The following is a 461373-nucleotide window of genomic DNA, read 5'->3' on the forward strand; positions in this document are numbered from 1 at the left end:
CGCCACGCGGCTGGCCGAAGACGGCGCCACCGCGTCGGAGATCATGTCCTTGCTGGGTCACGCGAGCTTGGCGACGAGCCAGAACTACATCGAAGCCACCGGCCGGGAGCAGCGAGCGGCCGCCGCGAGCAACCGGACCTATCGGGCGCTCAACGGATTGGCTCGGGACGATGCTCCGCAAGAGGGCACTGCGCGGGAGGCCGATGTGATTGCATGAGCGTGTGACTGACGAACCCTCGCGCGTCGTGCGCGCCAGCCGTGAGATCGAGGCCCCCGCCGAGCGGATTTTCGAGCTGATCGCCGACCCGTCGCAGCAACCCGGCTGGGACGGCAACGACAACCTGGCCGAGTCCAAGCCGGGCCAGCGCGTCCACGCCGTCGGCGACGTGTTCGCCACGACGCTCACGAACGGCTGGGTGCGGGAGAACCACATCGTGGAGTTCGAGGAGGCGCGCCGGGTGGCGTGGCGTCCGGCGGAACAGGGTCAGCAGCCTCCGGGGCATTTGTGGCGCTGGGAGCTGAACCCGCTCAGCGCGACGCGCACGGAGGTGACGCACACCTACGACTGGTCGGATCTCGACCCGAACGACACGATGCGGAACACCCGTGCCCGCTCCATGACGACGGAGAACCTGGCGGCGTCGCTGGAGAACCTGGCGAAGGCGGCGGAGCGTCCGCAGTCGTAGGCGGATTCGCGCGGCGTCCGAGTGCTGGCTCGCTCCGCAGGCGAGCTTGACGTCCGTGGCTCGTCGGCAGTGAGTCGGGCAGACGCCGGCGCGGCTCACTGCCGAGAGAGCAATGGCCGGGAGGCCAATGTCAGCCTCTCCCCTACGTCCGGCACCGCCGAGCAGGAGATTCGGCGAGCACCGAGAGTTCTCGCATCGCGGTGAGGGTGCGGTGCGCTATCGGTGTGCACGCAAGGCCGCCGCAACCCAAGCGAAAGCGGGCACGCTCCGCGCTTCCGGCGGGCGATTGTTGATCAGGCTCACCAGCTCCCAATAGCGTTCGACGCGCGGTTCGGCGACCAGGTCGAGCCATTCGAGCAGCGCCCGCGACTCGTTGTCGCCGAGATCGGCGGGCACGATGCGGTCGAGGATCGCCCGTCCGGGCGCTGACTCCGCCGCGATTCCCTTCTTGACCGCCGGGCCAGCGTGCTGGAGAACCAGCGGCCGGACGGTGAGGCCGAACTCGATGCGGTTGTCGGCTTCTCCGCGGAGCCCATCTCCCGCAGGGTGTGCTGGAAGTCGTCGTCGGAGACGAGTTCCGCCAGTTCTATCCAGGCGTCCGCCTGAGCGGAAGTCGGATCGGCGGGCAATTGCGGGGGCACCTCTCGCATGAACTCGGCGATGACCAGCGCGTCCGGATCGTCGACGCCGGCGAAGGCGTTGCCGACGAAGCCGTCGATGAACTGTTGCCGTTCGCGGGCCGGCAATCGGGCGAGTTCGTGCGTCAGGGCGAGTCCTTCGGTTTCGGTGTCCCGGCTCAGGGCGTTGCGCGGGACCGCACGGTTCAGCCGCAAGATCTGGATCTGGGCTTCGAGTGCCTCGACGTGGCTCGCGGCGGCTTGGGCCAGCGTGGTGTGGCGCTCGAGTACCTCTCGCACCGAGTCCAGGCCTAGTCCGAGTTCGCGAAGCGTCTTGATCAGGTGCAGGCGGCCGACCGCGTCGGCGCGGTAGAGCCGGTAGCCGCCCGCGGACCGTTCCGCGGGCGGCAGTACTCCGCTGTCGGACCAGTACCGGATCGTCCGCGCGGACAAACCGGTGCGGCGGGCAAGCTCCCCGATCGGGTAGCGGTCGGTCGTCTCGTCCATGGACTCAATCTGCACCTTCCACCCGCTGGAAGGTCAACCCGAATTCAGGCCGCGGCCGCGCTCCGGGGAAAGTCCTTGCGCTTGATCTTCGCCCGCCGCCCGTCGGGATGGTGGAACACGATCCCCTCCGCGAGATGGCCAGGCGAGAACTTGCTGTCCAAAGTGGTCAGGAACTCGCGCAGTCCTTGATAGCTGCGCGGGACGTCCAGCACTGTGGGTGCTTGGAAGTCGAACGGCACGCACAGGTGGTCGTCCAGGGCAAGCGGGTTTCCCTGGATCCGGGGCCCGAGTGCTTCGCACGGGTGCTCGCCGTCCGGCCATTCCGAGACGTCGGTGTTCCCCGCGGCGGCGAGGATCCACTTGTCGTCGGCGGAGGATTCGTCGGTGTCGACGTACCAGCCGTCGACGATCCCTTGCTGTTTCTGGGCTTTGCTCGGGTTTCGGCGCTTTTCGACGCGGACCAGGCGGCCGGAGCGGACGGTCAGGCGGACGTTGGTTCCGTCGAGTTTCTCGGTCCCCACTCCGGCTCCGTCGAAGACCCACGCGCATTCGGCGCGGGGCTGGTCGACCACCTGGAAGCGCTCGTCGCGTTCGAAGAGCGTGGGGATCTTCTCCATGACTTGTTTCCCTCTGCTGACGTGCCCCAGTAGTTCTTCATGGCTGATGACGCCCTCGGCCAGTCCGCTCGCCAGTGACCGGACGAGGTCCGCCACTGACACGTCCGCTTCGACCGCGACGTGTTTGAGTGCCTTCTTCTCCTCCGGGGAGATCCAGGCGACGAGCCGCGACCAGCCTTCCGGGGGCGTCCAGCGGGCCGGGGCCGCGGGGTTTTTGCGGGGCCTGCCTCGCCCTCGGGGTTCGTCCATGGCGCGAACGCTAGAGCACGGGCGAGACTTGTGTCAATTGGCATAACTGAAAATGAGCAGCAGGTCAGGAGGCACTTTTTCGACAAGAAAGCTCAGCGGAGCTGTTCGAGATCCTTCGCCGCCGAGGCGATCTCCTCCGCGAGCTGCCGCAGCTCGCTCGCTGACGCGCCGTCCTGCGCGGCGGTCACGATGTCCTCCGCGGCGCAGCGGAGCTGGAAGAGCCGGTCCTGCAGGGCGGCGATCTCGGTGTCGGACAGCACGACCGCGTCCTCGGGCAGGCCGCTGCGCTGCAGGGCGGTCCGGCGTTCGTAGGCGCGCTGGCGGCAGGACTGCCCGCAGTAGCGCCTGCGGCGTCCGACGTTGCCTGCTTCGGGCAGGCGGCGTCCGCACCAGCCGCAGTGTTTCGGGGCGTTCGTGCGGCGCGGCACGACGCGTTCGTCGCCGGTCAGGGCGTGTTCGGCCAGTTCCCTCACCCGCCGGACTCTAGCTGTCCATCACGTTCTCACGACGGGGCCACACCGATGGCGCAGACTGGAACCATGCGTCCACCGTTTCCGTACCTCGCCGACTCGCTCCCCCGCGCCTTCGCCCACCGCGGCTGGCACATCGGCGACCTGGAGGGGCTGGAGAATTCGCTGCCGGCGTTCCAGCGCGCGGTCGCCGAGGGGTACCGCTACCTCGAGACCGACGTGCACGCCACGTCCGACGGCGTCGTGGTCGTCCATCACGACGCGACGCTCGATCGCACGACCGACGGGCGCGGGGCGATCGCGACCCAGACCTGGGCGCAGCTCAAGGACGTCAAGATCGACGGCCGGGCGCCGTTGTCGCGGCTGGAGGATCTGCTCGAGGAGCTGCCGGACGCGTTTTTCAACATCGACGTGAAGGCCGACAGCGCGGTGGTCCCGTTCGTGCGGACGTTGCAGCGGACGGGCGCGGTGGAGCGGGTCGCCGCGGCGTCCTTTTCGGACTCGCGGCTCGCGAGGCTGCGCAAGCTGGCCGGGCCGAAGCTGCTGACCGCGATGGGGCCGCGGTCGGCGTTCCTGTTGTGGGCGAACGGCTGGGCTCCGCTGCTGCAGATCAGCCGGTTCTCGGCGGGCTGGCTCGCGCAGGTCCCGGTGCGGCAGGGGCCGTTGAAGGTGGTCGACGAGGCGTTCGTGAAGTCGGCGGTGCGGCGCGGGTTCGAGGTGCACACGTGGACGATCGACGAGGCGGACGAGATGCGGACGCTGTTGGACCTCGGCGTGCACGGGATCGTGACCGACCGGCCCGATCTGCTGCGCGAGGTGTTGCGGGAGCGGGGTTCGTGGAAGTAGCGGACAGGATCTGACCGCTGCTCCAGACAGGATCGACGACGTGCCGAAGACCTCCGCGCGGCTGCTGTCGCTGCTCTCGTTGCTTCAGGCCCGGCGGGACTGGCCGGGTGCGCTGCTGGCCGAGCGGCTGGAGGTCAGCCCGCGCACGGTGCGCCGCGACGTCGACCGGTTGCGGGAGCTCGGGTATCCGATCGTCACGACGAAGGGGCCGGACGGCGGTTACCGGCTGGACGCGGGTGCGCAGCTTCCGCCGTTGCTGTTCGACGACGACCAGGCTGTCGCGCTGGCGATCGCGTTGCAGGCGGCGACCGGGGCCGGGATCGAGGAGGCGGCCAGGCGGGCGTTGCAGACCGTGCGGCAGGTGATGCCCGCGCGGTTGCGGCATCGGGTGGACGCGTTGAGCTTCACCGCCGTCGAACGTCCGGCGCCGAGCGCGGATCCGCAAACGCTCATGGCGTTGAGCGCCGCCGTGCGTGCCCGGGAGGTGCTGCGGTTCGATTACGCCCCAACGGATACGCCGCCCCGCCGGGTCGAGCCGCATCATCTCGTCACGTGGGGCCGGCGGTGGTATCTGGTCGCGTGGGATCTCGATCGCGCGGACTGGCGGATCTTCCGCGCGGACCGGATCACGCCGCGTACGCCCACCGGACCTAAGTTCGCCGAGCGCGGGCTGGCCGACGTCGCCGCGTTCGTGGCCGCGCGGTTCCGCGGGACGGAGCTGTCCGGCGAGTGGCCGTGCCGCGGCGAGGCGATCCTGCGTCTGCCGGCGACGGAAGCGGCGAGCTACCTGGCCGACGGCGTCATCGAGGCGCTCGGGCCGGACCGGTGCCGGGTGAGTCTCGGGGCTTGGTCGTGGCGCGGGCTGGCCGCCTCGTTCGGCCGGGTCGACGCCGCCATCGAGGTCGTCGGCCCGGCCGAATTGAAGGAAGCGTTCCGGCAGCTCGCCGCGCGTTACGCCGAGGCGGGGCGGGTCAGCGCGGAGCCTTGCCTTCCCACGCGGCCTTCCACGTCTTCGGGCCCAGCCGGCCAGAATCGTTGATGCCGTTGGCGCGCTGCAGGTCGAGGACCGCGGTGCGGGTCTTGTCGTAGTAGCAGCCGGTGCCGCTGAAGCCGTAGCCGAAGGCGTTCATCCGCAGCTGGAACGTGCGCAGCGCGGGCGCGCAATCGCCGTAGGCGTAGACGAGGCCGGGCCACGCGGGGGTCGCGCCGGGCGGTCCCGGCGGCGGGGCGGGCTGCGGCTTGGGCGCGGGCGGGGTCGGCAGTCCGCCGCCGCCGATGTAGGCGGCTTCTTCCCAGGCGGGGACGCGCTTGCTGCGGGCGTCGCCGTCGTTGGACAGGCCGAGCATGCCGCCGCATTCCCAGGGCTGCCAGCCGCGCATCCGGTACAGGTACAGCGCGCGGTAGTCCTGCTCGCGGGGGCTGGCCTGGTCGGGGCGGCCCTGGCCGCCGACGCTGCGCCAGGTGGGGAGGTCGAACTGGTAGGCGCCGTAGTAGCCGTTGCCGGTGTTGATCGAGTAGCGGCCGCTCGACTCGCACATGCGGAGCTTGGCCCAGGTGCCCGACGCGGGGTCCGCGGAGGCGGCGCCGGTGACGACGAGTTCCATGCCGAGGACGGCGACGACGAGCAGCAAGGCTCTGGCGGCGGCCCGTCTGGCAGTGCGAACGCGGTTGGTCATGCCACGCACACTAAGCACGTGACCCATCGACCACAAGAGTCACACCACGCACAGCAGTCTCACATGACACGCCCGGAAATCCCGGGAGCGACACGCCCGGCCCGGCGTGTCGCGCGGTGCGCCGCACGGCGCGGCGGAAACCGGAAGCGACGAACCGGACACGGTTTGCCCCCTTCGGCGGTACCCGTTGCCCTCGCGGCAGTAATGTCCGGCGCGACCTGGAGATTCGCCCTGATTCGAGGAGTCGTGGATGACGCTGGCCGAGACCCGGGACAGCAAGCGGGAGCGGTGGGGCTGGTACTTCTACGACTGGGCCAACTCGCCGTTCTATTCGTCGGTCACGACAGTGTTCGGGGCGCTGTACATGAGCACCGTCGCGGCCGCGGACGCGAAGCAGAACATCACCCTTAACGGGGACAGGGCTTGTCTCAACGCGTCCGGTGCGGACGACAAGCTCAACCACTGCGACGTGTCGCTGTTCGGCCTCCACTTCCCCGCCGGCTCGCTGTGGGGCTATCTGCTGTCGGTGGCGACGATCGTGCAGGTCCTGGTGCTGCCGATCGCGGGCGCGGTGGCCGACCGCAGCCGCAACAAGCGCAAGATCCTCGGCGGGTTCGCCGTGCTCGGCGCGGCGGCGTCGGCGCTGATGTTCTTCATGGCCGGTTCGGACTGGCAGCTGGGCGCGGCGCTGTTCATCCTCGCGAACATCGGGTACGGCGGTTCGCTGGTCGTCTACTACTCGTTCCTGGTGGACATCGCGACGCCGGACGAGCGCGACGACGTGTCGGCCAAGGGCTGGGCGTTCGGCTATCTCGGCGGCGGACTCGCGCTCGCGCTGCAGCTCGCCTTCTACCTCAGCCGCGAGTCCCTCGGCATCGACACCGGTCTCGCCGTGCGCATCTGCTTCCTGACCTCGGGCATCTGGTGGGCCGTATTCACCGTCCCGACCCTGCGCCGGCTGCCCCGCATCCACGTGCCGACGGCGACTGCGCGTGGCGTCTCGGTGCTGCGGGCCGGTTTCCGCGAACTTCGCCAGACGCTCGGCGAAGCGAAGGCGTATCCGCTCACGCTCGCCTTCCTCGGCAGCTACCTGCTCTTCGCGGACGGGATCAACACCGTCGTCACGGTCTCGGCGCAGTACGGGAAGGACGAGCTGCGGTTCTCCGACGAGGTGTTGATCATCACGGTGCTGGTGATCCAGTTCCTCGCCTACGCGGGCGGCGTCCTGCACGGCCTGCTCGCGCGACGCCTCGGCGCGAAGCGGACGATCCTGGTCAGCCTCGTGCTGTGGGTCGTGGTCCTCGGCGGGGCGTACTTCGTGCAGCCGAGGCAGCCGTTGCAGTTCTTCGCCGTGGCGATCGGGATCGGGCTCGTGCTGGGCGGGACGAACGCGCTGGCCAGGTCGTTGTTCAGCCAGATGATCCCGGCCGGGAAGGACGCGCAGTACTACTCGCTTTACGTCGTCGGCGAGAAGGGCACGTCGTGGCTCGGGCCGCTGGTGTTCGCCGGGGTCGGGCAGGCGACCGGGTCGTTCCGGCTGGCGATCATCGCGCTCGTGGTGTTCTTCGTGCTCGGGTTCGTGTTCGTCGCGCTGGTGCCGGTGCGGCGCGCCATCGCGGCCGCCGGCAACCGTCCGCCGGAGGTGCTGTGAGGCCCAGATAGGGTCGGTCGTCGTGACCGCTGCAGACGACGTTGTGCTCGACGACCCCACCGACGCGCTTTCCGCGGCCCCGCCCGCCGGGGCCCGGCGCAACGGTCCGGCCCGGGGACGGCTGAAGTTCTGCTACGGCCCGATGGACTGCGGGAAGTCGACGCTCGCGCTGCAGATCGACCACAACCACGCGCGCCAGGGCCGCCGCGGTCTCGTGCTGGTCCGCCACGACCGGTCCGGCGCGCCGCAGATCACCAGCCGGATCGGCATCGCGCGGCGGGCGACGGAGGTCGCGACCGGCACCGACCTGCGGGATCTGGTGCGCGAGCAGTGGGCGCGCGGGCAGCACGTGGACTACGTGATCGTGGACGAGGCGCAGTTCCTCTCCCCCGCCCAGGTCGACCAGCTCGCCGAACTCGCCGACGAGGCGGGCATCGACGTCTACTGCTTCGGCATCGCGACCGACTTCCGCAGCAGGCTGTTCCCCGGGGCGGGGCGGCTGTTCGAGATCGCCGACGAGCTCCAGCCGGTCCAGGTCGAGGTGCTCTGCTGGTGCGGGCTGCCCGGCCGGTTCAACGCGCGGGTCCGCGACGACGTGATTCTCCGTGACGGAGACACCGTTGTGGTGGCAGATACCGAACACTCCGTAGTTGAACCTTCAGCTTCAGCACGGTCTGATGCCGAAACGGTCACGGTCCGTTATCAGGTACTGTGCCGTCGCCACTTCCGCTCAGGGGATCTGGGACCCGCTGCCGCCCAGCACGGTCAGTTACGGTTGTCCTAGAGCTAACCTAACTAGCCCGACTGGGGGATATCCGCACTAAGAAGGCGGTATCCGCGTCACGTCAGAGGGCGAAACGACTCCCTCTGGAGGAAGCTGAAGACCACGGGTGACGCAGCTCATCGTGAGCAGCGACATGGTGTGCCGGGAATCCCTCGGATGCCTCGTTCGTTGCATAGGGTGAGCATCACCCTGGCTCCACCCGGAGCTGACTGAAAGGAATCCCACTATGGCCGACCGTGTTCTCCGTGGAAGCCGGCTGGGAGCGGTCAGCTACGAGACCGACCGCAATCACGACCTCGCTCCGCGCCGTACCGTGCGCTACTCCTGCCCCAAGAACCACGAGTTCGAGGTGCCGTTCTCCGACGACGCCGAGATCCCGACGGTGTGGGAGTGCCGCCTGCACGGCAGCGAATCCGAGATCGTCGACGGCGGGCAGCCCGAGCAAAAAAAGGTCAAGCCCCCCAGGACCCACTGGGACATGCTGCTGGAGCGCCGCTCCATCCCCGAGCTCGAGGACCTGCTGAACGAACGTCTCGCCGAGCTCAAGGGACGCCGGACCAGCCGGTCCGCTTGAGCCTCGGCCAGTAGCTGGCTCCCACCACCGAACAGGAACGGCCCCCGCGACCTCCCCCCGCGGGGGCCGTTCCGCGTCCTGCGGTGGCTCGTGAGTGTTGGCGCCGGTTCTAACCGGCGCCAACACTCACGAGCCACCTACTTGCCGCACCCGATTCGACTAGCCCTCGCGGGCGTCGGCCGCGCTTCCGCGGTGAACCGCCGGGCAGCGGCCCACACTGCGAACGCACAGCCGGCAAATGCAGCGCCCAGGACGCTGGAGCCGGTCCAGCCCGCCGCCGCGAAGGCGGTGGTCGTCGCGGCCGCGCCCAGCGCGGAGCCGAGCGAGTAGAAGATCATGTAGCCGCCGATGACGCTGCTGGTGCGGTCCGGATGCACTGCGGTGAGCAGGTGCTGATTGCTGACATGCGCCGCCTGCACGGCGAAATCGAGCACCAGCACGCCCAGCCCCAGCAGCCACAGCGACGGCTGCCCGACCGCGAGCCACGACACCGCCAGCAGGACCAGCGCTCCGCCGGTGACGAGTCCCGCGTGTCCCCTGTCCGCCCAATGTCCCGCGCGGGCCGCCCCGAGCGCACCTGCCAAGCCGACCAGCCCGAAGAGACCGATCTGTGCGGTGCTCAAATTCCACGGGGCGGCGGCGAGCGGCAGCGACAGACCGCTCCACAACGCGCCGAACGACGCGAACAGGAAGAACGCGATGAGTCCCCGCGAGAGGAACAGCGGCTCCCGGAACAGCCCGCCGAGCGAGCTCAGCACCTGCCGGTACGTCGTGCCGTCGCGGCGCGGATCCGGCGGCATCGTCTTCAGCGCGAGACCGGCGAGCGCCGCCAGCAGCACCGCGAGCGCAACGTAGACGCTGCGCCACCCCCACAGTCCGGCCAGCGCGCCGGCTGCGACGCGGGCGCCCAGGATGCCGATGACCACCCCGGAGGTCACGGCGCCGAGGGTGCGTCCGCGTTCCTCCGAAGTGGACAGTGCGGCGGCGTAGGCGACCGTCGTCTGCACGACCACCGCGAACAGGCCCGCGAGCGCCAATCCGGTCAGCAGCAGCCAGGTTTGGCTTGCGGCTGCGGCGATTCCGGCCCCGACGGCGGTCAGCAGCAGGTGTGCGGCGATGAGCTTGCGGCGGTCGGCGAGGTCGCCCAGCGGGACGAGCGCGGCGAGACCGGCGAGGTAGCCGAGTTGCCCGGCGGCGACGATCCAGCCCAGGCTCGCGTCCGGCACGCCCAGGTCCGCGCCGATCTCGGCCAGGACCGGCTGAGCGGCGTAAATGCTCGCGACGGCGACCGCACACACCGCGGCGAACACCGTCCGGCGGCCCGTGGCGAGGCCCATGAGTCCCCCAATCAGTAGCGAATTGCAACTAATCGCACCGTACGGCAGAATGGTTTCAAAGAGCAACTCATCGAGGAGGCACGCGATCGTGGGCGACACCCCGGCCTGGACCGACCCGACGTGCCCGGTGGCGCGCACCCTCGACCTCGTCGGCGACCGGTGGAGCCTGCTGATCGTCCGCGACGCGATGGACGGCGCGCGGGCGTTCACCGACTTCCAGCAGCGCACCGGCATCGCCCGCAACATCCTCACCGACCGGCTGCGCCGCCTCGTCGAACGCGGCGTCCTCGACCGGCGGACCGCGGAATCGGGCAAACGGCAGGTCTACTCGCTCACGCCGGCCGGACGCGACCTGTTCACCGTCGTCGTCGCCCTCCGGCAGTGGGGCGAGCGGCACGCCTTCTCCCCCGGCGAAGACCACTCCGTGCTCGTCGACGAGTCCGGGCAGCCGATCCCGCCGCTCACGCCGGTCGCGGCGAACGGCGCGGCAGCCGACGTCGAGACGACCTCGGTGCGCAAGATCTGAAACCCGCCGGGCTCTTGCCCTGGCGACGAGACGGGCTTATTGTCAACGTACTGCTTGATAAAGAGATCGGTTGATAAAGATGACCGTTGACAACGTCGACGACCGGCTGGACCGGGCGTTCACCGCGCTGGGCGACCCGATCCGGCGCGCGCTCGTCGCCCGGCTGTCGCGCGGGGAAGCCACGGTGAACGAACTCGCCGAGCCGTTCCCGGTGACGAAGCAAGCCGTGTCCCGGCACGTCCAGGTGCTGGAGGCGGCCGGGCTCATCACGCGCAGCCGCGACGGCCAGCGCCGCCCGTGCCACCTCAACGCCGCCGCTCTCGAAGAGCTGACCAGCTGGATCGACACCTACCGGCTGACCCGCGAACGCGAGTTCCGCCGCCTCGACAGCCTTCTCGAAGAGACCAAGGAGCAGGACCGATGAACCCGACCACCATCACCGCCCAGCCCGGCAGCCCGTTCATCGAGATCGTCCGCGATTTCGACACGACGCCCGCGCGGCTCTTCCGCGCCTACACCGACCCTGACCTGATCTCCCGCTGGCTCGGCCCGCGCGACGTCGAAATGCGGCTCCTCGAGTTCGACGCGCACTCCGGCGGGGCGTACCGCTACGTCCACGTCGACACCGACGGCGGCGAGCATCTCTTCCGCGGCGTCTTCCATGCCGTGGACAGCGCCGAGCGGATAGTCCAGACCTTCGAGTACGAGGGCGCGCCCGGCCAGGTCAGCCTGGAAACCCTGACCTTCGAGGAGGTCGACGGCCGGACCCGGCTGCGGACCCGGTCGGTGTTCCCGAGCGTCGAGGCCCGTGACGCGATGGTCGCGAGCGGGATGGAACGCGGGATCCGCGATTCGATGGACCGGCTCGACGAACTCGCGCGCGACGCGGAGCAGCCGGGAGCGAGCCGCGTGGTCGTGGACATCTCGATGTCGCTGGACGGCTACGTCACCGGGCCGGAAGCCGGTCCCGGACGCGGGCTCGGCATCGGCGGCGAACCGCTGCACGGCTGGGTGTCCGACCCGACGCCGCGCGACGCGGAGATCCTGCACCGCTCGTTCACCGAAACCGGAGCGGTGGTCATGGGCCGCGCCATGTTCGACGTCGTGGACAGCCCGGACGGCTGGGCCGACGAGGACGGCTACGGCGAGGGCGAGGACCGGATCCCCGCACCGCCGGTGTTCGTCGTCACCCATGCCCGCCCGGAGAAGATCCGGCTGGGCGAACGGTTCCGGTTCGCCACCGGCGGCCTCGGGGACGCGGTCGCCCAGGCTCGCGCGGCAGCCGGCGGCAAGGACGTCATGGTGATCGGCGGCGGGTCGATCGCGTGGCAGGTCCTGCACGCCGGACTGGCGGACGTGCTCCGGATCCACCTCGCGCCGATCGTCCTCGGCGGCGGAACCCCGTTGTTCCCCGGGGGAAATCCCGGACCGGTGCGGCTTGAAGCGCTCGGTGCGGTGTCGACGCCGGGCGCCGAACACCTCACCTACCGCGTGCTGAAGTAGCGATCAGCCTCGGCCCAGCAGCTTCTTCAGCTGGGCCAGGCGGCGCTGCACGCCCCACTCCGCGACCCGGAAGAACGCCTCGGACATGATGCCGCCGCTCATCTTCGACACGCCGATCTCCCGGTCGGTGAAGGTGATCGGCACCTCGACGATGTCGAACCCGGCGTCCGCGGTGCGGCGCGTGAGGTCGATCTGGAAGCAGTAGCCGTGCGAGGCGACCTCGTTCAGCGCCAGCTTCTCCAGCACCGGACGGCGGTACGCGCGGAACCCGGCGGTCATGTCCGCGACCTTGATCCCGAGCGCGATCCGCGAGTACAGGTTCGCCCCGCGCGAGAGCAGCGTCCGGCGCAGCGGCCAGTTCACCGTGCTGCCGCCGGGCACGTACCGCGACCCGATCGACAGGTCCGCGTCGCCGACCGCGTCCAGCAGCCGAGGCAGGTCCTCCGGCGCGTGCGAACCGTCGGCGTCCATCTCCACGAACGTCGCGTAGCCGCGCTCCATCCCCCAATGGAACCCGGCGATGTAGGCCTTGCCGAGGCCTTCCTTCGCGGTGCGGTGCAGCACGTGCACCCGCTTGTCGGCGGCCGCGCGCTCGTCGGCCAGCTCGCCGGTGCCGTCCGGGCTGCCGTCGTCGACGACGAGCACGTCGACGTCCGGGAGTGCCTTGTGGAGCCGGTCCAGCACCGGGCCGAGGTTGTCCCGCTCGTTGTAGGTCGGGATCACCACCAGCACCGGTTCGATCGTTTCGGCCCCCCGCGGCGCCTGCGCCATCCGTGTCCTCCGCATCCGGCGGATCAGCCCGCCGCTTCCCCTGCTGTGGTCCCCGTTGTCACTGTCTTGCCGGTACTGCGCCGGGTGCGAAAACGGAGCACGAACCCGCCGGCGACACCCGCGATCGCCAACGCCAGCAGTCCGTACTCCGTCCACGCACCGATTCGATCCGACAGCGTAGTCTGCGTGCGCAGCGGCACGCGCCCGACCAGGGCATCCGCCGTGAAAAGCCCGGTGGAGCTGGTGATCGTCCCGTCCGGGGCGACCAACGCGCTCACCCCGGAGACCGCCGACACCACCACCGCGCGCCCGTGCTCGACCGCGCGCAGCCGCGCCATCGCCAGCTGCTGGTAGCTCATCTCCCCCGGCCCGTACCACGCGTTGTTGGTCGGCACGACGAGCAGTTCGCCGCCCGCATTGGCCGCGTCGCGAGCGGGAGCGTCGAACGCCGATTCGTAGCAGATGAACACGCCGATCTTCGTCCCCGCGACCGACAGCGCCGCGTTGGAGCCGTCGCCGGGACGCATGTCGCGGGTGTCGTCGATGAACGGCGTCACCAGCCGCGCGACGGCGCGCGCGGGCACGTATTCGCCGAACGGCACCAGATCCTGCTTGACGTAACGCTGGCCCGGGCCGGTGTTCGGATCCCAGACGACCGCGGAGTTCTCCGCCGCCCCGTCCGGGGTGCGCACGAGCGCGCCGATGATCGCCGGGGCCCCGAAAGCCGACACCATCTGGTCGACGCCCGGGTCGTCGCCGTCGAGCGGGGTCGAGGTTTCCGGCCACAGCAGCAGATCCGGCTTCGGCGCCTGTCCTGATTGGACCTTCTGCAGCAGCCGGGCGCTTTCGGCGAGGGCGTTCGAGCGCAGCACGCCGCGTTGTCCCTGCAAAGCGAGGCCGATGTCCGGAGCGTTGCCCTGCACGGAGCCGACGGTGAGCGAACCGTTCTGCGCCTCGGCGCCGATCGTCGGCCACATCGCGAGCCCGGCCGCGGCGGGAAGCACGGTGAGCACGGCAGGCCAGACCAGCGCGCGGTCCCAGGCTTTGCGCGTGCGCCAGAGCCGGGCGACGACCGCGGCTAGGCCGAAACCGGTGAGCACGACGGCGAAACCGACCAGCGGCGCGCCGCCGACCGACGCGAGCGACAGGAACGCGCCCTCGGGCTGGCTGAACGCGACCCGGCCCCACGGGAACCCGCCGAACGGGAACCACGTGCGCGGCGTCTCCAGCGCGATGAACACCAGCGCGCCCCAGAGCGGCGCCAGCGGCAGCCGCGCCACGACCCGGATCAGCCATCCGGCGAGTCCGAAGTAGAGCGACAGCGCGAACGACAGCGCCAGCCACGGCAAGGGCCCGAAGTCGCGGCCGAGGAAGTCCTGCAGCCACACCAGCAGCGGCACGAAGAACGCCATGCCGAACACGAAGCCGTACCCGAACGCGCCGCGGAACGACCGCCCGCGAAGGAGCAGCGCGAACGCGGCGAACGCGATCGGGGCCAGCCACCACAGCGGGCGCGGCGCGAAGCTGAGGTAGTAGCCGTAGCCCGTCGCCGCCGTCGCCAGGACGCGCGCGAGCCACGGCTTCCACGCCCGCTTTCGCTTGGTCTTGTGCGAAACGCCCGAATCGGCGTCCGCCACGCTCACTGCCACACCCGGAACTCTAAGCGGCCGGTGTGAACTCGTCGTAGATGACCGTGCCGCCGCGGACCGTGCGCAGGCAGCGCGGCAGCGGCGTGCCCGGCTCCAGCCTCGGCAGCGGCGGCACGCCCGAACGCGGGTCGGTGGACCAGCGCTGCACGCGGCTGTCCGCTGTGGCGACGACGAGGTCGGCCGCGTCCCAGATCGCGTAGTGCGCGGGCGCGCCGGGGACGAGACTGCCGGTCACGCCGTCGTTGACGCCCGCCGCGCGGTGTCCGGCGCGCGTGTGCGCGGTGAACGCGGCACGGGCGGAAAGCCGCGCTTCGGGTGTGTGGTGGTGCACGGCCGCGCGGACCGCCGCCCACGGGTCGACCGCGCACACCGGGGCGTCGCTGCCGAAGGCGAGCACGACCCCCTCGGCGGCGAGCTGCGCGAAGGGGTTCAGCGCTGCCGCCCGGTCGCCGAGCCGTTCGGAGTACATGCCGGAGCCGCCGCCCCAGGCTTCGTCGAACAGCGGCTGCACGGATGCGACGACGCCCCATCCGGCGAGGGCGCGCGCCTGGTCCTGAGTGACCATCTCCAGGTGCTCCAGCCGGTGGTGCCGCGCGGCGAGGGGACGCTGTCCGACCTGCTTCTCGGTCAGCCGGAAGCCCTCGATCACCTCGCCGACGGCGGCGTCGCCGATGACGTGGAAGCCCGCCTGCAGCCCCGCTTCGGTGCAGGCGACGAGATGGTCGGCGATGACGGCGGCGTCGGCGTAGAGGGAGCCGGAGGTGCTGGGCTCGTCGGAGTACGGCGCGGTGAGCGCGGCGGTGCGGGAGCCGAGGGCCCCGTCCACGAAAAGGTCTCCGGCGACGCCGTGTGCGCCGAGGCGGCGGGCGGTGTCGAGGGCGTTCAGCTGGCCCCAGTAGCCGACGACCTCGGGCAGTGTCGGGTCGGCGAGCGCGAGGAGGTCGGCGAAGTCTTCCTCGCCGGAGATGTCCGGGCCCGCGCATTCGTGCACCGACACGATCCCGCGCGCGGCGGCCGTGGCGAGGAAGGCGCGCTGGGCTGCCTGGCGCTGCGTCCGGGTGACCGCGTCCCGGGCCGCGCCGCGGACGAGGTGGTGGGCGGCGCGGGTGAGCGGGCCGTCCGCGGACCATCCGGCGGCCGACTCGACGCCGGGCGCGATTTTGACGAGCGCGCTCGACACCAGGGCGGAGTGGACGTCTACGCGGCTCAGGTAGACGGGAGTGTCCCCGGCGGCGGCGTCCAGCTCGGCGCGGCTCGGCAGCCGCTGCTCGGTCCAGGACGACTCGTCCCAGCCGTGCGCGAGCAGGACCTGCCCGGGAACGACAGCGCCGCGCACCGCGGCGAGCAGTTCGGCGGAGCTGCGGACGGCGGTCAGATCGAGTCCGGTCAGGTGCAGGCCGGTCGAGGTGGCGTGCACGTGCGCGTCCACGAACGCCGGTGCGACGAACGCCCCGCCCAGGTCGACGACCTCGGCGTCCGGATGCAGCGCGCGGGCCGGAGCGTCCTGGCCGACCCACACCACGGTGCCGCCGGAAACCGCCATCGCGGTCGCGTCGGGCGAGGACGGGGTGTAGACGCGGCCGCCGAGCAGGAGCGTGGTGCTGTCGTTCACTCCCCGAGTCTCCCGCCTGGTCCTCCGAGCAGGGCAGACCGGGTCATCGTGCAGAAAGATTTACGGTCGACTAACGTTATGGCAGGATATTTTCACGCGTTCCCGACGACTAGGAGTACAGATGACTGCGATCCAGGAACCTGTGCCGACTGCCGCCGCCTTCGACCAGCCATACGAGTACGTCCGCGCCGAGTTGGCCGAACCCGACTGGCGCCGCTTCCCCGGCTGGCACGACGTGACCGAAGCAGAGTGGCGGGACGCCCAGTGGCAGCGCGTGCACTGCGTGCGCAACGTCAAACAGCTGCGCGCCCTCATGGGCGACCTGCTGGAGGACCGGTTCTACGAGGACCTGGTCGCCGACCAGCGCGAGATGGCCACGATGTCGATGCTGCTGCCGCCGCAGATGATCAACACGATGGCCCCGCACGCGGGCACCGACCCGGCGAAGGTGACCGAGGCGTTCTACGCCGACCCGATCCGCCGCTACATGCTTCCCGTGCGCAGCGACCGGCACCCGGTGTGGCCCAGCCACCCGCACGCCGAACGCGACTCGCTGCACGAGGCCGAGATGTGGGTGGTCGAGGGGCTCACCCACCGCTACCCGACGAAGGTGCTGGCCGAGATGATCTCGACCTGCCCGCAGTACTGCGGGCACTGCACCCGGATGGACCTCGTCGGCAACTCGACCGAACAGGTCGAGAAGCACAAGCTCGCGCTCAAGCCGGTGGACCGCCAGGACGCCATGATCGACTACCTGAAGCGCACCCCCGGAGTCCGCGACGTGGTCGTCTCCGGCGGCGACGTGGCGAACGTGCCGTGGCCGCAGCTGGAGTCCTTCCTGATGCGCCTGATGGACATCGAGACCGTCCGCGACATCCGCCTCGCCACGAAGGCCCTCGCGGCGCTCCCGCAGCACTGGCTCCAGCCGAAGGTGACCGAAGGCTTGCAGCGGGTCGCTCTGACGGCGCAGGCACGCGGGGTGAACCTGGCCATTCACACGCACGTGAACCACGCGCAGTCGGTGACGCCGCTGGTGGCGGAGGCCGCGCGGACGGCATTGCAGGTCGGAGTGCGGGATGTGCGGAATCAGGGCGTGCTGATGCGCGGGGTCAACGCCACTCCGGCGGCGCTTTTGGATCTCTGCTTCGCATTGCAGGGCGAGGCCAATATCCTGCCCTACTATTTCTATATGTGCGACATGATTCCCAATGCTGAGCACTGGCGGGTTTCTGTGCATGAAGCGCAGGAATTGCAGCATTCGATCATGGGATATCTGCCCGGATACGCGACGCCGCGGATCGTGTGCGACGTTCCTTACGTCGGGAAGCGGTGGGTGCACCAGCTCGCCGAGTACGACCGTGATCTGGGGATTTCCTACTGGACCAAGAACTACCGGACCGGGATCGAGCACGAGGACCCGGAGGCGTTGCAGCGGAAGTACCCGTACTACGACCCGATCCAGACGCTGCCCGAGGCCGGGCAGAAGTGGTGGGCTGACCGGAAAGCCAACTAACGCCGAGCGCTGATCCCGAACACTTGCCCCGTACTGGGCGACAGACCGGCAAGCCGCGGCTAAAGCTCACGGGATCCGCGCCCTGCCGCGGGCGAACCGCGCACGGGAAAAACGCCTCAGAGTGGTGCCTGGCCAGCGGATATAGCGCCGGCCAGGCACCGCCAAAGCGCCGCGCCGTCCCCAGCGGTGAAACAGCCCGATCTGCCCGGCCGCGCGAACGCACCCAGGACGCCCGCGATTCCGATCGGCACATGACCGCGAAACTCCACAGTGGACACTCGCGCAATACCCGGCAGACCGGTCCGAGCGTCCATATTTTGCCGTCCGACTATTTTGAGTCCCGCTCGCAACCGAGTGTTTCCGAAGTACTTGCATGGATGCCATTAAGTGAATTCACTCAACTATTCTCTTCACTGCATCGGCAATTTTTGGGGCACCCGCGACAGCGGTCGCTTTGAAAGAAGGCCAGACTGCTCTGAGTAGTTTCGCTACGGTGCGAAGTTCGCTGGGGCGGAACAAGTTCTGACCCCCCGGTCCGGCCGAACTGCGGGCACTTGGCGAGCGCAGGCGTCAGCTGTAACGATCGACGACTTGGGCGACGCTTTCACTGAGCACTTCGGCCCAGGACGCGTACCGACAGGACAAGGCGAACCCATCGACGACGCCCTCGGCGCGTTCCTCGCCCACTGCGCAGCAGGCATTCGAGGCAGGCGGAGCGTGCGGCGCCAGGAACCCGAACCTGGCACCGCACGCCAGGCGAACTGACACCCCCAGGCTTGGTCCGCATAGGTGCGCAATCCGCGCCGGCAGTGCCCGGCCGCAGGTGCCGCGCGCTTGCCGGAGCCCTTATAACTCTGATACTAGTTATAGGCGCTCCGGCTGTGCTGCCCCGCCGGAGCCGGAAGGAGCGGAAGATGGATGCGTTGGCGGACAAGATCTTCGTCGTCACCGGTGCCGGGCGCGGGATCGGCAGGGCGATCGCCGAACGCGCGGCGGCGGCCGGCGCGACCGTGATCGCGGCGGACCTGGACCAGGACGCCGCCGAGGCGACCGCCGACGCGTTGGGCGGCGCCGCGGTCGGGGCGCGGGCCGACGTGGGTTCGCGCGCATCGGTGGACACGCTGATCGCTTCGGTCCTCGACCGGTTCGGCCGGATCGACGTGCTGGTGAACAATGCCGGGTGGGACAAGGCCGGTCCGTTCGTGGAGTCCGATCCGGACGACTGGGACCGGATCGTCCGGGTCAATCTCTACGGCGTCCTGCACACTTCGCGCGCCGTGCTGCCCGTCATGGCCGAGCAGGGCGCGGGTTCGGTCGTGAACATCGCGTCCGACGCCGGCCGGGTCGGATCGTCCGGCGAAGCGGTTTACTCCGCCGCCAAGGGCGGGATCATCGCGTTCACCAAGACCACCGCGCGGGAACTCGCGCGCAGCGGGGTCCGGGTCAACTGTGTCTGCCCGGGGCCGACCGACACTCCCCTGCTCGCCTCCTTCGCGGGCGAAAAACTCCGCAGCGCCCTCGTGCGCGCCATCCCGCTGGGCCGGGTCGGCGTCCCCGCGGACGTGGCGAACGCGGTGGTGTTCCTGGCCGGTGACGAGGCCGGCTTCATCACCGGCCAGACGCTCAGCGTCAGCGGCGGCCTGACGATGGCCTGACCGCCCCGCGAACTCACCGGAATATCCGAGAAAGGTCCAGCCATGGGCAACGAAGCACCACTGGCCACCGCCGAGGCGGAACCTCGGCGGGTCACCGCGACCCTCACGTCGGCGTTCGCCGAGGTGTACCGGCGCCACGCCGGCTCCACCGCGATCATCGGCCTCGACGGCCGGCGGTGCACCTACGCGGAACTCGGCTCCCGGGCCCGCCGGCTCGCCGGCGGCCTCGGATCGCTCGGCGCTGCCCCCGGCGACCGGGCGATCGTCCTGATGAAGAACCGCCCGGAAAGCATCGTGATCGACCATGCCCTCGCGGCGGGCGGATTCGTGCGAGTGGCGCTCAGCTACCGGCTGCACAGCCGCGAAGTGGCCGCCATCGCCCGGGATTGCACTCCGGTCGTCGCGTTCGTCGACGACGAACGCGAAGCCGGGCTCGCCGAAGCCTTCGCCGAGGCGGGGCTGGACATCCCGGTGGTAGCGGTGGACGAGCCGCGCACCTCCTCGGCGCTGCGGTTCGCCGCCTTGCTGGACCACCCCGAGGCGGAATCCCCAGCGGTCACGACCGAGCAGCTCGCGTGGATGCCCTACACCTCGGGCACCACCGGCGAACCGAAGGGCGTGATGCTCAGCCATCGCAGCGTGCTGGCCTGCGCCCGCAACCTGATGGTCGAACTCGACGCGATCGAACAGGACGACGTCGTCCTGCACGTCGCGCCGCTGACCCACCTGTCGGGCTATCTCTCGGTCCCCTACACGCTGCGCGGCGCGACCCATGTCTGCGTGCCGAAATTCGACGCCGCGCAGACGCTGCGCGCGGTGTCCGAACTCGGGGTGACTGTGCTGCCGATGGTCCCCACGATGCTCAACATGCTCCTGCCCGAACTCGACGCGGCGCAGTGGGACACCAGCACCCTGCACACCGTCATCTACGGCGGCTCCGCGATCGCACCGAGCCGCCTGGCCCGGCTGGTCGGCCACCTCGGCGACGTCTTCCTCCAGGCCTACGGGCTCACCGAGATCCCGTTCCCGCTCGCCTCCCTGTCCAAGCACAGCCACCGGTTCGACCCCGCCGGACCGCCGCCGGAGCGGCTGGCCTCGGCCGGGCGGATCAACCCGTTCGTCGAAATCCGGCTCCGCACCCCGGACGGGCGCGACGCGGCCGAGGGAGAAGAAGGCGAGATCCAGGCGCGCGGCGACACCACGATGCTGGGCTACTGGAACCGGCCCGCAGCCACCGCGGACGTCCTCCTGCCCGACGGGTGGGCCGCGAGCGGGGACGTCGGCCGCATGCGGGACGGCTTCCTGCACATCGTGGACCGCAAGAAGGACATGATCGTCTCCGGCGGGTTCAACGTGTTCCCGGCCGAGATCGAGAACGCCATCGCGGTGCTGGACGGGGTCGACGAGGTCGCCGTCGTAGGCGTGCCGGACGAGCGCTGGGGCGAATCGGTGAAGGCCGTGGTCGTCGTCCGCGACGGGCACCGCGTCAGCACCGAGGACATCGACCGGGTCTGCCGGGAGCGGATCGCCGCGTACAAGCGGCCGCGTTCGGTCGATTTCGTCGACGCACTCCCGAAAACCGGCTCCGGCAAGATCCAGCGGCACCGCATCCGCTCCGGGTACTGGGCCGGGGAGGAACGCCGTGTCGGCAGCTGACGCATCCGCCCGCGCCGCGGCGCCGGACCGAGAGAGACTGATGGACAAGCAGACCCGACCCCGCACCCCGGCCGACCGCGAACTGCGAGCCGCGATCCGGGCCGCCAACCTGCCGACCCTGCAGCTGGTTCTGGCGCAGCTCACCGGAAACGACGGCTGGCTGGAAGGCCGGTTCCGTCCCACCCGGACGGTCGCGCTCGACGACAACGACACCGCCGGGCTGCCGGAAGAAATCCGGGAGGAGATCTTCGCGGCGGCGTTCGACGTCCTGCGCCCCGTGCTCGCCGGACGCGCCGAAGCGCCCGCTCCGCCCTCGGACGACCGCCTGGTCGGCTTGCTGAGCCAGTCGCTCGGCGAGCAGGTCCCCGCCGAATACGGGCCGTCGATGGCCGAGGAAGGCAATTTCCGGCCGCGCGGAGGCCTTTCCTGGCGCGCCGGGCGTCCGGCGGCGGCCGACCGGCTGCACGTGCTGGTCATCGGCGCGGGAGCGGCCGGGATCGCGACCGTCGTGCAGTTGCGCAGGCTCGGCATCCCGTTCACCGTCGTGGAAAAGAACCAAGCGGTGGGCGGCGTCTGGCACGAAAACACCTATCCCGGGGCCGGCGTCGACACTCCCGCGCACCTCTATTGCTACTCCTTCGCGCCGAAGCCCGAGTGGAGCCGCTACTACGCCAAGCAACCCGAGGTGCAGGCCTACCTCGCCGAGGTCGCCGAACAGTTCGACGTGGTCCGGTCGGTCCGCTTCGCGACACAGGTCCGCGCGGCGCGCTGGGACGACGCGCGCAGCCGGTGGCTGGTCGACCTCGAAGGACCGGGCGGGGAACGCTCCGAACTCGTCGCCACCGCCGTGATCAGCTGCGTCGGCAGCCTGAACCAGCCGGTGATCCCCGACCTTCCCGGTCGCGAAGACTTCGCCGGCCCCGCGTTCCATTCGGCCCGCTGGGACCACTCCGTCGACCTCGCGGGCAAACGCGTCGCAGTGGTCGGCACCGGCGCCACCGCGATGCAGATCGTCCCCGCGATCGCGGACCGGGCCAAGGAAACCGTCGTCTTCCAACGGACCCCGCAGTGGGTCGTGCCGAACGGCAACTACCTGCGCCCGGTGTCCGAGGAGGTGCGGCTGCTGATGGAGCACGTCCCGTACTACGCGGCGTTCTACCGGCTGCGCCTGGTCTGGCAGTTCCAGGACAAGCTGCTCGCCACCCTCAAACGGGACCCGGAGTGGCCGCACCCGGAGCGCGCGGTCAACGCCGCCAACGACCGGCACCGCGCGTTCATCGCCCGCGCCATGGAAGAGCAGCTCGGCGACGACGCGGCCCAGTTGCGCGACGTCGTGGTGCCGGACTATCCGCCCTACAGCAAGCGGATCCTCATGGACAACGAATGGATCGCCACGGTCCGCCGCGACGACGTCGTGCTGGTCCCCCAGCGAGTGACCGGCCTCGACGAGAAGCACCTGCGCACCGCGGACGGGGCGCTGCACGAAGCCGACGTCGTCGTGTTCGCGACCGGGTTCCAGTCCCGCAAGATGCTCGCGACCCTCGAGCTCACCGGACGCGACGGCACCACGCTGCGCGACGCGTGGGGCGACGACGACGCCGACGCCTACCTCGGCATCACCGTCCCGAATTTTCCCAACCTGTTCATCGTCGGCGGACCGCAGACCACACCCGCACACGGCGGCAGCGCGATCTTCGTGGCCGAGTGCGCCGCGCACTACGCCGTGCAGATGATCATGCGCATGGCCGAAGAGGGGCTCGAAGCGGCCGAAGTCCGCCCTGACGCGGCCGCCGCATACTCCGCCCGGGTCGACGCGGAACACGAACAGCTCGTCTGGACACACCCCGGAACGACCAACTGGTACCGCAATGCCCGCGGCCGTGTGGTGAACGCGTTGCCGTGGCGCGGCGTCGACTACTGGGCGATGACCCGGCATCCGGACCTCGGCGACTACTTCACCCGGTGACGGCCGGAAAGGACAAGGAATGGACGACCGGATCCAGCAGCTGCTCGACCGCGAGGAAATCCGCGGGCTGATGGCCCGCTACGCCCGTGCCGTCGACCGGATGGACACAGCCGCGCTGCGCGAGGTCTACCACCCGGACGCCTACGACGACCACGGCGACTACCAAGGCGACGTCGACGGCCTGATCGGATACGTGACCGACCGGGTCGGCGACATCCCCCAGGTCATGCACTTCCTCGGCCAGTGCCACATCGAATTCGCTTCCCCCGACATCGCTCTGGCCGAGACCTACTTCATGACCGCGCACACGCTCGGGCCGCAAGCCCAAGCGGCATACGGCGTTCAAAACGGAACCGGCACGGTCCAGATCTCCATGTTCGGCCGGTACGTCGACCGCGCCGAACGACGCGACGGGCACTGGCGAATCGCGCACCGCGACACCGTCTTCGAAGCCACCCGGCTGTTCACCGGGACCGTCCCGCCGATCAAACCGGACTGGGCACAGCATCGCCGCGACCAGCAAGACCCGGTGTACCGGCGCAGGCACGAGGCAGGCCTGTGACCGCGGCCCCGTTGAAATGCCCTGAATCGAGGGCCGGTTTTTCCCGGACCGCAGGTTAATATATTATATTCCTGATGCATCGAGAGAACGGAGTGCGCGTGCCCGCGCCGAACGTCCGGCACGAGCCGGTGTCCTTCCCCAACAACGGCGTCCGCCTCGTCGGGGACCGCCGCGTCCCCGACGGCGCCGCACGCGGAACGGTGGTCTTCCTGCACGGCGGCGGCCAGACCCGGCATTCCTGGGGCAAGGCCGCCGAACGCGTCGCCCGCAGCGGCTGGACGACCCTCTCCCTCGACGCCCGCGGGCACGGGGACAGCGCATGGGCCCCCGACGGCCGCTACACCCTCGACGCCTTCGTCGCCGACCTCTGCACAGTGCTGGACGAACTGCCCGAAGCCCCCGTGCTCGTCGGAGCCTCGCTCGGCGGCATCACCGCCCTGTCCGCCGCCGGGGAACGCCCCGGATGCGCCGCCGGACTCGTCCTGGTCGACGTCGCACCCCGGATCTCGACCGCCGGCCGAGCCCGCATCATCGACTTCATGGCCGGCGCCCCCGACGGATTCGCCTCGCTCGACCAGGTCGCCGACGCCATCCACGCCTACAACCCGCACCGCCGCCGCCCGCGCAACCTCGACGGGCTGCGCAAGAACGTCCGGCAACGGGAAAACGGCCGCTGGTACTGGCACTGGGACCCGAAATTCCTCGACTTCGGCGACGAACCCAGCCGCAACACCGAAGCCGACCGGCTCGCCGCCGCCGCCCGTGCCCTGCGGATCCCCACCATGCTCGTGCGCGGCAGCGAATCCGACGTCGTCACCGCGGAAAGCGTCGAAGACCTCCGCAAGCTCGTCCCGTCCGCCCGGTTCGAGGAAGTCCACGCCGGGCACATGGTCGCCGGCGACGACAACGACGTCTTCACCACCCACCTGATCGACTTCCTCGCCGCCGCCTGAGCCGGTGGCGCGGGAAAGCCCGTGCTGCCCCGGCCGCGCATCTCACGATCGTGCTCGTCGCCGCACTCGCGTCGACGGCGCCGATCCGGACCGATACCGCCCGCAGGCGATCACGGCTCGCGGTCTCCCGAGAGGACCTCGTCCACGTCCGGCCACAGGATCCGGCTTTCCAGGCTCGCGGGCTGGTCCTTCTGCAGTCCGTCCACCACCGACTTGATCATCACGTGCGTGATCGCCCGGGCCGACGCGCCGTCGCCCGCGCGGATCGCGTCCACGACGGTCGTGATCCGGTCGGTCAGCTCGTCGCGGCTGCCTTTGGGAAACCGCCACGGCACCGTCGTGGTCATCACCGCCAGCGCGGGCACGATGGCGGCCAGCACGTCGTTGTGCGAGGCCTCCGCCACCCGCAGGTGGTAACGGCCGCTGTGCGCCGCGAACTCCGGGCCCCGCTTGCGGCGCGCCGAACGCAGCGCCGCGACGGAATCGTCCAGCAGTTCCAGATCGGCGTCTTTGCGGTGGGCAGCGGCCAGCGCTGCCACCTCGGGTTCGATCGCCAGCCGCGATTCGAACACCGTGCGCAGCGTCGCCCCGCGGAACTGCACCACCATGCCCAGCGCGCTGCCGACCACCGACGGACCGGGAGTCACCAGCCGCGGCCCGCCGCGCGGGCCCGCCTTGACCACGACCGCACCCAGGAAAGTGAGCAGCCGCAACGATTCCCGCAACGTGCCGCGCGAGACGCCGTACCGCTCGATCAGCGTCGCCTCGTCCGCGAGCGCGTCGCCCGGTTCGAGCCCTCGCGCCAGGAAGTCCCGCACGATCCGCCGCGCGGTGCTCGCGGGCAGCGAGCCCCGGCGGATCGTCGGCTCCGTCGCCGTCATGGCTTCCCTCCCCGCTCGCGCCGTGACAACTAGTGTACCGGTTATCGGCCCTGAGCCGGGGCCCCGGGCCGGACGGCGAGTCCGCGGGCGGCCAGGAACCGGGCGATCCGGCTCAAGCCTTCGGCGTGTCCGGCGCGGGTGGGCAGCTGGAGGAATCCGTGCGGGGCCCCGGCGATCACCGCGAGCTCGTGCGGCACTTCGGCGGCGGCGAGCCGCTCGGCGAGCGAGCGGGATTCGCCGAGCAGCGGGTCCTGGTCGCCGACGAGGACCAGGCTGGGCGGGAACCCGGCGCAGTGCCGTTCGGGGTGCAGCCGCGGGTCGTCGAGCAGCTGCCGCGCGTCGTCGGGCTCCAGGTAAAGCTGGGTGTCCGGGTCGCGTCCGCCGACCAGATGCGCCACCACCGGCAGCGACCGCTGGACGTCGTAGATGCCGTAGCAGAGCAAAGCGGCCTCGACCGGGCCGGCGGTTCCGGTCGCCAGTGCCGCCGCCGCGAGGTTCGCGCCCGCCGAGTCCCCGCCGAGCAGCAGCCGGTCCGGGTCTCCCCCGAACCTCGCCGCCGCCTGGCGAGCCCAGGCGACCGCGTGCAGCGTGTCCTCGACCGCGGCCGGGAAGCGGTGCCGGGGCGCGCGCCGGTAGCCGACGACCACGGTCAGCAGGCCGAGCGTCGCGAGGTCCGCGGCCAAGCGCCGGTGGGTGGCCGGCGCGCCCAGCACCCACGCGCCGCCGTGCAGGTACACCAGCACCGGGAACGGCGGTTCGCCCAAGGGCCGGTAGATGTCGGCAGTGACCTGCCAGCCATTCGCCTCGCGAAGGGGAACCTTCAGCTCGATCCCGCCCACGTCGGGCATGGCCTGGTTGGTGTAGGCGTCGAACGAAGCGAGGAGTTCCTTCGCGTTGCCCGCGGCGGGAGGCACGAGAGTCCGCTGGAACTCCAGAAGTTCGGGCGGGAGCGGGATTTCCGGCATCAGGCGGCGACCCGGATCGTCTGGCCGGTGACATGCCTGCTGTCGGGCGAGGCGAGGAACAGGATCACGTCGGCGACCTCGTCCGGTTCGCCGTCGCGGCCCAGCGGCTGCACGTCGCGGTACGCCTGGACGTAGTCCGCCGCGACGGCTTTCGTGAGGCTGTCGTTCCAGATGAGACCCGGCATCACCGCGTTCGCCCGGATGCCGCTGGACGCGCCCTCCTTGGCCAGCGCCCGGGTGAGGCCGAGCACCCCGGCTTTCGCCGCTGCGTAAGCGACTTCGCCGAACGGCGCCGGGGATTCCGCCGCGAGCGAAGACACGTTCACGATCGCCGGGGAAGCCGACTGCCGCAGCAACGGCCAGGCCGCGCGGGCGTGCAGGAAGTGTGCCGTCAACGACGTGGACAGCACCCGGTTCCAGTTGTCCAGGCTGGTGTCCGGAAACGGTGCGAGCTGGTTGAGCCCGACGCTGTTGACCAGCACGTCGAGCTGCCCGAAGGTATCCGTGACGTCGGCGAACAATGTCTGTACGCCTGCTTCGTCCGCCGCGTCCAGCGCTCGGGCGAGCACGTTCTCCTCGCCCGCCGCCGCGCTCAACTCGTCGCGGAGCCGGTCCAGCCGCTTGGCGCTCAGGTCGGTGACGACCACGCGCGCGCCCTCGGCGAGCAGCCGCCGCGCGACCACCCCGCCGATCCCGGCTCCGGCCGCCGCGTTGACCATCGCCACTTTTCCGTCGAACCGCTTGCTCATCGTCGTCCTTCCGCCGGACCGTCGATCCGGTAATCCGCCAGGTCGGCTTCCTTGGTCATCCGCCACCAGTCGAGCACCCGCCACGGATTGCTCACCACGACCCGGCCGCGCGAGTTGCGGTAGTAGGTCGTGATGCCCGGGTGCGTCCAGATCATCCGCTCGTGCGCCGCGGCGACCTCGGCGTTGTACTTCTCGCTGACCTCCGGGCGGCAGTCGGCGGCCGTCACGCCCGCGCGGCCCATCCGGTCCAGCAGGCTGAGCACGTACCGCATCTGGCATTCGAGGTAGAAGATCAGGCTGCCGCCGTGCCCGGCCTGGGTGTTCGGACCGTACAGGCAGAACAGGTTCGGGAACCCCGGAATCGCGGTGCCGAGGTAGGCCTGCGCGTCATCGTCGTCCCACACCTCGCGCAGCGTCCGCCCGTCCCGTCCGGTCGCCTCGAACGACGCCAGGAACCGCACCACGTCGAAACCGGTCGCGAAGATCAGCACGTCGAACTCGGTCTCGCGGCCCGATTTCAGCCGCGCGCCGGTCGGCAGGATCCGCTCGATCGGGTCGGTGACCAGTTCGACGTCGTCGCGGCGCAGCGTGCGGTACCAGCCGTTGTCGAGCAGGATGCGCTTGCCGAACGGCGGGTAGTCCGGGGTGGCCTTCTCGATCAGATCCGGCCGTCCGGCCAGTTCGCCTTCCAGGTACCGGGTGAAGAACCGGCGGTGCCCGTCGTTGATCGCGTTGATCGACCGCTCCGGATGCGGCCACTCCGGATCCCGTTGCAGGGACTCGTAGAGCGTGTCGTTGAGCACCCAGGCGAGCCGCTGCCGGTACCAGAACCGGTAAAGCGGGACTTCGCGCAGCAGGAACCGGACCGGTTCGGGGATGTCCTGCTGGAACTTCGCGAACGGCGCCACCCAGTGCGCCGACCGCTGGAACAGCGTCAGCGACGCGGCCGTGCCGGCGATCGCGGGCACCACCTGCATGGCGCTCGCTCCGTTGCCGATCACGCCGACTCGTTTTCCCGCGAGGTCGAGCCCTTCCGGCCACTGCGCGGTGTGGCACGACTCCCCGGCGAAATCGGCCAGCCCGGGCAGGTCCGGGAGCTTCGGCGTGCCGAACGCGCCGACCCCGCTGATCAAGATGTTGGCGCGGAGCGTTTCCCGTCCTTGCGGTCCTTCGACCTCGACAGTCCACATTCGCGCCGGCTCGTCCCAGGCGGCGGAAAGGACCACTGTGGACAGTCGGATGCGCTCGCGCAGCCGCCATTGGTCGGCGACGTCTTCGAGATAGTCGTGCAGTTGGTCGCGGGAGGCGTAGTAGCGCGGCCAGTCCGCCACGACGGTCGAGTACGAGTAGAGGTGGCTCGGCACGTCCACGCCGCATCCCGGATAGCGGTTGTGCCACCAGGTGCCGCCCACGCGGTCGTCCTTCTCCACCACGGTGCACTCCACCCCCGCGGCGCCGAGCCGGTGCGCGGCCAGCAGGCCGGAGATCCCGGCGCCCACGACGATCGCGCTGAAGCCCGCGGGCGCTGCCGTCTCGTGCACCGGATCCTCGCCGCGCGTGGCGATTCCCAGGTCGTCGGCGATCATCGGGCCGTACTCGGCCGGAACGGACTCGCCCATCGCGACCGAAAGCATCCGGGTCAGCAGATCCTCGCCCGGATCCGGCAGAGCCACGGGTTTCCCGTGGCGCCAGGCGACGATCGCGTCGGCGGCGGCTCGGCGGATCTCGTCCTGCACCTGCTCGGGCAGGCCGCCGGTGTCGTTCTCGTCCAGCCCGCGCCCGCGGGTCGGCCGGTACGGCGCTTCCAGCCACCGCCGGTCGCCGGTGAGCTGCACCAGGACCATCAGCAGCGTGGGCACGTTCGCGTCCCGGACCGCGGCACGCACTGTCGTCGCGAACGCGTCGTGCATCGCGGAGGTTCCTTTCCCGTCGCCCGTCATCCGTTGACCAGCCGGTCTCGGCCCGCCCAGTACCGCGCCTTCAGCTCTCGGCGCATGATCTTCCCGGTGCCGGTCTTGGGCAGTTCGTCGACGAATTCCACCGTGCGCGGCCGTTTGTAGGCGGCGATCGTGTCGAGGCAGACCTGCTCGACCTCCGCCGCGGTCACCGCCGCTCCCGGGCGCGGGACCACCACCGCGCGCACCGTCTCGCCCCACCGGTCGTCCGGAACGCCGACAACCGCGACCTCCGCGACGCCGGGCAGCGTGTAGATCGCGTTCTCCACCTCGGTCGGGTACACGTTGAACCCGCCGCTGACGATCATGTCCTTCTTGCGGTCCACGATCCGCAGGAACCCGCCGGCCATCCGGCCCACGTCGCCGGTCGCGATCCAGCCGCCGTCGAGGATCGTCTCCGCGGTCTCCTCCGGCAAGTTCCAGTACCCGGCCATCCCCGCGTCCCCGCGCAGCTGGATCTCGCCCGGCTCGCCGTCCGCGACCGGCTGCCCGGAAGCGTCCACGAGCCGCATCTCGATGAACGGGCTCACCCGGCCCGCCGAGCCCAGCCGGGGCGGCAGCTCGCCGCCAGGGTCGAAAAGGTGATCCTGCTTCGGCAGCCACGAGGACCACGGCATCTCGGTGAGCCCGTAGGACTGCACGAACACCGGGCCCAGCACAGCGATCGCACGGGCGAGCCGGTCCGGCGCGATCGGCGAGCCGCCGTAGAGCACCGTGTGCACGCTCGACACGTCGTGCTTGCCGGATTCCAGCACCGGCAGCATCAGGTTGATCATCGTCGGCACCAGCGGCAGCACGGTCACCCGGTGCTGCTCCACCAGCCCGGCGAGTTCCTCGGCGTCGAACCGGCCGAGCGCGAGCTGGCTCGCGCCGCGCATGAAGTACGCCAGCATCGCGTATCCGCTGAGATGGGTCAGCGGCGCGGTGTGCGCCAGCACGTCGGAACTCGCCGCGCCGGGCAGCTCCACCAGCACGTTCCGGATGATCGACAGCAGGCTCTCGTGCGTGTGCACCACGCCTTTCGGCTTCCCGCTGGTGCCCGAGGTGTAGGGCATCCACGCGAGGTCGCCCGGCCAGATCTCCGCCGGTTCCGCCTCCCGCTCCGGGAACAGTTCCTTGAACGGCACCGCGTCCCCGGCGGGTTCGTCGAGCGCTACGAGCGTTCCGCCCACCACTGCGCCGATCTCGGCCAAGCGCTCCCCGTCGACGATCACCGCACGGGCGCCGCAGTCCGTCACGATCTCGGCCACTTCGCGCGGATGCAGCCGGTAGCTCAGCGCGACGCGGACGAAACCGCCGATCGCCAGCGCGTGGTCGAGGACGAAGCATTCGGGCCGGTTCTTCGTCAGCACCACGACCCGGTCGCCTTTGGTCAGCCCGAGCGAGCGCAGCCCGCCGACCAGCCGCCGCGCCAGCGAACCCAGCTCGCGGTAGGACACGGTGCGCCCGTCGCGTTCCAGGATCGCGGGCAGGTCTGCGAATTCCCGGTGCCCGCGCAGCAGCACGGACGCCACCGTCGGTCCGCCGGAGGCTTCCTTCGGTTCGTTCACGTCGATACCTCCTCGGAGAACTCTTATACTAATAAGCATCCACCCGAGGCGGCTGTCAAGACCGCTAACTATGATACTAATAGCGGGGACGAAGGGAGCCTTCATGGGCACAGCGGACAGCGAAGTCGCACTCGTCACCGGCGCCGGAGGCGCGATCGGATCGGAAATCTGCCGCGCGCTGCGCGCCGCCGGGATCCGCGTCGCGCTCGCCGACGTCGACGAAGCCGCGCTCGAACGGACCGCCGCGGACTTGGGCCCCGGCGACGACCTCGCGTCGTTCGCGGCCGACCTCGCCGACGACCGGCAGACCGCCGGACTGCCGGACCGGGTGCGCGAGCACTTCGGCGGCCTGGACATCCTGGTCAACAACGCCGGGGTCCGCGAGGTGGTGCCGCTGCTCGACCTCACTCCCGGGCAGTGGCGGCGCACGCTCGACATCGACCTCGTAGCCCCGTTCGTGCTGTCGCGCGCGGCGATCCCGGGCATGATCGCGCAGGGTGGCGGGAAGATCGTCAACGTCGCCTCGATGGCCGGGCTTTCCGCGTTCCGCGACCGCGCCGCCTACAGCAGCGCCAAAGCCGGCTTGATCATGCTGACCAAGGTCACCGCCGTCGAATGCGGGGACCAGGGCATCCGGTGCAACGCCGTCGCCCCCGGCGTCGTCGAAACCCCGATGACCAGTTCGTTCTTCGGCTCCGCCGACCTGACCGCGTCGATCCGCGCGAACACCCCGATGCGGCGCTGGTGCGGCCCGGCGGAGATCGCCGAACCGGTCGTGTTCCTGTGCGGCCCGCAAGCCCGGTTCGTCAACGGCGCCGTGATCCCGGTCGACGGCGGCTGGACCGCGGGCTACTACGGCGCCGAACTCTCGCCTCGCCCGAAGGAGTCCTGACGTGCTGACCCACGAAGAACTGTCGGCGAAACAGGAAATCGCCGACCTGCTGCTCGGCTACTGCCGCGGCATCGACCGGTGCGACGCCGAACTGGTCAAGCAGGCGTTCTGGCCGGACGCCTACGACAACCACGGCGCGGACGCGGGCCCGGCACGGGAATTCGCGGACCGGATCGTCGCGGCGAAACTCGCGACCACCGAGTGGACCACCCACGCGGTGACCAACCACCTGGTCGAGGTCGACGGCGACCGGGCGTTCTCCGAGGCGATCGTGCTGACCTTCCAGAAGCAGTGCGGCCAGGACGAGATCAACGTTTTCTGCGGCCGCTACGTCGACCGCGTCGAACGACGCGACGGAACCTGGCGCATCGCCTACCGGCAGATGATCCACGACTGGAGCGGTTCCACCGTGCTCGCGCCCTGGGCACTGGGCGGCGTCGCCAGCGGAGCCTTCGTCCAGGGCGCCCGCCGCGACGCCGACTTCGTCACCGGCCCCGGCCGCGCAGACCTCATGGAGGCGAAATGAAAGCCCGCGCCGCGGTCCAGGTCGCCGACCGGCGATTCGAGATCGAAGAATTCGAGGTGCCCCGGATCGGCCCGGACGAAGCGCTCCTTCGGGTGGACGCCTGCGGCATGTGCGGCAGCGACGTCGAACAGTACGACGGCGGATTCGCCGCGCTCGGCGTGACCTACCCGGTCATCCCCGGCCACGAACCGATCGGCACGATCGCCGAGATCGGGCCCGCGGCCGCGCGCCGCTGGGGTGTGCGCACCGGAGACCGGGTCGCCGTCGAACCGGTGCTCGGCTGCGGTTCGTGCCGGGCCTGCCTCACCGGCGCCTACCGCCGCTGCAAGGGATCCGGCAACGGCGCGGCGATCAACGCTTACGGCTACCTGCCGACCGCGCTGACGCCCAGCCTGTGGGGCGGCTACGCCGAATACCTCTACCTGCACCCGCGCACCGTGCTGCACAAACTCTCCGGCAACCTGCCGCTCGAACTGGCCGCGCTCTACCAGCCGGTGGCCGCCGGGATCCGCTGGTTCGCCCACGACTCCGGCCTGCGCAGCGGAGACACCGTGGTGATCCTCGGCTGCGGGCAACGCGGGCTGGCCGGGGTCGTCGCCGCGCGCGACGCCGGCGCCGGCCGGATCATCGTGACCGGCCTGGCCCGCGACGCGCACAAACTGGAGCTGGCCAAGCTTTTCGGCGCGGACGTCACAGTGGTCGCCGATGAGGAGGACACCGTCGCCGCGGTCTTCGAGCACACCGGCGGCGAAGGAGCTGACGTGGTCGTGGACGTCACCGCGGTGTCGACTCAGCCCATCGTGGACGCGATCGCCGTCGCCAAGCCCGGCGCGACCGTCGTACTGGCCGGGGTCAAAGGCTCCGGCGCGACCGTACCGGGCTTCCTTCCGGACGCGGTCATCACCAAGGAGCTCACGGTGAAAGGCCTGTGGTCGCAAGACATCCGCGCGTTCGAGCCCGCGCTCCGGCTGATCGAAGCGGGCAAGTACCCGCTCGAACAAATGCACACCCACACCTTCGGCCTCGGCTCCGTCGCACAGGCCGTGGAGACGCTCGCCGGACGCATACCGGGCGAGAACGCGGTGCACGTGATGATCGCCCCGCACGCAAGCTAAGGACGGTTGCGGATCAAATAGGACATCACACCGGTCTGCGCGACGACGCCGTCCTGAGTAACCAGGTCGTACCGAACCCGGACGGCCCCGGCGTCGCCGCGGCCGGTCTGCCGCGTGCCGATCACCCGCGCCCTCGTGTGCACGGTGTCGCCGAATCGAAGCGGTGCCTGGAATTCCCAGTTCTCGATGCCCAGCAACGCCAGCGCGGAACCCTCGAACGCGCCGGTGCGCGAGCTGAGGCCGAGGCACCACGACAATCCGAGCGCGCCGTGCGCGACCCGCTCGCCGAACCGACCTTCCGCCGCGGCGACCGCGTCGGTGTGCATCGGGTTGTAGTCCCCGGTCGTCGCGGCGAACGACACCACGTCCGCTTCAGTCACCGTGCGACCGGGCGAGACCAGTTCGTCGTCCTCCCCCATCGCCGCGAAATCCTCGAACCACAGCGGCACCGTGAACCACCTCCGGGAGGTACCGTACTTCGCTCAAGCGATCGGCGTCGGTCAGCGATCCGCGCCCGAGCGGTCGCTGCTGGCGGCCCAGGAGGACAGCAGCAGCAGTCCGTCGTGAGACGGGCTGCCCGGTTCGGCGGTCCACACCACCAGCTGCTGGTCCGGATCCGCGGCACAGGTCAGCGCGTCCCAGTCGAGAGTCAGCTCGCCGGCGACCGGATGCTTGAGCACCTTGCTGCCGCGGTCGCGGGCGGTGACCCGGTGATCGCCCCACCAGCGGCGGAAATCCTCGTCCCGCAAGGAAAGCTCGCCCACCAGCGCGGCCATCCGCTGGTCGTGCGGGTCGCGGCCGGCTTCCATCCGCAGCATCGCCACCGCGGTGCGGGCCATCGGCTCCCAGTCCCGGTGCAACGACTTGAAGACCGGGTCGGAGAACAGCAGCCACAGGTAGTTGCGCTTCTTCTCCGGCAACCGCTCGAAATCGGCGAGCAGCACAGTGGCCATCCGGTTCCAGGCGAGCACGTCCATGCCCCGGCCCAGGACGAACGCCGGGCTGGTGGTCAGCTCGTCGAGCATCCGCCGCAGCGCCGGCAGCACCTTCTGCGCGGAACGGCGCCGCGGGCGGGCCGCGTCCTTGCCGGCGAGTTCGAACAGGTAGCCGCGTTCCTCTTCGGTGAGACGCAGCACCCGGGCGAGTGTGTCCAGCACCGGCGCGGACGCCTGCCGGCGGCCCTGCTCGATGCGGGTGTAGTAATCGGGACTGATCGAGGCCAGCAGCGCGACCTCCTCGCGGCGCAGGCCCTTGACCCGCCGCTGCGCACCGGTCTCGGGCAGCCCGACCGCGCTCGGGCTCACCTCGGCCCGGCGGGCCTTGAGGAACTGCCCCAGTTCGCTGTTGCCGTCGCTGCTCATGCCACCAGTGTCGCAGCGGGCAGGCCACTTCGCCTCGGCCAAAACCGTCCCTGGGACAACTGGGTCCCAGGCTGGAATCGGCCCATTGTCGGGCCCCGCGCCGCGCGGCATCGTCGAAGACAGCGGAAATCGCTTGGCAACAAGGGAAAGAAGACGATAGCTGATGAAGACGAACGTGCGCTTCCCCAGTGCGGGCCTCAGCCTGGCCGGGCTGCTGTTCACCCCCGACGACCACACCGGCGCGCCGCTTCCCGCGGTCGTCGTGTCCCACCCGGGCGGCGGCGTGAAGGAGCAGACCGCCAGCATCTACGCCGAGCGCCTGGCCCGCGAGGGCTACGCGACGCTGGTGTTCGACGCCGCTTACCAGGGCGAGAGCGAAGGCGAACCCCGCGGGCTGGAAAACCCGTTCCAGCGCGGCGAAGACGTCCGGGCCGCGGTCACCTGCCTCACCACCCGCGACGACATCGACCCCGCTCGCATCGGTGCGCTGGGCATCTGCGCGTCCGGCGGCTACGTGCCGTTCGCCGCGCAGACCGACCACCGGATCAAGGCGGTCGCCACGGTCAGCGCCGTGGACATCCGCAGCCTGCTGGCGGAAGGCCTCGGCCGCACCCAGGGCCCGGAGGTCCTGCAGGCGATGCTGGACCAGGCCGGCGCGCTGCGCACCGCCGAGGCTCGCGGCGAAGCCCCGGTGACGCAGAACTGGGCCCCGGAAAGCCCGGAGGGCCTGGAGGAAGCACCGACGCTGTACCGCGAGGCACAGGACTACTACCGCACACCTCGCGGCGGGCACTGCAACTCCACGAACGAGTGGCCGTTGCGCAGCATCGACCAGATCGCGCAGTTCGACCCGTACGCGATGATCAAGCTGATCGCTCCGCGGCCGCTGCTGATGATCATCGGCTCGGACGCCGACACCGGCTACTTCAGCCGCGAAGCGGTCGAAAAGGCCGACGAGCCCAAGGAACTCTACGTCGTCGACGGCGCGACCCACATCAGCCTCTACGACAAGGACGAGCACGTCACGCCGGCGGTCGCGAAGCTGACCGGCTTCTTCGGCGAAAACCTCTGACCGCCGCGGTTTCGCGGGTGCCCGCGCGGGCACCCGCGAAACCGGTCACTGGTCGTGCAGGATCACGCCTCTGATGATCTCGCCGTTGACCATGTCGGCGTAGCCCTGGTTGATCTCTTCGAGCCGGTAATGGCGGGTGGCGAGCTCGTCGAGCTTGAGCTTTCCGGCGTCGTAGAGCCGGAGCAGCTTCACGATGTCGTAATGCGGGTTCAGGGTGCCGAACATCGAGCCCTTGATCGTCTTCTCCCATTTGGTCAGCACCGCGCCGGACACGTGCACCGTCAGCTCGTCCGGACGGCCCAGGCCGGTGACTACGACGACACCGCCCTTGCCGACCACGTCGAAAGCGTCCTGCACGACCTTCTCGTGCACGACCCCGACGGTCACCAGCGCCTGGTCGGCACCCTGGCCCCAGGTCAGCTCGCGTACCTTCTCCGCAGCTTCCTCCGGGGACGCGAACGCGTGCGTGGCGCCGAACTTCAGCGCGGTTTCCCGCTTGAACTCCACCGGATCCACGACGACCAGGTACTTCGCGCCCGCGTACGCCGCCCCTTGCACCGCGTTGATGCCGATGCCCCCGATGCCGTAGACCACGACGGTGTCGCCGACCCGGACGCTTCCCGCCGAGGTGGCGGTGCCCCAGCCGGTCGGCACCCCGCAGCCCACGAGCACCGCCGACTCGAGCGGCAACCAGTCGTCGATCTTGACCACTGACCGCTCGGACATCGTGGCCCGCTGGGAGAACGTGCCCAGCATCGCGATGCTGCCGTAGTCACGGCCGTCTTCCCCGTGGTAGCGGAACCGGCCGTCGGGGAACGCGCCGTCCATCGACAGCGCGCCCCAGTCGCACAGGCTGGCCCGGCCGGTCGCGCAGTAACGGCACACGCCGCAGCTCGGCTGGAAGCTGCACACCACGTGGTCCCCCGGTTTGACCCGGGTGACCGCGGGCCCGACCGACTCGACGATCCCGGCGCCCTCGTGCCCGACGACGATCGGCTTGCGCCCGCCCAGCACCGGCTGCTTGCCTTCGCCGACGCCGTCGATCATGTGGAAATCCGAATGGCACAGCCCCGAAGCCACGAACTTCACGTGCACCTCGCCCACGCCGGGCTCGTCCACCTCAAGGGTGCGCAGTTCGAACTCGGTGCTGTTCTCGTCCACTACCGCCGCGAGTGTCTTCATGCCGGTTTGCGCTCGGCGGCGATGTAGATGTAAGCCATCGTGGCCGGTTTCCCGCTGCGGTTGCGCCACGCGTGCCGGGTGCCGCGCTGCACGACGCAGGTGCCCGGCGTGATCCTCCGCTCGGCGCCGTCGTCCAGTTCGAGGACGAGTTCGCCGTCCAGCAGGATGCCGTAATCGACGCTGTCGGTGACGTGCATGCCCGGGTCGTCGCCCTCGAACACACCCCCGATGCCGCCGGGCTGCTGACGTTCCGCCTCGGCCAATGCCGCGGCGTCCCCGGTCGTGGCCTCCGGCGGGAACGTGCAGATCATGAAACGGGTGCCGCCCGGGCCGGGGAAGAACGGTTCGTAGGTGCTCTTCGCGTTGCCGCCGGCGCTGACCTCCGGGACGCCCTCGCCGGTGCCCCACAGCTTGAGGAAGTCGATCCCCAACACCGTTTCGGCGGGAATGGGCCCCTCGTCCGCGAAGACGGACTTGTCGTCCGCGGTGCGATCGGTGACGATCCGCTCGAACTTGAACTCCATTGTTCTCCTTCTCCTGGGTTGTCCTTCAGTGCCGGGCGGCGCGGGTCTTCTCGGTCGCGGCGAGATCGAGCACCAGGCCTTCCGGATCGGCGTGCGGGTCGCCGGTGATCACGACGCCGAAGTCGCGTTCGGCGGCGGCCAGCGTTACGTACTCGTCGCGGACGTCCCGGAGCACGTGCTGAGGATCGCGGTCGAGGGGATCGCCCCAGCCGCCGCCTCCGTTGGTCACGTACCGCCAGGTGGCCCCGGCCTCGGTGGCCCAACCCGGGTCCCGGCCGTAGTAGAAGTACTCGCCGTCCGGGCGCGGCGCCTGCGTCTTCGGGTCCAGCGTGCCCGCGACGGCGACCGCGTCCGCGTAGGACGAATCCCCCGCCGGCAGCAGGGTTTCCGGCCCAGTGGTCGCCGCCCCGTCCCGGCCGAAGATCCACACCCCGCCGAGCGCGCCGTCGCTGCCGCCGCGAACCCCGACCCCGCTGGCGTTGCGGAACCTCAACGGGATGGTCTGGTGCTGACCCGGCTGGGTGTACATGACGTCCTTCGCGACCGACGCGCCGCCGCGGAACGAACCGGGACCGGCGGTGTCCGGCAGGAATTCGCGCCGCATGATGCGCAGCGGGAAGTCCGCTTCCAAGGATTCCGTCGAGGGCGACATGAGGTTGAAGATGTAGCTGCAGGAGAACCCGTCGCCGTCGCCCGCGCTGGAACCGCCCCGCGGACCGTGTTCGCCGCCCGCCATCGCCGAGCACATCCACGGCGTGCCGTCCGGGCCGACTCCGTAGGCGTTGTGCACGTACGCCGAGCCGAAGTCGCCGCCGAGCGCTGCCTCCCCCAGCACCGAGCCCAAAGCCCGGCACAGCACCGTGTTGATGAGCGCGGACACCTCGTAGTAGCAGAAGACCGCGCCGTCCGGCGGCAAGGCGCTGACCATCGACCCGGCCGGGATCACGAGATCGACGTCGCGGAAGGTGCCCGAGGTGAACTCGCTTTCCGGCGACAGCAGCATTTTCAGCCCGACGCCTACCGCGGTCTTCGCGTCGAGCGCGCCGGCGTTGATGCAGGTGCGCGCTTGCCGAGAGGAGCCGCTGAAGTCGGCTTCCAGCTTCGCGCCCCGCTTGCGCAAGGTGAGCGCGACAACGTATTCCTCGCTGTCGTCGACGCCGTCGGCGTCCAGCGAGCCGGTCGCCGAGTAGTCCCCGTCCGGCATCGCGGCGAACGCCAGCCGCATGCTTTCCGCCGACGCGTCGCAGGCGTAGCGCAAGCTGCCCAGGTACGCCTCGCTGCCGTAGCGCTCGATGATCTCCTGGATCAGGCCTTCGCCGAGCGCGCAGCAGCTCTGCATGGTGTGGAAGTCCGGCAGCATCAGCTCGGCCATCCGGACGTTGTCGAAGATCAGCGAGAACGTCTCCTTGACTGGCTCGCCCGCGTGGTAAAGCAGTCGCGGGCTGATCGAGATGCCGTCCTCATAGATGTTGTGCTTCGCCGCGGAAAACCCGCCGGGCGCGATGCCGCCGACGTCGAGCTGGTGCGCCCGCAGCGCGATGAAGCTCGCGATCCGCTCCTCGTGGAACACCGGGCGGATGAAGCAGACGTCGTTGTAGTGGTTGCCCATCCGGTAGACGTCGTTGCAGATCAGCAGATCGCCCGGGACCAGGTTCTCCGGGCCGAACTCCTCGACCGCGACGCGCACGCCCGCCGACATCGTGCCGAGGAAGATGGACAGTCCGTTCGTGACCGCGCTCATCGCGTAGTCCTGCTCCGGCGGCGCGCACACGCAGGCGGCGAAGTCGTAGCAGAGCGCGATGATCGGCGAGAACGCCCGGTGCAGCAGGCCGGTAGTGACGTGCTGCGCCGAGTACCGGAGCCGGTTGGCGAGCACCGACGCGGTGAACCGGTCGCAGTCGTAGCGCTCGAGGAACTGCTCGTCGGTGAGGTCGCGAAGCAGCGTTTCGGTGGTGGTGTCAGGCATTGCCTTCGCTCCTCTGCTGGCCGGTCGCCCGGGTGATGACGATTTCGCCGATCCGGCCGACGGTGGCGATCAGGCCGGGCGGCACGAAAGTGGTCGACATCGGCTCGCGGATCACCGCCGGGCCTTCGATGACGTCGTCGCGCATGAGCTGATCGCGCTCGTATTCGCCGGCCTTCAGGTCGGTTTCCTCGAGGTGCCGGATGGTGATGGCGCCGACCGGCTGAGGCGATTCGCCCGCGGGCCGCCGCGGCGGTTCCGGGTAGTCGACCTTCGGCGTGGGCACCACGGCGGTGAGCCGGTAGGTGACGCCCTGCACCGGCATCCCTTCGAAGCGGTTGCCCGAGCGCTGTTCGTATCCGTCGTGGAAGTTGGCGATCATCGTCTCGACCGCTTCCGGGGTGATCTTCCCGTTCGGCACCTCGACGAACGGCGTCTCCCAGGCCTGGCCCATCAGCTGCCCATCGAAGGAGCGGGTGAACGTGACGCGTTCGGCGTCTTTGCCCAGCGACCGCGTCATCGCCTCTTCCATGCCCGCGTAGACCGCGTCGATCTCCTCCGCCGCGTCCGGGGTCAGCACCGCGTACGCGGTCCGGCTGTCGGCGTACACCTGGTCGGCGCTGACCAGGCCCAGCGCGGAGAACAGGCCGGGATGCGGCGGGACGAGCACGCTCTTGACGTGCATCTGCTCCAGCAGGCCCGGCAGCATCATCGGACCGGCCGCGCCGTAGGCGACCAGCGCGTGGTCGCGCGGGTCGACACCGTTTTTCACCAGGACGTCGACGATGCCCTCGGCCACGTTGTTGAGCGCCATCCGGTAGGCGAACCGGACCCGTTCGGACAGCGTCGCCTGGGTGTCGAGGTTCTCGAACGCGGCCCGAGCCAGCCCGGGGTCGAGCCGCGAGCGCCCGGCGGCGAACCGGTCGGGGTCGAGGATCCCCATCATCAGGAAGGTGTCGGTGGTGGTCGGCGCTGCGCCGCCGCGGCCGTAGCAGGCCGGGCCGGGGTCCGCGCCCGCGCTTTCCGGGCCGACCTTGACCTCGCCGGTCGGGGTGATGCTGACGATGCTGCCGCCGCCCGCGCCGACGCTGACGATTTCGTTCGACAGGGTGTTGACGATCAGGTCGTGTTCCAGCTCGAACGTCGTGTTGACGAACGGTTTCCCGCCGGTGACCACGCTGATGTCGCTGGAGGTGCCGCCGATGTCGGTGCAGATCAGGTTCGGCTCGCCGATCAGCTCGCCAAGGTGCGCGCACGCCACGGTTCCGGCCGCGGGCCCGGAGAACACGATGCGCGACGGCCGCTCCATCGCGACCTCGACCGGGGCCAGCATGGCCGCGCAGTCGGCGAAGTTGAGGTCGCCTTCGAACCCGAGCCCGGTGAGCCCGGCGGCCAGTTCGCGGGTGTACGGGCCGTAAATCCGCTTCATCAGCACGTCGATCACTGTGGTCGAAGCGCGCGGGTACTCCCGAGCCAGCGGGGAGACCTCGCTGGAGATCGAGCACGCGACGTCGCCGATCTCCTCGGCGACCAGTTCGCGCAGCCGCCGCTCGTGGCTTCCGTCCACATAGGAGTTGAGCAGGCAGATCGCGACGCCTTCGACGCCGCACCGGGCGAGGATCCGCAGTTCCTCCCGGGCCTGCTGCTCGTCGAGCGGGATCACCGCCGTCCCGTCCGCGCCGAAGCGTTCGCGAATTCCGCGGCGCAGGTAGCGCGGCACGATCGGCGCGGTCACGTCGCCGAAGCTGCGGTGCCAGCGCGGATCGGTGTTGGCCTCCGGCGGCCGCATCGCGCGGGCCATGTCGAGAATGTCGCGGTGGCCCTCAGTGGTCAGGAACGCGATCTTCGGCAGCCGCCGCGTGATGACCGCGTTGAGGCCGTGCGTGCTCGCGTGGTTGAACGCCGCCGCGGCGGCGACGTCCACTTCGGACGCGCCCTCCAGCACGGCCTTGTAGCTTTCGGTGACGTTGGTGGCGACCTTGACGGTTTCGATCCGGCCGCCGGAGATCGAGACGATGTCGGTGAACGTGCCGCCCACGTCGACGCCGATCATGTTCTTGCGCTCAGCCATGTCCGCGCTCCTCAGATCCGGTCGGCCAGCAGTTCGATCGGGCCGAGCTTCGGCCCCGGGACGCGCCGCACGTCGGTCAGGCAGGCCGCGCATTTGACCACGTCGAACCAGCCGGCCTCGGACAGCACCGGGTACGCCTCCAACCGCTGCGCGCCGCACGCCGCGCAGGTCCCTTCGACGGCCTCCCGGACGACCGACAGCGTCGGTTCGGTCGGGCGGGGATTGGTGATCGCCATTGATCGCTCCTTTTTCGCCTCGATGAAAGGGTTTCGTGCTAAGCGGAATCGGCAGGGCTCAGCGCGCGGACGAAAACGTCCGCGCCGAGCCGGTCCCGCGCGATCGGCACGAGCTTGAACTTCTGCACTTTTCCGGTGGGGGTCTGCGGCACCTCGTCGGCGCCGAGCACGAACACGTGCCGGGGGACCTTGAACCGGGCCAGGTTCTCCCGGCAGTCCTCGACCAGTGCCGCCGGATCGGGGACGGCTCCCGGTTCCGGGACGACGAACGCGCAGCCCGCCTCGCCCCAGCGGTCGTCCGGCACCCCGACGACGAACGCCTGGCTGACCCCGGGCTGCCCGGAGAGGAAGTCCTCGACCTCCTTGGGCATCACGAGTTCGCCGCCGCTCTTGAACAGATCCTTCGACCGCCCGGTGATCACCAGCGACCCGTCGGGCAGCGCGCGGCCGAGGTCGCCGGAGTACAGCCAGCCGTCCCGCAACGCGGCCGCCGTCTCCTCCGGCCGGTTCCAGTAGCCGAGCATGGTCGTCGGACCGCGCGCGACGAGTTCGCCCGGTTCTCCGGGCGGAACCGGTTCGCCGGTCGCCGGGTCGAGGATCCGGTACTCCGCGATGGGGCCGCCGGCCTCGCTGGCCGCCCCGCTGGGTTTCGGGCGGCCGACCGTGGACGCGGTCACCTCCAGCGGATCGTCCGGCTGGGTCATCACGGTCGCCCCGCCGACCTCGGTCATCCCGTAGGCCGTGGTCAGTTCTCGGACGCCGAGGTCGCTGCGGATGCGCTCCCACAGCCAGGTCGGCGCGACCGCGGCCGCCGACAGCATCCGGTCCAAAGAGGACAGATCGGTGTCGCGGCGCGCGGGGTGCTCGACCAGCGCGACGCTCATCGTCGGCACCGCGAGCACGTCGTTCACCCGGTGCTGCTCGATCGCCCGCAGGTACTCACCGGCATCGAACCTCGGCTGCGGCAGGACGGCGCCGCCGACGAAGGTCGCCGCCTGCACGCCTTGTTCGTAGGCGAACATGTGGTAGCAGGGCAGCGCGAACACCGACCGGTTGCCGTCCGGCAGCGCACGGCAGTAGGCCGAGCCGTACACCTGGCGCAGCAGCGCGTCGTGGCTCAGCTGCACGCCCTTGGGCTCGCCGGTGGTGCCGGAGGTGTACATGATGTCCGACATCTCCAGCGGGCCGCGCAGCCCGCCGCGCGCCGCCCCGGGGCTGGCGGCGCCGATCCGCTCCAGTTCGGGAACGTCGAGCACGCCTTCCCGGCCTTCGCCCTTGCCCTCCGGATCCAGGGTGAGCACGCGCTCCAGGTCGCCGAACCCGATCGAACCGGCCCGCTCCCATCCGGGAGCCAGCTCGTCCAGCATCGCGAGGTAGTCCTGGTTCCGGAAGGACGTCATCGTGATCAGCACGCGGCTGCACGACTGCCGCAGCACGAAGCCCAGTTCCTGAGTGCGGTAAAGGTAGTTCAGCGGCACCGCCACCGCACCGGCCCGCGCGATGGCCAGCTTCAGCGGCTCGTACTCCGGATAGTTCGCCATCAGCAGGCCCACGTGGTCGCCCGCGCGGACGCCGAGCGCGGCCAGCCCGTCGGCGAACCGGTGCGCCTGCCGCAGCACGTCCTCGTAGGTGAACACCCGGTCGCCGGTGATCACGTACGGGCGCGCGGCGAACCGGGCCGCCACGTGCTCGAAGTGCTCGTCGAGCGTGCGCGGCCGCCACGGCGCGAACTCGCGCTCCAAGTCGGCTCGCCGCTGCGCGATCGACGGCCCGTCCGCAGTCACCGCGGGCTCCCCGCCACCTCGACGGTGCGGTGCACCTTCGACTTCTGGCCGGTGCTGCCGCGGTTGACCCCGACCAGGCCGTTGAGCGCCGGGTTGTTGTTGACCAGATTCCCCAGCTGCGGGCCCGCCGCGATCATCCCGCCGTCGACGGTGACCACCTCGCCGGTGATGAACTTCGCGTCGTCGCTGGCGAGGAACGACACCACGCCGGCGACGAAGTCGGGCTCGCCCGCGTACGGCAGCGGCTGCACGGTGCCCAGCACGGGTTTCAGGTCCTCGGCGGTGAGCCCGATCAAGGGCGTCGTGATGATGCCGGGTGCGACCGCGTTGACCCGGATCCGGTCCGCGGCGTACTCGAACGCGGCGATCTTGGTCAGATGCTGCACGCCCGCCTTGGCCACCGAGTACGCCTGCACCCCGGCTCCCGCCGCGAAGGCGCCAACCGAGCCGAAGTTCACGATCGCCCCGCCGGTCCCCTGCGCCCGCATCACCCGCCCGGCGTGCTTGACGCCGAGGAACACGCTGCGCAGCACCACGTCGAAGGTGTAGTCCCAGTCGTCGACTTCGAGTTCGGTCAGCGGGCCGAACGCTCCGCCGACGCCCGCCGCGTTCACCAGCACGTCGAGGCGGCCGAAGCTCTCGACGGTCTGCGCGATCGCGGCCTCGAACTGCGCTTCGTCGCTGACATCGGTGTGCGCGAACCGCACCCGGCCGCCCGCGTCGAACTCGGCGAGCGCGCGTTCGGCGACTTGCTCGTTGAGATCGGCGATGACGACGTCGAAGCCGCGGTCGAGGAACCGCGCGACCGACGCGCGGCCCATCCCGCTCGCCCCGCCGGTCACCAGCGCCACTTCGTTGCCCATGTCCTGTCCCTTTCGCCTCAACCGACCAGAATCTGCTTTACATCGGTGAATTCGCGGAGGCCCTCGGGCCCGCACTCCCGGCCCCAGCCGGACCGCTTCACCCCGCCGAACGGCGCCGCCATGGTCGGCCCGAAGGTGTTGAGCGCCACCGATCCCGCCCGGATCCGGCGCGCCACGCCCAGCGCACGGTCCCGGTCCGCGGAGAAAACGCTCGCCGCCAGGCCGTACTGGGTGCCGTTCGCGATCCGCAGCGCGTCGTCGAGGTCGTCGTACGGCAGCACGGCGGTGACCGGGCCGAACACCTCGTTCTGGGCCACGTCGTGGTCCTCCGCCACACCGGTCAGCAGCGTCGGCTCGTAGAACCACCCGGCAGCGAAGCCCTCCGGCCGACGGCCGCCGGTCACCACGTTCGCGCCCTGTTCGCGGGCCCGCTCCACGACGCGGCAGGTCCGGTCGAACGCCGCCCGCGTCGCCACAGGGCCGTGGTCGGTGTCCTTCGACCGCGGATCGCCGATCCGCAGCGCGCGATACGCACCGGCGAGAGCCTCGACGATCTCGTCGTGCCGCGAAGCCGGGACCAACACCCGCGACAGCGCCGCGCACACCTGGCCCGACCCGCTCATCGCACCGGCCACCAGCGGCCGCAACGCCTGGTCCAGGTCCACGTCGTCGAGCAGCACCGCGGGCGACTTCCCGCCCAGCTCGAAAACGGTGCGCGGCAGCAGATCCGCGCTCTGGCGCAGGATGGCCGACGCGGTCGCCGGGCCGCCGGTGAACGAGATCATCTCGAACCGCGGATCGGACGCCAGCCGCTGCGACACCTCGACGCCCGCGGCCAGCACGCTCAGCACACCCGGCGGAAACCCGGCAGCGACAGCGCATTCGGCGACGAGCCGCATCATCAGCGCCGACTCCGGCGCCGCCTTCACGACCACCGGCGCGCCGGCCAGCAGCGCCGGGACCACCTTGCTGCCCACCGTCGTGAGCGGGCCGTTGTACGGCATCACCGCCAGCACCGGGCCGACCGGTTCCCGCTCGATCCGCACTTCGCCGACCGGGGTGGAGCGGGTCTCCGGTGCCAGCGCCTCCCCGGCCGCCCCTAGTGCGGTGCGCCACGCGGCTTTCGCCGCGAACCGGTGCAGGGTCCGGCTCCAGCGGACCGGGATGCCGGCCTCGACCGCCCACACGAGACCGATCTCATCGGATCGTTCCTCGAGCAAGTCGCAGAACCGTTGGCACACCTCGATTCGCCGGGTGACCGGGAGCCGCGGCCACGGGCCGTCGAACGCCTCCGCTGCCGACGCGACCGCCGCGTCGGCGTCGTCCGCTACGGGCGCGACGACCTCGGCCACCACTTGCTCGGTCGTCGGCGATACGACGGTCGTGACTTCGCTCCCGGAAGACGGCCGCCATTCGCCGCCGATCAGCACCGCATCCGGCCGCGGGACCTTCAGGTCTCTGTCGATCACGAGTTCCTCGCGGCTGTCCACTACACTCATCGGCTCGCGCTCTCCTCTCTGGCAGTGGTTCGCTGTCCGGTCAGTCCTGCTGCACGACGGTCCCCGCGGCGAGGAGGCCGGCCACTTCCTCGTGGCTGAACCCCCAGTCCTGCAACGCTTTCTCGGTATGCTCGCCGGGTACCGCCGCCGGCCCGGCCACCGCGCCCGGCGTGCGGCCGAAACGCGGCGCGGGCGCGGGCTGCAGCACCCCGTCCACCGGCACGAACGCGTCCCGGGCGACGCTGTGCTCGTGGTGCGGCGCCTCGTCGAGGGTCAGCACCGGGGCGAAACAGGTCTCCTTCGACCGGAAGACCTCGACCCAGTCCTCCCGCGTCCGCGTGCGGAAAACGGCGGCGAACCGGCGGTGCAGCTCCGGCCAGCCGAGCTCGTCCTGCTGTGCGGGCAAGTCCTCGTCCGCGAGCCCGAGCGTTTCGAGCAGGACCTCGTAGAACTTCGGCTCGTTGGCCGCGATCGCGACCCACCGGCCGTCGGCGGTCTCGTAGGCGCCGTAGTACGGCGCGCCGCCGTCGAGGCGGTTCGATTCCCGCTCGTCCCGCCACCGCCCGGTCTGACGAAGCCCGTGGAACAGCGAACCGAGCAGCAACGAGCCGTCGAGCATGGCGGAGTCGAGCACCTGGCCCTGCCCGGACCGCGCCGCTTCGAACAGTCCGGACACGATCCCGAACGCGAGCAGCATCCCGCCGCCGCCGTAGTCGCCGACGAGGTTGAGCGGCGGGACCGGCCGTCCGCCGGCCGGCCCGATCGCGTGCAGCAGCCCGCTGAGCGCGAGGTAATTCAGGTCGTGCCCGGGCGCCTGCGCCAGCGGCCCGTCCTGGCCCCAGCCGGTCATCCGGCCGTAGACCAGCCGCGGATTGCGGGCCAGGCATTCGTCCGGGCCGATCCCGAGCCGCTCGGCGACGCCGGGGCGGCTGCCTTCGATCAGCGCGTCGGCCTGTTCGACCAGGCGCAGCACCACCTCCGCGCCACCGGGACGTTTCAGGTCGACGCCCGCCGAGCGGCGGCCCCGCAGCGTGGCGAACTCGTAGGACCGCTCGCCGGGAACGTGGTCGCGCACGTGGTCGGCCCGGTCCACCCGGAGCACGTCCGCGCCCATGTCCGACAGCAGCATCGCGCACCACGGGCCTGGGCCGATCGAGCCGATCTCGACGACCTTCACCCCTGCCAGCGGGCCGGCCATCAGCTGAACTCGACCGTCTTCTCGATGCCGCGCAGGGCTTCGACGGTCTCTTCGACCAGCCGGTCGAGGATTTCCGCGGCGCCCGGCAGATCGGTGATCATGCCCGCCCCCGCGCCCGAAGGCATGCTCATGTGCGTTTTGAGGTGCGCCTTCATCGCGGCGTACTTGAACGGCATGGTCAGCACCCGCTGCACCGGATACGGCGAAAGCTCGTCCTCGTGCCCTTCCCACACCTCGGTGAACCGGTTGCGCAGCATCCGCACGTGCAGGCCGTCGAACAGCAGCGAACGCAGCGTCGAGTCGTAATCGGCCTCGACGACCGCCTGCTTGAACACGTCCTCCGAACCGGACTCCTCGCTGGCGAGGAACCGCGTCCCGACCCACGCGCCCTGCGCGCCCATGGCCAGGCACGCCGCGATCTGCGCACCCTTGACCAGCCCGCCCGCCGCGATCACCGGCACCGTCGAGAACTCCAGCACCTCGGCCAGCAGCGTGATCAGCCCGACGTCGCCGGTGTGCCCGCCGCCCTCGGTGCCCTGCACGACCACCAGGTCGGTGCCGTTGCGGATCGCGCTGCGCGCGTGCTTCGCCTGCCCGACGATGCTGATCACCTTCGCGCCCGCGGCGTGGCAGGCTTCCACCACCCAGGTCGGGGTGCCCAGCGCGCAGGCGATGACCTCGACGCCGTGGCCGAGGGAGATCTCCAGCTTCTTCTTGTTGTCCGCCAAGCTGATCGCCTGGTCAGTGGTCGGCACGACCTCGACGCCGCGCTCGGCCAGTTCGGACTTCAGCTGCTTCAGCGGCCCCGGCAGCTCCGGCACCGCCACGTCGGAAAGCCCCTTCGGCGCGTTCGCCGGGAAGCCCAGGTCGACGCACAGCGGCCGGTCGCTGAGCTTCCGGAACACCCGGATCTCCTCGTCGACCTGTTCCGGGGTGATGTCGATGCCGCCGATCGAACCGAGCCCGCCCGCGTTCGACACCGCCGCGGCGAGGCGGCCGTAGGCGACGTTGCCCATGCCCGCCTGCAGGATCGGCACGTCGATCTCCAGCAACTCGCAAACCGGGGTTCGCAGGGTGGGCGACATGGGTTCCTCCTCCGTGCCGTCCCGGCGGCCGGTGCTGCCGCGGGGTCCGGGGATACTCGAAAGTATTTAATATATTTCGCATGGCGACTCGGCGGCGTGCTCGCCCGCCGGCGACTGGAGATTTTCTAGCACTCTTTCGAAAAACTGGCAAGCCCTGGTCTCGCTTGCCCCGTTCTTCGAGCAGCCGGTAGATTTTCCCCGACGGAGAGGTGGTCAGGTGACGAAGGCGGATGGCGGAGACCGGGAGCGCAAGTCGGACCGGACCCGGCGACGGATCCTCGATGCCGCGGCGGACCTGTCGAGCCGCAAGGGTTTTGACGGAACCCGGTTGTCGGAGATCGCGACCCTGGCGCAGCTGCGGGTGCCCGCGGTCTACTACTACTTCGACTCGCGGGAGGCGATCCTCGAGGAAGTCGTCAACATCGGCGACCGGATGGCCGGGGACAACGTCCGCGCCCGGCTGGCCGCGCTGCCCCCGGACGCGACCGCGATGGACCGGATCTGCGCCGCCTACGCCGCCCACCTCGAGATGGTCCTCAAGGAATCCGCTTACACCGCCGCCGCGATGCGCACCCTCGGCCAGCTGCCCCCCGACATCCGGAGCCGCCAGCTGGAACACCAGCGCGCCACGGGCCAGCTGTGGCGCGATCTGATCCAGGCCGGCGTCGACAGCGGCGAGATCGATCCCGGTCTCGACCCGCGCGCGGCCCGGATGTTCCTGCTCGGCGCGGTCAACTGGGCCACCGAATGGTGGAACCCCGCCCGCGGCAGCCTCGACGACATCCTCGCGACCGCACAGCGCCTCATCCGCAACGCGCTGTCCGGGCCAAGCGCCGCGGCGACGGCGCCCGCGGCCGGAGCACGGGCCGCGGCGCTGTCGCCGGTTTTCTCCCCGCCGAAGCTCTGACCGGGGCGGCTAGTCCGGGTTCCCGGCGAACACCGGACTGGTCGAGACGAACGGGCTGAACTCCATCCGGCGCGTCTTCCATTCGCCGTCGCGGCGCACGAACTCCAGCTCGTACCCGCCCGACAGCAACTGGGCGACGCCGTCGTCGGTCAGCCGGAAGTAGAACACGTCGGTTCTCGCCGCCGCGGTGTCGCCGTCCACTTCGATCACCGCGTTGGTGATGTGGTGGTGACAGCGAGGCACCTGCTCCCACACCTTCCGCACCAGCGCGCGGACACCGTCGATGCCGTGGCCCTCGCCGCGCGGCAGCACGTAGTCCGCGTCCTCGGCCCAGATGCTCAGGAACGTTTCTTCGTCCTGTTTGTCGATCCCGTGGCAGTACTTGGCCAGCACCGCCTTGATCTCTTCGACGTCGATCGCCCACTGGACTCGTTCTTCGCGGGTGCGTGCTTCGCCGGTCAAGGGAATTCCTTCCGTCGCTAGCCGAGGTTGAGATAGACCGCCTTCGGGTACAGGAAGCTCTCAACGTGCTCGCGCGCGCCTTTCCACCCATACCCGCTCGCCTTCGTGCCGCCGAAGCCCACGGCCGGGTCGAGCACCCCGTAGCAGTTCACCCAGATCGTCCCGGCGTCGATTCCCCGGGAGGCCAGGTGCGCGGTGGACAGGCTCTCTGTCCAGATCCCGCCGGCCAGGCCGAACGGGGTGTCGTTCGCCAGCCGCAGCGCCTCGTCGGCGTCGGCGAACGGGATCACCGACGCCACCGGGCCGAAGATCTCCTCCCGGGCGATGGTCATGTCGTTCGACGCACCGGCGAACACTGTCGGCTCCACGAAAAACCCCGCGGCCAACGCGCCGCCCAGCCGGTTGCCGCCAGCTTCCAGCCGTGCGCCCTCGCCCCCGCCGAGGCCGATGTAGCGCAGGACGCGGTCCAGTTGCCGCTGCGAGATCAGCGGGCCCAGCTGGGTTTCCGGGTCGAGGCCGTCGCCGACCCGGATCGTCTTCGTGAACGCGGTCAGCCGCTCCACGAATTCGCCGTAGATCGCTTCCTGCACCAGGATCCGGGTCCCGGCGACGCAGACCTGGCCGCTGTTGGTGTACACGCCCATCGCGGCACCCGGCACCGCCTTGTCCAGATCGGCGTCGGCGAACACGATGTCCGGCGACTTCCCGCCGAGTTCCAGCTGCAGCCGCTTGAAATTCCCCGCGGACGCCCGCACGACCGACCGCGCCGTCCCGGTCGACCCGGTGAACGCGATCCGGTCGACGCCGTTGTGCTCGGCAAGAGCCTGACCCGCCTCCGCACCGTAGCCGGTGACGACGTTGATCACCCCGTCCGGCACGCCCGCCTCGGTCATCAGCTCGGTGATCCGCAGCACCGACAGCGACGCGTCCTCGGCCGGTTTCAGCACCGCTGTGCACCCGGTGGCCAAGGCCGGTCCGAAGATCCACCACAGCCCGATCAGCGGACCGTTCCACGGGATGATCCCGCCGACCACGCCGACCGGTTCGAGGTGCTTGAGCGTCAGGAACTGCCCGGGCAGCGAGTTGGGGACCGTCTCGGTGCGCGCGGCGTCGCAATGGGACGCGAAGAACTGCAGCACCTGCGACGTCCACTCCCGCAGCCCGTTGGTGCGCGCGAGCGGCGCGCCCATGTCCACCGTCTCGATCAGCGCCAGCTCGTCGAAATGGTCCAGCACGAGGTCGTGGATTTTCAGGAGCAGCTTCCGCCGCTCGTGCGGCGTCCACCGGCGCCACTCCCCCTCGAACGCCCGGCGCGCCGCCGCCACCGCGCGGTCGACGTCTTCGGCGTCCCCTTGCGCGATCGAGCAGAGCGCGTTCCCGGTCGCCGGGTTGAGCACCTCGATCCGGCGACCGGACGCCGCCTCGACCCATGCGCCGCCGATGAGGTTCTTCTTTGGCCCCGCCACGAATCGCGGGACAGCGGGCGAGGCGTCTGCGGACATTCGTCGTCCCTTTCGTCGAAGACAGACCGCGACGTTAAGCGGCGCCGGCGGAGGAGGTCAATTTCCCTTTCCCGAAGCGGTGTTTCGGGAAATCCGAAGTGTGGGTCTCCTCAGCCGTCCACGAGCCGGGCGCGTCCTTCCCAGTACCTCGCCCGCAGTTCCCGGCGCAGCAGCTTGCCGGAGGAGTTCTTCGGCAGTCCGTCCGCGAACTCGACCCGGCGGGGTTTCTTGTACCCGGCGATCGAATCCCGGCAGGCGGCGAGAACCTGGTCCTCGGTGAGGGCGCTGCCCGGTTCCCGGACGACGACGGCGAGAACGCTCTCGCCCCACCGCGGATCCGGGACCCCGACCACGGCGGTCTCGGCGACCCCGGGCAGCGCGCCGATCACCTTCTCCACCTCGCTCGGGAAGACGTTGAACCCGCCGGAGACGATGAGGTCGCGCTTGCGGTCCACGATGTAGAGGTAGCCGTCGCTCATCCGGCCGATGTCGCCGGTGCTCGCCCAGGAATCCGGGCGCAGGAACGCCGCGGTCTCCTCCGGCTGGCGCCAGTAGCCGGACATCATCATGTCGCCGCGGATCCAGATCTCGCCGCTCTCGCCCGGCGGCACGTCGTTGCCGTCCGCGTCGACGATTCGCACCTCGATGTACGGGGTGACCCGGCCCGCCGAGGCGAGCCGTTCCGGAGCGGGTCCGGCCGGATCGAATTTGTGGTCCTCTTGCGACAGGCTGGACACCGGCATGGGCAATTCGGTGAGCCCGTAGCTCTGGACGAACACGTCGCCGAACGCGGCCACCGCGCGGGCCAGCTTCGCGGGGGCGATGGCCGAGCCGCCGTAGATGATCGTGCGCATCGAACTCACCGCGTGGTCACCGTGGTCGCCGCGTTCGAGTTCCTCGGTCAGCATGGCGAGGATCGTGGGCACGATCGGCATGGCGGTCACCCGGTACCGCGCGATCGCCTCCACTGCCCGGCGCGCGTCGAACTCCGCGGCGAAGACCTGCCGGGCGCCGCGGACGGTGTAGACGAGTCCGTACCAACCGGCCAGATGGCTCAGCGGCGCGACCTGCAGCATGGTGTCCCGCTCGGTGATCGGCGGCAGTTCGACCATCATGTTGCGGATCGTCGCGAGGATGCTCCGGTGGGTGTGCATGACTCCCTTGGGGCGGCCGGTCGTTCCCGAGGTGTACGGCATCCAGACCAGATCTTCGCGTTCCGCGGGAGCAGGTGGCACCGGGTCGTGCGCGGCCAGCTCGGCGACCGACCCGGTGCTGACGACTTTCGCCTCGGCACCGACCGCGTGCAGCGCTTCGGCCAACTCGTCGACTCGATCCGCGTCGGCGAAGACGACGCGCGCCGCGCAGTCCTCGGCGATCTCGGCGATTTCCCGCGCGTGCAAGCGGAAACTCACCGCCACCCGGACGAAACCGCCCCAGAACAGGGCGTGATCAGCGATGACGTACTCCGCACAGTTGCGCGCGGCGATCAGGACCCGGTCACCGCGGCCGAGACCCAGTGCGGCGAGACCGCCGGCGAGGCCGGAGGCCAAGTCGCGCAGGCGGCCGAAGGACGTTTCCGTCCCGTCGGCGTGCACCAGCGCGGTCTGTCCGGAATGGACGTCGTAAGTCCGTTGCAGCAGCGAGGAGACAGTCGGGCCAGGGAGTTCGAAGCTCACGTTCACCCTCCAACACGGGAACCGGCAAGGGGACCAGCACAGCCGAACGCGTACGGAATATTTCATATGCACGTCGCCGGATGTCAAGGGTCAGGACATCCGGCGACGCACCTCGCTGCGCTCCCCGGTCGTCCCGCGGTTCACCCCGACCAGCCCACGCGCACGCGGATCGAGGCCGAACGCCGCCGGAAAATCCGGGCCGGGGCCCGCCGCGGTGAGCCCGCCGTCGACGACGATCGTCTGTCCGGTCACGAATTCCGCCGCGGGGCCGCCCAGATAGCCGACTGCGCGCGCGACGTCCTCGGGCCGGCCCCAGCGCGGCCACGGCTGGCCGGGCGGGCTGGCGGCGGCCAGCGCTTCGCCCCGGGCCGATTCGAGCAGCGGGGTGCGGACCAGTCCGGGACAGACCGCATTGACCCGGATCTGGCGCGGAGCCAGCTCGACCGCCGCGGACATCGTCAGGTTCAGCACCGCCGCCTTGGCCGCGCAGTACGCGGTCGAGGCCAGCGTCGCCCCGCTGTACGCGGCGGCCGAACCGATGTTGACAATGCTCGCCCCGGCGGTCATCACGCGCGCCGCGTGCTTGATCCCGAGAAAGGTCCCGCGCGTCAGGACCGCGAAGGTGAAATCCCAGTCCTCGACCTCGATTTCGGTGATCGGACCGAAAGCGCCGCCCAGCCCGGCGTTGTTCACCAGCACGTCCAACCGCCCGAAACGGTCGATCGCCGCGGCCACCGCGGCGGCGACGTCCGGCTCGCGGCTGACGTCCGTGCGCACGGCCAGGGCGGAGCCGCCTGCCAGTTCGACGGTTTCCTCGGCGGCAGGCGCGTTCAGGTCGGCGACCACCACCCGGTATCCCTCGGCCGCCAGGTGCAGGACGGTCGCGCGACCGATCCCGCTTCCGCCGCCGGTGACGAGCGCGACCGGTCCCGGCTGCGGCGTCACAGGTTGTAGCCGCGTTTGCGCAGCAGCGGCAGGACGTGGTCGCGGATCTGCTGAACGCCCTTGTGCGGGTCGAAAAAGCACAACGCGACCTGCTCCACTCCGGACTCGTACAGGTCGATCAGCTGGTCGGCCACCGTCTCGTAGGACCCGAACAGCTGGTAGGCGCCCATCCCCATGCCGAGGCTTTCGTAGTGCTCCTTCCCGATGCCCAGGTACGGGTCCTGGTTCGCCCCGCTCCGCGCACGCCCCTCGCCGAACTGGTCCTCGGTGACCTCCTGCCGTTCGCTGTTCATGATGTGCCCGCTGCGCGTCAGCCAGACCTCCAGCGCGTCCCGGTCGATCTGGCTTCGCATCCACTCGGTCGTCTCGGCGGCCTTCGCATCGGTCTCGTCCATCACGACGTAACACATCGCGCAGATCCGTACCTTGCGCCCGTGTTCGGCGGCCATCGCGTGAATCTTCGCCGCACGCCTGGCATAGCCGTCCAGATCCTTGTCGTCGGCGGTGATGAACAGCGCGTCGCATTGCCTCGTCGCGAAGTCGAGGCCGATGTCGGACCCGGCCGCGCAGATCAGCAGCGGCCGCGGGCGGCTCGCCGGGAGCGGATCGACCTGCGCGCCGTAGAACTGGAAGTACTCGCCCTCGAAGTCGACGGGTTCTTCCGAGGACCACAGGTGCTTCAGCGCGGTCACCAACTCGTCCGCGATCGCGTAGCGGACCTGCTGCGACGGCGGGCCGACCAAGCCGAACTGCGCGTAGTCGACGGCGTTCTGCCCGGCCACGATGTTCACGCCGAGCCTGCCGCCGGAAAGGTGGTCCATCGACGCGGTCATCTTCGCCAGCAGCAGCGGCGGGATCTGGTAGCCCACGTGGATCGTCGTGTAGATGCCGATCCGTTCGGTGATCGCCGCCGAACCGGTCGCCGCGGTCGCGAAGTCGAGCTGGGAGTTGTTCCAGCGGGTCGCCCCGTCGTAGCCGCTCCACATCCCGTACTGCAGCTGGCTGTCGAACCCGGCTTCCTCGGTCGCGCGCAGTAGTTTCGCCGCGGACGGCCATTTCCAGAACTCCTGGTGCCGCTCCGGATCGCTGAGCACGGCCTTGCTCGCCGACAGCCCGCTGGAGACGTTCCACGCGAACAGCGACAGGTGCATGTGCTTGTCCCGGTGCAGTTCCGGCTGGCCGCCCGGGTCGAACGGGCCGCGCAACAGTTCGGCACGGGTCCCGGGACGGGCACCGGGCGGGCGGTTCGGCATGACGCCTCCTCAGTTAAGACTGACCGGTTGGTATCTAGAACCTAAAACTCGCCGCGGCACCGGTCAATGGACCGATGAGGCGCGCAGGCAGCGGCCGCGCGCGAGATCGGCGGCCTTCTCGCCGATCATGACGCTGGCCGCGTTGGTGTTGGCGGACACGACCGTCGGCATCACCGAGGCGTCCGCTACGCGAAGCCCTTCGATGCCGCGGACGCGCAGGTCCGGGTCGACGACCGCATCGTCGTCGGCCCCGATCCGGGCGGTGCCGGACAGATGGAAGTAGCTGCTGATCGACTCCCGCACGGCCTGTTCCAGCTCCGCGCGGCGCAGCCGCAGCATCGCGGTCGTGTCCGACCGGCCTTCCCACTCGTCGAACGCCCCGGTGCGCACGATCTCGTCGACCAGCTCCACTCCCCTGACGAGTTCGTCCAGGTCTCCGCGTTCCCGGACGTAGGCCGGGTCGATCAGCGGCGCGGCCAGCGGATCGGCGGACGCGAGCCGTACCGAACCCCGGCCGGCCGGGCGCATGTGCCCGATCGCGAAGGTGAAGCTGTCCGGGGCGGGCTGCTGCCAGCTCAGGTGGTAGTCGAAGTTCATCACGCACAGGTTCAGGTCCGGTCCGTGGTCGGCCGCGTCCGTGCGGGCGAGCAGGGTCGCCCCGTCCATTCCGGTGGACGTGCGCGGGCGCCGCGCGTGGTAGCGGATCCCCGCGAGCAGGATGTGGTCCTGGAGGTTCCGGCCCACTCCGGGCAGATCATGCACCGCGTCGACGCCGGACGCCGGGAGCTCGTCCGCCGGGCCGATCCCGGAAAGCAGCAGCAGGTGCGGCGAGCCGACCGCACCGGCGCACAGGATCACCTCGCCCGCCGACACCTGCTCGCGGACGCCGTCGTGCAGATACTCGACGCCGTGGCAGCGCCTGTCCCGGAGAATCAGCCGCAGTGCGGTCGAGTGGGTGCGTACGGTCAAGTTCTCGCGAGCCATCGCGGGCCGCAGATACGCGGTGGCGGTGCTTTCGCGAGATCCGTCCAGGACAAGGGATTCCGGATGGCCGACGCCGGACATCTCCGCGGCGTTGAAGTCGCCGGTCCGCTGATGCCCCAAGCTCACCGCGCCCTCGACGAACGCCTCGCCGATCGGATGCGGCTCTCCGGACGCTCGCGGCCGCAACGGACCGCCCGTTCCGCGGTAGCGGGAGTCACCGCCGGGAACGTGTTCGGACCGCTGGAAATACGGCAGCACGCCCGCGTAGTCCCAGCCCTTCGCGCCGAGGCTCGCCCAATGGTCGAAGTCGAGCCGGTGCCCGCGCAGATGGGTCATGCAGTTGATCGAGCCGGACCCGCCGAGCACCCGGCCGCGCGGTGCGGGATGCGCCCGGCCGGTCCCGGCCTGCACAACCGTTTCGAAGCCCCAGTTCGCGTCGGTGGCCTGCAGTTCCTCCCACCGGGCCGGATCCGAGACGTCCGCCCGCCGCTCGTCGCCGCCCGCTTCCAGCAGCAGCACGGAAACACCGGGGTCCTCGCTCAGCCGCGCGGCGACCACACAGCCGGCCGACCCGCCGCCGACCACGACGAAGTCGAACTTGTCCATCGAACTCCCCTCTCACGTCGACGACAGGAAACGCTCCACCGCGGTCGCGGTCTCGTCGAACGCCGTCCAGAAGACGGCGTGCTGACCAGGCACCGCGACGATGTCGGCCAGGTACGGCTCGTAGGCCGCGCGCTGCTCCGGAGTCACCAGGCCGAACTCGGGTGCGTAGATCAGCTGCGCCGGGCGGGTCAAGGTCTCCGGCGGCGGTGCGGGCGCGGCGAACTCGCTGAAGATCGACACGATCGCGGCCTGGCTGGTGCGCCGCTTGATCCGGCCGTCCGGCAGCCGGTCGAACTGGGTCTCGATCTCGGCCAGCAGTTCCGGATCGGTCTTCCGCTCGCCGGTGTTCTCCCGGCTGCCCAGGAAATCCTCGACCGAATCCCACCCGTCGCCGGTCAGCTCCTGCTCAGCCCGGTGCCGCGCCAGCTGCGGCGAGATCCGGATGACCGGCTCGATCAGCACCGCGCGGCCGATCTTCTCCGGCCGCCGCGCCGCCAGGTCGAGCAGCAGCCTGCCGCCGAAGGAGAAGCCGAGCCAATCCGGCCGCTCCAGGCCCAGCGCGTCGACGGATTCGAGCAGGTCGTCGGCGTAGGTGGCGTGCGTCCACGGTGGATTCCAGCCGGACCGGCCGTGCCCGCGCAGATCGAAGGCGATCACCCGGAATCGCCGCGCCCACCGCTTGGTCGCGACGCGGCGGAACTCCCCCGCGTGCGATCCCACGCCGTGGACGCACACGAGCGGCGGCGCCTCGGGGTCGCCCCATTCGGAACGTTCGAGGATCATGCCCGCTCCGCCAGTACTTCCAGCCGCACCCGGTCCTGGTACGGGAGCGCGGCGACCAGGGTGAGCCGGACCGGATGGGCGTCCGCCGGGAACCACTCCGCCCAGGCGGCCCAGAAATCGCCGCGATAGGCATCCTCGGCCAGATAGCAGGTCGCCTTCACGACGTCGGTCAGCGCGCAGCCGACGCTGTCGAGACCGGCCTGCACGCCCGCCATCGCCGCGCGGATCTCCCCGGCCAGCGACCGGCTGCCGCCATGCGGTTCGGGCACGGGAGAGCCCACGAACGCGAACTCTCCGGTGGAGCGCGCTTCGAATGCCGCGGTGTCAGTCATCGACGGCTGCCCTCACCTTCGGCAGGACCTCTTCGGCCAGCAGCCGCATGGTCCGCTCCACGCAGCGGTCGTCCTCGGTCAGCGACGGTGCGAGGACCCAGTGCGTCGCGTTGTTCGCGCGCGCGGACTGGATCATCTTCTCGGCCACCGTGTCCGGCGAACCGACGAGCAGATGGTCGCGTTCGAAAAGCAGGTCGAACGGCGCGGTCGCGCGAATCGCCGGATCGTCCGGATCTTCGCCCTCGTCGAGCCAGACCTTGATGCCGCGCACCTTCTCGATGTAGGCGAACGAACTGGTCACCTCGGGCTCGGCCAATTCGCGTGCTTCGGCGTCCGTCGGCGCGATCAGGCATCCGCGGAGCACCGCCGAACCGTTCTGCAGCGGAGTTCCGCCACCGCGCCCGGCTTCGTCCCGATAGGACGCGTTGAGACCGTCGAGCACGCCGCGGGTCGGGAACCAGGTGATGGTCTTCAGCCCCTGGTGCGCCGCCGAGACGAACCCGCCGGTGGTGTCGGTGACGCTGTAGAGCGGCGGCCCGCCGGCCTGACGGGGCCGCGGGATGACCGCCATGCCGGTCGCCTTGCCGCTCTCGTCGGTGTAGCGGCTCGGGCCGCCCGGCCATTTCGTGTCCGGATGCGGGAATTCGAAGCGCTCGCTGCTCCACTTCAGCGGATCCTGCGCCCAGGCGGCGCGCAGGAGGCCGAGCCGTTCGGCGAAGATCGCCTTGCTGCGGGCGTCGTCCGACCGGTCCGCCTCGGCGTTGAGATTGATGATCTCCGCTTGCAAGATGCCCCGGCTGAGCGCGACGTCCAGCCGTCCGCCGGTCATCTGGTCGAGCATCGCCAGGTCCTCGGCGAGCCGGATCGGATGCCAGGCCGGGAGGATGACCGCCGCGATGCCGATCCGGATCCGGCTGGTGCGGCTCGCCAGGTCGGCAAGCAGCAGCGCGGGGTTCGGCGACTGGTCGACCCCCATGTGGTCGAAATGGTGCTCGCCGATCCAGATCCCGTCGATGCCGAGCTGATCGGCGAGGACGAACCGGCGCCGCGCCTGCTCCAGGACTTCGTGCCAGGGCCGCGCGTCGTCTTTGTTCTCCAGCGCGTGCAGAAGGTCGACTCTCACTGTTCCGCTCCCCGGTAGGCGATCGCGTCGATCTGGACGCGGCAGTCGCCCGCGATGCCCAGCGCGACCGTGCACCGGGCCGGATACGGGCCGGGTGCGAAGACGTCGCGGTAGGCCTGGACGAATTCCATCCGGTCGGTCTCTTCGCGGACGTAACAGGTGGTCTTGACGATGTCGCGGAGGCCGCAGCCCGCCTGCGCGAGCTGGTCTTCCAGCAGTGCGAGCACCAGGCGGGTCTCCTCGCCGACGGTGCCCGCTTCCGGCGCCCGGCGCATCGTCGCCGGATCGATCGCGATTCCGGAGGCGAAGACGAAATCGCCGCTCGCCGAACCGCTGGAGGATCCCGGCTGCTTTCGTTGTTCGAGGTAAGTCGCCATGCACAACTCCCGGCGCGTCGCGGTCTTGGTGGCTTTCTCAAGATACCTACCGTTTGGTATGATGTCGAGAAATCCCGGCTTTTTTCCTTCGTTTCCCCCGCAGAAAGCAGGAGGTTTACCGTGCCCACTTTCCTCACCGAAGATCCGGTCGCCGCCGATCGGTTCGGCCTTTCCGGAGCCGCGGTCGCGGGCGGCCTTGTCTTCGCGGGCGGCATGGCTCTCGAGATGGACACATTCGAGCGAACTCCCGGCACGGCAACAGTTTCTGACGAGACGCGCGTGGTGCTGGACCAGATCCGGGAGGTGGTCGAAGGGGCGGGCGGCGTGATGTCCGGGGTGCTCAAAGCGACCTGTTACGTGAGTTCGGCTGAGCATATTCCGGAAATGCTTTCCGCGTTTGACGGGTATTTTTCGGGCGGGACGCTGCCGGTTCGGTCCGTGGTGACGGCGGGGCTCGCGGGGGCGTGCCGGGTGGAAATCGACGTGATCGCGACGGCGGCGGTTTAGGGCTCGTGAATGGCAATGCCGGGCAGAACCGGCATTGCCGCTCACGAGCGGCGGCGGACGGTTCAGGCCAGCGAGATCTCGTCCCAGCGGAAGCCGTTGAAACCGAGCCCGGACGCGTCCTTGCGAGCCCCGGTGAACTTCTTCCGGTAGGCGTCCGGGATGTTGTGCCGCCCCCACACCAGCCACGGGCCTTCCTCGTGGATCACCCGCGACAGCTCGTGCATCAGCTCCTCGTACTTGCCGCCGGTCGTGTTCATCGCTTGCGCGAACAGCGAATTGACCTTCGGATGGTCGAAATGCTCGCCGTTGAACCCGCCGGTGGGCAGCCAGCAGTAGGACGCGTTGTCGTAGAGGGACTGGGTGTAGTCGTAGCTGTTCTTGAGCTGCGAGCTGAAGTACTCCGGCCCGTAGAACGACGAGAGGTTCTGCACCGGCTCGATGGTCGCCTCGACCCCGATCGCCTTCGCGTACTCGACCATCAGCGTGGCGGTGCTCATCGCGCTCGGCTCCACCTGCCCGACCCGGTAGGTGACACGCATGCCTTCCATCCCGGCGGATTTGAGCAGCCACTTGGCCCGGTCCAGGTCCTGGCGCCGCTGCGGGATCGAGCCGTCCACCGCGGGGTCGATCCGCGCCCACGCGCCGATGTCGTTGCCCGGCTCGCCGAAGCCCGCGTAGAGCGTCTTCACCATCTGCTCGCGGTCGAGCATCAGTTTGAACGCCTGCCGGACCCGGTTGTCGCTGAACTGCGCGCCCGGATCGCACCGCATGCCGGTGAACTCGAACGCCCCGGTCTCGGACACGATCAGCGCGAGTTCGCCCCTGGCGCGGACCTGCGCGCTCAGGTTCGCCGGCACCCGGTCCATCCCGTCGATCTGGCCGCTGATCAGCGCGTTCGTCCGAGCGGTGATCGGATCGCTGAACCCGATCAGCTCGAGCGAATCCAGGTACGGCCCGTCGTGGCGCCAGTAGTTCTCGTTCCGGACGCCGACGAACCGCTGCTCCGGCTGGAAGCTCTGGTACTTGAACGGTCCGGTGCCCACCGGGTTCCTCGGGTCGAACCCGACGGGGACGATGCCGGTCGGGGCTTCGGCGAAGCCGTCGCGCAGCTGCGAGTTCGGCGACTTCAGTTCCAGCCGCACGGTCCGCTTGTCCAGCGCGGTCAGGCCGTTCGGGTCGATCGAGGCCAGCAGCCCGGCGGAGAAGCCCGGGTTCTTCGGGTCGAGATTGCGCCGGATCGTGTGGATGACGTCGTCCGCGCCCAGCGGTTTGCCGTTGTGGAAAGCGACTCCGGCACGCACCCGGATCGTCCAGCTCCGGAAGTTCCCCGGCGCGGGCTCGAACTCCTCGGCCAGCCCCGGCTGGAGCCGCCAGGAATGATCCCGGCCCATCAGCGTGTCGGTGAGCGCCGTGGCGAGCGCGAACGACGAGTCCGAGGCCTGCGGGTCCATCGACACGGTGCCGGCGAAGTCCGACGGGGCGAACCGGAACGTGCCGCCGCGTTTGCGCGGCCCGGCCGGAGCCGCGTCGCCCGCTTCGACCGGCGATTGCCCGGGCGGCCCGCCGGAGCACGCGGCCAGCGCCAGGCCGGCCGCTCCGGCCACGGCCGCGCCGAGCACCCGGCGTCTCGACAGGGCAGGAAACAGGTTCTCGTGCATGTGCCCGCCTTCCGGTGCCGGGACCGCGTTGTCCCGGCTCGGTTAACTTCCAACCAGTCGGTATCTCATGGACAGTGGTGGGTGCGGATCAGCGCGCGCCGTCAGGCGACCGAGATGTCGCCCCACTGATAACCGTTGAAGCGCCCGGACGCGTCCTCGACCGCTCCGGTGAACTTGTTGCTGAAGGCGTGCACGGTGTTCTGCCTGCCCCACGAGATCCACGGCCCGTCGTCCCAGACGATCCTCGACACTTCGTGCATCAGCTCCTGGTACTTCTCCGGGGTCGCCGCCAGCGCCTGTGCGTACAGCGAGTTCACCTTCGGGTTGTCGTATCCGGTGTTGTTGTAGATCCCCTTGCCGGTGAAGACGTACGCGAGGTTGGCGAACATCGTCTCGGTCGAGTCGGAGTCCACTTTGAACTGCGAGGTGTAGTAGTCCTGTCCCCCGTAGTACTGCGCCCGGTTCGCCACGACGTCCAGGTTAACCGTGACCCCGGCCGCCTTCGCGTTCTGGACCAGGACGTTGGCCGACTCCACCTGCCCGGTGGCCAGCTGGCAGGTGCGCAGCGTGACGCTCATCCCGTCCTTGCCCGCGGCCTTCAGCAGGGACCGCGCCTGGTCGAGATCCTGCGCGTGCTGCGGCAGCGAACCGTCCATGGCCGGGTCGAACTCCGCCCACACGCCGGTGTCGTTGCCGACCGCGCCCTGGCCGTTCCAGGCGACCTTGATCATCTGCGGCCGGTCGACCAGCAGCTTGAACGCCTTGCGCACGCGCGGGTCCTCGAACACCGCGCCCTTGTCGCACCGCATCTCGAAGACCTGGTAGGCGCCCGACTGCGAGATGAGCACGCTCAGGTTGGGGTGCGCGGAGATCTGCGGCAGCTGCGCCGGGTGCAGGCCGTCGATGCCGTCGACCTGGCCGCTGATCAGCGCGTTCGTCCGCGCGGTGGTCGTGTCGGCGAACCCGATGAACTCGAGCCCGTCCAGATAGGGCCGTCCCTCGCGCCAGTAGTTGCCGTTGCGGGTGCCGGTCCAGCGCTGCCCGGGGGTGAAGTTCACCTGTTTGAACGGGCCGGTGCCGACCGGGCGGTTCGGGTCGAAGCCGACCGGCATGATCGCCGCTTCGGACGGCGCGAACGCCCTGCGCAGCTGGGAGTTCGGGGTCGTCAGCTTCAGCCGCAGGGTGCGCTTGTCGAGCTTCTTGACCGCGTTCAGGTCGATGGCTTTCAGCAGGTTCGACGCCGAACTCGGGGTCTTCGGGTCGAGGATCCGCTGGAGGCTGAAGAGCACGTCGTCGGCGTCCAGGGTTTTCCCGTTGTGGAACTCGACGCCCTCGCGCAGCCGGATCGTCCACACCGACTGGTCGGTCCCCTCGGGTTCGAGCAGTTCCGCCAGCGACATCTGCACCCGGTTCTGGTGATCCGGCACGACCAGCGAATCGAACATCGCGAAGCGCAGTTCGTAGCCGCTGTTGATCGACAACGGATCGGCCGACGTGGTGCCCGCCGTCGAAAGCGGGGCGAAGCGGAACGTGCCGCCGCGTTTGCGAGGCCCGGTCGGCGCGGCCGCGGTCCGCACCGGCGGGGCGCCGCCGCAGCCGGCGAGCAGCAGTCCGCCCGCGCCGAGCGCCCCCAAGCGCAACGCCTGCCGGCGGCTCATTCCGGCGGGAAACGGTCCAGGCATGGGTTTCACCTCTCGATCGGCGACCCTCGTCGCGGTGCGACGAGCTTTGTACACCCCCCGCGACCGGGCTCGCGGTGCTGCGACGTGCCCGGCGAACCGCTCCCGGCGTCCGGTTCGTACTTCACACCGACCGGTCGGTACTGAGAAGGTAGCCGCGTGGACTTGCCGAGTCAACACCCGGTTTCCGGTGCCAGCACGGGGTTTCCGGGCCAGACGGGGAACGGCTTCGACAGTCATCTCAGCGCCTCCGGACGAAGCCCAGCGACAGCAGGAGCAGCGCCGCCACCGCCGTCCCCGGGACCGCCGCGCCGACCCCGGCGAGAGCGCCGCCGGCCAGCGCGCCGAGCAGGTTCCCGGCAGCCCACGAGATGTTCGTCAGGCCGAAGGCGAGCCCCTGCTGAAGACCGATCCGGCGAGCCCCGGCCGAAACCAGCGCGAACCCCGGAGCGAGGAACAGCGAGAGCGCCGCGACGAGCGCGACGATCCCCAGCGCCGCCGGGAAAACCGGTGCGGGGACCGCCAGCAGCACGGCGAACACCGCCGCGAGCACCAGGCCGGCGCGGATCGGCCGCAGGTGCCCGTACCGGTCCGAGGCGGTGCCGGCCAGCCGGGTGACCAGCACCTCGCCGAACGCCGCGCACAGGAACGTCGCGCTGACCGCCGGTCCGCTCGCGCCGAGGTCGGCCAGCTTGAGCGGTCCGGTGACGGCGATCGTTCCGAACGCGGCTCCGGCCGCGGCGACCAGCCAGCCCGGGACGGCGATGTCCGGTCTGCCGACCGCGGACAGCAGCTCCCGCAACCGTGTCGGGGCGCCCCGACCGGACGCGGGCCGCAGTCCGATCCCGATCGCGAGAATCCCGAAAAGCCCGGCCAGCACGGTGAAGACCAACGACAGCGAGGTCAGTTCGGCGACTCCCCCGACCACCGGGCCGAGCACCCCGCCGAGCGAGGCCGCGGCCAGTCCCCTGCTCAGCATCCTCGCCCGGTGCCCGGCGGGCGCGACCTCCGCCAGCCACGAGAACGAACCCGACCAGGCGAGCGTCCCGGCGATGCCCTGGAGGAACCGGGTGGCATCGAGCAGGGCGAGGTGTCTCCCGTACGCCATCCCGAGGCTCCCGGCCGCCACGAGCGCCAGCGAGAGCAGCACCGTGGTCCGCGCGCCGAGCCGGGCGACCAGCATCCCGGCGGGCACCGACCCGGCGATCGAACCGGCCGCGTACAGCGCGACGAAGACTCCTGCCTCCGCGTGGGACATCCCGAAATCGGCCGCGTAGCGCGGAATCAACGGGGTGACGAGGGTGAGCAGCGTCGTTTCGGCGAAGACCACCGCGCAGATCAGCCAAACCAGCGGCGACGATCCGCGCGCCTCTTCCGGACGGTTCACCGGCGTGCCGGGTCTCATCGGCTTCGGCCGCCGGTCGCGCGCGCCTCGGCGAGGTCGGTGCTGAACTGCACGTGCTGGGCCCCTTCCGCCGGGATGGCCGGTCAGTCGAAATCGAGCGCCGGGGTGTCCTTCAGCAGCGCCTGCGTGTACGCGTGCTGCGGTGCGTCCAGTACCTGGTCGACCGCGCCCTCCTCCACGATCGCGCCGGCGTCGAGGACCGCGACCCGGTCCGCGATCGCGCGGACGACCGCCAGGTTGTGCGTCACGAAAAGCAGCGTCAGGTTCTTCTCCGCGCACAGCCGCTCGATCAGCAGCAGGATCGACGCCTGCACGGAAACGTCCAGCGCGGACGTGATCTCGTCGCAGACCAGCAGGCTCGGATCAGTCGCGAGGGCCCGCGCGATGGTCACCCGCTGCCGTTCGCCGCCGGAAAGCTCGGACGGATGCCTCGCCGCCAGCCGCGGGTTGAGCGCGACGTCGTCGAGCAGGGCGTCCACCCGGCGGTCCAGTTCGGACTGGTCGGCGACCGATCCGAGGGTGATCAGCGGTTCGGCGACGGAGTCCCGGACCGACCGGCGCGGGTTGAGCGCCTCGGCCGCGTTCTGGAAGATGTACTGCACCTCCCGGCGCTCCTCGCGGGACCGGTTCCGGGCGCCGAACCGCAACGGGCTCCCGCCGACGGTCATCGTCCCGGTCGCCTCTTCGTGCAGACCCGCGATGCACCGGCCCAGCGTCGTCTTGCCCGAACCCGACTCGCCGACCAGCGCCGTCACCAGACCGCGCGGCACGTCGAGGTCGATCTCGTTCAGCACGCGGAAGCCGGAGTACGAAGCGGTCAGCTTCCGCACCGACAGGAAGCCTTGGCCAGCTTCGGCAGAGGCGCTTTCGCGCGGGGCGAGAGCCGCGCCCGCGGGCGGCGAACTGCGCACGACCTCGGTCCGGCGGCACATCGCGACGTGGCCGGATTCCAATGCCACCGGCTGGATCTCGCCGGTGCGGCACTCGGGCTCCGCCAGATCGCAGCGGGCCGCGAAGACACAGCCTTCGGGTCGTTCGTCCAGCGGGGCCACCCGGCCGCGTACCGAGCTCAGCACGCGCCGCCGGTTCGGGTCCGGGATGACCTGGATCAGCCCGCGGCTGTAGGGATGCCCGGCGTTGCGCACGATCGCGTCCGCGGGCCCCGTTTCGACGAGACGACCGTAGTACATCACCCCGATCCGGTCGGCCAGCCCGCCGACGACCGCCAGGTCGTGGCTGACGTAGATGCCGGCGGTGCGGTGCCGTTCGCACAGCTCCCGCACCATCCGCAGCACGTGCGCCTGGGTCGTGACGTCGAGGCCGGTGGTCGGCTCGTCCAGCACGACGACCTTCGGATTGCAGATGAAGCCCATCGCGATCACGATCCGCTGCTGCTGCCCGCCGGAGATCTCGTGCGGGTACCGCCGGAGGAATTCCTTCGTGGACGGGAGGCGCACGTCTTCGAGGATGCGCTCGATCCGTTCCCGTTGCTCCGCCTTGGCATCGACGCCGTGCACGGCCAGCGTTTCGGCCAGCTGGGCGCCGAGCCGACGGCAGGGGTTGAGCGAGGAGAACGGGTCCTGCGGCACGTAGGAGATCAGTTCGCCGCGCCGTTTGCGCAGCGCGGCGCCCCGCAGTGACAGGACGTCGACTCCGTCGACTACCACCGAACCGCCGGTGATGCGGGTGCCGGGGCGCGCGTAGCCGAGCAGCGCGGACCCGACTGTCGTCTTCCCGGACCCGGATTCGCCGATGACGCCGAGGATCTGCCCGGGCCGGAGGCTGAACCCGATGTCGCGCACCACGTTCACGTCCCGGCCCGCGAGATCCACTCGCAGATCGGCGACCTCGATCGCCTGTTTCACCGTTTCCGCGACCGCCGTCATGCCGACTGCCCTCGCCCCCGGTTGAGACCCGCGGCCTGCCCGAACGCGTCGGTCAGCAGGTTCGCGCCGACGGTGATCACCGCGATCGCGGCCACCGGCAGCAGCACCGGCAACGGGTTGGACAGGAGCATGGACTGGTTTTCGCTGATCATCATTCCCCAATCGACCGAGGGCGGCTGACGGCCGAAGCCGAGATAGGCGAGCGACGAGATGATGCCGATCGACCAGGTGACCCGGATGCCGAACTGCACGGTGAGCGGCGCGACGATGCTGGGCAGGATCTCCCGGACCAGGATCCGCCGCCGCGGCACGCCGATCATTTCCGCGTACTGGACGAATCCGCGCCCGATCACCGCCAGCGAACCGCTTTCGACGACGCGCGCCACGTACGGGATGTGCGAGATCGCGATGGTCACGACGATGATCCACCAGTTGACGCCGATGATGGACAGGAACAGCAGAGCCAGCAGCAGCGACGGGAACGACAGCACGATGTCGAGGATCCGCATGATGACCTGGCCGAGGACACCGCGGCGGTAGCCCGCGATGAGGCCGAGCACCACTCCGACCCCGACCCCGACCGCAGTCGCGAGCAGCGCCAGCGCGAGGATCACGTTGCCGCCGTTGAGGAATCGGCTCAGCACGTCCCGGCCCAGCCCGTCCGCGCCGAGCACCGTCCCGTCGCCGGGCAGCGCGTACGGCGCGCTGATGAGTTCCGAAGCGGAGTGCGGGCTGAAGAACGGCCCCAGGAACGCCACCGCCGCGACGAGAACCACCAGGGCCAGGCCGATCCGTCCCTCGGTGCGGCGCAACGCACCTCGCACGAGCAGGCCGAAACCGCCGCGTTGCTTCTGCCTGGTGCGCTCGCCGACCGCCGCTTCGGCCGTTTCGACGTCTGTCATCGTGCCCCCTTGCGAAGGGTCGGTGTCATCGCGACAGTTCCGAGGTCCGCGACGCTGTTCAAAATCACGTAAACCGCCGCCAGCAACAGCGCCAGCGCTTGGACGACGGGCAGGTCGCGGCTCTGGATCCCTTGCACGAACGCGAATCCGATGCCCGGGAACTGGAAAACGGTCTCGACCACGACGATGCCGCCGGCCAGATACGCGAGGGTCTGCGCGGAGACCTGGAACACCGGGCCCGCGATGGCCGGCAGCGCGTGCTTGACGATGACCTGCCGTTCGGGCACACCCTTCAGCCGCGCCATCGCCACGTAGTCGCTTTCGAGCGCTTCGAGCATGCAAGCGCGCACCGTGCGGGCGATGTACGGGAGGCTGACGATGACCAGGGTCAGCACCGGCAGCACGAAGGCGCTGAGCTGGGAGAACAGCGGCTGGTCCGGATCGATCAGCGACACCGCGGGCAGCACGTGGAGCACGTTCGTCGCGAACAAGGCGACGAAGAGCAGGCAGAACACGAACTCGGGGATCGCCACGATCACCAGCATCACGACGCTCGCGGTGTGGTCCGCCGCGCGGTCCCGGCGGATCGCGGTCAGGATGCCGAGCGCGGTCGCCAGCGGGAGCGCGATGACCCCGGTGGCGATCAGCAGGACGAGTGTGTTGACCACCCGGCCGCCGATCAGCGCGCCGACGCTCGTGTTCGTCGCCAGCGAGTTGCCGAGGTGCCCGTGCAGGAGATCGGTGAGCCACAGCCAGTACTGCGAGACGAGCGGCTGGTCGAGGTGCATCCGGGCGCGGAGGCTTTCCAGCGCGGCGGGGGTGGCCTGCTTGCCGAGTTGGACGAGCGCGGCGTCGCCGGGAAGCGCCTGGGTGGCGGCGAAGACGACTATCGAGATGATCACGAGGGTGAGCAGCGCGAAAAGCACTCGCGCCGCCAGCATTCGCTTCATCGGCGGGTCCTTCCCATCGTGGGGATGTCCGGCGCAGCTGCGGGGGGGGGGGGGGGGGGGGGGAACCGGCGGCCGGGAATCGCGGAGAGCCACTACATACGTACCAGTTGGTTTGAACGAAGCTACTGGGCGTTTCCGCAGGTGTCAACGCTTCGCGGAGCCCGGCCGCCGACCTGTTACGCGGTCGTGCCGCGGGCTTGCGGCACCGCCGCGACCGCGTCGACGAGGACGCGGGCCGCACCGTCCAAACAGGTCACCTGGGTGATCCGCGGCGGATACGGGCCCGGCGCGAGCCGCTCGTTCAACGCGGCCCAGAACTCGGCCCGGTCGTCGTCGGAAACCAGGTAGCAGTTGAGCTTCACGAGATCGTCGAGCGTGCATCCGGCCTCCGCCAGCGCGGCGGACAGCCGGTCGAGGCAGATTTTGGTCTCCTCGGCCAGTGTCGTCGCCTCGGGCAGCCGGTCGCCCGTCGTCCAGTCCAGGGCGGCTGCTTCGGCGAACACGAGGCCGCCCGCCGCGACGCCCATCGAACGACCCAATGCGTCGACGTCGAAAAAGCCGGGATTCACCGTGGCCCGCGCGCCCGGCGGCTTGACCGCCACGACCTCGATCTCCACCCGGCAGTCCCCGGCCAGCCCGGCGACGATGGTCAGGCACTTCGGGTACGGGCCGGGTGCGAAGATTTCCTTGAACGCTTCCCGGAACGCCGCGCGGTACCGGTCGTCGGAGAGGTAGCAGTTCACCTTCACGATGTCCGCGAGGGTGCCGTCGGCCTGCTCCAGCGTCTTGAGGATCCCGGCGAGGCAGATCCGCAGTTCGTCGGCGATGGTCACCGCTTCGGGCTGGCGGGAGAGCGTGGTCAGGTCCAGCGCCATTCCGCCGAGGAAGACCAGATCGCCGATCACCGCCGCGCCGCCGAGACCGAACTTGCGCCGCAGTTCCGGATCGCTGCCGGGGTAAGTGAGAAAAGCAGTCACGGTCAGTCCTTTCCTTCGGCGGCCGGGCGCACCGCGATCGCGTCCACCTGTACCCGGCAGTCGCTCACCAGGTCCATGCGCACCATCGCGCGCGACGGATACGGTCCTGGCGCCAGCAGATCGCGCCACGCCGCCGCGAAGTCGAGCCGGTGTTCCTCCTCGCTGACGAAGCAGGTGACTTTCGCCAGATCGGCCAGTGTGCAACCGGCTTCGGCGAGCGTCCGTTCGATCCGCTGGAGAATCACGCGCGTCTCGTCTTTGATGGTGTCCGCTTCGGACACTCGCTTCATCGTGGCGACGTCGATGGCCGACGCCGCGGTGAAAACCAGGTTCCCGGCAACGGTTCCCGCGGCTATTCCCGCGGCGTTGGTGCTGAGCAGTTGTCGCATTGCTCGCCTCTCAGTCGGTGGTCAGGCGTTCGGGATGACGCTGCGGAGCCCTTCGGACGACGCGATCGCCCTGGCGAGTTCCACGAGCGCGATTCCCTGGGTGCGGGCCTGGTCGGCGCGCTCCGCGGTGAGGTTCTGGTCCGGGGTGTAGCTGTCGGCGTTGACATACAAGCCGGGCGAAACGACGTGTGCAGCGAAGAAATCGACCAGTACGCCGCGCATTGCCTGCAAGCCCAGGAAGTGGTGATCGCTGCCCGCCGTCGCGACGATCGCGACCGCACGACCGGTGAGTGCTTCTCGCGGCGTGCCGTCGAGGAGGGCTTTGAACGGCGACGCGTACGACGCGCGGTACATCGGTGCGCCGAAGACGAAAGCGTCCGCGTCCGCCATCCGCGCCACGACGTTGGCCAGGTCTCGGTGTTCTGCTGCCTGGACGAGTTCGGTATCGGCGCCTGCCGCGGCCGCGCCGTCCAAGACTGCCCGCAGAGCCGCAGCCGTCCGCCCGCCGATGCTCGGCGAGCAGCTGATCGCCATCGCCTTCACCCGGCTCACCACCGCGACAGGACGAGCTTGTGGTCGGTGTAGAAGTCCAGCGGGCCGTCGCCGCAGATGTGCAGGTCGCCGTAGAACGACGAACCGGTGCCGCCCATGGTGAAGTTCATCGGCGGGGCCGGGAACGTGTTGATCCCGACGTTGCCCGCGGTCGACCGCTGCTCGAACTCCCGCGCGGTGGAGCCCGACCGGGTGTAAACGGTCGCGGCGTTGCCGAATTCGGTGTCGTTCGCCAGCTCCACCGCGTCGTCGAACGAGGCCGCCCGGTGGATGTTCACGATCGGGCCGAAAGTCTCGTCGCGGTCGACAGCCGAACCCGGTTCGACGTCCACCAGGACGGTCGGGCCGAGGAAGTACCCGTCCGGGGCGCCGCTGACCGGCTGTACGCCCCGGCCGTCCAACACCGCCTTCGCTCCCCCGCTGACCGCCGCGTCCACCGTTGCTTCGAGGCGCTGCTTGCTCTGCGCGCTGACCACCGGCCCCATCGTCGTGCGCGGATCGAGACCGCTGCCGACAACGAGTTCCGACGCCCGCGCGACAACCATTTCCACCAGGGAGTCGTAGACGCTCTCGGCGGCGATGACGCGAGTGTCGGCGAGACAGCGCTGCCCGGCCATCCCGAAGACCGACGAGACGATGCCGGCTGCCGCGCGTTCCAGGTCGGCGTCCTCGGCGACCACGATCGGATTCTTGGCACCGCCGTTCGCCTGGACGCGTTTGCCCTGGGCCGCGGCGGCCGCGTAGATCGACCGCGCCGTCGGCGTCGAGGTGATGCACGAAACGGCGGCGACCTCGGGGCTGGCGATGAGCCGCTTGACCGCGTCGGCGCGCCCGTGCACCAGGTTCAGCACGCCCGGCGGCAATTCGGCTTCTTCGAGGATCTTGATCAGGTGAGTGGAGGCGTACGGGTCCTGTTCGGACACTTTGAGCACGAGCGTGTTGCCGGTTACGAGCGCCCAGGCCGCGAACTGCCCGGGGTTCATCACCGGGAAGTTGGACGGGGTGACCGCGGCGCAAACGCCGAGCGGGATCCGTACGCGGCGGGCATCGAGACCGGCCGCGACGTTGCCGCTGGCCGACTGGTAGATCATCGGAGCCGCCGCGGCGCAGTCGATCGCGTCGACGAGCCGGGTGACCTCGCCGCGCGCTTCGGCCAAGGTCTTGCCCTGGTCGAGCGAGACGGTCTCGGCGAGCGCCTCGGCGTCGCGCTGCACCAGCGCCCTGAACCGGGAGACATAAGCGACCCGGCGGCTCAGCGACAGCGCCGACCACGGGCCGAACGCGTCCGCCGCGGCCTGGACCGCGTCGTCCACATCGGACTCGCTGGCCGCGGCGACCTCGCCGAGCCGCGCGCCGGTCGCCGGATCGAAGACGTCGATCGCCTCGCCGCCTCCGGTGCGCCACTGTCCGCCCACGAACTGCTGCGGCTGCGGAAGTTGTGGTGTTGCAGAACCCATCGTGACCTCGTTCTCGTTGCTGTGGCCGGTAAAGGTTGCTAGTCAGATCTCGCGGCGGTCTCCGGTGCCGAGCCCGTCGACGACCAGGCTGCCGAACGCCTCGCCGACTTCCCGCGGCGTCACTGCTCCGCGCGGGTCGAGCCAGTGGTAGGCCCAGGCCCCGATGCCGATCACCGCGAACGCCAGCAGTTTCGGCGGCACCGGCGCGGCGAAATCGCCGTTCGCGACGCCCTTTTCGAGCACCTCGGTGACCAGCCGTTCGAACTCCGTCCGCTTGCGCCGGATCTCCGCGAACGTCCGGCCGGACAGGAACCGGTACTCCTGCATGAAGATCGCGATCTCCGCGCGGTAGACGCTGACCGGCTCGATCAGGACCTCGACCATGACGCGGCGCAGCAGCTCGTCCGGCGGTCCGCCGCTGTCGACCACAGCGCGCAGCAGGCCGAGCTGATGGTCCATGAAGTGGTCGTGGATCTCGTGGAGGACGTCCTCTTTGGTGTCGAAGTGGTGGTAGAAAGCGCCTTTCGTCAGCCCGGCCCCGGCCACGATCTCCTGGACGGACGTCGCGTGGTATCCGTGTTCCTCGAACAGCCGCACCGCACTGTCGAGCAGGAGCTGGCGCGTGCCGTCCGGATCGCGGACCGGAGGCGTTTTCTTGCGGGCTCGGGCGGGCATCGGGCGTCTCCGTTCAGTGCGCCGCGGACTCGAGGTATTCGCCGGTGAAGAACTTCCGGCGGGCATAGGCGAGTGCGTGCGAACCGTCGTCGGCGGAGCCCTCGACGACCCCGCCGACGAAAATGATGTGGTCGCCCGCCGGAACGGCCTGCTCGACCCGGCACACCACGTGCGCGGCCGCCGCGTCGAGCAGGATCGGCCCGCCGCCGGCCGCCGGGAGCGCCCACCGCTGGTTTTCGAACTTGCGCTCGGACTTGGTCGCGAACTGCATCGCCACCGGCTCGCACCCGGCGCCGAGGTAGTTGATGGTGAAGGCGTTGGATTCCGTGATCGCGGCCAGGGTGTTCGAGCCGCGGTCGATGCACGCCAGCGCCAGCGAGGGTTCCAGCGAGACGGAGCAGACCGCCGAAACGGTCAGGCCGTAGGGCCGGCCGTCCGCGCCCATCGCGGTGACCACGGCCGCTGGCCCTGGCGCGGCCGCCATAATCGTTTTGAACGTCGTCAGGTCGATCATTTCGCTCCTCGCCGATCCGGGGGGCCCGTTCAGCCCACGTGCGCGATGACGGTCTTGAGTTCGGTGTAGACGTCTTCCATCGGGTACCGGCCCTGGGTGCGGCCGAGGCCGCTGAGCTTCCCCGCGCGACCGCCGTACGGCAGATGCGCCTCGGCGCTGGAGGTGCTCGTGTTGACGTTCACCGTCCCGGCCGGGGCCTTCTCGGCGAAGCGCAAACCCCGCGCCAAATCCCTGGTGTACACCGCCGCCGACAGCCCGTACGGCGAGGCCTGCATGATCTGCAGCGCCTCGGTTTCCGAGCTGATCCGCTGCAGCGGGGCGACCGGCCCGAACGTCTCCTCGACCGCCACTGCCATCGACTCGGTCACGTCCGCGAGGACCGTGGGCTGCCAGTACAAATCGGTCGGGAATCCCGTCGCCCGCTCGCCGCCGAGCAGCACCTTCGCGCCGTCGGCGACCGCGGAACGCACGTGCTGGTCGATCTTCCCGGCCAGGACGGCGTTGTTCACCGGGCCCATCGTCGTGTCCTCGGCGAACGGATCGCCCAGCTTGACGTCCCGGCGCACGGCCGCGGTGAAGGCCTCGGCGAATTCGTCGTAGATCGCCTCATGGACCAGGAACCGCCCGGCCGCGATGCAGTTCTGCCCGGCGCAGTAGTAGGTCGAGGACACCGAACCGGGGAGTGCGAGGGCCAGGTCGGCGTCGTCGAGCAGGACGGTCGGGCCGTTGCCGCCGAGTTCGATCAGCTGCGCCTTGCCCGCCGCGCGCCGCGCGACCCGGAGCCCGGTCGGCACGGAGCCGGTGAATGCCACCACCTGCACGTCCGGATGCCCGCTCAGCGCGTCGCCGACAACCGCGCCCTGCCCGGTCACCAGGTTGAACACGCCCTCGGGCAGACCGGCGTCGATCAGGCACCGGGCGAACTCGTAGCAGGTCAGCGTGGTGGTCGGCGCGGGCAACGTCACGACGGTGTTGCCGGATGCGAGCGCCGGGGCGACCTGGCCTGCCATGGTGCCGAGCGGGAAGTTCCACGGCCCGATCGCGGCCACGACCCCCCTCGGCACGCGAGAGATGAGCACTCGCTTCGCGGTGTCGGCGAGCGGCGGGAGAATTCCGTCCAGCCGTTTCGCGCATTCGATGGCGCTCTGGAAGTACTCGATCGTCTCGTCCACTTCGCCGAGCGCTTCGACGCGGTAAGGCTTGCCCTGTTCGGAAGCGAGCAACCGGGCGAGGTCCTCGCGCCGCTCGGAGATCACCTCGATCGCCCGCTCCAGGAACCGGACCCGTTCGAAGACCGACGTCGCCGCCCACGCCTCGAACGCGTCCCCGGCGGCCGCGACCGCGGTCTCGACGTCGGCCGGGGCACCGAGCGCGAAGCTGCCGAGCACCTCGCCGGTGGCCGGGCTGATCGCGTCCTGGCGTTCGGTCCCCGCCGACTCGACCGGCTTGCCGCCGACGATCGGTCCGACGTGGACGGAAGTCGCGGTCATTCCGCTCCCTCCGGACCGACGGCGGTCGCGTCGAGGTGGACTCGGTGTTCGCCGGGGATGCCGACTACCTGGGTGATGCGCACCAGCCGGACGTCCAGCGAGGCGAACCGCGCGTCCCAGGTCTGCCAGAACTCGCCCCGGTAGCCGTCGTCGGCGAGGTAGCAGTTCACCTTCACGAGATCGCCGAGGCCGCACCCCAGCTGTCCCAAGGTCTTTTCCAACTGGTCGAGGCACTTGCCAGTTTCGTCGGCGACTGTCCCGGCACTTGTCGCGGAAGCGGTCGCGAAGACGAGTCCGCCCGCGCGCACTGCCCTCGAACTGTCGCTGTCAGGGAAAGCAGTCATGATGCGTCCTTGAGTTCGGTGGCGGCCTTGCGCACGGCGGGAAGGACTTCGTCGGCCAGCAGCCGCAGCGTGGTCTCGAGCTGCTCGTCGGAAACCCGGCCGAGGGCGAGCGACCAGTGCTCGATGCCGTAGTCGCGGTGCATCCGGATCATCCGTTCGGCCACCGTGTCCGGCGAGCCCACGAGCAAGTAGTCACGGTCCATCATCAGGTCGAACGGCTTCATCGACTCGAACGCCGGGTCGCTGGGATCCTCGTCCTCCTCCAGCCACTCCCCCAGTCCGCGCACGCGTTTGATCAGTTCGAACCGGACCGCGACCTGCTCCTCCATCATTTCGCGGGCCTCGGCGTCGGTGGCCGCCACGCAGGTGTCGCGCACCAGCACGCAGGGACCGGGCATGTAGGAGGGCGGGCCGCCGTGCTGTGCGGCCACTTCGGCGTAGGCAGCGCCGAGTTTCTGCGCGCGCCGCGGGGTCGAATGCGACGTGATGATTCCCAGCCCTTGCCGAGCCGCGGACCGGAAGCCTTCGAGTCCTTGCGACACCGCGTAAAGCGGCGGCGTCGGCGACTGCACCGGCTGCGGGAGCACCGCCAGCCCGGCCAGGTATCCGGCACTGTCGTGATAGGACTCGTACGCCTTCGCCGGCCATTTCATTTTCGGCCGCGGGATCTGGTAGCGCTCCGACTGCCAGCTGAACGGATCCTGCGTCCACGCCGCGCGGACCATGGCGAGGTGCTCGTCGAAGATGGCCCGCGACTGCGCCTCGTTCGCCCGGTCGGCGTCCGGGTTCAGGTTCACGATCTCCCCGGCGAGAATCCCGCGCGAGAACGCGACGTCGACCCGGCCGCCGCTGAAGTGGTCCAGCATCGCGAGGTCCTCGGCGAGCCGGATCGGATGCCACAGCGGCAGCGACACCGCTGCCATCCCGAGCCGGATCTGCTGCGTCCGGGCCGCCAGGTCCGCGCACAGCAGCACCGGATTGGGCAGCTGGTCGGTGCCCTCGGCGTCGAAATGGTGCTCGCCGAGCCACATTCCGTCGAAGCCCAGTTCGTCCGCGAGCACCACCCGGCGGCGGACCTCGTCCAGCAAATCCGACCACGCCCGCCCCCGCCCCTGATTCGCGAGCACGTAGAACACGTCAAACCGCATACCGACCATCCCTCACTGCCACGGTGTTGGGTTCATTCCCCGCGCTCACGGCAGCAATCCGATGCCGGGCGCGCCCTCGTCTTCTTCGTCGGCCGCCGCGGCGGTGTCCCGCGGCGGCCCCATGTCGTAGGTGACCCCCAGATCGCCGCCGACGTCGTACTCCTTGAGCGCGGGCAGCACTTCTTTCGAAAGGAGCGAGAAGTTCGCGTCGGCGATGTCCTCCGGCATCCCGCCGTAGGCCGGGACCATCAGCACTCCGCCCGCGTTCAGCCGGTCGACGTACTCGAGCACCTGCGCGGTGACCTGGTCCGGCGTTCCCCACACCTGCAGATCGGCGAGGAAACTGCTGAAACCGTCGATGCCGTGCTTGGCGATGTTGCGGCTCAGCCCCGCGTAGTATTCGTAGCCCTCGATGTCGGCGAAACCCACGTTGTCGAACTCGTAGTGCTTCACTGTGGAAAGCGCGTAATTCTGCAGATAATGCTCGCGAATGTGCTGCGCCTTCTCTTCGGTGGGCGCCGTTCCGACGAACAACGCGATAATGGGTTTCGGCGGTTCCGTCTTGTTGATCTCGACGAACCGGCGGCGGTAGTTCTCCAGTTCCCGCTCGACGGTGTGCCATGGTTTCTGCGCGATCACCATGATGCCGATGCCGAGCCGGGCGACCAGGTCGATCGACTCCGGCGAGATGGCCGAGGCGAACGTCCGGCCGCGGAAGCTCGCGTACGGTTCCGGCCGGATCTCGACGCGCGGCTGCCGGTACAGCTCCCCGTCGTACTCCATCACCCCGGTTTCGAGTCCGGTGGTGACCGCCTCGGTGTACTCGGTGAACAGCCGCCGGGAATGCCCCATCTCGACGCGGAAGCCCTCGAACTCGACCCGGCCGAGCCCGCGCCCGATGCCGAGCAGCGACCGGCCGCCGGAGAGGTGGTCGAGCAGCGTGAAGCTTTCCGCGACGCGGACCGGGTCGTTCCACGGCAGGACCGACACCATCGTGCCCAGCCGCAGCCGCGACGTCTGCCCGGCCAGCCACGAAAGGAACTGCGGCACGTTCGGCGTCATGTCGTAGTCGGTGAAGTGGTGTTCCGGAGTCCACACCGAGTCGAAGCCCGCCGCCTCCGCCTCCAGGGCGTAGCGCGTCTCGTGCCGGTAGACCTCGGCATCGGCCCGGCTTCGCCCGAGATTCTGGAAAATCAGTGAAAGACCCGTGTGCATGGAGACCGCCCTGTCTGGCTGACGAAGCTAGTTCCGACTAGTCGGTATGACGTTAGAGAGGCGGCACGCTCGAAGTCAAGGCCGCTCCGCAAGCCTTGCATACCGTCCGGTCGGTTGCATAGGGTGCTTGGCACGGACCGGCCCGCGCGGTTTTCCCGGGCCGTTCGCCCGACGAGGTGGCAAGGAGCCCGATCGTGACGCAAGTTATCCCTCCCCCAGCCCGCGGTTTCGCGTTCGCCTCCGCGAGCGGCCCGCACGCGGGTACGGCCGCGGACGAAACCCGCGCCTGTCTTGAGCACATCGCCACGACGCTGGCCTCGGCCGGACACACGCTGGCGGACGTCGTCAAGGCGAACCTCTGGATCGCCGACGAAGCCCTCCACGACGACGTCGCAGCGGCGTTTCGCGCGGCGCTGGGACCCGATTGCCGTGCGGTACTGACAATTCTGGTCGCCGGAGTCCCCGGCGGAGGCCGCGTGGCGATCGATGTCGTTGCCGCACAACCGGAAGCGGCTTCGTCCGCGCCGTTCACCTACGCGTCCAGCCTCGCGATCGACGTCGCCACCATGCGCCGGGTGCCGGAGGCCGCGACCATCTCCGGCGAGACAGCGGTGGTCTTCCAGCGCATCGGGAAGCAACTCGACGCCGCCGGACTCTCCTTGACCGACATCGTCAAGACGACGACGTACATCCGCGACGAGTCCTGCTTGGAGGAATTCGAGCGAGCCTACGGGGAAGCCTTCTCGGCCCAGCCGCTGCCCGCTCGCTGCACGGTCCTGCTGGGGCTGGCGGGCGACTGCCGGATCCAGGTCGAGGTCACCGCCGCCGCGGCGTGACCGCCCGGCGCTAGCGACGAGGAAGGGTTCTGCATGCTGCTGGAAACCTACGAATGGGGAGATCCCGCCGGGCCGCCGGTGGTCCTGGTGCACGGCGTGGGCTCGCACGCCGGGAGCTGGCGCAAGGTGGTCGACGAGCGCTGGGGCAAGCGGTTCCGGATCATCGCGTTCGATCTTCGCGGGCACGGCCGCTCCGGCTGGGAACCGCCGTGGACGCACGCCACCTACGTGGACGACCTGCTCGAATCGGTCGACGCGCTCGGGCTCGACCGGCCGGACTGGGTCGGCCGGTCCTTCGGCGGCAGGCTGATGCTCGACCTCGCGGCCCGCAGCCCCGAGCGCATCCGGCGGCTCGCGCTGCTGGAACCGGTGGTGCGGATCCCCGCCGAACTGGCCCGGCACCGCGCCGAACAGGAACTGACCGGCGGGGAATGGGATTCGTTCGAACAGTTCGTCGCCAGCCGCGAAAACCTCGGCCCGGACGTCGACATCGAGCAGTTCAAGGCAGAACTGGCCGACGAGTTCGACACCCTTCCGGACGGGCGGCTCAGGCGGCGCACCAGCCAGGCGGCCGTCGTGTCCATCTTCAGCGAGTTCGCCGCGCCGGCGCCGCCGCCGGAAACGCTCCGTGTCCCGGCGATGCTCCTGTACGCGCCGGCGTTCGGGCTGGTGACCCCGGAGCAACTGGAGGCGTATCGGCCTTATCTGGAGCAGGTCGTCGAAGTGCCCGGGCTGCACCAGATCCTGACCACGGCGTTCGACGAGACCGCGGACGCGGTGGAGAAGTTCCTGCTCGCGCCCTGATTCCGCAAGACGCCGAAGGGGCCCGCCGTCGCGACGGCGGGCCCCTTCCGTGCGCAGGCGGTCAGTCGTTGCGCAGCCCCCGCTCGCGCAACCGCGGCATCAGGTGTTCCCGCATCTGCTGCACGCCGCGGTGCGGATCGAAGAAGCACAGCGCGACCTGCCCCACCCCCGCTTCGTGCAGGCCCGCCAGCTTGTCCGCGACCGTGTCGTACGAACCGAAGAGCTGGTAGCCGTGCATGCCGAGGCCGAACTGCGTGTAGCGGTCCTCCCCCAAGCCCAGATACCGGTCTTCGAGATCGGCCTCGGGACCGAGCCCGGTGCGGATGATGTGGTTGCGCAGCGCCTCGCGGTCGATCTCGTCGGCCATCCAGCGGACCTTCTTCTCCGCCTCGGCGTCCGTCTCCTCCATCACCACGTAGCACATCGCGCAGATCCGGATCTTGCGCCGGTATTGCGCGGCCGCGGCGTGGATCTTCTCCGCCTTGGCGCGGTACTCCTCAAGACTGCCGCCGGTCACGTTGCTCGCGATGAACATCAGATCGCAGTGCCGGGCCGCGTAGTCGAAGCCGATGTCCGACTGCGCCGCGCTCATCAGCAGCGGCCGCGGCGACGACTTCGGGCGCGGGCTGACCTGGGCTCCGTACGCCTGGAAGTACTTGCCTTCGAAGTCGATCGGATGGTCCGAGGTCCACAGGTACTTCAGCAGCGTGGTGAACTCGTCGGCGACCTCGTACTTCTGCTCGCGGGACGGCTTGTCGGAGATGCCGAACTGCGCGTAGTCGTTGGCGTTCGTGGACGCGATGATGTTGACCCCGAGCCGTCCGCCCGCCAGGTGGTCGGTCGCCGAGGTGATCTTCGCGAGCCAGAGCGGATGGACGCCGTAGCCGACGTGGAAGGTCGTCAGCAGGCCGAGCCGTTCGGTGATGGCCGCGGCGGCCGCGGGGGCGGTCGCGAAGTCCAGCGCCGAGTCGTTCCATCCGATCTCGCCGCCGAACCCGCTCCACATCCCGTACTGCAGCTGGCTGTCGAAGCCCGCGGCCTCGGCGGCTTTCAGCAGTTTCGAGGCCGACGGCCATTCCCAGAAGTCGCGCAGCCGCGGCGGATCGCTCAGCACCGCTTTGGTGGCCGACAGGCCCGACCGCACGTTCCAGGCGAACAGGGACAGGTGCAGCGGATGGTCCCCGGAGAGATCGGGCTGCCCGCCGGGATCGAACGGTCCCCGCAGCACCTCCGCCTTCTCGGTATCGGACTTCAGCTGCCGGATCGACTCGGGCATGGTGGCCTCCTGCTGGGAGTTTCCGATGGGTTCCGCCTCACGTGACGTGCAGGCGGCGGCCGGGTGCGACGTCGAGCCGGTGGTGGCGAAGCGGCGTGCGGCCTTGCACGTGCTCGACGAAGTAGTCCCACAGCCGCTTCTGGTAGTACGGCTCGGTCGTGTAGTGGTGGTCTCGGCCGGGCAGCGGGAGCACGTCGAAGTCCTTGCCCGCGTCGATCAGCGCCCCGACGAAGCGCAGGACGCCGGACGGCTCGACCTGTTCGTCGAGATCGCCGTAGACGATCGCCAGCCGCCCGGAAAGCCTTGCCGCGTAGGTGCTCGGCGCCGTCTTGGCGTGATACGGCGAGATCTCGCCCGGGGTGCGTTTGACGGAACGACCGCCGCCGTAGTCCGGCTTCCCGAAATGCGGCTCGTGCACGTACGCCGACGACGCGCCCGGATCGAGAGCGGGCGAGCTGGCGAAACCGACCGCGTAGAAGTCCGGTTCGAGCAGCATCGCCATCACCGTGCCGTAGCCGCCGGAGGAATGTCCGCTGACGCCGACGCGCGAGAGATCCATCCACGGCCGGGTGCGGGCGAGGTCCTCGATCGCGGCGCGATGGTGCTTGATGCCGAACCGGTCGGCCTCGCCCCAGGTCAGGTCGCGGAACTCGCGCGAGCGGATCGGCGTGCCGGGACCGTCGAGCAGGACGACGGCGAAACCCATCTCGGCCAGCGAGTGCAGGCCGAACATGAACATGCCGTTGAGTCCTTCGAGGAAGCTGCGCGGCTGCGCCAGCACCTGGTGCCCGCCGTAAATCCGTTCCAGGACCGGCCAGCGGTCCCGTTCGGCGAACCGGCGCGGCTTGACCAGCACGCCCCACACGTCGGTCTCGCCGTCGGCGGCCTTGGCGCGGAACACTTCGGGCGGCGTCCAGCCGATCTCGTCCAGCCCGCTGGTGTCGGCGCGGGCGAGTTCGCAGACGTCCTTGCCGTCGGCGTCGCGGAGCATGATCACCGGCGGCAGGTCGACGCGGGAGATGTTGTCCACGAAGTACTTTCCGGACGGTGCGAGGCAGGAGCGCAGATCCGTCCCGCTGTCTCGGATGACGGTGCCGAACGGGACGGCCGGGAACGCGTGGTCGGCGTCCTCCGGGGTCAGGCACGTCAATCCGGCGTTGGGTTCCGTGCCGTCCAGGTCGACGCGGTACAGCGCGCGCAGATACGGGTTGCGGCCGGGTTCGACCCCGCCAGCGGTGAAGAACACCTGGCGGCCGACGACCCGGACGACGTCCTGGACCACCCAGTCGCCGTCGGTCACATGCCGCGCCGCGCCCGTCGCCAGGTCGAGCAGCCACAGGTGCGGCCAGCCGGAGGCGAAGGTGAACCAGAGCAGTTCGTGCCGCTCGGGCAGGTACCGGACGTTGTCGTCGTGGAACCACACGTTGTTGAACCGGAACATGTGGTCGTACTCGAGGTAGACCACGCGCGCCGCGCCGGTCGTGGCGTCGATCTCGACGGCCGCGGCCTGGTCCTGGGCAGTGGTGGACGCCAGTGCGACGATCGTGCCGTGCGCGGTCCACCACGCGTGCCAGGGAAGGATCCGCAGCTCGCCGGGGAGCGAACCGACGCGCACCCGGGAACCGTCCGCCACATCGAGCAGGTACCACTCCCACCGGGAATCCTCGGCGTCGCCGCTCATTTTCCCGCGCACGTAACGCACCTTGGGCAGGACATCGCCGTCATGCGGGATGTTCTCGACGAACGGGTACGCCGTCACCGCGCGTTCGTCGACGCGCGGCACGAGCGCGCGGGTCCCGTCGGCGTTCCAGAAGCAGCCGATCGTGCCGGGCGGGCGGCCGGTGCGATCGCGGTCGATCCGGTCGTCGGAGGCGTCCGGGGCCTCGGCCCAGCCGTAGTGCTCCTCGCCGTCGGCGGTCAGCTGCCGTTCACTGCCCGACCGGACGCGGATCCACAGATCGTGGTCCCGCACGAACAGCTCGTCGCCGGACGGGCCGAGGAAACCGTTCGGATCCGGGCTGGGCAGTGCGGCGCTGCCACGCGCGTCGATCCGCAGGCGGGCGCCCGCGACCGACACGATGACGGAATCGCCGTCGTACTCGACCGTCTCGACGGGCAGCCTGGCCGGGTCCGCGCCGAGCGCCCGCGCGACCAGCTCGTGGTCGAACGCCGGACCGCGCTCGCCCGTCGCCGCGTCGACCAGCAGGAACTCGTGGCCGTCGCGGTGCTCGTGCCGGAACCAGAACCGGTCCTCCCCCGGCAGCCAGGTCGGGACGATCAACAGGTTCGCGGCCCGCTTCAGCAATTCGCCCGGCCACAGCTGAGCGGCGCGTTCGTAGTCTTCCGGTGCGGCCTGAGTCATCGTGTCCCTTTCCTACGCGCCGACGAACCGCGGCTGCCGCTTCTCGCGGAACGCGGCCATCGCCTCCGCGGAGTCCTCAGTGGACTGCACGACCGCCTGCTCGGCCGCGACCATCGCCAAGGAAGTCCGGAAGTCAACGTGCTCGCCGACCCGGACCAGCCGTTTGATCGCCCGGATCGCCACCGGCGGCCCGTCCGCCAGCCGCCGGCACAGCCGCGTCGCCTCCTCGGCAAGCGCCTCCGGACTGTGCACGGACAGCACCAGGCCCAGTTGCAGCGCCTCGTCCGCCTCGACGAACCGCCCGGTCCACAGCAGCTCCAAAGCCCGTGCCTGGCCGACGATCCGGGGCAGCAGGTGCGCCCCGCCGTCCCCGGGAATCAACCCGACGCGCACGTACGCTTCGGAGAACCGCGCCCGGCCGGAAGCCAGCCGGATGTCGCAAGCGAGCGCCATGTCCATGCCCGCTCCCACCGCGACCCCGTCGACGGCCGCGATCAGCGGCTTGTCGAGTTCCAGCGCTGCGGCGGCGACGCGGTGCACGCGCTGGGTGAGCACTTCCTGCCGAGCCAGGGTCGAGCCGATCTCGGCGAAATCGTCCAGATCTACGCCAGCGCAGAACGCGCCTCCCGCGCCGGTGACCAGGACGACGCGCACGGCGGGATCGGCACGAGCGGACCGGAGCGCTTCGGCCCAATCGTCGAGCATCGCGAGGGTGAAGGCGTTCTTGCGGTGTGGCCGGTTCAGCAGGATCGTCGCGATCCCGTCGTCGACTGTGTACTCGAGGTCAGCCATGAACCTGGTCCTTTCGCCGGTCACGAACACACGAGCGGCCACAGCTCGCGCCGCCCGGCACCCGTCGCGAGGTCGGTGAGCAGTTCGTCCCAATGCCGGACGGACCCGAATTCCGAGCGCCAAGCCAGCGCCGGGGTGGTGAACTCGTGCAGCTGATGCTCGCGGGTCGTCCCGATCGCGCCGTGCACCTGATGCGCGTTCCGCACCACAGTGGACACCGCGTGTCCGGCGCACGAACGCGCCGCGGCGATGCGGAATTCCAGCTGCGGGTCGGCCCAGCCGGTGCGCACGGCCTCCGTCAGCGCAGCGTCGGTCGCGGCCCGCGCCAGTCCGGCTTCCGCCGCGGCATCGACGACAAGGTGCTGCACCGCTTGAAACTTCGTCAGCGGACGACCGAACTGAGTGCGCTCGCTCGCGTGCTGCACGGTCAGCTCGACAATCCGGTCGAGCACCGCGCACACCTGCACCGCCCGCGCGAGCGCACCACGGAGCAGGAGGCGGTCGATCAGTTCGTCCGGAGCGGATACCCCGGGGAAGATCCCCAGGTCAGCCGTGACCCGGTCGCGCGGCTCACCGGCGAGGTTCTCGCCCGGTTCGACGGTCAGGTTGGCCACGGCGGCATCGGTGACGCGCCATTTCCCGCCGCGCCGCCACACCAGCACCGCGCGGTCGCAGCGCGAGAGCCACGGGACACCGGTCGCCGTCGCGTCGTCGTCGAGCAGGCAGACCGTGCGCCGCGCTCCGTCCGGCTCGATGCCGACCTCGTCCAGAAGCCAGCACGCGAGCAGATCGTGTTCGGCCAGCGGCGCCCGCACCCCGTGCGCGGCCGCGGCCCGCAGCAGTTCGGCAGCCTCCGGCCAGCCCGCTCCGCTGCCGCCGCGCGATGCGCTGCCGGTCAACCGGACGAGACCCAGGTCCTCCAGCGTGCGCCACAGCTGCGGATCGCCCGGTACCGGCTCGGCGTGCTCGGCGCGGTAGTCCGCGAACACTGTCGCCATCAGCTCCGTCACGGACCGGTCCACCGCCGCCATCAGCGCATCCCCAATCCGCGCGCGATCACGCCGCGCAATACCTCGTTCGTCCCGCCGCGCAAGGTGAATCCGGGACGTTGGACCACCGCCTCCTCGACCAGTCGGCGGAACTCCGGCGGCGAATCCGGCTCGGCGAGCAGATCGGCGAAGTCGGCGATGTCGCCCTCGGTCGTGGTGCCGAGCACTTTCACCACCGCTGCCGCGGTGTCGGCGGGCTCGCCCCGCTCCAGTGCGCCCGCGACGGCCAGCGACATCTGGTGCAGCCCGGCCAGCCGGGCGACGTACCGGCCGAGGTCCGCCCGCCGCGCGACCGCGCCGCGCCCCATCTGCTCGGCGGTCCCGGCCAGCAGCGGGAACGTCGACAGGAACCGCTCCGGCCCGCTGCGCTCGTAGGCCAGTTCCGAGGTCACCTGCTGCCAGCCGTCGCCGATCGTGCCGAACACCAGCTCGTCCGGCACGAACACCGCGTCGAGGTGCACCTCGTTGAAGTGGTGCTCGCCGTTCATGGAGAGAATCGGCCGGATCTCGACGCCGGGCGAGCGCAGGTCCACGATGAACTGGCTGAGCCCGGCGTGCCGGTGCTCCGGGTCCCGGGGACTGCTGCGGGCGAGGCAGATGAACGCGTCCGCACGGTGCGCGCCGGACGTCCACACCTTCGTCCCGGTGATCCGCCAGCCGCCGTCGGCACGCTCGGCCTTCGTTCGCACGCTCGCCAGATCCGAGCCGGAATCCGGCTCGCTCATGCCGATCCCGAAAAAGCACTCGCCGCGGGCGATCGCGGGCAGATAGCGGCGTTTCTGTTCTTCCGTACCGTACTTCAGCAGGGACGGGACGATCTGCCGGTCCGCGATCCAGTGCGCCGCGACCGGCGCACCCGCGGCGAGCAGTTCCTCGGTCACCACGAACCGCTCCAGATGGCTGCGCCCGTGTCCGCCGTACTCGGGCGGGACGGTCATCCCGAGCCAGCCCTTCGCCGCCAGCGCCCGGGTGAACTCCTCGTCCCAGCCGGTCAGCCACGAATCGACCCGCGACGGCCGATCCGGTCGCGCGGCGAGGAATGCCCTCACTTCGGCGCGCAGGTCCTGCCAGGAGTCGCCGTCTCCGGACGGTGGGGGCACCAGCCTGGGCGGGGTCATGAGCACCGTCCTGTTCGAGGCCGTGGATTGTACAATCCGACTAGTTGGTATTTAAGGTAGCCACGAAGCTGCTTCCCGTCAACCACAAGGGAAACTGCCCGCAGCGACCAGGCGTTCAGGTCCGCTTCTTGCCCTTCGGCAACGACCCCTGACGCAAGCCGTCGACCACGATTTCGCCGAAGGCCTCGCCGATCTGCCGGGGCGTCATCGCGCCGCGCGGGTCGAGCCAGGTGTGCGCCCACGCCGCCACGCCGATGACCGCGAACGCCAGCACCCGGGGGGTGGCGACCGGCTTGAACGCGCCCGCCTCGATCCCCTGCTCGATCACCTGCGTGACGAGCTGTTCGAATTCGTCGCGCTTGCGCCCGATCGAGGCGAAGGTCTTGCTGGACAGGAACCGGTGCTCCTGCATGAAAATGGAGATCTCGGACCGATAGATGCTGATCGGCTCGATCAGCACGTCGGTCATGATCCGGCGCAGCACCTCGTCCGGCTCGCCGCCCTCGTCCAGCACCGAATGCAGCCGCTTGAGCTGGAAGTCGATGAACTGGTCGTGGATTTCGTGCAGGACGTCTTCTTTGGTCTCGTAATGGTAGTAGAACGCGCCCTTGGTGAGCCGTGCTTCGTCGACGATCTTCTGCACCGAGGTGGCGTGGAAACCGTCCCGTTCGAACAGCTTCAGCGAGGCGTCGACGAGCGCTTTCCGGGTGGCCTCCGGATCGCGGGGCGCCCTGGCCCGGCTCTGTGCGGCCGCGCGCTTTCCGGTGCGCGCCTGAGCGGCAGCCATCCCGTGCTCCTCATCTGGCCAACCCGGGCGGGTTGTGGATACCGACCGTTCAGACTGTAGCAGACGGTAACCGCCGACCAGGGAATCCCGGGAGCTCGCGCGCCGGGCGTTTCGTTCAGCCGAACGCCGCCTGCGCCTCGTCCCGGGCCGGCTCATCGGCGTAGCTGACCCCGATGTCGCCGCCGACGTCGTGCGCCTTCAGCACGGGCAGCACCTCCCGGGCGAGCAGGTCGAAGTTGGCGTCCGCGATCTCGGCAGGCATCCCGCCGTACGCCGGGACGAGAAGAACCGCGCCCGCGTCGAGGAATTCGACGTAGCCGAGCAGCTTTTCCACCACCTGCTCCGGCGTGCCCCAGACCTGCAGATCGGCGAGGAACCCGCTGAACTTGTCGATGCCGTGCCGGGCGATGTTGCGGCTGAGACCGGCGTAGTACTCGTAGCCCTCGATCTCCGCGAAGCCCACATTGTCGAATTCGTAGTGCTCGACCGTGGAAAGTGCGTACCGCTGCAAATACACCTCGCGCAGTTCCTGGGCTTCCCGCTCGGTCGCCGCCGCCCCGGCGAACACGCAGATCACCGGTTTCGGCGCCTCGCGGCCGTTGATCTCGTAGAACCGCTTGCGGTAGGCGGCCAGTTCCGTCCGCACGGTCTCCCACGGTTTCTGCGCGATGACCATCAGGCCGATCCCCAGCCGCGCCATCAGGTCGATCGATTCCGGCGACACCGCCGAGGCGAACGTGCGGCCGCGGAACGACCCGCGCGGTTCAGGCCGGATCTCCACCCGCGGCTGCGTGTAGACCTCCCCCGCGTACTCCAGGACGCCGGTCTCCAGCGCACTCGTGATCGCCTCGGTGTACTCGGTGAACAGCCTCCGCGACTTGCCCATTTCGACCTGGAAGCCGTCGAACTCCGCCCGGCCGAGGCCGCGCCCGATGCCCAGCAGCGAACGGCCGCCGGAAAGATGGTCCAGCATGGTGAAACTCTCCGCGACGCGGATCGGGTCGTGCCACGGCAGCACCGACACCATCGTGCCGAGCCGCAGCCTGCTGGTCTGCCCGGCGACCCAGGACAGGAACTGCGGCACGTTCGGCGTCAGCTGGTAGTCGGTGAAGTGGTGTTCCGGCGTCCACACCGAGTCGAAGCCCAGTTCTTCGGCCCTCGCCGCGTAGCGCAGCTCGTGCGCGTAGACGTCGCCGTCGGCGCGCCGGCGCCCCAGATTCTGGAAGACCAGCGTCAGTCCCGTATGCATCTCGGCTCCCGCAGATTCCGACTAGTTGGTATGTAGAGCATAAGGCTCGTCGCGAACGGGCGTCAATGACAGGCTGGCTTCGCCTGAGATCTTCCGCATCACGTTGGCAATCAATGCTTTCTTTGGCAGTGCGCACCCTTGTTCGGGCAGGCGGCGAGCCAGCTCACTTCCCCTTCTTCGAACCAATCGGTATGTTGCCTGGACGAGGCCGCTGCCGGAAGAGAGGCGAAAACCGTTGCCGCAAGCCGTGATCGTCGACGCTGTCCGCTCGCCGATGGGCCGGGGGAAGACCTCCGGCGCTCTCGCCGCACTGCATCCGGCCGACCTGCTCGGCCAGGTCCTCTCGGCCTTGGCCGAGCGCAATCGGCTCGACCCCCGCGAGATCGACGACGTGCTCGTCGGCTGCGTGACCCTGTCCGGGGAGCAAGCCGGAACGCCCGGCAGGCAGGCCGTGCTGGCCGCGGGCTGGCCGATCGACGTGCCCGCGGTGTCGATCGAACGCAAATGCGGTTCCGGGCAGCAGGCGGTGGAATTCGCCGCGGCCGGGGTCGCCGCGGGGCTCTACGAGGTCGCGGTCGCCGCGGGTGTCGAATCGATGAGCCGGGTGCCGATCGGCTCGAACCGCCAGGGCGCGGACCCGCACGGCCCGGCGGTGCGCGAACGGTTCCCGGATCTGGTGCCGCAAGGCGTCGCCGCGGAACTGGTCGCGGCGAAGTGGGGGATCTCGCGCACCGAGCAGGACGAGTATGCGGTCCAGTCGCACGCCCGCGCGGCGGAGGCCGCCCGCAGTGGAGCGTTCGACCGCGAACTCGTCCCCATCACGGTGCCGGGTTCCGTGGTCGACCGCGACGAATCGATCCGCGCGGGCACGACGGCCGAACGGCTAGCGGGTCTCTCCCCCGCGTTCCGCACCGACGAACTGGCCGAGCGCTTTCCGCACGTCGAATGGTCAGTCACCGCCGGAAACTCCTCGCAGATCACCGACGGCGCGGCCGCGCTGCTGCTGATGAGCGAGGAGAAAGCCGCCGCGCTCGGGCTGCGGCCGCGAGCCCGCATCGCGGCGTCGGCGGTGTGCGGCTCGGATCCGGAGCTGATGCTCACCGGCCCGATCCCCGCGACGCACCGGGTGCTCGACCGGGCCCGGCTCGCCCTGGAGGCTATCGATGTCTTCGAGGTCAATGAGGCGTTCGCCGCGGTCCCGCTGGCCTGGCAGCGCGAATTCCCGGTGCCCGCGGAAAAACTCAACCCGCGCGGCGGCGCGATCGCGCTCGGGCACCCGCTCGGCGCGTCCGGCGCCCGGCTCATGACCACGATGCTGGCCCACCTCGAAGCCACCGGCGGCCGGTACGGCCTGCAGACGATGTGCGAGGCGGGCGGCATGGCGAACGCGACCGTCCTCGAACGGCTCGGCTGAAGGGAACCTCGACATGGAACTCACTGCGGCATCAGCACTCGTCACCGGAGGCGCTTCGGGGCTGGGCCGGGCCACCGCCCGGCACCTGGCCGAACGCGGCGCGGAAGTCGTCATCCTCGACCGGCCCGCGTCGAGCGGTGCCGAAGCGGCCGCCGAGATCGGGCCGAACGTGCGGTTCGCTCCCGCCGACGTGCGCGATCCCGAAGCGGTCGGCGCCGCGCTCGATCTCGCCGAGGAACGCGCGCCGCTGCGAGCAGTCGTGCACTGCGCGGGCAGAGGCGCGACGGTGCGGGTCGTCGAGAAGGACGGCAGCCCCGGGTCGCTCGCGGACTACGAGGAAATCGTGCAGGTGAACCTGATCGGGACATTCAACGTGCTCCGTCTCGCCGCCGCCCGGATGGCGCGAAACGAACCGGTCGAGGGCGAACGCGGCGTGTGCGTGCTGACCGCGTCCGTCGCCGCGTGGGAAGGGCAGATCGGCCAGATTCCCTACGCCTCGGCGAAAGCCGGCGTGGTCGGCATGACGCTCGTCGCCGCGCGGGACCTCGCCCGGAAGCTGGTGCGGGTCTGCTCGATCGCGCCGGGCATCTTCGACACGCCGATCTTCGACCGGCACGGCCCGGAGGTCCGCGACAAGCTCGCCGCGACCGTGCCGCATCCGGCCCGGCTCGGCCGCCCGGAGGAATTCGCCCGGCTCGCGCTGGCGATCGTCGACAACCCGATGCTGAACGGCGAGACGATCAGGCTCGACGGCGCGCTCCGGATGGCCCCGCGATGACCGGCGTGCGCACCGAAACCGCCGGTGGCGTCCTCGTCGTCACCATCGACCGCCCGCACGCGCGCAACGCGATCGACCTGCCCGCTGCCGAAGCGATCGCCGCGGCGATGACCGAATTGGACAGTCGCGCCGACCTGAGCGCCGCGGTCCTCACCGGAGCGGCCGGCACGTTCAGCGCCGGCATGGACCTCAAGGCGTTCCTGGCCGGAGAGCGCCCGATCGTGCCGGGTCGCGGCTTCGCCGGGATTGTCGAGGCACCGCCGGAAAAACCGATCATCGCCGCCGTCGAGGGCTACGCGCTCGCGGGCGGGTTCGAGATCGCGTTGGCCTGCGATCTTCTCGTCGCCTCACGCACCGCGGTCTTCGGTCTGCCGGAGGTGAAGCGCGGCCTCGTCGCCGCGGGCGGCGGGCTCCTGCGACTGCCGCACCGCGTCCCGCGCGCGCTGGCACTCGAATGGGCTCTCACCGGCGCGCACATCCCGGCCGAGCGCGCCGCGGAAGCCGGTTTGGTCAACCGGCTCGCCGAACCCGGGCAGGCCGTCGCCACCGCGCTGGAACTCGCGCGGACGATCGCCGCCAACGCCCCGCTGGCCGTCCGCGCGACGAAACAGATCATGACCCGAGCACAGGACTGGCCGATCGCGGAAGCGTTCCCGCGCTCCCGCGAAATCTCCGTGCCAGTAAGGGAATCCCGCGACGCACAGGAAGGATCCCGGGCGTTCGCCGAGAAACGCCAACCCGTGTGGGAAGGCCGCTGAACTACCGGCCGGACCGCACGTCCAGCGTCGCGAGCAGCCGCGGGAGGACCCGCGCGAACGGGGCGAACAGGTCCATCCGGCGCGCTTCGTCCACTGGCGCCCACACATGCTCGTCGTGTTCGTCGGACAGGGTCGCCGAATAGTCCGGCTGGTCAGCGCACTCGGCGAGAATGGTGGTGTAGCTCCATTCGCCAGGAACCACGTCGTCCACGTAACGGTCGAGCGGGTGCCACGCCGGCAGGCTGCCCATCTCCTCGGCGAATTCCCGGGCCGCCGCCTCGATCGCCGTCTCCCCCGCCAGCAGCGCCCCGCCCGGGATCGACCACTGCCCGCGTCCGCCGTGCACCCATCCGGCCCGCCGCACCAGCAGGACCCGGCGCGGCGGACGGGTCGCGGCCAGGATTCCCGCCGCGCCGTACCGTCCCCAGCGGCGCCGTCCGTCGGCGGCGACGAACCATTCGTCCGGCACGTCCGCTCCCCTACGCGACGTTGCCCGCAGCAGCCGCGGTCTCCACCGGGATCCGGCCGAGCACTGCCAGCCCGAAGTCCGCGAGCCCGGTCAAGTCGGCCGGATCGTCGGTGAGCACCCGCACCGACCGCACTCCGAGATCGGCCAGCATGTGCGCACAGGCGGCGTAATCCCGGACCGCTGGTCTCGCGTCCGTTGTGTCCGCTTCGGAATCCTGCAGTTCGTACCTGCGCAGCTTGTCAAGCAGGCTGGTCTCCCGCTGTCCGCGGAGGTACAACACCACGCCCCGGCCGGCCCGCGCGACGGTTCGCAGCGCCGTCTGCAGCTGCGTCGCGCAATCGCAGCGCGCCGAGGAGAAGACGTCCCCGGTGAGGCATTCCGAATGCACCCGGACCGGCACGTCCTCGCCGCCGAGATCGCCGAACACCAGTGCGAGATGCTCCCGGCCGTCCCGCCGCGACAGGTAGCCGACCGCCCGGAAGGTGCCGAAGGCCGTCGGCAGCCGGGTGTCCGCGGCGCGTTCGACCTGGGGCTCGGTGCGGCGCACGTAGGAGACCAGATCGGCGATCGAGATCATCGCGAGCCCGTGCTCGTCGGCGAACCGGCGGCATCCCGGTGCGCGCATCATCGTGCCGTCGTCGTTGACCAGCTCGCACAACGCTCCGGCAGGGCGCAGTCCGGCGAGCCGGGCCAGCTCCACCGCGGCCTCAGTGTGCCCGGCGCGCCGCAGCACTCCGCCGGGTGCCGCCCGCAGCGGGACCACGTGTCCCGGCCGGCTCAAGTCCTCCGGGACGGTGGCGGGATCGGCGAGCAGCCGGATCGTGCGTGCCCGGTCCCGCGCGGAAATTCCGGTCGTCACGCCGGTTTTGGCGTCGACCGTGACCGCGTATGCGGTGCCGCGCGGGTCCTGGTTGACCGGAGTCATCGGCGGCAGCGCGAGCCGGTCCAATTCGGAGCCAGGCAGCGCGGCACACACGAAGCCCGAGGTGTAGCGGACGGTGAAGTGCAGCAGTTCCGGCGTGGCCGCTTCGGCCGCGAAAACCAGGTCGCCCTCGTTCTCCCGCCCCTCGTCGTCCAGCACCACCACTGGCCGCCCCGCGCGGATCGCCGCGATCGCCGCGGGCACCGGATCGAAACCGACCCCGCGCCCGGAAGGGAATGCGTCGGCCATGCCCGTGCCTCCGTTCGCTCTGGGACGGTCCCACAGGCACCCGCCCTTGCCAATACCGACCGGTTAGTATGAACATAACACGGCGGTCGCCGCGGCCGCCATTCCCGGAAGGAGCACCAGCAGATGGGCAAATGGTTCGAGGACCTCCCCGCCGGCTCCGCGTTCGAGACCCCGGCGCGCACCGTCACCGAGGCCGACCTGGTCGCGTTCTCCGGCCTGTCCTGGGACGTGCACGCCTTGCACACGGACGCCGAACACGCGCGCGCGACGCCGTTCGGCTCCCGGATCGCACACGGCGCACTGGTGCTGTCGATGGCAGTCGGCCTGCGCGCGCGAACTGGCTATTTCGACGACACCCTGCTGGCGTTCCTGGAAATCCGCTCGTGGCGATTCCTCGGACCGGTGCGCATCGGCGACACCATCCGCGTCCGCAACGAGGTCACCGAAGCCCGCCGCACCTCCGACCCGGCCCGGGGCGTCGTGGTGCAGCGCGTGGAAGTGGTGAACCAGGAGGGCACCGCGGTGCAGTCCGGAGAGATGGTGTCGCTGATGCGCTGCCGCCCGGAGTGACCGAGGCGGCGAACCGTGTGGCGGCCTCGTGAGTGGCGATCCCGGTTAGAACCGGGATCGCCACTCACGAGCAGCGCGTCAGCCGTTCCGCTCGACCGTTTCCCGCAGCCGGTCCAGCCGTTCCGCGGACTCCGAACCGGGTTCGGCCGACCAGATCACCAGCTGCTGCTCGACGTTCCCGGCCTGCTGGAAGCTGTCCCAGTCCAGCGACATCTCCCCCACCTCTGGATGCGCCACCGTCTTCGTGCCGAAATTCTGGTGCGCCACCCGCCGTTCGGCCCACCAGCGGCCGAAATCCGGGCTCGTCAGGGACAGATCGCCGACCAGCCGCGACAACGCCGGATCGGTCGGGGTGCCCGCCGCGTTCATCCGCAGCACCGCGACGCACGTGCGCGCGACCTGCTCCCACTCCGGGTACCGCGCCCGCATCTCCGGGTTCGTGAAGACCAGGCGGATGTAGTTGCGGTCCCGCTCGGGGATCTGGGCGAAATCGAGCAGCAGCGCCGCGGCGAGGTCGTTCCAGGCCAGGATGTCCAGATACCGGCTGAACACCAGCGCCGGCACCCGGTCCAGCTGCCCCAGCAGCCGCTCCAGCTGCGGGCGGATCGCCCGGCGGCGCCTCGCCGGTTCGCGCGGTGCCGATGCACCGTCGGTGCGGGTCAGCAGAGTGCGGACGTAGTCGCGCTGCTCGTCGTCCAGTCGCAGGGTGCGTTCCAGCGCGGCCAGCACTGGTTCGGACGGGGCGAGGCGGCCCTGCTCGATCCGCGTGTAGTAGTCCGTGCTGATCGAAACCAGCTGCGCCACTTCTTCGCGGCGCAGCCCGGGGACACGACGGCGTTCGGCGGCCGGGGCGTCGAGGCCGACCTGGTGCGGCTGCAGTTCGGCGCGGCGGTGCTGGAAGAACTGTCCCAGCTCGCGCAGTTCCGTCGTCGCCTCGACCATGCTCGCCATCCTACGGCCCTCGCTGTCGCGTATCCGGGGAAGACTTTCCCGGGTCGGCTCTTCGTGGACGCCTGATTGCCGCACGGTCGAGCGGATCGTGCTCGGCCGTGCAGCAATCGCGGGTCGATCAGAGCTTCTCGGCGAAGAAGGGGACGATCGTCTTCAACGCCTCGCCCGCTCCGTTCGGCCGGTCGTACAGGTCGTAGTGCGACGCGCTGTCGATCTCGAGGAGCTGCTTGTCGGTGGACGCGGCCTTCTCGTAGATCTCGTGGCCGTCGCGGTACGCGCCGAACGCGCCCTGCTTGTCCTTGTCGCCGATCACGATCAGCAGCGGCTGGTCGAGCAGTTCCTCGGCCAGGTAGAACGCGTCCCAGCCCAGCACCGCCGAGCCGTGCGCGGCCTCGAACAGGACACAGCCGTTGTCCGCCTGGCCGCGATCGGTGCGGTAGTACTCGAAGGCCTCGATGATGTCGATGTCGCCGGTCTGCTTCGCGCCTTCGGCCGTCTCGGGCAGGAAACCGTTGACCGCGCTCTGCTCGCCGCGCGCCTCCGCGGTGCGCTGCTGGCCGATCGCGGCGAGCGCCTGGAGAACGCCGCCGTTCTGGCCCGCCGTCTCCCGCTGGAGCCGCCCGAAGTTGGCACCAGTCACGGACACCACGACCTTGAAACGCTTCTCGGTCTTCGCTGCCGCGAGGGTGTACCCGCCGCCTCCGCAGATGCCGAGCACGCCGATCCGGTCGGCATCGACGTACGGGAGGGTCACCAGGTAGTCGACGACGCGGCTGAAGTCCTGGACGCGCTGCGCGGGGTCCTCGAGGAACCGCGGCTCGCCGCCGCTCGCGCCCTGGAAGCTGGCGTCGAACGCGATGACCACGTTTCCGGCCTCGGCCAGCGCCGGGGCGTACACGTTGCCCGAGGTCTGCTCCTTGCAGCTGCCGATCGGGTGCGCCACGACGATCGCGGGGTAGGTCTTGGACTCGTCGAAGTCCGGCGGGAAGTGCAGATCCGCCGCGATGTCCCAGTACATGTCGCGGTTGCGGAACTTGACGTGCTCGACGGTGCCGGTGGCCATACTGCCTCCTCTGTCTTGCTCGGGGCGTTTCCCCGGCCTGTCTTCCACTCTCGGCCTCCGCGGGCACCGGTACCAGTTCGGGTTCTTTCCTAGGAAGGATTTATCCCTGGATACCCCGCGACGCCGAGACGCTGACGGGAGCGCGCGTTCGCGGGCGGCCGGGCAGACTTTTCCGCACCGCCGCGAAAGTCGCGAAAAACTCCCGAGGTAACGCTTCCCGCCCGAATCCCGCCCGCCGGCGACCCGCCGGTTGACACCCGCGCCTCCGGCACGGACAGTGTGACTCTGCATTTTATATTTTACTTCTGACTGACACTCGGCCCCCTCAAGGAAGAGCTATGGACCAGCCTCAGCAGACCGTCGGCGTCCAGCCGCCCGGCACCACCGCGCCGTCGAAGAAGGACATGCGGCGCATCGCGATCGCCAGCGCCACCGGAACCGTGATCGAGTACTACGACTTCCTGATCTACGGAACCGCCTCCGCGCTGGTGTTCCCGCACGTGTTCTTCCCCGCCCTCGGACCGGCCGCGGGCACCGTAGCCGCATTCGCGACCCAAGGTGTCGCCTTTCTCGGGCGGCCGCTCGGCGCGATCCTGTTCGGGCACTTCGGCGACCGGGTCGGCCGCAAGAAGACCCTGATCACCACGCTGTTCCTGATGGGACTCTCGACCGTCCTGATCGGACTCATGCCGACCGCCGCCCAGATCGGCGTGGCCGCTCCCCTGCTGGTGCTGCTGCTGCGCATCCTGCAAGGCCTCGCCGTCGGCGGCGAATGGGCGGGCGCGACCCTGCTCGCGGCGGAAAGCGCACCCAAGGGCAAGCGCGGGTTCTACTCGATGTTCGGCTCGCTCGGCGGCGCGATCGCGGTCGTGCTGGCCAACCTGACGTTCCTGATCGCCGGCCTCACCATGAGCAACGAGGACTTCATCAGCTACGGCTGGCGCATTCCGTTCGTGGCCAGCGTGGTGCTGATCGGCGTCGGCCTCGTCGTGCGGTTGAAGATCGAGGAGTCCCCGGTGTTCCGCCGCGAGGCCGTGCGGTCCGGGACCGCGTCCGCGCCGCTCGCCGAAGCGTTCCGCAAGCAGCCGCGCCAGATGCTGTTCGGCTCCGGAGTGCTGGTCATGGTGTTCGCCTTCTTCTATCTCAGCGGCAGCTTCCTCGCTTCCTACGGGACCGCCCACCTGCATCTGGCCAAGACCACCGTGCTTTCGATCGGCGTGCTGGCCGGCGTCGTTTGGTGCGTTTCGATGATCGCCGGCGCGGTGCTGTCCGACCGGTTCGGCCGGCGCCGGGTCATCCTCGTCTCCACCTTCGTCTCGGTGGCCTGGGCGCTCGCCCTGTTCCCGGTGCTGGACATCGGCACCGCCTTCTCCTACGGCGCGGGAGTCTGCCTGACGCTGGTCTTCGCCGGGCTCGTCTTCGGGCCGGTCAGCGCGTTCATGCCGGAGCTGTTCATCACCCGCTACCGCTACACCGCGGCCGGCTTCTGCTACAACGTCGCCGGCATCCTGGGCGGCGCCGTCCCGCCGCTGGTGGCCGCCCCGATCATCGGAGCGGCCGGATCGCTCGCGCTGGGCGGGTTCCTCGCGGTGCTGGCGTTGATCAGCGGGGTGTGCACCCTCGGGCTCAAGGAGACCCGCCACTACGAAATGGACCGGGGCGAACTCGTCGCCGGGTGAATCGCCGGGCCGCTGGCCGGGAGTCTGCCGCAGGGCAGGCTCCCGGCCAGTTTGCTATGCACTTGCTCGCACAACGCGAAAACGGGCGGGCTCCCGGCAATCCGCCGGGAGCCCGCCCGTTCTTCGCTGGCCTCAGTAGGAGCGCGGCAGCCCCAAGACCTGCTGCGAGACGTAGTTCCGCACCATCTCCTGCGAGAACGGCGCGTTGCGCAGCAACCGAACCTCCCGCCACAACCGCTCGACGTGGTACTCCTTCGCGTACGCGTACCCGCCGAGTGTCGAGAACGCCCGGTCGCACGCCTCGAAACCGCCCTCAGCGCCCAGATACTTCGCCGCCGCGGCTTCCGGACCGCATGGTTTGCCCTCGTCGAACAACCGCGCCGCCCGCATGACCATGCCCTCCGCGGCTTCCAGCCGGATCCACGAGTCCGCCAGCGGATGCGCCACGGCCTGGTTCTGGCCGATCGGCCGGTCGAAGACCACCCGGTTCTTGGCGTACTCGGTGGCGATGTCCAGCGCGGCCCGGCCGAGGCCGATGCCTTCCATGCCGACCACGATGCGTTCCGGGTTCAGCCCGTCCAGCAGGTAGTAGAACCCCTTGTCCACCTCGCCGACCAGCCGGTCCTCGGGCACGAACAGGTCGTCGATGAACAGTTCGTTCGTGTCGATCGCCGCGCGGCCCAGCTTCTCGATCTCCCGCACCGTGATCGCGTCGCGGTCCAGGTCCGCCAGGAACAGCGACATGCCGTACAGCGGCTTGTCGTCCCGCCGCGGCGAGGTTCGGGCGAGCAGCAGGATCTTCTGCGCGTTCTGCGCGTTGGTGATGAAGACCTTCTTGCCGTTGATCTTCCAGCCGCCGTCGACCTTGGTCGCCTTGGTCTTGATCCGCGACGTGTCCACCCCGGCGTCCGGTTCGGTCACCCCGAACGCCATCAGCAGTTCCCCCGCCGCCAGCTTCGGCAGGTATTCGCGCTTCATCTCCTCCGAGCCGTACTTCACGATCGGCGCGGGCGGGAACACGTAGAAGTGGATCGCCGAACCGCCTGCCATCCCGGCGCCCGACGCGGAGATCTCGCCCATCATCACCGCGGCCTCTTCCAGGCCGAGGCCGATGCCGCCGTATTCCTCCGGGATCATCGCGCCCAGCCAGCCGCCCGCGGCGAACGCCTTCACGAACTCCCACGGGTATTCGTGGTTGCGGTCCTTGTCCAGCCAGTAGTCGTGGTCGAACTTGCGGGCCAGCTCCCGCGTCGCCTTCCGGACGATCTCGACATTGCTTTCCGGATCGGTCATTGCGCGTTCTCCTCCGCGAGTACCGGGATGTCTTCCAGCGGCGTGGCCGGGTCCAGCGAGGACAGGTCGCCGACCGGGGCCCCGACGAACCGCGCCCGGATGGCGCGCCGCATGATCTTGCCGTTCTTGGTTTTCGGCAGCGTCGGCACGACGTACACCTGCGGGGCGAACGACTTTCCCGCGTTCTCCAGCGCGACCTCGTGCAGGTCGGCGGGTTCCGCGCCGCCGGCGCGCAGCACCGCGAACGCCACTGCTCGCTGGCCGCGCAATTCGTCCGGCGCGCCGATCACGGCGACCTCGGCGATTCGCTTGTCCCGCAGCAGGGCCGCCTCGATCTCCGCCGGGCCGACCCGGCGGCCGGCCAGTTTGAGCGTGTCGTCGGAGCGGCCGTGGATCCGCCACTGCCCGGCACTGTCCACACTGCACAGATCGCCGTGCACCCAGACGCCGGGGAACCGGGCCCAATACGTGTCGAGGTAGCGCTCGCGGTCGTGCCAGAACGCGTGCGTCATCCCCGGGAAGGTGTTGCGCACGGCCAATTCGCCGATCGCGCCGACGAGCGGCCGGCCTTCGTCGTCGAGTACCGCCGCGTCCACTCCGGGCAGCGGGCCGGTGAACGCGGCCGCCTCAGCGGGCAGGAACGGGTAGCCGATCAGCAGCCCGCCGCCGACCTCGGTGCCGCCGCTGTAGTTCACGATCGGCACCCGGCGCTTTCCCACCTGGTCGAACAGCCACCACCAGGTCGGCTCGTCCCACGCTTCCCCGGTGGAGACGAACGAGCGCAGGGTGGCCAGCTCGTGGCCCGGCTTCTCTTGTGCCGCCCGCAGCGCGCGTGCCGCGGTGGGCGCGATTCCCTGCACGGTGACGCCGTTGCGCTCGGCCACCTCCCACATCCGGTCCGGCGTGGGATGCGTCGGGAGCCCCTCGATCATCACGATGGTGGCGCCGAGCTGCAGCGGACCGGTCATCAGCATCGGCCCGACCAGCCAGCCGAGATCGGTGATCCAGCAGACGACGTCGTCGGCGTGCACGTCGAAGCCGTAGGCGAAATCGACGGCGGTCTTCACCGCGAACCCGCCGTGGGAATGCACGATCCCCTTCGGCCGGCCAGTCGTGCCCGACGTGTAGACGACGGTGAGCGGGTCGTTCGCCTCGGTCGCGGCCGTCTCGACCGGCGCGGGCGACGGGTCCAATTCGTCGTAGTACCGGTCACGGCCGTCCGTCATCGGCACGTCCGTGCTGAGATGGCGGACCACCACGACCGTGCGCACCGACGGCGCGTCCGCCAGTGCCGCGTCCGCAGTCGCCTTCAGCGGGATTTCCTTGCCACGCCGCGTCGTCCCGTCCGCGGTGACCAGCGCGACCGCTTCGGAATCCTGCAGCCGGGTGGCGAGGGCGTCCGCCGCGTAGCCGCTGAACGTCGGCACCGCGATGGCACCGAGCATGGCGATCGCGAGGAACGCCACGACGGCCTCGGGCACCACTGGCATATAGAGCACGACCCGATCGCCCCGGGAAACGCCGAGCGCGGCCAGGTTCGCCGCGAACCGGCGCACCTGCTCGTCCAGTTCGCCGAAGGTCAGCGTGCGCCGCTGCCCCGAATCTCCCTCGTAGACCACCGCGGTCTTGCCCGCGAGCTCGCCGCGGGCGTGCCGGTGCGCGCACAGCTCGGCGACGTTGACCCGGCCCCCGCGGAACCAGCGAGGGAACGGCTTCCCCTCGGACTCGTCGAGCACCCGCTCGAACGGCTCCGCGAAGGCGATGTCCAAGTCTTCGACTACCGCGCGCCAGAACCACTCCGGGTCAGCGATCGCCCGCCGGTTCGCCTCGGCCACGCCCTCCGCGTCCGCGGGCAGGCCCCACCTCCGCAGCGCGGCGAGATAGCGGCTGCGGTCCCGCACCTGCCCGGGCGGGAGCCAGGCGAAGCCCGTCTCGTCCTGAGCCATGTCCGGCCCCTTTCCGTTCAGCTTCGCGCGGCGGACGCCTCGGCGGCGGACCGCTTCAGCATCAGGCCCGCGCGCAGGGCGTCGCACACGATCTCGTCGCGCTGGTTGATGCCGAGGTGGCGGAACATCACGATGCCGGAATCGCCGCGGCTCTTGGACTCGCGCTTGCTGACGATTTCGGTGCGCACGTGGATCGTGTCGCCGTGGAACACCGGCTTGGGGAAGGTGATCTTCTCGAAGCCCAGGTTCCCCAGCGTGGTCCCCTGGGTCGTCTCCGGCACCGTCACCCCGGAGACCAGGCCGAGAATGAACAGGCTGTTCACCAGCCGCTGGCCGTAAATGGTGTCCTTGCTGTACTCCGCGTCGAGGTGCAGCGGAGCCAGGTTCAGCGTCATGACGCTGAACAGCGTGTTGTCCGCCTCGGTGACGGTGCGGCGGGTCGGGTGGTCGATGACCATCCCCGGTTCGAATTCCTCGAAGTACAGGCCTGCCATCCGGTGTCCTCTCCCCGCCGCGCGCTCGGCGCGGCTCCTGATCGATCGTCTCGGCTGCTGCGGTCCGGGCAGGCCCGCGCCTCCGCGGCCGCCTCGCACGCAACAAATATAAAATATACTCTCGACCGGTCACCGTCTAGCCGGGTTGTGCATATCATATATTCTTGACGCTCGGCTGGGACAATCCGAGGAGGCACCGATGCCCGATCGCTCACCGCCCGCCGCGCCGCCCGGGCCGGTCCGTTTCCGCACCGCCGACCTCGAGACCGCGCGGGAGCAGGTGACGCGCACGTTCGCGAGCCATGACGTGCGCGTCTCCGACCGCGCCGGCATGCGATTCCGGCTCGACCTCGCGCCCTCGGCGCACCTCACGATCGGGCGGATGGGCTACGGCGCGGACACCACGATCGTCGGTCCGCCGATGCGGCTGTGCTACCACGTGAACCTCCCCGCCACCGGCACCAGCACGGTGGAGCAGCACGGCGCGCGCCGCACGTTCGCGGCGGGCGAGGCGGGAGTGACCTTCGTGCCGCAGTCCCCGGTGCTGGTGCAGTGGAGCGCGGATTCGTGGCAGTACCACGTCAAGCTGCCGAAAGACCTGCTCGAGGCGCACGCGGCGAAACTGACCGGGCACGCGGTCCGCGAGGAGATCGACTTCGACCTCACGTTCTCGCTGCGGTCGAGCACCGCGCAGGCGTTCCTCGCGACAGTGAGCTTCCTTTACGCCGAACTGAGCCGCGACGGCGGACTCGCCACCGTTCCCGCCGCGTGCCACGAGTTCGAGTCCGCGCTGATGACCCAGCTGCTCATGACCGTGCCCAGCAGCCTCAGCGCGCGGCTGCACAGCCGCCCCGCCCACACCCGGGGATCGCGCATCCGGGAAATCGTCGACTATCTCGACCGGAATCCCGAGAAGACCCTCACCACCGCGGACCTGGCCGCCATGGCCGCCATCAGCCCCCGCGCGCTGCAGGCGGGCTTCCAGGAGGCGGTCGGCAAGTCCCCGATGGCCTACCTTCGCGCGGTCCGGCTGGACCGGGTGCACCGGGAGTTGCTGTCCGGCGCGGCGGATTCGGTCACCGCCGTCGCGGCGCGCTGGGGGTTCTATCACCCCGGCCGGTTCGCGCAGCAGTATCGCGAGCGGTTCGGGATGCTGCCGTCGGAGACCGCCCGCCCGCGCGGCTGACGGGCGGTCTCCGGGGTCAGGCCGACTGTTCCCGCGGCTGCGTCCACGCGGTCAGCAAGCGGTCCAAATCCAGCACCGCGGCGTCCGGCGCGGACGGCTCGCGCGCCGGAGTACGGCTGAACCGCGGGGCAGGCCGCGGGTGCAGCACGCCGCCGACCCGGCCGAACACCGCCCGCTCGGCGTTGTGCGGATGCCCGGCCGCCTCGTCGAACGTGAGCACCGGCGTCACGCACGCATCGGTCCCCGCGTAGATCCGGGCCCATTCGTCCCGGTCCTTCGCCGCGAAAGCGGCCGCGATGAGCGAGTGCAGCCGGGGCCACGCCGCGCGGTCGTCCTGGTCCGGCCACCCGGTCAGGTCGACGCCGAGCCGGGAGACGAACTCGCGGTAGAAATCGGGCTCCAGCGCGCCGACCGCGACATACCGGCCGTCGGCGCAGCGATAGGTGTCGTAGAACGGCGCACCCGAGTCGAGATAGTTCGTGCCGGGTTCGTCGGAGTAGCGACCGGCCGCGCGCAGGCCCTGAAGTTTGGCGGTCAGCAAGGCGACGCCGTCGATCATCGCCGCGTCGAGCACCTGGCCGCGGCCCGACGACCGTGCTTCGAACAGTGCGCTCACGATGCCGAAGGCAGCCACGAGCGCTCCGCCCGCGTAGTCGCCGAGCAGGTTGACCGGCGGCCGCGGCGCCTCCCCTTTCCGGGCCATCGCGTGCAGCGCGCCGGTCTGGGCGACATAGTTGATGTCGTGGCCTGCCTGCTGCGCGAGCGGGCCGGACTGGCCGTATCCGGTCAGCCGCGCGTACACCAGTGCGGGGTTCCCGGCCAGCAGGACCTCCGGCCCCAGCCCGAGGCGCTCCGCGACGCCGGGCCGGTACCCCTCGATGAACACGTCGGCCGCTTCGGTGAGCCGCCGCACCGCCCGCACGCCCGCCGGCGATTTGAGGTCGGCCTGGACCGTGCTGACCCCCCGGTTGGCGAGATCGTGCTCGGCGGCCATGCCCTCGGTCTGCCCGAGCGCGCGGCCCCGCTTGTTCGCCGGCCGCGCCACCCGGATGACCTCCGCGCCCAGGTCGGCCAGCAGCATGCTGGCGAACGGCGTCGGCCCCATCCCGGCGAGCGCCACCGCACGCACCCCGGCCAGCGGTCCGGGCGGGGTCGTCTCGGTCGTCATCGGCACTCCTCGGGGATCCATCTCATGATTGCATATTATGTATTATTTATCGGCTGCGGCAAGAGTGAACCAGGTCGCGGGACGGACCCGGCGGGACGCCGGGTCCGCGCATCCAGCACTGTTCACAGCATTACATATAAAATGTTATATTTGCTAGGTGACCATGGCCTTCTTCACCGCAGAACCGGGCTCCGGCGGCGAACTGCTGCATCCGCTGCCCGAAGCACGCGCCAGCTGGGGCGGCGGCAATCAGCTGCGCGGGATGGCGACCAGCGGCGCGCTCGCCCGGGCCGCCGAGCACGCCGTCGGCCCGGGCCTGTTCCGTCCTGCCCGGTGGACGGTCGACCTGTTGCGCCCGGCCGGATTCGTCCCGTCCGTCGCGCGCGCGGAATTCGTCCGCCGCGGACGTCGGCTTTGCCTCGTCGAAGCGACGCTCTGGCAGGGAGAGGTCCTCGTCGGCAAGGCGTCCGGATTGTTCCTCGCCGCCGGCTCCCCCAGCACCGGCACCGTCTGGGCCCAGCCGGAGCGCCCGCGAACGCCGCCGCCGGACCTGCGTCCCGCGACGGAGGAGCCGCGTGTGTTCTACAGCGAGGGCGTCGGCTGGACCGGCTCGCCCGAGCAGCACCAGAACTCCGCGCGCAAGACGCTGTGGGTGTTCCCGCAAGAGATCGTGCGCGGAGAACGGCCCACGCCGTTCCAGCACGCGGCCACCGCCGCCGACCTGGTGAACCTCGTGACCAACTGGGGCGATACCGGACTGGAATTCATCAACGCGGACCTTACGCTCACCCTCGGCCGGGTGCCCGCGGACGACCTCGAACTGGGCCTCACCGCCGGCCATCGCGTCGAACACGACGGCGTGTCGGTCGCCACCGCGACGGTATTCGACCGCAGCGGACCGCTCGGCACGGTCAGCGGGACCGCGCTGCTCGCCGCCGCGCCGGTCGATCCCCGGCAGGTCGGTGCGCCGTCGAGCCTGCCGGCCGTGCCATAATCACCCGCCGTTCATATATCATGTTCTTTACTGAACTACAGGTCCTCGAAGCTGCTTCGAGGCATTGGGGAGGTGGCCCGTGGCCGACGAGCTGACCCGGCTGCGCGGCGGCGACCGCCGCCAGCAGCTGCCGGAGGAAGTCGCGACCTACGTCCGGGAACTGATCATGTCCGGGGATGTCAAACCGGGCGAGTTCCTCCGCACCGAGCCGATCGCCGAGGCGGTCGGGGTGAGCAACACGCCGGTGCGCGAAGGCCTGCTCTCCTTGCGCAGCGAGGGCTTCGTGGAACTCGTGCCGCGCCGCGGGTTCGTCGTGGCGCCGGTGTCGCGCCAGGACGTGCGCGACCTGTTCTGGGCGCAGGCCCAGTTCTCCGCCGAGCTGGCCGCGCGGGCGGCGAAGAAGATCACGCCCGAGCAGCTCGACCGCCTCGAAGCGATCAACGAGAACTTCGCGAAGGCCGCCGGCACCGGCGACCAGGACGCCATCACCCGGCTCGGCCACGAGTTCCACCGCCAGCTCAACCTGGCCGCCGACTCCCACCGGCTGACGCTGCTGCTCAGCTCCGTGGTCAAGCACCTGCCGAACCGCTTCTACGCCTCGATCGAAGGCCACGTGAAGCACACCCTCGACGACCACGCGGAGCTGCTGCAGGCGTTGCGCGGGCGGCACGTCCGCAAGGCGCGCACGATCGCCGAACGGCACATCCTCGACGGCGCCGACAACGTCGTGCGGATCCTCGAGGAACGCGGCCTCTGGGCCGACGAGGCGGAATAAGTCCACACAGGACGGCGCCGGGTTCCGCACGACGGGCTTGCGCCCACGAGCGAGATGTCCGTGAGGAGAGCCCTGAGGGAATCCGATTCCCTCAGGGCTCTCCTCACGCACCACAAGAACCAGCCGGCGCGGCTGCTCGATCAGGCGTTGGCCGCGATCGCCTCCGCCTGCGCGACGATCCCCTCCGCCGTCTTCACGTGCGCGATGTCGATGTGCTGGCCCTCGAAGTCCACCGCGGCGCTGCCCGCCGCCTCCGCCTTGCCGAACGCCTCGATCAGCCGCCGGGCGTGGTCGACCGCCTCCGGCGTCGGCGTGAACACCTCGTTGGCGATCGCCACGTGCGACGGGTGGATGCACACCATGCCGCGGTAGCCCAGCTGCTTGTTGTCCAGGCAGAACTGACGGGCGCCGTCCAGGTCGCGGATGTCCTGCCAGACCCCGGCCACCGGATGGTGCAGCCCGGCCGCGCGGGCGGCGAGCACGATCCGGCTGCGCAGGTACAGCGTCTCCAGCCCGGCCGGGGTGAACTCGAAGCCCACTTCGCGGCCGACGTCGGCGCTCGGGCCGGTCGCGCCGAGCAGGCTGGACACTCGCGGGGTCGCGGCCGCGATCTCCTCGCAGTGCGCCATCGACGCCGCGGTCTCATAGCTCACGATCAGCCCGACGCTCCCGGCGGGCAGACCCTCGCGCGCCTCCAGGTGCGAAACGACCGCGTCGATCCGCACCAGTTCCTCGGCGTCGAACACCTTCGGCAGGAACAGCCCGGCCAGCCCCGGCCGGACGACCGCTTCCAGATCCGCGCCCTGCAGACCGCTGACCGACGCGTTCGGCCGCACCCAGAGGTCGGCGCGCACGCCCTGGGCGTGCAGCCGGTCGATCGTCTCGGCGACGACCGGGCGCGCCTCGTCCTTGTTCGCCGCCGGCACGGAGTCCTCGAGGTCGAGGATCAGCGCGTCGGCGCCGGACGCGAGACCCTTGTCGGCCCACGACGCCTTGTGGCCGGGCACGAAGAGCATGGAACGGTACGGCTTCATCGAAGTTCTCCAGTGATCGGTCAGGATTCGTACAGGACGCCGGTCGCGAACAGCTTTTCGACGTCTTCGGTCGCCAGCACCTCGCTGGCGACCGCACGGGAGTCGGCGCCCACCTTCGGCGCGACAGGAGAGCGGTCCGGGCGCGCACCGTCGAACGTCCACGGCGGGCGGAGCAGCGCGAGGCCGTCCGGCTGGTGGTCGGCGATCTCCAGGTGCCGCATCTGCGGATGGCCGAGGTAGCCGGTCATGGACAGCACCGGAGCGAACGGCACGTCGTGCTCGGTCAGCACGCGCTCCCAGTGCTCCTTGGGCTTGCGCGCGAACTCCGCCTCGACGATCGGCACCAGCTCGAAGTAGTTCGCCTCGCGCGGCCGGTATTCGGCGAAACGCGGATCCTCCAGCAGATCCGTGCGCTCCAGCGCGCGGCACAGCGATTGCCAGAATTTCTGCGACGACGACAAGTGCACCGCGAGATACTCGCCGGTCGAGGTCGGCACGCAGAAGTTCTGCGCCTGCGGATGCCTGCTGGTGCGGCTGGGATCGTGGCCGAGCTCGAAGGCCTGGGTGATGCCGTCGGCGGTGAGGACGCTGACCGCTTCCATGATCGAGGTCTCCACCCGCTGCGGCTGGCCGGTCTTGAGCCGTCCGACGAGCGCGGCCAGCACGCCCGCCGCCGTCGTCAGCCCGGTGACCAGGTCCGCGCTCAGCCCGCCCGCCAGCTGCGGTCGCCCTTCGTCGCCGAACAGCGAGTACAGCCCGCCGAACGCGTGCCCGATCGTGTCGTAGGCGGGCCGGTCGGCCAGCGGCCCGGTGGAGCCGAATCCGGTGACCGAGCCGTAGACCAGGTCCGGCCGCAGCGCCCGGCATTCCTCCGGGCCGAGGCCCATCGCGGCCAGTTTGCCCGGGCGGAGGTTCTCCAGCACCACGTCGAAACGGGGCACCAGCGCCTTGACCAGATCGACCCCCTCGGCCGTCTTGAGGTCGACCGACAGGCTGCGCTTGCCCGCGTTGTACTGGCGGAAGTACGGGCTCTCCTCGTTCATCCGCCGCCGGAAGTCCTCGCCGAAGACCGGCTTCTCCACCTTCACGACCTCCGCGCCGAGGCCGCACAGCATCGAGGTCCCGAACGGGAGCGAGATGTAGCCCCCGATCTCCAGGATCCGGATGCCGTCGAGTGGCTTGTGCTGCATGTCGCCCGCCTTCGCTCCAGGGGGTGGCTTAGATAATATTTTATATTATCTGGCGGACGTCTCGTCAACCCGGCGAGCGGAGCCCATCGAAGCCTGGTCTAGATATTTTATATTACGTATGCTTGATTGAGGCTTCCCCGGACAACCTAGGAGCGTGCCCTGATGCCCGCGCAACTCCCGCTGTGGCAAGGCCACTACGACAAGCTCTTCCTCGGCGGCAGGTGGGCCACGCCCGCGTCCGGCCAGGTCTTGGAGGTGATCTCGCCTTCGACCGAGGAGGTGGTGGCCCGGGTCGCACAGGGCGCCGAGGCGGACATCGACACCGCCGTCGCCGCCGCGCGGGACGCGTTCGACCGCGGTCCCTGGCCCCGGATGCCGCTCGAAGAACGGATCGCGGTCCTGCGCAAGCTCAGCGCCGCGCTCGCCGAGCACGAAACCGACATCGCGCACCTGGTGAGCGCCGAGATGGGCTGCCCGATCACGCTCTCGACCAAGATGCAGGCGATCGGCCCCCGGCTGCTGCTCGACGCGTTCCTCGGCCTCGCGCCGGACTACCCGTGGCAGGACACCCGGCGGTCGGCGACCGGGCACGCCCTCGTCACGCGCGAGCCGGTCGGCGTGGTCGCCGCGATCGTGCCGTGGAACGCGCCGCTGCTGATCACGATGATCAAGCTGGCCCCCGCGCTGCTGGCCGGCTGCACGATGGTGCTCAAACCGTCCCCGGAAACCCCGCTCGACGCGTATCTGCTGGGCCACCTGCTGGAAAAGAGCGGGCTGCCCGACGGGGTGGTCAACATCGTTCCGGCGGGGCGGGAAGTCAGCGAGTACCTGGTCCGGCACCGCGGCGTGGACAAGGTGTCGTTCACCGGTTCCACCGCGGCCGGACGCCGGATCGGCGCGCTGTGCGGGGAAGACCTGCGGCGCTGCACGCTCGAACTCGGCGGCAAGTCCGCGGCGGTACTGCTCGACGACGCCGACCTGGACGCCGCGATCGCCGCGGTGCGCGCCGTGTCGCTGCGCAACACCGGCCAGGTGTGCAGCAACAAGACGCGGATCGTCGTCGCTCGCTCGCGCCGGGACGAACTGCACGACCGGCTGATCGACTTGATCGGGTCGATGCCGGTCGGCGATCCGTTCGACCCGGCGACCGAGATCGGCCCGCTCGCCAGCGCGGCCCAGCGCACCCGCGTCGAGGGCTATCTGGCCGACGGCAAAGCCTCCGGCGCGTCGCTGCTCGTCGGCGGCGGCCGGCCGGACGGGCTGGAGCGCGGCTGGTACGTCTCCCCCACCGTTTTCGCCGACGTCGACCCGGACGCGAAGATCGCCCAGGAGGAGATCTTCGGCCCGGTGCTCACCGTGCACACCTTCGACACCGAGGACGAGGCGATCGCCATCGCCAACAACTCCGACTACGGCCTCAACGGGTCGGTGTTCTCCGCCGATCCCGAACACGCGCTGGCCGTGGCCCGGCACATCCGCACCGGCACGGTCGAGGTCAACGGCAACCCGGTCGGTTTCACCGCGCCGATCGGCGGCTTCAAGAACAGCGGCATCGGCCGCGAGGCGGGCCCCGAGGGCTTCGACGCCTACGTCGAGCTCAAGTCCTACGGCCTGCCCCTCTCCTGAAAGGCAATTTCTGTGAGCACCTTCTCCCCCGTCGAAGAAGCCGCCGCCCGGCTCGTGACCGACCTGACCTTCGACGCGATCCCGGCCGAAGCCCTCGCCGGGGCCCGCCGGCTGCTGCAGGACCAGCTCGCCTTGCAGGTGGGCAGTGCGGCATTGCCGTGGAGCCAAGCCGTGCTCGACGTGACCCGCGCGTCCCACGCCCCCGGCACGGCGCACGTCGTCGCGAGCGGCGACGCGATGAGCGCGGCCGACGCGGCGTTCGTCAACGCGACCTTCGGCCACGGCTTCGAATACGACGACGCGCACCGCACCAGCTCCGCGCACCCGGGCAGCTGCGTGGTCTCCGCGGCGCTGGCCGTCGGCGAAGAACTCGGCGCGGACATGCGCGACGTGCTGACCGCCGTCGTCGCGGGATACGAGGTCTACACCCGGATCGGCACGCTGGCAAACCCGGACCTCCTCGTGCGCGGGTTCCATCCGCACGGGCTGCTCTCGACCTTCGGCGCCGCCGCGGTGGTCGCCAAACTGCGCGGATTCGACCTGGAGACCACCGGGCACGCGCTCTCGATCGCGCTCAGCCACGCCTCGGGGACCACCGAGTACACCTCCGGCGGTGGCTCGATCAAGCGCGTGCACTCCGGCATCGGGACCCGGGGCGGCATCCGCGCCGCGGAACTCGCCGGTGCGGGCATCACCGGCCCGACCACCTTCCTGACCGGCGGCAAGGGCTTCTTCCGGGCGTTCGCGGGGCGGGAAGTCGGCGACGAAGCAGCCGGTGCGTTCGGGCTCGGCCAGACCTTCGAGATCTCCCGCATCTGGCTCAAGCCCTACTGCTGCTGCGGGATCAACCACGCCTACGTCGACGGCGCGCGGCAGCTGACCGGGAAGCCGGATCAGGTCGAATCGGTGCTGCTGGGCATCCAGACCGGCGGCGACGTGGTGATCGGCAACCAGAACCGCAACGCGTACGCGCCGAAGATCATCGAACACCTCCAGTACAGCCTGCCGTTCCAGTTCGCGCTGTCGATGCTGGGCCGCGGCAACGGGTTCTCGACGCACCAGGCTTATCTGGCCGGGCAGCTGGACCTCGGCGAGGACAGCGACGTCGCCGCGCTGGCCAGGAAGGTGAAGATCGAGGTGCGGCCGGACCTCGACGAGCAGTACCCCGGACGCTGGGTCGCGGACCTGACGGTGACCTATCAGGACGGCCGGACCGAGCACCTGTTCGTGGACAACCCGATCGGCACCGCGGAAAACCCGATGTCGCAGGCGGATCTGGACGCGAAGTTCCACGACGTGCTGTCCTCCGCGCTCACCGAGGACCGGCGCGCCGAGCTGCTGCGCGCGATCAAGGACGGCGATCTCGACCAGCCGGCCGCCGAGTTCGCGAAGCTGCTGCGGGTCTGAACCGACGAAAAAGCGCCGACGGGTCCGGAAGAACCCGTCGGCGCTTTTTCGCTGCCGCGAATCAGAATTCGATGACTGCCTTGCCGCCGGTCTGCTTGTCGAACGCCGTGTAGGCCTCGACCGCGTCGTCCAGCCGCCAGCGGTCGGTGAAGACCCGGTCCGCCTCGACCCCGTGCCGGGCGATGAACCGGGCGCAATCCGCCTGGCCGACCGGCGAGAACGTGTACGAGCCGACCACCGTCAGCTGCTTGCGGATCAGGTCCGGGCTGACGTCGAGCGTCACCGTCGAACCCTCGCCGACAAACGCCACCGAGCCCCACTTCGCCGCCGACTTCACGGCCGCGGCCCGGGCGGGCGGAGCGCCGGAGCAGTCGAGCGCCTTGGTCACGCCCTTGCCGCCGGTCAGTTCCCGGATCGCTTCGACCGGATCGACCGACGTCGAGTCGATCGCGTGCGCCGCACCGAAGTCCTTCGCCCGCGCCACGCGTTCCGCGGCGATGTCCACCGCGATCACCTCGGCGCCCATCGCCGCGGCGAGCTGCACCGCGGCCTGGCCGACCGGACCTTGGCCGAAGACTGCCAGCGTGTCGCGCGCGTTGACCTCGAGCCGGGTCAGCGCGCCGTAGGCGGTGCCGGTGCCGCACGAAATCGCGGCCCCGGCGGCGAAACTCAGCTCGTCCGGCAACGGCACGAGCGTCCGCGCGGGCACCTTGAGGTAATCCGCGTGGCCGCCGTGCGCGGTCGCGCCGTAGATGACGTTGCCGCGTTCGCACATCTGCGGCCAGCCGGTCCGGCACAGGTCGCAGAACCCGCAGCCGTCGTAGTGGTGGACCATCATCCGGTCCCCCACCCGCACCGCCCGGGGGTCGACCGCCGTGCCGATCGCGGCCACGACGCCGCACGGCTCGTGCCCGCCGATGAACCCGGCGTCGTCGCCGGTCATCCCGAACGCGGCCAGCGCCTGTCCGGCCGGCGCCCGGTAGAAGTGCAGGTCGCTGCCGCACATGCCGGACGCCTTCATCTCCAGCACCACCTCGTCCGGCCCCGGTTCGGGGTCGGCGAACTCCTGGATTTCGAGCACCCGGTCGCCCTTGAAAATGACTCCGCGCATGAGTTTCTCCGTCCTTTTCAGTGCACTGCGGCGAACATCAGGCTTTCCTCGTCGGCTTCCTCCGGCGAGAACTCCGCGGCGATGCTGCCCGCGCGCGCCACCAGGACGCGGTCGGACAGGGCCTGGATCTCCGGCAGGTACGACGAGATCACCACGACCGCGACGCCGTCGTCGGCCAGTGCCCGGATCATCGCGTGGATCTCCGGAATCGTGCCGAGGTCCACGCCCCGGGTGGGCTCGTCGATGATCGCCACGAGAGGTTTCCGGGTCAGGCCCTTGGCCAGCACGATCTTCTGCTGGTTCCCGCCGCTCAGCTCCTCGACGGTCGCCTTGGTCGGCTGCAGCGTCCGGACGTGGAACTGTTCGACGAACCGTTTCGCGACCGACTTGCGCGAACCGGGCCGGAAGAAGAACGGCAGCCGGCGCGCGCTGCAGAGGTGCCCGAGGTAGATGTTGTCGGCGATGGTGAGGTGGCTGAAGAAGCCGGAGGCCTTGCGGTCCTCGGTGATGTACACGATCCCGGCCTTGCGGGCTTGCCGGGGCGTGCGGAACCGCACCGGCTCCCCGTTGAGCCGCACCCGGCCGCCGCGCAGCCGCCGCCGTTTCATGATCCCGCTGACGATCATCGCGGTCTCGCTGCGCCCCGCGCCGACCAGCCCGTAGATTCCGACGATTTCCCCGGCGTAGGCGGAAAACGCCATGTTGCGCACCACCGGCAGCAACGTCACGTCCTCGACCTGAAGCGTCGGCGTCGGCTCGGGCGCGCGGTTCGGCTCCACCCGGCCCATCTCGACAGTGCGGCCGACCATCATCTTGACCACGCGGTCGCGGCTGAACTCCGGCCTCGCCAGCGTCCCTTGGACCACGCCGTCGCGCAGCACGGTGATCCGGTCCGCCTGCTCGAACGCCTCGTCCAGCATGTGCGTGATGAAAATGACGCCGATGCCGCGCTTTTTCAGCTGCTGCATCGACAGGAACAGCTGCAGCCGTTCCTCCGGGGTCACCGACGACGTCGGCTCGTCGAGGATCACCAGCTTCGCGTTGCGGTGCACCGCGCGGGCGATCTCCACCATCTGCTTCTGCCCGACGCCGAGCGCGCCCGCGGCGACGTCCGGGCGGATGTGGAAGTTGTGCGATTCCAGCAGTTCGCGCGCGACGACGTTCAGGTGCCCGAGATTGTTGAACACCTTCTCGTCGCCCATGAACAGGTTCTGCGCGACGGTCATCGACTCGACCAGCGAGCCTTCCTGGTACACCATCGCCACGCCGGCCTCGACCGATTCGCGCGGCGTGGTGAACGCCCGCGCGACCCCGTCGACCTCCAGCGTGCCCGAATCGTGCGCGACCGCGCCGGAGACGATCTTGACCATGGTGGACTTCCCGGCGCCGTTCTCGCCGAGGAGTGCGTGGATTTCGCCCGGCCGCACGTCGAAGTCGACGCCGTCGAGCGCGTACGTTCCGCTGTAGCGCTTGCTGATGTTCGTCAGCCGCAGCACCGGGTCTTCTGTGCTCATGCGTCCTCCAGGCGCAGCAGGTTCCGGCCGCCGCGCGCGGCCGCGACCACATGTCCGTTGTGGACAGTCAGGCCCGTGACCCCGTGCCGGGGGCTGTCGACCCTCGCGTGCGCGCTCTCGGCGACGCGGCCGGTCGGGTCCATCCGGAACACCAGCCCGCAGGACCGGGCCGGAGCCCAGCTCTTGACGACGCCGAGCACGCGCAGCTGGCCCATTTGCATCGTGTCGGTGAACGGGTCGCCCGCGCGCAGGCGCGGGACGAACCATTCGTCCGGGCTGATCTTCTCGGTCATCTCGGCCAGCAGCGCGGGTTCGTCGAGCAGCAGCTCGGTGACCCGGTTGCGGATGTAGGGCGCGGCGAACCACCAGCCGTCGTCGCCCACGTGCACCCGTCCCGGATAGACGGGCAGGTTCGAGCCCAGCGCCCGGCCTCGTTTGCCCGGCGCCGACCGCGCTTCGACGCGGTGGTCCAGGCTCAGCGACAGCAGCATTTCATCGTCGGAGACTCCGACGCCCGACGGCCACGCGAGCCTCTCCGCGACCACTTCGGCCTGCGCCCTATGCACCCGCACGAGCAGTCCGGACCGGTCGCCGGCGACGAGTGCTCGCGGCCACTCGGCGACCTTCGTCGAACCGACCGTCGCCAGCAGCGCGGAGCCGTCCGTCGCGAGAGCAGTCACGCACGTGGTGACCGCCGCGTCGGTGCACACGTCCTCCGTTTCGCCGGACTGCGCCACCGAAACCAGACCACGTCCTGCCACCGCCGCGATGATCACGTCGTCCCGCACGGTCAGCGCCGTTACCGGGCTGCCGAACGAGACCAGGCGCGTCACCTCGTCGGCGCGCACCGAGAAGACGTCGTTGCCGCTGCTGAACGCCAGTCCCCCGGCGGTCACGACCACGTCGTCCGGCTCGTACTCGCCCGCGGGCAGCAGCTCCGCCGCGCCGTCGAGCCGAAGGTTCGGCCGCAGTCCGGTGTCCATCGGGGGCACCGTCCGGGCGCGGCCCCAGTTCGGATTGATCCATTCCTTGACGGTGTCGAGTACCGGGCTCATCGCAGCGCCTCCGCGGCCTCGCGGACCCCGGCGGTACCCGGCACGGCGGCCGGGTCGAGGTCGCCGACCTCGCTCGGGTCGAGTTCGAGCTTGCCGATCCGGTTGTTGCTGACGCCGCACAGGTACAGGTGCCCGTCGCGTTCCTTCACCGCGGTCACCATCGGGTAGTTCTCCATCGTCTCGTCCCACAGCACGGCGAGGATCTCGCCGCGGTCGCTGAACTTGATCGCGCAGGAGGTGTTGAGCTGCGGCACCACCCAGTTGTCGACCGCCGCCTCGCGGGTCATCCGCCGCCGCACCGCCGGGTAGCGGCCGAGCAGGTCGGACATCTGCGTCCGCATGGCGCACAACGGCATCCAGTAGTTGCCGTCGGAGGACCGGTTGATGTTGTCCGGATAGCCGGGCAGGTTCTCCAGCACCGGTTCCAGCTGCCCGTTCTTGGGCCCGGCGATCCAGAGCCGGTCGACGCGGCACAGCCCGGTGCTGGCGATCAGGATCGACTCGCCGTCGTGCGCGGTGCAGATGCCGTTCGGGAAGACGTAGTTCGACACCACGACCTCGGTCTTGCCCTCGGGCGTCACCCGGATCACCCGGCCGTTCGGCCGGAATTCCACCAGCTCAAGCAGGAAGTCCGCGGTGTTCGTGCGGGTGGAGAAGTCCGAGGCGTAGATCGAGCCGTCCGGCGCGATGTCCAGGTCGTCGATCGCCCGCAGGCCCGAATCGTCGATCAGCGACAGCGGGCTGCGCTTGACCTTGTTCGCGACCAGTTCGGGTTCGCCGTCGGCGCCGATGCGGTAGATGCCCATGCCGCCGACCGCGACGACCAGGCGGCCTTCGGCGTCCCACGCGTGTCCGCACGGGAATCCGCCGGTGCGCGAGAAAATCTCGCCCTCGGTGTCGTCCAGGCCGCGGAAGCGCCACACCCAGCCGCGCTGGTCGCCGCAGTACACGTTGCCTTCGCCGTCCACCGCGCAGTCCTCCGCGCCGCGGATCTTGCCGAGCCCGACCGGCGGCGCGTCGGTGAGCCGACGATTGAGCGACCAGACGGTGCCCGGTCGCGTGACGTCGACCAGCGGACCGAGGCTGAGCCGGGCCGGGTCGATCTTCAGCTTCTCCACCGCGCGCTGCCGGTACTTGCCCCATTTGAGGTCCAGCACGGTGAACACGAGCAGCACGGCGGCGAGGATGACGGTGTAGTACGAGCCTTGCGCGCCGTCCGAGACGGTCGCCTGCTCGATGATCGTCACCACCGCCACGCCGACCGCCGCGCGCAGCACCGAACCGCGGCCGCCCTTGATGCTGACGCCGCCGAGCACCACCGCGGTCAGTGCGATGATCTCCCAGCTGTTGCCGACGTTCGGGTCGGTCCGGGCCAGCCTCGCCGACGTCAGGACCGCGGCTGTTCCGGAAAGCGCGCCGGACAGCACGTAGGCCCAGAACGTCACGGCGGTGACCGGAATGCCGTTGCGCCGCGCCGAGCGGCGGTCCGAACCGGTCGCGGTGACCCACCAGCCCCAGCGGGACCGGGTGAGCGCCAGGTGCACGACGATCAGCACCACCGCGAAGAGGAACCACGCGGTCGGGATGCCCAGAATCCGGCCGTCGTTGAAGAAATCCCAGACGAGCGACGGCTTCGTGACGCCGATCTGCGTGCTGTTCGCGTTCTGCAGCACCGAAGCCGCGCCGCCGAAGGCGATCAGCGTGACCAGAGTGGTGATGAACGGGCGCATCCGAAGGATCGCGATGAGATATCCGTTCACCGCCCCGAGCACCGCGCCCGCGACGATCGCGGCGGGCACCACCAGGGCCGTCGGCCACAGCCACACCCGGTCCGCGACCATCGCGCCGAGCCCGCAGAAGCCGACGATCGACCCCACCGACAGGTCGATGCCGCCGCCCACCAGCACCACGGTCAGCCCGATCGCGAGCAGCCCGTACTCGGACACCTCGTCGAGCACCAGCGGCGCGTTGGCAGGCCCGACGTTGGTCGTGGCGATCACGTAGACGCACAGCGCGAGCGCGAGCACCAGCGGCACCGCGCCTTCCATCCACCGCTTCTCGAACAGATCCGAGACGGTGCGGTAGCGGGCGATTCTTTCCGTGGGACGGCCTCCGGTCATGCCGAAGGCGTCCAGCCCGCGCCGCAGCGGACGGAAACCGCTGCGGCGCATCGGAGACGACGTTGTCATCAGGCCTCGTCCTCGCTCACTTGCTCTGGTAGCAGGCGATGGTGGTCTGGTCGATGTTCGACTTGTCCACGACCGTGCTCGACACGTAAGCGACCGAATGCGAGGCGCCCGGCTTGACCCCGTTGGTGAGCAGGTTCTGCACCGCGACCGCACCGGCTGCCCCGATGCCTTGGACGTCGTAGGCGGCCGAGGCGGTCACCACGCCCTGCTTGAGCGCGTTGCACCAGTCCTTGTCCGCGTCGAGCGTGTAGACGCCGACCGAACCCGGAGCGATCTGGCCGCGCCCTTCGGCGGCCTTGACGGTCTGCCCGACGGTGACCGAGTTCAGGTCGAAGGTGACCATGAAGCCGCACACCTTGCCCTGCTGCTGTTGCAGCACCGACTCAGCGGCGGCCTGCGCCTGCGCGTTCTGGAACTGCGAGTGCGCGACGAGGGTCTTGTAGCCCTCTTTCTCCACGACGTCCTTGATGCCCTGGTCCCACAGGATCGAGGCCGGGTCGTTGCCGGGGCCGTCGATGATGGAGATGGTCTTGGGAGCGTTGCGGGAGTTGCAGTCCGAGACCGCGCGCTTGGCGATCGACTGGGCCGCGCCGTAGACGTCGACGCCGACGAACGCGTCCCCGAGCCGGGTGGAGGGCATGTTCAGCATGACGGTGTAGATCCCGGCCTTCTGCGCGCGGTCCACCGCGTTGTCGAGCAGCCCGAGGTCCTGGTTCTGCAGCACGAGCACGTCGGCGGCCTTGCGCGCGATGAGGTCGTTGATCGTGTTGATCATCCGGTCGCTGCTGAAGTTCGAGTCGTAGACCTTGAAGTCCGCACCCAGGTTGTCGAAGGTGCGCTGCATCGTGGTGCCCCAGTTCTCGGTGAGCTTGTAGCCCTTGTAGAGAATCGGGACGAAGGCGATCTTCTTGCCCTTCAACGCGTCGTGCGACTTCTGCCGCATCGGCATCAGCTGCTCGTTGCCGCTGAACACCGCGTTCGTCGCGGCCGCGGCCGAGTCCGAGGACCCGCCGCCGACCGAGCACGCGGACAGCCCCGCGGCGCCCAGCGCCGCCGTCGCGGCGAGCACGGACAGCTTCCTGGTGATCTTCATGTGCTTCCTACTTCCGTTCCCCGGCGTCGTTGCCGGTCACAGTTCCCCGGATTTCTCGGTTTCCTCGTTGCGCGGATGCAGCCACGCGTCGAACGCGATCGCGGCGGCCAGCACCGCGCCGCGGATGAGGTCCTGCACGGCGGTGCTCAGCCCGTGCAGCACCAGCAGGTTGTTGAGCACGCCCACGAACAGCGCGCCGGCGAGGACGCCCAGAATCGTGCCGCGCCCGCCGGACAGCGAGACGCCGCCGATCACCACCACCGTCAGCGCGGTGAACAGGATCGGGTCGAACGACGTCACGGTCGTCTGCACGCTGCCCTGGATCGACACCGTCACGAACCCGGCCACCGCGGCGAGCAGCGCGGACAGCACGTAGGTGAGGATCTGCAGCGGCCGCACCGGCGCGCCGGTCGAGCGGGCGGTCTCGAAGTTGTCGCCCATCGCGCGGACCAGCCGCCCGGGCGAGGTGTAGGCGATGAACAGCCAGGCGAGCAGGAACGCGCCGCCGGCGATGAGCACCGGCCTCGGCACGCCGAACACCCCGCCCCCGCTCAGGTGCGACAGGAACGACCCGGCGGGCACCCCGTAGACGTTCTGGCTGAGGAACAGGATGTCGATCCCGCCGATCGCCAGCATGCCGGTCGCCAGCGTCACGAACAGCGCGGGCACCTCGAAGACGGCGACGAGGATGCCGTTGACCAGCCCGATCGCCAGCGCGAGACCGGCCATCAGCGCGATCGCCTGCCATTCCGGCATGCCCTCGCTGATGAACGCGAGCGTCGCCTGCGCACAGCCGAGCCCGATGCCGGCCACCGACAGGTCCAGCCCCTTGCCGAGGATGACGATCGCCTCGCCGATCGCGAGGATGCCGAACGCGGCGGACAGGTTGAGGATGCTGCCGAAATTGCCTGCGGTGAGGAAATTCGTCGTGGTCGCTCCCGCCACGAGGGCGAGCAGCACGGTGATGACGAGTACCAGGTAGGTCTGGTCGAAGCCGCCGAGGCGTGCCCGGAGCGGCACGCGTGGCTTCGTTGCCACTGTTGCGGTAGTCATGGGATTCCCGGTTCGATGGGTGGGACAGCGCGGCCAGTGTGTCGGCCGTCACCCGGGCGCCACATCTGCCGCCGGTCGTATTCCGCTACCCCGTACGGCCGATGCGAGGAGTGGCCCGGCAGGCACCGCCGGTATATAATGTGCAAAATTTCCCTTGCGAACGTTCCCGAGGGGCTGCCCATGAGCACGACCGGTTTCCCGCGGCTCGACAGTGTCCGGCTGAGCGCGGAGCTGGCCGATCAGGTCCGCGAGCTGGGGCTCGACGCCTGCGCCGTGCTCGACCGGCTGCTGCCGGTCGGCCGCTGCGCCGAGGTGCTGCCCGCGAAACGCCTGCTCGGGCAGGTCTGGGACGCCACGATGGCGCAGCTCGGCGCGACCCCGGGGCCGGATCGCCTTCCCCGGCTGACCGCGCTCCTGACCAGGGTCCGCGAACTGGAGTCCCGGGTGGACGATGCCAGGGTCGCCGACGGGGTCTCGACGATGCGCCGGGTCCGCCGTGCGCTGACCCGCCTGCACGACTCCTCGACCGCCGAAGAACTCCTCACCCGCGCCGCCGAGGAGGCCTGCACGATCGGGTTCGACCGGGTGCTTGTCTCCACTGTGGACGATGCGACCTGGGTACTGCGGAAGATGGTGATCGAGCAGGATCCCCGGCTGGCCGAGGAAATGCTCGCCGCCGGCCGCGAAGCCCCGCCGCGGCTGGACGGCTCGCTGGTCGAATCCGACGTCGTGCGGCAGGCGCGCGCGGGCCTGGTGTACGACGTGCAGGAGAACCCGCGCGTGAACCGCCAGCTCGTCTCGCTGTCGGGCTGCACGTCCTACGCCATCGCGCCGTTGCAGGCGTACGGGAAAGTCGTCGGGCTGCTGCACGCGGACAGCTATTACTCGCCCCGCCGCGAGGTCGACGCCAGCGACCGGGCTGTGCTGAACCTCTACGCGGAGGGAGTGAGCGAGACGCTGGCCCGGGTATCCGTCCTCGAAGGACTGGCCTCGCTCCAGGAAGGGATGACCCGCCTCGCCGCCGACGTGCGCATCGCTCCCCCGCGCGAGCCGGCCCTGACGCGGCATCCGCTGCTGTCGGTCCGCGAGGTCGAGGTGATCGAGCTGATGGCGCGCGGAGACGCGAACCGGGCGATCGCCCGCAAGCTTTCGATCTCCGAGGGCACGGTGAAGACCCACATCACGCACATCCTGCGCAAGCTCGACGCGGCGAACCGCGCGGAGGCGGTGGCGTACTGGCTGCGGAACTGAGCCACGGCGACTCGCTAATATATTTTATACTAAAGGCATGACCTCCGACGAAGCCCTCGAAGACCTCCTTGCCACCCGGTGGAGCTGTCGCGCCTACCACGACCGGCAGGTGCCGAAGCCGGTCATCGAACGGCTGCTGAAGCTCGCGCAGCGGACCCCGTCCTGGTGCAACACCCAGCCCTGGGAGGTGATCGTCACCAGCGGAGCGGGCACCGAGCGTTTCCGCGAAGCGATGACCGACTGGGCGCGCGACCACCCGGCGGAGTTCGATTTCGCCCCGCCCGCCGAATACCGCGGCGTGTACCGCGACCGTCGCCGGGCGAGCGGCTGGCAGCTGTACGAGGCCGTCGGCATCGAACGCGGCGACCGGGAAGCCTCGGCGCGACAGGCCTTCGAGAACTTCCGCTTCTTCGGTGCGCCGCACGTCGCGATCGTCACGACGGACGCCGTGCACGACCTGTACGGCGCCGTCGACAGCGGACTGTACGTGGGAACTTTCCTTTTGGCGGCGCGAAGCCTGGGGCTGGGCGCGATCCCTCAGGCCGCCCTCGCCGGGCACGCGACGTTGATCCGCAAGCACTTCGACATCCCGGAAGACCGGAAAATCCTGCTGGGCATCTCGTTCGGCTACGCCGACGAGGACCATCCGACGAACAGTTACCGCACCGCCCGGGCCGGCCTGGACGAAGTGGTGACCTGGGCCGACGAATGAGTCAGCCGACCGCGCCAAAGCCAAGCGTCCCAGTGAGTTTTCTCAGGAGCGCCTTGCGGGCGCCTGGCGAGGCGCGGATGAAGCCGCACCCGGCCGATGCCCGCCGGTGAGCACCGTAGGTAAGCGGAACCCTGACGGAATCAGAGACAATGAGGGTTTCCTCACGTACGTCGGCGGAGCCGGGCGTTGCGAGTTGCCGCAGCGAGGCCGCACACCACAGCTACCCGGAAGGGCTGCGCTTTTGTCGCTTCTCACGTGAGATCGCCGGTTTCTCAACCAAGTTCGTTGCTGTCCTTGCCGTTGAAGAAGCGGGTGATGACCGGGACGACAGCCTCCGGGTCGGCGACGTGTCCCTGGTTCGGAATGACCGCCCGCTCGGCCCCTGGGATGGCGGCTGCGGCCGTGTCGAAGAATCCGTTGCCCAGCCCGGTCATCGTGTCGTCGGCAGTGCCGCCGGTGGCCATCAGCACCGGCTGCCTGATGGCGGCCAGCCGCTCGGTCGGCGGGGTGCCGTCGCCGAGACATACCGCGTCGTAGGCCCAGGGTGTGCCCGAGGGCGATCGAACCGACCCACATCGGCGAGTTGTGCGCCCGCGCGATGGCATCCTCAGGCGCGCCGGCCAACCGCATGAACAACCCGCATGGCGTCGTCCCGGCGGTCGTCGGCCAGCAGCGACTGCACCTTCTCGGTGTACTCGAGGTGCCGCTGCTTGGCACCCTCGGACACGTCGTAGGGCACCTCGTAGACGGCCTTGGCGATCGGCAGACCCGCGGCGGCGGCCTCCAGGGCAAGCGCCGCACCGGAGGAGACGCCGTAGAGGTACGCCGTGCCGCCGGCTTCGTCGATCAAGGCCGCGAGATCCTCGAATTCGCGTTGCAGCGCGTAGGGCATGGTGTCTGCGCTGCCGCCGCGGCCCCGACGGTCGTAGTTGTACACGGTGAAATGCTTGGCGGGGCGTTCTCCGACCGGTCGACGATGCCGCCGCCCACCAGGATCACCGCCGGACCTTCCCCTGACCGGTCATCCGCGATCGACGTGCCGTCTTTCGACGTTACCCGATGCATCCCATCCTCCTCAATGGCATGGCGGACCCGCAACGGGCCTGTTCGCCCTGGTCAGGACCGCCAGCGCATGGCACCGTCCGGTGCCGCGCTGACCGCTTCAGAACTTTGCGACCAGCTCCGGCGTCGTCCACGCCCGGTACAGCCGCTGCCGCCCGTCACCACGCACCTGCACCACCCCCGCCTCCCGCAGAACCCGCCACCGCGTTGAACGCGTCCGTTGTCGTTGCCGCTCGCGCCACACCGCAACCATATGCCCATATGGGAATGCGTCAAGACTGGCCGAACTCACGACCGATGGCCGGCCCGGCACACCGCATGGCCTGCCCCGCATGCGGGTGGGGCGGCATCGACGAGAGCCGGTCACGCGGCAGACGGGCATTCCGGAAGATCAACGGCTCGCGGTCGATGGTCCGCCTGGTTCTCCACGGACTCGCCACGTCCCGAGCGCTACAGCCACCCGCTCGTCTCGGCGACCCTGACCGCCTCCGCGCGCGTGCGGGCCTGCGTCTTCCCTATCGCGGACGACAGGTGGTTGCGCACCGTTCCCGCCGAGAGGCCCAGCGCCAGCGCCATGTCCGCGACCGTTCCGCCTTCGGCCGCGGCGCGCAGGACGTCCGCCTCGCGGTCGGTGAGCGGGCTCGCGCCGCTGGCCAGCGATTCGGCGGCGAGCGCCGGGTCCACGAACCGCAGTCCCGCGTGGACCCGCCGGATCGCGTTGATCAGCTGTTCCGGGCGCGAATCCTTCACCACGAACCCGGCCGCGCCCGCGGACATCGCGCGCGACAGGTAGCCAGGGCGGCTGAAGGTGGTGCAGATCAGCACGCGGCAGTCCGGCAGCGCGTGCCGCAGTTCGGCGGTCACGGCGAGGCCGTCCCGGCCGGGCATCTGGACGTCGACGAGCGCGATGTCCGGGGCGGTCCGTTGCGCGGCGGGCAGGACCTCGGGGCCGGAACCCACCTCCGCGACCACCTCGAGGTCGGACTCCATGCGCAGCAACGAAGCCAGCGCGCCGCGAACGAGCGCCTGGTCGTCGGCCAGCAGGACCCGGATCACGCGGCACCTCCTGTCGCCGGGCCGCGCGCCAGCACCCGGAAGCCGCCGTGCGGGCCGCGCCCGTGTTCGAGCGAGCCGGACACCGCTGACATCCGCTCGGCGAGGCCGGTGAGACCGTGTCCGGGCACGACCTCCGCCGGAACGGTGCCGTCGTCGGCCACCTCCAGCCAGTCGCGGCCGACGCGGACGACGCAGCGCTGCGCGTCGGAATGGCGGAGCACGTTGGTCACGGCTTCTCTTACTACGTAACCGAAAACGCCTTGCAGTTCGGGAGCCACGGCATCGGCCGCGGCGGGCAGTTCGGCGTGGACTCCGGCGGCGCGCAACGCCATCCGGGCACCGGCGACTTCGGTCGCGAACGACACCGTGCGGTAGTCGGACACGGTCGCGCGGACGTCGGAGAGGGCTTCCCGGCAGAGGTCGTCCAGGTCGCGGATCTCGGCGAGCGCCGCGTCGGTGTTGTCCGAAGTCTCGAGGATCCGCCGGGTCAGGCCGAGTTTCAGGGTCATCGTGGAGAGGCTGTGGCCGAGGACGTCGTGCAGGTCGCGGGCGACGCGCTGCCGTTCCTGGTCCACCGCCATCCGCCGGATCTGCTCGCGGGCGAGCCGGAGGTGGCCGATGGTGAACGTCAGCGCGTAGACGATGCCGAGAATCGCGGTGACGGCCACCAGGGTGAGGACCTGGCCCCAGGCGACGACGCCGTCCCTGACGATCATCCACGCGATCTGGGCGACGGCCGCGCCGGCGCCGAGGAGCAGGGAAATCCGCAGCGGCAACAGCATGAGGCCGGTCGCGATGGCGTAGGTGAGTCCGGTCAGGTAGGCCGGGGAGCCGAGGATCAGCGCGGGCGTGGCGCCGAGCGCGAACATCGCCGCGACCATCGCGATCCGCTGCCGCCGCAGTGCGAGCGGGCCGAACCACAGGACCAGCAGGTACGCGACGGCGTAGCAGCCGAGGAAGCCGAAGACGAGCCCGGTGCGCACCGGGCCGTACCGTCCGTCCGCGATGGCGATGACCCAGGTGGCCAGGAAGCCCATCATCAGGCCGTTCACGACCACCGACCGGACGCGGCCGCGGTGCACGCCGGACCCACCGCCGCGCGGGTCCGTCCAGAAGCTCCAGTCCGGCCACTGGCGGGCCGAGAACCGGTCCGGATCGGGTTCGCGCATGTCGATCATGGTACGGCCGGCTCACCGGTGATCACCCATGACAAACGGCACGGGCGGTTCGGGCGCGGCGATGCTGGAGTGGCTCCATGCTGCGCATCGAGAAATCGGGCTTGACCAGGTACGAGATCACCAGCGACGGCCGCCTGCTCACCGTGGTCGAAGGCCGCTCCGGAGGGCAGTTCCGGCTGGACGGCACCAGCTACCGGATTCGTCGCCGATTCCGCACCTACCAGCTGCTGACGGCGGACGGGTCGGTGCTCGCGAGCACTCACCGGCCGGGCACGCGCACCTGGAGCGTCGAGAGCGGCGGCTCGGAACTGCGCTTCCGGCGGACCGGCCGTCGTGACCACGCGCAGGTCGACGAGGCCGGGAACACCGTCGGCACTGTCGCCGCGGGCACCGCTGACTTGTCCGGCGTCAAACCCGCGTTGCAGGTCTTCGTGCTCACCGCGCTGGCGATGCGCTCGCGCCGCCGACGCGTCGTGGTCGTCGCGGGCAGTTGAGCGGCGACTACGCTGGACGGGTTCGCCCGCCTTCGCTGGAGAGACCTTGCCCGACCGCCGTACCCTGACCGCTGACTGCTCGAGCTGTTTCGCCCTCTGCTGCGTGGCGCTCACGTTCACCAAATCAGCTGATTTCGCCATCGACAAGCGGGCGGGCGACCCGTGCCCGAACCTGCGGTCCGACTTCCGCTGCGGCATCCACGACCGGTTGCGCCCCAAGGGTTTCGCGGGCTGCACCGGGTACGACTGCTTCGGCGCCGGACAGCAGCTGTCGCAAGTGACCTTCGGCGGCCGGAGCTGGCGCGAGGCCCCGGAGACCCGCGAGCGGATGTTCGCCGCGCTCCCGGTGATGCGGCATTTGCACGAACTGCTCTGGTACCTCACCGAGGCGCGCTCGCTGGCCGCGACCCGCGAAATCCACGCGGACCTGGACACCGAGATCGCCGAACTCGAACAGATCACCGCCGGAGACGCGGACGCAGTGCTCGCCATCGACGTCGACGCCCGTCGGGCCCAGGTGAATCCGCTGCTGGTGCGCACCAGCGAACTGGTGCGCACCGGAGCCGGGCGCAAGAAGGACCGCCGCGGCGCCGACCTGATCGGCGCGAAACTCGCCGGCGCGGACCTCCGCAGCACGAACCTGCGCGGCGCTTACCTCATCGCGGCCAGCCTCCGGGGCGCGGACCTGCGCCGCGCCGACCTGATCGGTGCGGACCTGCGCGACGCCGACATCCGCGGGGCGGACCTCACCGACAGCATTTTCCTTACCCAGTCCCAAGTGAACGCCGCCCGCGGCGACGCTTCGACCAAGCTCCCGTCGCGGCTGACTCGCCCCTCGCACTGGCTGGTCAGCGCGGCCGGGTAGACCCGACGACGACCCCGCCGAGCCGGGCGATCCAGCTGCCGCACACACAACGCACGTAGTCGGCCCGGCTGCCCGCCGACGCGGAAACGACAGCGGAGGCGGGCAGTTCGGCCAGCGGCCAGCCACAACGGGGGCAACGGTTCTCTTCCATGCCCGCCATCGTGCGGTAATGGTTCAGTGCAGTTCAACCCTTACGGATTTCCCGCACAGCGGAGCGTTGGAGACCCGCCCGGGAGTCGAACCCGGAAGCCCGCGGCTGTGCAAGCCGTGCCACGACCGTCGTGCAGCGGGCCGGAGTCGCGCGCCGTGGTGCCGATCCACGTTGGCGGGGCTTATGAGGCTCCGCTGGTTGCCGAACCGCGCGCGGGTTCCGTCCGAAGAGGACGGAGATCAGGTGGCGATGAGTGCGGCGACGTCCCCGGCGGGGACGGCCCGTCCTGTCGTGCGCTGATAGCGCCGCACAAGGTCGCGACGGCGGGCTCGTTGGCCAAGCCGTCGTTCGGCTCGGAGGACCGGATTGCGCCGCGGGATCGGGAAGGCCGCAGCGCTCGCTGATCCACGCCTGCGGCATCGAAGACACAAGATGCGCCGGGATCGAGCGCGACCAGCCCGCAACGACATGTTGCGTCCGGCGTTCCCGTTTCCGGCGGGCGAGCGCGAGCCGCAAGGAGGCTTCGCAGGCAGCCTGTGCGTCCAGCCCGAGCGGCGGTTTCTGCCGGGCACCGCGTCGCCGCGCTTCCGAGCAGCAGCAACCAGTCAGGGAGAATTGCGCCATGGCTGATGACGTCACGTTCGAGTTCCGCTCGGCCTGGTGCAGTCTGACGCTGGGCTCCGGTCCTCAACGGCAAACCTTGCACGCAACGGGACTCAACGACGCCTTCGGAGACCTCGCGCAGGCCGTCGCGAACCTCGCCCGCCCGAGACCGGTGGTGAAGTTGCAGTCCGTGCTGTGGGGCGATGAACCAGGCGGAGCCTTCCTGGACTTCGCCTCACCAGTAGCGGACCACCTCGCACTGGTGGCGCACGCGGTGGCGATCCGCACCTGGATCACCGCGCCGGAGTGGACACCCGAACGAGGCGAAGTGCTGCTGCGACAGGTCGCACCGCGCCACGAACTCGCCAGCGCCTTCCTGCGCGGCTTCAACGCCGTCAGCGCGGCAACGAAACCGGGAGGCATCATCCCGGGCTGGCCACACCCATTCCCAGACACAGCTGTCACCGAACTCCGCCGCGCACTCAGCTGACCTGCTCCAGAAACCGCACTCTCGATGCGAGCGAAAGCCTTCCGCCTTCGGATGTTCCGTCTGGGCTTCTGCACCTGCAGCACACCGGCCGCGTTGGAGCACCGCTTCGTCGTGGTCGCCGGTGCCTCGCGAGCGAGTGCAACCCGTCGAAGCTGGACGCGTTCACACCGGTGATCGCCGTATTCCTGCGCACAGACTTCGCTGCGCCGCGAAAACAGGTGCGCACGACGTGACGTCCACTGACCGTGCCGGCACCCCGCAGCCGCCATGATCTTTACCCCCCGGCAGGAGCGCTTGGTCACTACCGGCGCGATGGCCGTACTTCTCACCAGCGAGCTGGAGCGAGAAAGCGGGTGCCCAGGAATTCCCCGACAATACTTGATCTCGCTACCGCGGCTCACGCCGCGGAGGCTGAAGCCAGGGCCCGACTGGCTGGGATCCCGCGAGCCCTGCCAGCGGTGCCGGGACCAGCTATCCCAGCTCCGTTCTGGCAGCTAGCCTCGTGCTGACCTCAGGAGGTGGGCCGTCCATGACCGGCGAGAACGCAGTCAAGCTCGCGGTGCTGATCGACGCGGACAACGCACGCCCCTCGATCACCGAGGGACTGCTGGCCGAAGTCGCCAAATACGGCACCGCACACGTCAAACGCGCCTACGGAGATTGGACCGGTCCCAATCTCAAAGGCTGGAAAGACCACCTGCTCGCCCAGTCGATTCAACCCGTCCAGCAATTCGCCTACACCACCGGCAAAAACGCCACCGACGCCGCCATGGTCATCGATGCCATGGACCTGCTCTATTCCGAGCGCTTCGACGGCTTCTGCCTCGTCTCCAGCGACAGCGACTTCACCCGCCTCGCCGCGCGCCTGCGCGAATCAGGCCTCACCGTCTACGGATTCGGCGAGCGCAAAACACCCCAGCCCTTCGTCGCCGCGTGCGACAAGTTCGTCTACACCGAAAACCTCGCCGATGCCCACGGCCCCACCCCGCCGGCGGAAGCCGTAGCCACGACGACAACGGCTGTTCCCGCCGCGCAACTGAAAGCAGACACCGCGCTGGTCCGCCAGTTGCGCAACGCCGTTGAAGCGGCCTCCGACGACGACGGCTGGGCAGCGCTGAGCGCCGTGGGCAACATCATCACCAAACAACGGCCCGACTTCGACTCCCGTAACTACGGCTACGCCAAACTCAGCCACCTCATCACCGCGACCACGTTGTTCAACCTGGAGCGACGCAGCCCCGGCGACGGCAAACCGGCAGTCGTCTACGCCCGCGACAAGCGATACCGGCCGGACAAGCACGCGACATCCTCCTCCGACAAAGCCTGACATCAGCGCCGGCGGTGAACACCAGAGCGCATTTCGCGGGCAGAGACGACCTCGAAGTCGGCGAGTCCGGCAGCGGCGAGCCCGTCGAGCGACAGTGCGCTGGCGATGCATCCGACATAGGATTCGCGTTTCGGTGCGACATTCGGCCGAAAAGGTCGTGGTCAAGTCGCCGGCTCAGCGCGTTCGGGCGAGTTGGATGCGATCGGCGAAGATTCGGGCGTTCTTCTGGACCGCCAGTCACGTGCCCGGCTTGTGCCATGCGACGGACCTCGATTGGTTAGCCCACACGAGTGGCCCTTGCCTCGCCCGGTTCCGGCTGGTGTAGCAGAACGGGACCCTCGCGCGACTTCGCGATGGAGAGGGCGGGGATTCGCGACCGAGCTACCACCGTGGATATGGAGCGCGACATGGGCTGGTCTGGCTGGCATCCGATAGCGGAGAACAAGATCATTTATGTCTCCGTGCATGAGCTTCCGAACAAACAGCATCTTTTCGCACGCGACGTCGGTGGTGCGTATTACCACTGGGGTGACTGGAATTCGCCAGCCATGGACCCTTCCAGCTGGACACCGTTCGGCATTTCCTTTGTCGCGGCAGACTGGGCGGCGCCGGCGATTGCCGCGGCTTCCTGGGACCAGGGGCGGCTGGACGTTATCTCGATCGAGGACCATGGCCACGGCCAATTCCCGACCCATCGGTTCCGGTTCAATTTCCCGTTCGGCGAGTGGACTGAATGGCAGAACATCGGCGGGCAGCCGACGACGATCGCGATGCCGGCCGTTACTGCGGAGCGTCCTGGCCAGCTAAACCTTTTCACCGTCCAGTATGGCCCGGTGCCGAAGAAGGTCATTCATCGTTGGTATGTGAACGACCGGTGGAGCGGCGGTGACGTGCTGGACAGTTCCAATGTCGACAGCATCAGCGCCTGCAGCTGGGGGCCGGGCAGGCAAGACGTGTTCGCTATCGGGCCGGTGCAGAACAACGTCGTGCACATGAGGTACGAAAACGGCTGGTCAGGCTGGGAAAGCCTCGGCGGATGGTCAGATTTGCCGCCTGCGGTCGCAACGTGGCCAGGTCGCATCGACGTTTTCATCACGGGCGGCGATCGGCACATTTACCACAAGGTGTTCGCCGACGGCAGGTGGTCCCCGGATTGGGAACCGCTTGGCGGCGTGGTCCATGAGCGGTATCAGCACCTGGCCGCTTCCGCGGGCAATGGCGGACCGCTTCGCGTTTACCATACCGGCACAGATCTCAAGATTTACGAGAACTGGCTGATGTGATCACTGTCGGCTTGCCGTGAACCAGGCAGGTGTTTGCCGCTCGATCGAGCCCGGCCCCGGGGAGCTTCGTGCTCGGCGGGACGAAACACCAGGCTCAGGTACTGAGCGGGGCGGCTCGCGCGCCGCGATGGAGCTTTCGTCCATTCGTCCGCCGGCTATGCCATTCTGCGTGCGAGCGGTCCGCGCTGGCCGAAGGAAATTCGGCTGAACGCGGGTGTCTGGGCTCCGTCGAACGGCAGGGCGTGTCAGTGCGAGGGGAAACGGATCTGCGCTCCACGTTCGTCGAAGCGCATCATGCCGCCGAGCCACGGCCCCTCAAGTGCCGAGGCGTCGAGCGTGACGCCGGTCATGACTTCCAGCAGCAGCGTGGTCAACGCCCCGGGCGGCAAGTCCCGCGCGACACCGGTGCGGTCGTCCTCGTCCCCGACGCCGAACCCGAGTTCGCGCATCCGGACAGCGAACCGGTCCGGATGCGTGCCCGAGCGACGGTAGGCGCGCAGCGGCTCAACCACGGAGACCACCTGCCCGTCCTCGGCGGCACAGACTTCCTGCACATTCGGCAGGTACAGGGCCGTTCCGGCGAAACCGCCTCGTGCCGACAAGCCGGCCAGCAGGTCGCGCCGCCAGCCCAGGAAACCGCTCGGCCCATCGCACTCGACCGCGAACGTCCAGCCCCGCTCCGGCCACTCCCGCGCGAGCACCAACTCCCGGTCCGTCACCCCGAACGGAACATCCTCGAACGCAGCCGGCCCGATGCTGCCCGGCGCCGCTCCCAAGATGGTCAGGGCCTCGTCGGGCTCCCGGCCGCGGATCAGGGTCACGCACCATCCTTCGCCTAGCACGGCAACCAGGTCCATCGGCACCGCCACTCCCCTTCCCCTGCCGATCTCCCGGGACCGCTGTCTCAGCCGGATTGCGCGATCAAGGCGACGATCATTCTCTCCGGTGTATGCGCCGTGGGTGTCCGCTCCCGACGGCATGTGCGGACTCGGGTCGAAAGTTGCGGCTGCTCCGCGCCTGATCAGCGTTCCGGGACAGTCCTGTCAGCGAGCATTCGCCAGCACTTCGTCGCTCGACCGGTTCGCGCTCGCATGGCATGTGTCGCTGGTTCGACGTGCACGAGGAGAGGTCATAACTCCGTCTCCCGGGCGCGGACTTCGTGCCCGTACCTGTCGGTCTGTTTGTGGACGGTCGGCGGTGTTTCCGGTGCCGGCCATGCGGAGATCTGGTAGTGCTCGCGGGGAGTGTCGGCGTGGGAGTGAGGGGCGATGTCGCGGCCGCGGGCGTGCACGCGCAGCCGGTACGTGCCGGGGCCTACATAGGCGAGTTCGCCGAGCTCCCGCGGCGGACCGTCCATCATGTTGTGGACGAGCAGGAATCCCTCTGCGCTGTCCAGCGACACCTCGGATACTTCGTCCCAGCTGTCGAGTTCGATCGAGCCAGGTTCGGCGTCGAGCAACTGCACGGTCACGGTGACCTCGCCCGTCGCGGTGCCGGTGAGGACGGAAGCTCCGCTGGAATCCGCCCCGACGAGACCGTTGGCGTACGCAGGGCGCAGTTCGGGGACGTCCGCACCGTAGTCCGTTACTGAGAAGTGTCCGTAATCCACGTACAGGTCAGCGGTCGCTGTCCGCGCCGGTTTGGTCACGCGTTCCTCCGAGTCTCGGTTGGCGGATCGTCATCCGGAACGGGGTTCCTCGATCACCCGGTTCCGGTCGCAGGACGGATGCGGGGCATCGCCGCCCCGCCAATTCTGCGTCCGGTCAATCATTTTGACATCGTTGGGGCGGTGCGCCGCGCCCTGACGTGTCGATGACTCGACTCGCCTTCAGTCCGACGTCGGAGGGGCGAGGCAAGCCAGGCAACGGCCTGAAAGCCTTCTACCACTCAGGCAGGATCCTTCACAAGCTGCGGAACCCGTTCCACGTCAACATCGTCGGCTGGGTAAAGGATCGGACGGCAACGCTGTTGCGCCGCTTCGCCGGCGAGTTCGAAATGGACCAGGCTTCGCTGCCATCGAAGCCGGCCCGGCGGACCGCGACATCAGGCCGCTTATCGAGGGCGGATGGCTGCGCGCCACCGAGCAGGGCTGACCACGGCGGATATCACGGACCGCGGCCGGTCGGACGTCCTGGCTGGCACCGCCGTCAGACCGCGCAACGACTGTCACAAGGCATGCGAAATCTTCACGGCTCCCCCGCAACCGGCTTCCCCGGCAATTCCTCCTACGGTTTCATGCAACCGGAACGCGCACGACGAACGGATTCGAAGCACGCGCAGCCAGCCGTGAATCCCATCCGCCGACCGTGCACCGACCATGGTTGCGTCGGTCGCAGCCGCTGTGGGAATGTCGGCACCGGCAGGCTTGACCGGAAGAAGCAAGCGCATGCAGGGGGTTTCGTTCGCCTCACCGCAGCGAATACGCGGTGCCGGTGCTGCTCTCGGAACGCGGATCGGCTCGCGCCGGGCGGCGCTTCACGTCGGCGCTCGTGCGCTCGAATTCTTCGAGCAGCGGGGAGAAGGCACGTGACCAGAAGGACCTTCCGGCGAAGCGCCAGCTTGACGGTCGCTCCCCCGCCGCATTGGCGACGTCGATGGTGCACGGCACCGCGCTCGCGCAGCCGACCTAGTTTATAAACGAGGAAAGATGCCTCAGCCATTGCGTCATCTGGAATACGAAGTCACGATGTGGGAGGGCCACTTCATTATCGAGGACCGGTCTGCTTGGGCCGACTACATCATGCCGCCATTCGATTCTGGCGGATGGCTGCTGACCACCGAGAACCAAGTGACGATTACGGGTACGTCTCAGGGGCTTGTCCCCTGCGACGTACGCCTGGAGTCCTGGGGCAGCGAACCACCTGCCGGCGCAGGACTCTGGAACACGACGAGCGAGTCCCTCGCCTACTTCGCATCCGGAAACCTTGTTGCGTGGACAGCCTGCGGCGAAAGCGCTGCCGGAGAATTCAGCCTCTCCGGCGAGGGTGTCTATCGGGTCCGCGCGTCGGCTGGCGACCAGCGGTTTCTCATCCAGTTCTGGCCAGGCACCGGCACTGACACCCGGGACGATGTGCCTGCTCCCGGCAGGAGGATCGACCCCGTGCTGCTGAGCCTCAACATCCCCGACGAGGTCAAGACTGTCCTGATCGAGCGATCCACGGACGCCGAAGGCAACCCTCGTGAACTCACCGAGCAGGACATCCGCGAGGCGTACGCCGCCAAGTACAGCCCCCGCCGAGAGAACGGGGACGCGACACGGCCGCCCGGTGGCACTCGCGACGACCAGTAGACGACCGGATGTCCCAGCCCGCACGTCGCTCCGGCCCGCAGGACGCGCCTTCGAGCAGCCGCCAGCCGCAGGGGAGCAGTCCTGTCGGGAACGATTCGAATGTGCTGCTCGGCAATAACTTCTCGTCGAACTCGGGCCGGATCCGGCGGCGGTCGCCGAGGACGCTGCCATCGGGCTGCACGCAGGGGACGAGGTCGGTCGCGAGCAACGGACCTGGGGCGAGATCGATGCGTATCCCCACGGCGATTTCGCGGACCACAGCGTCTTCGAGGTACTCGCCAGGCCGAGGCCGCCGCTGGGGTTTCCCAGCGTCGTTCGCCACAGGTGGTGTGCACTGGCCACACGGTCCTGGTCATCACGGATGATCACCCCGGCTCTGGCGATCGTGTGTGTGGTGCTCCTGCGCCGACAGTTGTCGTGTCCGGGGCGTCCGGTGACGCTATTCACGGGTTCGCCGCGAAAGCGATCAGCCCGTCCTCCGCCATTCGTCGATCAAGGTCACACGGACCTCTGCACGAACACCGTCCGGAAATTCCTATCGGCGGTCTCCTGGCAGGCCGCTACGCGCCAGGCCCGCGCTCCCGGGCTCGCCGAAAGGCCGCAATGGACAACGCAGTGTCCGGAGGAACCTGCCCGAACAGCTTGAAACCGCGAGTCACCAGCACTGGCGACCTGCGGGCGGAAGTGGGCCGCCAGGGATTCGAACCCTGAACCCGCCGGGTAAAAGCCGGCTGCTCTGCGCGATTGAGCTAACGGCCCGCGGGGAAGCGGGGGGGTGCTGCCCGTCGAGGGTTCGAACCTCGGTTTCCGCGTCCAGAGCGCGGCGTCCTGCCAGTTGGACGAACGGGCATCGGCTCCCGGTCCAGGATTCGAACCTGGGCCCGCGGATCCAAAGTCCGCGATGCTGCCGGCTACACCAACCGGGAACGAGGGCTGACGAGGTCGGATGCCCGCGGGTCGAACGCGGTGTCTCCTGGTCCCGAACCAGGCGGGGTCGCCGGTGCCCCTCGCATCCGGGTGCGGCCGGAGCCGCGGGAAGGCGCCGGCGCCCCCTCCGCGCCGGGCCCGTACCCCTGCCAGGATTCGAACCTGGGACCTCCGCATTCGTAGTGCGGCGCTCTGTCCAGCTGAGCTACGGGGGCGTGCGGCCAACGCCATGGCGGCGCCGCGAGCGGCCGGAGGGCATCGAACCCTCTGCTTCGGCTTGGAAGACCGACGTGTCCGCCGAGTTCACCACGGCCGCGGGACGCGCCCTGGGCTGGGCGCAGTGGTGAAGGAGGGAGTCGAACCCTCATTGCCCGCAAGGGCACCCGGGTTACAGCCGGGTGGGGCCGCCACCGCCCCGTCTTCACCGTGCGGGTCCGGCGGCGCGTGACTGCCGGACCCGGCGCTCGTCCTGGCCGCGGGTGAGGCGACGGGGACGAGTCTCGGAAATGTCTTGCTCCGCTGTGCAGTTGTCAAAGAACCGCCGCCGATAAACGGGCAGCAGGGAAATGCCTTCGCGAAAAGGCGACGGGAATTGATTGCGTTCAGCGGCTCCACAAAAGAAGCCGCCCGGATCGGTTTCCCGACGGGCGGCTCCCGGTGCGCAGCGGCTGCTGCGTCAGGTCAGGGAGCGGATACCGCCCGGGCGACCGCCTTTTCGGCCGGTTTGGCGCTGCTGAAGCGGCGAACACCGGACAGCACGGAGTGCGGCCGGATAGTGGCCTCGCATCTCCCGCATCCGCATGTTCGTCATGACCGCTCCTTCATCCGCTGTGGTGGAATCATCTTCACCTACGGCGAAACGCTGCGTCAATCTTATTTTCCGGACGGGCATTTCCGGAGCAAGAAGACGTGTGCTGTAATGGTCGAGTGCACTTCAATCCTTACGGCGGCGCGGGCGCGCAAGTAGCCGCCGACCTGGCGACCTTGGCCCAGCGCGACGACGTCACGGCCGCCGAGGTGCGGGCCGCGGGGCAGGCGCGCGACATGGTGCTGCCGCGGATCACCGCGGACGAGGCGGGGCGGATTCTCGCGTGGGGGCGGCGGCTGCAACAGGTGTTCGTCGCCGAGACCACGGCCGAGCGGATCGACCTCCTCAACGAGCTGCTCGCCGTCGCCGCGTGCCGGCCGAATATCGCCAGTCACGACGGGAAAACGCCGCATCTGCACTACTCCGGCGAGGGCGCGGGCGTGGTCGAGCGGTTCTACGCCTACACGGCGGGCGGGCTCGCGCATCTGGTGTGCGAGGAGCCGCACCGTCTCGGCGTGTGTGCGCGAGAGGGGTGCGGCGTCGCGTTCGTGGACACGTCGCGCAACGGACGCCGTCGGTTCTGTTCCACTCGCTGCGGCACGCGGGTCAACGTCGCCGACCATCGCGCGCGGCAGCTCGCGGGTTAGACGGTCTCCTCGAACGACCGCAGTTCCGGGTATTTCGGGGCGATGGTGTCGCCGGAGGATTCGCCGCGCAGGCGTCGGCCGATCCACGGCAGCGCGTGTTCCCGGCCCCAGCGGAGGTTCGCCGCGCGCTGTTCCCGGGTGGACAGCCGGGGGCGCGGTCCCAGTGCGGCGTGCGCGAGACCGTGCTGCACGCCCAGCGCGTCGAGGACTGCGATGGCGATTTCGGTGTGGCCGGCGGCATTCAGGTGCAGCCGGTCCGGGGACCACATGCGACGGTCGCGCAGCTGACGCATCGACCACATGTCCACCAGCAGTGTCTCGTGCCGCGCCGCGATGCCGCGCACGTGCTCGTTGTAGATCGCGACCCGGCCGCGGATCTGCCGGAACAGCGCGTCCTCGACGCCGTCGACGCCGGTGAACAGCAGCACCTGCGCACCGGCCGCGCGGAACCGGGCCACGGCGCGTTCGTAGGAGTCGGCGAGGCTGTCGATGTCTACCCGCGGCCGCATCAAGTCGTTGCCGCCCGCGTAAACCGTGACGAGGTCCGGCTTCATCGCCAGCGCCGGTTCGACCTGTTCGTTCAGCACCTGCGGCAGAAGCTTCCCGCGCACCGCCAGATTGGCGTAGCGGAACCCCGGCTCCCCGGCGGCCAGCACCTCGGCGACCCGGTCGGCCCATCCGCGCACCCCGTTGCGCGCGGACGGGTCGTCGTCCCCGACGCCTTCGGTGAACGAATCGCCAATACAGACTAAGCGGTTGGTCATCAGCTCAGTTTAGGCCCGGCTCCCCCGCCCTCCTCACGGCGCCCGCGGCCGGCGGCTCAGGTGCGGAGGCCGTCGAACAGGATGGCGATCGTGCGGTCCCGCAGCTCGCGATCGGACCCGACGTGCTCGGCCGCTTTCGCGGTGCCGATGATCACCGGGATCAGCTCGGTGGTGGTGACGTCGCGTCGCACCGCACCGCTGTCCTGGGCGCGGCGCAGGAGCACGCCGAGGGATTCGCGCAGCCGCTCCCCGATCACCGAACCGGTGCTGGGGACGCACACTCCGGCCGAGGTGAGCGCTTCGAAGTAGGCGTTTTTGGCGCTGGACATCTCGATCCAGCTGGTGAGGAAGGTGAAGAACGCGGCTCCGGCGTCCTCGGCGTTCTGCGCGACGACCGCGTCCGCCTCGTCGACGAACCGGTGCAGCCGCGCGTAGAGCACGGCTTCCAGCAGCGCTTCTTTTGTGGGGAAGTGCCGGAACACCGTGCCGATGCCGACGCCGGCCTCGCGCGCGACCTCCTCGGTCGGCGCGCCGGTGCCCTTGGCCGCGAAGACCGTCTCGGCGGCTTCGAGCACCTTCGCGCGGTTTCGCCGCGCGTCGGCGCGCAGCGGTTTGTCCTCCGTCACGGCTGTGATGGTAGTCGCGCGTCCTGGCCGCGCGGCGCCCGATCCTGCTCCGTCCGGTGGGCCGGGCAGTCGGAAACAACCCGTCCGGAGCAGGCGTCAGGAATCGTCAAACCTCTGCCTGTCGTTCACACTGTAGTGTGACGACCGTCACGAGAGGTGCACGACCATGACTCTAGGCGACAACGAGGTCACCCAGTCAGTCCACGCTTCGACCGGCGACCGCCGGGTGCAGGTACGCCGGGCGGCGCTGGCGGGTTCGATCGGAACCACCATCGAGTGGTACGACTTCTTTCTCTACAACACCGCCGCGGCGTTGGTCTTTCCCCATCTGTTCTTCCCGGCGTCCTCGTCCTACGCCGGGGTCATGCAGTCGTTCGCGACCTACGCGGTCGGTTTCGCGGCGCGCCCGGTCGGCGCGGCGATCTTCGGCCATTGGGGCGACCGGCTCGGCCGCAAGGCGACGCTCATCGTGACCCTCCTGCTGATGGGCCTGTCCTCGGCGATCGTCGGCCTGCTTCCCGGTGCGGCGACCATCGGAGTCGCCGCGCCGCTGATCCTCGTCCTGCTGCGCCTGGTGCAAGGCATCGCGATCGGCGGCGAGTGGAGCGGTTCGGTGCTGCTGGCGATGGAATGGGGCGACCAGCGGCGGCGCGGGCTGCTGGCGAGTTTCGCGCAAGTCGGCGTCCCGGTCGGGCTCGTGCTGGGCACCGGCGGAATGACCCTGCTGTCGGCGACCCTTTCCCCGGACGCGTTTTCCTCGTGGGGCTGGCGGATCCCGTTCCTGCTGAGCCTGGTCCTGGTGGCGATCGGCCTGGTCATCCGGCTGCGCATCCTGGAAACGCCCATGTTCGCCGCCGCGGTCGCGGCCAAGCGCACCTCAAAAGCCCCGGTGAAGGACGTGGTCCGGCATCACTGGCGGGAAATCCTGCTGTCGGCCGGCTTGCGCTTCAGCGAGCAGATGCCGTTCTACCTGTTCACCAGCTATGTGCTGGTCTATGTCGTGCAGCGACCGGAATTCAGCAAAACGTTCGTGCTCAACGCGGTCCTGGTCGGCGCGGCCGCCGAATTGGTGCTGATCCCGCTGTTCTCCCAGTTCTCCGACCGGATCGGCCGCAAACAGGTGTACCTGACCGGCGCGGTGCTGACCGGGATCATCGCGTTCCCCTACTTCACCGTCCTGACCCACAGCGGGCACGCGATGATCTTCCTCGCCATCATCGTGTCCCTGGTGGCGCACTCGATGCAGTACGGCCCGCAGGCGGCGTTGATCGGCGAGAGTTTTCCGACGCATTTGCGTTACGGCGGCGCGGGATTGGGTTATCAGCTGGCGTCGGTGTTCGCGGGCGGTCCCGCGCCGTTGCTGGCGACCTGGTTGCTGCACGCCACCGGCACGCCGTACTCGATCTCGATTTACATCGTCGCGTCGGTCGTGGTGACCGTGGCGTGCGTGATCGCGCTGCCTGACCGTTCGAAGGCCGACATCGACGACGTCGGCGTGTACGCCCGCTGACCGTTACCGCGTAGTCCGGGCCTCACCGGGCATTCCGGACTACGCGGTAACGGAGATGGGTGACGCCGCGGCCTTCGAGCCGCCGCACGGGCTCGAGTTCGACGCGGCCGATGCCGGCCGGTTCGAACAGCCGCCGTCCCGCGCCCAGCAGCACCGGAATGAGGTGCAGTTCGATCTCGTCGAGCTGGTCCGCTGACAGCAGCGCCTGTGCCGCGCCCGCGCCGTGGACCAGCACAGCCCGCTCTCCTGCTTTGTCCCGGGCCTCGTCGGCGCACGCGTTGACGTCGGTGTAGAACTTCGCGCGGCCCGGCGGCACGTCGCCCGGGTCGACGTGGTGGGTGAGCACATGGATCGGGACGCCGTCGTGATGGTCGCCGTGCCACCGTTTGGCCAGCTCGAAGGTGCGGCGTCCGGAGATCACCGCGCCCGTCGCCGAGGCCTCGGCATACACCTGCCCGTTGACCCCCTCCGCCGCCCGGTCGTCGAGCCAGTCGAACAGCCGGAATCCGCCGCGGCCGAGTTCCTGGCCGGGCCGGTCGTCCGGCCCGGCGATGTACCCGTCGACCGACACGGACATGTACAGCCGCACTGGCGTCCTGCTCACTTCTCGATCTCCTTGTGCGAGAAGTCGACGGCGGTCATGCCGTCGGCGTGCCCGGCGGGCCACTGGACGAGTTCGATCCGGCGACCGTCCGGGTCGGCGAGGAACGTCGTCTTCATGCCCTGGTCGTGGTCCTGAACCGGAGCGACCGGCTCGGTCCGGTGGGCGGCGAGCACGGCGAGCGTGTCGGCCATCGACTCGACCTGCACGACGAGGTGGCTCACGTCGCCGCCCCGTTCGACCGGGTTGCCGTCGTGCACGAGTTCGACGGAGACGAATTCGTCGCCGGGGAGCTTGAGCATGGTCAGCTGCCCGATCGGCGTCTCGGGCACCGTGCCGACGGTCTCGTAACCGATCGCCGTGTAGAACGTCAGCGACCGATCGAGATCGGTCACCCGCAGTCCGAGGTGCAATGTCCGCATTTCAGTGCCTCCGTCGCGTGCGCCTGGCTTCCTGCGAGCCGCGCTCACCAGTGCGTCGAACGCGCGGCGCCGGATTCGACAACCGGGTGCGGAATTCTTGCCGGCCGAACGTCTTCGCCAGGCGACGGGCACGAAAAAAGGGGCTGCCACTCCGAAATCGGAGTGGCAGCCCCTTCGCGTCACGCGATCAGCGCTGCGGCGGAGGCCCGCCCTGCGGTCCGCCGAACGGTCCTTGCTGCGGGAACGGCCCGCTTCCCGGCCCGGGGCCCTGCGGTCCGCCGAACTGCTGCGGCGGCGGTCCCTGGTAGGGCCCGCCCGGCGGGGGCCCGGCCGGCGGCTGCGGCTGCGGCAACGACTGCTGCTGCTGAGCGGGCGGCGGCGCGCTGGGCTGCGGACGCTCCGGCGGTGCGGGCGGCTCTTCCTCCCGCACCGGCTCGGAAGCCTCCGGCTTCGCCGTGGCCCCGCCGATCGCCCGCCGGGACTCGCCGGAGGAAGCTCCCAGCGGCCCCTCGACTTCCTTGCGTGCCACGGCCTCCGCGGCGGCGACCGCTTCGGCGACCTTCGGGTCGCTGCTGGTGTCGAACCAGCTGGCGACCTCGTCGTCTTCGAGATCCGGCTTGGCCGGGCTGTCGTCCTGCGGCGGCTCGTAGCGGAACACGCCGTCGTCGCCGGGAGCCCCCAGCGCGCGGGCGAACCCTTCGAGGGCCTTGCCGTAGTCGCTGGGAATCATCCAGACCTTGTTGGCGTCGCCCTGCGCCATCTGCGGCAGCGTCTGCAGGTACTGGTAGGCGAGGACCTCCGGCGTCGGACGGCCTGCCTTGATCGCCGCGAACACCTTCTCGATCGCCTTCGCCTGGCCCTGTGCCTGGAGGTAGCGGGCGGCTCGTTCACCCTGCGCGCGCAGGATCCGCGACTGCCGTTCCGCCTCGGCGGCGAGGATCGCGGCCTGCTTCTGGCCTTCCGCGGCGAGGATCTGGCTCTGTTTCTGGCCTTCCGCCGTCTTGATCGACGATTCCCGCTGGCCTTCGGCGGTGAGGATCATCGCGCGCTTTTCCCGGTCGGCGCGCATCTGCTTCTCCATCGAGTCCTGGATGGAGGGCGGCGGCTCGATCGCCTTCAGCTCGACGCGGGCGACGCGGATGCCCCAGCGGCCGGTGGCCTCGTCGAGCACGCCGCGCAACTGGCTGTTGATCGCGTCGCGGGAGGTCAGCGTCTCCTCCAGGCTCATGCCGCCGACCACGTTGCGGAGCGTGGTGGTGGTGAGCTGCTCGACGCCGATGATGTAGTTCGAGATCTCGTAGACCGCGGCGCGCGAGTCGGTGACCTGGAAGTACACGACGGTGTCGATGTTCACCGTCAGGTTGTCCTCGGTGATCACCGGCTGCGGCGGGAACGAGACGACCTGCTCGCGCAGGTCGATCCGCGCGCGCACCTTGTCCAGGAACGGGACGAGGAAGGTCAGGCCGGGCGAAGCGACCGTGCGGAACCGGCCGAGCCGCTCGATCACCGCCGACTGGGCCTGTGGCACCACCATGATCGCCTTGACCACTGTGATGATGACGAACAGAGCCAGCAGTGCGACCACGACGATCGCTATTGTCGACAAGAGCGTTTCCCCTTACCTAGTACCGGTTTTCCTCGGACGGCGCCTCACGAGACGATGTCCACCACGGCCGTGGCGCCGGAGATCTCGACGACCGTGACGCTGGTGCCCGGGGCGATCGGCGGCTGGGATTCGTGCACGGCGCGCGCCGACCACACCTCGCCGCCGATTTTCACCTGGCCGGCATCGTAGTCCACAGTGGACACCACGACGGCCCGGGCTCCGACCAGCGCGTCGATGCCGGTGGGGACGCCCGATCCGGACAGGAAGCGGCGTTTGAGCGCCGGGCGGACGAGCGCGAGCAGCCCGACCGAGCTGACCGCGAACACGGCGACGTCGATGTAGATGTTGCCGGTGAGCGCTTCCGAACCGGCCCCGAGCAACGCGCCGACGCCGAGCATGATCAGCACGAAGTCCCCGGAGATCACCTCCGCGATCATCAGGACGATGCCGATGATCAGCCAGATCAGAGCCGCTGCCATGCCCTCATGCTCTCAGATCGCCTCGTTTCGCACCGGGCAAACTACTCGACGTGACCGACGCGTGACCTTGCATTTTTCCGGCATACCGGACACTACGGAGTGTCGTCACCCGGTTCGGTCACGAAGTCGATGAGCCGTTCGACCGCCCCGATCAGCGGCGTTTCGAGATCGCGGAAGCTGCGCACCCCGGCGAGCACGCGCTGCCATCCCTCGTACGGTTCGCCCCAGCCGAGCGCGTCGCAGATGCCGGTCTTCCACTCGACGCCGCGCGGGATCTCCGGCCAGGCGCGGATGCCGACCGACGCGGGTTTCACCGCCTGCCAGACGTCGATGTACGGGTGCCCGGTGACCAGCACCTGCTCGTCGCGGATCTGCCCGACCAGCCGGGATTCCTTGCTGCCCGCCACGAGGTGGTCGACGAGGACGGCTAGCCTGCGGCCGGGTCCGGTGCCGAATTCGGCGATCCGGTCGGCGAGGACGTCGACGCCGTCGAGCGGTTCCACCACGACGCCCTCGACGCGCAGGTCGTGTCCCCAGACGCGTTCGACCAGTTCGGCGTCGTGCTTGCCCTCGACCCAGATCCGGGAGTCGCGCGCGACCCTCGCTTGCAGCCCCTGCACGCGGACCGAACCGGACGCCGAGACCTGCCGCACGGGGGCGGCGGTCTTCTTCACCGGCACGAGCGTGACCGGTTTGCCTTCGAGCAGGAAGCCGGCGGGCGCGAGCGGGAAGACCCGGTGGCGGCCCTTGGCGTCCTCGAGGACGACGAGCTCGCCCTCGATCTTCACCACCGCGCCGCAGTAGCCGCTGGCCGGGTCTTCGACCACGAGACCTGGTTCGGCGGGGACCTCGGGGATCTTCCGCTTGCGGGGCCCGGACAGCACGTCGTGATAGCGCACGGTCGGGCACGTTATCGGCGCGGCGAGGGCGCGTCCCGCCGCCACGCCGGAAGGAGCCGGTCCGCCGGCTTGACGTGGAGCGCGCTCCAGCTCCTAGCGTCGGCGGCGTCGGTCAGTCTTCGAGGCACCGCCCGGTCGGCCGGGCAGGAGGAGTATCCGCGCATGATCACCCGAACCACGCTCGGCTCGCCCGGTCTCGCTGTCAGCGCGATGGGGCTGGGGTGCATGGGGATGAGCGAGAGCTACGGCTCCGCCGACTGGGACGGCGGTCTGGCCACCATCGGCCGGGCCCTGGAGCTGGGCGTCACGTTCCTGGACACCGCCGACGCCTACGGTTCCGGGCACAACGAGGTGCTGGTGGGCCGGGCCGTCCACGGGCGCCGGGATCAGGTGCAGCTGGCGACGAAGTTCGGCATCGACCGCAGTGCCGGCGACCGGGCGCGGCGCATCCGCGGTGCCCGGGACTTCGTGCTTCGGTCCTGCGACGCCTCGCTGCTGCGGCTGGGCGTCGACACGATCGACCTGTACTACGCCCACCGACCGCCTCAGGACGTGGAGATCGAGGAGACCGTCGGCGCGATGGCCGAACTCGTCCAGGCCGGCAAGGTCCGGCATCTGGGCCTGTCCGAGGTGGACGGCGAGCTGCTGCGCCGTGCGCACGCGGTGCATCCGATCGCCGCGGTGCAGAGCGAGTACTCGCTGTGGACCCGCGACGTCGAGGCGGTCGCTCCGGCGATGGCGGAGCTGGGGGTCGGGCTGGTGCCGTACTCGCCGCTGGGGCGGGGGTTCCTGACCGGCGCGCTGGACCGTTCCGCGCTGGGCGAGAAAGACTTCCGGCGCACCAATCCCCGCTTCGCCGGAGAGGCGGGCGACGCCAACGAGAAGATCGCGCGCACCGTGCGCGAGGTGGCCGACCGGCTGGGCGCCACCCCGGCCCAGGTGGCGCTGGCTTGGGTGTACGCGCAGGCCGAGCGGCTCGGGGTGGCGGTGGCCGCGATTCCGGGCACCCGCAGCCCGGCCCGGCTGGAGCAGAACGCGGCCGCGCTGGAGCTCGCCCTGGACGCCGAGGCGCTGGCCGCGCTGGAGCCGCTGAGCGATCAGGTGCGGGGCGAGCGCTACACCCCCGCGCACACCGCTGAGGTCGCTCGGGGCTAGCGGGCTCGACCTGAGGCGAGGCTGCGGGCGAGGTACGTGAGGGGAACCCTGGGGAATCTGAGTGCGTGAGGGTTCCCCTCACGCACGTTCGCCTTGCCCGTGGTGCGGGTTCCTGGCATTGGTCCCGGGCCGGGTCAGCCAGCCATCCGCAGCACCGCGTCGGTGAAGGGTGTCGGTCCGCCGCGGCGGAGCGGGCCCATCGCGACCAGCGGGGCGAGCGCGACGCACCACGCGCGGACCCGGTCGCCGTCGAGGTGCGGGAGTTTGGCGATCCCGTCCTCGACCGCGGCGCCGTCGGCCATCGGCAGCACCGCCCAGTCGACGGCGTCGAAGGCCGGGTCGCCGACGCACGGGCGCGGGTCGATCGCGACCGCGCCGCGCGCGGGTCCGGCGTCCAGCACGTTGCCGGGATGCAGGTCGCCGTGCACGAGCGCGATCGGGCCGCTGGCGGCGAGTTTCTCGGAGCGGGCGAGTCCGGTGCGCAGTGCTTCCAGCGGCAGGTGCGCTTCGGCCGGGGATCCGGCGAGGCGTTGCTCGGCGAGGCCGAACATGAACCGGACGCGTTCGAGCTGGGTCGGGAACGGCCCGGCGACCGGGACCCCGTGGACGTCGGCGAGCAGTTCGCCGATCTGGTCCCACGGGACATCGGCGCCTCGTTCGGTGAACGTGTCTCCGGGTTCGAGTCCTTCGAGCAGCACCGCGCCGTGGTCGAGGTCGGCGTCGAGGATCTGCACGACCCTCGACAGCCCGGCCCACGAGCCGAGTGCGGTGGCTTCCGCGGTCGCGATCGCGCGGTCCGGGCAGAGTTTGAGCACCTTCAGCGTGCCCTCGCCGTCGCGGCAGAGCAGGGTGCGGCCGGTGTTGCCGGGCCGGGCTTCGGACACGGTGAGGCCCCATTGGCGGCAGAGCCGTTCGACCAGTGCGGGCAGCGCGTCGCACCACGCTTCGGCGGCGGGGCCGAAGCGGTTGACGAGGCGGGCGCGGGCGGCGGCGTCCAGCACAGCGTTGTCCATCGGGCCCGCCATCAGAACAACGGCCAGGGGATCGCGCGCCAGTCGTCGCCGGGCTCGGGGAACACCGCCTCGGCGAGCAGGTAGTCGGTGCGCTGCGAAAGCGCCCGGATCTCGAAGGCGGTCAGGTGTTCGCCGAGTTCCGCGCCGAGGCGGCCGTCGAGGTCGGCGCGGAGTTTCCGCAGTTTCTCGACGGCGTCTTCGGGCAGGTTCTCGCCGATCCAGCCCCATAGCACGGTGCGCAGCTTGGGGTCGGTGTGCAGGCAGATGCCGTGGTCCACGCCGTAGACGCGGCCGTCGGTGCCGGCCAGCAGGTGCCCGCCCTTGCGGTCGGTGTTGTTGACGACGATGTCGAGGACCGCGAGTTCGCGCAGGTCCGGGTGGTCGGCGTGGACGAGCACCGCCGGTTCGCCGAGCCGGTCGTGCGCGTGCAGCACGGTGCGCCAGCCCTCGGGGACCTCGTCGGGCGCGCAGACGTCGACCACTTCGCTGTCCTCGTCGGTCTCGACCCACAGCTGCACCATGCCGGGCCCGAACGGGCCGTCGCGCAGCACGGTCGGCGGGATCGCGCCGAGGCCGCAGGCGTCGGAGATCATCGCGGTCGCGACCTCGCGGCCGGCGAGGGTGCCGTCCGGGAAGTCCCACAGCGGCCGCTCCCCCGACACCGGCTTGTACACGACGCGGCCGGTGACGCCGTCGAGTTCGATCGCGCAGAAGAGCGTCACGTTGGAGGCGTCGACGAGCCTGCCCTCGACGTCGATGCGGCCGCGGGAGACGAAATCGCGGGCGGCGGGGTCGGCTGGCCCTGGCGCGGTGGTCGCCACGGCCGCCCTCAGTCCTCGGTCACGTCGACGTCGCGCCGGTACCCGTTCTGCCGCGGGCAGATGTGCCCGGCCGGGTCGAGCGGTTCGCCGCACAGCGGGCACGGTTTGCGGCCTGCGTTCACGACGCGGTCGGCGCGCTCGGCGAAGGCGCGGGCGGCGACCGGGGTGAGGAACACGCGGACCGCGTCCGGGCCTTCCTCGGTGTCGTCGAGCACGACGGTCTCGTCGATTTCGCCCTCGGTGATCGCGAGCAGTTCCACGACGACCGCGCCGGAGTCGGCGTCCCAGCCGAGCCCCATCGTGCCGACCCGGAACTCCTCCTCGACGGGCACCGTGAGCGGGTCCACGTCGACCTCGTCGTCGGGGGCGTGGCTGGGCACGTCGGCCCCGAACCGGCTGGCGACTTCCTCGAGGAGCGAGCCGAGCCGCTCCGCGAGGACGACGACCTGCTGTTTTTCGATCGTGACGCTGATCGTCCGCACGTCCTCCGTCGCCTGGAGGTAGAAGGTGCGGTCGCCGGGCTCGCCGACCGTGCCGGCCACGAACCGGTCGGGCTTGCGGAAGACGTGGATTACGCGTGACATAGCGTCTTCGACCCTAGGCCACGGACGCATGATCGGCATCCGCCGCCCCGGGTTGAGGGGAGTTCGCGCGCGATTCCTGCGCGGTGCGTGCGGATCCGGACACGCAGCGGATCCTCGTTACGCTTTCCGGGTGCCTCGCATCTCTCCTCATGGAACCTGGACCTCTCCCGTGACAGCGGCCGACGCCGCGGCTGCCGGCGGCGGCGCGCAATGGCTCGCCGCGGTCGACGGCGCGCTCTGGTGGGCGGAAGCGCGGCCTTCCGAAGGCGGCCGCGTCGCCCTCGTGCGCGCTCTTCCCGGCGGCGGTGTCGAGGACGTGCTGCCCGCGCCGTGGAACGTCCGGAACCGGGTCCACGAGTACGGCGGACGGCCGTGGCTCGCGGTCGGCGGTGTCGTGGTGTTCACGCACTGGGCCGATCAGCGCGTGTACGCGTTCAAGGACGGCGAAGCCGTCGCGCTCACCCCGGAACCGGCCACGCCGCAGGGGGTCCGGTACGGCGACCTCCGGCCCGGCCGGGAGGGCGAGGTGTGGGCGGTCCGCGAGCGCAGCACCGGGCCGCGGCGCACGGACATCTCCCGCGAACTGGTCGCGATCCCGCTGAACGGCTCCGCCGAACGGGTGCTCGTGGAGGGGCACCGGTTCTTCACCGCGCCGCAGCTGTCGCCGGACGGCGCGCACGCCGCGTGGATCGCGTGGGACCACCCCGCGATGCCGTGGGACGGGACGGAGCTTTTCGTCGCGCCGGTGGCGGCCGACGGGTCGTTCGGGGACGCGCGCGTGCTGGCGGGCGGGCCGAAGGTCGCGGTGTGCCAGGTGGCGTGGGAGTCCGCGGACCAGTTGCTCGTGCTCGCCGACCCGGACGGCTGGTGGAACCTGCACCGGGTCGGGCTCGACGGCGCGGTCGCGAACCTGGCGCCGGCGGAACGCGAACTGGGCGGGCCGATGTGGAAGCTCGGCACCAGCTGGTTCGCCCCGCTGGGCGGCGGGAAGCACGCGGTGCTCGATTCCGGCAAGCTGGCGATTCTCGACGAGAGCGACGGATCGGTCGCGCGCGTCGACACCGAGCTGACCGTGTGGTCGTCGAGCGGGCTGGCCGTGACGCCGGACGGGATCGCCGGGATCGCGGGCGGGCCCCGGCACGAGAGCGCGGTCGTGGTGCTGGACCCGGACACTGGGAAGTGGCGCGCGTTGACGCCGCAGCCGGCCTCGCTGCCGCCCGCGGAGTACCTGCCGGTGCCGCACGAGCGCGTGTTCACCGGGCCCGACGGCGCGGAGATCCCGGCGTACGTGTTCCCTCCGACGAACCCGGACTTCGCCGCGCCGGAGGGCGAACTGCCGCCGTACGTGGTCCACGTGCACGGCGGGCCGACCGGGCACAGCGACGACTCGCTCGACCTGGACTTCGCGTACTTCACCAGCCGCGGCATCGGCGTCGTCGCGGTGAACTACGGCGGGTCCACCGGCTACGGGCGGGCGTTCCGGGAGCGGCTGCGGGAGCAGTGGGGCGTGGTGGACGTGCGCGACTGCGCTGCGGTCGCCGAAGCGCTTGTCGCGGAAGGGATCGCCGACCGGGCCCGGCTGGGCATCCGGGGCGGCAGCGCGGGCGGGTTCACCTCGGCCGCGTCGATCACGATGACCCGCACCTACGCGGCGGCGACGGTGAAGTTCCCCATCCTCGATTTCGCGGGCTGGACCGGCGAGGGCGGCGAGACGCACGACTTCGAGTCGCAGTACCTGGTCAGCATGGTCGGCCCGTATCCGGAGGCGGCTGAGCGGTACCGGGAGCGCTCGCCGATGACGCACGTGGGTTCGCTGGCCGGGCCGGTGCTGTTCCTCCAGGGCCTGGAAGACGAGATCTGCCCGCCGGAGCAGGCGGACCGGTTCGTCTCCGAAATCGACGGCAGCGGGATCCCGCACGCGTATCTGCGGTTCGAGGGCGAGCAGCACGGGTTCCGGAAGGCGGAGACGATCGTCGCCGCGCTGGAGGCCGAACTTTCCTTCTACGGCCAGGTGTTCGGCTTCGAGACGCCAGACGTGCCGCGGCTGGAGCTCTCCCGATGAGGCCCGCCAGACTTTCCGCCGGGGACACGGTCGCGCTCGTCGCGCCGTCCGGGCCGGTTCCGCAGGACCTGCTCGACGCCGCGTTGCCGGTGCTGGGCGACTGGGGCGTGAAGGTGCGGGTCGGCACGGGAGTGCGGGCCGCGGGGCAGTCCTACCTGTCGGCGCCGGACAAGGCGCGGGCGGCGGAGTTCACCGAGGCGTGGCTGGACCCGGAGGTCCGGTGCGTGCTGGCGGCGCGCGGCGGCTACGGGACGCAGCGGATGATCGATCTGGTGGACTGGGCGGCGTTGCGGGCCGCCGGTCCGAAGGTGCTGGCCGGGTCGAGCGATGTCACTGCCCTGCACCGGGCCGTGCACACGCATCTGGACCTCGCGACGCTGCTTTCGCCGATGCCCGCGAGCGTGCTGTTCGACGAACCCGCGGCGGAACACCTGCGGCGGACGTTGTTCGAACCGGACCACGCCCGGGTGCTGCGGGCGCGGGAGCCGGACGTGGTGGCGCCCGGCCGCGCGCTGGGCGTGCTGGTGGGCGGGAACCTGTCGCTGCTCGCCTCGGGCGTCGGCACGGCTGAACAAGGTTCGGCGCGCGGCGGGATCGTGCTGCTGGAGGACGTGACCGAGAGCCCGTACCGGATCGACCGGATGGTGACCCAATTGCTGCGCTCCGGCTGGTTCGAGGGCGTGCGCGGGGTGGTGCTGGGTTCGTGGGCCGCGTGCGGCGACCCGGCCGAAGTCCGCGAACTGCTGGCGGAACGGTTGTCGCCGCTCGGGGTCCCGGTGCTGAGCGGGTTCGGCTTCGGGCACGTGGCCGGGTCGCCGACGCTGCCGCTCGGGGTTTCCGCCTCGCTCGACACCGAACTGGGCACGCTGACCCTCGACTCCCCCGCGCTGGACTGAGCCCGCATGCGACTGTCCACTGTGGAAACCCGGGCCCGGTTCGCGGCGGCGCGGGTGGCTCGGCTGGCCACAGTGGACGGTCGCGGGGTCCCGCATCTGGTGCCGGTGACGTTCGCGGTGCGCGGCGACACGGTCGTGTTCGCGGTCGACCACAAGCCGAAGACCACGACTTCGTTGCGGCGGCTGGCGAATATCGCGGAGAACCCGGCGGTGTCGTTCCTGGTCGACGAGTACGACGAGGACTGGTCGCGGTTGTGGTGGGCCCGCGCGGACGGGGTGGCACGGGTGATCGCCGACGCTTCGCGGGATTCGTATGTCGAGTGGCTCGCAGTGAAGTACCCGCAGTACGCGGAGCGGCCTCCGGAGCACTCGGTGGTCGTCACCGAGGTGCGGGCCTGGCGGGGCTGGGCGGGTTCGTAACACTGGACCGGAGTCCGGCGATCTTTCTCCCGTAATGGGGAGGATCATGCGTATTGCGCTCGCGGTGACCGGTCTTGTCCTGCTGCTCGCGGGGTGCGCGGCGGAAACTCCGGCAGCGGCTCCGGCGCCGAGCGCGGACCCGCCGTCCAGTTCGGCAGTCAGTTCTGTGCCGGTGTCCGCTTCGGCTTCGGCTGCTCCGGTCGCGAAAGACCTCACGAAGTATCTGCCGAGCGATGAGCAATTGTCCGCGGCCCGGGTCCGCATCCAGCGGCGCCGGACGCCCGTCTCCCCCGGCGCTTCGCTGCGTGTCGTGCGGGCGTGCGGCGCGGACCAGCCGTGGGATTCCGCCGCGCAGAACGGGGCGCAGGCGGTGTCCGTGACCGATCAGATGCAGATCGGCGAACTGCTCGCCGAGTACCGGGGGTTCTCCGGCGAACAGGTCGTTTCCGGTCTCCGTACCGCGCTGGACTGCGGGAACGCGGTGGTCGAAGGACGGCGGCTGGCGGTGAAGTCGCGGTTTTCGTTCCCCGGGGTCGACGACCCGCACCTCGGTTTCTGCGGTCAGTTCAACGCGCGAGTGGCCGGGTGCGTCCTCGTGTTCGCACACGGCAACCGCGTGCTCGCGCTCACCGCCGCAGGCTGGCTCGCGACCGCCGAGGACCAGCAAGCCGAACTGAAGCGGCTGGCCCCGACCTTCACCGCCGCGTTCGACCAGGATTGACGAGCCGTGCGGAAGAGAACCACGCTGCTGGGGCTTGTCCTGCTTGCCGGGGGCTGCGCGAGCGCCCCTTCCCCCGCGTCGTCCCCCGCGGACGACCTCACCAGATACCTGCCTGACGAGAACCAGTTGAGGGCCGCGGGCGCCAAGCAGAAACAGGCGCCGTCTTCCTTCGCCCTCAAGTGGATCACGCCCCTGCACGTCGTGGCGCCGTGCAAGGGCGAGATGCCGTGGGAATCCGCTCTGCGGAACAACACGCAGGCTTCTGCCAGCGCCGGAGAACTGGACGTCTGGCAACTGGCAGCCGTCTACCAGGGCTATTCCGGCGAGCAGATGGTCGCCGTCCTCGACAAGGCGCTGGGCTGCGGCGAGAACGCCTCCTCGACCACCCGGTTCTCCGTACCCGGTCTCGCCGACCGGCAGCTCGGGTTCTGCCGCCGGTTCCGGGAGCCCAGGTTGTCCAGCTGCGTCGTGGTGCTCGCCCGCGGCGACCGGCTGCTCGCGGTCCGGATCGGCAGCACCAGCGCGGAAGCGCCGCCGCTGCGGGCGAAGCTGAGGCAGCTGGCCCCGACCTTCGCCGCGGCGTTCGACAAGGACTGACAGTGGCGAAGCGGCGTTACGTGGCCCGCGGCGTGCCCGACGGGTACCGGATCTGGGACAACCGTGCGCGCCGCTGGTGGGGCGATCATTACCAGCGCTGCCCGGACGACCTGGTCGCCGCGCTCAACGGCGGCGCGGACTACGCGACCCTCACCGCGCTGATCAACCGCTACCGCGCGGCGAAGCGCTGAACTCAGCGGGTCGGCGCCAGATCGCCGAAGTACCCGGTCCGCCACAGGATCCGGGTCCGAACTTCGGCGATGCGCCAGCCGTCCCCGGTCTGGCTCAGGCCGGCGGTGACCACGCCGCCCGCGGTGAACGCGCGGTCTTCCATCCGCACGGTGACCGGACGGTCTTTCCACAGGTGGATCGCGACGAGGTTCGCCCGCACCTCGGCGGCGGCGCCGTCGAGGTCGACGTCGTGGCCGGTGAGCAGGTGCTGGCTCGCCTCGAAGCGGGCGAAGCTGCGGGCGTGGCTGTCGGCGATGTCGGCCGGTCCGGAGATCTCCGCGCCGTTGGGGCGCACGATCTTCCCGTCCGGCGCGAAGACGCGGCGGAATCGCGCGGCGTCGAACTGCTGCTCGTCGACGGCGCGGTAGTAGCTGTTGAAGGTGCGGATGATCCGGGACGTGGCGAGCAAGGCGTCGAGTTCGTGGTCCTGCACCGGCTTCTCCCCTCGGGGTTCCGCTGCCATCGTCCCGCGCCGGGCGGCCGTGGCATCATGCTGTGACGGCGGTCGCACTCCCGGTGCGGGCCGGGCGGGGGGCGTTTTGGGGTGTGCGATCGCGGCCGTGATCGTCGTGGTGCTGATCGCCGCGGCTGCCGACAGCGATGTCGACCACGCGGTGACCGGCGGGTTCAACGTCGTCGTCTGGATCGCGTTGATCGGCGGCGGGCTCTGGCTGGCGTCGAAGGCGTACGAGAAGAACAAGACGACGGTCGCGGCGAACGCCAAGTCCGCCAAGGACAAAACCCTTGGCGAGCGGTCCTCGCGGGCGGCCGAATGGCAGCGGGCGACCCGGGAGGCGAAGCTGCCGGCGGCCCGGCATCCGGGGCCGTTGAAGCTGTCGCTGGACGGCACGGTGCGCGAAGCCGTGTCCGGGGCCGACCGCGCCCGGCGGACGATCCGCGAGGTGATCGCGGCGATCCCGGTCCGCGTCTCCGAGGAAGCCCGCGCCCACGCGAAGGTGCTGAGCCCGCCGGCCGAGCGGCTGTGCGAACCGGGGCGGTACTTCCAGGAAGAGGAGGACTGGGGCCGCTTCAACGTCTGGTGGGGTCCCGAGCGCACCGGCACCCGCCTGACCCGCGAGGCCGCCAGCCAGGTCAAGGACATGCTCGCGTGGGCCGCCGCCCGCCGGAATCTGGTGTCGGACGTCCATCCCGGAGCCGAGCGGCTGCTGGCCGCGCTCACCGGCGAGCTGGCCCAGCGCTTCCGGGACAGCGTGCACACCCGCTACGGGCGGGCCGACGACGGCGCGGGGATCGCGGTCCTCCCGCCCGGCGAATGGGAAACCCTGCTCGGCGACCTGCACGCCGCGCTCGTCGCGGTCGCGGACGGGCTGGCCGCGCTCCCCCGGCCCAAGCTGCTTCCGCTCATGCACCGGCCCAAGGAGGCCCGGTTCAAGGAGCACGTGTCGGGCGAGGCGATGGAGCAGGACCTCCGGGAGTTCCTCGCGAACGCCGCCAAGCTGCGGGAGAGGGCGCTCACCGGGTCGTGGCCCGCGAAGTTCCGCGCCGGCTGGCGGTTGGACGGCGGGGTGCTGGACGGGTTCGTGACCGAGGAGATCCGCCGCCGGCTGGCCAAGGGCGCCGAAGGGTTCCAGCGGGTCGCGCGGTGGAACACCGACCAGCTCAGCGCCGGGAGCTTCGCCCGCGTTTATCTGGCTTACGTCACCATCGCTCTCGACTACCTGACGGAGGTGCTCGGCAACATGGCCGACTACAAACGGGATTCCGCGCCGCAGTCCGGCCACCGCATCGAAATCGGCGGCGACGTGACGCACAGCAACTTCGTCCTCAACAGCACGGTCCGGGACATCACGACCGTGCTCGCCCCGGTCGCCGGCCGGGACGACCGGCTCGCCGAGGCGATCGAGGCGCTGTCGGCCGCGGTGCGCGAGGATCCGGAGCTGCCGGACGACGAGCGCGAGGAACTTCTCTACCACGTCAAGGACATCGCCGAGGCCGCCGCGGAACCCGGCGAGAAGCAGAAGCGCGGCCGGGCGAAGCTGGCGCTGAGCGCGGTGACCGAGGCCGCCAAGACCGGCGCGCAGCTCGCGCAGACCGTCACCGCCTGGCACGACGTGCTGAGCAAGATGTTCTGACGCCGCGGGGTATCCCGGTCTGGGGCAGGCGGCGGATCCGGCGGTTCGCCAGGATGGTCTGGTGAGCAACGGAAGCAACGAACTCGGCGGTTTCCTGCGCAGCCGTCGCGAGCGGTTGACGCCGGAGGCCGCGGGCATCGCGCCCGGCGGGACCCGGCGCGCGGTTCCCGGGCTGCGCCGGGAGGAACTGGCCGAGCTGGCCGGGGTCAGCGTCAGCTACTACACGCGGCTCGAACAAGGGGCCAGCAGCAGTACCTCGGACGCGGTGATCGACGCGCTGGCCGCGGCGTTGCGGATGGACCCGGCCGAGCACGAGCATCTGCGGGCGCTGGCGGCGCCTCGGCGGGCGGTTCGGCCGGGGCACCGGCGGACGAAGCTCAGGCCCGCGGTGCGGGATTTGCTCGCGGCGATGCCCGCGATGCCCGCCGTGGTGGTCGATCACCGGGCCGATGTCCTGGCGTGGAACCGGCTCGGGCACGCGCTGCTGGCCGGGCATGTCGCGTTCGAGGCGCCGGACGAGCGGATCCGCCCGAACATCGCGCGGATGCTGTTCCTCGACCCGCATCATCGCGCGCTGTACCGGGATTGGGCGGACAAGGCGTCGGTCACCGTCGCGGCGTTGCATCAGGCGGTCGCGCGGCATCGGGACGATCCGGTGCTGGAACAGCTTGTCGGGCGGCTGGCCGTGGAGAGCCCGGAGTTCGCGCGCAGGTGGGCGAAGCGGCCGGTCCGGACCTGTTCGTATTACGTGCGCGAACTCGACCATCCAGTGGTCGGACGTCTGACGCTCGCGAACGAGACGGTCACGCTGCCGGACGACGATCAGCAGCTCGGCCTGTTCTACGCCCTGCCGGACACTCCGGACGCCGACGCGCTCGCGTTGCTGGCCCGAGGTTTTGCGGAACCCGTGGCGAAGGAGAGGGTGCAGTGAGAATTCTTGTGGTCGGCGGCGCCGGGACGATCGGGAAACGACTGGTGCCGGAGCTGCGGTCGCGCGGGCACGAGGTCGTCGTGGCCGCGCGGGCGTCGGGCGAGGTGCGGGTCGATCTGGCCGAGCCGGAGACGATCGCGGCGATGTACCGCGAGGTCGGAGCCGTGGACGCGGTCGTGAGCATCGCCGCGCACGGTGCGCTGGACGAGTTCGCGAAGCTGACGTCGGCGGAGCTGCACGAGAACATGCGCGCGAAGTTCTACGGGCAGGTCGAGCTGGTCCTGCAGGGGCAGCACCACGCGGCGGACGGCGCGTCGTTCACCCTGACGTCCGGGATTTTCGCCGACGAGGCGTGGCCGCACGTCACCGGCGGCGGGGTGATCAGCGGGGCGCTGCACAGTTTCGTGCTCTCGGCGGCGATCGAGCTGCCGCGCGGGATGCGGGTCAACGCGGTCAGCCCGACGATGGTCGGCGATTCGGCGGACGAGTTCGGCGGGCAGTTCCCGGGGATGCGGCCGATTCCGATGGACGAATTGGTGCGGCACTACCTGGACTGTGTCGAAACGGACGGCACGGGGACGGTCGTCCGCGCCTACGCTTGACCCCGTTCGGCAAGACTCTTACCTTTGACCTGCCAGACATCGGATGTACGACGCCGCCGGCCGATGTGCCCCTTTCGTTCCTGTTCGGAAAGGCCACTCCCGTGATGCCGGATTCCCCTGGTTTCCCGCGCCGTACGGCGCTGCGCACGATCGCCGGATCAGCTCTCGCCGTCCCGTTCTTGACCGGTCCGCTGGCGCGTCGCGCGACCGCCGCGAGCCCGTTGTGGCATCCCGATCCGGTGAAGGACGGGCTGAAGGCGTTCGAGGGCGTCGAAGCGGATCGCGGCGGTCTGCACCCAGGCCGCAAGTACGTGGTGGTGGAGGGGAATCACTACCGGTTCAACATCTGGCGCGACGACCGCGACACCACGGGCGGCGGTGATCGGCAGCGGACCGAGACGAAGGGCATGGTGCAGAACGGTTCCGCGCTGAAGATGCACAACGGCGAGACGTGGAAGCTGTCCTACGAGATGTTCGTTCCGGCGAGCCTGCACGGGACGAGCCGGTTCACGCACATCTTCCAGACGAAGACCCCGGCGACGAACGACGGGCCGTGGGTGACGCTCGATCTGGTCCGGGACGGCGGCGTGGAGATGATTTCCGCTCGTGCCTACGCGAATCCGGGTTCCCCGTCGATCGCGGCGGCGAAGCTGGCTCCGTTGCGGGAGAAGTGGATCACCGTCGAGTGGACGCTCACTCCGGGCGATGCGGGCGCGGCGGCGTGCGTGATCCGCAGCGGCGCCGGTGCGGGTGCGCCGATCGCCGCGCAGGGTGCCAAGACCGGGGTGAAGCTGCCGGATCAGGGCGACTACGTGCGGCCGAAGTGGGGGATCTATCGGTCGGTGGAGAGCGATCCGGCGGACATTCTCGACACGTACCTGCTGTTCCGGAACTACCGCGCGGACCGCAGGTAGGGGCTCGTGAGTGTTGGCGCCGGTGAGAACCGGCGCCAACACTCACGACTGCTTCGGGAGGAACTCCTCGTCCTTCGGCTTCTTCCGCCACGCGGCGACGAGCCCGAGCGGGTCGGGGCGCAGCAGGGACGCGGCGGCGTAGAGGCTGACCACGACGACGATCGCGATGAACCACCAGTCGTAGAGCGCCTGCTCCCCCGTCGGGTAGTACACGAGGGTCACGAACACCGAGATCGCCACGATCGCCGACAGGTTCCGCCGTTCCCACGGGAACGCGGAGATCAGCACGAAGCCCCAGGTGAGATACCAGGGCAGAGTCGGCGGCATGAGGATCGCGACGGCCAGCAGGGTGATCGCGGCGCGGTAGACGGCTTCCTTGCCGCCGCCGCGGGCGAGCCACCACTGGCGGACGCCGAACACGACGAGGCCGACCATCGCGATGGCGCGGGCGACGGTGACGAACGGCGAGGGCTGGACGTTGGCGATGAGGTGGACGAGGTTGTAGACCGCCTCGCCGATGCCGCTGGGGAAGTTCAGCCAGTTCGTGATGAGCTGCGGGGCCTTGAGGCCGGACCACCAGCCGAGGTTGAGCGAGCCGAGCGAGACCCAGGTGCCGACGACGAACACCGGCAGGAACAGCCCGACCGACGCGGCCCCGGCCTTGAAGAAGTTCTTCGTCTTCGACGGGCCCTTCATGTCCGCGGCCCACATCCACACCATGAACGGGAGCGCGACGGCGGCGGTCGGCTTGATCAGCATGCCGATGGTGACGAGCACGACCGCGACGACGTGCTTGCGTTCGAGGGCGGCGAGCATGCCGATGGTGAGGAAGCCGAGCATCATCAGGTCGTTGTGCGGGCCGCCGAAGAGGTGGATGACCATCATCGGGCTGGCGACCGCGACCCACAGCGCGACCGGGAGCTTCCCGCCGAGGTGCTTGACGAGCCGCGGCAGCGCCCACAGCGTCATGCCGAGCCCGACGAGCAGGACGAGCCGCGTCAAAATGACGCCGGCGATCATGTGGTCCTGGGTGATCGAGACGATGCCCTTGGAGATCAGCAGGAACAGCGGCCCGTACGGAGCGGGCGTGGTCTGCCACAGCGGGTGCACGTTCTGCACGACGTTCGGCAGCACGGGCAGTTCGGCGGGGCCGTTGGCGTACGGGTCGAGCCCGTAGAGCAGTTGCGCGCCCTGGCCGAGGTAGGAGAAGACGTCGCGGGTGAACAGCGGCGGCGACACGATCAGCGGCGCCATCCAGCACAGCGCGGCGATGAGGATCGGCTTGCTGCCGATGCGCCCGGCGAGCGCGTAGCGGCCGAGCCGGACCCACGCCCACACGACGAGGCCGAAGCCGCTGTAGAGCAGCGCGTTGGCGAGCGCCCGGCCGTGGCCGTAGCGGACCCACGAGAGCGGGCCGTGGCCGAGGACGGGGTCGCGGATGAGGATGCCGCCCGCGCCGAGCGCGGCGAGCATGAGGAGGGCGCTCCCGACCGTGCCCATGGCGATGGTCCGGTAGGGGAAGCGCGAAGGCGTCAGGAACTGCCGGTCGAGACTGCCGGCGTTCGGCTGCGCGTCGTCGATAGTAGTGGCCATTTCGATCCAGAAGATTACCGGGTGCAGTCGGCTGGCCCCGCGCGGGCTCCGGGCGCGGCCGGTTCGGCGCGCGCCCGGAGCGGGCCGCGGTCAGCGGTCGGCCGCGGTCCGCTGCGCGGTGCCGCCGGGGAGCGCCGCGAGCAGCGACTTCGTGTACTCGTGCCGCGGGTCGAGCAGGACTTGTTCGACGGTACCGGTTTCCACGAGCTCGCCGCGGAACATCACCGCGACCCGGTCGGCGATGTTCCAGGCCAGGCCGAGGTCGTGGGTGATGACGAGCGCGGAGAGGCCGAGCCGGCGGCGCAGCCGGAGCAGCAGCGCGAGGATTTCGCCGCGCACGGACGCGTCCAGCGAGGCCACCGGCTCGTCGGCGAGCAGCAGCGAGGGTTCGAGCGCGAGGGCCCCGGCGATGACGACGCGCTGGCGCTGGCCGCCGGACAGCTCGTGCGGGAGCCGGCCGAGGTATTTCTCCGGAGGGCGCAGTTCGGCGGATTCGAGGGCGCTGAGCACGATGTCGCGTTCGTTCGGCAGCCCGTGGATGCGCGGGCCTTCCGCGACCGCCTCGTACACCGTGTGGGCCGGGTTCAGCGCGCTCGTCGGGTCCTGGAGCACGAGCTGGACTTCCCGCCGGTACGCGCGCAGCCCGGCCCCGCCCGACGGCACCGGCTTGCCCGCGTAGCGGACCGTGCCGGAGTCAGGTTTCTGCAGGCCGAGCAGGGTGCGGGCGAGGGTGGTCTTGCCGGAGCCGGACTGGCCGACCAGCGCGACGATCTCGTCCCGGCGGACCTCGAGGTGCACCCCGTCGACCGCGTGGATCCGCTTGCCCTTGCGGTCACGGAACGTGACGTGCAGGTTCTCGGCGGCGAGCAGCGGCGCGTCTTCCTCGGAGCCGGCGCGCTCTTCCGGTTCCGGCGGCAGCGGCGTGGCGGTGGCCGGGGCGTAGCGCGAGACCGGGTCGCCGACCGTCGGGAACGCCGCGGCGAGCGCTTTGCTGTGTTCGTGCCGCGGCGAGGACATCAGCTCGGCGCTGGGGCGTTCCTCGACGAGTTCGCCGTCGTACATCACCGCGATGCGTTCGCAGGTGGCGGCGAGCACGGACAGGTCGTGGCTGATCATGACCAGCCCGATGCCGCGTTCGGCGACGAGTTTCGACAGCACGGACAGCACCTGGGCCTGCACGATGACGTCGAGCGCCGTCGTCGGTTCGTCGGCGATCACCAGCCGCGGTTCGCAGGCCAGCGCCATCGCGATCATCACGCGCTGTTTCTGGCCGCCGGACAGTTCGTGCGGGTACGCGCCCGCCCGCGAGCGCGGCAGGTCGACCTGTTCGAGCAGTTCGGTGACGCGTGCCCGCACCTGCGCCTCGGACGGGGTCTTGCCCTCGGGCGCGTGCAGCCGGATCGGTTCGGCGATCTGCTCGCCGACGCGGCGGACCGGGTTGAGCGCGTGCATCGCGCCCTGGAACACGACCGACGCCTCGGCCCAGCGGACCGCGCGCAGCCGGCCCCAGCGCATCTCGTTGACGTCCTCGCCTTCGAGCAGGACCTCGCCGGTGATCTTCGCGCTGCGCGGCAGGAGCCGGAGCACGCTCATCGCGACGGTGGACTTGCCGGAGCCGGACTCCCCCGCGACGCCGAGCGTGCCGCCCGCGTCGAGCCGGAGGTCCACGCCGCGGACGGCCGGGACGTCGCCGCCGCCGGTGCGGTAGGTGACGCCGAGGTTTTTCAGTTCGAGCAGCGCGGTCACGAGTGCCGTCCTTTGAGCCGCGGGTTGAGCACGGTTTCGAGGCCGCGGCCGACGAGGGTGAACATCAGGACGACGGCCACGATCGCGATGCCCGGCGGGAGCAGGTTCCACCAGGCGCCGCGGGTGACCGCGCCGTTGTTGAGGGCGGTTTCGAGCATGCCGCCCCAGGAGATCGCGGTGGGGTCGCCGACGCCGAGGAACGACAGGGTGGCGTCGGCGATGACCGCGTTGCCGACCACGAGGGTGGTGTTGGCGAGCACGAGCGGGGCGACGCCGGGCAGCACGTGTTTCGTGATGACGTGCAGGTGGCCGCCGCCGAGCGCGCGGGCGCGTTCGATGTAGGGGCGGCTTTCGATGGTGAGCGTCTGCGCGCGGACCAGCCGGGCGGTGCTCGGCCAGGCGGTGACGCCGATGGCGAGCACGATCGTCCAGATCCCGCGCGGCAGCACGGCCGACAGTGCGATCGCGAGCACCAGCGAGGGCAGCACGAGGAAGAAGTCGGTGAACCGCAACAGGATCGCCGACACCCAGCCGCCGAAGTGCGCGGCGGTGATCCCGATGAGGGTGCCGATGAACACGCTGAGCACGGTGGCGCAGAACCCGACGAGCAGCGAGATCCTGGTGCCCCACAACGTCATCAGCAGCACGGAGCGGCCGTCGATGTCGGTGCCGAGCCAGAACTGGCTGTCGGGCGGGCTGAGCGGTGTGCCGGTGACGCGGGTGACGTCGAGCCCGCTCGGGTCGCTGATCAGCGGCAGCGCCAGGGCGAGCAGCACGGTGAGCGCGAGCAGGAAGAGCCCGGCGAGCGCGGCTTTCTGCGTGGCGAATTCGTGCCAGGTGCGGGCGATTCCGGCGCGGCGGCGGCGCCAGGCGATCGCGCGGGCGCTTTCGTTCGCGGTTCCGGTGGCGGCGGTCATGCGGTACGCACCCTCGGGTCGAGCACGCGGTAGAGCAGCTCCGCGAACAGGTTCATCAGGACGACGGCGCCGGCGAGGACGATGAAAACCCCTTGCAACACCGGAAGATCCGGGCCGTGCAGCGCGTCGTAGGTGAGCTGGCCGAGTCCGGGCCAGCTGAACACCGCCTCGACGGTGACCGCGCCGGCGACCACCATGCCGAACTGCATGAAGATCAGCGTCACGGTGGGCAGCAGCGCGTTCGGGACGGCGTGCCGCCGCCGGACGAGGTCGTCGCGCAGGCCTTTGGCGCGGGCGGTGGTGAGGTAGTCGGCGTTCATCTCCCCCAGCAGCGATGAGCGCATGACCAGCATGTACTGCGCGTAGAACACCGCGAGCAGCGTCAGGCACGGCAGGAACAGGTGGTGCAGCACGTCGAGGCTCTGCGCGAGGAATCCGGGCGCGGCGTCGGGCGAGTGCATGCCGCGGCTGGGGAACAGCCCGTTGGTGGCCACGAGCAGCAGCAGGCCGAGCCAGAACTGCGGGACCGACCAGAAGGTCAGCGCGATGCCGGTCTGCGCGCGGTCGAAGAAGCTGTCGCGCTTCCACGCCGCGCGAACGCCCAGCCACAGCCCGAGCGCGACGGCCAGGACGGTCGCGCTGCCGACGAGCAGCACGGTCGGCCACAGCCGTTCGCCGATCATGTCCAGCACCGGGCGGCGTTCGATGTAGGACTCGCCGAAGTCGCCTTGGAACAGGCCGACGAAGTAGTTCCCGAACTGCGCCAGGACGGGCTTGTCGATGCCCAGCCGTTCCCGCAGTTCGGCGATCTGGCCGGGGTCGGTGGGCCGTTCGCGGGCCATGAACGCGACCGGGTCGCCGGGCAGCAGCCGGAACAGGAAGAACCCGAGGACGATCACCAGGAACACGCTGGCCGCGGCTTCGGCGATCTTCGTGAGGACGAACCGGAGGGTCCCGGTCCCGCCCCGGTGCTCGTCGGGGTCGGCGAGCACCGAGGCCTGGTCCGGGGCTAAAGCTTGGCTCACCCGCGGTTCCCCTTCCGCTGGACGGTCCGGGTTCCCCGCACGGACTCGCGCGCCGGGAAGGACTCCTTGCGGGACTTGGATTCCCGCAAGGACTCCTTCCCGGGCCGCCGGGGCGGAGCAGGCGACTGGCGGAACATCGGATTCACTCCCGGTCGTCGGCGGATTTGCCGCGGCGGGACAGCGCGATGCCGCCGCCCACGAGCACGACGAGCGCCACCGCGCCGACGACGATCCACACCGTCGTGCCGGAACCGCTGTCCGAGGACGCGGCCGACGCGTCGGCCGGGACCGCGCCGTACACGCCCCAGTAGGCGGTCTGCTCGAGGATCGAGCCCTCGGGCTGCGGCTGCTTGCCGAACGAGGAGAACTTGTCGGAGCGGTAGGCCTCGAGCGCGTCGTCGTAGTCGTAGACGACGTTCACGGCCTGGCTGTAGAGCCGCGCCTGGGCCTGCTTGACGTAGCCGGCGCGGACGGCCGGCTCGGTTTCGGCGAGCTGCTTGGCGTAGAGGGCGTCGTACTGCGGGTCGCAGAAGAACGTGTCGGTGGTGGCGCCCTTGCCCTCGGCGTTCGGCCGCGCGGCGCAGGTGTGCAGGGCCAGCGAGTAGTCCGGGTCCGGGTTGTTCGCGTAGCCGGAGATCGCGAGGTCGTAGTTGCCCGCGTTGGTGCGGTCGTTCAGCTCGTCGTCGGAGACGAGTTCCTGTTTCACCGAGATGCCGATGTCGTGCAGCCAGCCGGTGATGTACTGGGCGAGCCGCTGGTCGCCCGCGCGGTTCGCGTGTCCGGTGAGCCGCAGTTCGAGGCGGGCGCCGCCGGGCGCGGTGCGGATGCCGTCCTGGCCCTTCGGGTAGCCGGCCGCGTCGAGCGCGGCGTTGGCGGCGGCGAGGTCGAACTTGCGCGCCTCCCCCGGCGCCGGATCCCAGTGGTAGGCCGAGTAGATCGGCGGGATCACGCCGCCGCCGGGCTGGGCGTAGCCGCCCGCGACCTTGTCCACGATCGTCTTCACGTCGATCGACTGGGCGATCGCCTGGCGCAGCCGGATGTCCTTGAGCACCGGGTTGCCGTTGCCGATCGGCTTGTTCTCGGAGTTCTGGACGCCGAAGTTGATGTTGAGCGCGTTGTAGCGGCGGCCGGGGGCCTTGTTCAGCTCGATGTTCGGCTGGCCCTTGAGCGCGTCGAACTGGGTCGGGGTGAGCCGGTTGATCACGTCGACCTCGCCCTGCTTGAGGGCGTTCACCGCGGCCTCGACGTCCTTGAACACCAGCAGCTGCAGCTCGTCGACCTTGGGCGCGCCGCGCCAGTAGTTCTTGTTGGCCTTGAACTTGACGTATTCGTTCTGCTTGTACTCGGTGATCTGGTACGGCCCGTCGTCGACGCCGACGACCGGGATCGTGTCGGTCTTGGGATCGCTCAGGTCCTTGATCTGCGACCACACGTGCTCGGGCACGATCGGGACGTCGAGCAGGGTCATCGACGACTGGACGGTCTTGGTCTTGATCACCAGCGTCGTGTCGTCCGGAGCCTTCACCGATTCGAAGCTCGCGACGTAGTTGCCGTTCGCGGTGCGCGCGGTGGAGTCGGTGAGCATCCGGTTGAAGGTGAACGCGGCGTCCTTCGCGGTGACCGGCTGCCCGTCGGACCACTTCGCGCCCTTGCGGATCTTGAAGGTCCAGGTCAGCTTGTCCGGCGAGGTCGTCCACGATTCGGCGAGCGCCGGGGCGGGCTCGGCCTTGTCCTGCGACGGGATCGTCAGGAACTCGTAGATGAACCGGCCGACCTGGGTCGACGCGGCGAGCCCGGCGGTGAACGGGTTCAAGTGGTCGATACCAGTGGTCAACGCGACCCGCAGCACCTTCGGCTGCCCCTGCTGTTGTGCCGCTTGTGCCGTCGCAGTGCCCGCCAGCGGCAGAATCGCCAGCGTTCCTGCCATCACGACACCGAAAACGCGGCGCAACCCGTGCCGCCTGTGCTTATTTCGCACTTGAGAACCACCCCATCGTCAATCCCCGACCCCAGAGACGAAAAGTAACCACATACGGCGGGAAGCGCGCAATATGTGACGGCGCCGCTGCGTGTCCGATCGTTATGGTCGCGGCGCGGATCACTAGAGTGCCCGGCATGCGGATCCTGATCTCGGCCGACATGGAAGGCGCCACGGGGGTCACCTGGACCGACGACGTCGTGCCCGGGAGCCCGCAGTGGCAGCGGTTCCGGGGCATGTTCACCGGCGACGTCAACGCGGTGCTGGCCGGCCTGTACGCGGCGGGCGCGACCGACGTGCTCGTCAACGAGGCGCACTCGTCGCAGCGCAACCTGCTGCTGGAAGACCTCGACGAACGCGCGCGGATGCTGACCGGGCGGCACAAGCCGCTGTCGATGATGCAGGGCATCGATTCCGGTGTGGACGGTGTGGTGTTCCTCGGCTACCACGCCGGGGCCGGGTTCGACGGCGTCCTGTCGCACACCTACCTGGAGAACCAGATCACCGGCGTGTGGCTGGACGACGTGCCCGCGAGCGAGGGCAGGCTGAACGCCGCGATGGCCGGCGAGTACGGCGTGCCGGTGCTGCTGGTCAGCGGCGACGACCAGACCTGCGAGGACGCGCGCGAGTACGCGCCGGACGCGGAACTGGTGCAGGTCAAGGAATGCGTGAGCCGGTACGCGGCGATCTGCCTGCCGCCGGCGCGCACCGCGCACCTGCTGGAAACCGGCGCGCGCGAGGCGATGGGGCTGGCCGGGCGGACCGAGCGGACGCCGGGACGGCACCGGATCGAGGTCGAGTTCGACGCGAGCCATCTGGCGCAGGCGACCGCGGTCATCCCGACCGTGGAGCAGACCGGGACGCGGCGCGTCGCGTTCGAGGCGCCGAGCATGACCGAGGCGATGAAGGCGTTCAAGGTGGTCACGGCCATCGCGGCAGGGGCGGTGCAGGGCATTTATGGCTGAGATCGACGTTGTTTCGCTGTGCGCGGACCTGATCCGGTTCGACACCACCAACTACGGCGGCGGAGAGGCGGCGGGCGAACGGCTCGCCGCCGAGTACGTCGCCGAATTCCTTGACCGGCACGGGGTTCCGTCGCGGATTCTGGAGCCCGAGCTCCAGCGGTCGAACGTCGTCGCACGGATCCCGGGCGCCGATCCGGCATTGCCCGCGCTGCTCGTGCAGGGGCATCTGGACGTGGTGCCCGCGCGGGCCGCCGATTGGTCTGTACCGCCGTTTTCCGGCGAGGTCCGCGACGGGTTCCTGTGGGGCCGCGGCGCGGTCGACATGAAGGATTTCTGCGCGATGGTGCTGGCCGCCGTCGCTTCCGGGCTGCGGCCGCGGCGGGATCTCGTGCTGGCGTTCGTCGCCGACGAGGAGGACCGCGGCGACTACGGCGCGCACTGGCTGGTCAAGGAGCACGCGGACCTGTTCGAGGGCTGCGCGGCGGCGATCAGCGAGTCCGGCGGGTACAGCTATCACGTGCCCGCCGCGGACGGCCGGAAAGTGCGGCTCTACCCGGTCGGGACGGCCGAGCGCGGCACCGCGCACTTGCGGCTCACCGCGAGCGGGCGGGCCGGGCACGGGTCGCGGCCGAACGCGGAGAACGCGGTCGTGCGGCTGGTCGGGGCGTTGCAGCGGATCGCGGACCACCGCTGGCCGGTGCAGCTGACGCCGACCGTGCGGGCGTTCCTGGAACGGACCGGTGCCGCGTTGGGGGTGCCGGTGGACCTGTCGTCGGGCGACGCGGTCGACGACACCGTGGCGCGGCTGGGAGCGGCCGGGTCGCTGGTCGTGCCGACGGTGCGCAACAGCACCACGCCGACGATGCTCGAAGCCGGGTACAAGGTGAACGTGATCCCGTCGACGGCGACCGCGCAGGTCGACGTCCGGGTGCTGCCGGGGACCGAGGACGAGCTGTTCGCGGTGGTGGATTCGTTGCTGGGCGAGGGTGTCGCGCGGGAATTCGTGGCGCATCAGCCGCCGGTGCAGGCTCCGGTCGATTCGCCGTGGTTCGACGCGATGGCCGAGGCGCTGCGGGCGGAGGACCCGGAAGCGGTCGTGGTGCCGTACTGCATGGGCGGCGGGACGGACGCGAAAGCGTTCACCCAGCTGGGGATGGCGTGCTACGGCTTCGCTCCCCTGGCGCTGCCGGAAGGCTTCCCGTACCGGGCGATGGCGCACGGTGTGGACGAGCGCGTGCCGGTGGACGGGCTGCGGTTCGGGACGCGGGTGCTGACGCGGTTCCTGGAGTCCTGCTGAGGTTCACGCAGTGACGCGCTGGACGGTCGCCAGCCAGGCCGGAAGACCGTCCGGCGCGAATCTCGCGACGATCCGGCTGTCGCGCAGGGTTTCGATGCGCCAGCCGGTTTCGCGCCGGAAAGGCGCTTCGAGCTCGGCGCGGGCGACCGGATGCGGTCCGGCGGCCGCGCCGGTTTCGCGGAAGCACAGGATGTGCAGCCTCGCGCCCGGTTCGGTGACGGACGCGAGGCTGGCGACGTAGGTCTGGCGCTCGCCGGCGTCGAAGGTGTGGAACAGGCCGCAGTCGAGGACGGTGTCGAACGTCCGGTCCAGCGCGGACAGCCGGAACGCGTCGCCGATCGCGAACTCGGCCGCGATTCCCCGGTCGCGGGCCTTCTGTTTCGCTTGCGCGACCGCGGTTTCCGCGACGTCGATGCCCACAATGGACAGTCCGGCGGCGGCGAGGTGCAGCGTGTTCTCGCCGGTGCCGCATCCGGCGTCGAGGACCGTGCCGCGGAACGCGCCCTCGGCGGCGAGTTCGACGATCGCCGGTTGCGGGCGGCCGAGGTCCCACGGCGCGGGACCGTCCTGATAGGACTCGTCCCACGGACGGCCCGCGTGGCGTTCGTGGCTGGTCGCGGGACGGTCCTCGGGCATCAGCGGCTGAACTCCGCCCACCAGCGGCTGTCGTCGCGGACGCGGTCCAGCGAGGTCACGGTGACGCCGTCGCGGGCGAAGGATTCGACCTCGGCCTTGCTGAGCGGCCACGGCGGCCCTTCCCAGGTGTCGAGGTCGATGCTTTCCTCGGCGACCGCGCCGACGACGAGGGTCCCGCCCGGGGCGACGAAACCGGACACCGAGGCGATGGCCGGGTCGTGGACGTCCTTGGGCATCGACTGGACGGTCATGATCTCCACGACCAGGTCGAAGGCGTAGTGGAATTCCGCGGGCGGGGTGAGCAGGTCCGCGGTGCGGTAGGAGACGACGGTGTCCGGGAAGCGGTTGAGCACGGCTTTGATCGCGCTGGGCGAGACGTCGAAGGCGGACGTCTCGTATCCGGCTGCGGCGAGGAGTTCGGCGTCGTCGGCCATCCCGCAGCCGACGACGAGCGCGCGGCGCCCGTTGCCGGGCCGCCCGGCGACCCAGGCGGCGAGTTCCGGCGAGGGCTCGCCGCGGTACCACGGCAGGACGGCCTCGCCGGCTTCCGCCGCGGCGTAGAGGGGCTCGAACCACCCGGTGGGGTTGCCGTTGGCGAGGGCGAGTCCGGCCCGGCGGCGGGCTTCCTCGTCGGGATCGATGGCGTCGTCTGGCATGGACTCTGTTATACCCGCCGGGCCTCGGCTCCGGTGCGCTCGACCGGGCTAGCGGCGGCTTCGCGGACCGGCTGGGTCGCGTGGGTCCCGGTGAAGTACATGAGGGAACCCGCCGCCCCGCGCGCTCCCGAGAAAACCCCAATGCCGTGGCGGGGCGGTCCGAGGGCAGCGGCACCCGGTTGCCGTAGCCGGGCCGCCGCGGGTTGTCCGTTTCCGGTCAGGTTTGCGGGGCGGCCTTGACATCGATGTCACCCGCGCGTTGAGCTTCCGGGGCCCCGGGACGTCCGAAGTCCCGGGCCCCCGATCCCCTGACGAACTGGGAGCAACGATGCCCCGAAGCGCCAGACCGTTGCACGCCGTGCTCGCCGCGGCGGTGGCGGCGGCGGGCCTGGTCGTCCTGCCCGCCGCGGCCGGTGCCGCGCCGGGCGAGGCCGCCCCGCCGGACTTCGTTTCGTCGTTCGAGCCGAACGACCCGCAACCGATCCAGGACGCTGTCGACACCGACGCCGCCGGGAAGCCGCGGGCTTCGGGCGTGGACGGCGCGAACGGGACCGCGATCCCCGGCGACATCCGGGGCAAGGTCACCGACATCAGCGCGACCAGCGAGAACACCGGCGGCGGCGAGGTCGCCGCGAACCTGATCGACGGCAGCACGGGCACGAAGTGGCTGTCGTGGGATCCGGCCGCGTCGGTGACGTTCACGCTGTCGGAGCCGGTGAAGATCACGCACTACGCGGTGTCCTCGGCCAACGACGCGCCCGGCCGCGACCCGCAGGACTGGACGCTGCGCGGTTCGGACGACGGCAAGACGTGGACCGATCTGGACAAGCAGTCGGGCCAGTCGTTCGACAAGCGGTTCCAGCAGAACGACTACAAGCTGGCCGCGCCGAGCGCGCCGTACCGGTATTACCAGATGGACGTCACGCGCAATCACGGCGACGACATCATGCAGTTCTCGGAGCTGCTGCTGGCCAACGACGATCCGGCCCCGCCGCCGCTGCCGAACATGCGCAGCGTCGTGGATTCCGGCCCGAATTCGGGCTATACCAACAAGAACCGGGTCGGGTTCACCGGCAAGAAGGCGTTCCGGTACTCCGGGAGCCAGCCCAAGGCCGGGCACGGCTACTCCTACAACAAGGTCTACGACGTCGACCTCCCGGTGACCGCGACGACCGAACTGTCGTACAAGGTGCAACCGCAGTTCGCCGAGGGCGATCTGAAATACCCGAGCACGAATGTCGCGGTCGACCTCGACTTCACCGACGGCACGCATCTGCGCGATCTCGGCGCGACCGACCAGTACGGGTTCCCGCTGACGCCGGAGGGGCAGGGCGCGAGCAAGGTCCTGTACGCGAACCAGTGGAACCTGGTGCGGTCGGCGATCGGGCGGGTCGCGGCGGGCAAGACGATCGACCGGATCGCGGTCGGCTACGACAACCCGAACGGCCCGGCGCAGTTCGCGGGCTGGCTGGACGATCTGAAGATCTCCGCGACGCCGACGCCGCCGGCCAGCACCCGGCCCAGCGACAATGTGCTCACCACTCGCGGCACCATGGCGAACGGCACGTTCTCGCGCGGCAACAACTTCCCGGCGACCGCGGTGCCGCACGGCTTCAACTTCTGGACGCCGGTGACCGACGCGGGTTCGGCGAGCTGGCTGTACAACTACCATTCGCAGAACAACGCGGACAATCTTCCCGCATTGCAGGCGTTCAGCGTGAGCCACGAGCCGAGCCCGTGGATGGGCGACCGGCAGAGCTTCCAGGTGATGCCCTCGGCCGCGACCGGGGTGCCGGACGCCAGCCGCGACAAGCGGGCGCTGCCGTTCACGCACGACAACGAGGTGGCGCGGGCGCATTACTACGGCGTCACGTTCCAGAACGGGATCAAGACCGAGATCGCGCCGGCCGATCACGCGGCCATGATGCGCTTCTCCTTCCCGGGCAACGATTCCAGCCTGATCTTCGACAACGTCAACAACTCCGGCGGGCTCACGCTCGACCCGGCGCACGGCACGCTCAGCGGGTACTCCGACGCGAAGAGCGGGCTGTCCGCGGGCGCCGGGCGGATGTTCGTCTACGCGACGTTCGACAAGCCCGTCACGACCGGCGGCAAGCTGACCGGGCAGAACCGGGACAACGTGACCGGTTATCTGCGGTTCGCCGCGGGCGCGGACAAGACGGTGACGATGCGGATCGCGACGTCGCTGATCAGCGTGGACCAGGCGAAGAAGAACCTGGAGCAGGAGATCGCCCCGAACGCCGGGTTCGACGCGGTGCGGGACGCGGCGCAGCAGGCGTGGGACAAGCAGCTCGGCGTGATCGAGGTCGAGGGCGCGTCGAAGGACCAGCTGGAGACGCTGTACTCCAACCTGTACCGGCTGTTCCTGTACCCGAACGAGGGCTTCGAGAACGTCGGCACGAAGGAGGCGCCGAAGTACCGGTACGCCAGCCCGGTGTCGCCGAAGACCGGCACGGACACCGCGACGCAGACCGGGTCGAAGGTCGTCGACGGCCAGACGTATGCGAACAACGGCTTCTGGGACACCTACCGCACGACCTGGCCGGCGTATTCGCTGCTCACGCCGGACATGGCGGGCAAGATGGTGGACGGTTTCGTGCAGCAGTACCGCGACGGCGGCTGGATCGCGCGCTGGTCCTCCCCCGGTTACGCCGACCTGATGACCGGCACCAGCTCCGACGTCGCGTTCGCCGACGCGTACCAGAAGGGCGTGACCAACTTCGACGTCAAGTCGGCCTACGACGCGGCGCTGAAGAACGCGACGGTGACGCCGCCGAACTCGGCGGTCGGCCGCAAGGGTCTGGACCAGTCGATTTTCCTCGGGTACACCCCGAATTCGACCGGCGAGGGCTTCTCGTGGGCGATCGAGGGCTATGTCAACGACTTCGGCATCGCGAACCTGTCGAAGAAGATGTACGACCAGGCCAAGGCGGACGATCCGCGCAAGGCGGAGTACCTGGAGAACTACCAGTACTTCACCAGCCGGGCGCAGCAGTACGTGAACCTGTTCGACCCGGGCACCGGGTTCTTCCAGGGCAAGGACGCGAGCGGCAAGTTCACCAAGGCCAAGGCCGATTACGACCCGCGGCAGTGGGGCGGGGACTACACCGAGACCGACGGCTGGAACATGGCCTTCACCGTGCCGCAGGACGGGCAGGGACTGGCGAATCTCTACGGCGGCAAGGACAAGCTGGGCGCCAAGCTCGACCAGTTCTTCGCCGACCAGGAGACCGCGAACTACCCGGGCAGCTACGGCGGCGTGATCCACGAGATGCGGGAGGCGCGGGACGTGCGGATGGGTCAGTACGGCCACTCCAACCAGCCCTCGCACCACATCCTCTACATGTACGACTACGCGGGCCAGCCGGCGAAAACGCAGGCGAAGGTGCGCGAAGCGGTGTCGCGGCTCTACACCGGCAGCGAACTGGGCCAGGGCTACGCGGGCGACGAGGACAACGGCGAGATGTCCGCGTGGTACGTGTTCAGCGCGCTGGGCTTCTACCCGCTGCAGATGGGCAGCCCGGACTACGCGATCGGGTCGCCGCTGTTCACCAAGGCGACCGTGCACCTGCCCGGCGGGGACCTGGTGATCAACGCGCCGAAGAACTCGGCGAAGAACGTCTACGTCCAGGGCCTGAAGGTCAACGGGAAGAACTGGACGTCGACGTCGCTGCCGCACGACGTGCTCGCCCACGGCGCCACGCTCGACTTCGACATGGGCCCGAACCCGTCGACGTGGGGCACCGGCGCGGGCGACGCGCCGAAGTCGATCACCACCGGCGACGCGGTGCCGACGCCGCTGCACGACGAGACCGGGCCGGGGCTGGGCACGCTGTCCACTTCGGACGGTTCGGACGCGTCGGCGCTGCTGGACAACACCTCGCGCACGCAGGCGAAGGTGACCGGGGCGGTGCAGTACCAGCTGAAGTCGACGGACGAGGCGGTCACGCACTACACGCTCACCTCCGGCACCGGCGCGGGCGACGCGAAGAGCTGGACGCTGAAGGGGTCGTACGACGGGAAGACCTGGACGGTCGCCGATCAGCAGACCGACCAGTCCTTCCCGTGGCGGCAGCAGACCCGGGCGTTCGCGGTGAAGAACCCGGCGCATTACGCCTACTACCGGCTGGAGGTCACCGCGACCGCCGGCGGTCCGGCGACGCTGGCGGAGTTCGAATTGCTGGGCCGTCCGGACGCTTCGTGCGGCAAGACGCTGACCGGCGTGCAGAACGGCCCGCTGACCGTGTCGAGCGGGGTGGTGTGCCTGAACGGCGCGACGGTGTCGGGTCCGGTGAACGTGGCGCGCGGCGCTTCGCTGATCGTGCGCGGCGGCCAGATCACCGGTCCGGTCGCGGCGGCCGGGGCGGCGCAGGTGGTGCTGAACCGGACGAAGGTGGCCGGTCCGGTGTCGATCACCGGTTCGACCGGTCCGGTGTCGATCGAGCTGACCGACATCTCGGGCCCGGTGAACCTGACGGGGAACCAGGGGCCGGTCATCGCGAGCAGCACGGTGGGCGGGCCGCTGGCCTGCACGGGCAACTCGCCCGCCCCGACCGATCACGACCTCGCCAACACCGTCCGCGGTCCGTCCGCGGGGCAGTGCGCGAAGCTCTGATCGGCTGAATTCCAGCAGATAGCCGCAGGCCAGGGGCTCGGATCCGTTCCGGGTGCCTGGCCTGCGGTGTATCGGCTACTTGTCCGGGCAGTCGGCTTCGGTCCAGGTCGCGGTCAAGTCGCGGCTTAAGACGGTGAGGGATCCGGCGAGGAAGCCGATCTCGTGGCTGCAGCCGTGTTCGCGGGGCAGGATCTCGTCCAGCGTGACCGGGCCGAAGCCGGTCCAGCCGGCCGGGTCGGCCGCGAGCCTGCTGAGGCCGATGTAGCGGATGCTCAGGTCTTCTTCGTGTTTCCAGCAGTTGTGGCGGAAGCCGAGTCGCAGCCAGTCCTCGCCGTCCGTCGTGCCTCGCTCCAGCGTGTCGAGCACGAGGTCTTTGACGCATCGCTTGCCGGAGAAGTTGTAGTGGTCCGGGTCGGCGGCGAATGCGCGGGCGCCGGGCGGAAGCTCGGCCGAGAGCGCGGGCAGCAGGCCGAGATACGCGCGAGGATCGAGATAGTTGCCCGTCCCGGTCGCTTCCACTCTGACGTGTTCCATCGCCGACCAGCTTATTCGGTGGCCTGCCCGCCGAGCGTCGTGGGAGCGTCGGCCCATGAAGATCAACTACGCGTGGCGAGCCGACCTCACCGACGCGCAACTCGTCACCCTCACCGAAGCGCACGGCGGGAACGCGGAACCCGGTTGGTGGGACCGGGCGAAGCAGCACAGTCTCGGCTGGGTCAGCGCCCACGACGGCACCACGCTGGTCGGCTTCGCGAATCTGGCCTGGGACGGCGCCGGCCACGCCTTCCTCCTCGATCCGAAGGTGCACGCGGACTGGCAGCACCGCGGCATCGGCGCCGAGCTCGTCCGCAGGGCCCGGGACGCGGCGAGGGAAGCGGGCTGCGAGTGGCTGCACGTGGACTTCGAACCGCACCTGCGCCCGTTCTACTTCGGCGCTTGCGGTTTCACCTCCACCGACGCGGGGTTGATCCGGCTCACCGCGAGCTGATCCGGCACGGCCGGTGCGGGAGCGATTACCGTGGGGGCGTGACCACGGCTGCGTTCTTCTCCTCGTTCGAAGCGGGCGATCCGCAGCCGGTCGCGGGGGCGCGGGTGGACAGCGGGCCGCGCCGGTCGCCGACCGCGAAGACCGGTGTCGGGTTCACCGGGCGGAAAGCCTTGCGGTACCAGGCCGGTCCGCCCGTGACGCTGTTCGAGGTGGACATTCCGGTCACCGACCACAGTGCACTGTCGTATGTGGTCTTCCCGGCCTCCGACGGTCCGGTCCCGAGCTGCCGCAGCACGCAGGTCGCGCTCGACGTCGAGTTCGACGACGGCAGCCGCGCCGGGTTCTCCCCGGCCGCGAAGACGCTGTACGTCGACCAGTGGAATCCGGTGCGTCGTCCGCTGAAGGCGTTCGCGGGACGGCGGGTGCGGCGGATCCTGCTGACGACCGCGTTCGACGGAGACGGGACGGGCTGGCTCGACGATGTCCGGATCGCCGAGCATCCGCCGGAGCACCGGGACCCGGTGGACTGGGTCCGCACGACTCGCGGCACGCATTCCAGCGGCGAATTCTCGCGCGGCAACACCTTCCCGGCCACCGCGGTCCCGCACGGCTTCAACTTCTGGACCCCGGTCACCGACGCACGGGCGCTGAACTGGTTCTACTCCTACCACCGGCACAACGACACGCGGAACGAGCCGCGGCTGCAGGCGTTCGGGCTCAGTCATCAGCCGAGTCCGTGGATGGGCGACCGGCACACCTTCCACCTCATGCCCGGCGCCGGCCCGGTCGAGCCGGACCGGGTGCGGCGGTCGCTGGCGTTCGGCCACGACGACGAGACCGACCGGCCGCACCATTACCGCGTCCGGTTCCGCGGCGGCATCACCGCCGAGGTCGCGCCGGCCGAGCACGCGGCGATGTTCCGCTTCGCTTTTCCCGAAAGCAGAGGCTGGGTGCTGTTCGACAACGCCCGCAACCGCGGCGGTCTCCGGATCGACGCGCAACGCGGGGTCGTCACCGGGCACACGTGGGTGCGGAGCGGGCTGTCGGCCGGCGCGCGGCGGATGTTCGTCTACGCCGAAGCCGACCAGCGCCCGGAGAAAGGCGGGCGGATCCGGCGGCCGTTCTGGCGGACGGTGACCGGCAGCCTGGAGTTCGCCGCGCCCGAGGTCACGCTGCGAATCGCGACGTCGCTGATCAGCCTCGCGCAGGCGAAACGCAACCTGGCGCTGGAAATCCCGGCGGGCACCACGTTCGACCAGGTCCGGGACCAGGCGCGGCGACGCTGGCAGGACGTACTCGGCCGGGTCGAGCTGGAAGGCGCGTCCGAGGACGAGCTGACCACCTTCTATTCGTGCCTCTACCGGCTGTTCCTGTACCCGAACGTCGCGCACGAGAACACGCCGCGCGGGATCCGGCACGCGAGTCCGGTCGTGCGGAGCTTCCGGCCGAGCACGCGGCGGCACACCGGCGCGAAGGTCGTGGACGGCGAACTGTACGTCAACAACGGCTTCTGGGACACCTACCGCACCGCCTGGCCCGCGTATGCGCTGCTCGCGCCGCGCCAGTGCGGCCGGATGATCGACGGTTTCGTGCAGCAGTACCGCGAAGGCGGCTGGATCGCCCGCTGGTCCTCCCCCGGCTACGCCGACCTGATGACCGGCACCAGCTCCGACGTCGCGTTCGCCGACGCATACCTGAAGGGCGTCACGAACTTCGACGTCGAGGCGGCCTACGACGCCGCGCTCAAGAACGCCACCGTCGCCCCGCCGCGCAAAGGCGTCGGCCGCAAGGGGCTCGACCGGTCCGCGTTCCTCGGCTGCACGCCGGCCTCGACCCGCGGCGGCCTGTCCTGGGCGCTGGAAGGCTGTCTCAACGACTTCGGCCTCGCCAACCTGTCCGACGCGCTCGCCCGGGAAAGCGGCGGCGCGCGGGCCCGCCGGTTCGCCGACAACGCCGTCTACTTCCGTCAGCGCGCCCAGCACTACGCCAACCACTTCGACAAGCGGATCGGCTTCTTCCAGGGCCGCACCCTCGACGGCGGCTGGCGGCGCCCGGCTGAAGGATTCGATCCCACCGGGTGGGGTCCGGATTACGTCGAGACCAACGCCTGGAACACCGCGTTCTCCGCGCCGCACGACGGTCCCGGCCTCGCCGCGCTCCACGGCGGCCCGAAAGGTCTCGAGGCGAAGCTCGACGAGTTCTTCCGGACCCCGGAAACCGGCCAGGGCGGCCGGATCCACGAGATGACCGAGGCCCGGGACGTGCGCATGGGCCAATACGGGCACTCCAACCAGCCCTCGCACCACATCCCGTTCGTCTACGCCTTCGCCGGGGCCCAGGCGAAACTGCAGCGGACCGTCCGCGAGGTGCTGCGCAGGCTGTACCTCGGCAGCGAACTCGGCCAGGGGTATCCCGGGGACGAGGACAACGGGGAAATGTCGGCCTGGTATGTCTTCACCGCCCTCGGTCTCTACCCGTTGACCGTCGGCAGCCCGCGGTACGCGGTGTGCGCGCCGCTGTTCCGCTCCGCCACCGTGCACCTCGAGAACGGAAAGGACCTGGTGATCCGAGCACCCCGCGCCGCGACCGCCGACAGCGGACCCGACACGCCCTACGTGCACGCCCTGACTGTCGACGGCGAACCGCATCATTCGGCCACCCTCGCGCACGCGGTCCTCGCGCGCGGCGCGGTGCTGGAGTTCGACGTCCGCGCCGAACCCGGCGGCTGGGGCACGGAACCGGTCACCCCGGTCGCCCCCGCACCGCTCAGCGACCTCTCCGTCCACAGCGTCCACGCCGTTCTGGCGGACAACACCAGCCGCACCCAGGCGGTCTTCCGCACGCCCAGGCCGACCATCACCTTCACCGCGGAAGGCGAGCCGCGCGAGGTCGTCCTCTACACGCTCACCTCCGGCGCCAGCGCGGGCGATCCGAAGGACTGGGTGCTCGAAGGCTCCGACGACGGCAGACAGTGGCGGACCCTGGACGAACGCTCCGGCGAGGTGTTCGGCTGGCGGCGGCAAACCCGGCCGTTCGCGCTCGCCGATCCCGCCGCGTGCCGGCACTACCGGCTGCGGGTCCGCGCCTCGACCCGGCGGCGCGTCGCCCTCGCCCAGTGGGAGCTGCTCGCCCGATGATCACCGACGTGCGCAACGCCTTCCTCGACCGGCTCGCGGCCGCCGACCCCGGCCTCGTCCGGCTGCGGCTCGCCGCGTCCGCGGTGCTCGGCATCGTCATCGCGGTCCTCGCGATGCAGCCGCTGCATTTCCCGCTCACCACCACGCTCGTCGCGGCCATCGCGGCGATGATGAGCGCGTTCACCGTCAACGACGCCACCAGCGGCGGCCAGGCCGTCACGCTGCTGCTCGCGCTGCTGGTCGGGGCCGCCTCGATCACGGCCGCCTGTTTCGGCTCCGCCTACGCGCCGCTCGACAGCGTCGTGTTCGTGCTGCTGATCTTCGTCGCGGTGTACGTGCAGCGGTTCGGCGCGCGCGGCATCGCGCTCGGGTCGATGGCGTTCTTCCTGTTCTTCTTCCCGATGTTCCTGCAAGCGCACCTCGCGCAGGTGCCACACCTGCTGCTCGCGCTCGCGATCGGCGTCGCGGCGAACGCGGTCGTGCGGTTCCTTCTGTTGCGCCGCAACGCCGAAAGCGAGCTGATCCGCTACCGGCAGGCGTTCCGGGCGCGGCTCGGCGCGGCGGTGCGGGCGACCGAGGCGTACATCTCGTCCGGTGGTTCGGACCGCAGCGACCGGCAGATCCGCACGTCGGTGGAGCGGCTGCACGAGGTGGTCCTGCTGATCGAGGACCACGCCCCGGACGTGGTCGACGACCGCCGCGCCGACCAGCTGCGCCGCCGGGTGATCGAGGTCGAACTGGCCGTGCAGTGGCTGGTGATCACCGTGCGCCGGACCTGCTCGCACCCGCTGCCCGAAGGCGTCGCGGACGATCTCGTGGCCCGGCTGTCCCGGTTCCGGTCGCTGATGGAACGCGACCCGCGCGACCTGCCGCTGATCAGCGAGACCGGCGAGTACAGCCGGATGCTCGTGGAAGGCAGCCGGATCGACGAACGCGCGCACCCCGGCGACGGCGTGCGCCGTGCGATCGCCGAACTGGCCGTCGCGGACGACCGGGCGCAGCGCATCGCGAGCCTCCAGTCCACAGTGGACTTCCCGGCCGACGAGGACGAAGAAGCCGAACCGACCAAGGCGTTCGCCTACGACAACCAGACCCGCGGCGCGATCCAGGCCGTGCTCGGCGGCGGGCTCGCGGTGCTGGCCGGACAGCTCATCTCGCCGCAACGCTGGTACTGGGCGGTGCTGACGGTGTTCGTCGTCTTCATCGGCACGTCCAGCGCGGGCGCGCGGTTCGTGAAGGGCATGCGCCGCACCGGCGGGACCCTGCTGGGCATCGTCGGCGGCGTCGCACTGGCGCTGCTGGTCAGCGGCAACACCCCGGCGATCCTCGCGCTGCTGCTGGTCTGCGTCTTCGGCATGGTCTACACCGCGCGGGTCTCGCAGTTCCTCATGGCGTTCTTCGTGACCAGCATGCTGGGCTTGCTCTACAGCCTGCTCGGCACGTTCAGCATCGAAGTGCTGTGGATCCGGGTCGCCGAAACCGCGGTCGGCGCCGCGTGCGGACTACTCGCCGCCGTGGTGGTGCTGCCGGTCCGCACGCGCGCGGTGATGCTGGACGACATCGCGATCGCGCTCGACGAACTGCACGAGTTCGTCGAATCGGCCGCGACCCTGCTGTCCGGCCGCGAGAACGTGAACATCATCGAGATGTCCCGCGACCTCGACCGCGCGGTCGAGCAGGTGCGGCTGACCATCGAACCGCTCACCCACCCGATCAACCTGCGCAGCGCCCGCCGCGACTACGGCTGGCACGTGCTGACCACGTTGGAGGGCATCGCCTTCCGGGCCCGGCACGTGGCCGCCCGCGCGCAGCCCGGCCAGCTCGCCGGTCCGGTCTCGGAGCGGCTGGACCAGTTCGCCGGCCGGATCATCGCGAACGTCGACCTCGTGCACGAGGCGGTCAGCAACCCGAACGGCAGCCGGCCGCGCAAACTCGTCCGCGACGACGGGACCCCGGTCGCCGACCGGATCGACGAGGCCGAGACCCGCGCCGTGCTGTCCAGCCTGAGCCACCTCGACGAGGGACTCATCGCACTCGGCCGCGTGCTCGGCATCGGCGCCCAGGACCCGCCGCGGCACAGCTGACCTACTGTGCCGAGGCGGCGTCCAGAATCCGCAGTTCCTCGTCGCTCAGCTCCACGTCGTGCATCGCGACCAGCGCGGGAACCTGCTCGACCGTGCGCGCGGACGCGATCGGCGCGACCACAGTCGGCTGCTGCGCGAGCCACGCCAACGCGACCGTCGGCATCTCCGCGCCGCGCGCCTTCGCGACCTCCTCCAGCGCCGCGAGCACCTTCATCCCGTGCTCGCTGTCCGCGTAACCGCCCGCGAGCCCGGGCAGATTGCGGATGTTGTCCACCTGCTGGCCCGGCCGGTACTTGCCGGTCAGGAACCCCGACGCCAGACCGAAATACGGCACGCAGGCCAGCCCGTGCTGTTCGACGATCCCCCGCCGCTCGCTCTCGTACTCCCGCGAAACGAGGTTGTACTTCGGCTGCAGCGCGACGTACTTCGCCAGGCCCTCGCGATCGGCGAACTCCAGCGACGCGGCCAGCCGCTCCGGGCTGATGTTCGACGTCCCGATCGCGCGGACCTTGCCTTCCTTCACCAGTTCGTCGAGCGCGGCGACGACGTCGCCGACCGGGACGGACTCGTCGTCGAAATGCGTGTAGTACAGGTCGATCCGCTCGATCCCCAGCCGCCGCAACGATTCCTCGGCCGCGGCCTTGATGTTCGCCGGCGCGAGCCCCTTGAACCGCGGGTTGTCCCCGACCTTCGTCGCGACGACCACGTCGTCCCGGTTCCCGCGCGAAGCGAGCCATTTCCCGATGATGCGCTCGGACTGCCCGGCCTCGTTGCCCGGGAAGTGGTACATGTACGAATCGGCGGTGTCGACGAAGTTCCCGCCCGCCTCGGCATACGCGTCCAGCACCGCGAACGACGCCCGTTCGTCGGCGGTCCAGCCGAACACGTTCCCGCCAAGGCACAGCGGGGAGACGGCGACGTCGGACGAGCCCAGTGTGCGAAGTGCGACCATGATCGCATTCAAGCACTCCCCGCCCGGGTCGTGCCCGCGACGGCGAGAAATTCTGCCCGCACGTACCTAGCCCGGCCGCACGCCTGGCAGGATCACCCTTCTCGCACAGCTTTCTGGGGAGGCAGCTGATGAGAAGACCAGCGGTCGGCGACCCGCTCTGGCTCGGGCAGTACCGAGTCCTCGCGGAACTGCACCGGGACGAGACGACCCGGGTCTTGCTCGGCAGCGGACCGGACGACCGCCTCGTCGCGCTCACCCTCTCGGAATCTGCCGGATTCCGCGCCGAGACCGCCGCATTGAGCACGGTGCTCGACGCCGATCCGGACGCGTCCACGCCGTGGCATGCCTCGGAATTCCATCCCGGCCCCTTGCTGCAGGACGTGCCCGGCCCGCTGCCCGAACCGGCCGTCCTCCGGCTGGCCGCCGGAATCGCGGCCGATTTGACCCGGCTCCACAGCGCCGGACTGGCGCACGGACACCTCGACGCGTCCCACATCCGGCTCACCAGCAGCGGGGCCAGGCTCATCCCCCGCGCGGCTGGCGAAAACCCGGCCGACGACCTGCTCGCGCTCGGCGCCCTGCTCGCCGCGCTTCCCGAGGCACTTCGCCTGCGTCTCGCGGAGAACGCCACCGCCGCCGAACTCCTCGAAGCGATCGGCCCGGCCACCGCCCCGTGGCCGCCCGCGGTCGAAAAGCTCATCGCGGACCGCGCGGCCGAAAAGCTCATCGCGGACCGCGCGGCCGAACTCGCCCCCTTCCTCGACGGCCAGCCGACACCGCAGGACCAACCCGACCCGGTGATCCACCAGGTCACCGACACGCCAGCCACCCCGCGGCGCCCGCTCTCGCGTCGGCGGATCCTGATCGGCGCACTCACCGTGGTCGTCGCCGGACTCGCCGCCTGGATCGCGTGGCCGAACCCCGTACCCGACACGCTTCCGCCCGCACCGCAGCCGCCGCTCGTCGAAGCCGGATTCCTCGTGTCCCGCGCGCATCCGCAGTTCCTCAAGTTCAGTCCCGACGGACGGCTGCTCGCCACGCTGAACGACGACTTCTCGATCGACGTCCTGGACGTCGCGACCCGCAAACCTGTCGGCAAGCGCATCGGCCCCTTCCCCCGCACCGGCTTGGCCGGAATGGCTTTCCGCCCCGACAGCAGCACGCTGGTCGCCTCCCGGGTCAGCGAAAAGCAGCTCACGACGCAAACCTGGGACGCGCGAACCGGCCGGGAAACCGGCACCCCGCTCGTGTTCGAAGACATCGACCGCGAGGGCGGCTGGCCCGCGCTCAGCGCTGACGGCAGCGTGGAGGCGGTGCCGATGACCTCGCCGCGCAGAGTGGAACTGTGGCGGGTCGCCGACCGCACCCGCATCGCGCGCATCGACACCCCGCCCACCTTCCGCTATTCGGAATTCACCCCGACGGGCGCACGCTCGCCCTGTACCAATGGGACGGCCACTCCGCCCACACCAGCCAACTCGGCCTGTGGGACATGGCTTCGCTCAAACCGGCGGGCGATCCGATCACCCTCGCCGACAACGCCCAGATCGCGTCCATCGACTTCGCCCCCGACGGCCGGACGCTCATCACCACCACCGGCGCGGCACGCCGGCCCGCGCAAGTGCAGCAGTGGGACGCGGTCACACACAAGGAACTCCGGCCCGGCTTCCCGCTGGCCCCCACGCAGACCGACCTCCAAACCGGGACCGTCTGGTTCACCATGGCCCTCGCCGGGCTGGACGACCAGCACCTGCTCGCGGTCTCCGCGGGAACGCTCGCCGTCGTCGATCTCGACGGGAAACAGGAGGGCGCGGGCCTGCCCGGAATCGCCGCGATCACCGTCAGCCCGGACCGGAAGACCGTCGCCACGGCCTCGGGCGCGACCGCGGACAACACCGTCCATCTGTGGCACAAACCCTGACTCCGCACCATCCCGCCTTGGCGGCGAACGTCCGGGAGGGGAGCCCTGGCGGAATCAGCGTCCGTCAGGGCTCCCCTCCCGGACCGCTCCCTGGCAGATGCGGTCGATCGGCGCGAGACAGCGCAGGTCAGCGAGCGAAAGCAGGCGGCGCGCCCATCGGACTGAGGTGCATCCCCGCGATCCGCCAGCCGTCCCCTCCGCGGACGAGGACGTGCGTCGCCCGGAAGGTCCCGTCGACCCGGTTCCCCTGATGGGTCGCCTCCTGGTCGTGCACGCCGATCGCGATCGCCGTGTCGCCGTGCACGCGCACCTCGACGTCGCGCCAGTCAAGCCGCTGCGTCGCCAGCGCGCCCGACTGGTAGCGGCCCAGCCACTGTTCCCGGTCGAGCACGAAACCCAGCGGGCCGACGAGCCGGAATCCGTCGGCGATCATGCCGCCCAACGCGTCCGTGTCGCCTGCGACCTCGGCCGCTGCCCAGCGTTTGCCCAGTTCAGTGATCTCCGCGGGGTCCATGATGCCCTCCAGTGCCGATCGATGAGACACCACAAACGTTAGGCTCCTAACCGTTCGACGTCAAACGGTTAGCATACGATGATCCTGCGGTACCGTCCTCTCCGTGCCCCGACCCGCCACGCCGCCGCTCGGCGTTCTCCTCGCCCGCACCGCCAAGACCGCGGGCCAGGCGTTCGACCGCGCACTCGCCGAGGTCGGCGGATCGCAACCGGTCTGGCAGATCCTCATCGCACTCAAAACCCGCCGGCACGCGAGCCAGCGCGAACTCGCCGACGCCGTCGGCATCCAGGGCGCGACACTCACCCACCACCTCAACGGCATGGAAACCGCGGGCCTGCTCACCCGCACCCGCGACCCGGAAAACCGGCGCGTGCACCAGGTCGAACTGACCGACTACGGCGAACGCACCTTCCACCGCCTCGCCGACGCCGCGATCGCGCACGACAAACGGATGCGCCACGGCTTCACCGACGACGAGATCACGACCCTGGCCGCATTGCTGAGCAGGCTCGCGGAAAACGTGACACAGCCGGACCCGTGAGCGCCCGAGGAAGCGCTCACGGGTCCGCGTCACACAGTTACCGGGTTCCCGGGCAGGTCTTCCAGGCGAAGTGGTAAACCGTCTGGACACTGCCGTCCGTCGAGTCCATCGTCAGGAAGCTCGTCGTCTTCGCCGGGTCAGAAGTCCCGGCGTACGTGCGCAATTCCGTATTGATGTTCAGGTTGCGCTCCTGGCCGCACGGTTCATAGATAATCGCGTCGACGTCCGTCTGGTCAGAGAACTGCCAGTCATTGTCGTAGAACCCGTCGAGCCGGTGCGTCACGTAGGCGGTCGGGGAGTTTCCCTGGAAATAATAGTTCGCGCGCTCCACGCCGTACGCACCCTTTTCGAGATGCCCGAATCCGCGGTAGTCCGCCGAGGCGATCCCGTACGTGAACCCCTGCGGGACGTGCACGCGAAGGCCGATCTGGCAGTTCTTCCTGAAGTCCGTCGGCTGCGCGCCGACGCCGACCTGCGCGGTGTATTGGCTGTAGGTGACGGTGAACGCGGTGTTGTCCGCCGAAACCGAAACCGCGGCCGTGTCCGGCGGGCAGCCGGTCCCGTTCACGGTCGCCACGTCGATGATAATTTTGTCCGGCGGAGGATTCTGCGGCCAGGAATGCGGAGTAATCGTCGACGAAAGCGCCAAAAGCGCAGCTGCCATTGTGGTAAGCATGGGTTCCTTCCCATTACTTCCGGTGTGGGTGGGGGTTTCGACAGGGTAGCGCAACAACTGTGCCGCTAGTCCCACTGAATGGAGCAACGCCGTTGCTTAGCTGCACACAGCAACGTGTTAACAAGCCGTTGACAAAAGCTATTATGGACAATTGACGAATCAACAAAAATGATTCAAAAATACACGACACAGAACCACCCGCCCCGGCTGGTCCGGACAATCCGGCGAAAAAGACCGCGAAAACCGGGGCAATCAGGACGGTTCGCACGGCGCACCCGCTACCGCGCCGACCCGCGCTTCCCGGGGCGATTCGCCGGACCGCCCCGGCGCCGCCGCCCGAGCCGGCCCTCGACCGTCCCGGGCCCGCCGCCCCCGCCCACGCCCGCAACTCGATCGTGATCTCGAGTTACCCCCTTCGCCCCACGACTTAAGGCGGATCGCCCCGCGGGCGCGAACGTGATCCTGGCTACCGTGACTGGACGCACCCGGACGACGCCCGCCGGTAGGGCTAGCATCCTCGGTACTAGCCAAAGTCGTCTCAAGCTGGAGAAGCGCAATGACCCAAGCCCCTGTCAACGTCACCGTCACCGGTGCGGCCGGCCAGATCGGCTACGCGCTGCTGTTCCGCATCGCGTCCGGTCAGCTGCTCGGCGCCGACACCCCGGTGAAGCTGCGGCTCCTGGAGATCCCCCAGGCGGTCAAGGCGGCTGAGGGCACCGCGATGGAACTGGACGACGGCGCGTTCCCGCTGCTCGCGGGCATCGACATCTTCGACGACCCGAAGCAGGCCTTCTCCGGCGCGAACATCGGCCTCCTGGTCGGCGCCCGCCCGCGCAGCAAGGGCATGGAGCGCGGCGACCTGCTCGAGGCCAACGGCGGCATCTTCAAGCCCCAGGGCGAGGCGATCAACGCGGGCGCGGCCGACGACATCAAGGTCCTCGTGGTCGGCAACCCGGCCAACACCAACGCGCTCATCGCCCAGTCGCACGCCCCCGACGTGCCCGCCGAGCGCTTCACCGCGATGACCCGCCTCGACCACAACCGCGCCCTGGCCCAGCTGGCCAAGAAGCTGGGCGTCGCCGTGACCGACCTGAAGAAGGTCGCGATCTGGGGCAACCACTCGGCCACGCAGTACCCGTCGGTGCAGCACGCCGAGGTCAACGGCAAGAACGTCGCCGAGACCATCAACGACGAGGCGTGGCTCGCCGACACCTTCATCCCGACCGTCGCCAAGCGCGGCGCCGCGATCATCGAGGCGCGCGGCCTCTCCTCCGCCGCCTCCGCCGCGTCGGCCGCCATCGACCACGTCTACACCTGGGTCAACGGCACCCCCGAAGGCGACTGGACCTCGGCCGGCGTCGTCTCCGACGGCTCCTACGGCGTCCCGGAGGGCCTCATCTCCTCCTTCCCGGTCACCGCGAAGGACGGCAAGTACGAGATCGTGCAGGGCCTGGAGATCGACGAGTTCTCCCGCCCGCGCATCGACGCTTCCGTGGCCGAACTGGCCGAGGAGCGCGACGCGGTCCGCAAGCTGGGCCTGATCTGAGGTTCGTTTTCCGCGATGGCCGCCCCGGTTTCGGGGCGGCCATCGTTCGTTTTCGCGTCCCGTGCGGTTGTTTTGGAGGTGCGGGATGATCCGTGTCTCGTGCTGGTGCTCGTTTTGCAGCCGCCAGCCGTATACGTCGTTATACAGTTGAAAGTAGTTCGTGCAGTCGTCGGGCGGTGGCGAAGTCCGGCACCATGTGCGTCCCGTCGCGGAGGTCCGCCGCCAGCTGGGCGTAGACCCGGCCCACATTCGCCGCCTGGATGGGCAATGCGCTGGGGTCGCTCACCGGGATCACCGTCCACTCCGGACTGCCGGGGCGGGACGTCCGAAGCTCGAACGTGCCGATCTGCGGTTGCGCGGCCCACGGATCGGCCTCCGGTGCGGAAGTCAGCGCGAGATTTCCTTCAGTGCCCGCGATCTCGATGCGCGTGCGGGGCATCGCCGCTTCCCCGTCGTGCAGATGGACGGACACCACTGCTCCACCGTCGACTTCGGCGTGCGCGAGGAAGTGATCCGGCGCCGTGACGTCGATCGGCTCCCCCGTCTCGGCGACGTGATGCGAACCGTTCCGGATCGCGGTCCGCGCGGTCAGCTCGCGGATCGGTCCGAGCAGGTACTGCACCAGATCGAGCGCGTGCCCGCCGAGGACTTCGACCAGCCCAGCTCCGGAACGACGGTCGTAGGTGTAGGCCGTCCAGCCGGGGACGTCACGAGCATTTCCCTTGCCGCGCGCGCTGTAGACGGTCGCGGACTGCACCGCGCCGATCTCTGCGAGCATTGCCTGGGCCTGGCGGACGGTCGGCGAGAACCGCGCCTGCAACCCCACGGCCGTGTGCACCCCGGCCCGCTCCCCCGCCACAGCCAGCGCTGCGGCCTCCGCCGCGGTCGTCGCCAGCGGCCACTCGCAGTAGACGTGCTTGCCCGCCTCCAGCGCCACCGTCACCAGCTCGACGTGCGCGGGCACCTTCACCGTCACGACAACCAGATCGACGTCGGGGTGCTCGGCGAGATCTCGGGCGTCGGTAAACGCATGCTGCGCCCCGAATCGGGCGCGCGCCTCTTCCGCGCTGCTGGCACGCGTGGTCGCGACGGCGGCGAGCGAGAAGTCGGGCGACGCGGCTATGGCGGGAATGTGCGCCCGTGCGGCCCAGCCCCGATCCGGGTTCGCGCCGACGATTCCGACGCCGATCGGCTTGGTCAATGCCCCTGCCTCCACTAAGCGGGTCACGATGTTCCGGTTATTCCAAGGTAGCAGAAGCGGAACACTGTGACCCGCTTGGTTTAGACTGCGGGAATGCCGGACTCCGCCGTCGCAGCGCTGCTCGCCCAAGGCCGGCCGCGGGCCGACGCGCAGCGCAACGTCGAACGCCTGGTCGCGGCGACCCGCGAAGCGCTCGACGAACTGGGCCTCGCGGTCACGACCCGCGACATCGCGCAGCGCGCGGGCGTCGGCCTCGGCACGCTGTACCGCCGGGTGCCGTCGCTGGACGCACTCCTCGCCGCGATCCTCACCGACACCATCGACGAGATGACCGACCGCGCCGCGCACGCGCTCGACTCCCCCGACCCATGGCAGGGATTCGCCGAATTCGCCGAGACCTACGCGCAGCTGCGCGCGTCCAGCTGCGGACTGCACGACGCGCTGTCCGGCCGCGGCGAACGAGTCGACCTGGAGCCGCGCATCACCCGGCTGCGGCGGGCGATGCGTCAGCTGGTCCAGCGAGCGCAGAAGGCCGGGACGCTCCGCACGGACCTCGACTGGCGGGACGTCCCGTTCGCGCTCGCCACCGCGATCCCGCCGGACCACACGATCGGCCTCGCCCCGGGCGAGGACCAGTGGCGGCGGAATCTCCGGATCATCCTCGACGGCCTGCGCCCGGCACGATCGCCCGCTCCAGCAGGCCCTGCAGCACCCGCTGCTCCTTCGGAGTGAGCCCGGCCAGCGGCGAATCCCGGGTCAGCAGGTCGAGCAGCCGCTCGCGCAGTGCCGTGCCGTCCTCGGTGAGCAGCAGATGCCGGGCGCGCCGGTCGGTCGGATGCGCGCGCCGCTCGATCAGCCCCTGCTTTTCCAGCTTGTCGACGACGAACGTCGCGTTCGAGGGCTCGCAGCTCATCCGCTCGGCCAGCTCGCGCATCGTCATCGGACCGGTCAGCTCCCGCAGCGCGGTCGCCTGCGCGGCGGTCAGCCCCAGAGCGACCGCGCGCTCGCGGACGTGATCGGCGATCTGCTGCGCCAGCCCGTTCACCAGACCGCACAGTTCCCGTTCGGCGATCGCCCGAGGTTCCGTCATGAGCCCATCCTAGCAACTCCATCAAGTCATAATATTTATAGCTTGAATGTTTCTAGCTTGATGCTTATGGTCGGGGAAGACCGAGGGAAGGGAACGAAGCCGTGCTCGACGACCGACTGCGCCGGCCCGCGCGAATCCAGACCGTCCGCCTGGGCGAGACGAAGGTGTCCTATGTGCCGGACGGGGCGGTGCAAGGGAATCCGCGGCTGTGGCTGCCCGGCAGCACTGCCGGGACCTGGGCCGCGCATCCGGAGTACCTGGACGACGACGGGTATCTCGTCGCGAGCATCGGAGGCCTCCTCGTGGAACGCGACGGGCGGGCGCTGCTGATCGACGCCGGGTTCGGGCCGCAGACGGTGCCCGCTGAACCGGGAGCGCCGAACGGCGTGCTGTACGGCGGCGCGCTGCTCGACAACCTCGCCGCGCTGGGGCACCGGCCGGAAGACATCGAGGCAGTGGCGTTCACGCACTTGCACTCCGACCACATCGGCTGGGCTGCGCACCAAGCATTCCCTCAGGCCGAGTATCTGGTCGCGGGACCGGAATGGGCGCGGCGTGAGCCCTCGATCGAGACAGACGCGCTGGCGCCGCGAGTGCGCACCGTCGAGGACGGACAGGAGGTGTTTCCCGGCGTCCAGGCGCGCTTCGCCGCCGGGCACACGCCGGGACACGCGGAGTACGTCATCAGCGCCGGCGAGCACCGGCTGATCGCGTTCGGCGACGCCGTCCATTCCCCGATCCAGATCGAGAACCCGGACTGGTCCTGCGTGTACGACCACGATCCGGTCGAAGCCGCCAGCCACCGCCGGAAGCTCGTCGCCGAACTGGCCGAACCCGGCACGATCGGCTACGGGAATCACTTCGCCGACGTCCTTTTCGGGCACGTCCGCGACGGCCGCTGGACCGCTATCGTCGGGTGAATGGCCCGGCTGATCCACCTCAACGGCCCGTCCGGCATCGGGAAATCGACCGTCGCGCGCCGCTACGCCGACCTGCACCCGGGAGTGCTCGCTCTCGACGCCGATCAGGTGGTCACGATGATCGGCGGCTGGCGGACCGCGTTCTGGGACACGCTGCCCGCCGCGCGGCGGCTCGCGCTCGCCATGGCGGAAACCCATCTGCGGGCCGGGTACGACGTCGTCATGCCGCAACTGGTGGCTCGCGCCGAGCAGGCGGAACGGTTCGAGGAGGCCGCCCGCGCGGCCGGCGGCGAGTACGTCGAGATCATGCTCGCCGCACCCCGGCCGCAGGCGAAGGCCCGGTTCGCCGCCCGAGGCGACCACGCGGCGACCGACGCGATGGCCGCATTGGGCGGCCCGGTCGTGCTCGACCGGATCCACGACCACGTCGCGGAGTACCTTCCGCTCCGTCCACAGTGCACAGTGCTGGACACCGAGCACCTCGACCCGGACGAAACGTGTGCGAAGGTCGCGGAAATCGTTGCCCGCCGAGCAGCGGCGGAGGCACCGCGTGCACGGAACGGGGACCAAAGGGGAAACCTGCCGCCCAGCCCGGACTGAGCGCGGTATATGTCGAGGAGTGCCAGGACACAGAGCCGACGCGGTCCGGCCGCCGTTTTCCGGGCGGACCGCGAGCCCCGCGCGAACCGGATCCGGTGTCGCCGCGCGCACAGCTGCCGCGGAAATTGCGGCTGATTCCGGCGCATTCCTGATTCTCGACGACCAACGGCAGCCTGGAACGCAGCAAACACCCTTCACCGGCCCGGTTTCCGCTGCGAGTCCCGGCCGGTCGACGGCATTCCCCGACCCGCGCAGGTCCTCCCGGAAGAGGCTCCCCATGCCCGAACCCGTTGCCCGCACGGATTTCCCCACGCCGCCCTGGCTGCTCAGCGCGCGCGACGGCGTCGCCCTGCGCGCCCTCGCCGCGGGCCTCCTCGACAGCACGGCGTCCGACCTCGACCTCGCCTACTCCCTCGCGACCAGGACCCCGAGCGCGCTCCGCGTCCTGGTCCCGGCCGGCGACCGGACCGCCCTTGAAGCGGTCGCGAGCGGCGAGAAGCCCGGCCAGCCCGTGCCGGCACGTCCGCGGCTGACCTTCGCCTCCCGCGGCAGCAAACTCGCTCCCGGCCGAGAAACCGAGTTCTCGCAACGGTTTCCGCTCTTCTCCGACACCTTCGACACGATGTTGGGCGATTATCACGATTGGCTCTTCGCCTTCCAAGCCGCACTGTGCTGTCTGCTGGAATCCTGGGGCCTCCGCCCGGAAGCCGTCGCCCGCGTGACCAGACGCCCCTGGGACGACACCAGCCTCGTCCTCGACCTCACCCCGCCTTCCGTCCGGGACCTGCTGGCCGAACTCGCCCGGCTGCACACCGCGGGCATCCCGGTCGCCTGGAACGAGGTCTTCGCCGGAAGCGGAGCCCAGCGGGTCGACCTGCCCGCCGAAACCCTGCTCTACCGCACGCGCTGGGTCCCCGTCCCACCGCGGTCCGGCCAAGCGGAACTCCTTGAAATTCCACCCGGCGCCGACATCCGCTCCCACGCCCTGGAGACTCTGCGCCATCGCGAGGACCGGCTCGTCGTCACGACCAACGCCACCGGACCCGACCCCGATCTCGCGAGCGCCGCCGTCTGGGGCCTGCTCAACGCGGCGGCCGCCAAGACCACCGTCGTCGACCTCGACCGGCCCACCCCCGCCGCCGAACTCCTCGACCTCGTCGGCGGCAGCACCGAACCCCGGCTCGCGATCCGCGACGGCGTCCCGCACGCCTTCCGGGTCGCGCCCGCCGCCGACTCCCCCACCCGCCCGATCGATCCGTCCGGCACTGTCCTCGTCACCGGCGGCACCGGCCGAATCGGCAGCCTGCTGGCCGCACATCTCGTCGCCGAGCACGGTGTCCGCCACCTCGTGCTGGCGAGCCGCAGCGGCCCCGCCGCCGAACGCCTCCCGACCGATCTCGACGCGGACGTCCGCATCGCCGCCATCGACGCCGCCGACCCGGGCCAGGTCGAAAGCCTCATCGCGTCCTGCACTCCGCCGCTGACCGCCGTCATCCACTGCGCCGCGGTCTTCGACGAACCCTTCGCAGCGGGGCGAACCCCCGAATGCCCCGACCCGGTCCTGCGCGCCAAAACCGACTCGGCCTGGGTCCTCCACCAAGCGACCGAGCACCTGCCGCTGTCCGCGTTCGTCCTCTTCTCGTCCCTTGCCGGAACGTTCGGAGAAGCCGGAGAGAACTACGCCGCCGCCAACCGTTTCCTCGACGCCCTCGCGACCCGCCGGCGCGCGCACGGGCTGCCGGCGGTGTCGATCGCGTGGGGCCGATGGGATCCGGCTGTTTTCGACGCCGCCCTCGGCAGCGAGGAACCGGTCGTGTTCGGCCCCGGGGAGTCACCCGTCGAACAGACTCGGCTGCCCCGGGAAATCGTGCCCGCATTGCTGACGAGTGTCCCGGCCGGAAGATGACATCCGTCATCGGTCCGGCCCGCGGCGAGCTCCAATACTCAGTGCCATGAAGAAAATCCGGCTCGCAGCCGCCGCCCTCGCCGTCGGACTCACCATGCTCGCCCCGGCCGTCGCCGACGCCACGCCGATGCCGCTGACCTTCGGCATCTACCCGGGCGGGTACGCGGGCGGAGGCTCGACCACCGGCAAACCAGACAATCCGGCCGAGATACGGAAAGCGCTGGCCCAGCTGCAATCCGGGCACACACCGTTTCTGCTCCGCGACTACCTCGGCTGCGACAGCGCCTTCCCCGACGACGAAATGCAGTACCTCGCGCCGGGACGCCGTCTCGACGTCGTGCTCGGCTACTCCGGCCAGAGCATGCCGAAATGGCAGACCTGCGTGGAACGGACCGTGCAGCGCTACGGCCCGATCGCCGACACGATCTCGGTCACCCTGGAACAGAACGCGGTGCCCCAGCCGAACGGCGACACCGCGCTCGTCCAAGGCGTCATCGCCGGCAAGAAGGCAGCCGGCCGGGACGGATTCGACCGGTTGCAGATCGGCTTCGACGAGGTCGCCTACGCCCGGCCGTTCACCCAGTTCTGGCAGCACCTCGCCCAGCTCGGCGGAGCGGAGTTCAGCCGCTCGGTCGGCTTCGTCGGCGTCGACCTCTACCCGGATTCCGGACTGCCCGGCGTCCCGCCGGTACCCGACCTGGCCGGGTTCGTCCGCCAGACCCTGCACACCGTCCGCACCCAGGAGATGCCGATCGCGGGCCTCGGCCGCGACGTGCCGATCCGCGTGTCGGAGAACGGCTGGGCGACCCACACCGCCCAGCGCACGCCGGCCGACCAGGCCCGCGCGCTGACGACGGAAATCCTGGCGGTGAACCAGGATCGTGCCGCGGACAACGTGGCCAGCTACGAGCTGTTCGCCCTGCGCGACGACGTCACCGGCTCCCCCAGCTCATTCGACAACTTCGGCATCATGACCGACGACTACACCCCGAAGCCCATGTATTGGCTGTACCAGGGCTTGATCTCCGGCCTCTCCCGCTCCTGAGCGTTTTTGCCTGAAACGGAGCCGGGCGCTGGGCGAATTTTCTCGCCCAGCGCCCGGCCGTATAGGTCGTTATACACCAATCAGCCGACAGCGATGTCGTCCGCGTAGATCGGGCTCTGGCCGTACCAGCCGTGGACGTACACCGTCACCGCGCCGGACGCGCCGGTCGTGAACGGGACGGTCAGCTTGGTCCAGCTGGAGTTCGCGGTCCACGAGCTGGCCGTCGCTCCCCCGCGGACGCCCGCGTAGGCGTATCCGCCTTGGACCCACGCGGTCAGCGTGTACGCGTGGTTCGGCGCGAGCGTCAGGTTCTGCGTCGCTTCCCCGGTGGTCGACGCCGTCGGCGACACCTGGAGTGCGTGGCTGCCGGAGTGCACCGGCGAGGACACGATCGTCCCGCCGGTCCACGGGCTGAGCGCACCGGTTTCGAAGTTGCCGTTGACGACGCTGCCGGTCGGGCTGGTTCCGTTGACCGTCAACGTGTACGTCGCGGTGTGGCTGCCGCCGCCCGCGACCGAGCCGGTGATCGTCAGCGGGTAGACGCCCGGCTGGGTCGCCGCGGTCGTGGTGATCGACAGGTTCGCGCTCTCCCCCGCCTTCACCGCGGCCGGGCTGACCGTCGCGGTCACGCCGCCGGGCGCGCCGCTCACCGAAAGCGAAACCTGTTGCGCCGTACCGGAAGTCACCGCGGTGGCCACCTTGCCGGTCGCCGAACCGCCCGGGTCGACCGAAGCCGAGGCGGGGCTCGCCGTCACCGAGAAGTCGTTGCCGGGCACCGGGGTTCCGCCGGTGAACGGGGCGAACGTGTGGCTGAAGTACCACTTGTCCTGCGGAATGCCGGAGCAGGTGTCCTGTGCGCCGGTGCCGGGGCAGCTGCCGTTGTCGCGCTGGAGCGCCCAGAACGACAGCATGTTGATGCCCTTGGACACGGCCCAGTTGTAGACGGTGACCGCGTCGGCGGTGGTGAACGTTTCAGCCGCGCCGAAGTCGTCGATGCCCGGCATCTCGGTGACGCCGACCATGCCCCACAGCTGTTCCTGCGTCTTGTCCGGATACAGCGACGCCAGCTGCGACACCAGCCCGGCCGCCGCGGTCTGGGTGTCCTGGGCCATGTTGTGCGTGGCGTTGTCGTAGTAGTCGAAGGTCATCAGGTTGACCACATCGACCTTGGCCCCGTTGGAAACCGCGTTCCGCAGCACGTCCAGCGCGCTGGCGAGACCGCTCGTGGTGGTCGGCAGCGTGTAGGAGATCTGCAGCTGGCGCCCGTTGGCCGCGGCCCAGTCCTGGACCTTCTTGATCGCCTTGTTGCGGCGGTCGATGCCCGCGGAGTTGGTCAGCGAGTTGTCCTCGATGTCCATGTCCAGGCGCGGCACGTCGTAGGTGGTGATCAGCGATTCGTACGCGGCCGCGATCTGGTCGACGTTCGTGCAGCTGTCGGCGATCTCGGTGGCGTTGTGGTCGGCGGTGTAGCCGCCGAACGACGGGATCACGTCCCCGCCGCGCGAGCGGATCGTGCGGAAGTCCGCACCGAACGTCGAATCCGACACCGGCATGCTGGCGTCGCCGTTCCAGAGGACGGTGCACGAACCCGAGGAGGCGGTCTGCAGGAACGCCATGGTCAGGTGCTTCACGCCCGCTTCCTGGGCCATCGCGGCCGGGCTCTGGCCGTTCCAGGATTCGAAGTAGGGCGCGAACACGTGGTTCGGCAGCGGCGTCGCGGCGTGCGCGGGCGCCGCGGTGGCGACCAGCACGCCGAGCGGAGCCGCCGCGGCGGCCAGGACGGCGGACAATCGTGACAAGTGACTTCTTCGTCGCATGCGGGCTCCAGTGCCGAAAAAGGGGCCGTGCGGCGGCGGCGCACGGCCGGAACCTTCTCAGAATTGGACTGGACCAGTCACCCGTCAAGGTCTAGACCACTAATGCGGCCGAACGGCCGGGTCGGATCGTCGGGCGCCACCGGGGGCCGGTGGTCCGCTGCCGGACCACCGGCCCCCGGTGGGTCAGCCCACCTGCTCCTTCTTCGCCGGGGCCGGCGCGCCGAGCGAGAGCTTCGTCGACCGGGTGGTCAGCGAAATCGCCGCCGCGGCGAGCGTCGACACCGCCAGGAACCCGAACGCCGCGGCGAACCCGAAGCGGTCCGCCAGCCAGCCCATCACCAGCGGCGCGAGCACCCCGGCGAGCTGGCCGCCGGTGTTGACCAGGCCCATCCCCGCGCCGACCAGATCGCGCGGCAGCACCCGCAGCGGCAGCCCGACGATGCCGATCGAGGCCAGGCCGCTGATGAACATCGCGACGGTCTGCAGCACGGTGAACCCGGTCGCCGAATCCGACAGCAGCATCGCCACCAGCACCCCGGCCGCGGCGACGAGCGCGGGCACCACGAGCCAGCGCGGCCGGTGGTCGAAGTACCGGCTCATCAGCCAGCCGCCGAGCAGCACCGCCGCCGCGCTCACCAGCTGCGGGATCGCCGCCGAGATCCCCGCCGCGACCAGCGAGAGCCCCTTGGTCTCGACCAGGTACGACGGAACCCAGGTGATCATCCCGTAGGCCAGCATGTTGAAGCAGGCGAACATGGCCGCGCAGCGGATCACCAGCCGGTTCCGCAGCACCTGCGAGACCGGCACCTTCACCGGGGCGACGTGCGCCCCGGGTTCGGTCAGCTCGCGCGGCAGCGGCGCAGGCAGCAGCCGCCACAGCGCCAGCCCGACGATCAACCCGGCCACCGCGACGATCCAGAACGTGTGCCGCCAGCCCGCGGCGACCACGAGCGGCGCGACCAGCAGCGGCCCGAGCCCGGCCCCGACCGAGTTGGACGCCAGCAGCAGCCCCGCGCCGCGGCTGCGGCCTTCCTGCGTCGTGCGTTCGGCCAGCGCCTTGAACGCCGCCCCGGGGAACAACGCCTGCGCGAACCCGAACGCCGCGCGCAGCACCAGCAGCACGACGAGGCCGGGCGCGAACCCGGTGGCGGCGGTGAACACCGACCAGGCCGCCAGCGAGATCACCAGCAACGGCCGCGCGCCCACGCGGTCCGCGAGCAGCCCGCCCGGCATCTGCCCGACCAGATAGGCGATCGCGAACGCGGAGACGACCAGCCCCTGCGTGGTCTTGGACAGCCCGAACTCCGCGCCGATCAGCGGCAGCGCGACCGCGATCATGACGCGGTCGATGTAGTCGATGATGAAGACGCCGACCAGCAGCGCCAACGTGGTCCGTTCGGTCCGCCGCACGACCGGGGCGGAACTCGGAATGCTCACCGTCGGATCCTCCTTGATTCGGCGACGCCGCATTGTGCGGTCATGCACCCCCTCCGCGGCTTCGTCGGATCCGCCGAATCCCGGGCCCTGGCGTCAGCCGATCCGACGAAGAGGCGGTTCCGCACCCGCCGCAGGACCCGGGTTTTCCGCGCTCCCCCGCTGGTCAACGCAGGTTTCGGCGGCAACGGCGCAGGCGCGGCCCGAACCGGCCGCCGGGGTCAGGCCAAGGGCAGTTCCGCCATCGATTCCGCCAACTGCCCAGCAGTGTCCCCAGCGGCCCATACGTGCCCGTCCGGGCGCATCAGCACGGCAGCCGCCGGCCAGGGCAGCTCGGTTTCGTACAGCTGGAAGCCCGCGCTCGCGGCCAGGTCCTTCCACCCCGGGCCGGCTTCCCGGGCCAGCAGCACCGGCCGGCCTTCGCGCAACAGGTGCAACTGCTCGCGGCTGGCCGGGAGCCGCTCGCCTGCCCAAGGCCGGGTGCCCGGATAGCGCACGTCCAGCGCGGTCACCGTGTTCGCCAGCGCGGTCGCCACGTCGGGATGGGCGCGCAGCAGGTCCGTCATGAACCGGCGCAGTGCCAGGCCTTCCTCGGTGGTAGCGGTGATCAGCGCGGTCTGCGCCTTGGTGTGCTCGCCCAGCGCCGCGCCGACCGGGTGGCGCTCCGCGTGGTAGGTGTCCAGCAGGACCGGATCCGCCCAGCCCCGCTGGACCGCCGCCAGCTTCCAGCCCAGGTTCATCGCGTCCTGGAGGCCGACGTTCAGCCCGGCTCCGCCCGCCGGGAAGTGCATGTGCGCGGCGTCGCCCGCCAGGAACACCCGGCCTTCGCGGTACTGCCCCGCGAGCCGTGTCGCGTTGCCGAAGCGGGACAGCCACACCGGCGAGTACGGGCCGAAGTCCGTGCCCGCGATCAGTTTCGCCGTCTCCCGGAGGGATTCCAGGGTCGTGGCGAAATCCGCCGCGGCGTATCCGGTGACGCGGTAACGCCCGCCAGGCAGCGGGGCCACGATCAGCGCACCGTGTTGGTTGTGCCAGAAGCCTGGTCGCTCGGGCGGGTCGGTCAGCTCGACGTCGCCGAGGAAGCCGAAGACGGTCGAGTCGGTGCCAGCGAAGCCGATACCCGCCGCGCGGCGCACAGTGCTGCCCGCGCCGTCTGCGCCGACCACGTGGTCGGCGGTGATCTCGTACTCGCCCTCCGGTGCGCTGACCCGCAGCGTCACGCCCTGGTCGTCCTGGCTCAGCCCGGACACCTGGTGGGCGCGCCTGATCACCGCACCGAGAGCCAGCGCGCGTTGTTCGAGCAGTTCTTCGGTGCGTCGCTGCGGATGCGCGAGCATGAACGGGAACGGCGTGGCCAGCTCCCGGAAGTCCAGGCGAGCGGGCAGCATGCCGAAATGCCCGTCGGGCACGGAAAACCCGCCGTCGAGGAAAGCCTGCTCCTGCTCGCGCATCGCCAGCACCTCGATCGTGCGCGGATGGACGGCCAGCGCCTTCGAATGCGGACTGCGTCGCTCAGCCTGTTCCAGGACCAGCGGTCTGCCGCCGCCGAGTGCCAGTTCCGCCGCCGTCCACAGCCCGACCGGGCCGGCGCCGACCACAACGGTGTCTTGTGCGTGCACAGTGCTCACTCTCCGCTGAAGGGAAGGAATGCCCGGACGAATCGGGCCGGACAGGGCCGGCGCGCGGGCGTTACATACTGGTAGTGCGGTTGCACCCGGACGAGAGGAATTCGAGATGGCGGCAGCACGGCAGATCGCCGGTCCGTGCCAGGCGTGGCCAGAGGACGGCGCCTTCGTCCGCGAGGTGCTCGACCGCATCGGCGACAAGTGGACGATGCTGACGATCAGCACCCTCGGCGCCGGTTCCCTGCGCTACTCGGACCTGCAGGCGAGCATCCCGGGGATCTCCCAGCGGATGCTGACCCAGACGCTCAAACATCTCGAGCGCGACGGCCTGATCACCCGGACCGCTTACGCCGAGGTGCCGCCGCGCGTGGAATACGCGCTGACGGACCTGGGCCGGTCGCGGACCGACGCGGTGCTGGCGATGGCCGATTGGGCCGTTGCCCACCACAGCGAGATCGCGGGCAACCGGGCCGCCAGCGAGCGGACCGGGGTCGGCAGGGCGAAGGCCAGCACGACGGCGGACTGAGGCGGTGTTGGCCGCGCTCATGGCGCCCGCTCGTTCGGTACGGGTCCGGCCGGTTCCACGACGTCCGCCAGCGCGTCCGCGTCGAAGGGATTGAGGACTTCCGCGAAGCAGCCGTCCGGCACATCGGAGAAGAACCCGAATCCGCGGTCCTGATCGTCGGCGTACTGCACCACGTGGTCCGCGTCCGGCCGATTCTGCTGGGTTCGTGCCCGTCTGCTCGGCCATTTCCTCACCTCACTGGTAGTGCGTAACACCATCATGGGTGAGTAATGGAGGGCGTACAAAAGGCACTTTCATGTGCGTATGCGGCCTGGAAACGCGAAAAAGCCCTATACGGCAAGGCTGGTCGTTCAAGCCTCGCCGTATAGGGCGTTATACACCTAGCTTACGCGCCGGCGAGTCCCCGGCGCTTCAGCAGCGGCTCGATCTCCGGCGCGCGGCCGCGGAAGGTCGCGAACGCCTCCATCGGGTCGACGCTGCCGCCGAGGCCCAGCAGGGTCGACCGGAAGTGGTCGCCGTTCTCCCGCTTGAGGCCGCCGTTCTCGGTGAACCACTCGACCGTGTCCGCGTCGAGCACCTCGCTCCAGATGTAGGAGTAGTACCCGGCGCTGTAGCCGCCGGAGAAGACGTGGTTGAAGTACGTCGTCCGGTAGCGCGGCGGGACGCTTTCCAGTGCCACGCCCGCCTTTTCCAGCGCCTCGGCCTCGAACCTCTGCACGTCCTCCACCCGGTCGTCCGGGCCGAGGCGGTGCCACGCGAGGTCGAGCAGCGCCGCGGCGAGGTACTCGGTCGTGCGGAAGCCCTCGCCGTACTGCTGCGCGGCCTCCAGCAGCTCGACCTGCCCGGCGGGCAGCGGCTCCCCCGTCTCGTGGTGCTTGGCGTAGTTGGCCAGGATTTCCGGCCACAGCATCCACATCTCGTTGACCTGCGACGGGTACTCGACGAAGTCGCGCGGCACGTTCGTGCCGGTGAACGTCGGGAACTCGACGCCGGACAGCAGCGAGTGCAGCGCGTGCCCGAACTCGTGGAACGCAGTGCGCACCTCGTCGAGCGAGAGCAGCGTCGGCTCCCCCTCGCGCGGCTTGGTCACGTTCAGCACGTTGACCACGACCGTGCGCCGCCCGAGCAGCCGCGACTGGTCCACGAAGTTGTTCATCCACGCGCCGCCGCGCTTGGAGTCGCGGGTGTAGTAGTCCATCAGGAACAGGCCGAGCCCGCTGCCGTCGGCGTCGAAGACCTCGAAGATCCGCACCTGCGGGTGGTACTTCGGCAGGTCGTTCCGCTCGGTGAAAGTCAAGCCGTACAACCGGTTCGCGGCCACGAACACGCCGTCGTGCAGCACCCGGTCCAGTTCGAAGTACGGCCGCAGCGCCGCGGTGTCCAGCCGGAACCGCTCGCGCTCCACCTTCGAGGCGTAGAACGCCCAGTCCCACGGCTGCAGCGTCGCGCCGGGCACGTCCGCTTCCAGCAGCTTCTGCAGTTCCGCGGCCTCGGTGCGCGCGTTCGCGACCGCCACCGGCGCGAGCCGCTCCAGCAGTCCCCCGGCGGCCTCGACGGTCTTGGCCGTCTCGTCCGCGATCACGTACGCCGCGTGGTTCGGATAGCCCAGCAGCGCGGCGCGCTCGGCCCGCAGCCGGGTGATCTCCTCGACGATCGCGTTGTTGTCGTAGGCGTTTCCGCGATTTCCGCGCGACACCGAAGCGGTGAAGACGCGCTCGCGCACCGCACGGTTTTCCAGCGACGCCACGGCCGCCTGCGCGGTGGGCAGCGTCAGGGTCAGCACGTACTTGCCCTCGAGACCGCGCTCGGCCGCCGTCTGCGCCGCCGCCGCGATCGCGCTTTCGCCGAGCCCGGCCAGTTCCGCCGCGTCGTCGAGCACGACAGCGAGATCATTGGTGTCCCGCAGCAGGTTCTGCGAAAAACGGGTCTGCAGCGTCGAAAGCTGCTCGTTCAACGCGCGCAGCTTCGCCTGGTCCGCCTCGGGCAGCCCGGCGCCCGCGCGGCTGAAGTCGGTGTAGCGGCGCTCCAGCAGCCGAAGCTCCTCCGGGTTCAAGCCCAGCTCCGCGCGCTTGCGGTACAGCGCGTCGATGCGGGCGAACAGCCGCGGGTTCAGATGGATCGCGTCTTCGTGCGCGGCCAGCTTCGGGGCCAGCTCGGCCTGGATCTCCTGGACCTCGTCGGTCGCGTTGGAGCCGGAAATGTTGAAGAACGTGCCGGACACCCGGGTCAGCAGCGCGCCTGCCCGATCGAGCGCCGCGATCGTGTTCTCGAAGGTCGGCTCCGCCGGGTCGTCGGCGATCCGCTCCACGTCGGCGGCGTGCTCGGCGAGCCCCGCCTCGAAAGCGGGCCGGTAGTGCTCGTCGGCGATGCGGTCGAACGGCGGCAGCTCGTACGGCAGGTCGCTGGGGACGGCGAACGGGTTGTCCGGGGAAATCATTCGGGTTTGCGCTCCTGGTTCTCCACGTGGTTCCGCCCACCCTACGGGGTCTGGCATCCGACGGAAGGACTGTCGATCGTCAGCGGCCCGTGCTTCCGCCCACGACGGCGTCGCTGGAAGCCTTCTTGCCGCGGCCGCGTTTCTTCGGCGGGGGCGGCACGATCCCGGCCAGGTCGCCGCCGTGTTCGTTCACCCGGAGCACGAACGGCCGCGTTTCGGTGTAGCGCACCACCGACACCGCGGCCGGGTCCACCACGATCCGCTGGAACGCGTCGAGGTGCTGGCCCAGCGCGTCGGCCAGGATCGACTTGATCACGTCGCCGTGGCTGCACACGACCCACACCGCGTGGTCGCCGTGCTCGGCGGTGATCCGGGCGTCGTGCGCGCGGATCGCGGCCACCGCGCGCGCCTGCATCTCGGCGAGCCCCTCCCCGCCCGGGAAGACCGCCGCCGACGGATGCGCCTGCACGACGCGCCACAGCGGTTCCTTGACGAGGTTCTTGAGTTCCCGGCCGGTCCACTCGCCGTAGTCCACTTCGGACAGCCGCGGTTCGACGACCTTCGCCAAGCCCTGCGCGGCGGCCAGCGGCGCGACGGTCTGCTTGCAGCGCAGCATCGGCGACACGACCAGCTCGGCGACCGGCACGCCGGCGAACCGCCCGACGAGGGCGTCGGCCTGTGCCCGGCCGGTGTCGTCCAGCCCGACCTTCGGCGTGCGCCCGGCGAGGACGCCCGAGCCGTTGGCCGTGGACTTCCCGTGCCGGAGCAAGATGACCGTACTCACGACGCCACCCTAACCGGTGATCCGCCGGTTCAGCCGCCCGCGGGTCCCGCGTTCGGGTCGAGCACGCCGCCGAAGACCAGGCCGAACAGCACGACGCCGAGCACGACGCGGTAGATCACGAAGGGCACGAAGCTGCGCTTCTTGATGTAGGCCATCAGCCACGCGATCACCAGGTAGCCGACGCCGAAGGCGACCAGCGTGGCCAGGATCGTCGGCCCCCACTGCGCGTTCTCGCCGTTCTTGCCGATGTCGGTCAGCTTGTACAGCCCCGAACCGAACACCGCGGGCACCGCGAGCAGGAACGAGTACTCCGCGGCTTCCGACCGGGTGTAGCCCATCAGCAGGCCGGCGCTCGTCGTGCCGCCCGAGCGCGAGACGCCCGGGATCAGCGCGAGCGCCTGCGCGAAGCCGTACACCAGGCCGTGCGGCACGTTCAGGTGGTCCAGCGTGCGCTGCTGCTTCGCGGTCCGGTCGGCGAACAGCAGGATCAGGCCGAACACGATCAGCGTCGTCGCGGTGATCCGCAGATCGCGGAACGCCCGGTCGATCTCGTCCTGCAGCAGCAGGCCGAGCACGACGATCGGCAGCGAGCCGACGATGATCAGCCAGCCCAGCCGCGCGTCCGGGTCGCGCCGCCAGTCCGGGCGGTAGAGGGAGAAGAACCAGGCGCGCAGGATCCGGCCGATCTTCGGCCCGAAATAGAGGATCACCGCGAGCTCCGTGCCGATCTGGGTCACCGCGGTGAACGCCGCGCCCGGATCGCCCCAGCCCGCCAATGCGGCGACGATCCGCACGTGCGCGCTCGAGGAGATCGGCAGGAACTCCGTGAGCCCCTGCACCAGCCCCAGGACCAGGGCCTCGAACCATCCCATCAGGCCGCTCCCGCCGGTTCGCCCGCCCGCTCGGGGCGCAGTCCGATTCGCACGGTCGGGAACCTATCGGGTGGTTCCTGAGGACTCCCTCCGAGGGCGCCGGTGCGACACGAGGTCACCTTCGTCCGGCCGGAGGGGGTGCGCCCACTAGGCTCGGCGGTCGTGGAAAAGCGACAGCTCGGCCGGTCGGGACTGCGGATATCGCGGATGGCCCTCGGCACCATGACGTGGGGCGGCGACACCGATCCGGACGAGGCGGCCAGCCAGCTGGTCGCGTTCGTCGACGCGGGCGGCACGCTCGTGGACACCGCCGACCTCTACGCGGGCGGCGAGGCCGAGCGGATGCTCGGCGAACTCCTGTCGGACCTGGTGCCGCGCGAGGACGTCGTGCTGGCCACCAAGACTGTCGCGCGCCGCACCGACGGCCCGTTCGGCGGCGGCGCTTCGCGCGGCGCGCTGCTGTCCGCGCTCGAAGGGTCGCTGCGCCGGCTTCGCACCGACCACATCGACCTGTGGCAGCTGCACGCGTGGGATTCCTGCGTTCCCGTCGAGGAAACCCTCTCCGCGCTCGATTACGCGGTGACGAGCGGCAAAGTCCGTTACGTGGGCGTGTCCAATTACGCGGGCTGGCAGCTCGCCACCGCCGCCTCGCTCGCCACGGTGCCGCTCGTGTCCGGGCAGTTCGAGTACTCGCTGCTGGAACGCGGCATCGAACGCGAAGCGGTTCCGGCCGCGGCGCACCACGGAATCGGCATCCTGCCGTGGGCCCCGCTCGGCCGCGGTGTCCTCACCGGGAAGTACCGCACCGGAACGCCCGCCGACTCGCGCGGCGCGTCCGAGGAGTACGCCGGATACGTCGAACACCACCGCACCGAACGGGCGGCGCGGATCGTGCAGGCCGTCGTGACCGCCGCCGAGGGGCTCGGCACGTCGCCGCTCGCCGTGGCGCTGGCCTGGGTCCGGGACCGGCCCGGAGTGGCCGCTCCCGTCGTCGGCGCGCGCGACACCGGCCAGCTGACCGGCTCGCTCGCCGCCGAAGACCTCACGCTCCCGCCCGCCATCCGCAGCGCGCTCGACGACGTCAGCGGCGTCGAATTCGGCTACCCGGAACGGGGCACCCGGTGAGCCGCAGGTGTCGGGTCGGTGACACGGGCGTGACGGTTCGGCGATCCTGGAGGATGCTGGGAGGACCTGCTCGCCGGAGCTTTGCTGGAGGTTTCAAGGTGCGTCGGCTCACCGCCGCCTCGCGGATCGCGATCCCGCTGGCCGGTGCGCTCGCGCTGTCCGCCTGCTCGTCCTCGGAGCAGCCGAAGGACAGTCTGCAGGTCGTGGCCAATCCGACGGCCGCCAAACCGGCCGCCTCCCCCGCCCGCGCGGCGCCTCCCGCCGGGCAGGTGCTGCCGATGCCGGTGGTGTCCGCGATCGCCGCCGACCAGCAGAGCCACACGCTCGTCGTCGCCCTCAAACAGCCCGCTGAGCTGCGGATTTACGATCTCGCCGCGCTCGGCGCGCCGAAGAAGACCGTCGCGCTGCCCGGCCCGGCGGAATCGCTCAGCGTGTCCGGGGGCCAGGCGCTCGCCGGGATCCCGGCCAAGGGCGTGCTCGCCCGCGTCGCGCTGCCGAGCGGACAGCTGACCGCCGAGAAGGTCGCCGGGCAGCCCGCCGCCGGGGTCGCCGACGGACCGGACACGCTCGTCGCGGTCCGCGACCGCAAGGCGGTCGAGGTGCTGGCGAACGGTTCGGTCGCGAAGACGATCACCGGTCAGCTCTACAGCGCCGACGACGTGGTCAACACCGGAAACGGCGTCGTGGTCCTCGACCGGCTGCGCACCGCTGTGTTCACCGTGGACGTCCAAGCCGGAACGATGGACGAAGGGCTGCGCGCGGGCGACGGCGCGGCCAACGCGGTCGCCGATTCCTACGGCCGCGTCTTGGTCACCGACGCACGCGCGGGCGCGCTGCTCGCGTTCTCCACCAACCCCCTGATCCTCCGCCAGCGCTACCCGGTGCCGGGCGGCGCGTACGGCCTCGCCTACGACGCGAAGCGCAGCCTGGCGTGGGTCACCCTGACCGCCCGCAACGAGGTCGTCGGCTACGACGTCCGCGGCGGAGAGCCCGTCGAGAAGTACCGATTCCCGACCGTGCGCCAGCCGGACACGGTGGGCGTCGACGACCAGAGCGGCCGCGTGTTCGTCGGCTCGGCCGCAGGAGAAGGGACCCAGGTGATCCAGCCATGACGACAGTCGACGAGGCGGTGGTCGAAGGGGATTGGGAGTATCGCCGCCTGCGCCTCCCCCCGGCGGTGTCCCGGCGCGCGGCGATGATCCAGCTCTCCATCCACGCGGAGTTCGCGGGCTGGGAACTGCGCACGGTCCGGCTTTACGCGGACGGCACGAGGAGAGTGTGGCTGCGCCGGAAGCGCACCGCGGCCGGCCACTCGACGGGGCTCGCCACCTGACCTGGTTGACTGTCCGTTATGCGCAAATTGGTCTATCTCGTCGCGTCCACGCTCGACGGCTTCATCGCCGCCCCGACCCGGGAGGACCCGACCGGCTCGGTCTTCCAGTTCGAGGGCGACCACGCCGAGCCGCTGCTGCGCGAGTATCCGGAGATGGTGCCGACGCACCTGCGGCCGGTGCTCGGCATCGAGGACACCCCGCACCGCCATTTCGACACGGTCGTCGAGGGCCGCGTCTCCTATCAGATGGGTGTCGATCTCGGCGTTCCGGACGCCTACACGCATCTGCGGCACTACGTCTTCTCCCGCACCATGACCGAGGCTCCCGGCCCGGCCGTTCAGGTGGTCGGCACTGACCCGGCCGAGAAGATCCGCGAGCTGAAAAAGGAAGACGGCAAGGACATCTGGCTCGTCGGCGGAGGCGCGCTCGCCGGGGCGCTGCGCGACGAAGTGGACGAGTTGCACCTGAAGCTGTACCCGGTGGTCATCGGCTCCGGCGCGCCCCTGTTCGATGCCGGGTTCTCGGTCGACAGCTACCGGCTGGCCGACAGCCGGACGTTCGAGAGCGGCGTCGCCTTGCTGCGGTACGTCCGCGCCTGAACCAGGATGGCGTGGTGAACGAGGTCGCCGCACTGACCGAGCGGATCTGGCGTACGGACGCCGCCAGCATGCTGGGAGCACTCAGCCGTCGGCTCGGCGACTTCGACCGGGCCGAGGAAGCGCTGTCGGAAGCTGTCGCCGAAGCTCTCAAGCGGTGGCCCGCCGAAGGAGTGCCCGCCAGTCCCACCGGATGGCTCGTCACGACCGGCTGGCGCAAGGCGATCGACCGGCTTCGCCGGGACGCGGCCGGGCACGAGAAAGCCGTTCGGGCGGCCTCGGAACCTCCGCCGGAGCCAGGGGCCGACGACCGGCTCGCGATGATTTTCGCTTGCTGCCACCCGGATCTGCCGGAACCAGCACAGATCGCGCTCACGCTGTACGCCGCGGGCGGGTTGACCACCGCCGAGATCGCCGCCGCGTTCCTGGTGCCGTTGCCGACGATGGCGCAACGGCTTTCGCGGGCCAAGCGGCTGCTGCGGGAACGCGGCATCGGCTTCGCACCGCCGCAGCCGCACGAGTACGCCGACCGGCTGCCAGCCGTGCTCGCCGTGCTCTATTTGGTCTTCAACGAGGGTTATCTCTCCAGCGGAAATTCGGCGCAGCGGCGGGAATTGGCGCGCGAGGGCGTCGAACTGGCCCGGCAGCTCGCCGATTCGCTGCCTCGCGAACCGGAAGTCGCCGGGCTGGCCGCGTTGCTGGAGTTGCAGCAGGCGCGCGTCGCGGCGCGGTTCGACGCGCAGGGCCGGATCGTGGTGCTGGAACAGCAGGATCGGCGATTGTGGGACGGCCCGGCGATTCAGCGGGCGCTGCTGCGGTTGCGCGAAGCGGTGCGGCTTGGCCGGCCCGGGCCTTGTCAAACCCGGGCCGGCATCGCCGCGATCCACGCTGTCGCAAGCAGTTTCGGGGACACCGACTGGGCTGGCATCCGCGCGATGTACGACCGGCTTTACGCACTGGATCCGTCGCCGGTGGTGCTGCTGAACCGAGCGGTGGCCACGCGGTACGCCGTCGGCCCGGCCCCCGCGCTCGACGAGGTAGAAGCGCTCGAGAACGAGCTGCCCGGCTATCACCTGTGGCACGCCGCTCGGGCCGAACTGCTGGCCGCGCTGGACCGGCCGGGCGACGCGCTCGCGTCGGCGGAACGAGCACTGGAGCTGGCCTCGAATCCGGCCGAGCGCGAGCTGATGACGCGCCGGGTGGCCGAGTTCTCGCGGTAGCCTGACCCGCATGGCCGACGCTCCGCCGCCGCAAACCGTGTACCCCAACCTCACCTACGAGGATCCGAAAGCCGCGCTCGAATTCCTCGTCGAGGCCTTCGGATTCGAGTCGCATTTCGTGGTCGACGGAGAGAACGGCGTCGAGCACGCCCAGGTCCGCGCCGAGGCCGCCGGCGGGCGGATCCTCAACCCGGTGCACGATTCCCCGGCCGGGGTCCGCGAGTACTCGTGCGCCGACCCCGAAGGCCAGGTCTGGACCTTCAGCAGCTACGCGGGCGAGTGACCGTCGAACGGCAGTGCGTCCGCCCGCTGACGGTAGCGGCGCTCACCAGCGCCATCCCGGCCCCGCGCCCAGCACGAGCACGCCGCGCAACGGAGCATCCCCGCGAGAGGGCTCGCCTCCCGCGGGGAATGCGTTGCCGGGATGGGCTTTCTCGCCGTCATCCGGGAATCATGGCACTCCGGACAGCCGGTGGCTCACCCTTCTTCGCGGCTCGTCACCGGCCGGACCTCCACCGCGCTCACGCCCGGACCCAGCGGCCAGCTCGCCGCGACCTCGACCGCCTCGTCCATGTCGGCGCACTCCAGCAGGATCACCGAACCGACGACCTCCTTCAGCTCCACGTACGGCCCGTCGGTGACCACCGGTTTCCCGTTCGCCCCGGACCGCACCGTCTTCGCGGTCTCCCGCGGCTGGAGTTCGACGCCGTTCCCGACCTTCCCGGCGGGCTGCCAGCGCTCGAACCACGCGTAGATCCGCTGCATCGCGTCCTCCTCGTCCGCCGGGGACAAGGCGGCCCATTCGCGGTCGTCGCCGCAGATCAGCATCGCGTACTGCACGGTTTCTCCTCCTGGTCGGAAATTACTCTCGACCGGATGACGAACGGGCGGCCCCGGTTTTCGACAACGCTCAGCCGAGCGCGGCCATCCACTCCGTCCACTTGGCTTCCTCCGCCGCCGCGTCGACGTCCGGCGCGACGATGTGATGCGTCGCCACCAGCGGTCCGCGGAAGCCTTGCATGAAGCAGAAAAGCCCCTCGCCGGTGCGGATCCCGACGGTCTGGTCGTTCACCGCGTACACCACGCCGTCGGCCCCGGCGAGCCGGACTTTCGCGCCCGCGGTCACCTGTTCGACGCCCACTGCTTTCGCCAGCGCAGCCCACAAAGCGGGCCAGTCCGTGACGACTCCCGGCCCGAACGCGGTGACCGGTTTCGCCGTCCGGCCCGGGAAGTGCCGCACGAACTCCACCAGGTTGCGGAAGAACAGCGCGCCGCCCGCCTGCATGGCCTCGAACTCGTCCGCCCAGTCGTCGCCGGGCAGGAAGCCGCTCGTTACGCAGCGGATGACCGAACTGCCGCCGTCGCGACCCTCGACGAGGAATTCGTAGGCGATCCGCCGTCCGTCCGGCTCCGGTTCGCCGCCGTAGGCCAGCCGGTTCGGCGGGTCCCACGCGGTGATCGCGTGCGTCGGCTCGTAGGCCGCGAACGCGCCGCGCACCGCACCGCCGGCCCCGCCTTCGACCTCGTTGCGGCCCATGAACCACGAGTCGATGCCGGGCCCGGTCGCGATCGCCGCCCAGACCTCCTCCGGCTCGACCGGGACCTCGGCGACGTCGATCTCCCGGAATTCCTTACCCATCCTGGTCTTCCTCCCCCATCGGCACGCTCGGATGCACCGCCAGCACCACCCGGTGCGCACGGCCGTTCTCGGCTTTCTCGTCGTGGTACTTCCCGACCAGCGTGGTCACCGCCGTCGCCAGTTCCTCCGCGAACGCCGCCCGGTCGGCCGCCGAAGCGAACCGGACCTCGCCGTCGAGCGCGAAGGTGGCGACGCGCTTCTTCGCTTTCGCCGCACCGGTGATGAGGATTCCGACGTCGCGCACCAGCCGTCCGGCGACCGCCAGCAGCCAGCGCGCGGACAGCCGGTCCGGCGACTGCGCCGGGTCGGGCTGCACGGCCGCGAGCGCGGACGGCGAGATCACGTACGACGCCGCGGTCGCCCGCATCATCCGCTCCGTGACGTTGCCCTTGCGCCGTTCCTCGACCAGCTCTACGAGCCCGTGCTTCTCCAGCGCGCGCAGGTGGTAGTTGACCTTCTGCCTCGGCAGGTCGACGCGGGCGGCCAGCATCGTCGCCGAGGCGGGCTGGGCCAGTTCGGCGAGCAGCCGGGCCCGGACCGGATCCAGCGACACCTCGGCCGCGGCCGCGTCCTCGATCACCGCAACGGGAAACATGCGTTCCATCGTCGCGCCTGAACACTCAGATTGTCAAGACAGGTTTTGTTGTCGGTAGACCTCGTGCACCACCGCGGCGATCCGCGGCACCACCTGCGCCGCGGCCTCCAGCGGCACGACGTGCCCGACGCCGGGCAGCACCACGGCGTATCCCTGGGCGAGCCCGCGCACGAACTGCTCGACGTCGGCGGGCGCGACGATCCGGTCCCGCTCCCCCACGATCGCCGTCACCGGCAGGTCTCCAGCCAGCGACAACGCTGCTTCACGCGCGTAGGCGTCGAGCGCCGGCCGGAACTGCGCGACGGTCTGCGGCCAGTTGCCGCGGATCATCTTCACGGTCAGCTCGACGAGGTCCGGGTCGGGATCGTCGCCGAACAGCCACCAGCGCAGCCCGGCGCTCACCGCGCGGCTGGTGTGCTCGCGGAACACGCCGTACAGCTTCGCGCCCAGCACCATTTCGAGGTCCTGCGCGAGCTTGCCGAGCGCGTTGGGCCAGGCCGCGGACGCCTCGGTGGCCAGCCGTCCGGACGACGTCGACAGCAGCACCAGGCCGCCGACGCGCTCGGCGAACAGCACCGGATGCCGCTGGGTCAGCGACATGACGGCGAGCCCGCCCATGTCGTGGCCGACGAGCACGACGCGCCCGCGCGGGACGGCCCGCTCGATCACCTCCGCGAGGTCGTCGGCGAGGCGCCCCATCGTCGCGGCGCCGCGCGCGGCCCGGCCGGATTCGCCGTGCCCGCGGTGGTCGTAGCTGACCACCGCGAGCGGATGCTCGACCGCGTCCGGCAGCACCGGGGCGATGCGGCCCCAGCTGCGCTGGTCGAGGGCGTAGCCGTGCAGCAGCACCACGGTCACGGCCGCCGCCGGGTCGCCCCTGCGCACGAGGTGCAGGGGCGTGCCGTCGGCCAGCCGGAACCCGGACATCAGGACGAGCGGAGGAACCGGTCCAGCACGCGGACGCCGAACTTCAGCGCGTCGACCGGGACGCGCTCGTCCACGCCGTGGAAGAGCCCGGAGAAGTCCAGGTCGGCGGGCAGTTTCAGCGGCGCGAAGCCAAAGTTGCGGATGCCGAGCTGCTGGAAGGACTTCGCGTCGGTGCCGCCGGACAGCATGTAGGGCAGCGTGCGCGCGCCCGGGTCCTCGGCGAGCACGGCGGCGGTCATGGCGTCGACGAGAGCCCCGTCGAACGTCGTCTCGACCGGCGGCAGCTCCATCCACTCCTTCTCGATGTCCGGCCCGAGCAGTTCGTCCAGCTCGCGGTCGAACGCCTCGAGCCGCCCCGGCAGGATCCGGCAGTCGACCGCGGCCTCGGCCACCGAAGGAATCACGTTCGACTTGTAACCGGCGGTGAGCATCGTGGGGTTCGCGGTGTCGCGCAGAGTCGCGCCGATCATCCGCGAGATGTTGCCCAGCTTCGCGACCGCGCCTTCGATGTCATCCTCGGGAAAATCCCAGCCGGTGATCTCGGTGACTCCCGCGAGGAACTCGCGCACGGAATCGGTCAGGACCAACGGGAACTGGTGCTGCCCCAGTTTCGCCACCGCTTCGGACAACTTGGTGACCGCGTTGTCGCGGTGGATCATCGACCCGTGGCCCGCCGTGCCGCGCACGCGCAGCTTCATCCAGCGGATGCCTTTCTCGGCCGTCTCGATCACGTACGCGCGGACGTTGTCCTTCAACGTGATCGAGAACCCACCGACCTCGCTGATCGCCTCGGTGACCCCCTCGAACAGTTCGGGCCGGTTCTCCACCAGCCACTGCGCCCCGTACTTGCCGCCCGCTTCCTCGTCGGCGACGAACAAGAACACCAGGTCGCGCGGCGGGACGATATTGTTGATCTTGTAGTGCCGGGCCAGCGCCAGCGTCATGCCGACCATGTCCTTCATGTCGACCGCGCCGCGCCCCCACACGTACCCGTCCTGGACCGCCCCCGAGAACGGGTGCACCGACCACTCGGCCGGATCGGCGGGCACGACGTCGAGATGCCCGTGAATCAGCAACGCCCCGCGGCCGGGGTCGGCCCCCGGCAGCCGCACGATCACGTTGTGCCGGTCCTTGCCGCCGGACTCGACGTAGGTGATCTCGTACCCGGCGTCAGTCAGCTTCTCCGCGACGTACTCGGCCGCGACCCGCTCGCCCACGAGGGTTTCGGGGTCGCCGGTATTGGTGGTGTCGATGCGGATCAGCTCGCTGGTAAGCGTGACGGCCTCGTCCGCGGCGGCGTCGATCAAGTTCGGTTGGGTCACCGGCCATTCCTATCATCCGCGGCGAGGAGACGCCGCCGTCCCGGCGAGCGGAACCAGCACCGGGCCGTCAGAGCAGCACCAGCGGACAACCCGGACCGCAGCCGACGCACTCAACCGCCGAGGCACCCGCCCCTCCCCCGCACCGACTGATCCGCCAGTCAACCCAAGATCGCAACTCCCTTTCACAAAAAGAAAATCAAATGCCGTTACACCCCCAAGCCTCCAAGAGTTGCGATTTTCGCAACCCGCAACTACGGTCCCACCCCATGGACGAAACAGACCGGCTGAGAGAACGGGTCCGCCAGCTGATCCAGTCCATGCCCGTCCCCCAACGCGAATTCGCCGCCGCCATCGGCCTGGACCAGACCAAGCTCTCCAAGGCCCTCAACGGCGCCCGCCGCTTCTCCCCGCACGAACTGGTCCGCGTGGCCGAATACTCCGGCGTCACCGTGAACTGGCTGCTCAACGGCAGCGACGACGCCAAAACCGTCACCGCCGTCCCCGCCCCCGCCGCGGGAACCGCCAGCGACCCGGACGACCTGGCCCACTCCGAACCACGACGGCGAATCCTCGAAACCGCCTGGCGGCTCATCGCCGAACGCGGCTATCACCGGGTGCGCATCGCCGACATCGCGCAAGCCTGCGGCACCAGCACCGCGGCCATCCACTACCACTTCCCCACCAAAACCGAAGTCCTCGACGAAGCGTTGCGGCGCAACGTGAAGCTCGCTTTCGACCGGCAGGTCGCCGAGCTGCACGCGGTGCCCGGCGCGCACGACCGGCTGCTCAAACTGGTCGAACTGCAGCTGCCGACCGAGGGCCTGCTGCGCGCCGAATGGTCGGTGTGGCTGCAGGTCTGGAACGAGGTCGCGCTCGACCCGCGGCTGCGTTCGCTCTACACCGATTCCTACGACCGCTGGTACCAGACCATTCTCATGACCATCCGCACCGGCCAGGAGCAGGGCGTGTTCCGCCTGGCCGACCCCGAGGCCGCCACCGCCCGGCTCACCGCGCTGATCGACGGCCTCGGCATCCAGGTGCTGACCGGGCGCCCCGGCAGCACGGTGGGCGCGATGCGCGCGCACCTGCACGACTTCATCGACCGCTCGATCGTCCAAGGAGCCTGATGAACCACGAGGTCATCGTCACCTGCGCGCTCACCGGCGCGGGGGACACCACCCGCCGGAGCCCGCACGTCCCGGTCAGCCCGGCGCAGATCGCCGAGAGCGCCGTCGAGGCCGCCCACGCGGGCGCGGCCGTGGTGCACATCCACGTGCGCGAGCCCGAAACCGGAGCCCCGTCGCGCGACGTCGCGCTGTATCGCGAGGCGGTGCGGCTGGTCAAAGAGTCCGGTGTGGACGTCGTCGTCAACCTCACCGCGGGCATGGGCGGCGACCTGGTCATCGACGCCGAGGACCCGCTCAAGCCGGTCGACGGCACCGACCTGGTCAACGCGCACGACCGGCTCCCGCACGTCGAAGAACTGCTGCCGGACATCTGCACGCTCGACTGCGGTTCGCTGAACTTCGGCGAGGGCAACCAGCTCTATGTGTCCACTCCGGACATGCTGCGCACCGGCGCGAAGCGCATCCAGGAGCTGGGCGTGAAGCCCGAACTGGAGATCTTCGACACCGGCAACCTCTGGTTCGCCACGAAAATGGTGGAGGAGGGCCTGATCGACCCGCCGCCGCTGTTTCAGCTCTGCATGGGCATCCCGTACGGCGCGCCGCCGGACCCCGGGCTGCTGCAAGCGATGGTGCACCTGCTGCCGGAAGGCGCGCAGTGGGCGTCGTTCGCCATCGGACGCGACCAGATGCCGTGGGTCGCGCAGTCGGCGCTGCTGGGCGGGCACGTCCGCGTCGGGCTGGAGGACAACCTCTATCTGGCGCGCGGCGTCAAGGCCACCAACGGCCAGCTGGTCGAGCGCGCGGTGGACATCGTGCAGAAGCTCGGCGCGGACATCGCCGCCCCGGACCGGGCCCGGGAAATCCTGGGACTCAAGGAGCGCGTGCATGCCTGAGACCACTGTGGACACTGTCGCCTGCATCGGGGCCGGGGTCATCGGCGGCGGCTGGGTCGCGCACTTCCTGGCCCAGGGCTTCGACGTCCGGGCCTGGGACCCCGCGCCGGACGCAGCCGAGAAGCTCGAACGACTCGTCGACGCGGCCTGGCCCGCCCTCACCGAACTGGGCCTCAAGCCCGGTGCGAGCCGCGACCGGCTCACCGTCGCCGCGACGCTCGCGGAAGCCGTCGACGGTGCGGGCTTCGTGCAGGAAAGCGCGCCGGAAGACCTGGCGCTCAAGCAGAAACTGCTCGCCGACATCGACGCCGTCACCGCACCGGACGTCGTGATCGCCTCCTCCACCTCCGGCTACGGCATGACCGAAATGCAGGTCGCCGCGAAGACGCCGGAACGGCTCGTGGTCGGGCACCCGTTCAACCCGCCGTACCTGATCCCGCTGGTCGAGGTCGCGGGCGGGAAGCTCAGCGCGTTGTGGGCGGTCGAGCAGGCCGCCGCGTTCTACCGGCGCGTCGGCAAGTCCGTGATCACGATGGACCGCGAGGTGCCCGGTTTCATCGCGAACCGGCTCCAGGAAGCGCTGTGGCGCGAAGCCCTGCACATGGTCGCGAACGGCGAGGCGACGGTCGAGCAGATCGACCTCGCGATCACCGACGGCCCGGGCCTGCGCTGGCCGGTCCAGGGCCCGATGCTGACGTTCCATCTGGCGGGCGGCGAAGGCGGCATGGCGCACATGCTGGACCACTTCGGACCGTCGCTGAAGTCGCCGTGGACGCGGCTCGAAGCGCCGGAGCTCACCAAGGAACTGCGCGACGCCGTGGTCGCCGGCTGCGACGACGAGGCGGACGGACGGACGATCGCCGACCTCGTCGCCGAACGCGACCGGGCGGTGATCGCGATCCAGCGCGCGGTCGGGCAGGCCCGCCGTGGCTGAGTACCGCGACCGGGTCCGTCCAGAGTGGATCGACTACAACGGCCATCTCTCCGAGCCGTACTACGTGCTCGTCTTCGGGGACGCGACCACCGCGCTGATGGACATCGTCGGCCTCGGTCCCGGCTACCGGGAGAGAACCGGGGCGTCGCTGTACACAGTGGAGGCTCACGTCCGGTACCTGCGCGAAGTCGGCGCGGACGCCGAACTCGAGGTGACGACCTCCGTGCTGTCAGCCGGCGCGAAAAAGGTGCGGCTGTGCCACGAAATGCGCGTCGGCGGCGAGCTCGTCGCGACCGAAGAGCTGATGTGCCTGCACGTTTCCGGGGGCCGCGCGACGCCGTTCCCCGCCGAGGTGGCCACCGCGCTCGACACGCACCTCGCCCCGGTCCCGGACTACGCGGGACGCGCCATCGCCTGATCCCCTCCCCTCACCGTCTCGTGAGTGGCAATCGCGGTTCTAACCGGGATTGCCACTCACGAGACCCGCTCGAAAGTCACCCATGGAAGCCCGATGTAAACCGACCAACGTTTCCCGCCGCCGATTCCTCACCACCGCGCTCGCCGGCGCCGCGCTCGCCGGCACCGCGCCCCTGCTGGCCGCCTGCGGCTCCACTGTCGCCGCGGCGGTGCCCTCCGGGCCGCCCAAACGAGGCGGCACCCTCCGCGTCGGAGTCACCGGCGGAGGCGCGTCGGACACGCTCGACCCGCACATCCCCGCGACGAACCCGGACATCGCCCGGGTGCTCAACCTCTACGAACCGCTCCTGCTGCGCGATCACGACTACCGGCTGCGGATGCTGGTGGCCGAATCGCTGAAATCCTCGCCGGACGCGCGCACCTGGACCGCCGTGCTCCGGTCGGGCATCCGCTTCCACGACGGCCGCCCGGTGACCCCGGCCGACGTCGTCGCGACCTTCCGCCGGATCACCGACCCGAAGGACCCGAAGAGCGGCGCGGCCGGGCTGACCATGCTCGGCGAGGTCGCCGCCACCGGCGACCGGACCGTCGAATTCCGCCTCACCTCCCCGAATTCCGGCTTCGACGACCTGCTCGGGCAGTACAGCCTCGGCATCGTCCCGGCCGATTTCGACGTCAAGCGCCCGATCGGCACCGGCCCGTTCAAAGCCGACACGTTCACCGCCGGGCTGCAGAGCACCTTCGTGCGCAACGAGCACTACTGGCGGCCGGGCCAGCCGTACCTGGACCGGTTGTCGCTCATCAACTTCGCCGACGACGACGCCCGGATCAACGCCCTCCTCTCGTCCCAGGTGGACGCGATCGACCAGGTCCCGGTCGCGCTCGTGGACGTGCTCCGCAGCGATCCGCGGATCCAGGTGCTGCGGTCGGAAACCGGGACCTGGCTGCCGTTCACCATGCGCGTCGACCGGCCGCCGTTCGACGATGTCCGGGTGCGCCAAGCGCTGCGCCTGGTGGTCGACCGCGAGCAAATGATCAACCAGGTGCTCAGCGGGCAGGGCCGGGTCGGCAACGACCTGTACGCGCCCTTCGACCCGGCGTACAACCGGCAGCTGCCGCAGCGGAAGCAGAACATCGCCGAGGCGAAACGGCTGCTCGCCGAGGCGGGCAAGCCGAATCTCGACATCGAACTGGTCACCGCGCCGATCCAGGCCGGTGCGGTCGAGGCCGCGCAGGTGTTCCAGCAGCAGGCCAAGGCGGCCGGCGTGAACGTGCGGATCCGGAAGATCGACACCACCACGTTCTACGGCGAGAACTACCTGTCCTGGGATTTCGCGCAGGACTTCTGGTACACGCGCAACTACCTGCCGCAGGTCGCGTCCGGCGCGCTGCCGAAAGCGCCGTACAACGAAACCCATTGGAACGACCCGGAATTCACCGATCTTGTCACGCGGGCGAGCGCCACGGTGGACCCGAAGGCGCGCACGGAGCTGCTGCACCGGGCGCAGCAAATCGAATACGAACGCGGCGGGCTGATCGTCTGGGGGTTCGTCGACCAGGTCGACGCCTACCAGTCCTACGTGGCCGGATTCGTGCCGGACCGGACCGGGATCTCGCTGTCGGGCTACCAGTTCCGCCAGGTCTGGCTCGGCACGGCGGAAGGAGGCGCGGCATGACCCGGCTGATCCTCAAACGGCTGCTCGTGAGCCTCGTGGTGCTGTGGCTGGTCACCCTGCTCGTGTTCGTCGCGACGCTGCTGCTGCCGGGCGATCCGGCGCGGGCGATCCTCGGCCAGCAGGCGACTCCGGAGCGGATCGCCGCGCTGCAGCACCAGCTGCACCTCGACGAACCGGTCTGGCAGCGCTATCTCTCGTGGCTGGGCGGCCTGTTCACCGGTGACCTCGGCACGTCGACCTCGACCCAGGGCCCGGTCACGACGCTGCTGGCGGACCGGGTGTCGGCCTCGCTCGTGCTGCTCGTGCTCGCCGCGGTGATCGCCACCCCGCTCGGGCTCGCGTTCGGCACCTGGACCGCGATGCGCCGTGGCCGCGCCAGCGACCAGGTCGTGTCCGGCATCAGCCTGGTGATCGCCGCGCTGCCGGAGTTCGTGATCGGCGTGGCGCTGATCGTTCTCTTCGCGACGACGGTGTTCCGCGTCCTGCCCTCAGTCACCCTCACGCCGCCAGGCGAAGCGGTGTGGGCGCAACCGAGTCAGCTCGTCCTTCCGGTGCTCACCCTCGTGCTCGTCGTGACGCCGTACATCACGCGGATGATGCGCGCGACGATGAGCGAAGTCCTCGACTCCGGGTACGTGGAAATGGCGCGGCTCAAGGGAATGCGCGAGCGGACGGTGCTGCTGCGGCACGCCCTGCCGCACGCGGTCGGACCGGTCGCGCAAGTCGTCGCGATCCAGCTCGCGTGGCTGGCCGGCGGCGTCGTGGTGGTCGAATTCCTGTTCCGCTACCCCGGCATCGGCCAAGCGCTGATCGACGCGGTCGGCAAACGCGACGTCGCGGTCGTCCAGGCGGTGACGCTGCTGATCGCCGCGGTCTACATCGTGGTGAACCTGCTGGCCGACGTGATCGGCATCCTCGCCGATCCCAAGCTCCGGACGGAGGCAGTGCGATGACCGCGGTCGAAGAAGAACAGGTGGTGCCCGCCGTCCCGGAGACACCGCCGCGCGCGGCCGGGCTGATCCGCACCGCTTGGGCGTTCCCGCAGGCCAAGGTCGGCACCGTGCTGGCCGGAGTCGTGATTCTCGTGGCTCTGCTCGGCCCGTGGCTGGGGCCGGTCATCACCGGGCACACCACGACGGACTTCGCCGGAAAGCCGTTCAAACCGGACGGTCTGATGGGCACCGACGGTCTCGGCCGCGACGTCCTCACCCGCTTCCTGGCGGGCGGCACCACGCTGCTGCTGTACGCCGTCCTCGCCACCGCGCTCGGCATCGTGCTCGGCGCGCTGCTCGGCATGATCGCCGGGTACGGCGGCGGCTGGCTGGACAGCCTGCTGATGCGCGGCAACGACGTCCTGCTGTCGTTCCCGCAGCTGGTCATCGCGCTGCTGGCGATCGCGGTGATCGGCCCGAAGGGCTGGCTCCTGGTGCTGGTCATCGGCCTGACGCACGCGCCGCGGACCGCGCGGGTCGCCCGGCAGGCCACGGTTTCGGTGCGCAACCACGACTACATCCGCGCGGCCGAGATGTACGCCGTGCCGCGCAGCCGGATCCTGCTGCGCGAGATCCTGCCGAACATCACCGGCCCGCTGATGGTGGAGCTGGGACTGCGGCTGACGTATTCGATCGGATACATCGCCTCGCTGTCGTTCCTCGGGCTCGGCATCCAGCCGCCCGCCGCGGACTGGGGCCTGATGATCAACGAGAACCGGATCGCGCTCGTCGTGCAGCCGTGGGGCGTGCTGCTCCCGGTGGCCGCGATCGCGGTGCTGGCCGTCGGCACGAACCTCGTCGCCGACTCGCTCGCCTCGGCCGGGCGGACCCGGGAGGTTCGCGCATGACGAAAGCGCTGGAGGTGACCGGGCTGGCCGTGCGCACGACGGCGGGCCGCCCGGTGCTGCATTCGGTGTCCTACGAGATCGCTCCCGGCGAGGTCCTCGCGCTCGTCGGGGAATCCGGCTCCGGCAAGACGACCGCCGGACTGGCCGCGCTCGGCCATTTCCGCCGCGGGCTGGCGTCCGGCGGCGGCAAGGTGGTGCTGCGTCCGCGCGACGGCGAACCGGTCGACGTCCTGACGCTCGACGACGCCGCGCGCCGCCAGCTGCGGGGCAACGCCGTCGCGTACATCCCGCAGGACCCGGCGTTGTCGCTGAACCCGGCGTTGCGGGTCGGCCGGCAGATCGCCGAGGTGCTGGAAACACACGGTTACGCGGGTGCGGCGGACGAGCGCGTGGCCGAGGTGCTCGCCGAGGTCGGATTGCCGTCCGACGAGGCCTACCAGCGGCGATACCCGCATCAGCTGTCCGGCGGGCAGCAGCAGCGGGTCGGGATCGCGATGGCTTTCGCCTGCCGCCCGAGCGTCGTGGTGCTGGACGAGCCGACCACCGGCCTCGATGTGAAGACGCAAGCTCTGGTCCTGGAAACGGTCCGGCAGCTGACGTCCGAGCACGGTGTCGCGGCCCTCTACATCACGCACGACCTCGCCGTCGTGGCGCAGCTCGCGGACCGGGTCGCCGTGATGTACCAGGGAGATCTGGTCGAATGCGGCGAAGCTGATGACGTGTTGCGGCGGCCGAAGCACGCATACACGAAGCGGCTCCTCGCTGCGGTGCCCGACCTCGGTGCGGAGCCGGGCGCTGCGCCCCCGCCGGACGACGCGGTACTGGCCGCCCGCGACATCCGGGTGTCCTACGGAGAGCAGAAGGTGTTGCGCGGCATCGACCTCGCCGTGACGCGCGGCGAAAGCGTGCTGCTGCTCGGCGAGTCCGGTTCCGGCAAAACCACGCTGTCGCAGTGCATCGCTGGGCTCAATCGCGGTTTCACCGGCACCGTCGCGCTCGAAGGAACCCCGCTGGCTCCGGCGGCCCGGCAGCGCAGCACCGACGAACTGCGGCGGATCCAGTACGTCTTCCAGAGCCCGTTCTCGTCGCTGAACCCGCGCAAGACGATCGCGCAGTCGATCGAGGTCCCGTTGGTGCGCTTGACGTCCCTCTCCCGCACCGAGCGCCGGAAGCGCGTCGCCGAGACCCTGGACCGGGTCCGGCTGCGGCAAGACCTCGCGAACCGCCTGCCGGACCAGCTCAGCGGCGGCGAACGGCAACGCGCCGCGATCGCCCGCGCGCTCGTCACCACGCCGGACGTGCTGGTGTGCGACGAGGTCACTTCAGCGTTGGACGTGTCCGTGCAGGCCACCATCGTCGAACTGCTCGGCGAACTGCGCCGGGAACTCGGCATGGCGATGCTGTTCGTGACGCACAACATCGCCCTCGCCCCGGAGGTGGCGGACCGGATCGCGGTCCTGCGCGGCGGCGAGATCGTCGAGGAAGGCGCCGTCGAAGCGGTGCTGAACTCCCCGTCGCACGAGTACACCAGCGAACTTCTCGCTACGACGCCGAGGCTGTGAGGAGCCGGATGACTGTCAACGGTGCGGTAAAGCCCGGTTACGAGAGCGTCCGGGAAGCGTTCGGGGACCTCATCGAGGCGACCGACGGCGGAGCCGCGTTCAGCGTGTTCCGCGACGGCGCCCCGGTGGTGGAGCTGTGGGGCGGCTCGGCGGCGGACGGCGTGCCGTGGACCGAAAACACCCGTGCCGTGTTGTTCAGCGGCACCAAGGGCGTGGTCGCGACCGTCCTGGCGATGCTGACCGCGCAGGGGAAGCTCGACCCGGACGAACGCGTCGCCCGCTACTGGCCGGAGTTCGCCGCGGCGGGCAAGGAGGACGTGCCGGTCTCGCAGGTCCTCTCGCACACCGTCGGCCTGCCCTACGTCGAGCCCGACCTGCCCATGCTGGACAACGCGGCGAACGCCGAGGCCCTCGCCGTCCAGCGTCCATTGTGGACTCCGGGTACGAAGGTCGCGTACCACGCGCTCACCTACGGCTACCTCGCCACCGAACTGGCCCGGCGCGTCACCGGCGCGGACCTGGGCACGCTCATCCGCGGCCAACTCGCCGAGCCGCACAGCCTCGACCTGCGGCTCGGCACCCCGCCGACGGTCCCGGTCGTCACCCTGCGGCGCGCGCCCGGGTACCGGATCAGCACGTTCCTCCAGGACGAGGAACGCCGCCGGATCGTCGAACGGATGTACCGCGGCCTGCTCGACTCCGGCGACTCGATGAACTCGCCGGAGTACCGCGGCGCGACGCTGGCGGCGGGCGGCGCGGTCGGCACCGCAACCGCGATGGCCCGCCTCTACGACCTGCTGCGCTCCGGCGAACTCGTCCCCGACGACGTTCTCGCCCAAGCCACCCGCACCTGGTCCGAAGGCGTCGACGCGATCAACGACCGCCCGCTGCGCTTCGGCCTCGGCTTCGAACTGGCCGATCCGATCGGCACCTACGGCCCCGCCGACGCCGACCCCGCCGCCTTCGGCCACTCCGGCGCCGGCGGCGGCCGCCACGGCGCGTGGCCGACCCGGGGGTTGTCGTTCTCCTTCGTGACGAACGAGCTCCAGGCCGAGGACGTCGACCACCGGGCGTCGTCGCTGCTGCGGGCGCTGCACGAGGCCGCCTGACCTACCGTGGGGAGATGCGGATCGTCTCCCTGCTGCCCGCCGCCACCGACCTCGTCGCCACCCTCGGCAAGGCGAGCGACCTCGTCGGCCGCACCCACGAATGCGACTGGCCGGCCGAGATCGCGTCGGTGCCGGTGGTGACCGCCGCCGACCTCGATTCCGACACGCTGACCAGCCGCGAAATCTCCACCGCCGTCGGCTCGTCCCACCAGGGTTCGTCGCTCTACTCGGTCGACGTCAACCAGCTGGCCGCCCTCGCGCCGGACCTCGTGCTCACGCAAGACCTGTGCGAGGTCTGCGCGGTGTCCTACACCCGCGTCGCCGCGGCAGTGCGGATGCTCGACGCCGGACCGCGCGTCCTCAGCCTGGAACCGCGCACCCTGGACGAGGTCCTCGACTGCCTGACCACCCTCGGCGACGCACTGGGAGTGCCAGACATCGCCGCTGCCCGGACGACCGAACTCCGCTCCCGGCTCTCCGCGGTCCGGCATCAGGTCGCGGGACTGCCGACGCCCCGGGTGGTCGCGCTGGAATGGCTCGACCCGCTCTGGCCGGCCGGGCACTGGGTGCCCGAGCAGATCTCCGCCGCGGGCGGCATCCCGTTGCTCGCGGAACCGGGCGCGCACACGAAACCGATGACCTGGGACGCCGTGGCCGCCGCCCGCCCGGACGTCCTGCTCGTCCTCCCCTGCGGCTTCTCCCCGGACCGGACCGAGAGCGAACTGGACGTCCTCGCCTCGCTGCCCGGCTGGAAAGACCTTCCCGCGGTCCGGAACGACCGGGTGTGGCTCTTCGACGGCCCGTCCTACTTCAACCGCCCCGGCCCCCGGGTGGTCCGCGGCGCAGAAATCCTCGCGACGGTGCTGCACGGCCTTCCCGCCAGCCCACCGGTCAGCGCTGCGGAGGCCCGGCGGATCTGACTGAGGGTCGTGCGTGTTCATGCCGGTTAGAACCGGCATCGCCGCGCACGACCCGAAAAGATCGCCCGGCCGGGAAGCCCACGGCCCCCTTTCGTGTTGTCCTCGAAGCAGGACCGGCACGGAACGGGGGCGTCGCATGGCACTACCCGAGCGGCACGCGGCGGACTACCCAGCGCCCCGCCTGGCCGTCGATCTCCCGATCGCTGCCCTCCTCATCGCCTCCCTCGCCCACTGGATCCGCGGCGCTCCCGCCGACGGCGTGATCTTCTTCGCCTCCGCCATCCTGCTGCTTTTGACCGAACGCCACAGCACCCCCGCCGACCCCCTGCTCCCCGCCGTCCGCCTGCCCGGCACTTCGCTGATCGTCGCCGTCGCCCTCGTAGCCCTGGTCTTCGGCCGCCAAACCGTGCCGATGTTCCTGGCCGTCACCGCGATCGGCATCGGTGCGCTCATCGTGGAGTGGCGGGACCCCTCGCTCCCGCCGCGCCCCGTCCCGCGCCGCGGCTGGCTGTGGGTCGCGCTGGCGATCTCCTGGTGCCTCTGGGAACTCGTCTCCTTCATCTACGAGCAAGCCGCGGGCGGGCTCTCCCTGACGCATCCGACGATGAGCGACCTCGTCGACCCGATGCTCGACAACCGCGTCGTGCAGGCTCTCGCGCTCGGCGTCTGGGTCGCCGCCGGGCTGGCGATGCTGCGCGCCGCCGCCACCGCGAGGAGAACGGCGTGAACAGCAGGCTGATCACCGAAATCGGCTTCGGCGCGATCGTGGCCGCCGCCCTGCTGCTGTGGCTGGGCAGCCACTTGTTCCCGAAGAGAATCCCGCCGTTGACCCGCGCCCTCTCCGCGCTGATGCGCAAGCGGTCCACCCGGATCGCGCTCGTGCTGGCCTGGTGGTGGGTCGGCTGGCACTTCTTCGTCCAGAGCTGACCGGCGGCCCCGAGCTAATCATCGATTATTTCTGATATGGTCGATGATGTGAACGAACGTATCGAGGTTTCCCGGGTCATCCCCGCCCCCGCCAGCGCCGTCTTCGCGGTCCTCACCGACCCGCAGGGCCACGTCGACATCGACGCGTCCGGCATGCTCATGGCCGCCGAAGGCGAACCGGTCGCCCAGGCCGGCGACCGGTTCGTGGTCCACATGGACCGGGAAGCGCTCGGCGACCGGCCGCTCGGCAAGTACGACGTCGAGGTCGTCATCACGAAACTGGTCCCGGACGAGGAAATCGCCTGGACCGTCGAAGGCAGCCTCCGCCCGCACGTCCGCCACGTCTACGGCTACCGGCTGGAGCCCGCCGAGGACGGCACCCGCGTCACGTCCTACTACGACTGGTCCGAACTCAGCGAGGAGTGGAAGGAACGCCTGACCTTCCCGATCGTCCCCGAATCCGCCCTCAAGGCGACCCTCGGCATCCTGGAGCGCACCGTCCGCCGCCGGGCCGCCGGCTAGCGGTACCGCAGCGCCGTCGGCTCGCCCCGCTCCGCCAGATACTGCTCGAAGGTCACCACGCCGTCCGCGTGCTCCGGCGCCAGGTTCGCACCGGCCGCGTAACCCCGGGCGATCCGCCCCGGCGCCGGCACCGGGACGAGCCGTTTGTCCTTCCCGGACGCGGCGAGCAGGGCACGCGCCAGATCAGCCGTCGTCCGCACCTGCGGTCCGCCGAAGTCCGCGACCCGCCCCCGCGGTTCGCCTTGAGCCAGCCCGACGAGCCGAGCCGCGACATCGCGCACGTCAACGGGCTGGAAGCGGAACTTCGGCACCGGCACCACCGGCAGCCGCGCGGCGCCGGCGAGGATCGTCCGCACCAGCGAGTGGAACTGCGTCGCCCGCAGGATCGTGTGCGGCATCCCGGAACCGGCGATCAGCTTCTCGGCGGCCAGTTTCGCCTGGTAGTACCCGAGCGGGAGCTTGTCCGCGCCGACGATCGAGACGTACACCAGATGCGGCGCCTGCCCGCTCCACCGCGCGGCCTCGACGAGCGTGCGGACCGTCTCGACCTCCCGCCGGTAGTCCGTCGCGCAATGCAGCACCGTGCCGACCCCGGCGACCGCGACGTCGATGCCCCGTCCGGTACGCAGGTCGCCGGCCGTCCACTGGACGCCTTCGCTGGACCGCCTCCGCCTGCTCAACGCCCGAACCGGAACCTCCGCGGCCCGCAGCCGCTCCACGACCGCCCGGCCCAGTTGCCCGCTTCCGCCGGTGACGAGGATCTGCTCGGCCACGTGGTCCTCCCGCTGCCGCACCGCCCGGGCTCAGCCGGCTTTCGCCCGCCATCCTGGCATGCCTCGCACCGCGCGGGTCAAAACTTCGAACGCCACCGGACCGTCGGCTCGTCCGCGGCGTCCCGGCGCGGCGTGTCTTTCCGCAGCAGCACCGACAGCCGTCCGTACGCGGTGATCAGCTCCGACGTCGCCTCGTTCCCCCGCCCGGCCCGGGCATGCTCGAATCCCTGCCGCAACGCGGCCAGCGCGGCCGGTTCCGCGGTCGCGAGCAGGCCAGCGGCCTCGGCAACGGTCTCGGCGAGGCCGTCGAGCATGGCCTTCGTCTCCGGCCGTCCGGGCGCGACGGTGAGCACCGGCGACAGCACGCGCAGCTGGTGGTGCAGCCGGTACAGCACGGCAAGCGGATCGTTCTGCCCAGCACCGTCCATCGTGGCATCCTCCGCTCCGTCCCCGGGGAGACGGACGGAAGGTTCCCCCATGACGCCAGGCGCCCGATTGACTTCGTTCAGGAGTCCTCTGCCTCCAACCCGTCCCGGTCGGCCCACTCGAGCAACGGCTCGAGCGAGTACGCCGTGTCGTCGATCCCCGCGTGCAGGTCGCCGAGTTCGGCGAACCGCGCGGGCACGGTCGCGATCGTGCAGTCGTGCGGGTCGACGTCGTCGACCTCGTCCCAGCGGATCGGCGTGGACACCAGCGCCTCGGGCACGCCGCGCACCGAATAGGCGCTGGCGATCGTGTGGTCGCGGGCGTTCTGGTTGTAGTCCACGAAGAGCTTCTTCGGGTCGCGGTCCTTGCGCCACCAGGTGGTGGTGACCTCGTCCGGAGCCCGCCGCTCGACCTCGCGCGCGAACGCCAGCGCGGCCCGGCGGACGTCGGCGAACCCCCAGCGCGGCTCGATCCGCACGTAGATGTGCATCCCGCTGCCGCCGGACGTCTTCGGCCAGCCGCGGATGCCCAGCTCGTCCAGGATCTCCTCGGCGACGTGCGCGACCCGGCGCACCGTGCCGAACCCGCATTCGGGCATCGGGTCGAGGTCGATCCGCCATTCGTCGGGCCGTTCGGTGTCCGCGCGCCGGGAATTCCAGGGATGAAACTCCACTGTGGACATCTGCACCGCCCACGCGACGTGCGCCAGCTCGGTCACGCACAGCTCGTCGGCGTGCCGCTGGTAGCGGGGGAACTGCACCCGCACCGTCTCCAGCCACGGCGGCGCGCCGTTCGGCACCCGCTTCTGGTGCACCTTCTCGCCGGTCACCCCGGACGGGAAACGGTGCAGCATGCACGGCCGTTCCCGCAGCGCGCGCACGATCCCGTCGCCGACCGAAAGGTAGTAGCGGACGAGATCGAGCTTCGTCTCGCCGCGCGCCGGGAAGTACACCCGGTCCGGGTTGGACACCCGGACCGTCCGGTCCCCCACCTCGAGCTCGACGGCCTCGCCCTTAGCCATGGCACCGACCGTATCCGGAAACGCCGGTCGCGTCAGCGGCCGAACGGCACGAGGGTGAAACGCCCGCCCGCCGCGGAACCGGCGGCTCGCCTCCGCGCTCGGTCAATTCGGCATCGCGGCGAGCACGGAGCGGTCCAGCTTGTACACCGTCACCGTGCCCGACTGGAAGGCCACCGACAGGCCGGGCAGGCCGTCCAGGTTCTGCAGTCCCGGCGCCAGCTCGAACGTCGGCGCGGTGTACCAGCTGTTCGGCGAACCCGGTCCGGCGCCCATGGTGGGAGCTTTGCTGTCCACGTAGACGTAGCCGATGTTCAGCGACAACACGGTTTTCCGGATGTTCGGGTCGGTCGGATAGTCGCGGAACGAGCGCAGCAGCTCATACGTCACCGGTTCCAGCGCCGAGCCGAGCGTGACCACGTTGACCACCGGCACCCGGTCCTCGACATAAGCGTAGGTCGAGCCGTCGTTGGCGCTGTTCATCAGCCGCTCGCCGGGCTTGATGTGCTCCTCGACGAATTTCGCCGCTCGTTTGTCGTCGTCGTTGACCCTGGTGAACTCCGGCTTCGCGTAGCGGCTCGCGATCACCTCGGCGTTGCGGTGTTCGTAGGGAACCGCGGCGTAGAAGACGTATCCGGCCAGCACCGCGGCGAGCAATGCGACGGAAATCGGACCGGCGAATCGGCGGGCGCAACCGAACACCGCCGCGTTCTTCGGTTTCCCGGCCAAGCGAATGATTCCGGCCGTCACGAATACGACCGCGATAGCCGCCAGCACCGGAATGAACAGGGAAATGTGCGACTGAATGCGCACATACGATTTGTAGAACGGCGATCCGACCATCGAGCCGATGCCCGACCACGGGTGCACCTTGAAATCGACGACGATCGCCAGCCAGAACAGCCACATCGCGGCGACGCCCCAGGCGCGGCGCAGCACCAGGACGACCAGCACCCCGGCCAGAGCGAGCACGCCCGCGCTGAGCTGGGAGAAGATGCCGTGCGGATCGAAGTACCCGCCATACGTGAGCTTCAGGTTGGTCGACAGCGCGTCGCCGAACCGGCCGGGCGGGATGTCCGGCGACCAGGTCCCGGTGCGGGTGGCCTGGCTCGCCGAACCGAGCAGAGTGGTCGCCGACGCGAGCGCGGCCACCACCCCCGCGGCCAGCAGCACCGGCCATTGCCCGCGCAGGATCTGGCGTCCCCGCTTCGTGCACGCCTCGACGATCCAGAACACCACGACGCTGAGGCCGACGGTCGCGGCCACGCTCGGGTGGACCGAGAACACCCCGGCCACCCCGATGCCCAGCACGACGGCCCGCAGCCAGCGCGAACCCGGACCCCATCCGCGGTGCCCGCCCACGCTGATCAGCGCCGCGATCACGCCCGGAGCCATGCTCATCGCGGCCGCGTTCGGCGCGATCCCGCCGTCGTGCAGGAGCTGCACGCCCGGCCGGTACAGCCCGGCCGCGACCAGCGCGGCCGCCCCGCCGGCGAGGGCGGTCCAGCTCGATCCGGCGCGCAGCCTGCGGAACACCGCGGCCGCGAGCGCCGCCGAGCCGAGCACGAACACCGGCCCGGTGATCAGGGCGTTCATCACGTTGAAGCCGGTGATCGGCCCGCCGGTCAGCTCGCCCGACAGCGCGGCGGGCAACGGCAGCCCGGACGGGTAGAACGACACCGGCTGCCCGGTGAGCACGTCGATCGGCAGGAGGTCCCACGGCGCGGCCCGGCCGGTGTCGCTGATGTAGGCCACCAGCACCATGTGGATGATCGTGTCGTGTTCCTGCGGATAGGTGTCCCAGGAACCGAGGCCGCCGTGCCATTGCTGCAGCGCGAGCGCGATGCCGCCGAGCACCAGGACCGCGGCGCCGATCTTGGCCGCCAGCAGCCAGCGCCCGGTCAGCGCGGGCAGCAGCGAGGTGTCCGGCTGCTCGACCGGCGCCGGTTCGCCGCGGCCGCGGCGGAACCAGGCGATGCCGAAGACGATCGCGGACAGCAGCAAGGTCACCGCGAGCGCGAGCGGAATCCCGAAGGACAGTCCCGGAATGCCGGACGCGAGGCCGGCGAGGCCGTAGACGCCGACGCTGACCGGGGCGGTCAGCGCGGCCAGCCACAGTTTGTCCCGGATGCCCGCGGCGAACTGCACCAGAAGTCCCGGCAAGGCGAGAACGGCCAGCCCCGCCAGCGGGTACAAAAGCAGACTCACGGCGAAGACCACCCAATCTCGTGAAGAACTCGTTGGATTCCACGGGGAACTGCGGCTGTGCTGAAGACTGGGGCCGCCGGTCGCGCGTCGAAGACGGAACTTCCGTTTCGCCTTCGATTTCGACGTGCTGCCTTCCGGCCAATACGGAGAATACGACACCGGCCCCGAGATCCGGGGACCGGCCCGCGGAAGTCGATCGACGGCTCCGGAACCACGATGCGCCCGGCCGCCCGCCGAGCGCTACCCGCCGCCAGGCGCCGCGTCCGGGTCCAGCACCGCGGTCTGTTTCGCCAGGCCGGACGTCGACCGCGTGCCGTGCTCGACGGTCAGCCCCCGCATCGCCACCGGGTAGTCGAACCGGAAGACCGCGACCGGCTCCCGGACTTTGTCGCCGCGAAGGTACGTCGGCACTTCGGTCGCCTTCGCGTCGGCGTACAGCGGCACGTACGGTCCCCCGGCATCCGCGGAGTAGGAAACCCCGACCAGCGACTGCGCGTCCTGCCCCGGCGCGAACCGGTAACGCACCGGCTGCACGATGCCGTCCGACAGCGACGCCGGGGTCCGGCACGGCAGGACGAACGCGTTGGTCCAGTCCAATGTCACCGGCTCGTTCACCGGGATCACGTTCGTCAGCGGCGTCAGCCGCGGAATCCGCGGCGCGGTGACCCCGACCCAGCCCGACCCGCTGGGGTCTTCGTCCCGCGCGACCACCCGGACCCGTTGCGCCCCTGGCGCCTGCCAGCGGGGATCGAAGCGTGCGTCGAGCCATTTCCCGGTGTCGTCCGCTTTGGCCTTCGCCGTCGCCAGCACGGTCCCGTCCGCCTTCGCGAACTCGACCGACACCTGCACTTTCCCGTGCGCGGCGCGGGAAATCACGACCGGCGGCGAATCCGGCGACCCGGTGCCGGCGGGCAGGTCGTACCACCCGCTCACGAACGTGCCGGTCCGGGAGGGCGCGCCGTAGGAACTCCACGCCGGATGCTCCGGGTCGCTGCCGAACGGCGCGCGCGGCGGGGCGTCCGGCGGGAACGCGGTGTTCATCGCGAACCCGTCCGCCGAGGCCGGGGTGGACGGCCGGAGCACACCGGCCGCGATGTCCGGCTCGACGTCCAGCCAGTCCTCGACGCCGCAGGAGTTTCCGGCTTTGCCGGCGCTGGCGGCGAGGCCCAGCGAAGCCAGATTCGACCGGCCGACGGAGTAGGTGCCCCAGCGCACCTTCACCGCCTGCGCCTGCCCGACCACTTCGACCGCCACCGTCGCGGCCGCCACCGCGACGATCACCCAGCTCGTCCTCGGCAGCCAGCGCGGCGCCCGCCCCGCCCCGTCCCGTCGCTTCGCGGTCTGCCAAGCCCCGGCGACCACGCCTGCGAGCGCGACGGCCAGCCCGGCCCAGAGGGCGAGATCCGCCAGCCGCACTCCCTTGACCGTCGGGACAGTGTCGCCCCAGCGGACGTCGTAGTCGGACTGCATCCACCACCAGTTCGGCGCGGACCACGCCAGCCACGTCGTCGCCGCGACCAAACCCAGCGCCGCCGCCCGTTCCCACACCGAGGCCAGCGCTCCCCTTGCGACGGTGTGCACCAGCATCGCGATGACCACCGTGCCGAATCCGGCCAGCGCGCCGAAATGGTGCGTCCATTTCGTCGGCGTGAACGCGAGCACGACCAGGCAGAGAACACTGATGACGACCATGCGGCGAGCAGGCCCGACGGCCAGTCCCGGAGCGCGGCGCCAGATCAGCAGCACGGCGGTCAGCGCCATCGCCAGGAGCATCAGCAGCACCGGCACCCGGCGGTTCAGCGCGCCCTCGACCACCGACGGGTCGAGCAGGGTGGCATACCGGTTGATTTCGGCCTGCCACGGCAGATCCGGTCCGATCTTCTGCCGGACAGCAGTCGACTCCAGGACCGCGGTCAGCGGCTGGTCGTAGAACGCCGTCAGGAGCGCGCTGGCACCGGCGCCGACGACCACCGCGATCGCGCCGGGCACGCGCAGGTCTCCGCGCCTGCGCGCCAGCCGCGCGAGGGGGCGCGCCCCGGCGATGAACGGCAGGAACGCCGCGATCCCGAGCGGGTTCGTCGTCGCGGTGGCGCCGGCGACCGCCAAACCGATCGCGACCGGCGTCACCGCACCGGTCGCCAGGGCGCGCTCGACCAGCGCGAACACCGCCAGCGAGCCGAACACGATCCACGGCTCCGGACGCAGCCCGACGTCGAAGGCCACATACCAGGCCAGGAACAAGGCCGCGGTCGCCCAGCGGGTCCACCGGGCAGGCCGGTTCACCAGCCGCGGCAGCACCACGCGGTCGATCAGGAACCAGGACGCCAGCCCGAGCAGCACCGAAGGCAGCCGCATCCACACCATGGCCGGCGTGACGCGGCCGAGAAGCGCGTACAGTTCGTAGTACCAGCCCCACGGCGCTTCCGGCGCGTTGAACCAGCGGAAGTAATTGCCGGTGAACCCGCTCGTCCCGCGAGCGCGCAGCATCGTCGAGATGTATCCGTCGTCCACAGTGAGCGCACCGACGACGGACCAGACTCCGAGCACGCCGGTCACCACGAGGTCCGCCGGCCGCGGCACCCACGCCCGCCGCGGAAGCAGCCGGACGCGGCGTGCGGCGGCCCGGTCGCGCCGGACCAGCAGCACGATCATGGCGAGCACCGCGAGCACCGACACCACGCCGAGCGCGATCTTCGCCGCGCTTGCCGTGCTGACCCATCGGGTGTCGGGTTCGATCTGCGCGGACACCGTGCCGGGGTGTTCGGTGTACAGCCCGGTGACGGTCGGCCTGCCCGCCGTCTTGCCGGTGCCGACCGTGGTGCCTTCGCCGTCGGCGTGCACCTTCAAGTGGCAGTCGCCGCCGGCCGGTTGGCGAAACAGTTCCGTGCCACCGAGTTTCGCGCTGACGATGCCGTCGGCCGCCCGGACCTCCAGCCCGCCCGCGGCGCGCTCCGCTCCCTGCTTGCCTTCCGGCGGGGTGGTCGCGAGCAGCAGCCCGTCCGGGCCGGCGCAGCGGACGGTCGCGTCGAGTCTGGCCGGGTGGTACGGGTACAACGGCAGCGCGGTGTCCTGCGCGCCGTCCCATCGGTACGTCGTCGTCTCAGTGTTCACCGGCGCGACGGTGAACAGCACCGCGGTCAGCGCGGAGACGAGCCCGAGCCCGATGATGAGCCAACGGTGGCCAGCTTGCCTGCGTGCGGAGGCGTCGGAATCTGGGGTTGGCACGGCGCGGAGTTTAGTGTTCCGGCGTATCTCCGCCGTGAAGCGGCCCAGCGCCGCCGCGTCGTCGCATGTGAGGCCAGCCGCGCTCGCGCACCGGGCGCTTCCGTCCACTGTGGAATGGCCGCCGCGGCCCTTCGTCGCCCGTTCCGGTGACTCTCGCGGGCCTTGCCGCCCGGATACCCTCGAGGACGCCCCGGGTTACCCGAAAGTCTCCGGCCGGACCGTCCACGGTGGACATCCACGCAGCTCCAGCACGCTTTCCGGAAGTCAAACGGGTCCTGCCCGGTTTGCCCGGTTCCTCCACGGTGATCTGGAGCACACCTTAAGTCCAGCCTAGGTGTGCTGCGTCACGCGGTGCGCTACCGCTAGCGTCACGCAACCATGGAATCCACAGTGGTCGCCAAAGAGGGCGACAACTACACGAAAGCACTGGGCAACCGCCAGGTGCAGATGATCGCGATCGGCGGGGCGATCGGGGTCGGGCTCTTCCTCGGCGCGGGCGGGCGGCTCCACGAAGCGGGTCCGTCGCTCGTCCTTTCCTACGCGCTGTGCGGCATCGCGGCCTACTTCGTGATGCGGGCGCTCGGCGAGCTCGTGCTGCACCAGCCCAGCTCCGGCAGTTTCGTGACCTACGCCCGCAAGTTCATCGGACCGTGGGCCGGGTTCGTGTCCGGCTGGATGTACTGGCTGAACTGGGCGATGACCGGGATCGCGGAGATCACCGCGGTCGCGATCTACGTGCACAAGTGGCTGCCGGACGTGCCGCAGTGGATCACCGCGCTGATCGCGCTCGGCGTGCTCATGGCGGTCAACCTGCTGAGCGTGAAGCTGTTCGGGGAACTGGAGTTCTGGTTCTCCGTCGTCAAGGTCCTCGCGATCATCGTCTTCCTGGTGACCGCGCTCGGGCTCGTGTTCACCGGCGCGAACATCGGCGGCACCACGGCCGGCGTGCACAACCTGACCGATCACGGCGGGTTCTTCCCGGCCGGCGTCGGCATCGCGCTGATGACGCTGCAGGCGGTCGTGTTCGCCTACTCCGCGATCGAGGTGGTCGGCATCGCGGCCGGCGAGACCAAGGACGCGCGCAAGGTGCTGCCCAAGGCGATCAACGGCGTCGTGTGGCGGATCGGCGTCTTCTACGTCGGTTCGGTGCTGCTGCTGGCGATGCTGCTGCCGTGGCCGTTCTACAACGGCGGCGAAAGCCCGTTCGTCACCGTGTTCTCGCGCCTGGGCATCGGCGGCATCGGCGACGTGATGAACGCGGTCGTCCTCACCGCCGCGCTCTCCTCGTGCAACTCGGGCCTGTACTCCACCGGCCGCATCCTCCGCGCGCTCGCCGACGAGGGCGAGGCGCCGAAGTTCGTCGGCAAGATGAACTCGCGGCATGTGCCCTACGGCGGAATTCTCTTCACGTCCGTCGCCTACGTGTTCGGCGTGGTGCTGAACTACTTGCTGCCGAAGGAAGCCTTCGACATCGCCACCGCGGTCGCGTCGCTCGGAGTGGTCGCGACCTGGGCGACTCTGGTGTACTCGCAGATGCGCATGCGCCAGGCGGCGTTGCGCGGCGAACTGGAGCGGCCGAGCTACCGCATGCCCGGCGCGCCCTACACCGGCTGGGCCACGCTCGGATTCCTCGTGCTGGTCGTGGTGCTGATGGGATTCTCCGACGGAGCCGAGAAGATCGCGTTCTACTCGATCCCGGCGATCGTCGTGGTGCTCGCCGTCGGCTGGCGGCTCGTGTCCCGCAAACGGCAGGCGCGCACCGGCGCCTGAGCGGAGCCCGCGTTCCCCCATCCCCGCGAACGCGGCACCGGCCCGGCCGTCCTTCCGATACCCACCGGAAGGACGGCCGGGTTCTTTCTTTCACCACAACGGGAAGTCGGCCCCGCGCTCGGCCTCCGGCCGCGGCCCGAAGATCCGCCGCTGCGATTCGCCGATCCGCCGGTCGTTGATGGACGCCTCGCGCCTGCTCATCAGGCCGTTCCCGGCGAACTCCCACAGCTCGTTGCCGTAGCTGCGCCACCATTGCCCCTCCGCGTCGCGGCTCTCGTACTGGAACCGCACGGCGATGCGGTTCTCGCGGAAGCCCCACAGCCCCTTGCGCAGCGCGTAGTCCTGCTCGCGCTCCCACTTCGCGGCAAGGAACTCGACGATCGCGGCGCGGCCGACCACATGGGTGTCGCGGTTGCGCCACACGGAATCCGGCGTGTACGCGAGCGAGACCTTCTCGGGGTCCCGCGTATTCCACGCGTCCTCGGCGGCCTGGACCTTCCGCAGCGCAGCGGCGAGGTCGAACGGCGGGAACGGGGGCCGCGATTCGGTCATGACAGGGGTCCCTTCACTTGACGAGCCGAGGATTGCGCGGGTACGGCGCGTGCGCGACTTGCCGGGCCACCGGACGGCCCTCGACGACGCGGTGCACTTCCAGCCGGACGATCCGGCCGGTATAGCCGTCGTCGCCGGAGCGGCCGGCTTCGCCCCATTCGATCGCGGCGGTGCCGGAGACCTGGAGGACGCGGCCGGTGGCGAAGTCGAAGAAGAGCAGCGCGGCTTCCGGGTTCGCGGCGATGTTGCCGAGACTGTTGAAGAGATTGTTTCCCGGATAATCGGGCCACCGCAAGGCATTCTCCTCGACGCGGACGAATCCGGGCGCGCCGCCGCGATGGGACGCGTCCGCGCCGTGCGCGGGATTGATGGTGCCGAGGAAGAACGTGTCCGCCGCTTGGATCAGCTCGGTGTCGCCCGGACTCAGTTCAGCGCGTTCTCCTGCTGGTGCTGCCGGCTCGACGTCTTGCGTGAGGTCCCGCTGCTGGATGTACTGCGGGCAGTTGCCGTAGGCCTGCTCGACCTCCACGATCAGGTGGTCTTTCGCGGTGGTCGCGAGCGTGCCGTTGATCCGGACCCGGCGGCGGGTCGCGAACTCGACGCTGGTCATGCCGAGCATCTGCCCGGCCGGAAGCCGGTGCAGCGGATCGCCTTCCGGCAGCGTGCGATGGATCGCGAGCGTCGTCTCCGACCTGGTCTCCAAGAACCCGGGCGGGCCGGTGATCGGCGACGTCCACAGCCGTCCGCCGGCGTCGCGTCCGGTCACGACCAGAAACGTCCGCTCGGCCAGAAACCCTGCCGTTCCCGGGGAAATCCCGGCCGGTTCGGCCATCCGGGACAGGCGCGCGGCCTGGCGTTCGACTCCCGCCTCCCGCTGGACGGCGAGTTCGCCGGAGTGAAACGCCGGCCGGATCGCATGGCTCATTGCACCCTCCCTTTCTCACGGGTTGAACCGTGAGATTCCGTGAGAAGTTCTAGCATCCGCTTCTCACGGATGCAACCCGTTCCATCCGTGATACCGTCTCGGCCATGGGCATGCTGCCGGACGAGGTCGTGCCGGTCCGCCTGATGGCGACCGTCTGGGCCGACACGAGCGGGCTCCACGACGATCTCCGCACCCGTGAAGACCTCGACGCGTGGCTCGACGACGTCGGCATCGAGCGCGGTTCGCGCCCGTCGTCGGCCGCCGAACTCGCGCTGGCGCGCCGGCTTCGCGACGCCGTCCGCCGACTCGCCGCCCAAGTCACCGCCGACGAGCGGCAGTCCCCCACCGTCGACCTCGACACCGCGCTCGGCGACCTGAACGACCTGGTGACCCGCCTGCCAGTCCCCCAACTGACCTTCGTGGCCGGGAAACTGCAGGAAGGCTCCTCCCGCGGCACTTCGCCGGTCGTCACCGGATTAGCCCGCGTGGCACGAGAATCGATCGCACTCTTGGGCGGACCGGACGCGGCGAAGCTGCGCGCCTGTTACGCGCCCGGCTGCGTGCTCTACTTCATGAAGACGCATCCGCGCCGCGAATGGTGCTCCGTCGCCTGCGGCAACCGAGCGCGCGCCGCACGGCATTACGAGAAGATCCGCTCGACGCGCTGACCGCTCAGCCCAGCAGCACCACCGCCGTCTGCGCCGCCCGCGCGAAGACGTTCTCGGCGACCCGCATTCCTGCCATCACGGTCGCGCCTTCGTGCAGCAGCATGATCTGCTCGGCCACCTGGCGCGGCTCCGGAACGCCCGCCGATTCGGCCAATTCGACGAGGACGCCGAGAAGCCACCGCTTGCTCTCGGTCATCACCGCGTACGCCGGATGCGCCGGATCGCTGATCTCCGCGTGTGCGTTGATCATGCTGCAGCCCTTGCCGCCGTACTTCTTCGCCCACGCTTCGGACGCGTCGAACACCGCCAGCACCCGGTCCCGCGGCGTCGTTCCGGCCCGCTCCAGCCACTCGCCCAGGAACTCCCGCCAACGTGCGTCCCGGGCGGACAAATACTCCACGACCAGGCGATCCTTCGAGCCGAACCGGTCGTAGAGCGTTTTCTTCGCGACGCCCGCCTTCGCCGCGATGACGTCGACGCCGACCGCGTGGATCCCGCGTTCGTAGAACAGTTCCGACGCGGCGGTCAGCACCGCTTGCGCTTTCGGCGTCCAGTCGATCGTCATGGCCCCAGTGTATACCGATCTGTATAGTCCAGCGCCATGGGTAAACAGATCGGTATAGTCGGGGCGGCCGTCCTGTTCGTGGTGTGCTGGTCGTCCGGGTTCATCGGTGCGAAGCTCGGCGCGGCGGACGCGTCCGTGCCGACCGTGCTGATGTGGCGGTTCCTGCCGCTGGCGCTGCTGTTGGCGCCTTTCCTGCGCCCTGGTTCGATTGGCGAACTGGGCAGGCATGTCTTGATCGGCCTGCTGTCCCAGTCGGGCTATCTGCTCACTGTCTACTGGGCCATCGGCGAAGGCGTCAGCACCGGCACGACCGCGCTCATCGACGGCGTGCAACCGCTCGTCGCCGCCGCGCTCGCCGGTCCGCTTCTCGGCGTCGCGGCGACCGGACGGCAATGGGCCGGGCTCGCGCTCGGGCTGGTCGGCGTGGTCCTGGTCAGCTGGTCGGACGCCGCTTCGCACGCCCCCGCCTGGGCGTACCTGATCCCGTTCGCCGGAATGCTCGGGCTAGTCGCCTCGACCGTGCTCGAACGCCGGGCTCGCGTTCCCGCTCCCCCGTTGCGCGCGCTGGCCGTCCATTGCGCCACCTCCGCGGTCGTGTTCACCGCGCTCGCACTGGCGACCGGGAGCGCGGCGCCGCCCGCGTCCGGGCACTTCTGGTTCGCCCTCGCGTGGCTGATCGTGCTGGCGACCTTCGGCGGGTACGGGTTGTACTGGCTGCTCGTCGGACGGATCGGCATGACGGCGGTGAACAGCCTGATGTTCCTGATCGCGCCGGTCACGTCGGTGTGGGGCACGGTGTGGTTCGGCGAGCCGTTCACCGTGCTGACCGGCGTGGGACTCGGGCTGGCCCTGGTCGCCGCCGTCGTCGCGAACGGCCGGGTCAGCCGCCGTAGCGCTGCCGCACCACCTCCGGGGTCTCCAGGTTCTTCCCCGCGTCCGTGTTCTGCGCGAGCCGGAGGTACTGGCCTTCCGCCCACATCAGCGGCGCCGCGCTCCCGGTCGGACGGCCCAGCCCGAAGCACGCGACATCGGCGCGATCCCACACCTGCTCGGGAATGAAGTACCCGTCGTTCGCCGCGTCCGCCATCGACTTCAGGTAGACCGCCGCCGGACGCCCGTTGGCCAGCTCGTACTCGCCGCGCTCGCCCGACAGGACCGGCCAGAGCCGCCCGAACCGCTGCGGCCCGTTCGCCGGCCAGCCGGTGCAGGCGGTGGTGCTCTCGCCGTAGTTGTCGTGCGGGTAGCGGTGGAAGTAGATGTCGCCGTTCGGGGTCCTCACCTGCATCGACGCGTTGCCGTCGCGGGCCGCCGCCGTCGGGGCCACCGACTCGGCGACTTCGGGGTCCGCCGGTCCGCGGATCCCGAGCCGGACGAGGTCGAGGAATCCGAAGTCGACTACGTCGTGCTCGTAGAAGCACCCTTCGTCGAAACAGATCTGCCCGGTGTCGTTCGGGTCGGTTCCCTTGTCGATCCGCTCGTAATACGTGTGGCCGCCCCAGTAGCCGGCGGTCGTCCGCGTCCAGCTGTCGAGCTGCGCCCGCCACGAGTCCGCGGTGGACTCCCACTGCTGCGCCGCCGCCGTATCGCCGTTCGCCCGCGCGATCGCCCCGGCCGTCACGAGCCCCGCGACCTCGGCCGCGATCGACGACGGCGACCGGCCGTACTGCTCCTCCCACCGCTCCGTCGTCGCGGGCCCGCTCGTGCGGATGTGCTCCGCCGTCACCTTGACCCGCGCGTACGTCGCCGCGTCGGTGAGCCCCGTCGTCCAGGCGAGGATGATCGCGTCGGAATCCTGGTCGAGCTGCTCGCAACAGCCGAGTTGCCGCGGCGTGGCCCCCTGGACCCCGCTCACCGGGCTGTACCGCGGAAACGCCCCCGCCGGGTACGTCGTCCCGTCGCCCTGGGTGGGCGCGGAGATCCACTGCGAGGTCCACAGGAACTGCGCCATCCGCTTCGCCTGCGCCGCGTCGCCCGCCGCGAGCAGTCCGGTCGCCTGCTGGTACAGATCCCGGCCCCACACGCGGTGGTACCCGTCGTTGAGCACGTCGCCGTTCACGACATCGCCCCACGGAGTGGCCAGCCCCGCGACACTCGCGCCGCGATGCGCCTTGTCCTCCGCCGCGTGCAACGCCATCAGCGCGACGTAATACGCCCTCCGCTGCCGCTCGTCACCCGCCACGCTGCCCGGCACCGCCTTCAAGCTGCCGACATACTCCTCCCACCCGCGCCGATACGCCTGCTCCAGATTGCCGAACCCACTGGCCAACGACCCGTCCGCGGCCGCCGCCGCGCCCTGGACGTCACTCCCGTACCCGAGCGCGACCGAAAACGTCGTGTCCTGCCCGACCGGTATTTGTCCACACTGGACTACGTTGCCGTGATCAGTGGAATCGAAGTGATTCGCAAGAGTTCGATGTGCCCGCAAGTCTACCAGGCAATCGCTGGCGGCGCCGGAATATCCGTTGTCATGCGCGACGAATCCGGTCGACGCCCGCAACGCCGACGCCACAGTTGTCGTGGCCCCGAACAACTGCTCCGTCCCGCTGGCCGTCAGCCCGGTCCCGTCCCACGCCGCAATGTCGTTCGCCGCGCCACCCGCCATCGACGGATTCGCCAGCAGATAAACCTGGTACTGACCCCCGTCAAGCGACTGAAACCGCGTACGGGCAAGGAGAGTCGGCCGCCCAGCGTCAGTCACGTACGTCGTGGTGATCCGATAGCGCCCGCTCTTAGCCGTGTTCGTGACCGTGTACTCGAGTGCCTTCTCGTCCGGCATCGAAACGACGTGCTCCGTCGCGTCGCGCTCAAGGTCCACAAAGGACTTCCCGTCGGTGACCACGTACTGCATGTCCTGCATGTTGGCCACGTCCGCGCGCGGATAAAACACCTCCGACGCGACCCCTCCCGCGACGGTGAACCACAACGGGCTGGCAGTCCCGGCCGCCGTTCCGAGGGCGGTTTTGTCCCCGGTTGTCCACGATGACGGACCGCCGCAACAATCCCCCGGCGGCTGCGCCGCGCTTGTCGCCGAACCGGCCTTCGCCCCGACCTCCGCGGGCGCGATCCCCTGCCCTGCCACCGAAATCCCCACGACGGCGACCACCGCCGCCGCCCGACCCCACGTCCCACCGACCATGCCGTTCATGCTGCCCGCCGCCCCACCCCGGAACAACAGCCGAACGGCGGGAACCCGCTCTGTTTCGGATCCCACCCGATGGAGTGACCGAGAACCCCCGGAAACTGTCGTACCCGGATGGTCTCCTGGTTCCCGAAGCGGCGCCCGGTCCCGGGTCCGCACCGAACAGAGGAGCCGTCACCATGGCCGGAGGACCCGTCCGCACCGTCATCGAAACCCTGACCGCATCCGCCTTCGCCCCGTCGAGTTCCGCAGCGTCTCGGAGGGCCGCCTTACGCACTAGCGCTTCCTCCCGCCAGCTCTTGCCAAGACCACGGCAGAGGCTCAAGAGACGCGGCTTTCCACCGCACTCGTTATTCAGCAGTACTGAACGGCTGATTCACCAACAATCGACCCTCAGATCGGTCGCCATGGATTTGGCTGCACACAACAAAGGAGTTTTAGCATGGCCGGAGAAACCGTCATCACCGTGGTCGGAAACCTGACTTCGGACCCGGAGCTGCGCTTCACCCCGTCCGGAGCAGCGGTCGCGAATTTCACCGTCGCGTCAACACCTCGCACTCTCGATCGGCAATCCGGCGAATGGAAGGACGGCGAGGCCTTGTTCCTCAGGTGCAGCATATGGCGGCAAGCAGCGGAAAACGTCGCAGAGAGCCTCACGCGCGGAGCAAGGGTCCTCGTCACCGGACGGTTGGCGCAGCGGTCTTTCGAGACCAAGGAGGGCGAAAAACGCACCGTCGTCGAACTGCAGGTCGACGAGATCGGCCCTTCGCTGCGGTACGCGACCGCCCGAGTCACCAAGGCCAGCCGGAACAGCGCCGAAACGAACGGACCAGGCGGGGACGCCTGGGGCGCCGCGCCGGTGGCCGCCGGCGCCGGCCTGGGTGAGGAGCCGCCGTTCTGACCCTTCTGGTGTCGCTGCCCAGCGAGATACCCGGTCGGCGGCACGGCCGACCGGAATCCCCGCGACCGCCGACGGCTCCGCTTTAACCGGAGACTGGCTGGAATGCCCGAGAGCCGAGTATTCCGGCCAGACCCCGGGTACGCCGCCGTCATTGCCGACGGCACCTCCGTGGCACGCACCCGCGGCGCACCGGGGGCGCTCCGCTACGGACCGGCTGCCGACGCTGCGAGGCCGCCGCACGCCCCGCGCGGCGTCCGCGCCTCGGGGCGGCACCAGGCTGGTGCTCGACCGCCGCCCGGCAGACGAGCACCGGCCACCGCAGCCGCACGCCACCGGCGGCAGTCGAACGCCAGCCACCGCAGTCACGTGCTAGCCACCGCGGCCGCACACCACCCACCGCAGTCGAGCGCCAGCCACCGCGGCCACACGCCACCGGCCGCAGTCGGACGCCAGCCGCGGGCGGCCGCGCACCGACCATCGGTGGGCGCATGCTGACCACCAGCAGCGCAGGCCAGCGACCGGAAATCGGGTGCGACCCCGCAGCAGCCGGGCACCGCCGGCCGGCCACCGGGTTCCTGCAACGAGCGGCCGCACGCCAGTGAAACGCATAGCGCTGCCAATGCCCGGCCGCCACGCACCGGCCGCCAGCGGGCCGAACCCGACGGACCGCCTGCCCAGCGACCCCGACCCACAGTGGTCTGATCCTTTGCCAGAAAGGTCCATACCATTTGCCCAGAAGCCGACTAACGGCCCTGACCGCCCGGAAATCCCGCTGGTAGCTTCCGAACCATGCCCGCATCTCGCCGGACCAAGGCCGGAACCACTGTCCTCGCCGCGATTTCCGTACTGCTGCTGGCCCCGCTTTCCGCCCCAGCCGCCCAGGCTGCCCAAGCCGCGCCCGCCGCGCAGCACCGCGCCGGCGGGCAGGACGAATGCAGCACCCCGTCGATCAACCGGCTGCAGAAATGGCTGGCCAGCGGCGAAGGCACGACCGTCCCGCCCACCGGAAGCCTTCTCGTCCCGGAAGGCGACGGCTACGCGGCGAAAATCGCCTTCCAGAACAACGAGTGGCACGTCGCCGTCGTCTGGCTGGGCAACCAGTTCGACGCACAGGCCGACCTCAGCCACTCCGCCGGATTCTGGCTGACCTACAGCGCCGACGACGACTTTTACGTCCAGTTGCGCCCCGCCTCGCACTGGAGCGGCGGCGACAAATGGCTCACCCGCATCCCCTCGACCGGCGGGCAGCTGGTCCGCACATTCTTCCCGTTCGACGCCTCTTCCTGGACCTGGCTTCCCGAACTGGGCCAGCCGCAGTACACGTTCGCGTCCGCGCTGACCGAAGCCCGCGGGCTGGTCTTCGTCGGCAAAACCCCCAACTCGCTCGACTTCCGCGAACTCCTCATCGACGGTTACCAGCCGCCGTGCCTCTGACCCTCGCGCGCTAGTTCTGCACAGCGGGCCGGACGGTGATGTCGCCGATCTCCACATCGTCCGGCTGCTCGACCGCGAACGCGATCGCCCGCGCCACCGCTGCCGGATCCAGCGCGAACTCCTCGAACCGCCGCCGGATCTGCTCCCGCTCCGCCGGATCGTCGATCGAATCCGCCAGTTCCGTCCGGACGAACCCCGGCGACACCGACGTCGTCCGCAGAACACCGTCCGTGGATTCCTGCCGCAGCGCCTCCAGAATCGTCCGCACCGCGTTCTTCGTCCCCGCGTACACCGCCTGCCCGGGCACGATCTTCAACCCGGACGTCGACACCGTCGTCACCAGATGACCCCGTCCCTGCCGCCGGAACACCGGCAACGCCGCCGCGATCCCGTTCAGCACACCGCGCACGTTGACGTCGATCATCGCCGACCATCCGTCGACGTCCCCGTCCGCCACCGGCCCCAGCTTCGCGATCCCGGCATTGCCGATCAGCACGTCGAGCCGGCCGAACTCCTCGACCGCCCGTCGCACCAGCCGTTCCAGGTCCGCGCGCCGGGTCACGTCGGCAACGCACGCGATCGCGCGACCGCCTCCGCCGCGAATCTCCTTCACCAGCGCGTCGAGCCGATCCTCGCGGCGCGCGCCCAGGACCACCGCCGCGCCCCGTGCGGCGAGCAGCCGGGCGGTCGCCTCGCCGATTCCGCTGCTCGCCCCGGTGATCGCGACGACTTTCCCTGCCAGAACTGGCATTCCCTACCCCTGACCTTCATGCGGACACGTGTCCGGTCAGCTTAACGGACACGTGTCCGTATAAGTCAAGGCATCAACATCGGCTGAAGCGCAGTCAAGGAAGCGTGAGCGTCGGCGAAATCCAGGCCCGCGTCAGGTCATGCTTTCGATCCGAGACGACCCACCGGAGAAAGGCCCGCCAAGGTGAGCGATCTAGCCGCCGCACTGATGCTGATCGGCGTGTTCATCGCGCTGGCCATGAGCTTGCGCGCCGTCCAGCAACGCCTGACCCGCGATCAGCAGCAGTGCTCGCCCCGCCAGGCCTCGAACCCCTCGCGGACCGCGACCGCCGCGATCGCCAATCCCGCGACCGGATCCGCCCAGTACCAGCCGAACAGCGCGTTCGCCAGCAGCCCGACCAGCAACACGCCGGAGAGGTAAGCACAGAGGAGCGTCTGCTTCGAGTCGGCGACCGCACTCGCCGAGCCGAGTTCCCGCCCGGCCCGGCGTTGCGCGCCCGAAAGCACCGGCATCACGACCAAGGACACCGCGGCGAGCACGATCCCGACCGTCGAATGCGAAGCCTCATCGCCGAACAGCGACCGCACCGCATCGACCGCGACATAGGCCGCCAGCAGGAAAAACGACACCGCGATCACCCGCAGCGCAGCCCGCTCCCGCCGCTGCGGATCCGCGCTCCCGAACTGCCACGCCGCCGCCGCCGCGGACAGCACCTCGGCCACCGAGTCCAGCCCGAACGCGATGAGCGCCGACGACGAGGCGATCGTCCCGGCCGACATCGCGACGCTCGCCTCGACCACGTTGTACGCGATCGTCCCGGCGACCAGCCACCGCACTCTCCGCCGCAAGACCGCCCGCCGCGCGGCATCCACCACCGGAGGGCCAGCCACCGACACGGCCTCGCCACCCGACGAATCCGCGCAACAGTCCCGGCAGGGCTCGGTCATCGCGCCGCCTGCGTCTCGCCGGCACACGCGTCCGTCGGAGCGACAGCCAAAACCACCTGCGTCAGCTCCGCCAACGCGTGAGCGAGATGCGGATCAGCGATCGCGTACCGGACTTGCCGCCCCTCGTACGTCGCGATCACCAGCCCGCACCCGCGCAGGCACGCGAGATGGTTCGAGACGTTCGACCTACTCAACTCCAGTTCCGCGGCCAGCTGTGCCGGGTATACGACCCCGTCCAGCAGCGCCACGAGAATCCGGCAGCGCGTCGGGTCCGCCAGTGCCCGGCCGAGCCGGGCGAGCGCCCGTTCGCGAGTCTCAGAGGTCAGCACGGCCGCAATAGTACAGCACATACTGAATCAAATACACTGGTGCGGTGGACAACCTCCTCGGCGACTTCCTCCGTGCCCGGCGAGAGCGGATCTCCCCGGCCGACGTCGGCCTGCCGGACAACGGACGACGCCGTGTGCGAGGACTGCGCCGCGAGGAACTCGCGCTCCTGGCGGGAATCAGCAGCGACTACTACATCCGGCTGGAACAGGGCCGCGACCAGAACCCGTCAGCACAGGTGCTCGACGCGCTGGCCCGGGCACTCCGCCTCGACGAAGCCTCCCGCCAGCACCTGCACCAGCTGGCGGCCCCAGCCCAGCCCGGCCGAGCCGAGCCGCGAGTGCCCGCGAGCATCGCCGAGCTGATCTCCACCTGGGCGACGAACCCCGCCTACGTCCAGGACCGGCTCACAAACGTGCTCGCCGCAAACCCCGTCGCCGCGGCGGTTTCGCCCAACTACGCGGTCGGGCGAAACCTGCTCCGCGCGGTTTTCCTCGACCCGGCCGAACGAGAGCTCCGCCGGGACTGGGACCAGACGGCGGCCGACGGCGTCGCCGGTCTGCGCGCCGCGCTCGGCCCCAGCATCGCCGACCCCGCGGCAGCCGGACTCATCGCCGGCCTCACCGCCGGCAGCGAAGAGTTCCGGGATCTCTGGTCCCGGCACGACGTCAGGACCCGTACCGGCCACCTCGTCCGTTTCCGCCACCCCACAGCCGGAAATCTGGATCTGCACAGCGACAAACTCGACATCCCCGGCCCGGTCAGCTTGCAGCTGGTGGTCTTCCACGCGACGCCAGGAACCCGCGACGCCGAGGCGCTCGCTTCCCTGGCCGGCCTGATTCCCGCGCGCTAGCACCGGGAACCGGGCCGGAGCACCTCGATGCCCCGGCCCGGTTCCCGGTCAGTCAGCCGCTTCGAACTCGCGCACCGCGTCCAGTGCGGCGCCCATCGCGGCGTTGCCCTCGCGTTCGATCATGATCTCGACCAGCACCGGCCGCCGGGTGCGTTCGGCTTCCTTCCGCGCCCATTCCAGCGACGACCGGATCTCGCCCGGGTCTTCGACGCGCGTGCCCGAGCAGCCGTAGGCCTCCATGATCTTCACGTTGTCCGTGCCGTGGTCGTCGTAGTGGATGTCGACCTGGTAGTTCATCTCGTAGGGCAGCTCGGACTGGCGGATCAGCCCCAGGTACTCGTTGTTGAGCATGACGAGCACGAACCCGACGTCGTACTGCGCGGCGACCGCCAGCTCCTCCACCAGGAACTGGAACGAGTAATCGCCGACCACGCCGACGACCTCCGCGTCCGGCCGGGCCTTCTTGACCCCGATCGCGGCCGGGATCTCCCAGCCGAGCGGGCCTGCCTGGCCGCACACCTGGTAGTGCCGCGGCAGATGCGCGCGCTGGAACTGCCCCGACCAGATCTGGTACAGCCCGATCGCCGTCACGAAGTACGTCTCGGGGCCGTAGAACTCGTTGAGCTCCTTGAACACCCGCGGCGCCTTGATCGGCGTGCAGTCGAAGTCCTCCTTGCGCGGCAGCTCCGCCTTGAGGTCGCCGAGCCGCTTGACCCACGCGCGGTCCCGCGCCGGAGCGGTGCGCGCGTCGAGCGCCGCCAGCAGCGCTTCGAGGAACTCCCGCGTGTGCGAAACGACGCCGAGGTCCGGTCCGAACACCTTGCCCAGCTGCGTGGGCTCGATGTCGACGTGGATGAACTTCCGGTCGCCGCGGTACACCGACAGCTCGCCGGTGTGCCGGTCGCCGAACCGCGCGCCCAGCGCCAGGACCAGGTCGGATTCCAGGAACGCCGCATTGGCCCAGCGCTGCGACGTCTGGATGCCCGCCATGCCGGCGAACAGCTCGTGGTCCTCCGGGAAACTGCCCTTGCCCATCAGCGTGACCCCGACCGGGACGCCGAGCCGCTCCGCCAGCCGCCGCAACGGGTCGCTCGCCTCGCCGAGCACGACGCCGCCGCCGGCCAGGATCAGCGGACGTTCGGCGGCGAGCAGCATGTCCAGCGCCCGCTCGACCCGCGCCGGAGCCGGTTTGACCGTGCTGACCGGCAGGGCCGAATCGATCGACGAATCCCACTCGATCATCTGCTTCTGGACGTCGATCGGGAGGTCGATGAGGACCGGACCGGGACGGCCGGACCGCGCGATCCGGAACGCCTCGCGGAAGATCCACGGCAGTTGCGCCGCTTCCTTCACCTGGACCGCCCACTTCGTGACCGGCCGCGCGATCTCGACGATGTCGACCGCTTGGAACGCTTCCTGGTGCAGTTTCGTCGTCGCGGCCTGCCCGGTGATGCACAGGATCGGGACGGAATCCGCGTGCGCGGTGTAGAGACCGGTGATCATGTTGGTGCCCGCCGGACCGGACGTGCCGATGGCGACGCCGACGTTGCCGGTGGTGCGCGCCCAGCCGTCGGCCATGTGCGTCGCGCCTTCTTCGTGGCGGACCACCAGATGGTCGATGCCGCGGCCTTGCATCGCGTCGTAGAGCGGCAGGATCGCCGCGCCTGGGCAGCCGAAGGCGACGTCGATGCCTTCGTCGACCAGCACGTCGACGACTGCCTGCATAGCGGGGACCCGGGCCATGGTCAAACCTCCTCGGACGAGCGGCCGGACAGTTCTTCGACGACCTTCAGCAGCGCGGAGTGGTCCAGCGAGCCGTAGCCCATCGCCCGCCCTGCCGCGACCAGCTGCGCGACCAGGCCGGTCAGCGGGAGCGCCACGTCGGACTGCCGGGCCGCGGCCAGCGCGATGCCCATGTCCTTGTGGTGCAGGTCGATCCGGAAGCCCGGCTCGAACTGCCGCGCGACCATCGACTTCCGTTTCAGTTCCAGGATCCGGCTGCCGGCGAGACCGCCGGCCAGCACGTCGAGCCCGGTGCCCGCGTCCACTCCGGACGCTTCGAGCAGCACGATCGCCTCGGCGACCAGCCCGTAGATCCCGCCGACCACCAGCTGGTTGGCCGCTTTCACGACCTGGCCCGCGCCGTGCGGGCCGACGTGCACCACGGTCTTGCCGAGCGTGTCGAAAACCGGCTTCGCCGCGGCGAAATCGGCCTCGTCGCCACCGACCATAATGGACAGCGTCGCCTGCTCGGCTCCCGCTTGCCCGCCGGAGACCGGAGCGTCCAGCACGCGGATCCCCTTGGCCGCACCGGCTTTCGCGACCTCGATCGACGTCTCCGGCCGGATGGTGCTCATGTCGGCCAGCAGCGTGCCGGGCGCGATCGTGTCCAGCACGCCGCCCGGGGCGAGCACGACCTGCTCGACCTGCGGGTGGTTCGGCAGCATGGTGATCACCACCTCGGCCGCGGACACCGCGTCGGCGACGTCCTTCGCGGCGCGGCCGCCCGCCGCTTCCAGTTTGGCCAGCGCGTCGGCGTTGAGGTCGAACCCGCTCACCTCGTGTCCGGCGGCGGCCAGGTGCGCCGCCATCGGCGTGCCCATCACGCCCAGTCCGATGAACCCGATCCTGCTCATCAGTTTCCCCTTCGCTCGTACGGCAGCCAGGCCAGCGAGTCCACAGTGGAGCCGTCCGGTTTGTACTCGACGCCCACCGGTCCGGCGTAGCCCGCCGCCTGCAGCTTTTCCAGATGTCCTTCGAGATCCAGCTCCCCCGTGCCCGGCTGGTGCCGGCCCGGCGCGTCGGCGATCTGCACGTGCCCGGTGCGCGGGGTGTAGCGGGCGATCACGGTGTCGAGGTCGTCGCCGTTGACCGCCAGGTGGTAGAGGTCCGCGAGCAGCCGGACGTTGTCCAGGCCCAGCTCGTCGAGCACCGCGACCGCGTCGGCCGCGGTCTTCAGCGGGTACGCCGGGGTGCCGGACAGCGGTTCGAGCACCAGCTGCGCGCCGATGCCCTCGGCCGCTTTCGCCGCGGCAGCGAGGTGCGTGCGGGCGAGGTCGTCCTGTTCGGACGGTGCCACCCCGTCGATCCGGTTGCCGTACAGCGCGTTGAAGCTGCGGCAGCCGAGCCGTTCGGCGAGCCCGAGCGCGACCGTCAGGCTCGTCGCGAACTCCGCCTCGCGACCGACCCACGACACGAGCCCGCGCTCGCCCGCGGCCATGTCGCCCGCGTAGAAGTTCAGCCCGGTCAGCTGGACGCCCGCCTGCTCGACCGACCGTGCGAACCGGTCGACGTCGGCCCCGGACGGGTCGGCGCTCTCGAACGGCCACCAGTACTCCACCTTGGTGAAGCCCGCTGCCCGAGCGGCCTGCGCGCGCTCGAGCAGCGGGAGTTCGGTGAACAGGATCGACAGGTTGGCGGTGTAGGGCAGCGAGTGCCGCTCCCCGGCGGGACCGGTCATGAGTACCTCGGCTCCTCACATCTCGATCAGCTAATTTCGCTTTGTGGAAGTTTTCTTCCGTAGTTCGAGAATAGCTGGACGCGGAGGCTTCGGTCAACGGGAAGCACGCAGGTTTCCGCGACGCACTGGGCGCGCCGCGGCGCGGCCCGCGTCGGACACGGTCGAGTGCACACGCCTCTGGCGGCGCTCTCCGGGAGCAGGTTCGACCCAGACCGTCCACAGTGGTCATTCTTTATTCCACAGTGGACAGACTGATGATTTTCTTTTCAGCCGACCGGAATCGCCGTCCGGTTGAGCAATCCGATCGCGGCGTGCACATGCCGCAGCGCAGGAGCCTCGACGCCAGTCAGGTCCGCGAGTTCCACGACCGCCCCGATGATCGCGTCGATCTCCAGCGGTTTGCCCGCTTCCAGGTCCTGCAGCATGGACGTCTTGTGGTGCCCGACGCGCCACGCGCCGTCGATCCGCTTCTCCACCGACACCCGCGGGTCCGCACCCGCCGCCCGCGCGATCGCGAGGGTTTCGGTCATCATCGCCGCGACCAGCGCGCGGGTTTCGTCGTGCTCGCACATCTGCGCCATGGTCGCCCGGGTGAGCGCGGACAGCGGATTGAACGCGACGTTGCCCATCAGCTTGACCCAGATGTCGTCCCGCAGCCTCGGCTCGACCGGGGCCTTGAGCCCGCCCGCGACCATCGCGTCGGCGAGCTTCCGGCAGCGGACGGAGCTGTCCCCGGACGGTTCGCCGAGGGAAAACCGCGTGCCCTCGAGATGCCGGATGACGCCCGGCTCCTCGATGACGGTCGAGCAGTAGACGACGCATCCGATCGCCCGCTCGACGTCCAGCACCCGGCTGGTCGCCCCGCCCGGATCGACCGCTTCGACCCGGCGGCCGGCCAGCGGATGCCCAGTCAGCCCGTGGAAATACCACCACGGAATGCCGTTCTGCGCCGCGACGAGCGCGGTGCTCTCGTGCAGCAGCGGTTTCAGGAGGGCGCCGCAGTCCGGGTACGAATGCGCTTTGAGGCCAAGGAAAACGTAGTCGACCGGCCCGACCTCGCGCGGGTCCGAAGTGACGTGCGGACGCGCCGTGAAGTCCCCGCGAGGACTCCGGACCGCCACCCCGCCCGCCGCCATCGCCGCGAGATGCGCGCCGCGGGCGATGAGGTGGACTTCGGTGCCGCCGCGATGGAGGGCCGCGCCGACGTACGCGCCGATCGCTCCTGCGCCCAGAACCGCCACCCGCATGGTCGCCTCCCGGTCGGGATACCGCCGATGTTAGATTGCATACAGTATCCCGTATCGTGACGACGGGCCAGGTTCTGGTCATCGGAACCGGCGATGACGAACACCGGGTCGATGAGGTCGGCCAGGTGGCCTGCACGGGACTGGAACGGCTTCCCTGACGAGACCGCCCGCACCGCAACGCCTCCCCGGCGGGGCCGCCCACACCGCAACCCCTCCCCGACGAACCCGCCCACACCGCAACCCCTCCCCGACGAGACCGCCCGCAACGCAACGACTCTTCAGCCGGGGCACCAGTGCCGCGGCGAATGGGTTCGCCGCGCTCCCTGTGCTGGAACGACGCCGCTGGCGCGGGCGGCCAGCCGAGCACCGCGGGCGGGGCAGGGAACGATGCCAGTGGCGGCGGCGCGCCGCCGAGCAGCGTCGTGAGTGTCTATGCCGGTTCTAACCGGCATAAACACTCACGAGCGCGAGATGCCGGGCACCTCCGTGTCCGGCAATGCGAAGCCGCCGCCCGGCCAGCCGCCCGCGGACGGTCAGTCGGTCGCATGGCCAGCTCTCCTCGCCGAGCGACCCCGAGCACCGGCGTCAGACTTCGCGCACCGACTCCGCCACGAACCCCGCCAGCACCAGGCGCGCGGTGCATCGGCTGTGCGCGGAGGCTGTCGGCGCAGCCCGCCGGACCACCACCTCGTACCGCCGCCCGCCCGCGTCGACCAGCACACTCCGGGCGTCACCCCGGGATTCCTCCGTCACGGCCAGCACCGCGTCGAGGCCGCGCAGGCCAGTGCGTCCGCGAACCTCCATCTCGGCGAACTGCGACCACGCACTCTCCGCCGAGGTCCGGCCGCGGAGGTTCTCCAACCGGACATTGCCGCCGAGTGCTTCCTTGGCCGCCAGTTCAGCGTCGGGAACCGCGAGGCTGCCGTGGAGAAAGCCGTCGGGCACGGTCAGGAGATTTCCGGCCCACCGGTCCCCGCCGACATGGCTGACCTCCCACACCCGTCCGGGATGGTTCTGCGCGAGGCTCGTGGCCAGCGGACGGCCGAAAACGGCGCAGCACATGTCCTTGCTGCCGTGAGTGCAGACGAGAAAGAGCGGCCCCGACACCGGTTCCCCGTGCCCGCGACGTCCGGCAGCGACCGCCTCAAGATCAAGGTGGGCGAGTTCGGCCAGGTCAGCGAGGTCGAGTCGCTCCGTCCAGCGGTCGCCGGGCTGTCCGCTCGCGACGTAAACCGTGCGCGGCGCACCCGGCGTCCGCGCGTGCCGACCCGGCTTGCGGATCAGCAGCGGACGGAGGCCGGCAGCACGTGCGGCGTCGAGACGCTCGGCGGGGAACACGGCGGACAGCGCGTCTTCGAGCGCGTCCGGCCCCCATGAACCCGGCTGCTCGACCAGCAGCCAGGACGTCATGCGCGCGGCGGTTCCCGCGGGCTCGCCGCCGAGCTCCCGAGTGAGCGCGGCGCATCCGGGCGCGGCATTCCGGCCCGGGAAGCAGATCCCCGGGCCCGAGTGCGGCACGTCGGGCTTAGGCATGCCTAAGTATAGCTGACGGTCCGTCCTGCTCTTTCGAGGCAACCGTCACTCTCGCGCGACATCACTCGATCGGGCAATGCTCGCGAGGACTCCGGACCGACATGCCGGTGGCTCAGCCCACGCCGAAACCGCGGATGACCAGCGCGCGCACCGTCCCGTCAGATAAGGGCGGGATCAGCGCCGGGCAGGCGACCTGCCCCGCAAGCCCGGCGTCGCACCGCCGACTCACCTCGATTGCACCCGCACCACCGCTCGGCGAAGTCCGTGGTCAAGCCCGAGCCACCAGCCCCTGAACCACCAACTCCCGCAACAAAGCCCGCACAGTCGCCGGAGGCACCCCGGGCGCGGCGTCGACGAGAACCTTGAACGGCTGCGGGGCGCACCCGAGCAACGCGGCGAGCACCGGTCGCGCGGCTTCGGCGAACACCAACCGTTTCCCGGCTCCGACCAGGGCAACAGTCCCGTCGTCGTCGACCAGCGCGGCACGCGGGACGAGCAGCCTGACCTCGAAGTCGTCGTCCGGCGGCAGCAGGTCCGCCGTCGCCGCCCACGGCAGGCCGACGCGGGTCTGGGCCGGGGCCTGGGCGTCCCGGTCGGCAAGGAAACGGCCGACGACGTCGCCCGCAGTTGCCTCGGCGAGCCGGCGGCGGAGAGCTTCGGCCCGCTCGGCCCGCGCGTCCGGACCGGCGAACCGCGGCAGATCGGCGCGGAACAACTCGTCGGACCGCAATTGGTCGGCCAGCCACGCGACGAGATCCACACCGGTGGCGGCGTTGAACCCGATCGTCAGGTGCAGCGACTCCTCGCCGACGGCCGACACGTCGTGCCAGTGCCCGCGCGGCAGGTAAAGGACGTCGCCGTCCTCCAGCAGGAAGTCGTCGGACGGCTCGCCTTCCGGGCGTTCCGGAAGCTCGACGTCCCGTTGCAGCGGCGAACGCCGCGTGACCCCGTGCAGGCGCCACCGCTTCCGCCCGGAAAGCTGGATGATGAACGCGTCGTGGTCGTCCCAGTGCACGTCGAAGCCGTGCGTGGTACCCCAGCCCGCGTACAGGTTGACCTGGATGCGCTCGCGCAGGTCGTGTTCGAGCCTGCTCGCCAGTTCGCCGACCTCGCCGACCAGTTCGTTGACCGAATCGAGCACGAGCGTCGCGCCGGAGCGCAGGTGTTCGGCGAACGGGGCCGGCAGCACGCGCGGGACCAGGCCGTTGCGCCGGGTCGACACCATTTCGGTGTACGTGTGCGCGGGGACGACGTCGCCGTCGAGCGCGAGCCGCAGCCGAGGGAACTCCAGGCGGTGCTGGCGCAGCACACGGTCCAGTTCCGGCCACGGGAGCAGCGACGCGAACCGGCCCTTCTCCCCCGGGAACCGCCGCGGTTGCTTGCCCAGGACGTCTGCGAAGAACTGGCCGGCCTCGAGCGGTGCGACGAGGCCGGCCAGTCCGGGAATCTCCGTCATGGAGCGCGGCAACGGCTAGTCGTTGCCGTCGTTGTCGGCCACGGCTCCGTTGGCCTTGCCGCGGTCGACCGCGGCGGTCAGCGGTTCGACGCTCAGCAGCAGGCCGCTGGCGGCCGTGTCGGTGTCGGTTGTCATGCGTTCTTGAGCCATCCGGACCTCGCAACGTCGACGACTGGGCGCGCCTCACGCTACGGGAGATCGCCGGGGCGGACATCGGTCATTTGAGTAGTCTTCGGCGCGCCGTTGATCACCCTCGGCCGAACCGCCCGGTCAGAGATTCTGCCGGTAATCCTCGTCGAGACCCGCTCGGAGCAGGCGCTCGTCCACCCCGTCCCGCACCAGTTTCGCGGCGGCGCCCGCGGTCTCGTTCAGCTTGAGGTGATCGGTCCAGACAGTCGACGGCCGCGGCAGGTCGGCGGGGTCGACGTGCCGGGCGGGGTCCCACAACCCGGAGTCACGCAGGGCACTGTTCTGTGCGAGCCGGACGGTCTCGACGTCCACTTTGAGCACCGCTTTCGGGGTGCGGTTGCGCTCGGCCGTCGACTCGCGCAGCCCGGCGTCCGTGCTGACGGCCGCCTTCCCGGTGATCTCCAATGTCCGAAGGTCGCCGGGGACGACTGCCAAGACAGCCACCTCCGGGCGCTCGACGACATTGTGGAACGTGTCCGTGCGCCGGTTGCCGGGCCGATCGGCGAGAACGGCCGTCGCCGGGCCGATCATCCTGGCCGCTCCGGGCGGATCGCCCTTGGGACTGACGTCCGCGCGCCCGGCGCCGTCCCGCGACGCGATCACCGCGAACGGTGCGGCCGCAAGGAAATCGGCCGCCGCCGGTCCGAGGACGGAGCCCTCCTCGACGGCGTCCCCTGGCGCCGCTGCCGGTCCCCACAGGTTCGAGCGGATCACTGCTTTGCCGCAGTGCAGGAACGCTTCCTCGACGAGAAGACCGTCTTCGGCGAGAGTTCCGTTGATCCGCAAGGTCTCGCGCCATCCCGGGACGAGCACCAGCAGCGCGGCGCCGGTGCCCGGCGCTGCCGATGGCGGGGCGGGGAGCCGCAGCCGCGACGTGCTCTCCGCCTCGGCGAACCCGGGAGTTCCGCCGACCAGTCCGGCCCGCTGACGCCCCTCGGCGTCGACATAACCGAGCACAGCGGCCGGACTGTGCGCGAGCAGCGCCAGGCAATGCGGGTCGAGACGGTCGATCGACTTCATCATGACCGGCAGCGGCCGCTCGCCCACGACGCGTTCCAGTTCCGGCACCGCACGGATGATCCCCATGGAGTTAGGTTAGCCTAACAAGATCGCCGGCGAGCGTCCCCGCGGCGGGACCCGTTCGCGCGCCAGGCGGATGCAGCGCTGGACGGCCCCGGGTTCGGCCCGCCGCCAGGCGCGCACGATGCCAGGCGCGGCCGGATCCGCTTCGCCGCCGATCCCTGCCAGCAAGCCACTCCCGCCCGGCCCGATCCCTGCCAGCAAGCCACTCCCGCCCGGCCCGATCCCTGCCAGCAGCCGCTTCTCGGGCCCTGCCCCGCGCCAGAGACCACCGCCCGGTCGCCCCCTCCGAGGGAAGATCGCACACCTGATCCAGAATTCTGGGATTTTGCATACCAAAACCTGTATCCTGAAAACTGAGTTCCTCGAATCCCGCCGCTGATCCCACCCGAGGTGCACCGTGACCGAGTCCGTTTCCCCCCTGCCCGAACGCGGGCCCACCGGCCGCCGGACGGCCAAGGGGTCGCTCTCCGGCAAGAGCGCCAACCGGGTGGAGCGGCCCGCGCCGCTGCGGCAGGTCGTGTACGACGCGCTCGCCGAGCTGATCATCAACCGCACCCTCGAACCCGGGCAGCATCTCGTCGAGGCTGACCTGGCCGAATACCTCGGGGTCAGCCGGCAGCCGGTGCGCGAGGCGTTGCAGCGGCTGCAGAGCGAGGGCTGGGTCGACCTCCGGCCGGCGCAGGGCGCGTTCGTGCACCTGCCCACCGACGAGGAAGCCGACCAGCTGCTCGGCGTCCGGGCGGTGCTGGAGACCCACTCCGCGCGTCTCGCCGCCGCGTGCGCGACCGACGACGACATCAAGCGCCTCTGGGAACTGCAAGACGTGGGCATGAAAGCCCTCGCCGCGGACGACAGCGAACGGCTGGTCGCGGCGAACGCCGACCTGCACGGGTACATCACCGAACTGACCGGCAACGCCGTCCTGACCGAGCTGATCGGCCTGGTCGACCGCCGGGTCCGTTGGTACTACACGCCGATCGCCCGGCCCCGGGGGCGCGACGCGTGGCAGGAGCACGCCGCGCTGATCGAGGCGATCGCGGCGCACAACGTCGAAAAAGCCGAGAAAATCATGGCGCAGCACACCGAACGCACGCGCCAGGCATTCCACGAACGGCCGGAAGCGTCCGAATAGGTCACCGCACTGGGGTCCCGGTACGCCTCGCCGAACCGCTGCGAGGTCAGCCGGCCGGCCCCGCTGGGGAACGAAGCAACCCGGAAGCGACGGGGCGGATGCCAGCCGTCCCGTCGCTCCCGGGCCCGCTCAGGGAAATTCAGCTTCCGGCCGCCGGAGCGGTGCGGGCGATCTGCTTGCCCGCCTTTTCCGTCGAGCCGCGACCGGACCGTCCCGGCTGCCGCAGGAACAACGTCATCACCGCGGACAGCAAGGCGATGCACCCGGCCAGCACGTACGCGCCGGTGTATCCCCACGCGGCGATCACTCCGGCCGCCAAACCGCCGCCGCCGACGCCGCCGACCAGTTTCGCGCTGTAGACGATGCCGTAGTTGGTCGCGTTGTGGTTCTCGCCGAAATAGTCCGGCACCAGCGCGGCGAACAGCGGGTAGAACGCGCCGCTGCCGAATCCGGTCAGCACCGCGAATACCATGAACCAGAACAGACTGTGCGTCTTGCCCGACCACAGCACGCCGAATTGCGCGAACGCCGCGATCACCAGCACCCAGAACAACGTCGCCTTCCGGCCGATCCGGTCGGAAGCCCAGCCGACGATCCCCCGGCCGACCCCGTTCACAATGGCCAGGATCCCCGCCGAGGAAGCCGCCACGAAAGCGCCGAACTGGCTTTCCTTGGCGAAATCGACCTGGAAGTTGATCCCGAACAGCGAAACCCCGCCGATCACCACGAGGGTCACCCACATCAGCGGCAGCATCCCGGTGCGGATCGCCTCCATCGGCGTGAACTGCCGTACCGCGGGCGGGTTCTTTTCCAGGCTGCGGGCCTTCCCCGCCGCGCTGCCTTTCAGCCAGGCGATCGGGTCGACCTCGGCGGGCCACCAGTTCTTCGGCGGGTCCTTGAACACGAAGCCGCACAGCCCGACCACCACCAGCATGTACAGGCCGATCGCGTCGAGCGTGATCGTCACGTTCTCATGGCCGAGGAAGGCGCTGAACAGGTAAATGAACGGAACCGAACCGTAGGCGAACCCGCCGTTCACGAAACCGGTGCGAGCGCCGCGTTTCTCCGGATACCATTTCCCGACCATGTTGATGCAGGTCGCGTACACGAGCCCGGCGCCGATGCCGCCCAGCACCGAGTACCCGATGAACGCCACCACCAGATTTCCGCTGTGCGCGATGGAGAAGTAGCCGATCCCGGAACACACCGCCCCGGCCAGCATCGCCGTTTTCGCCGACACGATGTTCTTCTCCCGGAGCCGCCCGGCCGGGAAAGCGACCCCCGCCTGGAACACGGCCCAGATGCTGGCCAGCCAGAACGCGTCCGACAAAGACCAGCCGTATTTCTCCTCGAGCGTCCCCTCGACGGCTCCCCAGCCGTATTCGAAAACGCTCACCGCCATCATGGCCACCCACGGCAGCCAGACCATCCAGCTGCGGGACCGGCCCATCAGGTCCCGGGGGCTCTCCCCGATCCGGTATGTCCGCCCGTTGTCGTCGACGATCTCCTGGTATGTCGGTTGGGCTGCGGTCATGAGAATTCTCTTTCGTCACCGTTGACTTCGGTTCCCGTGCCGGGCTGTCTCCGTTCTTCCCCCGAGCCGGGACGCGACCGCGCGTCCCGGCGTCCCTTCCTCGCCGCACTCCGCTGACCAGCGGTTAGGTGTCGGGCAACGTACGCCTCCCTCCGGACTTGATCAAGGCAGCAGACCGGCCGAACGCGCCCAGCGGTACTTCGCGCCGAGCACCGCGACCGGCTTCTCGGTCGTGTACGGATAGGCGACGACGCCGTGCGCGTACAGGTGCTCGCTGGCCTGCTCGACCTCGACGTCTCCGGACAGCGAAGCCACCACCGGCTTGTGGATCCCCTTGCGCCGGAACTCCTCCACGACGTCCGCGACCAGCTCGGCGAACACCATCGGCGGCGTGACGATCGTGTGCCAGTAACCGAGAACCAACGAGTGAATACGATCGTCGGACAGTCCTAACGCGATGGTGTTCCGATAGGTGGACGGCGGTTCCCCGCCGGTGATGTCCACCGGGTTCCCGGCCGCGCCGAACGGGGGGATGTATTCGCGGAACGCGGCGTCGAGGTCGTCCGGGATCCGCATCAGCGTGAGCCCGTTGTCCACACAGGCGTCCGACAGCAGCACCCCGGAACCGCCCGCGCCGGTGATGATCACGACGTTTTCGCCCTTCGGCGTGGGCAGTTTCGGCACGCCTCGCGCGTATTCGAGCAGGTCGTTGAGCCCTGGTGCGCGAATGACGCCGCTTTGCCGCAGGATGTCGTCGTACACGCGGTCGTTGCCGGCCAGCGCGCCGGTGTGGGACCCGGCCGCTTTCGCGCCTTCCGACGTCCGGCCCGCCTTGAGCACCACCACCGGTTTCTTCGCCGACACTCGTTTCGCGGTTTCGGCGAACGCGCGCCCGTCCTTGAGGTCTTCCAGGTGCATGGCGACGAGTTCGGTGTTGTCGTCGTGCTCGAAGAACGTGAGCAGGTCGTCTTCGTCGATGTCGGCTTTGTTCCCTACGCCGACGATCGCCGACACGCCCATCCCGGCCGACCGGCTGAAACCCAGGATCGCCATCCCGATCCCGCCGCTCTGCGAGGACAGCGCGACACCGCCTTTGACGTCGTACGGGGTGCAAAACGTCGCCGACAGATTCTCCGGCGTGTAGTAATAGCCGTAGATGTTCGGGCCGAGAATCCGCACGCCATGCCTGCGCGCTATGGCGAGAACCTCGTTCTGCAGCTCGATGTTCCCGGTCTCGCCGAAGCCGGACGGGATCAGGATCGCCCCGGCGACGCCCTTCTCCCCCGCCTCCTCCAGCGCCGACGGCACGAACTTCGCCGGGATCGCGAAGACGGCCACGTCCACGTCGCCGGGCACGTCCGAGATGCTCGGATACGCCTTGCGATCGAGGATTTCCGCGGCCTTCGGATTGATCGGGTAGATCTCGCCCGCGTAGCCGCCGTTGACGAGATTCTTCATCACCGAATTGCCGATCTTTCCGTCCTCGGCGGACGCGCCGATCACCGCGACCGCGGCCGGTTTCATGACCCGGTTCATCGCGGCGAGGATCTCGTCCTGGCTGAACCGCACCGGTTCCGCGGCGGCCGCCGGATCGACCAGAATCCGCACGTCCACCGCAGTTGCCCCGGTGCCGGTGGCGAGCACCGGGTTGAGATCGACCTCGGCGAGCTGCGGAAAGTCGGTGACCAGCTGCGACAGCCGGTGCACGATGCCGGCCAGCGCCGTCTTGTCCACCGCTTCGCCGCCGCGCACTCCGTTGAGGATTTCCGCCGCGGCGATGCCGTCCACCATGGACAGAGCTTCGCCGGTGCTGGTGGGGGCCAGGCGGAAGGTGACGTCCTTGAGCACCTCGACCAGGACACCGCCGAGTCCGAACGCGACAATCTTGCCGAAGCTCGGATCGGTGACCGCGCCGATGATCACTTCCTGCCCGCTGGTCAGCATCTGCTGCACCTGCACGCCGGTGATCCGCGCCGAAGCGTCGTAAGCCTTGGCATTGGCCAGAATCGTGGCGTAACCGTCGGCGACTTCCTGTTCGCTGCCAAGGCCGACGAGCACGCCGCCGGCCTCAGTCTTGTGCAGGATGTCCGGCGACACGATCTTCAGCACCACTGGCAGGCCGATTTCCCCAGCCCGCGCCACCGCTTCCGCCGCCGAAGCGGCGAGCCGTTCCTGCGGCGTCGGAATCCCGTAGGCCTCGCACACCGCGCGACCTTCCGGTGCGGTCAAGGCGGAACGGCCTTCCTCGGCGACTCGCTTCAAGATTTCCCCGACCGCCGCGCGGCCCGTTTCCGTGCTCATCCTCAGATCACGCCCGCCGTGCGCAGCCGATCGACATCCGCCGCGCTGTAGCCGAGTTCGCCGAGCACCTCGTCGTTGTGTTCGCCGAGCAGCGGGGAACGCTCGACGTCCACCGGCGAATCGGACAGCTTCAACGGACAGCCGACGGTCTTGAACGCTCCGCGCTCCGGATGCGGCACCTCGACCACCGACCCCAGCTCGGCCAGCGTCTCGTCCTCGATCAGCTCCTTGGTGGACAGAATCGGTCCACAGGGGATGTTCCGGGCGTTGAGCAGTTCCATGACCTCCCATTTGGTGCGCTGCTCGGTCCATTCCTCGACCATCGCGAACACTTTGTCCAGTTTGGACAGCCGCGCCTCCGGCGTCGCCCAGTCCGGGTCTTCGGCGAGTTCCGGCCGTCCGATCAGCTCGGTCAGCGGGGCCCAGCCGACCGGCTGGACGATGACGTAGATGTAGTCGTTCGGCCCGCCCGGCGCGCAGCGCACCGCCCAGCCCGGCTGTCCTCCGCCGGACGCGTTGCCCGACCGCGGCACCTCGTCGCCGAACCGTTCGTTGGGGTACTCCCCCAGCGGCCCGTGCGCCAGCCGCTGCTGGTCGCGCAGCTTGACCCGGCACAGGTTGAGCACGGCGTCCTGCATCGCGACCTGCACCCGCTGGCCGCGTCCGGTGCTCGTGCGCTGGTACAACGCCGCCAGAATCGCCGCTACCAGGTGGATGCCGGTGCCCGAATCGCCGATCTGCGCGCCGGTGGCGGTCGGCGGTCCCTGCTCGAAGCCGGTCGTGCTCATCGAGCCGCCCATCGCCTGCGCGATCACCTCGTAGGCCTTGAAATTCGCGTACCGGCCCGGTCCGAAACCCTTGATCGAGGCGTAGATCAGCCGTTCGTTGATCTCGCGGAGCCGCTCCCAGGAGAACCCGAAACGGTCCACCACGCCGGGCCCGAAGTTCTCCACCAGTACGTCCGCAGAGGACACCAGCTTGGTGAAGACTTCCTTGCCCTGTTCGCTTTTCATGTTGAGCGTGATGCTGCGCTTGTTGGCGTTGAGCATCGTGAAGTACAGACTGTCCACTCCGGGCAGATCGCGCAGCTGGCCCCGGGTGATGTCGCCGCGGCCGGGGGTTTCGAGCTTCACGACGTCCGCGCCGAGCCAGGCGAGGATCTGCGTCGACGACGGTCCGGATTGGACGTGGGTCATGTCGAGGACGCGGACGCCCTCCAGTGCCTTTCCCATCTTCGGCTCCTCCCGACTACTTGTACATCGTCTGGTTCATGGTTCCGGGGGCGTAGGCGTCCGGGTCGACCCAGACGTTGATCAGCGACGGCTTGCCGGATTCCCGCGCACGGCGCAATGCCGGGGCGATGTCCGCGGGGTCGCGGACTTCCTCGCCGTAGCCGCCGAGCATCCGCGCGAACTGGTCGTAGGGAACATCCCCGAGGGTGTTCCCGACGCGCTCGCGGGCCAGGCCGTATTTCTGCGCCTGGCCGTAGCGGATCTGGTTCATCGACGAGTTGTTGCCGACGATCCCGACGAACGGCAGATCGAACCGCACGAGCGTCTCGAAATCCCAGCCGGTCAAGGAAAACGCCCCGTCCCCGAAGAGCGCGACGACCTCTTGGTCCGGCCGCGCGTGTTTCGCGGCCAGCACGAACGGAACGCCGACGCCGAGCGTCCCGAGCGGACCGGGATCCATCCAGTGTCCCGGCGCTTTCGGCTGCACGACCTGGCCGGAGAACGTGACGATGTCACCGCCGTCGCCGATGTAGATCGAATCCTCGGTCAGGAACTCGTTGATCTCGTGCACCAGCCGGTACGGATGGATCGGATTCGAGTCGGAATGCTGCTGCGGCAAGCGCTTCTGCTTGGCTTTGTCCTCGACCGCACGCAGTTCCTCCAGCCATGGCTTGCGCCCCACCGCCCCGTTGTCCACCCGGCCGGACGCAGCGTCCGCGACCGCGGCGAGGATCTGCCCCGCGTCGCCGACGATGCCGAGATCGATGTCGCGGTTCTTGCCGACGGTCCGGTAGTCGAGGTCGATCTGCACCACCTTCGCGTCCGGGGAAAGCCTTTTGCCGTAACCCATCCGGAAGTCGAACGGCGTGCCGACGATGACGATCACGTCCGCGTTGTCGAACGCGTAACGGCGGGAGAGCTGGAAGTGGTGCGGATCGCCGGGCGGCAGAGTTCCGCGGCCGGCGCCGTTCATGTACGCCGGGATGTTCAGCGTGCGGACAAGTTCGGTCGCGGGCTCGGTGGCGCGCGTCGTCCAGACCTGGCTGCCGAGGAGTACGGCCGGTTTCTTGGCGTGCACCAGCAGATCGGCGAGCTTTTCGACATCCGCCGGATCACCCGCGTTCCGCGTTGAGGCGCGATACCGGCCAGGCTCCGGGATGCGCGCGTTCTCCGCCGGCACGCGAGCGTCGAGGACGTCTCGGGGAATCTCCAGAAAGGACGGTCCCGGCGCGCCCGCGAAGGCTTCCCGGAACGCCATCGACACCAGGTCAGCGGCCCGCGAGGTGTGCGGGACGGTCGCGGCGAACTTGGTGATCGGGGTCATCATGTCCACGTGCGGGAGGTCCTGCAGGGAGCCCATTTTGTGCTGGCTCAACGCGCCCTGGCCGCCGATCAGCAGCATCGGGCTCTCCGCGCGCAACGCGTTCGCGACGCCCGTGACCGCGTCGGTCGTCCCCGGCCCCGCCGTGACCACCGCACAGCCGGGACGGCCGGTGATCCGCGCGTACCCGTCGGCCGCGTGCGCCGCGACCTGCTCGTGGCGGACGTCGATGACGCTGATGCCCTCGTCGACGCAGCCGTCGTAGATGTCGATGATGTGGCCGCCGCAGAGGGTGAAGATGGTGTCGACGCCTTCGGCTTTCAGGGCTTTCGCGACGAGGTGGCCGCCGGAGATCGTTTCCGCCGCTTCGCCGGTGGCGGTGGCGGCCCGGTGCTGACCCGCGGGCGCGCTGGCCTTGTCCGGGGCGGTTCGCCCGTTCTCGCCGGCTTCGCCTCCGGCGCTTCGGCTCGTCGACCGCTGCTCGTTGGCTTCGCCTCCGGCATTCTCGCCGGTTTGCCGATTCTCACCGGTCTTCCCGCCGGCGCTCCGGCCGGTTGACCGCTGCTCGCCGGCTACGCCGGCAGGGTGCTCACCGGCCGTGTCGCCGGTCTTCCCGCTGGCGTTCTCGCCGGTGTGCCGGCCTGGTTGCCGGCCGGTCGTGGTGGGCGACATGCGCAACTCCTCCTGTCCGCGCCGGACCTCTCTGACCCGCGCGCTCGTCCCGGTCTGCTCGTGCCTCTCCGCGGCCCGCCGGATCTGTCGCCGCAGGTCAGCGGCTCGTCGCCGGAAGACTGTAGATTGCATACCGTATGAGGTAGGCATTAGACTTACTCTTCGAGCCGCCCGCTGTCCAGGGGCATCCGCAGGTTTGTCCGGCCGGCCGGCCGGGCGATCCGCCGCAGGCTTCGGCGGGCGGCTTGCTGGCTGATTCACGGGTCGGCCTGCCGCGCGGGACGCGGCGGGATGGCTCGTCAGCCGAGGTGCTCCACGGGAGGGCGGCAGGCACGTCGGACCACCCGCCGGGTCGTCCGCGGCATGACGGGTCACTCGCCAGACTGCCTGCGGCACGTCGGCTAGGTCCGCCGTGCGGGCGGCAGAGCGGCTTACCGCTCAGGCTGCTTAAGGCCACTTCGCAGTCGTGCTGTCGTCGAGCACGGCGGCGAGGCGGGTCGCTCGGCCGATTGCCGTCCGGCGCGGCGGACGTTCGTCGGCAGCGCGGCACCGAGCGGCCGCCCCGTGCCGCAGGGCACGGGGGCTAGCTAACGAACGGCCAAGCCTGTCGCGCTGGACATGGCGGCCGGAGCTCACGACGAGTCGGGTCGAGCGGTGCGGATCGGGCGCATCGACGGGCTGGCTCCGGAACCACGCGGCCAGCCGCCCTCCGCGACCGGGCAGCCAGCCGCGCCCCAACCGCCAACCACCGGCCCCGAGCCACCAGCCAGCAACCGCAGCTAAGCCGACAAACGCCCGCTACCGGTCCACGACACCCACCAACGAAGAACCCGCTCCCCCGCCCGCAAGGAAGGAATTCCGATGGACCTCTTGGAACACCAAGCGCGCGACCTCTTCGCCGCGCACGGCGTGCCGGTTCCCCGTGGCCGCGTCGCAGCGACGCCTGACGAAGCCCGCGCCGCCGCTGTCGACATCGGGGGGCCGGTTGTCGTGAAGGCGCAAGTCAAGACCGGCGGACGAGGCAAGGCGGGCGGGGTCAAACTCGCGGCCCAGCCGGAAGACGCGGCGAGGGTCGCGGACGAGATCCTCGGGATGGACATCAAAGGGCACCGCGTGCATCGGGTCCTGGTCACCGAGGCCAGCGATATCGCCGAGGAGTACTACGTCTCCTATCTCCTCGACCGCACGGACCGGAGTTTCCTCGCGATGGCGTCGGCGGCGGGCGGGATGGACATCGAGGAGGTCGCCGCGACCCGGCCGGAGGCCTTGGTCAAGGTGCCGATCGATGTCCGCGTCGGGGTCGACCTCGTGAAGGCGCGCAGGATCGCGGCGGCGGCACGGCTTCCGGTCGAAGCGGCGGGGGTCTTGGTCCGGTTGTGGGACGTGTTCACAGCCGAGGACGCAACCCTCGTCGAGGTCAATCCGCTCGCTCGCACGCGCGATGGGGAGATCGTCGCGCTCGACGGGAAGGTCACGCTCGACGGCAACGCCGCGTTTCGGCATCCCGGGCATCGGGCGTTCGCGGAATCGGAGGCCGGGGATCCGCTCGAACAGCAGGCCGCCGAGCAAGGGCTCAATTACGTGAAGCTCGACGGCGACATCGGCGTGATCGGCAACGGTGCCGGGCTCGTGATGTCCACTCTGGACGTAGTGGCTGCCGCGGCGCGGGACGCGGGGGCGGTCGGGCCGGCGAACTTTCTCGACATCGGCGGCGGTGCGTCCGCGGAGATCATGTCGGCCGGGCTCGGCGTGATCCTCGGGGATCCGGCGGTGCGCAGTGTGTTCGTGAACGTCTTCGGCGGGATCACGGCGTGCGACGCGGTGGCGGACGGCATCGTGAAAGCGCTGGCGCTGCTGGGCGATCGCGCGACGAAACCGCTGGTCGTCCGGCTCGACGGGAACAACGTCGCGGAAGGAAGGCGGATCCTCGACGAGGCCGCGCATCCGCTGGTGACAGTCGTCGCGACGATGGACGACGCCGCACGCGAGGCGGCCGGGCTCGCGGCCGGGACGGAGGCCTGAACGATGGCGATTTTCCTCGACAATACCAGCCGGGTCCTCGTTTCCGGCATCACCGGCGCGGAGGGCGCCAAGCACACCCGGCGGATGCTGGCCGCGGGCACGAACGTCGTCGGCGGGGTGAATCCGCGGAAGGCCGGCCAGACAGTTTCCTTTGACGGACCCGAGTTGCCGGTCTTCGGGGGCGTGGCCGAGGCGATGGCGGAGACCGATGCGGACGTAGTGGTCTTGTTCGTGCCGCCGCCGTTCGTCAAGGACGCGGTGCTCGAGGCGGTCGAAGCGGGCATCGGGCTCGCGGTGGTGATCACCGAGGGCGTGCCGGTGCACGATTCCGCCGCGTTCTGGGCGCACGCGCGCGACAGCCGTACCCGGATCATCGGGCCCAACTGTCCCGGGCTCATCTCCCCCGCGCTCTCGAACGCCGGCATCATTCCGGCGGACATCACGGGCCCGGGACGGATCGGGCTGGTGTCGAAGTCCGGCACGCTCACCTATCAGCTCATGCACGAGCTCCGCGACATCGGGTTCTCCAGCTGCATCGGCATCGGCGGAGACCCGGTCATCGGCACCACGCACATCGACGCGGTCGAGGCGTTCGAAAAGGACCCTGACACCGACGTGATCGTGCTGATCGGCGAGATCGGCGGCGACGCGGAGGAGCGCGCGGCGGCGTACGTGCGGGAGAACGTGCGGAAGCCGGTTGTCGGCTACGTCGCGGGGTTCACCGCTCCCGAGGGCAAAACCATGGGGCACGCGGGAGCGATCGTGTCCGGGTCCTCCGGGACGGCAGCCGCCAAGAAGGAGGCGCTCGAAGCGGCCGGGATCCGGGTGGGGCGCACGCCGAGCGAGACCGCGCGACTGGTGCGCGAGGTGCTCGCCGGAACGAGCTGACCTAGCCCGGCAGGCGTAGTACTACGACTGGAGTGGTTCAAAGGCGAACCCGGGAGGATGGATGGACCTGCGGCAGCTGGAAACCGTCGTCGCGGTGGCGGAGGAGGGTGGATTCACCGCTGCCGCGCGTCGGCTGCATACGGTGCAGTCGACAGTGTCCACTGTGGTCCGTGCGCTCGAACGCGATCTCGGCACCGAATTGTTCGAGCGCACTACCCACCGGGTCGCGCTGACGCCTGCGGGCAAAGCGTTTCTTCCGGCGGCGCGAGCGGCGCTGGAGGCGGCCAGCCACGCTCGCGCGACCGTCGACCGGGCACGCTGGCAGGTCACCGGCGAGGTCCGGATCGGGGTCATGCCCGGAGCCTGGCCGGAACCGCACCGGGCGCTGAGCGCGCTGCGCCGGGACCATCCCGGCGTGCGAGTGCTGGTGCGGACCGCGCCGCCGCATCAGCTGCGCGAGGCGGTCGTGACGTCCGCTGTGGACATCATGGTCGCGGTCGCGGGCTGCGCCCCGAGCGGCGGATTGGTCAGCCGCCCGGTCCGGCGGGAGGAGATGGTGCTGGTCACCGCGGCCGGCGACGGAGCGGCGGACCGGCCGGTGTCGGCCGCCGAAGCCGCCGGTGCCGCGGTGGTCGATTTCGCGCCGGGCTGGGCGATCCGGGAGGCCACCGACCGGACGTTCCAGTCGGCTCGGGTGCGCCGGACGGTCGTGCACGAGGTCACCGACGCGCCCGCCGCGGCCGAACTGGTCCGCCACGATCTCGGCGGCTGCGTGCTGCCGGTGTCCGTCGCCGCGCAGTTCCCCGACCTGACCGGCCGCCGGTTCACCCGGGGCGGCCCGACATGGAACATCACGGCGACTCACACCGGCGATCCGCGTCCGGCGGTGGCGGCGGTACTGCGGCACCTGACCTGACCCTGCGGGCGCGCCCCCGGGTCAGCCAGCCGCCCATTCCGCCCGTACGTGCTTCAGATGCGCCTTGACCTGTCCCTCCAGCCGCGCCCAATCCCGCTCCGCGATCGCCGCCAGCATCTCCCGGTGCTCCCCCGCCGAATCCGCCAGCCGACCGTGCTCCGCGAGCTTTTCCAAGCCGTACAACCGCGTCTGGTCGCGCAGCGTGGCGATGGCGCCGGTCAGCCGCCCGTTTCCGGACAGCGCCAGCAAATCCAGATGGAACCGGCGGTCCGCCTCCAGGAAGCGCGCGACATCGCCTGCCTCCGCAGCGGACTCGATCTCGGCGGCCAGCCCGTCCAGCCGGACGAGGTCCTCCGGGCCCGCGGCAGCCCCTGCGGACAACGTCGCCGGGACCTCCAGCAGCAGCCGCATCTCGTAGATCTCGTCCAGATCGCGTTCGGTGACCGCGACGACCCGGTAGCCCCGGTTTCGGACGGGTTCCAGCAGGCCCTGGTTGACCAGCGTCAGCAACGCTTCCCGCACCGGGCTGCTCGACACGCCCAGCCGCGTCGCGAGCGCGGCGGCCGAGTAGATGTCGCCGGGACGCAGTTCGCCGGACACCATCGCCTGCCGCACCACTTCGAGCACTTGTTCGCGCAGGTTAGTGCGCTGCAGCTGCGTCACGGGGCGCACCTCCGCTTTCCCGGGCTTGACTTCGCCCGCTCAAGTCGAGCAGGGTACAGGAGTAGCCGGTAGCCGGTTACTAAGGAGTAACTAATGCCTGAGATCCGGGGTTACTGCACGTTGTGCCGGTCGCGCTGCGGCGCGGTCTATACGGTCGAGAACGGCGCGCTGCGCGGCGTCCGGCCGGATCCGGCACATCCGACGGGCGCCGCGCTGTGCCCGAAGGGCCGCGCCTCGCCTGAACTGGTGCACTCCCCCGAACGGCTGCGCAGGCCGTTGCGCCGCACGACGCCGAAGTCGGACCCGGATCCGCGCTGGCGCGAGATCAGCTGGGACGAAGCCCTGTCCGAGATGGCCGAGCGGCTCGGCGGCATCCGCGAGACCAGCGGCGCCGAGGCCGTCGCGTTCTCCGTCACCTCGCCCAGCGGCACGCCGATGTCCGACGCGATCGACTGGGTCGAGCGGTTCATCCGGCTTTTCGGCAGCCCCAACACCTTGTACGCGACGGAAATCTGCAACTGGCACAAGGACTACGCGCACGCGTTCACGTTCGGTTCGGCACTGCCCGCCCCGGACTACGCGGGTACGGAGTTCGCGGTGCTGTGGGGGCACAATCCGGCCAAGGCGTGGCTCGCGCAGTCCGCCGCGCTGGCCGAGGCCGGCCCGCCGAAACTGGCGGTCGTCGATCCCCGGCGGACCGCGAGCGCGGTGCGGGCTGACCACTGGCTCCGGGTCCGGCCGGGCGCCGACGGCGCGCTCGCGCTCGGCGTCGCGCGGGCTTTGCTCGAACGTCGGGGGCACGACGAGGCGTTCGTGCGGTCGTGGACGAACGCTCCGTTGCTGGTCCGCGCCGACACCGGCCGGTTTCTCCGGGCGGCGGAAATCGACCCCGCCGCGACCGGTTTCGCGGTGTGGGACGAGGTCGCGGGCCAAGCCGAGCCGTACGACACGGACTATTCAGCAAGCGGTCCGGAAAGGTTTGCCCTGCACGGAAAACGCCGGGTGCGCACGTTGGCCGGCCCGGTCGACTGCGTTCCCGCGTTCGAGCACTATGCGCAGGCTTGTGCCGCGTGGCCGCTTGACCGGACCGAAGCGGTGACGACCGTGGAAGCGCCGGCGATCGACGCTTTCGCGGCCGATCTCGCCGAGGCGAAGTCCGTGACTTACGCGGCTTGGTCGGGCGTCGGTCAGCACGCGAACGCGACGCAGACTGAGCGCGCGATCGCCACGCTTTACGCGCTCACCGGCAGCTACGATTCCCCCGGCGGCAACGTCGTGCTTCCGAAACTCGCGGTCGCGCCGGTCACGTCGGCGGACCAGCTCGCGCCTGAGCAGCGAGCGAAAGCACTTGGCCTGCAAGAGTTCCCGCTCGGGCCGCCGGAGCAAGGGTGGGTCACCGCACGCGATTTCTGCCGCGCGGTCCTCGACGAAAAGCCTTATCCGGTCCGGGCGCTGGTATCGTTCGGCGGGAATCTTCTGCTGTCGCAACCGGATCCGCAGCGAACCGCGGAAGCGTTGCGACAATTGGAATTCGCGGTGCATCTCGATCTGTTCGAGAACCCGACCGCGCGATTCGCCGATCTGCTGCTGCCGGTTCAGACGCCGTGGGAGCACGAGGCGGTCAGGGCCGGTTTCGAAATCAGCCAGGCGGCACAGGAACACGTGCAGCTGCGGCCGAGAATGGCCGATCCGGTCGGCGAGTCGCGTTCGGACACTGAGGTCGTGTTCGACCTGGCCGGCCGGCTCGGGATGGGCGCGGAGTTCTTCGACGGCCGCATCGAGGACGGCTGGGATCACCAGCTCGCCCCGCTCGGGCTCACCGCCGCGCAGTTGCGCGAACAGCCCGGCGGCGTCGGTCTGCCGTTGCGGACCGAGTACCGGAAATACGCCGAGCGTGCGGAAAATGGTGCGGTAGCTGGGTTCGCGACGCCGACTCGCCGGGTCGAGCTGTATTCCGAACGGCTCGCCGAGCATGGCCAGCCCGCGGTCCCGGCCGCTGAGCCGGCTGTCCCGGACGCCCGGCATCCGCTGGTGCTGACCTGCGCGAAGAACGGATACTTCTGCCACAGCCAGCATCGCGGGATTTCGTCGCTGCGCAAGCGTTCTCCCGAACCGGCCGTCGACCTGAGCACGGAACTCGCCGCGGCGCGCGGAATCGAGGACGGGCAGTGGGTGCGCATCACGACCGCGTCGGCGGACGTCCGGATGCGGGCGCGGATCGATCCCGCGCTGCATCGCGACGTGGTCGTGGCGGAGTACGGCTGGTGGCAGCCCGCCCCCGACCTCGCGCTGCCCGGTTCGAACCCGCTCGAGGACGGCGGGACCAACTACAACCTGCTCGTCGGCGACGACGCCCATGACCCGGTGAGCGGATCGGTGCCGTTGCGCTCGACGTTCTGCGACGTCCGGCCGGACGAGCCGGAACCGTGGACCGGGCAGCGGGAGTTCGCGGTCGAGCGCGCGGAACTGGAGACCGAGGACATCCGGTCGGTGCGCCTCAAGCCGGTGGAAGGCCTGGCGGTCCCGGAGTTCCGCGCCGGGCAGCACATCACCGTCGCTTGGCCGGACGCTCCGGGGCTGACCCGCAGTTACTCGCTGACCGGGCCGGCTCAAGCCGCCGACGGCGGATACGCGATCGCGGTGCGGCGGGTGCCGGGCGGGCAGTTCTCGCCCGCCGTGCACGACCGGCTTCAGCCCGGGACCCGGTTGCTGGTCACAGCTCCCTCCGGCGGGTTCGCGGTGCCGACCGTCCATTCGCGACCGATCGTGCTGCTGGCCGCCGGGATCGGGATCACGCCGTTCCTGAGCTATCTCGAGTCCCTCGAACCCGGGTCCGCGCCGGAGATCGTGCTGCACCACGGCAGCCGCGACCGCTCCCGGCACGCGTTCCGCGAGCGCATCGCCGAGTTGGCGGCCCGGCTGCCGAGTGTCCGGACAGTGGACCACTACAGCCGCCCCGGTCCGGAGGAGCCCGGCGATTTCACCGGCCGGATCACCGCCGACCGCGTCGAGGCCGACCTGATCCGGCGGCGGGCCCGGTTCTACCTGTGCGGTCCCGAAAGCATGCTGGACGAACTGACCGCCGGACTGACGGAACGGGGCGTGCCGCGCTTCGACATCTTCACCGAGAAGTTCCACGCCGCGCCCGCCCCGGTCCACATCCCGGACGACGCCACGGCCACCGTGCGGTTCGCGCGATCCGGCCGCGAGGCCACCTGGCGGGCCGGCGACGGGGACCTGCTGCGCTTCGCCGAGGCGTCCGGGATCTCGCTGCCCAGCGGATGCCGGCTCGGGCAGTGCGAAAGCTGTGCCGTGCCGGTGCTGGCCGGAACGGTCGCGCACCTGGTCGCGATCGCCGACGATCTGCCCGCTGACCAGTGCCTTTCCTGTCAGGCGATACCCACTGCGGATGTAGTGCTCGATGCGTGAGCCTGGTCACCCCTAACCTCGCAAACCCCATCAGGGGTGCGAAATCCGGCGCCAGGACGGCATCATCGGCGGATGGCACTCGACCAGGCATCGCGCGAAGCGTACGAGGAGATCGTCCGGAAGAACCCGGCCGAGCCGGAGTTCCACCAGGCCGTCTTCGAAGTGCTCGAAGCGATCCGGCCCGCCCTGCAGCGGGATCCGGACCTGCGCGACGCGGCGATGCTGGAGCGGCTGTGCGAGCCGGAGCGCCAGGTGATGTTCCGGGTGGTCTGGACCGACGACGCCGGCGCGGTGCACGTCAACCGCGGCTTCCGGGTCGGGTTCAGCTCGGCGCTCGGGCCGTACAAGGGCGGGCTGCGCTTCCGCGGCGACGTCACGCTCGGCACGGTCAAGTTCCTCGCCTTCGAGCAGATCTTCAAGAACGCGCTCACCGGCCTCGGCATCGGCGCGGGCAAGGGCGGGTCCGACTTCGACCCGGCGGGCCGCAGCGACGCCGAGATCATGCGGTTCTGCCAGGCGTTCATGACCGAACTCGTCCGGCACATCGGCCCGGAGACCGATGTCCCGGCGGGCGACATCGGCGTCGGCGGGCGCGAGATCGGCTACCTGTTCGGCCAGTACAAGCGGCTCACCAACCGCTACGACGCGGGCACGATCACCGGCAAGAACCCGGTGCTGGGCGGCATTCCGGCGCGTCCGGAGGCCACCGGGTACGGGACGGTGTACTTCCTCGAGGCGATGCTCGGCACGCGCGACGACTCGTTCTCCGGCCGCACCGCGGTGGTGTCCGGCTCGGGCAACGTCGCCTACCACGCGATCGCGAAGCTCAAGGAACTCGGCGCGAAACCGGTCGCGTGCTCGGATTCGGGCGGGTATGTCCATGATCCGCGCGGGATCGACCTGGACCTGCTGCACGATTTGAAGGTCGCGCGGCGCGGGCGGCTCGCCGAGTACGTCGACCACGTGCCGTCGGCGAAGTACGTCGCCGACGGCACGCCGTGGGACGTGCCGTGCGATCTGGCGCTGCCGTGCGCGACGCAGAACGAGCTGGACGAGCAGTCCGCGTTGCGGCTGGTGAAGAACAACGTCCGCGCGGTCGCCGAGGGCGCGAACATGCCGTGCACGCCCGGTTCGCTGCAGATCTTCCGCGAGGCCGGGGTCGCGGTCGGCCCCGGCAAGGCCGCGAATGCCGGCGGGGTCGCGGTGTCCGCGCTGGAGATGCAGCAGAACGCGGCGCGCGAGCGGTGGACGTTCGAGCGCACCGACCGCACGCTGCGCGACATCATGACCGACATCCACCGGACGTGCCTCGAAACCGCCGACGAGCACGGCGTGGCCGGGGACTACGTCAGCGGGGCGAACATCGCGGGGTTCCGCAAGGTGGTCGCCGCGATGGACGTGTGCGGCTACATCTGAGCCGGCTTCCGCGGCCGGTCGTTGTCCGGCGGAATGTTGTATGCAGTATTTGGTCGTGAGTCTGCCGGTCTTCCGGTCGGCGGTCTTCCGGTCGGCGGTCTGCGAGTAGACAGCCTGCGGGTCGGCAGTCGGCGATGTGCGGTGTTCCGGTCGACGATCTTCCGTCGACAGTCGGCTGGTCGCCAGTCTGCCGTCGGCGGTCTGCAGTCGGCAATCTGCCGGTCGGCGGTCTGCAGTCGGCGATCTGCCGGTCGGTGATCCGCGGTGTTCCGGCCGACAGTCGGCCGGTCGACATCCGACAGTCTTCGGGTCGGCAGTGTGCCGGTCAGCTGACTACCGCATGGAGTGCACTGTGGACAGGATTCCCTGCGGTCCGGGCACCGGGACGGCGAAACCCCGGTGCCCGGACGCGCCGCTCGGCAGGCGGACCGGGTCGGCGTTTCCCGTGCCCCGGCGGGATTATCGTACGGAAGACAGCGTGATCAGGAGATAGAGCAGGATCAGCAGCCCGGCGACGCCCAGGACCGCGGCGACCGCGCTGCGCACCCAGGTGATCAGGCCGGTCGCGGTGCGCTGCCGGTAGCCGGTGAAGCGGGCGTGGGTCTGGCTGGCTCTGTCGAGCAGCCCTCCGACGAACAGACCCGCGCCCAGGACAAGCAAGATGATGAGCAACGTCGGCATGACCGGGCGCCTCCTTCGGTAGCACGCTGTTCCCAGTTCAAAGAGCGAGAGTCCCGGGCTCGGCGGCCGGCGGCTACAGGAGAAGGTCTCCCGGTCCAGGGACTTGTGGCCTGGCAGCTGTTCCCCTACTGGCGGCGCGTCTGGAAAAGCGTTGGCGGGCAAGCCTGCGGCCTGTCGGTGCTTGACGCGCCACCGGCGGAACGCTTCGGTACGGGGATGACCGCGTATGTGGAGCGTCCGCCGGTGCCGGAGCTGGCAGGAGTCGTGCGCACGGTGTGGCTCCAGCGCACCGGCGACGCGCCGTACGTGCAACGGCATCTGCCGACGGGCGGTGTCGAGATCCACTTCCCGGTCGGCGGGCGGCCGCAGTTGCTCGGGCCGTTGACCGGGCCGCGGATCGAGGTCATTCCGGCGCGTACCACCATCGTCGGCGTGCGGTTCCGGCCCGGTGCCGCGCCGCCCCTGCCCGCGGGGCTCGACGAATTGGCCGACCAGCACGTCGGGCTGGCCGACTTGTGGGGCCGCGTCGTGGATCGGCTCGTGGAAACCGTTGCCCTCGCGGCGACGCCCGAGCTGGGGCTGGTCGCGCTGCAGGCGCACCTCGTGCAGGAGTTTCGCCGGGTCGGCGGGCTGGATCCGCTGGTCGGGGAGGCGGTGCAGGTGCTCATGCCGTGGGACCCGGTCGGGGTGGACGCGGTCGCCGCGCATCTGGCGCTTTCGGCCAGCCAGTTGCGGCGGCGGTGTCTGCAGGCGGTGGGGATGAGCCCGAAGGTGCTGCAGCGGACGTTGCGGTTTCAGGGGTTTCTCGCGCTCGCCCAGTCCGGCGCGATCGCGACCGGGCGGCGGGGTGCGGACGGGATGGCGGGTCTCGCGGTCGACGCCGGTTATGCGGACCAGGCCCACCTGAGCCGGGAATGTCTTCGGCTGACCGGGGTTACGCCGAGGCAACTGCTTGGGGGCGACCTCGATCGGTGCGCTTGCGGGCATGATCATTCGGCTTCGTACGCGCCGTTCCTCGCTACGCGGAGACGGTCGCTGGTCCGGGTTTGAGTGCTTCCCGGGGTGCCTGCTCCGGCTTCTCCGCGCACCGTGCCCTCTCCGCTGAGGCGGCGGGCCTGATCGGTCTCGCGCAACTCGCCGGCAGCACCTCCCGTGCGCGTTTTGTTCAAGAACGACCACCCGGATCTCCGTAGCGTCAGCTCCGTGATCGACCTGACCGCGCTCGACGTCATCTCCCCCGGTTCGCCGGGTTACGAAGCCTGCGCCCGATCGAGCGCCGTCGTCCGGTGTCATTCGGTCCCGGATGTCGTCCAAGTCGTCGCCTGCGCGGCTGCGACCGGCCGACAGGTGATGCCGCGCGGCGGTGGGCATTGCTTCGTGGACCGGTACCCGGCTGACGGGATAGTGGCGGATCTGTCCGGAATGGACCGGATCGTGGGCGACGACAATGGTGTCGCGGTGATCGGAGCCGGTGCCAATCTGGGTGCGGTGTACGCGACGTTGCACGAGTCCGGCCGGACGATCCCGGCTGGTTGCGGCGACACGGTCGGCATCGCGGGGCTGACGCTCGGCGGCGGCATCGGGCTCCTCGGCCGCCGGTACGGGCTCACCTGCGATCGGCTCGTCGGCGCGCAGGTCGTGCTCGCCGACGGAAGCGTCGTGGAGTGCGACGAAAACCGGGAGTCCGAGCTGTTCTGGGCGTTGCGCGGCGCGGGCGGCGGGCAGTTCGGCATCGTGACGGAGTTGCGGTTCGCGACGGTGCCGGAGCCGTCGGTCTGCCGGATCGAGGGGAACTGGACGGAAGGGGACCTCATCCAGGCCTGGCAGGACTTCGCGCCCGACGCACCCGACGAAATGACCGTGAACCTCACTGTCCAAGAGGGACGCGCGACCCTCTTCGGCGCTTCTGCCCTGCCGCCGGCGGAAACCGAGAGTCTGCTCCGCGAGATCACCGCGCGGGCCGGTGTTCTGTATGCAATAGACATCCGACTGGATGTTCCCTACAGCATGGTGAAGCCGACCTTCAGTACGCTTGATCCAGACCAAGGAGCCCGCCGGGTTCGGTCGGAGTTCTTCGCCCGCACGATGTCGGAGCGGACGACCGCCGGGCTTCTCCAGAGGTTGGAGGGCGACCGGCGGCTGGCGTTCACGGCGATGGGCGGGGCGTACAACCGGGTCGCGGAGGGGGACACCGCGTTTGCCCACCGGGGTGAGCGGTTTCTGCTGGAGCAGGTCGCCGTCCCAGGCGATCCGTGGGTGGACGAGGCGTGGAGCACGGCACACGCCGACGGATCCGGCCGGGTTTATCCGAACTTTCCCGATCTCGCGCTCGAGAATCCGGGGCTTGCGTATCACGCGGGCAACCGCGCCCGGCTCGCCGCGCTCAAGAAAGCCCGCGACCCCCACCGCATTTTCGACTTTCCCCAGGCTCTCTGAGCGACTACTAAGGAGCGTCATGACCAAAGTGTTCAGTGCCCTTTCCGTCTCGGTCGACGGCTACATCAGCGGCCGCCGCCCGGCGGGGGCCGACGAGGTCGGTAGCGGGCTCGGCGACGCCGGGGCGCTGTTCGACTGGTACTTCACCGGCGACACGCCCAGCAAGGTCTTCGACGGGTTCAAGCTTTCCGAACCCAGCGCGCGGGTTTTCGACTCGCTCGCGGCGCGCGTCGGGGCGACCGTGGCCGGGCACGCGACGTACGACCACTCAAGCCACTTCGGCGGCAGTGGTCCGCATCCGACGGCTCCGTTGTTCGTGGTCAGCCACCAGCCGGTGCCGGAGCTGAGCGAGGCGCAGACCCAGGCGACCAGCGTCGAAGAGGCCGTCAAAGGCGCGCGGGCGGCGGCGGGCGGCAAGGACGTCGCGCTCATGGGCGGCGTCCTGGTCACCGAGGCGATCAAGGCCGGGCTGGTCGACGAGGTCGTGCTCCATCAGGTGCCGATCCTGCTGGGCGGCGGGCGGAGTTTCTTCGGCGAACTGCCGGAGCACGTCCGGCTGCGGCTGGTCGAGGCCGTCCCGGCGCCCGGCGTCACCCACCTTCACTACGAAATCATCCGCTGAAAGGAACCCCCGATGCTGAACCCCGAAGTCCGCCGCGTCCTCGACGGCGCCCCGATCGCCCATCTCGCCACCGTGCTCCCGGACGGGTCGCCGCATGTCGTCCCGGTGTGGATCGGCACGCGGGGCGACCGGATCGTCTTCCTGACCGGTCCGGAGAGCCGCAAGGCCCGCAACCTCCGCCGCGACCCCCGCGTGGCGATTTCCCTTACCCCGCCGGACAACCCGTTCGAGCCGATCATCATCCGCGGCCGGGTGGCGGAATGGATCGAGGGCGACCCGGCGTGGGAGATCGTCGACGAGGTCGCCAAGAAGTACATCGGACAGGCGTACACCCGCGAGCAGGTGCGCGTCGTCGGCCTGATCGAGCCGGAGAAGCAGTCGGTGGGGATGTAGTCAGAAGGCGACGGACGCGGCCAGTTCCCGTTGCGACTCAAGCAGTTCCAGCCGTCCGGCGAGCGCGTTGCGCACCAATTCGAAGGTGTCCGAGCCCAGGGCGAGGCGCAGCGGCGGATTCGGCTGGAGGGTGGTCTCGTAGAGCAGCGCGGCGATTTTGGCCGGGTCGCCGGGAAGCTCGCTGTCGTCGAGGGATTCGAGGTAGCGACGGGTCCGGCCGACCGCGTTGTCGCGATAGGGGGCCGTTTCGGCGGTGTACCGCAGCGCGGCGGCGAAGCCGGTCCGGGTCGCGCCGAGCTGCGCCAGTGTCAGGTGGATGCCGAAGTCGGCGACCTCCCGGCCGACGCTCTCGGTGTACCCCTCCAATCCCCACTTCCCCGCGTGGTACGCGCTGTGCGTCGGCGAGCCGAGCTGGCCGCCCATGCTGGAGATCTGGACGATCCGGCCGCCGCCCTGCTCGCGCATCGGGCCGAGGAAGGCGCGGGTGATCAGGATCGGGGCGAGCAGCAGCACTTCGATCTGGTCCCGGATCTGCTCGGGCGTCATCTCCTCGGCCGCGCCCACGACGGCATAGCCCGCGTTGTTCACGACGACGTCGACCGGCCGCCGGCGCAGCGTCCGCTCGACCGTGGCGGCGACGTCGGCCGGGCGCGTGAGGTCGAGCTGTTCCACGGTGAGGCGCGGCGAGTCCGGCAGCGCGCCCGGCCGCCGGACTGTGGCGGTGACGTGGTCGCCGCGCCGGAGCGCCTCCTCGACCAGATGACGGCCCAGACCGCCGGAAGCGCCGGTGACGAACCAATGCCGTGCGGACATGGCGGGGTCCTCCAGAGGTAAGGTCGTCCGGAATGCGTTCCGGTTAAGCTATCCGGAATTCATTCCGGATAGCAACCCCGGAGGAACCGATGCCCGACGCCCCGCGCCGCCCCCGGCGAGACGCGCTCGAGAACCGCGCCCGGCTCTTGGAGGTCGCGGCACGGGCCTTCGCCGCGGAGGGGCTAGCCGCGGCTCCGGCGGCGATCGCCAAACAGGCCGGCGTCGGCGTCGGCACGCTCTACCGGCACTTCCCGACCCGCGAGGCCCTGATCGACGCCGCCTACCGGCATCAGCTCGCGGTGGTCTGCGAGCAGGCATCGACCCTCCTCGCGCAGTACCCGGCCGCGGAAGCGCTGCGGGAGTGGCTGACGCATTTCCTCGCCTACGTCGGCGCGAAACACGGGATGTCCGAGGCGCTCAACGCGGTCATCGCATCCGGCGTCGACCCCTACTCGGACAGCCGGAAGCTGCTCGTCGACGCCGTTAGCGGACTCCTTTCCGCGGGCGCGCGGGACGCCACGCTCCGCGACGATGTGCACGCCGAGGACGTCTTGGTGCTGATCGGCGGGATCGCGTATTCCGCGCAGCACTGCGAAAAACCGCAAGCCCAGCGGTTGATCGGCCTGGTGCTCGACTCTCTCGCTGTTCACCGGCCGACGAGCGGGCGCGTGCCAGGCGGCAGCTGAGCCGCCCCGCCGCCCAAGTACTGCACCACCGCCTCCTGCAACGCCCGCACCGCGCGCGGCTGCTCGACATCTCGCCGGTACGCCAGCCGCACCACGCGGCTCAGCCCGGGCGCGGTGAACTGCGTGCGGCGGAACCGATCCCCGACCACGGTGCTCGGCACGACCGCGAGGCCCAGTCCGGCCTGGACCAGCTCCAGCACCGCGTCCATCTCGCCGCCCTCGATCGCGAACAGCGGGTCGAAACCTTCGGCACGGCAAGCGGCCACGGTCGCTTCGCGCAGGTCGTAGCCCTGCCGGAACATCACCAGCGGCCGGTCCCGCAGCGCGGCGATCGGCATCCGGCCGCGCACCGGCGCGGGCGCGTCCTTCGGCGAGATCACCACCAGGTCCTCGACGAACAGCGCGCGGCTCTCCAGCCGGGAATCGTCGTGCACCCTGCTGTCCACGATCATCGCCAGGTCCAGGCCGCCCTCCGACAGCGCGGTCTGCAGGTCCCGGGAACCGCTTTCGTGCAGCACCAGTTCGATCCCGGGGTAGTCCCGCCGGAACGCGGCGAGCATCGCGGGCAGCAGGCCGGTGCACAGGCTCGGGGTCGCGCCCAGCCGCACCCGGCCGCGGCCCAGTTCGTCCAGCTCCCGGATCGCCCGGTAGGCGGTCTCCGTCTCGGCGATGATCCGGCGCGCGATCGGCAGCAGCGTCTCCCCCGCCTCGGTGAGCGTGACGTTCCCGCGGATCCGGTGGAACAGCCCCGCGCCGACATCCCGTTCCAGCGCACGGATCTGCTGCGACAGTGAGGGCTGCGCCACCCGCATCTGCTCCGCGGCTCGGGTGAAATGCCGCGTCTCGGCCACTGCCAGGAAATACGCCAGCTGCTGGAACTGCATGACCGCCATCATAGGTGCTGCCTATCATGTCAAGAGAAATCATGTGTTTGCCCTCTCGTCAGGTCCGGCTTACCGTCGGTTTCGTGGCACTCGCTCCCGCTCCGCCCCGCCGTCGCCCGGCTCTCGTGACGTTCTGGCGTTCGACCATCGGCAAGAAGGTCGTCATGGCCGTCACCGGGCTGATGTTCGTCGCGTTCCTGTTCGTGCACATGGCCGGGAACCTCAAGGTTTTCCTGGGACCGAGGCACTTCGACGACTACGCCGCCTGGCTGCGCACCATCGGCGAACCGGTGCTGCAGAACGCCTGGTACCTCTCGATCCAGCGGGTCGTGCTGCTGATCGCATTGGTGCTGCACGTGGTCGCGGCGGTGCAACTGTCCAAACGGGACCGGCAAGCCCGCCCGGTGAAGTACGCGCACGGCCAGCGGCGCAAGGCCAGTTTCGCGACGCACACCATGCGCTGGGGCGGCGCGACGCTCGCGCTCTACCTCGTGTGGCACATCCTGGACCTCACCGTCGGCGTGGCCAACCAGGACTTCCGCGACGGGCAGCCGTACCACAACATCGTCGCGGACTTCCAGGTCTGGTGGGTCAACCTGATCTACATCGTCGCGCTGCTGATGCTCGGCCTGCACATCAACCACGGCTTCTGGAGCGCGGCGCAGACCCTCGGCATCACCAGCAAAACCCGGGACCGGGCATTGAAAACCGTGGGCTCTGTGCTCGCCGTCGTGATCACCGGCGGCTTCCTGATCGTGCCGATCGCCGTGATGGCGGGATGGGTGGCCTGACATGAGCGACTACACCCTCGGCGAGCCGATCGCCGACACGCGAGCGCCGGACGGTCCGATCGAGGACCGCTGGGACAGCCGCCGCTTCGGCGCGAAGCTGGTCAACCCGGCCAACCGGCGGCGGCACCGGGTCATCGTGGTGGGCACCGGGCTCGCGGGCGCGTCCGCCGGGGCGACGCTCGCCGAACAGGGCTACCACGTGGTCCAGTTCTGCTTCCAGGACTCGCCGCGGCGCGCGCACTCAGTCGCCGCGCAGGGCGGCATCAACGCGGCGAAGAACTACCGCAACGACGGCGATTCGGTCTACCGGCTCTTCTACGACACGGTGAAGGGCGGCGACTTCCGGTCCCGGGAGTCCAATGTGTACCGGCTGGCGCAGGTGTCCGCCCAGATCATCGACCAGGCGGTGGCGCAGGGCGTGCCGTTCGCCCGGGAGTACGGCGGGCTGCTCGACACCCGTTCGTTCGGCGGCGTCCAGGTGCAGCGCACGTTCTACGCGCGCGGCCAGACCGGACAGCAGCTGCTGCTCGGCGCGTACCAGGCGCTGGCGCGGCAGATCGACGCCGGCAGCGTGGAAATGCACCCTCGGACGGAAATGCTGGACCTCGTCGTGTCCGACGGCAAGGCGCGCGGGATCGTCGCGCGCGACCTGGTGACCGGCGAGGTGACCACGCATCTCGCGGACGCCGTCGTGCTCGCGACCGGCGGCTACGGCAACGTCTTCTACCTGTCCACCAACGCGAAAGGCTCCAACGCCACCGCGATCTGGCGGGCGCACAAGCGCGGCGCGTACTTCGCGAACCCGTGCTTCACGCAGATCCACCCGACCTGCATCCCGCGTTCGGGCGAACACCAGTCGAAGCTGACGCTGATGAGCGAATCGCTGCGCAACGACGGCCGGATCTGGGTGCCGAAGCAGCCGCGCGACCCGCGTCCGCCGCGGGAGATCCCGGAGTCCGAACGGGACTACTACCTGGAGCGGATGTACCCGAGCTTCGGCAACCTGGTGCCGCGCGACATCGCGTCGCGGGCCGCGAAGAACGTCTGCGACGCCGGGTTCGGCGTCGGTCCCGGCGGGCTCGGCGTGTACCTCGACTTCGCGGACGCGATCGAGCGGATGGGCCGCCCGGCGGTGGAAGCCAAGTACGGCAACCTGTTCGACATGTACGAGCGGATCACCGCGGAGAACCCGTACGAGGTCCCGATGCGGATCTACCCGGCGATCCATTACACGATGGGCGGGCTGTGGGTCGACTACGACCTGCAGAGCACGGTGCCCGGCCTGTTCGTGATCGGCGAGGCCAACTTCTCCGACCACGGCGCGAACCGGCTCGGCGCGTCCGCGCTGATGCAGGGCCTCGCCGACGGCTACTTCGTGCTCCCGGCCACGCTCAACGACTACATCGCGCGCGGCGGCTTCCCCGCGCTCGACCCGGCCGATCCGGCGGTCGCGCAGGCCGAGACCGCGGTACGCGACCGGCTGGAACGGCTGCTGTCCGTGCGCGGCGCCCGCAGCGTCGACTCGTTCCACCGCGAACTCGGCCACCTGATGTGGGACCACTGCGGGATGTCCCGCTCCGCCGAAGGCCTGCGGAAAGCACTCGACCGCATTCCGGAGCTGCGCGCCGAATTCTGGCGAGACGTCCGGGTCCCGGGCACTGGCGCCGAACTGAACCAGGAACTGGAGAAGGCCGGTCGCGTCGCCGATTTCCTGGAACTAGCCGAATTGCTGTTGCTCGACGCACTGGTGCGCGAGGAATCGTGCGGCGGCCATTTCCGCGAGGAACACCAAACCGAAGACGGCGAGGCCCAGCGCGACGACGAGCGGTTCTCTTGCGTCTCGGCCTGGGAGTACGGCGAAAAGCCGGTACTGCACCGGGAAATCCTGAACTTCGAGCACGTCCACCCCACCCAGCGGAGCTACACGTGAAACTCACCCTGCGGGTCTGGCGCCAGTCCGGCCCGGACGACGACGGCGGGCTGGTCGGCTACCCGGTCGACGACGCCAGCCCGGACATGTCCTTCCTGGAACTGCTCGACGTCCTCAACCAGCACCTCATCGAGGACGGCGCCGAGCCGATCGCGTTCGACCACGACTGCCGCGAGGGCATCTGCGGCTCGTGCGGCGTCGTGATCAACGGCCGGGCGCACGGCCCGGAACGCACCACGACCTGCCAGCTGCACCTGCGCTCGTTCCGCGACGGCGACGTGCTGGACGTGGAACCCTGGCGCGCCAAGGGTTTCCCGGTGATCAAGGACCTGGTGGTCGACCGTTCGGCGTTCGACCGGATCATCGAGGCGGGCGGCTACGTCACCGCCCCGACCGGCAGCGCGCCCGAAGCGCACGCGACGCCGGTGCCCAAGCCGGACGCGGACCTAGCCTTCGACAACGCGACCTGCATCGGCTGCGGCGCGTGCGTCGCGGCCTGCCCGAACGGGTCGGCGATGCTGTTCACCTCCGCGAAGGTGGCGCACCTGAACTCGCTGCCGCAGGGCCAGCCGGAACGTGCCCAGCGCGTGCTGGACATGGTGGAAGCCATGGACGCGGCCGACTTCGGCGGCTGCACGAACACCGGCGAATGCGTCGCGTCGTGCCCCAAGGGGATTCCGCTGACCAGCATCGCGAACCTCAACCGCGAGTTCCTGAAGGCGAGCCGCTCGCGGCGCTAGCCGGGCTCGCGCGGCTGTCTCCCGCCCGGAATCGCTCCGGCGGGAGACAGCCGCGGCGCGGGCCGGTCAGGACTTCCTGCCCCGCTTGGTGTCGTCGTCGATGTCGATCTGCTCCTTGCGGACCTTCCCCTGGACGGTCTGCTCCTCGGTGACCTGCTCGGTTCCCAGGCGCACCCGCTCCACCGGCACGGTTTCCTTCTGCACCACCGGTTTCTCGGCGTGCAGCACGACGTCCTGCTCCGCCTCGCCGATCTCGGCCTTGCCCGCTGCCTTGGCGTCGGTGATCGGCTCGCGCTCGACGCGCACTTCCTCGTGCGTGACCGGCACGGTCACCTGCTCCTCTTCGGTCACCACGTACTTGCGCAGCCGGACGTGGCCGGTTTCGACCTCTTCGGTGCCGACCCGCAGCCGTTCCTCGGAACGCACCACGTCGCCCGTGCCGGACGCGTCGTGCCGTCCGCCCTTGGCCGCGGCGGTGTCCTGGCCGGTCGGCTGGCCGCGGCCCGCGGCGCCGCCCATCGCCGCGTCGCGACCCTTGCCCGCGGCACCGCCTGCCACACCGCCCGCAGCGCCGCCTGCTGCCGCGTCGCGGCCGCGGTTGCCGGTGTTCTCGCCGGTCCCGCGCGGAGCCGGCAAGCCGTAGTACTTGTACAACTCGACGCTTTCCTTTTCGGAAAGGTGGCCCTCCGCGTCGATGCGCGGCGCGTCGGACACCTGGTCCTTCGCGACCTGGACGTGCAGGCCGTCGTTCTCCATGCCCGCACCCGACAGCGGCACGAAGCTCTCCTTCTGGCCGAACAGCCCGGTTTTCACCGTCACCCACTCCGGCCGCCTGGTGTCGTCGGCGAGATATACCGTGCCCACCTTGCCGATTTTGCTGCCGGAATTGTCCATCACGGTGCTGTCGACGAGATCCTGCGGCTGGATTGCGCGTACCATGGATCCACTCCATTCCCCGAATCGGATTGTGCGCTTCGGTTCCTACTGTCCGGCGGGACAAAGTGCTGCGCAAGCGGCGCACCCCTCAAGCGAGCGACCCCGTTTCGTGTCAGTTTGCGGCCCGGAATCAGCGGGTACTTCCGTCGTAAGCGGTCCGCTCGATACCCGGGCGAAATTGCCGAAAATAGTTCATCTGCCGGGTCGGGAAAGGCCGCGAGCGAATTCGGGAGGCAGCGCACGGCCCGGGAGGAAGACCTGCCCGGAAAACCGGATGCGACCCGTCGGGCCGGTCGGCTAGGCTCCCCGCCCATGGGTGCCGCTTTCGCCGCGTACGCGTTGACTCGCCTGCGCAACGCCTGAGCGCCGGACGCACACCGCTCCGTCGCGCTCTCCCGTTGTCCGTCCGGGCCGCCAGTCTTGGCGCCCGGGTCGCTTCCTCATGCGCGGAGTCCCCACCCTATGTCTGCCCAATCCTTCGGCGGACGGCACGAGCTCGGCCAGAACTTCCTGGCCGACCCCGCCGTCATCGCCGCTGTCTGCACTGCCGCCGGCCGCACGACCGGTCCCCTCGTGGAACTGGCCGCGGGCGACGGCGCGCTCACCATCCCGCTCAGCCGCACCGGCCGCCCGCTGACTGCCGTCGAACTCGACCCCCGCCGCGCCCGCCGCCTGGACCGGCGGACCGGCGAGCACGTCAAGGTCGTCCACGGCGATCTGCTCCGGCACCGGCTGCCCGACGTTCCGCACACCGTCGTCGGCAACCTTCCGTTCCACCTCACCACCGCGACGCTGCGCCGGTTGTTCCGGCAGCCGCACTGGGAACTCGCGGTGCTGCTCGTGCAATGGGAAGTCGCCCGCCGCCGGGCCGGAATCGGCGGCGCCTCCCAGATGACCGCCGCGTGGTGGCCGTGGTTCGAGTTCGCCGTCCCCGCCCGGGTGCCGGCGCACGCGTTCCGTCCTCGCCCCGCCGTGGACGGCGGGATCCTCGTGCTCACCCGCCGCCCGGAGCCGCTGGTCGAGGATCGGGCGGAGTACCAGGAGTTCGTCCGCGAAGTCTTCACCGGACGCGGTCGCGGGCTGGGCGGGATCCTGCCCCGCACCGGCCGCCTCAGCGTCCGCGCGGCCCGGACCTGGCTTGCCCGGCAAAGGCTGTCGCCGCGAGCACTCCCCCGCGACCTGACCGCCGGGCAGTGGGCGTCGCTGTGGGAGCTCGCCCGGTGAGCTTGCATCGATCAGCCCGATGCAGCGCAGCGAAAAGCTCTGCTTTCCCGCAAACCGGCCGCTGGCGATAGTGAACGGAAGCGACGAAAGGCGGTTCCGGGAATGAACCACGGCGACTGGGTGCACGAGGCCGCGCGGCTGCGCCCCCGTACCGCGGCCTTTGTGGACGGAGATTGGCTCGAAGCCGAGTCCGGCAAGACTTTCGCCGACGTCAACCCCGCCACCGGGCACCCAGTCGCGCAGGTGGCCGAATGCGGCCGGGACGAGATCGACGCCGCGGTCGCCGCCGCGCGGCGCGCGTTCGAGGACGGCCGCTGGTCCCGGCTCGCCTTGGCTGAGCGCAAGAACCGCCTGTTGAGGCTGGCCGAACTGATCAGTGCGCACGGACCGGAGCTCGCGCTCTGCGACACCCTGGACGTCGGCCGTCCGATCTCGGACACGTTCGGCCAGGACGTGCCCGCGACCGCCGAGTGCTTCGCCTGGTACGCCGAGGCGCTCGACAAACGCTACGACGAGGTCGCGCCCGCCCCTCCGGGCAACTTCGCCGCGATCCGGCGCGTGCCGCTCGGAGTGGTGGGCGCGGTCGTGCCGTGGAACTTCCCGCTCGACATCGCCGGATGGAAGCTCGCTCCGGCCCTGGCCGCGGGCAACAGCGTGGTCCTCAAACCCGCCGAACAGTCGCCGCTGTCCGCGCTGCGGCTGGGAGAACTGGCCGCAGAAGCGGGAATCCCGGACGGGGTGCTCAACGTCGTGCCGGGTTTCGGCGAGACCGCGGGACAGGCGCTGGGACGGCATCCGGACGTCGACGTCCTCGCCTTCACCGGGTCGACGCCGGTGGGCGGGCTGTTCCTGCGCTACGCCGGGGAGTCGAACCTCAAACAGGTCTGGCTCGAATGCGGCGGCAAGAGCCCGGTCGCGGTGTTCGCCGACGCGGACCTCGACGCCGCGGCGGACCTGGTCGCGTTCGGGTTCTGCGCGAACTCCGGCCAGGTCTGTTCGGCGACCACCCGGCTGCTCGTGCAGGCGCCGGTCGCAGACGAATTCCTTGCCCGGCTGCGCGAAAAGGCCGCCGCGTGGGTACCCGGAGATCCGCTGGACCCGGCCACGAAACTGGGTCCGATGATCGACGAGAACGCCGCGGCGCGGGTGCTGGCGGCCGTCGAAGCCAGCAGCGGAACCGTCGTCACCGGCGGCACCCGCCGGGGTGCGTTCCTGGATCCGGCCGTCGTGACCGACGTGGCCGCCGACGACCCGCTGGTCACCGACGAGTTGTTCGGGCCAGTGCTCGCCGCCCTCCCGTTCGAGACCGAAGCCGAAGCGATCCGGCTCGCCAACGACACGCCGTACGGCCTCGCCGCGTCCGTCTGGACCCGCGACCTCGCCCGCGCGCACCGCGTCTCCGACGGAATCCACGCCGGGACGGTCTCGGTGAACACAGTGGACGCGCTCAGCACCGCGACCCCGTTCGGCGGCTTCAAGCAGTCCGGCTTCGGCCGCGATCTTTCCCCGCACTCGTTCGACAAGTACACCGGTCTCAAGACGGTCTGGACGGCCTACGCCTGACCGAGGTCGCGCCCGGTTTCCGCGGCCAGGTACCCGAGCAGCAGCTCGCGCGTCCTGGCCGCGGACAGGCTGGTGTTGCGGCCGGCGAGATGCAGGCCGTAGGCGTCTTCCAGGGCCACCGCGTTCGCCGCGATGTCCGCGGCGGGCGACCGCAGCCGGAACGCTCCGGTGTCCTGACCGTGCGCGAGCGCGGCCGAGTACAGCGACACCTCGCGATCCCAGAGCGCCGTCATCAACACCGCGTGCGCCGGGTTGCGCGCAGCGTGGACGTGCATTTCGTACAGCACCCGGCTCAGCGGATCGCCCTCCCTGTCCGGAAGCCCCGCGCCGGCCAGCCGCACGAGCCGCCGGACCGGATCGTCCTCGGCCTCCGCGGCCCGCGCTCGCGCCCAGTAGAACCGGTCGACCGCGTCGCGGTGCAGTTCGAACAGCAGGTCGTCGAGGTCCGGGTAGTAGTAGCTGACCGAGCCTGCCGACAGCCCGGCCTCCTCGGCGACGTCGCGCACGCGGAGACCGGCCAGCCCCCGCGTCCGGATCGCGCGGGCGGCAGCCGCCACCAGCTCGTCGCGCCGCTTCGCCTGGTCCTTGGGTCGTGCCACGTCCAGGATTATTGATGACGTGCATCGAAAAACCCAGTACCGGTTCCGCAGAACCGCACCATCAAGGGTCTTGCCTCCCGCATCGGCAGCGCGCATTCTTTGCGCTAGACCGCAAAGAACGAGGAGACGCGCATGGCCCACCCCCTCTCGCGCCTGACCGAGGACGAGGTCGCCCGCAACCGCGAACTGCTGGCCGGCGCCGGGATCGCGACCGAGAGCACCCGGTTCGCGCTCGTCTCGCTGCTGGAACCGGCGAAGGCGGCCGTGCTGGCCTGGCAGCCGGGCGGCCCGGTGGACCGCCGCGTCCGTTCGCTGCTGCTCGACCGGCGGACCGGCGCGGTGCGCGAGGTGGTCGTGTCGCTGACCAGCGGCGAGGTCGTGGCCGACCGGGCGGTGGACGTGGTGTCCGAGGGGCAGCCGCCGATCCTGCACGAGGAGTTCGACCTGGTCGAGGAGATCCTCTGGAAGGACGAGGCGTGGAACGCGGCCATGCGCCGCCGCGGCATCGACGAGCCCCGGTCGGTCCGGATCTCCGCCCTGAGCGCCGGATGCTTCGACATTCCCGGCGAAACCGGTCTGCGGCTCGTGCGCTGCCTGGCGTTTCTCCAGCTCAACAAGGACGACAACCTCTGGGCGCACCCGATCGACGGCGTCGTGGCCTACGTCGACCTGATCGCGGGCCGCGTGCACGACCTCGTCGACGACGGTCCGGCCGACATCCCGCGCACCGCCTACGACTACCACCTCGACGGGCCGGCCCGCGACACGCAGAAGCCCATCGTGATCACCCAGCCCGAGGGGCCGAGCTTCACCGTGGACGACGATGTCGTCACCTGGGAGAAGTGGCAGTTCCGGATCGGCTTCAACGCAGTCGAAGGCCTTACCCTGCACCAAATCGGCTTCCAGGACGGAGAACGGCTGCGTCCTGTCGTGTACCGCGCTTCCGTCGCCGAGATGGTTGTGCCCTATGGCGACCCGAGCCCGGTCCGGTTCTGGCAGAACTACTTCGACGCCGGTGAGTACTCGCTGGGCAAGGAAGTCAACTCGCTCACGCTCGGCTGCGATTGCCTGGGCGAGATCCGCTACTTCGACGCCGTCCTGCACGATGACGACGGCCGGCCGCACACCATCGCGAACGCGATCTGCATGCACGAGGAAGACGCGGGCGTGCTGTGGAAGCACACTGACCACTACAACGGGAGTGTCTCGACCCGTCGGCAGCGGCGGCTGGTCGTTTCGTTCTTCGTGACAGTCGGCAATTACGACTACGGCTTCTACTGGCATCTCTACCTCGACGGCACGATCGAACTCGAATGCAAGGCCACCGGCATCGTCTTCACCTCGGCCTTCCCCGCCGACGAGGACTACCCGTGGGCCGCTGAAATCGCCCCTGGCATCGGCGCGCCGTTCCACCAGCACCTGTTCTCCGCGCGGCTGGACATGATGGTCGACGGCCTCTCCAACGCGGTCGACGAGATCGACGCGCAGCGAGTCCCGATCGGCCCCGGCAATCCATACGGCAACGCCTTCACCCGCAAGATCACCAGGCTGGCCAAGGAATCCGAGGCTGCCCGGCTCGCCGACGGGACCCTCGGCCGCACCTGGCGGATCAGCAATCCCGAGTCCCGCAACGCCCTCGGCGAACCCGTCGGCTACACGCTGCATCCAGAAGGCCAGCCGCCATTGCTGGCCGACGGCGCGTCGTCCATCGCCCGCCGCGCCGCCTTCACCCGCAAGCACCTCTGGGTCACCGCGTACGCCGAGGACGAGCGCTTCCCGGCGGGCGAGTACGTCAACCAGAACGACGGCAAGACCGGCATCGACACCTGGATCCGGGCCGATCGCGACCTCGACGGCGCCGACCTCGTCGTCTGGCACACCTTCGGCCTCACGCATTACCCGCGCACCGAGGACTGGCCGATCATGCCCGTCGACCGCACCGGGTTCACGCTCAAGCCCAGCGGATTCTTCGACGCCAACCCCGCGCTGGACACGCCCGCGCCGAAACCGCAGCATCCCGGCTGCTGTCACTGAGGCAGGATGTCGGCATGAGCGAGCCCTCCTTCACCCTCGTGCAGTTGCGCTATTTCGAGGCGGCGGCGCGGCACCTGAGCATGACAGCCGCGTCGAAGGAGCTGATGGTCTCGCAGTCGGCCGTTTCGACGGCGATCGCGCAGCTGGAGAAGGAAATGGGCGTGCAGTTCCTGCTGCGCCACCACGCCCGCGGGCTGAGCCTGACCACCGCCGGCGAGGAGTTCTACAAGCGGGTGCTGGATTTCCTGGCGCACGGCGCGGAGCTGGTCGAAACGGCGCGGCAGTCCGGCACCGACCTCGTCGGGACGCTCACCGTCGGCTGCTTCACCACACTCGCGCCGTTCCGGCTGCCGAGTCTGCTGGCCGAATTCGAAACCCGGCATCCGCGCGTCCACGTGTCCCTCCGCGAAGGCGAGCACAAGGCGCTCAAGGGTGCTTTGCGGGCGGGTGAAACCGAGCTGGCGATGCTGTACGGCTACGACCTCGACGACGACATCGACCGCGAGGTGGTCGGCACCGCCGCTCCGTACGCGCTCGTCTCCGAGGACCACCGGCTCGCCCGGCGCAAGAGCCGCAAGGTTTCGCTGCACGAGCTGGCGGAGGAGCCGATGGTGCTGCTCGACCTGCCGCACAGCCGGGAGTACCTGCAGTCGATCCTGAGCGACGCCGGGGTGGCGCCGCGGGTCCGGCACCGGACGAGCGGGTACGAGACGGTGCGGGCGCTGGTCGCTTCCGGGCACGGGTTCGCGCTGCTCAACCAGCGGCCGCCGGACGACACGACTTACGCGGGCGCTCGGGTGGTGCCGCTGACGCTCACGGACGAGGTTCCGTCGCTGGAGATCGTGCTCGCGACGATGCGCGGGGTCCGGCTCACCCGGCGGGCGCAGGAGTTTCGGGAGCTGTGCCGCGCGCAGTACTCCTCGTGAACGAAGGTCCGCGTCAGAACAGCCGTTCCAGCGCCCGGCGCGCGCGGGCCGAAGCCTGGCGGTCGTCGTGCAATTGCAGGAAATGGTTGAGCGCCAGCATGATCCCGACGAACTCGTAGAGCAGCTGGTCGATGTCGGTGTCCGCGGGCAATTCCTCCAGGCTCACCGCACGCCAGATGTTGACGCGCAGCTCCCGCTCCCAGAACGCGCTCATCCGGACGACGGCGTCGCGCACCGGCCCCTCCCGGCCGTCGAACTCGGCCGCCGCCGCGGTGAAGAAGCACCCTCCGGGCAGCAGTTCGCGTTCCAGGTAGGAGATCCACGCCTCCCCCGCCGCCCGGAGGTAGGGCAGGCCGCGCGGCACGCCGCGGGCGCGTTCGGGCACCTCGCGGACGAACATTTCGGCGGCGGTGTCGACGACGGCCAGTTGCAGGCTCTCCTTGGAGCCGAAATGGCCGAGCACGCCCGCCTTGCTCATCCCCAGCTCGCCGGCGAGCCGCCCGATGGTCAGCCCCTCCAGGCCCTCGGCGGACGCGATCGCCAGGCCGAGGTCGAGGATGCGCCGCCGGGTGAGGCCGGTCTCGGCGACGGACTTCCGGGGACTCATGGGAACCACTATAGATTACGAACGATCGGTCGCTATATTGGGCCAAACCCGTGAGGAGAGACAGATGCCCGGTTCCCGCATCACCGCGCTCGGCCACCACCTGCCCGCCCGCGTGCTGACCAATGCCGACCTGGAAGGCATGGTCGACACGAGCGACGAGTGGATCCGCCGCCGCACCGGCATCGCGACCCGCCGCATCGCGGACGGCTCGGTCGCCGACCTCGCCGTCGAAGCAGCCGCCAAGGCGCTGGCCGGAGCCGGTCTCGAACCGGGCGAAATCGGCTTGGTCACGGTCGCCACCTGCAGCGCGATCGACCGCTGCCCGTCGATCGCCGCCCAGGTCGCGGGCCGGCTCGGCATCCCGGACGCGGTCTGTTTCGACCTCAACAACGGCTGCGCCGGCTTCTGCACCGCGCTCGCCACCGCCGACCACGCCGTCCAGGCGGGAGCCGCCCGGCACGCACTGGTCGTCGGTGCGGAGAAAATGTCGGACGTCACCGACTGGACCGACCGCAGCACTTGCGTCCTGCTCGGCGACGGAGCGGGCGCCGCCGTCCTCAGCGCGGCCGAGACGGCGGCAGTGGGCCCGGTCGTCTGGGGCTCCGACCCGGCGCGCCGGAATCTCGTCCGGCTCGTGGACGCATGGCAGCCCGCGTTCGCTCAGGACGGCCAGTCGGTGTTCCGCTGGGCGACCCAGGAACTCCCGGCGGTCGCGGCGCAAGCCTGCCGTCGCGCGGGCATCGCCACCACGGACCTCGCCGGGGTCGTCACCCACCAGGCGAACCTGCGGATCGTCGAGGCGCTGACCGACCGGCTCGACCTGCGCGAGGACGTGGTGATCGGCCGGGACGTGGTCGATTCGGGCAACACCTCGGCGGCGTCCGTCCCGCTCGCACTGTCCAAAATGGTCTCCCGCGGCGAGCTGCCGCCGGGCGAACCGGTGCTGCTCTTCGCCTTCGGCGGCGGGCTCTCCTGGGCGGGCCAGGTCGTGACCTGCCCGTGAAAGACCTGGTCTGCCTGCACGCCGCCGCGAGGATCCGCTGCGCCCGGCGCTGGCCGGACTCGGGTTCCGGCCGCACACGCCGGTGCTGCCGGGCCATCGCGGCGGCGTGCGGCGCCGGTCCGATCCGCTGACGTCGTTCCGGGACGAGGTCCTGCGTTCGCCTTCCTCAGCCGCGAGCAGCTCGACCAATCCCGCTACGCCTTGCCCGAACAGGCGTTACCGGACGCGAAAACGGTGCCGGTGGAGGTCGGGCACCGGATTCATTCCCGGGCGCCGGAACGCCGGCCGTCCGAAGTCTCGGACTGGCTCTGGTACCCGCGCTGAATCGCGATGTGGTCGGCCACGAACTTCGCGTCGTGCCACACACCCCAGATGAAACTCGACCCGCGCCGCGCCAGCCACGGGAGGCCGATGAAGTACACACCCGGCTCCACCGACACTCCGCGACGGTGCCGCGGCCGTCCGTTCTCGTCGAAAGCGTCGACCTGCAGCCAGCTGTAGTCGACAGCGAACCCCGTCGCCCAGACGATCGAAGTCACTCCGGCCGCGCCCAAATCCAGTTCCAGCACCGGATCGGCGACGCACGCCGGGTCCGGGCCCAGCTCGCGCGCGGACGGTTCCGCGGGCAGGTCGAGTCCGTTGCGAGCCACGTAGGCGTCGGCTTCGTCAAGCAGGGCAAGGTAATTCTCGTCGCCGGCCGCGATGTTCTTCGCCAGGTCCGTCGCGAAGCTGAGCTTGCCGTCCGCGTACGCGCCGGTCATGCCGACGAGCGTGATGCCCAGCCCGGCCAGCGCGCGAAAGTCCACAGTGTGCCCGCCGCGCGCGCCGCTCACCGCGATGGTCACGTGTTCGGCCCCGGCGGGCGGCGTTTCGGCGTCCCACTTGCCCAGAACGCCGAGCCACCAGCAAAAGTCGCGGTCGCGGTAGCTGCGCGGCGGGCGGTCGTGCGGGCCGACGGACAGGTACACCTCGCGCCCGGCCCGGCGGAGTTCCTCGGCGATCTGCACGCCCGACGAACCCGCGCCGACCACCAGCACCGCGCCTGCGGGGAGCTGCTCCGGATTCCGGTAGCCGCTGGAGTGCAGTTGCACCGGACCGGCGTCGGCGGGCACGATCGGCGGGATCACCGGACGCTGGAACGGGCCGGTCGCGGCGATGACGAACCGGGCGTCGAGGGTGCCGTCCGAGGTTTCGACGCGGAATCCGGGCCTGCCCTCGCGCCGCCGCACCGACGTCACCTCGACCCCGGTGCGGATCGGTGCGGCGATTTTTTCCGCGTACGCCTCGAAATAATCCGCGACCTGGTCCTTCGACGCGAATTCGCCGGGGGCGACGTCGGGGAATTCCAGGCCGGGGAACCGGTCGTGCCACGCGGGGCCGTTCGCGACGAGCGAGTCCCACCGCTGCGAGCGCCAGCGTTCGGCGATCCGGTCCCGTTCCAGGACGACGTGCGGCACGCCGCACTCGCTCAGGTGCTCGCTCATCGCCAGGCCGGCCTGTCCCCCGCCCACGACGAGGGCCTCCACCTGTTCGCTCGACATCCCAGACCTCCGCTCCGGCTCCGGCGCGGTTCAGCGCCGTCTCCCCGGATCCTCACGGCCCGCACTGCCCGTGTCCAACAGATGTTTCCGGCACTCAAGATCTGATTTCCCGATGCAGCGTGCATCAGCAGAACAGATGCATTGGTCCGGAAACATCTACTGGACAGAACCTCGGCGGCGCGGTCAGGCTGAGGCGTCCGACGACCGCCGCACGGAAGGCCACGCAGTGACTGTCCACCGTCGCATCCGCCCGTTCAACACGCGGGACACCTACCCGGAGCAGAACCTCGACAACGACCTGTGCCAGGCCGTCGTCGCCAACGGCACGGTCTACGTGCGCGGCCAGATCGGGCAGGACCTCGACACGAGCGAATCGGTCGGGATCGGCGACGTCGCCGCGCAGGCCGAGCGGGCGATGGCGAACATCAGCATGCTGCTCGAAGAAGCGGGCAGCCGGATGGAACACCTGGTCAAGCTCACGATCTACCTGGTCGACCCGCGCTACCGCGAGGCCGTCTACCGCACCGTCGGGCGCTGGACCAAGGGCGTGCACCCGATCTCGACCGGCGTGGTCGTGTCCGCGCTCGCCCGGCCGGAATGGCTGTGCGAGATCGACGCCATCGCGGTGATCCCCGAGGAGGAGAAGTGACCTTTTCGATCGTCGCCCGCGACACGTCCGGCGGCGCTGTCCGGTTCGGCATCGCGGCCAGTTCGTCCAGTCCGGCAGTCGTCGCCCGCGTCGCGCACTTGCGCCCGGGCCTCGGTGCGGCGGCCTCGCAGAACATCACCGACCCGCGGCTCGGCGGGCGCCTGCTGGACCGGCTCGCCGAGCATGGGGATGCGGAGAAGGCGCTCGCTGAAATCACGTCGGCGGCAGAGCACATCGAGTACCGGCAGCTGACCGTGCTCGGCCCCACCGGACCCGGTTTTGCTTACAGCGGCGCGAAAACTCTCGGCACGCACGCGTCGGCGACGGCGGACGGCGTGGTCGCGGCCGGCAACATGCTGGCAGGCGACCACATTCCGCGGTCCATGGCGGACGCTTTCGCCGACGCGACCGGCGAGCTGGAACAGCGCCTCGTCGCGGCGATGCGGGCCGGACTCGCGGCGGGAGGCGAGGAAGGCCCGGTGCGGTCGGCTGGGCTCGTCGTGGTGTCCGCCGCGGACTGGCCGGTCACGGATCTCCGCGTGGACTGGGCGGACGAGCCGATCGAGCAGCTCGCCGAACTCCTCGACGTCTGGCTCCCCCAGCGCGACGACTACGTCACCCGCGGCCTGAACCCCGCCGCCGCGCCGTCCTACGGCGTACCGGGAGACGAGTGATGGCCGCGAGCAAAGCGGCAGCCCGCGCCGCGGTCGAACGGCAGGCCGACGAGCTGATCCAGCTGTCCGAGCGGCTGCACGCCGACCCGGAAACCGCGTGGGAAGAGCATCGCGCGGCCGCAGCGGTGCCGGAACTGCTCGACCGGGCCGGGTTCGCGGTCACGCCGGAATACCTCGGTTTGGACACCGCGTTCCACGCGAGCTTCGGCTCCGGGCCCAAGCGGATCGCGCTGTGCGCCGAGTACGACGCGCTGCCCGGCCTCGGCCACGCCTGCGGGCACAACCTCATCGCGGCCAGCTCCGTCGGCGCCGCACTGGGGCTCGCCGAGGTCGCCGACGATCTCGGGATCACGGTCGAGGTCTACGGCACTCCGGCCGAGGAGGGCGGCGGCGGGAAGATCGAACTGCTGGAGCGTGGCGCTTTCATCGGCGTGGACCTTGCGATGATGGTGCACCCGGCGCCGGTCGACGTCGCCGAGGCGCGGCCGTTCGCCGTCAGCCACTCGAAGATCTCCTACGCCGGCAAGTCCGCGCACGCCGCCGCTTATCCCGAAGCCGGGGTCAACGCCGCCGACGCGTTCACCGTCGCTCAGGTCGCGATCGGCCTGCTGCGGCAGCAACTTCCGGCCTCGGCGCGCGTGCACGGGATCGTGACGCACGCCGGGGACGCGCCCAACGCGATCCCCGAGCACGCGTCCGGCCGGTGGTATGTGCGGGCCGAGACGCTGGCGGAACTGTCCGAATTGGAGCCGCGCGTCCTGCGGGCATTCGAGGCCGGGGCGCTGGCCACTGGCTGCGAGCTGAGCGTCGAGCCGGAAAGCAAGCCCTACGCCGAATTCCGCGCCGATGAACCGGCTTTGGCCGCCTATCGCGCCAACGCCCTCGAACTCGGCCGTGAGTTCGCGCCGGACGGCACGGCGTCCCGGATGAATCGCGCGTCCACCGACATGGGGAATGTGTCGCAGGTCGTGCCCGCGATCCATCCCTACATCGGCATCGGGTCGCTGCCCGCGATCAACCACCAGCGCGAGTTCGCCGCGCACTGCGTCGGCGGCACCGCGGAACAAGCGCTGCTCGACGGCGCGATCGCGCTGGCCTGGACCGGCGTGGACCGTACTTTGTGAACCTCCTGCCCCGGGAAGGACACCGATGTCCAGCACCCGCTCCGAGCACGACATGCTCGGCGAGATCACTGTGCCCGCCAACGTCTATTACGGCGCGCACACCGCCCGTGCGCTGGTCAACTTCCCCATCACCGGCGAAACCCTCGCCGACCGGCCGCACCTCGTCGCCGCGCTGGCCACCGTCAAGGAGGCCGCCGCGCGCGCCAACGCGGAAGTCGGCGCCCTCTCCCCGGAGCGCGCCGCGGCGATCGGGCAGGCGTGTGCGGAGATCCGGGACGGCCAGCTGCACGACCAGTTCGTCGTCGACCTGGTCCAGGGCGGCGCCGGGACGTCGACGAACATGAACGCCAACGAGGTCATCGCCAACCGCGCCCTGGAACTGCTCGGGCACGCCCGCGGCGAGTACGCCGCACTGCATCCGCTCGACCACGTCAACCTCGGCCAGAGCACCAACGACGGCTACCCCACCGCGGTCAAACTCGCCCTCGACCGGCATCTCGCCGAACTGCTGGCCGCGCTCGCCGGGCTGCGGAAAGCGTTCGCGGACAAGGCGATCGAGTTCGCCGACGTCCTCAAGATGGGCCGCACCCAGCTGCAGGACGCCGTCCCGATGACCCTCGGCCAGGAGTTCGGCGCGTTCGCCGCGACGCTCGGCGAGGACGAGCAGCGGCTCGCCGAAGCCCGGTTGCTGCTGCACGAGCTGAACCTCGGCGGCACGGCGATCGGCACCGGTCTCAACGCGCGTCCGGGGTACCGGGAAAGAGCCGTCGAGCACCTGCGGGAGCTGACCGGCATCGCGACGCTCGTCTCCGCGCCCGACCTGATCGAGGCGACCCAGGACGTCGGCGTGTTCGTCCAGCTGTCCGGCGTGCTGAAACGCGTGGCGGTCAAAGTGTCCAAGATCTGCAACGATCTCCGGCTGCTCTCGTCCGGACCGCAGGCCGGGTTCGGCGAAATCGAGCTGCCCGCCCGGCAGGCCGGGTCGTCGATCATGCCGGGCAAGGTCAACCCGGTCATCCCGGAGGCGGTCAACCAGATCGCCTTCGAGATCATCGGCCACGACGTCACCGTCACGCTCGCCGCCGAGGGCGGGCAGCTGCAGCTCAACGCCTTCGAACCGATCATCGCGCGAGCGTTGACGGCCGGGCTCGACCACCTCACCGCCGGTGCGCGAGTGCTTGCTGAACAGTGCGTACGCGGCATCACCGCGCGCCGGGAGCACCTCGCCGCTCGCGTCGCTACCTCGACTGGACTGGTCACGGCGTTGAGCCCCGCGCTCGGCTACGAAACCGCGTGCACGCTCGCCATGGAAGCGCACCAAACCGGCCGCCCCGCCTTGGAGTTGGTCCGGGAGCGAGGGCTGCTGACCGACGACCAGGTGGGCGCGCTGATCACCCCGCAGGCCCTCACCGGCGGGCCGTCCCGCACGTGAACGCTGTGTTGCGCCGTCGTCAGACGCTCGTGTCGGCACAGCTCAGCGCTTCTGCATAACGCGAACAGATGCATTGCTTTGCTTATTACTTCTTGTTAGATGCCGTGGGCCGCTCTTAGCGTCCTCCCGAAGAACCGGTCCAAGGAGGCCACTCATGACCGCACCCGACGCCTCTCCGGCGCCCGATCTCGCCGAACAGAGCGCCGATCCCGCGACGCTGCGCCGCAGTGTCGCCGCCGGTGCCGTCGGCGTTTTCGTGCACTGGTTCGACTGGGCCGCCTACGCCTACCTCGCCAGCACCATCGCGTCGGTCTTCTTCCCGGCGGGCAACTCGACGGCGGGCCTGCTCGCGGTGTTCGGCGTCTTCGCGGTGTCGTTCGGGATCCGGCCGGTCGGCGCGCTGATCTTCGGGCCGCTGGGCGACAAGATCGGCCGCAAGCGGACGCTGTCGGTGGTCATCTTCGTGATGTCCGGGGCGACGCTCGTGATCGGCCTGCTGCCGGGCTACTCGACGATCGGCATCGCGGCCCCGGTCCTGCTGGTGCTGCTGCGCCTGCTGCAGGGTCTCGCGGCGGGCGGCGAATTCGGCAGCGCGGCGAGCTTCCTCGCCGAGTACGCGCCGCGCCGGCGGCGCGGGTTCGGCGTCAGCTGGCTGGAAGTCGGTTCGCTGCTGGGCTTCCTCGCCGGTTCGTTCGTGTTCCTGCTGCTGTCGATCGGCCTGACGAACGCGCAGCTGGCCTCGTGGGGCTGGCGCGTCCCGTTCCTGATCGCCGCGCCGCTGGGCATCATCGGGTTCGTCATCCGCGGCAAGATCGAGGACACGCCCGAGTACCGCGCCCTCGAAGCGACCGACAACGTGCCGCGCAGCCCGGTCCGGGAACTGTTCCGCCACAACAAGAAGCAACTGCTCCAAGCGGCCGGGCTGATGACCATGATGCACGTGCCGTTCTACGCGGTGCTCACCTACCTGGTCACCTACGAGACCGACTACCTCGGCCACTCGTCCGGCAGCGCGGCGGCACTGTCCACAGTGATCTCGCTCGTCGGACTGGTCCTGGTGCCCTTCTTCGGCCGCCTTTCCGACCGCGTCGGACGACGGCCGGTCCTGATCGGCGCGGGCGCGGCGCTGTTCGTCTTCGCCGTCCCCGCGTACCTGCTGATGCGCACCGGTCTCGTCGGCACCTGGATCGGCGGGCTCGCGCTCGGCGCCATCCTGGCGGCGATCCTCGGCACCTACGCGGTGTGGTCCGCGGAGATCTTCCCGACCCGCACCCGGCAAAGCGGACTGTCCATCGCGTACAACATCACCGCCGCGCTGTTCGCCGGCACCGTGCCGTACCTGATGACCGTCCTGATTTCCGCGACCGGCAGCACGCTCGTGCCCGGCCCGTACCTGATGGCCGCGGCGGCCGTCGGCCTCGTCGCCGCGTTCTCGATGCGCGAGACCGCCGGAACCCCGTTGCTGCACAAGGAAGACCTGGGCAACACCGAAGCCTGACTCCCCCTCGATTCACCAAAGGCGGTGAAGCGTGCCCGAACCCACCTTCGTCAACAGCGAATCCGGAAACCTGCGCCGGAACCTGCGCCGGATCGACTCGATCTTCCTCGCGATCGCGGCCATCATCTCGGTGGACACCATCGGCCAGATCGCGACCTCGGGGGCGGAGGCGGTCACCTGGACCGCCGTGCTCCTCGTGTTGTTCCTGTTCCCGTACGGCCTGGTGATGGCCGAACTCGGCAGTGCGTTCCCGGCCGAGGGCGGCCCGTTCGTCTGGCTGCGGCTCGCGTTCGGAAAGCTGCCCGCCGCGCTCGGCACGCTGCTGTACTGGATCACCAACCCGGTGTGGCTCGGCGGTTCGATCACCTTCCTCGCGGCCGCGACCTGGCAGCAGTACCTCGTCCCGGCCTCGCCGGGCGGGTTCGCCGACTACGCGTTCAAGCTGGTTTTCATCTGGCTGGCGATCCTCGGCGCGGTGGTGAGCCTGCGGTACGGCAAGTGGTTCATCGCCGCCGGGGCGCTGCTGAAGGTCGGCTTGGTGGTGCTTTTCGCCGTCACCGCAGCGATCTACGCCGCGCGCAACGGGGTGCACGGCTCGCTGGCCTTCTCGCCGAGCATCGGCGGATTCCTCGCCGTGGTCCCGGTTTTGATGTTCGCCCTCGTCGGGTTCGAGGCTCCCAACGGTGCGGCCGAGGAGATGCACAACCCTCGCCGCGACGTCCCCGTCACAGTCGGGGTTTCCGGTCTGGTGTCGGCGTTGTGTTACCTGGTGCCGGTTTTCGGAATCGTGCTGGTGATGCCGTCGGACAAGATCAACGGGCTCGGCGGCTTCCTCGACGCGGTGCGCCAGGTGTTCTCCGTCTACGGCGGCGCTTCGGACGCGATGCTGACGCTCGCCGCCGTCGTGTTCGTTTTCGTTCTGCTGAACCAGGGTTGCTCGTGGATGATCGCGTCGGACCGCATCCAGGCGATGGCCGCCGTCGACGGCGCGTTTCCGCGCTGGTTCGGGGCATTTCATCCGAAGCTGAACACTCCGTTGCGGGTCAACCTGCTCTCCGGCGTGGTCGCGACCGCGTTCACGGTGGTGGCGACGATCGTGCAGAGCAGTTCGGCTTCGGCGGTGTTCGCGGTGGTGCTCAACATCGCGGTGAGCACGTTGCTGCTGTCGTATCTGCTGATCTTCCCGACGATTCTGGTGCTGCGGCGGAAGTACCCGTCGATCGAGCGCCCGTTCCGCGTGCCGGGCGGACGGGCCGGGCTGTGGGCCAGCTCGGTGCTGATCTACGCGTGGATCCTGCTCGGCGCGTGGCAGACGGTGGCGCCCGGGGTGCTGGACCGGGCGCTGGGGGCGCCGTACGACTTCGAAGCGACCTGGGGCGTGTCGCGGCTGACCTTCGAACTGTTCACGGCCGGAACGCTGGCCGTGCTGATCGGGTTCGGGCTCGTCGGGTACCTCATCGCCCGTCGGCAACCCGCGCCGGCCGCGGAGGTCCCGCAACCGGCAGCGACCTAGTCAGACCTTCCGCCCCACCACACCCGCCACGCATCGGGCGGCGTCGCTCAGCGGCTTCAGCCTCGGTCCGTCCTGCCACCATTCGTCCGCGACCGACAAGCCGGGGCCGTCCGTCCGGCTCGGCGGGAGCAGTTCCAGACCGGGCAGCATCGCCTCGATCTCCGCGCGCGTCCGGAACCGCCCGGCGCCCAGCGGGCCGGACACGAGGATCTCCTCGATCCGCTTGGCGACCGCGGTCAGCTCCGGCACCTCGGGGTCGTAGAAATGCGCCATGGCGACGTACGAACCGGGGGCGAGGGCGTCGATGTACTCGCGCATCACCTCGACCGCGCCGTCGCCCTCGTAGTGGTGCATCGTGCCGATGTGCAGGAGCGCGACCGGCTCCGAGAAGTCGATGTACTCGCGCACCGTTTCGTGCTGCAGCACCGCCCGCGGCTCGAAGATGTCGGCCTCGACCATGTGCGTGAAGTCGTTGTCCTCCAGCAGCGCCCGGCCGTGCGCGAGCACCACCGGGTCGTTGTCGACGTACACCACGTGCGCGTCGCGGTGGTAGCGCTGCACGATCTGGTGGGTGTTCTCGGCGGTCGGCAGGCCCGAGCCGCAGTCGAGGAACTGGCGGATGTCGGTCTGGCTCGCCAGCATGCGCAGCGCGCGGTTGTGGAAACCGCGGTTGCCGCGAGCGATGTGCACCGCCTCGGGGACCGCCGTGCTGATCTTCTCCATCACCGCGCGGTCCACCTCGTAGTGGTGGCTCCCGCCGAGGAACCCGTCGTAGATCCGCGCGATGCTCGGGCGGTTCGGGTCCACCCCCACCGGCACCTGGCTGGGCGACAACGGAGACGACGAGCCGGTCATGGACACCTCGCGGAGCAGTCGGTCGGCAGTGACCTACTGAGAGTAGTACCGCCGCCGTTCAGCCGTGCCAGCGGCGCGGCCGGTCGCCGCCGCCCCATTGCTCCATGTACGAGCTGACCGCCGAGCGGAACGCGTCCTCCATCGAATCCCCGGACTGGTCCTGGCTGTCCTGCCGCGGGTCCTGCGTCGGCTGGACGCGCGGCGGCGGCGCGGTCGTCGCGGGACGGCTGCTGGCCCGGATCACCGTGTCGCGCACCTGGCCGCTCGCCGGGGCAGGGGACGCGCTGAGCGTGCTCACCGCGGGCGGCGCGGACGATGTGGTGCGGACCGGCGCGGGCGGCGGCTGCACCGGCTGCGGGTCCGACCCGCCGGACGCCGACGGCCACAACGCCCACGAGCCCAGCCCCGCGCACACCACCACGGCGGCACCGGCGAAGACGCCGTATCGCGCTGGCCGCCGCTGGCTCGGCGGCGCGGTCTCGGCGGCAGGCGCGGGCGGATCGGCGACGGGCGCCGGGCCGCGTTTGGCGAGCTGTTCGGCCGGGGAGCCGGTCGAGACGTCGAGGACCCCGCCGAACGCCGAGGTCGGTTCGTCGGGGCTGCCGGCCCGGCGGCGCACCAGCGGCGGGGGTTCGCTGCCGTCGATCCGGGGCATCGGCGCCGTCTCCGACAGCCGCACGAGATTCGCGACCGACTCGAGGTCGCTGCCGGACTCCGGGTTCCCCATCCAGACCTCCACCCCGCCGGGGCCGCGCGTCCGCGGCGCTGCCGGCGCCGCAGATCCTAGGGACCCCCGGTCCGCGCTGTAAACCCGTCCCGGGCGTGATCCAGTACGCTCGACGGGTTTCCGGCCCGGGGAGGAGGCCCGCGATGCGGCCGTTCACGGTCGAACCCGACGCGAGCGGCATGCTCGACGCCGGCGAAGGACAGCAGATCTACTGGGACGCCAGCGGCTCCGGCAAGCCGGTGCTGTGCGTGCACGGCGGCCCCGGCGGAGGCGGCGCCGGCTTCGGCCGCAGCGGATTCGACCCGGAGAAGTTCCGCGTCGTGGTGTTCGACCAGCGCGGCTGCGGACGGAGCACGCCGAGCGTCGCGGACCCGGCGGTGAGCCTGGAGCACCAGACCACCGAGCGGCTGATCGCCGACATGGAGAAGCTGCGCGTCCATCTCGGCTTCGAGAACTGGCTGCTCTACGGCGGTTCCTGGGGCGCGACGCTCGCGCTGGCCTACGCGCAGCGGCATCCGGAACGGGTCAGCGGCATCGTGCTGGTGGCCGCCTTCACCTCTTCGCCGGACGAGATCGACTGGCTCTACCGCGGCGTCCGGCGGCTGCTGCCCGCGCAATGGGAAGCGTTCCGCGCGGGCGCGCCCGACCCGGACGGAGACCTCCTCGCCGGGTACTCGCAGCTGCTCGCCAGCCCGGACCGCGCGGTGCAGCTCCGCGCCGCGCGGGATTGGTGCGCCTGGGAAGACGCGGTGATCTCGCACGAATGGGTCGGCGGCCGGACCGGGCAGTTCAGCGCGGGCACGGACGACGAGCTGATCACGCTCGCCCGCCTGTGCGCGCACTACTACGGCCACCACGCTTGGCTGGAGGACGACCAGTTGCTGCGCGACATCCACTTGCTGCACGGCATTCCGGCGGTGCTGATCCACGGCCGGGCCGACCTGAGCGCGCCGCTGCGCAAGGCGTGGCAGCTCGCCCAGGCCTGGCCGGACGCCGAGCTGGTCGTGATCGACGACGCCGGGCACACCGGGAGCCCGTCGATGGGGACGGCGGTGCTGGAGGCGATCGCCCGGTTCGAGGATCGCTGACGATCGGCGCGGGAACTCCTGCCGCACGCCTCCGCGCCAGAGGCATGCAGCGGCGTCATGGGCGGCACCGGGGGCGGGATGCGCGGAACCAGCGTCCACGCTGCGGGAATCGCTAGCGCAGGACGCGGTAGCGAAGGCTCGTTCCCCGCTGCGCCAGCAATTCCAGGCGCACCGGCGGTCCCGGCCGTTCGAACAGCCGCACTCCGCCGCCGAGCAGCACCGGCATCAGCATTACCTCGACCTCGTCCAGCAGGCCGGCGTCGACGCAAGCCAGCCCGACCGAAGCGCCCAGGACGTTGACCGTCTTCTCCCCCGCCGCCGCCCTGGCCGCGGCGACGCCTTCCTCCAGCGAGGAACAGAACGTCACCCCGGGCACCGCTGGCGCGACGCCCCGGGTCAGCACCACTTGCGGCCCGTCCCACAAGCCGCCGAAAGCCTTGCCTTCGTTCTCGGTGCCGCGATACGGGTCGTCGCCGGAGAAGGTCCGGCGGCCGACCAGCAGCGCGCCCACCTCCGCGGCCAAGCCGTCCGCGGAGGCATCTCCGGTGTACGGCGCGAGCCATCCCATGTCCCCGCCGGGCCCGGCGATGAACCCGTCCAGCGACATCGCGGCGGAGTACAGCAGCTTTCCCATGCCAGTCCCTTCCGTTTTCCGTACCGACTCCCGGAAGGGCGCAAACTCATCGGTCAGCCCGACAGCGCGCGCCAAGCCTCCCGGCGTTCCCGCTGCCGCTGCGGGTCCGCCACCGGAGCCGCGGCGACCAGCCGTCGCGTGTAGTCCTCCCGCGGCGAGCCCAGCACCGCCGCCACCGGCCCCTCCTCCACCACCCGGCCGTGGTGCAGCACAACGACCCGGTCCGCGACCCGCTCCACCACCGCCAGGTCGTGGCTGATGAACAGGCACGCGAAGGCCAGTTCCCGCTGCAAGTCCGCCAGCAGGTCCAGCACCGAGGCCTGCACCGAGACGTCCAGCGCGCTCGTCGGCTCGTCCGCGATCAGCAGCCGCGGCCGCAGCGCCAGCGCCCGTGCGATGCCCACCCGCTGCCGCTGGCCGCCGGAAAGCTCGTGCGGGTAGCGGTTGCTCCAGCCGGGATCCAGGCGCACGGCGGAAAGCAGTTCCGCGACCCGCTCCCGGTGCTCGCCGCGTTCGCCGTGCACCACCAGGGGCTCGGCGATGCTCGCGCCGATCGTGGCGCGCGGGTTGAGGGCGGAGGCCGGGTTCTGGAACACGATCCCGATCTGCCGCCGGATCTCCCGCTTCTGCCGGGACGACGCCCGCGCGACGTCCGCGCCGTCGATCCGCACGGTGCCCGCCGAGGGCGCGACCAAGCCGGTCAGCACGGACGAGATCGTGCTCTTGCCGGAACCGGACTCGCCCACGAGACCGAGCACCTCGTCGGTCCCGATCGTCAGCGACACGCCGTCGACCGCACGCACCGGCGGGGCGCCGCCGCCGACCCGGTAGGTCACCGCCAGGTCCGTCACCGACACCAGCGGAGCCGACGCCGGCCGCACCGCATTGTCGGGCCCGGAACCCAGTGACAGCACCGAATCCAGCAGTTCCCGGGTGTAGCCGGCTCGCGGCGAGGCGAACAGCCCGGCCGCGGTGTTCTGCTCGACGACCTGGCCCTCGCGCAGCACCACGACCCGGTCCGCGACGTCCGCGACCACGCCCATGTCGTGGGTCACCAGCAGGATCGCCGTGCCGAGCCGGTCGCGCAGCGACCGCAGCAGCTGCAGGATCCCGGCTTGCACGGTGACGTCCAGCGCGGTCGTCGGCTCGTCCGCGACCAGCAGCTTCGGGTCGTGGATCAACGCGATCGCGATAACCACCCGCTGCAACTGCCCGCCGGACAGCTCGTGCGGGTAAGCCCGCAGCACGCGCCGCGCGTCCAGCTCCACGAGCTCCAGCAGTTCCCGGGCCCGCTCCCGCGCCGCGGCCCGCGACGCCTTCCGGTGCGCCCGGACCGCGTCCACGAGCTGCGTGCCGATCCGGAACACCGGGTTCAGCGCGCTCATCGGCTCCTGGAACACCATGCCGATCTCGCCGCCGCGCACCGCACGCAGCGCCGGACCGTCCACTGTGTACAGATCGCGGCCGTCGAGCACCGCGGAGCCGGTCACCGTCGCGGTGTCCGGCAGCAGGCCGAGCAGCGACAACGCGGTGACCGACTTGCCGGAACCGGATTCCCCGACGAGGGCGACGACCTCGCCGGGGTTCACCTCGAAGCTCACCTCGCGAACCGCGGCGGAGTCGCCGAACCGGATCGAGACGTCGCGCAGGGACAGCAGCTGCTCGGACACGGGATTACTTCGCCAGGCCCATCTGGAGGTAGTTCGGGTACGCCGGGAACGCGCCGATCGCGAAATTGCCGACCTTCGCGCCGTGCAGGAACGAGTTGCGCGTGTAGATCAGCGGGACCACCGGGGAGTCCTGCATGATCCGCTTGTCCGCCTTCGCCCACAGCTTCCCGGCCGCGGCCGGGTCGACCGTGCCTTGCGCCTCGGTGATCAGGGCGTCCACCTCGGGCACCGAGTAGCGCGACTCGTTGTACCCGCCGTTGCCGATCTCCGACGTGCCGAAGAGCGGCTCGATGTTCGCGTTGGCGCTCGGGAAGTCCGGCTGCCACGAACCGAGGGTCAGGTCGTAGTTGCCGTCGTTGCCGGTGACCAGCGTGGTCCACGCTTCGTCGTCGAGCGGGCGCAGCTTCGTGCGGATGCCCGCGCGCTGCAGCGCGGCCTGGATCGCCTGTGCCTTGTCCGCGTCGTTGTTCGCCGTCGACACCGGGAAGTCCAAGTTGTCGATGCCGTTCGGGAAACCGGCTTCGGCCAGCAACTGCTTCGCCTTCGCGACGTCCCCGTTCGGCGGGGCCGGGTAGAGGTCGTACACCTCGCGCCCGGCGATGCCCTCGGTGATCAGCGTGGTGGCGATCGGGCCGGCCAGGTCCGCGCTGCCCGCGGCGGCGACCTGGTAGGCGGTCTTGTCCACGGCGTACTGGAACGCCTGGCGCACCTTGGGATTCGCCAGCGGGCCGCGCTTCGTGTTCAGCGCGAGGTAAGCCAGCGCGCCGGACTTCGACGTGACGAGCTGGTTCTTCGCCGCCGGGTTCGTGCGGATCTGCGCCAGCTGTGCCGGGTTCACGAACGACGAGCCGAACGCGAACGCGTCGTTGCCCTGGCTCGCCAGCAGCCGCTTCGCGACGACGCCGGTGTCCTGGCCCATCTGGATCACGACCGCGTCCGGCAGGCCGGTGCGCGCGAGGTCGGTCTTCGCGTCCCAGTTCGGGTTGCGGACGAACTTGACCTGCACGCCCTTCTGGTACGACTCGACCTGGTACGGGCCGGACGCGACCGGCTTCGTGTCGTAGGTCGCGTCGGTGCCCTTGCCCTTCGGCACCGGGGCGAACGCGGGCATGCTCGCGATCCACGGCCAGTCGCCGTACGGGCGGGCCAGGTGGAACACGATCGTCTTCGGGTCCGGCGTCTCGATCGACGCCAGCTCGCCGCCCTTGAACGGGCCCTTGTAGTCCGGGCCGCCGGCGAGCAGGTTCTTGTGGTAGCCCAGCCCGCCGGAAAACGCCGAATCGAACGACCGCTCGATGCCGTACTTGATCTCGGCGCTGGTGATCGGCGTGCCGTCGGCCATCTTCAGGCCGTCCTTGAGCGTGTAGGTCCAGGTCTTGCCGTCCGCGCTCGCCCGGCCGGTGTCGGTGGCGAGGTCCGGGACCACCGTGGCCGGGCCGTCCGCGGCGGTCTTCCACGCGGTGAGCCTGCGGTGGATCAGGCTGATCGTGGTGATCGCCAGGTTCTGGCTCTTCGCCGGGTCGAGGTGCTGCGACGTGGTGTCGCTGAGGATGTAGAGCGTGCCGCCGGACGACACCGCGACCGCTCCCCCGCCGCCGGACTGCTCGTTCGCGTTGCACGCGGCGAGGAACGCCCCTGCCCCGGTGACCGTGGCGGTGATGCCGAGCGCCTTCAGGAAGTCCCTGCGATCCATGGTTTTTCCGTTCCCTTTCTCACGAACCGAGCCGAGCGCGGGGGTCGAGGACCCCGTAGAGCACGTCCACCGCGAAGTTCGCGAGGACGACGAAGAAGGCGGCGAACAGGCTGACGCCCATCAGCACCGGCAGGTCCACCTGGTGCACGGCGTCGACGAGCAGCCCGCCGAGCCCGGGCAGCGCGAACACCCGCTCGGTGATCACCGCGCCGCCGAGCAGCGCGCCGAGGTCGACCGCGAACACCGTCACCACCGGCAGCAACACGTTGCGCAGCGCGTATTTCCCGATGACCGTCCGCTCCGGCAGGCCGACCGCCCGCGCGGTGCGGATGAAGTCCTCGCCCATGATTTCGAGCATCTGCCCGCGCGACAGCCGGGCGTACACCGCGGCGTTGATGAACGCCAGCACCAGCCACGGCAGCACGAGGTGCCACGCCCAGTCGACCGGGCTTTGCGCGAACGCCACGTAGCCGCTCACCGGCACCACGTCGAGCGTGAAGCCGAACAGCAGGATTCCCAGCAGCCCGACCAGATACGCCGGCGCGGACACCCCGGCCAGCGTCACCGTCATCGCGGCCCGGTCGGCGAACTTCCCGCGGCGCAGCGCGGAGAACACGCCGGTCGCGACGCCGGCGATCAGCCAGATCACCGCCGCGCCGACAGCCAGCGAGACCGTGATCGGCAACCGGTCCCCGATCAGCGCCAGCACCGGTTCGCTCTGCTGGAACGAGTAGCCGAAGCAGGGCGCGGAGCAGACGATCGCCGTCACGCCGGCGCCGAACGTGCGGCCGGTGAAGATGCCGCCGAGGAAGTCGAAGTACTGCTGGATCCACGGCTTGTCGAAGCCCATGAACTCCCGCGCCAGCGCCAGGTTCTCCGGCGTGCACGGCTTGCCGCAGGACATGTACGCCGGATCGGTGGGCAGCAGGTAGAACACCGCGAAGGTGGCGAAGCTGACCACGAGCAGCACGCCGAGCATGCCCAGCAGGCGGATGCCCACGAAACGCAAGGTGCGGTTCACCGGCGCACCGCCGTCTTCGGGTCGAGCGCGTCGCGCAGTCCGTCGCCGAGCATGTTGAACGCGAGCGTCGCGATGAACAGCGCGGCGCCGGGGAAAATGAGGAACATCGGATCGGTCTGCACCCAGTTGATCGCGTCGCTGATGGAACGGCCCCAGCTCGGTGTGGGCGGCGGGATGCCGACGCCGAGGAACGACAGCGCGGCTTCCAGCCCGATGTTGGCCGGGATGCTCACCGTCGCCAGCACGATGATCGGCGCCCACAGGTTCGGCAGCAGTTCGCGGCGGAACACGTGCCCGCCGCCCGCGCCGAGCGCACGGGCCGCCTTGACGAAGTCGCGGTTGCGCAGGCTCAGCGTCTGCGCGCGGACCACCCGGGCCACACGCGGCCAGCTGAACAGGCCGATCACCGCGATCAGCAGCAGCGGCCGCGGGATCGACTGCGGGGCGACCGCGCCGAGCGCGATCATGAAGATCAGCTGCGGGAACCCGAGCAGCACGTCGGTCACCCGGCTCACCACGGTGTCCCACCAGCCGCCGGCATACCCGGCGCTAGCCCCGAGCAGCACGCCCAGCAGCACCGACACCGCGGTCGCGGCGAGCCCGATCAGGAACGACGTGCGCGCGCCGTACGCGACGACCGCGAAGAGGTCCCGTCCGGTCAGCGGCTCGACGCCGAACCAGTGGCTTCCGCTGATGCCGCCGAGGAATCCCGCGCCGGTGCCGTCGGCCGGATCGAGCAGTTCGGTGTGGTACGTGTACGGATCCTGGCCCTCGATGAGGGCGAGCAGCGGAGCCGCGAGAGCGGTGACGATCACCAGCACGATGACGACCGCGCTGGCTTGCGCCCAGCGGTCGTGCCGCAGCGCGCGCCACAGGTTCCGGGAGGCCGGAGCGGCCGCCGGGACACCGGCGCCGCCCGGCGACAGGATGTCGGACAACGGTTCCCTATGCAGATCAGCGTTACTTGACGACGTGACAGTAAAGAACCCGAAGGAAATTCACCACGACGGCGGTGCCCGTCCCGGATCGTGAGACGCCGACGGCATCGCGCCTCCCCGGGGATTCATGCTGTTCGCGCAGGTCACCGGCGGTCGCGCGGCTCGGGTCAGTGTGCCGTGCGGACAGCTGTCCGGCCAACCTTGTTGTCACCCGTTCGGACGTAGTCCCGGGACGGTCGGCTGACCCGGATTGTGCCGCTGCCCGCCCCGCACTGGACTGGGCGCACGGAGCCAGTCTCATGTGGACGGAAGGACCTGCCGATGTTTCGCTGCTCGCGCCGCACGCTGACCGGAGTGCTCACCGCCGCGGCCGCCTTGCTGGTCAGCCCTCCCGCCTCGGCAGCGGGCACGGCGGTGAACGGCGGCGACGCGATGTACACCGTGTCGCCGGGACCCGGACGCGAGCCGTACTACTGTTCCGCGGGGTTCGCGATCCTCGTCAAGGAGGTCCGGTACATCCTCACCGCGGGGCACTGCACTGAGCACGGGCTCGATTGGAAAGACATCGGCCGCAACGTCGACAGCCACTTCCCGGTGACCGATTACGGCCGCGTCGAGGACCCGTCGGGTTCCGGCCACAGCCAGGTCGATCTCTACGACGGCAGCACCCAGCGGATCGTGCGCGCGGGCACCCCGAGGATGGGACAGCTGGTGTGCCGGAGCGGCATGACGACGAAGAAGACGTGCGGAAAGGTCCTTGGCCTCAACCAGACCGTGAACTTCGGCGACGGCAAGCAGGTCGTCGGGACCATCGCCACCGACATCCCGGTCGGGGCCGGGGACAGCGGCGGCCCGTTGTTCTACGCCGGGGTCGGGTACGGCGTGCTGTCCGGCGGGAACAACCAGGTCAGCTTCTTCCAGCCGCTGCCGCCGGTGCTCGCCGCCTACGGGGCCACGCTGGCCTGAGCGTCCCCGAGCCGCCCCCTTGGCGGCCCGGCCCGGCCCGGCGACGGGGGCCGGGCCGCCAAGGGTTCCCTCACCGCGGACCGTCCGGCCGCCCGGGCCGGGTGGTCAGCCGGCCGAACGCTCCCCCGGGACGCCCGCGCGGACCTGCCGATACAGCCGCGGCACCGTCAGCGCGGGAAGGGCAGGCAGCCGGCGCGGGCCCGCCGGACCGGTCGCCGCGAGATCGCACAGCACGTGGTACAGGTGGCTCAACGCGCGCAGTGCCGGATCGTTCGCCCGGTCGCCGGGAGCGGCTGGGGTGTAAGCGAACAACGCGAGGTCCGCACGGGCCAGCGGGCCCTCGGCGCCCGTCCGGCCGGTGCCCGGCGGCGCCAGGGAGAGTTCCTCGACCGCTTCGGCCAGCGCCGCGCACGCCGCGGCCGGGCCGTCCGGGTGCCGGGCGCACGAACCCGGTGGCATCCGCATCGCGACGGCGAGCGCGCGGCCGTGCGTCGTCAGCGCGGCGTAGAGCGACAACCGGTGCCGCAGCCGCGGCGAGGTGGTGCCGCCCAGCACCGGGCGGGTGAGCGGCCGCGCGACCAGCGCGAGCTGGTACAGCCGGTGGTCCAGGGCCCGGGCGAGCGCGTCGAAGTCCGGCGGCGGGTCGGAGTGCTGGCGTTCCAGCCGTGCGGCTGACGCCTTCAGCAGTTCTCGCAGTGCGGCGAGCAGGTTGTCGCGCGCGGTTCGCACCGTGTCGCGGGTGGACAGTGGGGTGACGAGCACCGCCACCAGCAGGCCGACCGCCGCGCCGATCGCGGTCTCTTCCAGCCGAAGGAAAAGCAGCCCGGGCGAGAACTCGTGCAGCACGCTGTAGAGCTGGCCGACCATGATCGTGACGAAGAAGATCATGTACGCATACGAAAGCCGGATCAGGTAGAAGCCGAGGAACATGCTCCCGCAGATCACCGCGAGCACCGCGGCGGTGCTGCCCGCGGTCAGTTCGGCCAGGCCGATCGACGCGGCCAGCCCGACCAGCGTGCCGAGCACCCGGTTGAAGCCCTTGAGGAAGGTTTCGGTGCGCGTGGCCGTGCCGGTGAACATGATGAACGCGGCCAGCACCGCCCAGTAGTAGCGAGCGTCCGACAGCTGTTTCCCGGCCAGGATCGCCAGCGTGCCCGCGATCGCGCCCTGCACTGCCTGCCGGGAGACGAAGTCCATGCGGGACAACGGGTTCCAGCGCGCGTGCCGGGCCGGGACATCTCCCGCGGCGGCGGCCGAACCCGGCAACGCGCCGAAGACGAGCCCCACCGCCGGTTCGAAATCGTCGACCGGTTCGGAGCCGACGGCTCCCGGCTTCCGCGCGCGCTCCAGCACCGGCGCGATTTCCAGCGCGGCCGCCGCGAAGTGCCGCGCCGGCCACCAGCCGCCCGCCGTTCCCCCAGCCCGTTCGGCCAGCGCCGCCAGCCGATACGCGACCTCGGCCGCACCCCGGTCGTCGTGCCGCGCCAGCCGATCCGCCACCTCAGCGGCGGGCACAGCGAGCCCGGACCCGCTGTCGACGAGTGCACCCGCGGCGGTGGCCAACTGGTCCAGCAGGTGATGCGCGTCGACCATCGCCCGGCGGAGCGCCGCCGCGGAAAACCCGGCCGGGACCGCCCCGGGTTCCGCCGACCACGCTTCGATCATCAACGCCGCTTCGGCGATCCTCGCCTGCTTCGCCTGAACTCGCCGCCGCAGCCGGGTTTCCTGGCGCGGGTCCCGGTTGGCCAGCAGGTCGGCGCAGGCGCGGGCGAGCGACCGGCCGCGCGCGTCGAATGAGCGGACCACCTGGCCGAGGGTGCGTTTCGGGTTGCTGCGCAGCAAGGTCAGCGAAAGCAGCAGCACCCACGCGGACGCGACCGTGACGGCCAGCAAGAGCGCGGGCAGCGCCTCCATCGTCGCGTGCAGGAAGGACGCGAAGAAGTAGCCCATCCAGGCCATGAAGCCGTAGAAGAAGAACACCGGCCCGAAACGGCGGACGAACACCGCGAGGAACATCACCGCGACGAAGACGACGAGCATCAGATCCGGATGCGAGCCGACCGCCGCGCCCGGAGCCATCCCGGCGGCGAACGCGACCGGGAAGAACACCGCGGTCTTGACCTTCGCCCACGAGCCCGCGTCGCCCAGGGCCATCGACCCCATCATCGCCACCACCGCGCCGAGCAGCATCCCGACCAGCGCGCCCTTCGCGTCCGCGCCGGTGAGGAGGGCCAGCAGGTACTCCACGCCGAGCGCGGTGGCCATCGAGACAGTCGCCGCGAGCGCTGAGCGCAGCCTGCTCAGCCCCGGATCCGACGAGACGACGCGGTCCCGGATCTCCGTGCCCCTGGACAGCATCCACCCGCCTTCCGACCCGGTCGCGTCAATCATCGGTATGATACCGGTAATTCCGCTACGCTTCTTCGGCTCATCGGAGGACCCGGGCATGGAGCAGACCAGCGAGGCGCTCGACGTGCTGGAACGCGCCACCGCGGTGCTGGTGCGCAACTTCGAGCTGCTGCGCCGCCGCACGGACGTCTACGCCGAACTGGACCAGGCGGAATACCTGATCCTGCGCACCCTGGACGACCTGGGCCCGTCCGGCATCGGCACGCTCGCCGGCGCGCTGGGCCTGGACCCCTCCACCGCCGGACGGCAGGTGTCGGCCCTGCTCGGCAAGGACCTCGTCGCCCGCAGCCAGGCCAGCGAAGACCGCCGCCGCTGCGTGATCACCCCGACCGAACGAGGTCGCGAGCTCATGCACCTGACCCGCGCACGGCGCCGGTCGTCGGTCGGCGACCTGCTGGACGACTGGACACCGGACGAGGTCCGCGCTTTCGCCGGATTGCTCGACCGCTACAACGCCGCGGTCGCGCGGCGGTACCTGCGCACCTGACGCGCTCGCGACGTCCCGTTGTCCGACGCCGGGGCTACGCGGCAGCGTCCGAGTCGAGCTCGATCCAGAACCGGTCCTCGCCGCGCCTGCGGCCGTCCGGCACCCCGCCGTTCGACAAGATCGCCCGGCGCGAACGCTCGTTGTCCGCCTCGCAGGTCAGCAGCACGCGCTCGAGCCGGCGGCACTCCGTGAGCCCGGCCGTCAGCATCCGCGTGGCATGGCCCTGCCCGCGCCACGGCGACACCACGTGGTACCCGATGCGGCCGCCCGCTTCGGCGAGTTCGGCCGTGAGCTCGTGCCGGACGACCAAGGCGCCCAGGCAGTACTCGCCGGAGACGTACCAGAAGAGAGTGGAAGGCACTCCCCAGCGCGGCTGCACCTCGCGCCGCGCGGCGACGAACCCGGCGAAGCCGACGCTCGCCGCGTCGAGCCAGTCGGTGGGGCGGCCTTCGCACCGGCAGTCCGCCTGTTCGCCGACAAGGTACGACGTGCGCACCTCGACCGTGGGCAGGACAAGACGAGGCGGCCCGACGAGACGGGTCATCGGCCCAGCCTTCCTGCCCAGAGCCGGGCGCACAGCTCGTTTTCGCGGCCGGACCTCAGCCCTGCGCCAGTCCGGCGTGCCCCTCCCGCAGCGCCCGCTTGACGATCTTCCCGCTCGGGTTCTTCGGCAGCGCGTCCACGAACACCACGTACTTCGGGCACTTGTACCCGGCCAAATGCTCGCGGGCATGCGCCAGCACTTCGTCCTCGGTGAGCGTGACGCCCTCGCGCGGGACGACCGCCGCGGCGACCGCCTCGATCCAGTGCGGATGCGCGACTCCGAACACCGCCACCTCGGCGATCCCGTCCAGCAGGTACAGGGCTTCCTCGACCTCGCGGCTCGCGACGTTCTCGCCGCCGGTCTTGATCATGTCCTTTTTCCGGTCCACCACCGAGAGATAGCCCTCTTCGTCCAGCACTCCGAGGTCGCCCGAATGGAACCAGCCGCCTTCGAAGGCCGCGGCGGTTTTCTCCTCGTCCTCGTAGTAGCCGAGCGTCGCGTGCGGACTGCGGTGCACGATCTCCCCGACCTCGCCGGGCGGCAGCTCGCGGCCGTCCTCGTCCACGATCCGGGTTTCGACGTTGATCGACGCCCGGCCCGCCGAACCCGCTTTGGCGAGTTGCTCGTGCGGGCGCAGGATCGTGGCGAGCGGGGCCATTTCGGTCTGGCCGTAGAAGTTCCACAACTGCACGTCCGGCAGGCGGCGCGCGAGTTCGCGCAGCACTTCGGCGGGCATCGGCGACGCGCCGTAGTAGCCCTTCCGCAGGCTCGACAGGTCCGTCGTGTCGAAGGCCGGGTGGCGCAGCAGCGAGATCCACACCGTCGGCGGCGCGAACAGTTTCGTCGCGCGTTCCCGTTCCACCGCGGCCAGCAGCGCCGCCGGGTCCGGGCCGGGCAGGATCACGCTCGTCGCGCCGAGGTAGACGTCGACCGACAGGAAACAGTCCAGCTGCGCGCAGTGGTAGAGCGGCAGCGAATGCACCTCGATGTCGTCGCCGGTCATGCTGCCGTCGATCGCGCACGAGACGTATTGCGCGATCAGCGACCGGCTCGACAGCAGCACGCCCTTCGGCCGCGATTCGGTGCCGGAGGTGTACATCAGCCGCAGCGGGTCGTCGTCTTCCACCAGAACCGCGGGGGTTGTTTCGTCGCCGGGCTGGTCGATCCAGTCCGCGACGCTCTCCCATTCGCCGCCGCTGCCGCCGATCCGGGCGCGCAGGACGTCGGGGCGGCCGGAGCGCTTCACCGCCTCCGCCGCGGTGTCGAGCAACGCGTCCTCGGCGATCAGCCCGGACACCCCGGCGTGGCCGAGGATGAACGCGACCTCCTCCGCGCCGAGCATGAAGTTCACCGGCACCAGCACCACGCCCAGCTTGGCCGTGGCGAAGACCAGCACCGCGTACTCCCAGCAGTTGCGGCTGAGCAGGGCGAGCCGGTCGCCCTTCGCGAGGCCGCGTTCGGCGAGCCGGTGCGCACAGCGGTTGACCGCCGCGTCGAACTCGCGGTAGGTCGCGCGCCGGTCGCCGGAGACGATCGCGAGCTTGTCCGGCAGGCGCAACGCGGTGCGGCGCAGGAGATCCCCGACGGAATGCTGGCGGGCGTGCTGGATCGCTTCCGCCGTTTCGGCGCTGAACGGGCTCGGCATAGCGGGAGTCTCATCCACCGGCGCGGCGCGCGCAAGCAGGACCCTCCGCCGCTCTCGGTAGGCTTTCCGGCACCGCCTGGGGAGGGACGCGTGGACGAGACCGAAGCACCGACGCTCGACCGGCCGGACATCACCGGCAGGCTGCCCCGGTACCGGCTCGTCCGCCAGCTCGCGCGCACCAGGATGAGCGAGGTCTTCGAGGCGGTCGACACGGCGGACGGGCGCGCAGTCGCGCTCAAGGTCGTCGGCCCGGAGTTCATGGCGGTGCCCGGGTTCCGCACCCGGTTCGAGCGCGAAACCCGGATCGCGCGCGAGCTCGGGCATCCGAACGTCGTCCCGGTGCGGGACGCCGGGTTCACCGAAGACGGCTGCCTCGGCTACCTCGCGATGGAGTACGTGCGGGGCACGAACCTCGCGCGGCTGCTGGCCGAGCGGGGTCCGCTGTCGTTCAAGGAGACTGTCGGGATCGGACGCGAGATCGCCGCCGCCCTCGACGCGGCGCACGAACGGCGGCTCGTGCACCGGGACGTCAAACCCGGCAACATCCTGCTCGACGCCGACGGCCGGGCGTACCTGTGCGACTTCGGCATCGCCCGCCGGCTCGACCTCACGCAGCTCACCGCGACCGGGGCGTTCCTCGGCACGGTCGGCTACGCCGCGCCGGAGCAGCGCCAGGGCAAACCGGCCGGATCCGCGGCCGATGTGTATTCGCTCGCCTGCGTGCTCTGCGAATGCCTGGCCGGTGCTCCCCCGGGCCACCACGCCGAACCCGGCCACCCCGGCGTCCGGGCGCTCCGCCGGTCGCTCAGCACGGATCCGGAAGCCCGGCATCCGACCTGCACCGCGCTGATCGAGGAGCTGATCGCCGCCCAGCGCCGGAACACCCGGCGCCGGCGGACGCTGCGCGCGGGAGTCCCGGCGGTCGCGGCCGCCGGGCTGCTCGTCGCCTCGCTGACCACCGGACGCCTGTCCGGCGTCGACGACGCCACTCTCGCCCGGATACCCGCCGCCTTGCGGGCCGACTGCGCGACCGCGGACACGCCAGTCCGCGGCGCGACCGCGACCGTCACCTGTCACGACCCGTCCGGTCGCGCCGCGACGACCGCGCTGTACGCCGACCCGAAGCAAGCGGCCGACGCCTACTCCGCCTTGCCGCGTCTCGGCGCATCAACCGAGCGAGGAGACTGCGCCGTCGCCTCGTGGGCCGAACACCGTTACCCGGCGACCGGTCCCGCTCTGGGCCGGGTGTTCTGCGGTGTCGGCACCGGACGGTCCATTGTGGTCTGGACGGACGACGCCGCCCGCTCCGTCACCACCGCCACCGCACCGGCGAGCGACGACGCGGCTTTGCGCGCCGCGTGGGTCAGCTGGACCGGAGCGCCCGCGTTCCCCACCCCGGACGAGAAAGGCCTCGCCGAGATCGCCGCCGGAAACAAGTGCCGCCGCGCGACGCCGGCCGATCTCGGCGACTACCCCGGCGCCATCGCCGGAATCACCTGCACACCACGCGGCACCGGCGCGCGCGACGTGTCCTACTACCGTTTCGCCGACACCCAGACCCTGCGCACCAGCTTCGACGGTCTCGTCACCGCCGCGAAGGCGCCGAGCGGGACACCTTGCCCGGGCGCGTCGCCGGGCACCACCCGGTTCGACTGGCTGAGCGTCGACCTCGGGCAGGTGCTCTGCCGTCCCGGCAAGGAAGGCACCGTCGCGATCGACTGGAGCCTCGATTCCTTCCACGTCGTCGGCCACGTCACCGGCCCCGGTCCCGTGTTCGTCGGAAACTGGTGGACCGAATGGCACCTCGCGCCGCTCAGCCGGATCGTCGCGCAGGTCAACCGCGAGGCCTCCCCCGCGTTTCCGACCCCAGCGGAAAACAAGCTGCTGCAACGGATCCCGCCCGCTTCGCGGATCAACTGCGTGCGCCCGTCCGCGGACCAGCGCTGGCAAGACCTCGGCGCGGTGCAGGCCGATGCCGCTGTCGCGTGCGGACAGACGAGCGGCGCCGGACTGGCCGTCTACTACCAGCTGCCCGACACCGCCACGATGAACCAGGTCTTCAACAGCACGCAGACCACCGAAAAGGCGTGCACCGACCAGCCGCCCGATTTCGCCGCCGACCGCCCCTACTCGCGCGGCGGCCGCACCGGGCGGCTCGCCTGCGCGACCCTCGAGCCCAGCGGCGAGCGCTATCTCAAGTGGACGGACGACCAGTCGGGGATCCTCGCGGTCGCGCACCGCGGCGCCTCCCCGTTCGCGATGGTCGACTGGTGGAACCACGACTCCGGCCCGTCCTGAGCGCTCAGCCCGCGACGGAACCGCCGATCGAGGCCGACCCGGTGACGTTGCCGCGCCCGCCGCTCGCGGTGTGCGCGGATTCCTTGCCGTCCACGACGGAATACATCTCCACCTGGCCGCTCGCGCCGGAATAGGTGATCTCCAGCGTCCACTGGTGCGGTTTCCCGTCCGCGGGCACGGTGAGCGACTGGCGCCACGGCATCTTGACCTGCCCGGTTTCCTTGGTGGCGCCGTCCAAGGTGTAGGTGACCTGTTTCAGGGAGCCGGAACCGGTCGCGTTCAGCACGAGCGTGTGCGGCTGCCGATCAGGCACCTGTTCCTTGGCCGGCGCGGCGGAGGACGACGGCGCCGGGTTCGGCGCGGGAGCCGGGGCGGGACTGCCCGAGCACGCGGACAGTACAGCGAGCAGCGCGACCGGCGCGAACGCCGTCCGGGCGGCAGTGCGAAATTCCATGCGCGCACCGTACTGAGCGACAGCCGGGACCGGTCCCAGCTCGGGAAATCCGCTCAGCCGTCCTTCGCCCACACCCGCACGGCCACCGCGACCGCGATCCCGGCGACGCCGAGCACGATCCCCGCGACCAGCAGGCCGGACGCGATCAACCCGAGCGCGGCCACCGCGAACAGCCCGGCTTCCAGGAAGAACCGGGTCGGCTCCGGACTGCGCCGCTTGGCCTTCGGCGCGATCACGAGCCACCAGATCGCTCCTGCCAGCGCGGGCCACAGCACCGCGGACAGGATGTCGAGGAACACGTTCCCGCCGAGCCGCGCCCCGGCGACCGCGAGACCGGCGAGCAGCGCCAGTTCGGTCAGGAAGCGGATGACGAGCACCGCGCCGGGGAAACCGCGCAATTCGGGTCGAGTGGTGGTCACGCCGGAAGCCTAACGGCCGGGCCCGCGCTCCGTGCGCGCAGTCGCGGACCCGGCCGGAATCAGCGCCGGGCGACCATTCGGGACAGCGTCATCAGGATCGCCCCGAACACCAGCAGCGCCGCACCGAACACGGCGAGCCGGGGCGTGCTCACGCCGGTCTTCGCCAGTGCCTGCTGCTTGGGCTGGCCGGCTTCCGGCGCGGAGGTCTGCGCCGGCTGGCTGGTCGTGGCCTGCTGCGGGGCCGAAGCCTTCGGCGTCACCTTCGCGACCTCGTGGACGCGGGCGGTGAGCGAGTCGGCGTGCTTGGCGTCCGACAGCGACCCCGGCGGGTTCGCCTGCTTGCCGCCCGCCCAGACGAGACCGCTGATGTCCTTCTTCGCCGCCGTCGACGAGGTGGACGCGGGCGGTTTCGTCGCCGAGGACGTCGGGCTGCCCGACGTCGTCGGGCTCGTCTTCGTCGTGGTGCTCGGCGAAGGCGACGCGGTGGCCGAACTGGTCGGCGTCTTGGTCGCCGAGGAGGTCGGCGGCGCGCTCGTGGTCGGCTTGGCCGACGTCGGCGGTTTCGTCGAGGTGGTCGGCTTCGGCGGGGCCGGCGCCTCGCTCTTCGGGGCTTCGCCGCCGGCCAGCTTGACCAGCTGTGCCATCGAGCCGTTGAACGAGTCCTGGTCGCCGGGCTTGTTGCCGGAGTCGGAGTACTGCCAGATCGTGTAGTAGCGCCAGCCCGAGGGCAGCGGTCCGGCGCTCTGCGCGTAGCGGGCGATGAACAGCGGATGCGTGTCGCCGAACGCCGCCGAGTTCCCGGTGCAGGTCTTCCACCAGTCGGTCGTGGTGTAGAGCATCGGCCAGCGCGACGTCTTCGCGTGCAGCCGTTCGGAGAACGACTTCACCCACGACACCATCGCCGACTGCGAAAGGCCGAAGCAGGTCGAGCCGTACGGGTTGTATTCGATGTCGAGCATCGGCGGCATCGTGCGGCCGTCCGCGGACCAGCCGCCGCCGTGCGCGACGAAGTAGTCCGCCTGCGTCGCGCCGTCGGACACGTCCGGCCGCGCGAAGTGGTACGCGCCGCGGATCATCCCGACGTCGTAAGAGCCGTTGTACTGCTGCGCGAAGTACGGGTTGCGATACCCGGTGCCCTCGGTCGCCTTGACGTACGCGAAACGCGCGCCGGCGTTCCAGGCCGCCTTCCAGTCCACATTGCCCTGGTGCCCGGACACGTCCATGCCCGGCACCTCGGCAGGCGCTGCCGCCGCCTGGGGCGCGTGCAGCAGCCCCAGCGCACCGGCGGCAGCCACCGCTGCCGCCGCGACGACCGCACCCGCCCGAGCCGCTATCCGCCCGGAGCCCGTCATCCTCTACTCCCTCTTCTTTTCCCGCCCTGGGAGCGCTCCGGCCGTCCGCCTCTCTTCCCCAAGAGCGGCACCGGATCACCTGGGCGAGCCCCAGTGTGTGTGACACGCGGGACGCCTGTAAACCACTGGGAGTGATGTGACGCGTGGTACACAAGAGGTTTTCCGAGGTCACCGGCGGTACGCACCGTCCGCGCCGGAATGAAACTCACCCACCCCGGGTCACCGCGGGCGGCAGGACCGCCACCCATCGCAGCGGGTGATCACGCACGCCGGGAGCACCGTCCGGACCGGACAGCGGTTGTCCCGGAGCCGAAGTCCCGTCCGCGCGCAAGGGCCGAAGGTCGTGCGCCCGGAACTGTTCCGGGACACGCCCGCGGCACGCGACACGCCCGGCCCGGCGAGCCGTTCACGAACAACTCCCCCGCGCCGGAAACCCTTGCCCGCACTGCGGAAACCACCTTCTACCAGCACTTTTCGCTTAAGCGCCGGTAATGGCCCGGACACGCAGCGTCAACCAGGCAGACGTCTTCGCAACATCTTGGCAACCGGCTTGACACCGGCTGTGGTCCGGACCACCCTGCTGGACATTGGTCTACACCATTTGTCATTCAGCCCCGGTCGCCGACGACCGGGCACCGAAAGGACGAGACACGTGAAGCGCTGGCTCAAGCTGGCGGCGGGAGCCGCCGCCATCACGCTCGCCACGGCCGGCTGCGCCGGCTCAGGCGGGAGTGAGAACGCCTCGAGCGCTGGGGGCGCGCAGGACGGCAAGCTGACGGTCTGGCTCATGACCGGCTCGGCGCCGGACAGCCTGACCGCCGCCCTGAACAAGGAATTCGAGGCCGCCCACCCCGGCGTCAAGGTCGACTACCAGATCCAGCAGTGGAACGGCATCCAGCAGAAGCTGACCACCGCGCTGGCGAGCGACACCCCGCCGGACGTCATCGAGGTCGGCAACACCCAGACGCCCGCGTTCGCCGCGCAGGGCGTGCTGGCCGACCTCTCCGGCGACGTCAACAACCTCAACGGCGGGCAGTGGCTCGCCGGGCTCAAGGCGTCCGGCCAGTACGACGGCAAAACCGTCGGCGTGCCGTTCTACGCCGCCAACCGCGTCGTCATGTACCGCAAGGACATGTTCGAGCAGGCCGGCATCACCCAGCCGCCTGCCTCCAACGACGAATGGCTCGCGGACATCGCGAAGCTGAAGACGAAGTTCGGCAGCGACCCGCAGTTCCAGCCGCTCTACATGCCGGGCCAGAACTGGTACGCGCTGTCGTCGTTCATCTGGGACAACGGCGGCGACATCGCCAAGGCCGAGGGCAAGTCCTTCAAGTCGTCGCTCAACACGCCGGAAGCCAAGGCGGGCCTCGAGTTCTACAAGAAGCTCGTGGACGCCTCCGGCACCACCGCGCCCAAGGACAACGACGAGGCCACGCCGCAGCAGGCGGGCATCTACGCCGCGGGCAAGGTCGCCATGTTCATCGGCACCCCGAACGAGGTGGCGACCGCCGCCAAGACCGACCCGGGCATCACCGCCAAGACCGGCGCGTTCCCGATCCCGTCGAAGACCGCCGGGCAGACCGCCCCGGTGTTCCTCGGCGGCTCGAACCTGGTCGTCCCGCTCAACAGCAAGCACCAGGACCTCGCCAAGGACTACCTGAAGCTGCTCACCAGCACCAAGTACATGACGCAGCTCGCCGCGGGCGGCTACGTGCCGGGCACCTCCACCGACCTCAGCGCGCTCGACAAGGACCCGCTGGGCTCGGTGATGGCGAAGGCGTCGAAGAACGGCCACGCGATGCCGGCCAGCCCGAAGTGGGGCGAGGTCGAATCCGGCCAGAACCCGCTGAAGGACATGCTGACCGCCTACCTGACCGGGAAGAAGCCCCTGGACCAGGCCGCGGCCGACGCGAACACAGCCCTCGACAAGATCATCGGCGGATGACCGCGACGAAGGACAAGCCGATGCCGGCGGGGGCGACCCCGCCGGCATCGGCGCACGTCGGGGCGGCACGGAAACGAGGAAGCGGCTGGTTCAGCGAACGGCTCATGCCGTACCTGCTGATCCTCCCCGCGCTCGCCGCCGTGCTGGTGCTGCTCGGCTGGCCCACCGTCCAGATGCTCGGCATCAGCCTCCGCCAGCTCGACCTGCGCGAGCTGGTGACCGGCAAGATGGTGTGGATCGGCTTCAAGAACTACGCCGACGTGCTGTCCGACCCCGAGTTCTGGGCAGTCGCGATCCGCACGATCCTCTTCACCGGCGCGCTCGTCGCCGGGACCCTGCTCGTGGCGCTGCTGATCGCGGTGCTGATGCGCCACCTCCACCCGGTGCTGCGGATCTTCGTGCAGGTTTCCCTGGTACTGGCGTGGGCGGTGCCGGTCATCGCCACCACCACGGTGTTCCAGTGGATCTTCGACCAGCAGTACGGCATCCTCAACAAGACGCTGGACCGGCTGGGCTTCCATTCGTTCATCGGGTACTCGTGGTTCTCCACCGGCACGAGCACCCTCGTCGTGATCGGGCTGCTGGTGCTGTGGCAGGCCGTGCCGTTCGTCGCGTTCACGCTCTACGCGGGCCTCATCGGCGTGCCGCGCGAGCAGTACGAGGCGGCGGGCATCGACGGGGCCGGGCCGTGGCAGACGTTCCGCGCGGTCAGCTGGCCCGCGATCCGGCCGATCCTGACGATGGTGACGTTCCTGTCGATGCTGTGGGACTTCAACATGTTCGCCCAGGTGTGGGCCATCCGCCAGGGCGGCCCGGACGGGGCGAGCACGACGCTGGCGATCCTGCAGTACCTCAAGGGCATCGCGGGCAGCCACTTCGGCTCCGCCGCGGCCATCGCCACCATCATGCTGGTGCTGCTCCTGCTGGTCACCGGCCGGTACGTGCAGCTGCTGGTCCGGACCAAGGACGGGGAGATCGCATGAGGAAGTCCCTGCCCGCCCGGGTGCTGGTGTCGGTCGCCGGCGTTCTCGTGGCGCTGCTGTTCCTCTTCCCGACGTACTGGATGTTCACCACGTCGCTGAAGACGCCGGGCGACGTGCTGTCGCCGAAGTACGACCTGATCCCGACCTCGGCGACGCTGTCGAACTTCGCGTCGGCGCTGACCAAGCCCGGGTTCGTCACGTACCTGACCAACAGCCTGATCGTGACGCTCGGCGCGGTGCTGGCCGCGCTCGTGGTGGGCGTGCTCGCGGCGATCCCGCTCGCACGCTTCCGCTTCCGCGGCCGCAAGGGGTTCCTGCTGCTGATCCTGGTGGCGCAGCTGGCCCCGCTGTCGGCGCTGTTCATCCCGATGTACCTGCTGATGCGGGACATCGGGCTGCTGAACACGCTGCCGTCGCTGCTGCTGGTGTACTTCGCGACGTCGCTGCCGTTCACCGTGTGGATGCTCTACGGGTTCGTCAACGGCATCCCGTACGACCTCGAAGAGGCGGCGATGATCGACGGGTGCAGCCGGGTCGGCGCGTTCCGCCGGGTCACCCTGCCGCTGCTCGGGCCGGGCCTGGTGACCACGTCGGTGTTCAGCTTCATCACCGCGTGGAACGAGTTCCTGTTCGCTCTGGTGTTCATGCGGGACCAGTCGAAGCAGACGCTGCCGGTGTGGCTGTCGTCGTTCAAGACGGCGTTCTCGATCGACTGGGGCGGTGTCATGGCCGCTTCGGTGATCTACGCGATCCCCGCGGTGATCTTCTTCCTGATCGTGCAACGGAAACTCGTGTCCGGCATGACCGCGGGCGCGGTGAAGGGATGACGGTGGCTGACCCCCGCGAACTGGCCGAAGCCGTTCTGCTGCCCGGGTTCGCCGGAACCACCGCGCCGGACTGGGTGCGCCGCCGCCTCGCCGAGGGGCTCGGCGGCGTGATCCTGTTCGGCCGCAACGTGGTCGACGACGAACAGGTCGCCGCGCTCACCTCGGCGCTGCGGTCCGAGCGGGACGGCGTGGTCGTCGGGATCGACGAGGAGGGCGGCGACGTCACCCGCCTCGACGTCGGCAAGGGTTCGTTCGTGCCCGGCCCGCTCGCGCTGGGCGCGGCCGGGGATCCGGAGCTGACCGCGTCCGTCGCGGCCGCTCTCGGCGAGCGGCTGGCGGCGTGCGGGGTCACGGTCAACCTCGCGCCGTGCGCGGATCTCACGCTCGCGGCGGAGGATCCGGGCATCGGCGTGCGGGCGTTCGGCTCGGATCCGGCGGCGGCCTCGCCGCACGTGGCGGCGTTCGTGACCGGCATGCAGAAGTACGGCGTCGCCGCTTGTGCGAAGCACTTCCCCGGCCACGGTGCGGCGACCGAGGATTCGCACCTCTCGCTGCCGGTGCTGCCGCGGACCGCCGCGGAGCTTCGGGAGGTGGAGCTCGTCCCGTTCGCCGCGGCGATCGAAGCGGGCGTCCGGACGGTCATGTCCGGGCACCTCGTCGTGCGGGAATGGGGCGAGGAACCGGCGACGTTCAACCGGACCGCGCTCGTCGACGTGCTGCGCGGCGAACTGGGGTTCACCGGCGCGGTCATCACCGACGCGTTGGAGATGGGCGCCATTTCCGGGGCGTACGGACGGCACGACGGGATCGGCGAAGCCTCGGTCCGCGCCCTCCTGGGCGGTGCGGACGCGCTGTGCCTCGGCGGGGCCGCGTTCGACGCGGAGACGCTGGACCGGACCGCCGAGGCGATCGTCGGGGCGGTGACCGAGGGACGGCTTTCCTTGGAGCGGCTGGCCGATGCCGCGGCCCGGACCGCTTCGCTGGGCGCCTCCCCCGCTCCGGCGACGGTGCGGCCGGTGGACTGCTCGCTCGGCCTGTCCGCCGCGCGGGCCGCCTTGCGGATCACCGGCACGCCGCGGTTGACGGGCCCGTCGCTCGTGGTGGACGTGCAGACCGAACCGGGCATCGCCGCCGGGCCGATGCCTTGGGGTCTGGGCGCGCATCTGGCGGAGCTGGTTCCGGGCACCCGGACGCTCTCGGTGTCCCCTGATGACGTCTCGACGGTTTTGGCCGAGGCCGCGTCGGTGGAGAGCGTCGTGGTGGCGACCCGGGAAGCGCACCGGCATCCGGCGGTGCGGGAGTTCCTGGCCGGTCTGTCCACTGTGGACTACATCCGGGTCGAGACCGGAGTGCCCGGACCGGAAGCCGGCGCCGCGCCGCGGATCGACACGTTCAGCGGCTCGTACGTGAGCCTGCGGGCCGCGGCGGAGTACCTGGCTCGTTCCTGACGCCGGCTGCGCGGTGGGCCCCGGGGGACGCCAGGCCTCCCTCGGGGCTCACGCCGACGCGCGGGTCTGCACCGCCGGAAAGCGCACGCTGGCCAGTTCTTCGGAGATTTCCCAGATCCGGCGAGCGTCGTCGACGTCGCGCAGGCGGGCGTACGGTTTCTGCTCGGACGGCGGCCCGGACAGGTGGCCGAGGCCGCCGGGTCCGTAAAGACGACCGCCTCCGGCCTCGGGAGACGTCGCGGCCCAAAGCGCGGGCAGCAACGCGGTTTCCGCCGTCCCGAACAGAATGCCGCGCGCGGAGAGCGCGCGGATGAGCCGCGCCTTCACCGTAGCCCGGCCCCGGCCGACCTCCGGGCGCGCGGCGAGAAGATTCGTCGCCGCCACCCCGGGATGGGAAAGATTGCTCGTGACGCCCCAGCCGCCCGCCCGGCTGCGCCGCTCGAGTTCGAGGCCGAACAGGCCGACCGCGATCTTCGACTGGCTGTAGGCCTGGTTGCCGGTGTACTTCCGTTCCCACTGGAGGTCGGCCCAGTTGATCGCGTGCCGGTCGGCATCGATGCTGATCTGCGAGGTCACCCGGGCCTTGCCGGCGCGCAGCAGCGGGAAAAGCCGGGCCGTAAGGGCGAAATGCCCGAGGTGGTTGGTGCCGAACTGCAGCTCGAAACCGTCCTTGGTGGACTGACGCGCCGGCGGCGTCATCACCCCGGCGTTGTTCACCAGCAGGTGGATCGGCCTGCCCTCCTCGGCGAGCCGGTCCGCCAGTTCGGCGACGGACGCGAGCGAGGACAGGTCCAGTTCGCGCAGGGAGACCTCGGCCCCGGGATGCCCGCCGCGGATCTTCGCGAGCGCGGCCTCGCCCTTGCGCGGGTTGCGGACCGGCAGGACGACCTCCGCGCCCGCTGCCGCGAGCCGGGTCGCCAGGCCGAGGCCGACGCCGTCGCTCGCGCCGGTGACGACGGCGAGCTTGCCCGCCAGTGCGGGGACCTCGATGTCCGGGGCCGGCTGCGCCATCGTTCTTCCCTCCGCGGGCAACGCTTAATCTGACACTTGTCAGATTAAGCCTGTTCCGCTCGCTGTCAAGCCGGGCGCCGGGCAACCGCGGCGGCGAGGAGAATGAACGCCATGGCGGCAGGGAAACCGACACCCGGGACAGCGCGCGGGCCAGGCCGTCCCGCCGCGGGAGCTCGCCCGGTGCCGGACGAGGCCGAGATCCTCCGGCGAGGCATGGAAACCTTCGCCGAACTCGGCTACGAGCGGACCACGGCGCGAGAACTCACGAGACGCCTCGGGGTGAGCCACAACTTCATCAACGACCGTTACGGGTCGAAAGCCAGCTTCTGGCGGGCGGTCGTGGACGCGCTGCTGGCCGGCGACCAGCGGGACCGCCGCGCGCTGCTCGACGCGGATCTGGACGACGCCCGGCGCGTCCGCGCGATGATCGCGCACCTCTACCAGGCCGCCGTGGAAGCACCGCTGCTCGGCAGGCTGCTGGCCGACGAATTCGGGCAGGAGTCCGAACGCCTGGACTACCTCTACCGGAACTATGTGGAGCCGACGCTCGGCCCGCTGGTCCCCGCCGTCGAACGGCTCACCGCCGCCGGCCGCCTCCCCGCGGTGCCGCTGGACGTCCTCTTCTTCACTGTCCTCAGCCCGGTCGCCGCCCTCGTGCAACTGCCCCTGGCCCACCGCCTCGGCCGCCCCGCGCCGGTCACCCGGGAATCCCAGGAACGCACCGCACGCCAGCTAGCCCGCTTGATCGCCGACGGGCTGCTCGGCCCGGAACCCGGGGACGCCGAACCCCGTCCGGCACGCGCGGACCCGGCCGCTCCTCCAGCCTGATTCCCGCGGAATGCCCGATCAGCCGCCGCACTCGCCGACGACCACGCTCTGCGCCACGGGCTGGCCCGCCGCCTTGAGTTCGCGGCATCGGACCTCAATCCCGCAGCGGGGAAACCGGCCCTACAACGCGTCGCGGCCGCGTTCTCCGGTGCGGACGCGGACGACGGTCTCCACCGGCGTGACCCAGATCTTGCCGTCGCCGATCTTGCCGGTGTGCGCGGCGTCCCGCACCGCTTGGACCGCGGCGTCGGCCTGGTCGTCGTCGAGCAGGATCTCCAGCCGGTACTTCGTGAGGAAATCGACCTCGTACTCCGCGCCCCGGTAGATCTCGGTGTGGCCCTTCTGCCTGCCGTATCCGCGGACCTCGGTCACCGTCATCCCGGCGACGCCGAGCTCCTGCAGCGCGAGCCGGACGTCGTCCAGCACGAACGGTTTGACCACGGCGGTCAGCAGCTTCATCGGTTCTCCTCGCGCGCCGGCCGGTGCGATCCCGGCGCGAAGGGCGCGCTCCCCCGGCGGCCGGACTGGACTGCCAGCTCGTACGCGCCTTCGGCGTGCTCGGCCTCGTCGACACCGTCGATCTCGGCCTCGCGGTCGATCCGGAATCCCATGAACTTGTGCATGACCCAGCCGATCAGGAAGGTCATCGCCAGCGAATACCCTAGTACCGCCAGGGTTCCGGCGGACTGGCGCCACAGCTGGCCGAACCCGCCGCCGTAGAACAGGCCGTTCACGCCTTGCGGATCCACGCTCACCGTCGCGAACAAGCCGATCAGCAGCGTCCCCACGAACCCGCCGAGCCCGTGCACCGCGACCACGTCGAGCGAGTCGTCGAACCCGAACCGGTACTTCAGCCCCACCGCGAACGAACACACCACGCCGGCCACGGCTCCGATCGCGATCGCACCGATCGGTTCGACGTACGCGCAGCCCGGGGTGATTCCCACCAGCCCGGCGACCGCGCCGGAGGCGGCGCCGAGGGTGGTCGGCTTCCCGTCGCGGACCTGCTCGACGAGCAGCCAGCCCAGCACCGCGGCCGCCCCCGCGACCGCGGTGTTGAGGAACGACGTGGCCGCCAGGTTCTTCGCGGCCAGCGCGGACCCGGCGTTGAACCCGAACCAGCCGAACCACAGCAGCCCGGCCCCGAACATCACGAACGGCAGGTTGTGCGGCCGGACGGCCTGTTTCGGCCAGCCGTGCCTGCGCCCGAGCACGATCGCCAGCGCCAGCGCGGCCGCCCCGGAATTCACCTCGACGACGGTGCCGCCCGCGAAGTCGAGCACGTGCAGCCGCGCGGCGATCCACCCGTCGGGGGCGAAGACCCAGTGCGCCACCGGCAGGTAGACCACGGTGACCCACACGACGGAGAACACCGTCCAGGTCCAGAACCTGGCCCGTTCGGCGATCGCGCCCGCCAGCAGCGCCACCGTGATGATCGCGAACATCATCTGGAAGGCGACGAACGCGAACAGCGGCACCTGGTTGCCCGCCGGGCCGACCGCCTGTTCGGCGACCCCGCGCAGCCCCGCCAGCCGCAAGGTGCCGAGCAGCCCGCCGAACCAGTCGGAGCCGAACGCGAGCGAGTACCCGTAGGCCACCCAGACGAGGCCGACCGTCGCGAGGCAGACGAACGTCATCGCCATCACGTTCAGCACGCTCCGGGCGCGCACCATCCCGCCGTAGAACAGCGCGAGCCCCGGCGTCATCAGCATCACCAGCGCCGCACTGCCCAGCAGCCACGCCGTGCTTCCGGTGTCCACCACCCGCGGACTCACCTCGTTTCGTCGCCCGGACGGTGAAGCTAACCGGGCGGTGTTACCGGGATGTTTCCGTCGTGCTTCCGCCAGTCGCTCCCAGTCCGGCGAAACGGGCCAACCGGCCGAATCGCACGGCAAGCCGGGCAATCGGCCCCGCCGACCTCAACTCGCGTCCATTGTGGACATCCGCCCGCGCGCGCCCGGCGCGGCCGCTCCCGGCACGCCGGGCAATTCACCCGTTCTCGGTCACCGAGATCGCGGCTCCGGGGCAGACGGTGGCGGCTTCGCGGACGGTCGCGTGCAGTTCCTCGCCGGGGTGTTCGTCGAGCAGGAGCACGATGCCGTCGTCCTCGCGCTGGTCGAACACCTCCGGCGCGAGCAGCACGCAGGTGCCCGCGCCGCAGCACCGTTCCTCGTCCACGGCGACCTTCATCGGCGGTTCTTCCTTTCGTTCGGCGACGCGGTGACCGGCGCCTGCCACAGCCCGATCAAGGCGTCGATCAGGCCGGTGGCGGCTTCGTTCCAGCCGGGCCGCGGGGTGGAAGTGTTCTCGGCGAGCGCGCGTTCGCGTTCGGCGGTGAGGTGGACAAGCAGGGTGCGGGTCATGTCGCTGCGTTCGGCGGCCGCTTCGGCCGGAAGGTCGGGCAGCCGCTGCTGCAGGCCGTCGACGATCCGCGCCAGCGACGGCGACGACAGCGACTCCTCGACCACGATCGGCCGCAACGTCGGATCCGCCATCGCCTGTTCGGTGAAGCGGGCATACCAGGTCGGGCTGCCGAGCGCGGCCAGGTGCTCGGCGAGCGGGCGCACCAGGCAGTCGAGCCAGTCCCGCAACTCCGCGCTCTCGCCGATCTCGGCCAGCCTCCGCTGCCGCAACTCCTCGACCGCGGCGGAGTGCTTGCGCGCGATCGCCCGCACCAGATCGGCCTTCGTCCCGAAGTGGTAGCCGACGGCGGTGTTGTTGCCCTGCCCCGCAGCCTCGCTGACCTGCCGGTTGGACACCGCGAGAATCCCGTGCTCGGCGAAAAGCCGCTCCGCGGCAGTCAGGATCAGCTCCCGGGTCGCGTGCGCTCGCTCCGCCCGCAACGGCTTGTCGACGGCTTCGTTCATGAAACTCACCATCGCACGGGCAGTTCCCGCAGCCCGCCCACGGCCAGCCCCTCGATCCTGCGCAATTCCTCCGCCGGGACCGCGAGTTCCAGCGAGGGCAGCATCCGCAGCAGCACCTCCAGCGCCACTTGCAGTTCGGTGCGGGCCAACGGCTGGCCCAGACAGGCGTGCGCACCGGCACCGAACGCCAGATGCGGGTTCGGGCTGCGGTGCAGGTCCATCTCGGCGGCGGCCTCGAACGCGGTCTCGTCGCGGTTGGCCGCGGCCATGCTGCACATCGCCGTGGTGCCGCTCGGCAGTACCGTCCCGGCGACCTCGAAATCCTCGGTGAGATAACGCAACATGCCCACGCCCGCATTGGCGTCCCAGCGCAACGCCTCCTCCACCGCCGTGCGCACCAGCGACGGATCCGCGACCAGCTGCTCCCAGCGCGTGCGGTCGGCCAGCAGCATCGCGACCATCTTCGCGATCATGTTCGCCGTCGTCTCGTGCCCCGCGATCAGCAACCCGATCCCGGTCGCGGTCAGCAACGCATCCGACCAGCGCTCGCCCTCGGCGTCGGTGTCGGCGATCAGCGCGCTCAGCAGATCCTCGCCCGGCTCCGCGCGCTTCGCCGCGATATGCGCACCCATGTACTCGCCGAACTCGGCTTGCGCGGCGTCGAATTCTTCCTGCGTGTAGCGAGTCATGCTGAGCATCACGTCGGACCAGTGCGCGAACCGGTCGCGATCGGAGTCCGGGACGCCGAGCATGTCGCAGATGACCCACACCGGCAGCGGAAACGCCAGCCCCGCCTTCAGATCCGCCGGCCCGCCCTTCGCGACCATCTCCCCGATCAACTGCTCCGCCATCGCCGCGATCCCCGGCCGCAGCGCGTTCATCCGCTTCGCGGTGAACCACTTCCCGACCATCCGCCGCCAGTTCAGATGCGCCGCGCCGTGCTGCGGCATCACCGTCGCCATCTCGCTGTTGAACACGCCGCCGCTCTCGGTATCGGCGACCCGCGCCGCGTCGTCCGCCGGAGTCGGACGCGTGAACCGCCGATCCGACAACACGCTCTTCACATCCGCATAACGAGTGATCAGCGCCGCCTCGTCCCCACTGGCCAGCCGCACCTTCGCGACCGGACAGCCCTCCCGCAGCTTCGCCCACTCCGCCGGCGGCTCCAGCGCCCCCGGCGCCTCGAAGGGAAACCGCGGCACCTGCTCCGCGTCGCTCTGGCGCATTCACGACCTCCTGCTCGGACCGGCAACCGCCCCGAGCATGGCCGAAGCCGCCGACTAAGTCAATCAGCTGACTTAACTTGAAGGTGCACCGCGACCCCGGAACAAGCAGGACCCACTAGGTCGTTCCGCTCGACCAGGCACGCGCCGCCGCACCGGCCCGCCGGCGGCGCGGGCACCCGCATCGCCGGTCAGCGCCCTCGATTCCCCCGGCACCGCGGCAGGCGTCGGCTCAACCGGCTTGCCCGGCGTGAAGGGCCAGTTCGGCCCAGACGGTCTTCCCGCCCGGCCGGGGCGACTGGCCCCAGCGCTCGGCGATCGCGTCGATCAGAACCAAGCCCCGCCCCCCTCCCGCGTACCCTCCCCGGGAACGGGCGAGGTCCGGAAGCGAGTCGGACACCTCGATCAGGATCCGGTCGCCCCGCAGCGACAAGGTCAGTTCGCTGGGCGGGCGAGCGTGCCGCATGGCGTTGCACACCATCTCGTCCAGCACGAGACGCAGATCGGCGACCGCGTCCGCGCCCGTGTGCGGGCGATGGCGCCGCACGAAGGCCACCGCCCGGCCCCGGACCCGGCGCAATGTCGTGAAGTCCTCTTCCAGCGCCATGCGCAGCCGAGCGCCCGCCTGCCGCACCGGCTTCGCTCCGGCAGGCAGACGACTCCGCTGGAACTCGTCCACACTCACGCTCGGCCTCCCTCCCGGGCCCGCTGCACGCCCGCTCCCAGAGCATTCTCGCTCTCGGCTATTCCCCGTCGCCCTCTGCGTACCCAGCGGGCAGAGAAGGCGAAACGGAAACTCCGGAAATGAGAGGAAAGCCGCCGCCGCAAGGGATTCCCGGCCGCAGGCCGGGGTTTCCGGGGCCGGGTTTGACCTGTGCCCCGCACGGGTATCCGCTGCTCGCGGTCCCCGGATTCGTCTCCGCGAACTGTTTCGCGGAGCCGGACGGAACTGTTTTCCCGATCATGACCGCGTTCGGAAACATTCGCTGAGACGAGACGAGGTCATCGACATGAGCGACACCGCCGGAAACAAGGCCGAGGAAATCAAGGGCAAGGCGAAAGAAGCGCTCGGCAGCGCCACCGGGAACGAACAGTGGCAGGCCGAAGGCAAAGCAGAGCAGGCGAAGGGCGCTCTCAAGCAGGCGGGAGAAAAGGTCAAGGACGCCGTCAAGAACGTGAAGAATTGACGCGCGCTTTCGGCGGCCGGAACCGCGGTTCCGGCCGCCGAAGCGTGACGGGGCTCTCTCTTCGCGGTCCGAAATGCGCGGGACACGGGCGAGCCCGCAGGCCGCTTTCCCCGGACGGGTAGGATTCTGCGGTGCTGCCGGGTGGCCGGGCAGGGAAAGAGGGGCCCGAAGTGACCGACGCCGACATCCGCGTTGACGACGGCTGGGAAGCCGACCGGATCGCGTTCTGCGCGGAACCGGCCGCGGACGGCTGGGCCCGCAGCGGCGTGGCTCTCGAAGGGCCGCTCGCCCGGCAGTTCGGCACGCTCGCGGTTCTCCTGCTCGACGCGGACTCCCTGCACGAAGCGATGGAGCGCGTGGTGTCCGCCGCGCTGCGGATCGTGCCGCAAGCCGATCTCGCCAGCATCACCCTGCGCTCGGCCGACGGCGGGTTCCACACCCCGGTCCGCACGCACGAGGCCGCCGAGGAACTGGACCGGATCCAGTACCAGGTCGGCGAAGGGCCGTGCCTGGAAGCCGCCCGGCGCGAGCGGCCCGGGTACGCGCTGGCCAACAATCTTCCGGAGTCCGACGGCTTCCCCGAATTCGGCGCGCGCGCCGGACGGCTCGGGTTCGGCTCGCTGCTGGCCACGACGCTGCTGCCGGACGCCAAGTCCGATCTGCCGCCCGGCGCGATCAACCTCTACAGCCACGAGGCCGGGGCCTTCGACGGCGACGCCGTCGACAGCGCGCTCGTCCTGGCCTCCCACGCCTCGCTCGCCCTCTCCGGTTCCGCCGCGCACACCGCGGCCGCCCTCAAGGAAGTCCACCTCAAGCGCGCCGTGGACAGCCGCGACCTCATCGGCCAGGCCAAAGGCATCCTGATGAACCGCCGCGGGATCTCCGCCGACGAAGCGTTCGACATCCTGCGCCGCACGTCCCAGGATCTCAACGTCAAGCTGGTCGAACTCGCGCACACCGTGACCGAACGGCACCGCGAACTCGACCTCTGACTCCCGTCGGATTGCCCGCGGAAGGCGTGAATTCCCGGCGAGCGGGTAGCCCGAGACCAGGGTCGGCCTCCGGCGCGCAGGAGACCGGGACCGAGGTTCCGCCGGTCAAGACCCGCGGCCGGCGGAACCGCCCGGAAGAGGGTTGAAGAAGACCGCGAGCGGGTATCCGCCGCGGGTCGTGGCCCTTGGGACGGCAAGGGACACTGGGAGCAGTCGACGACCGTCCCCGAGGCGAGAACGAGGTGAAGGACCGCTCCGCGTGTCCTGAGTGTGGTGGATCTGAAGCGGGCGGACACCGATTCGCGCTGGAGTACAGCACCATGTCCGGTGCTGGTCACGGATGCCGATGGCACCCTTGTCGCGCTCAATGCCGCGGCGGAGCGGTTGCTTCCGGGCATTACGGCCGGTGTGGTGCTCGCTGAGGCGATGCCCGGCTGGCCGGTCGGCGTGCACGACGGCGTCCTCGAGGGCGTCCGCGGCGCAGGCGAACCCTGGGAGCGCGGTTACGAGGTGCACCCGGTTGCGCACGACGACGGAACGACCACGTGGTGGCTGACGGAAAACACTGACGCGCGCCTCGCCGAAACGGCTTTGCGCACCGAACGGCGGCGGGCGCAGTTCCTCGCCGAGGCTTCGACGGCGTTGCTGGGATCCCTGAACCTGCAACGGTGCATGCAGGTCGCCGGGAAGCTGGCGGTGCAGCACCTCGCCGACGCCGCGCTCCTGATCACTCCCGCCGGGCGCCACCGCGTGCCGGCGATGCTGTGCGTACGGGACCGCGAGCCGGAAGAAGTCGAACTGGCGGCCGATCTCTCCGAGGTGCCCGGGCTCGCCGAGGCGCTCCAAGGGTTTCCGCCGGTCCCGTCGCGGTGGATCGACCCCGCGTCCGCGCCGGAGTGGCTGATCCCGGCGGGATTCGGCGACGTGGGCTCGATCGTGGTGACGCCGCTGCCCGGGCACGGCGTGCCCGCGGGCGCGCTGGTTCTCCTGCGGAAAGCCGAACGCGCGGCGTTCAGCGAGGACGAGGAGATCTTCGCCCGGTTGTTCGCGGCCCGCTCCGGGGTGGCGATGTCCGCCGCGCGGATGTTCGCCCAGCAGTCGTCGATGACCGAAACGCTGATGCGCGAACTGCTTCCGCCCGCGGTGCGCGAGGTGGCCGGCGCCGAGTTCGCCGGGCGGTACCGCGCCGCGCTCGACTCGGAACGCGTGGGCGGCGATTTCTACGACGTCTACCCCGCGGCCGACGACAGCCAGGAATCGCTGGTCGTGCTGGGCGACGTGTGCGGCAAGGGCATCGAAGCCGCGGTGCTCACCGGCAAGGTCCGCAACACGCTGCACGCCCTGCTGCCGCTCGCCTCGGACCACCATCGCGTGCTGAGCATGCTCAACGACGCGCTGCTCAGTTCGCACCACACCCGCTTCGTCACCCTCGCGCTCGCATCCGTCTCGCGGCTCGACTCGGGCCTCCGGATGCGGCTGACGTGCGCGGGTCATCTGCCGCCGCTGATCGTCCGGGCCAACGGAGAGGTCGAGGTCGTCGAGACGATCGGCACCGTCGTCGGGGTCCTGCCCGAGATCGCCACGACGACGGTCGAAGTCACGCTGGCGCCCGGCGAGACGTGCCTGCTCTACACCGACGGCATCACCGAAGCGCGCGGCGGTCCGCTGGGCAGCGAGATGTTCGGCGAGGACCGCCTGCACGAGGCGTTGACCCGGTGCGCGGGCATGCCCGCCGAGGCGATCGTCGAACACGTCCACATGCTCGCGGCCGAATGGGCGCGCGAACGCAGCCACGACGACATGGCTCTCGTCGCGGTCACCGCGCCGCGCGGCCAGCGGCTGTCCGCGGTCGGCGGTTCGGGCCGCGGGAGGTACACCGCCGCATGAACACCCCGGACAAACCCCGCGGAGCCGTTCTCGACGGCCAGCCCGCGTCGGTCGAGCACGTCGCCGCCCGGCTCTGGGACGCCGCGGTCGACGGCGACGAGGACACGGCAGGCGAAATCGCATTGCGCGCCCTGCGGTCCGGAATGACCGCGGAAACCGTACTCCTCGACGTCATCGGCGCGGTACAACGGAAAGTCGGCGAGGAATGGGCGGCCAACCGCCTGACCGTCACCCAGGAACACTCGGTCACCGCGATCAACGACCGCGTGGTCGCCGCCGTGAGCCGCGCCGCCGGCCCGGCGCCGAATCCGCCGCTCGCCCGGGTGACCGTCGCCTGCGTGGACGGGGAATGGCACGCGCTGCCCGCCCGGCTGCTCGCCGAAGTGCTGCGCTCGCGCGGATTCCGCGTCGACTACCTCGGAGCGCAGGTGCCGGCGTCGCACCTGATCGCGGACCTGCACCGCACCGGCCCGGACGCTGTCGCGCTGTCCAGTTCGATCCCGACGCGGCTGCCCGCGGCGCACGCCACGATCACCGCGTGCCAAGCGGCCGGAGTCCCGGTCATCGCGGGCGGGGCGGCGTTCGGGACCGACGGCCGCTACGCCCGGCTGTTCGGCGCCGACGCCTGGGCCCCCGACGCCCGCGCCGCAGCCGACCTGCTCGCCGGGAGTCCGCCGGGCCCGCCCCGCAGCGCCCACCAGGCCGTTGACGATCTGCCGCACTTGCTCGACCAGGAATACACGATGATCTCGCGGACGTCGGCGCAGCTGGTGAAAGCCGTGTTCGCCGGACTGCGGGAGCGGATTCCCGCCTTGGACCGGTACACCGAACTCCAGTTGCAGCACACGGTCGAGGACCTCGCGAGCATCGTCGACTACCTCAAAACCTCCGTCTACGTCGACGATCCCGAGCTGTTCACGGGTTTTCTCCGCTGGACCGCGGACATCCTCGCCGCACGCGGGGTCCCGGCCGGGTACCTCACGCCCGCCCTCGACCTGCTCGGCGACGAGCTGCGGGACTTCCCCCGCGCCCGCGCCACCCTCGCCCGCGCGCGAGCCGGAGGCCGCCCATGACGCCGCCGAGCCCGCTCGCCTGCACGTGGACCACGCCGCGTCCTCGGACAGTTCGGCTGACTGTGCGCGGCGAACTCGATTACGACAGTCAGCACCTGCTCGTCCGGACCGCCCGGGAGATGCTGGCGGCGCATCCGGAGTGCCGCAGCGTGCGCCTCGACTGCGGCGAACTGGCCTTCTGCGATTCCTCCGGGCTGGCCGGCCTGCTGATGGTCAGCAGGCTCGTCCGCTCAGCCGGTGCCTCGCTGTACCTGGACAACCGGTCCGCCGAACTCGACCGGCTGCTCCGCCGCACCAACCTCCTCGACCACTTCACCGCGCCGACCGCCGAAACCACGCACCGGCGCCAAGATTCCTGACCGCTGCGGTCACTCCCGCTCCAGCTCCCCGTGCCGGCCGGTCAGAGTGCGCGCCACCTCGACCAGCTTCACGTTCAGGTCCTGGGAGGTCCGCCGCAGCAGGTCGAACGCTTCATCGGCGGTGAGGCCCTCCCGGTTCATCAGGATGCCCTTGGCCTGCCCGATGACGTCGCGGGTGTCGACGGCTCGCCGGAACTCCGCGCGGCGCAGTTCGGCGCTCTTTCGCAGGTGGGTGTTCGCCAGCGCCAGCGACGCGTGCGTCGCCAGCAGCAGGGCGATGCGGCGGTCGGTCTCGGCCAGGCTGTCCGGGCGGCGGGAGTAGACGGTCAGCGAGCCCGCCGCCCGGTCGAGGCCAGGAGCGGCCGGGAGTGCGGTGGAAAACGCGGCGCGGCAGCCGAGTGCGCGCGCCGCGGCGGCGAACCGGGGCCATCGGGTCTCGGCCGCTAGATCCGCGCTCGCGACGTAGCTCGGGCTGTGCGCACGGGCCGCCTCCACGCACGGGCCTTCTCGGTCGCGGTACTGGATCCGGTCCAGCTCGGCGGCGGTCTTCCCGGTCCGGGCGGCGGTGGAAAACCGGCCGTCGGAGCCCAGCACGGTGACGCTGACCCAGTCCGCTCCGGCGACTGCCGCCGCGGTCGCTTCCACGACCTCTCGCAACACGTCCGCGGCTGAGTTCGCGGACAGCAGCATCTTGCTCAGCGACTCGAACCTGCTCGCGGCGTCCGGCTTCGCTCGGTCCGGTTCGCCGGTCACCAGGTTCCGTTCGGCCGCACCGGGTTCGCTTTTCAGCGCGATCGCCGTCCGAACGAAGCTACGGCTGCCAGGGAAACGAACTTGCTCGGCTTTGTCCCCGTGCAGCGTCGACGACGGCGACTCGCCGTACGCGGCCCGGTAGTGGGCGGCGAACACACTGGGCGCGTAGCCCCATCGGGCGGCGATCCGCGCGACGGTGTCCTGCTCCGGCACCGCGGCACGCAGTTCCGCGCGAGCGCGGTCGAGCCGTGCCCGCCGCAGGTAGGCCATCGGGGTCGTGCCGAGGTGCCGGCGGAAGGCCAGCTGCACGGCGCGGGCGGAGACCCGAGCCGCCGCGGCGATCTCCGCGATGTCGATGGGCCGGTGGAGATTCGCTTCGATGAAGGAGATCGCGCGGCGAAGGGTCTGCGAATGCGCGTCGAGGCCGTCTCCGGGATGCTCGGCGGACGCCGTGTGCGGGAACGCGTTCAGCACGGCCACGGCGAGGTAGCGCGCGACCGTCGCCACGGCCAGCGGATTCTCCCCGACGCCGGGCACGCCGAGGACGTCGTCGCGCAGATGCGCCACGGCGGACCGCAGGTGCTGGGCGGCGCCGGCGTCGACCGGCCGGTGGCCGAGCAGCCGTACCGGACTGTCGACGCCCGCCGCCTGGCTCAACAGGGCCGGGTCGAACATGGTGATGCTGTACTTGGCGCGCGCGACCCGCCCGGTGTAGGACCGGTCCGGCGGCGAGAACGACACCAGATCCCCGGGGCCGAACGTCTCCGCTTCCGGCCAGCCGTCCACGCGATGGTCCTCGATCGTGCCCGATTCGACGTCGCACAGGCAGATCGTGCCCAGCGGTTCGACGGCGTAGCTCATCTCGAAGGACAGGTCGAGCTGGTCGGCGCTCAGCCCGTCGACCGCGTGCCTGCTGATGTGCGTGCCCGCGCGGCCGGTGTCGCTGCCGATCCGCATCGGCGCGTACGCGCTGCTCAAGAACGCTTCGGTGCGGCTGAGATCGTCGCTGTCGAAGGCGAGCGACCGCACCGCGCCGCCCGCCGCGAACGGCTGCCGGACAGCTTCGGCCAGCGCCTCCGCCGGCGACGCGGCCCGCCGGACGGCCGCGCCCGGATCGGCGCTGTCCAGCACCTCCGCCGTGCCCTGGTCCGATGCCGCCACCAGCACGCAGTCGCGCTCGCGGGCGAACGAGACCAGCGCCCGGGCCAGCAGCTCGGTCAGCGGCTCGACGCCCCGGAGGTCGACCACTACGCGCGTGCCCGGCGGGACAGCGCGGCCCGCTGCGTGCAGGGCCGCCACGATTTCGGCCGAGTGAGTCGTCGCGAGCCGGTCCGGCAAGGTCAGCACCACGGCATCCCCGAGCTGCCGAGGGGTGATCTTCAGGTCCGTCACGGCAGCCGCACGACCACGCCCGGTCCGGACTCGGCTGCGCGTCTGCGCGCTGGACGGGATGCTCGGCACTCGGCGGTCGCCACACGCACTCCTAGGAGCGGGCCGGACCGGGCGCAGGGCGCGCCTCAGCCAGGGGATTGTGGACGCTGCCTGCTTAACGCACCGAGGAAAAAGCCTACCCGGCACGATCTTCCGCCGGAGCGGGGCACGCCGGAACCCGAACGCGGGAGTTCCCCGCCGAACTGTCTACTGTGGACTACCGCCGCACCGGCCCGGTCAGCCGCGCGGCCCGGCGGCGCGGCGAAGCCGGTTCGCGATCGCGAGACCCAGCCCCTTCTCCTCCGGAAGCGACGCGACGATCAAGTCGCACCCCGCCCGGTCCAGCTCGCGCAGAAAGCCGTAAAGACCGCGCGCGTACTCGGCCGGCGAAGCCGGAACCGCCACCACAGCCCGCGCCTCGGGCACTGCGCCGTCCAAGGAAGGCGGCAGGAAGACGCCCACCTGGTGCCCGAGCTTTCGCGCACGTTCCGCTTCGGCGGCCACCCGGCCTGGCTCGACGAGAACGACCCGGGCCCGCGGCGCGTAATGCGACGGATGCTGGCCGGGAACCCGGATCGGGCTCACCGACGGCACCTCGAGGGAACTCCCGAGCACGGCCTCCAGGTCTTCCCGGGGCACGCCGCCGGGCCGCAGCACGCTGAGGGTGTCGCTGGTGGCGTCGACGATGGTGGACTCGACCCCGACCTGGCAGGGGCCGCCGTCCAGCACGAAATCGACGGCATCGCCCAGCTCCGCGCGGACGTGGCCGGCGGTGGTCGGGCTGACCGAGCCGAACCGGTTGGCCGACGGGGCCGCCGCGCCGCCGCCGAACGCCGACAGCAGCGCCAGCGCCACCGGATGGTCCGGGACGCGCACCCCCACCGTCTCCAGGCCGCCGGTCGTCGCCGACGACACCCGGGGGCCGCGCCGCAGCACCAAGGTGAGCGGACCCGGCCAGAAGTGCTGGGCCAGCAGCCGCGCGGGCCCGGGCAGCTTCTCGACCCAGCCGTCCAAGTGCTCGGCGCCGGCGAGGTGCACGATCAGCGGATGCGTGGACGGACGGCCCTTCGCCTGATAGATGCGGGAAACCGCGGCCGGATCCGAGGCGTCGGCGCCGAGGCCGTAGACCGTCTCGGTCGGGAAGGCCACCAAGCCCCCGGCGCGCAGCACCCCGGCCGCCTTCTCGATGTCGCCAGCTGCCGCGGTCACGCTCGCACTCTCCTGCCAGACGGATAGCTTTTCCTCGCCCGTCAGCCTAAGCCGCGCGTGCGCGGCGGCTTCACCCGGCGGCGAACCGGGCCTCCACCGTCGACCCGGCCGGGTCCGAATGCATCCGCACCAGATCCGCGAGGTGGTTCACCAGCAGCAGTCCCCGGCCGCGGACCTGGTCCGGGGAAGCCGGGACGCGCCCGGCCATCGGATCCGCCAGCCATCCCTCGTCCCGGACCTGGCAGACCAGCTCGCCGTCGGCGAAACCCAGCCGCACCACCGCGGATCCGCTGCCGTGCTCGACGCTGTTGACCGCCAGCTCCGACACCGCCATCACCGCGTCCTCGACCCGGTCCTCGGCGAGGCCGTGCCGCCGCGCTGTCTCGGCGGTGACCACGCGGAGGCCGACGAGGTCGGGTTCGGCGACGACGAAGGACCGGGCGCCGGGCGGCGGCGGCAGCTCGCGGTTGTAGTCGGCGACCACCGCGTCGGGCGCGTAGTCGCCGCTCGAGCGCCACTCGCCCGCGCCGTCGATCAGCCAGGGATGCGTCCGGAGCGCGTCGGCCAGCTCGGTCGCGCCCAGCGCTTCGGCGTCGTAGGGGCACAGAATGGTGGCCCAGCGGCCCTCGAACGCCAGGTTGATCAACGCCTCGTGCTGCGCGCACGCCGGGTACTCCGCGGGCGACCGGCCCGCCCAGACCGGCTCCCCGACGATCCGCACGTGCTGGTCCGGATGCCCGTCGGCGAACGCGCGCAGCACGCCCGGGATGATCCGGCCCGGATTGCGGCCCGCCTCGGTCATGTCGACCAGCAGCACCCGGTCCGCGTCCGCGCCCAGCTCGGCGCGCACCAGGCTCACGTGCTCCGGCGGCGCGGCGACCGCGACCGGCTCGCCCGTAGCCAGCCCGTCCCGGACGAACGAGACGACACCGGCCGTGAACTCGTCGGCGCCTCGGTAGAACAGCGCCGGATGCAGGAACGCCTGATTTGCGTACCTCACAGACACCCCGCAGGAAACAACGACCTCTCCGCGGGCACCACGATCACTACCTCGCCTCTGCCGTCCGCCGGACAGCTCGGTTCCCCTGTCCGGTCAAGGCTAACTCAGCCGTCGGACAGTTCCGCACGCCCGACCGGACCGCACGGTGCGGCGGGCCCGCCAGCCTGCCCGGACTTCCTTCGCCGCTCAGGCGAGGTCGAGCACTGTCTTTCCTCGCCCGTGTCCGGAATCGAGCCGTTCGTGGGCCTCGCGCACCTGGCCGAGCGGCAGGACCTGGTCCACGACGGGACGGGCCTGGCCTCGTTCGAAAACCGGCGTCAGCTCCTCCAGCCGGCGGCGCTCCCGGGTGAGCATGATCCCGTGCAGCTGCTGATTCCGCTGGTACAGGGAGCGCAGTTCGCCGTCAGGCGGAAGCACCGTCGCGATCCGGCCGAACGCCCGGGTCGCATCCGAGCTCTTCGCGACGTTTTCCCCGCCGACGAGGTCGAGCACCGCGTCAGCGCCCTTGCCGCCGGTGTGCTCGAACGCCGCCTCGACCGGATCGGTCTCGTGGTAGTCGATCGGGACGGCGCCGAGGTCACGCAGCAGGTCCTGGTTGTCCGGACCCGCCGTGGCCAGCACCCGGGCGCCGGCGGCGATCGCGAACTGCACGGCGAACGAGCCGACCCCGCCCGCACCGGCGTGCACCAGCACCGTCTCCCCCGGCCGGACCGCCAACCGGCGGACGATCGCCTCCCAGGCCGTCCCGCCTGCGAGCGGGATCGCCGCCGCCTCGACGTGGCTGAGCCCGCGGGGTTTGAGCGCCGCGATGGCCGCCGACACGACGTTCAGCTCGGTATAGCTGCCCAAACGCGACGTCAGCTCCGGGGTGTAGAACACCTCGTCGCCCTCGGCGAAGTCAGTCACACCGGGGCCGGCTGCCGCCACGACGCCCGAGACGTCGCCGCCCAGCACCGCGGGCAGTTCCAGATCCGGGATCGCGACCCCCTGCCGGATCTTCGCTTCGACCGGGTTCGTCCCCGACGCGAACACCCGGACCAGGATCTCGCCCGGTCCCGGCTCGGGACGCTCGACCTCGCGCAGCGTCAGGACGTCCGGGCCGCCGAACTCCGCCATCACCACAGCTTGCACAGACATTCCGCCCTGATACCCGGCGCCGGCGCGGCGAAACGTCGTCCCCGGGCGGCGTTTGCCGATGCGGCGCCTGGGTAGCCGTCTCGCGTACCCGGACGAAAGGACAGGACGTGGGACTGCTCGACGACCGGGGCCGCTGGTCCGGCCGGGTGTTCACCGGCGAGTGGACGCGCACCGGCGCGGCAGCGGCCTCGACCGAACCCGCCACCGGCGACGAACTCGGCCAGGTCGGCACTGCCACCGCTGACGACCTCGCCCGTTCCGCTTCCGCAGCGGCCGAGCACGGACCGGACTGGGCGCACGCCGACTACCGCGAGCGGGCCCGTGTCCTGCGGCGCGCCGCGGCCCTGTTCGAGCAGCACCGCGGCGAGATCGCCGGCTGGCTCACCCGCGAGGCCGGGAAGACCGCCGCCGCCGTCGAGTTCGAACTGGACCTCACCCTCGACGAACTGCACGAAGCCGCGTCGCTGGCGAGCGCGCCGTGGGGCACGCTGCTGCCCACCACGCAGGAAGGCCGCACCAGCATCGCCCGGCGCGTCCCCTTCGGCGTGGTGGCGGTGATCGCGCCGTGGAACTTCCCGCTCGTCCTCGCCATGCGCTCCGTCGCCCCGGCGCTCGCGACCGGCAACGCCGTCCTGCTCAAACCCGCCAGCGACACCGCGATCTGCTGCGGCGTCGTCGTCGCGCGCCTGTTCGAGGAGGCCGGACTGCCCCCGGGCGTGCTGCACATGCTGCCCGGCAAAGGCAGCGAACTCGGCACCGCCGTCGCCGACGACCCGCACATCGCCATGATCTCCTTCACCGGCTCGACCCCGGTCGGGCGCGAACTGGCCGAGGCCGCGGCGGGCGGGTTCAAGAAGTTCGTCTCGGAGCTGGGCGGCAACAACGCGTTCGTCGTGCTCGACGACGTCGACGTCCCGGCCGCCGCGGCCGCTGGCTCGTTCGGCAGCTTCGTCCACCAGGGCCAGGTGTGCATGGCCGTCGGACGCCACCTGGTCTCCGAGAAGATCGCCGACGCCTACGTCGAAGAGCTCGCCCGCCTCGCGGACGGGCTGCGGGTCGGCGACCCCCGTGCGGACGTCGATCTCGGCCCGGTCATCAACTCCGGACAGGCCGACCACATCGAAGACGTCGTCAAGCGATCGGTCGACGCGGGCGCGGAAGTCGTCGCCGGCGGGGATCGCGACGGGCTGTTCTTCCGCCCGACCGTGCTCGCCGGGGTCTCCCCCGACATGCCGGCGTTCGCCGAGGAGATTTTCGGGCCGGTCGCGGTCGTCACCACATTCGCCGACGACGACGAAGCCGTCCGCCTGGCCAACGCGACACCCTACGGCCTGGTCGCCGGAGTCCACAGCGGATCCTCCGCGCACGCGCGCGCGGTCGGCGACCGGCTGCACGCCGGGATGATCCACGTCAACGACCAGACCGTGAACGACGAAACCCTCGCGCCGTTCGGCGGGATCGGCGATTCCGGCGGCAGCAGCCGGTTCGGCTCCTTCGTCAACCTCGACGAATTCACCCGCTGGCAATGGGTGACCGTCCGGGACGAGCAAAGCCGGCCCCAGCTCTGAACCTCGGCGAAAGGAAAAGACGCCATGACGCTGCCCCTGCTCGAAAGCCACCCCGAACACCTGGGCGGACCCGACCCGGCCGCGATCGCGAACTGCGTCGGCGAATGCCTCGCCTGCGCCAGCGCGTGCACGGTGTGCGCCGACGCCTGTCTGTCCGAACGGGATCCGGCCAGCATGGTCCACTGCATCCGCACCGATCTCGACTGCGCGGACCTGTGCACCGCGACGGCGCGCGTGCTGTCCCGCCGGAGCGGGACGAAGACCGTCCTCGACGCACTGCTGCGGGCCTGCGAGCAGGCGTGCCGGGCCTGCGCCGACGAATGCGGACGGCACGCCGCCCAGCACCGCCATTGCGCGCTGTGCGAAGAAGCCTGCCGCAGCTGCTCGGACGCTTGCCAGCAGCTGCGCGACCATCTCGTGGGCGCCGGGGAGTGATCCGCCATGACCGAATTCGAACGCGAGCGGCGAGTCGCCGCCGACGCGGGCACGGTGTTCCGCGCCGCGGCTGATCGGTCCACTTTGGACCGCTGGTTGCCCGGCACGGTGTCGGTGCACCCGGCGGAGCCTCCCGGCGTCGACGTCGACGTAGCCGGTTCGACCGGCGAACCCGGGCTGCTGCGCGAACGCCGCGACCAGCTCCGGCTGGAATGGGGGCGGCGGGGCAGCCCGGACTACAGCGGCTGGCTCCAGGTGGCGTCCGCCGAAGGCGACACCAGCTACGCGACGTTGCACCTGTCCTTCCACGGCGACGATCCGCGCAACCACGGCGGCGAACCGGCCGAAGACGTCGACCGGCAGCTGCGCGAGTCTCTCGACCGGCTGGCCGCGCTGGTCGAGAGTTGAACGGCCGACGGTTGCCCGCGGCCGTGCCGGGTATCTCCGCCCGCATGGAGACGTTGCTCGGGATCTACCTCAACGACCAGCTCGCCATGGGACTCGCCTGGCGCGAGCTGGCCCGCCGGGCCGCCCGCAACAACCGGGGCACCGAATTCGAGACGCCGCTGCGCGAGGCGGCGTCGGCGATCGCGGAGGACGTGGAGACGTTCCGCGGCGTCATGCAGGCGGTGCCGGTGCGGGCCAACCCGGTCAAAGCCGGAATCGCGATCGTGGCCGAACGGCTGGGACGGTTCAAGCCGAACGGCAGGATCACGGCGTACTCGCCGCTGAGCCGGTTCTGGGAACTCGAAGCGCTGGCCATGGGGATCGAGGGCAAGAAGATCCTGTGGACCACGCTGTGGGACTCGGCGAACCTGGGAAAGCGGCTGGCCGACGTGGACTTCGACGCCCTTCTCCTCCGCGCGGACCGGCAGCGCTCGCTGCTGGAACCGGCGCGGGTGCGGGCCGCCGAGGAAGCGTTCACCCGGCGCTCCTGAACGGGCGGCGAAGCGGGCCTGGCACAACGGGATCCCCCGTCGGCCCGGCGCGTGGTTGTCGGAATTCCGCGACGGAGCTACCGTGGCAGCGACACGGTTCAGCCAGGAGCCGCCCGCCCAGCACAAGCGAGGCAGTCCAGCGCCGGCCCGCCTCCACCGGTCCGCAGGAGGCCCCCGATGACCCGCCCCGTTCGTCCTGCCAGGCTGCCCACGCGCGCAGACGTCACCGTCAGCACCACCGATGACGTCACGGTCGTCGCGGCATCCGGCGACCTCGATTCCTCAAGCGCTGAAAGGTTTTTCGAGTACACCGTCGCGGCGATGGCGCACTCCCCCGGCGGAGTGGTCGCCGATCTGGGAGCTGTGACGTTCTGCAGTTGCCGCGGGCTGTCCGCCTTGATGGCAGCCGACCACGCAGCTCACCTCGCGGAGGTGCCCTTCACGGTGCTGGCGCACCAACGCGCCGTGCTGCGTCCCCTCCGGCTGCTCGGCCTCGACCGGACCCTCGACGTCCGGGTCGGCGCCAGCCTCGTTCCTCTGCCCCGCAAGGGAATCTCGTAACGATCGGCGGTTTGCCCCGTCGACAGCCGGGTAACCGGAGAATTCGGCAAGATTCCGCTGAACTCCGAGGAAAGGCGCCCATGGCTGCTGCAGCGCATTACGTCGAGGTCAACGCTCCCGCGCAGGCGTGCTACGACTGGTGGCGTCCGCTGACCCGGCTGCCGGAACTGTTCTCCGACGTCCAGTCGGTCGAAGCCCTCGACCGCGAGGGGACCCGCACCCGGTGGAAGGTCGACGGACCGGCGGGGTCCACAGTGGAATGGCAGGCCCGGATCGTCGAAGACGCGCCGCCGCGCAAGATCGCCTGGACCACCGTGGACGACGCCGATCCGGACGTGCGCAACTCCGGCGTCGTCCGGTTCGAGGACAAGGGCCACGGCCGCACCGGCGTGGAGATCTCGCTCGAATACCAGCCCCCGGCGGGCAAACTCGGCGAGGCGGTCGCGTCGCTGCTGGCCGATCCGCAGAAGAAGGTCGAGCGGGCCGCCGACCAGTTCCAGACCGTCATCGAAGCCCGCTGAGCGCTCTTCGGAAAGGCCGTCCCGCGACCACCGTCCCGCGCCCTTTCACTGTCAGCCCAGGCCCTCGCGCGGTTCTCGCCCGTCTGGCCGATGCGCTCGACCGCCTGCCTGACCATTCCCGAGACCGTCCGCATGCCCCGCGGCCGGTCTCGGGACGAATTCCTCTATCCGCCCGGAGCCGCCGCCCGGCACCATGGACCTCTTCGTCCGGCACCTCCCGATGCGCGACGACGAAAGGGCCAACCGTGACGGTCACTCTGGAGCAACCAGCGACATACGACCTGGTAGGACACGACATTCAGCTCGCCGGCGTGGCCGGCGGCGCGTTCGAAGCCGGTTTCAGCTACCGCATCCACGAAGGCCACGACGAGGTGACCGGCGGTTTCCTGGCCGGCGACGGTTCGGGCGGACACAGCCAGTTCCAGCTCGTCGTCGACGTCAGCCGCGCGGCCTTCAAGCTCGACCGTCTCTTCGTCGAGGTCTTCCACGTTTCCGCGAACGACGGAGCGGAACTCGAAAAAACCGTCGTGCCCGTCGTCTTCGGGCCGAAAATCGTCCCGGGCTACCGCAATTACCTCGAACACACCGTGGCGCAAGGCGAGACGCTCTGGAGCATCGCCAAGAAATACTACGGCTCCGGCAACCTCTACTACCGCCTCGCGGCGGCGAACCCCGGCACGATCACGAATCCGAACGTCATCAGCCCGGGGCAGGTCGTGCGCGTACCGCAAGGCGACTGACGACGCCGGACCGAATAAGAGGGGCGGCCGGTCTCCGCGAGCCCGCCGCCCCGGTGCGTTCTTCACCGACGAGACGAGGAACCCGCAGCAAGCGATCGAGGCGCGAACACGTCTCTCCTCGAAAATGCGAACTTCGAACCCGGCGCGGAATCCTGGTTCCGCTGCGACAAGTCCGAGGCAGTGAACTTCAGCGCGGAAAAGAACGTCTCCCTCGCGAAATCCGGAGACGCTTCTCTCAAGCCCCGGACCGCCGGCAAACGCGGTTCCCTGGCGCAGGACTTCACTCGAAGGCGTCCAGCGCCACGGCCCTCGCCTATCTGCCGGGTCCGCTGCTCCCCCGGCCGACGGCGTCAGCCCGTCTGGTCGTCAAGGCTGCGGGTGAACGCGACCCGGTCCAAGCCCGGCCCGTCGTAATCCGGAAGCACCCCGGACACCTCGAACCCGAGCCGCGCGTGGTACGCGCGCGAAGCGGCGTTCTGCGGACTGGTGATGCACTTCACCTTCCGCACCCCCGATTCCCGCACCTGCCCGAAGAACCATTCGTACAGCGAACGGCCGATCCCCTGCCCGTGCAGTTCCGGGTCGACGCCGACGAAGTGGATGTAGGCGGTGTCCGGGTCGGTCTGCGAGACGAAGCCGATCAGGAACGCCGCCAGCGTCCCGTCCGGACGTTCCACCAAGCGGCTCGTGGTGGTGAAATGCTGGAAGTACAGGCGCGGCACCAGCAGCGCCCGCTCCTTCGCGCCGGCTTCGCCCTTCAGCCCGCCCCACCACGGTCCCAGTGCGGCGAGCACGCGCGCGTGGTCGTTTTCGGTCGGCTGGCGGAAAGTCAGGTCGGCACTCATGCCCCGACCCTCTCGTTTTCGCGCCCGCCGGGCAACCTGGTTTACCGGCGCGGGTCTACGTGGATCTTCGGCGCCCCCGGCGGTCGCTGCCCGCCGAGCACTGCCGCGACGTCGCCCAGCCCGACCGTCGCCGCCACCAGCGGCCGCGGATCCACCTCGCCGGAGGCGTACGCGTCGATCGCCTGCGCCAAGCCCGGCGAACCGCTCAGCACGCCGATCGCGGTGACGTCCTTCAACGCCAGCATGCGGGTGTCCAGCAGGCTCGGCCGTCCGGACAGTCCGATGCAGACGATCCGCCCCGCCGGTTCGACGACCTCGGCCGCGAGCGCGGGGGCGGAGGGATCGCCGGTCGCGTCGACCACCGCGTCGAAAGGCGGCTCCGGAACGTTCGTGCTGGCGGAAAAACCCAAGCCGCGCGCGAATTCCACCGACCACGGCGTCGCGCCCACCAGATGGACCTCGCTGCCCGCGGCCTGGAGGAACAGGGCGGTGAGCAACCCGATCGTCCCCGGGCCGAGCACGAGCACCCGTTCTCCCGCGGCCGCTCGCGCTGCCCGGCAAGCGTTGCCGCCCGGTTCGGCCAACGCGCCCGCGACGGGATCCACCGTGTCGGGCAGTTCGTGCAGCGAGCGCACCGGCACGGCGAGGCGTTCGGCGAGCGCTCCCGCCCGGCCGCCGCGGATCCCGACCTCCTGCCGGTCCGCGCAGACGTGCTGGCGCCCGCCCCGGCACCGCCGGCAGTCGCCGCACCCGAGCATCGTGTCGCCGGTGACGCGGCGGCCGACCCACGCCGGATGCACGCCCCGGCCGACCTCCGACACCGTGCCGCACCATTCGTGGCCGAGCCGCATCGGGTACTCGGCGTGCCCGTCGGCGAGGTACTGCATCTCGCCGGTGAAGAACTCGACGTCGGTGCCGCACACCCCGGCCCGCTCCACGTCGACGACCACCTCGCCGACCCCGGCGGCCGGCTCCGGCACCTCGGCAGGCCCGGCCTCCCCCGGTCCGGTCACCACGAACGCCCGCATGGCCCCGATCGTAGCCGCGCTCAGCCGGTCACGCGCTCGCGCAAGAACGCCGCCGTCGCCGGATCGGCCGGGTAGAACGACTCGATCACCAGCTCGGCGACCGTCACGTCCAGCGGCGTCCCGAAGGTCGCGACCGTGCTGAAGAACGTCAGCTCCAGATCCCCGTGCCGGTAGCGCAGCGGCACGAAAATGTCGCCCGGGCCAGGGATCTCCACCTCGGGGACCTCGTCGTCGCACGGATATCCGCGCAGTTCCTCCAGCAGTTCGGCCAGCCCGGCGTCCGCGGTCTGCTCGACCTGACGGCGCAGCCTGCCCAGCAGATGGGCCCGCCACTCCCCCAGGTTCAGCACCCGCGGCGCCATGCCGTCCGGGTGCAGGGTCGCGCGCAGGACGTTCACCGGGCCGGTCAGCAGCGACGGCGCGATGCCTTCGGTGAGCACGCCGAGGCTGAGGTTGGCGTCGACGAGGTTCCAGCCGCGGTCGACCACCGCGGCCGGGTACGGGTCGTGCCCGGCGAGCAGCCGCCGGACGGCCTCGCGGATCACGGTCATCTCCGGCGCTCCGATGTCGGACTCGCCGTAGGCGGGCGCGTAGCCCGCGGCGAGCAGCAGGCGGTTGCGTTCGCGCAGCGGGATGTCGAGGTGCTCGCCCAGCCGCAGCACCATGTCCCGGCTCGGCTTGGACCGGCCGGTTTCCACGAAGCTCAGGTGGCGCGTCGAAATGTCCGCCGAAATCGCGAGGTCGAGCTGGCTGATGCGGCGGCGGTCGCGCCATTCCCGGAGCAGTTCGCCGATCGGGGCCTTCACCGTGGTCGTCACGCGTCCGACGCTACGGCGTCGCCCGCCGGGAGACCATTACTCCCGAGGTAACGGCGCGTGCACCACCAGCGCCTCGGCGAGCGGTTTGCGGTCGAGGTCGGGCACCTCGCAGTCCGGCGCGGGATAGCCGACCGGGAACAGGATGTACGGCCGTTCGGTGACCGGGCGCTCGAAGACCTCGTTGAGGAAACCCATCGGGTTCGGCGTGTGGGTGAGCGTCGCCAGGCCCATCGTGTGCAGTGCGGTGATGAACATGCCGCACGCGATGCCGACGCTCTCGTTGACGTAGTAGTTCTTCCGCAGCGAACCGTCCGGCAGCGGGGTGCTCTTCTGCGCGAACGCGACCACCAGCCACGGCGCGACTTCGAGGAATTCCTTGTGCTCGTCGGTTTCGAGCCGGGCGAGCGCCGCGTGCCAGTCCGGCGCGTTGCGTTCGCGGTAGAACTTCCGCTCCTCGACCTCGGCCGCCTCGCGCACCGCGCGCTTGACGTCCGGGTCGGCCGTCGCGACGAACGTCCACGGCTGGTGGTGCGCCCCGCTCGGCGCGGTGTTCGCGATCCGGACCGCGGTCTCGATCGCTTCGAGCGGCACCGGGTCCGGCGAGAACCAGCGGACCGACCGGCGCCGGTCGAGCAGCCGGTACAGCTCCTGCCCGCGGGCGAGGCTCTCCTCCGGGGACAGCCGCGGCGGCGTGTAGGGGACGAACGGGTGCTTGTGCCGGGTCATGCCCCGACCCTGCCGCGTCGGCGGTCATCGGTCCAGTTCACATTTCTCGTGAAGGACATAAGCTGAACTGATGTCTCCCTCGTTGCGCCAGCTCGAGTATCTGGTCGCGGTCGCCGACACCGGCGGCCTCACCGCGGCCGCGGACAGCTGCCACGTGTCGCAGTCGGCGGTGTCGCTGGCGATCGCTTCGCTGGAACGGACTTTGGGCGTGCAGCTCATCCTCCGCGGCCCCGGCCGCACGACCGCGCTGACCGACGCCGGCCGCCAGGTCGTCGGCGAGGCCCGCGCGGTGCTCACCTCGGTGGCGGAACTCGGCGCCGCCGCCCGCGACTACGGCCGAGACCTCGCCGGACGCCTGAACTTCGGCTGCTACACCCCTCTCGCGCCGCTGCACGTGCCCGCCGCGCTGGCGACCTTCCGCGCCCAGCACCCGGAAGTCGACGTCTCCTTCGTCGAAGGCACCCTGCCGGACCTGCAGCACCTCCTGCTGGAGGGCCGCTGCGACCTCGCCGTGCTGTACCGGCAGGACCTGATGCCCGGGATCGCGGCGGACACGCTGTACGACCAGCCGCCGAGCGTGCTCCTCCCCTTGGCGCACCCGTTGGCCCGCCGCAAGACGGTTTCGCTGCGCGCCTTGGCCGGCGAACCGTTCGTCCTGCTGGACGTACCGCCGTCGGAACGTTATTTCCGGGACGTCTTCGCCGCTGTCGGCCTGCCGATGCCGGTCGCGCACCGGACGACGAGCTTCGAACTGGCGCGCGCGCTGGTCGCCCGGGGCCTGGGCTACACGCTTTCCGTGCAGCGGCCGCCGTTGGAACTTTCCGTCGAGGGCACGCCGTTCGCCGTACGTCCGCTGCGCGAGCGGGTTCCGACGACGCCGGTCGTGCTGGCCCGCGCGGAGGGCGCGCGGCTGACCCGGCGGGCGGAGACGTTTCGCGCTTTCTGCCGGGAGTTTTTCGGTTCTAGAGCGTGATTCCGCGTGGTTCGCGGCCGAGAAGCTCGGCCAGTACCGGGCTCGTCTCGGCGAAGTGGCCTTGCCGGGAGGCCTCGAACATCGACAGCTTCATCCGCGCCGCCTCTTCCGGCTCGCCCGCGACCCACTCCTCGTCCCCCACCACGACGCGCCGCACCGCACGCCCGCTGACCCGCGACGCGAGTTCGGCCACGTCGTCGAACGTCACCGCCTGCCGAGCGGTCAGCGTCACCGGTCCGTCGAATGCCCTGTCCCCGGCCAGAATCACCGCCGCCGCTTCCGCGGCATCCGCCCGATCGGTCCACGAAACCGGGCCGTCCGCCGGGGCCTCGATCACCCCGTCCTCCCGCCAGTTCCCGAGCAGCCAGCCGATGCTGTGCGCGTAGAACCCGTTGCGCAGCGCGGTCCACGCGACCCCGGACCCGGCGAGGATCCGCTCGGTCGCCGCGTGCTCCGGACCTGGCGGAAAAGGCGTGTCCATCCGGGAATTCTGATGACTGGTGTACAGGATCCGTTGCGCCCCGGCCGCTACCGCCGCCTCGATGCCCGCGCGGTGCAGACCGACCCCGTCCGCGTGCGGATCGTTCGAGGAGACCAGCAGGACTTTTTCCGCCCCTTCAAACGATTTCCGCAGTGCCGCGGGATCCTCGTAGGAGCCCTGCCGCACCCGCACACCCCGGTCCGCGAGGTGCCGCGCCTTGGCGACATCCCGGACGCTGACGCCGATCTCCTCCGCCGGGACGCGCTTGAGCAGATGCTCCACAGTCGCCCCGTTGAGCGCGCCGGTCGCCCCCGTGATCACGATCATGCCCGGATTCCCTTCAGCAATGGCAGCAGGATGTCGTCCACGAGATGCCGCAGGAACGGCTCGTCGCACGGCTCGCCGGCGAAGACGATCCGGTGCACGATCACTCCCGGCGCGACTTCGGCGAACAGCTCAGCCGCGCCAGGCGCCCATGCGGTGCGCGGCAGCCGATCCGCCATCGCCGTCTGGTCCCGGCGCAGGATCCGGCGCATCTCGTCCGCGAGCCGCGGATCGCTGCGCATCCCCGCGAACAGCGCGCCCAGCACCCCGATCTCCTGCTCGGCGATCTCGCGCGCCAGCCACCGCACGACGGCCAGCACGTTTTCCCGCAGTCCGCCGGAGACCGCCTCGGGCGGAACCGAGGTTTGCCGCTGCTCCACCGCCGCCGCGACGAGGGCCGCTTTGTCGCGGTACCGCCGGTAAACCGTCGTCTTGGCAACACCGGCACGGGCCGCGATCGCTTCGATGGACAGCTGGTCGTATCCGGCTTCGCGCAGCAGCGCCAAGGCCGCCTCGTGGATCGCGGCATCCCTGCGGGCATCGCGCGGCCTGCCCACTCCCGGCGCTTCCATCGGCTCCCTTTTCAATACGCTACCGTTTCGTATCGAAACTACGCCCGAGCCGGCACCCCCGTCAACCGGGCCACGGCAGAACGGTCAACTCCGGCCATTGTTCTTGCCAGCGCCGGGCTTTCGCCTCATAGCTGCTCCGCGGCGCGTGCCCGGGATTCGGCCGCACGACGAGGTCGAACAGGTCCGAGAAGCCGTGCGGCGCGTAAACCCGCCACTCCTCTCCGACGAGGCGGATCCCGAGGCACGGCGTCGTGGAGGGGAACGAATCGATGGCCGCCTCGGTGGACGGGTACGGCGCGCACGGCACGCCGAAGCGGTCCTCGTACCAGAGGTGCACCCGCGCCTCGTTGCGAATCTCCACTGTCGCCGGGAGATCCCCGAACCTCCGGACGCCCTCCTCGATGACCGCGTTCTCCGCGTCCCAGCTGAGATCCGAATCGTCGAAGTAGAACAGGTCGTAGTCCTTGATGCCCTCGGCGGGCGGACGTCCGGTCACCACGTTCCACACGGTCTGGCACAGGCAGCCCGCCGTCAGATACCAGCCGGGAAGAGCCGGCTCCGCCGCTCGCGCGAGCACTTCGGACACCAACTCGTTGCGTGTCACGATCTCGCGGAATTTCTCCAGTTGCCGGTCGATCGCCAGGCGGCCGTAGTCCATGCCCCGGTTTAGCACGGCGAACCGATTACCTCCCGCGTAATCGACCAGCCGCGGATCTTCGGACACGCTTGGCCCTGCCGAAAACGGGACGACACAAGGAGGACCCCGACATGACCGCCACCGCACCGACCGCGACCGACCTCGCCCGCCGCTACCTCGACGTCTGGAACGAGACCGACCCGCAGCAGCGCCGCAGGCTCGTCTCGGAGGTGTTCGCCCCGGGCGCGACCTACACCGATCCGCTCGGCGCGGTCACCGGACAGGACGAGATCGACGGATTCATCGGCACCGCGCAGGAACAGTTCGCCGGGCTGGTCTTCAGCCTGCCCGCGGAGCCGGACGCGCACCACGATCTCGCCCGGTTCCAGTGGTACCTGTCGGCTCCGGGCGCCCCCGAGCCGATCGCGATCGGGTTCGACGTCATCGAGATCGCCGACGGCCGGATCGCCAAGGTGCACGGCTTCCTGGACAAGATCCCGGGCTGATCCCCGGAAACGCCGGGGTTGTGGTCTTGACCACAGAGCCGAGGTTCAGACCACCCGGGAGGTCTGAACCTCACCCGGCGAAGCCGCCACGCCGGAAAAGAGGCGTGGCCCTCCCCACTCTGTCCGTACCCCGCGGGGCGCCTGAGAGTTTCACCCGCGTGGATAGCCGGGTTTGCACCGTCGGCGGCATCGGCTGGTGGTCTCCTGCCGAGGCGCTTTCCAGAGGCGTCTCGTCCGCGCGGTCCAGGGTGCCTGAGAGGTTCCGGGGAGGACTTGCTCCTTCGGCGCCGGACCGGGGATGCCGGTTCGGTCTCTCCCGCGCGGGTTCGTCGATCGCGCGCCCAGTCTAGCGCGGACCAAGATCAGCCCGTGCGGCGGGCGTTGCGGCGCTGCGTCAGCTCGTCGGGCACGACGGCCTCGACCAGACCGCCGTCGGCGCGCTCGGCCGGGAACTCGTGGATCGTGCCGCTGATCTCCTGCATCGCCCCGCTGACCGCGATGCCGAACACGCCCTGGCCGCCCTGGAGCAGATCCACGATCTCCTCCGGCGACGTGCATTCGTACACCGTGGTGCCGTCGGAGAACAGCGTGACCTTCGCCAGGTCGCGCACCCCGCGCACGCGCAGGTGGTCCACCGCGACGCGGATGTTCTGCAGCGAGACCCCGGTGTCCAGCAGGCGTTTCACGACCTTGAGGACCAGGATGTCCTTGAACGAGTACAGCCGCTGCGACCCCGAACCGTGCGCCGTCCGGATGCTGGGCGCTACCAGCTTCGTGCGCGCCCAGTAGTCCAGCTGGCGGTAGGTGATCCCGGCGATCTGGCAGGCCGCGGGACCGCGGTAGCCGACCAGCTCGTCGGGCAGCGAGGCGTCGGGGAACAGCTCGCCCTGCTCGCCGTCGGCGACAGGTCCGGCAGGTATCTCCGGACGACCAGCCTCGACCACCGCAAGCCTCCCCTCGCCCGGCCTCGCGGCGGGGCGTTCGACAGGCCGGTCGAGCCCAGGATCGGGATCGGCCGGGGAAAACTGCCACGAGCGCGCCGGGTCGGCGAATCACATCGTGGCGATTTACCGCCTTTGACGGTAAGGCTGCGCCGCGAGCCGGTCAACGCGACGCGCGGCGGACCTCAAGCCCGTGTCGAGGCTTTGGCCCGTTCGCCGTACGGGATTGACACTTTTTACTCAGTCAAGTAACTTGTTACTCATGCAAGTAAACATCGACACGCAAGCCGAACTCGGCCTGAGCGTCACCGAGGCCACCACCCGGGCCCAGATCATCGGCGCGACCATCGCCACGATCGCCGACCACGGGTACGCGCGCACCACCTTCGCGCGCATCAAGGAACGGGCCGGGCTCAGCAGCACGCGGCTGATCTCCTATCACTTCACGAACAAGGCCGGCCTCATGCAGGCGGTGCTGAGCACGGTGTCCGAGACCAAATCGGAATACCTGCGCGAGCGCAGCCAGGGCGTCGACCCGGCGGACCGGCCGGGAAACCTGCGCGCGTACATCGAGACTTCCGTCGCGTTCCTCCGCGACTACCCGCAATGCGAGCGGGTGCTGGTCGAGATGGCCGCGCACGCCGACGACCGCGACGGATGGGCGATGACCGGCGTCATGGTCGGGCAGCTGCGCACCGGCGCACTGCGGCGGCAGCTGGAACAGGGCCGCAAGGAAGGGGCGTTCGGCGACATCTCGCCGGAGATCGTGGCGCTGTCGATCGCGCAGGCCATCGACGGGGTCGCCGCCGCGTACGCCGCCGATCCGTCCGTGGACCTGGACCGCTACGGCCGGGAACTGGCGGACCTGTTCGCCCGCGCCACCGCGCGATGAGCTCGTGCCCGGCGGGAAACCGCCGGGCAGGGGCGATCAGGTGTCGGCGCCGCGGAAGTCTTCCGGGGACACCGAGTCGAGGAACTCGCGGAACTTCTCGACCTCGTCCTCCTGCTCGTCCGGGATGATCAGCCCGGCTTCCTCGAGCACGGCGTCGACCGCGTGGATCGGGACGCCGATCCGCAGCGCCAGCGCGACCGAGTCGCTCGGGCGGGCCGACACCCGGATGTCGCCGTCGAAGACCAGCTCGGCGAAGAACGTGCCTTCTTTGAGGTCGGTGATCACGACCTGCTCGAGCTCGCGCCCGAGCGCGCCGATGACCTCTTTGAGCAGATCGTGGGTGAGCGGCCGGGCGGGCCGCACGCCTTGCTGTTCCAGGGCGATCGCGGTGGCTTCGACCGAGCCGATCCAGATCGGCAGGTACCGCTCGCCCTCGGTCTCCCGCAGCAACAAGATCGGCTGATTGGCGGGCAGTTCGACCCGCACGCCGACGACGCGCATCTCGCTCATCGGGCTTCGCCTCCCTCTCGTGCACACGGGCCGCAGCGCTGGCGACGGCTGACGACCGTTGTCTCCGACGCTACCCGTCATCCGGGCGCTGTGCTCGCTCGCAGCGGACATTCTCGGTTCGTGGTCTCGCGAACCGTCTCTCACGGTACGGCATCCCGGCGCTGAGGTTCAGTCATTGACAAGTGACCGGAACCGCGTCTCGGGCATACGGGTCAGTCGCCGGCGACGCCGCGGATGCCGGCTTTGACGAGCAGCGTGTGCAGCGTGACCGACAGCGCGGCCAGTTCGCGCACGACCTCGTCCGCGCGCGCCTTCGCGTCCGCGTCCCGATGCCGGTACGCCGGGGTCACGATTTGCTCCAGCAGGCCGACCTCGCGGTCGGCCGCGGCGCGGAACGCGCGCAGGTGCCGCGGTTCGAGCCCGAATTCGGTCATCGCCTTGACGGTGCGGGCGATCAGGACCGATTCCGGGCCGAAAAAACCCGCCGCGCCGGGGCGCAGCAGGCCGTACTGGCACAGCTCGGCGAGCATCGCGTCGTCGATGCCCGCCTGCTCCAGCAGGTCTTCCTGGGTGAGCCGGAGCTCCGGCCCGGTCTCGAAGTCCGCCGCCGCGGGCAGTCCCGCCGGATCGCTCCCGTCGCCGAGCGGCACGAGCCGCCGCGGCAGCTGGGGAGCCGACGGGACCGGCGCGGGCGGTTGCGCACCCGCGTCGGCCGCGTCGAGCTGCTCCTTGATGACCTTGAGCGGGAGGTAGTGGTCGCGCTGCGCGGACAGCACGTACCGCAGGCGTTCCACGTCCGCGGGCGAGAACTGCCGGTACCCCGAGGGCGTGCGGCCCGGGCGGACCAGGCCTTCCGCCTCGAGGAAGCGGATCTTCGAAATCGTGACATCGGGGAAGTCCCCGCGCAGCTGCGCGAGCACCGCCCCGATGCTCAACCCGTCCCGCCGGGCCTCCTGACGACCGGGCTGCCCGGCCGCCGTCACTGCGCCCCCTGGCCCCCGTGCCCCGGGCCGGTCAGGAAGACCAGACGGAACTTGCCGATCTGCACCTCGTCGCCGCCGGCGAGGACGGCCTGGTCGACCGGCTCGCGGTTGACGTAGGTGCCGTTCAGGCTGCCGACGTCGATCACGACGAACTCCCCGCCCTCGCGCCGGAATTCCGCGTGGCGGCGGGAAACCGTGACGTCGTCGAGGAAGATGTCGCTGTCGGGGTGCCGTCCCGCGCTGGTGGTGTCGCGGTCGAGCAGGAAGCGGGAGCCCGCGTTGGGCCCGCGCTTCACGACCAGGAGGGCGGAACCCGGCGGCAGGGCGTCGACGCCCTGCACCGGTGCCTCGGCGGCCGGCGCGGACTCCTGCTGGCCTTCCATGTCGGCCAGGAAATCGGCCCGGAAGACAGAGGTCCGCTCCGGAGACTGCTCCGGGGGAACGCCGGGCCCGTCGTTCGTGCTCACCTGAGCTCTCCTCTACGCATGAAGTGTTGTCATCGACCAAGAACGTGCAGCTGTCAACGTACCGTGCCCGACCGGCCCGGAACCCTCGGGCTCCCCTTGAGGCTCACCACGCCCGGCCGAACGGCTCAGCCCTTGATGAGCGCCTGGTACGCCTCGGCGTCGAGCAGCGCTTCGAGACCGGCCGGGTCGTCGAGCCGGATCTCCACGAGCCAGCCCTCGCCGTAGGGGTCGGAGTTGACGAGCTCCGGCGAATCGGCGACCGCGGAGTTGACCGCGACGATCTCGCCGTCGACCGGCGCGAACAGCTCCGAGACGCTTTTCGTGGACTCGACCTCGCCGAACGCGTCGCCCGCCCCGACCTGCTTGCCGACCTCGGGCAGGTCGACGAACACGACGTCGCCGAGCTGGTCCTGCGCGTATTCGGTGATGCCCACCCGCACGAGCGAACCCTCGCGGGTCGCGACCCACTCGTGCTCCTCGGTGTAGCGCAGTTCTTCCGGAGTGGTCAACGCCGCTCCCCTTCCTGGTGCTGGCTTTCGTGCCGACAATCTTCCATCACCGGGTGCGCAGCGCGCGAGCCGCCTGCACGACGTAGAGCGCCCCGGACCAGACATACAGGACGCCGCCCCACACCATGAACGCGTAGGCGATCGGCCGCGCGACCGCGGCGACGTCCGAGCCGCCCTGCGTGAGCAGCAGGAACGGGAAGGCGTACATGAGCACGAAGGTCGCGCCCTTGCCGATGTAGGTGACCTCGGGCGGCGCGAACCCGCCGCGCCGCAGCAGCATCACGCACACCCCGAGCACCAGCTCGCGCAGCACCAGCGGGACGACGACCCACCACGGGATGATGTCGCGGATCAGGAAGGCGACGAGCGTGGCGAGGATGTAGAGCCGGTCCGCGGCGGGGTCGAGCAGCTGCCCGAGCCGCGACATCTGGTCGAGCCAGCGGGCGAGCTTGCCGTCGAGCCAGTCGGTGAGCGCGGAGAAGATCAGCAGGGCGAGCGCCCAGCCGTCCTCCTTCGGGCCGAGCAGCAGCCACAGGAACACCGGGACGCCCGCCAGGCGCAGCAGCGACAGCAGGTTGGGGATGGTGAGCGCCTGCCGCCACAGGGAGGGCTCGGCCTTGGCCTCGTTCTTGGGCTCGTCGGGGACCGTGGTCACGCGGTCAGCCTAGAGCGAGCCGGGTCGCGAGGTTTCTCCCGGCGGGTGAAGTTCGGGGTTCCGCCTCGCCGGGCACCATGCCGAAGTCCGCGAGGGGAACTCTGATTCCCGCGGGGTTGCCCTCACGGACTTTCGCGGGAGCGACGCCAGCGCACCGCGCTGCCGGCGGCATTGGTGCGTCAGACGCGCCCAAAGCGGCATTGGGGCGCTCGGCCCGGCGGCGGATCGGAACGGCGCGGGCGGACCCGGCTCGTCCGGCACTGGGCCGCTTCCGCCGCGGCCGCGCGAGCGGATCCACAGCCCGGGGATGCGACGGCGCGGGCCGGGAACGAATCGGCGCCGGGGACGAATCGGCGCCGGGGACGAATCGGCGCGATGACGGGGAAAACGGCGGATCCGCCGGACGGCGGCCGGAACCCCTCCCCGGTTCCGGCCGCCGTCCGGCGGAAGTCTCAGCGGGCGCGGCGCCTGCTGGCAGCGCGGCGGTGGCTCCAGCCGCGGCGCTGCAGCTGCGCGTTGCTCAGCGTCTCGGGACGGCCGCGGCCGTCGGTGCCCACCCAGCGCGGGCGCACGGCTCCGGCTTCGAGAACGTAGGGGCGGCCGCCGCACCACACCACGCTGCAGGGTTCGGTCGGCGGGCCGGTCGGGGTGTCGGTCTCGGCTGCGGGGACGGTTTCGGTGCTCATGCTCTGGGTGACTCGTGCTCTCTGGCGTCGGGCTTCGGGGACCTGGAACGCGCGGGGCGCCTGTCCTCTACGTCGGCGCGGGACCGCCGGGCGTTAACCGCCTCGGGCCGGATTCCTCCGAACGATGCGTCCGGGCGATGCGGATTTCCCAGTCCGGAAACCGGAAAACAACCGTCCACAGTAGACAGAACCGGATCCGTTCCGGTGTGTCGGTGCCGCTCAGCGGGGGCGCGAGGGGCCAGAATGGGCGCGACCCCGGAGAAAGGATCGCGGTGCTCCCGTCGAAAACCGTGTACGGGCCGCTGTGCGCGGCTGTGGTGGTTTTGCCCGCGCTCACCGCCTGTTCGGGGGATCAAGCGACACCGGCGGCCGCCTCGTCGGCGCCCTCCGCGATCGCCTCGGCGGCGCCCAGCACGCACGCTCCCCCGCCGCTGCCGCAGACGGCGGGCGCGAGCAGTACGCCCTCCGCGCCCAGCAGCAGCGCGGCCGCGCCGAAGCCGTCGAAACAGGCGCCGCCGTCCGCTCCGGGCACGTGCGGCACGGTCACCGCGGCGAGCGGGATGACGTTGTACGTCTACGACGACAAAACCGTCCCGTGCGCGGACGCGATGGCGCTCGTCAAGAAGTTCCACCAGGCGATCAACGGCCGCCAGGCGGCGGGATCGAACAATCCGGTCAACGCGACCGTCGACGGCTGGCTGTGCGTTTCCGGCCCGCCCGCCGCGCAGGGCGGCACCACGTGCAGCAAGGGCGGGCAAACCGTGCTGGCGGCGGTGGTTCCGGCCGAGTAAGACCCCGGCCGGAACCACGGCTCAGGACTTGAGGTCCGGGAAGTCGTCCTCGCGGAACTCGCCCTCGGGCCGTTCGCCGCCCTCGCGGCCGCGCAGTTCGACCCGGCGGATCTTGCCCGAGATGGTCTTCGGCAGCTCCCCGAACTCGAGCCGCCGGATCCGCTTGTACGGCGCGAGGTGCTCCCGCGCGTACGCGAGGATCTCTCGCGCGGTCTCGGCGTTCGGCTCGCGTCCCGAGGCGAGCACGACGTACGCCTTGGGCACGGCCAGCCGGATCGGGTCCGGCGCGGGAACCACGGCCGCCTCGGCGACCGCTTCGTGCTCCAGCAGGACGCTCTCCAGCTCGAACGGCGAGATCCGGTAGTCCGACGCCTTGAAGACGTCGTCGGTGCGGCCGACGTAGGTGATGTAGCCGCGCTCGTCGATCGAGCCGACGTCGCCGGTGTGGTAGTAACCGTTCGCGAACGCGGCCGACGTGCGCTCGTCGTCGTCCGCGTAGCCCGCCATCAGGCCGACCGGCCGGTGCGCCAGGTCGAGGCAGATCTCGCCCTCGGTCGCGCGCTCGCCGGTCACCGGGTCGACCAGCGCGACCGCGAACCCGGGCAGCGGGCGGCCCATCGAACCGGCCACGACGTCCTGGCCGGGCGTGTTCGCGACCTGGACGCTGGTTTCGGTCTGCCCGAAGCCGTCCCGGATGGTGACGCCCCACGCCTTCTCGACCTGCTCGATCACCTCGGGGTTGAGCGGCTCCCCCGCGCCGACGACCTTCTTCGGCGGCGTCCGCAGCGCGGTCAGGTCCGCCTGGATGAGCATCCGCCAGACCGTCGGCGGCGCGCAGAAGCTGGTGACGGCGCACCGGTCCATCTGCGCCATCAGCGCGGCCGCGTCGAACCGCGCGTAGTTGTACAGGAAAACGGTCGCTTCGGCGTTCCACGGCGCGAAGAAGTTGCTCCACGCGTGCTTGGCCCAGCCCGGCGACGAGATGTTGAGGTGGACGTCGCCCGGTTCCAGCCCGATCCAGTACATTGTGGACAGATGGCCGACCGGATAGGACACGTGCGTGTGCTGCACGAGTTTCGGTTTCGCGGTGGTGCCCGAGGTGAAGTACAGCAGCAGCGGGTCCTCGGCGCGGGTGACCCCGTCCGGGGTGAATTCGGCCGACGACGCGTACGCGGTTTCGAAGGCGTGCCAGCCGGAAACCGGTTCGCCGACCGCGATGCGCGTGTAGCCGCCCGCTACGTCGGCGAACTTCTCCGCGTCGACGTCGCGCACGATCACGTGCTTCGCGTTGCCGCGCTCGACGCGGTCCACCAGGTCGGCCGGTCCGAGCAGCGTGGACGCCGGGATCACGACCGCGCCAAGCTTGATCGCCGCGAGGATGGTCTCCCACAGCTCGCCCTGGTTGCCGAGCATGACGATCACCCGGTCGCCGCGCGCGACGCCGAGGCCGCGCAGCCAGTTGGCGACCTGGTTGGACCGGGCCGACATCTCCGGGAACGTCCAGCGGTTCTCGGCGCCGTCCTCTTCCACGATCCACAGCGCGTACCGCTGCGCGTTCGCCGGATCCGCCGCGATCGCGTCGAACCAGTCGGTGGCCCAGTTGAACTCGTCCAGCCGCGGCCACGCGAACTCCCGGTAAGCGGTTTCGTAGTCCTCGCGGTGGGCCTGCAGATAGTCCCGCGCCGCGCGGAATGCCTGGTAGCCGGTGACCTCAGCGCCGTTGCTCACGTCGTACTCCTCGTGCTCGCTTTCCCGTGCCTGTTTTACTCGCCCTTGAATTCCGGCGCTCGTCGCTCCAGGAAGGCCTGCACGGCTTCCTGGAGGTCCTTGCTCGGCAGGAACGCGGAGTTCCACGCGGCGACGTAGCGCAGGCCCTCGGCGACCTGGCGTTCAGTGTTCGTCGACAGCACCTGCTTGGTGCCCTGGACGACCAGCGGCGGGTTCGCGGCGATCTCCGCGGCCAGCTCGCGGGCTTTGGCCAGCACGGTTTCCTGGTCCGGGTACACGTCGTTGACCAGGCCGATCTTCTCCGCCCGCGCGGCGTCGATGTCCTTGCCGGTCAGCGCGAGCTCGCGGACGTGGCCCTCGCCGACGATCGGCGCGAGGCGCTGCAGGCTGCCGATGTCGGCCACGATCGCGACCTTCACCTCGCGGACGCTGAACTTCGCGTCCGCACTGGCCAGGCGGATGTCGGCGGCGGTGATGACGTCCACGCCGCCGCCGATGCACCAGCCGGACACCGCGGCGACGACGGGTTTGCGGCATTCGGCGATCGAGCTGACCGCCTGCTGCAGCCGCTGGACCTCGCGGTGGAACTCGGTGCGCGGCCCGGCCAGCGCGTCGCCGGCCAGCAGCGGGGCCCAGCTGCCCATCATCGCGGGCAGGTCGAGGCCGTAGGAGAAGTGCTTGCCGCTGCCGGTCAGGACCACGGCGCGCACGCGCGGGTCGGCGTCGAGGGCGGCGAACACCTGCGGCAGCTCGCGCCAGAAGTCGGGGCCCATCGCGTTGCCCTTGCCCGGGCCGAGCAGGGTGACCTCGGCGACCGCGCCGTCGAGGTCGACGCGGAGCGAGGCGAGTTCGGGAAGGGCGGCTACTGGTTCGGTCATGCGGCCATCTTTACTCATCCCGGCCACCCCAGCTCATCCGGTTGACACTGTGCCAACGGCGCTGCGGGATGCTTTCCTGGAGACCCGAGGTGGAGAGGGAGGCGCCCGTATGGATCCGGCACCCGTGCCCGTCGCCGACGCCCCGCCGGCGGAACCCGCGGCGGCCCGCAGGGCGAGGCCGATCGAGCTGTCCGGCTCGTTCCGCCACGAGGGCCAGCGCCTGTGCTACACCGAATACGGCAGCGGCGACCGCGTCGTGGTGCTGATGCACGGGATCATGTTCACCCGGCGGATGCACGCGCCGCTGGCCAGGCGGCTCGCCCGCGCCGGGTTCCGCGTGGTGACCCTCGACCTGCTCGGCCACGGCGACTCGGACCGGCCGACGCAGTCGTGGCGCTATTCGATGCCCGCGTTCGGCGAGCAGGCCGTCGCGCTGCTCGACCATCTCGAGATCGAGGACGCGGTGGTGGGCGGCACCTCGCTGGGCGCGAACGTGGCGCTGGAGGTGGCGGTGGCCGCCCCGTCGCGGGTGCGCGGGCTGGTGGTCGAAATGCCGGTGCTGGACAATGCGATCATCGCCGGGCTGCTGACCTTCGCACCCCTGTTGTTCGCCGCGCGCTTCCTGCCCGCGACGGTGCGCGGGGTGGCGTTGGCCGCGCACCTGGTGCCGCACGGCAACCAGTGGGTGGACGTCATCACCGACACGCTGAGCCAGGAACCGGCTCCGATGGCCGCGTTGCTGCACGGCGTGCTGTTCGGCCGCGTCGCGCCGCCCAAGTCGATCCGGGGCACGATCACCACGCCGACGCTGGTGATCGGGCACGAGGGCGACCCGATCCACCCGTTCGGCGACGCGGGCAGCCTGGCCGAGGACCTGCCGAACGCCGAGTTCGTCCAGGCCCGCAGCCCGGTCGAGCTGCGCTTCGACCCCAAGCGGCTCAGCGCGGCGATCCGGGACTTCGCCTTTCGCCGCTACCCGGCCTGAGCCCGGAGCCTCGAGGTTCGTGCGGGGGTCCTGACGGAATCAAAGTCCCTCAGGACCCCCGCATGACCTTCCGCCGGGGCCATGTCAGTCGTCGTCGGGTAAGTGCGGAGGCGCCTGGAGGTCGTGGGCGCGGAACAGGACGGCGTGCTCCACGTCCATGGCCTTGCCGCTCATCGCCGCGAACTGCGGGATGAAGTCGGCGGGCGCGGGGTGGTCCGGGAGCGCGGCCAGGTACGCGGCGTGCGCCTCCAGAGACGCGACGCCGCGTTGCAGCGGTTCTCCCGTGACGTCGACGCCGTGGGTCGCCCCGGAGCCGGGGAGGCCCGGGACGAGGTACCAGCGCGCCGAATGCGGTGCCAGGCCCTCGTCGTCGATCTGCTCCGGGAAGACCCACCGGTTGCCCGCGTCGCGGATCGCGTCGAGGGTCGCGAGTCCGACAGCGCGGTGGTCGGCCTGGTCGAAGCCGTAGGGCGTTTCGACGTCGAATCCGCAGCCGAGCACGACGTCGGGCTTGAACCGGCGGATCTCGCGGGAGATGTCCCGGCGCAGGTCGAGGCCGTAGACGAGCACGCCGTCCGGATGGTCGAGCACGGTGAGGCGCTCGACGCCGACGGCCGCGCAGGCGTTGCGCTGTTCGGCGACACGCAGGCGGGCCGTCTCCTCGGGCGGGTTCGGCATGCCTGCCTCGCCGCGGGTGAGCAGGAGGTAGGCGACCTCGATGCCGCGCGCGGTCCAGCGCGCGACGGCGGCGGACGTGCCGTACTCCATGTCGTCCGGGTGCGCGACGACGCAGAGCACGCGCCGGAATGACTCCTCGGGCAGGGCAGGCAAGGTCATACCGGACATCTTCGCGCGCGGACGGCGCGTTGTCCGGCGTTATCCGGCCTCATTCCGGTCAAGTCCGGCGACCGGGCCGAACACGATCACCGCGGGCGGGCGGACTCCCGCGGCCGCCGCCTCCTCGGCCACCGAGGCGAGCGTCGACCGCAGCACTCGCTGGGTCCGCATGGTCCCGTCCTCGATCACCGCGACCGGCGTGTCGCCGGGGCGGCCGCCTTCGAGCAGGGCGGCGGCGAACTTCGGCAGCCGTTCGACGCCCATCATCAGCACGATCGTCCCGCGCATCCGGGCCAGCAGCGACCAGTCCACCAGCGATCGCTCGTCCCCCGGCGCGACGTGCCCGGACACGACGACCACCTCGTGCGCGACCCCGCGGTGCGTCACCGGCACGTCCGCCACCGCGGGCACCGCGAAGGCCGAGGTGATGCCCGGGACCATCGTCACCGGCACGCCCGCCTCGGCGCACGCCTGGACCTCTTCGAACCCGCGGCCGAACAGGTACGGGTCGCCGCCCTTGAGCCGGACGACGAACTTGCCTTCCTTGGCCTTCTCGACGAGCGTCCGGTTGATCACCTCCTGGCTCGCCGCGCGGCCGTACGGGATCTTCGCCGCGTCGATGACCTCGACCTCCGGCGCGAGTTCGTCCAGCAGGTCTCGCGGGCCGAGCCGGTCGACGACCACGACGTCGGCGCGCGACAGCAGCCGCCGGGCGCGGACGGTGATCAGGTCCGGGTCGCCGGGCCCGCCGCCGACCAGCGCGACGCCGGGCAGCGTGCCTTCCGGATGCGGCTGGCGGCCGTCCTCGATCGTGCCCGCGTGCAGGCCGTCCAGCATCGAATCGCGGACCGCGGCCGAGCGGAGCGGCTCGCCGCCGGACAGGACGCCGAACAGGAGGCCGCCGTGCCGTCCGGTCGCCGGGGTCACCGCCGAACCGGACTCGCCCTCGTCGGCGCGGACGCAGAAGACGCGTTCCCGTTCGGCCTCGGCGCAGATCTCGGCGTTGGTTTCCGGGCTGTTCGTGCAAGCCAGCGCGTACCAGGCGGCCCGCAGGTCGCCCTCGGTGTAGCGGCGCCGGTGCCAGACCAGTTCGCCCGCGTCCGCCATCCCCTGCACCGACGGCGTCGTGTGCGGCGACACCAGTTCGACGCGGGCGCCCGCGCTGATCAGCCGGGGCAGCCGGCGCTGGGCAACAGAACCGCCGCCGAACACCACGACGCGGCGGCCGGTCAGGTTCAGGCCGGAAAGGTAGTGCGGGTCGTCCATGCGCGGAAGTTTATGGGCGGGGCGCCGTCTCGCACGCCGAGCGTGGGTCATGCCACGCCGGGGACGTCGCTTACGCCGCCAGGGTTAACACGACGGCAAAAATACGTCGGCTGTCCGCAGGCAAATCCGGCGCCACGGGAGTAATTCCGCGCGCAGGTCGTACCACCGCTGCCTCGGGAAACGACTGCTTGTCGCACACTGCCGCATCAGATGGGGAGTCATGATGACCAGGAACAGTGCGACCGGACGAAGACGCGCGTGCTCGCTCGCCGCCGCCCTGCTCGTGTTCGCGGGCGCGACGACCGGGACCGCCCGGGCCGATCCGCTCGCGCCGACTGATCTCGCTCCGCTGCCCGGGGACGACCAGAGCCTGGCGCTGGCGGTCAACGAGGCGGGGACGGCGGTCGGCACGTCGTCGGCGGGCCGCGACCCGCGCCTCGACCACCCGGTCCGCTGGGACACCGCCGGGCGCCCGACCGCGCTGCCGACCCCGGGCGCCGCTCAGGGACAGGCACGCGCCATCAACAGCCAGGGCGTCGCCGCCGGGTACGTGCTGACGCCGACCATCGCCATCCCGGCGCGGTGGGACGCCGCGGGCCAGGCGACCTTGATGCCGCTTCCGCCCGGCTACCACAACGCGATGGGCGAGAAGATCAGCGACACCGGCGTGGTCGTCGGGGAATGGCAGACGCCGGACGGCCTGCAGCACCCGTTCCGCTGGGACCCGGACGGCCAGGTCACCGACCTCGGGACGCTGCCGGGCGACACGTGGGCCGTCGCCACCGGCATTTCCGCCGACGGCACCATCGTCTCCGGCCAGGATTCCAACCCCGCGAAGGCGCACTCCGTGCGGTGGGTCAACGGCGGTCCGATCACCGATCTGGCCCCGGCCGCGTGGGCCAGCGCGAACAACGTCATGAACCGGAACGGCACGATCGCCGGGCACCTGACCGACGTCGAGCACGGGAGCTCTGCCCCGGTGACGTGGGACCGCGACGGGGTCCTGCGGCACCTGCAATGGCCGAGCGCGAATCCGGTCTGGCTCAACCAGGTCAGCCCCGCCGGGTATGTGACCGGGAGCGGCTATCTCTATCCGCCGGACCGGGATTCGGTGCTGTGGGATCCGGACGGGAATGTGTATCTGATCGACGGAGACGTCGCCGGGGTCGACTCGAACGGGAACGCGGTGGGGGCTTCGCAGAACCGCGCGACTGTTTGGTACGACAACGGGAACACCGTGCGGTTCGGGATTCTGCCGGGCGGCAGTCACAGCAAGGGCGAGTGGATCACCGACAGCGGGTATGTGGTCGGGAGCGCGGACACCGCTGGCTACAAGATGCACGCGGTGGCTTGGAAACTCGGGTAGCGCCGGATGCGGCCGGGCGAGCCTCGCGCCCGTCCGGCCGTGTGGGCGGGGATCGCTCCGCGTTGCCTGTTTCTGTTGCTGCGGCGGCAATCCTGCGATCTGGCACCGGACTCACTCCACCCGGAAAACCGGACCGCGCGGCACGAACGGCAGCCGGGCGCCGCGCGGAACCAGGAACGCGTGTTCCCGCAACGGCCGCACGTGGTCGCATTGCGCGTCGGTGATGATCAGCACCGGGCCGTCCGCCGGGAAGTCCGGGGCGCGGCGCAGCAGGTCGACCCCGGGCTGCAGCCGGGTGCCGCCGCGGCCGCGGACTTTCACCTGGCCCGCGATGTCTTCCACGGCAAGGTATCCGGCGTCGTAGGCGGCCGCGTCGCAGAACACCACCCGGGCGGCCGGGACGTCGCGGGCGCGGGCGTACGACGCGATCGCGCCGAGTGCCTTGCCCAGCAGTTCCGCGTTCATCGACCCGGACGTGTCCAGCACGACGCCGAAGGTCGCGCGGCGCTCGAGCCGCTCCGGGCGGACCCGGCCCGGGCGCGGGATGTCCGGCGTCGCCGACTGACGGCGCGACGCCCGCGAGTAGCTGCGCACCGGCTGCTCGGCCCGGACGTGCTCGTCGAACCACTGGGCCAGCTGCGCGTCCCACGGCAGCGGCGGGTGGTCCAGCGCGCGGATCTCCTGTTCCAGCCCGAGCGGCAGCAGGCCGCGGCCCTGCGCTTGGTGATAGACCAGGCCCTGGCTGAGCGCGCGGCGATAGAACTCGTCCAGGTCGATGCCGCCGGTCCGGTCGCCGTCGCGCCACGGCAGCGGCTTGGGTTCGGTCCGGCGCGACGAGCGGCGGGCGGCCGCGTCCGGCTCGGACAGCCAATCGCCGAGGACGTCGCCCGCCTCGCGGCCGCCCAGCGTGCGCAGTTTGCGGGCGCGGCGCAGGTCCGTGGTCAGCGTGTCGTACACCGATTCCGCGGACAGTCCGGCTAACTGCGGATCGTGCAGCCCGTCGCCGGGCAGCTCGCCGACGCCGAGGGCGACCAGCCAGCCGTTGATCACGTAGTCGCAGGCGACGTTCCACAGGTACGGGTCGCGGCCGAGCGCGCGGCGGTCGTGCCGGAGCGCGGCGTGCAGCATCTCGTGGGCGAGCACGAACCGCCATTCCTCGGCGGTCAGCGCGGCGTGCGGGTTGACGTAGATCTCGCCGTGCTCGGCGTCGACCGCCGCGACGGAAATGTCCCAGGCGCGGACCACCTCCGGGTCGGCGGTCAGCGTGAACCCGGCGGCCACCGCGCCCAGCAGCGGGAACGACGAGGCGAACCAGCCCAGCGCGCGGTCCCACTCCCCCAGGCTCCGCCGGTGCCGGGTCTGGCCGCGCGCGTCGGCGGCCTGCTCCATCGCCTCGGTGGCCGAGGCGATCAAGCCGTGCGCGAACCGCTCGGTCCACGGCGCCGACTTCCCGCAGTACTGGGCGTGCCAGCGGCTCGGCGGCTCCGCGAGCGCGAGACACGGCCGATCGCCGCCGGTGCCGAGCGACCGGAAGACCTCCGGAACGCCGGTGTCGCGCCAAGCGCGGGCAAGGGAAAGCTCGTCCGTGCCGGGGAATTCGGGCAGGAGCGTGAGCGGGGTCCCGACTCGCACCGCCTCCGCGAACCGGTGCACCGCAACGCAACATGCCGCGCTGTAGCTCGCGTCGACTTCGCGGCCGGCAGCGATCGCGTCCGCCTCGGCGAGCTGCTCCTCGTCCAGATGACCGAGGCCCAGGTGCAGCAGCAGATGCGCGAACACCCACGCCCATTCGGCGGGTTCGGCGTCGCGGGCTCGGTTCGCGGTGACCAGGCCGCTGGCGGCGACCACGGCCCAAGCTTCGGAGCCGGTCAGGCTGGTGCGGTCCAGGCTCGCGCCCTCCGCGAGCCGTTTCAGGACGGTGTTCGCGCGGACCATCGCCCATCCCGCGTCGATCGCCTTGTTCCGGCGTTCGCGGAGGCGAGCGTCGGAGCGGACGCTGCTCATGCCGGCACCTCGAGGACGAGTTCCACGCTGGCCGACAGGGAGGTGCCAGCACGAATAACCATGATTCGCTCGCAAGCTGCGCTCATGCCCGGGCCGCCACCAGCCGCGGCAGGTCGCGTGCGGCTTCGACCAGGAACCACGACGGCAGGCGCGGGTTGCCCGCCTCGTCGTCCGCGATCACGAGCTGCGCCATCTCCAGCGAGATCTCCGCCAGTTCGACCAGCAGGCTCTTCGCGCGGAACGCGAACTGGCGCACCGCCGCCGACGCGTGCCGCTTGTCCGCGGGCAGGTCGCGGGCCAGCCGGACGCGGAAGGTCTCGGCGAGGAAATAGAGCAGGTCGCGCTCGCCCGGCTCGGCGGGCCAGCGCGCGTCGCCCTTGAGGATCGCTTCCAGGTCGTAGGCGTGCCGGGCGACCTTGAGATAGGACCGGAACGCGCCGGCGTGCTGCGGGGTGAGCGTGGCGTAGGCGAGCAGCCCGGCGGTCTCGTCGTCGAGCGGGTCGGCTGCCGAGTGCAGCAGGTCGGACAGCATGTGCCAGGACCTGGGCGTGGAGAACGGTTCCTCGGTCTTCGGCGGCTGGCTCCACAGGTGGTCCGGACGCTGGGCGAGGTACTCGACCACCGCCGGGTGGATGTCGTGGCCCGCCGCCCAGGCGAGCCAGTCGCCCGCCGACGCGCGCAGGTGCAGGTGGACCAGCCGGTTCACCAGCGCCGAGGCCATCGGCCGGGCGAGCGCCTGGTCGGTGGCGCGGTTTCCGGCGCCGATCACTACCGAACCGGGCGGCAGTTCGTAGGAGCCGATCCGGCGGTCGAGGATCAGCGAATAGAACGCCTTCTGCACGTCCGGCGACGCGGCGTTGAGCTCGTCGAGGAACAGGCAGTACGGCTCGTCGCGGGCGATCTGCTCGGGCGGGCAGAACCGGCTGCGGCCCTCGGAAATCTGCGGGACGCCGATCAGGTCCTCGGGCGCGAGCTGCGTGCCGAGCAGCGAGACGCATTCGAGGCCGAGCGCCGCCGCGAATTCCCGGACCAGCGACGACTTCCCGATTCCGGGCGCGCCCCAGAGGAAGACCGGCCGGACGACGGCGGTCGTGAGCAGGATGTCGGGCAGCTGGGCAGGCGTGACCGTGAGCTGGGCGTGCACAACGCGGACCTTTCCGGTGTCGGGACATCCTCGTGCGACGCCCGTTCCGTGCCGTCATGGTCCCGCGCCCGGCCCGCTGCCCGCATCCGGTTTTTCAGCTCCGCGCCGCCGTCGGGTACGGCAGCAGCGCCATCTCCCGCGCGTTCTTGATCGCGGTCGCCACCTGTTTCTGCTGCTGCGGCGTCAATCCGGTGACCCGGCGGGCCCGGATCTTGCCGCGGTCGGAGATGAATTTCCGCAGCAGGTCGACGTCTTTCCAGTCCACCCGGGTGATTCCGGCGGCGTGGAAGGGGTTCGGGCGGCGGCGCGGCGTCCGGTCCGGTTTCGGCATGGCGCTCACCAGCTCGACTTCGAGACGCCGGGCAGTTCCCCGTTGTGCGCCATCTGCCGCGTGCGCACCCGGGACAGCCCGAATTTCCGCAGGTATCCGCGCGGACGCCCGTCGGCGGCGTCGCGGTTGCGGATGCGCGTGCGGCTGGCGTCACGCGGCATGCGTTGCAGCGCAACGGCTGCGTCGGCCTTATCCTGCGGTGAAGCGGACGGCGACGCGATCACCGCCTTGAGCGCGCGCCGCCGTTCGACATACCGCGCGGCTATCACCTTCCGCTGTTCGTTCTTCGCGATTTTCGACTTCTTCGCCATCAGCGCTCTTCCTTGAATTCGACGTGCTTGCGCGCAACCGGGTCGTATTTGCGCAGCACCATCCGGTCCGGATTGTTGCGGCGGTTCTTCTTCGTCACGTACGTGTAGCCGGTTCCCGCGGTCGACCGCAGCTTGATGATCGGCCGGATGTCGGTGCTTCTCGCCATCTAGAGCTTCACTCCCTTCGCCACGAGATCGGCGACGACGGCGTCGATGCCGCGTTTGTCGATCGTCTTCATGCCCTTCGCCGACACCCTGAGCCGCACGGTGCGGCCGAGGCTCGGCACGTAGTAGCGGCGCGTCTGCAGGTTCGGCTCCCAGCGTCGCGACGTGCGGCGATGCGAATGCGAGACCTGCTTGCCGTAGCCCGGCTTGCGGCCGGTGACCTGGCACACGGCTGACACGGACCCTCCCAAGTTGATAGTGACATTCATGTTCAACTACGCTCGGCACCGTACCCCGCCCCGTCGTCTGGAGATCCAGTGCCCCCACGTCCGCGTGTCCCGCTCGTGCTCTGCAGCGGGATCGCCCGCACCGAGGCTCTTGCCGCGCTCCTGCTCCGCGCGAGCCCCGGCACCGCCGTCGTCCACCACGACCTCCGCGACATCGGCTCCGGCGTCGTCCGCCGCCGGATCCTGCTGCGCGGCCGCGACGAGCTGACGCCGCTCGAACTGGCGCACGGCTGCGTCAACTGCACGCTGCGCGAGGACCTGCTGCCGCTGCTGCGCCGGCTGGCCCGGATGCCGCAGGTCGACCGCATCGTCGTGCGGCTGGACGAGGCGATGGAGCCGGAACCGGTGAGCTGGGCGATCCGCAACGTCCTGGTCGGCGACCGCCCGGTGAGCGACGACGTCGAGCTCGAAGCGGTGTTCACCGTGCTGGACTGCGCGACCTGGCTCGCCGACGTCACCGGAGACGACCTGCTCGCCGAGCGCGGTCTCCACGGCAGCCCGGAGGACGAGCGGACGGTCGCCCAGGTCGCACTGTCCCAAGTGGAATCGGCGGACGTGCTCGTGCTCGCCGGAGCCGCGCCGGACGCCTGGTGCGCCGCGAAGTCCTCCGCGGTGCTGGACCGGGTCGCGCCGTCCGTCCCGCGAGTCGAGCTGGCGCGCACCGACGCCGCCGGGCTGTTCGCCGCGATCCCCGCCGACGCCCGCCGCGGCGAGGTCACCGACCTGCACGGCGCGTTGCTGCGCGGCGCGCCGCCGCTGCATCCGGACTGCGGCATCGAACTGCTGCGGTTCACCGCACAGCGCCCGTTCCATCCGGAGCGCCTGCACGAGGCGATCGACCTGCTGCTCGACGGCGTGGTCCGCACCCGCGGCCGCGCCTGGGTCGCGAGCCAGCCGGACGTCGCGTTCTGGATCGAATCGGCGGGCGGCGGACTCGGCATCGGGCACGCCGGGCCGTGGCTCGCCTCGCCGGACGGACCGGACTGGGCCGACGTCTCCCCCGAACGCCGCACGCTCGCCTCGCTGCGCTGGGACCCAGTGCACGGCGACCGCGCGCAGGAACTGGTGATTGTCACCGATCAGGCCGCCCCGGCGGAAATCGAGAGCGCGTTGCGGGCAGCTCTGCTCACCGACGCCGAATTGGCCGAGGGCGAAGCGGCCTGGCGCGGGTACCCCGACCCGTTCGGGGACTGGCACGAAGACCCCTGCGAAGAAACCGAAGAACCCGACCGGCACGCCAACGCCGCCAACCAGAAGGACGAAACCCTGTGAAACCCGGCATCCACCCCGACTACCACCCGGTGGTCTTCAAGGACTCGTCGACCGGCGACGCGTTCCTGACCCGCTCCACCGCCACCTCCGACCGCACCATCGAATGGTCCGACGGCAACACCTACCCGCTCGTGGCGGTGGACATCAGCGCGTGGTCGCATCCGTTCTGGACCGGCACCCAGCGGATCCTCGATTCGGCGGGCCAGGTCGAGAAGTTCCACCGCCGCTACGGGCAGCGCCGGAGCGGGGGCGCGCGCTGATGGCCGTCCCGAAGCGGAAAATGTCCCGCAGCAACACCCGGTCCCGGCGCTCGCAGTGGAAGGCGGCGGTTCCGGACCTGGTGCCGATCGTCGTGGACGGCGAGCGGAAACTGGTGCCGCGCAAGATGATCAAGCACTTCCAGCGGTTCGAGCGGTGAGCGTCCCGGTCACTGTCCTTTCCGGATTCCTCGGTGCGGGGAAGACCACGCTGCTCAACCGGATCCTGGCCAACCGCGAGGGCCTGCGCGTAGCGGTGATCGTGAACGACATGAGCGAGGTCAACATCGACGCCGCGCTCGTGCGGGACAGCGTGTCGCGGACCGAGGAGCGGCTGGTCGAGATGACCAACGGGTGCATTTGCTGCACCCTGCGGGAGGATCTGCTCGACGAGGTCGCCCGGCTGTGCGAGGACGGGCGGTTCGACCATCTGCTCATCGAGTCCAGCGGGATCTCCGAGCCGATGCCGGTGGCCGCGGCGTTCTCCTTCCCCGCCGACGACGGCACTCCGGTGCTGTCGTCGGCCCGGCTGGACACGATGGTCACCGTGGTGGACGCCGCGAACTTCGCCAGGGAACTGGCCCGGGGAGACAGCCTGGCCGAGCGTCAGCTGGACCAGTACGACGGCGACGAGCGGACGGTCAGCGACCTGCTGATGGACCAGGTCGAGTTCGCGGATGTGCTGCTGCTGAACAAGGTTGACCTGGTCGCACCGTCCGAACAGGACCGCCTGCTGGCCTCGCTGCGGCGGCTCAACCCGGCCGCCGACGTCGTGTCCGCCGAGTTCGGCCGGGTGCCGTTGGAACGAGTGTTCGGCACCGGCCGGTACGACGCCGAACGCGCGCGGGAAGCGCCGGGCTGGGTGGCGGAACTGAACGGCGACCACGTGCCGGAGACCGAGGAGTACGGCATTTCCAGCGTCGTGTTCCGTTCCCCGCGCGCGTTCGACCCGGTGCGGTTGTGGGAGTTCGTGACCTCGCGGCTGGACTCCGGCGAGTTCGGCACCGTGCTGCGGTCGAAGGGATTCTTCAGTCTCAGCACCCGGCCGGGCACGCTCGGATTGTGGTCGCAGGCGGGCAGCGTGGCGCGGTTCGAACCGCAGGGCGTTGCCGAAGGGCCGCGGCAGGAACTGGTGTTCATCGGTGTCGGGCTCCAGCACGCCGCGCTGCTTGACGCGCTCGAGGGATGCTTGTCCGAAGCCGCCGCCGCCGACGACCCGTTCCCCGGATGGGAACCCGTCCACGTCCATTAAGGACAGTTCCGGCTCACGGCCGCACCACCGTGAGCCGGAACCGGCCACCCGCCTCGGCCGCGTGCTGCACCGCCTCGCCGACCGCGGACAGCGCGAACTCGTCGACTTCGAACTGTGCCAAGTCCAGCAACCCGCACCGCGCCAGCGCGATGAGCTTCGGCACCGCGTCGCGCGGGTACATCCACCGGCCGCGCACCGTCACGCTGTTCAGCATCAGCCACGGGTACGGCAGCGCGATATCCTCTCCGACCCCGCCCATCAGCACCACACGGCCGAACTCCCGGACCGACATCGCGGCCGCGCGCGCCGCTGCGGCCGAGGCGGACGGCGGCAGCAGGTCCAGTACCAGGTCCACCGGGCCCGCGACCGACAGCATGGCCGCACGGTCCTCGTCTTCGCTGCCGCCCGACACGACCGTCCGGACGCGGCGGCCGAAACGCTGCTCCAGATCGGCCAGCGCGGCCCGGTTCCGGCCCGGCGCGATCACCCGGCCCGCACCCATCGCGAGCGCCACGGCCACTGCCGCGCCGCCGTACGTGCCGGTCGCGCCGCTCACCAGCACTGTCTCGCCAGGCTGCAATCCGCCGTCGAGCAGGCCGCCGTACGGCACCAGGCAGATTCCGAGCGCGGCCCACCGGCCCGCGTCGGCCTCGTCGATCTCGCCCGGCGGGGCCGCGTTCTCCGTCGGGACCATGATCCGCTCGGCGAACCCGCCGTTCCGGAAGTGGCGCTGCAACGCCAATCCCCCGTCGCCGCGCGCGGTGAGGCCTTGCAGGACGACGTCCGGCGTCACCGCGTCGTCGCGGGAGCGGACTGCCGGGTCGCAGCGGACCCAATCACCCGGCCGGAGCTTCGTCGCGTCCGGTCCGGCCGAACGCACCCGGCCGACCGCGCCGGCGCCCAGGATCGCGGGCAGGCCGAGCAGATACCGCCGGGCTCCGCTGACCACCTCGGCGGTGTAGTGCAGCACCGGCGCGGCGACGACGTCCACGACCACTTCGCCAGTGCCCGGCATCGGCTCCGCCACCTCCTCGACCGACAACGGACGCCCGAATTCCTTGAGCACAGCAGCCTTCACCGAATCCTCCTTCGTCCCGCTCTCATCGTCGGCAAGAAAGGGAAAGGCAACCAGGAGTCCGTCGCTACCAGGATGGTTCGTCCGTTTCGCACTAGTTGAACAGGCTAGGTTTATCAGTCTAGGCTGTCGATCGTGGCGGACCGGACGATCGACACCCAGGCACGGCACAGCGGGCGCTACAAATGGGTCGCGCTCTCCAACACGACGCTCGGCGTGCTGATGTCGGCGCTGGACGGATCGATCGTGATCATCTCGCTGCCCGCGATCTTCCGCGGCATCGGACTGGACCCGCTGGCCCCGGCCAACATCGGCTATCTGCTGTGGATGATCCTCGGCTACCTGCTGGTTTCCGCGGTCCTGGTGGTGACGCTCGGGCGGCTCGGCGACATGTTCGGCCGCGTCCGGATGTACAATGTCGGGTTCGTGATCTTCAGCGTCGCCTCGGTGGCGTTGTCGTTCGACCCGTTCCGCGCGGGCGGCGGCGCGCTGTGGCTGATCGGCTGGCGCGTGGTGCAGGCCGTCGGCGGCGCGATGCTCACCGCGAATTCCGCGGCGATCCTCACTGACGCCTTCCCGCGCGAGCAACGCGGAACGGCCTTGGGCGTCAACCAGATCACCGCGCTCGCCGGGCAGTTCCTCGGGCTGGTCGCGGGCGGGCTGCTGGCCGAACTCGACTGGCGCGCGGTGTTCTGGGTGAGCGTGCCGTTCGGCATCCTCGGCACGGTCTGGTCGATCCGCAGCCTGCGCGAGGTCAGCAAGCCGCAACGGTCGCGGATCGACTGGGGCGGCAACGTCACCTTCGCGCTCGGCACCGCGGTCATCCTCGCCTCGATCACCTACGGCATCCAGCCCTACGGCGGCGCGGCGACCGGCTGGGGCAACCCGCGGGTGCTCGGCGGGCTCGGCGCCGGGATCGCGCTGCTGGCGGGGTTCTGCGTGATCGAGACCAGGGTGCCGTCGCCGATGTTCCAGCTGTCGCTGTTCCGCATCCGCGCGTTCACCGCGGGGAACCTCGCCGCGCTGCTCACCGCGATCGCGCGCGGCGGGATGCAGTTCATGCTGATCATCTGGCTGCAGGGGATCTGGCTGCCGCTGCACGGCTACGACTACGAGCAGACCCCGCTCTGGGCCGGGATCTACCTGCTGCCGCTCACCGCCGGGTTCCTGATCGCCGGCCCGGTGTCCGGCTTCCTCTCCGACCGGTTCGGCGCGCGGCTGTTCTCCACCGGCGGGCTGCTGCTGGTCGCCGGATCGTTCCTCGGCCTGCTCGCGCTGCCGGTGGATTTCAGCTATCCCGCGTTCGCGCTGCTGCTCGTGCTCAGCGGGATCGGCCAGGGCATGTTCTCCGCGCCGAACACCTCGGCGATCATGAGCAGCGTGCCGGACAACCAGCGCGGCGTCGCGTCCGGCATGCGCGCGACGTTCCAGAATTCCGGGACTTCACTGTCCATCGGCGTGTTCTTCTCCCTCATGATCGCCGGGCTGGCCGGATCGCTGCCCACGACGCTCACCGGCGGGCTGCGGGCGCACGGCGTCCCGGCGGACGTCGCCGCGAACCTCGCCCAGCTGCCGCCGGTGAGCACCCTCTTCGCCGCGTTCCTGGGCAGCAACCCGGTGCAGCATCTGGTCGGACCCGGCGTGCTCGGCCAGCTCGCCCCCGCCGATTCCGCCGCGTTGACCGGCAAGGAGTTCTTCCCCACCCTGATTTCCGGGCCGTTCCACGACGGACTGGTCACCGTGTTCGTCGCGGCCGCGGCGATGGCGCTGGTCGCCGCGCTGGCGTCGGTGTCGCGGGGGAAGCGGTACTTCCACCAGGACCCGGTCAGTCCATCGTGAGCACGATCTTGCCGTGGATGTTCCCTGCCTGATACGTCCGCATCGCTTCGGCAGCCTCGGCGAGCGGGAACGTCGCCATGATGCGGTGCGTCAGCTCGCCTTTCGCGTACCGGCCCGCCAGCCGTGCGAGGCGAGCCGCCGAGCGGTCGTTCACCGTGAGCCGGATGCCCAGCTCGCCGGCGCGGTCGTGCTCGACCAGGGTCAGAATCCGGGACCGGTCCTCGATCAGGTCCACTGTGTACTCCAGCGCGGTCCCGCCGACCCCGTCGATCGCCGCCGTGACGCCGTGGGGCGCGACCCGTTCGACGAAATCCTCGCTGTAGGCAAGGGGAATCGCCCCGAGTGCCCGCACCTGCTCGTGCCACGCCGGACGCGCGACGCCGAGCGCCTTCGCGCCGCGCAGCCGGGACAGCTGCACCGCCATCGCTCCGACGGAGCCGGCCGCGCCGTGCACCAGCACTGTGTCGCCGGGGCCGACGTTGATCCGCTCGATCGCGATCTCCGCGGTCTGCGCCGCCGCGGTGAACGCGCCGGCGACCTCCCACGGCATCTCCGGCGGCTTGGCCACCACCTGGTCCTGTCCGGCGACGACCAGTTCCTGGTACGCGCCCAGCCTGCCGAAGCCGAGCACCTCGTCGCCCGCTTCGAACCCTTCGACGCCCTCCCCGACCTCGTCGACGATTCCCGCGAACTCGTTGCCCGGCACGGTGAACGCGCCCGGTTCCGGCACCGGGACGAGCCCCGCGAGCACCGCGACGTCGAACGCCTGCACCCCCGCGGCCTTCGTCCGGATCCGGACCTCCCCCGGCCCGGGACGGGGCTCCGGCACCTCCTCCAGCCGCAGCACTTCCGGCCCGCCCAGCTCGCGGAACCCCATCGCCTTGCTCATTCCTTGCCTCCAGCGCTCGTGTCGATCACCGCCAGTGTTCGACATCAAGCGGACTTGACGTCAAGGCTCGGGGTCGACCAGTCCCGCGCGATGGGCTAAGTTGACCGTCGATGACTACCGGGACGGCTTCGCGCCACTCACGGATCGGCTGCCCGGTGCTCTTCTGAGCGCCGCACGGGCCCCGCCTCCTTTCGTCGTGAGCACAGGAAACTCAACGACGACAGGAGAATTCATGCCCGGCAAAACTTTGCAGATCCCCGCCGCCGACGGACTTTCCGACGCCTTCGCGGCGTTCCCCGGCGACGGAAGACAGCATCCCGGCGTGCTGATGTACGCCGACGGTTTCGGCATCCGGCCCGTGGTCCGAGACCTCGCCGGCGAACTGGCGCGGCACGGCTATTACGTCCTCGTGCCCAACTATTTCTACCGGCACGGCCCGGCGCCGGTGCTCGACCTTCCGGAGTTCATCGGCGAAGACGAGCGTCCCGCCGTCTTCGCTCAAGTGCTGCCGATGATCGAAGCGCACACCCCTGAACTGGTGCGGCGCGATGCCGCCGCTTATCTCAAGTTCCTCACCGCCCAGCCCGAAGCGAGCACCGGGCCGGTGGGGGTCACCGGCTATTGCATCGGCGGGCTCCACGCGGTCCGCACCGCCGCGGCGCATCCGGATCAGGTGGCGGCGGTCGCCGGATTCCACGCGCCGGTCGGTGCGGCCGGACCCGAGAGTTTCGCTCAGCTCGCCGCTCAGGCGCACTTCGGGCATGCCGCATCCGACCTGACGCCGGAAACGCTCGGCGAGCTCAACCGGGCGCTGGACGCGGCGGGAGTCAGCTACACGTCCGAGATCTATCCCGGTACGGTCCACGGATTCACCATGGCCGACACGGATTCCTTCGACGCCGCAGGCCTGCGGCGGCATTGGGAACAGCTGCTTCCGCTCCTCAGCCGCACCCTCTGATGCCATCAGGCGGGAACAGTGCGGCTTGGCTGGTCGTGAGGGGAACCCTGAGGGAATCTTATTCCGTCAGGATTCCCCTCACGAACCGCTCGGCGTGTACAGCGCCCCGAGAAACTCCACCAGCAGCCGTTCCCGCAACGGTTCCGGCGCGGCGGCCAGCAGCGCGTTGACGGGTGCCATCCGTTCCGGCAGGCCGTCGCCGCCGGTCAGGCCCGCCGCCGCGAGCAAGCCGCCGAACTGTTCGGACGTCAGTGTTTCCGGGTCCAGTGCGGCCACGAACGCGGCGACGTCCGGATCGACCCGCACCGGGCCTTCCGCCCGCGCCGCCTCGACGGAAGCCGCCAGATCGGCGAGGAATTCCGGCTCGCTGCCGTGGTTCGCGGCGGTGACGGTGAGGTGCAGGTTCAGCGGCGAAGTCCCGTGCGCGAACTGCGGCTGGACGTACCAGCCCCGCATCTTCATCTCGTCGGCGACGGTGAACAGGTCGAAGCCGTCGGAGCCGGTGAACGCGACCAGCGTCGACACCGGATCGCCGAGTACGCGCAGACCCGGAAGCGAAGCCACGCCGGCGCGAATCCGGCCCACGGCTTCCCGCGTGCGCGAGGCCAGCTGCAGGTAGCCGTCCTCGCCGAGATGGTGCACGACAGCCCACGCGGCGGCGAGCGGACCGCCGGAGCGGGTGCTCTGCAGCGTCGGGTTGAGCATCGTGTAGCCGGGCCAGGCCGCGCTCGCGAAGAAATGCGTTCGCCGCAGTTCCGCCGAGGCGTGCAGCAGCACCGAGACGCCCTTGGCGCAGTAGGCGTATTTGTGCAGGTCCACCGAAATGCTGGTGACGCCTGGAACGCGGAAGTCGAACGGCGGCAAGTCCGCGCCCAGCTTCGCGAAGTACGGCAGCACCCAGCCGCCGATGCACGCGTCGACGTGCATGCGCACCCCGCGTGCCGAAGCGGCGGCGGCGATCTCCGTGATCGGGTCGACGACGCCGTGCGCGTACGACGGCGCGCTCGCCATGACGAGCACAGTGGACTCGTCGATCGCCGCGGTCATCGCCGCCGGGTCCGCGCGGAAGGTGTCCGGATCGACCGGCACCACGACCTTCCGCACACCGAACAGATGCGCGGCCTTGTGGAACGCGGCGTGCGCGGTTTCCGGGAGCACGATCGACGGCGCGGCGAGGTCCGGCCGCGCGTCACGGGCGGCGAGAACCGCCAGCAGGCACGATTCGGTGCCGCCGGACGTCACCGTGCCGACGGTCTCCGGTGTCCCGCCGAGCAGTCCGGCCGCGCGGGCGACCAGGTCGTTCTCCATCCGCAGCAGGCTGGGGAACGCGGTGGGGTCGAGTCCGTTGGCGGAGCTGGCCAGCGCGTGCGCGGCGGCGGCGATCTCGTCCACTTCGGACAGTCCGCTGTCGTACACGTAGGCCAGCGTGCGCCCGCCGTGCGTCGGCAGGTCGCCGGAGCGCAGTTCGCGCAGCCGCGCCAGGATGTCGTTCACGCCTGCTTCTCCAGGACCGAACGGCGCAGCAGCGGGATGCCGAGCGCGATCAGCACCGCGGGCAGCACCGACGCCCCGAGCACGATGGCGGTGATCGCCGAGGGCGGCTGCGGGACGGCGGTGGCGCCGGTGCTCGACACGTAGCTCCCGCCCTGCAGCACGAGCCCGAACAGCCCCGGCCCGAGCGCGAGCCCGAGCGTCTCGGACGCGGTCCACACGCCTGCCGTCACGCCCGCCCTGGTCTCGCCGGTCCGTTCCTCCTCGGCGCTGATCAGGTCGGGCAGGATCGCCAGCGGGAACACCGAAATGCCCGCGTAGCCGACGCCGGCGAGCGCGACGAACACCAGGGTCGCGGCGAACGGGAGCCGGTCGGCGAAGTACATCGCCACCAGGCCGAGGAAGAAGGACGCGGTGGCGATCCGGAAGCCGGCGAGCTTGCCCCAGCGCGCGCCCAGCCGCGGCCACAACGGCATGGTGACGAGCGCGGGCCCGACGAAGCCGACGAACAGGTAGGTGCGGTAGCTCGGGTCGCCGAGCACGTGCTGCGCGAAGTACGGGATCGCGGCCAGCACGGTGCCGATGCCGAGCGCCTGGATGAAGTAGACGCCGAGCAGCCACCGGAACGAACGCCACTGCGCGATAGTGCGCGCCAGTTCCTTGAGCCGCACCGTGTTGGGCCGCAGCGAGCCGACCGGCGCGCCCTTCAGGCCGAAGTAGACGCCGAGCGTGGCGGCCAGGATGATCACCGCCATCACCAGGCCCATCACCCGGTAGCCCGCCACTCCGGGCAGCAGGTCGGTGATCGCCGGGGCGCCGCCGCCGGACACCAGCACCGCGACCGCCAGCACGCCGATCCGGACGCTGGTGAGTTTCGTGCGTTCCTCGGCGGAATCGGTCAGCTCGGCGGGAAGCGCGTTGAACGGCACCTGGAAGAACGCGTACGCGGTGGCGCACAGGAAGAACATGACCACGACGTAGGTCGCGTCCCACAGCGGGGTGCCGAAGCCGGGGTGCGCGAACAAGGCGAAGAACAGGATCGCGACGCCGATCCCGCCGCGCAGCAGGAACCGCCGCCTGCTTCCGGTGCGCGCTAGGTCCGCGTCGGACAGCCGCCCGGCGACCGGGTTGAAGACCACGTCCCACGCCTTGGGCACGAACACGATGATCCCGGCCGCCGCGGCCGGCACCGCCATGGTGTCGGTGAGGTACGGGAGCAGGAGCAGCCCCGGCACGGTGCCGAACCCGCCGGTGACGAAGGAGCCGAGCGAGTAGCGGAATCTCGTGCGGCGGGACAGCGACGCCAAAGGTCCTCCTCGAAGGCGGAACGACGAACGCATGCCTAATGGATCTTCGCCGGTTCCGGGTAGTGGTCGGGAGGAATCGTGCCACCGTCGTGATGCACCGGCCGTACCGGGCCGACTACGGCCTCGTGAGCGGCGAAGCCGGTTCTCGCCGGATTCGCCGCTCGCGAGGTGCCCGCGCTTCGCTTTCAGGACAGCGCTTTCGCCGCCTTCGCCAGCGATCCGGCGTCCCCGCGCAGCAGCAGCGTGGTCACCACCGTCTCTTCCCACGCCGCCAGCTCTTCCCGGATCTTCTCCGCGGGCCCGATCAGCGAAGTGTCCTCGACCAGCGATGTCGGGATCGCCTTGACCGCCTCTTCCTTCCGCCCCGCCAGGTACAGCTCCTGGACCTTGTCCGCGACGTCGGCGTAGCCGAGCCGGGCGAACACGTCGTGGTGGAAGTTCACGCTCTTCGCGCCCATCCCGCCGATGTACAGCGCCAGCGCGGGCTTGATGAAGCCGGCGGCCTCCTCGACGTCGTCGTGCACGATCACCGGCACCGACGCGGCGACCTCGAAACCGTCCAGGCCGCTTCGCCGCGCGCCCGGGCGGGCGAACCCCTCCTCCAGCGCGGCCCGGTAGAAGCCGTCGGACTTGGGCGAGAAGAACAACGGCAGCCAGCCGTCGCAGATCTCCGCGGCCAGCGCGACGTTCTTCGGGCCTTCCGCGGCGAGGTAGATCGGCAGGTCGGCGCGCAGCGGATGCACCGTCGGCTTGAGCGGTTTGCCCAGTCCGGTCCCGCCCTTGAGCGGCAACTGGAAGAACTGCCCGTCGATGGTCACCGGCTCCTCGCGGGCCAGCACCTTCCGCACGATCTCGACGTACTCGCGGGTGCGCGCCAGCGGCTTCGGATACGGCTGCCCGTACCAGCCCTCCACCACCTGCGGCCCGGACGCGCCCAGCCCGAGCACGAACCGGCCGCCGGACAGGTGGTCCATGGTCAGCGCGCTCATCGCGGTCGCGGCCGGGGTGCGCGCGGACATCTGCACGATGTTCGTGCCGAGCTTGATCCGGCTGGTCGCCGCGCCGACCCAGGCCAGCGGCGTGAACGCGTCCGACCCGTACGCCTCGGCCGACCACACCGAGTCGAACCCGAGCCGTTCCGCTTCGAGCACGGATTCCTGCGCGCCCGGGATCGGCCCGCTCCCCCAGTACCCGAGGTGAAAGCCCAGCTTCATCAAGCCCTCCTGATCTCGAAGCCCGTGCACGACGCGGGAATCAAGCTCCCGCGGCGGTCACGGCACGTCCGGCGAGTAGTGCTCCGGTTTCCCGCGCTCGGCGAGCGGGGGAAGATTGCGGCGCGGGGTTTCGACCGGCGGCGTCCCCGGGGCCAGTTCGCCGCGGGCGCGCCGCCAGCCCGCCCGTGCCCGCGGATGGTAGCGGCGATCATGCGGAAGCAGCGAAAACCCGGCGTTGATCAGCTTGCCGACGCGCCGGTGCCGGCGGGCGTCGCGCGCGGACCAGCGAAAGCCGAGCAGAGCGCGCACTTCCGGGTCGTACAAGCCGACGGTCAGCCACACGAACTGTTTCGCGATGATCTTCGCGACCGGTTTCCACAACGGATCCGGCAGCCACGGCAGGAACGGCGGTTTCGCGATCCCGCGGAGGTCGAGGACGTCGCGGGCGGCCTTGTTGTCCTCCAGCACCTCAGTGCACATGTGCTTCCAGTACCGCTGGAAGTCCTCCCACGACTGCGGCACCGGCCGCATCGTCATGTCGTACATCCGCCACCAGCGCACGTGCTCGTCGAACAGCGTGCGTTTCTCCTCTTCGCCGATGCCGCCCATGAAATTGTCCGCGATCAGGATGGTGCTGACGAAGAACGTCGAATGCGCCCAGTAATACGTGTCCGGGTCCAGCGCGTGGTAGCGGCGGCCCTTCTTGTCCACGCCCTTGATGCGGTCGTGGTAGCCGCGCACCTCCAGCGCCGTGCGGTGCGCGAGCGGACCGTCGTAGACCACGCCGCCGATCGGGTACAGCGAACGGAACAGCCGCTGCCAGCGTTCCTCGAAGAATTTCGAGTGTTCCTCGACGCCCGCGCCGAGGCCGGGGTGCATGTTCTGCATCGACCCGGCCCACAGCGCGATCAGCAGCCCGCGCCAGTCGCCGAAGTACTTCCAGGTCAGCGAGTCCGGTCCCAGCGGCTCCGGGGTGTCCCTCATCGCGGCTCCTCGGCGGGTCGGCGAAGTGACTACAGCTGTTGTCAGGTTAGGATGTGACAACATCTGTGGTCAACTCGGGACGGGAGCGGGTATGCCGGGCCGCACGTGGGCGGGCACGACGCTGGACGACCGCAAGGCCCAGCGCCGCGCGCAGCTGCTGGCCGCCGGGCTCGACCTCCTCGGGGCGCAGGGCAGCGCGGCGGTGAGCGTCCGCGCGGTGTGCCGGTCGGCGAAGCTGACCGAGCGGTACTTCTACGAAAGCTTCGCCGACCGGGAAAGCCTGGTCGCCGCTGTCTACGAGGACGTCGGAGACCAAGCCCGGCAAGCGCTGGCCGACGCGGTTTCCGGCGAAGCCGATCCGAGCCGCCGCGCCGAACGAGCCGTCACCGCGTTCGTGGAGCTCGTGCTGGACGACCCGCGCAAGGGCCGGGTGCTGCTGCTCGCGCCGCTGACCGATCCCGCGCTGACCAGCCGCGGCCTGCACCTCCTCCCGGCGTTCACCACGCTCGTCGGCGAACAGTTGTCGCGCGGCGACGAAACCGGCCGCCAGCTCGTGGCGATCGGTCTCGTCGGCGCGCTCAGCAACGTGTTCATCGCCTACCTCGACGGCACGCTGAAGGTGAGCCGCGAGCGTCTCGTCGAGCACTGCGTGCAGCTCGTGCTCGGCGCGGACGCTTTCGACTCGGGCGCTCACTGAGCGGCTGCCCGCTCGTCGCGCAGCCGCAGCGCGATGTCGATGATCATGTCCTCTTGGCCGCCGACGTAGCGCTCTTCGCCGACCTTGTAGAGGATTTCGTGCGCCGGGACTCCGTAGCGCTCGGCCGCGCGTTCGGCGTGCAGCAGGAAGCTGGAGTACACGCCGGCGTAGCCCTGGATGATCGACGACCGGTCCATCACCGGCAGCCGGGTCAGGTACTTCTTGACGACGTTCTCCGCCGCTTCCATCAGAACGTCTTTGTCCACACCGGTTTTGATGCCGAGCCGCTCGAACGTGGCCGCCAGGACCTCCGTCGGCGAGTTGCCCGCGCCGGCGCCGAGGGCGGCGAGCGAACCGTCGATCTGCCGGGCGCCCGCGCGGTACGCGAGCACCGAGTTGGCGACGCCGAAGCTCAGGTTCTGGTGCCCGTGGTAGCCGACCTGGGCGTCGTCGCCGAGTTCCGCGACGAGCGCGGCGACGCGGTCGGAGGCGTCGTCCAGGATCAGCGCGCCCGCGGAGTCCACGACGTACACGCACTGGCAACCGGCGTCGGCCATGATCCGGGCTTGCTTCGCCAGGTCCTCCGGCGTCGACATGTGCGACAGCATCAGGAATCCGACGGTTTCCAGACCCAGATCGCGGGCCGCGCCGAAGTGCTGGATGGACACGTCGGCCTCGGTGCAGTGCGTCGCGATCCGCACCGCGCCCGCGCCGAGGTCGGCCGCCGCGCGCAGATCGGTGACCGTGCCGAGGCCGGGCAGCAGGAGCACCGCGATCTTCGCCTGCTTCGCCTCGTCGACCGCGGCGGCGATCAGCTTTCGCTCGTCCACCAAGGAAAAACCGTAGTTGAAGGTCGAGCCGCCGAGGCCGTCGCCGTGGGTCACCTCGATCAGCGAGATGCCCGCGTCGTCGAGCGCGCGGACGGTGTCGCGCACCTGCTTCTCGGTGAACTGGTGCGCCATGGCGTGGCTGCCGTCGCGCAGAGTGGTGTCGACCAGCCGGACGTCGGTGTTGTTCACGCGGCCACCTCCTGAGCGGCGAAGAGGTCGCCGACGCGCGCGGCGGCGGCGGTCATGATGTCGAGGTTGCCCGCGTACTTGGGCAGGTAGTCGCCGTTGCCCGCGACCTCCAGGAAGACGCCCACGCGGGCCTTGCCGCTCCAGTCCGGCCGCGGCGGGTCGAACTGCGGGTCGGCCTTGAGCGTGTAGCCCGGCACGTACTGCTGGACGTCTTTCACCATGCGGTGCACGGATTCGCTGATCGCGTCGAAGTCGGCGTCCGGGTCGACCGCGCAGAACACCGTGTCGCGCATGATCATCGGCGGGTCCATCGGGTTGATGATGATGATCGCGCGGCCTTTGTCCGCGCCGCCGACCTTCTCGATCGCGTGCGCGGTGGTCTCGGTGAACTCGTCGATGTTCGCGCGCGTGCCGGGTCCGGCCGACCGCGACGACACCGACGCGACGATCTCCGCGTACGACACCGGCGTCACCCGCGAAACCGCGTGCACGATCGGGATGGTCGCCTGGCCGCCGCAGGTGATCATGTTGACGTTGCGGTCGGTCAGCTGGTCGGGCGGGTTCACCGCCGGGCACGTCAGCGGGCCGACCGCGGCGGGCGTCAGGTCGATCGCGCGGATGCCCGCCTCGGCGTACCGCGGCGCGTTGGCCTTGTGCGCCTTCGCCGACGTCGATTCGAACACCAGCTGCGGCAGTTCCGCGCGCGACAGGAGCCAGTCGACACCCTCGGCGGACGTCTCGAGCCCCAGCTTCGCGGCGCGGGCGAGCCCGTCCGACGCCGGGTCGACGCCCACCATGTAGCGCACTTCCACGTGCTCGCTGCGCTGGAGTTTTGCCAGCAAGTCCGTACCGATGTTGCCCGGGCCGACGATCGCGGCCGTCACCTTGCGTTCCGCCATGCCTGCACGGTGCTCGCCGGGATGGGGCACACTCAACCCATGCGTACCACTGGACGGAACGGCGACGGGCTCGTGACCGCGCGGGTCGCCGCCGTGCTGGAAGCCTTCCGCCCCGGCGACGACGCGCTCGGCGCGTCCGAGCTGGCGCGCCGGACCGGCCTCGCGAAGACGACGGTGCACCGGCTGGCCGGACACCTGGCCGACACCGGCCTGCTGGAACGCGACGGCGCCTCGGTCCGGCTCGGACTGCGGCTGTTCGAGATCGGCCAGCTGGCGGTGCGCCGCCGCGGCCTGGTCGAGGCGGCGCGCCCGTACCTGGCGGACCTGCGGGAGGCCACGCGGAACACGGTCCATCTCGCGGTGCTGGAAGGCACCGAGGTCGTGTACCTGGACGTGCTGCGCGGGCCGGACGCGCCGGACCTGCCCTCGCGCACCGGCGGGCGGTTCCCCGCGCACGCGACTGGCGTCGGGAAGGCGATTCTGTCCTGCTCCCCCGACGACGTCGTGACGCGTGTGATCGACGCCGGACTGCCCCGGGTCAGCCCGCGGACGATCACCGCGCCCGGATTGCTGCGCCGCCAGCTGGCACGGATCCGCGCGGACGGGATTGCCTTCGAGCGCGAGGAATCCGGCGTCGGCGTGGTGTGCGCGGCGAGCCCGCTGGTGGACGCGAACGGGCTCGCGGTGGCCGCGGTGTCGATCTCCGGATGGGCGACGCGGATGCGGACCGAACGGGTCGCGCCCGCGGTGCGGACGGTGGCGCTGGCGTTGTCGCGGACGGTTTCCGAGACCTGATCAGCCCTTGCTCATCCGCAGGATCAACGCGACCGCGTCCTCCGAATGCCCCTCCGGGGTCAGCACTTCCTGCAACAGCAGACCGCGGATCGCGGCGACGGCGACGGTCGCCATGGTCCGCGCTTCCTTGACGTCGCGCCCTTCGCGTTCCGCGAGCGAGGCCAGCTTTTCGGTCAGGTCGTCCAGCGAGTCGACCAACTCGCGAAAATCCTCCGGCCGGTACGCGGCCAGCCCTGCGACGTGGAAGAACCCGCGGACCCGTGACAGCTGCTCCGGGCGGGTGTAGGTCCGCCAGATCGCCAGGACGAAGTCGTCGAAGGTGCTCTGCTTCGCTGTTTCGAACAGCACCTCGTTGTCACGGGATCGCTGCGCTTTGAGCATCGCCGCCAGGACGCCCGGCAGCGACCCGAAGTGGTAGCGCAGCAAGGCATGACTGGTGTCCGCCCGGGCCGCGACCTCGCGCAGCGACACGTCCGGCGCGGGAAGAGTCCCTTCGAAGGCATCGAGGAGCCGCGTCAGGAGACGCTCGCGGGCATCGCCCTGGGGTTCCGTGCTTGACAAGGCCACCTCCGCAGTTTATCCATTGGAAAAGAGCAGTGCAACGGCGGAAGGACGGCTCGTGGGACGTTTCCAGGTAGTCGGCGCGACGGTCGCCGACGGGACGGGGCGCGATCCCGCCGACATCACCGTCCCGGTCGAAGACGGGCTGATCGCGCGACCCGGCGCTTCCGGCGAGCGCTTCGACGCCGACGGCCTGACGATGACGCCCGGCCTGATCGACGCCCACGTCCACCTGGGCCTGTCGAGCCCGATCGAACCGCAGTTCGCGTTTCGGCTGAGCGCTGCCGAGCTCGCGGCGGACATCTTCGCCACGGCCGGCGCGGCGCTCGACGCCGGTTTCACGACCGTCCGGGACACCGGCGGGATCGACGGCGGCGTCGTCACCACGATCGCCAAGGGCAAGGTCCGGGGGCCGCGCGTGCTGTCGTGCGGACCGGTCCAATGCCAGACCGGCGGCCACGGCTACTACGGAGCCGAGTGGGAGCCCACGGAACTGTGGAGCAGCCATCACATTCCTGGCCTCTGCGCCCTGTCCATGCAGTCGGGCAACGCGAACGAACTGCGCGGCAACGTGCGCGAGGCCTTCCGCCGCGGAGCCTCTTTCTTGAAGCTGTGCGTGACCGGCGGGGTGGTCAGCGGTCACGACCAACTGACCGACACTCAGTTCACCAGGGAAGAAATCGCGGTCGCTGTGCAAGAAGCCGCCGCGCGCGGCACTTACGTGACGGTTCACGCGCACAACAACGAAGGCATCCGTAACGCGGTCGAGGCCGGGGTGCGGTGTGTCGAGCACGGCACCGACATCGACGAGCCGACGGCCGCCCTCATGGCCGCGCGCGACGTCGCTCTCGTGCCCACGTTCGCCGTCGTCGAGCAACTGCTGCGCGATACCGCGGCCACCGGCCTCAACGAGTCGATCCGCGAGCGCGTGCTGGGTGTTCGCGAGCGGATGGCCGAGGCGCTCGCCGTCGCCAAGAATGCCGGGCTGCGGATCGGGCTGGGCTCCGACCTCATCGGTCCGGCCCAGAACCACCGCGGCGAAGAACTCGCCTTGCGCGCTGCCCTGGAGACCCCGATGGACGCTCTCGTGGCGGCGACGAAAACCAACGCCGAAATCCTCGGGCTCTCCGGCGAGGTGGGAGTCATCGCGCCCGGCTCGCAGGCGGATTTCGTGCTCTGGAACGGAAACCCGCTCGAAAATCCGCAGCTGTTCTCCGACCCGGCCAACGCGATCGTCGTCGTCAAGGCCGGCCGCGTAGTGAAGGACCTCCGATGAGCACCCTGTGGCACGGCTGCCTGGCCGGCACCGACTACTTCGAAATGCGTTCCGGCAGCGGATACGACTACGCCGTCTGGGTCACCACGCCGCCGGGCTACGACCCCGGCACGACGCGAGCACCTGCCTTGTACGTGCTCGACGGCAACTGGACCGTCGGCATGACCGCCCCGCTCATCGTCACCCAGGCGGATCCCATGCAGCAGATCCAGCCGTATCTCCAGGTCAGCGTCGGCTACGCGGGCGAGGAAGCCCAGCATTGGACCCGGCTGCGCAACCGGGACCTCGTGCCGCCCGGCGAGCCCATCGGCCCGGAGTTCGTGGATGCCGTGGAGATGAGCGTCCGCACGGGCAGGATGAGCCGCGAAGAGGCCGACGCCTACCTCGCCGAATTGCGCGACACCCGCGCCGACGTGTTCCTGGCCTTTCTCGCCGACGAACTGCACCCGCGCATCGAACGCGACTACGGCACGGCCGAGAGCGGGCACGGCCTCTTCGGGTATTCGTACGGCGGGCTTTTCAGTCTCTACGCCTGGCTCAGCGGCTGCCCGCTCTTCGAAAGCGTCGGAGCCGGCAGCCCCGGCGTGGTCGGGGAAGACAGCCAGATTTTCGCTCAGCTGCGCGAGCTTGGCGACAGACTGCCCGCCGCCAAGCTGCACGTGACTGTCAACGACCGAGAGCTTTTCGGAGACCTGGCCGTCTAGCAGAACCTCGCGAAGAACACGGCCACGCTCCTGCACCGCCTCCCCTCGCGTGCTGTCACCAGCGAGGTCCTGCGCGAAACGCACGTGACCGGGTTGCAGGCCTCGTTCCTCAGCTATCTCAGGACTTGCCGCTCCGAGTAGCGACGTGGACTGCCGGCCGCCGGGATGCCCACGGCAGCGCTTCCTCCAGGAAAGCGGCGACCCGCAGCAGCAACGACTCCGAACACACCGGACCGCCCAGCTGCACCCCGATCGGCAATCCCTGCGAGGACTCTCCCAGCGGAAGGCTGATCGCCGGGGCACCAGTCTGGTTGAACAACGGCGTGAACGAGCAAGCGTCGAAAAGCTGCCTCGTCCACTCGTCCGCAGCCAGATCGGCGTTCGCGTCGAGCCGGCCCAGCGGCAGGGCCGGGGTGTTCGTCGTCGGAGTCAGCAGCAGGTCGTACTCGGTGAAAAACCGGCCAGCCGCCCGGGAAACGACGTTCATCGCACCCAGAGCCGCGGTCAGTTCCGTCCCGCTGACCGAGCGGCCGTACTCGACGCACGCCCACGTGGTGCGTTCGAGATTCTCCGGACTCGCGGCGACCCCGGTCATTTCCTCGATCCCGGCGACCGCACCGGCCAGGAATCCGGACCACAACACGTGATTCGCGTGCAGGAACGCTTCCCAGCCGAAGACCGGCGTCGCGCGTTCGACGTGGTGACCCGCCGCTTCGAGCAGCTCGGCCACGGCTTCGACGGCCCGCGCGACCTCCGGGTCGACGTAGCTGCCCGACCAGGATTCGGTGTGCAGGCCGATGCGCAGCCGTCCGGGGTCGGCGCCGACCTCGTCGAGCCACGGGCGCGCCGGCGGGGCGAGGATGTACGGGTCGCCCGGATAGCTCACTGCGACCTCGTCGAGCAGTGCCGCGGTGTCCCGGACCGTCCGCGACACCGCGAGTTCGACACCCATGCCGTACAGCGGATCGGCGTAGTCCGGGCCGGTCGGCACCCGGCCGCGGCTGGGCTTCAGGCCGACCAGGCCGTTGCAGGCGGCGGGCACGCGGATCGACCCGCCGCCGTCGTTGGCGTGCGCGATCGGGAGCGCCCCGGCCGCGACCAGTGCGGCTGACCCGCCGCTCGATCCGCCGACGCTGTGCCCGGTGTTCCACGGATTGCGCGTCGAACCGTAGGCCAGCGCTTCGGAGTTGCCGTTGAACCCCAGCTCCGGCGTGGTCGTGACGGCCAGCGTCGCGAGGCCCGCCGCGCGGAAGCGTTCCATGAGGTGGGTGTCGGCCGGCGGCACGATGCCCTTGCCGAGCAGCCGCGTGCCCATCCGGGTCGGCACTCCGGCGGCGTGCAGCACGATGTCCTTGATCGCGAACGGGACCCCGGCGAACCGGCCGCCGCGCGAGTAATCGAGCGGGCGCTCGAACGGGCCGTCCGCGACCGCGTTCAGCTCCGGGTTCACCTTGCCGATGGCTTCGGCCGCGAGCGCGGCGACCTCCTCGGCGGCGACCTCGCCGGAGGCGATGACCGCGGCCAGCGCGGTCGCGTCGAGGGCGGCGTATTCGTCGAGGTTCATCCAGTCTCCTTCAGCCGGGGAACCGGAACGCTACGAGCGGGCGCGGGCGGCGGCATCGGCCGAAAAGCCGTTCCGCCTCCGCCGCGGATGTGCGCCCCGTTGACATCCCGGACAGCGGCCGTTCATGCTCCGTCCGGCAGCGGAGGTTCGGAGATGACCGCGGATGTGCAGTGGTGGGCCCGGCTCGCCCGGGAAGTGCGCGCGGCGGGCCGCGGCGAACTGCCCGTCGAAACCCCGCTCCGCGCGGTGCGGGACAAACTCGGTTTCGCCTGCGTCGCGCTGGTGAGCGGCAGCAAGCAGCGCACCGCGACGGTCAACCTCGGCTACCCGGCGGACATGCTCGGCTATCTGACCACCACCTACCGCTGGAAGTGCCCGATCCACCGGCGCGCGGCCCGCTTGGGCCTGCCGCTGCGCTTCGCCGACATCCCGGAGGTCCACGAGACCAGGACGTACCGGGAAGGCATCCAGCCCTACGGTTTCCGCGAGGGCGTGACGCTGCCGCTCGCGCCGGGCACCGGTCCGGAGCGGAGTTTCATGGCGCTGAGTTCGACGCATGACCGGCCGCTGGACGACGGGTCCTTCCTCGCGCTCACGATGCTGTCGCACGACCTCGCCGCGCTGGCCGACCCCGGTGCCGAACCGGGCGATCCGGCGGCCGACGCCGTACTGCACGTTTCGCCGGCCAAGGTCGACGTGCGCTCGGCAGTGGTGGAGCGGCTGCCGCTGAGCGAGCACGAGCTCCGGCTCGCCGCGCGGTGCGCCGCGGCCGAGCGGACCGGCTTCCGCCACCGGGACGCGGACGGCGTCTGGTGGCAGGTGCGGGCGCGGGCGCGCCGTCCGGACGGAGCGCTGCTGCGGCTCTCCCGCCTGCCCGATCCCGGGCCGCTGACCGGGCGGGAACTGGACGTCGTCGGGCTGGTCGCGCGCGGATGGTCGAACGAGCGGATCTCGGCGGCGCTCGGCATCGCGGTCCGCACGGTGCGCAGCCATGTCGAGTCGTCCCTGGTCAAGCTCGACTGTCCGAACCGGACCGCGCTGGCCCGCCACGCGCTCGAGCACGACCTCGACACGCTCAGTGCACTGGAGGCCGCACACCGCTGATTGTGTCACAATCCTTGCGCTCGGGATGGGTGCGTGTTTCACTCCTCCTGCCCAAGAGTTCCTGAAACGCCGGTGCAGCACGCAGTTCACCGGCTCGCGATTGTGTACCGATTTCTCGGCGGCCAGGAGGCAGTGGATGACCACGTTCGAACCCGAGCACCTGCCCCGGCGGGCGATCAAGCGGCGGCTGCCCCGGCCGTCGGAGATCCGGCCGCTGCTCAAGTTCCGGCAGCCCCGGTTCGACGCCCGCGAGCGCCGCCTCGCCACCGCCCACACCATCGACGACCTGCGCACCATCGCCCGCCGCCGCACGCCCCGGCCGGTTTTCGACTACGTCGACGGCGCGGCGGAGCAGGAAATCAGCCTCGGCCGGGCACGGCGGGCCTTCGAAAACGTCGAGTTGCGTCCGCGCGTGCTCCAGGACGTCACCGAGGTGGTCGCGTCGACGTCAGTCCTCGGTGGACAGTCCGCGCTGCCGCTGGTGCTGGCGCCAACTGGTTTCACGCGCATGATGCACCACGAGGGCGAGATCGCCGTCGCCCGCGCGGCCGCCCGCGCCGGGATCCCGTACGTGCTCTCGACGATGGGCACCACCGATCTCGAAGAAGTCCGGGCCTGCGCGCCTTCCGCACGGCAGTGGTTCCAGCTCTACCTCTGGAAGGATCGCGCCGCGAGCGAAGCACTGGTCGAACGTGCGGCTCGAGCCGGGTACGAAGCGCTCGTCCTGACCGTCGACACCCCGATCGGCGGGGCGCGGATGCGCGATGTCCGGAATGGACTGACGATCCCGCCGACGCTGACCGTCCGCACGCTGGCCGGGATCGCGGTCCGGCCGTCCTGGTGGCTGAACCTGCTGACCACCGAACCGTTGCAGTTCGCCGCGCTGAACAACTTCGACGGCACGGTCGAGGAACTGATCGGCACGATGTTCGACCCGTCGCTGACCGTCGAGGACCTGCGGTGGCTGCGCGGATTGTGGCCGGGAAAGCTGATCGTCAAAGGGATCCAGAGCGTCGCGGACGCCAAGGAGATGGCCGCTTCCGGCGTCGACGCCCTCGTGCTCTCGAACCACGGCGGCCGCCAGCTCGACCGCGCGCCGACCCCGCTCGAACTGCTGCCGCGCGTCGTGGACGCCGTCGGGGACGACTGCGAGGTCATCCTCGACACCGGCGTCCGGACCGGTGCCGACCTGGTCGCCGCGCGGGCCATGGGCGCGTCGGCGGCGATGGTCGGCCGGGCTTACCTGTACGGCCTGATGGCGGCCGGCGAGCAAGGCGTCGAGCGCTCGATCGAGATCCTCCGCGCGGAGTACGTGCGGACGTTGCGGCTTCTCGGCGTCACGCGCACCGACGAGATCACCGCGGAACACGCCTCCCTGCGGCTGCCCGCCCGGCTGTGACGGCGGGCTCGGCTAAGATCGGCAGTCGCTGTGGGAAGTTCTGCTGAAACGAGTGGCGAAGTGCGCGAACAGGCGGGCAGTACGCCGGGAAGCATCGCGCAAGCCCTCCGCGACGATCTCCTGGACGGCCTCCTCGAACCCGGGACGCGGCTCACCGAGGAATCGCTGAGCGCCCGCTTCGGAGCCGGACGGCATTCGGTGCGCTCCGGCCTGCAGACGCTGGTGTCCGAGGGCCTCCTCGAACACCAGCGCAACAAGGGGATCGTCGTCCCCGCGGTGACGACCGAACGCATCGACGCGATGTGCTCGTACCGCTCCATCCTGGAACTCGGCGCGCTCCGGCTCGCTCTGCTCCAGAACGCGAACTTCGACGCCGTCGACGAGGCAGTGCGGCGCCTGGAGTCGATGACCGCCGAAACGCCGTGGCGGCACGTGATCGAAGCGCACAGCGCGGTGCACACGGAAATCGTGACGGCCAGCGGAAACCCTCGCGTCCTGGCGGCGCACCGGGCCTGCGCGAACGAACTGAACTGCATGCTCGCGACCATCCGCGCCGAGTCCTCCGCCGAGCACCTGGCGACAACCCACCGGCACCTCGTCGGCCAGCTCCGCGCTGGCGGCGAGTCGGCTTTGAAGGCGCTCGACGACGACCTGGAACTCGGCGGCCGCGCGATGATGCACCTCGCGCTGCGCCGCCGGAGCGAGGCGCCCCACCTGCTCTCGTGAGTGTCTGTGCCGGCGAGAACCGGCATCACCACTCACGATCGCACCACCGACGCCGTCACATCAGTCAGCGCGAGCCCGAGCGCGCGGGAACTCGTGAGTGTTTATCCCGGTTCTAACCGGGATAAACACTCACGACCATCCCTACTGCGCAGCCACCGCACTCTCCCCCGGCACCGCCCGCAACACCGGCGCCTCGTCCAGCAACCCGCGCCGCCCCAGCTCCGGCCGCACTCCCTCGCCGAACCAGTACGCCTCCTCCAAATGCGGATACCCGGACAGCACGAACTCCGACACCCCGGCGTCGTGATACTCCTCGATCAGATCCGCGATCTCCGCGTAACTGCCCACGAGCGCCGTCCCCGCCCCGCCGCGGACCAGCCCGATCCCGGCCCACAGATGCGGATGGATCTCCAGGTCCCGCGCCGCTGTCCCGGCTCGACCCCCGTGCAGCGCGACCATCCGCTGCTGCCCCACCGACTCGCTCGCCGCCAGCTGCGACTGGGCCTTGGCGATCTGCTCCGGGCTCAACGCGTCGAGCAGCTTCTGCGCCTCCGCCCAAGCCTCCGCCGAGGTGTCGCGCGCGATCGTGTGCAGCCGGACGCCGAACCGGACCGTGCGACCGGCCCGCTCGGCCAGTTCCCGCACCTTGCCGATTTTCTCCGCGACCTGCGCGGGCGGTTCGCCCCAGGTCAGGTAGACGTCGGCGTGCCGCGCGGCGACCGGGAGCGCTGCCGCCGAGGAACCGCCGAAGTACAGCGGCGGCACCGGATCCGGCGCGGCGAGCGTCGTGGCTCCTTCCACGCGCAGGTGGTCGCCGGCGAAGTCGAACGGTTTGCCGGACCACACGCCGCGCACGATCGACAGGAACTCGTCGGTCCGGGCATAGCGGGCGTCGTGGTCGTGCCAGTCGCCGAACCGGCGCTGTTCGATCGCGTCGCCGCCGGTCACGATGTTCAGCAGGACCCGGCCGCCGGACAGCCGCTGGAACGTGCCGGCCATCTGCGCGGCGAGCGTCGGCGAGATGACGCCCGGCCGGAACGCGACCAGGAACTTCAGCCTGCTCGTCTCGCGGATCAGCGCGGCGGTCGTCAGCCAGGCGTCCTCGCACCAGGTCCCGGTCGGGGTCAGCACGCCCTCGAAGCCCAGCCGCTCGGCCGCGCGGGCGACCTGCGCGAGGTAGTCCAGGTCCGCGGGCCGCTGCGCGCTCGGGCCCTGGGATTTGTTGGCGTGGAAGCGTTCCACGATCGTCCGGCCGTCCCCCGTGGTCGGCAGGAACCAGTGCAGTTTCACGCTCATCCGTTCCTCCTCGCGGCTTCGATGTCGGGCCCGTAACGGCGGTCGACAAACGCCGCGAAGTCGACCTTCCCGGGCAGCGTGCCCTCGTTCGTGAAGGCGTCGGAGAGCTGTTGTTCGGACGCGACCACGGCGTCGTCCAGCGGAATCGGCCGGTCCCGTCCAGCGGAGACGGCCTTCTTCGCCACTTCCGGCTTCAACCCGGTTTCCGCCGCCCACGCGCGCGCCCATTCGTCGGGGTGCGAGTTGGACCAGAGCTGGGCTTTCACCACGCGCTGCACGAAATCCTTGATCGCCGAGTTCTTGCCGGGGTCGGCCAGCGCGGTCGTGCTGGCGGTCTCGAAGGCGAGCCCGTTGGACGCGCCGCGACCGTCGGCGAGCACCCGGGCGTGCGCCTCGAGCTGGGCTTGTGCGGTGTAGGGGTCCCAGATCGCCCAGGCGTCGATCTGGTGCTGGGTGAACGCCGCGAAGGCCTCGGACGGCTGCAGGAACGAGATCTTGATGTCCTTTGTGGAGAGACCGGCCTTCTTCAGCGTGTTGAGCAGCTGCCCGTGCGCCGAACTCCCCTTCGCGACCCCGACCGTCTTGCCCCGCAGGGACGCGACATCCGTCAACGGCGAATCCGGCGGCACCAGAATGGTTTCCCGCTCCACATTGCTCTTCGCCACGCTCACCACGGAAATCTTCGCCTTCGACGCGGCCGCGAAAATCGGCGGCGTATTGCCGACTCGGCCGACGTCGATCGCCCCCGCAGAAGCCGCCTCCAGCAGCGGAGGCCCGGAAGTGAACGTGGACCATTCGATCCGGTAGGGCGTGCCGTTCAGCTGGTTCGCCGCCGTGAGCAGGGATTTCACCCCGCCTTTCTGATCGCCGACGCGCAGCGTGACCTTCTTCAGCTCCGCGGGCGAAACCGCGGCGGGCACCGGCGCACGACCGTCCGAAGCGGACGACGAGCAGGCGGCGAGCCCGGTCAGCAGAAGCGCTGCGGCCAGGACGTTACGCAGGTGCACCTTCGGTCACTCCCAGATCGGCCAGGACGCGGCTGCGCACCTCGGCATTGTCGGCGGCCTTCCGCGGACGCGGCTGGCCGAGAACGTGTTCGGCGACGATGCGGCCGTCGCCGAGAACGAGGACCCGGTCGGCGAGCACGAGTGCTTCGTCGACGTCGTGGGTCACCAGCAGCACGGCGGGCTCATGCGTGCGCCACAAGTCCTCGACGAGCCGGTGCATCGCGAGCCGGGTCAACGCGTCGAGCGCGCCGAACGGTTCGTCCAGCAGCAGCAGATCCGGCTCGCGGACCAAGGCCCGGGCGAGCGAAACCCGTTGCGCCTCACCGCCGGACAGCGTGAGCGGCCACTTGTCGGCGTGCTCGGCCAGCCGCACCTCGGCGAGCGCTTTCTCCGCGACGGAGCGGTCGTTGTCCTGGCGCAGGCCGAGCACGATGTTGCGCCAGACCTTGCGCCACGGCAGCAACCGGGGCTGCTGGAACGCGACGGAAACCGTCCCGCGGACGCTGGCCGTGCCCTCGATCTCCTGGTCCAGTCCGGCCAGCACCTTCAGCAGCGTCGACTTCCCGGACCCGCTCCGCCCGAGCAACGCGACGAACTCGCCGCGGCCGATCTCCAGGTCAAGTCCATTAAGGACAGTTCGGTCATCGAACTTCTTCGCGAGGTCACGGACCTCGGCTACCGGGCTCGCCATCGCAAGGCCCTCCTTTCGAGCAGCCGGACGAGCGCGTCGGTGACGAGGCCCAGCACGGCGTAGACCACGAGTCCGACCACCACGACGTCGGTGCGCAGGAATTCGCGGGCATTGTTGATGAGGTAACCGATCCCGGCGTCCGCGTTGACCGTCTCGCCGACGATCAGCGCCAGCCACGCGACTCCGAGCGACTGCCGCAGCCCGACCAGTGCCTGCGGCAAGGCACCCGGCAGGACGACGTGCCACAGCCGTTCGGCGCGGGTGAATCCCAGCGCCCGAGCGGCTTCCTCGAGCTGCGGATCGGCGGTCCGGATTCCCGAGTGGACATTCAGATACAGCGGGAACGCCACGCCCAGCGCCACCAGGAAGATCTTGGTCTCTTCGCCGATCCCGAACCACAGGATGAACAACGGGATCAACCCGAGGAACGGCAAGGTCCGCAGCATCTGCACCGGCGGATCGACCAGCGCCTCGCCCCAGCGCGACAACCCGGCGACCGCCCCGAGCAGCAGGCCGGCGAGCGCCCCGAGCGCGAACCCCGCGCCGACGCGGCCCAGCGAAACCGCGAAGGCGCTGCCGAGTTCGCCGCTGCGGGCGACGTCGGCACCGGCTTGCAGCACGGTCCAGGGCGAACTGAGCTTGTCGGGCGGCAGCGCGCCGGCCGAGCTGGCGATCTGCCACGCCGCGACCAGCACGACCGGGCTGATCCAGCGGCGCAGCGACGGCAGCCGCCGCTGCGCGCGCTTCGGCGCGGCCGTTTCGGCGCGCGGCAGCACGCCCGTGGTGGAAATCGACACGGATTTCTCCCGGGTGGGGTTTTCGGTTCAGGGAAAGAAAATCAGCGGCGGGACAGACAGACCGCGCTCGCCTGCTGCCGGAGGTCGACGTGCAGGCGGCACACGAGGAGGACGCCGCGCTTCATGTCCCCGAGCTTCGATCCCCGGACGGGTGAAGTCAATGTCGTGCCGGACGGCTCTCACGCACTGGAATCCGCGCGGCGGTGTACGGGGTTTGTTCGCCGGGCGGGCACCCGGATGCCCGGGATGCGGAACGGGTTTCCCGGTGCGCTGCCGAACATCGGGCGTGCCAGACGGTTGCGCGGCCGCCCCGAGCCGCCGCGGTGACTGACCGATCCCGCCTCCGCATCACCGGTCGGCGTCGAGCACCGGCGGCCCGCGCTCAGCCCGGAATTGTCGGTGCTGTGCGGTACAAGATCACTATGGTCATTTTCCAGGCGCTGCAAGCGCTCTTCGCCCGCAACCCGCTCCGGCCGTCCGAACCCGGCTCAACCGCCGAACATCGTCCGCCATTCCTCGAGAGACCGGGGCCGGAACACGAAATTCGAGCTCTTCACCCGCGACAAAGACGCCGAAGACTCGGGCGAGTACTGGTGTCCCGGATACACCACCGGATCGCCCGGCAGCGTCGCCAGCCATTGCAGGCTGCGGAAAATCGCGTCCGCGTCGCCGCCGGGGAAGTCGGTCCGGCCGCAGCCCTCCAGGAACAGCGTGTCCCCGGAGACCAGCCGGTCGCCGACCAGGAAGCACTGGCTGCCCGGCGTGTGCCCGGGCGTGTGGAGCAGCCGGATGCCGATCGAGCCGACCGTCACGACGTCGTCGTGCTCGTGGGCGCGCAGGTCGGTGCCCGACACCCCGGTCACCCGGCGCACCCACTCGGTTTCCTGCGCGTTGACGTGGATCGGCACCGGACGCAGCGCGAGCAGTTCCACGATCCCCGGCAGCGAGAAGCCCATCATGTCGCCGCCGACGTGGTCGGGGTGGTGATGCGTCGCGAGCACGCCGGTCAGCCGCATCCCGTCGGCTTCCAGCGTCTCGACCAGGTCGCCGACCGCGTACGCCGGGTCGACCAGCACCGCTTCGCCCGATTCGCGGTCCCCGATCAGATAGGCGAAGTTCACCATCTGGGTCGCGACGGGGTCCCCGACGGCGAAATCGCGGCCGGCGAGCAGTTGGCGGAAGTAGAGCTGGTCTGCCATGCCCGCAGCGTAACGTCACTCCCCCACGGAGCCGTCGGCCAGTTCCCGCAGCGCGTCGAGGTGCCCGACGTGCCGAGCGGTCTCCTGCACGACGTGCGCCAGCACCCAGCGGACGGTGAACTCTCCCGACCGGCGCGTCCGGTCGTCGGGCGCGAGCCCGGCCAGCGCCGCTGCCGCCCGTTCCCATTCGGCGCGATAAGCCGCGACGACCGGCGCGACGTCGTCTTCCGGCGTCAGCTCCCAGCTCGGGTCCGGCGAGCCCGGCCACAGCGAAGGCTCATCGGAACCGCCCGCCTCGATCACCAGCCACCACCGCTCGACCGCGGTCAGATGCTTGAGCACGCCCAGCGCACTGGTCCGCGGCGAACTCGGCAGCGGCGCCGCGGCCGCTTGCTCCCGGGTCAGCCCGGTGATCTTCTGCAGCGCGGTCGCCCGGAGGAAGTCCAGGAAGCGCGTCTGCACGGTCATCTCGTCGCCGTCGAGCGGATCCGGCCAGACGCGCTCCACCTCCGCCATGGCCCCGAGCCTACCGCCGCCGGGCAGGAATACTCTCGGCGTCATGGTGTGGGGATTTCTGTGCGCGCTGCTGTCCGCGGTGGCCTACGGCGTCGCTTCGGTGATGCAGGCAGTGGCCGCGAAGGCAGCGCCCGACGAGGGCGGCGCCGGGGTCGACCCGCGCTTGCTGCTCCGGGTGCTGAAGCAGTGGAAGTTCGTCGTCGGGCTTCTCCTCGACGGCGTCGGCTTCATTGCCCAGATCGCCGCCCTGCACGTCCTGCCGCTGTTTCTCGTGCAGGCCACGCAAGCCGCGAGTCTCGCGGTGACGGCCGTCGCGGTGCGGGTGTTCGGCGTCCGGCTCGGGGCACGGGAATGGACCGCGGTGGGCGTAGTGGTCGCCGGGCTCGCACTGCTCGGTTCGTCCGCGGAAAGCGAGGGTTCCAGCGAAGTCGGCCTCGGTTTCCGCCTGACGCTCGCCGGTGCCGCCGTGGTCCTCGGAATCGCGGGCCTCCTCGTCGGGCGCGCGGGCGACCGGGTCCGCACCGCCGGGCTCGGGCTGGTCGCCGGACTGTGCTTCGGACTGGTCGCCGTGGCGGGCCGGGTGATCCCGAGCCTCGCTCCGCTGGACCTGCTGCGCGACCCCGCGCTGTACGTCGTCGCCGTCGCGGGCGCGCTGGCCATGCTGTTCTTCGCCACCGCACTGCAACGCGGCAGCGTCACCACCGCCACCGCGATGATGGTGCTCGGCGAAACGGTCATGCCGTCGCTGATCGGCGTCCTGCTGCTGGGCGACCGGACCCGGCCCGGGTTCGCTGTCGTCGCCCTGATCGGGTTCGTCCTCGCCGTAGCCGCCGCCCTCGCACTCGCCCGCTTCGGCGAACCCGAACCGGCAGTCGCCGCAGCCGGAGAGCAACCGCCGGAAGCAGAACCCGCGGGACGCGACGCCCACCGGTGACTCGTCCCCGCACCTGACTCGTCCCGGCACCGCTCCGACCAAAGGTTAGGCTAGCCTTCTCCAGTGGGCGAAAGGGAGGAACCGGCGACCGGACCGGCCTCGTCCGCACGAACGGAGGCGCCGATGACCACCGGCCGGGACGTCCTGCGCGGAGCCATCGCCGGACAACGGAAATCGGTCGTCGCCGCGGCTGTCCTCGCCGCTGGGCACCAAGGCGGCGAGGCGCTCGTCCCGGCAGTGATCGGCGTCGTGCTGGACCGGGCCGTCGCCGACAGCTCAGCACTGACGCTCCTCGGCTGGCTGGCCGTACTGGCGGTCGTCTTCCTCGTGCTCTCCACCAGCTACCGCTTCGGCGCGCGGGCGGCCGAAAGCGCGTCCGAGCGGGCCGCGCACGAGATCCGGCTCGCGGTCAGCCGTCGCGTCCTGCATCCTCGCGGCGGCGCGGAGAACGGTGCGCTCGCCGGGGAACTGGTGAGCGTCGGGACCTCGGACGCCCGCCGGGTCGGGACGATCAACGCGGTGCTTCCGTTCGGCATCGCCGCGCTCGCCGGGCTGGTCGTGAGCGCGGTCGTGCTCCTGCGGATGTCCGTGCCGCTCGGGCTGCTCGTCCTCCTCGGCACCCCGCCGCTGCTGTTCCTCGCCCACCTCATCGGGAAACCGCTGGAGAAGCGCAGCGAACTGGAGCAGGAACGCGCCGCGCACGCCTCCGGCGTCGCGGCCGACCTCGTCAGCGGACTGCGGGTGCTGAAGGGCATCGGCGCGGAACCGGCCGCGACCGCGCGCTATCGACGCACCAGCCGGGATTCCCTGCAAGCGACCGTCCGCGCGGCTCGCGCGCAGGCAGGGCACAACGGCGCGCTGCTCGCGCTCACCGGGATCTTCATCGCGATCGTCGCGCTCGTCGGCGGCTCGCTGGCCGCGAACGGCGAGATCTCCGTCGGCAACCTCGTCGCCGCGGTCGGGCTCGCGCAGTTCCTGCAGACGCCGTTCACCATCTTCGCCTGGGTCAACGGACAGCTCGCCCAGGGCCGCGCCTCCGCCGGTCGAGTCGCCGCAGTTCTCAGCGCACCGCCAGCGGTCCCTCACGGCACCGGCGAGCTGCCCTCCCCAGCCGCCGGCAGCGTGGAGCTTTCCGCCGTATCGCACGGAAACCTCCGCGAACTCGACCTCACCGTCCCGCCCGGCGAACTGCTCGGCATCGTCACCACCGACCCCGCCACGGCCACCGATCTCCTCGACTGCCTGGGCCGGTTCGCCGATCCCCGCGCGGGCACCGTCCACGTCGACGACGTAGATCTGTCCACTGTGGATCCCGACCGGGTCCGCGACGTCGTCCTCGTCGCCGCGCACGACACAGATCTGTTCGAGGGCACAGTCGAAGAGAACGTCCGCGGCGGAATGCCCGCCGTCCCCGACGGCGTGCTCACCGCCTCAGCCGCCGACGAGGTAGCCGCGACGCTCCCGTCCGGCACCGCAACCACCGTCACCGAACGCGGCCGATCACTGTCCGGCGGACAACGACAACGGGTCGCCCTCGCACGCGCCCTCGCCACCGAAGCGCCGGTCCTCGTGCTGCACGACCCGACCACCGCCGTCGACACCGTCACCGAAGCCCGCATCGCCGCCGGAGTCGCGAAACTCCGCCGCGCCCGCACGACGATCGTGATCACCACCAGCCCCGCACTGCTCACCGTGACCGACCGCGTCGTGCTGCTCGAAGACGGCCAGGTCGCCGCCGAAGGCACCCACGCCGAACTCGTCCGCACCGAAGCCACCTACCGCACGGCGGTCCTCTCGTGACCGAACGCCAACTCCCCACTGCCGCCACCGGAGTCACGAAACTCCACCGCAACCACATGACGATCGTGATCACCGACCGCGTCGTGCTGCTCGAAGACAGCCGAGTCACCGCCGAACTCGCCCGCGCTCAAGGGGCCGTGCTCCCCGTGACCGAACGCGTCGTGCCGATCGAACACGGCCAGGTCGCCGCCGAAGGCACCCACGCCGAACTCGTCCGCACCGAAGCCATCTACCGCACGGCGGTCCTCTCATGACCAACCGCCACCTCCTCCCCGTCGCCACCGGCCCACGCATCCGGGCCGTCCTGCTCGACCTGCTGCGGAAAGCCAAAGGCCGCGCGATCGGGTCCTTCGCCTTCGTCGTCGGAGCCACCGCGATCGGCCTGCTGACCGCTCCCCTGCTCGGCCGCGTCGTCGACCTCGTCGCCACCCGGCAGCCCGCGTCCGCGCTCGGCTACCCCGTCGCGGGGCTGGTCCTCGTCGCCGCGACGTCCGCGATCGCCACCGCGATCGGCGTCTCGATGCTCGCCCGGCTCGGCGAAACCATGCTCGCCGACCTGCGCGAACGGTTCATCGACCGCGCTCTCGGCCTGCCGCTGGAGCAGGTCGAACAGGCCGGTTCCGGCGACCTGACCGCCCGGGTCACCAACGACGTCTCGGTCGTCGCCGACGCGGTCCGGCAAGCGCTGCCCGCGCTCGCCCGTTCAGTGCTGACGATCGTGCTGACCCTGGTCGCGATGGCGGTCCTCGACTGGCGTTTCCTCGCCGCGGCCCTGCTAGCGGTTCCGATCCAGCTGCACACCGTCCGCTGGTATGTCCGCCGCGCGACCCCGTTGTACGCCGCCCAGCGAGCCGCCGTCGGCGCGCAGCAGCAACAGCTTCTCGACACCATCGGCGGCGCCAAGACCGTCCGCGCGTTCCGTCTCGCGGAGGCACACGTCGACCGGGTCCGCGAACGGTCGAGCGGCGCGGTAGAGCTGGCATTGCGCGGGGTTCGCCTCGCCACCCGCTTCTACGGCCGGCTGAATCTCGCCGAGTTCGTCGGCCTTTCCGCAGTACTGGCGGCCGGTTTCCTCTTGGTAGGCGCGAATCTCGCGACGGTCGGGGTCGCGACGGCGGCCGCCTTGTACTTCCACAGCCTCTTCGGGCCGATCAACACCGCACTCGCGCTGGTCGACGACGCGCAGGCAGCGAGCGCGAGCCTGTCCCGGCTCATCGGCGTCGCGGATCTGCCGTCGCCGGCTGAACCGACCCGCGCGGGCCGTCCGGTCGACGCCTCGGTAAAAGCCGTCGGCCTCGGCCACTCCTATGTGGACGGCCACCCAGTGCTGCGCGACGTAGACCTCGAGGTCGCGCCGGGCGAGCGCGTCGCGCTGGTCGGGGCGAGCGGGGCCGGGAAGACGACGCTGGCCAAGCTGATCGCCGGGATCCACCAGGCCAGCAGCGGCACGGTTTCCCTCGGCGGCGTTCCGCTCGACCAGCTCGGCCCGGCCGCCACCCGGCGCGCGGTCGCGTTGATCAGCCAGGAAGTGCACGTCTTCAGCGGACCGCTGGCCGACGACCTCCGCCTCGCCGCTCCCGGGGCCAGCGACGAGGATCTCCGCACCGCGCTGGCCAAAGCCGGTGCGGCCGAGTGGGTCGAGGCATTGCCGGACGGGCTCGCGACGGTCGTCGGCGAAGCCGGGCATCGGCTGACCGTCACCCAGGCTCAGCAACTCGCGCTCGTGCGGTTGGTGCTCGCCGACCCACCGGTCGCGATCCTCGACGAGGCCACCGCTGAGGCCGGCAGCGCGGGAGCGAAAACTCTGGAAGCCGCCGCGGCCGCGGCGCTCGAAGGCCGCACCGGCCTGATCGTGGCCCACCGGTTGACCCAGGCAGCGGCCTCGGACCGCATTGTCGTGCTGGACGCCGGGGCGGTCGTGGAATCCGGGACGCACGACGAACTGGTCGCTGCCGGCGGCCGGTACGCCACGCTCTGGACCGCTTGGTCCGGCCTGCGCAGCCACCGCCGGGAGGGGAACCCTGCTTGAGTTCCCCTCCCGGCCTTCAGGAAGTCCGGCGCAGCGAAAGCGGGCGCAGATCGGTCCAGGTCCGCTCGATGTGGTCCAGGCAGGCTTGCCGCGCGTCCGGCCCGAAGGTGGTCCGCCATCCGTCCGGCACGGCCACGAAGTCCGGCCACAGGCTGTGCTGGCCCTCGTCGTTCACGAGGACCCGGTAAACGCCGTCCGGGTTTTCGAACGGATTCGTCATGGCTCAGTCCCTTCCCTGCCTCAGCGGATCCCGCTGACCGCGTACTCGACCGGATCGGATCCAGCCGCCCGCCGGTCCACAATGGACTTCAGGATCTCGCCCACCCGCACCGCGGTGTTCGACAGCAGCGACGACGTGATCCCGTGCGTGTGCTCGGTGCCGCCCTGCAGGTAGAGCCCGCCGCGCACGGCCGGACCGGTGGTGATCCGGTAGTCGCGTTCGACCTTCAACCGGCCCTGGCCGTCCCGGCGGCATTCGCCGGCCAGGCCGCCGAGCAGCGGCGCCGGGTCGGCGGGGTGGTAGCCGGTCGCGTAGACGACGGCGTCGGCGTCCAGCACCGAACGTTCGCCGGTCGCCAGCGATTCGACCGTCGCGCGCACGTGCGTGCCCTGGTCGGCGACCTCGACCGGCCGCGAAACGTTGAACAGCCGCAACCGTTCCACGCCGAGCACCTTTTCCTGGTAGCGCCGCCGGTACAGCTCGTCGATGAGGTCGAGATCGACCGCGGAATAGTTCGTCGCGCCGTGGTAGCGCATGAGGCGTTCCTTGACCGGTTCGCTTGCCGCGTAGAAGGAATCGACCGCCTCCGGGTCGAAAATCCGGTTGGCGAACGCACTGTCGTCCGCGGGGCTGTAGCCATAGCGCGCGAACACCGCGCACACCTCGGCACGCGGGAATTCGTCGTGCAGCAAAGCGGCGACCTCGGCCGCGCTCTGGCCGGCGCCGATCACCACGAACCGCCGCGCGTCCGTGCCGCGCAACGACTCGACGCGGCGCAGCAGTTCGCTGTTGTGCCAGATCCGCTCTCCGGCGACGACCCCGTCCGGCAGCTTCGCGCGCAATCCCGTGCCCAGCACGAGATTCCGCGCCCGCAGTTCGGTGATTTCGCCGTCCGCCTCGGCGCGCACGTCGAAGAACGCGATCTCGTCGCCGTCGCGGACCGGTTCGACCGAGACGACTTCGCTGCCGTAGGACACCAGGTCGTCGACCTTCGCCGCGGCCCATTCGAAGTAGTCGTGGAACTCGACGCGCAGCGGGAACAGGGTCTTGTGGTTGATGAAATCGACCAGCCGCCCCTTCTCGTGCAGGTAGTTCAGGAAGGTGTACGCGCTCGCCGGGTTCCGCATCGTCACCAGGTCCTTGAGGAACGACACCTGCATGGTCGCGGTGTCGATCAGCATCCCGCGATGCCAGCCGAAGCGGGGCTGGCGCTCCAGGAAGTGCGCCGTGACCGTCTCCCCCGAGCCCGCGTTGTGCTCGGCGAGGGCGATCGCGAGCGCGAGGTTGGACGGCCCGAACCCGACTCCGACCACGTCGTATACCGGCACCTGGCTGTCCTCGGCCCCTGCTCGTGACATGAAAGACCCCTAGCGCGGCACTGCCGCATCACCGTTCCCGACTGACCAATGCTCAAGAAACCCTAACCTAACTTAGGTAAGCCTCAACTAGTACTGTCTGGGTGATGTTCGTCCCGACCACGAAAGGTGCACCGCCGATGCGCGTGGCCATGTTCGGCTACCAGACCTGGGGACACCGCACCCTGAAGGCCCTCCTCGACGCAGGCCAGGACGTGCGACTGGTGGTCACCCACCCGCCGAGCGACCACGCCTACGAACGGATCTGGAGCGATTCGGTCGCCGCACTGGCCGGAGAGCACGAAATCCGCACCCTGCTGCGCACCCGCCCGGACGACGCGGAACTGCTCGACGAGCTGAAGGCCGCGGACCTCGACCTGATCGTCGCGAACAACTGGCGCACCTGGCTGCCGCCGGAGATCTTCACCCTGCCACGCCACGGCACGCTCAACGTGCACGACTCGCTGCTGCCCGCCTACGCCGGCTTCTCCCCCATCATCTGGGCGCTGATCAACGGCGAGCCGGAAGTCGGCGTCACCGCGCACATGATGAACGACGAACTCGACGCGGGCGACATCGTGGCCCAGCGCGCGGTCGCGGTCGGCCCGCGCGACACCGCCACGGATCTGTTCCACCGCACCGTGGATCTCATCGAACCGCTCGTGACCGAAGCACTGGGCCTCATCGAATCCGGCACGGTGGTCCCGATCGCGCAGGACCGGACGAAGGCGAGCTTCTTCCACAAACGCGCCCCGCGCGACAGTCTCATCGACTGGACGTGGTCCGCCGAGGAACTGGACCGCCTGGTGCGCGCCCAATCCGACCCGTACCCCAACGCCTTCGCCTACCACCGCGGCGAGCAGCTGCGCATCGTGCGCGCCTCGGTTTCGGACGGCCGCTACGGAGGAACTCCGGGCCGCATCTTCATCCGCGAAGGCGAGGGCGTGGTGATCGTCGCGGGCCGGGACGCGCGGCGCGGCCAGTCGCCGGGGCTGCGGATCGAACGCGTCCGGACGGCCGACGACCGGGAGCTGTCGGCGGCGGAATACTTCACGACCATGGGCGGGTATCTCACCGACCGTCCCTAGGCAGTTCGCGAGTTCCGGTGCCGGTTCTCTCACCGGCGCCGGAACTCACGAGGCTTGGTCAACGCTCGGAAACCTTGCCCCCGCCGACTTCCAGCCGGCGCGTCACCGAAACCGCGTCCAGCATCCGGCGGTCGTGCGTCACCAGCAGCAGCGTGCCCGGGTAATTGTCCAATGCGGATTCGAGCTGCTCGATCGCGGGCAGGTCCAGGTGGTTGGTCGGCTCGTCCAGCACCAGCAGGTTGACGCCGCGCGCCTGCAGCAGCGCCAGCGCCGCGCGGGTGCGCTCGCCGGGCGAGAGCGTCGCGGCCGGGCGCAGCACGTGCGCGGCCTTGAGCCCGAATTTCGCCAGCAGGGTACGGACTTCCGCGTCGGCGAGCGACGGGACCTCCTGCGCGAACGCGTCCGCCAGCGGGAGGTCGCCGAGGAACAGCCTGCGGGCCTGGTCGACCTCGCCGACCACCACGCCCGGGCCGAGCGCGGCGTCGCCCTCGTCCAGCGGCAGCCGGCCGAGCAGCGCCGCCAGCAAGGTGGACTTTCCCGCGCCGTTCGCGCCGGTGATGGCGACCTTGTCCGCCCAGTCGATCTGCAGGTCCACCGGTCCGAGCGTGAACTCGCCGCGCCGCACGACCGCGCCCCGCAGCGTCGCGACCACCGCGCCCGCGCGCGGCGCGGCCGCGATCTCCATCCGCAGCTCCCACTCCTTGCGGGGCTCCTCGACGACCTCGAGCCGCTCGATCATCCGGTCCGTCTGGCGCGCCTTCGAGGCCTGCTTCTCGGTGGCCTCGCTGCGGAATTTGCGCCCGGCCTTGTCGTTGTCGGTCGCCTTGCGGCGCGCGTTTTTGACGCCCTTCTCCATCCACGCGCGCTGCATGCCCGCCCGGGCCTCCAGCGCCGCACGGGTATTGGCATATTCCTCGTAGTCCTCGCGCGCGTGCCGCCGCGCGACCGCCCGTTCCTCCAAATAGGACTCGTACCCGCCGCCGTACGCCTTCACCTGGCGCTGCGCGAGGTCCAGTTCCACCACGCGGTCGACGGTGCGGGCGAGGAACTCGCGGTCGTGGCTCACCAGCACGGTGCCCGCGCGCAGCCCGGCGACGAACCGCTCCAGCCGGGCGAGCCCGTCGAGGTCGAGGTCGTTCGTGGGCTCGTCGAGCAGGAAGACGTCGTAGCGGCTGAGCAGCAGCGACGCCAGCCCGGCGCGCGCGGCCTGCCCGCCCGACAGCGAGACCATCGGCTGATCGAGGTCGACGGCCAGCCCGAGGTCCGCCGCGACCTCGCCGGCCCGGTCGTCCAGGTCGGCGCCGCCGAGCGCGAGCCAGCGGTCCAGCGCGGCGCCGTATGCGTCGTCGGCGCCGTCCGCACCCGCGGCAAGCGCATCCGTCGCCGCGTCGAGTGCGGTTTGCGCGGCCGCGACTCCGGTGCGCCGCGCGAGGAATGCGCGCACCGACTCCCCCTCGCGCCGCTCCGGTTCCTGGGGCAGATGCCCGACAGTGGCGGTCGGCGGGTTCAGCCGGACCTCCCCGGATTCGGGGCGGGCCAGCCCGGCGAGCGTGCGGAGCAGGGTGGACTTCCCGGCGCCGTTGACGCCGACCAGCCCGATCACCTCGCCAGGGGCGACGACGAGATCGAGACCGGAGAAGAGAACGCGGTCACCGTGGCCCGCGGCCAGGTCCTTCGCGACGAGTGTGGCGCTCATATCGGAGCCGAGTTTACGGGGCGCCCTCGCGCCGCGTGCCGCGTGTCGGCTCAGTCACTCCGAGTGGGTACTCTGGGCGGGTTGCCGGGTCCAACAAGAGCAGTGAGGTCGGTGAAAAGCGATGGCGGAACCCGCCCCGGTCCCGTTCGGACGGGGGAAGCAGCGGGCTCCCCGGCCGACCGTCAGCAGACGGCGCGAGGTGAGCCACGCGAGCGCGCGGTCGCTGCTGATGACCGTGCTGGGCGAGTACGTGCTGCCCCGCGACCGTCCGGTGTGGACGTCGATGCTGGTCGAATCCCTCGGCATGCTCGACATCGAGGAGAAGTCCGCGCGGCAGGCGCTCGCCCGGTCCGCGGGCGAGGGCTGGCTGGTGTCGGAGCGCATCGGCCGCCGCGTCCGGTGGTCGCTGACCCCGCCGGGGCGCCGGCTGCTCACCGAAGGCGCCGAACGCATATACGCCTTCGGCCGCGACGCGCGCGCCTGGGAGAACCGCTGGCTGATGCTGATCGTCTCGGTGCCGGAGGCGAAACGCGACCTGCGGCACCGCCTCCGCACGCGGCTCACCTGGGCCGGCTTCGGTTCGCCGGTAGCGGGCGTCTGGGTGAGCCCCGATCCCAGCCGCGAGCCCGAGGCGCAGAAGATCGTCGCCGAACTGGGCCTCGAAGCGCAGGCGATGTCCTTCACCGCGGAGTACGGCGCGATCGGCGACCAGGAAAGCATGGTCGCGCGGTCGTGGGACCTGTCCGAGCTGACCGACCGGTACGAGGACTTCATCGACCGCTTCACCGGCGTCTCGCCGTCCGGCGCGCAAGCGGTGCTGCGCGCGCAGACCGAACTCGTGCACGAGTGGCGGCGTTTCCCGTTCCTCGACCCGCAACTGCCCGCGGAGCTGCTGCCCGCGAGCTGGAGCGGAGCCAAGGCGGCCGAACTGTTCCACCGCAAACACGTGGAATGGCGGCCGGCCGCACAGGCGTACTGGGACCAACTCACCGCGAACGAGGACCAAGCATGACAAAACTGGAACGCGACGGCGGGCTCGCCGTGCTCACCATCGACGAGCCGCCGCTCAACCTGTACACGAAGCCGCTCCAGGACGCGCTTCTCGACGCGATCGGCTCACTGGAGGAAACCCCCGCCCGAGCCCTCCTGATCCGCGCCGAAGGCCGCGTCGTGAGCGGCGGTGTCGATGTGGCTCTCTTCGACGCGCAGTCCTCCGCCGAAGAAGCCAAGGTTCTCTTCGACGAGTTGCTGACCGTGCCCGACCGCCTCGCCGCACTGCCGTTCCCGACGGTGTTCGCCGCCCACGGCCTGTGCCTGACGTGGGCTTTCGAGGTCGCGATGGCCTGCGATCTGCTGCTGGCTTCCTCCCGCGCGAAGTTCGGCTTGGTCGAAAAGGTCGTCGGACTGACCCCCACAATGGGCGGCACCCAACGCCTCGCCGCCCGGGCCGGGGTCGCCCGCGCGAAGGAGTTCGTCTTCACCGGCTCTCCCTTTGACGCGGCCACACTGGAGCGGTGGAACGTCGTCAACCGAGTGCTGCCGGACGAGGGTTTCGACGCCGCTGCCCGGGAATTCACCCGCCAGCTCGCCGAGGGACCTACCCAGGCGCATGCCGCTACGAAGCGGATCCTGGAGCACTTCGAACACGGCGGGGTCCCGGAGGCGAACGCGCACGTGACGGCCATCGCGGCGGACCTGTACAACACCGAGGACTTGCGGAGTGCGGTGAAGTCGTTCCTTGCCGAGGGTCCCGGGAAGGCTCGGTTCACCGGCCGCTGACGGGGTTTGCTGTCCAGCCCCGGTCCCTCGCGTGGGACCGGGGCTGTTTTGCATGCGGGCGTCGGTTGATCACGGCGGTGCTGTCCCCGCCGCGGCGCTGTTGACCCTGATCTGTTGGTTTGCGCAGGTCAGAAGGTAAAGGAGACCTCGTTGCAGGGGCCGTTGGAGGACCCGCTAGAGTAGTCGCATCGCACTTCACGAGGGGTTCCTCGGGGAGTGAGGAGTCCGGGCTGTGGCGCAGTTTGGTAGCGCACTTGACTGGGGGTCAAGGGGTCGCAGGTTCAAATCCTGTCAGCCCGACCGGACGAGAGAGCCGCTTGACTTGGGTGAAAGCCCAGGTCGGGCGGCTTTTTTGTCTTAAGCATGGACAAGCCTTCAGTCGGATCGTCTAGCACGCTTGGGGACCACATGGGGGCCACGTCCGGACGTGGGATGAGCGGACGCAGGAGGCTCTGTCGGCGGCGGTCATCCAACTGCTTGACCTAGGTGGGATCGACGCCTTCAAGCGCGCAGCTGGTCGCCGAGATCGAGTCGTCCGCCATGGACGCCTGCACCGACCTACACGGCATCGCCGGATTCGACCCGACGCCCTGGTGCGCGAAGGACTCAGGCCGACTGCGACCATGATCGCAACCGTCGAACAGGCCGACGGTCTAATGGCGCGGGACACCCCGGACTGCAGCTCGCCCACCGCTGGCCTGTATCGGTTCACACGAAACTGTTCACACTCACCGCCACGCGCATGCGACCGCCAGGCGACCCGCCAACCTACAGTGCAGGACAGGCGATTTCTCCACACGGGAATACTGGACGGCTGGAAATTTTTTGCCATGCGCCCTCGGGGGTATTCTCAAGCAACTCAAACAAGCCCACGAACCCGCCTATCGAAACGACGCGTCCACATCCAAGCGAACCCACGGTGTCCGGGTTCGGTCCCTCGACGTTGGAGCACTGGTCCGCGATCGCCACCACGCCGGAGCACTGAGTTCCGGAGAAGGATCCGCCGAGGCATACTTGCCGGCCTTGGATTGCATTCGCGACCCCGCCGACGGGCTCTCCGTGAAGAGTGCCGGAGGTGGTGGACCACACGTCTTTCTGATAGTTTCCGGCGTCAAGCAGTTGCGAGTCGGAACCGCCCTCGGTGAAGGCATTCACGAAGACGGTTCCCATTCCGCCGGTGTAGTACAACTTGTTCGCGTCTACGTCGTAGTAACCCTGCTGCCACGAGTGGTTGAGGCTTTGGCAATGGCCAGCCGACGCCATGGCCTGGGCACCCGTGTCCCAGACGCCGGCCACAGTGCATTCCTCGATGAACTGCTGCCCGCCCGGGTCCACCTCCCGCCAAATCCGGTCGCCTCCGATATAGGGCTCGGAATCCAAAAGCGGCGGCCCGGCCGTTGCCGCGACGGCGGCGCTGTCCCCGGAAACGGTCTTCCCGGGTTTCGGTTTCCCTGCCGCGTGAATCGTCTGCGGCTTGCTCGGAACGCGAGTGAGCTTGATGGCCGAGGAGTCGCGTGCCTACTGGACCAGTTCGACCTTGTCGCCGAATGCTTTAGCGGCAGCGTCCCTGGTCTCGACCGTGATCTTCGTGAGGCCGATCTGGACTTTGTCTGCAGCCGAGTCGATGCCCCATGTTGCGAGGGTGTCGCGGGTGACCGTAGCCCACGGCTCGGCCGAGCGGACAGAGGCCATGGCCCGGGCAAGGTCGGACCGGCTGTAGCGCACCGGTTCGATCTTGACCGCGGCAGCAGGCTGCGCAGGCGATGCGGCGTCCTGAAATTTCACGGATCGAACACGGCTGTAGAGCGCGGAGATTTTTGACAACGCCTCACGTGTCACTGTCACGTGAAGAGTGTTGGTGTCGCGCGTGCAGTAAACGCCTGCGTAATCGTCCGGATTGTGGACGATTGAGTCCTGGATCCCTTGGGCAGTATAGGAGACGGTTGCATTATCACTGGCGTTTGCGGTCGAATACGATGCCGTCAACCCGGCGATCGTTAGGACAGCACTGAGGACAGGGATGAATCTTCGCCGTTTCATTATTCCCCTCGTGCAGCAGTTCCCTACTTTTCAGGAGAGCCAGATACGCCGCGTCCGCCGATCGGCGATTCGAGATCAACCATGAACTGTCCGATCAGCGAATGGGCAGCGTGATCCATGGTCGATCCATACAATTTCCCGTAGATGATCACGGATACCGATGCGGCGGTCTCGGCCACGCGGGCGCCGACGACCTTTTCGACTTTCTGTTCTCCCAGGTTCACCAGGAAGACCAGTGTCCGGCCGTCGCTGGAACGTGCTGCCAATCGCCACGTCAGCGGTACGAGGTCCGTAGTTTCCTGAAGGCAATCCAGGCGCGGCGCATCGCGAAGCGCTGCCGCAGGGAGCGAACGAACAGCGCTCGGATCCACAGTCCCCCCCTCGGGCTGTCGACACACGCGACGACTTTGGCCTCCGTTCCTCGAACGCTAACCGAGCACATCAGGGAAAGCATGATCCGTTCGAGTGAAGCCGCTGATGGACAAGATTACTGGGAAGAGCGGCTTTATTTCGCCGCAAGTTCCGGAATCGGTCAAATTCGCCGCTAAGATCTCATGACATCAATACGGGCATACAAGGCAAAAGGGTATTGTGGAATAAGGAGGCTCATGGCCAAGGTGATTGTCGCGTTCCACCGCGACGACACGCAGGTCGGCAAGACCGTCGACGTCGGCGACGCCGAAGCAGCGATCATGGTCAATGAGGGCCGCGCCCGCTACGCGGACCAGCCGGGCGACGAACCGGCCAAGACATCAGTCGCGTCGCGTAAGAGCACGGCCAAGACCGCCGACCGGGTGATCGATGCCGAGGCGCTGGTCGTGTCGTGGCTGGCCGGGCGTCTCGGCGGAATCCGCGTGGTGGCCGAGTTGCCCGCGAAGTTCGAGCAGGCGCTCCCGCTCGTGCAGGTGACGTGCCTGCTCAGTCCGAAGACCGGATGGATCACGTGCACCGGTTGCCGCACGGACCAGAGTTTCTCCACCAGCAGGCTGACGGTGGTCTCGATCGCGACCGGGACCGCGCGGCGGCTGTGACGGTGGCTGGTACTCAGCCCGTGCAGAAGCTGCAGCAGCTCTTCCACTCCCTCGGGCGTCTCCGGTATCCGCGCGCGCCGCACTAACGTGCCGCTCGCATCGACCACCGCGACGTCATTGAGATTCTCGGACCCGTCGATGCCAGCCAATAGCGAGTCACGCGTCCCGTGCTCGGAAAGTGTCGACGGGACCAGGCCGCAGTGCCGCGCCGTAACTACACGGTCCCCTGCCGGACAGCGAGAACCGTCCGCCGTCGGCTTGATCAACCGGCTCGCCCGACGCCCTCGGCCGCGCAACACCCTCCTCGGTCCTGAGTAGACTGTCAGAAATCGTTGTACGTACAACGTTTCCAAGTCCCCGATGTGAAGCGCGCGGCGGCGCATCCAACCGCGACAACAACGCTGAACACCCGAAGCGGAACTGCCGCCCGACTGCTCGGTACGCGGTCAGGACGTGGTGCCGGCCCGAGATCGCAGGCTTTCGGCGAAGACGCGTGCTGCCTCCAGATCGGCGGCGTCGAGTCGGCCTTTCCTGATGCCGTCGATCGGCTTGAAGGAAAGGTAGGTGTCCCATGCGCGACACGAGAAGGAATCGACCACCCCGAACCCTTTCCGCTCGAGAAGCCGCGGGCAGGCTCGGTGGCGTCGGTGACGGGGTTCGGCGGTTATCCCCGCAGGACGTAGGCCTCGTCGGCCGCGTAGATCGCGGCCAGGTTGTCCGCGGTGATGCCGCGACCGGCGAAGCGGGCGATCACTGTCAGGCCCTTCGCGTTGCGGTGCCGGAAGTCGTCGAAGTCCAGGTCTTCACAGTGCGGCGCGCCGGGGTCATGACCCGGATGGCCCGCGTACGACAACTGTCCGCGCTCGGCCAGGGCGAGTTGGAAGTTGGCGTTGACGTTCCAGTACAGGCTCGCGGCCTTTCCGTTGCGCGACAGCGCGGTCAGTCTGTCACGGTCGGCGCCTTGGAAGCCGTTGTCCTCGACGGCCAGCACCACGTCGTCCACCTCAAGCACGGCCAGCAGCGGCACGTACCCGTGCCCTGGGAGACTGAACCGTTGCCACGCGGGCCGCTCGGCGATCGACGTGATCGACACCGGGGCCGCTGGGTCGCCGCCGAGGGTACTGATCACTTCCTCCGGAGTGAGGCCGCGCACAACGGTGATCGTGGCGGCTTCGCCGAGTGAGCTTTTCTCGATCCAGCGGTGCTCGGCGTCGGGTGCGATCACCAGAGGTGGTTCAGGTTCCCCACGCAGCCGATGACCGAGCCGGTCCGTCTTCTTGTGCACTACCTCGGGTGTGGCCGGCGCCTGCCACATGACCAGATGACAGGAGTCTTCGGCATCGTCGCGGCCGGTCACCTGCACGCGGATCCGGTAGTCGCCCGGCCACGGCGGCGTTTCCCAGCAGCGGCGGCCGTATCCGGATTCGATCCCGGACAAGACGGCACCGCCCTCCGACGCGGTCCAACTGATCTCGACGACCTCGTCCCAGCCGACGAGATCGAGTTCCTCGGGCGGACCGGTCAGCACGTGCATCGATATCGGCACGTGGCCTTCGGCCACGCCCGTCCGGATCACCACTCCGTCTTCCACTGCGGCGACCAGGCCGTTGCCGGAGAAATCGGCATTCGCGGGAACCGAACCTTCGGTGATCCAGAACCGGTGGTCCGTTACCGCCGCCGACGTCGAGGAAGACTGCGGCAGCAGGTATTCAGCGCGCCGCTTCGCCAGCACCGCCGCCGCGTAGCCAAGCGGCTTGGGCACCGTCGGCAACACGATCGCCGTAGCACCCAGCGCCACACCGACGATCGCGGGCGCCTCACCGGCCACAGCAGTGCCCAACGAGCGCAGCACCGCGGTCGACACGATCACGGCCAGAGCGAAATGCGCGGCACCGTGCTGCGCAGCGATCTCCGCTTCATCACCGGTCGCATCCGGCACAGCCGCCTTGTCCCGCAACGCTTCGAACAGCTCTACCACGCGATCAGCCGCGCCGGGGTGCACCTGTTCGACGATGGCCACTGCCTGCTTCGTGGCGCTCTGCTCATCGCCCATCCACCCGGTGACGTACCGCGTGACGGTCGATTGAGCCAGTCCGGACACAAGATCGGGCGGGATGTCCACGGCCAACTGATCGACAGTCAGTTCCAGCGCACCCAGCAGCCGTTCAGCAAGAACGTCGCCGATCTCGTCCAGTGCCGCTTGGACCCTCGTGCCGTGCCGCGAATACCCCTTCGGCTCCCACCGGCCAAGGCGACCAGCGGGCTCTTTGGGCACGAGCGCGACAATGTCCGGCAGCGCAGCCGACACGACCGGCTCGAAATTCTCGATCCCCATCGCACTATGATGCCAGCGCGTCGAGCCCCGTTACCTCTTTCGCGGTTGCGGTGCGTGCCCTCCGGCCAGCCGCTGTGGGCAGTCGGCACCGCTGCCTGCGGTTGTCCGTCCGGGTGCGAATGCGGCTGCCAGCACAGCGGATCGAGCGAATGCCGTTGCCACGCCGCATGAACTGTCGGTCAGAGCAGCGTCGACCAGTACGACCAGAACTCGACCAGGATCAGCACCGCGATCACGACGTACCAGAGCGCAAGCACTCCACTGTGGACCCGGCGCACTGCGCTGCCAAGCCGGGTTTCAGTCAGGGTGTGCAGCGTGGTGTACCAGAAAATCGCGATCGTCACGACCCACACGACCATGCAGTACGGGCACAGCGCGTGGATGCGGTAGAGGCTCTGCCCGATCAGCCAGTGCACGAAGACGACGCCGAGCAGCGCGCCCGCCTGCATGCCCGTCCACACCCATCGCGGCGGCTCGTAGCCGGTCAGCAACGCGACCCCGAGCGTGACCACCACCGGGAACGCGGCGACGCCGAGCAGCGGATTGGGGAATCCGAACACTGCGGCCTGTGCGCTGTCCATCACCGAACCGCACGACAGCACCGGGTTGATTGAACAGCTCGGCACGTAAGACGGGTCGGCCAGCCGGGCGAGCTTCTCCAGCGTGAGCGTGATCGAAGCAGCCAGGCCCAGCGCACCGCCGACCAAATACAGCCACGCCAGCCCGCGCGAAGCGGTGCGGTTCACTGCGCGAGCGCCTTGTCGAGCTGACCGCGCAATTGCTGGGCGATCGCGGCGTAGGTGTTTCCGGAGGGCTCGAATTTCGTCCCGTTCACGAAGATCGTCGGAGTGCCGGTCACGCCGGCTTTTCCGCCGTCCGCTTTTCCTTGGTCGATGCGTTTCTGCACCGCCGGTGACGCGGCGTCGGCGTGAAACTTGGCCAGGTCGAGGCCGAGTTCCTTGGCGTAGGCGTCGAACCGGGCCTGTGCCCGCGCGGTGTCCTCGCTGACGTTCTGCCCGTCCGCGGCGAGTGCCCAGGTCGGGTAGTCGCCGTAGAGCTTGTCGTACATCTCGCGGTACTTGCCCTGCATCGCCGCCGCCTCGGCGGCCTTGGCCGCGGGCACCGCGAGCGGGTGCATCGGCAGCGGGAAGTTCCGGGTGACGAAGGTGATTTTCCCGGAGTAGTCGTGTTCGATGCTCTTGGTGACGTTCTGGTAGTACGCCTCGCACACCGGGCACTGGTAGTCGATGAACTCGACGACGGTGACCGCGCCGCCGGACGCGGTCGTCAGAGTGTTGCTGCCGGGCGGATTCAGGATTTCGGCGGCGACCGTGCCCTGAGGGGGAGCCGGGTTGTCCTTGCGATTGAACAGCAGGACCCCGCCGATGACCAGCACCGCTACGACCACGACCGCGATCGTCGTCCAGGCATTGGCCGACAAACCCTTCCGCTTGGTCACCGGATTGCGGTTCGCCTTTTTCGCCGCCATAGCCGCGTCGTCCTCTCCCGGAGCAGGGCACCAGCGGCGTCGATGATGGCATCCCGGTCCTCGCCCACCCAGCCGGGCAATGCCCGGGAACCAGCGGGACTTCCTGTCCGACTAATGTTGCGCGGAGTGTGCGATCTGCTCCACAGTGGACACTCCCGTCTGTTCGAATCGGCGCAGGCGCAGGCTGTTGGACACCACGAACAACGACGACAGCGCCATCGCCGCACCGGCGATCAGCGGGTTGAGCAACCCCGCCGCGGCGAGCGGGAGCGCAGCGACGTTGTAGCCGAACGCCCAGCGCAAATTGCCCCGGATCGTCCGCAGCGTCGCGCGGGCGAGCCGGACCGCCGCCGGGACGACCGAGAGATCCGTGCGCATGAGGATCAGATCGCACGCGCCGACCGCGACGTCCGTTCCCGACACCAGCGCCATTCCGAGATCCGCTCCGGCCAGCGCGGGGCCGTCGTTGATTCCGTCGCCGACCATCGCGACGACGCGGCCTTCCGCGCGCAACCGCGCGATCGCCGAGGCTTTGTCGGCGGGCAGCACTTCCGCGACGACCTCGTCGATTCCGACCTCGGCGGCCACGGCACGCGCGGTGGATTCGTTGTCCCCGGTGAGCATCACCGTGCGCAGGCCGAGCGCACGCAGTTCCGCCACCGCCCCGGCGGCGCTCGGCCGCACGGTGTCGGCGAGCGCGAACACCGCGCACACCCGGCCGTCGATCGCCACCGCTACTGCGGTGTGCCCGTCGGTCTCCCACTGCTGACGGCGGCTGTCCAAACCCGGCGGGACAGTGCCGATCTCAGTACGGACCAGCCGCACGCTGCCTACCAGCACCTCGTGCCGGTCGACCCGGCCGGACACCCCGAGGCCGGACAGCGCACGGAAATCCTCGGCCTCACCCACTGTGCCGAGTTCTTCCCGGGCGAGCTCGACGATCGCCCGGCCAACGCCGTGCTCGCTGGCGTTCTCGACCGCTGCCGCGGCGGCCAGCACCTCCGCGCGGGAGACGCCGTCCGCGGCCTCCAGCGCGGTCACCGACATCGTCCCCGTAGTGAGGGTGCCGGTTTTGTCCAGCACGACCGTGTCGATCGCTTTCGCGGACTCGAGTGCCTGATGTCCCTTGATGAACACCCCCAGCTGCGCGCCGCGGCCCGAGGCGACCAGCAACGCCGTCGGCGTGGCCAGTCCCAGCGCGCACGGGCAGGCGATGATCAGCACGGCCAGCGCGCAGCTCACCGCTTTCTCCAGCGGAGCCCCGCCGAGCAGCCATCCGCCCAACGTCAATGCGGCCAGCGCGAGCACGACCGGCACGAACACCGCCGCGATCCGGTCGGCCAGCCGCTGCACGTCGGCTTTTGCGCTCTGCGCCCGCTCGACCAGCCGCACCAGCTGAGCCAGCTGGGTGTCCGCGCCCACTCGCTCAGTCCGCACGACCAGACGACCGCCCAGCGCGACGGTGCCGCCGACGACAGCGTCCCCGGCGGTGACTTCGACCGGCTGGGACTCCCCCGTCATCGCGCTGGCATCGATCGCGCAGGCACCTGTTTCCACAACGCCGTCGGTGGCCACCGTGTCCCCCGGCCGCACCACGAACCGGTCCCCGACGCGGAGTTCAGCGACCGGAATCCGGCGTTCCGCCCCGTTTTCTTCCAGCGTCACGACATCGCGCGCACCGATCTGCGCCAGCGCCCGCAGCGCGCTGCCCGCGGCGTGTTTCGCGCGCGCCTCGAACATCCGCCCGGCGAGCACGAAAATAGTCACGCCCGCCGCGACGTCGAGGTACATCGAGCCCGCCGGTTGCAGGATCAGCCCCCAGACGCCGTCGGCGTGCGCGTCCGCGCTCTGCCCGAACATCGTGTAGACCGACCAGCCGGAAGCCGCGACCACGCCCAGCGACACCAGGGTGTCCATCGATCCCGTGCCGTGCCGCGCGGCCCGCAGTGCCTTCGCGTGGAACGGCCAGGCGCACCAGGTGACGACCGGAACGGTCAGCGCGAGCAGAACCCATTGCCAGCCAGGAAACCGCAGCGACGGCACCAGAGCGAGGGTGACCGAGAGATCCGCGAGCGGGACCCCGGCCAGCAGCGCCACCACCAGCCGCCGCCACAGCGCGCGGACCCGGTCCGGCCCCTCCTCCCGGTCGTCGCGGGCGATTTCCCTTGCCTGGTAGCCCGCGCCTTCGACCTGGGCGATCAGCCGCTGCACCGCGACCGGCGCGGCGAGCGAAACAGCCGCCTGTTCGGTGGCGTAGTTCACCGTCGCGGTCACGCCGTCGAGCTTGTTGAGCTTGCGCTCGACCCGGGCGGCGCACGCCGCGCAGGTCATCCCGCCGATCGCGAGTTCCACCGGCTCGGCCGGAACTGTCGTCACATCGGTCATCTGCGGATCAACTTCTTCTTCCGTGCGTTCCCGGCAGATCGGTGCCGCCGCGGCGGCACCGTCCCGGCCAGTATCACCCGGTGCCACAATGAAGTTCCGGCAGCCCCCGGCGGAGCGGAAGAAGGCCAAGAACGTGCGATCCCCTTTCACCTGGCACACGCCCTTCACCGAATGGGACATGCCGGTCGCCACCGCCCTCGTGCTCCTCCTGCTCGCGATCTGTTACGCCGCAGGCATCATGCGACTGCGGAGCTGGAGAATCCGCGACGCCGCCGCGTTTTACGCCGGTCTGCTCGTCTGCGCGCTCGCCGTCGGCGGCGGGATCGGCGCGTACAGCACCACTCTCTTCACTGTCCACATGGCACAGCACCTGCTGCTGATCATGGTGGTGCCGACGCTGATCCTGCTCGGCCGCCCGCTGGAACTGCTGCGCAGAACCGGGCCGCAGCGCCTCCGCCGCGCTCTGGGCCGGGCCAACCGTTCGCGCGCCGGGCGCGTCCTCACCCATCCGCTGCTCGGGTTCCTGTACTACGCCGTCGTGGTCGCCGGCACCCACCTGACGCCTTTCCAGCAGAGCGCCGCAACGAATCCGGCCCTGCACGGCGTGGAAATCCTGCTCTACCTCAGCAGCGGCTACCTGTTCCTGCTCCCGATCGTCGGCTCCGAACCCGCCGGGCGACGGCTGGCACCGTTGCTAAGGATGGTGACGCTGCTCGTCGGCATGGTGGTCGACACCGTCGTCGGAGTCACCCTGCTGATGACCGTCCATCCGCCGTTCGCCGCCTACGTCGTCCCGGACCGGGGCTGGGGTCCGGACGCGCTCACCGACCTGCACTGGGGCGGCGCGATGATGTGGGTCGGCGGCGACCTGCTGATGGCCCTGCTCGCCATCGTCGTGATCGCCGCGTGGGTGTCGGGCTCGAACGGCAAGACCGACCTCGGCACCTGGCTGGAATCAGCACGGCGCTCGGCACTGACCGAGCACACCGGCTCGCTCGACGCCACCGTCGATCTCGACGACGACGAAGAAGCACTGCGCGCCTACAACGCCATGCTGACCCGGATGGCGAACACCGAACAGCAGCCGCCGAACCACCCGCGCTAACGCCGGGCAGTCTCCCGGCGCTCTCCCAGGCTGCGCGCGAGCCGGTCATACCCGGCGAAACCCGTTCCCCCGTCACGGTTCCAGCGCACGAGCAACGCCGCCAGCACGACCGCGAGCGCGACCTCGCCGAGCACCAGCGCGATCAGTCCGCCTGCCCGCTGGTCCGCGGCGAGGTCCGGCACCCAGGGCAAGGCCAGCGCCTGGTACATGTTCGCGGACAAGGGCCCGTTGCCCACGACCCGGCCGGTGCTGATCAAAAACGCACCGAACACCACGTCCGCAGGCATCGCGGCCAGCAGCAGCCCGAGCCGGGCGATCCCCGGCAACGCCCGCGGGCCCGGGTCCTCGCCCGCGACCACCCAGAAAGCAGCTGACACTCGCGGTACGAAATCGAGCCGGCCGCACGGCCCGCAACTCACTCCTCTGGTGCCAAGCCCCCGTAAGATTTCGTCTTGTCTCGCAGCAGCCCATCACCTCTGCCGGCCCGGCCATCGACCAGATCAGATGCCAGACATCCTCCGATCACTCCGCGCTTTCGAAGCCGTAGCCGGCGCCGGATCGGGACGCCCTTTCGGCGCGGGTGCCCAGGTTCGGACGACAGCGGAGACATCCGTATCCCGGCGTGGGCCGCGCCGTTCCCGGCTCGTCGGGAGGCTGCCGAGGTAGACGAAGCCGACGATGGTGTCTTTCGGGCCGAGTTGCAGCGCTTCCCTCACTGTAGGGTCAGTGGCCGCGGCACCGGTGGCCCACATCGATCCGTAGCCCATCGACGTGGCTGCCAGGAGCAAGTTCTGGGTCGCCGCGGCAACCGCCGCTTGTTGTTCGTGCAGCGGGATCTTCAGGTCGGTCCGAGGCTGGCAGACGACCACAACGAACGTCGGCGCGCGGCGCAGGCGGGTGCGTTCACGTGCGCAACGTTCCGCATCGACATCGTCGCCGGCGAGCGCGCAGCGTCGAACATAAGCCTGTTCGAGCACTTCGCCGAAGTCGTCGGCATATGCGGGCGGGACCACGACGAAACGCCATGGCTTGCACTTGCCGTGATCGGGTGCGGCGGCCGCCGCACGGAACAGGGACCGCAGTTCGGCACCGGTCGGGCCGGGTTCCGCGAGCCGCGGTGTCGAGCAGCGGGCGTTGATCGCTTCGACCGTGGTCAGCATGGGCGCCTCGTTTCGTGATCGGGCCGTCAATACGTCACGGTGCGGGCCGCGAGGGTCTGGATCGACGGAAAACTGGCACCAGCAACGGTGTCCGGCATCGGCAGATCCATCGCGGCTGACGGCAAGCCCGGCGTCTGCGCAAGAACCCGCAGGCGCACCGGCCGGTTTCCGGCGACCGTCAGGCGGAGGTCCGCCTCGCCGCCCACGAAGGTGGCACCCCAGCCCCACCCATACGAGGCATCGTGGTTTATTCCGCCCCTGACCGGACGTCCCTCGACCTCCGCGCGGACCACCGGCGTCGCGGCCGTATCGACGTACACGGCCAGCGCGGTGGCGTCCGGGCGGGTCGAGTGCAACCGCAGCTGGAGTACCCGGCCCTCGGCGAGCGGCGTGCTGGCGAGCCGGTCTACAGCAGGAGCGGCGACGGAGACGAATGCCGCCTTCCCGGACCGGTAGGCGGGGGCCAGCAGCAACGGGTACCGGTCCGTCCAGCCCCGGCTGTCCTGGCCCACGTAGTGGTCGACGAACGGTTCGGCTGCCGGGTACGGGCTCAGCCAGTTCGCTTGACCGGTGTCGGCGTCCAGACCGTAAATCATCGAGAGTTCCTTGGGGTGCGCCGCGTCTACGGTGTCCCGGGCGAGCCCCGTGCCGGTCAGCGCGAGGCCTGCCAGTACCAGTACGGCAGCCGTCGCGGCAACGGTGCGGCGACGCATCCGAGGTGCCGCGAGCCCGGCAACGACCGCCGCCGCCAGCAGCGCGAGCAGGACCATTGGCGCCGCCACCATGGCGAGCCCCGTGACGGGAAACAGCAGAAGTGCCACGGGGAGCACCAGCACGACGGCGACCGCCGCCGGCAGTGCCCAGAACAGTGCATGCCAACGGGTGTCGGGCGCCAGGACCGCGGCCAGGCTTGCGGCCGCGCCCCCTAGCCCAGGCCACACCAGGAGGTAGCTCGCGCCGGGGATGAGGACCGCCGCGGCGACGCCCGCCACCGCCAGCACCGCAGTCACTGCAAGCGACGTCTCGAGCGGCTCGACGCGGCGGCGCGCCACCAGCCACCACACGACGGCGACCGCCACGGCGATCACTGCCGCGCCGACGTCCGGCAAATCCGCGCGGAACGGATTGCCGGAAAGGAAACCAACGTAGTCAGGACGGACCAGCAGGATCAGTTCCCAAAGAGCGAGTCCCAACCCGCCCGCGACGACGACCGCGGCCGCCAGTCCCCCGCCCCCCGCCAGTACGGCGGACAGCCGCACCGTCCGCCGCCGGCGTCCGAGCGCCAGCGCTGTGACCAGAACCGCCAATGCCAGGATCGCGGCCACGAGATCGACGAACTCGGGGTAGACCACCAGGCGGCCGAAGACCGGGAAGTACGTCGCGGGCCCGTCGTCGACTGTCGCCGACAGGTTCGCCGCCGCGAGGTTCCGGGTGGCGGCGAGGATTGCGTTCCCCAGGTCTTGCAGGCCGCTCGGGTCCGCGTTCGCGATGCTGTCCAAAGCGGTGTCGTAGCGGGCCGAGCCGCCGACGACGGCGAAACCCATACCGGACCGTCCCGCCGCGCGGAACTCGCTGAAGTCCGTGTCGCTGCCCAGAAGTCCGTACACCAATGAGGACAACGAGGCCGCGTCCGCGGTGTCGTCCCGCAGGGCGCTGACCACAGCCGAGTTGCTCGCCGAGCTTTCGAACATCACCGCCGGGCCGGACACGCCGCGCGCTTCGAGGTTGAGCACAACGCTGTGCGCCGGGTCGGGCAGCAGGCCCGCGTCGAGCGCGGCGCGTGAGCCGAGCAGGCCAGCCTCCTCGCCGTCGGTGAACAGCAGCATGACGTCGTTCTCCTGCGGTGGCCCCGCTCGGAGCGCCCGCGCGGTTTCGAGCAGGGTGGCGACGCCGAACCCGTCGTCCGCGGCACCCGGGCCGCCGGGATTGGAGTCGTAGTGGCACACAAGGACGACAGTGCCACCGTGCTGGGCGCCCGGGATGAGTGCGTGCAAATCGGTGACGCGGCCGCAGGTCGCCTCGGCGTCCGGCTGGTCCCGGCACGCCGTCCTGGTGACCGTCTGCGGGTTCAGACCGAGCCCGCGCAGCGCGGCGACCAGGTACTGCCGTGCTTTCTCCAGACGGGCCGACCCGGTCGGCCGCGGCGCGCCGGCCACGGCATCGACGTGCGCCATTGCCCGGCCAGCTGAGAAGGCCGTAGCCGGGGCGTCGGCTGGAGCGGGGTCCGGGCTCTGGCGCGCCGCCACGACCCCGGTGACCGCGGCAAGGACCAGCAGCACGGCCGAGAGCGCTGCCCACGGCGTGCTCCGGCGGCCGGGCGGGTCCGGCTCCGCAGTCAGCGCGGCGGCGAGGCTCGTGTCGGCATTCACAGCAAACTCCCGAGCGGCTGTCGCGGGTCGCGGACCATCAGGTCGATCGCGGCCGCCCAGTCGGCAAGCATCTCGGAGATCGCCGCATGGGCGAACGAGTCGGTGTAGTAATGCATGATCAGCAGCGGGATGCCGGGTGCGACCTCGACCCTCAGCGGGTATTCGAACTGCGCGAGCTGATAGTCCGGCCGGCACAACGGATGGTCGAACGACACCCGGTCGGCCAGCGCGACCAGCGAACCGTCCCACGGATAGTTCTCGTAGACCATGATCGTCTCGAACGGCGCGCCGGCGAACCCGAGCACGCCGCTGATCTCCGCCAGCGGAGTGTGGTCGAGTTCGCGCAGCTCGACCTGTTCCTGCTGCTGGCGGATGAGGAACGGCAGCAGGGGCTCTTCCGGATCGGCCACGGTCCGCACCGGCAGCGCGTTGACGCACAGGCCGACGACCGTGTCGATCTCGTCGAGTTCGGTGGTGCGTCCGGACGACACCACGCCGAGCACGACGTCGCGACGGCCGGTGTAGCGGCACATCAGCAGCGACCACGCCGCCTGCATCACGGTGTTCTGCGTGATCTGGTGCGTACGCGTGAACCGGTCGAGACGCGCGGCGGCATCCGCGTCGAGCGCGATGCTCTGTTTGGCGAACGGTCCGGTCCGGGCAGGGTCGGGGACGCCGCGTGCCGCGACCAACGGCGTCGGCTCGGTGAAACCAGCCAGGTAGCGCGCCCAGGTTTCGCGGGCGCCAGCGGTGTCTTGTGCGCGCACCCAGGAGATGTAGTCGCGGAAAGGCCGGAACGGCGGCAAGGCGGCCCGCTCGCCACGGCGAAGCGCTTCGTAGACGGCGAAGACTTCCTGCTGCACGATCGCCCGCGACCAGCCGTCGAGCACGATGTGGTGGTTCGAGCTGATGTACTTGCAAGCATCGTCGTCTAGCCGCAGCAGAAGCAGCCGCACGAGGGGCGCGCGGGTCAAGTCATACCCGCGGCGGCGGTCGTCGGAGACGATTTCGTCCTGCCGCCGCAACTGCTCTTCGGTCGTCATGCCGCGCAGGTCGTGCCGTTCGACCACGACGCTCGCCGTGCGGTGCACCACCTGGACCGGCTCGTCGAGACCGTCTGCGTGGAAAGTGCTGCGCAGCACGGGATAACGGTCAATCACCGCTTGCCACGCCTGGACAAGCAGTCCGGTGTCAAGTCCGCCAGGGGTGAAGAAATAGTCGGCGTGGATGATGTAGAGCCCTTCCGGCGGCTCGTGCACCGCCTGCTCGTACATCACGCGCTGCATCGGCGGAAGCGGGTACGCGTCCTCGAAATCCTCGTGCTCGGCACGGAGTCTCGCGAGCGTTTCAGCGGGCAGAAGCGCTGCTGCCGCCGCCGGCTGCGGTTCGACGGTCTCCGCGACGGCGGCCAGATCCCGGATCGTCTGGTGCTGGAACAGTTGGCGCGGGGTCAGCCGCAACCCGCGTTTCTTCGCCCGGGCGATGGTCTGGATGGTCTTGATCGAGTCGCCGCCCAACGCGAAAAAGTTGTCGTCGATCCCGATCTGGACGCCGCCGAGCAACTCCTGCCAGATTTCCGCGAGCGTCCGCTCCGCGCCGCTCCGCGGCTCGACCGGCGGCGCGTCCTGGGCCGCGGCGGGGCTCGGCAGGTTCCGCAGGTCCACTTTGCCGTTGGCGGTCAGCGGAAGCCGGTCGAGGACGACGAACGCCGAGGGCACCAGGTAATCCGGCAGTCGCGCCTCCGTCCAGTCCCGCACGTCTGCGAGGTCGAGCGGGCCCCTCGGCAGCAGGTAGCCGACGAGCCGTTTCGTCCCGTTGCCGACGGTCTGCGCGACGACCAGGCAGTCCTTGACCGCGGCGTGCTCCCGCACGACGGCCTCTATCTCTCCGGGTTCGATGCGCCAGCCGCGGATCTTGATCTGGAAGTCGGAGCGGCCGAGAAGTTCGAGGTTGCCGTCCGCGCGGTAGCGGGCCAGATCGCCGGTCCGATAGATCCGGCCGGGTTCCTCCGGCAGCGGGCTTTCGAGGAACTTCTGGGCAGTGAGTTCGGGATTCGCGAGGTACCCGCGGCCGACGCCGACCCCGGCGAGGTAGAGATCGCCGGCGACGCCGACCGGGACGGGTTGGAGACGCGAATCGAGAACGTAGGCGCGCTGATTGGCCATCGGCCTGCCGTACGGGATGGTTTCGTCGTCCGGGCGCAACTCGTGGATAGTCGAGTCCATCGACACCTCGGTGGCACCGCCCATGACGACGACCCGCGCTCCGGGCGCGGCCGCGCGAATCCGCGCTGGGAGCGTGCGCGGGACCCAATCGCCGCCGAGCAGCACCAGCCGGAGATCGGGCAGGGTGGCGCCTTCGGCCTCCAGATACTCGACGAGCATCTCCAGCAGCGCGGGCACGGAATGCCATACCGTCACCCGCTCGGCCCGCATCCGCTCCAGCCAGTCCGCCGGGTCCCGGTCAGCCCCCGGGGCCGGAAAAACAATCCGGGCACCCGCCATGAGCGTGCCGAGGACGTCGTAGGCGGACATGTCGAACGTCAAGGAGGCGAGCGCAAGCACGGCGTCGCCGGCTCCGACGGCGAACCGCGTATTGAAGTCGTGGAAGTTGTTGACACGCCCGCGGTGGTCGACCATCACGCCCTTCGGCGTCCCAGTCGACCCCGAGGTATAGATGACGTATGCGAGATCCCCGGCGGTCACCGCCACATCGGGCTTGGCAGCGGACCGCTGCTCGATCACCGGCCAGTCCTCGTCGATCAACACCGTCGTCAACGTCTCAGGGACGCCACGGCCGGGCAGTCCGGCGCGCGTGAGCAGCACCGGCACTTCCGCTTCGGCGAGCATGTGCTCGGTCCGGGCCGCCGGGCCTGCCGGATCCAGCGGCAGGTAAGGGCTGCCGGACTTCAGGATGCCGAGCAGCGCTACCGCCACGTCCACCGACTTGTCCAGGCGCACGGCGACCGGGACGTCCGGTCGGGCGCCCAACGTGCGCAGGTGGCGGGCGAGCCGGTTCGCCCGCTCGTCCAGTTCGCGATAGGTCAGGGTGCGGGACCCGTCGGCGGCGGCGACAGCGCCGGGGCTCGCCGCGGCGTTCTCCTCGATCAGCTCATGCAGACAGGACTGCTCGGGAAACGGCGCAGCCGTCGCGTTCCAGCTCTCGATGATGGTGCGTCGTTCAGCCTCGGCGAGCAGCGGCAGCCGTCCGATCGGAGTGTCCGGATCGGCGGCTGCCGCGCCCAGCAGCGTTTCCCAGTGCCCGACGAGCCGGTCGATCGTCGCCGGATCGAACAACTCGGTGGAGTATTCGAGCGCCAGGAGGGTCGCGCCGTCTCGATGGCGCACGCTGAACGTGAGGTCGAACTTGGCCGTGCCGTTGTCGATCACCAACGGCGCACCGATGCTCAGTTCCCGTCCTGCCGCCTCGTCCGCGCGGTTCTCGTCGGTGTGGTACACGAACATGACCTGTACCAGCGGAGTGCGGTTCAAGTCGCGCTCAGGCTGAGCGAGCTCGACAACCTTGTCGAACGGCAGATCCTGATTCGCGAGGGCGTCGAAGACGACCTTGTGGTTGCGGCGCAGGGCGTCCCGGAACGTCGGCTCGCCGCTGAGGTCGGCGCGCAGCCCAAGGGTGTTCCCGAGATACCCGACAGTGCCTTCGAGCTCGGTGCGCGAGCGATTCGAGATGGGCGCGCCGACGACCAGGTCGTCCTGCCCGGTGTAGCGATGCAGCAGCGCAGCGATCGCGGTGAAGAACAGCGCGAACGGCGTGGTGCGCTCTTCGGCTGTCAGGGCATGCAGCCGTGCGCTGACCTCAGCGGGCAGCTCGTGCAGCCGCTGCTTGCCGGTGAACAGCGGTTCGGCGGGCCGGGCACGGTCGGCCGGCAGCTGCAGCGGCGGCAGTTCCCCGGCCAGTTGCAGCCGCCAGTACCCGGTCTGGCGTTCGAGAACCTCCCCCTGCAGCTTTTCCCGTTGCCAGAGGGCGAAATCCGCGTACTGCAGGTCGGGTTCGGGCAACGCCCCGACGATTCCGCGGCGCAACGCCTCGTAGGCCGCACCGAGCTCGCGCAGCACGATCTCGATCGACCGCGCGTCGGAGACGATGTGGTGCATCGCGATGCCCAGCACGTGCTCCCGCTCGCCGAGCCGCAGCACGAGGAACCGGACCAGCGGCCCGGCGGCGAGGTCGTAGGGCTGCCGGGAGAACTCGCCCACCGCTTCCTGGACGTCGTCCTCGCGGTGGAGGTCCCGGACGGCCAACGGCACGGCGACGTGCTCGTGGACCACCTGAACCGGTGTCTCGTCGTCGAGTTCGAACGTGGTACGCAGCGCTTCGTGGCGGCGGACCAGGTCGTCGACGGCCTGCTGCAGCACATCGGTGTCGACAGCGCCGCGGACCGGCACGGCGATTGCGACGTTGTAATGCGGCGTGCCCGGGTCAAGCTGGTCGACGAACCAAAGCCGGTGCTGCGCGTACGACAGCGGCGCGCGGGTCACCGGACGCCGCACAATCGGCGGTTCGTCCGGCGCAGTCGCGCGGTGCTCGCGCAACCGTCGCATCAGCAGTTCCTGCTGACGAGGGGAAAGCGCGGCGATCCGCCGGTCGAGCTCGGGGTCGCGGGGCGTTGTCGTCATGTCGGGTTCACCCATCAGCAGCAGGGTCGTCGGAGGACAGTTCGATCTCAGCCAGCAGCGCTTCCAGGCCGGTGTCGTCCGCTTCGGCCGCGAGCCGCACGACGACCTGGGCCATCTCGGCGATCGTCGGCGAGTCGAACAGCCGGGCCAGCGGGAAGTCGACGCCGAACGCGGCACGCAGACGGGCGACGACCTGAGTTCCCATCAGCGAATGGCCGCCCAGGGCGAAGAAGTCGTCGTGCACGCCGAGAGGGGCGATCCCGGTGACCTCCTCCCAGATGCCGACCAGCTCGGCCTCGATGTCGTTGCGAGCGGCCAGGTACGGGGTCGGCAACGACGGGCGGCCGTGCCGCGAGCTGTGCTCTTCCGGGGACCCGGCGGCGTTTTCTCGTTGCCGGCCGCCGGGACGGGACACGAAGAGCACCCCGTGCTCCGGGACTGCCGCGACCCGCTCCAGGACGTCGCCGACGTCGTCCGGCCCCACGCTGCCGTCCCAGCTCACCACGAGCCAGCGGCCGCCCTCCCGGTTGAGCGCGCGGACGGCGGTCTCGATCGGCGCGGGGATCTCGGGGCCGGAATGCAGTATGCACAACGGATCGCCGCCGCCGAGCGCTTCGGCGAGCGCGTACGGATCGAGCAATCGCGCAGGTAGGATCACGCCGTCGATCGCGCCGTGCCGCGCCCTGACGTCCCGGATGCTCCGCAGCATCGCCGTCTCGGTGCCGGCGTCGAGGATCACCACCTTCGCTCCGCAGCGGTCGGCGAGGTGTTCGCCGAACACTGCGCTGTCGCGGGACAGCACGTACAGCCCGCCGGAACGCAGTGCACTCCCGCCAGGCACGGTGAGGGCGACCGGCTCGACAGAACGAGTCCAGCGATACACGCCGCGGTACGCCACGACCGGGTCGTTGCCGCCGCCGATTTCCCGGACTGCCGCCGCGGGGTCGGCGGGGTCGACATCGACGGTGTGGTCGACGGCTCCGTCGGGGCCGGGCAGCAAGGCCTCGGTGCCGGTGACGTCGTGGACGCGGTCGACGAGCCGCCAGGTCCGGTCGGGCCCGGGCAACCGCAAAGCGTCGTACGCCTGGCCGAGCAAGCCGCCGTCGTCGTGCCAGGCGTGCACAATGTCGGTCGGCGGGACGTCGAGCGACTTCAGCACCTTGACGTAGTCCTCGACGTCGCCACGCGCGAAGTCCACGCCCGCGGTGACCAATTCGACCCGGCCGGGCAGCATACGAGCGACCTCGGTGCCCGCGGCTCCGTCGGCGAGCACAAGGTAGGTCGTGTCTTCGCGAGCCGTCGGCTGCAACGGCGCCCGGCGCCAAAGCGGCGACGCGTAGCGGATCCCCTCTTCGGCGGCCGCTGCACGGCCGGCGCCGAGCCAGTAGGACTGCCGTTCGAACGGGTATGTCGGCAGCTCGGCGTAAGCGCGGGTCTCGTCTGCGGCGATCTCCGCGGCGGAGAGGTCGGCACCGGACTGCCAGAGCTGGCCGACCGCGCCGAGAAACTCGGTCATTTCCGAGCGGGCGCGGCGAGTCGGCAGCAGCGGCCAGCACGGAAACCGGCCGTGTGCCCGGGCGAGCGAAGCGAGCGCACAGCCGGGCCCGACCTCGACGGCGACGGCGTCGGGAGGCAAGGTGTCGAGTGCGTCGGCGAATCGCACGGTTTCGCGGAACTGCCGCACCCAGTACTCGTCGCGGCACACCTCGGCCGCGTCGGCCCAGGTGCCGGTCAACGACGAAACGTAAGGCAGGCGTGGTTCGGCGAAGGGTGTCGAGGCGACCGCGGCCGCGAACTCGCCGAGAACCGGTTCGAGCAGAGCGGAATGCGTCGCGACCGGCACGCGCAGCCGGACCGGGTCCGCACCGCGTTCCTTCGCTTCGAATTCCAGTCGCTCGATCGCGGCCACCGGCCCGGACACCACGGTGGATCCGGCAGTGTTCACCGCAGCGACGTCGAGATCCTCGCGCAGCAGCGGACGAATGTCCTTTTCGGACAACGGCACGCTGAGCATCGCACCGGACGGAATCCGCTCGAGCAGCTCGTACCGCAGCAAGACCAGCCGGAGCGCGTCGGCCGTCGGAAGCACGCCGGCCAGGACCGCGGCAACGTACTCCCCCATGCTGTGGCCGACCATCGCACGCGGCGCCAGCCCCCACGACAGCAGCAACCGGGCAAGTGCGTAGCTCGACGCGAACGTGGCGACCGCCGCGTCCCTCGGCCGGGACGGCCCGGTGAACAGCACGTCCGCCTGCGGCCGGCACTCGTCGATCGCCTCACGGAACACCCCGTACCGGCGATACAGCTCGCTCCCGGCTCCCCTGGGCACTTCCGTCACGCCGGGGAACAGAAAGATCAGGTCCGCAGTGCCCGCCTCGACTCCCGCAGCGGGGTCCCGCAGCAGATCGATTGCTTCCGCCGCGTCCGCGGCGACGGTCGCGAGCCGGTGTGGATGCGGCTGCCGCCCGCGGAGCAGGGTATGCGCGACGTCCGCCAACGCGACGCCGGGACGCGCGGCCAGATGATCGGCGAGTTCGGTGCGCGCCGCGCTCAGCGCGGCGGGCGAGCGGGCCGAGCTGAGCAGCAGCTGGGGCCAGGGCGACGGCTCGGGTTCCGGACGCGGGGGCGCTTCCTCCAGAACCACATGGACATTCGTACCGCCGAGCCCGAACGCGCTGACCCCCGCCCGGCGCGGTCCGTCCGCCTCCCAGGGACGAGCGGCGACGTTGACGAAGAACGGGCTGCCGGCGAAGTCGATGTGCGGATTGGGCTGCTCGAAGTTGAGGCTCGGCGGGAGTTCCCGGTGGCGCAGCGCCATCGCGGTCTTGATCAGCCCGGCCACGCCGGCGGCGGCGTCGAGGTGTCCGATGTTCGTCTTCACCGAGCCGAGCGCACAGAATCCGGTCGCCGTGCTGGTGCGGCGGAACGCGCGGGTGAGCGCGGCGACCTCGATCGGGTCGCCGAGCCGCGTCGCGGTGCCGTGTGCCTCGACGTAGCCGATCGACGCCGCGTCAACCCCGGCCGAGGCGAGGGCTTCGGCGACCGCTTCGGCCTGCAGAGCCACGCTCGGCGCAGTGAACCCGACCTTGGCCGATCCGTCGTTGTTGAGCGCCGAGCCGCGGATCACGGCGTGGATCACATCCCGGTTCTCGAGCGCCTCCTCCAAGCGTTTCAGCACGACGACGCCGACGCCTGAGCCGGGGGCGAGCCCATCGGCGCGAGCGTCGAAGGCCCGGCAGTGCCCGTCCGGCGACGCTACGCCGCCTCGCTGGTAGACGTACCCGCGCCGCTGCGGCGACGAGACGGTGGCACCACCCGCTAGAACGACGTCGCAGTCGTAGGTCAGCAGCATCCGACAACCCAGGTGAACCGCCGCCAGCGAGGACGAACAGCTGGTCTGGACCGTCAGCGCAGGACCTTGCAGGCCGAGCTTGTACGCCACGCGCAGGGCCAGGTAGTCCTTGTCGTTGCTGATGATGACCTGCGGCGCGAGTGCCGGGTCGATCAGCTCGGGATGCGCCAGTACGTTTTGCACCAGGTAGGTGTTCATCCCTGCGCCGCCGAGCACGCCGACGCGCAGCCGCGGATTCGGCACCACGTTGGCCCGCTCCAGCGCGGCGCTCGCGCATTCGAGGAACACGCGCTGCTGCGGGTCGATCAGCTCGGCCTCGCGCGGCGAGTAGCCGAAATAGGCCGCGTCGAAGAGCGAACTGCCGGCGAGTTCGCCACCGGCCGCCACGAAATCCGGATTCGCGAGGGTCTCCTCGTCGAACCCCTCCGCACGCAGTTCGTCTTTGGTGTAGAAGGAGATCGACTCGGTCGAGGTCCGGATGTTGCGCCAGTACTGGTCGACGTCCCCAGCACCGGGGAAGCGCCCGGCCATGCCGGTTATCGCGATGGCGTCCTGCATCACGCGCCGTCCTGTCCGACGCGCCGCTGCCGCATCCTCGCCATCGCCGCCCGCTGTTTCGCGACGCGGTCCTCGGCCGGCGCGGAGTCGTCCTCGCCGGAGGCGGTGAGCTGCTGGGCGGCCGCGGCGACCGTGGGATGCTCCAGCAAGGTCAGCACCGGGACCTCGACGCCGAGCTCTGCCTCCAGCCGCACGGCGACGTCCAGCAGCAGGAACGACGTCCCGCCGGCATCGAAGAAATTGCTCCCGACGTCGACCCAGGGGTCGGCGAGGACTTCCTGCCACACCCGCAGCACGGTCTGCTCGACCTCGGTCCGCGGCGGCAACGGTGCGGACCGCCGGGGACGAAGACTCTCCGCCAGCCTCGGTACGGCCTTGCGGTCCAGCTTGCCGCTCGCGGTCAGAGGCAGTTCGTCCACCGCCGCCAGGACCGCAGGAATCAGGTGCTGCGGCAGGGTTCCGCGCAGGTGTCGCCGGAGCTCGTCGGGATGCGGCGCCCGGCCCTCGGGGACTACGCAGGCGACGAGCTGGGCGAGGTCGTCTCCGTCGCGCCGGACGCCGACAGCGGCGGAACGAACCGCGTGGTGCGTCGCGAGGGCGGCCTCGATCTCGGCGGGCTCGACTCGGAATCCGTTGACCTGTTCCTGATCGTCGATCCGTCCGCAGCAGACCAGGTCGCCGGTCGTGAGCTGGCGGACGATGTCTCCGGTCCGGTAGAGCCGGGTGCCGGGCTCGTCGCCGAACGAGTCGGGCACGAACCGCTCGGCGGTCAGCGCCGGTTCGCCGTGATAGCCGCGGGCCACGCCCGCCCCTCCGACGTACAACTCGCCCGGCACACCCATCGGCACCCGCTGCATCCTCTCGTCGAGGACATAGAGGCGGGTTCCGGCAATGGGCTTGCCGATCGGCACCGACTCGGCGCCGGACGGGGCCGAGCAGTCGTAGAACGCGCAGCCGACTACGGTTTCGCTGGGACCATACTCGTTGACCAGCAACGGGGCGGGCCGCCACTGAGCGACGACGTCCTCGGACAAGGCCTCGCCGCCGAGGACGACGGCGTCGGCGAGCCGCGAAGCGCGGTCCCCCACCAGACGCGGCAGCAGCCGCAGGTGCGTGGGAGTCAGCTTGAGCAGACCGAGTTCGCCGTCGTCGAGCGCACGAACGATCCCGTCCAGTCCTTCGGCCTCGGTGAACCGGATGCTCCCGCCTCGCAGCAGCGGGGCGAACAGTGTCGTCACCGCCATGTCGTAGACCGGGACGGAATGAGCGAGCGCGGGCCGGTCGCCCGACACCGGATAAGCGTCCGCAGCCCAGGCGAGGTAGTTCGCGAGCCCGCGATGGGTCACGCACACGCCCTTCGGTGCGCCGGTGGACCCCGAGGTGTACACAAGGTAGGCGAGATCGTCCGGGCCAACCCCGGGACCGGAAACCACCGTGCCGAGCTCGGTGTCGACGTCGATGTCGAGCCGCACCACGGGAATCGGGGCCGCGCCAGGGTCGGGAACCAGCGCCTTCTCGGTGAGCAGCACGGCGGGCGCACAGTCGCGCAAAACCTCCGCGATCCGGTCGTAGGGCCACTGCGGGTCGAGGACCACATAGGCGGCGCCGGCCTTCAGCACGCCCAGGAGTCCTTCGAGCACGCCAATGCCGTGCCGGTGCCAGAACGCGCAGACCGCGCCGCGGCCGATCCCCCGGGCACGCAGAGCCGCCGCGATGCGGTCCGACGACCGGCCGAGTTCCGCGTAGGTCAGCGCGCGGTCGCCGTGCACGGCCGCGTTGCGCTCGGGTGTCGCCCGGACCTGTTTCGCGAACATCTCCGGGAACGACTGGCCGGACGCCGCTGCGGCGGCGTTCGCTTCGGCCATGCGTTCGCGCTCGGCCGCAGTCAGCAGCGACAAGCCGGCGAGATCGCGCGACGGCTCGGCGCAGCCATCCGCGAGTACCGCGACCACCTGGTCCAGCAGGACGTCGGCGTCCTCGGGACGCAGGTCCGGACCGTGACGCAGTTCGAGATGCGGCGGTCCGGCGCGGAAGAACCGGAGCGCGACCGGGAACGACGGGCCCAGCACGGTCACCTGGGTGAGGGCGAACCCGCCGGCGGGCGCGGGCGGGTCGATCACGTCGAACCCGAACCCGAGCGCGCCGTTCGCTTCGGGACCGAGCCGATCAAGCCAGCGCTCGTTCTCCGCGGTGGTGTGCTGCGCCTGGGCGAGCACGTCGGAGAATCGGGTCCGCGCCCGCACCGAGAACGTCGAGGGCACGGTGGCCGCGAACGGTCCTACCGCGGTCCGGAGTTCCTCGTCGGCACGCCCGTCGAGCGTTCGCCAGACGGTGAGTTCCGATGTGCCGTTCAGCCGCAGCAGGGCAGTGGCCCACCCCGCGAAAACGACCGTCTCCGGGGTGGTCCGTTCGACGTCAGCGAGGGCTCGGACCGCCTTGTCGAGGTCTGCGTCGAGGGCACGCCGCCGGACTCCCGCCTGTCCGTTCGCGCGCTCCCGCGCCAGCGGCAGACCGGGCGGATTCGCAACCTCGCCGAAAACACGCCGCCAGTACGCGGCGCCGTCGTCCGCAGTCCCGTCGGCATTCTCGTGCTGCCACTCGGAGAACTGCGCGTACTGGACCACTTCGTCGTCGAACGCCTCGCCGTGGAAGGCGCGCCGGAGGTCGGCGACAAGCACGGCCGCGCTGGCGGCGTCCACGGCCAGCGCGGACATCGCGAGCACGAGCAGCCCGGACCCGCCCGTGCCGGTCAGCAGGGTCGCGCCGACGGTCGGTTGACCCGTCTCGCCGTAAGGGTGTTCGAGAACACCCGCTATCAGGTCGTCCACGCTCCCGTCCGGCTCGTCGATCGGGCCGAGCACCTGCCACTGCACGTCCGGCTCGGCAGTGACCGTCTGGATCGGCGCGCCGGTGTCCGGCCGCACCTGAAACCTCGTTCGCAGCACCTCATGCCGTGCCGCCACCGAGTGCACGGCCGCGCGCAGCCGGGCTGGACCGGCGGGCGCGGCGACGGAGATCGTGATGGTCGCCGGGCGCAGGGGTGCGCCGGCGGCCGACCGCAGCAGGCTCTGCTGGCGGTGCGAGAGCCGGTAGCCCGTGGTCATCGCCGCCTCCCGTTGCCGGTGGAGAACGGAGTGGGTTCGCCCAGCGCGACCAGTTGCAGCCGGGTGCCGGTGTAGGGCCGCCGCCCGTGTGCGGTGAGCACGTTGTCGACGAGCATGAGATCCCCCTTCTGCCAGGTGTAAGTCACCTCGAGAGCCCGGTACGCGCCGAGGATCTCGGCCATCACCGAGTCTTCGATCGGACTGCCGTCCCCGTAGAAACAGTGCCGCGGCAGGTCTTCCTCGCGGAACTTCGCCTGCAGCGCCGCACGGGTACGGTCGTCGAGGCACGCGATGTGCCAGTGCTGTGCCTGGGCGAACCACGCCCAGGCACTCGTCTTCGGGTGCCTGATCGCCGCCGGACGGACAGCGCGGGTGCGCAGCCGCCCGTCCGAAGTCCACTCCGCCCGGACGCCCGCGGCTCGGCAGCGGCGCTCGACTTCGGCGCGGTCTCCGGTCCCGTAGACCTGCGCCCAGCCGAGCCCGATGCCGCCCCCGAAAGTGCGCTGATACATGACGTTCTTCTCCGCGAACCGCCGGCGAAGCGCCGGATCGAGCCGCTGGTACACCTCTCGGCTGTCGACGAGAGTCGTCTCCCCGCCGCTCTCGGCTGCCTGCTCGCAGCCGAAGACGATCTTGCCCGGCCACTCCGCGTTGAACGAATTCTCGTTGTGCCACAGCAGTTCCCGGTCGGCGGCATAAGGCACCGGGCGTTGCGCATGCGCGGTGGCGCCGATCCGCATGTGCTCGCCGTTCTCCGCGTACAGCGTGGTGCACAGCGCAGCAGCGACCCGATCGAACGACTCCGGCGCCGAGATCCCCGTGCGAGGGAAAACGATCGCGCCTGCCGCCGCCAATCGGTCGTCGATCTCCGTCCGCACGGACGAGATCCACTCAGCGACGTCACCGGCGGGCGGAGTCAGCACCGCGGGCAGCGGGCCCGCGGCCACCGGCGTCGGGCGGATGCCCTTGAACCGTCCCCGCTTCCGCCGCGGCACGACATCGACCGACTCGTGCACGCGCCGGTCCGGCTCGGCGGCGCAGGCCTCGGCCAGCCGCAGGAATCGATCGCGGAACTCCTCCGGCGCGCCGGCGCCCGCCGCGACGTCGAAGCCGCCGGCAAGGCGTTCCCCGTCGTTCCACAGGAAGAACGTCAGCGGGGCTTTGAGCTGACCGACCGGGACATCGACCTCTTCGACGCGCAGGTCGTCGAACCGGACGGGCGCGGTCTCCTGGTCGTAGACGACGAGGACATCGACCAGCGGGTCGCCCCGGCGCGCCCGGTCCGGGTTGACCGCCGCCACCACGGATTCGAACGGCACGTCCTGGTTCGCGCGGGCGTCCTCGGTCGTCTGCCGCACCCGGTCGATCAGTTCGCGGAAGGTCGGCAGGTCCGCGAGGTCGGTCCGCAGGACGACCCGGTTGACGAACGGGCCGACGACACCGTCGAGTTCGGCGTGCGGCCGGTTGACCATGTCGACGCCGACCGGAAGATCGGTCTGCCCGGTGTGCTGGTGCAGCAGGACGCCGAGAAGGGCCACTGTCGCCGCGAACATCGTGGTGCGCCCGGCCTCGGCGAGCGCGGCCAGCCGCCGTCTGGTCTGCTCCGGCAGTTCGAAGCGGACTCGAGCCCCTTCGGAACCGTTCCGGAACGGCAGCCGCGGAAGACCGGCGAGCTGATTCCGCCAGTAGTCGAGCTGGCGGTCGTGTTCGGCGCTCTGCTGCCATCTCCGCTGCCAGTCCGCGTAGTCCGCGTAACCGGCGGTCAGAGCGGGCAGTGCCGGGGCGATCCGGAGACGGCGAGCGCGGTACAGCACGGCGAGGTCGCGCATCAAGATCGCGCTCGACAGCGCGTCGGTGACGATGTGGTGGACGACGACGGCAAGCACGTGCACGTCGTCGCCATCCGGGATCACGCACGCGCGCCACACCGGTCCGGCGGCGAGGTCGAACGGCTCGCGGATCAGCGCGTCCGGACTCCCGCCCAGCTCCAGCGAAGCCTCCCGGGACTCTGAAATCACGCCGTGGACGTCGGACCCGGCAGCGACGAATCGCGTGCGCAGGATCTCGTGCCGGACAACAAGATCCGTCATCGCCGCGCGCAGCGCGCCGACGTCGAGAACACCGTGCAGCCGCACCACGACGGGGATGTGGTGGTCGGTGCGGGCCGGGTCGATCCGATGCAACAGCCACATCCGCCGCTGGGCCGACGAGAGCGGCACCCGGTCGCGGTGCCGCGAGATCTCGAACGGGACCTGGTCGCCGCGGGACTCCTGCAACCGCGCGGCCAGCAGCGCGGGCGATTGCGACTGGAACAGCATGCTCAGCGGAATGTCCCGGCCCGACGCCGCCCGCAGCCGCGCGATGAGCCGCATGGCCTGCAAGGAATTCCCGCCGAGGTCGAAGAACGACGCGTCAGGATCGACCTCGTGCCCGAACTCGGCGGCGAAATGCGTGCATACCAGGCGTTCCAGAGCTGTCGTCGGCTGCCGGACGACCTCCGGGGCGGGAGGTGGCGGCACCGGCAGTCCCGGCCGGTCGAGCTTGCCGTGCGGCCCGCGCGGCAGCGCGTCCAGTACGACCAATGCCTCGGGATGCATGGCAGCGGGGAGCACATCGGCCGCGTAGGCCCGAAGCTGGGGCAAGGTCAGCGATGTCCCCGGCCGCAAGGACACATAAGCGACCAGGCGTCCGCGTGCCGCGACGGCGATCTCCCGGACCGCGGGGTGGCAGCTGAGCGCCGCCTCGATTTCGGCCGGCTCGACGCGGTGTCCGCGGATCTTGAGCTGGCTGTCCCGGCGGCCGATGTGCTCGAACGTGCCGTCGGACCGCATCCTCGCGAGGTCCCCGGTCCGATAGAGCCGTTCGCCAGGCCCCCCGAACGGGTCCGGCACGAACGCCTCGGCGGTCAGGTCCGGCCGGCCGAGATAACCGCGCGCGAGACCGGCCCCGGCGAGGCACAGCTCGCCCACGACGCCGGCCGCGCAGAGCCGGTGCCGGTCGTCGAGGACGTAACCGCGGACATTGCTGACCGGCCGGCCGATCGGCACCGCGCTGTCCGGGCCGACGTCGTGCACGACCGCGTCGATGCAGGACTCCGCCGGGCCGTAGAGGTTGACCAGTTGTGCGGGCAGGGCGGCGCGGAACCGGCGGGCGACCGCAGCGGGCAACGACTCGCCTCCGCAGAACACTCGCCGCAACGCCGTGCACCCGGCGATGCCCGGCGTGTCGAGCAGCACCTCCAGCAGCGCGGGAACGACCTGCAGCGTCGTGATCCGGTGCTCGCGCAGCAGGTGCACCAGGCGGCCGGGATCGCGTTCGTCGCCGGACCGGGCGAGGACGAGCGTCGCGCCGGCGAGCAGCGGGGCCCAGAACTCCCAGATCGACGCGTCGAAGCCGATCGCCGTCTTCTGCAGCACGCGGTCGCCAGTGCCCAGAGGGTAAGCCTGGTTCATCCAGAGCATGTGGTTGACCAGCGAGGCGTGACGGACGAGGACGCCTTTCGGCCGGCCGGTCGAACCGGACGTGTAGATGACGTACCCGAGATTCTCCGGCGCTGCGCCGGATTCGACCGGGACGCCGGCGGCGTGCAGGTCCGCTTCGAGCCTCGGCAGGTCCCCGGCGAGCCGGTCCGACCCGGCCACGACTGCGACCGCGCCGGAGTCCGAGACAATCGCCCGCAGCCGCTCGATCGGCTGGTCCAGGTCGAGCGGAACGCAGCACCCGCCGGCCTTCAGCGTCCCGAGCAACGCGACGGGCAACGCCGCACACCTATGGAGCGCGATCGCGACCCGTGTGTCCGGACCGACGCCGCACGCACGCAGCCGCGCCGCCAACGCATCGGCACAAGCGTCGAGTTCGGCGTAGGTGAGCACCCGTTCCGCATGCACTGCGACCGCGTCCGGGGTGCGCCGAGCCTGCGCGGCGACCAGCTCGTGCAGGCAGACGGCGGGAATCTGGGTGCGCGGGCCGGAGGCGAGCTCGGTCAATCGCGCCCGCTCGCCGGCATCGAGCAGTTCGACCGCGCGGCCGGGTGCCTCGGCTGCCTTCTCCAGCGCCCGCCGCAGATCCTCGATCAGCCGCGCTATGGTGTTCCGTTCGTACAGATCCGTCCGGTACGTGACGGTACCGGCGAGCTGTTCGTCGAACGTGACGGTCAGGTCGAACATCGACGCGCGGGTGTCGACCGGCCGCGGCGTCACGGTCAACCCCGGCAATTCGATTTCGGGCAGCGGGGCGTTCTGCAGCACGAGCATTATCTGGAACAGCGGGGACCGGTCCAGATCCCGGTGTGGCGCCAGCTCCTCCACCAGCCGTTCGAAGGGCGCGTCTTGGTGCTCGAACGCGGCCAGGGTCGTTTCCCGCACTCTCGCGAGCAGGTCGGCGAAAGACTCGCCCGCGTCGACCCGGCCCCGGAGCACGAGCGTGTTGACGAAGAACCCGACCAGCGACTCCAGCTCCGGGCGGCGGCGTCCCGCGACCGGCGAACCGACGACGATGTCGCGCTGGCCGGTGTGATGCGCGAGCACTAGCTCCAACGCGGCGAGCAGCACCATGTAAAGAGTGGCGCCTTCCTCGCGGCACAAGCGCCCGATCTTCTCCAGCAACGAGGCGGGGAACGCGAACTCGAACTCGGCGCCTGCGCCGGTGGGCACCGCGGGACGCGGACGGTCGGCCGGAAGGGACACGACCGGCAGGTCGGCCAACTGCTCGCGCCAGTACGCGAGCTGCCGGTCGAGGCGTTCGCCCCGCAGCCAGCCGCGTTGCCAGTGCGCATAATCCGCGTACTGCAGCACCGGCTCGTCCAATGTGGAGGGCCGAGCTGCGTGGTGCGCGGCGTACAGCTCGAGAAGCTCGGAAACGAGCACGCCCATCGACCAGCCGTCGACGACGATGTGGTGGATGGTCAACACCAGGAGGTGTTCGACCGGCGAGGATCGCAGAAGGCTGGCGCGCAGCAGCGGGCCGCGACTCAAGTCGAACGGCAGTCGAGCCTGTGCCGACGCCAGTTCGTCCAGCGGTCCCGTCGTGTCCACGACCTCGGCGCGCACCGGTCCCGGCGAATGCACCCGCTGCACCGGGCCGGCGCAGGTGTCCTCGAACGTCGTCCGGAGCGCCTCATGCCGCGCCACGAGATCGGTCAGGGCGTGATCCAGCGCGTCCGTGTCGAGGTTGCCGACCAGGCCGACACCGGCCGCGATGTTGTAGGCGACTCCGCCGACGAGCTGATCGAGCAGCCACAATCGTTCCTGGGCGTAGGACAGCATCGCGCCGTCGTGCTGGGGTGCGCGGTCGAGGGCCGGGAGAGCTGGGTGCGCCCCGCGACCGCTTTCGATGACCTTGGCCAACGCGGCGATCGTGGACGACTCGAAGACCACGCGCAGCGGCAGTTCCACCGCGAAGAGTGTCTGCACGCGCGCCATCAGCCGAGTGGCGAGCAGGGAATGCCCGCCCAGCGCGAAGAAGTCGTCGTGGATGCCGGGGTTTTCAGCGCCGAGCAACTCGGCCCAGACCTGCGCGAGCAGTTCCTCCTCGACGGTCCGCGGTGCGGCGGTGTCGGCCTCGACTGTGGTCATCGGCGGGGCTGGCAGCGCGAATCGGTCGAGTTTTCCGTTGACGTTCAACGGCAGCGCCGCCAGTTCGACGAACGCTGACGGCACGAGAGCAAGCGGCAGGAACCGGGTCAGGTACTCGCGCAGGACCGCCGAGTCGACCGCCTCGCCGGGTGCCGGCACGACGTAGGCGACGAGCCGCGCATCCGGGCCTTCGCCCGCCGCGACAACAGCCACGTCGTCGACCGACCCGTGCTCGGACAGCACGCCCTGGATCTCGCCCGGTTCGACCCGGATGCCGTGGATCTTCACCTGGTGATCGATCCGTCCGGCGTATTCGAGCGACCCGTCCGCACGCCACCGCACCAGGTCGCCGCTGCGGTAGAGGCGGGAACCCGGCGGGCCGAACGGATCCGGGACGAACCGCTCGGCTGTCAGCGCGGGCGCTCCGAGGTAGCCGCGGCCGACCCCGCCGCCGCCCACGTGCAACTCGCCGAAGACTCCTTCGCGGACCATCCGCCCGTCCGGCCCGAGCACGACCAGGAACGTCGACCCGAACGCCCCGCCGATCGCCGGCGCGGCCTCGGGGTCGTCGACGACGTCGTAAGTCGCGTAGACGGTGATCTCGGTCGGGCCGTAGAGGTTGAGCAGCCGCTTGCACATCGGCTGCAGCCGCCGGGACAGATCGGCGGTGAGAGCCTCGCCCGCAGTGATGAACGTGACGTCAGGCGCGGGATCGAGCCCGAGGTCCAGAATCGTCCGCCACAGAGACGGCGTGGTCTGCGCTACGGTGCAACGTCCTTCGTTGATCGCCGCCGCGACCGCGCGCTGGTCCCGTGCCTCGTCTTCGCCGAGCAGCACGACAGCGGCGCCCGCGCACAGCGGCGAGAGGACCTCGACCTCGGTCATGTCGAAGTTCGCGTTGGCGCGGGCGAGAACACGGCTGGCGGAGTCGATCCCGAGCAGGCTGATCGCCGAGCCGACGAAGTGCGACTGGTTGCCGACAGTGATCGACACGCCCTTGGGCCGCCCGGTCGAGCCCGAGGTGTAGCGCACATAGGCGAGGTTGTCCGCCGCGGGCCGGATCGCGGGGCGCGCGGCCGATTCGTCGTCGCCGACGTCTTCGACGCACACGAACTCCGGCCCTGGCATGGCGAGCCGGGCGCGGTGTCTCTCCTCGGTCGCCACGACCGGCGCACCGGATCGGGCGATGAGCGCCTGCAGACGTTCAGCCGGGTCAGTCGGATCGACGGGCAAGTAGGCCGCGCCGGCTTTGAGCACCGCGACCAGCGTGACAACCAACTCCGGGGAACGGTCGAGGCAGACCGCGACGATCGCGTCCGGACCGGCCCCGGCGCGGCGCAGCCGGTTCGCCAGGCGGTTGGCCCGAATCTCGATCTCGCCGTAGCTGAACCGCTGGTCGCCGAAGTGCAATGCGGTCGCCTCCGGGGCCCGGTCCGCTTGTGCCTCGATCAACTCGCGGACCGAGGGCGTCCGCTGCGGTTCCGGGTCGCCGTTCCAGTCGGCCAGCAGCCGGTGCCGCTCCTCGCCGGTCGGCTCGCCGAGGACAGCCACCGAGATCCCGGCGTCGGCGACGACCGCGGCGAGGATCTCACCGAGGTGCCGGGTGAACCGCGCGATCGTCGGCTCGGCGAAGAGGTCGGTGCGGTAGGTGACGGTGCCGGTGAGCTCTTCGTCGAACGTGACAGTCAGGTCGAACATCGCCGACCCGGTATCGACCGAGCGCGCGGTCACTTCGACACCGTCCAGGCTCAACGCGGGCAGAGGCGCGTTCTGCAGCACCAGCATCACCTGGAACAGCGGCGTCCGGTCGAGTTCGCGCTGCGGCGCGATTTCCTCGACGAGCCGTTCGAACGGGATGTCCTGATGCTCGTAGGCGGCCAGCGTCGTTTCGCGCACTCCCGCAAGGAGGTCGCGGAACGGGACGTCGAACTGGACCCTCCCGCGCAGCACCAGCGTGTTGACGAAGAACCCGACCAGGCGCTCGAGTTCCGGGCGGCGCCGCCCCGCGATCGGCGACCCGATGGCAATGTCGTGCTGGCCGCTGTCGTGCGCAAGCAGTACCTGGGCGGCCGCTAGCAGCAGCATGAACAATGTCACGCCCTCGCGACGGCAGAGTTCGGCGACCGGTCCGCGGAGTTCGGCCGGCAGCGCGAACTCGAACTCCGCGCCTTCGCCGGCAGGGACGGCGGGCCGAGGGAAATCCGTGGGCAGTGCGAGGACTGGGACGTCCGCGAGTTGCTCGCGCCAATACCCGAGTTGCTGGTCGAGCCGGTCGCCGCGCAGCCAGCCACGCTGCCACACCGCGTAGTCCGCATACTGCAGGTCCGCTTCCGGAAGCGCGGGCGAGCGTCCGTCCCGGCGGCTCGCGTAGAGCTCGGCGAGCTCGCTGACGATCACGCCCATCGACCAGCCGTCGACGACGATGTGGTGGATAGTCAACACCAGCAGATGTTCGGTTTCCGCCGAGCGCAACAGGCAGGCCCGGACGAGCGTGTCCCGTGCCAGGTCGAACGGCTCGCTGGCGTGCCGCGCGGCGAACGCGTCCACGTCCGCCGCGGCCCATCCGGCCGTGTCGACGGTCTTGACCGCGATCCGCGCATCGGGCCGGATCCGCTGGACCGGCTCGCCACCGTCGGCCTCGAACGTCGTGCGCAGCACCTCGTGGCGCAGCATCAGCTGTTCCAGCGCCCACGTCAGGCTTTCCGCGTGGAGTTCCCCGGTCAGGCCGACGGCGATGGCGATGTTGTAGGCCGCGCCACCGAGCAGCTGATCGACGAACCACAGCCGCTCCTGGGCGAAGGACAGCGGCGGCACGTCGTGCTCGGCCGGGACGACGGGCGGTAGCGCCGGGTGCGCGGCCCGGCCCTCGACGATCGCCGCGGCCAGCCGGGCGATCGTGGGCGATTCGAAGACCGCGCGCAGCGGAAGCTCGACAGAGAACAGCTTCTGGACCCTGGCCATCAGCTGCGTGGCGAGCAGCGAATGGCCGCCGAGCGCGAAAAAATCGCTGTGCACGCCGACTGCGGGCAGTTCGAGGAGATCGGCCCAGACCTGGGCCAGCAGGTGCTCCTCCGGGGTCGCCGGTTTGCTGTCGTCGGGCACCGCGGCGGGCGGCTCGGGCAGTGCGAACCGGTCGAGCTTGCCGTTGGCGTTGAGCGGCAGCGCCGCGAGTTCCACGAATGCCGACGGCACGAGCGCGGCCGGGAGGAACCGCGCGGCGTACGTCCGGAGCCCGCGCTCGTCGAACCGGTACCCCGGCGCCGCGACGACGTAGGCGATCAATCGGGTCGACTGACCGCGGCCGGCAGCGACCACGGCGACGCCAGCGACGGATTCCTCGCCCGCCAGCACGGCCTGCACCTCGCCCGGCTCGACCCGGATGCCGTGGATCTTCACCTGGTGATCCGCCCGGCCGATGTACTCGAGCACCCCGGACGGGCGCCATCGCACCAGATCCCCGGTGCGGTAGAGCCGGGCGCCATGCCCGCTGAACGGGTTCGGCACGAATCGCTCGGCGGTGAGCCCCGGCTCGCCGAGATAGCCGCGCGCGACGCCGCCGCCGTCGACGTACAGTTCGCCCACCACACCCTCGCGGACCAGCCGGCCGTCGCGACCCAGCACGACGACGAATGTCGAGCCGAACACCCCGCCGATCGACGGCAGTCCCTCCGGTTCCGCGGTGATGTCGCCGACGGTCGCCGTGGTGGCCTCTGCCGGGCCGTAGAGGTTGACCAGTCTCGCGGAGCGGGCGCGCAGTTCGGCGGCGAGGCCGGCGGTCAACGCCTCGCCTGCGGTGAGGAAGGCCATCCCGGACGGCGGTGCCATCCCGAGGTCGAGCATGGTGCGCCACAGCGACGGCGTGGTCTGAACCGCGGTGCAGCGCCCGGCGTTGACCGCCGCGACGACCGCTCGCTGGTCCCGGGACTGTTCTTCGTCGAGCAATACCACCGCGCCGCCCGCGACGAGCGGCGCGAGCAGTTCGACCTCGGCCATGTCGAACACGACGGTGGCGCGGCCGAGCATCCGGGTCCCGGCATTGAGACCGAGTGTGCTGACCACCGAGTCCACTACATGCGCCTGATTTCCGACCGTGACCGCGACGCCCTTCGGCTTGCCGGTCGAACCGGACGTGTAGCGGACGTAGGCAAGATTGTCCGCCGTCGCATTCAGCGGCAGCCGGGTGTCCGGCCCGTCCGCCTCTGCCCCGATCGTCGCGATCCCCATGCCGGGCAAGCGGTCCGGCCGGGCAGTCACCAGAACGGCCGCGCCCGAATGCGCGACCAGCGCGGCCAGGCGTTCGTCGGGATCCGCGGGGTCGAGCGGCAGATGCGCGCCGCCGGCTTTGAGCACTGCGAGCATCGCGATCAGCAAGTCCGGCGAGCGCTCGAGCAGGAGCGCGACGACGGTGTCCGGCACCGCCCCGAGCTCGCGCAGCCGATGGGCGAGCCGGTTCGCGCGCTGGTCGAGCTGCCGGTACGTCCAGGTCTTTTCGCCGAACATGAGCGCGACGGCGTCGGGAGTCCGGTCCGCCTGCTCTTCGATCCGGCTGACGACCGAACGGTCCGGTGCCTCGGCCTTGCCGGTCCCCATGGCGAACAGGCGTTCCCGTTCGGCCGCGCCGGGCTCGGCCAGCCGCGCCAGCGGAACATCCGGATCCGCCGTGATCCGTTCGAGGACCTCGCCGAGCCTTCGGGCCAGGCGTGCGATCGTGGCCGGGGCGAACAGATCCGCGCGGTAGGTCACTGATCCTGCGAGGCGCTCGTCGAGGGTGATGGTGAGGTCGAACATCGACGACCGGGTATCCACCGGCCGAGCCGACACCCGCAGCCCCGGCAGGGAAATCTCCGGCAGCGGCGCGTCGAGGACGAGCATCGCCTGGAACAGCGGCGCGCGGTCGAGGGCGCGGCGCGGCGCGAGTTCCTCGACGAGCCGCTCAAACGGGACGTCCTGGTTCTCGTAAGCCGTGAGCGTCGCCTCGCGCGCGCGCCCGAGGTACTCCCGGAAGGTCTCGGCGGCGCGCAGGCGGCCGCGCAGCACCAGGGTGTTGGAGAAGAACCCGACGACGTTCTCCAGCTCGGGCCGCGGCCGGCCGGCGATCGGAGAGCCGACGGCGATGTCGTCCTGCCCGCTCTCATGCGCCAGCAGCACCTGCGTGGCGGCGAGGATCAGCATGAACAGCGTGACGCCCTCGCGACGGCACAGTTCGGCCGCCGGGGCTCGCAGTGCGGCCGGAAGCGCGAACACGTGCTCCGTGCCCTCACCGGTAGGCACCGCCGGACGCAAGCGGTCGGTCGGCAGGTCCAGTTCGGGCAGTCCGGCGAGTGCCGTCCGCCAGTGCGCGAGCTGGCGCTCCACCCGGTCGCCGGTGAGCCATTCCCGTTGCCAGCAGGCAAAATCGGCGTAGTGCAGCGCGACCTCGGCCAGCGCGGGCGCCCGGCCCGCACGGCGGCTCTCGTACAGCTCCAGCCATTCCGAGACGAGCACGCCCATCGACCAGCCGTCAACGACGATGTGGTGGACGGTCAGGACGAGCCGGTGTCGCGCGGCCGAACGGCACAGCAGACACGCCCGCAGCAGCGGACCGGCGGCGAGGTCGAACGTGCGGCGCGCCTCCGAAACGGTGCGCTCCTCGACCGCGTCGTCCGTCCATTCGCGAGCATCCACTGTGGTCACCGGCGCGCTGCCGCGGTCGTTGATCCGTTGCGTCGGGGCGCCGTCGGCGGAATCGAAGGTGGTGCGGAGGGCCTCATGCCGCCGGACGACCTCGCCGAGCGCCCAGGACAGGCAGTCCCGATCGAGGTCGCCCTCGACGTCGACCGCGACGGCGACGTTGTAAGCGCTGCCCGCGTCGAGCTGTTCAGCCAGCCACAGCCGCTCCTGCGCGAACGAGGCGGGCGCGGCGGCACCGGGCGTGCGTCGTGGTATCCCGGCATCGCCCGGTGCGGCGAGCCCCTCGTCCAGCAGGACTCGTTCGAACTCTTCGAGCTGGCCGGCGGTCAGGCCGAACTTTCCGCTCGAGTGACCGGGCATGCGGCCCCCTCTCCCGCGCTCAGCCGAACGCGGCGATCTCGCCGGTTTCCGGCACCGCCACCGGGGACGGGCGCAGGCGCGCCGTCCCGAAAATCTTCACCCGGTCGCCGCCGACCTCGACGTCGAGCCGGCCGCCCCGTTCCGAAAGCTGCAGCCCCGACATCGCGGTCCGGCCGAGCCTGCCCGCCCAGTAGGGCCCGAGCTTGCAATGCGCAGAAACGCACACCTGGTCCTCGTCGACCCCGAGCGACGGGAAGAAAGTCCTGGACACGAAATCCGCCTCAGGGCGATCCGCGGCCGCCGTCACGATGTGACCGCGGAACGGGAAGTCCGCGAGCGCCCGGAACCGGGGCGCGGTCGCGACGACCGCGGCTTCCGAAGCGACTTCGATCAGCAGGTCGTCGCTGGAGGCTGCGCAGGCGACGAAATCGGTCCCGATCGCCCCGCGCAGCCCGTCCGGCGGCGCGCACTGCGCCACGTCCGAACGAGGCATGTCGATCGCGATGCGATCGTCGCGGCGTTCGGTGTACAGCGTGCCGTTCCTGCTGACGAAGGACAGCGTGGAGCGTCCCGTGGTCTCGAACAGGAACCCCGCGCTGGCGATCGTCGCGTGCCCGCACAGGTTGATCTCCTTGTGCGGGGTGAACCAGCGGATCCGGTACTCCCCCGGGCCGGCGGGCGCCAGGAATGCCGTCGTCGGCTCGGCGAGCCGGTGGGCCACTGCCTGCATGCGCTCGGCCCCGGGCAGATCGTCGCCGAGGACGACGGCGGCCGGGTTGCCGAGGAATCGCGCGTCGGCGAAAGTGTCAACGAGCCAGGCTCGCATCGGGCGGCACCTCCTCCAGCCGGGCCAGCACCCGGCCGATGGCCGCGCCCATCCCCCACACCTCGCTGTACGGCGGCCCTTCCGGGCCCTCGTCGATGTCGGTCTGCCGCGCGTACGCCGCCGTGGTCCAGTCCGGCGTGGCCGGATAGCGATGGTGGAAATCGTGATTGGGCAGGTCGCCCACGATCACCGTAAGCCGGCACGGCAGGTGGTAGAACAGCGTTGCCGCCGTCCACCGCACCCACCCCAGCGTCTGCCTTCCGATCGGCGTCCCCTTCGCGGGAACCGGGCTGCCGCAGTAGCGCGCTGCGGTCGCCTCGACTGTGTAGAACTTCCCGGGGTGGTCGGGATTCGGCGGGGTCAGCCAGGCATGCTCGCCCAGTTTGTCGAGCAGGGCGGACAGCTGGGCCAGCAGGATCACTGGGACGACGAACGCCAGCAGCAGCACGAGAACGCCGTGCGGCAGCCAGAACGGCGTCGACAGCCAGAATCCGGCCCACAGCGCGAACCCCGCCCGACGCCAGGTTCCGGTCAGCACATTGCACTTCGCACGGTCGAAGAAACCGAGACAGTAGAATTTCGGCGACAGGAACACCTGCCATGCCCGCCGCCACTGCCGCCGCTTCGGCACTCCAGGCCGGAAGCCGAGGCCCAGCAACACCTGCACCGGCGGATCGTCCAGCGTCGCGAACACCTCGCGACGGTGGTGCGAGTCGAAGTGCTCGTCCTTGAACGCCTGGAAGTTCTGGAACACCGTCAGCACGGTGACCAGCTCGCCGAAGAACCAATCGGTCCGAGCGCTGCCCGAGAACCTCCGATGCAGCGCCTGGTGCGCGATCACCAGCACCATGGTGCGGGCGCCGGACAGGGTCAGGATCCAGCCGCCCAGCAGCGCCAAATACCACAACGGGAACATGGCGGCGACCGCGTAGGCCGACAACGACAGGCCAGCGACGTAGACGATCAGGGTGAGCGCGACATAGGAGGCCCAGCTGTGCCGGATCAGCGGCCGTTGACCGGGCAGCGCCTTCCCGGTCTGCCACGTCCAGAAATGCTGCGTCCACCCGGGGAATCGCAGGTATGTCGCCCGTACGTCGTCCTGCACCGCACCCACCTCCTCCAGTCAGCTCGCCATGCCGGTCTCGGCGACAAGGCGGTCGAAGAACCTCGTCCACAGCCGCCACATCTCGTCGGCGCCGGCCAGCACCTCCGCTTCGACGTCGGGGGCGAACCCGGTCAGCAGCGCGTGTTCGGCCTCCTCGACGTGGTCGGGTTCCTGCTGGACGTGGATCCGCACCCACTCGTTGTCGGCGCCGCCGGTCACCGCGGCGACCGCTTGGCCGATGCTCGAGACCATCAGCAGATCTGTGGTTTCGGTGGCGTAGATGTAGCCCAGCGCCGACTTCCATCCAGCTGAGCCGCGTTCGTACCCTGCGACGAGCTCCGCGGTCTCGGCGAACGGCTCGGTGCCGGTCACGGCCGCGCGGGCGAATCCTGCGCGCTCCATCGAATCGGCGTAGATCACCTCGTGTGCCATCGCTTCCTTGCCCCCGCCCGCCTCCTGGTTGAGGATCAGCGTGATCGCGCTCTTCGAGGCGATGTCGGGCAGGACCGCGACACAGCGGGCCAAGAACGTCGGGAAGTAGTGCAGCGGATGCCACCACTGCCCGAGCAGGACCGCGACCTTGTCCCGGTCCCAGTCCTCGGCCTTGACGTTGCGGAAGAACGGATGGCCGGCGAACTCGGCGTGCGCCGCGCTCTCGGCCAGCTGTTCTGCCAGCGGCATTGTCGTCGTCACGTGAACCACTCCCTACGCGGATCGCTCCAAGGTGAAGTACCGTTGCATTTCGTCGATGCGGGCAGCGACCGCCGGATCGCGGCCGGCCCGTGCGATCTCCCGCATGGTGCGCCAGACGAAGTCGTCCCCGCCGTCCGCGCGGAAGTGCTTCTTGATGACGATGCTGAACACGTCGCGGTAGTTGTCCATCGTGATCAGCGGCGCGAGACCCAGCAGCTCTGCCCGTTCCTCTTCGGACATCGGCGGGCGACGCTCCACGCGGTCCGCCGGAATCCCGCCGTCGACGCGGTACGGCAACTTCACCAGCGGCTCGTCGCTTTCCTGATCGGTGAAGTCGAGCATCAGGTGCACGCGAGGCGTGCTGGACAACGACGCAGCCGAGTGCACCTGCGCGGCGTCGAAGAACCAGACCTCGCCCTCGGCCATCCGGTAGACTTCGTTGCCCGAACTGAAGAAACAGCGGTCGTTGGTGACCAGCGGGATGTGCATCCGGTGCGCGTTGCGCGACTCCCCCGGGATGCTTTCGAGCTCGAGCAGGTCGCGGTGCGGGATGATCACACTGTCGGAGATCACCGCCAGCCGCGCGAAATTCAGCCGGGTGAGGTCGACCAGATCCGCCACCAGGCCCCAGATGTAGGGCAGTTGCTTGCCGTAGTCAGTGAGGTCGGGAGCCTTGGCGTAGTCGTAGTTCGTCACCAGGCCGTCGCCATTGTCCCCGGACGCGGCCCAGAGCACCGCGCTCTTCCACGGGCCGCCGCACAGATAGTCGCTGTAGGCCTCCGAATAGCGGAATCCGGCGCTGGTTTCCAGGTCTTCGGCCAGCCGGGCCTGATCGAGTTCGAGGGAGCCGATGTGTTGCGTGCGCATGATCCGACCGTCCTTACGAGAGGGTGGCGAAGGGTTCCCCCCACGCGTTTTCCGTCGCGATCCGGTTGAGCCCGTACTCGTCCTTGCCCGCGATCTGCACACAGCCGTGGCGCGAGAGGTCGAAGTGGTGCCCGAACTCGTCGAACTCGGTCATGCCGCCGTAGACCCGGACGTGCGTGGGCACCACCCGGATCGCGAACCCCATCCGCTGGCGGTTGCTGATGTTCGGGTTGGACCCGTGGATGCACCTCGCGGTGAAGATGATGAACTGTCCCGGCCGCATCTCGAGGTGCGTGACGTTCTGCTCGTCAGGATTCCAGTTCTGATCGATCTTGATGTCGTTGTAGTCGTATCCGAAGAACGAGGCGTCGGCGCGCGCGTTGTTCCACTTCATCGGTGCGGTTTCGTCATAACGCCACTTTCGGTGGCTGCCGGGCAGGACCTTCATGCAGCCGTTCTCTTTGGCAGCTTCAGTGAAGGCGACCCAGGCGGTCAGCTCCATCGGGTTCTCCGGCGAGTGCTCGGTCGGCTCGAGCATGCCCTTGGCCGTCTCGCCGATCGCGTAGGTCTCGACCTGGTGCCAGCCGGTGCCGGAGTCGCCCGGGTTCTTCGGGAAGAACTCGCTTCGCCAGCACTGAATGTCCGGGCCGATCAGCGCCTGCATCCGGCGCACGATGGCCGGTTCGGTGATGATCTTGCCCAGGCCGCCGATGTCGAGGTGCCGGTCGTAGTTGACCGGGTTGTCGAAGACCTTGCGCGAAGGCCCGGCGGGATTGAGCAACTGCTTGCGCTGCTGCTTCCACCAGGCCGTCATCACCTCGGGTTCCCAGAGCGTGTACGGGCCGATGTACCCCTGCCGGTCGAAGACGTGCTTTTCGGCCTCGAGATCAATGGTGTCCATTCTGCTCACCCGCCCGTTCCAGTGCGCTGTCGATGGCCGCGGCGGTCGCCCCGGCATGCTCTCGTGTGATCCCCCAGTGGTCGCCGGGGACGGTCGTCGCCGTGAACCGGCCCGTGCACAACCGCCGCAGCACGCCGGCGAGCTCGGCCTGCTTGCCATGCGGGGCGTCGGCGGCTTGGAAAAGGTCCAGTGGCCCCGCGTAGGCTGCCGGCCGGTAGTCCATCGCGGCCCGCATGCACGTGTGCGCGATCCCCAGGCTGCGGCGCAGGTGCTCGGCGGGCGCGCCCTCGGGGACCGGCGCACCCATCAGGCTCGTCCACGATCCGTCCCGGCTCAGCGCCGCGAGATCCGCGCCGTCGGCGAGCCGGTCGAGGGCGGCGGCCAGCACGCCGGCGTGCCGGGTTTCGCCGAGCGGAAGCGCGGTCAGCGGGTCGAGGACCGGATTCGCGTCGAGCAGCCCGAGGAACTCGACCTCCTCCCCCGCGGCCGCCAACTGCCGGGCCAATTCGTAGGCGAGCACACCGCCGAACGACCAACCCGCGAGCAGATAGGGCCCGTGCGGCTGAATCGTCCGCAGCTGCGCGAAGTGCACGGCCGCGATGTCCGGCAGCGCGGTCCCCGGCGCGGGCGGCTCGCCGGCCCATCCGACGCCCAGAGCGCGCAACGGCGAGCGCGTCGCCTTGACGAGTTCGCGGTAGCCGACCAATTCGCCGCCGAGGGGATGCAGCAGGTACAGCGCACGGGTCGAGGGCCCGGCCCGCAGCGTCACGATCTGCGAAGCCGGCCGTTCTCCCGGGGCCTGCGGGACGGTCCGCGCCAGCGCGGCGACCAGATCATCGACGGTGCTGTCCTCCAAGAAGAGCGACAGGTCCACCGGGCGGCCGAGCGCCTGCCCCAGTTCGGCGACCACCCACGAGGCGAGCAGCGAGTCACCGCCGACGTCGAAGAAGTCGTCGTCCGGTTCGAAATCGTCGTGGCCGAGCACGCGGGCCCAGATCTCCGCCACCAGATCCGCCGTGACTTCAGTGTCCACGGCGTGTTCGAACGAGGCGGGGAGCTCGACAGCAGCCAAAGCCTTCGCGTCGACCTTGCCGTTGGCTCCGACCGGCAGCGTCGGCAGGACCAGGGTCCGCGCAGGAATCAAGTAGACGGGCAGCCGCTCGTGCAGAAAGCCGACGAGCGCTTGGTGCGCCAGCGGCCCTTCTGCGGTCACGTAGGCGACGAGCGCCGGGACGCCGCGGGCGACCTCGCGCAAGCCGACCGCCGCGCCGGTGATGCGCGGATGACCCAGGATCGCCGCTTCGACTTCGGCCGGCTCGACCCGGAAACCCCGGACCTTCAGCTGTCTGTCCGCGCGGCCGACGAACTCGTACTCCCCGTCGTCTCCGGTCCGGACCAGATCGCCGGTCCGGTACATCCGCGCCCCGGGCTGTCCGAAGGGATCGGGGAGGAACCGAGCGGCGGTCAGCGCCGGGTCGCCCAGGTAACCGCGCGCGAGACCGGCGCCGCTGACGTAGAGTTCGCCGGTTTTCCCGTCCGGGACCGGCTCGAGGCCGGAGTCCAGCACCCGGCAGCCGACGCCGTCCACCGGCCGCCCGATCGAGGGCAGCTGCGGCCAAGCCGCCCGGTCTGCTGGAAGCGTCCCGGCAGTGACCAAATGCGCCTCGGTCGGGCCGTAGTGATTGTCCAGCCGGCATCCGGGCAGCTTGGCGAACAGCTCCGCGATCGCGTCGGTGACAATCAGCCGCTCCCCCGCGGTGACGACGTGTTCGAGCGTCTCGGGGAACTCGCCGGTCGTCTGCGCCACGACAGCCAGCTGCTGCAGGGCGACATACGGCAGGAACAGACGCTGGATGCCGCGCTCCCGCACCACGTCGAGCAGCCGCGCCGGGTTGCGCCGCTGTTCGTCGGTCGGGATGACCAGGGTTCCGCCTGTGGCCAGGGTTGACAGAACTTCCTGGAACGTGACGTCGAAGCCGGTCGCGGTGAACTGAAGGGTGCGGAGCTCCGCAGGACCGCTCGCCACCTGCCAGCGCAGCAGCCTGTTCAGCCCGCGGTGGGTCATCGCGACACCCTTGGGGTGACCCGTCGAACCCGAGGTATGGATGACGTACGCGAGATGGTCGCGTCTCGGCTCCCCCGGCGGAGGAGCAACAGTTCCCTCTTGCGACGCCGAAAGAATCCCGCCGGCGGGGTCGAGGACGGCTGCTCCTCGCGGCAGCCCCGCCGGGATGCCGCCGTCGGTCAGCACGACCGTCGGAGCCAGCGCGGCTAGCAGGCCGGCGGTGCGCCGCCGCGGTGCCGACCCGTCCAGCGGGCAGTACGTTCCGCCCGCAGCCAGAATCGCTGCGACGGCAGCGACCGAGTAGGCCGATCGGGGTAGCATAACCGCAACCATCCGGTCTGGGCCGACACCAAGATCGCGCAGTTTTCCGGCGAGCGACAGCACATTAGCGGACATGTCCGCATAATTGATTTCACTACCGTCGGCATCGATGACCGCAATTCGTCCAGAATGTTCCCGAGCCGCAGAAATGATCATTTCGGACGCGGAGAACCACTCGTCTCCAGCCGTCGTGCGGCCTTCCGCCACTGCTTCGCTCACGGTGCCCACCCGGCATCTTGAAACACGAAACCCCCATGCAAACACGACTTTTTCCCGAATCGGCAGCACCGTTCGACACGAGAGCGTCGACACAGCGGAGACGATCACCGATCAGAAACCCAGCGGGCGAGCGGATCATCAAAATGGTGATCAAAGCTCGCCGGAGCGGCGGCCACCCCCGCCCTGCCCCCTAATATCGCGATACCCCAGCAACGGCGACAATAGGCGATGAACAACCCAGGGACAAGCCTTGACAGCAAAACACATTCCGACGTTTACTTCGATCGGGATTGTCGCATTGCTGGGGGTGCACATGGACGATCTTCGCACTCGTCTCGAGATCGAATCGCCCGGAAGGGCACCCGAAATCCTTGCCCGGCAGGGGGTTCACGCAGCGACGCTGTCCGCGGTGACTCGCCAGCGGTTGCGCGCACTCGCATCGAGCGAGAACGTCGACCTGGCCGCACCGCTGCTGTCGGCACACCTCGCCGCCACCGCCCGGCTCACCGGCGCGCCGGACCCGACCTGCTGCTACCTCCGGCCCGGCCCGGATGGCGGCGTCGCCTCGACGGTCCTGCACGCCAGCGCTCACGACCGGACAACTTTTCGCGAACTGACAAGACACGTCGCGGAACTGATCCAACGCGGGTCCGCGTCCAGTGCAGTCCACTGTGTACACGACGAGAGAGCGGCCGTCGCGTGGTTCGCACTCGGTGCGGCCACAGTGGTTCCCGACCCATCCGCACCTGTTGTGACCTGCACCGAAACCGCCGGGGGGTTCGAGGTGACCACCCGTCCGGCGACTGGTCCGGGACCAAGGCTCGATGCCGCCACTTATGCCCATCTGCTTGACGAGTTCACCGCGGCACCCGATCGGCCGATCGCGGCGGCGGCTCTGGTACCGAGAGCAGAAGAAAAACGGATCCTCAACGACCTCAACCCTTACGCACTGCCGCGGCACCGGTACCGCACTGTCACCGCGCCGTTCGAGGAGCAGGTCCGCCGGACGCCCGACGCCGTCGCGATCGAAGACGAAGACGGCGTCTCTCTCACCTATGCGGAGCTCAACGCCCGGGCGAACCGGCTGGCCCGGTACCTGCGCCAAGCTGGCGCAGGACCGGCCACCCGCGTCGCGCTCGCTCTCGAACGCGGCATCGAGCAGTTCGTGGCAGTGCACGCGGTCGCCAAAACCGGGGCAACGTACGTGCCGCTCGAGAGCGAACTGCCCGACGACCGGCTCGCGTTCGTCCTCGACGACACCGACCCGCTGCTCGTTTTAGCCGACACCGCGACGAAATCACGACTGCCCGCCAATGGCCCTCGCGTCGTAGACGTCGAGCGGGACGCCTCCGCGTGGTCCGGTCTCCCCGGTTCCGATCTGGTGCCGAGCGGCTCGGAGCGCAGTCTGCTGCACCTGCTCTACACCTCGGGATCGACCGGCCGCCCCAAGGGCGTCGCCTACCCGGTCGACGGCGCGATCGCCAACATCCTCTGGCTGCAGCGGTTCTACCCGTTCGGCCTCGGCGACACCGCGCTTTTCAAGACCTCCTACGGCTTCGACGTCTCCATCTGGGAATTGTTCTGGCCGCTGTACTTCGGGGCCCGCGTGGTTATCTGCCGTCCCGGCGGCCATCGCGACCCGCGCCATCTGGCCGAACTGATGGACCGGCACGGCGTCACGACCGTCTTCCTCATCCCGACGATCATGCACTCGCTGCTGGAGCATCTTTCACCCGTGCGCTGCACGGCCCTTCGCTGGGTGTTCTGCGGTGGCGAACCGGTCACGCCGCGCATCCGCGACGCGTTCCACGAACGGTCTTCCGCGGCCTTGATCAACTGCTATGGGCCCACCGAGGCCGGCTGCGTCACCGACATGGTGCTGCCGCCCGACCCGGGTTCCCCCCGTGTCCCGCTCGGCCGTCCGGCCGAACACTTCCGGCTCTACGTCCTCGACGACGGCCTCCGGGTCCGCCCGGTCGGCATCCCCGGCGAGGCCTATCTGGGCGGCGAAGTCGGTGTCGCGCAAGGCTATTGGCGCCGTCCCGACCAGACGGCAGAACGGTTCCTGCCCGATCCGTACGGTCCGCCGGGTTCGCGCATGTACCGCACCGGCGACCTCTGCCGCTACCGCGACGACGGCGTCCTCGATCATCTAGGCCGGATCGATCGGCAGGTCAAGATCCGCGGGATGCGGATCGAGCCCGCAGAGGTCGAGGCAGTGGTGGCCGAGCATCCGTCGGTGGCCGACTGCGTCGTGCTGGCCGAGGGGGACGGCAATCCGCGCCTGGTCGCGTTCGCCGTTCCCGCACCGGGCTGCCTGCTCGATGCCGAAGACGTGCTCGCCCACGCCGCCACTCTGCTGCCGTCGCACATGCTCCCCGCGAAGATCGTCGAGATCGAGGCAGTCCCGGCGAATGTCAACGGCAAGACCGACCAGCGCGCACTGCTGAACGCGTTGCAAGCGGCCGACGATGACGAACGGGAAACCGTGCCGCCGCGCGACGAGTTCGACGCGCGGCTGATCGACGTCTTCCGTCGCGTGCTCGCCGTCGACCGGATCGGGCTCGCCGACAACTTTGTCGAACTGGGCGGGCATTCGCTGCTCGCCTTCAGCCTCATCGAAATCTGCGACGCCGAACTGGGGGCCGAACCGGATCCCGTCGACCTGCTCACGGCCACTGTCGGCGAACTCGCCGACCGCATGCGAGCCGGGGCAGGCGCCGCGACCGGCCATCTCGTCGAGCTGTACCCGCGGCCGGACAAGCCGGTGGTGGTGCTGATCCACGCGGTCAGCGGATCGGCCCTGCCGTTCGTGCCGTTGGCCCGGCACCTGCGCGACGCCTACTCCGTCTACGCCCTCCAAGTCACCGACCGCACGCCCGTTCCGGTGCCTACGGCCATCGGCGAGTTCGCCGAGCGTTACCTCGACCTGGTCGATCCGCTGGCCGAAGGCCGCCCGCTGGTGCTCGCGGGCTGGTCGATGGGCGGCTGCGTCGCCCTCGAAATGGCCCGCCGGCGGCGCGCCCGCGGCGGTGTCCTGCCCGCTCTCCTGCTGCTCGACACCCTGCTTCCGCCGCCCGCGCTCGGCCCGGGCCCCGAACACGACCAGGCGCGCGCGGCCATTCTGGCGATGGACATAGCCGAACTCGAAGGCGGAACCGGGGAAGAACTGCACACGCTGCTGGACCGCAACCGCCTGACTTTCCTCGACTACCGCCCGGATCCCTTCGACGGCCCGGTCACCCTGCTGCATGCCGCCGAGGACTTCCCTGGCGCCGATGCACTGCCCATGTGCTATCACACCGCCGACCGCGGCTGGCGCTATCTCCTCAACCGGCTCGCCGTCTCCGTCATTCCGGGAAATCACTTCACCCTGCTTTCGGAAAGCCACGCAGAAAAACTCGCGGGCATCCTTGTGTCCGCGCTCGACTAGTGCCGGTCGCGCTTGGCCTGCCCCTCGCCGACGGTCGGAGGACCCGCTATGCCCGCACCCGACAAGACCGGGTCTGACCTGCCCGGACAGCAGCGAGGCCTTGCCCGCGCCGCGCCGCCCGGTGCCCGGACGGTGCCGGACGGCCAGGGAGTCCTGGCCGGAATCCGCCGTCACCCGCTCCCGGTGCAAATCACCGGACAAGCTGTTTCCGCATTCGGGGACGCGTTCTCGAACGTCGCGATGCCGCTGCTCGTGCTCGCTCTCACCGGCTCGGTCGCGCAGATGGGTGTGGTCGTCGCGGTCTCGTCGGTCGCGCAACTCGCCGGGAGCACGCTGGCCGGACCGGTGGTCGACCGCGTCGACCGGCGGCGCCTGCTGATCGCCTGCGACGTCGGGCAACTCGTGCTGGGCGGGGCGATTCCGGTGGTGTGGTGGCTGATCCCGTCCGAGTCCTGGACCCGATGGGCGATCTGGCTGATCTACCCGATCGTCGCGCTCAGCTCGGCGCTGTCGTCGGTCTACGAGGTCGCGATGCGCGCCGTGCTGCCACAGATCGTGCCGCCAGATCGGCTGGTGAAGGCGAACGCGGCCCTCACCACCTGCATCGAGGTGTCCTACGGCATCGGGCCCGCGATCGCCGGGCTCGCCGTCGCGGCCATCGGCGAGGAGAACTCGATCGGGGTCAACGCGCTGACGTTCGCCGTCGCGGCCGTCGCGTGGTATCTGATCCGTCCCGCCCGTAGCGTCGCGCCCGAGCACGAAGCGTCCGCCAGCGCGCCGCGCCAGCAACTGGCGGGCCTGCGCTTCCTCTGGCAGGACCGGCTGCTCCGAACGCTCACGGTGCTGGAGGTCGGCAACACCGTGCTCGCGGCCGGCGCGCTGACCCTGTTCATCTACTACCTGCGCCACGACCTCGGGCAGGGCAGCGCCGCGGTCGGCCTGATGCTGACACTCGGCAGTGTCGGCGCGGTTCTCGCGGCGGTGTCCGCGTCCCGGCTGGACAAGGGTCTCGGCGTGGGGAGGGCGGTCCTGCTCGGCATCGCTGTCCAGGGCGTCGCGCTGGCGATGGCAGGGTTCGCGCACACGATCGCGGCCGTCGCCGTGCTCGCGGTGGTGTTCGGGTTCGGGCAGATCCTCGCTGGCATCCTGATCATGTCGACGCGCCAGGTGCGGACGCCGCAGCGGCTGATCGGCCGGGCCACCGCGGCAGCGCTCACGGTCGTGCTGGCGACCCGGTTCGGCGGCAGCCTCGCCAGTACCACCGCAGCCGAGCACATGCCGACCACTCTGGTGCTCGCCGCGCTGGGCGGTCTGACACTGCTGATGGCCGTTGCCGGCTGTTTCACCACTGCCGGACGCGGCCGGCCGGCCCCAGCGGCCGGCCCGGGCTCGGGTGCCGCGTCATGAGCCCTGCGACGACCGCGCGCGCGAACCGCTGGCTCTTGCGCACGCCGAGCCCCCGAGCGCGCGCCCGGGTATTCTGCCTGCCCTACCCCGGGTGCGGCGCGAGCATGTACCGGAACTGGCCACGCTATCTCGGCACCACGGAGCTGTGCCCGGTGCAACTGCCCGGGCGGGAGAACCGGCTGCGCGATCCGCTGCCGCCCACGTTCGAAGAACTCGCCGACGAACTCGCCGACGCGCTGGCACCGCTGCTGGACCGCCCGTTCGCCCTCTTCGGGCATTGCGGTTCCGCCGTCGCCGCATTCGTTGCTGCGCAACGACTGCACGGCCGTGGGACCGCGCCGGCACGGCTGTTCGTCTCGGCTCAGCCCGCGCCTGACGACGGTCCGCCGTCGCGGTTCCTCCGGCTGGACGACGAGGCTCTGCGGACCGAACTGGCGACGCTGATCCGGCAACTCGGCGGCGATCCGGCACCCGCGTTCATCGACCTCGGCGTGCGCGTGCTCCGGGCCGACGTCGAGATCCACCGGCGCTACCAGCCACCCGCGCCCGAGCCGCTCGGCGTCGCACTCTCTGTCCTCGCCTGGTCCGAGGACAGAGAAGTCCCCGCCGAGTCCATGCGCGGATGGGACGCCTACGGCACGGTGCGCCACCACCGGCTCGAAGGCGGGCACTTCAGCTTTCTCAACGCACCGCCCTCGCTGAGGACGGTGCTCGCGACCGATTTCGACCCGGTTCAAGCCGGGCTCGACCGACCGAAAGGACGACGCGCATGAACGACGAGGACGACAACACCACCTACGCGGCTGTGGTCAACCACGAGGAGCAGTACTCGATCTGGCCGGCAGAGCGCGAACTGCCGGCCGGATGGACCTTGACCGGACGCTCCGGCACGAAAGCCGAATGCCTGGCCTACATCAACGAGGTTTGGACCGACATGCGACCGCTGAGCCTCCGCCAGGCGATGGACGCCTGACCGACATTGCGAGGTGGGACATGCCGCCGGTGACCACACTGGTCGATCTGCTCCTAGCCCGGGCAGACCGGGCGCACGGGTACGAGTTCGCCGGTCCGGAGGGCAGCACTCAACTGCCGTTCCGAGTGCTGGCCGACCGGGCCCGCGCGCTCGGCGCCGACCTCGCCGCGCGCGGTCTGGCCGGCGCGCGGGTACTGCTGATGCACCCGCACGGGCCGGAGTTTGTCACGGCGTTCTTCGGATGTCTGTTCGCCGGTGCGCAAGCCGTTCCCGTATTTCCTCCGGATCCGGCCGATCTCGACCGGACGCTGCCGCGGCTGGCCGCCGTCATCGCCAACGCGCGTCCGGCCGCTGCGCTCACCACCACCGCGTTGACGCCGTTGGCGGAGTCGCTCGGCAACCGGCTGCCGCCGCTCGAATGGCTCGCGAGCGACGCAGTCGATCCGGCGCTGGCCGACTCGTGGGCACGTCCTGACGTCCAGCCCGGCGCCACGGCGTTCCTGCAGTACACCTCCGGATCGACCGGCACGCCCAAGGGTGTCGTGCTCAGCCATGAAAACCTGTTGCACAACAGCGGTCTCATCACCGAGATCTTCGGGGAATCCAGCGAAAGCCGCGGCCTGAGCTGGCTCCCGCTGTACCACGACATGGGCCTCATCGGCGGCGTCCTGCAGCCGCTGTTCGCCGACTTCCCGGTGGTGCTCATGTCACCGCTCGACTTCATCGCTCGGCCCCTGTGGTGGCTGCGCGAAATCTCCGACCGCCGGATCACGACCAGCGGCGGCCCGAATTTCGCCTACGACCTGTGCGCCCGCAAGTTCGCCGCGAATGCTGCGGCCGGACTGGACCTGTCGAGCTGGCGGGTCGCCTTCAACGGCGCCGAACCGATCCGTGCGTCCACTATGGACCGGTTCGCTGAGACCTTCGCGCCGTATGGGTTCCGCCGCCGAGCGTTCCTGCCCTGCTACGGTCTTGCCGAGGCGACGCTCATCGTCACCGGCAAGCCCGCTTCCGAGGACGTCCGCGTCCGCGAGGTGAGCGCGTACGGGCTGGCGAACGGGATTGCCACGACCCCGAAGTCCACAGTGGACTCGCTGTCGCTCGTCGGCTGCGGCGTCGTCCCGGCATCGCTCGAAGTGTCAGTCGCGGATCCCGAGTCCGGCGAGCCAGTCGCGGACCGCACGATAGGAGAAATCCGCGTCGCGGGTCCAACGGTCGCCGACGGGTACTGGGACGAGGCCGAGCAGGATCAGCCGACGTTCGCCGCCGATGGCTGGCTGCACACCGGCGATCTCGGCTTTCTCGCCGACGGCGAGCTTTACGTCACCGGCCGAAGCAAGGACCTCATCGTCATCCGCGGACGTAACGTCTACCCGCACGACATCGAGCAGGCCGCGGTCGAGGCGCAGCCCGCGGTGCGTCCGGGGCGAGTCGTCGCGTTCGGGATCGACGACGAGGAATCCGAGCAGGTCGTGGTCGTTGCCGAACTCTCCCGCGCCGCGGAACCGGGCACGGTGGCAGCCGACCTGCGTCGCGCGCTCGGCGGTTCACTGGACCTCCCGATCCGTGAGGTGGTGCTGACGCCGCCGGGAAGCATCCCCAAGACCTCCAGCGGCAAAGTGCGGAGATCCGCGTGCCGCCAGGACTATCTCGACAACCGGCTGCCGCGGCTGGACAGCAGCGCCCCGAGTCCGGCCCCGATTGGCCCGCAGCGGCTCGCCGACCGACAACACGCCGCGATCCTCGATTACCTGCGCGAGAGCGTCGAGCACGCGGTCGGCTCGAGCAGCATCGACACCACCCGTCCGCTGGCGCTGCTCGGCCTCGACTCAGTGGGCTCGGTCGAGTTGCTGCACCGGATCGAGGCGGATCTCGGAATCGAGCTCCCGGTCGCCAGCGCGCTCGCCACCTCCCTGACCGACCTCGCGACGGCCGTCGCCGACCGGCTTGCGGAAACCCCAGCCGCTCCCGTCGCAGCTGCCTCTGCGGCTGACCTGCCTACCGAGCCGCAGCAAGCGATCTGGTTCCTGCAGCAACTCGAGCCAGACAGCCACGTCTACCAGCTTGCCCGCGCCTTCACCGTCGAAGACGGCGAACTGGACGTCGAGGCCCTCGACCGCGCGCTGTGCCTGCTCGTTGCCCGGCACGACGCGCTGCGCACGGCTTTCGGCAACGAAAACGGCCGTCCGCGCTGCGCGGTGATGCCCGCCCCTGCCTCGGTTCTCGAAGTCGAGCACGTCACCGGCGATCTCGACGCGCGACTGGCCGAGTGCGCGCAGCGGCCCTTCGACCTGGAAAGCGGATCGCTCTTCGCCGCGTCTCTGCTCATCCCCGCCGACGGCCGCCCGGTACTCCTGCTCGCCGCGCATCATCTCGCCGTCGACCTGTGGTCGTTGCCGATCCTCGTGCGCGAACTGCAGCAGGCGTATCCGGCACTGGCGGCCGGCACAGACCCGGATCTGCCGGCCAGCCCTTCGTTCACCGCGTATGCGAGCCATCATGCCGGAGTCCTGGCTGCCAAAGGAGCGCAGCTGCGCCGGTACTGGCTGCACCAGCTCAACGGCGACCTGCCCCCGCTGGATCTCCCGGACCTGCGTCGGCGACCGCCAGTCCAGACCAATGCCGGCGCCACGCACCGGCAGACGCTTTCAGCTGATCTCGCCCGCGCCGTCCGCGACCTCGCCACGGCCGAAGGCGCCACGCCGTACCTGGTCGTGCTCTCCGCTCTCCAAACCGTGCTGCACCGCTACACGGGAGTCGACAGCGTGCTAGTCGGCACGCCGGTTGCCGACCGCCGCCGCCCTGCCTTCGCTGCCACCTGCGGGTACCTGCTCAACACTGTGGTCGTACGCGCCGAACTCGGAGACAATCCGACGTTCCGTGCGCTCCTCGGTGCCAACCGCGAGACGGTCGACGCCGCGCTGACGCACCAGGCCTATCCGCTGGCCAGGATCGTCGCCGACCGCGCAGATCGCGTCGACCCGAGCAGGCCCGCACTGTTCCAGGTGATGTTCACCCTCGAACAGGCACCCGGCGACGACGGCCTGGCCGAACTGGCCGTCGACGAACCCGGTGTCTGTCTGGGACTCGGTGCCAGCACGCTCGTCAGCCGCTCACTGCCGCATCCCGGCGCCGCGTTCGACCTGGCGCTCCGCGTCGCCCGGTCCGGCGATGCCTGGGTGGCGTCGTGGGAATACAACACCGACGTCCTCACCTGCGGTCTTGTCGCCCGACTAGCGGATCATCTCGCGACGCTGCTTGCCGATGCCCTGCGCCGGCCCGAGCGGCGAATCGGAGACCTCGCCATGCAGACCGGACCGGAACGCGACGCGGTCCGCCGGTGGAACGCGACCACAACGAGCTTTCCCGCCGACCGCACGATGCCCGAGCTGATCGCGGAGCGCGCCAGGCAATGCCCAGACACCGTGGCGGTCCGCTCCGGAACGACCGCACTGACCTACCGATCGCTGTTCAGCCGCGCCACCGCCGTCGCCGAACACCTGGTCGCGGAAGGCGTCGGCCCCGAGACACCGGTCGGCATCTCGATGCCCCGTTCCGCCGACGCTGTCGCCGCAATCCTCGGAGTGCTGCTGGCTGGCGGCGCTTACGTGTTCACCGACCCGGACGCGCCCCCGGAGCGTGTCGGGCACATCCTGCGCGACGCCCGGGTCGCGACCGTGCTCACCGAAGTGCCCGACGCAGCACCCGTCGGCGCGCCCTTGCCCCGTGCAGTGCCCGACAACCTCGCCTACGTGATGTACACGTCCGGCTCGACCGGACGGCCGAAGGGCATCGGCGTCAGCCATGCCAATCTGGTGGCCTCGACCCATGCGCGGCGGGAGTACTTCCCGGATCGGGTGCGGAGTTTCCTGCTGATCTCGTCGCTGGGATTCGACAGCTCAGTGGCCGGGCTGTTCTGGACGCTCTACGACGGCGGCACGCTCGTGCTGCCCGAGCCGGGGCACGAGCAGGATCCGGAGCATCATCTTGAGCTGCTGCGCGCGCACCGGATCAGCCACTTCGAGAGCGTGCCGTCGCTCTACCGGATGCTGCTGCGTCTGCTTGAGCCTGGAGATCTGCCGGAGTTGCGCTCGGTCGTGGTCGCCGGCGAGGCCTGCCCGCGCGAGGTGCACGAGGCGCATCGCACCGCGCTGCCCGCTACCGCCTTCGTCAACGAATACGGACCGACCGAAGCGACAGTCTGGTGCAGCGCGCACCGCGCAGCGACCGCGACCGACCGCCCGGACGTCCCGATCGGCGTCCCGATCCCGAACGCGACGCTGCATCTGCTCGACCGGCACGGCAACCCTGCCCCGCCGGGCGCGCTCGGTCAGATCCACGTCGGCGGCGCGGGCATCGCTCGAGGCTACGCAGGACAGCCGGGTCTCACCGCCGACAGGTTCCGGCCGGACCCGTTCGCCGAGGCGCCCGGGGCACGGGCGTACCGCACCGGCGACCTCGCCCGGCTGCTGCCGGACCGGACGCTCGAGTTCGCCGGCCGCGCCGACCGCCAGCTGAAGATCCACGGCGTACGCATCGAGATCGCCGAGATCGAGGCCGCGCTGCGCGCCTGCCGCGGCGTCGCCGACGCAGCGATCCGGGAAGTACGCCGCCCGGACGGCGATCCCGCCCTCGTCGCGTATCTGGTGGCCGCAGGCGCACCGCCGTCGGCTCGCGAGCTGCGCGACGAACTGCTGCAGCGGCTCCTCAGCGCGATGATCCCGGCTGCGTTCTGCTGGCTGCCGGAACTTCCGCTGACCGCTCGCGGCAAGCTCGACGCGAGCGCACTGCCGGAAATCGACCTCGACGGGGTTGGCGACGGCGAGTCCGCCGAGCCGACCGGGCAGGTGCTCGCGGGCATGTTCGCCGACCTTCTCGGCGTCGGACACGTCGCGCCGGACGACGATTTCTTCGCCCGGGGCGGGCATTCGTTGCTCGTCATCCAGCTGGTGGCCCGAATCCGCGCGGCGTTCGGTGTCGACGTACCGGTGCGATCGGTGTTCTCTGCCGCCACGGTCCGCGCCCTCGCGAAGGTCGTCGACGACGCACTGGCCGGGGAGCGCGACCTCGTGCCCGCGCCCGTCCCCGTCGCGAGCGACGATCCCGCCCCGCTTTCCTATGCCCAGCAACAACTGTGGTTCCTCGACCGGCTCTGGCCGGGAACTCCGACGTACAACGTTCCCGTCGCCGTGCGGATCAGCGGCAACCTCGACCACGACGCCTTGGACCGCGCGGTCGACGCTGTCGTCCGCCGCCACGCCGCGCTGCGGACCACCTTCGCGACATCCGAAGCCGGCCCGGTCCAGCAGGTCGCCGACACGGCCGCTGTCTCCATCGAGCAGGTCGAGTGCACGCCGGGCACCACAGTCGAAGGACTGGCGAACGAACTCACCGAACGCACGCGATTGCCGTTCGACCTCGCGCGCGGGCCGATGCTGCGGGCCACCCTCTACCGTCTCCGCGAAACGGAGCACGTGCTGTTGCTGGTGATGCACCACATCGTTGTCGACGGATGGTCGCTGGCTGTGCTCACCGACGAGATCGCGGCCGGGTACACGAGCGCGTTGCGCGGTGTGGCCGACCCGGTCGCGGATCCCGTGATCCAGTACCCCGACTTTGCGGTGTGGCAGCGCACGCACCGCACACCCGACCAGCTCGCCGGCTCCCTGGACCACTGGGCAGAGACGCTCGCCGATCCCTCGCCGCGCCGGCTGCCGGCCGACTTCGCGCGGCCCCCGGTGCAGACGTTCGCCGGCGCCAGCGTGCCCTGGCAGCTGCCCGCACCGGCGGTGCGAGGCTTGCGGGAGCTGTGCCGTGCCGCCGATTGCACGCTCTTCATGGTGCTGTTGGCAGCGTTCGGCGTCGTGATCGGGCGGAGCAGCCACGCCGACGACGTCGTGATCGGCAGCCCGACGTCCGGCCGCACCCGCCTGGAGACCGAGGATCTGATCGGGTTCTTCGCCAATACCCTCCCGCTGCGGGTCGACCTCACCGGGGACCCGACGTTCACCGAACTGGCCGCGCGCGTCCGTGGCGTCTGCGTCGACGCATACGCCCATCAGGACGTGCCGTTCGAACTGCTCGTGGAAACGCTGCAGCCGAGCCGGAACCTCGCACGCAACCCACTGTTCCAGGTCAACTTCGCGCTGCAGAACGCACCGCGGTCGCGGCCCCGGCTCGCCGACCTCGACGTCGATCTGGTGGACGTCGAAACAGAGACCGCGATGTTCGAACTCACCGTGTCGCTCTGGGAATCCAGCGACGCGCTCGAAGGCTATTTCGAATACAACCGGGACCTGTTCGCCGCGGACACCATCGTCCGCATCAGCGAGGAATTCGCCGAACTGCTCGCGGCGGTCGCGCGCGAGCCGGACCGTCCGCTGTCCGCCTTCTTCCGGTCTGGTCCGCTGCCCGTTGCCGCGCGGCCGGCGGACGTCCCAGACATCCTCGACGTCCTGGGCGCCGTCCGCGACCATGCACCCACAACCGTCGCGATCGAAGGCCTCGCCTATGGCGAACTCGTCCAGCAGGTCGACCGCCTCGCCGCCGACCTGGCCGAGGCGAGGCCCGGGATGACGGTCGGCCTGCGGGTCACCAGCGCCCGCGACTGGATGGCCGGCCTGCTCGCCGTGCTCGGCACCGGCGCCGCGTGCGTGCCGATGGACCCGGCCCGCCCGGACTGGTGGGACGAGCAGGTGCGCACCGACGCGCGTCTCGCCTTCTTGCTCGACGACAAGGGCGTGCACAGGCTCGATGCCAAACCGTCCGTGCCGGAGGAAACGGCGCTGGTCTGCTACCCCGACGACGCCTCAGCGGGGATCGTGCTCAGCAAGCACACCCTCGCCGCGCGCACGGTCGCGACGGGACCAGCCGACGCCGGACCGGTCGATGCTCCGCTGTGGACTGAACGCGCGGTGCGCGGATGTCTGTCCGCCGTCTTCCGCGGACGGCAAGTGCTCCTCGCCGACCTGTCCCCCGACGTCAGCGATGGCAGTCTCGCACCGCTGTCGTGCGACTGGGATACCGGTCGTCCGTTGCCCGGCGCCCGGCTGGCGATCCTCGACCTGCGTGGCCGCCCGGCACCACCCGGCGTCCCTGGCGAGTTGCTCGTCGCCGGTCCGCTCGTCGCGGACGGCTTTCTGCGCCGCGACGACCTGGCTGATCTCGTCGCCGTGCCGGGAGATCCAGAACCGTGGGCACGGACCGGGATCCTCGCCCGAGCCGATGAGGCGGGCCGGGTGGAGAACCTGGGGCTGATCGAACCGCCGGACGAGGACAACGGGCAGGACGCTCCGTTCGTCGCCCCGCGGACGCCGATCGAACGCGTCGTGGCCAGCGCGTTCGCCGATGTGCTCGACCGGTCGCCGATCGGCGTGCAAGACGACTTCTTCCGGCTCGGCGGGCATTCGCTCGCCGCGACCCAAGTGCTGCTGCGGCTCCAGGCGGTGTTCCGGGTCGAGGTGCCGATCCGCGCGTTTTTCGAAGACCCCACCGTCAACGGGCTCGGCCGCGCCGTCGCCGCGCTCGACCCGCAGCCCGGCCAGTCCGCACGCATCGCCGAGATCTGGGCTCGCATCAAAGACCAGCCGCGCCACGTTCCCTCGGAGGCCTGATGACCAGCAACGTATTCCCCGCCCTCGGGCGCCTGCCCGACCTCGCCAGAGCCGGGATCGACGGACTGCGCACCACCGACCCGGACCTCTACCGCATGCTCGAAGCGGAGTACCGGCGCCAAACCGACACTCTGGTCATGGTCGCCTCGTGCAGCGTGGTCGACCCGTCGGTGCTGGTATGCAGCGCCAGCCCCGCGGTCAACGTAACCGCCGAGGGCTACCCGGGCCGGCGGTTCCACGCCGGCTGCGCGCAGGTGGACGAGATCGAGCAGCTGGCGATCGACCGCGCCTGCGCGCTGTTCGGCGCGCGCTACGCCAACGTCCAGTCGCACTCGGCGTCGGTGGCGAACGAGGCAGTGCTGGCCGCGCTGATGCGGCCCGGAGACCCGCTGCTCGGGATGGAACTGCGGCAGGGCGGTCACCTCACGCACGGCGCGCCGGCGTCGATGTCCGGACAGCTCTACGATGCGCACGGCTACGGACTGGGACCCGACGGCGGCATCGACTACGACCAGGTGCGCTCCATCGCGCATCAAGTGCGTCCCAAGGTGATCGTCTGCGGTGCGACCGCTTACCCCAGAGCAGTGGATTTCCGCCGGTTCCGGGAGATCGCGGACGAGGTCGACGCGATGCTGATCGCCGACATCTCGCACATCGCCGGACTGGTCGCGGCCGGGCGCCACCAGAACCCGATCGACCACGCGCACCTCACGACCACCTGCACCCACAAACAGCTGTTCGGCCCGCGCGGCGCGCTGATCCTCAGCGGCCGCGACTGGGACCGGCCGGTCGGCGGCACCACGCTGGCGGCGCGGATACAGCGCGCGATCTTCCCGTTGTTCCAGGGCGCGCCCGCAGTCAACACCATCGCGGCCAAGGCATGCGCGCTCGGCCGCTGCGCCACTCCGGCGTTCGCCGAACTGGCCGGCCGGATCGCCGACGACGCACGGGCGCTCGCGGACGCCTTCGGCAGGCTCGGCTACACAGTCGTCTCCGGCGGCACGGACAACCACATCGTGCTGCTGGATCTCACACCGCTGGGCATCAGCGGCCTCGTCGCCGAGAAGGCGCTCGAGTCGGCCGGGATCATCGTCAACAAGAATCACATCCCAGCCGATCCGCGCCCGTCTGCGGTCACCAGCGGCCTGCGCATCGGCACGAACACACTCGCCGCGCGAGGCGCGCGCCCGGCCGACATGTCCCGCTGCGCCGGACTGGCCGACCGGGTGCTGCGAGCCGTCCAGCCCGTCGACGACCGCGACCATGTGCTCGACCCGTGCATCCGGGCAGAGGTCAACGCCGAAGTCGTCGAACTGTGCCGCGCCTGGCCCCTGCCCGGATACCCGGCGGGCTGAACGATGGCGACAGAACCGAAAACCTGGCGGCTGGCGCTCGCCGGCGCGGGA

The 461373-nt window shown here is 70.3% G+C and carries 414 protein-coding genes, 7 tRNA genes, 1 pseudogene and 1 riboswitch (2 of these 423 cut by a window edge); of the genes and pseudogenes, 178 read left to right on the top strand and 244 right to left on the bottom strand.

All coding sequences use genetic code 11. The features are described from left to right. Positions 1–217 carry the 3' portion of a tyrosine-type recombinase/integrase gene (locus L3Q65_RS13240; RefSeq protein ID WP_237599794.1) on the top strand. It extends 809 nt beyond the left edge of the window, so 217 of the gene's 1026 nt are visible here — the last part of the coding sequence; its start codon lies off the left edge, out of view; it ends in the stop codon at positions 215–217. Positions 218–221: 4 nt separating this feature from the next. Beyond that, positions 222–686 carry an SRPBCC family protein gene (locus L3Q65_RS13245; RefSeq protein ID WP_237599795.1) on the top strand — a complete coding sequence of 155 codons (465 nt, stop codon included), beginning with the start codon at positions 222–224 and terminating at the stop codon, positions 684–686. A gap of 299 nt (positions 687–985) precedes the next feature. On the opposite strand, the gene L3Q65_RS13250 is transcribed toward L3Q65_RS13245, so the two are convergent. The 3 genes from L3Q65_RS13250 to L3Q65_RS13260 all read right to left on the bottom strand — a co-directional run bounded on the left by L3Q65_RS13250 (position 986) and on the right by L3Q65_RS13260 (position 3149). Further along, positions 986–1810: a MerR family transcriptional regulator gene (locus L3Q65_RS13250; RefSeq protein ID WP_237599796.1), complete on the bottom strand. Its 825-nt coding sequence runs from the start codon at positions 1808–1810 to the stop codon at positions 986–988. Positions 1811–1854: 44 nt separating this feature from the next. Further along, positions 1855–2676 (bottom strand): RNA ligase family protein, encoded by an 822-nt coding sequence (locus tag L3Q65_RS13255; protein WP_237599797.1) that lies wholly within the window; start codon positions 2674–2676, stop codon positions 1855–1857. A gap of 92 nt (positions 2677–2768) precedes the next feature. Further along, a complete protein-coding gene (locus L3Q65_RS13260; protein WP_182889293.1) occupies positions 2769–3149 on the bottom strand; it encodes a hypothetical protein in 381 nt (126 codons plus the stop codon). 66 nt (positions 3150–3215) lie between these two features. Here L3Q65_RS13260 and L3Q65_RS13265 point away from each other — a divergent pair, with 66 nt between their 5' ends. Together L3Q65_RS13265 and L3Q65_RS13270 are read left to right on the top strand one after the other, a co-directional pair. After that, the gene (locus tag L3Q65_RS13265; protein ID WP_182889292.1) at positions 3216–3992 is read left to right on the top strand and encodes a glycerophosphodiester phosphodiesterase; all 777 of its coding nucleotides are present in this window, start codon (positions 3216–3218) and stop codon (positions 3990–3992) included. A gap of 40 nt (positions 3993–4032) precedes the next feature. Then, positions 4033–5031, top strand: a complete 999-nt coding sequence (locus L3Q65_RS13270) for a YafY family protein (RefSeq protein ID WP_237599798.1) — start codon at positions 4033–4035, stop codon at positions 5029–5031. Here the strand turns inward: L3Q65_RS13270 and L3Q65_RS13275 are convergent. Continuing rightward, a complete protein-coding gene (locus L3Q65_RS13275; RefSeq protein WP_182889290.1) occupies positions 4964–5668 on the bottom strand; it encodes a transglycosylase family protein in 705 nt (234 codons plus the stop codon). The genes L3Q65_RS13270 and L3Q65_RS13275 overlap by 68 nt on opposite strands. A 250-nt stretch (positions 5669–5918) precedes the next feature. Between L3Q65_RS13275 and L3Q65_RS13280 the strand changes: the two genes are divergently transcribed. The 3 genes from L3Q65_RS13280 (at position 5919) to L3Q65_RS13290 (ending at position 8677) form a co-directional block, all read left to right on the top strand. Next, a complete protein-coding gene (locus tag L3Q65_RS13280; protein ID WP_237599799.1) occupies positions 5919–7319 on the top strand; it encodes an MFS transporter in 1401 nt (466 codons plus the stop codon). A 22-nt stretch (positions 7320–7341) separates the two neighbouring features. Further along, positions 7342–8103 (top strand): thymidine kinase, encoded by a 762-nt coding sequence (locus tag L3Q65_RS13285; RefSeq protein ID WP_182889288.1) that lies wholly within the window; start codon positions 7342–7344, stop codon positions 8101–8103. A 226-nt stretch (positions 8104–8329) separates the two neighbouring features. Further along, positions 8330–8677 carry an RNA polymerase-binding protein RbpA gene (locus L3Q65_RS13290; RefSeq protein ID WP_009078445.1) on the top strand — a complete coding sequence of 116 codons (348 nt, stop codon included), beginning with the start codon at positions 8330–8332 and terminating at the stop codon, positions 8675–8677. A 137-nt stretch (positions 8678–8814) separates the two neighbouring features. Here L3Q65_RS13290 and L3Q65_RS13295 read toward each other — a convergent pair whose 3' ends face one another. Then, positions 8815–10014: an MFS transporter gene (locus tag L3Q65_RS13295; RefSeq protein ID WP_237599800.1), complete on the bottom strand. Its 1200-nt coding sequence runs from the start codon at positions 10012–10014 to the stop codon at positions 8815–8817. Between the two features lie 49 nt (positions 10015–10063). On the opposite strand from L3Q65_RS13295, the gene L3Q65_RS13300 reads away from it, so the two are divergent. The 3 genes from L3Q65_RS13300 to L3Q65_RS47595 all read left to right on the top strand — a co-directional run bounded on the left by L3Q65_RS13300 (position 10064) and on the right by L3Q65_RS47595 (position 12043). Beyond that, a complete protein-coding gene (locus L3Q65_RS13300; RefSeq protein WP_182889286.1) occupies positions 10064–10540 on the top strand; it encodes a helix-turn-helix domain-containing protein in 477 nt (158 codons plus the stop codon). Between the two features lie 79 nt (positions 10541–10619). Next, positions 10620–10964, top strand: coding sequence for a helix-turn-helix transcriptional regulator (locus L3Q65_RS13305; RefSeq protein WP_182889285.1), 345 nt, complete (start codon positions 10620–10622; stop codon positions 10962–10964). Continuing rightward, the gene (locus L3Q65_RS47595; RefSeq protein ID WP_237599801.1) at positions 10961–12043 is read left to right on the top strand and encodes an SRPBCC domain-containing protein; all 1083 of its coding nucleotides are present in this window, start codon (positions 10961–10963) and stop codon (positions 12041–12043) included. Before L3Q65_RS13305 ends, L3Q65_RS47595 begins: the two co-directional genes overlap by 4 nt. Positions 12044–12046: 3 nt before the next feature. Here L3Q65_RS47595 and L3Q65_RS13315 read toward each other — a convergent pair whose 3' ends face one another. From L3Q65_RS13315 to L3Q65_RS13325, 3 genes are read right to left on the bottom strand one after another with little or no spacing between them, the layout of a single operon-like run. Then, positions 12047–12814, bottom strand: a complete 768-nt coding sequence (locus L3Q65_RS13315) for a polyprenol monophosphomannose synthase (RefSeq protein ID WP_037806192.1) — start codon at positions 12812–12814, stop codon at positions 12047–12049. 23 nt (positions 12815–12837) lie between these two features. After that, positions 12838–14463, bottom strand: a complete 1626-nt coding sequence (gene lnt / locus L3Q65_RS13320) for an apolipoprotein N-acyltransferase (protein WP_237599802.1) — start codon at positions 14461–14463, stop codon at positions 12838–12840. A gap of 10 nt (positions 14464–14473) precedes the next feature. Next, a complete protein-coding gene (locus L3Q65_RS13325) occupies positions 14474–16075 on the bottom strand; it encodes an amidohydrolase (protein WP_237599803.1) in 1602 nt (533 codons plus the stop codon). Positions 16076–16196: 121 nt separating this feature from the next. Here L3Q65_RS13325 and L3Q65_RS13330 point away from each other — a divergent pair, with 121 nt between their 5' ends. The 6 genes from L3Q65_RS13330 to L3Q65_RS13355 all read left to right on the top strand — a co-directional run bounded on the left by L3Q65_RS13330 (position 16197) and on the right by L3Q65_RS13355 (position 24380). Then, positions 16197–17588 carry a KamA family radical SAM protein gene (locus L3Q65_RS13330; protein ID WP_182889281.1) on the top strand — a complete coding sequence of 464 codons (1392 nt, stop codon included), beginning with the start codon at positions 16197–16199 and terminating at the stop codon, positions 17586–17588. Between the two features lie 914 nt (positions 17589–18502). Further along, entirely contained in the window at positions 18503–19243 is a 741-nt protein-coding gene (locus L3Q65_RS13335; RefSeq protein ID WP_237599804.1) for an SDR family NAD(P)-dependent oxidoreductase, read from the top strand. Between the two features lie 42 nt (positions 19244–19285). Next, positions 19286–20899, top strand: coding sequence for a class I adenylate-forming enzyme family protein (locus tag L3Q65_RS13340; protein ID WP_237599805.1), 1614 nt, complete (start codon positions 19286–19288; stop codon positions 20897–20899). 40 nt (positions 20900–20939) lie between these two features. Continuing rightward, the gene (locus tag L3Q65_RS13345) at positions 20940–22865 is read left to right on the top strand and encodes an NAD(P)/FAD-dependent oxidoreductase (protein WP_237599806.1); all 1926 of its coding nucleotides are present in this window, start codon (positions 20940–20942) and stop codon (positions 22863–22865) included. A 19-nt stretch (positions 22866–22884) separates the two neighbouring features. Beyond that, positions 22885–23427, top strand: coding sequence for a nuclear transport factor 2 family protein (locus L3Q65_RS13350; protein ID WP_237599807.1), 543 nt, complete (start codon positions 22885–22887; stop codon positions 23425–23427). 74 nt (positions 23428–23501) lie between these two features. Continuing rightward, positions 23502–24380, top strand: coding sequence for an alpha/beta fold hydrolase (locus tag L3Q65_RS13355; RefSeq protein WP_237599808.1), 879 nt, complete (start codon positions 23502–23504; stop codon positions 24378–24380). Positions 24381–24490: 110 nt separating this feature from the next. Here the strand turns inward: L3Q65_RS13355 and L3Q65_RS13360 are convergent, their stop codons facing one another. The 5 genes from L3Q65_RS13360 to L3Q65_RS13380 are packed head-to-tail and all read right to left on the bottom strand — an operon-like array spanning position 24491 to position 30480. After that, a complete protein-coding gene (locus L3Q65_RS13360; RefSeq protein ID WP_237599809.1) occupies positions 24491–25261 on the bottom strand; it encodes a FadR/GntR family transcriptional regulator in 771 nt (256 codons plus the stop codon). 41 nt (positions 25262–25302) lie between these two features. Next, a complete protein-coding gene (locus L3Q65_RS13365) occupies positions 25303–26226 on the bottom strand; it encodes an alpha/beta hydrolase (RefSeq protein ID WP_237599810.1) in 924 nt (307 codons plus the stop codon). Continuing rightward, the gene (locus L3Q65_RS13370) at positions 26226–26975 is read right to left on the bottom strand and encodes an SDR family NAD(P)-dependent oxidoreductase (RefSeq protein ID WP_237599811.1); all 750 of its coding nucleotides are present in this window, start codon (positions 26973–26975) and stop codon (positions 26226–26228) included. Before L3Q65_RS13370 ends, L3Q65_RS13365 begins: the two co-directional genes overlap by 1 nt. Further along, positions 26972–28885, bottom strand: a complete 1914-nt coding sequence (locus tag L3Q65_RS13375) for an NAD(P)/FAD-dependent oxidoreductase (RefSeq protein ID WP_237599812.1) — start codon at positions 28883–28885, stop codon at positions 26972–26974. Before L3Q65_RS13375 ends, L3Q65_RS13370 begins: the two co-directional genes overlap by 4 nt. A gap of 26 nt (positions 28886–28911) precedes the next feature. Continuing rightward, positions 28912–30480, bottom strand: a complete 1569-nt coding sequence (locus L3Q65_RS13380; protein WP_237599813.1) for a class I adenylate-forming enzyme family protein — start codon at positions 30478–30480, stop codon at positions 28912–28914. A gap of 103 nt (positions 30481–30583) precedes the next feature. Here L3Q65_RS13380 and L3Q65_RS13385 point away from each other — a divergent pair, with 103 nt between their 5' ends. Genes L3Q65_RS13385 through L3Q65_RS13395 form a run of 3 tightly spaced genes read left to right on the top strand, consistent with a single transcriptional unit; the run spans position 30584 to position 33013 of the window. Beyond that, positions 30584–31372 (top strand): SDR family NAD(P)-dependent oxidoreductase, encoded by a 789-nt coding sequence (locus L3Q65_RS13385; RefSeq protein ID WP_237599814.1) that lies wholly within the window; start codon positions 30584–30586, stop codon positions 31370–31372. 1 nt (position 31373) lies between these two features. Beyond that, positions 31374–31898, top strand: coding sequence for a nuclear transport factor 2 family protein (locus tag L3Q65_RS13390; protein WP_237599815.1), 525 nt, complete (start codon positions 31374–31376; stop codon positions 31896–31898). Beyond that, the gene (locus L3Q65_RS13395) at positions 31895–33013 is read left to right on the top strand and encodes a zinc-binding dehydrogenase (RefSeq protein ID WP_237599816.1); all 1119 of its coding nucleotides are present in this window, start codon (positions 31895–31897) and stop codon (positions 33011–33013) included. Before L3Q65_RS13390 ends, L3Q65_RS13395 begins: the two co-directional genes overlap by 4 nt. On the opposite strand, the gene L3Q65_RS13400 is transcribed toward L3Q65_RS13395, so the two are convergent. Next, positions 33010–33462, bottom strand: coding sequence for a MaoC/PaaZ C-terminal domain-containing protein (locus L3Q65_RS13400; protein WP_237599817.1), 453 nt, complete (start codon positions 33460–33462; stop codon positions 33010–33012). The genes L3Q65_RS13395 and L3Q65_RS13400 overlap by 4 nt on opposite strands. A 51-nt stretch (positions 33463–33513) precedes the next feature. After that, on the bottom strand, positions 33514–34374 hold the full coding sequence (locus tag L3Q65_RS13405) for a helix-turn-helix domain-containing protein (protein ID WP_237599818.1): 861 nt from the start codon (positions 34372–34374) through the stop codon (positions 33514–33516). Between the two features lie 163 nt (positions 34375–34537). On the opposite strand from L3Q65_RS13405, the gene L3Q65_RS13410 reads away from it, so the two are divergent. Then, the gene (locus tag L3Q65_RS13410; RefSeq protein WP_237599819.1) at positions 34538–35446 is read left to right on the top strand and encodes an alpha/beta hydrolase; all 909 of its coding nucleotides are present in this window, start codon (positions 34538–34540) and stop codon (positions 35444–35446) included. Between the two features lie 45 nt (positions 35447–35491). Here L3Q65_RS13410 and L3Q65_RS13415 read toward each other — a convergent pair whose 3' ends face one another. From L3Q65_RS13415 to L3Q65_RS13460, 10 genes are read right to left on the bottom strand one after another with little or no spacing between them, the layout of a single operon-like run. After that, positions 35492–36628, bottom strand: coding sequence for an NDMA-dependent alcohol dehydrogenase (locus L3Q65_RS13415; protein ID WP_237599820.1), 1137 nt, complete (start codon positions 36626–36628; stop codon positions 35492–35494). Further along, positions 36625–37152, bottom strand: a complete 528-nt coding sequence (locus L3Q65_RS13420) for a cupin domain-containing protein (RefSeq protein ID WP_237599821.1) — start codon at positions 37150–37152, stop codon at positions 36625–36627. The genes L3Q65_RS13415 and L3Q65_RS13420 overlap by 4 nt, the downstream gene beginning before the upstream one ends. A gap of 25 nt (positions 37153–37177) precedes the next feature. Then, a complete protein-coding gene (locus L3Q65_RS13425; RefSeq protein ID WP_237599822.1) occupies positions 37178–39118 on the bottom strand; it encodes a hydantoinase B/oxoprolinase family protein in 1941 nt (646 codons plus the stop codon). Beyond that, a complete protein-coding gene (locus tag L3Q65_RS13430) occupies positions 39111–41186 on the bottom strand; it encodes a hydantoinase/oxoprolinase family protein (RefSeq protein ID WP_237599823.1) in 2076 nt (691 codons plus the stop codon). The genes L3Q65_RS13425 and L3Q65_RS13430 overlap by 8 nt, the downstream gene beginning before the upstream one ends. An 11-nt stretch (positions 41187–41197) precedes the next feature. Continuing rightward, complete coding sequence (locus tag L3Q65_RS13435; RefSeq protein ID WP_237599824.1) at positions 41198–41422, bottom strand: hypothetical protein; 225 nt, start codon at positions 41420–41422, stop codon at positions 41198–41200. A 38-nt stretch (positions 41423–41460) separates the two neighbouring features. Then, positions 41461–43206, bottom strand: coding sequence for a class I adenylate-forming enzyme family protein (locus tag L3Q65_RS13440; protein ID WP_237599825.1), 1746 nt, complete (start codon positions 43204–43206; stop codon positions 41461–41463). Continuing rightward, positions 43203–44069: an SDR family NAD(P)-dependent oxidoreductase gene (locus L3Q65_RS13445; RefSeq protein ID WP_237599826.1), complete on the bottom strand. Its 867-nt coding sequence runs from the start codon at positions 44067–44069 to the stop codon at positions 43203–43205. The genes L3Q65_RS13440 and L3Q65_RS13445 overlap by 4 nt, the downstream gene beginning before the upstream one ends. Before the next feature lie 17 nt (positions 44070–44086). Beyond that, positions 44087–45568 (bottom strand): aldehyde dehydrogenase family protein, encoded by a 1482-nt coding sequence (locus L3Q65_RS13450; protein WP_237599827.1) that lies wholly within the window; start codon positions 45566–45568, stop codon positions 44087–44089. A gap of 40 nt (positions 45569–45608) precedes the next feature. Then, positions 45609–46766: a CaiB/BaiF CoA-transferase family protein gene (locus L3Q65_RS13455; protein WP_237599828.1), complete on the bottom strand. Its 1158-nt coding sequence runs from the start codon at positions 46764–46766 to the stop codon at positions 45609–45611. Next, positions 46766–47851: a nitronate monooxygenase family protein gene (locus L3Q65_RS13460; RefSeq protein ID WP_237599829.1), complete on the bottom strand. Its 1086-nt coding sequence runs from the start codon at positions 47849–47851 to the stop codon at positions 46766–46768. Before L3Q65_RS13460 ends, L3Q65_RS13455 begins: the two co-directional genes overlap by 1 nt. Before the next feature lie 217 nt (positions 47852–48068). Here L3Q65_RS13460 and L3Q65_RS13465 point away from each other — a divergent pair, with 217 nt between their 5' ends. Beyond that, on the top strand, positions 48069–48758 hold the full coding sequence (locus tag L3Q65_RS13465) for a TetR/AcrR family transcriptional regulator (protein WP_237599830.1): 690 nt from the start codon (positions 48069–48071) through the stop codon (positions 48756–48758). Positions 48759–48767: 9 nt separating this feature from the next. Here L3Q65_RS13465 and L3Q65_RS13470 read toward each other — a convergent pair whose 3' ends face one another. The 10 genes from L3Q65_RS13470 to L3Q65_RS13515 form a co-directional block, all read right to left on the bottom strand. Next, a complete protein-coding gene (locus L3Q65_RS13470; RefSeq protein ID WP_237599831.1) occupies positions 48768–49220 on the bottom strand; it encodes a nuclear transport factor 2 family protein in 453 nt (150 codons plus the stop codon). A gap of 17 nt (positions 49221–49237) precedes the next feature. Next, complete coding sequence (locus tag L3Q65_RS13475) at positions 49238–50722, bottom strand: aldehyde dehydrogenase (RefSeq protein ID WP_237599832.1); 1485 nt, start codon at positions 50720–50722, stop codon at positions 49238–49240. 110 nt (positions 50723–50832) lie between these two features. Next, positions 50833–52398: a class I adenylate-forming enzyme family protein gene (locus L3Q65_RS13480; protein ID WP_237599833.1), complete on the bottom strand. Its 1566-nt coding sequence runs from the start codon at positions 52396–52398 to the stop codon at positions 50833–50835. Between the two features lie 90 nt (positions 52399–52488). Next, on the bottom strand, positions 52489–53343 hold the full coding sequence (locus L3Q65_RS13485; protein ID WP_237599834.1) for an SDR family NAD(P)-dependent oxidoreductase: 855 nt from the start codon (positions 53341–53343) through the stop codon (positions 52489–52491). Then, the gene (locus L3Q65_RS13490) at positions 53340–54596 is read right to left on the bottom strand and encodes an LLM class flavin-dependent oxidoreductase (protein ID WP_237599835.1); all 1257 of its coding nucleotides are present in this window, start codon (positions 54594–54596) and stop codon (positions 53340–53342) included. The genes L3Q65_RS13485 and L3Q65_RS13490 overlap by 4 nt, the downstream gene beginning before the upstream one ends. A gap of 63 nt (positions 54597–54659) precedes the next feature. Next, a complete protein-coding gene (locus tag L3Q65_RS13495) occupies positions 54660–56186 on the bottom strand; it encodes a GMC family oxidoreductase (protein WP_237599836.1) in 1527 nt (508 codons plus the stop codon). 12 nt (positions 56187–56198) lie between these two features. After that, entirely contained in the window at positions 56199–56969 is a 771-nt protein-coding gene (locus L3Q65_RS13500) for an alpha/beta fold hydrolase (protein WP_237599837.1), read from the bottom strand. Beyond that, positions 56966–57301 (bottom strand): RidA family protein, encoded by a 336-nt coding sequence (locus L3Q65_RS13505; RefSeq protein WP_237599838.1) that lies wholly within the window; start codon positions 57299–57301, stop codon positions 56966–56968. Before L3Q65_RS13505 ends, L3Q65_RS13500 begins: the two co-directional genes overlap by 4 nt. After that, positions 57294–58424, bottom strand: coding sequence for an LLM class flavin-dependent oxidoreductase (locus tag L3Q65_RS13510; RefSeq protein WP_237599839.1), 1131 nt, complete (start codon positions 58422–58424; stop codon positions 57294–57296). Before L3Q65_RS13510 ends, L3Q65_RS13505 begins: the two co-directional genes overlap by 8 nt. Then, positions 58421–58801: a RidA family protein gene (locus L3Q65_RS13515; protein ID WP_237599840.1), complete on the bottom strand. Its 381-nt coding sequence runs from the start codon at positions 58799–58801 to the stop codon at positions 58421–58423. The genes L3Q65_RS13510 and L3Q65_RS13515 overlap by 4 nt, the downstream gene beginning before the upstream one ends. Here L3Q65_RS13515 and L3Q65_RS13520 point away from each other — a divergent pair. Then, positions 58781–59308, top strand: coding sequence for a RidA family protein (locus L3Q65_RS13520; protein WP_237599841.1), 528 nt, complete (start codon positions 58781–58783; stop codon positions 59306–59308). The two genes, L3Q65_RS13515 and L3Q65_RS13520, sit on opposite strands and share 21 nt — an antisense overlap. Before the next feature lie 62 nt (positions 59309–59370). Here L3Q65_RS13520 and L3Q65_RS13525 read toward each other — a convergent pair whose 3' ends face one another. The 16 genes from L3Q65_RS13525 to L3Q65_RS13600 form a co-directional block, all read right to left on the bottom strand. Next, the gene (locus L3Q65_RS13525) at positions 59371–60966 is read right to left on the bottom strand and encodes an ABC transporter substrate-binding protein (protein WP_237599842.1); all 1596 of its coding nucleotides are present in this window, start codon (positions 60964–60966) and stop codon (positions 59371–59373) included. Between the two features lie 101 nt (positions 60967–61067). Continuing rightward, positions 61068–62648, bottom strand: a complete 1581-nt coding sequence (locus L3Q65_RS13530; RefSeq protein ID WP_237599843.1) for an ABC transporter substrate-binding protein — start codon at positions 62646–62648, stop codon at positions 61068–61070. A 238-nt stretch (positions 62649–62886) separates the two neighbouring features. Continuing rightward, entirely contained in the window at positions 62887–64032 is a 1146-nt protein-coding gene (locus L3Q65_RS13535) for an MFS transporter (RefSeq protein ID WP_237599844.1), read from the bottom strand. Positions 64033–64133: 101 nt separating this feature from the next. Beyond that, positions 64134–65936: an ABC transporter ATP-binding protein gene (locus L3Q65_RS13540; RefSeq protein WP_237599845.1), complete on the bottom strand. Its 1803-nt coding sequence runs from the start codon at positions 65934–65936 to the stop codon at positions 64134–64136. After that, positions 65933–66838, bottom strand: a complete 906-nt coding sequence (locus tag L3Q65_RS13545) for an ABC transporter permease (protein ID WP_237599846.1) — start codon at positions 66836–66838, stop codon at positions 65933–65935. The genes L3Q65_RS13540 and L3Q65_RS13545 overlap by 4 nt, the downstream gene beginning before the upstream one ends. Next, positions 66835–67788: an ABC transporter permease gene (locus L3Q65_RS13550; RefSeq protein ID WP_237599847.1), complete on the bottom strand. Its 954-nt coding sequence runs from the start codon at positions 67786–67788 to the stop codon at positions 66835–66837. The genes L3Q65_RS13545 and L3Q65_RS13550 overlap by 4 nt, the downstream gene beginning before the upstream one ends. A gap of 176 nt (positions 67789–67964) precedes the next feature. Continuing rightward, positions 67965–68765, bottom strand: a complete 801-nt coding sequence (locus L3Q65_RS13555; protein ID WP_237599848.1) for a RidA family protein — start codon at positions 68763–68765, stop codon at positions 67965–67967. 2 nt (positions 68766–68767) lie between these two features. After that, entirely contained in the window at positions 68768–69154 is a 387-nt protein-coding gene (locus L3Q65_RS13560) for a RidA family protein (protein ID WP_237599849.1), read from the bottom strand. A gap of 21 nt (positions 69155–69175) precedes the next feature. Next, positions 69176–69706, bottom strand: coding sequence for an NADPH-dependent FMN reductase (locus L3Q65_RS13565; protein WP_237599850.1), 531 nt, complete (start codon positions 69704–69706; stop codon positions 69176–69178). Further along, entirely contained in the window at positions 69703–71163 is a 1461-nt protein-coding gene (locus L3Q65_RS13570; RefSeq protein WP_237599851.1) for an aldehyde dehydrogenase family protein, read from the bottom strand. Before L3Q65_RS13570 ends, L3Q65_RS13565 begins: the two co-directional genes overlap by 4 nt. A 42-nt stretch (positions 71164–71205) precedes the next feature. After that, positions 71206–71838 (bottom strand): TetR/AcrR family transcriptional regulator, encoded by a 633-nt coding sequence (locus L3Q65_RS13575; protein ID WP_237599852.1) that lies wholly within the window; start codon positions 71836–71838, stop codon positions 71206–71208. Between the two features lie 13 nt (positions 71839–71851). Beyond that, positions 71852–72352 carry a flavin reductase family protein gene (locus L3Q65_RS13580; RefSeq protein ID WP_237599853.1) on the bottom strand — a complete coding sequence of 167 codons (501 nt, stop codon included), beginning with the start codon at positions 72350–72352 and terminating at the stop codon, positions 71852–71854. A gap of 29 nt (positions 72353–72381) precedes the next feature. Further along, entirely contained in the window at positions 72382–73842 is a 1461-nt protein-coding gene (locus tag L3Q65_RS13585) for an aldehyde dehydrogenase (RefSeq protein WP_237599854.1), read from the bottom strand. Beyond that, entirely contained in the window at positions 73839–74186 is a 348-nt protein-coding gene (locus L3Q65_RS13590; RefSeq protein ID WP_237599855.1) for a RidA family protein, read from the bottom strand. The genes L3Q65_RS13585 and L3Q65_RS13590 overlap by 4 nt, the downstream gene beginning before the upstream one ends. Further along, complete coding sequence (locus tag L3Q65_RS13595) at positions 74183–75334, bottom strand: LLM class flavin-dependent oxidoreductase (RefSeq protein WP_237599856.1); 1152 nt, start codon at positions 75332–75334, stop codon at positions 74183–74185. Before L3Q65_RS13595 ends, L3Q65_RS13590 begins: the two co-directional genes overlap by 4 nt. Positions 75335–75379: 45 nt before the next feature. Beyond that, positions 75380–76549, bottom strand: a complete 1170-nt coding sequence (locus tag L3Q65_RS13600) for an LLM class flavin-dependent oxidoreductase (RefSeq protein ID WP_237599857.1) — start codon at positions 76547–76549, stop codon at positions 75380–75382. Positions 76550–76743: 194 nt separating this feature from the next. Between L3Q65_RS13600 and L3Q65_RS13605 the strand changes: the two genes are divergently transcribed. Next, positions 76744–77385, top strand: a complete 642-nt coding sequence (locus L3Q65_RS13605; protein WP_237599858.1) for a RidA family protein — start codon at positions 76744–76746, stop codon at positions 77383–77385. 33 nt (positions 77386–77418) lie between these two features. After that, positions 77419–78189, top strand: coding sequence for an alpha/beta fold hydrolase (locus L3Q65_RS13610; RefSeq protein WP_237599859.1), 771 nt, complete (start codon positions 77419–77421; stop codon positions 78187–78189). Between the two features lie 61 nt (positions 78190–78250). Here L3Q65_RS13610 and L3Q65_RS13615 read toward each other — a convergent pair whose 3' ends face one another. From L3Q65_RS13615 to L3Q65_RS13645, 7 genes are all read right to left on the bottom strand, one after another. Next, entirely contained in the window at positions 78251–79465 is a 1215-nt protein-coding gene (locus L3Q65_RS13615) for an LLM class flavin-dependent oxidoreductase (RefSeq protein ID WP_237599860.1), read from the bottom strand. A 37-nt stretch (positions 79466–79502) separates the two neighbouring features. Beyond that, complete coding sequence (locus L3Q65_RS13620) at positions 79503–81827, bottom strand: DPP IV N-terminal domain-containing protein (protein WP_237599861.1); 2325 nt, start codon at positions 81825–81827, stop codon at positions 79503–79505. Between the two features lie 12 nt (positions 81828–81839). Next, entirely contained in the window at positions 81840–82619 is a 780-nt protein-coding gene (locus tag L3Q65_RS13625) for an enoyl-CoA hydratase/isomerase family protein (RefSeq protein WP_237599862.1), read from the bottom strand. A 20-nt stretch (positions 82620–82639) separates the two neighbouring features. Further along, positions 82640–83650 carry an acyl-CoA dehydrogenase gene (locus L3Q65_RS13630; RefSeq protein WP_237599863.1) on the bottom strand — a complete coding sequence of 337 codons (1011 nt, stop codon included), beginning with the start codon at positions 83648–83650 and terminating at the stop codon, positions 82640–82642. Continuing rightward, positions 83650–84786 carry an acyl-CoA dehydrogenase family protein gene (locus L3Q65_RS13635; protein ID WP_237599864.1) on the bottom strand — a complete coding sequence of 379 codons (1137 nt, stop codon included), beginning with the start codon at positions 84784–84786 and terminating at the stop codon, positions 83650–83652. The genes L3Q65_RS13630 and L3Q65_RS13635 overlap by 1 nt, the downstream gene beginning before the upstream one ends. A gap of 115 nt (positions 84787–84901) precedes the next feature. Further along, a complete protein-coding gene (locus L3Q65_RS13640) occupies positions 84902–85573 on the bottom strand; it encodes a TetR/AcrR family transcriptional regulator (protein ID WP_237599865.1) in 672 nt (223 codons plus the stop codon). Between the two features lie 115 nt (positions 85574–85688). Further along, positions 85689–86822 (bottom strand): LLM class flavin-dependent oxidoreductase, encoded by a 1134-nt coding sequence (locus tag L3Q65_RS13645; RefSeq protein ID WP_237599866.1) that lies wholly within the window; start codon positions 86820–86822, stop codon positions 85689–85691. Positions 86823–87057: 235 nt separating this feature from the next. Here L3Q65_RS13645 and L3Q65_RS13650 point away from each other — a divergent pair, with 235 nt between their 5' ends. From L3Q65_RS13650 to L3Q65_RS13660, 3 genes are read left to right on the top strand one after another with little or no spacing between them, the layout of a single operon-like run. Beyond that, on the top strand, positions 87058–88236 hold the full coding sequence (locus tag L3Q65_RS13650; RefSeq protein WP_237599867.1) for a thiolase family protein: 1179 nt from the start codon (positions 87058–87060) through the stop codon (positions 88234–88236). A gap of 13 nt (positions 88237–88249) precedes the next feature. Then, positions 88250–89014 (top strand): SDR family NAD(P)-dependent oxidoreductase, encoded by a 765-nt coding sequence (locus L3Q65_RS13655; protein WP_237599868.1) that lies wholly within the window; start codon positions 88250–88252, stop codon positions 89012–89014. Continuing rightward, on the top strand, positions 89011–89772 hold the full coding sequence (locus L3Q65_RS13660; RefSeq protein WP_237599869.1) for a crotonase/enoyl-CoA hydratase family protein: 762 nt from the start codon (positions 89011–89013) through the stop codon (positions 89770–89772). Before L3Q65_RS13655 ends, L3Q65_RS13660 begins: the two co-directional genes overlap by 4 nt. A gap of 1 nt (position 89773) precedes the next feature. On the opposite strand, the gene L3Q65_RS13665 is transcribed toward L3Q65_RS13660, so the two are convergent. Both L3Q65_RS13665 and ribB read right to left on the bottom strand, forming a co-directional pair. Next, on the bottom strand, positions 89774–90241 hold the full coding sequence (locus L3Q65_RS13665) for an NUDIX domain-containing protein (RefSeq protein ID WP_237599870.1): 468 nt from the start codon (positions 90239–90241) through the stop codon (positions 89774–89776). A 10-nt stretch (positions 90242–90251) separates the two neighbouring features. Continuing rightward, positions 90252–91412: a 3,4-dihydroxy-2-butanone-4-phosphate synthase gene (gene ribB, locus L3Q65_RS13670; protein WP_237599871.1), complete on the bottom strand. Its 1161-nt coding sequence runs from the start codon at positions 91410–91412 to the stop codon at positions 90252–90254. A 123-nt stretch (positions 91413–91535) separates the two neighbouring features. Here ribB and L3Q65_RS13675 point away from each other — a divergent pair, with 123 nt between their 5' ends. After that, a complete protein-coding gene (locus L3Q65_RS13675; protein ID WP_237599872.1) occupies positions 91536–91982 on the top strand; it encodes a MaoC/PaaZ C-terminal domain-containing protein in 447 nt (148 codons plus the stop codon). A 78-nt stretch (positions 91983–92060) separates the two neighbouring features. Here L3Q65_RS13675 and L3Q65_RS13680 read toward each other — a convergent pair whose 3' ends face one another. Next, positions 92061–92924 (bottom strand): helix-turn-helix transcriptional regulator, encoded by an 864-nt coding sequence (locus L3Q65_RS13680; protein WP_182889278.1) that lies wholly within the window; start codon positions 92922–92924, stop codon positions 92061–92063. 127 nt (positions 92925–93051) lie between these two features. Next, positions 93052–93996, bottom strand: coding sequence for an alpha/beta hydrolase (locus L3Q65_RS13685; RefSeq protein WP_237599873.1), 945 nt, complete (start codon positions 93994–93996; stop codon positions 93052–93054). 338 nt (positions 93997–94334) lie between these two features. On the opposite strand from L3Q65_RS13685, the gene L3Q65_RS13690 reads away from it, so the two are divergent. Then, positions 94335–95675 carry an MFS transporter gene (locus L3Q65_RS13690; RefSeq protein WP_237599874.1) on the top strand — a complete coding sequence of 447 codons (1341 nt, stop codon included), beginning with the start codon at positions 94335–94337 and terminating at the stop codon, positions 95673–95675. Between the two features lie 132 nt (positions 95676–95807). Here the strand turns inward: L3Q65_RS13690 and L3Q65_RS13695 are convergent, their stop codons facing one another. Genes L3Q65_RS13695 through L3Q65_RS13705 form a run of 3 tightly spaced genes read right to left on the bottom strand, consistent with a single transcriptional unit; the run spans position 95808 to position 99408 of the window. After that, positions 95808–96968, bottom strand: coding sequence for an acyl-CoA dehydrogenase family protein (locus L3Q65_RS13695; RefSeq protein WP_237599875.1), 1161 nt, complete (start codon positions 96966–96968; stop codon positions 95808–95810). Further along, a complete protein-coding gene (locus L3Q65_RS13700) occupies positions 96965–98914 on the bottom strand; it encodes an AMP-binding protein (protein WP_237599876.1) in 1950 nt (649 codons plus the stop codon). The genes L3Q65_RS13695 and L3Q65_RS13700 overlap by 4 nt, the downstream gene beginning before the upstream one ends. Positions 98915–98931: 17 nt before the next feature. Further along, positions 98932–99408, bottom strand: coding sequence for a MaoC family dehydratase (locus tag L3Q65_RS13705; RefSeq protein ID WP_182889273.1), 477 nt, complete (start codon positions 99406–99408; stop codon positions 98932–98934). 199 nt (positions 99409–99607) lie between these two features. Between L3Q65_RS13705 and L3Q65_RS13710 the strand changes: the two genes are divergently transcribed. Further along, positions 99608–100594, top strand: coding sequence for an AraC family transcriptional regulator (locus L3Q65_RS13710; protein WP_237599877.1), 987 nt, complete (start codon positions 99608–99610; stop codon positions 100592–100594). Between the two features lie 16 nt (positions 100595–100610). Here L3Q65_RS13710 and L3Q65_RS13715 read toward each other — a convergent pair whose 3' ends face one another. Beyond that, complete coding sequence (locus tag L3Q65_RS13715; RefSeq protein ID WP_237599878.1) at positions 100611–101762, bottom strand: CaiB/BaiF CoA-transferase family protein; 1152 nt, start codon at positions 101760–101762, stop codon at positions 100611–100613. A gap of 163 nt (positions 101763–101925) precedes the next feature. Between L3Q65_RS13715 and L3Q65_RS13720 the strand changes: the two genes are divergently transcribed. Together L3Q65_RS13720 and L3Q65_RS13725 are read left to right on the top strand one after the other, a co-directional pair. Continuing rightward, positions 101926–102756, top strand: a complete 831-nt coding sequence (locus L3Q65_RS13720) for a thioesterase family protein (protein WP_237600889.1) — start codon at positions 101926–101928, stop codon at positions 102754–102756. Positions 102757–102835: 79 nt separating this feature from the next. Further along, the gene (locus L3Q65_RS13725) at positions 102836–103531 is read left to right on the top strand and encodes a GntR family transcriptional regulator (RefSeq protein WP_220506598.1); all 696 of its coding nucleotides are present in this window, start codon (positions 102836–102838) and stop codon (positions 103529–103531) included. A 140-nt stretch (positions 103532–103671) separates the two neighbouring features. Here L3Q65_RS13725 and L3Q65_RS13730 read toward each other — a convergent pair whose 3' ends face one another. Together L3Q65_RS13730 and L3Q65_RS13735 are read right to left on the bottom strand one after the other, a co-directional pair. Next, positions 103672–104565, bottom strand: a complete 894-nt coding sequence (locus tag L3Q65_RS13730; protein WP_182889269.1) for a CoA ester lyase — start codon at positions 104563–104565, stop codon at positions 103672–103674. A gap of 20 nt (positions 104566–104585) precedes the next feature. After that, complete coding sequence (locus tag L3Q65_RS13735) at positions 104586–105755, bottom strand: CaiB/BaiF CoA-transferase family protein (RefSeq protein ID WP_237599879.1); 1170 nt, start codon at positions 105753–105755, stop codon at positions 104586–104588. A 162-nt stretch (positions 105756–105917) separates the two neighbouring features. On the opposite strand from L3Q65_RS13735, the gene L3Q65_RS13740 reads away from it, so the two are divergent. Further along, complete coding sequence (locus L3Q65_RS13740; RefSeq protein WP_182889267.1) at positions 105918–107381, top strand: aldehyde dehydrogenase; 1464 nt, start codon at positions 105918–105920, stop codon at positions 107379–107381. A 12-nt stretch (positions 107382–107393) separates the two neighbouring features. Beyond that, on the top strand, positions 107394–108788 hold the full coding sequence (locus L3Q65_RS13745) for an MmgE/PrpD family protein (protein WP_237599880.1): 1395 nt from the start codon (positions 107394–107396) through the stop codon (positions 108786–108788). A 61-nt stretch (positions 108789–108849) separates the two neighbouring features. Here L3Q65_RS13745 and L3Q65_RS13750 read toward each other — a convergent pair whose 3' ends face one another. Genes L3Q65_RS13750 through L3Q65_RS13775 form a run of 6 tightly spaced genes read right to left on the bottom strand, consistent with a single transcriptional unit; the run spans position 108850 to position 116770 of the window. Continuing rightward, positions 108850–109899: a zinc-binding dehydrogenase gene (locus L3Q65_RS13750; RefSeq protein ID WP_237599881.1), complete on the bottom strand. Its 1050-nt coding sequence runs from the start codon at positions 109897–109899 to the stop codon at positions 108850–108852. 17 nt (positions 109900–109916) lie between these two features. Next, positions 109917–111413, bottom strand: coding sequence for a sugar ABC transporter ATP-binding protein (locus L3Q65_RS13755; protein WP_237599882.1), 1497 nt, complete (start codon positions 111411–111413; stop codon positions 109917–109919). Beyond that, complete coding sequence (locus L3Q65_RS13760) at positions 111410–112468, bottom strand: hypothetical protein (protein WP_237599883.1); 1059 nt, start codon at positions 112466–112468, stop codon at positions 111410–111412. The genes L3Q65_RS13755 and L3Q65_RS13760 overlap by 4 nt, the downstream gene beginning before the upstream one ends. Continuing rightward, complete coding sequence (locus tag L3Q65_RS13765) at positions 112465–114657, bottom strand: SMP-30/gluconolactonase/LRE family protein (protein WP_237599884.1); 2193 nt, start codon at positions 114655–114657, stop codon at positions 112465–112467. The genes L3Q65_RS13760 and L3Q65_RS13765 overlap by 4 nt, the downstream gene beginning before the upstream one ends. Before the next feature lie 16 nt (positions 114658–114673). Further along, complete coding sequence (locus L3Q65_RS13770; RefSeq protein ID WP_237599885.1) at positions 114674–115750, bottom strand: substrate-binding domain-containing protein; 1077 nt, start codon at positions 115748–115750, stop codon at positions 114674–114676. Positions 115751–115786: 36 nt separating this feature from the next. Beyond that, positions 115787–116770: an ABC transporter permease gene (locus L3Q65_RS13775; RefSeq protein ID WP_182889260.1), complete on the bottom strand. Its 984-nt coding sequence runs from the start codon at positions 116768–116770 to the stop codon at positions 115787–115789. A 213-nt stretch (positions 116771–116983) separates the two neighbouring features. Here L3Q65_RS13775 and L3Q65_RS13780 point away from each other — a divergent pair, with 213 nt between their 5' ends. Together L3Q65_RS13780 and L3Q65_RS13785 are read left to right on the top strand one after the other, a co-directional pair. After that, positions 116984–118054 carry a LuxR C-terminal-related transcriptional regulator gene (locus L3Q65_RS13780; RefSeq protein WP_182889259.1) on the top strand — a complete coding sequence of 357 codons (1071 nt, stop codon included), beginning with the start codon at positions 116984–116986 and terminating at the stop codon, positions 118052–118054. Positions 118055–118091: 37 nt separating this feature from the next. Next, positions 118092–118766: a nitroreductase gene (locus L3Q65_RS13785; RefSeq protein WP_237599886.1), complete on the top strand. Its 675-nt coding sequence runs from the start codon at positions 118092–118094 to the stop codon at positions 118764–118766. Positions 118767–119038: 272 nt separating this feature from the next. Here the strand turns inward: L3Q65_RS13785 and L3Q65_RS13790 are convergent, their stop codons facing one another. From L3Q65_RS13790 to L3Q65_RS13805, 4 genes are all read right to left on the bottom strand, one after another. Further along, positions 119039–119236 carry an alpha/beta fold hydrolase gene (locus L3Q65_RS13790; protein WP_237599887.1) on the bottom strand — a complete coding sequence of 66 codons (198 nt, stop codon included), beginning with the start codon at positions 119234–119236 and terminating at the stop codon, positions 119039–119041. Positions 119237–119373: 137 nt separating this feature from the next. Then, complete coding sequence (locus L3Q65_RS13795) at positions 119374–119703, bottom strand: alpha/beta fold hydrolase (protein WP_237599888.1); 330 nt, start codon at positions 119701–119703, stop codon at positions 119374–119376. A 575-nt stretch (positions 119704–120278) separates the two neighbouring features. After that, complete coding sequence (locus L3Q65_RS13800; RefSeq protein ID WP_182889257.1) at positions 120279–120884, bottom strand: response regulator transcription factor; 606 nt, start codon at positions 120882–120884, stop codon at positions 120279–120281. Next, positions 120881–122053 (bottom strand): sensor histidine kinase, encoded by a 1173-nt coding sequence (locus L3Q65_RS13805; protein ID WP_237599889.1) that lies wholly within the window; start codon positions 122051–122053, stop codon positions 120881–120883. The genes L3Q65_RS13800 and L3Q65_RS13805 overlap by 4 nt, the downstream gene beginning before the upstream one ends. A gap of 86 nt (positions 122054–122139) precedes the next feature. Between L3Q65_RS13805 and L3Q65_RS13810 the strand changes: the two genes are divergently transcribed. Beyond that, complete coding sequence (locus tag L3Q65_RS13810) at positions 122140–122556, top strand: hypothetical protein (RefSeq protein ID WP_182889255.1); 417 nt, start codon at positions 122140–122142, stop codon at positions 122554–122556. A 46-nt stretch (positions 122557–122602) separates the two neighbouring features. Next, a complete protein-coding gene (locus L3Q65_RS13815) occupies positions 122603–123421 on the top strand; it encodes a pentapeptide repeat-containing protein (protein ID WP_237599890.1) in 819 nt (272 codons plus the stop codon). On the opposite strand, the gene L3Q65_RS13820 is transcribed toward L3Q65_RS13815, so the two are convergent. Both L3Q65_RS13820 and L3Q65_RS13825 read right to left on the bottom strand, forming a co-directional pair. Further along, positions 123405–123572 (bottom strand): hypothetical protein, encoded by a 168-nt coding sequence (locus L3Q65_RS13820; protein ID WP_237599891.1) that lies wholly within the window; start codon positions 123570–123572, stop codon positions 123405–123407. The genes L3Q65_RS13815 and L3Q65_RS13820 overlap by 17 nt on opposite strands. A 67-nt stretch (positions 123573–123639) precedes the next feature. Further along, a tRNA-Cys gene (locus L3Q65_RS13825) sits at positions 123640–123714 on the bottom strand. A gap of 480 nt (positions 123715–124194) precedes the next feature. Between L3Q65_RS13825 and L3Q65_RS13830 the strand changes: the two genes are divergently transcribed. The 3 genes from L3Q65_RS13830 to L3Q65_RS13840 all read left to right on the top strand — a co-directional run bounded on the left by L3Q65_RS13830 (position 124195) and on the right by L3Q65_RS13840 (position 127275). Then, entirely contained in the window at positions 124195–124665 is a 471-nt protein-coding gene (locus L3Q65_RS13830; RefSeq protein ID WP_237599892.1) for a hypothetical protein, read from the top strand. A 529-nt stretch (positions 124666–125194) separates the two neighbouring features. Further along, the gene (locus L3Q65_RS13835; RefSeq protein WP_237599893.1) at positions 125195–125992 is read left to right on the top strand and encodes an NYN domain-containing protein; all 798 of its coding nucleotides are present in this window, start codon (positions 125195–125197) and stop codon (positions 125990–125992) included. Between the two features lie 395 nt (positions 125993–126387). After that, entirely contained in the window at positions 126388–127275 is an 888-nt protein-coding gene (locus tag L3Q65_RS13840; RefSeq protein ID WP_237599894.1) for a hypothetical protein, read from the top strand. A 245-nt stretch (positions 127276–127520) separates the two neighbouring features. Here L3Q65_RS13840 and L3Q65_RS13845 read toward each other — a convergent pair whose 3' ends face one another. Together L3Q65_RS13845 and L3Q65_RS13850 are read right to left on the bottom strand one after the other, a co-directional pair. Then, on the bottom strand, positions 127521–128096 hold the full coding sequence (locus L3Q65_RS13845; protein ID WP_237599895.1) for a DUF6461 domain-containing protein: 576 nt from the start codon (positions 128094–128096) through the stop codon (positions 127521–127523). Positions 128097–128404: 308 nt separating this feature from the next. After that, entirely contained in the window at positions 128405–128923 is a 519-nt protein-coding gene (locus L3Q65_RS13850; RefSeq protein ID WP_237599896.1) for a hypothetical protein, read from the bottom strand. A 784-nt stretch (positions 128924–129707) separates the two neighbouring features. On the opposite strand from L3Q65_RS13850, the gene L3Q65_RS13855 reads away from it, so the two are divergent. Further along, positions 129708–129905, top strand: coding sequence for a hypothetical protein (locus L3Q65_RS13855; RefSeq protein ID WP_237599897.1), 198 nt, complete (start codon positions 129708–129710; stop codon positions 129903–129905). A gap of 17 nt (positions 129906–129922) precedes the next feature. Beyond that, entirely contained in the window at positions 129923–130564 is a 642-nt protein-coding gene (locus tag L3Q65_RS13860) for a hypothetical protein (protein WP_237599898.1), read from the top strand. Between the two features lie 685 nt (positions 130565–131249). On the opposite strand, the gene L3Q65_RS13865 is transcribed toward L3Q65_RS13860, so the two are convergent. The 5 genes from L3Q65_RS13865 to L3Q65_RS13885 all read right to left on the bottom strand — a co-directional run bounded on the left by L3Q65_RS13865 (position 131250) and on the right by L3Q65_RS13885 (position 131807). Further along, positions 131250–131323: transfer RNA gene (locus L3Q65_RS13865), tRNA-Lys, on the bottom strand. Between the two features lie 19 nt (positions 131324–131342). Continuing rightward, positions 131343–131414 (bottom strand) — tRNA-Gln (locus L3Q65_RS13870). A 4-nt stretch (positions 131415–131418) separates the two neighbouring features. After that, positions 131419–131490: transfer RNA gene (locus tag L3Q65_RS13875), tRNA-Gln, on the bottom strand. A 142-nt stretch (positions 131491–131632) separates the two neighbouring features. After that, positions 131633–131706 (bottom strand) — tRNA-Arg (locus tag L3Q65_RS13880). A gap of 28 nt (positions 131707–131734) precedes the next feature. Next, positions 131735–131807, bottom strand: a tRNA-Gly gene (locus L3Q65_RS13885). 611 nt (positions 131808–132418) lie between these two features. Here L3Q65_RS13885 and L3Q65_RS13890 point away from each other — a divergent pair. Then, entirely contained in the window at positions 132419–132946 is a 528-nt protein-coding gene (locus L3Q65_RS13890) for a CGNR zinc finger domain-containing protein (RefSeq protein WP_182889249.1), read from the top strand. Here L3Q65_RS13890 and L3Q65_RS13895 read toward each other — a convergent pair. Next, positions 132943–133710 (bottom strand): SGNH/GDSL hydrolase family protein, encoded by a 768-nt coding sequence (locus tag L3Q65_RS13895; RefSeq protein WP_182889248.1) that lies wholly within the window; start codon positions 133708–133710, stop codon positions 132943–132945. The two genes, L3Q65_RS13890 and L3Q65_RS13895, sit on opposite strands and share 4 nt — an antisense overlap. 56 nt (positions 133711–133766) lie before the next feature. After that, positions 133767–134336: a TetR/AcrR family transcriptional regulator gene (locus tag L3Q65_RS13900; protein ID WP_182889247.1), complete on the bottom strand. Its 570-nt coding sequence runs from the start codon at positions 134334–134336 to the stop codon at positions 133767–133769. Between the two features lie 166 nt (positions 134337–134502). On the opposite strand from L3Q65_RS13900, the gene L3Q65_RS13905 reads away from it, so the two are divergent. Continuing rightward, positions 134503–135846, top strand: a complete 1344-nt coding sequence (locus L3Q65_RS13905) for an MFS transporter (protein WP_182889246.1) — start codon at positions 134503–134505, stop codon at positions 135844–135846. Positions 135847–135868: 22 nt separating this feature from the next. Here L3Q65_RS13905 and L3Q65_RS13910 read toward each other — a convergent pair whose 3' ends face one another. From L3Q65_RS13910 to L3Q65_RS13930, 5 genes are all read right to left on the bottom strand, one after another. Next, complete coding sequence (locus tag L3Q65_RS13910) at positions 135869–136450, bottom strand: dihydrofolate reductase family protein (RefSeq protein ID WP_237599899.1); 582 nt, start codon at positions 136448–136450, stop codon at positions 135869–135871. Further along, positions 136447–136869, bottom strand: a complete 423-nt coding sequence (locus L3Q65_RS13915) for a VOC family protein (RefSeq protein ID WP_237599900.1) — start codon at positions 136867–136869, stop codon at positions 136447–136449. Before L3Q65_RS13915 ends, L3Q65_RS13910 begins: the two co-directional genes overlap by 4 nt. A gap of 187 nt (positions 136870–137056) precedes the next feature. Beyond that, positions 137057–138403, bottom strand: coding sequence for an SPFH domain-containing protein (locus L3Q65_RS13920; RefSeq protein WP_246411364.1), 1347 nt, complete (start codon positions 138401–138403; stop codon positions 137057–137059). Between the two features lie 116 nt (positions 138404–138519). Next, positions 138520–138954 (bottom strand): NfeD family protein, encoded by a 435-nt coding sequence (locus L3Q65_RS13925; protein ID WP_182889244.1) that lies wholly within the window; start codon positions 138952–138954, stop codon positions 138520–138522. A 92-nt stretch (positions 138955–139046) separates the two neighbouring features. Further along, positions 139047–139853, bottom strand: a complete 807-nt coding sequence (locus L3Q65_RS13930; RefSeq protein ID WP_237599901.1) for a DUF3097 domain-containing protein — start codon at positions 139851–139853, stop codon at positions 139047–139049. 162 nt (positions 139854–140015) lie between these two features. Here L3Q65_RS13930 and L3Q65_RS13935 point away from each other — a divergent pair, with 162 nt between their 5' ends. Continuing rightward, a complete protein-coding gene (locus L3Q65_RS13935) occupies positions 140016–141008 on the top strand; it encodes an aldo/keto reductase (protein WP_237599902.1) in 993 nt (330 codons plus the stop codon). A gap of 134 nt (positions 141009–141142) precedes the next feature. Here the strand turns inward: L3Q65_RS13935 and L3Q65_RS13940 are convergent, their stop codons facing one another. The 3 genes from L3Q65_RS13940 to L3Q65_RS13950 are packed head-to-tail and all read right to left on the bottom strand — an operon-like array spanning position 141143 to position 143426. Then, the gene (locus L3Q65_RS13940; RefSeq protein WP_182889241.1) at positions 141143–142021 is read right to left on the bottom strand and encodes a phosphotransferase; all 879 of its coding nucleotides are present in this window, start codon (positions 142019–142021) and stop codon (positions 141143–141145) included. Positions 142022–142032: 11 nt separating this feature from the next. Then, positions 142033–142842 carry an SCO1664 family protein gene (locus L3Q65_RS13945; RefSeq protein WP_182889240.1) on the bottom strand — a complete coding sequence of 270 codons (810 nt, stop codon included), beginning with the start codon at positions 142840–142842 and terminating at the stop codon, positions 142033–142035. Between the two features lie 8 nt (positions 142843–142850). After that, positions 142851–143426 (bottom strand): DUF3090 domain-containing protein, encoded by a 576-nt coding sequence (locus L3Q65_RS13950; protein WP_009078616.1) that lies wholly within the window; start codon positions 143424–143426, stop codon positions 142851–142853. A 130-nt stretch (positions 143427–143556) separates the two neighbouring features. Here L3Q65_RS13950 and L3Q65_RS13955 point away from each other — a divergent pair, with 130 nt between their 5' ends. Genes L3Q65_RS13955 through L3Q65_RS13980 form a run of 6 tightly spaced genes read left to right on the top strand, consistent with a single transcriptional unit; the run spans position 143557 to position 148313 of the window. After that, positions 143557–145488, top strand: a complete 1932-nt coding sequence (locus tag L3Q65_RS13955; protein WP_237599903.1) for a S9 family peptidase — start codon at positions 143557–143559, stop codon at positions 145486–145488. Continuing rightward, complete coding sequence (locus tag L3Q65_RS13960) at positions 145485–146384, top strand: LD-carboxypeptidase (protein WP_237599904.1); 900 nt, start codon at positions 145485–145487, stop codon at positions 146382–146384. Before L3Q65_RS13955 ends, L3Q65_RS13960 begins: the two co-directional genes overlap by 4 nt. Positions 146385–146390: 6 nt before the next feature. After that, positions 146391–146804, top strand: coding sequence for a TIGR03668 family PPOX class F420-dependent oxidoreductase (locus L3Q65_RS13965; protein WP_182889237.1), 414 nt, complete (start codon positions 146391–146393; stop codon positions 146802–146804). 46 nt (positions 146805–146850) lie between these two features. Then, the gene (locus L3Q65_RS13970; protein ID WP_237599905.1) at positions 146851–147525 is read left to right on the top strand and encodes a hypothetical protein; all 675 of its coding nucleotides are present in this window, start codon (positions 146851–146853) and stop codon (positions 147523–147525) included. Between the two features lie 6 nt (positions 147526–147531). Then, positions 147532–148122 carry a hypothetical protein gene (locus L3Q65_RS13975; RefSeq protein ID WP_182889235.1) on the top strand — a complete coding sequence of 197 codons (591 nt, stop codon included), beginning with the start codon at positions 147532–147534 and terminating at the stop codon, positions 148120–148122. A 2-nt stretch (positions 148123–148124) separates the two neighbouring features. Further along, complete coding sequence (locus tag L3Q65_RS13980) at positions 148125–148313, top strand: hypothetical protein (RefSeq protein WP_182889234.1); 189 nt, start codon at positions 148125–148127, stop codon at positions 148311–148313. A gap of 2 nt (positions 148314–148315) precedes the next feature. Here L3Q65_RS13980 and L3Q65_RS13985 read toward each other — a convergent pair whose 3' ends face one another. Next, a complete protein-coding gene (locus L3Q65_RS13985) occupies positions 148316–148786 on the bottom strand; it encodes a nuclear transport factor 2 family protein (RefSeq protein WP_182889233.1) in 471 nt (156 codons plus the stop codon). Between the two features lie 127 nt (positions 148787–148913). On the opposite strand from L3Q65_RS13985, the gene L3Q65_RS13990 reads away from it, so the two are divergent. The 4 genes from L3Q65_RS13990 (at position 148914) to L3Q65_RS14005 (ending at position 152893) form a co-directional block, all read left to right on the top strand. Continuing rightward, positions 148914–150446, top strand: a complete 1533-nt coding sequence (locus L3Q65_RS13990; RefSeq protein ID WP_237599906.1) for a hypothetical protein — start codon at positions 148914–148916, stop codon at positions 150444–150446. Positions 150447–150507: 61 nt separating this feature from the next. Beyond that, positions 150508–151377, top strand: coding sequence for a helix-turn-helix domain-containing protein (locus tag L3Q65_RS13995; RefSeq protein ID WP_237599907.1), 870 nt, complete (start codon positions 150508–150510; stop codon positions 151375–151377). Continuing rightward, positions 151374–151979: a short chain dehydrogenase gene (locus L3Q65_RS14000; protein ID WP_182889230.1), complete on the top strand. Its 606-nt coding sequence runs from the start codon at positions 151374–151376 to the stop codon at positions 151977–151979. Before L3Q65_RS13995 ends, L3Q65_RS14000 begins: the two co-directional genes overlap by 4 nt. A gap of 104 nt (positions 151980–152083) precedes the next feature. Next, positions 152084–152893, top strand: coding sequence for a hypothetical protein (locus L3Q65_RS14005; RefSeq protein WP_237599908.1), 810 nt, complete (start codon positions 152084–152086; stop codon positions 152891–152893). Positions 152894–152935: 42 nt separating this feature from the next. Here the strand turns inward: L3Q65_RS14005 and mptB are convergent, their stop codons facing one another. The 5 genes from mptB to L3Q65_RS14030 form a co-directional block, all read right to left on the bottom strand. Then, a complete protein-coding gene (gene mptB / locus L3Q65_RS14010) occupies positions 152936–154486 on the bottom strand; it encodes a polyprenol phosphomannose-dependent alpha 1,6 mannosyltransferase MptB (protein ID WP_237599909.1) in 1551 nt (516 codons plus the stop codon). Between the two features lie 90 nt (positions 154487–154576). After that, positions 154577–156232 (bottom strand): ABC transporter ATP-binding protein, encoded by a 1656-nt coding sequence (locus tag L3Q65_RS14015; protein ID WP_182889227.1) that lies wholly within the window; start codon positions 156230–156232, stop codon positions 154577–154579. Continuing rightward, complete coding sequence (locus L3Q65_RS14020) at positions 156229–157149, bottom strand: ABC transporter permease (RefSeq protein ID WP_182889226.1); 921 nt, start codon at positions 157147–157149, stop codon at positions 156229–156231. The genes L3Q65_RS14015 and L3Q65_RS14020 overlap by 4 nt, the downstream gene beginning before the upstream one ends. Further along, on the bottom strand, positions 157146–158174 hold the full coding sequence (locus L3Q65_RS14025; protein WP_182889225.1) for an ABC transporter permease: 1029 nt from the start codon (positions 158172–158174) through the stop codon (positions 157146–157148). Before L3Q65_RS14025 ends, L3Q65_RS14020 begins: the two co-directional genes overlap by 4 nt. A 142-nt stretch (positions 158175–158316) precedes the next feature. Continuing rightward, the gene (locus L3Q65_RS14030) at positions 158317–160101 is read right to left on the bottom strand and encodes an ABC transporter substrate-binding protein (RefSeq protein ID WP_237599910.1); all 1785 of its coding nucleotides are present in this window, start codon (positions 160099–160101) and stop codon (positions 158317–158319) included. A 188-nt stretch (positions 160102–160289) separates the two neighbouring features. Between L3Q65_RS14030 and L3Q65_RS14035 the strand changes: the two genes are divergently transcribed. Both L3Q65_RS14035 and L3Q65_RS14040 read left to right on the top strand, forming a co-directional pair. Further along, positions 160290–161117, top strand: a complete 828-nt coding sequence (locus L3Q65_RS14035) for a M55 family metallopeptidase (RefSeq protein ID WP_237599911.1) — start codon at positions 160290–160292, stop codon at positions 161115–161117. Next, positions 161110–162414 carry a M20/M25/M40 family metallo-hydrolase gene (locus tag L3Q65_RS14040; RefSeq protein ID WP_182889222.1) on the top strand — a complete coding sequence of 435 codons (1305 nt, stop codon included), beginning with the start codon at positions 161110–161112 and terminating at the stop codon, positions 162412–162414. The genes L3Q65_RS14035 and L3Q65_RS14040 overlap by 8 nt, the downstream gene beginning before the upstream one ends. Before the next feature lie 3 nt (positions 162415–162417). Here the strand turns inward: L3Q65_RS14040 and L3Q65_RS14045 are convergent, their stop codons facing one another. Together L3Q65_RS14045 and L3Q65_RS14050 are read right to left on the bottom strand one after the other, a co-directional pair. Beyond that, positions 162418–163050: a class I SAM-dependent methyltransferase gene (locus tag L3Q65_RS14045; protein ID WP_182889221.1), complete on the bottom strand. Its 633-nt coding sequence runs from the start codon at positions 163048–163050 to the stop codon at positions 162418–162420. Continuing rightward, on the bottom strand, positions 163050–163706 hold the full coding sequence (locus L3Q65_RS14050) for a bifunctional 2-polyprenyl-6-hydroxyphenol methylase/3-demethylubiquinol 3-O-methyltransferase UbiG (protein WP_237599912.1): 657 nt from the start codon (positions 163704–163706) through the stop codon (positions 163050–163052). Before L3Q65_RS14050 ends, L3Q65_RS14045 begins: the two co-directional genes overlap by 1 nt. Positions 163707–164034: 328 nt before the next feature. Here L3Q65_RS14050 and L3Q65_RS14055 point away from each other — a divergent pair, with 328 nt between their 5' ends. Beyond that, positions 164035–168342: a GH92 family glycosyl hydrolase gene (locus L3Q65_RS14055; RefSeq protein WP_237599913.1), complete on the top strand. Its 4308-nt coding sequence runs from the start codon at positions 164035–164037 to the stop codon at positions 168340–168342. Positions 168343–168417: 75 nt separating this feature from the next. On the opposite strand, the gene L3Q65_RS14060 is transcribed toward L3Q65_RS14055, so the two are convergent. Then, complete coding sequence (locus L3Q65_RS14060; RefSeq protein ID WP_237599914.1) at positions 168418–168876, bottom strand: hypothetical protein; 459 nt, start codon at positions 168874–168876, stop codon at positions 168418–168420. Between the two features lie 55 nt (positions 168877–168931). Here L3Q65_RS14060 and L3Q65_RS14065 point away from each other — a divergent pair, with 55 nt between their 5' ends. The 3 genes from L3Q65_RS14065 to L3Q65_RS14075 are packed head-to-tail and all read left to right on the top strand — an operon-like array spanning position 168932 to position 174551. After that, entirely contained in the window at positions 168932–169330 is a 399-nt protein-coding gene (locus tag L3Q65_RS14065; protein ID WP_237599915.1) for a GNAT family N-acetyltransferase, read from the top strand. 38 nt (positions 169331–169368) lie between these two features. Next, positions 169369–172467: a GH92 family glycosyl hydrolase gene (locus L3Q65_RS14070; protein ID WP_237599916.1), complete on the top strand. Its 3099-nt coding sequence runs from the start codon at positions 169369–169371 to the stop codon at positions 172465–172467. After that, a complete protein-coding gene (locus L3Q65_RS14075) occupies positions 172464–174551 on the top strand; it encodes an FUSC family protein (RefSeq protein WP_237599917.1) in 2088 nt (695 codons plus the stop codon). Before L3Q65_RS14070 ends, L3Q65_RS14075 begins: the two co-directional genes overlap by 4 nt. Before the next feature lies 1 nt (position 174552). On the opposite strand, the gene L3Q65_RS14080 is transcribed toward L3Q65_RS14075, so the two are convergent. Further along, positions 174553–175503 (bottom strand): aldo/keto reductase, encoded by a 951-nt coding sequence (locus L3Q65_RS14080; protein ID WP_237599918.1) that lies wholly within the window; start codon positions 175501–175503, stop codon positions 174553–174555. Positions 175504–175595: 92 nt separating this feature from the next. Further along, the gene (locus L3Q65_RS14085; RefSeq protein ID WP_237599919.1) at positions 175596–176309 is read right to left on the bottom strand and encodes a hypothetical protein; all 714 of its coding nucleotides are present in this window, start codon (positions 176307–176309) and stop codon (positions 175596–175598) included. Between the two features lie 686 nt (positions 176310–176995). On the opposite strand from L3Q65_RS14085, the gene L3Q65_RS14090 reads away from it, so the two are divergent. Next, complete coding sequence (locus L3Q65_RS14090; RefSeq protein WP_237599920.1) at positions 176996–177424, top strand: WD40 repeat domain-containing protein; 429 nt, start codon at positions 176996–176998, stop codon at positions 177422–177424. A 127-nt stretch (positions 177425–177551) separates the two neighbouring features. Here the strand turns inward: L3Q65_RS14090 and L3Q65_RS14095 are convergent, their stop codons facing one another. Then, positions 177552–177938 (bottom strand): nuclear transport factor 2 family protein, encoded by a 387-nt coding sequence (locus L3Q65_RS14095; RefSeq protein WP_237599921.1) that lies wholly within the window; start codon positions 177936–177938, stop codon positions 177552–177554. Positions 177939–178041: 103 nt separating this feature from the next. On the opposite strand from L3Q65_RS14095, the gene L3Q65_RS14100 reads away from it, so the two are divergent. Further along, complete coding sequence (locus L3Q65_RS14100) at positions 178042–178479, top strand: MarR family winged helix-turn-helix transcriptional regulator (protein ID WP_182889212.1); 438 nt, start codon at positions 178042–178044, stop codon at positions 178477–178479. 37 nt (positions 178480–178516) lie between these two features. Here L3Q65_RS14100 and L3Q65_RS14105 read toward each other — a convergent pair whose 3' ends face one another. After that, a complete protein-coding gene (locus L3Q65_RS14105; RefSeq protein WP_182889211.1) occupies positions 178517–179155 on the bottom strand; it encodes a DUF4360 domain-containing protein in 639 nt (212 codons plus the stop codon). Between the two features lie 556 nt (positions 179156–179711). On the opposite strand from L3Q65_RS14105, the gene L3Q65_RS14110 reads away from it, so the two are divergent. Next, positions 179712–180701: a malate dehydrogenase gene (locus L3Q65_RS14110; protein ID WP_067588822.1), complete on the top strand. Its 990-nt coding sequence runs from the start codon at positions 179712–179714 to the stop codon at positions 180699–180701. Positions 180702–180840: 139 nt separating this feature from the next. Here L3Q65_RS14110 and L3Q65_RS14115 read toward each other — a convergent pair whose 3' ends face one another. Next, the gene (locus tag L3Q65_RS14115; RefSeq protein ID WP_237599922.1) at positions 180841–181929 is read right to left on the bottom strand and encodes a Gfo/Idh/MocA family protein; all 1089 of its coding nucleotides are present in this window, start codon (positions 181927–181929) and stop codon (positions 180841–180843) included. A gap of 66 nt (positions 181930–181995) precedes the next feature. Between L3Q65_RS14115 and L3Q65_RS14120 the strand changes: the two genes are divergently transcribed. Then, on the top strand, positions 181996–182634 hold the full coding sequence (locus L3Q65_RS14120) for a TetR/AcrR family transcriptional regulator (RefSeq protein ID WP_182889210.1): 639 nt from the start codon (positions 181996–181998) through the stop codon (positions 182632–182634). Here L3Q65_RS14120 and L3Q65_RS14125 read toward each other — a convergent pair. Next, positions 182558–182992, bottom strand: coding sequence for a MarR family winged helix-turn-helix transcriptional regulator (locus L3Q65_RS14125; RefSeq protein WP_182889209.1), 435 nt, complete (start codon positions 182990–182992; stop codon positions 182558–182560). The genes L3Q65_RS14120 and L3Q65_RS14125 overlap by 77 nt on opposite strands. 101 nt (positions 182993–183093) lie before the next feature. On the opposite strand from L3Q65_RS14125, the gene L3Q65_RS14130 reads away from it, so the two are divergent. The 4 genes from L3Q65_RS14130 to L3Q65_RS14145 all read left to right on the top strand — a co-directional run bounded on the left by L3Q65_RS14130 (position 183094) and on the right by L3Q65_RS14145 (position 187463). After that, positions 183094–183912 carry an MBL fold metallo-hydrolase gene (locus L3Q65_RS14130; protein ID WP_237599923.1) on the top strand — a complete coding sequence of 273 codons (819 nt, stop codon included), beginning with the start codon at positions 183094–183096 and terminating at the stop codon, positions 183910–183912. Beyond that, the gene (locus L3Q65_RS14135; RefSeq protein ID WP_182889207.1) at positions 183913–184512 is read left to right on the top strand and encodes an AAA family ATPase; all 600 of its coding nucleotides are present in this window, start codon (positions 183913–183915) and stop codon (positions 184510–184512) included. A gap of 277 nt (positions 184513–184789) precedes the next feature. After that, positions 184790–186418 (top strand): beta-ketoacyl reductase, encoded by a 1629-nt coding sequence (locus L3Q65_RS14140; RefSeq protein ID WP_237599924.1) that lies wholly within the window; start codon positions 184790–184792, stop codon positions 186416–186418. Between the two features lie 46 nt (positions 186419–186464). Beyond that, positions 186465–187463: a hypothetical protein gene (locus L3Q65_RS14145; RefSeq protein ID WP_237599925.1), complete on the top strand. Its 999-nt coding sequence runs from the start codon at positions 186465–186467 to the stop codon at positions 187461–187463. An 80-nt stretch (positions 187464–187543) separates the two neighbouring features. Here the strand turns inward: L3Q65_RS14145 and L3Q65_RS14150 are convergent, their stop codons facing one another. The 3 genes from L3Q65_RS14150 to L3Q65_RS14160 form a co-directional block, all read right to left on the bottom strand. After that, the gene (locus L3Q65_RS14150) at positions 187544–189262 is read right to left on the bottom strand and encodes a glycosyl hydrolase family 18 protein (protein WP_237599926.1); all 1719 of its coding nucleotides are present in this window, start codon (positions 189260–189262) and stop codon (positions 187544–187546) included. A 201-nt stretch (positions 189263–189463) separates the two neighbouring features. After that, positions 189464–190717, bottom strand: a complete 1254-nt coding sequence (locus L3Q65_RS14155) for an MFS transporter (protein ID WP_237599927.1) — start codon at positions 190715–190717, stop codon at positions 189464–189466. Between the two features lie 218 nt (positions 190718–190935). Continuing rightward, positions 190936–192333 (bottom strand): FAD-dependent monooxygenase, encoded by a 1398-nt coding sequence (locus L3Q65_RS14160; protein ID WP_237599928.1) that lies wholly within the window; start codon positions 192331–192333, stop codon positions 190936–190938. A 115-nt stretch (positions 192334–192448) separates the two neighbouring features. Here L3Q65_RS14160 and L3Q65_RS14165 point away from each other — a divergent pair, with 115 nt between their 5' ends. Next, on the top strand, positions 192449–192865 hold the full coding sequence (locus L3Q65_RS14165) for a helix-turn-helix domain-containing protein (protein WP_237599929.1): 417 nt from the start codon (positions 192449–192451) through the stop codon (positions 192863–192865). A gap of 17 nt (positions 192866–192882) precedes the next feature. Here the strand turns inward: L3Q65_RS14165 and L3Q65_RS14170 are convergent, their stop codons facing one another. From L3Q65_RS14170 to L3Q65_RS14185, 4 genes are all read right to left on the bottom strand, one after another. Then, positions 192883–193035, bottom strand: coding sequence for a hypothetical protein (locus L3Q65_RS14170; protein WP_237599930.1), 153 nt, complete (start codon positions 193033–193035; stop codon positions 192883–192885). A 215-nt stretch (positions 193036–193250) separates the two neighbouring features. Then, the gene (locus L3Q65_RS14175; RefSeq protein WP_237599931.1) at positions 193251–195302 is read right to left on the bottom strand and encodes a M3 family metallopeptidase; all 2052 of its coding nucleotides are present in this window, start codon (positions 195300–195302) and stop codon (positions 193251–193253) included. 79 nt (positions 195303–195381) lie between these two features. Then, the gene (locus tag L3Q65_RS14180) at positions 195382–196086 is read right to left on the bottom strand and encodes a histidine phosphatase family protein (RefSeq protein ID WP_182889198.1); all 705 of its coding nucleotides are present in this window, start codon (positions 196084–196086) and stop codon (positions 195382–195384) included. Positions 196087–196115: 29 nt separating this feature from the next. Next, positions 196116–196958 (bottom strand): undecaprenyl-diphosphate phosphatase, encoded by an 843-nt coding sequence (locus tag L3Q65_RS14185; RefSeq protein WP_237599932.1) that lies wholly within the window; start codon positions 196956–196958, stop codon positions 196116–196118. Between the two features lie 162 nt (positions 196959–197120). Between L3Q65_RS14185 and L3Q65_RS14190 the strand changes: the two genes are divergently transcribed. The 6 genes from L3Q65_RS14190 (at position 197121) to L3Q65_RS14215 (ending at position 201516) form a co-directional block, all read left to right on the top strand. Then, positions 197121–198083, top strand: coding sequence for an aldo/keto reductase (locus L3Q65_RS14190; RefSeq protein ID WP_182889196.1), 963 nt, complete (start codon positions 197121–197123; stop codon positions 198081–198083). Between the two features lie 98 nt (positions 198084–198181). Next, positions 198182–199195 carry a YncE family protein gene (locus L3Q65_RS14195; protein ID WP_237599933.1) on the top strand — a complete coding sequence of 338 codons (1014 nt, stop codon included), beginning with the start codon at positions 198182–198184 and terminating at the stop codon, positions 199193–199195. Further along, positions 199192–199416, top strand: coding sequence for a DUF5703 family protein (locus L3Q65_RS14200; RefSeq protein ID WP_182889194.1), 225 nt, complete (start codon positions 199192–199194; stop codon positions 199414–199416). Before L3Q65_RS14195 ends, L3Q65_RS14200 begins: the two co-directional genes overlap by 4 nt. 18 nt (positions 199417–199434) lie before the next feature. Then, the gene (locus L3Q65_RS14205; protein ID WP_182889193.1) at positions 199435–200016 is read left to right on the top strand and encodes a dihydrofolate reductase family protein; all 582 of its coding nucleotides are present in this window, start codon (positions 199435–199437) and stop codon (positions 200014–200016) included. A 14-nt stretch (positions 200017–200030) separates the two neighbouring features. After that, entirely contained in the window at positions 200031–201233 is a 1203-nt protein-coding gene (locus L3Q65_RS14210) for an RNA polymerase sigma factor (RefSeq protein WP_237599934.1), read from the top strand. 10 nt (positions 201234–201243) lie between these two features. After that, positions 201244–201516 carry a hypothetical protein gene (locus L3Q65_RS14215; RefSeq protein WP_237599935.1) on the top strand — a complete coding sequence of 91 codons (273 nt, stop codon included), beginning with the start codon at positions 201244–201246 and terminating at the stop codon, positions 201514–201516. Between the two features lie 194 nt (positions 201517–201710). Here the strand turns inward: L3Q65_RS14215 and L3Q65_RS14220 are convergent, their stop codons facing one another. The 5 genes from L3Q65_RS14220 to L3Q65_RS14240 form a co-directional block, all read right to left on the bottom strand. Continuing rightward, positions 201711–202073: a YciI family protein gene (locus L3Q65_RS14220; protein WP_237599936.1), complete on the bottom strand. Its 363-nt coding sequence runs from the start codon at positions 202071–202073 to the stop codon at positions 201711–201713. A gap of 70 nt (positions 202074–202143) precedes the next feature. After that, positions 202144–202872, bottom strand: coding sequence for an SRPBCC domain-containing protein (locus L3Q65_RS14225; protein ID WP_182889190.1), 729 nt, complete (start codon positions 202870–202872; stop codon positions 202144–202146). Next, positions 202865–203467 (bottom strand): helix-turn-helix domain-containing protein, encoded by a 603-nt coding sequence (locus L3Q65_RS14230; RefSeq protein WP_182889189.1) that lies wholly within the window; start codon positions 203465–203467, stop codon positions 202865–202867. The genes L3Q65_RS14225 and L3Q65_RS14230 overlap by 8 nt, the downstream gene beginning before the upstream one ends. A gap of 33 nt (positions 203468–203500) precedes the next feature. After that, on the bottom strand, positions 203501–204394 hold the full coding sequence (locus L3Q65_RS14235) for an alpha/beta fold hydrolase (RefSeq protein ID WP_182889188.1): 894 nt from the start codon (positions 204392–204394) through the stop codon (positions 203501–203503). Next, positions 204394–205716 carry a M20/M25/M40 family metallo-hydrolase gene (locus L3Q65_RS14240; RefSeq protein ID WP_182889187.1) on the bottom strand — a complete coding sequence of 441 codons (1323 nt, stop codon included), beginning with the start codon at positions 205714–205716 and terminating at the stop codon, positions 204394–204396. Before L3Q65_RS14240 ends, L3Q65_RS14235 begins: the two co-directional genes overlap by 1 nt. A gap of 266 nt (positions 205717–205982) precedes the next feature. Between L3Q65_RS14240 and L3Q65_RS14245 the strand changes: the two genes are divergently transcribed. The 13 genes from L3Q65_RS14245 to L3Q65_RS14305 all read left to right on the top strand — a co-directional run bounded on the left by L3Q65_RS14245 (position 205983) and on the right by L3Q65_RS14305 (position 217643). Continuing rightward, positions 205983–206843 carry a TetR/AcrR family transcriptional regulator gene (locus tag L3Q65_RS14245; RefSeq protein WP_182889186.1) on the top strand — a complete coding sequence of 287 codons (861 nt, stop codon included), beginning with the start codon at positions 205983–205985 and terminating at the stop codon, positions 206841–206843. Further along, entirely contained in the window at positions 206843–207736 is an 894-nt protein-coding gene (locus L3Q65_RS14250) for a 3-keto-5-aminohexanoate cleavage protein (RefSeq protein ID WP_237599937.1), read from the top strand. The genes L3Q65_RS14245 and L3Q65_RS14250 overlap by 1 nt, the downstream gene beginning before the upstream one ends. Next, on the top strand, positions 207729–208670 hold the full coding sequence (locus tag L3Q65_RS14255; protein ID WP_182889184.1) for a 3-hydroxyacyl-CoA dehydrogenase NAD-binding domain-containing protein: 942 nt from the start codon (positions 207729–207731) through the stop codon (positions 208668–208670). The genes L3Q65_RS14250 and L3Q65_RS14255 overlap by 8 nt, the downstream gene beginning before the upstream one ends. Then, positions 208663–209088, top strand: coding sequence for a thioesterase family protein (locus L3Q65_RS14260; protein WP_237599938.1), 426 nt, complete (start codon positions 208663–208665; stop codon positions 209086–209088). The genes L3Q65_RS14255 and L3Q65_RS14260 overlap by 8 nt, the downstream gene beginning before the upstream one ends. 82 nt (positions 209089–209170) lie before the next feature. Then, positions 209171–210763, top strand: a complete 1593-nt coding sequence (locus L3Q65_RS14265; protein WP_182889182.1) for an ABC transporter substrate-binding protein — start codon at positions 209171–209173, stop codon at positions 210761–210763. Continuing rightward, positions 210760–211716, top strand: coding sequence for an ABC transporter permease (locus L3Q65_RS14270; RefSeq protein ID WP_037805897.1), 957 nt, complete (start codon positions 210760–210762; stop codon positions 211714–211716). Before L3Q65_RS14265 ends, L3Q65_RS14270 begins: the two co-directional genes overlap by 4 nt. Further along, positions 211713–212603: an ABC transporter permease gene (locus tag L3Q65_RS14275; RefSeq protein ID WP_237599939.1), complete on the top strand. Its 891-nt coding sequence runs from the start codon at positions 211713–211715 to the stop codon at positions 212601–212603. The genes L3Q65_RS14270 and L3Q65_RS14275 overlap by 4 nt, the downstream gene beginning before the upstream one ends. Then, positions 212600–214165 (top strand): ABC transporter ATP-binding protein, encoded by a 1566-nt coding sequence (locus L3Q65_RS14280; RefSeq protein ID WP_237599940.1) that lies wholly within the window; start codon positions 212600–212602, stop codon positions 214163–214165. Before L3Q65_RS14275 ends, L3Q65_RS14280 begins: the two co-directional genes overlap by 4 nt. A gap of 8 nt (positions 214166–214173) precedes the next feature. Next, complete coding sequence (locus tag L3Q65_RS14285) at positions 214174–215274, top strand: serine hydrolase domain-containing protein (protein WP_237599941.1); 1101 nt, start codon at positions 214174–214176, stop codon at positions 215272–215274. A gap of 14 nt (positions 215275–215288) precedes the next feature. Beyond that, positions 215289–216194: a cobalamin-binding protein gene (locus tag L3Q65_RS14290; protein ID WP_237599942.1), complete on the top strand. Its 906-nt coding sequence runs from the start codon at positions 215289–215291 to the stop codon at positions 216192–216194. A gap of 136 nt (positions 216195–216330) precedes the next feature. Then, the gene (locus tag L3Q65_RS14295) at positions 216331–216921 is read left to right on the top strand and encodes a hypothetical protein (RefSeq protein ID WP_237599943.1); all 591 of its coding nucleotides are present in this window, start codon (positions 216331–216333) and stop codon (positions 216919–216921) included. Further along, complete coding sequence (locus tag L3Q65_RS14300; protein WP_237599944.1) at positions 216918–217121, top strand: DUF6186 family protein; 204 nt, start codon at positions 216918–216920, stop codon at positions 217119–217121. Before L3Q65_RS14295 ends, L3Q65_RS14300 begins: the two co-directional genes overlap by 4 nt. A 48-nt stretch (positions 217122–217169) precedes the next feature. Then, on the top strand, positions 217170–217643 hold the full coding sequence (locus L3Q65_RS14305) for an SRPBCC family protein (RefSeq protein ID WP_237599945.1): 474 nt from the start codon (positions 217170–217172) through the stop codon (positions 217641–217643). On the opposite strand, the gene L3Q65_RS14310 is transcribed toward L3Q65_RS14305, so the two are convergent. The 5 genes from L3Q65_RS14310 to L3Q65_RS14330 form a co-directional block, all read right to left on the bottom strand. Continuing rightward, positions 217640–218416: an SDR family oxidoreductase gene (locus tag L3Q65_RS14310; RefSeq protein WP_237599946.1), complete on the bottom strand. Its 777-nt coding sequence runs from the start codon at positions 218414–218416 to the stop codon at positions 217640–217642. The two genes, L3Q65_RS14305 and L3Q65_RS14310, sit on opposite strands and share 4 nt — an antisense overlap. A 77-nt stretch (positions 218417–218493) precedes the next feature. Further along, positions 218494–218844 carry a hypothetical protein gene (locus L3Q65_RS14315; protein ID WP_237599947.1) on the bottom strand — a complete coding sequence of 117 codons (351 nt, stop codon included), beginning with the start codon at positions 218842–218844 and terminating at the stop codon, positions 218494–218496. 77 nt (positions 218845–218921) lie between these two features. Continuing rightward, complete coding sequence (gene ligD, locus L3Q65_RS14320) at positions 218922–219863, bottom strand: non-homologous end-joining DNA ligase (protein ID WP_182889172.1); 942 nt, start codon at positions 219861–219863, stop codon at positions 218922–218924. A gap of 102 nt (positions 219864–219965) precedes the next feature. Then, entirely contained in the window at positions 219966–222068 is a 2103-nt protein-coding gene (locus tag L3Q65_RS14325) for a DUF6541 family protein (RefSeq protein WP_237599948.1), read from the bottom strand. Positions 222069–222308: 240 nt separating this feature from the next. Beyond that, positions 222309–225293 (bottom strand): arabinosyltransferase domain-containing protein, encoded by a 2985-nt coding sequence (locus tag L3Q65_RS14330; protein ID WP_237599949.1) that lies wholly within the window; start codon positions 225291–225293, stop codon positions 222309–222311. Between the two features lie 378 nt (positions 225294–225671). Between L3Q65_RS14330 and L3Q65_RS14335 the strand changes: the two genes are divergently transcribed. After that, a complete protein-coding gene (locus L3Q65_RS14335; RefSeq protein ID WP_182889169.1) occupies positions 225672–227063 on the top strand; it encodes an amino acid permease in 1392 nt (463 codons plus the stop codon). A 90-nt stretch (positions 227064–227153) separates the two neighbouring features. Here L3Q65_RS14335 and L3Q65_RS14340 read toward each other — a convergent pair whose 3' ends face one another. After that, the gene (locus L3Q65_RS14340) at positions 227154–227615 is read right to left on the bottom strand and encodes a nuclear transport factor 2 family protein (protein WP_182889168.1); all 462 of its coding nucleotides are present in this window, start codon (positions 227613–227615) and stop codon (positions 227154–227156) included. Positions 227616–227628: 13 nt separating this feature from the next. Further along, on the bottom strand, positions 227629–228540 hold the full coding sequence (locus tag L3Q65_RS14345; RefSeq protein WP_182889167.1) for a pyridoxamine 5'-phosphate oxidase family protein: 912 nt from the start codon (positions 228538–228540) through the stop codon (positions 227629–227631). Between the two features lie 104 nt (positions 228541–228644). Between L3Q65_RS14345 and L3Q65_RS14350 the strand changes: the two genes are divergently transcribed. After that, entirely contained in the window at positions 228645–229208 is a 564-nt protein-coding gene (locus L3Q65_RS14350; protein WP_237599950.1) for an ABATE domain-containing protein, read from the top strand. Between the two features lie 4 nt (positions 229209–229212). On the opposite strand, the gene L3Q65_RS14355 is transcribed toward L3Q65_RS14350, so the two are convergent. Next, positions 229213–229773: a TetR/AcrR family transcriptional regulator gene (locus L3Q65_RS14355; RefSeq protein ID WP_182889165.1), complete on the bottom strand. Its 561-nt coding sequence runs from the start codon at positions 229771–229773 to the stop codon at positions 229213–229215. A gap of 36 nt (positions 229774–229809) precedes the next feature. On the opposite strand from L3Q65_RS14355, the pseudogene L3Q65_RS14360 reads away from it, so the two are divergent. Continuing rightward, positions 229810–230631 (top strand): annotated as a pseudogene (locus L3Q65_RS14360) (DMT family transporter); the annotation flags it as partial. Positions 230632–230653: 22 nt separating this feature from the next. On the opposite strand, the gene L3Q65_RS14365 reads toward L3Q65_RS14360, so the two are convergent. Beyond that, positions 230654–232909, bottom strand: coding sequence for a glycoside hydrolase family 15 protein (locus L3Q65_RS14365; protein WP_237599951.1), 2256 nt, complete (start codon positions 232907–232909; stop codon positions 230654–230656). 445 nt (positions 232910–233354) lie between these two features. Between L3Q65_RS14365 and L3Q65_RS14370 the strand changes: the two genes are divergently transcribed. Then, the gene (locus tag L3Q65_RS14370) at positions 233355–233813 is read left to right on the top strand and encodes a single-stranded DNA-binding protein (protein ID WP_182889163.1); all 459 of its coding nucleotides are present in this window, start codon (positions 233355–233357) and stop codon (positions 233811–233813) included. A 789-nt stretch (positions 233814–234602) separates the two neighbouring features. After that, the gene (locus L3Q65_RS14375; protein ID WP_237599952.1) at positions 234603–235247 is read left to right on the top strand and encodes a hypothetical protein; all 645 of its coding nucleotides are present in this window, start codon (positions 234603–234605) and stop codon (positions 235245–235247) included. 10 nt (positions 235248–235257) lie between these two features. Here L3Q65_RS14375 and L3Q65_RS14380 read toward each other — a convergent pair whose 3' ends face one another. The 3 genes from L3Q65_RS14380 to L3Q65_RS14390 all read right to left on the bottom strand — a co-directional run bounded on the left by L3Q65_RS14380 (position 235258) and on the right by L3Q65_RS14390 (position 237274). Beyond that, positions 235258–235998 carry an SDR family oxidoreductase gene (locus L3Q65_RS14380; RefSeq protein ID WP_237599953.1) on the bottom strand — a complete coding sequence of 247 codons (741 nt, stop codon included), beginning with the start codon at positions 235996–235998 and terminating at the stop codon, positions 235258–235260. Between the two features lie 275 nt (positions 235999–236273). Continuing rightward, the gene (locus L3Q65_RS14385; protein WP_370648185.1) at positions 236274–236945 is read right to left on the bottom strand and encodes a cation transporter; all 672 of its coding nucleotides are present in this window, start codon (positions 236943–236945) and stop codon (positions 236274–236276) included. Next, complete coding sequence (locus L3Q65_RS14390; RefSeq protein WP_237599955.1) at positions 236942–237274, bottom strand: helix-turn-helix transcriptional regulator; 333 nt, start codon at positions 237272–237274, stop codon at positions 236942–236944. The genes L3Q65_RS14385 and L3Q65_RS14390 overlap by 4 nt, the downstream gene beginning before the upstream one ends. Before the next feature lie 44 nt (positions 237275–237318). Here L3Q65_RS14390 and L3Q65_RS14395 point away from each other — a divergent pair, with 44 nt between their 5' ends. Continuing rightward, positions 237319–238125 (top strand): helix-turn-helix transcriptional regulator, encoded by an 807-nt coding sequence (locus L3Q65_RS14395; protein ID WP_237599956.1) that lies wholly within the window; start codon positions 237319–237321, stop codon positions 238123–238125. A 48-nt stretch (positions 238126–238173) separates the two neighbouring features. Here L3Q65_RS14395 and gcl read toward each other — a convergent pair whose 3' ends face one another. The 7 genes from gcl to L3Q65_RS14430 all read right to left on the bottom strand — a co-directional run bounded on the left by gcl (position 238174) and on the right by L3Q65_RS14430 (position 247096). Beyond that, positions 238174–239850, bottom strand: a complete 1677-nt coding sequence (gene gcl / locus L3Q65_RS14400) for a glyoxylate carboligase (RefSeq protein ID WP_237600890.1) — start codon at positions 239848–239850, stop codon at positions 238174–238176. Between the two features lie 20 nt (positions 239851–239870). Then, a complete protein-coding gene (locus L3Q65_RS14405) occupies positions 239871–240761 on the bottom strand; it encodes a 2-hydroxy-3-oxopropionate reductase (protein WP_182889157.1) in 891 nt (296 codons plus the stop codon). After that, positions 240761–241585, bottom strand: a complete 825-nt coding sequence (locus L3Q65_RS14410; RefSeq protein WP_182889156.1) for a hydroxypyruvate isomerase family protein — start codon at positions 241583–241585, stop codon at positions 240761–240763. Before L3Q65_RS14410 ends, L3Q65_RS14405 begins: the two co-directional genes overlap by 1 nt. Positions 241586–241851: 266 nt before the next feature. After that, positions 241852–242832, bottom strand: coding sequence for a 2-dehydropantoate 2-reductase (locus tag L3Q65_RS14415; protein ID WP_182889155.1), 981 nt, complete (start codon positions 242830–242832; stop codon positions 241852–241854). A gap of 585 nt (positions 242833–243417) precedes the next feature. After that, complete coding sequence (locus L3Q65_RS14420; protein ID WP_237599957.1) at positions 243418–244365, bottom strand: sucrase ferredoxin; 948 nt, start codon at positions 244363–244365, stop codon at positions 243418–243420. 268 nt (positions 244366–244633) lie between these two features. Continuing rightward, the gene (locus L3Q65_RS14425; RefSeq protein ID WP_237599958.1) at positions 244634–245821 is read right to left on the bottom strand and encodes a cupin domain-containing protein; all 1188 of its coding nucleotides are present in this window, start codon (positions 245819–245821) and stop codon (positions 244634–244636) included. 270 nt (positions 245822–246091) lie between these two features. Beyond that, complete coding sequence (locus L3Q65_RS14430) at positions 246092–247096, bottom strand: pyridoxamine 5'-phosphate oxidase family protein (RefSeq protein ID WP_237599959.1); 1005 nt, start codon at positions 247094–247096, stop codon at positions 246092–246094. Between the two features lie 394 nt (positions 247097–247490). Between L3Q65_RS14430 and L3Q65_RS14435 the strand changes: the two genes are divergently transcribed. Next, positions 247491–248225 (top strand): GntR family transcriptional regulator, encoded by a 735-nt coding sequence (locus tag L3Q65_RS14435; protein WP_237599960.1) that lies wholly within the window; start codon positions 247491–247493, stop codon positions 248223–248225. Positions 248226–248364: 139 nt separating this feature from the next. Here L3Q65_RS14435 and L3Q65_RS14440 read toward each other — a convergent pair whose 3' ends face one another. The 4 genes from L3Q65_RS14440 to L3Q65_RS14455 all read right to left on the bottom strand — a co-directional run bounded on the left by L3Q65_RS14440 (position 248365) and on the right by L3Q65_RS14455 (position 255285). Next, entirely contained in the window at positions 248365–249759 is a 1395-nt protein-coding gene (locus tag L3Q65_RS14440) for an OFA family MFS transporter (protein WP_182889151.1), read from the bottom strand. A gap of 162 nt (positions 249760–249921) precedes the next feature. Beyond that, positions 249922–252060, bottom strand: a complete 2139-nt coding sequence (locus L3Q65_RS14445) for an acetate--CoA ligase family protein (RefSeq protein ID WP_237599961.1) — start codon at positions 252058–252060, stop codon at positions 249922–249924. Between the two features lie 2 nt (positions 252061–252062). Beyond that, positions 252063–253292: a formyl-CoA transferase gene (frc, locus tag L3Q65_RS14450; protein ID WP_182889149.1), complete on the bottom strand. Its 1230-nt coding sequence runs from the start codon at positions 253290–253292 to the stop codon at positions 252063–252065. A 16-nt stretch (positions 253293–253308) separates the two neighbouring features. After that, positions 253309–255285 (bottom strand): thiamine pyrophosphate-binding protein, encoded by a 1977-nt coding sequence (locus tag L3Q65_RS14455; RefSeq protein ID WP_237599962.1) that lies wholly within the window; start codon positions 255283–255285, stop codon positions 253309–253311. 861 nt (positions 255286–256146) lie between these two features. On the opposite strand from L3Q65_RS14455, the gene sucC reads away from it, so the two are divergent. The 3 genes from sucC to L3Q65_RS14470 all read left to right on the top strand — a co-directional run bounded on the left by sucC (position 256147) and on the right by L3Q65_RS14470 (position 259111). Further along, on the top strand, positions 256147–257307 hold the full coding sequence (gene sucC, locus L3Q65_RS14460; RefSeq protein ID WP_237599963.1) for an ADP-forming succinate--CoA ligase subunit beta: 1161 nt from the start codon (positions 256147–256149) through the stop codon (positions 257305–257307). Positions 257308–257310: 3 nt separating this feature from the next. After that, positions 257311–258195 (top strand): succinate--CoA ligase subunit alpha, encoded by an 885-nt coding sequence (sucD, locus tag L3Q65_RS14465; RefSeq protein ID WP_237599964.1) that lies wholly within the window; start codon positions 257311–257313, stop codon positions 258193–258195. Positions 258196–258256: 61 nt separating this feature from the next. After that, positions 258257–259111 (top strand): LysR family transcriptional regulator, encoded by an 855-nt coding sequence (locus L3Q65_RS14470; protein ID WP_182889146.1) that lies wholly within the window; start codon positions 258257–258259, stop codon positions 259109–259111. Between the two features lie 21 nt (positions 259112–259132). Here L3Q65_RS14470 and L3Q65_RS14475 read toward each other — a convergent pair whose 3' ends face one another. Continuing rightward, positions 259133–259774, bottom strand: coding sequence for a GntR family transcriptional regulator (locus L3Q65_RS14475; protein ID WP_237599965.1), 642 nt, complete (start codon positions 259772–259774; stop codon positions 259133–259135). A 93-nt stretch (positions 259775–259867) separates the two neighbouring features. On the opposite strand from L3Q65_RS14475, the gene L3Q65_RS14480 reads away from it, so the two are divergent. Together L3Q65_RS14480 and gdhA are read left to right on the top strand one after the other, a co-directional pair. Then, positions 259868–263203 carry a molybdopterin-dependent oxidoreductase gene (locus tag L3Q65_RS14480; protein WP_237599966.1) on the top strand — a complete coding sequence of 1112 codons (3336 nt, stop codon included), beginning with the start codon at positions 259868–259870 and terminating at the stop codon, positions 263201–263203. A gap of 72 nt (positions 263204–263275) precedes the next feature. After that, on the top strand, positions 263276–264619 hold the full coding sequence (gdhA, locus tag L3Q65_RS14485; protein WP_237599967.1) for an NADP-specific glutamate dehydrogenase: 1344 nt from the start codon (positions 263276–263278) through the stop codon (positions 264617–264619). Positions 264620–265078: 459 nt separating this feature from the next. On the opposite strand, the gene L3Q65_RS14490 is transcribed toward gdhA, so the two are convergent. Then, a complete protein-coding gene (locus L3Q65_RS14490; protein WP_182889143.1) occupies positions 265079–265300 on the bottom strand; it encodes a hypothetical protein in 222 nt (73 codons plus the stop codon). A gap of 216 nt (positions 265301–265516) precedes the next feature. Between L3Q65_RS14490 and L3Q65_RS14495 the strand changes: the two genes are divergently transcribed. From L3Q65_RS14495 to L3Q65_RS14510, 4 genes are all read left to right on the top strand, one after another. Beyond that, positions 265517–266350 carry a DUF6597 domain-containing transcriptional factor gene (locus tag L3Q65_RS14495; protein WP_237599968.1) on the top strand — a complete coding sequence of 278 codons (834 nt, stop codon included), beginning with the start codon at positions 265517–265519 and terminating at the stop codon, positions 266348–266350. Positions 266351–266503: 153 nt separating this feature from the next. Next, positions 266504–267736, top strand: a complete 1233-nt coding sequence (locus L3Q65_RS14500; RefSeq protein ID WP_237599969.1) for an FAD-binding oxidoreductase — start codon at positions 266504–266506, stop codon at positions 267734–267736. Between the two features lie 19 nt (positions 267737–267755). Beyond that, positions 267756–268358: a dihydrofolate reductase family protein gene (locus L3Q65_RS14505; RefSeq protein WP_237599970.1), complete on the top strand. Its 603-nt coding sequence runs from the start codon at positions 267756–267758 to the stop codon at positions 268356–268358. A 12-nt stretch (positions 268359–268370) separates the two neighbouring features. Further along, positions 268371–268751 (top strand): PPOX class F420-dependent oxidoreductase, encoded by a 381-nt coding sequence (locus L3Q65_RS14510; RefSeq protein WP_182889139.1) that lies wholly within the window; start codon positions 268371–268373, stop codon positions 268749–268751. Here the strand turns inward: L3Q65_RS14510 and L3Q65_RS14515 are convergent, their stop codons facing one another. Further along, on the bottom strand, positions 268752–269564 hold the full coding sequence (locus tag L3Q65_RS14515; RefSeq protein ID WP_182889138.1) for an SDR family NAD(P)-dependent oxidoreductase: 813 nt from the start codon (positions 269562–269564) through the stop codon (positions 268752–268754). Between the two features lie 89 nt (positions 269565–269653). On the opposite strand from L3Q65_RS14515, the gene L3Q65_RS14520 reads away from it, so the two are divergent. Then, positions 269654–270250: a TetR/AcrR family transcriptional regulator gene (locus L3Q65_RS14520; RefSeq protein ID WP_182889137.1), complete on the top strand. Its 597-nt coding sequence runs from the start codon at positions 269654–269656 to the stop codon at positions 270248–270250. On the opposite strand, the gene L3Q65_RS14525 is transcribed toward L3Q65_RS14520, so the two are convergent. After that, a complete protein-coding gene (locus L3Q65_RS14525; RefSeq protein WP_237599971.1) occupies positions 270211–271134 on the bottom strand; it encodes a LysR family transcriptional regulator in 924 nt (307 codons plus the stop codon). The two genes, L3Q65_RS14520 and L3Q65_RS14525, sit on opposite strands and share 40 nt — an antisense overlap. Before the next feature lie 83 nt (positions 271135–271217). On the opposite strand from L3Q65_RS14525, the gene L3Q65_RS14530 reads away from it, so the two are divergent. The 3 genes from L3Q65_RS14530 to L3Q65_RS14540 are packed head-to-tail and all read left to right on the top strand — an operon-like array spanning position 271218 to position 274595. After that, positions 271218–271925, top strand: coding sequence for a succinate dehydrogenase cytochrome b subunit (locus L3Q65_RS14530; RefSeq protein ID WP_237599972.1), 708 nt, complete (start codon positions 271218–271220; stop codon positions 271923–271925). Between the two features lies 1 nt (position 271926). Beyond that, a complete protein-coding gene (locus tag L3Q65_RS14535; protein ID WP_237599973.1) occupies positions 271927–273855 on the top strand; it encodes a fumarate reductase/succinate dehydrogenase flavoprotein subunit in 1929 nt (642 codons plus the stop codon). Further along, positions 273852–274595, top strand: coding sequence for a succinate dehydrogenase/fumarate reductase iron-sulfur subunit (locus tag L3Q65_RS14540; protein WP_237599974.1), 744 nt, complete (start codon positions 273852–273854; stop codon positions 274593–274595). The genes L3Q65_RS14535 and L3Q65_RS14540 overlap by 4 nt, the downstream gene beginning before the upstream one ends. A 66-nt stretch (positions 274596–274661) precedes the next feature. Here the strand turns inward: L3Q65_RS14540 and L3Q65_RS14545 are convergent, their stop codons facing one another. Continuing rightward, positions 274662–275534 carry a DUF2382 domain-containing protein gene (locus L3Q65_RS14545; RefSeq protein ID WP_182889133.1) on the bottom strand — a complete coding sequence of 291 codons (873 nt, stop codon included), beginning with the start codon at positions 275532–275534 and terminating at the stop codon, positions 274662–274664. Between the two features lie 459 nt (positions 275535–275993). On the opposite strand from L3Q65_RS14545, the gene erm reads away from it, so the two are divergent. Then, positions 275994–276755, top strand: coding sequence for a 23S ribosomal RNA methyltransferase Erm (gene erm / locus L3Q65_RS14550; RefSeq protein WP_182889132.1), 762 nt, complete (start codon positions 275994–275996; stop codon positions 276753–276755). Between the two features lie 102 nt (positions 276756–276857). Next, positions 276858–278318: an aldehyde dehydrogenase family protein gene (locus L3Q65_RS14555; RefSeq protein WP_182889131.1), complete on the top strand. Its 1461-nt coding sequence runs from the start codon at positions 276858–276860 to the stop codon at positions 278316–278318. Here L3Q65_RS14555 and L3Q65_RS14560 read toward each other — a convergent pair. Further along, positions 278309–278917, bottom strand: a complete 609-nt coding sequence (locus L3Q65_RS14560; protein ID WP_237599975.1) for a TetR/AcrR family transcriptional regulator — start codon at positions 278915–278917, stop codon at positions 278309–278311. The two genes, L3Q65_RS14555 and L3Q65_RS14560, sit on opposite strands and share 10 nt — an antisense overlap. Positions 278918–279049: 132 nt before the next feature. On the opposite strand from L3Q65_RS14560, the gene L3Q65_RS14565 reads away from it, so the two are divergent. Both L3Q65_RS14565 and L3Q65_RS14570 read left to right on the top strand, forming a co-directional pair. After that, positions 279050–280951 (top strand): primary-amine oxidase, encoded by a 1902-nt coding sequence (locus tag L3Q65_RS14565; RefSeq protein WP_237599976.1) that lies wholly within the window; start codon positions 279050–279052, stop codon positions 280949–280951. Between the two features lie 14 nt (positions 280952–280965). Further along, a complete protein-coding gene (locus L3Q65_RS14570; RefSeq protein WP_182889128.1) occupies positions 280966–281877 on the top strand; it encodes a LysR substrate-binding domain-containing protein in 912 nt (303 codons plus the stop codon). Between the two features lie 13 nt (positions 281878–281890). On the opposite strand, the gene L3Q65_RS14575 is transcribed toward L3Q65_RS14570, so the two are convergent. Then, a complete protein-coding gene (locus tag L3Q65_RS14575; protein WP_237599977.1) occupies positions 281891–282484 on the bottom strand; it encodes a TetR/AcrR family transcriptional regulator in 594 nt (197 codons plus the stop codon). A 64-nt stretch (positions 282485–282548) separates the two neighbouring features. Here L3Q65_RS14575 and L3Q65_RS14580 point away from each other — a divergent pair, with 64 nt between their 5' ends. Beyond that, entirely contained in the window at positions 282549–283487 is a 939-nt protein-coding gene (locus L3Q65_RS14580) for a beta-ketoacyl-ACP synthase III (RefSeq protein ID WP_237599978.1), read from the top strand. A 260-nt stretch (positions 283488–283747) separates the two neighbouring features. On the opposite strand, the gene L3Q65_RS14585 is transcribed toward L3Q65_RS14580, so the two are convergent. Then, complete coding sequence (locus tag L3Q65_RS14585) at positions 283748–285028, bottom strand: NAD(P)/FAD-dependent oxidoreductase (RefSeq protein ID WP_237599979.1); 1281 nt, start codon at positions 285026–285028, stop codon at positions 283748–283750. A gap of 226 nt (positions 285029–285254) precedes the next feature. On the opposite strand from L3Q65_RS14585, the gene L3Q65_RS14590 reads away from it, so the two are divergent. The 6 genes from L3Q65_RS14590 (at position 285255) to L3Q65_RS14615 (ending at position 291918) form a co-directional block, all read left to right on the top strand. After that, complete coding sequence (locus L3Q65_RS14590) at positions 285255–285677, top strand: RidA family protein (protein ID WP_182889124.1); 423 nt, start codon at positions 285255–285257, stop codon at positions 285675–285677. Then, on the top strand, positions 285674–286351 hold the full coding sequence (locus tag L3Q65_RS14595) for a DUF1028 domain-containing protein (RefSeq protein WP_182889123.1): 678 nt from the start codon (positions 285674–285676) through the stop codon (positions 286349–286351). The genes L3Q65_RS14590 and L3Q65_RS14595 overlap by 4 nt, the downstream gene beginning before the upstream one ends. Beyond that, complete coding sequence (locus L3Q65_RS14600; RefSeq protein ID WP_237599980.1) at positions 286351–287475, top strand: M20 family metallopeptidase; 1125 nt, start codon at positions 286351–286353, stop codon at positions 287473–287475. The genes L3Q65_RS14595 and L3Q65_RS14600 overlap by 1 nt, the downstream gene beginning before the upstream one ends. 25 nt (positions 287476–287500) lie before the next feature. Then, positions 287501–288907: an aspartate ammonia-lyase gene (locus L3Q65_RS14605; protein WP_182889121.1), complete on the top strand. Its 1407-nt coding sequence runs from the start codon at positions 287501–287503 to the stop codon at positions 288905–288907. Positions 288908–289061: 154 nt separating this feature from the next. Further along, positions 289062–290405, top strand: a complete 1344-nt coding sequence (locus L3Q65_RS14610) for an MFS transporter (RefSeq protein WP_237599981.1) — start codon at positions 289062–289064, stop codon at positions 290403–290405. Positions 290406–290436: 31 nt separating this feature from the next. Further along, positions 290437–291918, top strand: a complete 1482-nt coding sequence (locus L3Q65_RS14615) for an APC family permease (protein WP_237599982.1) — start codon at positions 290437–290439, stop codon at positions 291916–291918. On the opposite strand, the gene L3Q65_RS14620 is transcribed toward L3Q65_RS14615, so the two are convergent. Further along, on the bottom strand, positions 291919–292773 hold the full coding sequence (locus L3Q65_RS14620; protein ID WP_037805777.1) for an SAM-dependent methyltransferase: 855 nt from the start codon (positions 292771–292773) through the stop codon (positions 291919–291921). Between the two features lie 58 nt (positions 292774–292831). Further along, positions 292832–293500: a hypothetical protein gene (locus tag L3Q65_RS14625; protein WP_220506586.1), complete on the bottom strand. Its 669-nt coding sequence runs from the start codon at positions 293498–293500 to the stop codon at positions 292832–292834. Positions 293501–293643: 143 nt separating this feature from the next. Here L3Q65_RS14625 and pip point away from each other — a divergent pair, with 143 nt between their 5' ends. Then, positions 293644–294588: a prolyl aminopeptidase gene (gene pip / locus L3Q65_RS14630; RefSeq protein ID WP_237599983.1), complete on the top strand. Its 945-nt coding sequence runs from the start codon at positions 293644–293646 to the stop codon at positions 294586–294588. 112 nt (positions 294589–294700) lie between these two features. Here pip and L3Q65_RS14635 read toward each other — a convergent pair whose 3' ends face one another. The 5 genes from L3Q65_RS14635 to L3Q65_RS14655 are packed head-to-tail and all read right to left on the bottom strand — an operon-like array spanning position 294701 to position 300544. Further along, on the bottom strand, positions 294701–295222 hold the full coding sequence (locus L3Q65_RS14635; protein WP_182889116.1) for a dihydrofolate reductase family protein: 522 nt from the start codon (positions 295220–295222) through the stop codon (positions 294701–294703). Positions 295223–295275: 53 nt separating this feature from the next. Then, positions 295276–296892: an ABC transporter ATP-binding protein gene (locus L3Q65_RS14640; RefSeq protein ID WP_237599984.1), complete on the bottom strand. Its 1617-nt coding sequence runs from the start codon at positions 296890–296892 to the stop codon at positions 295276–295278. Between the two features lie 4 nt (positions 296893–296896). Next, positions 296897–298585, bottom strand: a complete 1689-nt coding sequence (locus tag L3Q65_RS14645; protein WP_182889114.1) for an ABC transporter substrate-binding protein — start codon at positions 298583–298585, stop codon at positions 296897–296899. Between the two features lie 19 nt (positions 298586–298604). After that, the gene (locus L3Q65_RS14650; protein ID WP_182889113.1) at positions 298605–299606 is read right to left on the bottom strand and encodes an ABC transporter permease; all 1002 of its coding nucleotides are present in this window, start codon (positions 299604–299606) and stop codon (positions 298605–298607) included. Then, on the bottom strand, positions 299603–300544 hold the full coding sequence (locus L3Q65_RS14655; RefSeq protein ID WP_182889112.1) for an ABC transporter permease: 942 nt from the start codon (positions 300542–300544) through the stop codon (positions 299603–299605). The genes L3Q65_RS14650 and L3Q65_RS14655 overlap by 4 nt, the downstream gene beginning before the upstream one ends. Positions 300545–300865: 321 nt before the next feature. Here L3Q65_RS14655 and L3Q65_RS14660 point away from each other — a divergent pair, with 321 nt between their 5' ends. Beyond that, positions 300866–301510, top strand: coding sequence for a S1 family peptidase (locus L3Q65_RS14660; protein WP_237599985.1), 645 nt, complete (start codon positions 300866–300868; stop codon positions 301508–301510). A 105-nt stretch (positions 301511–301615) separates the two neighbouring features. Here L3Q65_RS14660 and L3Q65_RS14665 read toward each other — a convergent pair whose 3' ends face one another. Further along, positions 301616–303901, bottom strand: a complete 2286-nt coding sequence (locus L3Q65_RS14665) for an FUSC family protein (RefSeq protein WP_237599986.1) — start codon at positions 303899–303901, stop codon at positions 301616–301618. Between the two features lie 55 nt (positions 303902–303956). Between L3Q65_RS14665 and L3Q65_RS14670 the strand changes: the two genes are divergently transcribed. Continuing rightward, positions 303957–304406, top strand: coding sequence for a MarR family winged helix-turn-helix transcriptional regulator (locus tag L3Q65_RS14670; protein ID WP_182889109.1), 450 nt, complete (start codon positions 303957–303959; stop codon positions 304404–304406). 34 nt (positions 304407–304440) lie between these two features. Here the strand turns inward: L3Q65_RS14670 and L3Q65_RS14675 are convergent, their stop codons facing one another. Together L3Q65_RS14675 and L3Q65_RS14680 are read right to left on the bottom strand one after the other, a co-directional pair. Beyond that, on the bottom strand, positions 304441–304950 hold the full coding sequence (locus L3Q65_RS14675; protein WP_237599987.1) for a GNAT family N-acetyltransferase: 510 nt from the start codon (positions 304948–304950) through the stop codon (positions 304441–304443). 55 nt (positions 304951–305005) lie between these two features. After that, positions 305006–306595: an acyl-CoA synthetase gene (locus tag L3Q65_RS14680; protein ID WP_237599988.1), complete on the bottom strand. Its 1590-nt coding sequence runs from the start codon at positions 306593–306595 to the stop codon at positions 305006–305008. A gap of 90 nt (positions 306596–306685) precedes the next feature. Here L3Q65_RS14680 and L3Q65_RS14685 point away from each other — a divergent pair, with 90 nt between their 5' ends. After that, a complete protein-coding gene (locus L3Q65_RS14685; RefSeq protein WP_237599989.1) occupies positions 306686–308893 on the top strand; it encodes a serine/threonine-protein kinase in 2208 nt (735 codons plus the stop codon). Between the two features lie 4 nt (positions 308894–308897). Here L3Q65_RS14685 and L3Q65_RS14690 read toward each other — a convergent pair whose 3' ends face one another. From L3Q65_RS14690 to L3Q65_RS47600, 3 genes are read right to left on the bottom strand one after another with little or no spacing between them, the layout of a single operon-like run. Beyond that, entirely contained in the window at positions 308898–309347 is a 450-nt protein-coding gene (locus L3Q65_RS14690) for a hypothetical protein (protein WP_237599990.1), read from the bottom strand. Positions 309348–309400: 53 nt separating this feature from the next. Then, positions 309401–309766 carry a YrdB family protein gene (locus L3Q65_RS14695; protein ID WP_182889104.1) on the bottom strand — a complete coding sequence of 122 codons (366 nt, stop codon included), beginning with the start codon at positions 309764–309766 and terminating at the stop codon, positions 309401–309403. Positions 309767–309825: 59 nt separating this feature from the next. Then, positions 309826–311118, bottom strand: a complete 1293-nt coding sequence (locus L3Q65_RS47600; RefSeq protein ID WP_370648186.1) for a GH25 family lysozyme — start codon at positions 311116–311118, stop codon at positions 309826–309828. A 652-nt stretch (positions 311119–311770) separates the two neighbouring features. Between L3Q65_RS47600 and L3Q65_RS14705 the strand changes: the two genes are divergently transcribed. Genes L3Q65_RS14705 through L3Q65_RS14720 form a run of 4 tightly spaced genes read left to right on the top strand, consistent with a single transcriptional unit; the run spans position 311771 to position 316321 of the window. Then, a complete protein-coding gene (locus L3Q65_RS14705; protein WP_182889102.1) occupies positions 311771–313063 on the top strand; it encodes a sugar ABC transporter substrate-binding protein in 1293 nt (430 codons plus the stop codon). Then, positions 313060–314046, top strand: a complete 987-nt coding sequence (locus tag L3Q65_RS14710) for a carbohydrate ABC transporter permease (RefSeq protein WP_182889101.1) — start codon at positions 313060–313062, stop codon at positions 314044–314046. Before L3Q65_RS14705 ends, L3Q65_RS14710 begins: the two co-directional genes overlap by 4 nt. Further along, positions 314043–314873, top strand: a complete 831-nt coding sequence (locus tag L3Q65_RS14715; RefSeq protein ID WP_182889100.1) for a carbohydrate ABC transporter permease — start codon at positions 314043–314045, stop codon at positions 314871–314873. The genes L3Q65_RS14710 and L3Q65_RS14715 overlap by 4 nt, the downstream gene beginning before the upstream one ends. Then, positions 314870–316321, top strand: coding sequence for a glycoside hydrolase family 3 protein (locus tag L3Q65_RS14720; protein WP_237599991.1), 1452 nt, complete (start codon positions 314870–314872; stop codon positions 316319–316321). Before L3Q65_RS14715 ends, L3Q65_RS14720 begins: the two co-directional genes overlap by 4 nt. A gap of 48 nt (positions 316322–316369) precedes the next feature. Here L3Q65_RS14720 and L3Q65_RS14725 read toward each other — a convergent pair whose 3' ends face one another. After that, entirely contained in the window at positions 316370–317332 is a 963-nt protein-coding gene (locus L3Q65_RS14725) for an SDR family oxidoreductase (protein WP_237599992.1), read from the bottom strand. Positions 317333–317512: 180 nt separating this feature from the next. Between L3Q65_RS14725 and L3Q65_RS14730 the strand changes: the two genes are divergently transcribed. Further along, positions 317513–318160, top strand: a complete 648-nt coding sequence (locus L3Q65_RS14730) for a TetR/AcrR family transcriptional regulator (RefSeq protein WP_220506583.1) — start codon at positions 317513–317515, stop codon at positions 318158–318160. A gap of 120 nt (positions 318161–318280) precedes the next feature. On the opposite strand, the gene L3Q65_RS14735 is transcribed toward L3Q65_RS14730, so the two are convergent. The 6 genes from L3Q65_RS14735 to L3Q65_RS14760 form a co-directional block, all read right to left on the bottom strand. Further along, complete coding sequence (locus L3Q65_RS14735; protein ID WP_182889096.1) at positions 318281–318619, bottom strand: P-II family nitrogen regulator; 339 nt, start codon at positions 318617–318619, stop codon at positions 318281–318283. Then, on the bottom strand, positions 318616–319923 hold the full coding sequence (locus tag L3Q65_RS14740; protein ID WP_237599993.1) for an ammonium transporter: 1308 nt from the start codon (positions 319921–319923) through the stop codon (positions 318616–318618). Before L3Q65_RS14740 ends, L3Q65_RS14735 begins: the two co-directional genes overlap by 4 nt. A 226-nt stretch (positions 319924–320149) precedes the next feature. After that, positions 320150–320350, bottom strand: a complete 201-nt coding sequence (locus tag L3Q65_RS14745) for a ferredoxin (RefSeq protein ID WP_182889094.1) — start codon at positions 320348–320350, stop codon at positions 320150–320152. Beyond that, the gene (locus L3Q65_RS14750) at positions 320347–321027 is read right to left on the bottom strand and encodes a TetR/AcrR family transcriptional regulator (protein ID WP_237599994.1); all 681 of its coding nucleotides are present in this window, start codon (positions 321025–321027) and stop codon (positions 320347–320349) included. Before L3Q65_RS14750 ends, L3Q65_RS14745 begins: the two co-directional genes overlap by 4 nt. A 5-nt stretch (positions 321028–321032) precedes the next feature. Further along, positions 321033–322253, bottom strand: coding sequence for a cytochrome P450 (locus L3Q65_RS14755; protein ID WP_237599995.1), 1221 nt, complete (start codon positions 322251–322253; stop codon positions 321033–321035). Positions 322254–322482: 229 nt separating this feature from the next. Beyond that, on the bottom strand, positions 322483–322935 hold the full coding sequence (locus tag L3Q65_RS14760; RefSeq protein ID WP_237599996.1) for an ATP-binding protein: 453 nt from the start codon (positions 322933–322935) through the stop codon (positions 322483–322485). 325 nt (positions 322936–323260) lie between these two features. On the opposite strand from L3Q65_RS14760, the gene L3Q65_RS14765 reads away from it, so the two are divergent. The 5 genes from L3Q65_RS14765 to L3Q65_RS14785 all read left to right on the top strand — a co-directional run bounded on the left by L3Q65_RS14765 (position 323261) and on the right by L3Q65_RS14785 (position 327748). Beyond that, on the top strand, positions 323261–323437 hold the full coding sequence (locus tag L3Q65_RS14765) for a CsbD family protein (protein ID WP_237599997.1): 177 nt from the start codon (positions 323261–323263) through the stop codon (positions 323435–323437). A gap of 170 nt (positions 323438–323607) precedes the next feature. After that, the gene (locus L3Q65_RS14770) at positions 323608–324429 is read left to right on the top strand and encodes a GAF and ANTAR domain-containing protein (RefSeq protein WP_237599998.1); all 822 of its coding nucleotides are present in this window, start codon (positions 323608–323610) and stop codon (positions 324427–324429) included. A gap of 327 nt (positions 324430–324756) precedes the next feature. Further along, a complete protein-coding gene (locus L3Q65_RS14775; RefSeq protein ID WP_237599999.1) occupies positions 324757–326316 on the top strand; it encodes a GAF domain-containing SpoIIE family protein phosphatase in 1560 nt (519 codons plus the stop codon). Continuing rightward, on the top strand, positions 326313–327389 hold the full coding sequence (locus L3Q65_RS14780) for a B12-binding domain-containing protein (protein ID WP_182889089.1): 1077 nt from the start codon (positions 326313–326315) through the stop codon (positions 327387–327389). The genes L3Q65_RS14775 and L3Q65_RS14780 overlap by 4 nt, the downstream gene beginning before the upstream one ends. Beyond that, positions 327386–327748 carry an STAS domain-containing protein gene (locus L3Q65_RS14785; RefSeq protein ID WP_237600000.1) on the top strand — a complete coding sequence of 121 codons (363 nt, stop codon included), beginning with the start codon at positions 327386–327388 and terminating at the stop codon, positions 327746–327748. The genes L3Q65_RS14780 and L3Q65_RS14785 overlap by 4 nt, the downstream gene beginning before the upstream one ends. Before the next feature lie 9 nt (positions 327749–327757). Here the strand turns inward: L3Q65_RS14785 and L3Q65_RS14790 are convergent, their stop codons facing one another. The 4 genes from L3Q65_RS14790 to L3Q65_RS14805 all read right to left on the bottom strand — a co-directional run bounded on the left by L3Q65_RS14790 (position 327758) and on the right by L3Q65_RS14805 (position 333278). Continuing rightward, the gene (locus L3Q65_RS14790) at positions 327758–329893 is read right to left on the bottom strand and encodes an ANTAR domain-containing protein (RefSeq protein WP_304504561.1); all 2136 of its coding nucleotides are present in this window, start codon (positions 329891–329893) and stop codon (positions 327758–327760) included. A gap of 276 nt (positions 329894–330169) precedes the next feature. Further along, complete coding sequence (locus L3Q65_RS14795; protein WP_182889087.1) at positions 330170–331141, bottom strand: L-threonylcarbamoyladenylate synthase; 972 nt, start codon at positions 331139–331141, stop codon at positions 330170–330172. Positions 331142–331211: 70 nt separating this feature from the next. Then, positions 331212–332141: a sensor histidine kinase gene (locus tag L3Q65_RS14800; protein ID WP_237600001.1), complete on the bottom strand. Its 930-nt coding sequence runs from the start codon at positions 332139–332141 to the stop codon at positions 331212–331214. Between the two features lie 186 nt (positions 332142–332327). Beyond that, complete coding sequence (locus L3Q65_RS14805; RefSeq protein WP_237600002.1) at positions 332328–333278, bottom strand: zinc-binding dehydrogenase; 951 nt, start codon at positions 333276–333278, stop codon at positions 332328–332330. Positions 333279–333385: 107 nt separating this feature from the next. On the opposite strand from L3Q65_RS14805, the gene L3Q65_RS14810 reads away from it, so the two are divergent. The 7 genes from L3Q65_RS14810 (at position 333386) to L3Q65_RS14840 (ending at position 338041) form a co-directional block, all read left to right on the top strand. Next, complete coding sequence (locus L3Q65_RS14810) at positions 333386–334846, top strand: aldehyde dehydrogenase family protein (protein ID WP_237600003.1); 1461 nt, start codon at positions 333386–333388, stop codon at positions 334844–334846. Between the two features lie 24 nt (positions 334847–334870). Continuing rightward, complete coding sequence (locus tag L3Q65_RS14815; protein ID WP_182889084.1) at positions 334871–335281, top strand: four-helix bundle copper-binding protein; 411 nt, start codon at positions 334871–334873, stop codon at positions 335279–335281. A gap of 6 nt (positions 335282–335287) precedes the next feature. After that, positions 335288–335689: an SRPBCC family protein gene (locus L3Q65_RS14820; RefSeq protein ID WP_182889083.1), complete on the top strand. Its 402-nt coding sequence runs from the start codon at positions 335288–335290 to the stop codon at positions 335687–335689. A gap of 44 nt (positions 335690–335733) precedes the next feature. Then, positions 335734–336219, top strand: a complete 486-nt coding sequence (locus L3Q65_RS14825; RefSeq protein WP_237600004.1) for a hypothetical protein — start codon at positions 335734–335736, stop codon at positions 336217–336219. Between the two features lie 177 nt (positions 336220–336396). Next, positions 336397–336780, top strand: coding sequence for an STAS domain-containing protein (locus L3Q65_RS14830; protein ID WP_182889081.1), 384 nt, complete (start codon positions 336397–336399; stop codon positions 336778–336780). 80 nt (positions 336781–336860) lie between these two features. Then, positions 336861–337301 (top strand): SRPBCC family protein, encoded by a 441-nt coding sequence (locus L3Q65_RS14835; RefSeq protein ID WP_182889080.1) that lies wholly within the window; start codon positions 336861–336863, stop codon positions 337299–337301. A 245-nt stretch (positions 337302–337546) separates the two neighbouring features. Then, positions 337547–338041, top strand: coding sequence for a LysM peptidoglycan-binding domain-containing protein (locus tag L3Q65_RS14840; protein ID WP_182889079.1), 495 nt, complete (start codon positions 337547–337549; stop codon positions 338039–338041). 350 nt (positions 338042–338391) lie between these two features. On the opposite strand, the gene L3Q65_RS14845 is transcribed toward L3Q65_RS14840, so the two are convergent. The 4 genes from L3Q65_RS14845 to L3Q65_RS14860 are packed head-to-tail and all read right to left on the bottom strand — an operon-like array spanning position 338392 to position 341458. Continuing rightward, positions 338392–338886, bottom strand: coding sequence for a GNAT family N-acetyltransferase (locus L3Q65_RS14845; RefSeq protein WP_237600005.1), 495 nt, complete (start codon positions 338884–338886; stop codon positions 338392–338394). Between the two features lie 41 nt (positions 338887–338927). Continuing rightward, entirely contained in the window at positions 338928–339914 is a 987-nt protein-coding gene (locus L3Q65_RS14850) for a zinc-binding dehydrogenase (protein ID WP_182889077.1), read from the bottom strand. Positions 339915–339934: 20 nt separating this feature from the next. Further along, on the bottom strand, positions 339935–340732 hold the full coding sequence (locus tag L3Q65_RS14855) for a helix-turn-helix domain-containing protein (RefSeq protein ID WP_043834352.1): 798 nt from the start codon (positions 340730–340732) through the stop codon (positions 339935–339937). 36 nt (positions 340733–340768) lie between these two features. Further along, positions 340769–341458, bottom strand: a complete 690-nt coding sequence (locus L3Q65_RS14860) for a nitroreductase family protein (protein WP_182889076.1) — start codon at positions 341456–341458, stop codon at positions 340769–340771. Positions 341459–341528: 70 nt separating this feature from the next. Here L3Q65_RS14860 and L3Q65_RS14865 point away from each other — a divergent pair, with 70 nt between their 5' ends. Continuing rightward, entirely contained in the window at positions 341529–342431 is a 903-nt protein-coding gene (locus tag L3Q65_RS14865) for a LysR family transcriptional regulator (RefSeq protein ID WP_237600006.1), read from the top strand. Here the strand turns inward: L3Q65_RS14865 and L3Q65_RS14870 are convergent. The 3 genes from L3Q65_RS14870 to L3Q65_RS14880 all read right to left on the bottom strand — a co-directional run bounded on the left by L3Q65_RS14870 (position 342421) and on the right by L3Q65_RS14880 (position 344466). After that, a complete protein-coding gene (locus L3Q65_RS14870) occupies positions 342421–343239 on the bottom strand; it encodes an NmrA family NAD(P)-binding protein (protein WP_182889074.1) in 819 nt (272 codons plus the stop codon). The two genes, L3Q65_RS14865 and L3Q65_RS14870, sit on opposite strands and share 11 nt — an antisense overlap. Next, on the bottom strand, positions 343236–343808 hold the full coding sequence (locus L3Q65_RS14875; protein WP_182889073.1) for a TetR/AcrR family transcriptional regulator: 573 nt from the start codon (positions 343806–343808) through the stop codon (positions 343236–343238). Before L3Q65_RS14875 ends, L3Q65_RS14870 begins: the two co-directional genes overlap by 4 nt. Before the next feature lie 61 nt (positions 343809–343869). Continuing rightward, entirely contained in the window at positions 343870–344466 is a 597-nt protein-coding gene (locus tag L3Q65_RS14880; protein ID WP_182889072.1) for a nucleotidyltransferase family protein, read from the bottom strand. Between the two features lie 110 nt (positions 344467–344576). Between L3Q65_RS14880 and L3Q65_RS14885 the strand changes: the two genes are divergently transcribed. Then, entirely contained in the window at positions 344577–344951 is a 375-nt protein-coding gene (locus L3Q65_RS14885; RefSeq protein WP_182889071.1) for a nuclear transport factor 2 family protein, read from the top strand. A 229-nt stretch (positions 344952–345180) separates the two neighbouring features. Further along, a riboswitch (glycine riboswitch) is annotated at positions 345181–345280 on the bottom strand. A gap of 33 nt (positions 345281–345313) precedes the next feature. On the opposite strand, the gene L3Q65_RS14890 is transcribed toward L3Q65_RS14885, so the two are convergent. Then, positions 345314–345895 carry a MerR family transcriptional regulator gene (locus L3Q65_RS14890; protein WP_009078853.1) on the bottom strand — a complete coding sequence of 194 codons (582 nt, stop codon included), beginning with the start codon at positions 345893–345895 and terminating at the stop codon, positions 345314–345316. A gap of 259 nt (positions 345896–346154) precedes the next feature. Here L3Q65_RS14890 and L3Q65_RS14895 point away from each other — a divergent pair, with 259 nt between their 5' ends. Next, the gene (locus L3Q65_RS14895) at positions 346155–346784 is read left to right on the top strand and encodes a TetR/AcrR family transcriptional regulator (protein ID WP_182889070.1); all 630 of its coding nucleotides are present in this window, start codon (positions 346155–346157) and stop codon (positions 346782–346784) included. A 36-nt stretch (positions 346785–346820) separates the two neighbouring features. Here L3Q65_RS14895 and L3Q65_RS14900 read toward each other — a convergent pair whose 3' ends face one another. The 7 genes from L3Q65_RS14900 to L3Q65_RS14930 all read right to left on the bottom strand — a co-directional run bounded on the left by L3Q65_RS14900 (position 346821) and on the right by L3Q65_RS14930 (position 351141). Beyond that, on the bottom strand, positions 346821–347294 hold the full coding sequence (locus tag L3Q65_RS14900; protein WP_009078856.1) for a bifunctional nuclease family protein: 474 nt from the start codon (positions 347292–347294) through the stop codon (positions 346821–346823). A gap of 212 nt (positions 347295–347506) precedes the next feature. After that, on the bottom strand, positions 347507–348277 hold the full coding sequence (locus L3Q65_RS14905) for a MerR family transcriptional regulator (protein WP_237600007.1): 771 nt from the start codon (positions 348275–348277) through the stop codon (positions 347507–347509). Next, the gene (gene garA, locus L3Q65_RS14910; RefSeq protein ID WP_009078859.1) at positions 348274–348744 is read right to left on the bottom strand and encodes a glycogen accumulation regulator GarA; all 471 of its coding nucleotides are present in this window, start codon (positions 348742–348744) and stop codon (positions 348274–348276) included. Before garA ends, L3Q65_RS14905 begins: the two co-directional genes overlap by 4 nt. A 125-nt stretch (positions 348745–348869) precedes the next feature. Next, positions 348870–349253 carry a glycine cleavage system protein GcvH gene (gcvH, locus tag L3Q65_RS14915; protein ID WP_237600008.1) on the bottom strand — a complete coding sequence of 128 codons (384 nt, stop codon included), beginning with the start codon at positions 349251–349253 and terminating at the stop codon, positions 348870–348872. Between the two features lie 46 nt (positions 349254–349299). After that, complete coding sequence (locus tag L3Q65_RS14920; RefSeq protein ID WP_237600009.1) at positions 349300–349908, bottom strand: CDP-alcohol phosphatidyltransferase family protein; 609 nt, start codon at positions 349906–349908, stop codon at positions 349300–349302. Positions 349909–350360: 452 nt separating this feature from the next. Then, entirely contained in the window at positions 350361–350594 is a 234-nt protein-coding gene (locus L3Q65_RS14925; protein WP_182889067.1) for a hypothetical protein, read from the bottom strand. Positions 350595–350946: 352 nt separating this feature from the next. Then, complete coding sequence (locus L3Q65_RS14930) at positions 350947–351141, bottom strand: hypothetical protein (RefSeq protein ID WP_237600010.1); 195 nt, start codon at positions 351139–351141, stop codon at positions 350947–350949. Positions 351142–351154: 13 nt separating this feature from the next. On the opposite strand from L3Q65_RS14930, the gene L3Q65_RS14935 reads away from it, so the two are divergent. Continuing rightward, positions 351155–351385, top strand: coding sequence for a hypothetical protein (locus L3Q65_RS14935; protein ID WP_237600011.1), 231 nt, complete (start codon positions 351155–351157; stop codon positions 351383–351385). 21 nt (positions 351386–351406) lie between these two features. On the opposite strand, the gene L3Q65_RS14940 is transcribed toward L3Q65_RS14935, so the two are convergent. Both L3Q65_RS14940 and L3Q65_RS14945 read right to left on the bottom strand, forming a co-directional pair. Next, the gene (locus L3Q65_RS14940; protein ID WP_237600012.1) at positions 351407–353113 is read right to left on the bottom strand and encodes an AMP-binding protein; all 1707 of its coding nucleotides are present in this window, start codon (positions 353111–353113) and stop codon (positions 351407–351409) included. Between the two features lie 35 nt (positions 353114–353148). Then, positions 353149–353991 (bottom strand): crotonase/enoyl-CoA hydratase family protein, encoded by an 843-nt coding sequence (locus L3Q65_RS14945; RefSeq protein ID WP_182889064.1) that lies wholly within the window; start codon positions 353989–353991, stop codon positions 353149–353151. 109 nt (positions 353992–354100) lie between these two features. Here L3Q65_RS14945 and L3Q65_RS14950 point away from each other — a divergent pair, with 109 nt between their 5' ends. Further along, positions 354101–354976 carry an alpha/beta fold hydrolase gene (locus L3Q65_RS14950; protein ID WP_182889063.1) on the top strand — a complete coding sequence of 292 codons (876 nt, stop codon included), beginning with the start codon at positions 354101–354103 and terminating at the stop codon, positions 354974–354976. 84 nt (positions 354977–355060) lie between these two features. On the opposite strand, the gene L3Q65_RS14955 is transcribed toward L3Q65_RS14950, so the two are convergent. Both L3Q65_RS14955 and cobA read right to left on the bottom strand, forming a co-directional pair. Beyond that, entirely contained in the window at positions 355061–355822 is a 762-nt protein-coding gene (locus L3Q65_RS14955) for a PIG-L deacetylase family protein (protein WP_220506580.1), read from the bottom strand. Positions 355823–355852: 30 nt separating this feature from the next. After that, positions 355853–357079, bottom strand: coding sequence for a uroporphyrinogen-III C-methyltransferase (gene cobA, locus L3Q65_RS14960; RefSeq protein WP_182889061.1), 1227 nt, complete (start codon positions 357077–357079; stop codon positions 355853–355855). A gap of 223 nt (positions 357080–357302) precedes the next feature. Here cobA and L3Q65_RS14965 point away from each other — a divergent pair, with 223 nt between their 5' ends. Continuing rightward, on the top strand, positions 357303–358445 hold the full coding sequence (locus L3Q65_RS14965; protein ID WP_237600013.1) for an HAF repeat-containing protein: 1143 nt from the start codon (positions 357303–357305) through the stop codon (positions 358443–358445). A 111-nt stretch (positions 358446–358556) separates the two neighbouring features. Here the strand turns inward: L3Q65_RS14965 and L3Q65_RS14970 are convergent, their stop codons facing one another. From L3Q65_RS14970 to rpmB, 6 genes are all read right to left on the bottom strand, one after another. Continuing rightward, positions 358557–360449 carry a VWA-like domain-containing protein gene (locus tag L3Q65_RS14970; RefSeq protein WP_237600014.1) on the bottom strand — a complete coding sequence of 631 codons (1893 nt, stop codon included), beginning with the start codon at positions 360447–360449 and terminating at the stop codon, positions 358557–358559. A gap of 82 nt (positions 360450–360531) precedes the next feature. Further along, positions 360532–361593, bottom strand: coding sequence for an AAA family ATPase (locus tag L3Q65_RS14975; protein WP_182889058.1), 1062 nt, complete (start codon positions 361591–361593; stop codon positions 360532–360534). 94 nt (positions 361594–361687) lie between these two features. Beyond that, positions 361688–361933 (bottom strand): 30S ribosomal protein S18, encoded by a 246-nt coding sequence (rpsR, locus tag L3Q65_RS14980; protein ID WP_182889057.1) that lies wholly within the window; start codon positions 361931–361933, stop codon positions 361688–361690. Then, on the bottom strand, positions 361930–362235 hold the full coding sequence (rpsN, locus tag L3Q65_RS14985) for a 30S ribosomal protein S14 (protein WP_237600015.1): 306 nt from the start codon (positions 362233–362235) through the stop codon (positions 361930–361932). Before rpsN ends, rpsR begins: the two co-directional genes overlap by 4 nt. Further along, positions 362235–362402, bottom strand: coding sequence for a 50S ribosomal protein L33 (gene rpmG / locus L3Q65_RS14990; RefSeq protein ID WP_182889055.1), 168 nt, complete (start codon positions 362400–362402; stop codon positions 362235–362237). Before rpmG ends, rpsN begins: the two co-directional genes overlap by 1 nt. Further along, a complete protein-coding gene (gene rpmB / locus L3Q65_RS14995; RefSeq protein ID WP_182889054.1) occupies positions 362403–362639 on the bottom strand; it encodes a 50S ribosomal protein L28 in 237 nt (78 codons plus the stop codon). Between the two features lie 78 nt (positions 362640–362717). Between rpmB and mrf the strand changes: the two genes are divergently transcribed. From mrf to L3Q65_RS15015, 4 genes are read left to right on the top strand one after another with little or no spacing between them, the layout of a single operon-like run. Continuing rightward, positions 362718–363959, top strand: coding sequence for a ribosome hibernation factor-recruiting GTPase MRF (gene mrf / locus L3Q65_RS15000; protein ID WP_182889053.1), 1242 nt, complete (start codon positions 362718–362720; stop codon positions 363957–363959). Then, positions 363956–364219: a type B 50S ribosomal protein L31 gene (locus tag L3Q65_RS15005; RefSeq protein ID WP_237600016.1), complete on the top strand. Its 264-nt coding sequence runs from the start codon at positions 363956–363958 to the stop codon at positions 364217–364219. Before mrf ends, L3Q65_RS15005 begins: the two co-directional genes overlap by 4 nt. Beyond that, entirely contained in the window at positions 364219–364377 is a 159-nt protein-coding gene (gene rpmF / locus L3Q65_RS15010) for a 50S ribosomal protein L32 (protein ID WP_237600017.1), read from the top strand. Before L3Q65_RS15005 ends, rpmF begins: the two co-directional genes overlap by 1 nt. Then, positions 364374–365468, top strand: coding sequence for a GTP-binding protein (locus tag L3Q65_RS15015; RefSeq protein WP_237600018.1), 1095 nt, complete (start codon positions 364374–364376; stop codon positions 365466–365468). Before rpmF ends, L3Q65_RS15015 begins: the two co-directional genes overlap by 4 nt. 13 nt (positions 365469–365481) lie before the next feature. On the opposite strand, the gene L3Q65_RS15020 is transcribed toward L3Q65_RS15015, so the two are convergent. Next, a complete protein-coding gene (locus tag L3Q65_RS15020; RefSeq protein ID WP_237600019.1) occupies positions 365482–366546 on the bottom strand; it encodes a medium chain dehydrogenase/reductase family protein in 1065 nt (354 codons plus the stop codon). A 132-nt stretch (positions 366547–366678) separates the two neighbouring features. Here L3Q65_RS15020 and L3Q65_RS15025 point away from each other — a divergent pair, with 132 nt between their 5' ends. Next, positions 366679–368382, top strand: coding sequence for an MFS transporter (locus L3Q65_RS15025; RefSeq protein WP_255751354.1), 1704 nt, complete (start codon positions 366679–366681; stop codon positions 368380–368382). Here the strand turns inward: L3Q65_RS15025 and L3Q65_RS15030 are convergent. Then, a complete protein-coding gene (locus L3Q65_RS15030) occupies positions 368369–369271 on the bottom strand; it encodes an NADP-dependent oxidoreductase (protein WP_182889047.1) in 903 nt (300 codons plus the stop codon). The two genes, L3Q65_RS15025 and L3Q65_RS15030, sit on opposite strands and share 14 nt — an antisense overlap. 232 nt (positions 369272–369503) lie before the next feature. Between L3Q65_RS15030 and L3Q65_RS15035 the strand changes: the two genes are divergently transcribed. After that, on the top strand, positions 369504–370229 hold the full coding sequence (locus L3Q65_RS15035) for a dienelactone hydrolase family protein (protein WP_237600020.1): 726 nt from the start codon (positions 369504–369506) through the stop codon (positions 370227–370229). 78 nt (positions 370230–370307) lie between these two features. On the opposite strand, the gene L3Q65_RS15040 is transcribed toward L3Q65_RS15035, so the two are convergent. The 4 genes from L3Q65_RS15040 to L3Q65_RS15055 all read right to left on the bottom strand — a co-directional run bounded on the left by L3Q65_RS15040 (position 370308) and on the right by L3Q65_RS15055 (position 375225). Further along, positions 370308–371723, bottom strand: coding sequence for an aminotransferase class V-fold PLP-dependent enzyme (locus tag L3Q65_RS15040; RefSeq protein ID WP_237600021.1), 1416 nt, complete (start codon positions 371721–371723; stop codon positions 370308–370310). Further along, on the bottom strand, positions 371720–373027 hold the full coding sequence (locus tag L3Q65_RS15045; protein ID WP_182889044.1) for an MFS transporter: 1308 nt from the start codon (positions 373025–373027) through the stop codon (positions 371720–371722). The genes L3Q65_RS15040 and L3Q65_RS15045 overlap by 4 nt, the downstream gene beginning before the upstream one ends. A 185-nt stretch (positions 373028–373212) precedes the next feature. Then, positions 373213–374241 carry an LLM class F420-dependent oxidoreductase gene (locus tag L3Q65_RS15050; protein ID WP_237600022.1) on the bottom strand — a complete coding sequence of 343 codons (1029 nt, stop codon included), beginning with the start codon at positions 374239–374241 and terminating at the stop codon, positions 373213–373215. Positions 374242–374298: 57 nt separating this feature from the next. Next, the gene (locus L3Q65_RS15055) at positions 374299–375225 is read right to left on the bottom strand and encodes an oxygenase MpaB family protein (protein ID WP_182889042.1); all 927 of its coding nucleotides are present in this window, start codon (positions 375223–375225) and stop codon (positions 374299–374301) included. Between the two features lie 91 nt (positions 375226–375316). Here L3Q65_RS15055 and L3Q65_RS15060 point away from each other — a divergent pair, with 91 nt between their 5' ends. Then, positions 375317–375922: a TetR/AcrR family transcriptional regulator gene (locus L3Q65_RS15060; protein ID WP_182889041.1), complete on the top strand. Its 606-nt coding sequence runs from the start codon at positions 375317–375319 to the stop codon at positions 375920–375922. On the opposite strand, the gene dmpG is transcribed toward L3Q65_RS15060, so the two are convergent. Together dmpG and L3Q65_RS15070 are read right to left on the bottom strand one after the other, a co-directional pair. After that, on the bottom strand, positions 375916–376884 hold the full coding sequence (gene dmpG / locus L3Q65_RS15065; protein ID WP_237600893.1) for a 4-hydroxy-2-oxovalerate aldolase: 969 nt from the start codon (positions 376882–376884) through the stop codon (positions 375916–375918). The two genes, L3Q65_RS15060 and dmpG, sit on opposite strands and share 7 nt — an antisense overlap. A 53-nt stretch (positions 376885–376937) precedes the next feature. Continuing rightward, positions 376938–377840: an acetaldehyde dehydrogenase (acetylating) gene (locus tag L3Q65_RS15070; protein WP_009078908.1), complete on the bottom strand. Its 903-nt coding sequence runs from the start codon at positions 377838–377840 to the stop codon at positions 376938–376940. A 39-nt stretch (positions 377841–377879) separates the two neighbouring features. Between L3Q65_RS15070 and L3Q65_RS15075 the strand changes: the two genes are divergently transcribed. After that, a complete protein-coding gene (locus L3Q65_RS15075; RefSeq protein WP_182889039.1) occupies positions 377880–378635 on the top strand; it encodes an IclR family transcriptional regulator in 756 nt (251 codons plus the stop codon). Here the strand turns inward: L3Q65_RS15075 and L3Q65_RS15080 are convergent, their stop codons facing one another. Then, positions 378636–379202, bottom strand: a complete 567-nt coding sequence (locus L3Q65_RS15080; protein WP_237600023.1) for a TetR/AcrR family transcriptional regulator — start codon at positions 379200–379202, stop codon at positions 378636–378638. A 52-nt stretch (positions 379203–379254) separates the two neighbouring features. Between L3Q65_RS15080 and L3Q65_RS15085 the strand changes: the two genes are divergently transcribed. Both L3Q65_RS15085 and L3Q65_RS15090 read left to right on the top strand, forming a co-directional pair. Beyond that, positions 379255–380472, top strand: a complete 1218-nt coding sequence (locus tag L3Q65_RS15085) for an amidohydrolase family protein (RefSeq protein ID WP_237600024.1) — start codon at positions 379255–379257, stop codon at positions 380470–380472. Continuing rightward, entirely contained in the window at positions 380469–381176 is a 708-nt protein-coding gene (locus L3Q65_RS15090; RefSeq protein WP_370648187.1) for an alpha/beta hydrolase, read from the top strand. Before L3Q65_RS15085 ends, L3Q65_RS15090 begins: the two co-directional genes overlap by 4 nt. Positions 381177–381294: 118 nt before the next feature. Here L3Q65_RS15090 and L3Q65_RS15095 read toward each other — a convergent pair whose 3' ends face one another. Beyond that, positions 381295–382740 (bottom strand): amidase, encoded by a 1446-nt coding sequence (locus L3Q65_RS15095; protein WP_182889035.1) that lies wholly within the window; start codon positions 382738–382740, stop codon positions 381295–381297. A gap of 153 nt (positions 382741–382893) precedes the next feature. Between L3Q65_RS15095 and L3Q65_RS15100 the strand changes: the two genes are divergently transcribed. From L3Q65_RS15100 to L3Q65_RS15110, 3 genes are all read left to right on the top strand, one after another. Then, positions 382894–383844, top strand: a complete 951-nt coding sequence (locus L3Q65_RS15100) for a LuxR C-terminal-related transcriptional regulator (protein ID WP_237600025.1) — start codon at positions 382894–382896, stop codon at positions 383842–383844. Positions 383845–383980: 136 nt separating this feature from the next. Next, a complete protein-coding gene (locus L3Q65_RS15105) occupies positions 383981–385243 on the top strand; it encodes an alpha-hydroxy acid oxidase (RefSeq protein WP_237600026.1) in 1263 nt (420 codons plus the stop codon). 60 nt (positions 385244–385303) lie between these two features. Further along, on the top strand, positions 385304–385969 hold the full coding sequence (locus tag L3Q65_RS15110; protein WP_182889033.1) for a GntR family transcriptional regulator: 666 nt from the start codon (positions 385304–385306) through the stop codon (positions 385967–385969). Positions 385970–386110: 141 nt separating this feature from the next. On the opposite strand, the gene L3Q65_RS15115 is transcribed toward L3Q65_RS15110, so the two are convergent. The 6 genes from L3Q65_RS15115 to L3Q65_RS15140 form a co-directional block, all read right to left on the bottom strand. After that, positions 386111–387265, bottom strand: coding sequence for an LLM class flavin-dependent oxidoreductase (locus L3Q65_RS15115; RefSeq protein WP_237600027.1), 1155 nt, complete (start codon positions 387263–387265; stop codon positions 386111–386113). After that, positions 387262–388272: an ABC transporter substrate-binding protein gene (locus L3Q65_RS15120; RefSeq protein WP_237600028.1), complete on the bottom strand. Its 1011-nt coding sequence runs from the start codon at positions 388270–388272 to the stop codon at positions 387262–387264. The genes L3Q65_RS15115 and L3Q65_RS15120 overlap by 4 nt, the downstream gene beginning before the upstream one ends. Beyond that, the gene (locus tag L3Q65_RS15125) at positions 388259–388963 is read right to left on the bottom strand and encodes an ABC transporter ATP-binding protein (protein WP_182889030.1); all 705 of its coding nucleotides are present in this window, start codon (positions 388961–388963) and stop codon (positions 388259–388261) included. The genes L3Q65_RS15120 and L3Q65_RS15125 overlap by 14 nt, the downstream gene beginning before the upstream one ends. After that, the gene (locus tag L3Q65_RS15130) at positions 388948–389760 is read right to left on the bottom strand and encodes an ABC transporter permease (protein ID WP_237600029.1); all 813 of its coding nucleotides are present in this window, start codon (positions 389758–389760) and stop codon (positions 388948–388950) included. The genes L3Q65_RS15125 and L3Q65_RS15130 overlap by 16 nt, the downstream gene beginning before the upstream one ends. A 488-nt stretch (positions 389761–390248) precedes the next feature. Next, positions 390249–390959 carry an MBL fold metallo-hydrolase gene (locus L3Q65_RS15135; protein ID WP_237600030.1) on the bottom strand — a complete coding sequence of 237 codons (711 nt, stop codon included), beginning with the start codon at positions 390957–390959 and terminating at the stop codon, positions 390249–390251. A 15-nt stretch (positions 390960–390974) separates the two neighbouring features. Beyond that, positions 390975–391475, bottom strand: coding sequence for a DUF664 domain-containing protein (locus tag L3Q65_RS15140; protein WP_182889027.1), 501 nt, complete (start codon positions 391473–391475; stop codon positions 390975–390977). 43 nt (positions 391476–391518) lie between these two features. Here L3Q65_RS15140 and L3Q65_RS15145 point away from each other — a divergent pair, with 43 nt between their 5' ends. The 4 genes from L3Q65_RS15145 (at position 391519) to L3Q65_RS15160 (ending at position 396238) form a co-directional block, all read left to right on the top strand. Continuing rightward, positions 391519–392409 (top strand): hypothetical protein, encoded by an 891-nt coding sequence (locus L3Q65_RS15145; RefSeq protein ID WP_237600031.1) that lies wholly within the window; start codon positions 391519–391521, stop codon positions 392407–392409. Between the two features lie 123 nt (positions 392410–392532). Next, on the top strand, positions 392533–394209 hold the full coding sequence (locus tag L3Q65_RS15150) for an ABC transporter ATP-binding protein (RefSeq protein ID WP_237600032.1): 1677 nt from the start codon (positions 392533–392535) through the stop codon (positions 394207–394209). Then, a complete protein-coding gene (locus L3Q65_RS15155) occupies positions 394206–394463 on the top strand; it encodes a hypothetical protein (protein WP_237600033.1) in 258 nt (85 codons plus the stop codon). Before L3Q65_RS15150 ends, L3Q65_RS15155 begins: the two co-directional genes overlap by 4 nt. Continuing rightward, complete coding sequence (locus tag L3Q65_RS15160) at positions 394460–396238, top strand: ABC transporter ATP-binding protein (RefSeq protein ID WP_237600034.1); 1779 nt, start codon at positions 394460–394462, stop codon at positions 396236–396238. Before L3Q65_RS15155 ends, L3Q65_RS15160 begins: the two co-directional genes overlap by 4 nt. Before the next feature lie 16 nt (positions 396239–396254). Here the strand turns inward: L3Q65_RS15160 and L3Q65_RS15165 are convergent, their stop codons facing one another. Further along, a complete protein-coding gene (locus L3Q65_RS15165) occupies positions 396255–396458 on the bottom strand; it encodes an MbtH family protein (RefSeq protein ID WP_182889022.1) in 204 nt (67 codons plus the stop codon). Between the two features lie 20 nt (positions 396459–396478). After that, positions 396479–397816 carry a lysine N(6)-hydroxylase/L-ornithine N(5)-oxygenase family protein gene (locus L3Q65_RS15170; protein ID WP_237600035.1) on the bottom strand — a complete coding sequence of 446 codons (1338 nt, stop codon included), beginning with the start codon at positions 397814–397816 and terminating at the stop codon, positions 396479–396481. A gap of 137 nt (positions 397817–397953) precedes the next feature. On the opposite strand from L3Q65_RS15170, the gene L3Q65_RS15175 reads away from it, so the two are divergent. Next, entirely contained in the window at positions 397954–398901 is a 948-nt protein-coding gene (locus L3Q65_RS15175) for a methionyl-tRNA formyltransferase (RefSeq protein ID WP_182889020.1), read from the top strand. A 58-nt stretch (positions 398902–398959) separates the two neighbouring features. On the opposite strand, the gene L3Q65_RS15180 is transcribed toward L3Q65_RS15175, so the two are convergent. Continuing rightward, on the bottom strand, positions 398960–400597 hold the full coding sequence (locus L3Q65_RS15180) for an ABC-F family ATP-binding cassette domain-containing protein (RefSeq protein ID WP_237600036.1): 1638 nt from the start codon (positions 400595–400597) through the stop codon (positions 398960–398962). 229 nt (positions 400598–400826) lie between these two features. Between L3Q65_RS15180 and L3Q65_RS15185 the strand changes: the two genes are divergently transcribed. From L3Q65_RS15185 to L3Q65_RS15195, 3 genes are all read left to right on the top strand, one after another. Continuing rightward, the gene (locus L3Q65_RS15185; RefSeq protein WP_237600894.1) at positions 400827–401609 is read left to right on the top strand and encodes a PaaX family transcriptional regulator C-terminal domain-containing protein; all 783 of its coding nucleotides are present in this window, start codon (positions 400827–400829) and stop codon (positions 401607–401609) included. After that, positions 401606–402376, top strand: a complete 771-nt coding sequence (locus tag L3Q65_RS15190) for an enoyl-CoA hydratase/isomerase family protein (RefSeq protein ID WP_237600037.1) — start codon at positions 401606–401608, stop codon at positions 402374–402376. The genes L3Q65_RS15185 and L3Q65_RS15190 overlap by 4 nt, the downstream gene beginning before the upstream one ends. A gap of 226 nt (positions 402377–402602) precedes the next feature. Next, positions 402603–402676, top strand: a tRNA-Pro gene (locus tag L3Q65_RS15195). Between the two features lie 468 nt (positions 402677–403144). Here L3Q65_RS15195 and L3Q65_RS15200 read toward each other — a convergent pair. The 3 genes from L3Q65_RS15200 to L3Q65_RS15210 form a co-directional block, all read right to left on the bottom strand. Next, positions 403145–403672 (bottom strand): hypothetical protein, encoded by a 528-nt coding sequence (locus L3Q65_RS15200; RefSeq protein ID WP_182889016.1) that lies wholly within the window; start codon positions 403670–403672, stop codon positions 403145–403147. A 222-nt stretch (positions 403673–403894) separates the two neighbouring features. Further along, entirely contained in the window at positions 403895–404362 is a 468-nt protein-coding gene (locus L3Q65_RS15205; RefSeq protein WP_237600038.1) for a hypothetical protein, read from the bottom strand. 77 nt (positions 404363–404439) lie between these two features. Beyond that, positions 404440–404787 (bottom strand): hypothetical protein, encoded by a 348-nt coding sequence (locus tag L3Q65_RS15210; RefSeq protein ID WP_182889014.1) that lies wholly within the window; start codon positions 404785–404787, stop codon positions 404440–404442. Between the two features lie 237 nt (positions 404788–405024). Here L3Q65_RS15210 and L3Q65_RS15215 point away from each other — a divergent pair, with 237 nt between their 5' ends. After that, entirely contained in the window at positions 405025–405447 is a 423-nt protein-coding gene (locus tag L3Q65_RS15215) for a hypothetical protein (protein WP_237600039.1), read from the top strand. Positions 405448–405893: 446 nt separating this feature from the next. On the opposite strand, the gene L3Q65_RS15220 is transcribed toward L3Q65_RS15215, so the two are convergent. The 5 genes from L3Q65_RS15220 to L3Q65_RS15240 all read right to left on the bottom strand — a co-directional run bounded on the left by L3Q65_RS15220 (position 405894) and on the right by L3Q65_RS15240 (position 411656). After that, entirely contained in the window at positions 405894–406046 is a 153-nt protein-coding gene (locus L3Q65_RS15220) for a hypothetical protein (protein WP_237600040.1), read from the bottom strand. Positions 406047–406111: 65 nt separating this feature from the next. After that, positions 406112–407782 (bottom strand): DUF6461 domain-containing protein, encoded by a 1671-nt coding sequence (locus L3Q65_RS15225; protein ID WP_237600041.1) that lies wholly within the window; start codon positions 407780–407782, stop codon positions 406112–406114. Between the two features lie 179 nt (positions 407783–407961). Next, positions 407962–408528, bottom strand: a complete 567-nt coding sequence (locus L3Q65_RS15230) for a vitamin K epoxide reductase family protein (protein ID WP_237600042.1) — start codon at positions 408526–408528, stop codon at positions 407962–407964. After that, the gene (locus L3Q65_RS15235) at positions 408525–409271 is read right to left on the bottom strand and encodes a thioredoxin domain-containing protein (RefSeq protein ID WP_237600043.1); all 747 of its coding nucleotides are present in this window, start codon (positions 409269–409271) and stop codon (positions 408525–408527) included. The genes L3Q65_RS15230 and L3Q65_RS15235 overlap by 4 nt, the downstream gene beginning before the upstream one ends. A gap of 111 nt (positions 409272–409382) precedes the next feature. Then, entirely contained in the window at positions 409383–411656 is a 2274-nt protein-coding gene (locus L3Q65_RS15240; RefSeq protein ID WP_237600044.1) for a cation-translocating P-type ATPase, read from the bottom strand. A gap of 133 nt (positions 411657–411789) precedes the next feature. Between L3Q65_RS15240 and L3Q65_RS15245 the strand changes: the two genes are divergently transcribed. Next, positions 411790–412761 (top strand): cytochrome c oxidase assembly protein, encoded by a 972-nt coding sequence (locus L3Q65_RS15245; RefSeq protein ID WP_237600045.1) that lies wholly within the window; start codon positions 411790–411792, stop codon positions 412759–412761. Here the strand turns inward: L3Q65_RS15245 and L3Q65_RS15250 are convergent. The 13 genes from L3Q65_RS15250 to L3Q65_RS15310 all read right to left on the bottom strand — a co-directional run bounded on the left by L3Q65_RS15250 (position 412758) and on the right by L3Q65_RS15310 (position 446478). After that, on the bottom strand, positions 412758–413138 hold the full coding sequence (locus L3Q65_RS15250; RefSeq protein WP_182889007.1) for a cytochrome c oxidase assembly protein: 381 nt from the start codon (positions 413136–413138) through the stop codon (positions 412758–412760). The two genes, L3Q65_RS15245 and L3Q65_RS15250, sit on opposite strands and share 4 nt — an antisense overlap. Positions 413139–413261: 123 nt before the next feature. After that, a complete protein-coding gene (locus L3Q65_RS15255) occupies positions 413262–413921 on the bottom strand; it encodes a nitroreductase (protein ID WP_237600046.1) in 660 nt (219 codons plus the stop codon). Positions 413922–413947: 26 nt separating this feature from the next. After that, the gene (locus L3Q65_RS15260; RefSeq protein WP_237600047.1) at positions 413948–416290 is read right to left on the bottom strand and encodes a M20/M25/M40 family metallo-hydrolase; all 2343 of its coding nucleotides are present in this window, start codon (positions 416288–416290) and stop codon (positions 413948–413950) included. Further along, positions 416287–420942 (bottom strand): non-ribosomal peptide synthetase, encoded by a 4656-nt coding sequence (locus L3Q65_RS15265; protein ID WP_182889004.1) that lies wholly within the window; start codon positions 420940–420942, stop codon positions 416287–416289. Before L3Q65_RS15265 ends, L3Q65_RS15260 begins: the two co-directional genes overlap by 4 nt. Further along, positions 420935–424837, bottom strand: coding sequence for a type I polyketide synthase (locus L3Q65_RS15270; RefSeq protein ID WP_237600895.1), 3903 nt, complete (start codon positions 424835–424837; stop codon positions 420935–420937). Before L3Q65_RS15270 ends, L3Q65_RS15265 begins: the two co-directional genes overlap by 8 nt. Continuing rightward, entirely contained in the window at positions 424837–427941 is a 3105-nt protein-coding gene (locus L3Q65_RS15275; RefSeq protein WP_182889002.1) for an amino acid adenylation domain-containing protein, read from the bottom strand. The genes L3Q65_RS15270 and L3Q65_RS15275 overlap by 1 nt, the downstream gene beginning before the upstream one ends. Further along, entirely contained in the window at positions 427938–439544 is an 11607-nt protein-coding gene (locus L3Q65_RS15280) for a non-ribosomal peptide synthetase (protein WP_237600048.1), read from the bottom strand. Before L3Q65_RS15280 ends, L3Q65_RS15275 begins: the two co-directional genes overlap by 4 nt. Before the next feature lie 19 nt (positions 439545–439563). Next, entirely contained in the window at positions 439564–440370 is an 807-nt protein-coding gene (locus L3Q65_RS15285) for a PhzF family phenazine biosynthesis protein (protein ID WP_182889000.1), read from the bottom strand. After that, positions 440351–441475: a fatty acid desaturase gene (locus L3Q65_RS15290; protein ID WP_182888999.1), complete on the bottom strand. Its 1125-nt coding sequence runs from the start codon at positions 441473–441475 to the stop codon at positions 440351–440353. Before L3Q65_RS15290 ends, L3Q65_RS15285 begins: the two co-directional genes overlap by 20 nt. A gap of 18 nt (positions 441476–441493) precedes the next feature. After that, the gene (locus tag L3Q65_RS15295) at positions 441494–442168 is read right to left on the bottom strand and encodes an iron-containing redox enzyme family protein (RefSeq protein ID WP_182888998.1); all 675 of its coding nucleotides are present in this window, start codon (positions 442166–442168) and stop codon (positions 441494–441496) included. A 12-nt stretch (positions 442169–442180) separates the two neighbouring features. Continuing rightward, positions 442181–443035, bottom strand: coding sequence for an aspartyl/asparaginyl beta-hydroxylase domain-containing protein (locus tag L3Q65_RS15300; protein ID WP_237600049.1), 855 nt, complete (start codon positions 443033–443035; stop codon positions 442181–442183). A gap of 13 nt (positions 443036–443048) precedes the next feature. Then, entirely contained in the window at positions 443049–443936 is an 888-nt protein-coding gene (locus L3Q65_RS15305) for a chlorinating enzyme (RefSeq protein WP_182888996.1), read from the bottom strand. Continuing rightward, a complete protein-coding gene (locus L3Q65_RS15310) occupies positions 443923–446478 on the bottom strand; it encodes an amino acid adenylation domain-containing protein (RefSeq protein ID WP_182889499.1) in 2556 nt (851 codons plus the stop codon). Before L3Q65_RS15310 ends, L3Q65_RS15305 begins: the two co-directional genes overlap by 14 nt. A 472-nt stretch (positions 446479–446950) precedes the next feature. On the opposite strand from L3Q65_RS15310, the gene L3Q65_RS15315 reads away from it, so the two are divergent. The 7 genes in view from L3Q65_RS15315 to L3Q65_RS15345 are tightly spaced (at most 48 nt apart) and all read left to right on the top strand, a layout consistent with a single transcriptional unit that may run on beyond the window. Continuing rightward, positions 446951–449974, top strand: a complete 3024-nt coding sequence (locus L3Q65_RS15315; protein WP_237600050.1) for an amino acid adenylation domain-containing protein — start codon at positions 446951–446953, stop codon at positions 449972–449974. Positions 449975–450022: 48 nt separating this feature from the next. After that, a complete protein-coding gene (locus L3Q65_RS15320; protein WP_237600051.1) occupies positions 450023–451381 on the top strand; it encodes an MFS transporter in 1359 nt (452 codons plus the stop codon). Continuing rightward, positions 451378–452154 carry a thioesterase II family protein gene (locus L3Q65_RS15325; protein ID WP_182888993.1) on the top strand — a complete coding sequence of 259 codons (777 nt, stop codon included), beginning with the start codon at positions 451378–451380 and terminating at the stop codon, positions 452152–452154. Before L3Q65_RS15320 ends, L3Q65_RS15325 begins: the two co-directional genes overlap by 4 nt. Further along, entirely contained in the window at positions 452151–452354 is a 204-nt protein-coding gene (locus tag L3Q65_RS15330) for an MbtH family NRPS accessory protein (protein WP_182888992.1), read from the top strand. The genes L3Q65_RS15325 and L3Q65_RS15330 overlap by 4 nt, the downstream gene beginning before the upstream one ends. Positions 452355–452383: 29 nt before the next feature. Further along, positions 452384–459967 carry a non-ribosomal peptide synthetase gene (locus L3Q65_RS15335; RefSeq protein WP_182888991.1) on the top strand — a complete coding sequence of 2528 codons (7584 nt, stop codon included), beginning with the start codon at positions 452384–452386 and terminating at the stop codon, positions 459965–459967. Continuing rightward, positions 459967–461322 carry a serine hydroxymethyltransferase gene (gene glyA, locus L3Q65_RS15340; RefSeq protein ID WP_182888990.1) on the top strand — a complete coding sequence of 452 codons (1356 nt, stop codon included), beginning with the start codon at positions 459967–459969 and terminating at the stop codon, positions 461320–461322. Before L3Q65_RS15335 ends, glyA begins: the two co-directional genes overlap by 1 nt. A 3-nt stretch (positions 461323–461325) precedes the next feature. Beyond that, positions 461326–461373, top strand: partial view of a homoserine dehydrogenase gene (locus L3Q65_RS15345; RefSeq protein ID WP_182888989.1) — the start only. The gene runs 1005 nt beyond the window's last position; 48 of the gene's 1053 nt are visible here — the first part of the coding sequence; its start codon is at positions 461326–461328; the stop codon falls past the right edge of the window.

The sequence above is a fragment of the Amycolatopsis sp. FU40 genome, from assembly GCF_021903635.1.
Lineage (GTDB): Bacteria > Actinomycetota > Actinomycetes > Mycobacteriales > Pseudonocardiaceae > Amycolatopsis > Amycolatopsis dendrobii.

Coding starts and splice junctions, on each gene's coding strand:
- L3Q65_RS13255 (WP_237599797.1), bottom strand. CDS start 2,676: ATGGACGAACCCCGAGGGCGAGGCAGGCCCCGCAAAAACCCCGCGGCC.
- L3Q65_RS14690 (WP_237599990.1), bottom strand. CDS start 309,347: ATGGAATTTCGCACTGCCGCCCGGACGGCGTTCGCGCCGGTCGCGCTG.
- L3Q65_RS14420 (WP_237599957.1), bottom strand. CDS start 244,365: ATGCCTAAGCCCGACGTGCCGCACTCGGGCCCGGGGATCTGCTTCCCG.
- L3Q65_RS14600 (WP_237599980.1), top strand. CDS start 286,351: ATGGCCGCGAGCAAAGCGGCAGCCCGCGCCGCGGTCGAACGGCAGGCC.
- L3Q65_RS13780 (WP_182889259.1), top strand. CDS start 116,984: ATGAGCACGACCGGTTTCCCGCGGCTCGACAGTGTCCGGCTGAGCGCG.
- L3Q65_RS15115 (WP_237600027.1), bottom strand. CDS start 387,265: ATGAGCGTGAAACTGCACTGGTTCCTGCCGACCACGGGGGACGGCCGG.
- L3Q65_RS13345 (WP_237599806.1), top strand. CDS start 20,940: ATGGACAAGCAGACCCGACCCCGCACCCCGGCCGACCGCGAACTGCGA.
- L3Q65_RS13475 (WP_237599832.1), bottom strand. CDS start 50,722: ATGTCCGCAGACGCCTCGCCCGCTGTCCCGCGATTCGTGGCGGGGCCA.
- L3Q65_RS14745 (WP_182889094.1), bottom strand. CDS start 320,350: ATGAAGGTCGCCGTGGACGAGGAACGGTGCTGCGGCGCGGGCACCTGC.
- L3Q65_RS13770 (WP_237599885.1), bottom strand. CDS start 115,750: ATGAAGATCACCAGGAAGCTGTCCGTGCTCGCCGCGACGGCGGCGCTG.
- rpmG (WP_182889055.1), bottom strand. CDS start 362,402: ATGGCGAGAAGCACCGACATCCGGCCGATCATCAAGCTGCGGTCGACC.
- L3Q65_RS14525 (WP_237599971.1), bottom strand. CDS start 271,134: ATGCAGTTCCAGCAGCTGGCGTATTTCCTGGCAGTGGCCGAGACGCGG.
- L3Q65_RS14935 (WP_237600011.1), top strand. CDS start 351,155: ATGACGTTGTACGTCTACGACGACAAAACCGTCCCGTGCGCGGACGCG.
- L3Q65_RS13360 (WP_237599809.1), bottom strand. CDS start 25,261: ATGACGGCGACGGAGCCGACGATCCGCCGGGGCTCGCTGCCCGCGAGC.
- pip (WP_237599983.1), top strand. CDS start 293,644: ATGCGGCCGTTCACGGTCGAACCCGACGCGAGCGGCATGCTCGACGCC.
- gcl (WP_237600890.1), bottom strand. CDS start 239,850: ATGCAGGCAGTCGTCGACGTGCTGGTCGACGAAGGCATCGACGTCGCC.
- L3Q65_RS14060 (WP_237599914.1), bottom strand. CDS start 168,876: ATGGAACACGTCAGAGTGGAAGCGACCGGGACGGGCAACTATCTCGAT.
- L3Q65_RS14165 (WP_237599929.1), top strand. CDS start 192,449: ATGGCGGCAGCACGGCAGATCGCCGGTCCGTGCCAGGCGTGGCCAGAG.
- L3Q65_RS14105 (WP_182889211.1), bottom strand. CDS start 179,155: ATGCTTACCACAATGGCAGCTGCGCTTTTGGCGCTTTCGTCGACGATT.
- L3Q65_RS13740 (WP_182889267.1), top strand. CDS start 105,918: ATGCCCGCGCAACTCCCGCTGTGGCAAGGCCACTACGACAAGCTCTTC.
- L3Q65_RS14075 (WP_237599917.1), top strand. CDS start 172,464: ATGATCACCGACGTGCGCAACGCCTTCCTCGACCGGCTCGCGGCCGCC.
- L3Q65_RS13720 (WP_237600889.1), top strand. CDS start 101,926: ATGGCCTTCTTCACCGCAGAACCGGGCTCCGGCGGCGAACTGCTGCAT.
- sucD (WP_237599964.1), top strand. CDS start 257,311: ATGGCGATTTTCCTCGACAATACCAGCCGGGTCCTCGTTTCCGGCATC.
- L3Q65_RS15100 (WP_237600025.1), top strand. CDS start 382,894: ATGACCGCGGATGTGCAGTGGTGGGCCCGGCTCGCCCGGGAAGTGCGC.
- L3Q65_RS15070 (WP_009078908.1), bottom strand. CDS start 377,840: ATGGCGGAACGCAAGGTGACGGCCGCGATCGTCGGCCCGGGCAACATC.
- L3Q65_RS14610 (WP_237599981.1), top strand. CDS start 289,062: ATGACCGCACCCGACGCCTCTCCGGCGCCCGATCTCGCCGAACAGAGC.
- L3Q65_RS14005 (WP_237599908.1), top strand. CDS start 152,084: ATGCCGGATTCCCCTGGTTTCCCGCGCCGTACGGCGCTGCGCACGATC.
- L3Q65_RS13265 (WP_182889292.1), top strand. CDS start 3,216: ATGCGTCCACCGTTTCCGTACCTCGCCGACTCGCTCCCCCGCGCCTTC.
- L3Q65_RS14535 (WP_237599973.1), top strand. CDS start 271,927: ATGAGCGACTACACCCTCGGCGAGCCGATCGCCGACACGCGAGCGCCG.
- L3Q65_RS14605 (WP_182889121.1), top strand. CDS start 287,501: ATGTCCAGCACCCGCTCCGAGCACGACATGCTCGGCGAGATCACTGTG.
- L3Q65_RS15055 (WP_182889042.1), bottom strand. CDS start 375,225: ATGAGGGACACCCCGGAGCCGCTGGGACCGGACTCGCTGACCTGGAAG.
- L3Q65_RS14515 (WP_182889138.1), bottom strand. CDS start 269,564: ATGTCCGCACGGCATTGGTTCGTCACCGGCGCTTCCGGCGGTCTGGGC.
- L3Q65_RS14355 (WP_182889165.1), bottom strand. CDS start 229,773: ATGACGATCGACTGGACGCCGAAAGCGCAAGCGGTGCTGACCGCCGCG.
- L3Q65_RS14860 (WP_182889076.1), bottom strand. CDS start 341,458: ATGACCCGGCACAAGCACCCGTTCGTCCCCTACACGCCGCCGCGGCTG.
- L3Q65_RS13950 (WP_009078616.1), bottom strand. CDS start 143,426: ATGTCACGCGTAATCCACGTCTTCCGCAAGCCCGACCGGTTCGTGGCC.
- L3Q65_RS13570 (WP_237599851.1), bottom strand. CDS start 71,163: ATGGGTTCTGCAACACCACAACTTCCGCAGCCGCAGCAGTTCGTGGGC.
- L3Q65_RS13445 (WP_237599826.1), bottom strand. CDS start 44,069: ATGGGCAACGAAGTGGCGCTGGTGACCGGCGGGGCGAGCGGGATGGGC.
- L3Q65_RS15190 (WP_237600037.1), top strand. CDS start 401,606: ATGACAAAACTGGAACGCGACGGCGGGCTCGCCGTGCTCACCATCGAC.
- L3Q65_RS13830 (WP_237599892.1), top strand. CDS start 124,195: ATGGCTGATGACGTCACGTTCGAGTTCCGCTCGGCCTGGTGCAGTCTG.
- L3Q65_RS14280 (WP_237599940.1), top strand. CDS start 212,600: ATGACGAAAGCGCTGGAGGTGACCGGGCTGGCCGTGCGCACGACGGCG.
- L3Q65_RS13335 (WP_237599804.1), top strand. CDS start 18,503: ATGGATGCGTTGGCGGACAAGATCTTCGTCGTCACCGGTGCCGGGCGC.
- L3Q65_RS14340 (WP_182889168.1), bottom strand. CDS start 227,615: ATGACCGAATCGCGGCCCCCGTTCCCGCCGTTCGACCTCGCCGCTGCG.
- L3Q65_RS13415 (WP_237599820.1), bottom strand. CDS start 36,628: ATGAAGACACTCGCGGCGGTAGTGGACGAGAACAGCACCGAGTTCGAA.
- L3Q65_RS13835 (WP_237599893.1), top strand. CDS start 125,195: ATGACCGGCGAGAACGCAGTCAAGCTCGCGGTGCTGATCGACGCGGAC.
- L3Q65_RS13640 (WP_237599865.1), bottom strand. CDS start 85,573: ATGGCTGCCGCTCAGGCGCGCACCGGAAAGCGCGCGGCCGCACAGAGC.
- L3Q65_RS14835 (WP_182889080.1), top strand. CDS start 336,861: ATGGCTGCTGCAGCGCATTACGTCGAGGTCAACGCTCCCGCGCAGGCG.
- L3Q65_RS14715 (WP_182889100.1), top strand. CDS start 314,043: ATGAGGAAGTCCCTGCCCGCCCGGGTGCTGGTGTCGGTCGCCGGCGTT.
- L3Q65_RS14955 (WP_220506580.1), bottom strand. CDS start 355,822: ATGTCCGGTATGACCTTGCCTGCCCTGCCCGAGGAGTCATTCCGGCGC.
- L3Q65_RS15160 (WP_237600034.1), top strand. CDS start 394,460: ATGACCAACCGCCACCTCCTCCCCGTCGCCACCGGCCCACGCATCCGG.
- gdhA (WP_237599967.1), top strand. CDS start 263,276: ATGGCACTCGACCAGGCATCGCGCGAAGCGTACGAGGAGATCGTCCGG.
- L3Q65_RS14055 (WP_237599913.1), top strand. CDS start 164,035: ATGCCCCGAAGCGCCAGACCGTTGCACGCCGTGCTCGCCGCGGCGGTG.
- L3Q65_RS14950 (WP_182889063.1), top strand. CDS start 354,101: ATGGATCCGGCACCCGTGCCCGTCGCCGACGCCCCGCCGGCGGAACCC.
- L3Q65_RS14965 (WP_237600013.1), top strand. CDS start 357,303: ATGACCAGGAACAGTGCGACCGGACGAAGACGCGCGTGCTCGCTCGCC.
- L3Q65_RS13705 (WP_182889273.1), bottom strand. CDS start 99,408: ATGGCAGGCCTGTACTTCGAGGAATTCGAACCGGGGATGGTCATCGAC.
- L3Q65_RS14375 (WP_237599952.1), top strand. CDS start 234,603: ATGCCCGCATCTCGCCGGACCAAGGCCGGAACCACTGTCCTCGCCGCG.
- L3Q65_RS14680 (WP_237599988.1), bottom strand. CDS start 306,595: ATGCCGAGCCCGTTCAGCGCCGAAACGGCGGAAGCGATCCAGCACGCC.
- L3Q65_RS13580 (WP_237599853.1), bottom strand. CDS start 72,352: ATGATCGACCTGACGACGTTCAAAACGATTATGGCGGCCGCGCCAGGG.
- L3Q65_RS13355 (WP_237599808.1), top strand. CDS start 23,502: ATGCATCGAGAGAACGGAGTGCGCGTGCCCGCGCCGAACGTCCGGCAC.
- L3Q65_RS14135 (WP_182889207.1), top strand. CDS start 183,913: ATGGCCCGGCTGATCCACCTCAACGGCCCGTCCGGCATCGGGAAATCG.
- L3Q65_RS14585 (WP_237599979.1), bottom strand. CDS start 285,028: ATGTCGAGCGAACAGGTGGAGGCCCTCGTCGTGGGCGGGGGACAGGCC.
- L3Q65_RS14660 (WP_237599985.1), top strand. CDS start 300,866: ATGTTTCGCTGCTCGCGCCGCACGCTGACCGGAGTGCTCACCGCCGCG.
- L3Q65_RS13940 (WP_182889241.1), bottom strand. CDS start 142,021: ATGGACAACGCTGTGCTGGACGCCGCCGCCCGCGCCCGCCTCGTCAAC.
- L3Q65_RS15075 (WP_182889039.1), top strand. CDS start 377,880: ATGCGTACCACTGGACGGAACGGCGACGGGCTCGTGACCGCGCGGGTC.
- rpsN (WP_237600015.1), bottom strand. CDS start 362,235: ATGGCGAAGAAGTCGAAAATCGCGAAGAACGAACAGCGGAAGGTGATA.
- L3Q65_RS14205 (WP_182889193.1), top strand. CDS start 199,435: ATGCGCAAATTGGTCTATCTCGTCGCGTCCACGCTCGACGGCTTCATC.
- L3Q65_RS15060 (WP_182889041.1), top strand. CDS start 375,317: ATGCCGGGCCGCACGTGGGCGGGCACGACGCTGGACGACCGCAAGGCC.
- mptB (WP_237599909.1), bottom strand. CDS start 154,486: ATGGCCACTACTATCGACGACGCGCAGCCGAACGCCGGCAGTCTCGAC.
- L3Q65_RS14365 (WP_237599951.1), bottom strand. CDS start 232,909: ATGGTCGGTGGGACGTGGGGTCGGGCGGCGGCGGTGGTCGCCGTCGTG.
- L3Q65_RS14970 (WP_237600014.1), bottom strand. CDS start 360,449: ATGAGCAGCGTCCGCTCCGACGCTCGCCTCCGCGAACGCCGGAACAAG.
- L3Q65_RS13250 (WP_237599796.1), bottom strand. CDS start 1,810: ATGGACGAGACGACCGACCGCTACCCGATCGGGGAGCTTGCCCGCCGC.
- L3Q65_RS13595 (WP_237599856.1), bottom strand. CDS start 75,334: ATGCGGTTTGACGTGTTCTACGTGCTCGCGAATCAGGGGCGGGGGCGG.
- L3Q65_RS14815 (WP_182889084.1), top strand. CDS start 334,871: ATGACGCTGCCCCTGCTCGAAAGCCACCCCGAACACCTGGGCGGACCC.
- L3Q65_RS14095 (WP_237599921.1), bottom strand. CDS start 177,938: ATGGACCCCGCGGAGATCACTGAACTGGGCAAACGCTGGGCAGCGGCC.
- L3Q65_RS13840 (WP_237599894.1), top strand. CDS start 126,388: ATGGAGCGCGACATGGGCTGGTCTGGCTGGCATCCGATAGCGGAGAAC.
- L3Q65_RS14290 (WP_237599942.1), top strand. CDS start 215,289: ATGCGGATCGTCTCCCTGCTGCCCGCCGCCACCGACCTCGTCGCCACC.
- L3Q65_RS14545 (WP_182889133.1), bottom strand. CDS start 275,534: ATGGTACGCGCAATCCAGCCGCAGGATCTCGTCGACAGCACCGTGATG.
- L3Q65_RS13660 (WP_237599869.1), top strand. CDS start 89,011: ATGACCGGCGTGCGCACCGAAACCGCCGGTGGCGTCCTCGTCGTCACC.
- L3Q65_RS13635 (WP_237599864.1), bottom strand. CDS start 84,786: ATGACCCCGCCCAGGCTGGTGCCCCCACCGTCCGGAGACGGCGACTCC.
- L3Q65_RS15105 (WP_237600026.1), top strand. CDS start 383,981: ATGACCACGTTCGAACCCGAGCACCTGCCCCGGCGGGCGATCAAGCGG.
- L3Q65_RS14735 (WP_182889096.1), bottom strand. CDS start 318,619: ATGAAGCTGCTGACCGCCGTGGTCAAACCGTTCGTGCTGGACGACGTC.
- L3Q65_RS15265 (WP_182889004.1), bottom strand. CDS start 420,942: ATGGGTGAACCCGACATGACGACAACGCCCCGCGACCCCGAGCTCGAC.
- L3Q65_RS15235 (WP_237600043.1), bottom strand. CDS start 409,271: ATGGCGGCGAAAAAGGCGAACCGCAATCCGGTGACCAAGCGGAAGGGT.
- L3Q65_RS14200 (WP_182889194.1), top strand. CDS start 199,192: ATGACGACAGTCGACGAGGCGGTGGTCGAAGGGGATTGGGAGTATCGC.
- dmpG (WP_237600893.1), bottom strand. CDS start 376,884: ATGGCGCACCAGTTCACCGAGAAGCAGGTGCGCGACACCGTCCGCGCG.
- L3Q65_RS13305 (WP_182889285.1), top strand. CDS start 10,620: ATGACCGTTGACAACGTCGACGACCGGCTGGACCGGGCGTTCACCGCG.
- L3Q65_RS13710 (WP_237599877.1), top strand. CDS start 99,608: ATGCCCGATCGCTCACCGCCCGCCGCGCCGCCCGGGCCGGTCCGTTTC.
- L3Q65_RS15150 (WP_237600032.1), top strand. CDS start 392,533: ATGACCACCGGCCGGGACGTCCTGCGCGGAGCCATCGCCGGACAACGG.
- L3Q65_RS13420 (WP_237599821.1), bottom strand. CDS start 37,152: ATGGAGTTCAAGTTCGAGCGGATCGTCACCGATCGCACCGCGGACGAC.
- L3Q65_RS15125 (WP_182889030.1), bottom strand. CDS start 388,963: ATGGCGAGCCCGGTAGCCGAGGTCCGTGACCTCGCGAAGAAGTTCGAT.
- L3Q65_RS14925 (WP_182889067.1), bottom strand. CDS start 350,594: ATGAGCACCGAAACCGTCCCCGCAGCCGAGACCGACACCCCGACCGGC.
- L3Q65_RS14215 (WP_237599935.1), top strand. CDS start 201,244: ATGGCCGACGCTCCGCCGCCGCAAACCGTGTACCCCAACCTCACCTAC.
- L3Q65_RS14370 (WP_182889163.1), top strand. CDS start 233,355: ATGGCCGGAGAAACCGTCATCACCGTGGTCGGAAACCTGACTTCGGAC.
- L3Q65_RS13530 (WP_237599843.1), bottom strand. CDS start 62,648: ATGCCTGGACCGTTTCCCGCCGGAATGAGCCGCCGGCAGGCGTTGCGC.
- L3Q65_RS14870 (WP_182889074.1), bottom strand. CDS start 343,239: ATGATCGTGATCACGGGGGCGACCGGCGCGCTCAACGGGGCGACTGTG.
- L3Q65_RS13620 (WP_237599861.1), bottom strand. CDS start 81,827: ATGACTCAGGCCGCACCGGAAGACTACGAACGCGCCGCTCAGCTGTGG.
- L3Q65_RS13750 (WP_237599881.1), bottom strand. CDS start 109,899: ATGCGCGGAGTCATTTTCAAGGGCGACCGGGTGCTCGAAATCCAGGAG.
- L3Q65_RS13330 (WP_182889281.1), top strand. CDS start 16,197: ATGACTGCGATCCAGGAACCTGTGCCGACTGCCGCCGCCTTCGACCAG.
- L3Q65_RS13760 (WP_237599883.1), bottom strand. CDS start 112,468: ATGAGCCCGGTACTCGACACCGTCAAGGAATGGATCAATCCGAACTGG.
- L3Q65_RS13785 (WP_237599886.1), top strand. CDS start 118,092: ATGACCTCCGACGAAGCCCTCGAAGACCTCCTTGCCACCCGGTGGAGC.
- ribB (WP_237599871.1), bottom strand. CDS start 91,412: ATGGCCGACGCATTCCCTTCCGGGCGCGGGGTCGGTTTCGATCCGGTG.
- L3Q65_RS13610 (WP_237599859.1), top strand. CDS start 77,419: ATGCTGCTGGAAACCTACGAATGGGGAGATCCCGCCGGGCCGCCGGTG.
- L3Q65_RS14145 (WP_237599925.1), top strand. CDS start 186,465: ATGAAGAAAATCCGGCTCGCAGCCGCCGCCCTCGCCGTCGGACTCACC.
- L3Q65_RS13585 (WP_237599854.1), bottom strand. CDS start 73,842: ATGACCGCGACTTCCGTCCACGTCGGACCGATCGTCGGCGGCAAGCCG.
- L3Q65_RS15090 (WP_370648187.1), top strand. CDS start 380,469: ATGAGCACCCTGTGGCACGGCTGCCTGGCCGGCACCGACTACTTCGAA.
- L3Q65_RS13545 (WP_237599846.1), bottom strand. CDS start 66,838: ATGACAGACGTCGAAACGGCCGAAGCGGCGGTCGGCGAGCGCACCAGG.
- L3Q65_RS14410 (WP_182889156.1), bottom strand. CDS start 241,585: ATGACCGGTCCCGCCGGGGAGCGGCACTCGCTGCCCTACACCGCCAAC.
- L3Q65_RS14110 (WP_067588822.1), top strand. CDS start 179,712: ATGACCCAAGCCCCTGTCAACGTCACCGTCACCGGTGCGGCCGGCCAG.
- L3Q65_RS13435 (WP_237599824.1), bottom strand. CDS start 41,422: ATGGCGATCACCAATCCCCGCCCGACCGAACCGACGCTGTCGGTCGTC.
- L3Q65_RS13385 (WP_237599814.1), top strand. CDS start 30,584: ATGGGCACAGCGGACAGCGAAGTCGCACTCGTCACCGGCGCCGGAGGC.
- L3Q65_RS13575 (WP_237599852.1), bottom strand. CDS start 71,838: ATGCCCGCCCGAGCCCGCAAGAAAACGCCTCCGGTCCGCGATCCGGAC.
- L3Q65_RS13645 (WP_237599866.1), bottom strand. CDS start 86,822: ATGCATACGGGACTGACGCTGGTCTTCCAGAATCTGGGGCGCCGGCGC.
- L3Q65_RS14505 (WP_237599970.1), top strand. CDS start 267,756: ATGACCAAAGTGTTCAGTGCCCTTTCCGTCTCGGTCGACGGCTACATC.
- L3Q65_RS15300 (WP_237600049.1), bottom strand. CDS start 443,035: ATGCGCACGCAACACATCGGCTCCCTCGAACTCGATCAGGCCCGGCTG.
- L3Q65_RS13410 (WP_237599819.1), top strand. CDS start 34,538: ATGAAGACGAACGTGCGCTTCCCCAGTGCGGGCCTCAGCCTGGCCGGG.
- L3Q65_RS14875 (WP_182889073.1), bottom strand. CDS start 343,808: ATGGAAGCGCCGGGAGTGGGCAGGCCGCGCGATGCCCGCAGGGATGCC.
- L3Q65_RS14185 (WP_237599932.1), bottom strand. CDS start 196,958: ATGGGATGGTTCGAGGCCCTGGTCCTGGGGCTGGTGCAGGGGCTCACG.
- L3Q65_RS13915 (WP_237599900.1), bottom strand. CDS start 136,869: ATGCGGACATTGCACCTCGGACTGCGGGTGACCGATCTCGATCGGTCG.
- L3Q65_RS14885 (WP_182889071.1), top strand. CDS start 344,577: ATGACCGCCACCGCACCGACCGCGACCGACCTCGCCCGCCGCTACCTC.
- L3Q65_RS13430 (WP_237599823.1), bottom strand. CDS start 41,186: ATGGCTGAGCGCAAGAACATGATCGGCGTCGACGTGGGCGGCACGTTC.
- L3Q65_RS13315 (WP_037806192.1), bottom strand. CDS start 12,814: ATGGCGCAGGCGCCGCGGGGGGCCGAAACGATCGAACCGGTGCTGGTG.
- L3Q65_RS13730 (WP_182889269.1), bottom strand. CDS start 104,565: ATGAAGCCGTACCGTTCCATGCTCTTCGTGCCCGGCCACAAGGCGTCG.
- L3Q65_RS13735 (WP_237599879.1), bottom strand. CDS start 105,755: ATGCAGCACAAGCCACTCGACGGCATCCGGATCCTGGAGATCGGGGGC.
- L3Q65_RS14020 (WP_182889226.1), bottom strand. CDS start 157,149: ATGACCGCCGCCACCGGAACCGCGAACGAAAGCGCCCGCGCGATCGCC.
- L3Q65_RS13820 (WP_237599891.1), bottom strand. CDS start 123,572: ATGGAAGAGAACCGTTGCCCCCGTTGTGGCTGGCCGCTGGCCGAACTG.
- L3Q65_RS14570 (WP_182889128.1), top strand. CDS start 280,966: ATGAGCGAGCCCTCCTTCACCCTCGTGCAGTTGCGCTATTTCGAGGCG.
- L3Q65_RS14295 (WP_237599943.1), top strand. CDS start 216,331: ATGGCACTACCCGAGCGGCACGCGGCGGACTACCCAGCGCCCCGCCTG.
- L3Q65_RS14900 (WP_009078856.1), bottom strand. CDS start 347,294: ATGAGCGAGATGCGCGTCGTCGGCGTGCGGGTCGAACTGCCCGCCAAT.
- L3Q65_RS47600 (WP_370648186.1), bottom strand. CDS start 311,118: ATGACGGGCTCCGGGCGGATAGCGGCTCGGGCGGGTGCGGTCGTCGCG.
- L3Q65_RS14245 (WP_182889186.1), top strand. CDS start 205,983: ATGGACGAAACAGACCGGCTGAGAGAACGGGTCCGCCAGCTGATCCAG.
- L3Q65_RS13300 (WP_182889286.1), top strand. CDS start 10,064: ATGGTTTCAAAGAGCAACTCATCGAGGAGGCACGCGATCGTGGGCGAC.
- L3Q65_RS13455 (WP_237599828.1), bottom strand. CDS start 46,766: ATGGCCGGCCCGCTGGCAGGGGTGAAGGTCGTCGAGATCGGCTCGATC.
- L3Q65_RS13505 (WP_237599838.1), bottom strand. CDS start 57,301: ATGACTGACACCGCGGCATTCGAAGCGCGCTCCACCGGAGAGTTCGCG.
- L3Q65_RS13680 (WP_182889278.1), bottom strand. CDS start 92,924: ATGGTCGAGGCGACGACGGAACTGCGCGAGCTGGGACAGTTCTTCCAG.
- L3Q65_RS13560 (WP_237599849.1), bottom strand. CDS start 69,154: ATGCGACAACTGCTCAGCACCAACGCCGCGGGAATAGCCGCGGGAACC.
- L3Q65_RS14285 (WP_237599941.1), top strand. CDS start 214,174: ATGACTGTCAACGGTGCGGTAAAGCCCGGTTACGAGAGCGTCCGGGAA.
- L3Q65_RS15170 (WP_237600035.1), bottom strand. CDS start 397,816: ATGTCACGAGCAGGGGCCGAGGACAGCCAGGTGCCGGTATACGACGTG.
- L3Q65_RS13370 (WP_237599811.1), bottom strand. CDS start 26,975: ATGAGCAAGCGGTTCGACGGAAAAGTGGCGATGGTCAACGCGGCGGCC.
- sucC (WP_237599963.1), top strand. CDS start 256,147: ATGGACCTCTTGGAACACCAAGCGCGCGACCTCTTCGCCGCGCACGGC.
- L3Q65_RS13925 (WP_182889244.1), bottom strand. CDS start 138,954: ATGGCAGCGGCTCTGATCTGGCTGATCATCGGCATCGTCCTGATGATC.
- L3Q65_RS14490 (WP_182889143.1), bottom strand. CDS start 265,300: ATGCCGACGTTGCTCATCATCTTGCTTGTCCTGGGCGCGGGTCTGTTC.
- L3Q65_RS13695 (WP_237599875.1), bottom strand. CDS start 96,968: ATGACCGATCCGGAAAGCAATGTCGAGATCGTCCGGAAGGCGACGCGG.
- L3Q65_RS13405 (WP_237599818.1), bottom strand. CDS start 34,374: ATGAGCAGCGACGGCAACAGCGAACTGGGGCAGTTCCTCAAGGCCCGC.
- L3Q65_RS14945 (WP_182889064.1), bottom strand. CDS start 353,991: ATGACCGAACCAGTAGCCGCCCTTCCCGAACTCGCCTCGCTCCGCGTC.
- L3Q65_RS13625 (WP_237599862.1), bottom strand. CDS start 82,619: ATGGCTGACCTCGAGTACACAGTCGACGACGGGATCGCGACGATCCTG.
- L3Q65_RS13280 (WP_237599799.1), top strand. CDS start 5,919: ATGACGCTGGCCGAGACCCGGGACAGCAAGCGGGAGCGGTGGGGCTGG.
- L3Q65_RS14470 (WP_182889146.1), top strand. CDS start 258,257: ATGGACCTGCGGCAGCTGGAAACCGTCGTCGCGGTGGCGGAGGAGGGT.
- L3Q65_RS13935 (WP_237599902.1), top strand. CDS start 140,016: ATGATCACCCGAACCACGCTCGGCTCGCCCGGTCTCGCTGTCAGCGCG.
- L3Q65_RS14090 (WP_237599920.1), top strand. CDS start 176,996: ATGGCTTCGCTCAAACCGGCGGGCGATCCGATCACCCTCGCCGACAAC.
- L3Q65_RS47595 (WP_237599801.1), top strand. CDS start 10,961: ATGAACCCGACCACCATCACCGCCCAGCCCGGCAGCCCGTTCATCGAG.
- L3Q65_RS13960 (WP_237599904.1), top strand. CDS start 145,485: ATGAGGCCCGCCAGACTTTCCGCCGGGGACACGGTCGCGCTCGTCGCG.
- L3Q65_RS14080 (WP_237599918.1), bottom strand. CDS start 175,503: ATGGTCGCACTTCGCACACTGGGCTCGTCCGACGTCGCCGTCTCCCCG.
- L3Q65_RS14030 (WP_237599910.1), bottom strand. CDS start 160,101: ATGGCAGGAACGCTGGCGATTCTGCCGCTGGCGGGCACTGCGACGGCA.
- L3Q65_RS15145 (WP_237600031.1), top strand. CDS start 391,519: ATGGTGTGGGGATTTCTGTGCGCGCTGCTGTCCGCGGTGGCCTACGGC.
- L3Q65_RS15285 (WP_182889000.1), bottom strand. CDS start 440,370: ATGCGAGCCTGGCTCGTTGACACTTTCGCCGACGCGCGATTCCTCGGC.
- L3Q65_RS15225 (WP_237600041.1), bottom strand. CDS start 407,782: ATGGGGATCGAGAATTTCGAGCCGGTCGTGTCGGCTGCGCTGCCGGAC.
- L3Q65_RS13965 (WP_182889237.1), top strand. CDS start 146,391: ATGCGACTGTCCACTGTGGAAACCCGGGCCCGGTTCGCGGCGGCGCGG.
- L3Q65_RS15095 (WP_182889035.1), bottom strand. CDS start 382,740: ATGAACCTCGACGAATACGCCGCCCTCGACGCGACCGCGCTGGCCGCG.
- L3Q65_RS14445 (WP_237599961.1), bottom strand. CDS start 252,060: ATGAGCACGGAAACGGGCCGCGCGGCGGTCGGGGAAATCTTGAAGCGA.
- L3Q65_RS14895 (WP_182889070.1), top strand. CDS start 346,155: ATGCAAGTAAACATCGACACGCAAGCCGAACTCGGCCTGAGCGTCACC.
- L3Q65_RS13590 (WP_237599855.1), bottom strand. CDS start 74,186: ATGACTGCTTTCCCTGACAGCGACAGTTCGAGGGCAGTGCGCGCGGGC.
- L3Q65_RS15050 (WP_237600022.1), bottom strand. CDS start 374,241: ATGAAGCTGGGCTTTCACCTCGGGTACTGGGGGAGCGGGCCGATCCCG.
- L3Q65_RS14830 (WP_182889081.1), top strand. CDS start 336,397: ATGACCCGCCCCGTTCGTCCTGCCAGGCTGCCCACGCGCGCAGACGTC.
- L3Q65_RS15270 (WP_237600895.1), bottom strand. CDS start 424,837: ATGCAGGACGCCATCGCGATAACCGGCATGGCCGGGCGCTTCCCCGGT.
- L3Q65_RS14880 (WP_182889072.1), bottom strand. CDS start 344,466: ATGGACTACGGCCGCCTGGCGATCGACCGGCAACTGGAGAAATTCCGC.
- L3Q65_RS14380 (WP_237599953.1), bottom strand. CDS start 235,998: ATGCCAGTTCTGGCAGGGAAAGTCGTCGCGATCACCGGGGCGAGCAGC.
- L3Q65_RS15275 (WP_182889002.1), bottom strand. CDS start 427,941: ATGACCACGGGCTACCGGCTCTCGCACCGCCAGCAGAGCCTGCTGCGG.
- L3Q65_RS13490 (WP_237599835.1), bottom strand. CDS start 54,596: ATGCCGAACCGCCCGCCCGGTGCCCGTCCCGGGACCCGTGCCGAACTG.
- L3Q65_RS13295 (WP_237599800.1), bottom strand. CDS start 10,014: ATGGGCCTCGCCACGGGCCGCCGGACGGTGTTCGCCGCGGTGTGTGCG.
- L3Q65_RS14430 (WP_237599959.1), bottom strand. CDS start 247,096: ATGGGGATCATCCGTGCGGTGCCGGAACTGGAACGCGTCGTGGGCGAG.
- L3Q65_RS15310 (WP_182889499.1), bottom strand. CDS start 446,478: ATGATCATTTCTGCGGCTCGGGAACATTCTGGACGAATTGCGGTCATC.
- L3Q65_RS14675 (WP_237599987.1), bottom strand. CDS start 304,950: ATGACCCGTCTCGTCGGGCCGCCTCGTCTTGTCCTGCCCACGGTCGAG.
- L3Q65_RS14350 (WP_237599950.1), top strand. CDS start 228,645: ATGGGCATGCTGCCGGACGAGGTCGTGCCGGTCCGCCTGATGGCGACC.
- L3Q65_RS14720 (WP_237599991.1), top strand. CDS start 314,870: ATGACGGTGGCTGACCCCCGCGAACTGGCCGAAGCCGTTCTGCTGCCC.
- L3Q65_RS15215 (WP_237600039.1), top strand. CDS start 405,025: ATGGCCAAGGTGATTGTCGCGTTCCACCGCGACGACACGCAGGTCGGC.
- L3Q65_RS14805 (WP_237600002.1), bottom strand. CDS start 333,278: ATGTCTGTGCAAGCTGTGGTGATGGCGGAGTTCGGCGGCCCGGACGTC.
- L3Q65_RS13765 (WP_237599884.1), bottom strand. CDS start 114,657: ATGACAACGTCGTCTCCGATGCGCCGCAGCGGTTTCCGTCCGCTGCGG.
- L3Q65_RS13425 (WP_237599822.1), bottom strand. CDS start 39,118: ATGCCTGACACCACCACCGAAACGCTGCTTCGCGACCTCACCGACGAG.
- L3Q65_RS13655 (WP_237599868.1), top strand. CDS start 88,250: ATGGAACTCACTGCGGCATCAGCACTCGTCACCGGAGGCGCTTCGGGG.
- L3Q65_RS13895 (WP_182889248.1), bottom strand. CDS start 133,710: ATGACCAACCGCTTAGTCTGTATTGGCGATTCGTTCACCGAAGGCGTC.
- L3Q65_RS14755 (WP_237599995.1), bottom strand. CDS start 322,253: ATGCGCCAGAGCGACGCGGAGCAGGTGCCGCGGTTTCCCTTCGAGGCG.
- L3Q65_RS14175 (WP_237599931.1), bottom strand. CDS start 195,302: ATGATTTCCCCGGACAACCCGTTCGCCGTCCCCAGCGACCTGCCGTAC.
- L3Q65_RS14510 (WP_182889139.1), top strand. CDS start 268,371: ATGCTGAACCCCGAAGTCCGCCGCGTCCTCGACGGCGCCCCGATCGCC.
- L3Q65_RS14495 (WP_237599968.1), top strand. CDS start 265,517: ATGACCGCGTATGTGGAGCGTCCGCCGGTGCCGGAGCTGGCAGGAGTC.
- L3Q65_RS15280 (WP_237600048.1), bottom strand. CDS start 439,544: ATGCCCGGTCACTCGAGCGGAAAGTTCGGCCTGACCGCCGGCCAGCTC.
- L3Q65_RS13495 (WP_237599836.1), bottom strand. CDS start 56,186: ATGGACAAGTTCGACTTCGTCGTGGTCGGCGGCGGGTCGGCCGGCTGT.
- L3Q65_RS14645 (WP_182889114.1), bottom strand. CDS start 298,585: ATGGATCGCAGGGACTTCCTGAAGGCGCTCGGCATCACCGCCACGGTC.
- L3Q65_RS13540 (WP_237599845.1), bottom strand. CDS start 65,936: ATGACGGCGGTCGCGGAAACGGTGAAACAGGCGATCGAGGTCGCCGAT.
- L3Q65_RS14670 (WP_182889109.1), top strand. CDS start 303,957: ATGGAGCAGACCAGCGAGGCGCTCGACGTGCTGGAACGCGCCACCGCG.
- L3Q65_RS13460 (WP_237599829.1), bottom strand. CDS start 47,851: ATGTCGCCCACCCTGCGAACCCCGGTTTGCGAGTTGCTGGAGATCGAC.
- L3Q65_RS13715 (WP_237599878.1), bottom strand. CDS start 101,762: ATGACGACCGAGACGACCCCGCCCGGACCGCTGGCCGGGGTGCGTGCG.
- L3Q65_RS13500 (WP_237599837.1), bottom strand. CDS start 56,969: ATGATCCTCGAACGTTCCGAATGGGGCGACCCCGAGGCGCCGCCGCTC.
- L3Q65_RS15140 (WP_182889027.1), bottom strand. CDS start 391,475: ATGGCGGAGGTGGAGCGCGTCTGGCCGGATCCGCTCGACGGCGACGAG.
- L3Q65_RS14425 (WP_237599958.1), bottom strand. CDS start 245,821: ATGACGGAGATTCCCGGACTGGCCGGCCTCGTCGCACCGCTCGAGGCC.
- L3Q65_RS14235 (WP_182889188.1), bottom strand. CDS start 204,394: ATGTCCGGGTTCCGGCTGGCCGACGGCACGCCCCTGCACCTCGTGCGC.
- L3Q65_RS14455 (WP_237599962.1), bottom strand. CDS start 255,285: ATGTCGCCCACCACGACCGGCCGGCAACCAGGCCGGCACACCGGCGAG.
- L3Q65_RS14780 (WP_182889089.1), top strand. CDS start 326,313: ATGAACACCCCGGACAAACCCCGCGGAGCCGTTCTCGACGGCCAGCCC.
- L3Q65_RS15325 (WP_182888993.1), top strand. CDS start 451,378: ATGAGCCCTGCGACGACCGCGCGCGCGAACCGCTGGCTCTTGCGCACG.
- L3Q65_RS14850 (WP_182889077.1), bottom strand. CDS start 339,914: ATGCGGGCGTTCGTGGTGACCGGACCGGGGGAGGCCGGGCCTGCCGAG.
- L3Q65_RS14725 (WP_237599992.1), bottom strand. CDS start 317,332: ATGGCGCAGCCGGCCCCGGACATCGAGGTCCCCGCACTGGCGGGCAAG.
- L3Q65_RS13970 (WP_237599905.1), top strand. CDS start 146,851: ATGCGTATTGCGCTCGCGGTGACCGGTCTTGTCCTGCTGCTCGCGGGG.
- L3Q65_RS14120 (WP_182889210.1), top strand. CDS start 181,996: ATGCCGGACTCCGCCGTCGCAGCGCTGCTCGCCCAAGGCCGGCCGCGG.
- L3Q65_RS13515 (WP_237599840.1), bottom strand. CDS start 58,801: ATGGCGACTTACCTCGAACAACGAAAGCAGCCGGGATCCTCCAGCGGT.
- L3Q65_RS15180 (WP_237600036.1), bottom strand. CDS start 400,597: ATGAGCGCCACACTCGTCGCGAAGGACCTGGCCGCGGGCCACGGTGAC.
- L3Q65_RS14225 (WP_182889190.1), bottom strand. CDS start 202,872: ATGGGTAAGGAATTCCGGGAGATCGACGTCGCCGAGGTCCCGGTCGAG.
- L3Q65_RS14045 (WP_182889221.1), bottom strand. CDS start 163,050: ATGCCCGAGGACCGTCCCGCGACCAGCCACGAACGCCACGCGGGCCGT.
- L3Q65_RS14765 (WP_237599997.1), top strand. CDS start 323,261: ATGAGCGACACCGCCGGAAACAAGGCCGAGGAAATCAAGGGCAAGGCG.
- L3Q65_RS13375 (WP_237599812.1), bottom strand. CDS start 28,885: ATGCACGACGCGTTCGCGACGACAGTGCGTGCCGCGGTCCGGGACGCG.
- L3Q65_RS14785 (WP_237600000.1), top strand. CDS start 327,386: ATGACGCCGCCGAGCCCGCTCGCCTGCACGTGGACCACGCCGCGTCCT.
- L3Q65_RS14845 (WP_237600005.1), bottom strand. CDS start 338,886: ATGAGTGCCGACCTGACTTTCCGCCAGCCGACCGAAAACGACCACGCG.
- L3Q65_RS13365 (WP_237599810.1), bottom strand. CDS start 26,226: ATGCCGGAAATCCCGCTCCCGCCCGAACTTCTGGAGTTCCAGCGGACT.
- L3Q65_RS14335 (WP_182889169.1), top strand. CDS start 225,672: ATGGAATCCACAGTGGTCGCCAAAGAGGGCGACAACTACACGAAAGCA.
- L3Q65_RS14575 (WP_237599977.1), bottom strand. CDS start 282,484: ATGAGTCCCCGGAAGTCCGTCGCCGAGACCGGCCTCACCCGGCGGCGC.
- L3Q65_RS14555 (WP_182889131.1), top strand. CDS start 276,858: ATGAACCACGGCGACTGGGTGCACGAGGCCGCGCGGCTGCGCCCCCGT.
- L3Q65_RS13675 (WP_237599872.1), top strand. CDS start 91,536: ATGGGCAAATGGTTCGAGGACCTCCCCGCCGGCTCCGCGTTCGAGACC.
- L3Q65_RS13805 (WP_237599889.1), bottom strand. CDS start 122,053: ATGCGCGAACCCGATCCGGACCGGTTCTCGGCCCGCCAGTGGCCGGAC.
- L3Q65_RS15255 (WP_237600046.1), bottom strand. CDS start 413,921: ATGCTGACCACGGTCGAAGCGATCAACGCCCGCTGCTCGACACCGCGG.
- L3Q65_RS14040 (WP_182889222.1), top strand. CDS start 161,110: ATGGCTGAGATCGACGTTGTTTCGCTGTGCGCGGACCTGATCCGGTTC.
- erm (WP_182889132.1), top strand. CDS start 275,994: ATGTCTGCCCAATCCTTCGGCGGACGGCACGAGCTCGGCCAGAACTTC.
- L3Q65_RS13615 (WP_237599860.1), bottom strand. CDS start 79,465: ATGCCCGAGTCGATCCGGCAGCTGAAGTCCGATACCGAGAAGGCGGAG.
- L3Q65_RS13350 (WP_237599807.1), top strand. CDS start 22,885: ATGGACGACCGGATCCAGCAGCTGCTCGACCGCGAGGAAATCCGCGGG.
- L3Q65_RS14265 (WP_182889182.1), top strand. CDS start 209,171: ATGGAAGCCCGATGTAAACCGACCAACGTTTCCCGCCGCCGATTCCTC.
- L3Q65_RS15035 (WP_237600020.1), top strand. CDS start 369,504: ATGCCCGGCAAAACTTTGCAGATCCCCGCCGCCGACGGACTTTCCGAC.
- L3Q65_RS14825 (WP_237600004.1), top strand. CDS start 335,734: ATGGAGACGTTGCTCGGGATCTACCTCAACGACCAGCTCGCCATGGGA.
- cobA (WP_182889061.1), bottom strand. CDS start 357,079: ATGGACGACCCGCACTACCTTTCCGGCCTGAACCTGACCGGCCGCCGC.
- L3Q65_RS13755 (WP_237599882.1), bottom strand. CDS start 111,413: ATGAGCACAGAAGACCCGGTGCTGCGGCTGACGAACATCAGCAAGCGC.
- L3Q65_RS14275 (WP_237599939.1), top strand. CDS start 211,713: ATGACCGCGGTCGAAGAAGAACAGGTGGTGCCCGCCGTCCCGGAGACA.
- L3Q65_RS14580 (WP_237599978.1), top strand. CDS start 282,549: ATGCCCGGTTCCCGCATCACCGCGCTCGGCCACCACCTGCCCGCCCGC.
- L3Q65_RS15165 (WP_182889022.1), bottom strand. CDS start 396,458: ATGACGAATCCGTTCGAAAACCCGGACGGCGTTTACCGGGTCCTCGTG.
- L3Q65_RS14625 (WP_220506586.1), bottom strand. CDS start 293,500: ATGGGGAACCCGGAGTCCGGCAGCGACCTCGAGTCGGTCGCGAATCTC.
- L3Q65_RS14710 (WP_182889101.1), top strand. CDS start 313,060: ATGACCGCGACGAAGGACAAGCCGATGCCGGCGGGGGCGACCCCGCCG.
- L3Q65_RS13600 (WP_237599857.1), bottom strand. CDS start 76,549: ATGCACACGGGTCTTTCACTGATTTTCCAGAATCTCGGGCGAAGCCGG.
- L3Q65_RS14315 (WP_237599947.1), bottom strand. CDS start 218,844: ATGGACGGTGCTGGGCAGAACGATCCGCTTGCCGTGCTGTACCGGCTG.
- L3Q65_RS13340 (WP_237599805.1), top strand. CDS start 19,286: ATGGGCAACGAAGCACCACTGGCCACCGCCGAGGCGGAACCTCGGCGG.
- L3Q65_RS13450 (WP_237599827.1), bottom strand. CDS start 45,568: ATGAGTGTAGTGGACAGCCGCGAGGAACTCGTGATCGACAGAGACCTG.
- L3Q65_RS13630 (WP_237599863.1), bottom strand. CDS start 83,650: ATGGCGGCGGTGGACCGGTCCGTGACGGAGCTGATGGCGACAGTGTTC.
- L3Q65_RS14065 (WP_237599915.1), top strand. CDS start 168,932: ATGAAGATCAACTACGCGTGGCGAGCCGACCTCACCGACGCGCAACTC.
- L3Q65_RS13275 (WP_182889290.1), bottom strand. CDS start 5,668: ATGACCAACCGCGTTCGCACTGCCAGACGGGCCGCCGCCAGAGCCTTG.
- L3Q65_RS15305 (WP_182888996.1), bottom strand. CDS start 443,936: ATGGACACCATTGATCTCGAGGCCGAAAAGCACGTCTTCGACCGGCAG.
- frc (WP_182889149.1), bottom strand. CDS start 253,292: ATGGGAAAGGCACTGGAGGGCGTCCGCGTCCTCGACATGACCCACGTC.
- L3Q65_RS13690 (WP_237599874.1), top strand. CDS start 94,335: ATGGACCAGCCTCAGCAGACCGTCGGCGTCCAGCCGCCCGGCACCACC.
- rpmF (WP_237600017.1), top strand. CDS start 364,219: ATGGCCGTCCCGAAGCGGAAAATGTCCCGCAGCAACACCCGGTCCCGG.
- L3Q65_RS15175 (WP_182889020.1), top strand. CDS start 397,954: ATGCGCGTGGCCATGTTCGGCTACCAGACCTGGGGACACCGCACCCTG.
- L3Q65_RS14140 (WP_237599924.1), top strand. CDS start 184,790: ATGCCCGAACCCGTTGCCCGCACGGATTTCCCCACGCCGCCCTGGCTG.
- L3Q65_RS14865 (WP_237600006.1), top strand. CDS start 341,529: ATGTCTCCCTCGTTGCGCCAGCTCGAGTATCTGGTCGCGGTCGCCGAC.
- L3Q65_RS13810 (WP_182889255.1), top strand. CDS start 122,140: ATGCTGCGCATCGAGAAATCGGGCTTGACCAGGTACGAGATCACCAGC.
- ligD (WP_182889172.1), bottom strand. CDS start 219,863: ATGGCTAAGGGCGAGGCCGTCGAGCTCGAGGTGGGGGACCGGACGGTC.
- L3Q65_RS15330 (WP_182888992.1), top strand. CDS start 452,151: ATGAACGACGAGGACGACAACACCACCTACGCGGCTGTGGTCAACCAC.
- L3Q65_RS14345 (WP_182889167.1), bottom strand. CDS start 228,540: ATGAGCCATGCGATCCGGCCGGCGTTTCACTCCGGCGAACTCGCCGTC.
- L3Q65_RS15320 (WP_237600051.1), top strand. CDS start 450,023: ATGCCCGCACCCGACAAGACCGGGTCTGACCTGCCCGGACAGCAGCGA.
- L3Q65_RS14035 (WP_237599911.1), top strand. CDS start 160,290: ATGCGGATCCTGATCTCGGCCGACATGGAAGGCGCCACGGGGGTCACC.
- L3Q65_RS14050 (WP_237599912.1), bottom strand. CDS start 163,706: ATGCCAGACGACGCCATCGATCCCGACGAGGAAGCCCGCCGCCGGGCC.
- L3Q65_RS15240 (WP_237600044.1), bottom strand. CDS start 411,656: ATGACCGATGTGACGACAGTTCCGGCCGAGCCGGTGGAACTCGCGATC.
- L3Q65_RS14665 (WP_237599986.1), bottom strand. CDS start 303,901: ATGATTGACGCGACCGGGTCGGAAGGCGGGTGGATGCTGTCCAGGGGC.
- L3Q65_RS15030 (WP_182889047.1), bottom strand. CDS start 369,271: ATGAGCAAGGCGATGGGGTTCCGCGAGCTGGGCGGGCCGGAAGTGCTG.
- L3Q65_RS13700 (WP_237599876.1), bottom strand. CDS start 98,914: ATGGCTCAGGACGAGACGGGCTTCGCCTGGCTCCCGCCCGGGCAGGTG.
- L3Q65_RS14565 (WP_237599976.1), top strand. CDS start 279,050: ATGGCCCACCCCCTCTCGCGCCTGACCGAGGACGAGGTCGCCCGCAAC.
- L3Q65_RS15135 (WP_237600030.1), bottom strand. CDS start 390,959: ATGGCAGACCAGCTCTACTTCCGCCAACTGCTCGCCGGCCGCGATTTC.
- glyA (WP_182888990.1), top strand. CDS start 459,967: ATGACCAGCAACGTATTCCCCGCCCTCGGGCGCCTGCCCGACCTCGCC.
- L3Q65_RS14635 (WP_182889116.1), bottom strand. CDS start 295,222: ATGGGAAAGCTGCTGTACTCCGCCGCGATGTCGCTGGACGGGTTCATC.
- L3Q65_RS14405 (WP_182889157.1), bottom strand. CDS start 240,761: ATGAGCAGGATCGGGTTCATCGGACTGGGCGTGATGGGCACGCCGATG.
- L3Q65_RS14255 (WP_182889184.1), top strand. CDS start 207,729: ATGCCTGAGACCACTGTGGACACTGTCGCCTGCATCGGGGCCGGGGTC.
- L3Q65_RS14750 (WP_237599994.1), bottom strand. CDS start 321,027: ATGAACGAAGCCGTCGACAAGCCGTTGCGGGCGGAGCGAGCGCACGCG.
- L3Q65_RS13395 (WP_237599816.1), top strand. CDS start 31,895: ATGAAAGCCCGCGCCGCGGTCCAGGTCGCCGACCGGCGATTCGAGATC.
- L3Q65_RS14415 (WP_182889155.1), bottom strand. CDS start 242,832: ATGCGGGTGGCGGTTCTGGGCGCAGGAGCGATCGGCGCGTACGTCGGC.
- L3Q65_RS14620 (WP_037805777.1), bottom strand. CDS start 292,773: ATGACCGGCTCGTCGTCTCCGTTGTCGCCCAGCCAGGTGCCGGTGGGG.
- L3Q65_RS13550 (WP_237599847.1), bottom strand. CDS start 67,788: ATGAAGCGAATGCTGGCGGCGCGAGTGCTTTTCGCGCTGCTCACCCTC.
- L3Q65_RS14270 (WP_037805897.1), top strand. CDS start 210,760: ATGACCCGGCTGATCCTCAAACGGCTGCTCGTGAGCCTCGTGGTGCTG.
- L3Q65_RS13290 (WP_009078445.1), top strand. CDS start 8,330: ATGGCCGACCGTGTTCTCCGTGGAAGCCGGCTGGGAGCGGTCAGCTAC.
- L3Q65_RS15185 (WP_237600894.1), top strand. CDS start 400,827: ATGACCGTGCTGGGCGAGTACGTGCTGCCCCGCGACCGTCCGGTGTGG.
- L3Q65_RS13920 (WP_246411364.1), bottom strand. CDS start 138,403: ATGGTGGTGCCACAGGCCCAGTCGGCGGTGATCGAGCGGCTCGGCCGG.
- L3Q65_RS13525 (WP_237599842.1), bottom strand. CDS start 60,966: ATGCACGAGAACCTGTTTCCTGCCCTGTCGAGACGCCGGGTGCTCGGC.
- L3Q65_RS13860 (WP_237599898.1), top strand. CDS start 129,923: ATGCCTCAGCCATTGCGTCATCTGGAATACGAAGTCACGATGTGGGAG.
- L3Q65_RS14820 (WP_182889083.1), top strand. CDS start 335,288: ATGACCGAATTCGAACGCGAGCGGCGAGTCGCCGCCGACGCGGGCACG.
- L3Q65_RS14385 (WP_370648185.1), bottom strand. CDS start 236,945: ATGACCGAGCCCTGCCGGGACTGTTGCGCGGATTCGTCGGGTGGCGAG.
- L3Q65_RS14230 (WP_182889189.1), bottom strand. CDS start 203,467: ATGTTTCCCGTTGCGGTGATCGAGGACGCGGCCGCGGCCGAGGTGTCG.
- L3Q65_RS14125 (WP_182889209.1), bottom strand. CDS start 182,992: ATGACGGAACCTCGGGCGATCGCCGAACGGGAACTGTGCGGTCTGGTG.
- L3Q65_RS13905 (WP_182889246.1), top strand. CDS start 134,503: ATGACTCTAGGCGACAACGAGGTCACCCAGTCAGTCCACGCTTCGACC.
- L3Q65_RS14520 (WP_182889137.1), top strand. CDS start 269,654: ATGCCCGACGCCCCGCGCCGCCCCCGGCGAGACGCGCTCGAGAACCGC.
- L3Q65_RS14440 (WP_182889151.1), bottom strand. CDS start 249,759: ATGACCGCAGCCCAACCGACATACCAGGAGATCGTCGACGACAACGGG.
- L3Q65_RS13685 (WP_237599873.1), bottom strand. CDS start 93,996: ATGGCCACCGGCACCGTCGAGCACGTCAAGTTCCGCAACCGCGACATG.
- L3Q65_RS14480 (WP_237599966.1), top strand. CDS start 259,868: ATGCCTGAGATCCGGGGTTACTGCACGTTGTGCCGGTCGCGCTGCGGC.
- L3Q65_RS14250 (WP_237599937.1), top strand. CDS start 206,843: ATGAACCACGAGGTCATCGTCACCTGCGCGCTCACCGGCGCGGGGGAC.